This window comes from Rhizobium sp. P38BS-XIX, from assembly GCF_012641435.1.
GTDB lineage: Bacteria > Pseudomonadota > Alphaproteobacteria > Rhizobiales > Rhizobiaceae > Rhizobium.
Window position 1 is genome coordinate 222,211 of the sequence record NZ_JABAIJ010000001.1, and the last position, 455,194, is coordinate 677,404.

The 455,194-nt window shown below is 59.0% G+C and carries 429 protein-coding genes and 11 tRNA genes (1 of these 440 cut by a window edge); 239 read left to right on the forward strand and 201 right to left on the reverse strand.

Annotated elements, in window-relative coordinates:
• Window positions 1-165 carry the final stretch of a MucR family transcriptional regulator gene (locus HGP17_RS01100; RefSeq protein WP_168805161.1) on the forward strand. The gene continues 267 nt to the left of window position 1, outside the view, so only the last 165 of its 432 coding nucleotides appear in the window; its start codon lies off the left edge, out of view; it ends in the stop codon at window positions 163-165.
• Between the two features lie 187 nt (window positions 166-352).
• On the opposite strand, the gene HGP17_RS01105 is transcribed toward HGP17_RS01100, so the two are convergent.
• Both HGP17_RS01105 and HGP17_RS01110 read right to left on the reverse strand, forming a co-directional pair.
• Complete coding sequence (locus HGP17_RS01105) at window positions 353-775, reverse strand: SufE family protein (RefSeq protein ID WP_168805163.1); 423 nt, start codon at window positions 773-775, stop codon at window positions 353-355.
• A gap of 129 nt (window positions 776-904) precedes the next feature.
• Window positions 905-1,369 (reverse strand): DUF5330 domain-containing protein, encoded by a 465-nt coding sequence (locus tag HGP17_RS01110; RefSeq protein WP_168805165.1) that lies wholly within the window; start codon window positions 1,367-1,369, stop codon window positions 905-907.
• A gap of 470 nt (window positions 1,370-1,839) precedes the next feature.
• Here HGP17_RS01110 and HGP17_RS01115 point away from each other — a divergent pair, with 470 nt between their 5' ends.
• From HGP17_RS01115 to HGP17_RS01125, 3 genes are read left to right on the forward strand one after another with little or no spacing between them, the layout of a single operon-like run.
• Window positions 1,840-3,375: an ATP-binding protein gene (locus HGP17_RS01115; protein WP_205925826.1), complete on the forward strand. Its 1,536-nt coding sequence runs from the start codon at window positions 1,840-1,842 to the stop codon at window positions 3,373-3,375.
• Window positions 3,347-4,375 carry a peptidoglycan-binding protein gene (locus HGP17_RS01120; protein ID WP_168805169.1) on the forward strand — a complete coding sequence of 343 codons (1,029 nt, stop codon included), beginning with the start codon at window positions 3,347-3,349 and terminating at the stop codon, window positions 4,373-4,375. Before HGP17_RS01115 ends, HGP17_RS01120 begins: the two co-directional genes overlap by 29 nt.
• A gap of 48 nt (window positions 4,376-4,423) precedes the next feature.
• Entirely contained in the window at window positions 4,424-4,783 is a 360-nt protein-coding gene (locus HGP17_RS01125) for a DUF1491 family protein (RefSeq protein ID WP_168805171.1), read from the forward strand.
• A 40-nt stretch (window positions 4,784-4,823) separates the two neighbouring features.
• On the opposite strand, the gene HGP17_RS01130 is transcribed toward HGP17_RS01125, so the two are convergent.
• From HGP17_RS01130 to HGP17_RS01150, 5 genes are all read right to left on the reverse strand, one after another.
• Window positions 4,824-5,831 (reverse strand): DUF2336 domain-containing protein, encoded by a 1,008-nt coding sequence (locus tag HGP17_RS01130; RefSeq protein ID WP_348648877.1) that lies wholly within the window; start codon window positions 5,829-5,831, stop codon window positions 4,824-4,826.
• Between the two features lie 448 nt (window positions 5,832-6,279).
• Window positions 6,280-6,486: a hypothetical protein gene (locus tag HGP17_RS01135; protein ID WP_168805175.1), complete on the reverse strand. Its 207-nt coding sequence runs from the start codon at window positions 6,484-6,486 to the stop codon at window positions 6,280-6,282.
• A 795-nt stretch (window positions 6,487-7,281) separates the two neighbouring features.
• The gene (locus tag HGP17_RS01140) at window positions 7,282-7,830 is read right to left on the reverse strand and encodes a DUF1254 domain-containing protein (RefSeq protein WP_168805177.1); all 549 of its coding nucleotides are present in this window, start codon (window positions 7,828-7,830) and stop codon (window positions 7,282-7,284) included.
• On the reverse strand, window positions 7,823-8,410 hold the full coding sequence (locus HGP17_RS01145; RefSeq protein ID WP_168805179.1) for a DUF1214 domain-containing protein: 588 nt from the start codon (window positions 8,408-8,410) through the stop codon (window positions 7,823-7,825). Before HGP17_RS01145 ends, HGP17_RS01140 begins: the two co-directional genes overlap by 8 nt.
• A gap of 251 nt (window positions 8,411-8,661) precedes the next feature.
• Window positions 8,662-10,857 (reverse strand): transglycosylase domain-containing protein, encoded by a 2,196-nt coding sequence (locus HGP17_RS01150; RefSeq protein ID WP_168805181.1) that lies wholly within the window; start codon window positions 10,855-10,857, stop codon window positions 8,662-8,664.
• A 170-nt stretch (window positions 10,858-11,027) separates the two neighbouring features.
• Here HGP17_RS01150 and HGP17_RS01155 point away from each other — a divergent pair, with 170 nt between their 5' ends.
• Window positions 11,028-11,513, forward strand: a complete 486-nt coding sequence (locus tag HGP17_RS01155) for a YcgN family cysteine cluster protein (RefSeq protein ID WP_168805183.1) — start codon at window positions 11,028-11,030, stop codon at window positions 11,511-11,513.
• Here the strand turns inward: HGP17_RS01155 and HGP17_RS01160 are convergent.
• Entirely contained in the window at window positions 11,494-11,847 is a 354-nt protein-coding gene (locus HGP17_RS01160; RefSeq protein WP_246703939.1) for an MmcQ/YjbR family DNA-binding protein, read from the reverse strand. The two genes, HGP17_RS01155 and HGP17_RS01160, sit on opposite strands and share 20 nt — an antisense overlap.
• Window positions 11,848-11,954: 107 nt before the next feature.
• Here HGP17_RS01160 and HGP17_RS01165 point away from each other — a divergent pair, with 107 nt between their 5' ends.
• The 13 genes from HGP17_RS01165 (at window position 11,955) to HGP17_RS01225 (ending at window position 26,970) form a co-directional block, all read left to right on the forward strand.
• Entirely contained in the window at window positions 11,955-12,263 is a 309-nt protein-coding gene (locus tag HGP17_RS01165; RefSeq protein WP_168805185.1) for a Dabb family protein, read from the forward strand.
• Between the two features lie 560 nt (window positions 12,264-12,823).
• Complete coding sequence (locus HGP17_RS01170; RefSeq protein WP_168805187.1) at window positions 12,824-13,072, forward strand: hypothetical protein; 249 nt, start codon at window positions 12,824-12,826, stop codon at window positions 13,070-13,072.
• Window positions 13,073-13,207: 135 nt separating this feature from the next.
• Complete coding sequence (locus HGP17_RS01175; protein WP_168805189.1) at window positions 13,208-13,879, forward strand: response regulator transcription factor; 672 nt, start codon at window positions 13,208-13,210, stop codon at window positions 13,877-13,879.
• Window positions 13,869-15,263 carry a HAMP domain-containing sensor histidine kinase gene (locus HGP17_RS01180; protein ID WP_168805191.1) on the forward strand — a complete coding sequence of 465 codons (1,395 nt, stop codon included), beginning with the start codon at window positions 13,869-13,871 and terminating at the stop codon, window positions 15,261-15,263. Before HGP17_RS01175 ends, HGP17_RS01180 begins: the two co-directional genes overlap by 11 nt.
• 91 nt (window positions 15,264-15,354) lie before the next feature.
• Window positions 15,355-15,780, forward strand: a complete 426-nt coding sequence (locus HGP17_RS01185) for a hypothetical protein (RefSeq protein ID WP_168805193.1) — start codon at window positions 15,355-15,357, stop codon at window positions 15,778-15,780.
• Window positions 15,781-15,875: 95 nt separating this feature from the next.
• Window positions 15,876-17,018 (forward strand): c-type cytochrome biogenesis protein CcmI, encoded by a 1,143-nt coding sequence (ccmI, locus tag HGP17_RS01190; RefSeq protein WP_168805195.1) that lies wholly within the window; start codon window positions 15,876-15,878, stop codon window positions 17,016-17,018.
• A complete protein-coding gene (gene ccmE, locus HGP17_RS01195; RefSeq protein ID WP_168805197.1) occupies window positions 17,015-17,464 on the forward strand; it encodes a cytochrome c maturation protein CcmE in 450 nt (149 codons plus the stop codon). Before ccmI ends, ccmE begins: the two co-directional genes overlap by 4 nt.
• Complete coding sequence (locus HGP17_RS01200) at window positions 17,461-19,449, forward strand: heme lyase CcmF/NrfE family subunit (RefSeq protein ID WP_168805199.1); 1,989 nt, start codon at window positions 17,461-17,463, stop codon at window positions 19,447-19,449. The genes ccmE and HGP17_RS01200 overlap by 4 nt, the downstream gene beginning before the upstream one ends.
• Window positions 19,446-19,958 carry a cytochrome c-type biogenesis protein gene (locus HGP17_RS01205; protein ID WP_168805201.1) on the forward strand — a complete coding sequence of 171 codons (513 nt, stop codon included), beginning with the start codon at window positions 19,446-19,448 and terminating at the stop codon, window positions 19,956-19,958. Before HGP17_RS01200 ends, HGP17_RS01205 begins: the two co-directional genes overlap by 4 nt.
• Window positions 19,959-20,127: 169 nt before the next feature.
• The gene (locus tag HGP17_RS01210) at window positions 20,128-21,687 is read left to right on the forward strand and encodes a Do family serine endopeptidase (RefSeq protein WP_168805203.1); all 1,560 of its coding nucleotides are present in this window, start codon (window positions 20,128-20,130) and stop codon (window positions 21,685-21,687) included.
• A 110-nt stretch (window positions 21,688-21,797) separates the two neighbouring features.
• Window positions 21,798-22,556, forward strand: coding sequence for a response regulator transcription factor (locus tag HGP17_RS01215; protein ID WP_168805205.1), 759 nt, complete (start codon window positions 21,798-21,800; stop codon window positions 22,554-22,556).
• On the forward strand, window positions 22,553-23,968 hold the full coding sequence (locus HGP17_RS01220) for a HAMP domain-containing sensor histidine kinase (RefSeq protein WP_168805207.1): 1,416 nt from the start codon (window positions 22,553-22,555) through the stop codon (window positions 23,966-23,968). Before HGP17_RS01215 ends, HGP17_RS01220 begins: the two co-directional genes overlap by 4 nt.
• A 41-nt stretch (window positions 23,969-24,009) precedes the next feature.
• A complete protein-coding gene (locus HGP17_RS01225) occupies window positions 24,010-26,970 on the forward strand; it encodes a bifunctional [glutamine synthetase] adenylyltransferase/[glutamine synthetase]-adenylyl-L-tyrosine phosphorylase (protein ID WP_168805209.1) in 2,961 nt (986 codons plus the stop codon).
• On the opposite strand, the gene HGP17_RS01230 is transcribed toward HGP17_RS01225, so the two are convergent.
• Complete coding sequence (locus HGP17_RS01230) at window positions 26,949-29,276, reverse strand: PAS domain-containing sensor histidine kinase (protein WP_168805211.1); 2,328 nt, start codon at window positions 29,274-29,276, stop codon at window positions 26,949-26,951. The two genes, HGP17_RS01225 and HGP17_RS01230, sit on opposite strands and share 22 nt — an antisense overlap.
• Window positions 29,277-29,503: 227 nt before the next feature.
• The gene (gene pepN, locus HGP17_RS01235; RefSeq protein WP_168805213.1) at window positions 29,504-32,152 is read right to left on the reverse strand and encodes an aminopeptidase N; all 2,649 of its coding nucleotides are present in this window, start codon (window positions 32,150-32,152) and stop codon (window positions 29,504-29,506) included.
• A gap of 492 nt (window positions 32,153-32,644) precedes the next feature.
• On the opposite strand from pepN, the gene HGP17_RS01240 reads away from it, so the two are divergent.
• Window positions 32,645-33,520 (forward strand): hypothetical protein, encoded by an 876-nt coding sequence (locus tag HGP17_RS01240; RefSeq protein WP_168805216.1) that lies wholly within the window; start codon window positions 32,645-32,647, stop codon window positions 33,518-33,520.
• 102 nt (window positions 33,521-33,622) lie between these two features.
• Here HGP17_RS01240 and HGP17_RS01245 read toward each other — a convergent pair whose 3' ends face one another.
• From HGP17_RS01245 to HGP17_RS01275, 7 genes are all read right to left on the reverse strand, one after another.
• Complete coding sequence (locus HGP17_RS01245; protein ID WP_168805217.1) at window positions 33,623-33,787, reverse strand: hypothetical protein; 165 nt, start codon at window positions 33,785-33,787, stop codon at window positions 33,623-33,625.
• A 62-nt stretch (window positions 33,788-33,849) separates the two neighbouring features.
• Window positions 33,850-34,041 carry a hypothetical protein gene (locus tag HGP17_RS01250; protein ID WP_168805218.1) on the reverse strand — a complete coding sequence of 64 codons (192 nt, stop codon included), beginning with the start codon at window positions 34,039-34,041 and terminating at the stop codon, window positions 33,850-33,852.
• Window positions 34,042-34,181: 140 nt separating this feature from the next.
• A complete protein-coding gene (locus HGP17_RS01255; RefSeq protein ID WP_168805219.1) occupies window positions 34,182-35,072 on the reverse strand; it encodes a uracil-DNA glycosylase in 891 nt (296 codons plus the stop codon).
• A gap of 55 nt (window positions 35,073-35,127) precedes the next feature.
• On the reverse strand, window positions 35,128-36,417 hold the full coding sequence (locus HGP17_RS01260) for an Hsp70 family protein (RefSeq protein WP_168805220.1): 1,290 nt from the start codon (window positions 36,415-36,417) through the stop codon (window positions 35,128-35,130).
• A 232-nt stretch (window positions 36,418-36,649) separates the two neighbouring features.
• A complete protein-coding gene (locus HGP17_RS01265) occupies window positions 36,650-39,769 on the reverse strand; it encodes an efflux RND transporter permease subunit (protein WP_168805221.1) in 3,120 nt (1,039 codons plus the stop codon).
• Window positions 39,766-40,998, reverse strand: a complete 1,233-nt coding sequence (locus HGP17_RS01270; protein WP_168805222.1) for an efflux RND transporter periplasmic adaptor subunit — start codon at window positions 40,996-40,998, stop codon at window positions 39,766-39,768. The genes HGP17_RS01265 and HGP17_RS01270 overlap by 4 nt, the downstream gene beginning before the upstream one ends.
• Before the next feature lie 427 nt (window positions 40,999-41,425).
• Window positions 41,426-42,214: an SDR family oxidoreductase gene (locus tag HGP17_RS01275; protein ID WP_168805223.1), complete on the reverse strand. Its 789-nt coding sequence runs from the start codon at window positions 42,212-42,214 to the stop codon at window positions 41,426-41,428.
• A gap of 293 nt (window positions 42,215-42,507) precedes the next feature.
• Between HGP17_RS01275 and HGP17_RS01280 the strand changes: the two genes are divergently transcribed.
• Both HGP17_RS01280 and HGP17_RS01285 read left to right on the forward strand, forming a co-directional pair.
• On the forward strand, window positions 42,508-44,172 hold the full coding sequence (locus HGP17_RS01280; RefSeq protein ID WP_168805224.1) for an electron transfer flavoprotein-ubiquinone oxidoreductase: 1,665 nt from the start codon (window positions 42,508-42,510) through the stop codon (window positions 44,170-44,172).
• Between the two features lie 6 nt (window positions 44,173-44,178).
• On the forward strand, window positions 44,179-44,706 hold the full coding sequence (locus HGP17_RS01285) for a GNAT family N-acetyltransferase (RefSeq protein WP_168805225.1): 528 nt from the start codon (window positions 44,179-44,181) through the stop codon (window positions 44,704-44,706).
• An 81-nt stretch (window positions 44,707-44,787) separates the two neighbouring features.
• Here HGP17_RS01285 and HGP17_RS01290 read toward each other — a convergent pair whose 3' ends face one another.
• Window positions 44,788-45,702, reverse strand: a complete 915-nt coding sequence (locus HGP17_RS01290; RefSeq protein WP_168805228.1) for a DMT family transporter — start codon at window positions 45,700-45,702, stop codon at window positions 44,788-44,790.
• Window positions 45,703-45,847: 145 nt separating this feature from the next.
• Between HGP17_RS01290 and HGP17_RS01295 the strand changes: the two genes are divergently transcribed.
• Window positions 45,848-46,321, forward strand: coding sequence for an Lrp/AsnC family transcriptional regulator (locus HGP17_RS01295; protein ID WP_168805230.1), 474 nt, complete (start codon window positions 45,848-45,850; stop codon window positions 46,319-46,321).
• Between the two features lie 51 nt (window positions 46,322-46,372).
• On the opposite strand, the gene mgtE is transcribed toward HGP17_RS01295, so the two are convergent.
• Window positions 46,373-47,746 (reverse strand): magnesium transporter, encoded by a 1,374-nt coding sequence (mgtE, locus tag HGP17_RS01300; protein ID WP_168805232.1) that lies wholly within the window; start codon window positions 47,744-47,746, stop codon window positions 46,373-46,375.
• Window positions 47,747-48,100: 354 nt separating this feature from the next.
• Entirely contained in the window at window positions 48,101-49,114 is a 1,014-nt protein-coding gene (locus tag HGP17_RS01305; RefSeq protein ID WP_168805234.1) for a zinc-binding alcohol dehydrogenase family protein, read from the reverse strand.
• 104 nt (window positions 49,115-49,218) lie between these two features.
• On the opposite strand from HGP17_RS01305, the gene HGP17_RS01310 reads away from it, so the two are divergent.
• Window positions 49,219-49,623, forward strand: coding sequence for a helix-turn-helix domain-containing protein (locus HGP17_RS01310; RefSeq protein ID WP_168805236.1), 405 nt, complete (start codon window positions 49,219-49,221; stop codon window positions 49,621-49,623).
• Here the strand turns inward: HGP17_RS01310 and HGP17_RS01315 are convergent.
• Window positions 49,588-50,796 (reverse strand): MFS transporter, encoded by a 1,209-nt coding sequence (locus tag HGP17_RS01315; protein ID WP_348648900.1) that lies wholly within the window; start codon window positions 50,794-50,796, stop codon window positions 49,588-49,590. The genes HGP17_RS01310 and HGP17_RS01315 overlap by 36 nt on opposite strands.
• Before the next feature lie 330 nt (window positions 50,797-51,126).
• Between HGP17_RS01315 and HGP17_RS01320 the strand changes: the two genes are divergently transcribed.
• Window positions 51,127-52,074 (forward strand): diacylglycerol kinase family protein, encoded by a 948-nt coding sequence (locus tag HGP17_RS01320; protein WP_168805240.1) that lies wholly within the window; start codon window positions 51,127-51,129, stop codon window positions 52,072-52,074.
• A 5-nt stretch (window positions 52,075-52,079) separates the two neighbouring features.
• Here the strand turns inward: HGP17_RS01320 and HGP17_RS01325 are convergent, their stop codons facing one another.
• A complete protein-coding gene (locus HGP17_RS01325; protein ID WP_168805242.1) occupies window positions 52,080-53,420 on the reverse strand; it encodes a glutamine synthetase family protein in 1,341 nt (446 codons plus the stop codon).
• 127 nt (window positions 53,421-53,547) lie between these two features.
• Here HGP17_RS01325 and HGP17_RS01330 point away from each other — a divergent pair, with 127 nt between their 5' ends.
• Complete coding sequence (locus HGP17_RS01330; protein WP_168805244.1) at window positions 53,548-54,915, forward strand: aspartate aminotransferase family protein; 1,368 nt, start codon at window positions 53,548-53,550, stop codon at window positions 54,913-54,915.
• 31 nt (window positions 54,916-54,946) lie between these two features.
• Here the strand turns inward: HGP17_RS01330 and HGP17_RS01335 are convergent, their stop codons facing one another.
• Both HGP17_RS01335 and HGP17_RS01340 read right to left on the reverse strand, forming a co-directional pair.
• Window positions 54,947-56,443, reverse strand: coding sequence for a glycosyltransferase family 39 protein (locus tag HGP17_RS01335; RefSeq protein WP_168805246.1), 1,497 nt, complete (start codon window positions 56,441-56,443; stop codon window positions 54,947-54,949).
• Window positions 56,436-57,455, reverse strand: coding sequence for a glycosyltransferase family 2 protein (locus tag HGP17_RS01340; protein ID WP_168808026.1), 1,020 nt, complete (start codon window positions 57,453-57,455; stop codon window positions 56,436-56,438). The genes HGP17_RS01335 and HGP17_RS01340 overlap by 8 nt, the downstream gene beginning before the upstream one ends.
• A gap of 95 nt (window positions 57,456-57,550) precedes the next feature.
• Here HGP17_RS01340 and HGP17_RS01345 point away from each other — a divergent pair, with 95 nt between their 5' ends.
• Window positions 57,551-58,519: a lysylphosphatidylglycerol synthase domain-containing protein gene (locus HGP17_RS01345; RefSeq protein ID WP_168805249.1), complete on the forward strand. Its 969-nt coding sequence runs from the start codon at window positions 57,551-57,553 to the stop codon at window positions 58,517-58,519.
• Here HGP17_RS01345 and HGP17_RS01350 read toward each other — a convergent pair.
• Genes HGP17_RS01350 through HGP17_RS01370 form a run of 5 tightly spaced genes read right to left on the reverse strand, consistent with a single transcriptional unit; the run spans window position 58,516 to window position 61,265 of the window.
• Window positions 58,516-59,757: an RNA polymerase sigma factor gene (locus HGP17_RS01350; RefSeq protein ID WP_168808028.1), complete on the reverse strand. Its 1,242-nt coding sequence runs from the start codon at window positions 59,755-59,757 to the stop codon at window positions 58,516-58,518. The two genes, HGP17_RS01345 and HGP17_RS01350, sit on opposite strands and share 4 nt — an antisense overlap.
• Window positions 59,758-59,767: 10 nt before the next feature.
• The gene (locus HGP17_RS01355; RefSeq protein WP_168805251.1) at window positions 59,768-60,145 is read right to left on the reverse strand and encodes a YciI family protein; all 378 of its coding nucleotides are present in this window, start codon (window positions 60,143-60,145) and stop codon (window positions 59,768-59,770) included.
• 15 nt (window positions 60,146-60,160) lie between these two features.
• Window positions 60,161-60,523, reverse strand: coding sequence for a YciI family protein (locus tag HGP17_RS01360; RefSeq protein ID WP_168805253.1), 363 nt, complete (start codon window positions 60,521-60,523; stop codon window positions 60,161-60,163).
• An 11-nt stretch (window positions 60,524-60,534) separates the two neighbouring features.
• Entirely contained in the window at window positions 60,535-60,894 is a 360-nt protein-coding gene (locus HGP17_RS01365) for a YciI family protein (RefSeq protein WP_168805255.1), read from the reverse strand.
• A gap of 11 nt (window positions 60,895-60,905) precedes the next feature.
• Window positions 60,906-61,265 carry a YciI family protein gene (locus HGP17_RS01370; RefSeq protein WP_168805257.1) on the reverse strand — a complete coding sequence of 120 codons (360 nt, stop codon included), beginning with the start codon at window positions 61,263-61,265 and terminating at the stop codon, window positions 60,906-60,908.
• Between the two features lie 49 nt (window positions 61,266-61,314).
• Between HGP17_RS01370 and HGP17_RS01375 the strand changes: the two genes are divergently transcribed.
• The gene (locus tag HGP17_RS01375; protein WP_246703940.1) at window positions 61,315-61,650 is read left to right on the forward strand and encodes a hypothetical protein; all 336 of its coding nucleotides are present in this window, start codon (window positions 61,315-61,317) and stop codon (window positions 61,648-61,650) included.
• A 31-nt stretch (window positions 61,651-61,681) separates the two neighbouring features.
• On the opposite strand, the gene HGP17_RS01380 is transcribed toward HGP17_RS01375, so the two are convergent.
• From HGP17_RS01380 to HGP17_RS01390, 3 genes are all read right to left on the reverse strand, one after another.
• Window positions 61,682-63,184 carry an AMP nucleosidase gene (locus HGP17_RS01380; RefSeq protein ID WP_168805259.1) on the reverse strand — a complete coding sequence of 501 codons (1,503 nt, stop codon included), beginning with the start codon at window positions 63,182-63,184 and terminating at the stop codon, window positions 61,682-61,684.
• Window positions 63,185-63,306: 122 nt separating this feature from the next.
• Complete coding sequence (locus HGP17_RS01385; protein ID WP_168805261.1) at window positions 63,307-63,483, reverse strand: hypothetical protein; 177 nt, start codon at window positions 63,481-63,483, stop codon at window positions 63,307-63,309.
• Window positions 63,484-63,816: 333 nt separating this feature from the next.
• Window positions 63,817-64,155 carry a DUF2147 domain-containing protein gene (locus HGP17_RS01390; RefSeq protein ID WP_168805263.1) on the reverse strand — a complete coding sequence of 113 codons (339 nt, stop codon included), beginning with the start codon at window positions 64,153-64,155 and terminating at the stop codon, window positions 63,817-63,819.
• Window positions 64,156-64,617: 462 nt separating this feature from the next.
• On the opposite strand from HGP17_RS01390, the gene HGP17_RS01395 reads away from it, so the two are divergent.
• Window positions 64,618-64,881, forward strand: coding sequence for a sel1 repeat family protein (locus tag HGP17_RS01395; RefSeq protein ID WP_168805265.1), 264 nt, complete (start codon window positions 64,618-64,620; stop codon window positions 64,879-64,881).
• 283 nt (window positions 64,882-65,164) lie between these two features.
• Window positions 65,165-65,470 (forward strand): hypothetical protein, encoded by a 306-nt coding sequence (locus HGP17_RS01400; RefSeq protein ID WP_168805267.1) that lies wholly within the window; start codon window positions 65,165-65,167, stop codon window positions 65,468-65,470.
• Between the two features lie 27 nt (window positions 65,471-65,497).
• Here the strand turns inward: HGP17_RS01400 and HGP17_RS01405 are convergent, their stop codons facing one another.
• Entirely contained in the window at window positions 65,498-66,610 is a 1,113-nt protein-coding gene (locus HGP17_RS01405; RefSeq protein WP_168805269.1) for a pyridoxal phosphate-dependent aminotransferase, read from the reverse strand.
• A gap of 113 nt (window positions 66,611-66,723) precedes the next feature.
• Window positions 66,724-67,653 (reverse strand): AraC family transcriptional regulator, encoded by a 930-nt coding sequence (locus HGP17_RS01410; RefSeq protein WP_168808031.1) that lies wholly within the window; start codon window positions 67,651-67,653, stop codon window positions 66,724-66,726.
• Window positions 67,654-67,735: 82 nt separating this feature from the next.
• On the opposite strand from HGP17_RS01410, the gene HGP17_RS01415 reads away from it, so the two are divergent.
• Entirely contained in the window at window positions 67,736-68,563 is an 828-nt protein-coding gene (locus tag HGP17_RS01415) for an oxidoreductase (protein ID WP_168805271.1), read from the forward strand.
• Window positions 68,564-68,626: 63 nt separating this feature from the next.
• Here the strand turns inward: HGP17_RS01415 and HGP17_RS01420 are convergent, their stop codons facing one another.
• Window positions 68,627-69,019, reverse strand: coding sequence for a PilZ domain-containing protein (locus tag HGP17_RS01420; protein ID WP_205925770.1), 393 nt, complete (start codon window positions 69,017-69,019; stop codon window positions 68,627-68,629).
• A 310-nt stretch (window positions 69,020-69,329) separates the two neighbouring features.
• On the opposite strand from HGP17_RS01420, the gene HGP17_RS01425 reads away from it, so the two are divergent.
• Both HGP17_RS01425 and HGP17_RS01430 read left to right on the forward strand, forming a co-directional pair.
• Window positions 69,330-69,764, forward strand: coding sequence for a glyoxalase superfamily protein (locus HGP17_RS01425; RefSeq protein ID WP_168805274.1), 435 nt, complete (start codon window positions 69,330-69,332; stop codon window positions 69,762-69,764).
• 65 nt (window positions 69,765-69,829) lie between these two features.
• Window positions 69,830-71,197, forward strand: coding sequence for an MATE family efflux transporter (locus HGP17_RS01430; RefSeq protein ID WP_168805275.1), 1,368 nt, complete (start codon window positions 69,830-69,832; stop codon window positions 71,195-71,197).
• Between the two features lie 62 nt (window positions 71,198-71,259).
• On the opposite strand, the gene iolB is transcribed toward HGP17_RS01430, so the two are convergent.
• The 5 genes from iolB to HGP17_RS01455 form a co-directional block, all read right to left on the reverse strand.
• The gene (iolB, locus tag HGP17_RS01435) at window positions 71,260-72,057 is read right to left on the reverse strand and encodes a 5-deoxy-glucuronate isomerase (protein WP_168805276.1); all 798 of its coding nucleotides are present in this window, start codon (window positions 72,055-72,057) and stop codon (window positions 71,260-71,262) included.
• A gap of 16 nt (window positions 72,058-72,073) precedes the next feature.
• Window positions 72,074-72,988 carry a myo-inosose-2 dehydratase gene (gene iolE / locus HGP17_RS01440; protein ID WP_168805277.1) on the reverse strand — a complete coding sequence of 305 codons (915 nt, stop codon included), beginning with the start codon at window positions 72,986-72,988 and terminating at the stop codon, window positions 72,074-72,076.
• 67 nt (window positions 72,989-73,055) lie between these two features.
• Window positions 73,056-74,906 carry a 3D-(3,5/4)-trihydroxycyclohexane-1,2-dione acylhydrolase (decyclizing) gene (gene iolD / locus HGP17_RS01445; protein WP_168805278.1) on the reverse strand — a complete coding sequence of 617 codons (1,851 nt, stop codon included), beginning with the start codon at window positions 74,904-74,906 and terminating at the stop codon, window positions 73,056-73,058.
• Window positions 74,907-74,928: 22 nt separating this feature from the next.
• The gene (gene iolC / locus HGP17_RS01450; RefSeq protein WP_168805279.1) at window positions 74,929-76,866 is read right to left on the reverse strand and encodes a 5-dehydro-2-deoxygluconokinase; all 1,938 of its coding nucleotides are present in this window, start codon (window positions 76,864-76,866) and stop codon (window positions 74,929-74,931) included.
• A gap of 178 nt (window positions 76,867-77,044) precedes the next feature.
• A complete protein-coding gene (locus HGP17_RS01455; RefSeq protein ID WP_168805280.1) occupies window positions 77,045-77,917 on the reverse strand; it encodes a MurR/RpiR family transcriptional regulator in 873 nt (290 codons plus the stop codon).
• Window positions 77,918-78,146: 229 nt separating this feature from the next.
• Here HGP17_RS01455 and HGP17_RS01460 point away from each other — a divergent pair, with 229 nt between their 5' ends.
• From HGP17_RS01460 to HGP17_RS01480, 5 genes are all read left to right on the forward strand, one after another.
• Complete coding sequence (locus tag HGP17_RS01460; RefSeq protein ID WP_168805281.1) at window positions 78,147-79,265, forward strand: Gfo/Idh/MocA family oxidoreductase; 1,119 nt, start codon at window positions 78,147-78,149, stop codon at window positions 79,263-79,265.
• A 141-nt stretch (window positions 79,266-79,406) separates the two neighbouring features.
• The gene (locus tag HGP17_RS01465) at window positions 79,407-80,624 is read left to right on the forward strand and encodes an FAD-dependent oxidoreductase (RefSeq protein ID WP_168805282.1); all 1,218 of its coding nucleotides are present in this window, start codon (window positions 79,407-79,409) and stop codon (window positions 80,622-80,624) included.
• Window positions 80,625-80,753: 129 nt separating this feature from the next.
• Window positions 80,754-80,843: transfer RNA gene (locus HGP17_RS01470), tRNA-Ser, on the forward strand.
• Window positions 80,844-81,469: 626 nt separating this feature from the next.
• Window positions 81,470-82,531 carry a porin gene (locus tag HGP17_RS01475; protein ID WP_168805284.1) on the forward strand — a complete coding sequence of 354 codons (1,062 nt, stop codon included), beginning with the start codon at window positions 81,470-81,472 and terminating at the stop codon, window positions 82,529-82,531.
• A 491-nt stretch (window positions 82,532-83,022) separates the two neighbouring features.
• The gene (locus HGP17_RS01480; RefSeq protein ID WP_168805286.1) at window positions 83,023-84,090 is read left to right on the forward strand and encodes a porin; all 1,068 of its coding nucleotides are present in this window, start codon (window positions 83,023-83,025) and stop codon (window positions 84,088-84,090) included.
• Between the two features lie 111 nt (window positions 84,091-84,201).
• Here HGP17_RS01480 and HGP17_RS01485 read toward each other — a convergent pair whose 3' ends face one another.
• Together HGP17_RS01485 and HGP17_RS01490 are read right to left on the reverse strand one after the other, a co-directional pair.
• Window positions 84,202-85,095, reverse strand: a complete 894-nt coding sequence (locus HGP17_RS01485) for an alpha/beta hydrolase (protein WP_168805288.1) — start codon at window positions 85,093-85,095, stop codon at window positions 84,202-84,204.
• Between the two features lie 226 nt (window positions 85,096-85,321).
• Window positions 85,322-87,373 (reverse strand): lytic transglycosylase domain-containing protein, encoded by a 2,052-nt coding sequence (locus HGP17_RS01490; protein WP_168805290.1) that lies wholly within the window; start codon window positions 87,371-87,373, stop codon window positions 85,322-85,324.
• Window positions 87,374-87,590: 217 nt separating this feature from the next.
• Between HGP17_RS01490 and dapA (HGP17_RS01495) the strand changes: the two genes are divergently transcribed.
• Together dapA (HGP17_RS01495) and smpB are read left to right on the forward strand one after the other, a co-directional pair.
• Window positions 87,591-88,475, forward strand: coding sequence for a 4-hydroxy-tetrahydrodipicolinate synthase (gene dapA, locus HGP17_RS01495; RefSeq protein WP_168805292.1), 885 nt, complete (start codon window positions 87,591-87,593; stop codon window positions 88,473-88,475).
• A gap of 134 nt (window positions 88,476-88,609) precedes the next feature.
• The gene (gene smpB, locus HGP17_RS01500; protein WP_168805294.1) at window positions 88,610-89,089 is read left to right on the forward strand and encodes an SsrA-binding protein SmpB; all 480 of its coding nucleotides are present in this window, start codon (window positions 88,610-88,612) and stop codon (window positions 89,087-89,089) included.
• A gap of 130 nt (window positions 89,090-89,219) precedes the next feature.
• Here smpB and HGP17_RS01505 read toward each other — a convergent pair whose 3' ends face one another.
• Window positions 89,220-89,813, reverse strand: a complete 594-nt coding sequence (locus HGP17_RS01505) for an NYN domain-containing protein (protein WP_168805296.1) — start codon at window positions 89,811-89,813, stop codon at window positions 89,220-89,222.
• Window positions 89,814-90,125: 312 nt separating this feature from the next.
• On the opposite strand from HGP17_RS01505, the gene rpoZ reads away from it, so the two are divergent.
• The 11 genes from rpoZ to recO all read left to right on the forward strand — a co-directional run bounded on the left by rpoZ (window position 90,126) and on the right by recO (window position 99,378).
• A complete protein-coding gene (gene rpoZ, locus HGP17_RS01510) occupies window positions 90,126-90,527 on the forward strand; it encodes a DNA-directed RNA polymerase subunit omega (RefSeq protein ID WP_168805297.1) in 402 nt (133 codons plus the stop codon).
• 100 nt (window positions 90,528-90,627) lie between these two features.
• Window positions 90,628-92,847, forward strand: a complete 2,220-nt coding sequence (locus tag HGP17_RS01515; protein WP_168805299.1) for a bifunctional (p)ppGpp synthetase/guanosine-3',5'-bis(diphosphate) 3'-pyrophosphohydrolase — start codon at window positions 90,628-90,630, stop codon at window positions 92,845-92,847.
• Window positions 92,848-93,035: 188 nt separating this feature from the next.
• Complete coding sequence (locus HGP17_RS01520; protein ID WP_106997386.1) at window positions 93,036-93,185, forward strand: DUF3563 family protein; 150 nt, start codon at window positions 93,036-93,038, stop codon at window positions 93,183-93,185.
• A 221-nt stretch (window positions 93,186-93,406) separates the two neighbouring features.
• Window positions 93,407-93,997 (forward strand): DUF2062 domain-containing protein, encoded by a 591-nt coding sequence (locus tag HGP17_RS01525; protein ID WP_168805301.1) that lies wholly within the window; start codon window positions 93,407-93,409, stop codon window positions 93,995-93,997.
• A gap of 36 nt (window positions 93,998-94,033) precedes the next feature.
• Window positions 94,034-94,438 carry a holo-ACP synthase gene (gene acpS / locus HGP17_RS01530; protein WP_168805303.1) on the forward strand — a complete coding sequence of 135 codons (405 nt, stop codon included), beginning with the start codon at window positions 94,034-94,036 and terminating at the stop codon, window positions 94,436-94,438.
• Between the two features lie 114 nt (window positions 94,439-94,552).
• Window positions 94,553-95,299 (forward strand): signal peptidase I, encoded by a 747-nt coding sequence (gene lepB / locus HGP17_RS01535; RefSeq protein ID WP_168805305.1) that lies wholly within the window; start codon window positions 94,553-94,555, stop codon window positions 95,297-95,299.
• Complete coding sequence (rnc, locus tag HGP17_RS01540; protein ID WP_168805307.1) at window positions 95,296-96,015, forward strand: ribonuclease III; 720 nt, start codon at window positions 95,296-95,298, stop codon at window positions 96,013-96,015. Before lepB ends, rnc begins: the two co-directional genes overlap by 4 nt.
• A 22-nt stretch (window positions 96,016-96,037) precedes the next feature.
• Window positions 96,038-96,982, forward strand: a complete 945-nt coding sequence (gene era, locus HGP17_RS01545; RefSeq protein ID WP_168805309.1) for a GTPase Era — start codon at window positions 96,038-96,040, stop codon at window positions 96,980-96,982.
• An 86-nt stretch (window positions 96,983-97,068) separates the two neighbouring features.
• Window positions 97,069-97,821, forward strand: a complete 753-nt coding sequence (locus HGP17_RS01550) for a Crp/Fnr family transcriptional regulator (protein WP_168805311.1) — start codon at window positions 97,069-97,071, stop codon at window positions 97,819-97,821.
• 219 nt (window positions 97,822-98,040) lie between these two features.
• Window positions 98,041-98,526, forward strand: coding sequence for a response regulator (locus tag HGP17_RS01555; RefSeq protein WP_246703973.1), 486 nt, complete (start codon window positions 98,041-98,043; stop codon window positions 98,524-98,526).
• Between the two features lie 60 nt (window positions 98,527-98,586).
• Window positions 98,587-99,378 carry a DNA repair protein RecO gene (gene recO / locus HGP17_RS01560; RefSeq protein WP_168805315.1) on the forward strand — a complete coding sequence of 264 codons (792 nt, stop codon included), beginning with the start codon at window positions 98,587-98,589 and terminating at the stop codon, window positions 99,376-99,378.
• Between the two features lie 155 nt (window positions 99,379-99,533).
• Here recO and HGP17_RS01565 read toward each other — a convergent pair whose 3' ends face one another.
• The 3 genes from HGP17_RS01565 to HGP17_RS01575 form a co-directional block, all read right to left on the reverse strand.
• Window positions 99,534-100,382: an MOSC domain-containing protein gene (locus HGP17_RS01565; RefSeq protein WP_168805317.1), complete on the reverse strand. Its 849-nt coding sequence runs from the start codon at window positions 100,380-100,382 to the stop codon at window positions 99,534-99,536.
• Between the two features lie 8 nt (window positions 100,383-100,390).
• A complete protein-coding gene (locus HGP17_RS01570; protein WP_205925771.1) occupies window positions 100,391-101,044 on the reverse strand; it encodes an HD domain-containing protein in 654 nt (217 codons plus the stop codon).
• Window positions 101,045-101,110: 66 nt separating this feature from the next.
• Window positions 101,111-103,876 (reverse strand): DUF2339 domain-containing protein, encoded by a 2,766-nt coding sequence (locus HGP17_RS01575; RefSeq protein ID WP_168808035.1) that lies wholly within the window; start codon window positions 103,874-103,876, stop codon window positions 101,111-101,113.
• A gap of 295 nt (window positions 103,877-104,171) precedes the next feature.
• Here HGP17_RS01575 and HGP17_RS01580 point away from each other — a divergent pair, with 295 nt between their 5' ends.
• The 3 genes from HGP17_RS01580 to HGP17_RS01590 all read left to right on the forward strand — a co-directional run bounded on the left by HGP17_RS01580 (window position 104,172) and on the right by HGP17_RS01590 (window position 106,074).
• On the forward strand, window positions 104,172-104,507 hold the full coding sequence (locus HGP17_RS01580) for a hypothetical protein (protein ID WP_168805319.1): 336 nt from the start codon (window positions 104,172-104,174) through the stop codon (window positions 104,505-104,507).
• Between the two features lie 150 nt (window positions 104,508-104,657).
• On the forward strand, window positions 104,658-105,170 hold the full coding sequence (locus tag HGP17_RS01585; RefSeq protein WP_168805321.1) for a superoxide dismutase family protein: 513 nt from the start codon (window positions 104,658-104,660) through the stop codon (window positions 105,168-105,170).
• 262 nt (window positions 105,171-105,432) lie between these two features.
• On the forward strand, window positions 105,433-106,074 hold the full coding sequence (locus tag HGP17_RS01590) for an EF-hand domain-containing protein (protein WP_246703941.1): 642 nt from the start codon (window positions 105,433-105,435) through the stop codon (window positions 106,072-106,074).
• Between the two features lie 61 nt (window positions 106,075-106,135).
• Here HGP17_RS01590 and HGP17_RS01595 read toward each other — a convergent pair whose 3' ends face one another.
• The 7 genes from HGP17_RS01595 to HGP17_RS01625 all read right to left on the reverse strand — a co-directional run bounded on the left by HGP17_RS01595 (window position 106,136) and on the right by HGP17_RS01625 (window position 110,280).
• Complete coding sequence (locus tag HGP17_RS01595) at window positions 106,136-106,669, reverse strand: tyrosine phosphatase family protein (protein WP_168805326.1); 534 nt, start codon at window positions 106,667-106,669, stop codon at window positions 106,136-106,138.
• The gene (locus HGP17_RS01600) at window positions 106,666-107,283 is read right to left on the reverse strand and encodes an HD family hydrolase (RefSeq protein ID WP_168805328.1); all 618 of its coding nucleotides are present in this window, start codon (window positions 107,281-107,283) and stop codon (window positions 106,666-106,668) included. Before HGP17_RS01600 ends, HGP17_RS01595 begins: the two co-directional genes overlap by 4 nt.
• Complete coding sequence (locus tag HGP17_RS01605; RefSeq protein WP_168805330.1) at window positions 107,280-108,119, reverse strand: folate-binding protein YgfZ; 840 nt, start codon at window positions 108,117-108,119, stop codon at window positions 107,280-107,282. The genes HGP17_RS01600 and HGP17_RS01605 overlap by 4 nt, the downstream gene beginning before the upstream one ends.
• A 73-nt stretch (window positions 108,120-108,192) precedes the next feature.
• Window positions 108,193-108,954: a hypothetical protein gene (locus HGP17_RS01610; protein ID WP_168805332.1), complete on the reverse strand. Its 762-nt coding sequence runs from the start codon at window positions 108,952-108,954 to the stop codon at window positions 108,193-108,195.
• Between the two features lie 16 nt (window positions 108,955-108,970).
• The gene (locus tag HGP17_RS01615) at window positions 108,971-109,228 is read right to left on the reverse strand and encodes a hypothetical protein (RefSeq protein WP_034507811.1); all 258 of its coding nucleotides are present in this window, start codon (window positions 109,226-109,228) and stop codon (window positions 108,971-108,973) included.
• 104 nt (window positions 109,229-109,332) lie between these two features.
• Window positions 109,333-109,767 (reverse strand): TIGR02301 family protein, encoded by a 435-nt coding sequence (locus HGP17_RS01620; protein ID WP_168805334.1) that lies wholly within the window; start codon window positions 109,765-109,767, stop codon window positions 109,333-109,335.
• 90 nt (window positions 109,768-109,857) lie between these two features.
• Window positions 109,858-110,280, reverse strand: coding sequence for an NUDIX domain-containing protein (locus HGP17_RS01625; protein ID WP_168805336.1), 423 nt, complete (start codon window positions 110,278-110,280; stop codon window positions 109,858-109,860).
• Window positions 110,281-110,439: 159 nt separating this feature from the next.
• On the opposite strand from HGP17_RS01625, the gene HGP17_RS01630 reads away from it, so the two are divergent.
• A complete protein-coding gene (locus tag HGP17_RS01630) occupies window positions 110,440-110,760 on the forward strand; it encodes a YnfA family protein (protein WP_168805338.1) in 321 nt (106 codons plus the stop codon).
• Between the two features lie 43 nt (window positions 110,761-110,803).
• A complete protein-coding gene (locus tag HGP17_RS01635) occupies window positions 110,804-111,568 on the forward strand; it encodes an SOS response-associated peptidase (protein ID WP_168805340.1) in 765 nt (254 codons plus the stop codon).
• Between the two features lie 76 nt (window positions 111,569-111,644).
• Here the strand turns inward: HGP17_RS01635 and HGP17_RS01640 are convergent, their stop codons facing one another.
• The 6 genes from HGP17_RS01640 to HGP17_RS01665 all read right to left on the reverse strand — a co-directional run bounded on the left by HGP17_RS01640 (window position 111,645) and on the right by HGP17_RS01665 (window position 119,008).
• Window positions 111,645-111,785, reverse strand: coding sequence for a hypothetical protein (locus HGP17_RS01640; RefSeq protein WP_168805342.1), 141 nt, complete (start codon window positions 111,783-111,785; stop codon window positions 111,645-111,647).
• Between the two features lie 342 nt (window positions 111,786-112,127).
• Window positions 112,128-112,988, reverse strand: coding sequence for a CDP-diacylglycerol--serine O-phosphatidyltransferase (gene pssA, locus HGP17_RS01645; protein ID WP_168805344.1), 861 nt, complete (start codon window positions 112,986-112,988; stop codon window positions 112,128-112,130).
• A 21-nt stretch (window positions 112,989-113,009) separates the two neighbouring features.
• On the reverse strand, window positions 113,010-113,708 hold the full coding sequence (locus HGP17_RS01650) for a phosphatidylserine decarboxylase (RefSeq protein WP_168805346.1): 699 nt from the start codon (window positions 113,706-113,708) through the stop codon (window positions 113,010-113,012).
• A 302-nt stretch (window positions 113,709-114,010) separates the two neighbouring features.
• Window positions 114,011-114,709 (reverse strand): phosphatase PAP2 family protein, encoded by a 699-nt coding sequence (locus HGP17_RS01655; RefSeq protein WP_168805348.1) that lies wholly within the window; start codon window positions 114,707-114,709, stop codon window positions 114,011-114,013.
• 130 nt (window positions 114,710-114,839) lie between these two features.
• Window positions 114,840-116,726 carry an ABC transporter ATP-binding protein/permease gene (locus HGP17_RS01660; protein WP_168805350.1) on the reverse strand — a complete coding sequence of 629 codons (1,887 nt, stop codon included), beginning with the start codon at window positions 116,724-116,726 and terminating at the stop codon, window positions 114,840-114,842.
• Window positions 116,727-116,938: 212 nt separating this feature from the next.
• Window positions 116,939-119,008: a LysM peptidoglycan-binding domain-containing protein gene (locus HGP17_RS01665; protein WP_168805352.1), complete on the reverse strand. Its 2,070-nt coding sequence runs from the start codon at window positions 119,006-119,008 to the stop codon at window positions 116,939-116,941.
• 155 nt (window positions 119,009-119,163) lie between these two features.
• Between HGP17_RS01665 and HGP17_RS01670 the strand changes: the two genes are divergently transcribed.
• Window positions 119,164-119,787, forward strand: a complete 624-nt coding sequence (locus HGP17_RS01670) for a TIGR00730 family Rossman fold protein (RefSeq protein ID WP_168805354.1) — start codon at window positions 119,164-119,166, stop codon at window positions 119,785-119,787.
• Window positions 119,788-119,815: 28 nt separating this feature from the next.
• Here the strand turns inward: HGP17_RS01670 and rarD are convergent, their stop codons facing one another.
• The 11 genes from rarD to radA form a co-directional block, all read right to left on the reverse strand.
• Complete coding sequence (gene rarD, locus HGP17_RS01675) at window positions 119,816-120,727, reverse strand: EamA family transporter RarD (RefSeq protein WP_168805356.1); 912 nt, start codon at window positions 120,725-120,727, stop codon at window positions 119,816-119,818.
• Window positions 120,728-120,836: 109 nt separating this feature from the next.
• On the reverse strand, window positions 120,837-122,453 hold the full coding sequence (gene cimA, locus HGP17_RS01680) for a citramalate synthase (RefSeq protein WP_168805358.1): 1,617 nt from the start codon (window positions 122,451-122,453) through the stop codon (window positions 120,837-120,839).
• Window positions 122,454-122,571: 118 nt separating this feature from the next.
• Entirely contained in the window at window positions 122,572-123,492 is a 921-nt protein-coding gene (gene pip / locus HGP17_RS01685) for a prolyl aminopeptidase (RefSeq protein WP_168805360.1), read from the reverse strand.
• Complete coding sequence (locus tag HGP17_RS01690) at window positions 123,489-123,965, reverse strand: GFA family protein (protein ID WP_168805362.1); 477 nt, start codon at window positions 123,963-123,965, stop codon at window positions 123,489-123,491. The genes pip and HGP17_RS01690 overlap by 4 nt, the downstream gene beginning before the upstream one ends.
• Window positions 123,958-124,443 carry a GFA family protein gene (locus tag HGP17_RS01695; protein ID WP_205925772.1) on the reverse strand — a complete coding sequence of 162 codons (486 nt, stop codon included), beginning with the start codon at window positions 124,441-124,443 and terminating at the stop codon, window positions 123,958-123,960. The genes HGP17_RS01690 and HGP17_RS01695 overlap by 8 nt, the downstream gene beginning before the upstream one ends.
• The gene (locus HGP17_RS01700; RefSeq protein WP_168808038.1) at window positions 124,440-124,808 is read right to left on the reverse strand and encodes a DUF559 domain-containing protein; all 369 of its coding nucleotides are present in this window, start codon (window positions 124,806-124,808) and stop codon (window positions 124,440-124,442) included. Before HGP17_RS01700 ends, HGP17_RS01695 begins: the two co-directional genes overlap by 4 nt.
• 212 nt (window positions 124,809-125,020) lie before the next feature.
• Entirely contained in the window at window positions 125,021-126,412 is a 1,392-nt protein-coding gene (gene cysS, locus HGP17_RS01705) for a cysteine--tRNA ligase (protein WP_168805364.1), read from the reverse strand.
• 225 nt (window positions 126,413-126,637) lie between these two features.
• A complete protein-coding gene (locus tag HGP17_RS01710) occupies window positions 126,638-127,378 on the reverse strand; it encodes an SDR family NAD(P)-dependent oxidoreductase (protein ID WP_168805366.1) in 741 nt (246 codons plus the stop codon).
• A 66-nt stretch (window positions 127,379-127,444) separates the two neighbouring features.
• Window positions 127,445-128,929, reverse strand: a complete 1,485-nt coding sequence (gene purF / locus HGP17_RS01715) for an amidophosphoribosyltransferase (RefSeq protein ID WP_168805368.1) — start codon at window positions 128,927-128,929, stop codon at window positions 127,445-127,447.
• A 164-nt stretch (window positions 128,930-129,093) separates the two neighbouring features.
• A complete protein-coding gene (locus tag HGP17_RS01720) occupies window positions 129,094-129,708 on the reverse strand; it encodes a CvpA family protein (protein WP_168805370.1) in 615 nt (204 codons plus the stop codon).
• An 88-nt stretch (window positions 129,709-129,796) separates the two neighbouring features.
• Window positions 129,797-131,200 (reverse strand): DNA repair protein RadA, encoded by a 1,404-nt coding sequence (radA, locus tag HGP17_RS01725; RefSeq protein WP_168805372.1) that lies wholly within the window; start codon window positions 131,198-131,200, stop codon window positions 129,797-129,799.
• A 153-nt stretch (window positions 131,201-131,353) separates the two neighbouring features.
• On the opposite strand from radA, the gene HGP17_RS01730 reads away from it, so the two are divergent.
• Window positions 131,354-131,989, forward strand: coding sequence for a LysE family translocator (locus HGP17_RS01730; RefSeq protein WP_168805374.1), 636 nt, complete (start codon window positions 131,354-131,356; stop codon window positions 131,987-131,989).
• A 12-nt stretch (window positions 131,990-132,001) separates the two neighbouring features.
• Here HGP17_RS01730 and alr read toward each other — a convergent pair whose 3' ends face one another.
• The 3 genes from alr to HGP17_RS01745 all read right to left on the reverse strand — a co-directional run bounded on the left by alr (window position 132,002) and on the right by HGP17_RS01745 (window position 135,032).
• Entirely contained in the window at window positions 132,002-133,165 is a 1,164-nt protein-coding gene (gene alr, locus HGP17_RS01735; protein WP_168805376.1) for an alanine racemase, read from the reverse strand.
• A 113-nt stretch (window positions 133,166-133,278) separates the two neighbouring features.
• On the reverse strand, window positions 133,279-134,775 hold the full coding sequence (locus tag HGP17_RS01740) for a replicative DNA helicase (RefSeq protein ID WP_168805378.1): 1,497 nt from the start codon (window positions 134,773-134,775) through the stop codon (window positions 133,279-133,281).
• Window positions 134,772-135,032 (reverse strand): hypothetical protein, encoded by a 261-nt coding sequence (locus HGP17_RS01745; RefSeq protein ID WP_168805380.1) that lies wholly within the window; start codon window positions 135,030-135,032, stop codon window positions 134,772-134,774. Before HGP17_RS01745 ends, HGP17_RS01740 begins: the two co-directional genes overlap by 4 nt.
• A gap of 91 nt (window positions 135,033-135,123) precedes the next feature.
• Here HGP17_RS01745 and HGP17_RS01750 point away from each other — a divergent pair, with 91 nt between their 5' ends.
• The 3 genes from HGP17_RS01750 (at window position 135,124) to HGP17_RS01760 (ending at window position 138,307) form a co-directional block, all read left to right on the forward strand.
• On the forward strand, window positions 135,124-135,567 hold the full coding sequence (locus HGP17_RS01750; protein WP_168805382.1) for a MarR family transcriptional regulator: 444 nt from the start codon (window positions 135,124-135,126) through the stop codon (window positions 135,565-135,567).
• A gap of 74 nt (window positions 135,568-135,641) precedes the next feature.
• Window positions 135,642-137,222 (forward strand): MFS transporter, encoded by a 1,581-nt coding sequence (locus HGP17_RS01755; protein WP_205925831.1) that lies wholly within the window; start codon window positions 135,642-135,644, stop codon window positions 137,220-137,222.
• A 17-nt stretch (window positions 137,223-137,239) separates the two neighbouring features.
• The gene (locus HGP17_RS01760; RefSeq protein WP_168805386.1) at window positions 137,240-138,307 is read left to right on the forward strand and encodes an HlyD family secretion protein; all 1,068 of its coding nucleotides are present in this window, start codon (window positions 137,240-137,242) and stop codon (window positions 138,305-138,307) included.
• Window positions 138,308-138,384: 77 nt separating this feature from the next.
• Here the strand turns inward: HGP17_RS01760 and rplI are convergent, their stop codons facing one another.
• The 4 genes from rplI to rpsF all read right to left on the reverse strand — a co-directional run bounded on the left by rplI (window position 138,385) and on the right by rpsF (window position 140,837).
• Entirely contained in the window at window positions 138,385-138,966 is a 582-nt protein-coding gene (gene rplI, locus HGP17_RS01765) for a 50S ribosomal protein L9 (protein WP_168805388.1), read from the reverse strand.
• A gap of 19 nt (window positions 138,967-138,985) precedes the next feature.
• Window positions 138,986-139,966, reverse strand: a complete 981-nt coding sequence (locus HGP17_RS01770; protein WP_168805391.1) for a DUF2232 domain-containing protein — start codon at window positions 139,964-139,966, stop codon at window positions 138,986-138,988.
• Between the two features lie 163 nt (window positions 139,967-140,129).
• Entirely contained in the window at window positions 140,130-140,378 is a 249-nt protein-coding gene (rpsR, locus tag HGP17_RS01775; protein ID WP_004122103.1) for a 30S ribosomal protein S18, read from the reverse strand.
• Window positions 140,379-140,390: 12 nt separating this feature from the next.
• Window positions 140,391-140,837 (reverse strand): 30S ribosomal protein S6, encoded by a 447-nt coding sequence (gene rpsF / locus HGP17_RS01780; RefSeq protein WP_168805393.1) that lies wholly within the window; start codon window positions 140,835-140,837, stop codon window positions 140,391-140,393.
• Window positions 140,838-141,224: 387 nt separating this feature from the next.
• Between rpsF and HGP17_RS01785 the strand changes: the two genes are divergently transcribed.
• Window positions 141,225-141,971, forward strand: coding sequence for a phosphoglycerate mutase family protein (locus tag HGP17_RS01785; protein WP_168805395.1), 747 nt, complete (start codon window positions 141,225-141,227; stop codon window positions 141,969-141,971).
• Between the two features lie 89 nt (window positions 141,972-142,060).
• Here the strand turns inward: HGP17_RS01785 and HGP17_RS01790 are convergent, their stop codons facing one another.
• Entirely contained in the window at window positions 142,061-142,741 is a 681-nt protein-coding gene (locus tag HGP17_RS01790) for a prolyl oligopeptidase family serine peptidase (RefSeq protein WP_246703942.1), read from the reverse strand.
• Between the two features lie 201 nt (window positions 142,742-142,942).
• Window positions 142,943-143,986 carry an aldo/keto reductase gene (locus tag HGP17_RS01795; RefSeq protein ID WP_168805399.1) on the reverse strand — a complete coding sequence of 348 codons (1,044 nt, stop codon included), beginning with the start codon at window positions 143,984-143,986 and terminating at the stop codon, window positions 142,943-142,945.
• 195 nt (window positions 143,987-144,181) lie between these two features.
• Between HGP17_RS01795 and fabD the strand changes: the two genes are divergently transcribed.
• From fabD to gmk, 7 genes are all read left to right on the forward strand, one after another.
• On the forward strand, window positions 144,182-145,126 hold the full coding sequence (gene fabD / locus HGP17_RS01800; protein ID WP_168805401.1) for an ACP S-malonyltransferase: 945 nt from the start codon (window positions 144,182-144,184) through the stop codon (window positions 145,124-145,126).
• 25 nt (window positions 145,127-145,151) lie between these two features.
• Window positions 145,152-145,889 carry a 3-oxoacyl-[acyl-carrier-protein] reductase gene (gene fabG, locus HGP17_RS01805; protein ID WP_168805403.1) on the forward strand — a complete coding sequence of 246 codons (738 nt, stop codon included), beginning with the start codon at window positions 145,152-145,154 and terminating at the stop codon, window positions 145,887-145,889.
• Window positions 145,890-146,176: 287 nt separating this feature from the next.
• Window positions 146,177-146,413, forward strand: a complete 237-nt coding sequence (locus tag HGP17_RS01810) for an acyl carrier protein (protein ID WP_004122114.1) — start codon at window positions 146,177-146,179, stop codon at window positions 146,411-146,413.
• Window positions 146,414-146,526: 113 nt separating this feature from the next.
• A complete protein-coding gene (gene fabF, locus HGP17_RS01815) occupies window positions 146,527-147,789 on the forward strand; it encodes a beta-ketoacyl-ACP synthase II (RefSeq protein ID WP_168805405.1) in 1,263 nt (420 codons plus the stop codon).
• A gap of 206 nt (window positions 147,790-147,995) precedes the next feature.
• Window positions 147,996-149,210, forward strand: coding sequence for an endolytic transglycosylase MltG (gene mltG / locus HGP17_RS01820; protein WP_168805407.1), 1,215 nt, complete (start codon window positions 147,996-147,998; stop codon window positions 149,208-149,210).
• A 109-nt stretch (window positions 149,211-149,319) separates the two neighbouring features.
• Complete coding sequence (locus tag HGP17_RS01825; protein WP_168805409.1) at window positions 149,320-150,207, forward strand: YicC/YloC family endoribonuclease; 888 nt, start codon at window positions 149,320-149,322, stop codon at window positions 150,205-150,207.
• A gap of 4 nt (window positions 150,208-150,211) precedes the next feature.
• Window positions 150,212-150,874 carry a guanylate kinase gene (gene gmk, locus HGP17_RS01830; RefSeq protein WP_168805411.1) on the forward strand — a complete coding sequence of 221 codons (663 nt, stop codon included), beginning with the start codon at window positions 150,212-150,214 and terminating at the stop codon, window positions 150,872-150,874.
• An 86-nt stretch (window positions 150,875-150,960) separates the two neighbouring features.
• Here gmk and rsmA read toward each other — a convergent pair whose 3' ends face one another.
• From rsmA to HGP17_RS01865, 7 genes are all read right to left on the reverse strand, one after another.
• Window positions 150,961-151,788: a 16S rRNA (adenine(1518)-N(6)/adenine(1519)-N(6))-dimethyltransferase RsmA gene (gene rsmA, locus HGP17_RS01835; RefSeq protein ID WP_168805413.1), complete on the reverse strand. Its 828-nt coding sequence runs from the start codon at window positions 151,786-151,788 to the stop codon at window positions 150,961-150,963.
• Complete coding sequence (gene pdxA / locus HGP17_RS01840) at window positions 151,788-152,813, reverse strand: 4-hydroxythreonine-4-phosphate dehydrogenase PdxA (protein WP_168805415.1); 1,026 nt, start codon at window positions 152,811-152,813, stop codon at window positions 151,788-151,790. Before pdxA ends, rsmA begins: the two co-directional genes overlap by 1 nt.
• 6 nt (window positions 152,814-152,819) lie before the next feature.
• Window positions 152,820-153,707, reverse strand: a complete 888-nt coding sequence (locus tag HGP17_RS01845) for a peptidylprolyl isomerase (RefSeq protein ID WP_246703975.1) — start codon at window positions 153,705-153,707, stop codon at window positions 152,820-152,822.
• A 265-nt stretch (window positions 153,708-153,972) separates the two neighbouring features.
• Window positions 153,973-156,348: an LPS-assembly protein LptD gene (locus HGP17_RS01850; RefSeq protein ID WP_168805417.1), complete on the reverse strand. Its 2,376-nt coding sequence runs from the start codon at window positions 156,346-156,348 to the stop codon at window positions 153,973-153,975.
• Window positions 156,349-157,434: an LPS export ABC transporter permease LptG gene (lptG, locus tag HGP17_RS01855; RefSeq protein ID WP_168805418.1), complete on the reverse strand. Its 1,086-nt coding sequence runs from the start codon at window positions 157,432-157,434 to the stop codon at window positions 156,349-156,351.
• On the reverse strand, window positions 157,431-158,609 hold the full coding sequence (locus HGP17_RS01860) for an LptF/LptG family permease (protein ID WP_168805419.1): 1,179 nt from the start codon (window positions 158,607-158,609) through the stop codon (window positions 157,431-157,433). The genes lptG and HGP17_RS01860 overlap by 4 nt, the downstream gene beginning before the upstream one ends.
• Window positions 158,610-158,713: 104 nt before the next feature.
• Window positions 158,714-159,496: a phosphatase PAP2 family protein gene (locus HGP17_RS01865; RefSeq protein WP_246703943.1), complete on the reverse strand. Its 783-nt coding sequence runs from the start codon at window positions 159,494-159,496 to the stop codon at window positions 158,714-158,716.
• 207 nt (window positions 159,497-159,703) lie between these two features.
• Here HGP17_RS01865 and HGP17_RS01870 point away from each other — a divergent pair, with 207 nt between their 5' ends.
• Together HGP17_RS01870 and HGP17_RS01875 are read left to right on the forward strand one after the other, a co-directional pair.
• Window positions 159,704-161,200, forward strand: coding sequence for a leucyl aminopeptidase (locus HGP17_RS01870; RefSeq protein ID WP_168805421.1), 1,497 nt, complete (start codon window positions 159,704-159,706; stop codon window positions 161,198-161,200).
• 32 nt (window positions 161,201-161,232) lie between these two features.
• Complete coding sequence (locus tag HGP17_RS01875) at window positions 161,233-161,682, forward strand: DNA polymerase III subunit chi (RefSeq protein WP_168805422.1); 450 nt, start codon at window positions 161,233-161,235, stop codon at window positions 161,680-161,682.
• A gap of 82 nt (window positions 161,683-161,764) precedes the next feature.
• Here the strand turns inward: HGP17_RS01875 and HGP17_RS01880 are convergent, their stop codons facing one another.
• The 7 genes from HGP17_RS01880 to HGP17_RS01910 all read right to left on the reverse strand — a co-directional run bounded on the left by HGP17_RS01880 (window position 161,765) and on the right by HGP17_RS01910 (window position 169,665).
• Complete coding sequence (locus HGP17_RS01880; protein ID WP_168805423.1) at window positions 161,765-162,310, reverse strand: GrpB family protein; 546 nt, start codon at window positions 162,308-162,310, stop codon at window positions 161,765-161,767.
• A gap of 75 nt (window positions 162,311-162,385) precedes the next feature.
• Entirely contained in the window at window positions 162,386-163,309 is a 924-nt protein-coding gene (locus tag HGP17_RS01885; protein ID WP_168805424.1) for a Gfo/Idh/MocA family oxidoreductase, read from the reverse strand.
• Between the two features lie 81 nt (window positions 163,310-163,390).
• Entirely contained in the window at window positions 163,391-165,445 is a 2,055-nt protein-coding gene (locus HGP17_RS01890) for a prolyl oligopeptidase family serine peptidase (protein WP_168805426.1), read from the reverse strand.
• Between the two features lie 115 nt (window positions 165,446-165,560).
• Window positions 165,561-166,451: a polysaccharide deacetylase family protein gene (locus HGP17_RS01895; protein ID WP_168805428.1), complete on the reverse strand. Its 891-nt coding sequence runs from the start codon at window positions 166,449-166,451 to the stop codon at window positions 165,561-165,563.
• A 105-nt stretch (window positions 166,452-166,556) separates the two neighbouring features.
• Complete coding sequence (locus HGP17_RS01900) at window positions 166,557-168,446, reverse strand: ABC-F family ATP-binding cassette domain-containing protein (protein ID WP_168805430.1); 1,890 nt, start codon at window positions 168,444-168,446, stop codon at window positions 166,557-166,559.
• A gap of 49 nt (window positions 168,447-168,495) precedes the next feature.
• Window positions 168,496-168,999 (reverse strand): hypothetical protein, encoded by a 504-nt coding sequence (locus HGP17_RS01905; protein ID WP_168805432.1) that lies wholly within the window; start codon window positions 168,997-168,999, stop codon window positions 168,496-168,498.
• Window positions 169,000-169,155: 156 nt separating this feature from the next.
• The gene (locus HGP17_RS01910) at window positions 169,156-169,665 is read right to left on the reverse strand and encodes a DinB family protein (RefSeq protein ID WP_168805434.1); all 510 of its coding nucleotides are present in this window, start codon (window positions 169,663-169,665) and stop codon (window positions 169,156-169,158) included.
• 190 nt (window positions 169,666-169,855) lie between these two features.
• Here HGP17_RS01910 and ndk point away from each other — a divergent pair, with 190 nt between their 5' ends.
• A complete protein-coding gene (gene ndk / locus HGP17_RS01915; RefSeq protein WP_168805436.1) occupies window positions 169,856-170,278 on the forward strand; it encodes a nucleoside-diphosphate kinase in 423 nt (140 codons plus the stop codon).
• A 73-nt stretch (window positions 170,279-170,351) separates the two neighbouring features.
• Here ndk and HGP17_RS01920 read toward each other — a convergent pair whose 3' ends face one another.
• Together HGP17_RS01920 and HGP17_RS01925 are read right to left on the reverse strand one after the other, a co-directional pair.
• Window positions 170,352-170,873 carry a hypothetical protein gene (locus tag HGP17_RS01920; RefSeq protein ID WP_168805438.1) on the reverse strand — a complete coding sequence of 174 codons (522 nt, stop codon included), beginning with the start codon at window positions 170,871-170,873 and terminating at the stop codon, window positions 170,352-170,354.
• Window positions 170,870-171,418, reverse strand: coding sequence for a CGNR zinc finger domain-containing protein (locus HGP17_RS01925; protein ID WP_168805440.1), 549 nt, complete (start codon window positions 171,416-171,418; stop codon window positions 170,870-170,872). The genes HGP17_RS01920 and HGP17_RS01925 overlap by 4 nt, the downstream gene beginning before the upstream one ends.
• Before the next feature lie 65 nt (window positions 171,419-171,483).
• Here HGP17_RS01925 and HGP17_RS01930 point away from each other — a divergent pair, with 65 nt between their 5' ends.
• Complete coding sequence (locus tag HGP17_RS01930) at window positions 171,484-172,380, forward strand: branched-chain amino acid ABC transporter permease (protein WP_168805442.1); 897 nt, start codon at window positions 171,484-171,486, stop codon at window positions 172,378-172,380.
• 3 nt (window positions 172,381-172,383) lie between these two features.
• Here the strand turns inward: HGP17_RS01930 and HGP17_RS01935 are convergent, their stop codons facing one another.
• The 5 genes from HGP17_RS01935 to HGP17_RS01955 all read right to left on the reverse strand — a co-directional run bounded on the left by HGP17_RS01935 (window position 172,384) and on the right by HGP17_RS01955 (window position 176,774).
• Window positions 172,384-172,851 (reverse strand): molybdenum cofactor biosynthesis protein MoaE, encoded by a 468-nt coding sequence (locus HGP17_RS01935; protein ID WP_168805444.1) that lies wholly within the window; start codon window positions 172,849-172,851, stop codon window positions 172,384-172,386.
• 63 nt (window positions 172,852-172,914) lie between these two features.
• Window positions 172,915-173,169: a molybdopterin converting factor subunit 1 gene (moaD, locus tag HGP17_RS01940; RefSeq protein WP_168805446.1), complete on the reverse strand. Its 255-nt coding sequence runs from the start codon at window positions 173,167-173,169 to the stop codon at window positions 172,915-172,917.
• The gene (pgsA, locus tag HGP17_RS01945) at window positions 173,169-173,756 is read right to left on the reverse strand and encodes a CDP-diacylglycerol--glycerol-3-phosphate 3-phosphatidyltransferase (RefSeq protein WP_168805448.1); all 588 of its coding nucleotides are present in this window, start codon (window positions 173,754-173,756) and stop codon (window positions 173,169-173,171) included. The genes moaD and pgsA overlap by 1 nt, the downstream gene beginning before the upstream one ends.
• A 211-nt stretch (window positions 173,757-173,967) precedes the next feature.
• Entirely contained in the window at window positions 173,968-176,010 is a 2,043-nt protein-coding gene (gene uvrC / locus HGP17_RS01950) for an excinuclease ABC subunit UvrC (protein WP_168805450.1), read from the reverse strand.
• Entirely contained in the window at window positions 176,007-176,774 is a 768-nt protein-coding gene (locus HGP17_RS01955) for an SDR family oxidoreductase (RefSeq protein ID WP_168805452.1), read from the reverse strand. The genes uvrC and HGP17_RS01955 overlap by 4 nt, the downstream gene beginning before the upstream one ends.
• A gap of 363 nt (window positions 176,775-177,137) precedes the next feature.
• Between HGP17_RS01955 and HGP17_RS01960 the strand changes: the two genes are divergently transcribed.
• Window positions 177,138-177,770: an outer membrane protein gene (locus HGP17_RS01960; RefSeq protein ID WP_168805454.1), complete on the forward strand. Its 633-nt coding sequence runs from the start codon at window positions 177,138-177,140 to the stop codon at window positions 177,768-177,770.
• 164 nt (window positions 177,771-177,934) lie between these two features.
• Window positions 177,935-178,966 carry an RDD family protein gene (locus tag HGP17_RS01965; protein WP_168805456.1) on the forward strand — a complete coding sequence of 344 codons (1,032 nt, stop codon included), beginning with the start codon at window positions 177,935-177,937 and terminating at the stop codon, window positions 178,964-178,966.
• 43 nt (window positions 178,967-179,009) lie between these two features.
• Here HGP17_RS01965 and HGP17_RS01970 read toward each other — a convergent pair whose 3' ends face one another.
• Window positions 179,010-179,603 carry a glutathione S-transferase gene (locus tag HGP17_RS01970; RefSeq protein WP_168805458.1) on the reverse strand — a complete coding sequence of 198 codons (594 nt, stop codon included), beginning with the start codon at window positions 179,601-179,603 and terminating at the stop codon, window positions 179,010-179,012.
• Between the two features lie 30 nt (window positions 179,604-179,633).
• Window positions 179,634-180,485: a 23S rRNA (adenine(2030)-N(6))-methyltransferase RlmJ gene (locus HGP17_RS01975; protein ID WP_168805460.1), complete on the reverse strand. Its 852-nt coding sequence runs from the start codon at window positions 180,483-180,485 to the stop codon at window positions 179,634-179,636.
• Between the two features lie 81 nt (window positions 180,486-180,566).
• Between HGP17_RS01975 and HGP17_RS01980 the strand changes: the two genes are divergently transcribed.
• The 3 genes from HGP17_RS01980 (at window position 180,567) to HGP17_RS01990 (ending at window position 184,590) form a co-directional block, all read left to right on the forward strand.
• Window positions 180,567-182,690, forward strand: coding sequence for a molybdopterin oxidoreductase family protein (locus HGP17_RS01980; RefSeq protein ID WP_205925775.1), 2,124 nt, complete (start codon window positions 180,567-180,569; stop codon window positions 182,688-182,690).
• Window positions 182,687-183,280 carry an NUDIX domain-containing protein gene (locus tag HGP17_RS01985; protein WP_168805465.1) on the forward strand — a complete coding sequence of 198 codons (594 nt, stop codon included), beginning with the start codon at window positions 182,687-182,689 and terminating at the stop codon, window positions 183,278-183,280. The genes HGP17_RS01980 and HGP17_RS01985 overlap by 4 nt, the downstream gene beginning before the upstream one ends.
• Before the next feature lie 140 nt (window positions 183,281-183,420).
• Complete coding sequence (locus HGP17_RS01990; protein ID WP_168805467.1) at window positions 183,421-184,590, forward strand: alpha-D-ribose 1-methylphosphonate 5-triphosphate diphosphatase; 1,170 nt, start codon at window positions 183,421-183,423, stop codon at window positions 184,588-184,590.
• Window positions 184,591-184,593: 3 nt separating this feature from the next.
• Here HGP17_RS01990 and purN read toward each other — a convergent pair whose 3' ends face one another.
• Both purN and purM read right to left on the reverse strand, forming a co-directional pair.
• Window positions 184,594-185,265 carry a phosphoribosylglycinamide formyltransferase gene (purN, locus tag HGP17_RS01995; protein ID WP_168805469.1) on the reverse strand — a complete coding sequence of 224 codons (672 nt, stop codon included), beginning with the start codon at window positions 185,263-185,265 and terminating at the stop codon, window positions 184,594-184,596.
• Entirely contained in the window at window positions 185,262-186,335 is a 1,074-nt protein-coding gene (gene purM, locus HGP17_RS02000; protein WP_168805471.1) for a phosphoribosylformylglycinamidine cyclo-ligase, read from the reverse strand. Before purM ends, purN begins: the two co-directional genes overlap by 4 nt.
• 222 nt (window positions 186,336-186,557) lie before the next feature.
• Between purM and HGP17_RS02005 the strand changes: the two genes are divergently transcribed.
• The 4 genes from HGP17_RS02005 to ppx all read left to right on the forward strand — a co-directional run bounded on the left by HGP17_RS02005 (window position 186,558) and on the right by ppx (window position 192,210).
• Window positions 186,558-187,691, forward strand: a complete 1,134-nt coding sequence (locus HGP17_RS02005) for an AI-2E family transporter (RefSeq protein ID WP_168805473.1) — start codon at window positions 186,558-186,560, stop codon at window positions 187,689-187,691.
• Complete coding sequence (hdaA, locus tag HGP17_RS02010; RefSeq protein ID WP_168805475.1) at window positions 187,688-188,401, forward strand: DnaA regulatory inactivator HdaA; 714 nt, start codon at window positions 187,688-187,690, stop codon at window positions 188,399-188,401. The genes HGP17_RS02005 and hdaA overlap by 4 nt, the downstream gene beginning before the upstream one ends.
• A gap of 75 nt (window positions 188,402-188,476) precedes the next feature.
• A complete protein-coding gene (locus HGP17_RS02015; RefSeq protein WP_168805477.1) occupies window positions 188,477-190,678 on the forward strand; it encodes an RNA degradosome polyphosphate kinase in 2,202 nt (733 codons plus the stop codon).
• A gap of 11 nt (window positions 190,679-190,689) precedes the next feature.
• A complete protein-coding gene (gene ppx, locus HGP17_RS02020; protein WP_168805479.1) occupies window positions 190,690-192,210 on the forward strand; it encodes an exopolyphosphatase in 1,521 nt (506 codons plus the stop codon).
• 64 nt (window positions 192,211-192,274) lie between these two features.
• Here the strand turns inward: ppx and HGP17_RS02025 are convergent, their stop codons facing one another.
• The 4 genes from HGP17_RS02025 to HGP17_RS02040 form a co-directional block, all read right to left on the reverse strand.
• The gene (locus HGP17_RS02025; RefSeq protein ID WP_168805481.1) at window positions 192,275-193,633 is read right to left on the reverse strand and encodes an esterase-like activity of phytase family protein; all 1,359 of its coding nucleotides are present in this window, start codon (window positions 193,631-193,633) and stop codon (window positions 192,275-192,277) included.
• A gap of 163 nt (window positions 193,634-193,796) precedes the next feature.
• Window positions 193,797-194,849 carry an adenylate/guanylate cyclase domain-containing protein gene (locus HGP17_RS02030; protein ID WP_168805483.1) on the reverse strand — a complete coding sequence of 351 codons (1,053 nt, stop codon included), beginning with the start codon at window positions 194,847-194,849 and terminating at the stop codon, window positions 193,797-193,799.
• A gap of 186 nt (window positions 194,850-195,035) precedes the next feature.
• Window positions 195,036-196,187, reverse strand: coding sequence for a ribonuclease D (rnd, locus tag HGP17_RS02035; RefSeq protein WP_168805485.1), 1,152 nt, complete (start codon window positions 196,185-196,187; stop codon window positions 195,036-195,038).
• Between the two features lie 165 nt (window positions 196,188-196,352).
• Window positions 196,353-197,744: a multicopper oxidase family protein gene (locus tag HGP17_RS02040; protein ID WP_168805487.1), complete on the reverse strand. Its 1,392-nt coding sequence runs from the start codon at window positions 197,742-197,744 to the stop codon at window positions 196,353-196,355.
• A 266-nt stretch (window positions 197,745-198,010) separates the two neighbouring features.
• Between HGP17_RS02040 and aspS the strand changes: the two genes are divergently transcribed.
• Complete coding sequence (aspS, locus tag HGP17_RS02045; protein WP_168805489.1) at window positions 198,011-199,801, forward strand: aspartate--tRNA ligase; 1,791 nt, start codon at window positions 198,011-198,013, stop codon at window positions 199,799-199,801.
• A 72-nt stretch (window positions 199,802-199,873) separates the two neighbouring features.
• Here aspS and HGP17_RS02050 read toward each other — a convergent pair whose 3' ends face one another.
• Window positions 199,874-201,043 (reverse strand): serine hydrolase domain-containing protein, encoded by a 1,170-nt coding sequence (locus HGP17_RS02050; RefSeq protein ID WP_168805491.1) that lies wholly within the window; start codon window positions 201,041-201,043, stop codon window positions 199,874-199,876.
• 66 nt (window positions 201,044-201,109) lie between these two features.
• Here HGP17_RS02050 and HGP17_RS02055 point away from each other — a divergent pair, with 66 nt between their 5' ends.
• Entirely contained in the window at window positions 201,110-201,772 is a 663-nt protein-coding gene (locus HGP17_RS02055; protein WP_348648878.1) for a TetR/AcrR family transcriptional regulator, read from the forward strand.
• Between the two features lie 63 nt (window positions 201,773-201,835).
• On the opposite strand, the gene HGP17_RS02060 is transcribed toward HGP17_RS02055, so the two are convergent.
• Window positions 201,836-203,026, reverse strand: coding sequence for a YdgA family protein (locus HGP17_RS02060; protein WP_168805493.1), 1,191 nt, complete (start codon window positions 203,024-203,026; stop codon window positions 201,836-201,838).
• 231 nt (window positions 203,027-203,257) lie between these two features.
• Between HGP17_RS02060 and parC the strand changes: the two genes are divergently transcribed.
• Entirely contained in the window at window positions 203,258-205,516 is a 2,259-nt protein-coding gene (parC, locus tag HGP17_RS02065) for a DNA topoisomerase IV subunit A (protein WP_168805495.1), read from the forward strand.
• Window positions 205,517-205,593: 77 nt separating this feature from the next.
• Here the strand turns inward: parC and HGP17_RS02070 are convergent, their stop codons facing one another.
• The 4 genes from HGP17_RS02070 to hemB form a co-directional block, all read right to left on the reverse strand.
• Window positions 205,594-206,472 (reverse strand): DMT family transporter, encoded by an 879-nt coding sequence (locus HGP17_RS02070; RefSeq protein WP_168805498.1) that lies wholly within the window; start codon window positions 206,470-206,472, stop codon window positions 205,594-205,596.
• A complete protein-coding gene (locus HGP17_RS02075) occupies window positions 206,473-207,252 on the reverse strand; it encodes an arginyltransferase (protein ID WP_168805500.1) in 780 nt (259 codons plus the stop codon).
• 180 nt (window positions 207,253-207,432) lie between these two features.
• The gene (locus HGP17_RS02080) at window positions 207,433-207,891 is read right to left on the reverse strand and encodes an RDD family protein (protein WP_168805502.1); all 459 of its coding nucleotides are present in this window, start codon (window positions 207,889-207,891) and stop codon (window positions 207,433-207,435) included.
• A 171-nt stretch (window positions 207,892-208,062) separates the two neighbouring features.
• Complete coding sequence (gene hemB / locus HGP17_RS02085; protein ID WP_168805504.1) at window positions 208,063-209,076, reverse strand: porphobilinogen synthase; 1,014 nt, start codon at window positions 209,074-209,076, stop codon at window positions 208,063-208,065.
• Between the two features lie 144 nt (window positions 209,077-209,220).
• Here hemB and HGP17_RS02090 point away from each other — a divergent pair, with 144 nt between their 5' ends.
• The 7 genes from HGP17_RS02090 (at window position 209,221) to HGP17_RS02120 (ending at window position 216,094) form a co-directional block, all read left to right on the forward strand.
• Window positions 209,221-209,661, forward strand: a complete 441-nt coding sequence (locus HGP17_RS02090; protein ID WP_168808042.1) for a DUF6163 family protein — start codon at window positions 209,221-209,223, stop codon at window positions 209,659-209,661.
• Window positions 209,662-209,794: 133 nt separating this feature from the next.
• Complete coding sequence (locus HGP17_RS02095) at window positions 209,795-210,310, forward strand: MarR family winged helix-turn-helix transcriptional regulator (protein ID WP_168808044.1); 516 nt, start codon at window positions 209,795-209,797, stop codon at window positions 210,308-210,310.
• 589 nt (window positions 210,311-210,899) lie between these two features.
• Entirely contained in the window at window positions 210,900-212,213 is a 1,314-nt protein-coding gene (locus HGP17_RS02100) for a L,D-transpeptidase family protein (RefSeq protein ID WP_168805506.1), read from the forward strand.
• A gap of 175 nt (window positions 212,214-212,388) precedes the next feature.
• Window positions 212,389-213,687 (forward strand): serine hydroxymethyltransferase, encoded by a 1,299-nt coding sequence (gene glyA / locus HGP17_RS02105; RefSeq protein WP_168805508.1) that lies wholly within the window; start codon window positions 212,389-212,391, stop codon window positions 213,685-213,687.
• Between the two features lie 9 nt (window positions 213,688-213,696).
• A complete protein-coding gene (gene nrdR, locus HGP17_RS02110) occupies window positions 213,697-214,173 on the forward strand; it encodes a transcriptional regulator NrdR (protein WP_068385764.1) in 477 nt (158 codons plus the stop codon).
• 164 nt (window positions 214,174-214,337) lie between these two features.
• Window positions 214,338-215,453, forward strand: coding sequence for a bifunctional diaminohydroxyphosphoribosylaminopyrimidine deaminase/5-amino-6-(5-phosphoribosylamino)uracil reductase RibD (ribD, locus tag HGP17_RS02115; protein WP_168805510.1), 1,116 nt, complete (start codon window positions 214,338-214,340; stop codon window positions 215,451-215,453).
• Window positions 215,453-216,094 carry a riboflavin synthase gene (locus tag HGP17_RS02120; protein ID WP_168805512.1) on the forward strand — a complete coding sequence of 214 codons (642 nt, stop codon included), beginning with the start codon at window positions 215,453-215,455 and terminating at the stop codon, window positions 216,092-216,094. The genes ribD and HGP17_RS02120 overlap by 1 nt, the downstream gene beginning before the upstream one ends.
• On the opposite strand, the gene HGP17_RS02125 is transcribed toward HGP17_RS02120, so the two are convergent.
• Genes HGP17_RS02125 through HGP17_RS02135 form a run of 3 tightly spaced genes read right to left on the reverse strand, consistent with a single transcriptional unit; the run spans window position 216,091 to window position 217,672 of the window.
• The gene (locus tag HGP17_RS02125; RefSeq protein WP_168805514.1) at window positions 216,091-216,573 is read right to left on the reverse strand and encodes a GNAT family N-acetyltransferase; all 483 of its coding nucleotides are present in this window, start codon (window positions 216,571-216,573) and stop codon (window positions 216,091-216,093) included. The two genes, HGP17_RS02120 and HGP17_RS02125, sit on opposite strands and share 4 nt — an antisense overlap.
• Window positions 216,574-216,607: 34 nt before the next feature.
• The gene (locus tag HGP17_RS02130; protein ID WP_168805516.1) at window positions 216,608-217,126 is read right to left on the reverse strand and encodes a GNAT family N-acetyltransferase; all 519 of its coding nucleotides are present in this window, start codon (window positions 217,124-217,126) and stop codon (window positions 216,608-216,610) included.
• Between the two features lie 36 nt (window positions 217,127-217,162).
• Window positions 217,163-217,672, reverse strand: a complete 510-nt coding sequence (locus HGP17_RS02135; protein WP_168805518.1) for a cupin domain-containing protein — start codon at window positions 217,670-217,672, stop codon at window positions 217,163-217,165.
• Window positions 217,673-217,870: 198 nt separating this feature from the next.
• Between HGP17_RS02135 and HGP17_RS02140 the strand changes: the two genes are divergently transcribed.
• The 3 genes from HGP17_RS02140 (at window position 217,871) to HGP17_RS02150 (ending at window position 221,199) form a co-directional block, all read left to right on the forward strand.
• On the forward strand, window positions 217,871-218,326 hold the full coding sequence (locus HGP17_RS02140; protein ID WP_168805520.1) for a 6,7-dimethyl-8-ribityllumazine synthase: 456 nt from the start codon (window positions 217,871-217,873) through the stop codon (window positions 218,324-218,326).
• A gap of 3 nt (window positions 218,327-218,329) precedes the next feature.
• Window positions 218,330-218,812, forward strand: a complete 483-nt coding sequence (gene nusB, locus HGP17_RS02145; RefSeq protein WP_168805522.1) for a transcription antitermination factor NusB — start codon at window positions 218,330-218,332, stop codon at window positions 218,810-218,812.
• 248 nt (window positions 218,813-219,060) lie between these two features.
• On the forward strand, window positions 219,061-221,199 hold the full coding sequence (locus HGP17_RS02150) for a sodium-translocating pyrophosphatase (RefSeq protein ID WP_168805524.1): 2,139 nt from the start codon (window positions 219,061-219,063) through the stop codon (window positions 221,197-221,199).
• 75 nt (window positions 221,200-221,274) lie between these two features.
• Here HGP17_RS02150 and HGP17_RS02155 read toward each other — a convergent pair whose 3' ends face one another.
• The gene (locus HGP17_RS02155) at window positions 221,275-221,784 is read right to left on the reverse strand and encodes an outer membrane protein assembly factor BamE (RefSeq protein ID WP_168805526.1); all 510 of its coding nucleotides are present in this window, start codon (window positions 221,782-221,784) and stop codon (window positions 221,275-221,277) included.
• A 280-nt stretch (window positions 221,785-222,064) separates the two neighbouring features.
• Between HGP17_RS02155 and HGP17_RS02160 the strand changes: the two genes are divergently transcribed.
• From HGP17_RS02160 to HGP17_RS02195, 8 genes are all read left to right on the forward strand, one after another.
• Window positions 222,065-222,622, forward strand: a complete 558-nt coding sequence (locus HGP17_RS02160) for a ubiquinol-cytochrome C chaperone family protein (RefSeq protein ID WP_168805529.1) — start codon at window positions 222,065-222,067, stop codon at window positions 222,620-222,622.
• 9 nt (window positions 222,623-222,631) lie between these two features.
• Complete coding sequence (locus HGP17_RS02165; protein ID WP_168805531.1) at window positions 222,632-223,189, forward strand: DUF177 domain-containing protein; 558 nt, start codon at window positions 222,632-222,634, stop codon at window positions 223,187-223,189.
• A 102-nt stretch (window positions 223,190-223,291) separates the two neighbouring features.
• The gene (gene plsX, locus HGP17_RS02170; RefSeq protein WP_168805533.1) at window positions 223,292-224,338 is read left to right on the forward strand and encodes a phosphate acyltransferase PlsX; all 1,047 of its coding nucleotides are present in this window, start codon (window positions 223,292-223,294) and stop codon (window positions 224,336-224,338) included.
• 19 nt (window positions 224,339-224,357) lie between these two features.
• Window positions 224,358-225,329, forward strand: a complete 972-nt coding sequence (locus HGP17_RS02175; protein ID WP_168805535.1) for a beta-ketoacyl-ACP synthase III — start codon at window positions 224,358-224,360, stop codon at window positions 225,327-225,329.
• Between the two features lie 108 nt (window positions 225,330-225,437).
• Window positions 225,438-225,776: an integration host factor subunit alpha gene (locus HGP17_RS02180; RefSeq protein ID WP_007692773.1), complete on the forward strand. Its 339-nt coding sequence runs from the start codon at window positions 225,438-225,440 to the stop codon at window positions 225,774-225,776.
• Between the two features lie 227 nt (window positions 225,777-226,003).
• Window positions 226,004-226,552: a MerR family transcriptional regulator gene (locus tag HGP17_RS02185; RefSeq protein ID WP_168805537.1), complete on the forward strand. Its 549-nt coding sequence runs from the start codon at window positions 226,004-226,006 to the stop codon at window positions 226,550-226,552.
• A 362-nt stretch (window positions 226,553-226,914) separates the two neighbouring features.
• Window positions 226,915-228,018 carry a porin gene (locus HGP17_RS02190; protein ID WP_168805539.1) on the forward strand — a complete coding sequence of 368 codons (1,104 nt, stop codon included), beginning with the start codon at window positions 226,915-226,917 and terminating at the stop codon, window positions 228,016-228,018.
• A 251-nt stretch (window positions 228,019-228,269) separates the two neighbouring features.
• The gene (locus HGP17_RS02195; protein WP_168805541.1) at window positions 228,270-228,593 is read left to right on the forward strand and encodes a hypothetical protein; all 324 of its coding nucleotides are present in this window, start codon (window positions 228,270-228,272) and stop codon (window positions 228,591-228,593) included.
• Between the two features lie 77 nt (window positions 228,594-228,670).
• On the opposite strand, the gene HGP17_RS02200 is transcribed toward HGP17_RS02195, so the two are convergent.
• Window positions 228,671-228,925: a hypothetical protein gene (locus HGP17_RS02200; RefSeq protein WP_168805543.1), complete on the reverse strand. Its 255-nt coding sequence runs from the start codon at window positions 228,923-228,925 to the stop codon at window positions 228,671-228,673.
• 177 nt (window positions 228,926-229,102) lie between these two features.
• Here HGP17_RS02200 and HGP17_RS02205 point away from each other — a divergent pair, with 177 nt between their 5' ends.
• On the forward strand, window positions 229,103-229,501 hold the full coding sequence (locus tag HGP17_RS02205; protein ID WP_168805545.1) for a BA14K family protein: 399 nt from the start codon (window positions 229,103-229,105) through the stop codon (window positions 229,499-229,501).
• Window positions 229,502-229,587: 86 nt separating this feature from the next.
• A tRNA-Pro gene (locus HGP17_RS02210) sits at window positions 229,588-229,664 on the forward strand.
• Between the two features lie 29 nt (window positions 229,665-229,693).
• Here the strand turns inward: HGP17_RS02210 and HGP17_RS02215 are convergent.
• Both HGP17_RS02215 and HGP17_RS02220 read right to left on the reverse strand, forming a co-directional pair.
• Window positions 229,694-230,398, reverse strand: coding sequence for a thermonuclease family protein (locus tag HGP17_RS02215; protein ID WP_168805547.1), 705 nt, complete (start codon window positions 230,396-230,398; stop codon window positions 229,694-229,696).
• A 91-nt stretch (window positions 230,399-230,489) separates the two neighbouring features.
• Window positions 230,490-230,882 (reverse strand): hypothetical protein, encoded by a 393-nt coding sequence (locus tag HGP17_RS02220; protein ID WP_168805549.1) that lies wholly within the window; start codon window positions 230,880-230,882, stop codon window positions 230,490-230,492.
• A gap of 254 nt (window positions 230,883-231,136) precedes the next feature.
• On the opposite strand from HGP17_RS02220, the gene HGP17_RS02225 reads away from it, so the two are divergent.
• Together HGP17_RS02225 and HGP17_RS02230 are read left to right on the forward strand one after the other, a co-directional pair.
• A complete protein-coding gene (locus HGP17_RS02225; protein WP_168805551.1) occupies window positions 231,137-231,349 on the forward strand; it encodes a hypothetical protein in 213 nt (70 codons plus the stop codon).
• A gap of 226 nt (window positions 231,350-231,575) precedes the next feature.
• Window positions 231,576-232,595, forward strand: coding sequence for a PHB depolymerase family esterase (locus tag HGP17_RS02230; RefSeq protein ID WP_168805553.1), 1,020 nt, complete (start codon window positions 231,576-231,578; stop codon window positions 232,593-232,595).
• 63 nt (window positions 232,596-232,658) lie between these two features.
• On the opposite strand, the gene HGP17_RS02235 is transcribed toward HGP17_RS02230, so the two are convergent.
• From HGP17_RS02235 to HGP17_RS02260, 6 genes are all read right to left on the reverse strand, one after another.
• On the reverse strand, window positions 232,659-232,949 hold the full coding sequence (locus tag HGP17_RS02235; protein ID WP_168805555.1) for a helix-turn-helix domain-containing protein: 291 nt from the start codon (window positions 232,947-232,949) through the stop codon (window positions 232,659-232,661).
• 52 nt (window positions 232,950-233,001) lie between these two features.
• Window positions 233,002-234,249, reverse strand: a complete 1,248-nt coding sequence (locus HGP17_RS02240) for a glycosyltransferase (protein WP_168805557.1) — start codon at window positions 234,247-234,249, stop codon at window positions 233,002-233,004.
• Complete coding sequence (locus HGP17_RS02245) at window positions 234,246-235,508, reverse strand: O-antigen ligase family protein (RefSeq protein WP_168805559.1); 1,263 nt, start codon at window positions 235,506-235,508, stop codon at window positions 234,246-234,248. The genes HGP17_RS02240 and HGP17_RS02245 overlap by 4 nt, the downstream gene beginning before the upstream one ends.
• Entirely contained in the window at window positions 235,505-237,064 is a 1,560-nt protein-coding gene (locus HGP17_RS02250; protein WP_168805561.1) for an undecaprenyl-phosphate glucose phosphotransferase, read from the reverse strand. Before HGP17_RS02250 ends, HGP17_RS02245 begins: the two co-directional genes overlap by 4 nt.
• A gap of 76 nt (window positions 237,065-237,140) precedes the next feature.
• Entirely contained in the window at window positions 237,141-238,286 is a 1,146-nt protein-coding gene (locus tag HGP17_RS02255; RefSeq protein ID WP_168805563.1) for a glycosyltransferase family 4 protein, read from the reverse strand.
• 12 nt (window positions 238,287-238,298) lie between these two features.
• Window positions 238,299-238,874, reverse strand: a complete 576-nt coding sequence (locus HGP17_RS02260) for a polysaccharide biosynthesis/export family protein (protein WP_168805565.1) — start codon at window positions 238,872-238,874, stop codon at window positions 238,299-238,301.
• A 191-nt stretch (window positions 238,875-239,065) separates the two neighbouring features.
• On the opposite strand from HGP17_RS02260, the gene HGP17_RS02265 reads away from it, so the two are divergent.
• A complete protein-coding gene (locus HGP17_RS02265) occupies window positions 239,066-241,267 on the forward strand; it encodes a Wzz/FepE/Etk N-terminal domain-containing protein (protein WP_168805567.1) in 2,202 nt (733 codons plus the stop codon).
• Here the strand turns inward: HGP17_RS02265 and HGP17_RS02270 are convergent, their stop codons facing one another.
• Both HGP17_RS02270 and HGP17_RS02275 read right to left on the reverse strand, forming a co-directional pair.
• Window positions 241,268-242,524: a GNAT family N-acetyltransferase gene (locus HGP17_RS02270; RefSeq protein ID WP_168805569.1), complete on the reverse strand. Its 1,257-nt coding sequence runs from the start codon at window positions 242,522-242,524 to the stop codon at window positions 241,268-241,270.
• 134 nt (window positions 242,525-242,658) lie between these two features.
• Window positions 242,659-242,868, reverse strand: a complete 210-nt coding sequence (locus tag HGP17_RS02275; RefSeq protein WP_168805571.1) for a DUF2842 domain-containing protein — start codon at window positions 242,866-242,868, stop codon at window positions 242,659-242,661.
• 113 nt (window positions 242,869-242,981) lie between these two features.
• Here HGP17_RS02275 and HGP17_RS02280 point away from each other — a divergent pair, with 113 nt between their 5' ends.
• Window positions 242,982-244,085: a COX15/CtaA family protein gene (locus HGP17_RS02280; RefSeq protein WP_168805573.1), complete on the forward strand. Its 1,104-nt coding sequence runs from the start codon at window positions 242,982-242,984 to the stop codon at window positions 244,083-244,085.
• Window positions 244,086-244,120: 35 nt separating this feature from the next.
• Here the strand turns inward: HGP17_RS02280 and HGP17_RS02285 are convergent, their stop codons facing one another.
• From HGP17_RS02285 to HGP17_RS02325, 9 genes are all read right to left on the reverse strand, one after another.
• Complete coding sequence (locus HGP17_RS02285) at window positions 244,121-245,449, reverse strand: DUF2778 domain-containing protein (RefSeq protein WP_168805575.1); 1,329 nt, start codon at window positions 245,447-245,449, stop codon at window positions 244,121-244,123.
• A gap of 410 nt (window positions 245,450-245,859) precedes the next feature.
• A complete protein-coding gene (gene argC, locus HGP17_RS02290; protein ID WP_168805577.1) occupies window positions 245,860-246,792 on the reverse strand; it encodes an N-acetyl-gamma-glutamyl-phosphate reductase in 933 nt (310 codons plus the stop codon).
• A gap of 134 nt (window positions 246,793-246,926) precedes the next feature.
• Window positions 246,927-247,880: an agmatinase gene (gene speB, locus HGP17_RS02295; protein ID WP_168805579.1), complete on the reverse strand. Its 954-nt coding sequence runs from the start codon at window positions 247,878-247,880 to the stop codon at window positions 246,927-246,929.
• Window positions 247,861-248,238 (reverse strand): antibiotic biosynthesis monooxygenase, encoded by a 378-nt coding sequence (locus tag HGP17_RS02300; protein WP_168805581.1) that lies wholly within the window; start codon window positions 248,236-248,238, stop codon window positions 247,861-247,863. Before HGP17_RS02300 ends, speB begins: the two co-directional genes overlap by 20 nt.
• A 68-nt stretch (window positions 248,239-248,306) precedes the next feature.
• A complete protein-coding gene (locus HGP17_RS02305) occupies window positions 248,307-248,570 on the reverse strand; it encodes a hypothetical protein (RefSeq protein WP_168805583.1) in 264 nt (87 codons plus the stop codon).
• A gap of 138 nt (window positions 248,571-248,708) precedes the next feature.
• Window positions 248,709-249,176 (reverse strand): 30S ribosomal protein S9, encoded by a 468-nt coding sequence (rpsI, locus tag HGP17_RS02310; protein ID WP_168805585.1) that lies wholly within the window; start codon window positions 249,174-249,176, stop codon window positions 248,709-248,711.
• A gap of 2 nt (window positions 249,177-249,178) precedes the next feature.
• Window positions 249,179-249,643: a 50S ribosomal protein L13 gene (rplM, locus tag HGP17_RS02315; RefSeq protein ID WP_004122374.1), complete on the reverse strand. Its 465-nt coding sequence runs from the start codon at window positions 249,641-249,643 to the stop codon at window positions 249,179-249,181.
• Between the two features lie 237 nt (window positions 249,644-249,880).
• Complete coding sequence (locus HGP17_RS02320) at window positions 249,881-250,717, reverse strand: DMT family transporter (protein WP_168805588.1); 837 nt, start codon at window positions 250,715-250,717, stop codon at window positions 249,881-249,883.
• Between the two features lie 843 nt (window positions 250,718-251,560).
• On the reverse strand, window positions 251,561-251,887 hold the full coding sequence (locus HGP17_RS02325; protein ID WP_168805590.1) for a hypothetical protein: 327 nt from the start codon (window positions 251,885-251,887) through the stop codon (window positions 251,561-251,563).
• 111 nt (window positions 251,888-251,998) lie between these two features.
• Here HGP17_RS02325 and HGP17_RS02330 point away from each other — a divergent pair, with 111 nt between their 5' ends.
• The 7 genes from HGP17_RS02330 (at window position 251,999) to pstB (ending at window position 258,418) form a co-directional block, all read left to right on the forward strand.
• Window positions 251,999-252,427: a CoA-binding protein gene (locus tag HGP17_RS02330; RefSeq protein WP_168805592.1), complete on the forward strand. Its 429-nt coding sequence runs from the start codon at window positions 251,999-252,001 to the stop codon at window positions 252,425-252,427.
• A gap of 168 nt (window positions 252,428-252,595) precedes the next feature.
• Complete coding sequence (locus tag HGP17_RS02335; RefSeq protein WP_168805594.1) at window positions 252,596-253,879, forward strand: O-acetylhomoserine aminocarboxypropyltransferase; 1,284 nt, start codon at window positions 252,596-252,598, stop codon at window positions 253,877-253,879.
• 137 nt (window positions 253,880-254,016) lie between these two features.
• Complete coding sequence (locus HGP17_RS02340) at window positions 254,017-254,361, forward strand: cupin domain-containing protein (RefSeq protein WP_168805596.1); 345 nt, start codon at window positions 254,017-254,019, stop codon at window positions 254,359-254,361.
• Between the two features lie 259 nt (window positions 254,362-254,620).
• Window positions 254,621-255,646 (forward strand): phosphate ABC transporter substrate-binding protein PstS, encoded by a 1,026-nt coding sequence (gene pstS / locus HGP17_RS02345; RefSeq protein WP_168805598.1) that lies wholly within the window; start codon window positions 254,621-254,623, stop codon window positions 255,644-255,646.
• Between the two features lie 75 nt (window positions 255,647-255,721).
• Window positions 255,722-256,693 carry a phosphate ABC transporter permease subunit PstC gene (pstC, locus tag HGP17_RS02350; RefSeq protein ID WP_168805600.1) on the forward strand — a complete coding sequence of 324 codons (972 nt, stop codon included), beginning with the start codon at window positions 255,722-255,724 and terminating at the stop codon, window positions 256,691-256,693.
• A 10-nt stretch (window positions 256,694-256,703) separates the two neighbouring features.
• Window positions 256,704-257,555, forward strand: coding sequence for a phosphate ABC transporter permease PstA (gene pstA, locus HGP17_RS02355; protein WP_168805602.1), 852 nt, complete (start codon window positions 256,704-256,706; stop codon window positions 257,553-257,555).
• A 29-nt stretch (window positions 257,556-257,584) separates the two neighbouring features.
• Window positions 257,585-258,418, forward strand: coding sequence for a phosphate ABC transporter ATP-binding protein PstB (gene pstB / locus HGP17_RS02360; protein WP_168805604.1), 834 nt, complete (start codon window positions 257,585-257,587; stop codon window positions 258,416-258,418).
• A gap of 220 nt (window positions 258,419-258,638) precedes the next feature.
• On the opposite strand, the gene HGP17_RS02365 is transcribed toward pstB, so the two are convergent.
• A complete protein-coding gene (locus HGP17_RS02365) occupies window positions 258,639-259,883 on the reverse strand; it encodes a GGDEF domain-containing protein (protein WP_246703976.1) in 1,245 nt (414 codons plus the stop codon).
• A gap of 411 nt (window positions 259,884-260,294) precedes the next feature.
• Here HGP17_RS02365 and clpP point away from each other — a divergent pair, with 411 nt between their 5' ends.
• The 4 genes from clpP to hupB all read left to right on the forward strand — a co-directional run bounded on the left by clpP (window position 260,295) and on the right by hupB (window position 265,820).
• Window positions 260,295-260,927 carry an ATP-dependent Clp endopeptidase proteolytic subunit ClpP gene (clpP, locus tag HGP17_RS02370; RefSeq protein WP_004122396.1) on the forward strand — a complete coding sequence of 211 codons (633 nt, stop codon included), beginning with the start codon at window positions 260,295-260,297 and terminating at the stop codon, window positions 260,925-260,927.
• A gap of 293 nt (window positions 260,928-261,220) precedes the next feature.
• Window positions 261,221-262,498 (forward strand): ATP-dependent Clp protease ATP-binding subunit ClpX, encoded by a 1,278-nt coding sequence (gene clpX, locus HGP17_RS02375; protein ID WP_168805608.1) that lies wholly within the window; start codon window positions 261,221-261,223, stop codon window positions 262,496-262,498.
• Window positions 262,499-262,921: 423 nt separating this feature from the next.
• Window positions 262,922-265,342 (forward strand): endopeptidase La, encoded by a 2,421-nt coding sequence (lon, locus tag HGP17_RS02380; protein WP_168808046.1) that lies wholly within the window; start codon window positions 262,922-262,924, stop codon window positions 265,340-265,342.
• A gap of 202 nt (window positions 265,343-265,544) precedes the next feature.
• Window positions 265,545-265,820: a DNA-binding protein HupB gene (gene hupB, locus HGP17_RS02385; RefSeq protein ID WP_037153530.1), complete on the forward strand. Its 276-nt coding sequence runs from the start codon at window positions 265,545-265,547 to the stop codon at window positions 265,818-265,820.
• Window positions 265,821-265,972: 152 nt separating this feature from the next.
• Here the strand turns inward: hupB and HGP17_RS02390 are convergent, their stop codons facing one another.
• The 3 genes from HGP17_RS02390 to HGP17_RS02400 form a co-directional block, all read right to left on the reverse strand.
• The gene (locus HGP17_RS02390; protein ID WP_168805610.1) at window positions 265,973-266,398 is read right to left on the reverse strand and encodes a DUF2267 domain-containing protein; all 426 of its coding nucleotides are present in this window, start codon (window positions 266,396-266,398) and stop codon (window positions 265,973-265,975) included.
• A gap of 85 nt (window positions 266,399-266,483) precedes the next feature.
• Window positions 266,484-267,221 (reverse strand): SDR family oxidoreductase, encoded by a 738-nt coding sequence (locus HGP17_RS02395; RefSeq protein ID WP_168805612.1) that lies wholly within the window; start codon window positions 267,219-267,221, stop codon window positions 266,484-266,486.
• A 125-nt stretch (window positions 267,222-267,346) separates the two neighbouring features.
• Window positions 267,347-268,333: an aldo/keto reductase gene (locus HGP17_RS02400; protein ID WP_168805614.1), complete on the reverse strand. Its 987-nt coding sequence runs from the start codon at window positions 268,331-268,333 to the stop codon at window positions 267,347-267,349.
• A 324-nt stretch (window positions 268,334-268,657) separates the two neighbouring features.
• On the opposite strand from HGP17_RS02400, the gene HGP17_RS02405 reads away from it, so the two are divergent.
• Both HGP17_RS02405 and HGP17_RS02410 read left to right on the forward strand, forming a co-directional pair.
• Window positions 268,658-269,893, forward strand: a complete 1,236-nt coding sequence (locus HGP17_RS02405; protein ID WP_168805616.1) for a DNA repair exonuclease — start codon at window positions 268,658-268,660, stop codon at window positions 269,891-269,893.
• A 1-nt stretch (window position 269,894) separates the two neighbouring features.
• Window positions 269,895-273,353, forward strand: a complete 3,459-nt coding sequence (locus HGP17_RS02410; RefSeq protein WP_168805617.1) for a YhaN family protein — start codon at window positions 269,895-269,897, stop codon at window positions 273,351-273,353.
• 27 nt (window positions 273,354-273,380) lie between these two features.
• Here the strand turns inward: HGP17_RS02410 and HGP17_RS02415 are convergent, their stop codons facing one another.
• From HGP17_RS02415 to HGP17_RS02450, 8 genes are all read right to left on the reverse strand, one after another.
• Window positions 273,381-275,567, reverse strand: coding sequence for a glycosyltransferase family 2 protein (locus HGP17_RS02415; RefSeq protein ID WP_168805619.1), 2,187 nt, complete (start codon window positions 275,565-275,567; stop codon window positions 273,381-273,383).
• A 51-nt stretch (window positions 275,568-275,618) separates the two neighbouring features.
• Window positions 275,619-276,545: a hypothetical protein gene (locus HGP17_RS02420; RefSeq protein ID WP_246703977.1), complete on the reverse strand. Its 927-nt coding sequence runs from the start codon at window positions 276,543-276,545 to the stop codon at window positions 275,619-275,621.
• 200 nt (window positions 276,546-276,745) lie between these two features.
• The gene (locus HGP17_RS02425) at window positions 276,746-277,945 is read right to left on the reverse strand and encodes a capsule biosynthesis protein (protein ID WP_348648879.1); all 1,200 of its coding nucleotides are present in this window, start codon (window positions 277,943-277,945) and stop codon (window positions 276,746-276,748) included.
• 95 nt (window positions 277,946-278,040) lie between these two features.
• Window positions 278,041-278,694, reverse strand: coding sequence for an ABC transporter ATP-binding protein (locus tag HGP17_RS02430; RefSeq protein ID WP_168805624.1), 654 nt, complete (start codon window positions 278,692-278,694; stop codon window positions 278,041-278,043).
• Between the two features lie 13 nt (window positions 278,695-278,707).
• Window positions 278,708-279,997 carry a capsule biosynthesis protein gene (locus HGP17_RS02435; RefSeq protein WP_168805626.1) on the reverse strand — a complete coding sequence of 430 codons (1,290 nt, stop codon included), beginning with the start codon at window positions 279,995-279,997 and terminating at the stop codon, window positions 278,708-278,710.
• Entirely contained in the window at window positions 279,975-281,063 is a 1,089-nt protein-coding gene (locus tag HGP17_RS02440) for a hypothetical protein (protein ID WP_168805628.1), read from the reverse strand. Before HGP17_RS02440 ends, HGP17_RS02435 begins: the two co-directional genes overlap by 23 nt.
• Window positions 281,053-281,190, reverse strand: a complete 138-nt coding sequence (locus HGP17_RS33485) for a hypothetical protein (protein ID WP_168805630.1) — start codon at window positions 281,188-281,190, stop codon at window positions 281,053-281,055. Before HGP17_RS33485 ends, HGP17_RS02440 begins: the two co-directional genes overlap by 11 nt.
• Window positions 281,191-281,202: 12 nt before the next feature.
• A complete protein-coding gene (locus HGP17_RS02450; protein WP_246703946.1) occupies window positions 281,203-282,054 on the reverse strand; it encodes a class I SAM-dependent methyltransferase in 852 nt (283 codons plus the stop codon).
• Window positions 282,055-282,659: 605 nt separating this feature from the next.
• Here HGP17_RS02450 and HGP17_RS02455 point away from each other — a divergent pair.
• The 6 genes from HGP17_RS02455 (at window position 282,660) to HGP17_RS02480 (ending at window position 296,947) form a co-directional block, all read left to right on the forward strand.
• Window positions 282,660-283,838, forward strand: a complete 1,179-nt coding sequence (locus HGP17_RS02455) for a polysaccharide biosynthesis/export family protein (RefSeq protein ID WP_168805632.1) — start codon at window positions 282,660-282,662, stop codon at window positions 283,836-283,838.
• Between the two features lie 349 nt (window positions 283,839-284,187).
• Window positions 284,188-291,624, forward strand: a complete 7,437-nt coding sequence (locus tag HGP17_RS02460; protein ID WP_168805634.1) for a type I polyketide synthase — start codon at window positions 284,188-284,190, stop codon at window positions 291,622-291,624.
• Window positions 291,625-291,708: 84 nt separating this feature from the next.
• Window positions 291,709-293,070 carry an aminotransferase class I/II-fold pyridoxal phosphate-dependent enzyme gene (locus tag HGP17_RS02465; protein WP_246703979.1) on the forward strand — a complete coding sequence of 454 codons (1,362 nt, stop codon included), beginning with the start codon at window positions 291,709-291,711 and terminating at the stop codon, window positions 293,068-293,070.
• Window positions 293,071-293,086: 16 nt separating this feature from the next.
• On the forward strand, window positions 293,087-293,941 hold the full coding sequence (locus tag HGP17_RS02470) for an SDR family oxidoreductase (RefSeq protein WP_168805638.1): 855 nt from the start codon (window positions 293,087-293,089) through the stop codon (window positions 293,939-293,941).
• Window positions 293,942-294,071: 130 nt separating this feature from the next.
• Window positions 294,072-295,649 carry a sulfatase-like hydrolase/transferase gene (locus tag HGP17_RS02475; RefSeq protein WP_246703947.1) on the forward strand — a complete coding sequence of 526 codons (1,578 nt, stop codon included), beginning with the start codon at window positions 294,072-294,074 and terminating at the stop codon, window positions 295,647-295,649.
• A complete protein-coding gene (locus HGP17_RS02480) occupies window positions 295,646-296,947 on the forward strand; it encodes a capsular biosynthesis protein (protein WP_168805642.1) in 1,302 nt (433 codons plus the stop codon). The genes HGP17_RS02475 and HGP17_RS02480 overlap by 4 nt, the downstream gene beginning before the upstream one ends.
• 355 nt (window positions 296,948-297,302) lie before the next feature.
• On the opposite strand, the gene HGP17_RS02485 is transcribed toward HGP17_RS02480, so the two are convergent.
• A tRNA-Val gene (locus HGP17_RS02485) sits at window positions 297,303-297,378 on the reverse strand.
• A 391-nt stretch (window positions 297,379-297,769) separates the two neighbouring features.
• Here HGP17_RS02485 and HGP17_RS02490 point away from each other — a divergent pair.
• From HGP17_RS02490 to HGP17_RS02610, 25 genes are all read left to right on the forward strand, one after another.
• Window positions 297,770-297,846, forward strand: a tRNA-Asp gene (locus HGP17_RS02490).
• A gap of 49 nt (window positions 297,847-297,895) precedes the next feature.
• Window positions 297,896-297,972, forward strand: a tRNA-Asp gene (locus HGP17_RS02495).
• Window positions 297,973-298,229: 257 nt separating this feature from the next.
• On the forward strand, window positions 298,230-298,595 hold the full coding sequence (locus tag HGP17_RS02500) for an NADH-quinone oxidoreductase subunit A (RefSeq protein WP_028754004.1): 366 nt from the start codon (window positions 298,230-298,232) through the stop codon (window positions 298,593-298,595).
• Window positions 298,586-299,167, forward strand: coding sequence for an NADH-quinone oxidoreductase subunit B (locus tag HGP17_RS02505; RefSeq protein WP_168805644.1), 582 nt, complete (start codon window positions 298,586-298,588; stop codon window positions 299,165-299,167). Before HGP17_RS02500 ends, HGP17_RS02505 begins: the two co-directional genes overlap by 10 nt.
• Before the next feature lie 18 nt (window positions 299,168-299,185).
• Entirely contained in the window at window positions 299,186-299,788 is a 603-nt protein-coding gene (locus HGP17_RS02510) for an NADH-quinone oxidoreductase subunit C (RefSeq protein WP_168805646.1), read from the forward strand.
• A gap of 66 nt (window positions 299,789-299,854) precedes the next feature.
• Window positions 299,855-301,045, forward strand: a complete 1,191-nt coding sequence (locus HGP17_RS02515; protein WP_168805648.1) for an NADH-quinone oxidoreductase subunit D — start codon at window positions 299,855-299,857, stop codon at window positions 301,043-301,045.
• Window positions 301,045-301,362 (forward strand): hypothetical protein, encoded by a 318-nt coding sequence (locus tag HGP17_RS02520; RefSeq protein ID WP_168805650.1) that lies wholly within the window; start codon window positions 301,045-301,047, stop codon window positions 301,360-301,362. Before HGP17_RS02515 ends, HGP17_RS02520 begins: the two co-directional genes overlap by 1 nt.
• Window positions 301,363-301,377: 15 nt before the next feature.
• The gene (locus HGP17_RS02525; protein WP_168805652.1) at window positions 301,378-302,478 is read left to right on the forward strand and encodes an NADH-quinone oxidoreductase subunit E; all 1,101 of its coding nucleotides are present in this window, start codon (window positions 301,378-301,380) and stop codon (window positions 302,476-302,478) included.
• A gap of 10 nt (window positions 302,479-302,488) precedes the next feature.
• A complete protein-coding gene (nuoF, locus tag HGP17_RS02530) occupies window positions 302,489-303,793 on the forward strand; it encodes an NADH-quinone oxidoreductase subunit NuoF (protein ID WP_168805654.1) in 1,305 nt (434 codons plus the stop codon).
• A 29-nt stretch (window positions 303,794-303,822) separates the two neighbouring features.
• Window positions 303,823-304,539, forward strand: a complete 717-nt coding sequence (locus tag HGP17_RS02535) for a 5' DNA nuclease (protein WP_246703948.1) — start codon at window positions 303,823-303,825, stop codon at window positions 304,537-304,539.
• 241 nt (window positions 304,540-304,780) lie between these two features.
• Entirely contained in the window at window positions 304,781-306,862 is a 2,082-nt protein-coding gene (nuoG, locus tag HGP17_RS02540; RefSeq protein WP_168805656.1) for an NADH-quinone oxidoreductase subunit NuoG, read from the forward strand.
• A gap of 12 nt (window positions 306,863-306,874) precedes the next feature.
• Window positions 306,875-307,918, forward strand: coding sequence for an NADH-quinone oxidoreductase subunit NuoH (nuoH, locus tag HGP17_RS02545; protein WP_015339512.1), 1,044 nt, complete (start codon window positions 306,875-306,877; stop codon window positions 307,916-307,918).
• 40 nt (window positions 307,919-307,958) lie between these two features.
• Window positions 307,959-308,450 carry an NADH-quinone oxidoreductase subunit NuoI gene (gene nuoI, locus HGP17_RS02550; protein ID WP_168805658.1) on the forward strand — a complete coding sequence of 164 codons (492 nt, stop codon included), beginning with the start codon at window positions 307,959-307,961 and terminating at the stop codon, window positions 308,448-308,450.
• A 149-nt stretch (window positions 308,451-308,599) separates the two neighbouring features.
• The gene (locus HGP17_RS02555) at window positions 308,600-309,214 is read left to right on the forward strand and encodes an NADH-quinone oxidoreductase subunit J (protein WP_168805660.1); all 615 of its coding nucleotides are present in this window, start codon (window positions 308,600-308,602) and stop codon (window positions 309,212-309,214) included.
• A 31-nt stretch (window positions 309,215-309,245) separates the two neighbouring features.
• Window positions 309,246-309,554, forward strand: coding sequence for an NADH-quinone oxidoreductase subunit NuoK (gene nuoK / locus HGP17_RS02560; protein WP_007689961.1), 309 nt, complete (start codon window positions 309,246-309,248; stop codon window positions 309,552-309,554).
• 7 nt (window positions 309,555-309,561) lie between these two features.
• Window positions 309,562-311,556: an NADH-quinone oxidoreductase subunit L gene (gene nuoL, locus HGP17_RS02565; RefSeq protein ID WP_168805662.1), complete on the forward strand. Its 1,995-nt coding sequence runs from the start codon at window positions 309,562-309,564 to the stop codon at window positions 311,554-311,556.
• Entirely contained in the window at window positions 311,556-313,067 is a 1,512-nt protein-coding gene (locus HGP17_RS02570) for an NADH-quinone oxidoreductase subunit M (protein WP_168805664.1), read from the forward strand. Before nuoL ends, HGP17_RS02570 begins: the two co-directional genes overlap by 1 nt.
• 18 nt (window positions 313,068-313,085) lie before the next feature.
• Complete coding sequence (gene nuoN / locus HGP17_RS02575) at window positions 313,086-314,528, forward strand: NADH-quinone oxidoreductase subunit NuoN (RefSeq protein ID WP_168805666.1); 1,443 nt, start codon at window positions 313,086-313,088, stop codon at window positions 314,526-314,528.
• On the forward strand, window positions 314,528-315,292 hold the full coding sequence (locus HGP17_RS02580; RefSeq protein WP_168805668.1) for a biotin--[acetyl-CoA-carboxylase] ligase: 765 nt from the start codon (window positions 314,528-314,530) through the stop codon (window positions 315,290-315,292). Before nuoN ends, HGP17_RS02580 begins: the two co-directional genes overlap by 1 nt.
• 14 nt (window positions 315,293-315,306) lie before the next feature.
• Window positions 315,307-316,980, forward strand: a complete 1,674-nt coding sequence (locus tag HGP17_RS02585) for a ribonuclease J (protein ID WP_168805670.1) — start codon at window positions 315,307-315,309, stop codon at window positions 316,978-316,980.
• A gap of 31 nt (window positions 316,981-317,011) precedes the next feature.
• Window positions 317,012-317,416, forward strand: coding sequence for a methylmalonyl-CoA epimerase (gene mce / locus HGP17_RS02590; RefSeq protein WP_168805672.1), 405 nt, complete (start codon window positions 317,012-317,014; stop codon window positions 317,414-317,416).
• 197 nt (window positions 317,417-317,613) lie between these two features.
• Window positions 317,614-317,892, forward strand: coding sequence for a DUF1467 family protein (locus HGP17_RS02595; RefSeq protein WP_168805674.1), 279 nt, complete (start codon window positions 317,614-317,616; stop codon window positions 317,890-317,892).
• Between the two features lie 615 nt (window positions 317,893-318,507).
• Complete coding sequence (proS, locus tag HGP17_RS02600) at window positions 318,508-319,830, forward strand: proline--tRNA ligase (protein WP_168805676.1); 1,323 nt, start codon at window positions 318,508-318,510, stop codon at window positions 319,828-319,830.
• A gap of 21 nt (window positions 319,831-319,851) precedes the next feature.
• Complete coding sequence (locus tag HGP17_RS02605; RefSeq protein ID WP_168805678.1) at window positions 319,852-321,162, forward strand: lipoprotein-releasing ABC transporter permease subunit; 1,311 nt, start codon at window positions 319,852-319,854, stop codon at window positions 321,160-321,162.
• A gap of 14 nt (window positions 321,163-321,176) precedes the next feature.
• The gene (locus tag HGP17_RS02610; protein WP_168808054.1) at window positions 321,177-321,860 is read left to right on the forward strand and encodes an ABC transporter ATP-binding protein; all 684 of its coding nucleotides are present in this window, start codon (window positions 321,177-321,179) and stop codon (window positions 321,858-321,860) included.
• Between the two features lie 5 nt (window positions 321,861-321,865).
• On the opposite strand, the gene HGP17_RS02615 is transcribed toward HGP17_RS02610, so the two are convergent.
• Together HGP17_RS02615 and HGP17_RS02620 are read right to left on the reverse strand one after the other, a co-directional pair.
• Complete coding sequence (locus HGP17_RS02615) at window positions 321,866-322,333, reverse strand: DUF5680 domain-containing protein (RefSeq protein WP_168805680.1); 468 nt, start codon at window positions 322,331-322,333, stop codon at window positions 321,866-321,868.
• A 75-nt stretch (window positions 322,334-322,408) separates the two neighbouring features.
• Window positions 322,409-323,005 (reverse strand): hypothetical protein, encoded by a 597-nt coding sequence (locus HGP17_RS02620; protein ID WP_168805682.1) that lies wholly within the window; start codon window positions 323,003-323,005, stop codon window positions 322,409-322,411.
• A gap of 353 nt (window positions 323,006-323,358) precedes the next feature.
• On the opposite strand from HGP17_RS02620, the gene dnaE reads away from it, so the two are divergent.
• Window positions 323,359-326,853, forward strand: a complete 3,495-nt coding sequence (dnaE, locus tag HGP17_RS02625; protein WP_168805684.1) for a DNA polymerase III subunit alpha — start codon at window positions 323,359-323,361, stop codon at window positions 326,851-326,853.
• An 84-nt stretch (window positions 326,854-326,937) separates the two neighbouring features.
• On the opposite strand, the gene HGP17_RS02630 is transcribed toward dnaE, so the two are convergent.
• From HGP17_RS02630 to HGP17_RS02640, 3 genes are all read right to left on the reverse strand, one after another.
• On the reverse strand, window positions 326,938-328,209 hold the full coding sequence (locus HGP17_RS02630; RefSeq protein WP_168805686.1) for a L,D-transpeptidase family protein: 1,272 nt from the start codon (window positions 328,207-328,209) through the stop codon (window positions 326,938-326,940).
• 193 nt (window positions 328,210-328,402) lie between these two features.
• On the reverse strand, window positions 328,403-329,443 hold the full coding sequence (locus tag HGP17_RS02635; protein ID WP_168805688.1) for a GH25 family lysozyme: 1,041 nt from the start codon (window positions 329,441-329,443) through the stop codon (window positions 328,403-328,405).
• 188 nt (window positions 329,444-329,631) lie between these two features.
• Window positions 329,632-330,921, reverse strand: coding sequence for a DNA polymerase IV (locus tag HGP17_RS02640; RefSeq protein WP_168805690.1), 1,290 nt, complete (start codon window positions 330,919-330,921; stop codon window positions 329,632-329,634).
• Window positions 330,922-331,002: 81 nt separating this feature from the next.
• On the opposite strand from HGP17_RS02640, the gene HGP17_RS02645 reads away from it, so the two are divergent.
• On the forward strand, window positions 331,003-331,581 hold the full coding sequence (locus HGP17_RS02645) for a GNAT family N-acetyltransferase (RefSeq protein ID WP_168805692.1): 579 nt from the start codon (window positions 331,003-331,005) through the stop codon (window positions 331,579-331,581).
• A 15-nt stretch (window positions 331,582-331,596) separates the two neighbouring features.
• On the opposite strand, the gene HGP17_RS02650 is transcribed toward HGP17_RS02645, so the two are convergent.
• Entirely contained in the window at window positions 331,597-332,244 is a 648-nt protein-coding gene (locus HGP17_RS02650; RefSeq protein ID WP_168805694.1) for a hypothetical protein, read from the reverse strand.
• A 2-nt stretch (window positions 332,245-332,246) separates the two neighbouring features.
• Window positions 332,247-332,555, reverse strand: a complete 309-nt coding sequence (locus HGP17_RS02655; RefSeq protein WP_168805696.1) for a DUF3572 domain-containing protein — start codon at window positions 332,553-332,555, stop codon at window positions 332,247-332,249.
• A 131-nt stretch (window positions 332,556-332,686) separates the two neighbouring features.
• Here HGP17_RS02655 and HGP17_RS02660 point away from each other — a divergent pair, with 131 nt between their 5' ends.
• Together HGP17_RS02660 and HGP17_RS02665 are read left to right on the forward strand one after the other, a co-directional pair.
• Complete coding sequence (locus tag HGP17_RS02660) at window positions 332,687-333,058, forward strand: response regulator (protein ID WP_007531841.1); 372 nt, start codon at window positions 332,687-332,689, stop codon at window positions 333,056-333,058.
• 14 nt (window positions 333,059-333,072) lie between these two features.
• Window positions 333,073-334,446, forward strand: coding sequence for a PleD family two-component system response regulator (locus HGP17_RS02665; RefSeq protein WP_168805698.1), 1,374 nt, complete (start codon window positions 333,073-333,075; stop codon window positions 334,444-334,446).
• Window positions 334,447-335,247: 801 nt separating this feature from the next.
• On the opposite strand, the gene rpmG is transcribed toward HGP17_RS02665, so the two are convergent.
• From rpmG to HGP17_RS02710, 9 genes are all read right to left on the reverse strand, one after another.
• On the reverse strand, window positions 335,248-335,415 hold the full coding sequence (gene rpmG / locus HGP17_RS02670; RefSeq protein ID WP_003587245.1) for a 50S ribosomal protein L33: 168 nt from the start codon (window positions 335,413-335,415) through the stop codon (window positions 335,248-335,250).
• 96 nt (window positions 335,416-335,511) lie between these two features.
• Window positions 335,512-336,696: an MFS transporter gene (locus HGP17_RS02675; RefSeq protein WP_168805700.1), complete on the reverse strand. Its 1,185-nt coding sequence runs from the start codon at window positions 336,694-336,696 to the stop codon at window positions 335,512-335,514.
• Between the two features lie 306 nt (window positions 336,697-337,002).
• Window positions 337,003-337,458: a DUF983 domain-containing protein gene (locus tag HGP17_RS02680; RefSeq protein ID WP_168805702.1), complete on the reverse strand. Its 456-nt coding sequence runs from the start codon at window positions 337,456-337,458 to the stop codon at window positions 337,003-337,005.
• Window positions 337,459-337,490: 32 nt separating this feature from the next.
• Window positions 337,491-339,878, reverse strand: coding sequence for a ribonuclease R (rnr, locus tag HGP17_RS02685; RefSeq protein ID WP_168805704.1), 2,388 nt, complete (start codon window positions 339,876-339,878; stop codon window positions 337,491-337,493).
• Complete coding sequence (gene topA / locus HGP17_RS02690) at window positions 339,875-342,544, reverse strand: type I DNA topoisomerase (RefSeq protein WP_168808056.1); 2,670 nt, start codon at window positions 342,542-342,544, stop codon at window positions 339,875-339,877. Before topA ends, rnr begins: the two co-directional genes overlap by 4 nt.
• Before the next feature lie 175 nt (window positions 342,545-342,719).
• The gene (dprA, locus tag HGP17_RS02695; RefSeq protein WP_168805706.1) at window positions 342,720-343,868 is read right to left on the reverse strand and encodes a DNA-processing protein DprA; all 1,149 of its coding nucleotides are present in this window, start codon (window positions 343,866-343,868) and stop codon (window positions 342,720-342,722) included.
• Window positions 343,868-344,488: a glycerol-3-phosphate 1-O-acyltransferase PlsY gene (plsY, locus tag HGP17_RS02700; protein ID WP_168805708.1), complete on the reverse strand. Its 621-nt coding sequence runs from the start codon at window positions 344,486-344,488 to the stop codon at window positions 343,868-343,870. The genes dprA and plsY overlap by 1 nt, the downstream gene beginning before the upstream one ends.
• Before the next feature lie 30 nt (window positions 344,489-344,518).
• A complete protein-coding gene (locus HGP17_RS02705; RefSeq protein WP_168805710.1) occupies window positions 344,519-345,808 on the reverse strand; it encodes a dihydroorotase in 1,290 nt (429 codons plus the stop codon).
• Window positions 345,805-346,761 (reverse strand): aspartate carbamoyltransferase catalytic subunit, encoded by a 957-nt coding sequence (locus HGP17_RS02710; RefSeq protein WP_168805712.1) that lies wholly within the window; start codon window positions 346,759-346,761, stop codon window positions 345,805-345,807. Before HGP17_RS02710 ends, HGP17_RS02705 begins: the two co-directional genes overlap by 4 nt.
• Before the next feature lie 185 nt (window positions 346,762-346,946).
• Between HGP17_RS02710 and HGP17_RS02715 the strand changes: the two genes are divergently transcribed.
• From HGP17_RS02715 to HGP17_RS02730, 4 genes are all read left to right on the forward strand, one after another.
• The gene (locus HGP17_RS02715) at window positions 346,947-348,605 is read left to right on the forward strand and encodes an acyl-CoA dehydrogenase family protein (protein ID WP_168805714.1); all 1,659 of its coding nucleotides are present in this window, start codon (window positions 346,947-346,949) and stop codon (window positions 348,603-348,605) included.
• Between the two features lie 2 nt (window positions 348,606-348,607).
• The gene (locus HGP17_RS02720) at window positions 348,608-349,225 is read left to right on the forward strand and encodes a GNAT family N-acetyltransferase (RefSeq protein ID WP_168805716.1); all 618 of its coding nucleotides are present in this window, start codon (window positions 348,608-348,610) and stop codon (window positions 349,223-349,225) included.
• A 104-nt stretch (window positions 349,226-349,329) separates the two neighbouring features.
• Entirely contained in the window at window positions 349,330-349,989 is a 660-nt protein-coding gene (locus HGP17_RS02725) for a TetR/AcrR family transcriptional regulator (protein WP_168805718.1), read from the forward strand.
• A 299-nt stretch (window positions 349,990-350,288) separates the two neighbouring features.
• Window positions 350,289-350,621: a DUF6105 family protein gene (locus HGP17_RS02730; RefSeq protein WP_168805720.1), complete on the forward strand. Its 333-nt coding sequence runs from the start codon at window positions 350,289-350,291 to the stop codon at window positions 350,619-350,621.
• On the opposite strand, the gene ruvX is transcribed toward HGP17_RS02730, so the two are convergent.
• Window positions 350,558-351,052: a Holliday junction resolvase RuvX gene (gene ruvX, locus HGP17_RS02735; protein ID WP_168805723.1), complete on the reverse strand. Its 495-nt coding sequence runs from the start codon at window positions 351,050-351,052 to the stop codon at window positions 350,558-350,560. The genes HGP17_RS02730 and ruvX overlap by 64 nt on opposite strands.
• A 117-nt stretch (window positions 351,053-351,169) precedes the next feature.
• On the opposite strand from ruvX, the gene HGP17_RS02740 reads away from it, so the two are divergent.
• From HGP17_RS02740 to HGP17_RS02760, 5 genes are all read left to right on the forward strand, one after another.
• On the forward strand, window positions 351,170-351,880 hold the full coding sequence (locus HGP17_RS02740; RefSeq protein WP_168805725.1) for a metal-dependent hydrolase: 711 nt from the start codon (window positions 351,170-351,172) through the stop codon (window positions 351,878-351,880).
• A gap of 87 nt (window positions 351,881-351,967) precedes the next feature.
• Entirely contained in the window at window positions 351,968-352,255 is a 288-nt protein-coding gene (gene gatC, locus HGP17_RS02745) for an Asp-tRNA(Asn)/Glu-tRNA(Gln) amidotransferase subunit GatC (RefSeq protein ID WP_168805727.1), read from the forward strand.
• Window positions 352,256-352,313: 58 nt separating this feature from the next.
• Window positions 352,314-353,795, forward strand: coding sequence for an Asp-tRNA(Asn)/Glu-tRNA(Gln) amidotransferase subunit GatA (gatA, locus tag HGP17_RS02750; protein WP_168805728.1), 1,482 nt, complete (start codon window positions 352,314-352,316; stop codon window positions 353,793-353,795).
• Between the two features lie 344 nt (window positions 353,796-354,139).
• Window positions 354,140-354,209, forward strand: a tRNA-Val gene (locus HGP17_RS02755).
• A gap of 323 nt (window positions 354,210-354,532) precedes the next feature.
• On the forward strand, window positions 354,533-355,678 hold the full coding sequence (locus HGP17_RS02760) for a slipin family protein (protein WP_348648880.1): 1,146 nt from the start codon (window positions 354,533-354,535) through the stop codon (window positions 355,676-355,678).
• A gap of 54 nt (window positions 355,679-355,732) precedes the next feature.
• On the opposite strand, the gene HGP17_RS02765 is transcribed toward HGP17_RS02760, so the two are convergent.
• On the reverse strand, window positions 355,733-355,990 hold the full coding sequence (locus HGP17_RS02765) for a YjhX family toxin (RefSeq protein ID WP_168805730.1): 258 nt from the start codon (window positions 355,988-355,990) through the stop codon (window positions 355,733-355,735).
• Window positions 355,991-356,285: 295 nt separating this feature from the next.
• Here HGP17_RS02765 and HGP17_RS02770 point away from each other — a divergent pair, with 295 nt between their 5' ends.
• The 6 genes from HGP17_RS02770 to HGP17_RS02795 all read left to right on the forward strand — a co-directional run bounded on the left by HGP17_RS02770 (window position 356,286) and on the right by HGP17_RS02795 (window position 360,714).
• Entirely contained in the window at window positions 356,286-356,795 is a 510-nt protein-coding gene (locus tag HGP17_RS02770) for a GNAT family N-acetyltransferase (RefSeq protein ID WP_168805732.1), read from the forward strand.
• An 87-nt stretch (window positions 356,796-356,882) separates the two neighbouring features.
• A complete protein-coding gene (gene gatB / locus HGP17_RS02775; RefSeq protein WP_168805734.1) occupies window positions 356,883-358,388 on the forward strand; it encodes an Asp-tRNA(Asn)/Glu-tRNA(Gln) amidotransferase subunit GatB in 1,506 nt (501 codons plus the stop codon).
• A 3-nt stretch (window positions 358,389-358,391) separates the two neighbouring features.
• A complete protein-coding gene (locus HGP17_RS02780; protein WP_168805736.1) occupies window positions 358,392-358,895 on the forward strand; it encodes a GNAT family N-acetyltransferase in 504 nt (167 codons plus the stop codon).
• 297 nt (window positions 358,896-359,192) lie between these two features.
• A complete protein-coding gene (locus HGP17_RS02785) occupies window positions 359,193-359,660 on the forward strand; it encodes a GNAT family N-acetyltransferase (RefSeq protein ID WP_168805738.1) in 468 nt (155 codons plus the stop codon).
• Window positions 359,661-359,766: 106 nt separating this feature from the next.
• Window positions 359,767-360,165, forward strand: coding sequence for an NADH:ubiquinone oxidoreductase subunit NDUFA12 (locus HGP17_RS02790; RefSeq protein ID WP_168805740.1), 399 nt, complete (start codon window positions 359,767-359,769; stop codon window positions 360,163-360,165).
• A 102-nt stretch (window positions 360,166-360,267) separates the two neighbouring features.
• The gene (locus tag HGP17_RS02795; RefSeq protein WP_168805742.1) at window positions 360,268-360,714 is read left to right on the forward strand and encodes a DUF2155 domain-containing protein; all 447 of its coding nucleotides are present in this window, start codon (window positions 360,268-360,270) and stop codon (window positions 360,712-360,714) included.
• Window positions 360,715-360,778: 64 nt separating this feature from the next.
• On the opposite strand, the gene HGP17_RS02800 is transcribed toward HGP17_RS02795, so the two are convergent.
• The 7 genes from HGP17_RS02800 to HGP17_RS02830 form a co-directional block, all read right to left on the reverse strand.
• Window positions 360,779-361,441: a DUF1062 domain-containing protein gene (locus tag HGP17_RS02800; RefSeq protein ID WP_348648881.1), complete on the reverse strand. Its 663-nt coding sequence runs from the start codon at window positions 361,439-361,441 to the stop codon at window positions 360,779-360,781.
• A 304-nt stretch (window positions 361,442-361,745) separates the two neighbouring features.
• Window positions 361,746-362,627 carry a DUF2167 domain-containing protein gene (locus tag HGP17_RS02805; RefSeq protein WP_168808060.1) on the reverse strand — a complete coding sequence of 294 codons (882 nt, stop codon included), beginning with the start codon at window positions 362,625-362,627 and terminating at the stop codon, window positions 361,746-361,748.
• 149 nt (window positions 362,628-362,776) lie between these two features.
• Window positions 362,777-363,400, reverse strand: coding sequence for a leucyl/phenylalanyl-tRNA--protein transferase (gene aat / locus HGP17_RS02810; RefSeq protein ID WP_168805746.1), 624 nt, complete (start codon window positions 363,398-363,400; stop codon window positions 362,777-362,779).
• A 3-nt stretch (window positions 363,401-363,403) separates the two neighbouring features.
• Window positions 363,404-364,756, reverse strand: coding sequence for an acetyl-CoA carboxylase biotin carboxylase subunit (gene accC / locus HGP17_RS02815; protein WP_205925780.1), 1,353 nt, complete (start codon window positions 364,754-364,756; stop codon window positions 363,404-363,406).
• A 4-nt stretch (window positions 364,757-364,760) separates the two neighbouring features.
• Window positions 364,761-365,234, reverse strand: a complete 474-nt coding sequence (gene accB, locus HGP17_RS02820; RefSeq protein WP_168805748.1) for an acetyl-CoA carboxylase biotin carboxyl carrier protein — start codon at window positions 365,232-365,234, stop codon at window positions 364,761-364,763.
• A gap of 24 nt (window positions 365,235-365,258) precedes the next feature.
• The gene (aroQ, locus tag HGP17_RS02825; protein WP_168805750.1) at window positions 365,259-365,696 is read right to left on the reverse strand and encodes a type II 3-dehydroquinate dehydratase; all 438 of its coding nucleotides are present in this window, start codon (window positions 365,694-365,696) and stop codon (window positions 365,259-365,261) included.
• A gap of 184 nt (window positions 365,697-365,880) precedes the next feature.
• Window positions 365,881-366,648, reverse strand: a complete 768-nt coding sequence (locus tag HGP17_RS02830; protein ID WP_168805752.1) for a DsbA family protein — start codon at window positions 366,646-366,648, stop codon at window positions 365,881-365,883.
• Between the two features lie 212 nt (window positions 366,649-366,860).
• Between HGP17_RS02830 and HGP17_RS02835 the strand changes: the two genes are divergently transcribed.
• Entirely contained in the window at window positions 366,861-368,018 is a 1,158-nt protein-coding gene (locus tag HGP17_RS02835; protein ID WP_168805754.1) for an aminotransferase class I/II-fold pyridoxal phosphate-dependent enzyme, read from the forward strand.
• Window positions 368,019-368,380: 362 nt separating this feature from the next.
• Here HGP17_RS02835 and HGP17_RS02840 read toward each other — a convergent pair whose 3' ends face one another.
• On the reverse strand, window positions 368,381-371,278 hold the full coding sequence (locus tag HGP17_RS02840; RefSeq protein WP_168805756.1) for a ribonuclease E/G: 2,898 nt from the start codon (window positions 371,276-371,278) through the stop codon (window positions 368,381-368,383).
• A gap of 729 nt (window positions 371,279-372,007) precedes the next feature.
• Between HGP17_RS02840 and HGP17_RS02845 the strand changes: the two genes are divergently transcribed.
• The 3 genes from HGP17_RS02845 to prfB all read left to right on the forward strand — a co-directional run bounded on the left by HGP17_RS02845 (window position 372,008) and on the right by prfB (window position 377,152).
• On the forward strand, window positions 372,008-373,174 hold the full coding sequence (locus HGP17_RS02845; protein WP_205925843.1) for an N-acetylmuramoyl-L-alanine amidase: 1,167 nt from the start codon (window positions 372,008-372,010) through the stop codon (window positions 373,172-373,174).
• Window positions 373,175-373,434: 260 nt separating this feature from the next.
• A complete protein-coding gene (locus HGP17_RS02850) occupies window positions 373,435-375,894 on the forward strand; it encodes a penicillin-binding protein 1A (RefSeq protein WP_168805758.1) in 2,460 nt (819 codons plus the stop codon).
• Window positions 375,895-376,020: 126 nt separating this feature from the next.
• Window positions 376,021-377,152, forward strand: a protein-coding gene (gene prfB / locus HGP17_RS02855) for a peptide chain release factor 2 (RefSeq protein WP_168805760.1) whose coding sequence is annotated in 2 segments (ribosomal slippage) — window positions 376,021-376,089 and window positions 376,091-377,152 — 1,131 coding nt in all. Because the reading frame shifts where the segments join, the coding sequence is not laid out codon by codon here.
• Window positions 377,153-377,220: 68 nt separating this feature from the next.
• Here prfB and HGP17_RS02860 read toward each other — a convergent pair.
• Complete coding sequence (locus tag HGP17_RS02860; protein WP_168805762.1) at window positions 377,221-377,994, reverse strand: NAD kinase; 774 nt, start codon at window positions 377,992-377,994, stop codon at window positions 377,221-377,223.
• Between the two features lie 167 nt (window positions 377,995-378,161).
• Window positions 378,162-378,237, reverse strand: a tRNA-Thr gene (locus HGP17_RS02865).
• Window positions 378,238-378,485: 248 nt separating this feature from the next.
• Here HGP17_RS02865 and HGP17_RS02870 point away from each other — a divergent pair.
• A complete protein-coding gene (locus HGP17_RS02870; RefSeq protein ID WP_168805764.1) occupies window positions 378,486-378,755 on the forward strand; it encodes a hypothetical protein in 270 nt (89 codons plus the stop codon).
• A 185-nt stretch (window positions 378,756-378,940) separates the two neighbouring features.
• Here the strand turns inward: HGP17_RS02870 and HGP17_RS02875 are convergent, their stop codons facing one another.
• Both HGP17_RS02875 and rlmB read right to left on the reverse strand, forming a co-directional pair.
• Window positions 378,941-379,630, reverse strand: a complete 690-nt coding sequence (locus HGP17_RS02875) for an AprI/Inh family metalloprotease inhibitor (RefSeq protein ID WP_168805766.1) — start codon at window positions 379,628-379,630, stop codon at window positions 378,941-378,943.
• A 37-nt stretch (window positions 379,631-379,667) separates the two neighbouring features.
• Entirely contained in the window at window positions 379,668-380,576 is a 909-nt protein-coding gene (gene rlmB, locus HGP17_RS02880) for a 23S rRNA (guanosine(2251)-2'-O)-methyltransferase RlmB (protein WP_168805768.1), read from the reverse strand.
• 198 nt (window positions 380,577-380,774) lie between these two features.
• On the opposite strand from rlmB, the gene HGP17_RS02885 reads away from it, so the two are divergent.
• The 4 genes from HGP17_RS02885 to tuf (HGP17_RS02900) all read left to right on the forward strand — a co-directional run bounded on the left by HGP17_RS02885 (window position 380,775) and on the right by tuf (HGP17_RS02900) (window position 383,159).
• Window positions 380,775-380,859, forward strand: a tRNA-Tyr gene (locus HGP17_RS02885).
• 26 nt (window positions 380,860-380,885) lie between these two features.
• A tRNA-Gly gene (locus tag HGP17_RS02890) sits at window positions 380,886-380,959 on the forward strand.
• Between the two features lie 180 nt (window positions 380,960-381,139).
• On the forward strand, window positions 381,140-381,571 hold the full coding sequence (locus HGP17_RS02895) for a DUF3597 domain-containing protein (protein ID WP_168805770.1): 432 nt from the start codon (window positions 381,140-381,142) through the stop codon (window positions 381,569-381,571).
• Window positions 381,572-381,983: 412 nt separating this feature from the next.
• The gene (gene tuf, locus HGP17_RS02900) at window positions 381,984-383,159 is read left to right on the forward strand and encodes an elongation factor Tu (protein WP_168805773.1); all 1,176 of its coding nucleotides are present in this window, start codon (window positions 381,984-381,986) and stop codon (window positions 383,157-383,159) included.
• 66 nt (window positions 383,160-383,225) lie between these two features.
• On the opposite strand, the gene HGP17_RS02905 is transcribed toward tuf (HGP17_RS02900), so the two are convergent.
• Window positions 383,226-383,735 (reverse strand): GrpB family protein, encoded by a 510-nt coding sequence (locus tag HGP17_RS02905; protein WP_168805775.1) that lies wholly within the window; start codon window positions 383,733-383,735, stop codon window positions 383,226-383,228.
• A 145-nt stretch (window positions 383,736-383,880) separates the two neighbouring features.
• On the opposite strand from HGP17_RS02905, the gene HGP17_RS02910 reads away from it, so the two are divergent.
• From HGP17_RS02910 to rpoC, 12 genes are all read left to right on the forward strand, one after another.
• Window positions 383,881-384,774 carry an NAD(P)-dependent oxidoreductase gene (locus tag HGP17_RS02910; protein ID WP_168805777.1) on the forward strand — a complete coding sequence of 298 codons (894 nt, stop codon included), beginning with the start codon at window positions 383,881-383,883 and terminating at the stop codon, window positions 384,772-384,774.
• A 326-nt stretch (window positions 384,775-385,100) separates the two neighbouring features.
• A complete protein-coding gene (locus tag HGP17_RS02915) occupies window positions 385,101-385,787 on the forward strand; it encodes a glycosyltransferase (RefSeq protein ID WP_168805779.1) in 687 nt (228 codons plus the stop codon).
• 95 nt (window positions 385,788-385,882) lie between these two features.
• Window positions 385,883-386,671 (forward strand): 3-deoxy-manno-octulosonate cytidylyltransferase, encoded by a 789-nt coding sequence (locus tag HGP17_RS02920; RefSeq protein ID WP_348648901.1) that lies wholly within the window; start codon window positions 385,883-385,885, stop codon window positions 386,669-386,671.
• A gap of 207 nt (window positions 386,672-386,878) precedes the next feature.
• Window positions 386,879-386,954 (forward strand) — tRNA-Trp (locus HGP17_RS02925).
• A gap of 195 nt (window positions 386,955-387,149) precedes the next feature.
• Window positions 387,150-387,350 carry a preprotein translocase subunit SecE gene (gene secE, locus HGP17_RS02930; RefSeq protein ID WP_168805783.1) on the forward strand — a complete coding sequence of 67 codons (201 nt, stop codon included), beginning with the start codon at window positions 387,150-387,152 and terminating at the stop codon, window positions 387,348-387,350.
• 18 nt (window positions 387,351-387,368) lie between these two features.
• Window positions 387,369-387,899 (forward strand): transcription termination/antitermination protein NusG, encoded by a 531-nt coding sequence (gene nusG / locus HGP17_RS02935; RefSeq protein WP_168805785.1) that lies wholly within the window; start codon window positions 387,369-387,371, stop codon window positions 387,897-387,899.
• Window positions 387,900-388,113: 214 nt separating this feature from the next.
• Window positions 388,114-388,545, forward strand: coding sequence for a 50S ribosomal protein L11 (gene rplK / locus HGP17_RS02940; protein WP_168805787.1), 432 nt, complete (start codon window positions 388,114-388,116; stop codon window positions 388,543-388,545).
• A gap of 4 nt (window positions 388,546-388,549) precedes the next feature.
• The gene (rplA, locus tag HGP17_RS02945) at window positions 388,550-389,248 is read left to right on the forward strand and encodes a 50S ribosomal protein L1 (RefSeq protein WP_168805789.1); all 699 of its coding nucleotides are present in this window, start codon (window positions 388,550-388,552) and stop codon (window positions 389,246-389,248) included.
• 333 nt (window positions 389,249-389,581) lie between these two features.
• Window positions 389,582-390,100: a 50S ribosomal protein L10 gene (gene rplJ, locus HGP17_RS02950; protein WP_168805791.1), complete on the forward strand. Its 519-nt coding sequence runs from the start codon at window positions 389,582-389,584 to the stop codon at window positions 390,098-390,100.
• A gap of 58 nt (window positions 390,101-390,158) precedes the next feature.
• Window positions 390,159-390,539 (forward strand): 50S ribosomal protein L7/L12, encoded by a 381-nt coding sequence (gene rplL / locus HGP17_RS02955; RefSeq protein ID WP_004123442.1) that lies wholly within the window; start codon window positions 390,159-390,161, stop codon window positions 390,537-390,539.
• A gap of 262 nt (window positions 390,540-390,801) precedes the next feature.
• Entirely contained in the window at window positions 390,802-394,944 is a 4,143-nt protein-coding gene (gene rpoB, locus HGP17_RS02960; protein WP_168805794.1) for a DNA-directed RNA polymerase subunit beta, read from the forward strand.
• Between the two features lie 189 nt (window positions 394,945-395,133).
• A complete protein-coding gene (gene rpoC, locus HGP17_RS02965; RefSeq protein WP_168805796.1) occupies window positions 395,134-399,345 on the forward strand; it encodes a DNA-directed RNA polymerase subunit beta' in 4,212 nt (1,403 codons plus the stop codon).
• Window positions 399,346-399,460: 115 nt separating this feature from the next.
• On the opposite strand, the gene HGP17_RS02970 is transcribed toward rpoC, so the two are convergent.
• Window positions 399,461-399,754, reverse strand: a complete 294-nt coding sequence (locus tag HGP17_RS02970; RefSeq protein WP_168805798.1) for a transcriptional regulator — start codon at window positions 399,752-399,754, stop codon at window positions 399,461-399,463.
• 510 nt (window positions 399,755-400,264) lie between these two features.
• Here HGP17_RS02970 and rpsL point away from each other — a divergent pair.
• From rpsL to rplQ, 31 genes are all read left to right on the forward strand, one after another.
• Window positions 400,265-400,636: a 30S ribosomal protein S12 gene (gene rpsL, locus HGP17_RS02975; protein WP_003507760.1), complete on the forward strand. Its 372-nt coding sequence runs from the start codon at window positions 400,265-400,267 to the stop codon at window positions 400,634-400,636.
• Between the two features lie 78 nt (window positions 400,637-400,714).
• Window positions 400,715-401,185, forward strand: a complete 471-nt coding sequence (gene rpsG, locus HGP17_RS02980) for a 30S ribosomal protein S7 (protein WP_168805800.1) — start codon at window positions 400,715-400,717, stop codon at window positions 401,183-401,185.
• A 30-nt stretch (window positions 401,186-401,215) separates the two neighbouring features.
• The gene (gene fusA / locus HGP17_RS02985) at window positions 401,216-403,315 is read left to right on the forward strand and encodes an elongation factor G (RefSeq protein ID WP_168805802.1); all 2,100 of its coding nucleotides are present in this window, start codon (window positions 401,216-401,218) and stop codon (window positions 403,313-403,315) included.
• Window positions 403,316-403,381: 66 nt separating this feature from the next.
• A complete protein-coding gene (tuf, locus tag HGP17_RS02990) occupies window positions 403,382-404,557 on the forward strand; it encodes an elongation factor Tu (protein ID WP_168805773.1) in 1,176 nt (391 codons plus the stop codon).
• 312 nt (window positions 404,558-404,869) lie between these two features.
• Window positions 404,870-405,178 carry a 30S ribosomal protein S10 gene (rpsJ, locus tag HGP17_RS02995; protein ID WP_003547547.1) on the forward strand — a complete coding sequence of 103 codons (309 nt, stop codon included), beginning with the start codon at window positions 404,870-404,872 and terminating at the stop codon, window positions 405,176-405,178.
• Window positions 405,179-405,215: 37 nt separating this feature from the next.
• Window positions 405,216-405,857: a 50S ribosomal protein L3 gene (gene rplC / locus HGP17_RS03000; RefSeq protein ID WP_028753974.1), complete on the forward strand. Its 642-nt coding sequence runs from the start codon at window positions 405,216-405,218 to the stop codon at window positions 405,855-405,857.
• 13 nt (window positions 405,858-405,870) lie between these two features.
• Window positions 405,871-406,491, forward strand: coding sequence for a 50S ribosomal protein L4 (gene rplD / locus HGP17_RS03005; protein WP_168805804.1), 621 nt, complete (start codon window positions 405,871-405,873; stop codon window positions 406,489-406,491).
• Entirely contained in the window at window positions 406,488-406,781 is a 294-nt protein-coding gene (locus HGP17_RS03010) for a 50S ribosomal protein L23 (RefSeq protein WP_168805806.1), read from the forward strand. The genes rplD and HGP17_RS03010 overlap by 4 nt, the downstream gene beginning before the upstream one ends.
• 11 nt (window positions 406,782-406,792) lie before the next feature.
• Window positions 406,793-407,629: a 50S ribosomal protein L2 gene (rplB, locus tag HGP17_RS03015; RefSeq protein WP_168805808.1), complete on the forward strand. Its 837-nt coding sequence runs from the start codon at window positions 406,793-406,795 to the stop codon at window positions 407,627-407,629.
• A 15-nt stretch (window positions 407,630-407,644) separates the two neighbouring features.
• Entirely contained in the window at window positions 407,645-407,923 is a 279-nt protein-coding gene (rpsS, locus tag HGP17_RS03020; protein ID WP_004118389.1) for a 30S ribosomal protein S19, read from the forward strand.
• Between the two features lie 2 nt (window positions 407,924-407,925).
• Window positions 407,926-408,315, forward strand: a complete 390-nt coding sequence (gene rplV, locus HGP17_RS03025) for a 50S ribosomal protein L22 (RefSeq protein ID WP_004118391.1) — start codon at window positions 407,926-407,928, stop codon at window positions 408,313-408,315.
• On the forward strand, window positions 408,315-409,040 hold the full coding sequence (gene rpsC / locus HGP17_RS03030) for a 30S ribosomal protein S3 (RefSeq protein WP_034480416.1): 726 nt from the start codon (window positions 408,315-408,317) through the stop codon (window positions 409,038-409,040). The genes rplV and rpsC overlap by 1 nt, the downstream gene beginning before the upstream one ends.
• A 36-nt stretch (window positions 409,041-409,076) precedes the next feature.
• Complete coding sequence (gene rplP, locus HGP17_RS03035) at window positions 409,077-409,490, forward strand: 50S ribosomal protein L16 (RefSeq protein ID WP_004118395.1); 414 nt, start codon at window positions 409,077-409,079, stop codon at window positions 409,488-409,490.
• A gap of 11 nt (window positions 409,491-409,501) precedes the next feature.
• Window positions 409,502-409,702, forward strand: coding sequence for a 50S ribosomal protein L29 (gene rpmC / locus HGP17_RS03040; protein ID WP_007690763.1), 201 nt, complete (start codon window positions 409,502-409,504; stop codon window positions 409,700-409,702).
• A gap of 12 nt (window positions 409,703-409,714) precedes the next feature.
• The gene (gene rpsQ, locus HGP17_RS03045) at window positions 409,715-409,954 is read left to right on the forward strand and encodes a 30S ribosomal protein S17 (protein WP_034507387.1); all 240 of its coding nucleotides are present in this window, start codon (window positions 409,715-409,717) and stop codon (window positions 409,952-409,954) included.
• A 226-nt stretch (window positions 409,955-410,180) separates the two neighbouring features.
• Window positions 410,181-410,549, forward strand: coding sequence for a 50S ribosomal protein L14 (rplN, locus tag HGP17_RS03050; RefSeq protein ID WP_003573790.1), 369 nt, complete (start codon window positions 410,181-410,183; stop codon window positions 410,547-410,549).
• An 11-nt stretch (window positions 410,550-410,560) separates the two neighbouring features.
• Window positions 410,561-410,869 (forward strand): 50S ribosomal protein L24, encoded by a 309-nt coding sequence (gene rplX, locus HGP17_RS03055; RefSeq protein ID WP_004118401.1) that lies wholly within the window; start codon window positions 410,561-410,563, stop codon window positions 410,867-410,869.
• Entirely contained in the window at window positions 410,862-411,419 is a 558-nt protein-coding gene (gene rplE / locus HGP17_RS03060) for a 50S ribosomal protein L5 (protein ID WP_168805811.1), read from the forward strand. The genes rplX and rplE overlap by 8 nt, the downstream gene beginning before the upstream one ends.
• 33 nt (window positions 411,420-411,452) lie before the next feature.
• Window positions 411,453-411,758 (forward strand): 30S ribosomal protein S14, encoded by a 306-nt coding sequence (rpsN, locus tag HGP17_RS03065; RefSeq protein ID WP_163986055.1) that lies wholly within the window; start codon window positions 411,453-411,455, stop codon window positions 411,756-411,758.
• Between the two features lie 12 nt (window positions 411,759-411,770).
• Window positions 411,771-412,169, forward strand: coding sequence for a 30S ribosomal protein S8 (rpsH, locus tag HGP17_RS03070; RefSeq protein WP_168805813.1), 399 nt, complete (start codon window positions 411,771-411,773; stop codon window positions 412,167-412,169).
• A 41-nt stretch (window positions 412,170-412,210) separates the two neighbouring features.
• Window positions 412,211-412,744 (forward strand): 50S ribosomal protein L6, encoded by a 534-nt coding sequence (gene rplF / locus HGP17_RS03075; RefSeq protein WP_168805815.1) that lies wholly within the window; start codon window positions 412,211-412,213, stop codon window positions 412,742-412,744.
• A gap of 12 nt (window positions 412,745-412,756) precedes the next feature.
• Complete coding sequence (gene rplR / locus HGP17_RS03080) at window positions 412,757-413,119, forward strand: 50S ribosomal protein L18 (protein WP_168805817.1); 363 nt, start codon at window positions 412,757-412,759, stop codon at window positions 413,117-413,119.
• Between the two features lie 128 nt (window positions 413,120-413,247).
• Window positions 413,248-413,817, forward strand: a complete 570-nt coding sequence (gene rpsE / locus HGP17_RS03085) for a 30S ribosomal protein S5 (RefSeq protein WP_004118414.1) — start codon at window positions 413,248-413,250, stop codon at window positions 413,815-413,817.
• Window positions 413,818-413,830: 13 nt separating this feature from the next.
• The gene (gene rpmD / locus HGP17_RS03090) at window positions 413,831-414,043 is read left to right on the forward strand and encodes a 50S ribosomal protein L30 (RefSeq protein WP_168805818.1); all 213 of its coding nucleotides are present in this window, start codon (window positions 413,831-413,833) and stop codon (window positions 414,041-414,043) included.
• Between the two features lie 17 nt (window positions 414,044-414,060).
• Window positions 414,061-414,546: a 50S ribosomal protein L15 gene (rplO, locus tag HGP17_RS03095; protein WP_168805820.1), complete on the forward strand. Its 486-nt coding sequence runs from the start codon at window positions 414,061-414,063 to the stop codon at window positions 414,544-414,546.
• A gap of 224 nt (window positions 414,547-414,770) precedes the next feature.
• Window positions 414,771-416,111, forward strand: coding sequence for a preprotein translocase subunit SecY (gene secY / locus HGP17_RS03100; RefSeq protein WP_168805822.1), 1,341 nt, complete (start codon window positions 414,771-414,773; stop codon window positions 416,109-416,111).
• Window positions 416,108-416,758, forward strand: a complete 651-nt coding sequence (locus tag HGP17_RS03105) for an adenylate kinase (protein ID WP_168805824.1) — start codon at window positions 416,108-416,110, stop codon at window positions 416,756-416,758. The genes secY and HGP17_RS03105 overlap by 4 nt, the downstream gene beginning before the upstream one ends.
• Window positions 416,759-416,974: 216 nt before the next feature.
• Window positions 416,975-417,343: a 30S ribosomal protein S13 gene (rpsM, locus tag HGP17_RS03110; RefSeq protein WP_004118424.1), complete on the forward strand. Its 369-nt coding sequence runs from the start codon at window positions 416,975-416,977 to the stop codon at window positions 417,341-417,343.
• A 131-nt stretch (window positions 417,344-417,474) separates the two neighbouring features.
• Window positions 417,475-417,864: a 30S ribosomal protein S11 gene (gene rpsK, locus HGP17_RS03115; RefSeq protein WP_004118426.1), complete on the forward strand. Its 390-nt coding sequence runs from the start codon at window positions 417,475-417,477 to the stop codon at window positions 417,862-417,864.
• Window positions 417,865-417,967: 103 nt separating this feature from the next.
• Window positions 417,968-418,978: a DNA-directed RNA polymerase subunit alpha gene (locus HGP17_RS03120; protein WP_034507362.1), complete on the forward strand. Its 1,011-nt coding sequence runs from the start codon at window positions 417,968-417,970 to the stop codon at window positions 418,976-418,978.
• A gap of 48 nt (window positions 418,979-419,026) precedes the next feature.
• Entirely contained in the window at window positions 419,027-419,449 is a 423-nt protein-coding gene (gene rplQ, locus HGP17_RS03125; RefSeq protein ID WP_015339614.1) for a 50S ribosomal protein L17, read from the forward strand.
• A gap of 94 nt (window positions 419,450-419,543) precedes the next feature.
• Here the strand turns inward: rplQ and HGP17_RS03130 are convergent, their stop codons facing one another.
• Window positions 419,544-420,413, reverse strand: a complete 870-nt coding sequence (locus HGP17_RS03130) for a DUF817 domain-containing protein (RefSeq protein ID WP_168805826.1) — start codon at window positions 420,411-420,413, stop codon at window positions 419,544-419,546.
• Window positions 420,414-420,593: 180 nt separating this feature from the next.
• Between HGP17_RS03130 and HGP17_RS03135 the strand changes: the two genes are divergently transcribed.
• On the forward strand, window positions 420,594-421,010 hold the full coding sequence (locus HGP17_RS03135) for a DUF2809 domain-containing protein (protein WP_168805828.1): 417 nt from the start codon (window positions 420,594-420,596) through the stop codon (window positions 421,008-421,010).
• A gap of 10 nt (window positions 421,011-421,020) precedes the next feature.
• On the opposite strand, the gene HGP17_RS03140 is transcribed toward HGP17_RS03135, so the two are convergent.
• Window positions 421,021-421,539: a DinB family protein gene (locus HGP17_RS03140; RefSeq protein WP_168805830.1), complete on the reverse strand. Its 519-nt coding sequence runs from the start codon at window positions 421,537-421,539 to the stop codon at window positions 421,021-421,023.
• Window positions 421,540-421,608: 69 nt separating this feature from the next.
• Between HGP17_RS03140 and HGP17_RS03145 the strand changes: the two genes are divergently transcribed.
• From HGP17_RS03145 to HGP17_RS03165, 5 genes are all read left to right on the forward strand, one after another.
• A complete protein-coding gene (locus tag HGP17_RS03145) occupies window positions 421,609-422,238 on the forward strand; it encodes a TetR/AcrR family transcriptional regulator (protein ID WP_168805832.1) in 630 nt (209 codons plus the stop codon).
• Window positions 422,239-422,342: 104 nt separating this feature from the next.
• The gene (locus HGP17_RS03150) at window positions 422,343-422,810 is read left to right on the forward strand and encodes a MarR family transcriptional regulator (protein WP_168805834.1); all 468 of its coding nucleotides are present in this window, start codon (window positions 422,343-422,345) and stop codon (window positions 422,808-422,810) included.
• Window positions 422,807-424,879 (forward strand): FUSC family protein, encoded by a 2,073-nt coding sequence (locus HGP17_RS03155; protein ID WP_168805836.1) that lies wholly within the window; start codon window positions 422,807-422,809, stop codon window positions 424,877-424,879. The genes HGP17_RS03150 and HGP17_RS03155 overlap by 4 nt, the downstream gene beginning before the upstream one ends.
• Before the next feature lie 4 nt (window positions 424,880-424,883).
• Complete coding sequence (locus HGP17_RS03160; protein WP_168805838.1) at window positions 424,884-425,093, forward strand: DUF1656 domain-containing protein; 210 nt, start codon at window positions 424,884-424,886, stop codon at window positions 425,091-425,093.
• Window positions 425,090-425,980 (forward strand): HlyD family secretion protein, encoded by an 891-nt coding sequence (locus tag HGP17_RS03165; RefSeq protein WP_168805840.1) that lies wholly within the window; start codon window positions 425,090-425,092, stop codon window positions 425,978-425,980. The genes HGP17_RS03160 and HGP17_RS03165 overlap by 4 nt, the downstream gene beginning before the upstream one ends.
• A 30-nt stretch (window positions 425,981-426,010) precedes the next feature.
• Here the strand turns inward: HGP17_RS03165 and msrQ are convergent, their stop codons facing one another.
• The gene (msrQ, locus tag HGP17_RS03170) at window positions 426,011-426,667 is read right to left on the reverse strand and encodes a protein-methionine-sulfoxide reductase heme-binding subunit MsrQ (protein ID WP_168808066.1); all 657 of its coding nucleotides are present in this window, start codon (window positions 426,665-426,667) and stop codon (window positions 426,011-426,013) included.
• Window positions 426,664-427,614, reverse strand: a complete 951-nt coding sequence (msrP, locus tag HGP17_RS03175; RefSeq protein WP_168805842.1) for a protein-methionine-sulfoxide reductase catalytic subunit MsrP — start codon at window positions 427,612-427,614, stop codon at window positions 426,664-426,666. Before msrP ends, msrQ begins: the two co-directional genes overlap by 4 nt.
• 338 nt (window positions 427,615-427,952) lie before the next feature.
• On the opposite strand from msrP, the gene ilvD reads away from it, so the two are divergent.
• Window positions 427,953-429,791 (forward strand): dihydroxy-acid dehydratase, encoded by a 1,839-nt coding sequence (gene ilvD / locus HGP17_RS03180; RefSeq protein WP_168805844.1) that lies wholly within the window; start codon window positions 427,953-427,955, stop codon window positions 429,789-429,791.
• Between the two features lie 212 nt (window positions 429,792-430,003).
• Here the strand turns inward: ilvD and HGP17_RS03185 are convergent, their stop codons facing one another.
• Entirely contained in the window at window positions 430,004-430,351 is a 348-nt protein-coding gene (locus HGP17_RS03185) for a hypothetical protein (RefSeq protein WP_168805846.1), read from the reverse strand.
• Between the two features lie 174 nt (window positions 430,352-430,525).
• Between HGP17_RS03185 and HGP17_RS03190 the strand changes: the two genes are divergently transcribed.
• Window positions 430,526-431,929: a DegQ family serine endoprotease gene (locus tag HGP17_RS03190; RefSeq protein WP_168805848.1), complete on the forward strand. Its 1,404-nt coding sequence runs from the start codon at window positions 430,526-430,528 to the stop codon at window positions 431,927-431,929.
• Window positions 431,926-433,242 (forward strand): replication-associated recombination protein A, encoded by a 1,317-nt coding sequence (locus HGP17_RS03195; RefSeq protein WP_168805850.1) that lies wholly within the window; start codon window positions 431,926-431,928, stop codon window positions 433,240-433,242. Before HGP17_RS03190 ends, HGP17_RS03195 begins: the two co-directional genes overlap by 4 nt.
• Before the next feature lie 9 nt (window positions 433,243-433,251).
• On the opposite strand, the gene HGP17_RS03200 is transcribed toward HGP17_RS03195, so the two are convergent.
• The 6 genes from HGP17_RS03200 to HGP17_RS03225 form a co-directional block, all read right to left on the reverse strand.
• Complete coding sequence (locus tag HGP17_RS03200) at window positions 433,252-433,584, reverse strand: DUF1883 domain-containing protein (protein WP_168805852.1); 333 nt, start codon at window positions 433,582-433,584, stop codon at window positions 433,252-433,254.
• 96 nt (window positions 433,585-433,680) lie between these two features.
• On the reverse strand, window positions 433,681-433,950 hold the full coding sequence (locus HGP17_RS03205; RefSeq protein WP_168805854.1) for a hypothetical protein: 270 nt from the start codon (window positions 433,948-433,950) through the stop codon (window positions 433,681-433,683).
• Window positions 433,951-433,984: 34 nt separating this feature from the next.
• Entirely contained in the window at window positions 433,985-434,179 is a 195-nt protein-coding gene (locus HGP17_RS03210) for a hypothetical protein (RefSeq protein WP_168805856.1), read from the reverse strand.
• 145 nt (window positions 434,180-434,324) lie between these two features.
• On the reverse strand, window positions 434,325-435,266 hold the full coding sequence (dapA, locus tag HGP17_RS03215; protein ID WP_168805858.1) for a 4-hydroxy-tetrahydrodipicolinate synthase: 942 nt from the start codon (window positions 435,264-435,266) through the stop codon (window positions 434,325-434,327).
• Between the two features lie 12 nt (window positions 435,267-435,278).
• Entirely contained in the window at window positions 435,279-435,506 is a 228-nt protein-coding gene (locus HGP17_RS03220; protein WP_168804749.1) for a hypothetical protein, read from the reverse strand.
• A 189-nt stretch (window positions 435,507-435,695) separates the two neighbouring features.
• Window positions 435,696-436,712, reverse strand: coding sequence for a 2-dehydropantoate 2-reductase (locus HGP17_RS03225; RefSeq protein WP_168805860.1), 1,017 nt, complete (start codon window positions 436,710-436,712; stop codon window positions 435,696-435,698).
• 236 nt (window positions 436,713-436,948) lie between these two features.
• On the opposite strand from HGP17_RS03225, the gene HGP17_RS03230 reads away from it, so the two are divergent.
• From HGP17_RS03230 to HGP17_RS03250, 5 genes are all read left to right on the forward strand, one after another.
• Window positions 436,949-438,850, forward strand: a complete 1,902-nt coding sequence (locus HGP17_RS03230) for a hypothetical protein (protein WP_168805862.1) — start codon at window positions 436,949-436,951, stop codon at window positions 438,848-438,850.
• Between the two features lie 192 nt (window positions 438,851-439,042).
• Window positions 439,043-440,491 (forward strand): hypothetical protein, encoded by a 1,449-nt coding sequence (locus tag HGP17_RS03235; RefSeq protein WP_168805864.1) that lies wholly within the window; start codon window positions 439,043-439,045, stop codon window positions 440,489-440,491.
• Window positions 440,469-441,287 carry a hypothetical protein gene (locus tag HGP17_RS03240; RefSeq protein ID WP_168805866.1) on the forward strand — a complete coding sequence of 273 codons (819 nt, stop codon included), beginning with the start codon at window positions 440,469-440,471 and terminating at the stop codon, window positions 441,285-441,287. The genes HGP17_RS03235 and HGP17_RS03240 overlap by 23 nt, the downstream gene beginning before the upstream one ends.
• The gene (locus tag HGP17_RS03245) at window positions 441,287-442,228 is read left to right on the forward strand and encodes a hypothetical protein (RefSeq protein WP_168805868.1); all 942 of its coding nucleotides are present in this window, start codon (window positions 441,287-441,289) and stop codon (window positions 442,226-442,228) included. The genes HGP17_RS03240 and HGP17_RS03245 overlap by 1 nt, the downstream gene beginning before the upstream one ends.
• On the forward strand, window positions 442,222-443,238 hold the full coding sequence (locus HGP17_RS03250) for an OmpA family protein (protein ID WP_168808068.1): 1,017 nt from the start codon (window positions 442,222-442,224) through the stop codon (window positions 443,236-443,238). Before HGP17_RS03245 ends, HGP17_RS03250 begins: the two co-directional genes overlap by 7 nt.
• Window positions 443,239-443,332: 94 nt before the next feature.
• Here HGP17_RS03250 and HGP17_RS03255 read toward each other — a convergent pair whose 3' ends face one another.
• Window positions 443,333-444,955, reverse strand: coding sequence for an ABC-F family ATP-binding cassette domain-containing protein (locus HGP17_RS03255; protein WP_168805870.1), 1,623 nt, complete (start codon window positions 444,953-444,955; stop codon window positions 443,333-443,335).
• Between the two features lie 353 nt (window positions 444,956-445,308).
• Here HGP17_RS03255 and HGP17_RS03260 point away from each other — a divergent pair, with 353 nt between their 5' ends.
• Window positions 445,309-446,073 carry a class I SAM-dependent methyltransferase gene (locus HGP17_RS03260; RefSeq protein WP_168805872.1) on the forward strand — a complete coding sequence of 255 codons (765 nt, stop codon included), beginning with the start codon at window positions 445,309-445,311 and terminating at the stop codon, window positions 446,071-446,073.
• Between the two features lie 459 nt (window positions 446,074-446,532).
• Here the strand turns inward: HGP17_RS03260 and HGP17_RS03265 are convergent, their stop codons facing one another.
• The 4 genes from HGP17_RS03265 to HGP17_RS03280 form a co-directional block, all read right to left on the reverse strand.
• Window positions 446,533-450,339 carry a vitamin B12-dependent ribonucleotide reductase gene (locus HGP17_RS03265; protein WP_168805874.1) on the reverse strand — a complete coding sequence of 1,269 codons (3,807 nt, stop codon included), beginning with the start codon at window positions 450,337-450,339 and terminating at the stop codon, window positions 446,533-446,535.
• Window positions 450,340-451,106: 767 nt separating this feature from the next.
• A complete protein-coding gene (gene gpt, locus HGP17_RS03270; protein WP_168805876.1) occupies window positions 451,107-451,604 on the reverse strand; it encodes a xanthine phosphoribosyltransferase in 498 nt (165 codons plus the stop codon).
• 315 nt (window positions 451,605-451,919) lie between these two features.
• Window positions 451,920-452,765, reverse strand: a complete 846-nt coding sequence (locus tag HGP17_RS03275; protein WP_168805878.1) for a universal stress protein — start codon at window positions 452,763-452,765, stop codon at window positions 451,920-451,922.
• A gap of 115 nt (window positions 452,766-452,880) precedes the next feature.
• A complete protein-coding gene (locus tag HGP17_RS03280; RefSeq protein ID WP_168805880.1) occupies window positions 452,881-453,654 on the reverse strand; it encodes a competence/damage-inducible protein A in 774 nt (257 codons plus the stop codon).
• Window positions 453,655-453,890: 236 nt separating this feature from the next.
• Between HGP17_RS03280 and wrbA the strand changes: the two genes are divergently transcribed.
• Window positions 453,891-454,490, forward strand: coding sequence for an NAD(P)H:quinone oxidoreductase type IV (wrbA, locus tag HGP17_RS03285; protein WP_168805882.1), 600 nt, complete (start codon window positions 453,891-453,893; stop codon window positions 454,488-454,490).
• Window positions 454,491-454,566: 76 nt separating this feature from the next.
• On the opposite strand, the gene HGP17_RS03290 is transcribed toward wrbA, so the two are convergent.
• Window positions 454,567-454,652: transfer RNA gene (locus HGP17_RS03290), tRNA-Leu, on the reverse strand.
• A 112-nt stretch (window positions 454,653-454,764) separates the two neighbouring features.
• Window positions 454,765-455,106: a hypothetical protein gene (locus HGP17_RS03295; protein WP_168805884.1), complete on the reverse strand. Its 342-nt coding sequence runs from the start codon at window positions 455,104-455,106 to the stop codon at window positions 454,765-454,767.
• Window positions 455,107-455,194 lie beyond the last annotated feature (88 nt).

Genomic DNA, 455,194 nt, shown 5'->3' on the forward strand with positions numbered 1-455,194 from the left:
AAGCGCCATCTGATGACCCACCATGGTCTCTCGCCCGAAGAATATCGCGAGAAGTGGGATCTGGCTGCCGATTATCCGATGGTTGCGCCGGCTTATGCAGAAGCGCGCTCCAGGCTCGCGAAGGAAATGGGCCTCGGCCAGCGCCGCAAGCGTGGCGGCCGCTGAGAGCTTCAAGAAATTCTCAAATAAAAAACCCGGCTCTCGAGCCGGGTTTTGTTTTTTAATCTATAGAAATATTTCGAGAATTCTGCGCAGTTAGCCAATTGAAGCTATCATAGGGGAAGAAGGGGAGAATTTATACATCTCTCCACATGCACCTGACGCGGTTGGCAGCAAGGCTTCTTCGACTTCCTCAAGCGGCAGCTCGTATGCTGGCTTCCTCACGGATGCGTTTGACCATCGAGCGCAATCCATTGGCGCGCTGCGATGAAAGATGCTCGACCAGTCCGATCTTGCCGAAGATGTCGATTGCGTCGAGCGTGGCGATTTCGAAGGCTGGCTTGCCGGAATAGGTGGCAAGCACGATCGCCACCAGCCCGCGCACGATATGAGCGTCTGAATCACCTTCGAATGTCAGTATCGGATTGTCCGGGTCACCGGAGACATGCGTGACGAGCCAGACCTGGCTTGCGCAGCCCTGCACCTTGTTTTCCAAAGTCCGCTTGTCCTCGGGCAGATCGGGGAGCGCCTTGCCAAGTTCGATCACATAACGATAGCGATCCTCCCATTCGTCCAGAAAGGAAAAGTCGTCGATGATCTTTTCAAGCGCAGTCATTGTATCCGTCCAGATTATCCATTGTCTCTGGATATAGGCGAAAGCCTGACGGATTTGAACCCGCAACAAAAAAGAACGCCGCAGAGCAGGTTTGCTCGCGGCGTAAGTGGAGGGCAAGTTCGATCAGTGTCAGGTCCGCGGGCGCGGCATCGGCAGAGGTATGAAAGACGGCAGCTTCACGGTTCCGGTGACGACCGCGTCGGCCGTTTCCGTATTCATGATGCGTTTCGCCGGCATCGGCTGTGTTGTCGCTGCGATCTGCTCGCCGGAGGCGTGCAGGGTCGCGGTGGCGACGGAGGCGTTGGAAGCCTGATCCTTGAAGTGATGGCCGAGCATGTCATAGGCAACCCGTGCACCATCGCTGACCTGATATCCAAGGGCGGTCAGTGTTTCCCCGCCTTTCGTGCAGACTTCCGGCTTCTCGCTGCACATGGCGCCGACATATTGAACGACGCCTGAGGCTGCGGAGATGGCGTCGGACACTTGAACCGCGGGTTCGCCTGCCGGACGGGGATTGCCGTCGGGCTTTGCAAATATCGGCAGGAACATGAGAACCAGTGAGAACCAGAACCCCGCTCTAATAAGAAACCACATTTCCTTGCCCATCCTCTCTGACGTTCGGCTCGTTTGCCGATTCGGACTGACCCGTCCGATGTGGCTTGAAACCTATCCGGCAGAGGACAACATCGCTTTTCAAAACTTCGCGGCATTTTCGGCAAATTTGATTCAAATTTTATCTTTCCGAATTCGCCGCGGATTTAGCTCAAATTGTAGCGATTGCTGTTAAGCATGTCTCGTCCGATCCTGTTGATATGCAGGGCTTTGCGAGGTTTCATCTTTCTACAAAAGTTAACGCGCGGCGGAAATCTAAATAAAATCCGTTGCTTACCCGCTGTTAACCACAAAAAACAAAGGTGCCGCTTTCTGCGCCAAAACGGGATTTTGCCGCCTTTTCGGCCGAGCGGCGGGTTCTCTCTTTATTCTTTCCTTAAGTCGCGAAGGCCTATTGTGCAGTCCAATAAGTGACCGTTTTGACGGGTTGTAGTGTGCGCGTATTGAGTGACATGGCTGTCGGGGCTGGAGCCTTCGTAGACCGGGTGGGCGGAAGCTGGCTCTCCCGGACGAGCGGGAATGGCGAAGTCCGCACGCAAGAATTGGCGATCCTGCGCCGGCTGGCGCTTGCCTCTTCCGTGGCGCTTTTTGCAGTTCCTGCGGCTCTTTCTTTGATTACCAGTCCGGCAGTGGCTTTGCCCGCCGGTGTCGCCACCGTCTGCGCCGGCTTCCTGTTTTCCGCCGTGGGCAGCATTGCGCTATCGCGCCAGAAACCCGTTCCCCAATCCGCCGGAGCTGTGATCGTCGAACATCGCGATCTGATGCTCGAGGCTGCGTTCGGTCTTGTCCTGCTGCTGGACCCGCAGGGAAGTGTGACGACGGTCGGCGGTCGTGATCGGGCCGAGTTTCTGAGCTGGATGCGCAATCCGCTCGGCCGCGGCTTTATCGAGCAGATCCACGTCTCGGACCGCATCGTATTCCTGCAGGCGATCGACGTGCTGCGCCAGGGTAGGGATGCATTCAGCGTCGATCTGCGTCTCGAGCGTTCGGCCGTGATCGGCGGCGATGAGCAATTCGTCCATGTACGCATGGAATTGACCGCCCGCCGCGACGGCGAAGAGCGTCTGACATCGATCATCAGCCAACTGCGGGACATATCGCGAGATCAGCAGCTCCGCGAGGATGCGGCGCGCAAGACCGCGGAAGCGGAATCGGCGAATGATGCCAAGTCGCGTTTCCTTGCGGCCGTCAGCCACGAGTTGCGGACGCCGCTCAACGCGATCCTGGGCTTCTCCGATATTCTCAGCGGCGAGTATTTTGGCAAACTCGAAAACAATCGTCAGCGCGAATATGTCGGCCTGATCCGTCAGTCCGGTGCTCATCTCTTGTCGGTTGTGAACACCATGCTCGATATGAGCAAGATTGAGTCGGGCCGTTATGAGCTGCTGCTCGAATCCTTCTCGATCGAAGAGTCCATCGCTACATGCGAAGCCATGCTGGCGCTGCAGGCCAGGGAAAAGGGGCTCACCCTTTCGAGCAGGGTTCAGCGCGGTCTGGCCGATATCGTGGCCGACCAGCGCGCCATCCAGCAGATCCTGATCAATCTCGTCGGCAATGCCATCAAGTTCACCGATGCGGGCGGCGCGGTAACCGTCGATGCGACTTTGGCGGATGGCATGCTGAAGCTCTCGGTCGGTGATACCGGCATCGGCATTGCAAGTGATAGGCTGGCCTCGCTGGGGCAGCCTTTCGTGCAGATCCAGAACGACTATACCCGCCGCTACGCTGGTACAGGCCTCGGCCTGTCATTGGTCAAGGGACTTGTGGCCTTGCATGGCGGCAACTTCTCCATAGCCAGCGCCCCGGGCGAGGGCACGGTGATTACAATTCTTATTCCGTTCGACGGTGCGGGCGTCGCGGCTGTGCAACAGCCTGTGGATGCCAATCGCCCGGTCGATTTTCCGCCACGCCTGAAACATACCGTCGAGATGAATGAAGGGCGAAACGAGGAAGGGATGAATGGCCCCGCAAAAGCGAAAATCGCCTAAGGGAAGAGGCAGAGGCAAGCGCAAGCAAGCCGGGCTCGCTTCCCGCGGAGTGGTTGCCCTGGGCAGTCTCAGCCTGCGCGGGGGCACTGCGCTCGGCGGTTTTGGTCTTCGCGGAGCTGGCGCTTTTGCGGGCTTGCTCGGCGGCGCGGTCGGCCGTCACCCGGCGATTGCCGGCGGCATTGCTCTGTTCCTGGGGGTTTTCGGCTTCGTGACCGCCAATGCGCTTTGGTATCAGCCGGGCGCGCATCCGTCGCCGCTTCTGCGCACCCGCGATCCTGGAGCTCCCTACCAGATTCCCGGACGCCGGTCGTTTCTGCATGCACAGCAGGCGGATGCCGGGAACGTCACCACGTTCCGCATCGAGCGGCAGGATTCGATCACCAGTTCCGCGCCGACCTCCAGCGGGCAGGCGGCAGCGCCATCGGCGGCCCAGCCTGCTGCAACGCCATCGAAGCTGGTTGCCGATGTCCAGGCAGAGCTCATTCGCCATGGCTTGTACGATGGCGCAGCGGATGGTGTGCCAGGTTCGCGCACGTCGGCTGCCATTCTTTTCTTCCAGGAAGCCTCCGGTCTGCCGCAGACCGGCGCGCCGACGCCGGAACTGCTGGCCGCTCTCAAGGCTAGCAATGCCGCGAGTGCCGCGCCTGCTGCCAAAACAACCGCTTCTGTGGTTCCATCGCAGCGCCCCATCAACGTCTCGGCCACGGCCGATGCCATCGACCCCGTGGCTGCAGCCATTCAGAACGCCGAAAAGACCATGAAAACGGGTGCCGTGGCGCCCAGGCCCGTGGCAGGCGATGCTGTGAACAAGGTCAATCTGGTCATGCAGATCCAGAAGGGTCTCAGCAATATCGCCTACAGCAATGTCAGCATTGACGGTGTCGCCGGGGAACAGACGAAAGCTGCCATCCGCCGGTTCCAGAAGCATTATCGCCTGCCTGAAACGGGCGAACCGAATATGGTCGTCCTGAAAAAGCTGCAGGATATCGGCGCGCTTTAATCCCTTGCTTTAATTGCCTCACGCACGCGTCGCCGCTATAGCTCGGCGATGAGATTGCGCAGCGACATCTTCGTATCCGCCATAACCCGCCGCCTGTTCGCGCGGGGTGACTTTGCGGCTGTCGAGCGCAAAGGCCAAGAGCAGGCGGGCGCTATCTTCATCCGGCAGCGGTTCCGCGATGGGTTTGAAACGCTCTATGCGCCGGCGCCGCAAAGTTTCTTCGATGAGGAGCAAGGCGGCAATCGTCTGTTCGAAGTGCGCATCGATCGCAAGGAACCGTCCGAAGTCCGTGAAGCGCTCGACCGGGAGATCAAGTTCGACCCCGATTTGTGGATTATCGAACTTGAGACGGATGATATCGGCGATATCGTCCCTTTGGCTGAGGTACGGCCAAACCCCTTGGGTTAAAGCGCGTCGCGCCCTCTGGCGCGAGATGCGCTTGCTGCCGTCATCGCCGGCTTGCCACCCTCAATTCGCGGATCGAGCCGGACTTTGTGCCGAACATCGGTGTTGCGGGACGCGGCGCAATATTGTCCTGAGGAAGATAGGTGTAGCTGTCGGCGCGGCGCCATGCTTCGACGCGGGCCTGGCTTTCTTCCGCATCGATGTCATCGAGCACCAGCCATGCCCGGCTGACACTGCCGTGCTTTTCTGTCAGATGCGGATAGAACCGCTCCAGCGAATAGACGGCATCGGCAATACCCATGCCGAGGCTGACGAGGGTCACGGCGAGCTGCTGGCCGGACGTGTCGAGCATGATGCGCTCGGTCAGCCAATGGCTTGAGGAAAGCGCATCGGCAAGCGCGGTCGCAAACTGCCGTGCATCCCGCTCCCGTGCGAAACGAACGAGGAGGGCTTCCTGCATCTCGCTAAGGCTTCGCAAACCCAGACGGTCGCTATCGTCACGGCTCAGATGGCGCGCGGCCTGCTTGATCTGCAGGCGCAACGCCTCTTCACGCGCCAGCCGCTCGACTTCCACTCCATCGGTTGTCGTGATGGCAGCGCCCGCAACCGCTTCCGGTGTCGCTGTGCTACGCTCCGGCTCAGCGCGGTGCAAGTCGACAAGCGCATCGATGACCCTGGGTGAAAGGGCCGATCTGCTGACGATCGCTTTTGCATGGGCTGCCCCTTGCGTGCGAGCGATGGTGATGAGCGTATCGTCGTCGATTGCCTGCGAGCTTGTCAGAAACGGAGCGGCGATGGCGATCGGCTGGCAGCCGATGAACAGCGCCACCGCCTGCGGAACAGTCTCGCATTGCGACAGTGCTGCCACGGCTTGACGTTTTGCCTCGTCCGAGGACGCCTGGAAAACCGGTGTGAAAAGTTCGGCAAACTGGCGAAGTTCCGATTTGGACGGGTGGCCCATGCCTTCGAAACTTGTGATCGTCGCCATTAGAACCACGTCCTTCTTGCGGACTGTTGCAGGCTCTTCGAGGTCTCGATACCGGTCACGCACGCCAACACCCATACTGATACGCAGAACAAAAACAGAGGGAGCCAAATCGTTGACAGTTGGCTGTGTCGCATCTTCCCCCGGTCGCGCCGGATGGCCCTCATCCCTATGAGAGCATCTTCAGCAGCGATCGTCGAAACAGGTATGGACACGGCCGTCCTTGTCTGGCTTTGAGACAAGACTAAGGCTGGCACGGTTAATGGTTCGTGAAAACTTTATTAAAATCCAAATAAAAATTGCGCGTTAAGCTTGCGCGTGTGCCGAGCGCGAATTTTTACCCGATCCACTGTGGTTCAAGGGGGAGGGCCGCATGTGGGGTACTTTCGCGCTAGGCGCGTCCCCAGTGAATTGCAACCAATAGCAGCATTCGGTCGCGTGCAGATTTTAAACACTTCGAACCGGCCTGAATGGCGCATCCGCAGGCGATATTAACGAAGAAGAACGGTGGCTGTTACTGGTCTCTGCCATCGCGCAAAGCGGCGAGCAGCTTTTCGGAAGTGTTGTGACCGGATTTGAAAAGACCGAGCGCTGCCGTTGCCGCAAATTGCGCCTCGGTGCTTCCGATATCGATTCGCTTCTCCAAGCACCATTCATCCAGCGCATCACGCAGGACCATGACGTCCTCGGGAGAGAAGACGGCATTACCCGTCGCAAACATGGGTGACCCTCAATTTTCTGCTTTGAACATACGTTAATTTTTTGTGAGCGCAAATAATATCTGCGTGACGTTTTTCTGCAACGCGCCTTTATTCCGCCCATTTGCCCGCGTCGCGAAGCATTCACCTAAGAATATGAAATTGCTGGCTTTCGAAGCGAGGACTTCTCCGGCGATTTTTCCCGGAGCAGGTGAAACTAAAGCCGCGCTCGCAGCGTTACTATTGCATAACCGCTCATGCCGAGGATGAGGTGCGACAAAATTAGTATTCTGTTAACTGCGATATGTCTGAATTCCGGTGAAAGCAGTGATTGGCAGAGTCTAGTGAATGCGAATTGAAGTGCGTGGTTGCCGGTGTCGGCTCCTCGCCACGGTGTCCCGGAAATACCGTGAGAAGGCGTGAATGCTTCCCGTCGAAAGCCAAGGGAAACGGCTCGAAGGGAGGAAACGCTAGCCCGTTATAGCAGCGGGCAGGGTGAAATTAGTCGCAAGTTCATCCGTCTCGAGACAAAAATGGAGACGAGAATGGCAAAGATAATATCTCTTTCGGATTGGCGATCACGCCATCCGCCGCGCGCCCAAAAAGAGCCGACGGAAGCACAGATACTTTTGTACACGGGAGTGCGTTACGAGCATCTCGATACGACCAGCCACCGCCCTGGTACCGGATCCAAGCGGGCCAAAGGCAAGTAAATTTTCCTTGAGAGTGCGGCCATGGAGCATGCCCGGTCTTTGATGCGCGCCATGGTGCTGATATCAAACCGCGGCTTTCAAGCGGCGCAAGCTCGCCGATTGAACTTAATCCTCACCAAATTCATCGCAGCCTGCTTGCGACAGGAAATCGCGCGCCGCATCGTCGAAGCTCGATTGCGGGGCCATCGTATGCAGCACTGCATATCCTTGCGCATGAGCAGCCTCCACCAGAATTGATTGAGCAAGCGCCGGCGGCAAGGCCTTGCGTATTCCGGTGAGCTGAACCGGGGAGGCAAGCAACAGATCGAGAGCGCCACCCACCGATGTGCGATCGCTCATACTGAAAACCTCGTTCGACGCGGCATCATAGACGGCAAGCGACCAGAACGGCACCTTTCCCTTCGCCGTCAGGTGTACCGGCTTGTCCTCTATGTCGAATGCGCAGACGGCCGTGCGGATATAGGGATCCGTATTGGAAAGCCCTGCCTCGTCGTCCTTGTCGTCGAGCATATAGAAATGGTTTTCATCGCCCTCGTCCAGCACGCGCGTATAGGCATCGCGGTCGGAAAAGTGCGGCAGGGAGAGAATGATGATGATATGCAGCAGCGCCGCGCCGAACAGGCCTGTCAGAAGGGTAAAGACGAACCTAAACATTGCCGCACCCGATCTTCTCGAGTTTCGGCATGGTGAGATCGATCAGGCCGGAACTGCTGGCTGCCGGCGAGTCCAGCAGCGTCCATACCAGCCGGAAATTGCCGGTCGCAGGCAGCGCAAGCCAATTGTCGGCCCGCGCGCTCGATGAAACCGTGATGCTGAAGGTCGAATCCGGATTGCGCAGAACGATCCAGGAGTTGATCGTCGACGGACGTCCGGGAGGTGCGGCAAGCGGCTCACCATCATTGCCTGCAATGAAAAGCGTCCAGAGACGCGCGGGCGGTGTCTGGCCGCTGATGCGATAGCTGCAACCTGCCGTCAGCCTGGCGCCGGAATCGTCGTTGGACGCGGTAAACACCAGGCCCTCAGCAGTCCCGTAAAGCAAGCGGCCGGCGCGGGCGCGATGCGACTTGGCATAAGGGTCGGCATCCGCAGTCTGCATTTCCGGAAAAGCTTGCCAGGCGCCAAGCTTGATCGCGCCGAAACCCGACGTCGCATTCAATGCGAAAAGCGTGAACATGATCCCGCCGCCAAAGGCGATCAGCAGCGAAAGCGCAACAAGAAGGGGGACTCGGAACAACCTGACGTCCTCGTGACAAATCAATCTCGATTTATTTCTGATTCTGCCGATAGGCGAAAGGGCACGGCGCATTTCGGCACAACAGCGCGGATCATTGGCACCGAAAAAGTGCAATGGGCAATACCGGAAGCGACGGCGTCAGACAGATGATAGGACGTCTGGCCGTTTCGAAATCCGGCAACTCATGCGGCAGATTGCCAGGGAAGCTAACGACGGTGATCGAGCCATACGGTTCGCATAGCCACGCCGCTCTATTCCGCCGTCGCGACCTTCTGCGTTTCGAGCGGTATTGCCGCCTTCAGCCTCTCGCCAATGTCGCGAAGAACCTTCGTCGACTCCACCGAGAGCGAGCGTGGCCGCACGAGCGGAGGCAGGCCGCCATTAGCGGCATCGGCGGGTTTCTTGGCAGCCACCGTCTGCGGCTTCTGCACTGGGAACGGATTGCTGATGCCGGGGATGGGCTTCAGCACGATCCCCTGATGGGCATAATCCATGATTTTCTTGAAGGTCATCGCCGGCAGTGTCCCGCCCGTCATATTGTTCGTCGACGTGTAATCATCATTGCCGAACCAGACGGCACAGGTGTAGTTGCCGGTAAAGCCGATGAACCAGGCGTCGCGATAGGCCTGCGTGGTGCCGGTCTTGCCACCGACCACGATGCCGTTGTCGAGCGCGGCCTTGCGGCCGGTGCCGATGACCGGAACCTGGGTCAGCATCTGGTTCATATAAGAGGTTGCCTTTTCGCTCAGCACACGCTTAGCAGGGGCCTCGTCGCGGTTGAAGTCATATAGAACCTTGCCGTCATAACCGCTGATCTGGTCGATGCCGTGGCGTCGCGATTGCATGCCGTCGGCCGGGAAAACGGAATAGGCCGTCGCCTGGTCGAGAACGGTCACTTCCGAAGTTCCGATCGGAATGGTTTTGTCGTTGCGGATCGGTGTCTCGACACCCATCGCCTTGGCCATGTCGCGGATAGGCTGAATGCCGAACTTTTCCTTGGCGAGACGCACGGGGATGGTATTGATCGACTGCGCGATCGCCTGCGTCAGCGTGACCTTGCCTTCATAGCGGTTTTCGTAATTGTGCGGGCTCCAGTTGCCCCAGGAGATCGGCGCATCGACGATGGTGGAGGTCGGCGTCATGCCGTTCTCCATCGCCACCGAATAGGTGTAGATCTTGAAGGACGAACCGGGCTGGCGAAGCGCCTTGGTAGCGCGGTTGAACTGGCTTTCGCCATAATCGCTGCCGCCGACCATGGCGCGCACGGCGCCGCCGTTCTCGATCATGACGCTCGCGCCCTGCTTGGCATGATAGCGCTCACCGAATTCCATCAGGCTGGATTGGACCGAATCTTCAGCGGCTTTCTGCAGCCCCATATCGATGGTGGTGCGCACGATCAGCGAGCGCTCCGGAAAGCGGATGGCAAGCCGCTGCACTTCATCGAAGGCCCAATCAAGGAAGTAGTCGGGAGATTCGATCTGGGCACGGTCGACGACCGAAGCCGGGTTGCGCCTTGCGGCAATGACCTGCCCCTCAGTCATCAGTCCGCTCTGGACGAGATTGGAGAGCACATCGTTGGCGCGGGCGCGTGCTGCGGGCAGGTTGACGTGCGGCGCATATTTCGCCGGCGCCTTGAAGAGACCGGCAAGCATCGCCGCTTCCGCCAGATTGACGTCGGTGATGCTCTTGCCGAAATAGAACTGCGCTGCCGCCGCTGCCCCGAAGGTGCCGCCGCCCATATAGGTGCGGTCGAGATAGAGGCTCAATATCTCTTTCTTGGAGAGATTGGCCTCGAGCCAGATCGCCAGAAAGGCTTCCTTGATCTTTCGGTCGATGGAGCGCTCGTTGCTGAGGAAAACGTTCTTGGCGAGCTGCTGGGTCAGCGTCGAACCACCCTGAACGACGCCCCCGGCCTGCGCATTGACTGTGACCGCCCGGAAAAGGCCGATGACATCGATACCGAAATGGTCGAAGAAGCGACGGTCCTCCGTCGCAAGCACAGCCTTGATGAAATAATCCGGCAACTGGTCCACCGGCACGGAATTCTCGTGAATGATGCCGCGGTGGCCGATGACATTGCCGTAGCGATCCAGAAACGTCACGGCGAAGTTGCCGCGATTGCGCCAATCACCCTGTGTTGCCTCGAAAGCCGGCATGGCAAGCATCAGCATCACGACGGAGCCGGCGGTGCCCAGCGTCAAACCTTCTCCCAGCAGTTCGAAAACGATACGCTTCCAGCCGCGCACGCGAAAGCGACGGAAGAAGATGGTGATTTCTTCCCATGCCTCCGCCAGACGAAAACCGGCATTCCATATCGTGGAATCGATCCATGAATCGATGCGCAGGAAGAAATGGCGCTTCCGGCGCCTTGGCTTGCCGGCCCCATGATCCTGTTGCTTATCAGGCCCTGTATTCGGCCCGTTTTCTGGATTGGATGGGTCTTCCACGCTCTACTTCCCGACCACATTAACTGTCGCGCGTCTCCTTGTGACACACGCAAAGCCCATTATCTCATAGAACGACCGATTGAATAATTGGTTGATTTAGAGAAAAGAACAAGAGACATGCATGCCGCAGCCCGCATTCCATGGCGCGGGCAGCTGGGATAATCACCGTGATGACAGACGAAACACCCTTCTGGAAAATCAAGACACTGACGGAGATGAGTCCGTCGGAATGGGAAAGCCTGTGCGATGGCTGCGGCCTCTGTTGTCTCAACAAGCTGGAAGAGTGGGATAGCGGCGACGTCTATTTCACGTCGATCCGCTGCAAGCTGATGGACGGCGAAAGCTGTCGATGCACCAGCTATCCGAACCGCTGGGATTTCGTGCCCGATTGCGTCCAGCTGACGCCTGAAAAGGTGCCGGAGCTGGAATGGTTGCCGCCGACCTGCGCCTATCGCCTCGTCAAGGATGGCCGCGATCTCTATTGGTGGCATCCGCTGATCTCAGGCGATCCTGATACCGTGCATATTGCCGGTGTGTCGGCGCGGGGCCGCACCGTCAGTGAAGAGAATGTCGATCTTGACGACTTCGAGGATTATGTCGTCGACTGGCCTCTGACCGTCGAGGACGATATGGAGCCTAATCCTCCGTCAAAGTGATGGATTTCGGCGCTACATTTCGCCAGGCACGTCGTACCAGTGTTTGGACAGCGTCTGCATGGGCATCGTGATGGAAGAGCCTGGTTGAGCCTTTAAGCCCCCAGCCGCCCGGTACGGGCTCGATGTGCTGTGGAAGGGTCGCCATGGCGAGCTGCTGTTGATCCGGCGTCAATTTCACGACGCAGAAATCGGGTCCCGGGAGCGTCATGAAGATCTTGCCGCGCACCCGAAAATCGCGGGTTCCGAAATGCGCGCCTTCCGTCGCTTCCGGCAGACTGAGGGCGAGGGTCACGAGGTCGTCGTCGGTCATGGCGATGAAGATATCACGCAACATCCAATCGTCAAAAATGACCGTTCAAAGGGCCTGCTCGCCTTTCATTGAAACGAGAGGACGCGCATGATATCGCGCGGTCCATTCGCCTATATCCAAGGAGCCGTTGCGTGATCCGCCACATCGTTTTCTTCACCGTTCCCGATCGCGCCAAGCTCGAGGAGGTCCGCTCCGGTCTGTCGATCCTCACCGCCATCCCGCACGCCCGTCTGCTGGAGATCGGTACGAATGTGAAAACCGATCAGCTCGGTACGGAGATCGATCTTGTCGTCTACGGCGAATTCGATGACGAAGCCGCCCTGGCCGCCTACAAGGCGCATCCGAATTATCAGCATTCGATCGAGCGTGTGCGCCCGTTGCGCGAAATGCGGATCGCCGCCGACTATGAAACGACGATCGCAATCCGGGAGCCGTTCTGAGACCTGAGGCCGAGGACTTGCCGCTGAAGCCATTTCAAATGATTGGGCTTTGATCTGGAATCGGATTGTCGGAGATCGGATTCTTTGCGGGAAGTTGTTGAAGCAAGATCTCAGCCAGTCGAATCTGTTTGAGAAGACATTCGGCCAAGCGATTCAAAAGACTCAAAGAAGACTGGGCGTTCTACCTGAGTAAAACACCTGATCGCCGCTTGCATCAGGCAATGACACGCTGTCATTCATCCTGTGCTCATGGGGTCGACCATACTTGAGAATGATTAAAATTAGCTGAGTCTGGACTTTGAGAGGCCATAAAGTCTCGTCCGGAAGCTGCGGGAACAGCCTTGCAAACAGAGTGGGGCCGGTGCAGTGCAAGAAGAAGTCCCACTGCCGCGATTTCCTGCGAGAGGGTTGCGATCTATACAATAAATTCAAATAGTTAAATCAGGCATTAAGCTTGTCAAACGCCCCGCAAGCCGAAAATTACAGCCCATTCATTTGCCATTCAGACGTGTTTGGGTACATATTTGCTCAAGTTAATGTCCCGATGGGAAGTCCTCAGCATGGCCACATTCTCAAGCATAGCAGCAGCGGCCCTTGTCATGGCCGGCTCGGCTGTTCTGCCGGCGCCAGCGCCGACCTTGGTGGCCCGAGCCAACAGCGACTGCAGCGAGGCTGCGGATCAGGTTGTCGAGAAGACCGGTGGGCAGCTTCTTTCCGCACAGCCGTCCGGCGATAGCTGCATCATCACGGTCCTCGTTCAAGGTAATGGGCAGCGTCCGCGCAAGGTGACGATGAAAGTGCCGATGTAATCATGGCGGCTTGAATCATAATGCGTGGCGGGTGGTCTAAAGCTTTGAATCCAACATAAATTCTTATTGTTTCCGTGATTCCACTGTAGCTCGATTTACAGTAGTGTTTCTCGAACGGGGAAATTGGGTCCAAACATGCGCATTCTCATTGTCGAAGACGATATCAACCTCAACCGCCAGCTTGCCGAGGCCTTGAAAGAGGCGGGTTATGTGGTTGATACGGCTTTTGATGGTGAGGAGGGGCATTTTCTCGGAGACACCGAACCCTACGACGCCATTATCCTCGATATCGGCCTCCCGGAGATGGATGGTATCACCGTACTGGAAAAATGGCGCGGTGCCGGCCGTGCAATGCCCGTGCTGATCCTGACGGCGCGTGACCGCTGGAGCGACAAGGTCGCCGGCATCGATGCGGGTGCGGACGATTATGTCGCCAAGCCTTTCCATGTCGAGGAAGTCCTTGCGCGTATCCGTGCACTCATTCGCCGCGCCGCAGGTCATGCATCCTCGGAAATCATCTGCGGTCCGGTACGGCTGGATACCAAAAGCTCAAAGGCGACCGTCGACGGCAAGCCGCTGAAGCTGACCTCCCACGAATACCGCCTGCTTGCCTATCTCATGCATCACAAGGGAGAGGTCGTGTCGCGCACCGAGCTGGTCGAACATATGTACGATCAGGATTTTGACCGGGATTCCAATACGATCGAAGTCTTTGTCGGCCGCCTGCGCAAAAAGATGGGTGTTGATCTGATCGAAACGGTTCGTGGCCTTGGTTACAGAATCCAAGCTCCGACCAATGCGAATTAAGTCGCTCACCGCGCGTGTCCTGCTGCTGACCACGCTCTGGTCGGCAGTGGCGCTGGTGGCGATCGGCCTTCTCATTTCCAATATTTATCGCAAGAATGCCGAACGCGGCTTTCAGGATCTGTTGCAAGCACAGCTTTCGAGTGTGGTAAATGCGGTCACAGTCAATGAACAAGGCGCGTTAACGGGCAATCCACAACTTGGCGACTTGCGCTTCGCTCAGCCAAAGACAGGCTGGTATTGGATAGTCGAGCCGCTCGGCACCTATACGTCGCCACCGCTGGTCTCGCCGTCTTTGGGCGCATCGAATCTACCGGTACTATCGGTGCTGGAGGCGCCGTTCGACAAGCTGTACAAGCGCTACTATGTCGTCGCAGATGCCTTTGGAAACCGTGTTCAGGTGGCTGAAACGGAAATTCAGTTTGACACGGATCACGCCGCGCGTTTTCGCGTCACCGGCAATGTCGCCGTCGTCGAAGATGACGTCCGCAATTTTTCCCATAGCCTCTATTTCGCACTCGTCGGCTTCGGTGTCGGCAGTCTCATCGTCAATGCGCTCGCCATTCTCTACGGCTTGAAGCCGCTCGATAAGGCCCGCGCCGCCCTGGAACGCATCCGTGCCGGCGAAAGCGAGCGCTTGCAAGGCGAGTTCCCGCGTGAAATCCTCCCGCTTGCCAACGAGGTCAACGCATTGATCGAAAGCAATCGGCGTATCGTTGAGCGCGCACGCATGCAGGTGGGCAATCTCGCACATTCGCTCAAGACGCCGATTGCTGTTTTGCTCAACGAATCCCGCGTGTTGGAGCGCTCGCATGGCGACCTCGTGAAGAACCAGGCCGAAGCCATGCAGGGGCAGGTGCAATCCTACCTCAATCGTGCCCGCATCGCCGCGCAGCGCGAATCCGTCTTGGCGCGCACCGAGGCGGAGCCCGCGCTGGAGCGGCTTGTCCGCGTCATGCGCCGCCTGAATGCCGACAAGGAATTCGAGTTGTCCGTCGCGCCTCATCTGGTGCTTGCCATGGAGCAACAGGATCTGGAGGAGACCGTCGGCAACCTCCTTGAAAATGCCGCCCGCTTCGCCACGAACAAGGTGCGAGTGGTTGCGGTCGAAGCGCAACCGGACGTGAAGGGGCTCGATACGGCACGGCGCTATTGGGCGGAACTGGTGGTTGAGGACGATGGTCCCGGGTTGGAGCCGGACCAGATCCGCGAAGCCATGAAGCGCGGTCGCAGGCTGGACGAAAGCAAGCCCGGCACGGGACTTGGCCTCTCGATCGTTACCGAGATCACCAACGAGTATCAGGGTCGTTTCGATCTGTCCCGAGGCGAGTGGGGCGGGTTGCGGGCAAGCCTAATTTTGCCGGGTTTGACGAAGGATGTTGCGTGAGGAGCGGCATGATGCCAAAAAGGCGTTGTGGGTCATGATGATGCCGCATCGCAGTACCTATGGTTTTGCTTTTTGATACTGGTTCGGTTGTATGAAGCTTCGTACCTTTTTTCTGGTTGTTCCATCTCTTTTCGCTGCGATTGCGCTTTCTGGTTGCTCGACGACGTCGGGCGGCGGCAAGAGCCTTTTCTCGGATGCCAAGCCGCCAGCATCCGCCACATTCATCAATGCGCTTGATGGCGGCATCGTCGAGAGAACAGGCATCAAGCTGACCGACAGCGACAAGCAACGCGCGCTTGAGGCCGAATATCGGGCGCTTGAAAGCTCGCCACTTGGCCAGCCCGTTGCCTGGAAGGGCAGGAATGCAAGCGGTGAAGTCGTGCCTGCAGCGCCTTACCAGGTCGGTTCGCAGAACTGCCGCCAATATACTCATACGATCACGGTGGATGGTAAGCCGACGACGGCAAGGGGTGCGGCCTGCCGTAACGACGACGGCACCTGGACGCCGCTCGACTAGCCTTCATCGCAAAAGGGCGCGGCCAAACGCCTCAAATCTTCGTCAATAAAGCTTTCGGAGTTGGAATAGACGCCCCGTTAAAGTATTGGGCGTGTATGCTGTTCTGGATTCTCGTGGCCGTAATCACGGCGGTTGTCGGTATTGTGCTGCTCTATCCTCTTCTGCGTGGTGCAAAAGAGGTGGAGGACTGTCGTTCCGGCGAGGCTGAGGTCTATCGCGACCAGTTGCGCGAATTGGACCGGGATCTGGATGGCGGGCTGATCTCCAAGGAGGAGGCCGGGTATGCCCGCGCGGAAATCGGTCGCCGTCTCATTGCCGTTTCCAAGCCCGATGCTGCCGGTGCGAAGTCGCCGGTGCGTGGCAGTTATCGCCTCTCTCAGGCTTTCATCATTGTTCTTCTGCCTGCGATAGGGCTCTGTCTCTATCTCATCAACGGCGATCCGGGGTTACCGGCTCAGCCGCTGGAAGCGCGGCTGGAAAAGCCCGGCGACGATCTTGCCATTTCCATCGTCAAGATCGAGCAGCATCTCGCCAGGAATCCGGATGACGCCAAGGGCTGGGAAGTTCTGGCGCCGATCTATGTCAAGACCAACCGCATCGGCGATGCCGAGTTGGCCTACCGAAACCTCCTCCGTTTGCAGGGACCGAATGCCGCCCGGCTGGGCGCTCTTGCCGAAGTCCTGGTGGTCAAGGCCAATGGCGTTGTGACGGCGGAAGCGCGGGATCTGCTGCAGCAATCGCTTGCGCTCGATGCCGCCAATCCGCGCACCCTTTTCTATCTCGCGCTGGCGCTGGAGCAGGAAGGCAAGACCGCAGACGCAAAGACCGCCTTCGAAGTTCTGGCGCGACAATCGCCACCCAATGCGCCGTGGCTTGCCGCAGTCGACGAGCATATCGTCAAGAACGGCGGGAAGCCGGTCGTCTCGGAAAATTCCAATACGCCCGGCAATCCGACCGCAGAAGAGGTTGCCGCGGCGAATAGCATGACCGGCGGCGATCGCCAGCAAATGATCCGTGGTATGGTCGATAGCCTTGACGCCAAGCTCAGGCAGGATCCGAATAATTTCGAGGGCTGGATGCGGTTGATCCGTTCCTATGTCGTGCTGAACGACAAGGATCGGGCCATGGACGCGTTGAAGCGCGGCCTGACCGCATTTCCGGCCAACGGAGGGGAGGGCCAGCAGCTTTTGGCGCTGGCAAAGGAATTGGGACTGCCGACGGAGGTGACGCAGCAATGACCCGCAAGCAGAAACGTCTGGCAGTCATCGCCGGCGGCATGGGTTTCATCGCCGTCGCCGTGCTGCTCGTTTTGTTCGCCTTCAGCCAGTCCGTCGCCTATTTCTACATGCCGGCGGATCTCGCCAAGACGCCCGTCAATGCCGGAACGCTGATCCGGCTTGGCGGTCTCGTGGGAGAGGGGTCGATCATCCGTGGCCAGGGCACGCAGGTGCAGTTTGCCGTGACAGACGGCACCGACACGATCAAGGTCAAGTTCGACGGCATCCTGCCCGATCTTTTCCGTGAGGGGCAGGGCGTCGTGACGGAAGGCAAATTCGAGCCCGGAAGCGACGTGTTCGTTGCGGACAGCGTGCTCGCCAAGCATGATGAACGCTACATGCCGAAGCAGGTTGCCGACAAGCTGAAAGCGGACGGTGTGTGGAAGGGCGAGGAGGCCACCCAATGATCATCGAGCTCGGACATTATGCGCTGGTCCTCGCGCTGGCGACCGCGATCATCGTCTCCATCCTCCCGATGATCGGCGCACGCCGTGGCGATGTGTCGATGATGGATATCGCGCCGATCGGTTCGGTGGTGTCGTTCATCCTCGTCGCGTTTTCATTCGGCGTCCTCACCTATGCCTATGTGGCCTCCGATTTCTCCGTGCTGAACGTCTGGGCCAATTCCCATTCGCTCATGCCGCTGATTTTCAAGATCTCCGGCGTCTGGGGCAATCACGAGGGATCGATGATGCTCTGGCTGTTGATCCTGGTCTTGTTCAGCGCGCTCGTCGCGCTCTTCGGCCGTAATCTGCCTGATGTGCTGCGTGCCAACGTGCTCGCTGTGCAGTCATGGATTTCCTCGGCCTTTCTGATCTTCATCCTTTTGACCTCCAATCCCTTCATTCGGCTCGATCCGGCGCCGGCGGAAGGCAAGGACCTCAATCCCGTCCTGCAGGATATCGGTCTCGCGATCCATCCGCCGCTACTCTATCTCGGCTACGTCGGCTTCTCGGTCTGTTTCTCCTTCGCAGTCGCCGCACTTTTGGAGGGCCGCATCGATGCCGCCTGGGCGCGCTGGGTTCGGCCGTGGACGCTTGCGGCCTGGAGCTTCCTGACGCTCGGTATCGCCATGGGTTCCTATTGGGCCTATTACGAGCTCGGCTGGGGCGGCTGGTGGTTTTGGGATCCGGTGGAAAATGCCTCCTTCATGCCATGGCTTGCCGGCACGGCCCTGTTGCATTCGGCGCTTGTCATGGAAAAGCGCGACGCACTGAAAATCTGGACCGTACTGCTCGCGATTCTGACATTTTCCCTGTCGCTCCTGGGGACCTTCCTCGTCCGATCCGGCGTGCTGACCTCCGTGCACTCCTTCGCCAGCGATCCGACGCGCGGCATCTTCATTCTCTGTATCCTGCTGCTCTTCATCGGTGGTGCGTTGGCGCTTTTTGCCTTCAGGGCGCCGAAGCTCGCAGCCGGCGGGTTGTTCGCGCCGATTTCTCGCGAGGGCGCTCTGGTTCTCAACAACCTCATTCTGACGGTTGCGTGCGGCACAGTCCTGACTGGTACGCTCTATCCACTGGCGCTGGAAACGCTGACGGGCGACAAGATCTCCGTCGGGCCGCCCTTCTTCAACATGACCTTCGGGCTGCTGATGACGCCGATCCTCATTGCGGTGCCGTTCGGCCCGCTGCTTGCGTGGAAGCGCGGCGATCTGCTCGGCGCCATGCAGCGGCTCTACGTCGTCGCCGGTCTGGCCTTCGTGGCGGGGCTTGTCCTGTTCTACATACAGCATGGCGGCCCGGTGCTGGCCGCGCTCGGGCTTGCCGCCGGTTTCTTCCTGATCTTCGGCGCGCTGGCCGATCTCTGGTATCGCGCCGGCGTTCGCAAGGTTGCGGCAAATGTCGCCTGGCGCAGACTGCGCGGCCTGCCACGCTCGGCCTTCGGCACGGCGCTGGCTCATGCCGGCCTTGGCCTCACCGTTCTTGGCATCGTTGCGGTCACGACCTTCGAGACCGAGAATATCACCAGCATGAAGCCGGGGGAGACAGCCGAACTCGGTGGCTATAGCCTGCGCTTCGACGGCATGCAGCCGCAGGTCGGGCCGAATTACACCGAGGATCGTGCCCACTTCACGGTTAGCCGTGGTGGTGTTGCCTTCGCCGAAATGTCCTCATCAAAGCGTGTCTTTACGGCAAGCCGCACGGGGACGACGGAATCCGGCATTCTGACGCTTGGACCAAACCAGCTCTATGTCTCGGTCGGCGATGCCAGCAAGGATGGCGGCATGGTCGTGCGGATCTGGTGGAAGCCGTTCATTCTCTGCATCTGGATGGGGGCGATCGTCATGGCCATCGGCGGCTTCGTTTCGCTGAGCGATCGTCGCCTGCGCGTGGGAGCGCCAAGCCGCAAGGCCAAGGCCGTTCAGCCCACACTGGAGCCGGCCGAATGACTGGAAGCGCACGGCAATGGCTCTTTCCCCTTGCGAGCGCGACGCGCCTGCTCGGCTATGTCCGCGTCTGTCTGTGCCTGGCCGCTATCCTGACGCCGTTTTCTGCTTTCGCGGTCAATCCGGATGAAATTCTGTCGGATCCGGCTCTGGAGGCGCGCGCCCGCACGATCTCAGCCGAACTACGCTGCATGGTCTGCCAGAACCAGTCAATCGATGATTCCAACGCCGATCTCGCCCGCGACCTGCGCTTGCTGGTTCGCAAACGCCTTGTCGACGGCGACAGCAATCAGCAAGTGCTCGATTACATCGTCTCGCGCTACGGCGAATTCGTGCTGTTGAAACCTCGCCTCACCGAGAAAACCTACATTCTCTGGGGTGCACCCGTCGTGCTCTTTATCCTCGGTGGAATTTCGCTTGTCGTCTACGCGCGCCGTCGCGTCGGCAAGCCCACGGGCAAATCGCTCAGCGCCGAGGAAGAAGCGCAGTTGAACGAGATTCTGGGAAAGTAACGCAACCGTTATTCCCCGCTGCCTCACTGCAAACATTTCCTTACATTACGAATTTTTCATGGGGCGGACAGTTCGCCGTAAGGTCGTGCGTCCTATATCTTTACCAACGCAAATCCCTGCCGGTTTCCGCCGGTGGAAATCTGACGAGAGAAAAGAAGGTAACTCGCATATGTTCAGGAATATCAAGGACTCCTTGACCGTCAGCACCGCTATGAAGGCTTCCGTTGTTGCGGGCCTCGCTGCAGTTGCTTTGGCCACGGGTGTTCCCGCGGAGGTCAGCCGTTCCTATGCCGATGCCGTCAACGTTCAGGCGCCGCAGGTGCCGAGCTTCGCCAACGTGGTCGATGCCGTATCGCCGGCCGTGGTGTCAGTCCGCGTCGAATCCCGCGTCAACACCGCTGCTGAAGAAGACGATTCCTTCGGCCTCGGTCGCGGTTTCGACGACCTTCCCGATGATCACCCGCTGAAGAAGTTCTTCCGCCAGTTCGAGCAGCAGCAGGGTCGCGGCCAGCAGAAGGGCCAGAACCAGCAGAAAAACTCTGAAGACAACAAGGGCCGTCTGCGTCCTGTTGCTCAAGGCTCAGGCTTCTTCGTGTCGGAAGACGGCTACATCGTCACCAACAACCACGTCGTCTCCGACGGCGCCGCCTTTGTCGTCGTTCTCAACGATGGCACCGAGCTTGACGCCAAGCTCGTCGGCAAGGATTCCCGCACCGACCTCGCAGTGCTGAAGGTCGATGGCAAGGGCAAGAAGTTCACCTATGTCGGCTGGGCCGATGACTCCAAGGTCCGCGTCGGTGATTGGGTCGTTGCCGTCGGCAACCCCTTCGGCCTCGGCGGCACGGTCACTGCCGGTATCGTTTCGGCCCGTGGTCGCGATATCCACTCCGGCCCCTATGACGATTACATCCAGATCGACGCGCCTGTGAACAAGGGTAACTCCGGTGGCCCGACCTTCAACCTCAACGGTCAGGTCGTCGGCATCAACACGGCCATCTTCTCGCAGTCGGGCGGCAGCGTCGGCATCGCCTTCGCGATCCCGGCAACCACGGCAAAGGATGTCGTGACCGATCTGATCAAGAGCGGCAGCGTTTCGCGCGGCGCTCTTGGCATCCAGATCCAGCCCGTCAGCAAGGACATTGCCGAATCCCTCGGTCTTTCCGAAGCGAGCGGCGCTCTTGTCGTCGCCCCGCAGGAAGGTTCGGCTGGACAGAAGGCCGGCATCAAGAATGGCGATGTGATTACGGCTGTTAATGGTGAGCCGGTCAAGGATCCGCGCGATCTGGCCCGTCGTATCGGCGCCATGCAGCCGGGTACGAAGGTTGACGTTTCCCTCTGGCGCAATGGCAAGTCTCAGTCGCTAAGCGTCGAGCTGGGCAGTCTGCCGGCGGATCAGAGCCAGGCATCCAACGATGACGATCAGCAGCCCGCCCAGCCGCCGCAGCCGTCCTCCGAGAAGGCGCTGGCCGATCTCGGTCTGACTGTCGGCAAGTCTGACGATGGCAAGGGTGTTGCGATCACCGCCGTCGATCCCGACTCCGATGCCGCCGACAAGGGCGTGAAGGAAGGCGAGAAGATCACCTCGGTCAACAACCAGCAGGTTTCGAGCGCCGCAGATATCGCCAAGGTCATCGAACAGGCAAAGAAGGATGGTCGCACGCGCGCGCTGTTCCAGATCGAGTCTGGTGACGGCAGCCGCTTCGTTGCTCTGCCGATCAACGCAGGCTGATCTGCTCGGCCTGGGCGACTGTAAATGCAATGGGAAGCCGCGCAGGCCACGGCTTGTGCGGCTTCCCTTTTTTAGACGTCAACGATGACTTGCTTCAAGACAGGTGAAAGATGACAACCGCTGGCCAACACGCCGTGAATTCAGCCGATTCTGGTTGTGCCGAGACACCCTCGGCAGGTAATGTCGCGCACATGAAGATTCTGATTATCGAAGACGATCTCGAGGCGGCGGCATATCTCACCAAGGCGTTTCGCGAGGCCGGCATTGTGGCCGATCACGCAAGCGACGGCGAGAGCGGCCTCTTCATGGGGACCGAGAACGCTTACGATGTCGCCATCATCGATCGCATGCTGCCGCGCCGCGATGGACTTTCCGTCATCAGCGAACTGCGCCGCAAGGGTGTCCATACGCCGGTTCTGATCCTGTCCGCCCTCGGTCAGGTCGATGATCGCGTCACGGGCCTTCGCGCCGGCGGCGATGATTATCTGCCGAAGCCCTATGCTTTCAGCGAGCTTCTGGCTCGTGTCGAAGTTCTCGGCCGCCGCAAGGGCACGCCGGAGCAGGATGTTCTGTATCGTGTCGGCGATCTCGAACTCGACCGTCTCTCCCATGAGGTGCGTCGCGGCGGCAAGGAAATCCTGCTGCAGCCGCGCGAGTTCCGCCTGCTCGAATATCTCATGAAGAATGCCGGCCAGGTCGTCACCCGCACCATGCTTCTGGAAAACGTGTGGGATTATCATTTCGACCCGCAGACCAACGTCATCGACGTTCACGTCTCGCGTCTGCGCTCCAAGATCGAGAAGGATTTCAGCCAGCCGCTGTTGAAGACTATCCGCGGTGCCGGCTACATGATCAAGGATGAGGGATGAGTCGCTTTCGCGTCCTCTTCAAGTCCACCGCAGTCCGCCTATCCGCTCTCTACATCCTTCTTTTTGCGCTTTGTGCCGCTACGCTGGTTTTCTACGTCACGGCCATGTCCGAACGGCTGTTGACGGGACAGATCCGCGACGCCGTTCAGCAGGAAGTCAGTCAGGTGAAACGCGCCTATGATATTGGCGGCTTGAACCTGCTTCTGCGAACCATGGAGCGTCGTGCGCGCCAACCCGGCGCCAATCTCTATGTCATTGCCGGGCCCTCCGGCGATATTCTGGCCGGCAACGTCGCCTCTGTGCAACCGGGTGTGCTCGGCCAGGCCGGCTGGACCGAGCTGCCTTTCACATATGAGCGATATACAGACGCCTCCAATGATCCGGAGCTGAGGCATCTGGCGATCGCCAACATCTTCCTTCTCGACAATGGCCTTCGCATTCTGATCGGTCGCGATCTCGGCGAGCCGGAGCGCTTCCGTCTGCTGGTGCGGCAGGCGCTGATGCTGGCTCTGGCAATCATGGGCCTCGGTGCGCTGGTCATCTGGTTCGGCATCGGTCGCAATGCGTTGAAGCGCATCGACCGTATGACCGGTGCCAGCCGCAAGATCATGGCAGGGGACCTATCGCAACGGCTTCCCGTCGGCGGCTCTGGCGACGAGTTCGACCGCATGTCTGCCTCTTTGAACGACATGCTGGAGCGCATCGAGAAATTGAACGAAGGTCTGCGGCAGGTCTCCGACAATATCGCCCATGACCTGAAGACGCCGCTGACACGGCTGCGCAACAAGGCTGCCGATGCGCTCGACAATGCCGACAGCGAGGGCCGTCGTGTCGCGCTGGAGGGTATCATCGGCGAGTCGGACCAGCTGATCCGCACGTTCAATGCGCTTCTGATGATCTCGCGTGTCGAGGCGGGTTCGGTTGCCGCCGAGATGACCGGCGTCGATCTGTCTTCCATCGTCGCCGATACCGCCGAGCTTTACGAGCCCGTTGCCGAGGAGGCCGGGCTGGAGTTGACTGCCGATATCGAACCGGAGGTCGAGGTTCAGGGCAATCGCGAGCTGATCGGTCAGGCGCTCTTCAATCTCATCGACAATGCGCTGAAATATGCCGCGGGAAGCCAGGGAAAGCCCGCGGTGACCTTCAAGCTGTCGCGCACGCAGGATGCCGTCATGCTCGCCGTCGCCGATCACGGCCCCGGCATTCCCGCGCACCAGCGGGCCGACGTGGTCAAGCGGTTTTTCCGTCTGGACGAGAGCCGCTCCAAGCCTGGAACCGGCCTTGGTCTGGCGCTGGTGGAAGCCGTCATGGAGCTGCATGGCGGCCGCTTGGAGCTTTCGGATAGCGATCCCGATAGTCCCACGGCAAAGGGATTAACGGTCACGATGATCTTCCCCATGCAGAAACAATAGGTTACTCCTGCACTATCCGATTGCTCCCTGGGGAGAGCTGCATGACGACGACGCAAGGTGATATGCTGCGAGATGTCCCGCCTGGACGGCTGAAGCCGCTCAATCAGGCGGAGACGAAATCCGCGCTCGCCGACCTCAAGCAGATTGCCGGATCGGAGCCAGCGATCGCTGCTCTGCTTGCCGAGGAAGGCACGCTGCGGGATTTTATCGTCGCCGCTTTGACCTTGTCTCCACATCTGCGTGAAATTGCCAACCTTGAACCGTCGCTTCTCGTCGCCGCCATCGACAAGCCGTTGTCGCCGCAGATCGAGGCGCTGGTGGAAAATGCCCGGCAAGCCTGGCTGCCGGCAGAGCAGGGGGCTTCATCGCCTTCCGAGTCCGAGGTGATGAGCCGTCTGCGCGTTGCCAAGCGTCGCGCCTCCTTTCTGATCGCGCTTGCCGATCTCGCCCGCATTTTCGACGGCCGGCTGACCACGAAATGGCTGAGTCGTCTTGCCGAGGCCTCAATTTCAGCGGCGATCGATCATCTGCTGCTGTCGTCGCATGAGGCGGGCAAAATCTCGGTTCCAGATCCTGCCGCCCCGAGCCGCAAGTCGGGTCTGATCGTGCTGGGCATGGGCAAGCTCGGCGCCGAGGAGCTGAACTACTCCTCGGATATCGATCTGGTCGTTTTTTTCGACGAGACGGCGGGTATCGTTCCCGATCCCGACGACGCGATCGACATCTTTCCACGGTTGATGCGCCGGCTAGTGCGGATCCTGCAGGAGCGTACCGCCGACGGCTATGTTTTCCGCACGGACTTGCGCCTGCGCCCCGATCCCGGTTCGACGCCGCTGGCAATCCCTGTCGATGCAGCCATGATCTACTATGAGGGCAGGGGCCAGAACTGGGAGCGCGCGGCTTTCATCAAGGCGCGGCCCGTCGGCGGCGATATCGCTGCCGGGCAGGCCTTCATCCGTGAACTCGTGCCCTTCGTCTTCCGCAAATATCTGGATTATGCGGCGATATCGGACATTCACTCCATCAAGCGACAGATCCATGCACACAAGGGGCATGGCGCAATCGCGGTCAAAGGCCACAACGTCAAGCTCGGCCGTGGTGGCATCCGCGAAATCGAATTCTTCGTGCAGACGCAGCAGCTGATTGCCGGCGGCCGTATGCCGGCGTTGCGTTGCCGTTCGACCGAGGAAACTCTCGGCCAACTCACCGACGCCAAGTGGATCGATGCGGAAACGCGCGATGAGCTGGCGGTTGCCTATTGGTTCTTGCGGGATGTGGAACACCGCATCCAGATGGTGCGCGACGAGCAAACGCATCTGCTCCCGGAAACGGATGTCGAACTGCGGCGCATCGCCTATATGATGGGCTTTGCCGATGTGCCGGCCTTCTCCGAGACACTTGTGGCCACACTGAAGACGGTGGAGCGCCGCTACGCGCGCCTGTTCGAGCAGGAAACGAAACTGTCGAGCGAGACCGGCAACCTCGTCTTTACCGGCCAGGGCGACGATCCCGACACGCTGGAAACGTTGCGTCGTCTCGGCTTCGACCGGCCCTCCGATATCGCCAACGTCATCCGCACGTGGCACTACGGCCGATATCGCGCCACGCAATCCGTCGAAGCGCGCGAGCGGCTGACAGAGCTGACGCCGGAACTGCTGCGTGTGTTCGGCGAAAGCAAGCGGGCTGACAAGGCGTTGATGCGCTTCGATAGTTTCATTTCCGGCTTGCCGGCGGGCATTCAGCTCTTCTCGCTGCTCGGCACCAATCCGGCATTGCTCTCGCTGATCGTCAACATCATGTCGTCGGCGCCACGGCTTGCCGAGATCATCGCAGCCAAGCCGCATGTCTTCGACGGCATGCTGGATCCGAGCCTGATGGCCGAACTGCCGACGCGCGATTATCTCGCCGAGCGCCTCAGAAACTTCCTCGCTCCCGCAAGGCACTATGAGGAAACACTCGATCTGCTGCGCATCTTCGCTTCCGAGCAGCGCTTTTTGATCGGTATCCGCCTTCTGACAGGCGCGATCGGCGGCACCATGGCTGCCCGCGCCTTTACCTATCTTGCCGATCTGATCGTCGAGGCGGCACTGGATGCGGTCATGAAGGAAATCCGGGCAGCGCACGGCGAATATCCTGGTGGCCGCATCGCCGTCGTCGGCATGGGCAAGCTCGGCAGTTTCGAACTTTCGGCAGGCTCCGACATCGATATCATTTTGCTCTATGACTACGACGACACGGCAGGCGAATCCTCAGGGCCGAAGCCGCTCGATGCAACACGTTATTTTACGCGCATCACCCAGCGCCTCATCGCCGCCCTCTCGGCGCCGACGGCCGAGGGCGTGCTGTATGAAGTTGACATGCGCTTGCGACCCTCAGGCAACAAGGGCCCGGTCGCCACGCGCATCAATTCCTTCGAAAAATACCAGCGCGAAGAGGCGTGGACCTGGGAGCATATGGCCCTGTCTCGCGCTCGCCTGATCCGCGGTGACGATCAGTTGACGCTGGATGCGGAGCGCATCATCGGCGAAATCCTTTCCTCGAAGCGGGATGTCGGCAAGATCGCTAAGGATGTGCATGAAATGCGCATGCTGATCGAACAGGAGAAGCCGCCCGAAAGCATCTGGGATTTGAAGCTGATCCCCGGCGGCCTGATCGATATCGAATTCATCGCGCAATATTTGCGGCTGATCGCGCCGGCTCGTGGCGTCGGGATCGATGCAAATGGCCTCAGCACGGCTGAAGCGCTGAAATTGCTTGGCGGCAGCCTGATGGATCGCAATGATCTGGATCTCTGCCTGGAGGCTCTGCAGCTCTACACGGAAGTGTCGCAGCTGATCCGCCTTTGCATCGACGGCATTTTCGATCCGAAGAATACGCCCGCCGGCCTGATCGAACTCGTCTGCCGTGCTGGTGATTGCCCTGATATCAGGACGCTGGAAGCGGAGCTGAAGCGGCTGTCTAAGGCGGTCCGGAAGATATTTCAGGCGACAGTCGGGCGCTGATCGGGAATGCGGATGGAAATGACCGTGCCGGTGCCCTCGCGGGAGCGGATGCGCATCCGCCCTTGATGCAGCGCGGTCAGCGAGCGGGAGATCGCAAGGCCAAGGCCGGAGCCTCCCTTGCTTTTCGCATATTGGCTTTGCACCTGCTCGAACGGCTGGCCAATCTTGCTGAGGGCCGATTTGGGAATGCCGATGCCGGTATCGGCGATGACGAGCATGACGGAATCGTCGACCCGGCGGGTGCGAACCGCGATGCGACCGCCGTCATTGGTAAATTTCACCGCGTTGGAAAGCAGGTTGAGCACGATCTGCTTCATGGCGCGCCGATCGGCATCGAGCTTGATATCGGCAGAGATGGACTGCTCGACGAGAATGTTCTTCTGCGCGGCGGGAACGCGGGTTAGCCGCAGGCATTCCTCGATCAATGGTGCCAGGTCGACCTGCTCGCAGTGCAGCTTGATGTGGCCCGCCTCGATCTTCGACATGTCGAGAATGTCGTTGATGACGTTCAGCAGGTGCTTGCCGCTGTCATGGATATCCCGGGCATATTCATTGTATCGCGCCGAACCGAGCGGGCCGAACATCTGGTCTTGCAGAATTTCCGAGAAGCCGAGAATGGCGTTGAGCGGCGTTCGCAGCTCGTGCGACATGTTGGCGAGGAACTCCGATTTCGCCCGGTTGGCGGCCTCGGCGCGTTCTTTTTCGGCGAGGTAGTTGGTGTTCGCGGTGGAAAGCTCCGCCTTCTGTCGTTCCAGAATTTGCCGCGATGCGGAGAGATCGTTGATCGTCGCCATCAGGCGTCGCTCGGATTCGCGCAGGCGCTCCTGGTTGCGCTTCAGCTGCGTGATGTCGGTGCCGACCGAGACGAGGCCGCCATCGCGCGTGCGGCGTTCGTTGATCTGCAACCAGCGCTCGTCGGCGAGCTGGACTTCGGTCGTCTGCGAATGGTTGGAGCGGCCAGGATCGACGATGCGACGCTCGATGACGGGGCGCGCTGCAGCGGCATTGACGACGGCACGTTCGGTGCCTGGCACCAGCACCTTGTCGGGCAGGCCGTAAGCCTGCTGGAAGTGGGCATTGCACATCACAAGCCGATCATTCTTGTCCCAGAGCACGAAGGCTTCCGAGGTGCATTCGATGGCGTCTGCGAGACGCTGATCGGCTTCCGCATAACGCTGGGCCAGCCGATGCTGCTCGGTGACGTCCATGGCAATGCCGATCATGTGCACCCGGCCGGAATTGGTGCGGATGATCTGAGCGCGGGCACGCATCCAGACGTAATGACCCTTGGCATGACGGATGCGCAGGATCTGATCCACCTGACCTGCACTGCCGCGCGAGACCGAGCGGGCCAATATGTTCAGGCTGCTATCGTCCGGGTGCATCAGCCGCGCGGCATCCGTGAAGGCAAGCGGCTTGTCGGCCGCCGGTAAGCCGAGCATGTCGTACATCGACCGCGACCAGAAGAATTTGCGGCTGGCGAAATCGAAATCCCATAGGCCGCAGCGCCCGCGCGACAGCGCCGTCTCGACGCGCATGTTGGATTCAAGGAAGATCTCGTCGGCGTCGCGTGCGCGCTTTACCTGAGTGTAGTAGGCGTAAAGAATGACCAGCAGGATGGAGGAAATGCCGGCAAAGAGCGTGACGTTGAGCGTCAGCTCGTCGCGCCAGAGCTTGTCGATCTGCTCCATCGAGGCTGCGGAGAGGACGAAATCGCCCTTGTCGCCGACGAGCGAGATCGCCGCGTAGTAGGGCGCTCCATCGATCATCGTTTCGATCACGTCGGCATGGTCGCCGAAACTCCGGATAGCCGATACTTCGGGAAAGAAATCGGAGATCAGCATGCCGATATAGGCTGAGCCGGCGGCCGACGAGCCGAAGACGCGACCGCTCGACTGGACGAGCAGAACGAACGCGCCGTTGTCGAGCCGGTCCTGTGGCAGATAGGTCGCGAGCTTACGCTCGGCAGCGCCCCGGTTGCCGGCTTGAAAAAGACTGGCGTCGTTTGAAAACGCGGCTGCCGCTGCCGCGATGGAAAGCGAGGTCGCGCGTCTTGCGGACGCTGCCATGCGGCCGTGCTCCGTCACCATCCCGAAGAAGTGCGAGGCGGCAACGACCATCAGGAAAGAGACGATCAGAACGGGAATGATGCGCTTGAGGATATGTTCGGTTTGTGGGAACCGGCGCGAGATCGTCTCGACCCGTACTCCGGTTCGATCAGTTACGCCGCTGTGCCAGGATTTCAGACCGTCGAAATTAACACGCAGCCGTCCATCGGCCGCGGTTGCCCGCCGCACGTCCACCATCGCTTTAGCCTGTCCCTCGTGTGATTCGCTGCGCCGCTCGCCCGAATCTACCCTAATGAATCATTCGCGATTCGCCTTGTCCAGAGGGCTCGGTAAAACTTTCTTAACCATATGGTATTTAAGCATATTCAATACACGCAACAGTAAGTTGCATACTGTCGGGACTCGCGGAGGCTGAAAAGGCGGTGCAAATCAGCCGCTGTGACCTGAGCCGGCTGGAGCCCAAATCACTCCTTCAGAATTCGCTCCACGATATCGCGAACATCGGTGGAAAGATTGCCGCTGCGCTCGATGCGAACGAGGGCGGAGCGTGCATGATCGGCGCGGACGTGTTCCAGCAGCCGCCAGGAGCGCATTGACGTCAGAATGCGGGCGGCAAGCTGCGGATTGCGCTGGTCGATATCGAGGATTTCATCCGCAAGGAAGTCGTAGCCGGCGCCGTCGGCGCGGCCGAAGCCGGTCGGATTGCCGAAGACGAAGGTGCCGAGCACGGCCCGCACGCGGTTCGGGTTGCTGCGCTTGAACAGCGGCGTTTCCATGAGCTGTCGGATGCGGTCGAGCGCGCCTGGTCCTGGGATTCCGGCCTGTATGGCGAACCATTTGTCGACGACAAGCGCGTTGTCGGCAAAGCGATCGCGGAAATGCTGCAACGCGGTTGCTGTCTCGGTCGTGTCGGGAAAGCGGTGAGCGAGAATGGTCAGCGCCGCGCTAAGGTCGGTCATATTGTTGGCCGCGTCGTAAGCCGCCTTGGCTCTCGTCGGCGTCTCATCGAGCTGCGAGAGATAGCTTAGGGCGGCGTTTCGAAGAGCCCTTCGGCCCGCGCTAGCCGCGTCCGGGCTAAAGAGACCTTCCGTCCGCATGCCGTCATAGAGCGCCACGAAGATATCCTTGCCGGCTTCGGCAATCTGCTTGAGGATCGCCTGACGAGCCGCATGGATGGCATCGGGATCGTTGTCGCCGCCAAGCTCACGGCCGATATCGGCCTCGCTTGGCAAGGCGAGGGCCTGTGCACGGAAAGCCGGCTCAAGCCTGTCGTCGCTGGCCGCCGCCAGCAAGGCGTCGATGAATGCGGGGTCGCAGGTGATTGCCGAACCCTGACGCGCATCGCGCGCTGCCTGCAGCAGATTGGGAAGGCCAAGGTCGATCAAAGCTTGCCAGCGAGCGAAGTGATCGGCCTCATAGCGTGCGATCAGTGCCAGGTCGCGGGCACTTTGATTGAACTGCAGATTGATCGGCGTCGAGAAGCTGCGGTTGAGCGAGAGAACCGGTCGTGATGGGATGCCGTGGAAGACGACCGTCTGCGCCTTCTGCGTGAGATGAAGCACGTCGTCGTTCAGTTCAGCGCCGCTGACGGAGGCCGGTGCGATCATGCTGCCGTCTTCCGCGAGCAGCGCCATGCGCAGCGGAATATGCATCGCTGCCTTGTTGGCCTGTCCCGGCGTTGCCGGCACCATCTGCTCGAGCGACAGCGTAAAGGTCTTGGCGTCGGCGTCATAATTGCCGGAGGCCGTCACCAGAGGCGTGCCGGCCTGGTGATACCACAGCGAAAACTGCGCGAGATCGCGACTGCTCACATCTTCGAAGCATTTGACGAAATCCTCGATCGTCACAGCCTGCCCGTCGTGCCGGTCGAAGTAGAGATCCATCCCCTTCTTGAACAGCTCGCGGCCGAGCAGCGTCGCGATCATGCGCGTGACTTCGCTGCCCTTCTCATAGACTGTCGTCGTATAGAAGTTGTTGATTTCGCGATACTTTGTCGGACGTACCGGATGGGCCAGCGGACCGCTATCCTCCGGGAACTGCTCGGATTTCAGATGGCGCACTTCGGCGATGCGCTTGACCGGGCGCGACCGCTGGTCGGCCGAAAACTCGTGATCGCGGTATACAGTCAGGCCTTCCTTGAGGCAGAGCTGGAACCAGTCGCGGCAGGTGATGCGATTGCCGGTCCAGTTGTGAAAATATTCATGCGCGATGATGGCTTCGATATTGGCATAATCGGCATCGGTCGCCGTTTCCGGGTCGGCGAGAACATACTTGTCGTTGAAGACGTTGAGACCCTTGTTCTCCATCGCCCCCATGTTGAAGTCCGACACGGCGACGATCATGAAGATATCGAGATCGTATTCGCGGCCGAACCGCTCTTCGTCCCACTTCATCGAACGCTTCAGGGCGTCCATTGCGTATGTTGCACGCGGTTCCTTGCCGTGTTCGACATAGATCTTCAGCGCAACTTCTCGGCCGGACATCGTGGTGAACGTATCTTCGACAACACCAAGATCGCCCGCAACGAGCGCGAAGAGATAGCTCGGCTTCGGATGCGGATCGAACCAGGCGGCGAAGTGCTTACCTTCGCCATAGCCGGCGCCGCCGAGGAAGTTACCGTTCGACAGGAGAAGCGGATTGCTATCCTTGTCGGCGATGATGTTGACGGTATAGGGCGCCAGAACATCCGGGCGGTCGGGGAAATAGGTAATGCGCCGGAAGCCTTCGGCCTCGCATTGCGTGCAATAGATGCCGCCGGTGCGATAAAGGCCCATCAACTGCGTGTTGGCCTCGGGGTTGATGATCGTCGTGATGGTCAGCTCGAAGGGCACGCTTTCCGGCAGGTCGCGGACGGTCAAGCCGTCGGGCGTGGCGTCGTATTGCGCGGCCGGGATTTCATTCTGGTCGAGCAGCAATCCCGAAAGAACCAGTTCATCGCCATCGAGCACGAGCGCTGCTTTCGGGTCGGTGCCTTCACGACGATGAAAGATCAGCCGCGCCTCGACCTTGGTCTCGGTGGGATGCAAATCAAAGGTAAGATCGACGCGTTCCAGAACGAAGTCGGTGGGACGATAGTCTGCCAGAGAAATGATCTGGCCGGTGTCTGTGCGCATGGTCTATCCTGATGAGGCTTATGCTGTTCGGGTGAAGTCCGAAACATGGGCTCCGGCTGAAAGTGGCGGCATCATTACATCGAAATCTGAACCAAAGTTAAAGTCATATCATTCTATAGAAATGTTTTGTTATGGCACGGCAAGTATTCGCTCGACGCTCGATCGCCTAGTTTGTGAAAGCATTCGTCACGGGTGCGTATTCGGTCAATTTCCAGTCAATTAACGTGTGAATTTAACGGCTATCCTGCTCGTCGTTTCCACGCGTGCAGCCGGATGATCATCGATCTGCTACGTCTAAAGATATGCTCTTCGATGAAAGAAACAGTTACTTAAAGTAAATTATTTGTTTAACCTCTTGCGTTAAAAGGGCAGGTGCAATCTCATAGCATGCTATGAGATGTCGGAATTATGATCGATTCCGGTGACGTTGTTCACAAAAATAAAACATCCTCCTTTTTTGATGATTGATAAGGGCACCCCAAGGAGGCCCGATTGAGCTTTTCTATCGAGCAACTTGCTCGCCATCCCAAATTCGTGACGTCTCTGCGCTTTCTGGCCGAGGCGCTGCGGAACCGTTACGATAACGGGCCGAGAATTGCGCGCATGCTTGCCTCGCATCAGCGTTGGCTTTTGACGCAGACGGCCTATGCACTTCATCTCGAGTACGATCCGGCCGTACCCGGCTCGGGGCTGACCGTCGTCGGTCTGCGCGATATGATCACGCATTACCGCATCGCCAGCCGCAATACGGTGCTGAGCTTTATCGATGAGCTGCTCACCTATCGTTTTCTGATGATAGCTAATGGCCCGACGCGGCGTCCGCGCCGCTATGTACCGGCCGAAATCAGTCACACGGCGATGTTCGGCTGGTATCTGCACAATCTGGCCGCACTCGATCTGCTCGATAATGGCGGCCGTGCGGCAGCCTTGGCCGCCGCGCCGACGCTGATGGATATCGCGCAGCCACGCATGGCCCGTCATTGCCTCGATACGGAAGTGTGGCGTGAGCCACCGGAATGTGTGGGTCTGTTTCTCTGGACGGAAGCCGGCGGCCTGGTGGTCGACTATATCATGTCGCAGTTGCAGCTGGACGACGATTCGAGCGCCCGCATCGAGGTCGGCCGGGTGGATGCCCGCGCTCTCGCCGCGCACTTCATGATATCGCGCACGCATCTGCAGCGGTTGCTGCGCAAATCCGCCGAGCGCGGCGATATCGGTTGGCATGACGAGACCAAGAAGACGCGCATGTGGATATCGCGTGATTTCCTGGAGCAGTATTGTGTCTGGCAGGCGGTGAAGCTGGCGGCGGTCGACGAAGCATTCGAGTGGGCGCAGGCGACGACTGGCCACCTCGGTCTCAAGGCATAATTCGATTTGAAAATGCCGGGTCTCAGGCCCGGCTATCGGCGTTCATCGACGCGAAAACGCAGCTAGATCAGGAAGCGCGTTTCACCCAGGGTCTCTGTTCGTTTAGAGCGGAATGCCAACAGCTGCTGCACGTGCAGGGGTCGCATCGCGGCAGTCATCGGCGCGCAGATTGCGGGCGCGCTCGAACTCCTCGGCCGCCCGTACGGCAGACCCGATATGGCCGACAGAATCGATAAGAGAGATAAGCGAACGCAAACCGGAAGACATCGTATAATTCCTGGAAGATAGTCAGTATGACTTGCATCGGCGCGTTCTCCGCGCCGGATGGGTCAATAGGCGCGGAAATCCGCAAAGAGTGCGGCCGGGCGGCCAATGCGGGCCGAAATGCCGGTGCCGCGGGCAGTCATCTGCTCATTGGCAGCGATGCCGAGATTGCGATGTCCACTGATGGCGCGCACAGGCGTGATGGCGCGGCGCAGTGTATCAAACCCGCAATGGATAGGACGAAATTGTGCGGTCATTGCCTTGGTTCCTTTCAAGATTCCTCCCAAGACACGAGTATATATTGCAGCGCAACATGAAATTCGCAATGCACAACGCCGGAACACTGCCATGCCGCAATTGCATGGCTATTGTCATGTTTCGTTAATCCTGGCGAAAATCAGCCTAATATTTCGGCGTCGATACGATTCTTGAACGCCATCAGATCGTTCCAGGCCAAGCGCTTATTGATTGGCGCTGTCAGCAATTCCTGCGGGTGAAGGCTGGCGATTGCGGGAATTACCCGCCCAAGAATGCTGATTTCACGCCATTGTCCGCGCAGGCCATGGATGGTCTCGGCACTTCCGAAGAAGTGCCGGGCAGTGAAATTACCGAGCAGCAGCAAGGCCTTAGGCTCGGCAAGCGCGATCTGGCGTTCTATGAACGGACGGCATATCTCGATTTCGGGCGCCGAGGGTGCGCGATTGCCCGGCGGACGCCAGGGGATCACGTTGGTGAGCAGGATATCGTCTCGCCGAAAACCAATAGCGGTCAGCATCTTGTTAAGCAGCTGCCCGGCGCGGCCCGCAAACGGCATTCCGTCGCGATCGTCGTCGGCGCTCGGCATCGGACCGATCACCATGATGCGCGCATCCGGCGTGCCGCTGGCAAAGATTGTCGAACGGGCGCTGTTCTTGAGATTGCAGGCATTGAAGGCCTCAAGAGCCGTCTTCAGCTCTCCAAGCGAGCGTGCGCTTTCCGCCGCGAATCGCGCTTGTTCCACTGCTTGCTCATCGGGAATGGCCGGTGCGTTGCGTGGTGGAGGAGGGGGCGGTGCGGCGGCCGCAGGCTTTGCGGCCTGGCGCCGCTCGGGTTGCGCGCGAGCCGCCGCCGTGGGTGTCTCGGATCGAGGCTGTGACGCCCGCGCGCCTTGCCTTGCCGCGCGCATCGCCTCGAATTCGGCGAAGCGATCCACCGGCTCGTCTTCCAGCAGCCAATCGACGCCGGAATCCGCATGGAAATGCAGAAGGGCGGCAAGTTCGGCCGGTGTAAGGTCGCTGGCGGAAATCATGGAGCAACTCTAGCCAAAGCGGCGCGAGAACGAAAGGGCAGGGTGGGCGGCTATCTCAGGCCGTCCACTGGGTGATGTCCTCACGCTCGCCGATCAAGGCGAGACCATGGGCGATCGAGAGCAATTCGCCACCGGTCTCGATACGCTCCTGGCCGAACCGCTCCGTAAAGATGCGCCTGACCGCGGGGACGAAAGAGGTGCCGCCAGTGAGGAAGACCTTGTCAATGGCATCGGGCGACGTGTTCGTGGTCGTCAGCACATCATCCAGCGCGGCCTCGATTCTGGTCAGATCTTCCGCAATCCAGGTTTCGAAGTCGGCGCGGCGCACATGCTTGCGGCCGGCCTTGCCGAGCGGCGGGAAGTTGAATTCGGCCTCTTCTTCGCTCGAAAGCGCCATCTTGGTCGCAGATACGGCCTGGTAGAGCGGATAACCCTCGTCATGCTCTACCAGCTCGATGAAGGTTTCCAGTTTTTCCGGCTCCAGGCTGCTGCGCACCAGCGTCTTCAGGTCCGCATATTCGCGGGAGGTCTTGAAGATCGAGAGCTGGTTCCAGCGGCCGAAATTCGCGTAATAGGAGGTTGGTACCTCCAGAAGCTTGTCGAAGCTCTTGAAATAGCTGCCCTTGCCGATCGCCGGCGATACGATGTTGTCGATCATCCGGAAGTCGAAATGATCGCCGGCGATGCCGACACCGGAATGGCCAATCGGCGTTGCCGTCAGCTTGCCGGCGTGGGTCTCGAACCGGATGAGCGAATAGTCGGTCGTACCGCCGCCGAAATCCGCCACCAGCACGGTCGCATCCTTCTTGAGATGCTGGGCGAAATAGAAGGCCGCCGCGACCGGCTCATAGACATAATGGATTTCCGGAAAGCCAAATCTGGCGAGAGCGGCATTGTAGCGCTCTGTCGCCAGCGCCGGGTTCGGGTTGGCCCCGGCGAAATGAACTGGCCGCCCGGTGACGATACGGGATACGTTTTCCGGCCAGCCTTCGCCGGCATAGGCCCGCAGGCGGCGAACGAAGACCTCCATCAGATCCTCGAAGCTGTGGCGCTTGGCATAGATCAGCGTGCCCTGAAAGAGGGCGCTGGCCGCAAAGGTCTTGATCGATTGCAGAAAGCGACAATCACCGGGATTGTCGATGAATTGCCGGATAGCGGCGTGTCCTGCCTCGACCTTGAGCGCGCTCGCGCCCAGACCCGCATCCTTCATGAAGGAGAGCGCCGTGCGCATGCTGTCCGCCGTACCGGCTGCACTATGAAAGGCGACCGATTGTGTCGCGGCCCCATCGGCCATCGCCAGCACCGTGTTTGTCGTGCCGAAGTCGAAACCAAGCGCCCGAGCCATGCCCGCACTCCTTTCAGTCGAAATTGTCTGGATTGGGGAGCCAAGCCCCGTGTAGGGCGCAAGCCGCGCCCCGTCGCAAAGAGGGCGCGTCATGACATGGCTGGACGTCAAGTTCAAGACGCGAGGACGCTTTATTTTTGCCCTTGGGAACGCGCGTCACGCGATGTTTTGGTGGGTAATTCCTTCCGGGCTTCCGGCAAAAGAAACGGGCGCCTTTCGGCGCCCGCAGCGTTTATTCGGCGGCAATCGCCGTTGGTGTTTCCTTGGGGTGTTGATCCCCTTCCTTGCGCCTGCCGAAGCGGCCCAGGAAGTCGTTCAGGCGGTTCATTTCCAGGAAGATCACTGGCGTGATGAACAGCGTCAGGATCTGCGAGACCACGAGGCCGCCGACGACTGCGATACCAAGCGGCTGACGCAGCTCGGAGCTCGCACCGCCGCCGACGGCGATCGGCAGGGCGCCGAGCAGTGCGCAGAAGGTCGTCATCATGATCGGGCGGAAACGACGCACGCAGGCTTCATGGATCGCTTCACCCGGAGACATGCCGCTACTCGATCGCAACGTTTCCAACGCCACGTCGATCATCATGATCGCGTTCTTCTTGACGATACCGATGAGCATCAGCAAGCCGATGAGCGCGATGATCGAAAGGTCGAAGCCGAAGACCTTCAGCGCAAGCAGAGCGCCGAGAGCCGCGGCCGGAAGACCGGACAGGATGGTCAGCGGATGGATGAAGCTTTCGTAGAGCACGCCGAGGACCACATAGATCGTCAGCACTGCCGCGAGGATCAGGTAAGGCGTGCTGCCCTGCGACTGCTGGAAGATCTGCGCCGTACCGCCGTAGGACGTGAAGACGTCCGCCGGCATGTTGATGTCCTTCTTGATCTGCTCGATCTGCGCTGTGGCATCGCCAAGCGATTCGCCGGCCGGCAGGTTGAAGGACACCGTGGTCGAGACGAGCTGGCCGGTCTGGTTGATGGTCACCGGACCGGTGTTGCGCTCGATGTGTGCGAAGGCAGATAGCGGAACCTGCTGGCCCTTCGAAGAGGTCACATGAATGCGCGACAGCTTCTGGTCGTCCCAGGGCTGGTTCGCATCATATTCGATGATCACGTCATAGCTGTCGCCGGTCGACTGGATCTGTGCGGCGGCGTAGTCGCTGAACGCCTCTTCAAGCGTGGTGCGCAGCAGGTTGTTGTTAATGCCGTAGGCAGCAGCCTTTTCCGTGTCGACCACGATATTGGCCTGCAATGCGTTGTATTGCGCATCGGTCGTCACATCGGTGAAGCGTGGATCCTTGCGCATTTCCTGCAGCATCTTGTTCGCCCACTGGTTCGTCAGATCGGCGTTGAGGGCCTGGACGATGAGCTGATACTGGCTGGCGGTTTGGCGTCCACCAAAGCGAAGGCTTTGCTGAGGATTGATGAAGACCTGAATGCCCGGGATCTTGGCGACGGCAGCACGCATTTCGCGCAAAGTCTGGTCAAGAGGCGGACGATCCTTCTTGTCCTTCAGCTGAGCGTAGATCGTGCCGTTGTTCAGTGTCTGGCGAGCGCTGGCGCCGACAACGGACATCACGTGCTGGACGGCCGGGTTTGCCTTGATTGCGGCAGCGGCCTGGTTCTGCAGGTCACGCATGGCCGGATAGGAAATATCCTGGCGCGCGCGCGTGGAAATCTGCAGTCGGCCGATATCTTCCTGCGGGAAGAAGCTGGCCGGCAACGTCAGGAAGAGGTACGCGGAGAGGGCCACCGAGCCAAGGAAGCTTCCAAGCACGATGTAACGATGGCGGATGCACCATTCCACGCCCTTGCCGTAATTGACCTCGGTCCAGTTGAAGCCCTTGTTGAAGAGGCGCACCGGCAGTGGAGGATGGCTGTGGGCACTGGAGAGACGCGAGCCGAGCATCGGCGTGACGGTCAGCGAGACGACGGCGGACGACACGATGGCGATCGCCACGACCATGCCGAACTCGTTGAAGATACGGCCGACGACGCCGCCCATCAGCAGAATCGGGATGAACACGGCGATCAGCGAGATCGACATGGAGATAATCGTATAGCTGACTTCGCCCGCGCCCTTGATGGCGGCCTGGAGCGCCGGCATGCCTTCTTCCATGTGCCGTAGAATGTTCTCCAGCATCACGATCGCGTCGTCCACCACGAGACCCACCGCGATCGTCAATCCAAGCAGTGATATGTTGTCGACGCTGTAGCCGAGTACATACATCATGCCGAAGGTGGATATCAGCGAAAGAGGCACCGCGAGACCGGGGATGATCGTCGCGGTTACGTGGCCCGTGAACAGGTAGATGACGAGAACGACGAGGCCGATCGTCAGCATCAAGGTAAACTTGACGTCAGAGATAGCCTCGCGGATCGGCTGGGCCGAGTCGTTCATGACCGTCATTTTGACGGAAGCCGGCATTTCGGCATGCAGCTTCGGCAGTGTCTGGTTGACGGCATCGACGACATCGACGGTATTGGCATCGGGCTGGCGTTGAATAGCCAGGATGATCGCCCGCTGACCATCGTACCAACTGCCGATATTCTGGTTTTCGACGCTGTCCTGAACGTCGGCGACATCGCCGAGGTGGATGGGATTGCCATTGGGATTGGCGATCACAAGCGTGCGAAACTCGTCGGCGTTGACGCGCTGCGTGTTCGCATTGATCGTCATGCTCTGGGCGGAGTCCTGCAGCGTGCCGACCGGAACCTGGTTGTTGGCATTCACAACGGCTGTATTGACCGTGTCGATGCCGATGCCGCGATCCAGAAGCTTGTTGGGATCGACATCGATGCGCACCGCGTAGGTTTGCGCTCCGTTTACGGTCACTTCGGCGACGCCGGGCAAGGTCGAGATCGACGGAGCGATGATGTTTTCGGCGATATCGTCGAGCTTGCTGCGCTGCAGGGTGTCGCTCTGTACGGCGATCAGCATGACGGGCGCGTCGGCTGGGTTGGTCTTCCTGTAGCTCGGCGGCGTGGTCAGGTTGTTGGGCAGCTTTCGTTGCGCGGTCGAGATCGCCGCCTGCACGTCACCTGCCGCGGCGTCGATGCTGCGGTCGAGATTGAACTGCAGCACGATGCTGGTATTGCCGAGCGAGTTTGTCGAAGAGATTTCGCTAATGCCGGGAATCGTCTCGAACTGTTTGATCAGCGGCGTGGCGACCGATGTCGCCATCGTCTGCGGCGAGGCGCCCGTCAGCTGGGCTGAGACGTTGATCGTCGGGAAGTCCACCTGCGGCACTGCCGCGACGGGGATGAGCCGGTAGCCGGCGAGACCGGCAAGCACCACGCCGATGGCGAGAAGCGTGGTCGCGACCGGTCGCTGAATACAGAAGGTCGGGATCATTGCTGCGCTCCAACTGCGATGGTTTCGGTCTTTCCATCATCGGCCGAAGCGACCTTCTCGTTCGGATTGTCGCTGAACTGTTCCTTGACTTCGGTGCCGTTGTTGAGCTGCGACTGGCCCTCGATAACGACGTGATCGCCGACCGAAAGGCCGGTGGCGACGGCCGTACGACCGCCATTGGCACGAGCAATCGTCACCGGCGTCAGCTTGACCTTGTTATCCTTCACCACGAAAGCGATGTAGCCATCCGGTCCGGGGCTGACGGCAACCGTCGGGACGATTATCAGCTGCTCGTTATCGGCGAAGTGAACCATGACATTCGTGGAGCGCCCCGGCCAGAGGGCGCCGTTGGCATTCTCGAAGGTGGCCTTCACAGCGATCGTTCCGGAAGCCTGATCGACTGTGTTGTCGTAGAAGGTGATCGTTCCCGTACGAGGCTTGCCCTGAGCGGAACGAGGAACGGTGGTGACCTTGACAGGTCCGGCGGCGGTCTGCTCCTGCAATTCTCGCAGGTTGTTTTCCTGCATGGTGAACTTGATGTACGCCGGATTATACTGGCTGATCGTGACGATGGGCGTGCCGGCGCTGACATAGGCGCCCAGGCTCAACTGAACATCGCCGAGCCGGCCGTCATAGGGTGCCCGTATGTCGGTGTTTCCGAGTAGCACCTGATCCGATGCAAGCTGCGCCTGGTCCGCGGTGATCGTGGCGACGGCGGCGTCGCGAGTCGCGCGTGCCTCATCGGCAGTCGCCTGCGTGCCTGCGCTGCTTGTGAGCAGGCTATTGGCGCGCGTCAGCGCAGTCTCTGCTTGAGCGAGATTTGCCTGGTCTTTGGTGAGGTTGGCCTGGTCTTTGCTGACGGCAGCCTGCGCCGTGCGCGGATCGAGCTTGGCGATCAGATCGCCGGCCTTGACCGTTGCGCCGTCCTTGACGGCAATCTGCGTGATCAGCCCGGCTTCCTGTGCAGCGATCGTCGTTGAATCGATCGGTACGACCCAGCCAGTTGCCGGGACGTCCATGGGAAGCGTGGTCTTGACGGCGGCCACCGTTTTTACGGCGATCGGACCTGCCTGACGCTTGCTGCTAGGCTGCGCCGCCTTGCTGCCGTCTTTGGTTTCTGCCGAAGCCTGGTCGATAAATGTCGAGAGAAAAGGAATACGGTCGCGATAGCCCCAGACAACGAGGGCTGCGACGACGAGAAGGCCGAGGGGAAGCCAGAATTTTTTCATATTAAAGTACACCGGTCGAAGGCGAGTTGCAGGAAACGCGATCACATCGAGGTGTAGTTATTGCGCCGCACAACACAGACGGGATTCGCCGCAATCCATCACATCGCCGTTACCGCTAACGTTCGGTAATTCTGTCCCTATAACGTGAATTCATGAACGTTGATCCAGAGCAATTTACCACAGTTCGGTGGGACGAAAAATTAAAGCTTGGAAAGCTTTGGGTTTGCTCAGGCTTTTGCAGTGCAGCGACCGGTGAAATGGCTAGTTTTTGATTGCCGTTATGTAATAATCGGGCGGCGTGGCCGGGTTATGCGACATTTATAGTCAATAGATACGCGACAAGCTCATAACGCTCGTCAGCGTTGCTCACGTAATTGTGTTGCCGGGCTCCGTTTACAAGAGCCCGGCCATTGTAAGGGTGAGGATTTTAGAGGGAGCGCGCAGCCCCGCCGTCACAGCGCACGAGCGTTCCCGTCACGTAGCTTGCGGGCTCGCTGCATAAGAAGGCGGCGGTTGCCGCAAATTCCTCGACGCGGCCGTAGCGCCCGGCGGGGATTCGCTCCTGGCGCTCGGCGCTGACGTTCTCAAGGCTTTTGCCGCTACGCTTGGCCGTGGCCGAATCAAGTTCTGCCAGACGGTCTGTCGCGATGCTGCCGGGTAGAAGCATGTTGACAGTGATGCCGTGCCCCGCCACTTCGCTCGCCAGCGTTTTGCTCCAGCCGACAAGCGCCGGGCGCAGCGTGTTCGAAAGCGCGAGATTGGGAATGGGCTCGACGACGCCGGAGGAGGCCACGGTCAGAATACGCCCCCAACCCTGTGCCTTCATGCCCGGCAGCAGCGCATTGGAGAGGGTGATGATCCGCGACACCATGGAGATGAAATAGGTCTCCAGCCGATCGGCGGTCATATCCTCGGTCGTTCCCGGTGTCGGCCCCCCGCTATTGTTGACGAGAATGTCGATGCCGCCGAGTTTTTCGACCGCTGCTTTGGTCACGACATCAACGAAGTTCTCGTCGTTGAGATCGGCCCAGATCCAGTCGGCGCGGCCTTTGCCCTCGGCATTGATCGCCTTGCAATTGGCTTCCAGCCGGTCGCCGCTGCGTCCGCAGAGGAGGACATTCACGCCCTCGCGGGCGAGCGCCACCGCGATGCCGTGTCCCAGCCCTTTCGATGAGGCAAGCACCAAGGCGCGTTTTCCGCCGATACGAAGATCCATCTCGATTACCCTTCATGCTGTTTGGAGAGTCTGATCGATATTTATATAAAGTGCCATTGCGCGACTATGGAAGCGGGCTTGGCAAATGGACTTAAATCACCGCAGAATATTGACGTTGACGTAAGAGTAATTTAACTTGTTTTACGCGTTGGGCGAATTGGAGGATTGCCTGTCGCTTCCCGGCTCGACAATCCCTTCCCATTTTGACAAGAGATAAACGAAACGGGGAAGACGCCCAAGGGGATAAGGCCGCGATCCGATCTCAGCGGATGCCGGTCAAGCGGAGAAGATGAATGACTGACGCGAACGAGCTGCCGGAACGCGAGAGCATGGAATTCGACGTTGTGATTGTCGGCGCAGGCCCTGCAGGCCTGTCGGCGGCGATCCGGCTGAAACAGATCAATCCGGATCTGACCGTCGTCGTGCTCGAAAAGGGAGCTGAAGTCGGCGCACATATTCTCTCGGGCGCCGTCGTCGACCCGATCGGCATCGATCGCCTCCTGCCGGACTGGCGCGAAGACGAGGGACATCCCTTCAAGACCAAGGTCACGGCCGATCACTTCCTGTTCCTGGGTCCCGCTGGCTCCATCCGCCTGCCGAATTTCATCATGCCGCCGCTGATGAACAATCACGGCAATTATATCGTATCGCTCGGCAACGTCTGTCGCTGGCTGGCCGAGAAGGCGGAAGCGCTCGGCGTCGAGATCTATCCCGGTTTTGCCGCAACCGAAGTTCTTTACAATGACGAAGGTGCCGTTATCGGTGTCGCCACCGGCGACATGGGCATCGAAAAGAACGGTGAGCCCGGCCCGAACTACACGCGCGGCATGGCGCTCCTAGGCAAATATGTGCTGATCGGCGAAGGCGTACGCGGCTCGCTTGCCAAGCAGCTGATCGCCAAGTTCGATCTGTCGCGCGACAGCGACGTGCCGAAGTTCGGCATCGGCATCAAGGAGCTCTGGGAAGTCAAGCGCGAGAACCACAAGAAGGGCCTCGTGCAGCACTCCTTCGGCTGGCCGCTGGGCATGAAGGCGGGCGGCGGCTCGTTCCTCTATCACTTGGAAGACAATCTGGTCGCCGTCGGCTTCGTCGTCCACCTGAACTACAAGAACCCTTATCTCTATCCTTTCGAGGAGTTCCAGCGCTTCAAGACGCATCCGGCGATCCGTGGCACTTTCGAGGGCGGTAAGCGCATCTCCTATGGCGCCCGCGCCATCACAGAGGGCGGTTATCAATCGGTGCCGAAGTTGACCTTCCCGGGCGGCGCACTGATCGGATGCTCGGCTGGTCTGGTCAACGTTCCCCGCATCAAGGGCAGCCACAATGCTGTGCTATCGGGTATGCTCGCTGCAGATAGGATTGCCGAGGCGATCTCTGCCGGTCGCGCCAATGACGAAGTCATCGAGATCGAGAACGAATGGCGTCAGACGGATATCGGCAAGGATCTGAAGCGCGTCCGCAACGTCAAGCCGCTGTGGTCGAAGTTTGGCACGCTCGTTGGGATCGGGCTCGGCGGTCTCGACATGTGGACGAACCAGCTATTCGGCTTCTCTTTCTTCGGCACGCTGAAGCATGGCAAGACGGATGCAGCGTCGCTGGAGCCTGCGGCTCAACATCAGAAGATCGATTATCCGAAGCCGGATGGTGTCTTGACCTTTGACCGCCTTTCCTCGGTGTTTCTGTCGAACACCAACCACGAGGAAGATCAGCCGGTTCATCTGCAGGTGAAGGATATGGCGCTGCAGAAGAACTCCGAGCATGACGTCTATGCCGGTCCGTCGACGCGCTACTGTCCGGCCGGCGTCTACGAATGGGTGGAGAAGGATGGCAAGGAAACCTACGTCATCAACGCCCAGAACTGCGTCCACTGCAAGACCTGCGATATCAAGGACCCTAACCAGAACATCAATTGGGTGCCGCCGCAGGGCGGCGAAGGGCCTGTCTATCCGAATATGTGAGATGCAATGACCGAGATTGGGCAGGAGGCCTGGACGATCCGCTCGGCCAGGCTTGATGAGCTGCATTTGCTTGCCGCCATCGAGATCGATGCTTTCTGGGCTTTGCATGACGCGGGCGCCGTCGCGTGCGAGCCGACATCTCTGCCTCTCGATATCGTCGAGCAGTCGCTAGCCGAAAACTTGCTCTTCATCGCCGCCGACAATACGGATCAACCCTTCGGGTTCGTGGCCGGCATCCGCAAGGACGGCTCCGTTCACATCGCCGAGATCGATGTCGTCAGGCGCTGGCAGAAGCAGGGCGTCGGACGCCGCCTGATCGAAAAAGCCATTGCCGCGGCGAGGGCACAAGAAGCCTCTGGTGTCACTCTGACGACCGATCGCGAAGTGGCGTTCAACGCGCCCTTCTACGCCTCCGCAGGATTTCGCATTTTGAAAGACAACGAAAGATCGGCCGTCCTCACGGAGATCCTGGAGAATGAAGTTGCCCATGGCGCCGATCCGGCGAGGCGCGTGGCCATGTTGCTTCGGTTTTAGATCTCATTTTAACGGCTGCGCCCAATGAAAAGAGCGGCTCAGCGCATAGCTGAACCGCCCTCTAGCTCGGCACGAGGTGAATCAGTGCTGGGCGGGCTTTCGGGCGAGGAGCCCGGTGGAGAGGGCGACGCCGGCGCCGGTGACGATTGCGGCGGCGATGCCGGCAATGCCGATTTCTTCGCCGAGCAGGAGGCCGCCGCCGATCGTCGCGAGAACCGGGGTGATCGCGGTGAATGCCGCGGCTTGCGTGCCGCCGAGAGCCTGCACGGCAAGGCCATAGGCCAGAGTGGCGGCGAGACCGGACAGCAGGCCCTGGCTGACGATCTGCAGGCCGATTTCCGGCAGCGGCACCGAGGTCAGCGAGCTGCCGACGGTGGCGGCCAGTGCGATATGGATGAGGAACGACCAGACAGCAATGACGGCACTCGACTGCACAGCGCTCAACCCTGAGCGACGGAAGGCATGAGTGTAGCTTGCCCAAAGCACAGCCGATAGCGGCAGCAGCGTGAAGCCTTCCCATGAGATCTGCACGCCACAGAGGCTGCGTGCCAGGAGAATCACAACGCCTGCGACGATGCCGCCAAGGCCAAGCCAGCGGGTGATATCAAGCCGCTCACGAAACAACAGTACGCCGATCAGGGCGGTTGCGAGCGGCATGGAGCCGCCGAGCAGGATGCCGGCCGCCGAAGCAGGCGTGAACTGAATGGCAAGCGTGGTCAACTGGAAGAAGAGGGCGCCGGAGCCGCAAACCATCAGCGCCAGCAGCTTCAGCGGCACACCCTTCGGCAGAAGGCCAGTCTTCCACCAGACGGGAGCGAGCACCAGCGCCGGCACGCCGTAACGGATCAGGCCGAGGTCGATCGTGCTCATGTCCGCTTCGGCCGTATGACGCGTGGCCAGGATCCAGTTTGCCCAGATCAAGACAGTGACGACGGCACCGGCATAACCGATCATGGTGGGGGTTGCCTTGCGGGTGGAGAGAGGCAAAGCGGTCATCGACATATCCTTTCCAGCGATCCTGAATGCCGTTCGAATGAGGAAAAGATAGCGCCGGAGGCCGCGGCATGTCCTTGCTAGTTGTGGCTCAGAATTCATGATATCAGCAATAATCTGCCAATCTGAAAATCAGATTTTCTCGAATATGCTAAAACTCGATAAATTCGATATCGCCATCCTCAATTGTCTGCAGGAGGATGCGCGCGCCACCAACGTCGAGATCGCCGAGCGCGTAAACCTTTCGCCGTCGCCGTGTCTCAGGCGCATTCGCAATCTGGAAAAATCCGGGCTTCTGCGCGGCTATCGCGCCGATATCGATCGCAAGGAAGCCGGCCTCGGCCTGACGGTCTTTGTGGAGCTCAAGGTCGGTCATCACTCCAAGGAGAACTCCGAAATGCAGCAGGCAGCATTGCTCGCCATTCCGGAGGTCGTCGCCTGCCATCTGATTTCGGGAACGGCCGATTTCCTGGCAGAAGTCGTGGTGGCGGATCTTGCCGCCTATGAAAAGGTGATGTCCGAGAAGCTTCTGGTGCTTCCAGGCGTGGTCGATCTGCGCTCGAATTTTGCGATCCGGACACTTAAGACCAATGGCGTTCTGAAATTGCCGTCACCTGAGTGAAAATGAAAAAGGGGCCGCATGGGCCCCTTTCGATAGAAAGATCGATGGTCTTCAGAGCATCGTGCCGCTGAGTATCAGCAGCGCAACGGAGAAGTAGATCACCAGGCCGGTGACATCGACCAGCGTGGCGACGAAGGGCGCCGATGCGCTGGCGGGGTCGAGCCGCAGCTTTTGCAGAACGAATGGCAGCATCGAGCCGGCAAGCGAGCCAAATGTAACGATGCCGATCAGCGCCGCAAACACGGTGAAAGCGACCAGCTGCCAGTGCGGACCATAGTCGAACAGGCCGATAGACTGCCACAGGATGATGCGGGCAAAGCCGACGAGACCGAGAATTGCGCCGAGCACGATGCCCGTGGGCAGTTCGCGCAGCGCCACGCGCCACCAGTCCGAAAGCTTGAGTTCGCCAAGCGCCAGCGCCCGGATGATCAGCGAGGTCGCCTGCGAACCGGAGTTGCCGCCGGAGCTCATGATCAGCGGGATGAAGAGCGTCAGCACGACGGCCTTCTCCAGCTCGCCTTCGAAGTGCTGCATGGCGCTTGCCGTCAGCATTTCGCCGAGGAAGAGGGCGGCGAGCCAGCCTGCGCGCTTACGGATCATGCCGGCGAAGCTGATCTTCATATAGGGCTGGCCGAGGGCTTCCATACCGCCGAACTTTTGGGCGTCTTCCGTGGTGTCGGCGATCATCGTGTCGATGACGTCGTCCACGGTGACGATACCGAGCATGTGGCCCTTGTCGTCGACGACCGGAAGCGCCAGCAGGTCGTGGCGGCGGATCAGTCGTGCGACGTCCTCCTGCTTCATCAGCGGCGGCGCCGTGACCGGCGTGCCCTTCTGGGCAACCGTCAGAATACAGGCATCGGGCTCACCGGTGATGAGGCGGCGCAGCGTTACGACATGCAGCAGCACGTGCGTTTCGTCGTCGAGCACGTAGATGGCATAGACGGTTTCGCGGGAACGCTCGACTTGGCGAACGTGATCGAGCGTCTGGGCAACCGTCCAGCTGGCCAGCACGCTGACGAATTCGGTCGTCATGATGCCGCCGGCCGTGCGCGGCGGATAGCCCATCAGGCCCTGGATCGCGTGCCGAGCAGCCTCGTCGAACGTTGCAAAAAGTCGGGCGCGAGCCTCGACATCCATTTCCAGGAGTACGTCGGCCACGCGGTCGTTGGACATGCCATGCAGCAGCCGGGCGGCATCCGCATTGGTCATGACTTCGAGGATTGCAGGAGCGTTGCGCAGCTCCGGCCGGTCAAGAATACGCACGGCGCGTTCTTCCGGCATTTTGGCGAGTATGCGTGCTGCTTCCGACGCCCCGAGCGCATTCAGCGACTCGACACGTTCGGCGATGGTTACGCCACGATTGTTATTGATGAATGCACGAGCGGCATTGCCGGCCCGCGCTGGAAAGCTGTTTATGTTCATTATAGCTCGCCTTTCCGGTCGATCCGCCGTCGTAGCGGATCGTGGCGAGCCGACAGGAGTCGGTTACTGCACGAATGCTACTGACGGCAAAGGCAATCGACTACTACTGTCGCTAGGCATCGAAAGATGGCTCCGGTTAATCGGCATGGAAAACGCTGTTCTCCACGTGCGGAGAAGTCGCGCCGAAGGCTCTAAAAGTCAAGAGGCGGAAGCGCCTAAACGCACGTTCCTGCGATAAAAATTTGTTTAGGCGGCTGCAAGATTTCGCGATGCAACAAAACATGGTGTGGCCGCGTTAAAATGCAATGGCCGGATGTCCTTCATCCGGCCATATTTGCCGTGGATTTCCGAGGCTCAAAAGCCTGATAACACGACCTTGCCCTTCATCTTGCCCGTCTCGACAAGCGCATGTGCCTTCTTCAGATTTGCCGCATTGATCGTGCCGGCAGTCTCCGTCAGCGTCGAGCGGATCTTGCCTGCATCCACCAGCTCGGCGACTTTCGTCAGCAGCTTGTGCTGCTCGATCATGTCTGCCGTGTTGAAGAGGGGACGGGTAAACATCAGTTCCCAGTGGGTCGATACGGCCTTGCGCTTGAAGGGAACGATATCGAGCGTCTTCGGATCGTCGATCAGAGCGAACCGGCCCTGTGGCGCGATGGTCTCGACGATCGAGCCGATATGATCCGTCGTGTTGGTCGTCGAAAAGACGAAGGCGGGCGCACCGATCCCGAGCGCTTCGATCTGCGGCGCGAGCGGCTTCGAATGGTCGACGACGTGATGGGCGCCTAGCTCCTTTGCCCAGGCTTGCGTTTCCGGCCGTGATGCGGTGGCGATGATGGTGAGATCAGTCAGCGCACGGGCGATCTGGATGGCGATCGATCCAACCCCGCCGGCGCCACCGATGATGAGGATGGCATTGGTAGCGCCGGGAACACGGTCCTGCACCTTCAGCCGGTCGAACAGCGTCTCGTAGGCAGTGATCGAGGTCAGCGGCAAGGCGGCGGCGGCCGCAAAGTCGAGGCTTTTCGGTTTGGCGCCGACGATGCGCTCGTCGACGAGCTGGAACTCGGCGTTCGATCCATCGCGGCTGATGGAGCCTGCGTAAAAGACCTCGTCTCCCGGCTTGAACATGGTGACGTCAGGCCCAACCGCCTTGACGACACCGGCCGCATCCCAGCCGAGGATCTTGTATGCGCCCTCGGGCGGGGCAACGTTCGCGCGGACCTTGACGTCGACCGGATTGACGGAAACAGCCTTCACCTCGACGAGCAGGTCATGGCCTTTCGCCTCGGGCGTCGGCAGCTCGATGTCGACCAGTGACGTCTCGGCGGAAATGGGTTGCGGTTGCTTGTAGGCGACTGCGCGCATGGGAAAGGCTCCTGGTTTTGTTGCACAGAGGCTAGATGCGCATTATCCTTGAATGGCGCAAGAATGCACAATTTCTGTACGTAGGTACAAAAAGGATACTGTCGATGTCGGTTCCCCGCTCCAAGCTGGTTCAGAATTTTCCGGGATGTCCGGTCGAGGCGACGTTGAGCCTGCTCGACGGCAAGTGGAAGGGCGTGATCCTGTTTCATCTGATGGAGGGAACGCTGCGCTTCAACGAAATCCGCCGCAAGCTGCCCTCGGTGACGCAGCGCATGCTGACAAAGCAGCTGCGTGAGCTTGAGGAATCCGGGCTACTGTCACGCACCGTCTTTCCGGTCGTGCCGCCGCACGTCGAATATGCGCTCACGCCGCTTGGAACGAGCCTGCGGCCGATCATCCAGGCGATGGCCGTATGGGGCGAGGAGAATGTATTTTGCCACAACGGCAAGCAGGAGCTGGTTGCGCCCGCAGCGTCATGCGTGGCCGGTGCGGCGCTCCAGGCCAACTGAAATTGCAAAGACGATAAGGCCGCCAACGGAAAGAACCGCGCCGACATAGCCCGTGGCGGCCGCGGTGAAGCCCCAGGAAATCACCAGACCGCCAAGCCAGGCGCCGAGAGCGTTGGCAATGTTGAAGGCGGAGTGATTGGAGGCCGCGGCCAAAGTCTGCGCATCCGCAGCCACGTCCATCAGCCGGGTCTGCACGGCGGGACAAGCGGCGAAACCGCAGCCGATCAGAAACACGCAGACGCACAGCATGACCGGGTTTGCCGCCGTCAGCGAAAACAGCGTCATGATGATGATGTTGAAGATCATCATGCCACCGATCGTACCCTTGATCGAAAGGTCGCCGAGGCGGGAGCCGACGATGTTGCCGACATTCATGCCGATGCCGAAGAGCGCAAGCACGACTGGCACCATCGCGGTGCCGAGGCCCGCGACGTCGGTGGTCGTCGTGGCGACATAGCTGAAGATTGAGAACATGCCGCCGAACCCGACGGCCGCGATGCCGAGGGTCAGCCAGATCTGGATCCGCTTTAGCGCGCCCAGTTCGCGCGTGATGCTTGCGCCTTCTTCGACCCTGTCTCGCGGCAGGAAGAGGGCGATCAGCAGCATGGCCGCAAGCCCGATGCCGCCAACCATCATAAAGGCGGCGCGCCAATTCAGGACCTGCCCGAGGAAGGTGGCGATCGGCGTGCCGATGAGAGTGGCGATCGTCAGGCCGAGCATGACCTGACCGACTGCGCGCACACGGCGGTGCGCCGGCACCATGGAGGCGGCTACGAGTGCCGCAACGCCGAAATAGGCGCCATGCGGCAGGCCGGTGATGAAGCGCAGAGCGGTAAAGCTTTCGAACGTCGGCGCAAACGCGCTGGAAATATTGCCGGCGGCAAAAATTGCCATCATCAGGAGAAGCAGTGTGCGGCGCGCCATCTTGGCGGCGAGAACGGCAATGATCGGTGCGCCGACAACGACGCCGAGCGCATAGGCGCTGATCACATGTCCCGCTTCCGGCGTCGTAACGCCGAAGGTCTCGGCCACGTTGGGCAGGAGACCCATGATAACGAATTCGCCGGTGCCGATGCCGAAACTACCGACGGCCAACGCCACCGTCACAAGCGCAATGGCAGTACGCGAAGGCGCTTCGAGAACGCTTTGGGTATCAAGGACATCGACGGCAATATCGCTCACGAAAACTCCTGGGCGGCCATCATGTCGAAGCACCGCGAATCACACGACGAGCCCCTGACGCGGTACTCGGCGCTGCATTTTGAAATATTGGACTGGGATGGCATGGACATGCCTCAAATAAGAGTATCGATGACCCGGATACTTCTGTCGCGTGCATTTTTTGCAGCGCAGCATGTCGAATGATGCATACGTGCTACGAGCTTCTGTGCCGTGTTTGCGCCCGTCATGCTTGAAATCGCTTGCGGTGGGACCATCTGAGATAAAGCGCCGGGGGTTATGGCTCCCATCGAAATACAATTTGCGGAAAAACCGAGAGCCCCAATGAAATTGATCGGCTTTTTCAATCGCGATGGCGGTACCTTCCGTACGACGGATATGGTCGCCTATGAGCAGGCGGCAGAGCGGATTTTTCGCGATGCCGGCCATGATTTCGAGGCGCTGGTTGTCGCAGGCAAGGATGTCGTATCGGCGATGGAGCGCGCCGCGCGCCGGGATGACATCGATGGCATTGTCGCTGGCGGTGGCGACGGGACGATCTCAGCGGCGTCCGCCATCGCCTGGAAGAGCGGTGTCGCCCTGGGCGTTATTCCCGCAGGCACGATGAACCTTTTTGCCCGTTCCCTGAGATTGCCGCTCGATATCTGGGAGTCGCTGAGCGTGCTTGCGACCGGCGAAGTGGATCAGGTCGATATCGGCAGCGCCAATGGCCGCGCCTTCGTGCATCAGTTCTCGGCAGGCCTGCATGCGCGCATGGTGCGCTATCGAAATAGCTACACCTACCGCTCGCGCATCGGAAAAATGTCTGCCAGCACCCGGGCTGCCTTCGGTGTCATTGCCAATCCGCCGGAGTTCGATGTCGATTTCGAGGCTGGCGACATTCGCGAACGCCGTCATGTTTCGGCGATCTCCGTCTCCAACAATCCATTCGGCGCGAACGCGCTACTTTATGCCGATAGTCTGCGAACCGGCGAACTGGGATTTTACACCGCAAAGCCCTTGAAGCCGCTCGGTGTGGCCCGTCTCGCCGTCGATATGCTGCGCGGCCGTTTCCGCGAGAATACCGACGTCATGGTCATGCATGCCGCGCAGGTTCATCTGTATTTCCCGAAGCTGTACCGTCACGCCAATTGCGTCATGGATGGCGAATTATTGCCGCTCGAGCGTGATGTGACGCTGAGAGTACATCCCGGCGAACTCAAGGTCATGGTTCGTCAGGGAACCGCTGCCGTCGTCGAGCGCGAGGGGGCCATCGATAGCGTTGCCATTTGACCCGCTCAAAGTCGGGGCAGATACGTCCGATAGTCGAAATCTGAAACGCTGCGCAGATAGCGGATTGCTTCCTTGTGCTTGGTCTCGCCGTAAAGCTTTTGATAGCGTTCCCCGAAGATGTCGGCGATGAAAGCGGAGGCTCGGAAGCGCTCGACTGCGGTGAGGAAGTCATGTGTCAGTCGAGGGGCATCCGCCGGCACATGCGCGGGCGTCGTTTCCTCGCCCGGATCCAGATCGTTCTCCAGGCCGAGCAGCATGCCGCCAAGGATCGCCGCCAGCATCAAATAAGGGTTCGCATCGGCGCCCGCGACCCGATGTTCGATGCGCGCGCCCGGCCCATCCTTTTCCGGAATGCGCACGGCAGTGCCGCGATGGCCAAAGCCCCAGGTCAGGTCGACGGGGGCAAAAGAGCCCGGCTGGAAGCGGCGATAGGAGTTGGCATAGGGCGCAAAGATCAGCTGTGCGTCCTGCAAGGTCTGAAGCAGCCCTGCGCAGATAGACTTCAGCTTCTTCGGCTCGCTGCCGAACGCATCGAGAACGTTGCGGCCCTGGGTGTCGATGATGCTCGCATGGACATGCAAGCCCGAGCCGGCATGATCGGTATAGGGCTTTGCCATGCAGGTGGATTTCAGGCCGTGCTTGCGCGCTGCCTGCTCGGCTACGCGCTTCAGCATGATGCAGTCGTCGGCAGCCACCAATGCATCCGGGCGGTGCAGCAGATTGACCTCGAACTGGCCGGGACCGAACTCCGCCGTCGTCGCATCTGCCGGCAGGCCCTGTGCCCTTGCATAGGCACGCAGCGTCTCGAGGTAATCATCAAGAAGATCGACCGCGTCCATGTCGTAGAGCTGAAAGCCGTTCAGCTCGCCTTGATAGGTCAGGGCTGGCGGCGGCGAGGGGGTGCCCCGGTCACGCCAGTCTCCAGCCAGCAGGTAGAACTCCAGCTCGGTCGCAATGACTGGCGTCAGGCCGAGCGCCTTGTAGCGATCGACAACGGCGGCAAGAATGGCGCGGGGATCCTGAAAGCTCGGGCTGCCATCGAGCTCGTGCATGGTGGCGAGCACCTGCTTGGATCCCGCCGGCGCCCAGGGCATGTCGGCGAGCGTGCGCTCATCGGCAACGCAGGTTCCATCCGGATCACCGATCGTCAGCGACAGGCCGGTAATGTCGTCATTGTCGTCACCCCAGATGTCGAGCGATTGCGTCGATGTCGGCAGCCGCACGCCGCCGGACCAGACCTTCTTTTCGGCAGCAATCGGGATCTGCTTGCCCCTGAGCCGGCCGTTCATGTCCGAGATCAGCACCTCGATGCGCGCGTTACCTTCGGTTGCGTTGTCGGCCGCCATGCTCTTGTAAATCCCCCATGCTCACGGCATGGTCGTAAACCAAGATAGCTTGCAGTCAAGTCCAGCTGCGTCGCGGCGTTGACGGACTTGCCTGACAAGACCAATTCAAAGAGGGTTCGAATAAATCATGTCCGATACGCCAAGCCGCTCGAATCTCGCCGCCCTCGATGCCGCTCATCACCTTCATCCCTTTGCCGACATGAATAAGCTGAACGCGGATGGTGCGCGTGTCATCCAGCGCGGCGAGGGGGTTTATATTTTCGATGCGGAAGGACGGAAGTATCTGGATGGGTTTGCCGGCCTCTGGTGCGTGAACATCGGCTATGGTCGCACCGAAATTGCCGACGCTGTTTTCAGACAGATGAACGAACTGCCCTATTACAACACCTTTTTCGGCACCACGACCACACCCGCCACGCTTCTCGCCGAGAAGGTCTGCACCCATGCCGGACCGCAGTTCAACCATGTCTTCTTCACAAATTCCGGCTCCGAGGCCAACGATACCTGGTTTCGCATGGCAAGGGTTTATTGGGGTGCTGTCGGCAAGCCGACGAAGAAGGCCATCATTGCCCGCAAGAACGGCTATCACGGTTCGACGGTTGCCGGCGCCAGCATGGGCGGCATGAAATACATGCACGAGCAGGGCGATTTGCCGATCCCGGGCGTCGTCCATATCGGCCAGCCTTATTGGTACGTCGAGGGTGGCGATCTCACGCCGGGGGAGTTCGGCCTAAAGATCGCGCGCGAGCTCGAAGCCAAGATCGACGAGCTGGGCGAGGATAATGTCGCGGCCTTCGTGGCCGAGCCGGTGCAGGGCGCCGGCGGCGTCATCATCCCACCGTCCACCTATTGGCCCGAGATCGCGCGCATCTGCAAGGCAAGGAACATCCTGCTCGTCTGTGACGAGGTGATCTGCGGCTTCGGTCGTCTCGGCGCATGGTTCGGCCATCAGCATTTCGGCGTCGAGCCCGATCTGGTGCCCATCGCCAAGGGACTGTCGTCGGGCTATCTGCCGATCGGCGGCGTGCTTGTCAGCGATCGCATCGCCGATGTGCTGATCAACGACGTCGGTGAGTTCAATCACGGTTTCACCTATTCCGGCCACCCGGTCTGCGCGGCCGCTGCTCTGGAAAATCTGCGCATCATCGAGGAGGAAAAGCTGGTCGAGCGCGTGCGCGACGATATCGGCCCGTACTTCGCGAAGGCGTGGGGCAGCCTTGCCGATCACGACATGGTCGGCGAATCGGTCAGCATCGGCCTGATGGGCGGCTTGCAGCTCGCTGCCGATAAATCCACCCGCCGCCGCTTCGAAAAGCCCGATGCCATCGGCTCAGCCGTGCGCAATCATGCCTTGGCAAACGGCCTGGTGCTGCGCGCCACCGGCGATCGCATGCTGGCCTCGCCACCGCTCGTCATCAGCCATGAGGAGGTGGACACCATGGTCCGCATCGCGCGAAACGCGCTCGATGCCGTTTGGGCGGAGGTGAGATCGTAATCGCCAACGGCTTTTGCCGCTGGCGGTCAGCTTACTTCGGATAAATCCAGGTATAGGCGAAAGACGTCATGTCGCCCGGACGACCATGGATATATTGCACGTCCGCAAGCTTGATGTCCGGTGTCGCATATTGCGGGCCGAGCGTGTCGCGCAGCCAATCCGCCAGCGCGACCGGCATGGTGCCGTTGTCCTTGCCGTTGCGCCACACGATCAGGATCGGCCGATTGGCGCTCCACTCATAAGCGGTCTTCAGATTGGGGAAGAAGCGCGACATGGTCGGCACGTCGGGAAGCTGAAGATGCATGTTTCCCGCCGGCAGCCAGCCATCGGTCATCACCATGCCCGGTCGCTTGCCTTCCGCCGCCACGATCTGCCGCACGAAAGCCGGATAGGGCGTATTGTAATGCTCGAAAGCGCCGGCCTGGATGGGGAAGAAGGCGCGAAACAGCAGCAGCGCCGGAATGACGACCATCATCACGAGCGGTACGTAGAAGAAGCGCTTTCCGAAATCCGCCGCGCGAATGCCCGCCACTTCCATCTTCAGGCACAGATAGATCGGCAGAAGAAAAAGAAACGGCAGCAGCCAGCGGTCACGCAGATCGGTCATATCGATGGCCAGGATCAGCCCGAGCACGATGATGCCGATGACAGCCAGAAGAACTTCGAAGAAGCGCGTCCACTCATTCGATTGCTTGAGGTTTTTAAGCAGGCTCTTGCCGAATACCAATGCGTAGACGATGAGCGTCGGCGCGCTGATGACGAGGATCAGCTTGATGTATTTCAGCGGCCCCTTGACGAGTTTCGCAAAGGCACCGGTCGGTGCGTTCTCGGACATGATCCCGAGCGTGCGGCCGGAGGCAAGCTTGAGATTGTCCATCAGCCAAAGGCCGTGCGGCAGGAAGATCACCAGCGAAATGGCGATCGTCAGCAGGAAGCGCTTGTCGAAGACGCGGGCGCGGCCCTGCGGATGTGTGAGCACTGCGACAAAGGCGCCGGCCACCAGCAGCGCGAAATTGTATTTCGACAGCATGCCGAGGCCGAGAGCGACGCCCATGAACGCATAGGAGCCTAAGCTCGGCGCCTTCAGTGTCCGAATGATGCCGTAGAGAAACAGGTTGATGGTGAGGAGTTGCGCGACCGTATGCGTGAGATCGCGTTGTGCTTCCCAGAAAAATTGCGGGATGGTGAGCAAGGAAAGCGTTGCGATCGCTGCAAAGACCTTGTCGGTCAACACTTCCCGCGCAAGCCTGTAATAGCTGAGGTAAACGAGGAAGAGGAAGAGGTTCTTGACGCTAGAGATGGTCGCCAATGACAGGCTGAAAGCCGAGATGACGAGCGACTGCACCCAATTATACAGCGGCGGCTGGGAATCGTAGCCGAAGGTCAGCCATTGGGAGAACAGCGCCTGCTGCGACTCGTCATAGCGCAGCCCGTGCGGCAGGATGAGGCGCACAACGAACTCGAGAATGAAGTAGCCGGCAAGCAGAGGGATTATGGCATCTGGTCGGCGGACCAGATATTTATGCATCCTGATGATCTCTGTCGAATATCTTGCGGACGATATAGTTCGGCGAGAGGTCGTCGCGGTAATAGATGCGGGCGATCATTTCGGCGAGAATGCCCGTGGTGATCATCTGAACCGACGACAGCAACAACACGATACCCACCAGAAGCAATGGTCGGCTGCCGATATCGTCACCGAATATGAACTTGTCGATGAAGAGCCAGAGCAGGATCAGCGCCGCAAGCGCGCCGAGACCAAGGCCCAAAGATCCGAAGAAATGTCCCGGCCGCGCCTTGTAGCGCATGAAGAACATCACCGACAGCAGATCGAGGATGACGCGGAAGGTGCGCGAAATCCCATATTTCGATGTGCCGTGCTGGCGGGCATGATGGGTGACTGGAACTTCGCCGATGCGCGAGCTCGGCACAACGCCGGCAACCCAGGCCGGGATGAAGCGATGCATCTCGCCCATCAGCTTGACCTGCTTGATGATGGAAGAGCGATAGATCTTCAGGCTGCAGCCATAATCGTGCAGCTTCACGCCTGTGATGCGGCCGATCAGGTAATTGGCGCACCAGGAGGGGATCTTGCGCAGGAGGAGGCCGTCCTGGCGGTTCTTGCGCCAGCCGACGAGCAGATCGAGCTGCCGGCGTTCCAGCTCATCGACCATTGAAGGAATGTCCTTCGGGTCGTTCTGCAGGTCGCCGTCCATGGTTGCGATGAGGCGGCCGCTGGCGGCATCGATGCCGGCTTGCATGGCGGCCGTCTGACCGAAATTGCGCTGCAGTTCGACGATGCGCAACGTCAGCCCATCACGGCCGAGCGATCTGCGGGCGTTGGCGAGCGTGGCATCCGTGCTGCCGTCATCGACCAGGATCAGCTCCCAGGATTTCGTAAAGCTGGTCATGGCTGAACAGATACGCTCGATGAGCGGTCCGACGCTTTCTTCCTCGTTGAAGACGGGTACGACCAGCGAAAGCTCCAGAGGGCTTGCCGGATCGGCCTGGGGGAGGGTCGACTCTGCCGTTGTCTGCAACACTTGTTTCTCCTAAAAGACCGGCAGTATCTGCCGGACGAAACGAGCGAGAAGTCCGGTCTGAAGCCTCCGCTCGCATTTGGGGCCCTAACTACATGAAGACTCCGATGGTTGCCAGCCGACAGAATTGGTTTATTCGCAACCGAATGATGCTGCTGACGCTCTCCGTCGTCGTGGCGTATGCCGCCTTCATCGAATGGTTCTGGGGCTGGAGCTCGATCCTGGCGCAATGGAGCAAAGTCGGAGCCTTGCCGATCCTCCTTGCGCTCGTTCTCCTGACCGGCACGTATTTCCTGCGCACCTGGCGCATCTACGATTACTTCCCGAAGGAAACGGCGGGCCATTTCGCCGCGCTCTTCCGTGTGACGCAGGTGCATAATCTGCTGAACATCATGATGCCGTTCCGCACCGGCGAGACCAGCTTCCCGGTGCTGATGCGCTCGGAATTCGGCATTCCGCTGGCGCGTGCGACATCGGCACTGCTCGTCATGCGCCTCCTCGATCTGCACGCGCTGCTGGCTGCGGCCGGCATCGGTCTTGCGCTTGCTTCGCCCTATCGGATCCTGGCCTGGATCGTGTGGGCTGTCTTCCTGTTGCTCCCTGTCGTCGGTTTTGCATCCCGTCGACCGCTCATCCGCCTTGCAGCCCGCATCCTGCCAAAGAAGGCGCAAGGGCTGGTCCATGAACTGGAGCGCGGACTGCCGGTCGATGCGAGCGCCTTTGCGCGTGCCTGGCTGACCACCGTTATCAATTGGCTGGTGAAGGTGGCGGTTCTGGCCTGGGCGCTCGGCCTCATGAATGTCGCCCCGCTTTCGGCGAGCTTCGGGGGCGCGCTCGGCGGCGAGCTGTCGTCTGTCCTTCCCGTGCATGCACCGGGCGGTGTCGGAACCTATCCGGCCGGCATCACAGCCGGCGCCATGGCCTTCGGTTCTTCGAGCGAAAAGGCCGCGATCGAGAATCTCGCACAGGCCAGTATCAATGCGCATCTGCTGATCGTCGTTTCGGCATTGACGGGAACAGCCATCGGCTTGCTCGTGTCGCGCAGACGCGTCGCAGGTTCTTAAGTCAGGTTCTGGTTGTCGAGTTCGGCCAGTCGCTTGCGCAGGAAAGCCTGTTCCGGCGCCTGCTGGCAGAGCGAAAGCGCCGTTTGATAGGATTGTCGCGCCTCGTCCGATCGCGCGAGCTGCCGAAGGAAATCGGCTTTCGCCGCATGCGTGAGGTGATATCGCGCCATTCGCTCCTCTTGCAGCAGCCCATCGACGATGGAAAGCGCCGCTGCCGGGCCATCGCGCATCGAGATCGCCACGGCCCGGTTGAGCTCGATCACCGGAGAAGGGCTTGCCGTCAGAAGCAGATCGTAGAGCATGACCAGTTGCCGCCAGTTCGTATCGTCAGCTGTTACGGCGCGGGCATGTTCGGCGGCAATCGCAGCCTGCAGGGCATAGCTGCCGACGCTTTCAGCCGACATAGCGCGTGCCGATAGCGCCAGGCCTTCGCGGATCTGATTGCGATCCCACAATGCGCGATCCTGATCGGCAAGCAGCACCAGATCGCCGTCGGCACCGGTGCGCGCATGCCGGCGCGAATCCTGCAGCAGCATGATCGCCAGCAAACCTTCCACTTCCGAATCCGGCAGCAGTTGCAGCAGGAGCCTGCCGAGCCTTATGGCCTCGGCCGCAAGATCGGCTCGCACAATGGCAGAGCCTGACGAGGCCGAATATCCCTCGTTGAAAACCAGATAGATCACGTGCAGCACCTGGGCCAATCGCTCCGGCAGTTCGGTCTTGCCCGGGACTTCATAGGGAATATTGGCAGCGCGGATGCGGTTCTTGGCCCGCACGATACGCTGTGCAACGGTCGGTGCCGGGATCAGGAAAGCATGGGCGATTTCTTCCGTCGTCAGGCCACAAACTTCACGCAGCGCCATCGCCATGCGTGCCTCGGAGGCGATGAGCGGATGGCAGCAGGTGAAGATCAGTCGCAGCATGTCGTCTTCGATGTCCTCGTTCTCGGCGACTTCCATCGCCTCTCCCTCCGGGTAAAGGCTATCGGCGATATCCGAATGGGCCGCATCGAACCGCGTTCGGCGTCTGATGTGGTCGATGGCGCGAAAGCGTCCGGCGGAGACGAGCCAGGCATAGGGATTGGCCGGCATCGTCTCCTCCGTCCATTGCTGGGCCGCAGCCGCAAAGGCATCGTGGAGCGCTTCCTCGGCCCGGTCGAAATCGCCGAGCAGACGGATCAACGTAGCCAGCACGCGGCGCGAATGGCTGCGATAGATACCTTCGATGGTCTGGTTCAGCGACACGGCCTCAACTGTTCTCCGCCAGATCTCCGCTGAGTGTCAGGGTGCGGACCGGGCGGATTTCGACGGCGCCGTAGCGTGCCGAGGGGATGCGTTTGGCAATGTCGGCCGCACTCTCCAGGTCGGGCGCCTCGATCAGGTAGAAGCCAGCCATATGCTCCTTCGTTTCCACGAAAGGCCCATCGGTGACCGAGAACGTATCGCCGTCCGGGCGGATGACGATCGACTTGTCCCGAAGCGCCAGGGCATCCGAAGCGATCAGGGTGCCATGCTGTCGCAGGCCGTTATCAAAGACGAAATGCTCGCCGATCAGGTGGTTCATTTCGCTCTTGTTCAATCGACCGTCGACATCGACGTTCGTGTAGATCAGGCATAGAAACCGCATGTTTTTCCTCCGGAGCTATTCATTCGGAAAGCGGATATCGAAAGTGGCCCGCACCTCGATCATCCCGTAGCGTGCGACGGGGAAAGTCGCGGCGATTTCAGCCGCTTCCTTCATGTCTTGCGCCTCGATCAGCACGAAGCCGCCAAGATGTTCCTTGATTTCGGCGAAGGGGCCGTCGGTGACGGTGGGTTCGCCCTGACGCACTCGAACGGTCTTGGCCGTATGCGGTTCGCGCAGGGCATTGGCGACGATGAGGTGGCCACTTTCGCGCAGCCGGTTGTCGTTATCGATCGAATCCTGGGTCAGCTTTCGGCCTTCCTCTTCGGAAAGCTTGGCGATTTCTGCGGTCTCGAACCAGACCTGGCAAAGGAACTTCATGTCTCTTCTCCTCAGGCGTCTGGGCCGAAATTGTGGATCGGCCGCACCTCGATAGCGCCGAGCTTGGCGAGCGGAATGCCGGCGGCAACGCGGATCGCCTCGTCCATGCCCTTGGCTTCGATCAGGATGAAGCCGCCGAGATGTTCCTTGGTTTCGATAAAGGGGCCGTCCGTCACCTCCGTCCCCCCATTGCGCATCCGCACCGTCACCGCCGATTTTGGCGATTGCAGCGCCTCGGCATGGATCATATGGCCGCTCGCCATCAGATCTCGATCGTAGCCGAGCGAATCCACGCCGAGTTTGTGTTTTTCCTCATTGGTTCTCGCGGCAAGCATCGCGCCGTCGAACCAGACCTGGCAAAGGAACTTCATGTCTGTTCTCCTCAGGCGTCTGGGCCGAAATTGTGGATCGGCCGCACCTCGATAGCACCGAGCTTGGCGAGCGGGATGCCAGCGGCGACGCGGATGGCGTCGTTGAGGTCCTTAGCTTCGATCAGAATGAAGCCGCCGAGATACTCCTTGGTTTCGATAAAGGGACCGTCCGTCACCGCCGTCTCCCCATTGCGAACCCGCACCGTCACCGCCGATTTTGGCGATTGCAGCGCTTCGGCAAGGATCATATGGCCGCTTGCCATCAGATCTTGGTCATAGCCGAGAGAGTCCGAATCCAGCTTGTTCTTTTCCTCTTTTGTCATGACGTTGAGCGTCGTGCCGTCGAACCAGACTTGGCAGAGATATTTCATCGCAGCGTCTCCTCTTCAATTTGCTGACAGGCATGGACGAATGGCCTTCATGCAAATCGACATCCCCAACCGCAGCATGACAAAAATTTTCGGTGCTGTCGAAAAAGCCCGAGCCCGGTCGACAAGTTCCGTGACCTCGAAAGGAGAAACGGACATGTACAACCTCGAAGCAGCCCTCATTTATCACTGGCACAAGAAGACCCTGTCGGACGAAGAGATCCTGCAGATGTCAAATCCTGGCGAAATCATTCGTCGCATGGCGATCGGATTTGCCATATTCGCCGCGATGATCGTTGGCTTAAATTTGTGGGCGGCGCCAAACGACGAACGGCCGCAAGTCGCGGCCGCTTATCAGGTGCAATCGATGCCGGCAGATAAGCAATAGGGCGATGCCCCATTGCCTTATGACCTGTGGCTTACTGAAACGCTGTTTCGAAGAAGCTGCGCAGCTTGCGTGAATGCAGCGTTTCCGGTGGCATGGCCGCCAGCTTCTGGATGGCGCGGATGCCGATCTGCAGATGCTGGTTCACCTGCGTGCGATAGAACGCCGTCGCCATGCCTGGCAGCTTCAACTCGCCATGCAGCGGCTTGTCTGAGACGCAGAGCAGCGTGCCGTAGGGGACGCGGAAGCGAAAGCCGTTGGCGGCAATCGTTGCCGATTCCATGTCGAGCGCGACGGCGCGGGCTTGGGACAGTCGCTTCACCGGGCCTGCCTGATCGCGCAGTTCCCAGTTGCGGTTGTCGATGGTGCCGACGGTGCCGGTGCGCATGATGCGCTTCAGCTCGAAGCCCTCATAGCCGGTGATTTCGGCGACGGCGGCTTCCAGCGCCACCTGCACTTCGGCCAATGCCGGGATCGGCACCCAGACCGGCAGGTCGTCGTCGAGAACGTGATCTTCGCGCATATAGGCGTGGGCAAGTACATAGTCGCCGAGGCGCTGGCTGTTGCGCAGGCCGGCGCAGTGGCCAAGCATCAGCCAGGCATGCGGGCGCAGCACGGCGACGTGGTCCGTGATCGTCTTCGCGTTGGACGGGCCGACGCCGATGTTGATCATCGTGATGCCGGCATGGCCCTTCTTTTTCAGATGGTAGGCCGGCATCTGCGGCAGCCGCGGCGCTACCACATCGCCTTCGGGCTGGCTGAAGCCGGCCTTGGTGATGATGTTTCCGGGCTCGACGAATTCGGTGTAGCCATCGCCGCCCTTGGCCATCAGGTCGCGCGCCCAATTGCAGAATTCGTCGATGTAGAACTGGTAGTTCGTAAACAGCACGAAATTCTGGAAATGCGCAGCACTGGTCGCCGTATAGTGCACGAGGCGGGCAAGCGAATAGTCGATGCGCTGCGCGGTAAAGGGCGCAAGCGGCGAGGGCTCGCCCGGCGGCGGAATATATTCGCCGTTGGCGATCTCGTCATCGGTCGTGTTGAGATCGGGCGTATCGAACAAATCACGCAGCGGGATATCTTCGAACACGGCAGCCGATGCCTCGACATGTGCACCTTCGCCGAATGCGAAATGCAGCGGGATCGGCGTGTTCGATTCCGACACGACGACGGGCACGTTGTGACTGCGCATCAGAAGTGTCAGCTGCTCTTTCAGATAATGCTTGAAGAGCTTGGGCCGCGTGATCGTCGTCGTATAAACGCCCGGCGCCGTGACATGGCCATAGGAGAGACGCGAATCGACATGGCCGAAGCTCGTCGTCTCGATGCTCACTTGCGGATAAAAGGCGCGATAGCGTGCCTTGATCGGCGCGCCTTTGGCGAGCCTGCTGAAATTCTCGATCAAAAACGCCGTATTGCGTTCGTAAAGTTCCGCCAGCGCATCCACCGCCTTGCCGGGATCATCGAATGTCTGCGGCTTGAACGGGGTGGGGGAGGAGATGTCGAGGGGTAAAACGGAAGATGTTCTGTTGCTCATGAGCCATCATAGAATGTCGTTGGTTACAAGCAAACGACGTTGCAACTTACGGCCCGGTTTCTCGCAGCTATTTTTCCGCGCGACCTGCATTTCAGGCGCCCGCACAGGCGCCTGGATGAAGCTTATTGAACGGTCGTGCAATAGGGCGTGCCGGCCTGCAGGCAGGTGAAGCTTGCGCCGAAATGCGATTGCGCGCCGCTGCGGCCGGCATGTTCGACCGCAACCGAGAAGCTGAATGCAAAGACTGCGGCAAACAGCATGATAATAACGAAACGCCGTGCCATGATGATCGAGTCCATTTTCCTTGGCCCTACCCGTGCCCTATACTGGACACTGTTTTGCCATGGTCAGGCTGAACAGGTGCTGAGATACCGGTTCATCCGGCGTTCATGAATCTTACCCGGCTAGAGCAATTCCAGGAAAAGTGCGCAGCGGTTTTCCGTCCGGAATTGCGCAAAAACAAAGAGCTAGAGCGGTTCGGGGATTCCATGAAACCCTGAACCGCTCTAGCTCATCCCGTTGCTTCGAGAATTAGAACGACAAAAGCCCGCTCGCGGTGTGGCAAGCGGGCTTATACAAATCGTAACGTCGCCAATCTTGAGGCTATGGCGAACGAATTTTTCGGGCTTGTTTTAAAGCCTCGTCCAGGTCTGCGATTTGCAGAAGATTTTCAGCACGCAGCCCTTCATCCGCACCTTGTTGCCGCTGACGGTTCCGGAGCCGCTGTAGGTCTTGTCCTCGGATGGATCCGTGAGTTCGCCCGTATAGCTGCCGTCCTTGCCTTGCATCTTGCCGATCTGACGGCCCGCATACTTGCCTGTCTTCAGCGTGACGCAGTAGCTGTCGGCGCAAGGCGTGATGGCAGCCGTATCGCCATCGACGGTTTTCCAGTTGCCGACAATCGGCTCTTCCGCAAAGGCGGTCCCCGCGCTGACGAGCAGCGTTGTCGCAAGAATGATTGTACGGATCATAATGTTGCTCCTCCCCAGGCAGCGTCCGGCCCAGAGGCCGATAATGAGGTGAGATTATCTGACGCGAACGTAAAGGTAAATATATGTCGCAAACGCAAATTCCCTGTTTTGCGGCCTTTGGAAACGAAGCGAAAATCCTGCTTCCGTCGACCGCAGCTTTTTTCGTGGTGAAGAAAGGGTTTAAATCCAGAACTTAACAGAACGTAAAATTCGCTCAAAAGTCCTTAATTTGCAAGGCGAGCGATGTTTAACAAAATCCCAAGTTTACCAAGCATTTGCACTTTGTTTGCATCGAATTAATCATGCATTTTAGGCGTTTTTTGAAAGCCGTCTGCGATAGTGAACCCATCAAACGAGCGGGGCAAACCCGCCGACCGGAAGGACCGGAAAGCCGCGGATGACGGCAAGGTCCCAACGGAAAACAGGGCAGATACAACGTAAGTGAAACAGGGATCATAACCGATGGCACGCTTCGAAACTCCGATGTCTGGAAATGCCATGATGGGTGGCAACGGCGCCGACGCTCTTTGTGAACTGGGCGTCAACTATGCGACCGGCAGAGGCTGCAACGCAGACCTCGTCGCGGCCCATAAGTGGCTGAACATCGCCGCCATCCGTGGCAGCGCACGGGCCGCCGAGCTTCGTGCCGACGTCGCCGCGACATTGACGAAGATGCAGCTCGCAGCCGCGCTGCGCGCCGCCCGCGAATGGATGACGACGCACTGAGGCGTGCCGCAAACAAGGCGACTTACTGACTGATCTCGAAGGAGGGGATGTCGGCGGTCGACGGGAGGCGAGCGCCGATACGATGAAAACCGCGACCAGCCGGAACAAGGCTGGCGCGGTTTCGTCGCTTTGGATTATTCGGGTCTCATTCCATTCATGCCGGTGGCGTACGACGTCAATATGTTCGGCAATATCGCAACGGAGACTGGCGATCATGGCTCAACGTCGCTAAGGTATCGGCGGTTTAAGCTAAATTATCAGCGCGGTACGACGCGCAAATTCAATGATCTTGAATGTCATCGACCGACGACAGCGCCGCTATCGTTGGAAACGTGTGAACGCAATCATCGAAGCCGTAGAGCATGACAATAGCTGCGCAGACGCAGACCTGGCGGATGAGTCGCCACCGGGCTTGACCATCGACTACGCGAGCCGGGACGATGTGTCCGTTCACGAAGCAATCCAATGGGCGAACCAGCAGCACTTTCCGGTAACGCTGTATATCTACGACGCGGATGACGGAACAATCTCTGCGCATTTTCATGGGTGCGGAGAGCGGTTCTGGCAAGACGATATGGGTGACTCATAATTTCGTAATTCGGCGAGGCCCAGAAGGTCAGTCGATCGCCTTCAGCACCTTCGGCAACGCCTCGGCAAGCAGGTCCAGATCCTGTTTTGGTCCGACGCTGACGCGGATGCAGCGATTGAGCGGCGCAACCCCCGGCATGCGGATGAAGACGCCGTGCTGGATCAGCCCGTCGACGATGGCACGGGCATACACACCGTCCCGGCCGCAATCTATGGCGACGAAGTTGGTGGCGGAAGCAAGCGGCAAAAGCCCATTGTCGCGAGCTATCGTCCCTATAACGTCGCGTGCGGTGGAGATCTTGCCGACCACCTCGGCGAGATAGGCCTGATCCTTCAGCGCGGCGAGGGCGGCCACGGTCGCAAGCCGGTTCATGCCGAAATGGTTGCGGATCTTGTCGAAGGTCAGGATGGTTTCCGGTACGCCGATGGCATAGCCGACGCGGGCGCCGGCAAGGCCGTAAGCCTTGGAGAAGGTGCGGGTACGCAGCACGTTCGGCAGATCGATCAGAGCCGAGATCGTGGGAAGGGAGCTCGCCGGTCCGGTTTCACTATAGGCTTCGTCGAGGATCAGCAGGCAGTTTTCCGGCAATGCGCGGGCAAAGGCGACAATCTTGTCGGCATCCCACCAGCTGCCCATCGGATTGTCGGGATTGGCGAAGTAGACCAGCGGCGCGTTTTCTCGCTTCACTGCCTCCAGCAGCCCATCGAGATTCTCGCGATCATCGACATAAGGCACGGTCACGAGGCGACCGCCGAAGCCGGCGACATGGAAATTGAAGGTGGGGTAGCCGCCGAGCGACGTGACGACCGACGTGCCCGGCTCGATGACCATCCGCGCGATCAGTCCAAGCAAGCTGTCGATGCCTTCGCCGACGGCGATATTGGCCGGCTGAACACCAAGATGGGCGGCCAGTGCCTGCTTGAGCTCGAAATTCTCCGGATCATTATACATCCAGATATCACCCGCCTGTTCGCGCATGGCCGCGATGACGGAGGGCGCCGGACCGAAGCCGTTCTCATTGGCGCCGATGCGAGCCTTGACGTTCAGCCCGCGTTGACGCTCCAGCGCTTCGGGGCCGACAAAGGGCACTGTGGAGGGAAGGGCGCTGATCAGCGGCGTGAAGCGCGAGAAGGCGGACATGCTGGCTCGATTTCCCAAATTCGGTTGCAGGGTGCGGCAGAATAGGCGCTTGGCGAGGCGTTGCAAGTGCGGAAAACGCCGCTTTCGGATTGCACGGTCAAGCCACGATCTCGCTACGCGCGCAGGGCGAGGTCGCCGAGATGCTGGCGCATCCATTTGACCTCTTCAGAGGCCGTTCGGCGAAAATGCCGTTTGAAGTCGCGGCTGAACTGTGCGGGACTGGCATAGCCGACCAAAAGCGCGATATCCGCGATCGTCCTGTCCTGGCGTGCCATCATCAGCCTTGCCTCGTGAAGCCGTATCGCCTTGACATATTGCATCGGGCTGCTGCCCGTCAGCGCCTTGAAATGCGTATGGTATGAGGGAACGCTCATGCCCGCTTCGCCGGCAAGGGCTGTGACCGAGATATCGGTACTGTAGGTTTCGCGCAGCCGGGCGAGGCTCTGGATGATCCGTCCCGATGTGCCCTTCTGTTGCAGGGCTGAAATCATCTGAGCACCCTGAGGACCGACGAGCACGCGGTAGTGGAGCTCGCGCAGAATGCTTGCGCCGAGAACGGCAGTTTCAAGGGGATCACCAAGCGCACGCAACAGGCGCAAGACCACGTCCTCGATAGCCGGTTCCATTCTGCTCGAGATCAAGCTTTTTGCCTGGGAGACTGTCTGGCCGGACCGCTGCATATCCACTTCCGAAGCGATTTCTGCGGCAAGCGGCATATCGAATTCGATATAGACGGCGAGCAACGGCCTTTCCTCGCTGGCCACGGATTCCATCCGAAACGGAACCGGCACCGACACGGCAAGATAATGCTCTTCGTCGTAGAGATACACGTCTCCCTCAAGCACGCCCTGCTTGCGCCCCTGCAGCACGAACACCGCTCCCGGCTTGTAGAGGACGGGAACGTCGTGAAGGACAGCCTCTGTCCTGAGAATGCGGACACTCAAAAGTCCGGTCGGATTGTATCCCTGATGGGGTGCAAGCCCTTCCGCCAACCGGACGAGCTCATGACGCGTCACACTCTGATTTATAGGATTTGGCAAAATTCTCATAGCTTCTGCAATCGATGGAGCCGCTTCTCAAGATTATCTGTCAAAGGCATCGATCAATCAAGAAGCGAGATCTCACATGTCGAAGAAGACCTTTTTCATCACCGGCGCCAATTCGGGCTTTGGCCTCGCCATTGCGACGGCGGCGAGCAACCAGGGCCACACGGTCATAGGTGCCGTGCGTTCGGAAGCATCGTGCGCAAGCCTCGCCGAACGCCTCCCGGAGGTTCATTCCGTTCTTTGCGATGTCACCGAATTCGACCGGATACCTGCGGTCGTCGAGCAGGTTGAACGAGACTATGGACCGGTCGACGTTCTGATCAACAATGCCGGCTATGGTCACGAAGGCATACTCGAGGAATCGCCGATCGAGGAGATGCGGCGCCAGTTCGAGGTGAATGTCTTCGGCGCAGTCGCCGTGGCAAAGGCCTTTTTGCCGAGGTTCCGTGAACGGCGGCGCGGCTTCATCGTCAACGTCACGTCGATGGGAGGCATGATCACCATGCCCGGCATTGGCTATTACTGCGGCAGCAAATTCGCTCTGCAGGGCATTTCGGAAGTGATGCGCGCGGAAATGGCGCCGTTCGGCGTTCGCGTCACGACGCTGTGCCCCGGCTCTTTCCGCACGGACTGGGCTGGCCGCTCGATGATCCGCACGGAAAGAACGATTGCGGATTACGATGCATTGTTCGACCCGATCCGCGAGGCGAGACAGGCGAAAAGCGGCAAGCAACTCGGCGATCCGGATAAGCTCGCCGCTGCGGTTCTGAGCCTTATCGCATCAGACAATCCACCGCCGCAGCTCCTGCTCGGCAGCGATGCCCTTAAATTCGTATCGGAAAGGATTGAGCGCCTGCAGCAGGAGATGGACGCCTGGAAAGCGGTCACCGTTTCGACCGACGGCTAACCAAAACAAGCGGCGGCAAAGGCGATAGAGCCTCTTGCCGCCAGTTTGCGTGCCGAACGGGAGTTAGTGGCGCCTGCCGCGCGCAGCGAGCGCCTCGGCATTGCCGATCATGAAGTCGGCGCGTACCACACGGCGCAGGGTTTCCGGTTCGATCAGGTTGATGAAGCGGACGTGCACGCGGTTGCCGTTGCGGCTGACTTCGGCGCAGGCGATGCGATAGGCAAGGCCGAGAATGTTCAGGTAGTAATGTGTCGGCAGCCCGACGGTCGTGCCGACCGTGAAGCTGGCGCCGCCGCGCGAGATATCCGTAATTTCGGCGCTGCGCACCGAAATGCCCGTCAGGCAGGGACGGACCGCGATAAGACGAGCCGGTCGTTGAACGTAGAAACGCTCCCAGCTTCTTTCGTAAACTTCGGATTTGACTTTCGCCAGATGTGTTGCGCGAAGCATCGTCATTCCCTGTTGAAGAACAGACCGAATTCATTTCGGTTACACCACGAACCTTGCACGGAGATTTTGCCGAAGCGTCAATTCCATTGATAGAATTTTAACGGGTTGATCATTTGTGCCGATTTGGACGCATCTTGACAGCAAAGCTCAGTTGGATCATACGAGCGATCGGTTCGAGGCGCCTGCCGCTCGCGGATGAAAATCCACGGTGAAGTCCTCGCTGTTTTAGGTCACGGCCATTAAGGGCATGCTGACTGACGGTAATGCGAGCTCCGTTTCACGGTCGTAATTGCGTGCCTTAACAAAGGCTGATCCTATGACGACGTATCCGTCCATAGATGAATTGAAGGCTCAGGCCCGACGTCTGCGTCAGGCGATGACCGAGCGCGGCGACGACATGAGCCACTCGACAGCGCTGGAACTCATCGCCAAGCAACATGGGCTGCGTGATTGGAACACGCTGTCGGCGCTCGCCGCAAAACCGAACGACGGGCCGGATGCGCCCTTCGATGTCGGCTCCGCCGTGCGCGGACGCTATCTGAACAAGCCCTTCACGGGCAAAGTCATAGCGATGTCGGCGAAGTCGGGCGGGCTCTACAGGATATCAATTCATTTCGACGAGCCCGTCGATGTGGTGGAGTTCGAGAGTTTTTCGGCGTTCCGCCAGCGCATCAACGCCCAAGTCGACGCCGACGGCATTTCGCCACGCAGGACATCGAACGGCCTGCCGCATCTGGTTCTCGACATTTAATCTTCATCCCTTCTCGTTGCGCGGCTATCTTCGCCGAAAGCGAGCGATTCCGTCCGGATACCACCATGACACGTCATACTGAAAGCAACATGTTCCTCACCGGTTGGCTGCCGGGCGTCTTCGCCAAGACCGCAGCACCAATCGTTATCATCACGACCGTCAGCGGCCTCTTCGCCGTCGTCGACGCCTATTTCCTCGGCGTCTATGTCGGGGCCGACGCGCTGTCCGCCGTCAGTCTCATCTTTCCCGCGCTCATGCTGCTGATCGCGCTGCAGACGCTGGTTTCAAACGGGATGGCGAGCATTCTCGCGCGTCGTCTCGGCGCCGGCGATCGCGATGGGGCGAAGTCGGTATTCACCGGCGCCCACACGTTGGCACTTGCCGTCGTGGTTTTGGTGAACGTCGTCTACTGGCTCGCCGGCCGCCAGTTCATTGCTGTGGCTGCGGCTGGAAATGCCGATGTTGCCCGCAGCGCCGAGGCGTTCATGGGCGTCATGGTCGCCTTCGCACCAATCAGCTTCTTCCTATCGCTGCATCTCGACGGGCTGCGCTGCGAAGGAAAGCTTGGCTTCATGACGCTGGTGACGCTTGCCTCGACATTGCTCAACATTCTGGCGAATTGGCTGTTGATCGCCGTCTTTCACTGGGGTGTGGTCGGCTCCGCAGGCGGCTCGATCCTCGCGCAGTTCATCTGCCTGGCGATCGTCGTCGTCTTTCGCCTGCGCCGGCCAAACGGGCTTTGGGTCGATTGGGCGGCGCACATTCGCGAGTGGCGTGGCATCTTCGCGTTTGGCGCACCGATGAGCCTCGGTTTCATCGGCATTTCGCTGAGTTCGGCGGCGATTCTCTTCAATGTGTCGATCTGGCATCAGGGCGATTATGTCGCGACTGTCGGCGCTTACGGGATCGTTACCCGCGTCATGACCTTCGCCTATCTGCCGCTCCTCGGCTTGAGCATCGCGTTGCAGACGATATCCGGCCATAACCACGGGGCAGCCCTTCCGGCGCGTGTGGGCCACAGCGTCCTGATCGCCATGATCTCGGCTTTGGTCTACTGCGCCGCCGTCGAACTGATCGTTGAGCTTCTGGCCGCGCATCTGGGGTCGATCTTCGTCGCGGATCCGCTCATTATCGAAGAGGTCGGCCGTATCCTGCCCTGGACGATCGGCGCCTATTTTCTCTTCGGTCAGGCGATCATCCTGTCGTCCTATTTCCAGTCGATCGGCGATGCGAAACGTGGTGCGATCTTCGGCCTGTCACGGTCCTATCTGTTCACATTGCCGCTGACATTCCTCCTGCCGCTCGTCTTCGGCGAACGGGGGATCTGGATGACACCGATCTTTGCCGAGCTGGGGATGATCGTGCTGACCTGGCTGGTGCTGTCGCGCAATGCCAGGGATCGGAAATGGCGCTACGGCCTGCTGCCGGCATGATATAAGAAAAGGCCGCGCTTTCGGGCGCGGCCTTTTCAATATGAACCTATACCAGGCGTCGTTCAGGATTTGAGCAGCCACTCATGCTCGACGGCATTGTGGAACTTCCAGATGCGCTTCGGGCCGGCCATGACGTTGAGATAGTAGAGATCGTAGCCGTGGCAGGCGGCGCAGGGGTGATATCCCTTCGGCACCAGCGTCACGTCGCCGTCTTCCAGCACCATCACTTCGTCCAGCGACCGGTCGTCCGTGTACACGCGCTGGAAGCCAAAACCCTGCGGCGGATTGAGGCGATGGTAATAGGTCTCCTCAAGGAAGCTCTCGTTCGGGAGATTGTCCTGATCGTGCTTGTGCGGAGGGTAGGACGAGGTGTGCCCGCCCGGCGTGATCACTTCCACCACCAGCAGCGAATGGGCGGCACCGTCGTCTTCCGGCATAATGTTGTTGACGTGGCGGACATTCGTACCCTTGCCGCGCGTTAAGGCCGGATGGGTGCCCGGTGGGATGGCGCGGGCTTCATGAGAACCGCCGCCCGGTGCCGAGCAGACGGCCAGTTCCAGATCCGTCTCGGCCGTTACCGACCAGTTTGAGCCGGCCGGAATATAGAGCGCGTGCGGCGCCCCCTCGAAAGGACTCATGCGTTCGCCAAGCGAGCCGAAATCTTTGGCTCCTGCCTTGGCGCTTCCCTTGCCGCTGACCCAGACGAGGCAGACTTCGCGGTCGCCGGTTTCGGCCGAAGCGGTTTCGCCCGGCTTCAGGTGGTGAAGATCGAAGCCGACATAGGTCCAGCCGGCGTTTTCAGGCGTGACGTGGGTGACGCGGCCATGGGCGCCGTCAGGTTTGACCTTGAGATTGGGCATGGACGTTGTTCCTTGCTTACTTGGGAAAGCCTTCCGTTTCCACCGTATAGCCTGCGGCTGTCATGACACGCATCAGCTCGGCATGGCCGATCTCGGCCATCTTCTGCGGTGGTGCGTTGCGCGGATCCTGCTCGGCCTCGACCACGAACCAGCCCTCGTAGCCGTATTCGGCAAAGCGCTTGACGATGGCGCCGAAATCCAGCGAACCGTCGCCCGGCACCGTGAATGCGCCGAGCGCGACGGCATCGAGAAAGGATTGGCGGCTGCGATCCAGCCCATCAACGACGGACTTGCGGATATCCTTGACGTGGACGTGGTTGATGCGGGCATGGTGGTTGTCGATGGCGCGTAGCACGTCGCCGCCGGCAAAGGCGAGATGGCCGGCATCGAGCAACAGCGGAATGCCTGCGCCGGAATTGCGCATGAAAGCATCGAGTTCCGGCTCGGTTTCGACGACAGCGGCCATGTGATGGTGGTAGGAGAGCGGCATCCCCTGCGCAGCGCACCATTCGCCAAACTCGGTGACGCGGCGGGCATAGGCCTTCATCTCGTCATCGGAAAGGCGCGGCTTGGTGGCGAGTGGCTTGGAGCGATCGCCCTGGATGGAACGGCCAACTTCGCCATAGACGATGCAAGGCGCATTGACGGCCTTGAACAGCTCGATCATCGGCGCGATGCGGTCCTTGTTGGCGGCAAGCTCTTCATTGACGAGCGTGCCGGAGAACCAGCCGCCGCAGAGCGTGACGTCGGCGGCGCGCAGGATCGGCAGCATTTCATCCGGGTTGCTCGGAAAGCGCCGGCCCTGTTCCATGCCCGTGAAGCCCGCACCGCGCGACTGGCGCAGGCATTCTTCCAGGGATACGTCGTCGCTGAGCTCAGGAAGGTCGTCGTTCCACCAGGCGATGGGCGACATGCCGAGTTTGGCCTTCATCAATAGTCTCCTTGAAAACACGATTGGAGGAGCCGAAAAGCTCCTCCGGAAAAATGACGGAAATGGATCAACCGATGCGCTGGGCGGCGCGGGCCTGTTCGTAGGCGGCGCGGGCCTTGTTGACTTCAGCACGCGGGCTGACCTCGGGAACGGCGACGTCCCACCAGTGGCCGCCTTCATTCGTCGTGATCAACGGGTCGGTGTCGATGACGATGACCGAGCTGCGGTCGTTCTTCCTGGATGCCTCGATCGCCTGTTCCAGTTCGGTGATGGAGGAGACCTTCACGGCAATCGCGCCCATGCTTTCCGCATGCGCCCGGAAGTCGATCTCAGGCATCACTTCGAAGCGCGAGTCCTTCAGGAGGTTGTTGAAGTTCGCGCCGCCTGTCGCCATCTGCAGGCGGTTGATACAGCCATAGCCGCGGTTGTCGAGCAACACGACGGTGATCTTCAACCCGAGCATGACGGAGGTCGCCAGTTCGGAATTCAGCATCATGTAGGAACCGTCGCCAACCATGACGACGACATCCTTCTCCGGACGCGCCATCTTGACGCCAAGGCCGCCGGCAATCTCGTAGCCCATGCAGGAGAAGCCATATTCCATGTGGTAGCTGCCGGGCACAGTCGCGGGCCAGAGCTTGTGCAGCTCGCCGGGCAGGCCGCCAGCGGCACACACCAGAATACTGTTTTCGCCACCAAGCGTGCGGGTGACGGCGCCGATGACCTGGGCATCGGAGGGCAGGGCGGCATTCGTCGTCGCCATCGCCTTGGCGGCTGCCTCCGCCCAGATCTTTTTCTCCCGCGCTGCCTTCTCGGCAAGCGAAGCCGGCGCATGCCAGCCGGTCAGTCCGGCGGAGAGCGCCTTCAGGCCTTCGCGTGCGTCCGTCACCAGTGGGTGACTATTGTGCTTGAGCGCGTCATAGGCTGCGATATTGAGGCCGATCATGGCCAGCTTTTCGTTCTTGAACAGCGCCCAGGAGCCGGTGGTGAAGTCCTGGCAGCGTGTGCCGACGGCGATCACCAGATCGGTATCCTCGGCAATGGCGTTGGCGGCAGACGTGCCCGTCACGCCGACCGAGCCAAGTGCTAAGGGATGGGTCTCGTCGATAGCGGATTTGCCGGCCTGCGTGACGACCACGGGAATGTCATGCGCTTCGGCGAAGGCGGTCAATTCTTTCGTCGCTTGCGAATAGAGCACGCCGCCGCCGGCCAAAATGACCGGCTTTTCGGAGCGGCGGATCAACGCGATTGCATTGGCGAGTTCGTCTGCGTCCGGCTGCGGGCGGCGCTGCGCCCAGACATGCTCTTGGAAGAAGCTTTCGGGGTAATCGAAGGCTTCGGCCTGCACGTCCTGGCACAGCGACAGCGTTACGGGGCCGCAATCGAGGGGATCGGTCAGCACCTGCATCGCGCGCTTCAGTGCCGTCATGATCTGCTCGGGGCGGGTGATGCGGTCGAAATAGCGGGAGACCGAGCGGAAAGCATCATTGGCGGAAACGGTGCCATCGCCGAAGTCCTCGATCTGCTGCAGAACCGGATCGGGCGCGCGATTGGCAAAGACGTCGCCGGGCAGCAGCAGCACCGGAATGCGGTTGACATGCGCGACACCGGCGGCCGTGATCATATTCAACGCACCGGGACCGATGGAGGTCGTGCAGGCCATGAAACGCTGACGGAAGCTTGCCTTGGCGAAGGCGACGGCTGCATGGGCCATGCCTTGCTCGTTATGCGCACGGAAGGTCGGCAGTTCCTCGCGCACCTGATAAAGCGCTTCGCCGATGCCGGCGACATTGCCGTGACCGAAGATGGCCCAGACGCCGCCGAAGATCGGCTGCTTCTGTCCGTCGATGATGGTCATCTGCTTCTTGAGGAAATGCGCGACGGCCTGTGCCATCGTCAATCGGATCGTCTTGCCCATCGGATGCCTCCCAAATGCGAAACTATTGCAGACCGCGGGTTTTGAGCCACGCCGCCGTCAGTTGTCGGAAACGGCCGGCCATATCGGCAATCGCTTCCTCGTCGTTGATGCCACCCGAGAGCCATGCGCGGGCTGTATCGGAGAAGATGGTCCGCCCGACGGCGAAACCCTTGACCGAGGGGGCCGCCAGCGTCGCCTCGAAGCTGCGGATCAGTTCCTCCGCCGGCGCCTCCAGACCGAGCAGTACGATACCACGGCACCATGGATCATTTTTGGCAATCACGGCATCGATTTTTTTCCAGGCAGCGGTCGAGCCCTGCGGCTCCAGTTTCCACCAGTCCGGCTTGATGCCGAGTGCATAAAGCTCTTCCAGCGCCGTCGCTATGGTGTCGTCGGTCAGCGGGCCGTTCTTGCTGGCGATGATTTCCACCAGAAGCTCGCGGCCAACCTTGCGTGCGGCTTCGAAAAGCGTCCGCAACTTCTGTTGTTGCTCCGTCTTCAAGTCCTTCGGGTCGTCCGGATGGTAGAAGCACAGGCACTTGATGCAGTGATGGAGCGGCCATTCGACAAGCTGAGATCCTATGTCCTGGCTGAACTCGAATCGCAGAGGTTTCGAACCCGGCAGCTCGACGGGGCGGCCGATCCAGGAAAAATTCTTCGTGGCAGCATCGAAGAAAGCGTCACGCCCGAAGCGCTCGTCGATCAGCATGCCGTAGCCGGGACGGCCATCGGACACCCTTGCTGCCGCTGCGACGGCGAGCCGTTTGAAGGCAACGATCTTCTCATGGCCAAGGCCAAGCTCGTCGCAGACGCTGACGAGCTGCGAACGGTGGTCGATCGCCAGCGCCATCAGCAACGGGATTTCGTCGCCACGCCGGGTCGTTGCCCAATGAATATGGTTGATCGCCTCATCCTTGCGCAGCGCCCTGTGTTCGCTGCCGGTCTTCAGGAAGAAGTCGAGCTCCGTCCAGGTCGGGTATTCCGGCGAGCAGAGCAGGCGGGAGACGGCAAAGGCGCCGCAGGCATTCGCCCAGGTGGCGCAGGTCTTCAGCGGCTCGTCGCGCAAATAGCCGCGCAGGAAGCCGGACATGAAGGCGTCGCCCGCGCCGAGAACGTTGAACACTTCGATCGGGAACCCCTGGCCGACGATTCCCGCTTCAAGATCGTCCGAGATTGAACCGTCATAAACGATGCAGCCCATGGCGCCGCGCTTGAGAACTATGACGGCCGAGGAGAGGCGGCGGATCTCCCTCAAGGCTCCGAGAACGTCGTCGGCACCCGAGGCGATCATGATCTCTTCTTCCGTGCCGACGATCAAATCGCAATCCGGCAGCGTTTCCTTCATCTTGGAGGAGACGCGATCCGACTTCACATAACGCTCGAAGCCTTCGGCGTGGCCGGCGAGGCCCCACAGGTTCGGCCGATAATCAATGTCGAAGATTACCTTGCGGCCGTTTGCCTTGGCGATGCGGATCGCCTTGCGTTGGGCCGCTTCGGTATTCGGCTTGGAGAAATGCGTACCGGAGACCAGAACGGCGCTCGAGGACTTGATGAAGTTCTCGTCGATATCGTCTTCGTTCAGCGCCATGTCGGCGCAGTCGGACCGATAGAAGATCATTGGCGAGACGCCCTCGGCCTCGACCGCAAGCAGCACCAGTGCCGTCAGGCGCTCCTTGTCCGTCGCGATCCCGTCGACCGCCACCCCTTGGCGTGCAGCCTGTTCACGGATGAAGCGTCCCATCTGCTCGTCGCCGACGCGGGTAATAAGGCCGGATTTGAGACCGAGGCGCGCCGTACCGATGGCGATATTGGCCGGGCAGCCGCCGACCGACTTTGCGAAGGATGCGATATCCTCGAGCTTCGATCCGATCTGCTGACCATAAAGGTCGACGGAGGAGCGACCGATGGTGATCACATCGAGTTTCGCCTCCGGCTGAGCGCCAGGATTGTCGTGTGCCATGATGTCCTCCCGTCGGGGCATGACCTCTTTGCTCTATAACTTGGGCCGAGATCATGCAGTATTGAATAGTGCCGGTGTTCGTTTCGTTCCGGTTGCGATCGATCGAACGGCCATCTCCCGCAGCCTTGATCTGATCGTAGTGAAACATCGGTTCCGAGATTTTGTCAATTCGGAATGTTTATTCCATTTTTGTTTTATCGGTTTTTGCCATCTCTTTTCGCCGGCGTTCAGCAATGGCGACGGGGAAGGCCATGACCAGCGCCATGGATGCGGCCATCGAGCGAAACCCGGCGAAGTCGGCCTCCGCCACTTCGAACCAATGGTCTGCGCAGGCGGTCAGCGGCGAAAAGGCCGAATCGGTAATGGCGATTACAGGCACATTGCGAGAGGCAAGATCCTGCGCCTGAGCGAGGCTCTCGGCTGCATAGGGCGAAAAGCTGGCTGCGATCGCAGCATCCTTTTCCGTGGCGAAGCGCGCGATCTCGCCATCGATGCCGTTTGGCGACGCAACGATCTGATGGCGGATGTTGAGCTTGGAAAAAGCATAGGCCATATGCGCGGTCAGCGGATAGGAGCGGCGCTTGGCGATGAGATAGATGGTCTCGGCCGCGGCAAGGACGTCGACCGCCTTGACGAAGGTTTCCGTCTCGATCGTCGCGGCCAGCTTGTTGACGGACTGGCTCGCCGCAGAGAGAAAGCCGGAGAGAATGCTGGCTTCTTCATTCTCCACGCCAGAACGCTCCAAGGTCACCAAGCGCTCCTCATAGCTCAGCGTCCGGTCGCGGAGCCGCTCGCGAAAGATGCTCTGCAGGTCGGAGAAGCCCTCGTAGCCGAGGTGATGGGCAAGGCGTACCAATGTCGACGGCTGCACCTCCGCGGCGGCGGCGATGCTGGCGGTCGTGCCGAAGGCGATCTCATCGGGATTGCCGAGCGCAAAGGCGGCAACCTGCGCGAGGCGCTTCGGCATGGCGTTCTTGCGCTCGATGATGATGCTGCGAAGGCTTTCGAAGTCGCGCGGCACCCTGGTCTGCGTATCCATACCGTTATCCATGCCTGCCCTTCCGCCACTCTGCGCCATAATGAAATAAATATTCCATATTTGCAACGATAGCGGATTTTGAATCGATCAGCACGAATATTTTTAAGTTAATGATTTAAAACATGTAATTTAGATTTCTAGTCAGTTTTAGTGAGAATGCGGGCAAAGCCCCGCTTGTCAAAACGGTCTAAATATTCCAAAAATCCCGCAACTTCGTGAGAAGGTTGAGGAGAACGGGCAAATGAAATCGCTTGGCGTTGGATTGATCGGGACCGGCTATATGGGCAAATGCCACGCTCTCGCATGGAATGCGGTAAAAACCGTATTCGGTGATGTCGCCCGTCCCCGGCTGGTGCATCTGGCCGAAGCCAACGCCGATCTGGCAAAGGCGCGAGGCGACGAGTTCGGCTTCGAAAAGGCGACAGCCGACTGGCGGGACCTAATCGCGGATCCGGACGTCGATGTCGTTTCGGTGACGACGCCCAACCAGTTTCACCCGGAAATGGCGATTGCAGCACTCGAAGCCGGCAAGCATGTCTGGTGCGAAAAGCCGATGGCGCCCGCCTATGGCGATGCCGCGCGGATGCTCGCCGCAGCCAAAGCTTCCGGCAAGACCGCCATCCTCGGCTATAACTACATTCAGAATCCGGTGATGCGCCACATCAAGGCGCTGATAGCCGAAGGTGCGATCGGCACCGTCAACCATGTTCGCGTCGAGATGGACGAGGACTTCATGGCTGATCCGAACGGCTTGTTCTATTGGAAGAGCGAGCTTGCCTCCGGTTATGGCGCTCTCGATGATTTCGCCGTGCATCCGCTCTCGTTGCTGTGGTTTTTGTTCGGTCATGTCGAAGCTGTTATCACTGACATGGTCAAGCCCTATGCCGAGCGGCCGTTGAAGGATGGCGGCAGCCGCACTGTCGAAAACCACGATCTTGCCAACGTGCTGATGCGCCTAGGCGGCGGCATTTCCGCGGTGCTGATGGCCAATCGCTCGGCCTGGGGCCGCAAGGGGCGAATCGCCCTGCAGATCTTCGGCTCAAAGGGCTCGATTTCCTATGACCAGGAGCGCATGAACGAATTCGAGCTCTATCAGGCCGAGGGCAGGGAGAGCGAACAGGGCTTCCGCAAGGTGCTGGCGGCCCCCGCCCACAAGCCCTATGACCGCTTCATTCCGGCGCCCGGCCACGGCCTCGGCTTCAACGACCTGAAGATCATCGAATGCCGTGAACTGATTCGCGCTATTTCGGGTGAGGCTGCGTCAGTCGTGGCTTTCAAAGATGGCCTGCGCATCGAAAAATCCGTGCATGCCATGGCGCAATCCTTCCATGAACGGCGATGGGTCGAAATCGAGGATTGACCATTCGGCCCAATTTTTTCCCGATCCAGGGCGCAGGGTTAGCGACGATTGACGCTTGCGGATGCAGGCGCTACCCCTGAAGCCATAGGCAGCCTTCCGCGCAGCGCGCAAGGATCGCCATAATACAATGGAGTACGGATCGTGACGGGCAGATTGGTCATTATCGGGGCCGGGCAGGCGGGTTTTGCACTCGCAGCCAAATTGCGTGGGTTAGGTGATTCGCGGCCAATCACCATCGTCGGTGCAGAGGAAAACCTTCCCTACCAGCGCCCGCCGCTCAGCAAGAAGTACCTGCTCGGCGAAATGACATTCGATCGTCTGCTGTTTCGTCCCGAACATTGGTATGCCGATAACAATGTCGAAATCCACGTCTCGACGTGGGTCGAGCAGATCGATCGTGCTGCAAAGCAGATCGTCATGCAGGATGGTTTCAGGCTGGATTACGAGACATTGGCGATCGCAACAGGCTCGACACCGCGCCGCCTGCCGCCATCGGTCGGCGGTGCGCTCGAGGGTGTCTATGTCGCGCGTGACAAGCGCGATGCCGATTTGCTTGCTGGTGAAATGCGCCCCGGGCGTCGCGTCCTGATCATCGGTGGCGGTTATATCGGGCTCGAGGCTGCGGCCGTCGCACGCCATCGCGGTCTCGAAGTCACTCTTATAGAGATGAGCGACCGGATACTGCAGCGCGTTGCCGCCAAGGAAACCGCCGATATTTTCAGGGGCATCCATCAGAAGCATGACGTCGTCATCCGTGAGAAGACCGGACTCAAGCAGCTGATCGGCCGCAACGGCCACGTCGCGGCAGCCGAATTGTCCGACGGGACGACCATCGAGGTCGATTTCGTCGTCGTCGGCATCGGCGTCGCGCCGAATGACCGGCTCGCCAAGGAAGCGGGGCTTGAGGTCGGTAACGGCATCGTCGTCGATTCGCATGTCCGTACCTCCGATCCCTCCATCTTTGCCATGGGTGATTGCGTGGAGTTGCCATGGGAGGGTGGCCGGATCCGCCTCGAATCGGTCCAGAACGCCGTCGACCAGGCAGAAGCCGCAGCCGCGATCATTGCCGGCGGCGACAGGGCCTACGATCCGAAGCCTTGGTTCTGGTCCGATCAGTATGACGTGAAGCTGCAGATTGCCGGTTTCAATCTCGGTTATGACGAGACGCTTTTGCGTCCCGGGGCTCGCGAGGGTGCCGCTTCCATCTGGTATTTCAAGCAGGGACGATTCATTGCCGTCGACGCGATCAACGACGCAAAGGCTTATGTGACCGGCAAGAAACTGCTGGAGACCGGCACCAATCCGTCCAGGGAGATTCTGGTCGATCCGGCGGCGGATTTGAAGCAACTCCTGTCCTGATATAAATTTCGAGGCCGGCCGAAGCATGCTTCGGCCGGCAATCGCCCATCGCTGAATCATGGAAAGAACGTACACAAAGGCGAAAAAGCGCTTGCGTCGATAAATGAATGGCCCTATCAGGGCCGCACCGGAGAGGTGGCCGAGTGGTCGAAGGCGCTCCCCTGCTAAGGGAGTATACCAGAAATGGTATCGTGGGTTCGAATCCCATCTTCTCCGCCATTTCAAACAAATCACACCCACAATAACGAGCATCCAGCAAGCCAGCGGCAATAAGCCGGCTACTTGCTTCGATATGGTGTCGCTCCTCGCCAAATTGATTCCCGAAACGCTTGATGGCACCTCTGGCCAATCGCGCGGATGCTTCGACGTCGAATCGCTCAAGATGGAATCATTCGGCGTCTGCCCCGATTTGGGACGATGAGAATGCCGATGGCATGTCGCCCACCACCGGAAATTGTCGCGGTAAATGTCGTAAACGATCATTGAGGCGTCGCTAAACCCCGCGATAGAGCGGGAAACAGCGATTTGACCGCCCAGTTGCATTTCCGCGGCTTTATATAAGCACCCTATGTAAGTGCCGACAGATCAAGGACTTTCTTAATAAAGTTTAAACCCTTAATCCGGCCCCGATGTCGTTTTGTGTCCTTTCAGCAACAGCCGCTACGGAAGGCTTACGCAAATCCACGTTTCCGAGAAGATGTCGATTGCGTGACAGAGCGCGTCTTGTATTTTCACTCTCGGAAGCGAGGGCGATTGATCGTCCACTTCTTGAAACGCCGAGGATGGGACAGGGAATACCTTCGGGTAGTTCTCATTTTCGATTAAAACTTTGACTGGAGGTCAATATGAACATCAAGAGCCTTCTTCTGGGCTCCGCTGCTGCGCTTGCAGCAGTTTCCGGTGCTCACGCTGCTGACGCTATCGTCGCTGCTGAGCCGGAGCCGTTGGAATACGTTCGCATCTGCGACGCATACGGTGCAGGCTACTTCTTCATTCCGGGCACGGAAACCTGCCTCAAGATCGGCGGCAAGGTTCGTACCGAAGGTCAGTGGTACGATGCCTACAACCCGAACAGCCGTAACGGCACGCTCTGGCACACCCGCGCTGAGTTGAACGTCAACACCGCGACCGACACCGAATACGGTCCGCTGAAGACCGAAACCATCATTCGTTGGGACTGGAACGACGGCAACGCAACCAAGACCAACCTGCTCTGGGCTTACATCAGCCTCGGCGGCTTCACGGTTGGTAAGACGGACTCGCAGTTCAACGTCTTCACCGGCTACGCCGGCGACGTCATCAACGACGACGTGGTCTATGACGGCCCGTACGAACTCAACCAGATCACCTACAACTACGATGCAGGCAACGGCTTCACCGCTGTTATCTCGCTCGAAGACAGCAACTCGGGCGCTGGTGCAACCGGCTCGAACGGCGAAGACAGCTCTGACCACTACGCTCCTGACGTTGTTGCAGGTGTTGGCTACAAGGCCGGCGCATGGGGCTTCAAGGTCGTTGGCGGTTACGACTCGATCGTCGAAGAAGGCGCTATCAAGGCTCGCGTTGACGCTGACTTCGGCGCATTCTCGGCCTTCTTGATGGGCGGCTGGAACACCGACGGCGACAAGCTCAACAAGTACGCCGGTTCGAACGGCGCTGGCGATGCATCTGGCATCGGCTGGGGTGACTGGGCTGTTTGGGGCGGCGTTGGCGTTCCGATCAACGAAAAGCTGAAGTGGAACCTGCAGCTCGCCTACACCGACAGCAAGATCTTTGCTGCAACGACGAACCTGAAGTTCAACCCGGTTAAGAACCTGCTCATCGAGCCGGAAGTATCTTACACCAACTGGGACTCGATCAATCAGGATCAGTGGGCTGGTATTCTCCGCTTCGAGCGTTCTTTCTAATCTGATTTGACCTCAGTCATATCTGGTTTCTCAATTTGAGAGGAAAAGGCCCGGCTATATGCCGGGCCTTTTCTGTTTGGGAAGTTTAGTTTTCATGTTGAATACTAGGATGCTTGTATTCTCGAATGACATGAAGTTTAAGTAGGCTTATTTAGGGATATTAGATCTATATCATCAGTATTGTCTCTTTAATTTAAGTATTTTCAGAAGTGATAATTCATTCGATCCGGATTTTGGTCATGTCAAATATATGACAGTTTTGCGACGTGATTTTTGTGCAACGCACCTTTTGAAACAACCGTCACAAATGCTCTTAAATTATCTCTGATATTGCTCTGAAAAAAACGATCTGTAGGTTCCAAATCGGAAGCAAGGCTTACTGTCTTGGTTCTCCCAGATCAGGGGTCAACTTTAAAACTAGGTGGGGTAGGGCTCGTCGATTTTCTCGGCGTGATTTCTCATACCTAATGGATATTGAAACTGGAGTTATTATGAACATCAAGAGCCTCCTCCTCGGCTCCGCTGCTGCGCTGGCAGCAGTTTCCGGTGCTCATGCAGCCGACGCTATCGTTGCTGCCGAGCCCGAGCCGCTTGAATACGTTCGCATCTGTGACGCTTACGGCGCTGGCTACTTCTTCATTCCGGGCACCGAAACCTGCCTTAAGATCGGCGGCCTCGTCCGTACCGAAGGCGGCTGGTACAACGCCTACAAGGCTGGCCAGGACGAAAGCGCCCGCGGCACCTACTGGCATACCCGCGCCGAGCTGAGAATCTCGACGGCTACGGACACTGAATACGGTCCGTTGAAGACCGCAACGGTCTATCGTTTCGACTGGAACGACGGCAACGCCACCACCAACAAGCTTCTCTGGGCTAACATCAGCCTCGGCGGCTTCCTCGTTGGTAAGAACGACTCGGTTTACTCGACCTTCCTCGGCTATGCCGGCGACGTCATCAACGACGACGTGATCGAGTACGGTATCAACAACACCGACGAACTGAACCAGATCACCTACAACTACGATGCAGGCAACGGCTTCACGGCTGTTATCTCGCTCGAAGACAGCAACTCTGGCACCGGTGCCAAGGGTGCAAACGGCGAAGACAGCTCGGACCACTACGCTCCTGACGTTGTTGCCGGTGCAGGCTTCAAGTCTGGCGCATGGCAGTTCCGCGTCGTCGGTGGTTATGACTCCATCGTCGAAGAAGGCGCTGTCAAGGCTCGCGTAGACGCTGACTTCGGCGTATTCTCGGCCTTCTTGATGGGCGGCTGGAACACGGACGGCGACAAGCTGAACAAGTACGCCGGTGCTGGCGGTGCTGGTCTCGGCTGGGGTGACTGGGCTCTGTGGGGCGGCGTTGGCGTTCCGGTTAACGACAAGCTCAAGTGGAACCTCCAGGTTGCTTATGACGACCTGAAGACCCTGTCCGCTACGACGAACCTCAAGTTCAACCCGGTCAAGGACCTGCTCATCGAGCCGGAAGTGACCTACACGAACTACGACGCCGTCAACAAGGACACCTGGGCTGGTATCCTCCGCTTCCAGCGCACGTTCTAATTTGCCGAATCAAGTTCGACAGATCTCTTGATCAGACCTCCGATCAGGAGAGGAAAGGCCCGGTATCCCAACCGGGCCTTTTCGTTATTGAGCGCAATCGCAGCCCACGCGTCAGAGAGCGGCCATGAAATTCCGGATGGCGTCGGGAATGTCGCCGAAATGAAGGACAGGCGCATGCCCTTGCCCGGCGGCAACCTTGACGACGAGCCCTGGATGACGCGCCGCCATCTCGGCTGTCGTTTCTGCCGTCAATAGCTTTGAGTTTTCACCGCGAATCACCATCAGCGGAACAGTCTGGAATCCCTGGAACTGCTGCCATAGATCGGGAATTGGGGCATCGAGATCAATCGACTGCATCTGAGTCGCGATGGCCGGATCGTAGTCGCTGACGGGCCTGTCATTGTGCGAGGCATAGATCGCCCGAGCCATGTCCTGCCAGTCAGCCTCGCCGAGCGCGGTAAAGGCGGTGCCATGATTCTCCCGCAGAATCTCGGCGGCTTCATCCCAAGTGCCGGGCTTTCTGTCACGGTTGAGATAGTCGCGTATATCCGTCAGTCCGGTCTTTTCCAACACCGGGCCGATGTCATTGAGGATAACGCCCCTGAGAACATCGGCGCGACTTGCCGCAAGCATGTGCAGAACGAGCCCGCCCCGGGAGGTGCCGATGAAGATCGCCTGCGCGACATCAAGTGCTGAGCAGACGGTCAGAACATCCTGTGTCTCGATGATGAGATTGTAGTGGGATTTGTCCGCGTCCCGTTCCGACAGGCCGCGCCCGCGAGCATCAAGCGTGATTACCCTGCGCGGAGCTGCTGTGTCCTGCGATAAAGCAAGCGCCAACTGATGAAAGTCCCGCGAATTACGGGTGAGGCCGGGCAGGCAGATGACAGGTGCTCTGTCTCGAATCGCCACCGCGTCGGCGGCATAGTCCCGAACATAAAGTTTCAGCCCGTCCCCAGCCGATATCGTTCTCGTAAGGAAACCACTTTCGTCGTCACTACGCATATGTCGTCCCTCATGGCTGAGATCGCGTGAGGGATGTAACGGCATTTACGCGGTGAGCACAACTGCAGTTGGCATCCGGGCGAACTCTCGGCGTGAGACCCGCAACCGCTTCAAACCTTCGCGAGGTTTGAAACGAGTTGAGGAAGAGCGCAGCGGTTGTCCGTCCGAATTGCCTGAAAGCAAGAATGTCGAGCGTTGTCGCGATTCGCGGAAAGGCTGAAAGCCTCTAGCCGCGACCGTTGACGAGATCGTGCACGATATCGGCTTTCTGGCCGAGCCGCGCCTTGTAGACCTGGTAGTTCTCCATGACCCGCTGCACGTAATTGCGGGTCTCGGGGAAGGGGATGCGCTCGATCCAGTCGATCACGTCGTCCAGCGATTTCCCGCGTGGATCTCCATAGCGGTTGATCCACTCCGGCACCTTGTTCGGTCCGGCATTGTAAGCGATGAAGGTCAGAATGTAAGAGCCGCCGAAAGTATCGATCTGCTCGCCGAGATAATGCGCGCCGAGCGTGGCGTTATAGCCAGCGTCCTGCGTCAGCTTCTCGGCTGAGAAGACGATGCCGTGACGACCGGCGACAGCCTTTGCCGTCTTCGGCAGGAGTTGCAACAGCCCCCGTGCATTTGCCGAGGAGACTGCGGCCGGATTGAAGGCGCTCTCCTGGCGGGCGATGGCGTAGGCCAGCGCCTTGCCGGAACCGGAAATGTTGGCGTTATCAGGTATGACGCCGATCGGGAAAGCCAGTGCCGCAACATCGATACCACGCCCGTAGGCGATCTTGCCGATCTGCAGCGAAAGCTGATGGTTGCCGGAGCGTTCGGCGCGGGCAGCCAGCATCGCGATTTCGCCGGGGCTATCCAGCTGTTTTGCCAGTGCGCGGTAGAGCGCATCGGCACGCCAGCCGTGGCCGGCTGCCTCGAGCCGAGAGATCGCCTGTATCGCTTCGCGTCCCTGGAAGCGCTGGCGGTCCGTCGGCGAGGGCGAGGGGTAGGTGACGTTCAGCGTGCGGCGGCCAAGCTTCTCCGCTGCAAGCTGACCATAGAAGGTGCTTGGATAGGATGCCGCCTTCGCATAGAAATCGGCCGCCTTGCCAGGTCCGCCTGCCTCGGCAGCCCGGCCAAGCCAATACCAGCCGCGCGATTGAGAGATCGGTCCGTTGGAGACTTGCAGGATCTTGCGGAAATGAACGGCGGCACTCGTGCCGTCCTGCAGGCCGCGTAGAGCATACCAGCCGGCATGGAACTCGGCCTCGCCGACATCCTGCGGGCTCTCGGCGACGCTGGCGTCGACAATCCTGTAGGCTGCCTTGAACTCTCCCTGATCCACCAGGCCGCGACTGACGATGCGCTGCTCGCTCCACCAGGCGCCGGGGCTGACAAGCACGCCACGGTCTCGTGGCATTTGCGCGAGAAGACTGGCGGCATCGTCGTATTTGTTCTGGCGGCGCAGGTTTTCGATGCGCATGAAAAGATAGGCCGGATCCTTGCGCCATTGGGCCTCGACGGCCGCAATCATCGCGTCTGCCTTTGGTGAGCGCTCGTTAACGGCGGCCCAGGCCTTGTAGAGCGATTGCGCTCTTCCGAGATCGCCGAAGCGCTTGGCCTGCGCAGTCCGGTCGCGGTAGAGCAGATAGTCCATGCGCGCCTTGTGATCGGCAGGCGAAAGCAGCATCGGGAATTCGGCGAGGATCTTGTCCTCGAGCGCCTTGTCCAATGGCTCTTCGCGCCAGATCTTTCGGATCAGCTTCGACGCCTGGGGCGATGCGCCACGCGCCATGTAAGCGCGCGCCAGGATGATGGAGCCCTCCACCGTTTCCGGTTGCGAATTGCCGAAGGCGGCCAGAATCTGATCCGTGGCGGGGTTTTCCTGATAGAGGGCCCGTTCCGAGTTGGCACGCAGGCTGCCAAGTCCAGGCCACCCCTGAAGCTCGCGCGAGGCGGCGGCAATTTCGCCGGACGGGATGCCCGGTTGGCCCGATGTCGCGATCGCCCATGTCAGAATATGCCGGTCGAGCGTGCCTTCGTTCATGCCATTGCGAATGGCAAGCGCCTGCATCGGATTCTTGTTGGAAAGTGCGTCGAGGCCGGCTTTCAGATCGCTGCTGATTGGCGCGATCGTGCCGTTGCGCGGTATGGCGGCCGTGCTGATGGGATCGGTCGCCATGGCAACGTCGGTGCCGGCGGGCGCGGACGATGGCCGGCCGGATAGCTGCGAGGCCACGGCACCCCAGGCGACCGCCAAGCCCACAGCGGTCCAGATCATGACAGGTCTCTTCATCCGGCTACTCACAAAACAGACGGTCCCATTCCATTTGCCAAACGCTATATTAACGAAACCTTACCGGTGGTCCGAAATTCAATCAATTATGATATCGGAAACTGCCCTCCACCAATCAAAGCACGCTTGTCGCCGTCAAGTCGTGGCTCTATGGTGCCCGGATTCATAACCATGGATTGCGGCTGAAGCATGAATGCCGCACCGCTAGGAGACTTGCATGTTCCAGGGATCCATTCCCGCTCTCGTGACGCCCTTTACTGACGCCGGCAAGGTGGATGAGGCATCGTTTGCCTCGCATGTCGACTGGCAGATAAAAGAGGGCAGCAAGGGTCTTGTGCCGGTGGGCACGACTGGGGAATCGCCGACCTTGTCGCATGACGAGCACAAACGCGTGGTCGAGCTCTGTATTGAGACCGCCGCCAAGCGCGTTCCGGTGATGGCGGGTGCTGGCTCCAACAATACGCGCGAGGCAATCGAGCTTGCACAGCACGCCGAGAAAGTCGGCGCGAACGCGGTTCTGGTGGTCACCCCCTATTACAACAAGCCGACGCAGAAGGGCCTTTACGCGCACTTCGCGGCGATCGCCGAAGCCGTGAAGCTGCCGATCTACATCTATAACATCCCGGGCCGTTCGGTTGTCGACATGACCCCGGAGACGATGGGTGCGCTTGCCAAGGCTTATGGCAACATCGTTGGCGTCAAGGATGCAACGGGCAAGATCGAGCGCGTCTCCGAGCAGCGTATCAGCTGTGGTCGCGAGTTTCAGCAACTGTCCGGCGAAGACGCGACGGCGCTCGGCTTCAATGCCCATGGCGGTGTCGGCTGTATTTCCGTGACGGCCAATATCGCGCCGCGCCTCTGTGCCGAGTTTCAGGCGGCAACGCTTGCCGGAGACTATGCCAAGGCGCTCGAATATCAGGATCGTCTCATGCCGCTGCACAAGGCGATCTTCCTGGAGCCGGGCCTCTGTGGCGCCAAGTACGGCCTCTCCCGTCTTGGGCGGATGAACCGCAACGTCCGCTCACCGCTTCTGTCGACGCTGGAGCCTGGGACGGAAGCTGCAATCGACGCAGCAATGCGTCATGCCGGACTGCTGAACTGACGGCATTGCGGGTGCATCTGATTGTCTGTTGGACCGCTCTCTTCACAAGGAGGGCGGTCTCGCTTATTTAGGGAAGAACAACCTGGCGCGCCGACGGCAGCCGCCTGAATGACAATAAGAAAAGAAGAACAATCATGGCACCCAAAGGCAGCCAGCGCGTAGTCAACAAGATCGTGGCGGAAAACCGCAAGGCGCGCTTCAACTACGAGATTATCGATACCTATGAGGCGGGGCTCGTACTGATGGGCACCGAGGTAAAGTCGTTGCGCGAAGGCAAGGCGAATATCGCCGAATCCTACGCGTCGGACGAGGGCGACGAGATCTGGCTCATCAACTCGTATCTGCCGGAATATCTGCAGGCAAACCGGTTCAATCACGAGCCGCGACGTCGTCGCAAGCTGCTGCTTTCCAGCCGCGAGATCGGCCGCCTGCGCTCCGCCATCAATCGCGAGGGCATGACGCTCGTGCCGTTGAAGATCTATTTCAACGACAGAGGTCGCGCCAAGCTTGAACTGGCGCTCGCCAAGGGCAAAAAGCTTCACGACAAGCGTGAGAGCGAAAAAGAACGCGATTGGAACAGGCAGAAGAGCCGTCTGTTGAAAGACAACGGCTGAGTACTGCTTATCCGGATTGCCGGCCTCGCTGTAATCGGATTCCGCTCGTTTTTCGCAAGGCACGCCGCACTCAAGATCAGTGCGGCGCAGACCGAGCCGCCTGCGACAGATAAATCGGCTTGGCTATGCCTTATTGCTCTTCGGAGTCCGCATCTGCGGCGTGCGTCGTCGGCTCGGCCGAGCGATGAGGCCGTTCCGAGGGCTCGCGTCCGATTTCAGCCTTCAGCGATACGAGATCGATGAAATGATCGGCTTGGCGGCGCAAGTCGTCGGCAATCATCGGCGGCTGCGTCGACATGGTCGAGATGACCGATACCTTGCGGCCGCGGCGCTGCAGCGCTTCGACAAGCGTCGTGAAGTCGCCGTCGCCGGAGAAGATCACGAGATGATCGACGGTTTCGGATTGCTCCATGGCGTCGATCGCCAGCTCGATATCCATGTTGCCCTTGATCTTGCGGCGACCCATGGAGTCGGTAAATTCCTTCGCCGGCTTTGTGACGACTTTATAGCCGTTGTAATCGAGCCAATCGATGAGCGGGCGGATGGACGAATATTCCTGATCCTCGATCAGGGCGGTGTAATAATAGGCGCGCAGGAGATATCCACGCTTTTGAAACGCTTTCAGAAGCTTGCGATAGTCGATATCGAAGCCCAGGCTTTTGGATGCAGCGTAAAGATTGGCGCCGTCTATAAAAAGTGCAATTTTTTCGCGTGGGTCAAACATCGTTTACATATCCACTGTTACAAAAACATAATCATTTTATTCAAAGATCAGCTAAAACAATGCCTTGCCGAGCATTGCAGAATAATTCGTGTTACTTTATGAATTATTCATATAAACGAGACTTAGGGCACGCAAAGCGATATTCCAAGCAATCATAGGTTGAATCCATGGAATGTCTAAGGTGATTTTAGCACTTTCTGTGACGCTGCGAAGGCGCTCAAACAGGAAAAACTTGAATTTGCCTTCGTTTGCTTGTATCGGGCGTGCTACTCCGAGACATGATGACGACATCACGACCGCAAAGGACAGGCAATGGCCCGTGTCACAGTAGAAGATTGCATTGATAAAGTAGAGAACCGGTTCGAGCTCGTTCTGCTCGCCAGCCATCGCGCTCGCCTGATTTCGCAGGGCTCCTCGATCACCATCGACCGCGACAACGACAAGAACCCGGTCGTGGCGCTGCGCGAAATCGCTGACGAGACCCTCTCGCCGGACGATCTGAAGGAAGACCTGATCCATTCGCTGCAGAAGCACGTCGAAGTGGATGAGCCCGAGCCCGATCCGGCAAGCCTGCTGGCCGCCGGCGGCGCTGCCGCTTCCAGCGACGAAGAAGAAGATGCACCGGAAGCCGTTACCTTCGACCAGATGTCGGAAGAAGAGCTTCTGGCCGGTATCGAAGGCCTGGTGCCTCCGGAAAAAAGCGACGATTACTGATCGTCGGCCTTGATGCTCCAATCAGGAGCGATATGATGTGAAGATGTGTGCGCCGGTCAGATGACTGGCGCGCTTTTGTTTTTGCTGGAGTAGCTTTGGAATGATGCGGCAATACGAGCTTGTTGAGCGCGTGCAGAAATACAAGCCCGATGCCAATGAAGCTCTCCTCAACAAGGCCTATGTCTACGCCATGCAGAAGCATGGCCAGCAAAAGCGTGCCAGCGGCGATCCCTATATTTCCCACCCTCTCGAAGTTGCCGCCATCCTGACCGATATGCGTCTGGACGAATCGACGATCGCGGTTGCGCTTCTCCACGACACGATCGAGGACACGACGGCGACGCGTGCCGAGATCGACGAGCTCTTCGGTGAGGATATCGGCCGTCTCGTCGAGGGACTGACGAAGATCAAGAAGCTCGATCTCGTCACCAAGAAGGCGAAGCAGGCGGAAAACCTGCGCAAGCTGCTGCTGGCCATTTCTGACGACGTGCGCGTGCTTCTCGTCAAGCTTGCCGATCGCCTGCACAATATGCGCACGCTCGACCATATGTCGCCGGAAAAGCGTGCCCGCATTTCCGAGGAAACGATGGAAATCTATGCGCCGCTTGCCGGCCGCATGGGCATGCATGACATGCGCGAGGAGCTGGAAGAGCTCTCCTTCCGTCACATCAATCCTGAAGCGCACGAGACCGTCACCAAGCGACTGGAAGAGCTGTCGCGGCGCAACGAGGGCCTGGTCAAGAAGATCGAGACTGAACTGCGCGATCTGCTTGTGGCCAATGGTCTTGCCAATGCGATGGTCAAGGGGCGGCTGAAAAGTCCCTATTCGGTGTTCCGCAAGATGCAGTCGAAGTCGCTGTCGTTCGAGCAGCTTTCGGACGTCTACGGTTTCCGGCTTCTCGTCGACGATATCCCGTCCTGCTATCGGGCCCTCGGCATCGTCCATACGCGCTGGCGCGTCGTCCCCGGCCGTTTCAAGGACTATATCTCGACGCCGAAGCAGAATGATTACCGCTCTCTGCACACGACCATCGTCGGCCCATCCAGCCAGCGCATCGAGCTGCAGATCCGCACCAAGCGCATGCATGAGATCGCAGAGTTCGGTATTGCGGCCCATACGCTCTACAAGGACGGTACCAATGGCAATGGCGGGGACGGCGAGCTGCTGTCACGCGAAAGCAATGCCTATTCTTGGCTGCGCCACACCATCGAAGCGCTGGCCGAGGGCGACAGCCCGGAAGAATTCCTCGAACACACGAAGCTGGAGCTGTTCCAGGATCAGGTCTTCTGTTTTACGCCGAAGGGCAAACTGATCGCCCTGCCGCGCGGCGCGACGCCGATCGACTTCGCCTATGCCGTCCACACCAATATCGGCGACACCACCGTCGGCGCGAAGATCAACGGCCGCATCATGCCGCTGGTGACGCGGCTGACCAATGGCGACGAGGTCGAGATCATCCGTTCCGGCGTGCAGGTGCCCCCGGCGGCCTGGGAAGAGATCGTGGTGACGGGCAAGGCGCGTGCCGCCATTCGCCGCGCAACACGGCTTGCCATCCGAAAGCAATATGCCGGCCTCGGCCATCGTATTCTGGAGCGCACCTTCGAGCGCGCCAGCAAGGTCTTCTCGCGCGACGCTTTGAAGCCGGCCTTGCATCGCCTCGGCCAGAAGGATGTCGAGGATGCGATTGCTGCAGTCGGGCGAGGGGAGATGTCGTCGCTGGATGTGCTGCGCGCTGTCTATCCCGACCATCAGGACGAGCGCGTAACGGTGAAGCCTGCTGGCGACGAGGGCTGGTTCAACGTCCACAGCGCCTCCGGCATGATGTTCAAGATCCCCGGCAAGAACAAGGCGGATCTCGCCGATGGCGCAGAGGCGCCGCCGATCCGTGGCCTCGCGGGCAATGTCGAAGTGCATTTCGCCCCGACCGGCGCCGTTCCTGGCGATCGCATCGTCGGTATCATGGAAAAGGGCAAGGGCATCACCATCTACCCGATCCAGTCGCCGGTGCTGCAGCGCTTCGACGACGAGCCGGAACGCTGGATCGATGTGCGCTGGGATCTTGATGAAGCCAACAAGTCGCGCTTTGCCGCCCGCGTCCTGATCAACGCTTTGAACGAACCCGGCACGCTGGCCAAGGTGGCGCAGACCGTTGCGGATGTGGACGTCAATATCCGTATCCTCAATACCGTCCGTGTCGCTGCCGACTTCACCGAGATGGCTCTCGATGTCGAGGTGTGGGATCTGCGTCAGCTGAACCAGCTTTTGGTGCAGCTCAAGGAGCTCGACTGTATCGCCACCGTGAAGCGGCTTTACGAATAAGGCCGCTCATCGGCCTTGATCGGGGCGTTTTGCATATTTTGTGATCATTTAATGACCAAAATCGAGCAGCTTTCCGGATTGATATGCGTTTAGCGCATGGCTGTCTGTATTTTAGAGCGGTGGTAATTAACCCTTGTCGAGCCTATCTTCTGGTCATCGCAGAAACGAAACAGAGATGAGAGAAGACAATGTTTACCCCGATCAAGAAAATCGCCCGTGCCTTGCGCGTTCCGAGCGTTGAAGAACGCGAAATGGCTTACCTGAATGGCTCGCATGACCGTTTTGACCTTGAATATCGTCAGCGTCAGGTCGACCGCGGTCTGTTCCGTCAGCGCTAATAGCTGTTAATACTTGAAGTAACCAGGAGGGCGCGGTGTTTATACGCCCTTGGAGCATCCCGATATTGCGGTGATGCTTCGCTAGGAATGAAGAAGCGTTTCAACTCGGCATCCTGAACCGGTGACGCTCCAAAAAAGGGCCGCAGTTTCGGCTCTTAATCAGTGCTTGATATGTAAGGCCGGTCTTGTCATGACGGCCCTCAGTGCACTAGATAAGCCGCATGCTATTTCGTCGCCGAAAACCACTGACGCTGAAGGAAAAACTGCGGGATCACATCTGGCCCCGTAAAGGCTTCGTTCGCTCGTTCCAATATTTTGGCAAGCGTCTCGTTCGCCTTGCAGCATCGCCGCATTCCGTTGCTGCCGGCTTTGCTGCCGGCATCGTCGTGTCCTGGACGCCGTTCATCGGCGTGCACTTCGTGATGGCGATCATCATTGCCTATCTGATCGGCGGCAACGTCATCGCGTCAGCGCTTGGCTGTCTGGCGGCGGGAAACCCGATCACCTATCCTTTCATATGGGCTCTGACCTGGGAAATCGGTCATCTGATCCTTTCGCGTGACAGCGGAAGCGGGCAGGGTGCGGGCATCGATCTGCCGGCCCTCTGGCACAAGGGCGATCTCCTGCAGATCTGGGACCCGGTTCTGAAGCCGATGCTCATCGGCGGCATCCCTCCGGCAATCGTTACCGGCGTAATCGTCTACGCGCTCACCTATTGTGGTGTGAAAACCTTCAAGACGCGCCGCAAGGAGCGCCTGATGGAACGTGCGCGCGAGCGCATGGCGCTGGCCGAAAACACGTCCAGCGTCTGACGCATTGTGACGCCTGGGCCGTCAGGAGGGCTTTTCATGATCATCGGTATTGGCAGCGATCTCATCGACATCCGGCGGGTGGAGAAGACGATCGAACGTTTCGGCACACGATTTACCGATCGATGTTTTACCGACATAGAACGTGCAAAGTCGGAAGGCCGCAAGAACAAGGCCGCCTCCTACGCCAAGCGTTTTGCCGCCAAGGAGGCCTGTTCGAAGGCGCTCGGCACTGGCCTTGCGCAAGGTGTCTTCTGGCGCGACATGGGCGTCGTCAATCTGCCGAGCGGCAAGCCGACCATGCGGTTGACGGGCGGAGCCGCCGAGAGACTCGCTGGCATGCTGCCGGAAAATCATCGCGCCGCCATTCATTTGACGATAACCGATGATTTTCCTCTTGCTCAGGCTTTTGTGATCATCGAAGCGCTGCCGATCAGTGCCTGAATCACAGCCATGTGTCGCTTTTGGCATCCGCGCCATTGCCGCGATGATATGAAGCGAGTAGACAATGCCTGAATGCAAGTGCGCCGGTGGGGTGCAAAAAAGGAATAAGACTGCGTGTCCGAGAAAGCCGTAAAACAGCAGAACGCCCTGTGGGAGAATATCAAGGTCATCGTACAGGCACTCGTCCTGGCCATGGTCATCCGCACGGTTCTCTTTCAGCCATTCACCATTCCGTCCGGCTCGATGATGCCGACACTTCTGGTTGGCGACTATATCTTCGTCAACAAGTTCGCTTACGGCTATTCGAAATATTCACTGCCGTTCTCGCCGGACCTGTTCAGCGGCCGTATTTTCGGCAGCGAGCCGAAGCGTGGTGACGTCGTCGTGTTCCGCTTCCCGCCGAATCCCGATGTCGACTACATCAAGCGCGTGATCGGTCTCCCCGGCGACCGCATCCAGGTGAAGAACGATATCCTCTATATCAACGGTCAGGCCGTTCCGCGCGATCCGCATGGGACGTTCTCGTCCGACTACAGCCAGGAGCCGGGCGACAACATCCCGGTTTACAGCGAGCGTCTGCCGGATAGCGGCAAGGTCTATGACACGCTGGACCTGTCGCCGAATTCGCGCGGCGACAATACGCAGGAATATGTCGTGCCGGCCGGCCATTATTTCATGATGGGCGACAACCGCGACAATTCCGACGACAGCCGTTTCGATGTCGGCTACGTGCCGGCTGAAAACCTGATCGGGCGCGCCAGCGTCATCTTCTTCTCGCTCGGCCATGACACGTCGTTCCGGGAAATATGGAAATGGCCGACCAACATGCGTTGGGATCGCATCTTCAAGGTTGTCGAATGACGAAAGCGCAGGCCCTCTCGCAGGCGGAACGTACCAAGCTTGAAACTGCGATAGGTTACGAGTTCGTCGAGAAGGATCGTCTTGATTGGGCGCTGACACATGCCAGCGCCCGCACGCACAAGGCGGGCAACTACGAACGGCTTGAATTTCTGGGTGATCGGGTTCTCGGCCTGTGCATCGCCGAGTTGCTGTTCAAGACGTTTGGTGCCGCGACCGAAGGTGAGCTTTCGGTGCGGCTCAACCAACTCGTCAGCGCCGATACCTGCGCCGAGGTTGCCGATGAGATGCAGCTGCATCTCTATATCCGCACCGGCGCTGACGTGAAGAAGCTGACCGGCAAGCGCATGCTCAACGTGCGCGCCGATGTCGTCGAAAGCCTGATTGCCGCCCTTTATCTGGACGGCGGCCTCGAAGTGGCCCGCAAGTTCATTCTGAGCTATTGGGAGCGTCGTGCCGTTCGGCCCGACGGGGCAAGGCGCGACGCCAAAACGGAATTGCAGGAATGGGCGCATGCGAAATTCGGCGTCACCCCGGTGTACAGGGTTGATGATCGCAGCGGACCGGATCATGATCCCCGCTTCACGGTGACGGTGGAAGTGGCGGGAACCGCGCCCGAAACAGGAATAGACCGCTCAAAGCGCGCAGCCGAACAGGTGGCGGCGACTCGGATTTTGGAGCGTGAAGGTGTATGGCAGTCTCAATCGATTGAGAAATGACTGCCTGGAAACGACGGAAAAGATGACCAATCAGCAAGACACGCCCGCCGAAGACGGCGCGGTTGAACATATCGGCCCGACCCATTCCGGCTTCGTGGCGCTCATAGGCCCGACCAATGCCGGCAAGTCGACATTGGTCAATCGCCTGGTCGGCGCCAAGGTGTCGATCGTCAGCCACAAGGTGCAGACGACGCGCGCGATCGTGCGCGGCATCGCCATCCATAACAACGCGCAGATCGTCTTCATGGACACGCCCGGCATCTTCAAGCCGCGTCGTCGTCTCGATCGTGCGATGGTGACTTCGGCCTGGGGCGGTGCCAAGGATGCGGATCTCATTGTGCTCCTGATCGACAGCGAGCGTGGCCTGCGGGGTGATGCCGAAGCCATTCTGGAAGGCTTGAAGGAAGTTCCGCAGCGGAAGGTCATGCTGCTCAACAAGATCGACCGCGTTCGCCGCGAGGATCTGTTGGCCTTGGCCGCCGCCGCCAACGAGAAGATCGCCTTCGATAAGACGTTCATGATCTCGGCCGAGAATGGCTCCGGCTGCGACGACGTGATGGATTATCTCGCAAAGACCCTGCCGGAAGGTCCTTGGTATTATCCGGAAGACCAGATTTCCGATCTGCCGATGCGCCAGCTCGCCGCCGAAATCACGCGCGAAAAGCTGTTCCTGCGACTGCATCAGGAGCTTCCCTATTCTTCGCATGTCGAAACGGAGAAGTGGGAAGAGCGTAAGGACGGCTCTGTTCGGATCGAACAGGTGATCTATGTCGAGCGCGAAAGCCAGAAAAAGATCGCGCTGGGCAAGGGTGGCGAGGCCATCAAATCGATCTCGACGGCATCCCGTAAAGAACTCTCCGAGATCCTGGAGCAACCCGTCCATCTCTTTCTCTTTGTAAAGGTTCGCGAGAACTGGGGAGACGATCCGGAGCGCTTCCGGGAAATGGGTCTCGACTTCCCGCGTTGATGGAACTTTAGTTCAATTAGTGCTTTATATTGCGGCAGTTTATCGGGCGGCGTTGCTTGATCTGGCGCGATTCAGGGGAGTACTATATGGGGAAGGCCGCAGCGATGCATGGGCAAAGAACGCCCTGCCAGCAATGTCCGTTGAGGTCTTTACCACATTTTCGAGAGTTTGGACGGGAAGAGCTGAGTTTCATCAGCAGCTTCAAGAAGGGTGAGATGCTGGTTGATGCCGGCGCAACGGTCTTTCTTGAGGGGTCCCACAGCGCGCATCTGTTCACCATCCTCTCGGGCTGGGGCTTTCGTTACAAGACACTCGAGGACGGCCGTCGGCAGATCCTCAACTATGTGATGCCCGGCGATCTCATCGGATTGCAAGGCTCCATCATGGGCGAGATGCAGCATTCCACCGAAGCGCTCTCGCCGGTTTCGCTCTGTGTTTTCGAGCGTACCGACTTAATGACCCTCTATAATTCCCATCCTTCGCTGGCCTTCGATCTGACCTGGATTGCGGCGCGCGAAGAGCGGATATTGGACGAACACCTGTTAAGCATCGGGCGCCGGTCTGCGCTCGAGCGCGCCGCCTATCTCATCGCTTACCTGCATCAGCGTGCCAGCGCGCTTCATCTGTTCAACGGCAGCAAGGTTATCCCCATCACGCAGCAGCATGTGGCGGACACGCTTGGCCTTTCCGTTGTTCATACCAACAAGACGTTGAAAAAGCTGGCGGAACGCGGATTGATCGTTTGGCAGGAGCGTGGTTGCGCCGTTCGCGATGCCAAGGCGCTTGCAGATGTGGCCGGATGGGACGGCCTTGATTCGGGCAAGCGACCCTTTATTTAAAGATAGTCATTGTTGTCGACGGCATGTCTTTTTTAAATGTCGGCATGACCTGTATCAGCTTAGATTATCGCGTCCGTCACTTTTCGACCAGTTTCACCTTTTACTAACCGCGGCGGCAAATGCGATTGGAGCACATTGACGAGCCCATAGTACCGCAGTGCAAAAAGTGCGAAGCGGAATGGAGGTTAGGTCGTGTCACAAAGGACTGAGCCAGGACGGATGGGGCATACCATCCATTCAATACGGGCCGATGATTGGCGCCGGAGGGATAGATGTGGGATTTTTTACGAGCGGCGTGGCTTGGGGCTGGCGTGCGGGGATGGCGTTGAGATGACGTTTCGACGCGTTCTTATTCTGGAAGACAATCTGATCATTGCGATGGAGGCGGAAGAAATACTGCGCCTTGTCGGGATTAACGAAGTCGAGATTGCTTCCAATCTGGAACAGGCTGTGAATGCCGTTCATTCCGATCATTATGATTTCGCGATGCTGGACGTAAATCTCGGGGAATCCACGAGTTTCGGTTTTGCGCGCCTGCTGATGGAGCGTGGCATCTCTTTCGGTTTTGTCAGTGGCTATTCCGATACGCTGGATTTCCCGCCGGACTTGCAGAATGTGCCGCTTTTGAACAAGCCTTTCGATGAGCAGTCCATGCGCCTGTTTGTCGAGACAATGATAAAAGCCGGCAAGCCTTCCACGATGTGACAGCCGCCGCCGTTTGTCCTAAACTCGAATCGAGACATTCCTTTTGGGGCATACCAGCCTATGCAGTGGCAGGATCAAGCGATCATCCTGGGCGTGAAGCGTCTTGGCGAGACCAGCGTCGTCGCCGAGGTGATGACGCGGGCGCGCGGCCGGCATATGGGCCTGGTGCGCGGAGGCCGATCCCGATCCATGCAGCCGGTGCTGCAGGCCGGCAATCTGGTCGAAGTCACCTGGCGGGCGAGGCTGCACGAGCATCTCGGCGAGTTCAGGATGGAGCCGGTTGCGCTGAGGGCGGCGCGCCTGATGGAAACCGCGACTTCGGTCTACGGCGTGCAGGCCATGGGTGCACTTCTGCGACTTCTGCCCGAGCGCGACCCGCATCCGCATCTCTATGATGCGCTTGATGTCATCCTCGAAAATCTCGGCAATCCCGCCGATGCCGGCGAGCTCTTCGTGCGTTTCGAACTCGCGGTATTGAACGATCTCGGCTTCGGTCTCGATCTCACGGAGTGCGCGGCGACTGGCATACGCGAAGATCTGGCATTCGTCTCGCCAAAGACAGGCCGGGCCGTCTGCCGGTCGGCGGGCTTGCCATGGGCGGACAAGATGCTGGCATTGCCGCCTTTTCTGACCTCTGGAGCCATGATCGCCGCCGATAGCGAAAGCCTGGCTGCGGCTTTCCGCCTGACTGGCTTCTTCCTGCATCGCCATGTCTACGAACCGCGTGGTATCGAAATCGCCGCGGCACGCGAGGGGTTTATTCAGGCGGCAATGAAGGTGATGCGCGCCGCGCCGGCAGAGCAACCGGCAAGCCCTGCTGCGATGGCAATGGAACGGGCAATCGAACGCTGAGGTTCAGCCCTGGCAGTTCCCTTGAACCAATGAATTATCTCTAGAGCGGTTCAGCTTTTCACGGAATCCCCGAACCGTTCTATCTCTATGTTTTCGCGTAATTCCGGACGGAAAACCGCTGCGCACTTTTCCTGGAATTACTCTAAAGACGCCGCTCATCGGCGCTTGAAAGCCCAGCCTTCCGGTCGTTCCTCGAGCACGGTCACCGCATCGCCGATCTTCACCGAGCCTTCGCCGCGCGGCACGACATTCCAGCCGAACAGCGGCCCCGGCACACGGCGGTCTGCCGACATGCGCACCCGGCCCATGGCGGGCATCGGGTTCGGCACGTCGCGGGAGCCGGTTTTCTGGTCTTGGGTCGTCATGATACAGCGGGCGCATGGCTTGACGAGATCGAGGCGAATACCACCGATCTCAATGGCCGCCCAGCGATCCTCGGGCCATTCCTCGTCGATATCGATGACGATATTGGGTCGAAAGCGTTCCATGCCGATGGCGCCTTCACCGTGGCTGGCAAGATTGGCGTTGAGTGCCTTAAGCGATCCGGTCGTGGTGACCAGGATCGGATAGCCGTCGGCAAACGTGACAGGCGTGTTATCTCCCGCCCATTCCGGGCTTGCGATGCGCTTGGCGAGCCTGTCGAAGAAAACCATCCTGACATCGCGATCGAGCCAGGCGGACAGAGCCTTGTTCGTCGCCTCATCGGCGACGGAAGCGCTGACGGGAGACTTCCAGATGACCACATCCATGCGATTGTCGGGATGTGGCGGTGGAACGATGATATCTGGCTTTCCTTCCATCTTCAGGCGCAAATAGGACGGAGCCGGTTGGATGTCGATGCGCGCAAGCGCCTGCAGATCGCGCTGCGTGATGAAGTTGCCTGAGGGATCGACCACCATGGCCCGACGATCGCCGGCAAGGCCGAAGGCGTCGATGCTGGCAGACGGGATGGCAATGCCGCGCGCGCTCTTGAGCGGATAGATGAAAAGATCGCTGACGCGCATGGATGACCTCAGATTTCGTCGATGAACATGTCCAGCACGGTCTTCAGCCGCTCATGACGGGCCTCGGCAAACTTTCGCCCCGTCTCCGTCTGGAATCCGTCCGCAAGTTTGAACAGCTTCGTCTCGAAATGATCGATCGCGAAGCGCTTGTCGTCAAGCGGCCGCTCGGCCGCAAGCGGATCGAACGGATCGTAGAGGCCGGAGCCAAGTCTTCCGGCGATATAGAAACAGCGTGCCGCGCCAACCATGCCGATGGCATCGAGTCGATCCGCGTCCTGCAGCATTTTCGCCTCCAAGGTTTCGGGCGGCAGATTGGCGGAAAAGCTATGCGTGGTGATTGCGTGCGCCGTGGCTGCGATATCGGCATCGCTCCAGCCGAGCGCTCGCAAAATTCCGGAAGCCTTTTCTGCGGCGAGACGCGACGCCTGAGCCCGATGCGGCGAATTCTTTTCCACGGCAACGCAGTCGTGCAGAAGAACGGCGGCAGCAAGAATCCTGGCATTCCCGCCTTCTTCCCCCTGGATGGCCATGGCATTTTTGAACACGCGCAGGATATGGGCGATATCATGCGAGCCGTCGTCGCCGTCCGCGGCATGCGGAATCAGATCCGCAGCTAGTGCTTCGAACGGGGCAAACGCCCGGGCCATCCTGTTTGTATCCATTATCGCACTCGCTCCGGAACGGTCTGTCGGCAGCCCCGTCCTAAAGGGCGAAGGGATTCGCTGCAATCACTCCGTCACCTTCTTGCGGGTCAGGATCTTCTGGTAGAACAGGCCGATACCGATGAGAACCGCGCCGAGCCCGATGAAGGACAGCGCACGCAGGAAGCCTTCGAGATTGGCCATGTCGATCAGGAAGGCCTTGAGCACGGCAATGGAGACCAGTGCCGCCGAGGCGACGCGCAGGCTTCGTGCCTCGAAGCGTGTGCCGAGCCCGAGAAGAGCGATGCCGATCAGCAGCCAGACGACCGAATAGGAATAGAGCTCGCCCTGGATGAAGTCGTTCCAGAAGGGAATATACTCCCCCTGCCAGAATCGCCGCACCGAAAGCGTCGCCCAGGAAAAGGCCATGACCGCCCCGGCAACCGCCAGCATGCCGACATAAGGCTGTGGCCGTCGGCTTCGCGCAAGGAGCGCCAGGCCGCCATAGGCGATCGCAGGCAGCAGATAGCCAAGCAGCAGCAGATTGAAGACCGGGATCCGGCCGGTGCTTTCGCCCGTGATGAACGGATTGAGGCCAAGCAGATGCAGCGTCAGGATCATGATGACGGAGATGATGCCAAGCGCCATGCTGCCGTATCGGAAGACGGGGCTTGCGGCACTCAGATCGAGGGCCATGAGCGTTGCCGACGCGCCGATCGCGAGCAGCGTGTAGATCGATTGCTCACCAAGTGTCGGCACGGCGTCATTCAACACCCCGCCATTCATGGCATGGCGCACGAGAATGGCGATCGTCAGCAAGACGAGGAACGACGCCAATGCCTGCAACGCGCTGCGCAGCCGGATATCCGGAGAGCGCCGCACGCCAAAGGCGGCCCATGTCGCGAGCAGCGCAGGGATGCCGTAGCCCGCCAGCAGCATGTTGAAGACCGGCGTCGTGCCGAGCTCTGCCGGATCGACGATCGTCGGCTGCCAGGCAATGCGCATCATGGTGATGATCAGTGCCGCCACCATGGTCCAGGGAAGCACCGGCCACGCCCGCAGGCGTCCTGCCGAGAGATAGGCCATGCCGAGTACAGGCAGAAGCATCGTCGGCACGGCATGGTGCGTCAGCATGTGCAAGGCAAAGACCGACGCTGCGAAGGAGCCGGCGGCGAGAATATTGGCAGGCAGGTCCAGCCTGTCTCTCGAACGGCGATATTGCCATTCTGCCAGCGCCATCAACACGATCGCCAACCCGATGCCGTAGAGGCCGTGCAGCCAATCGAGCATCCAGTTGCCGAAATTGACGAAGCTGATCGTCGCTATCGCCAGCGGCGTGGCAACCATGATCAGGCTCCAAAGCGCCGCGAAAGGCTTTTCATCCCTTGCGAAGCGCTTGAGGAAAAAACCGCCGACGAGCACGAAGATGGCGCCCAGGCCGAGCGCCTCATGGATTACCGTGCTGTCGAGCGGCACCACCGCGTTGGGGTTAGCGGGGTCGAAGTCACTGATCCAGCTTGCCAGCACGCCGAACGCGCCGACGATGGCGATGACCGCGGATAGGGCTGCGGCCAGGGCCGCATGGAGCCGGCCGGCGCCAAAGGCCGCCACCGCGGCGACGATGGCGGCAAACGCAAACATAGCTTCCACGATCGGATATCCATGCTGGAGGCTATAGGTCAGCAGGCAGATGGAGACCGTAAGAGCGCCGACCGCGGCCGTCAGCGTCATGCCAAGCGGCGGCCGCGCGATGAAGGCGCTCCAGTCGCCGGCGCCTTTACGCTGTGGAGGCGCGACCTCCGTGTTGTTTGTCGCCCCATCCGTCTCTTTCACAACGCCAACATAGCGTCCCGGCCAGATGAAGATGGTGCCGGCGATCATGGCCAGCATGCAAAGCGTTACCGGCACGAGATCGACGGCCGCGCTATAGGAAAGATAGAGGAGCGGCCAGAAGCTCAGCAACGCATTGGCAAGCGAGGGCGCGATCAGCCAGCGCCGCAGCCGCGATGCCAGCAGGGTCGCGAGCCATGTAAGCGTGAGATAGCCGAAAAGAATCCAGGGTCGCGGTGCCGTGGAGGCGATGAGGGCAGGGGTCACCATCGAGGCTAACAGGCCAAGGCCTGCCAGCGCCTGTCCATGCAACAGCGAGAGCGCAAGCGTGGCGAGCGAAATCAGGGCAAGCAGAATGAACGCTGTTGCCGGGCCGATGAAACCATAGATCCCATGGGCGGCATAGGTCGAACCGAACAAGGCGACGACACCGGCGGCGGTCAGTACGCCGGGGATCATCGCGTTCTGAAAGGCATTGTCGAGCACAGGCTCCGAGCGGCGGCGGATGATTTCACCGGCCGCAAGCAGAAGCAGGCCGAAGACTGCGGCAAGTACCAGCCGGACGCCCGGGCTCAAGAGGCCGCTTTCGATGGAATACTTGACCATGAAGATGCCGCCGAACGCCAGCGCAATGCCGCCGACCCAGACTGCCCATCGCGCACCGATTGTGCTTTCCAGGCTTTCCTTCGGACGCACCGTTTCCTGAGCTGCGGGATACTGACGGCCAGGCGTCGGTGCCTCGGCCGCCTCGCGGGCGGCGATCGCGGTTTCCGGCGGTTCCGCGTCGGGCGCCGCCGTCACGACTTCGGTGGAGGCTGCTTCTTCGGGGAGTGTTACGTCTTGCGGGGTGTCTGCGATTGGTTCTGCGAGAAGATCTGATTCGCCTGCCGGTGCTGCAGCCACCTGTCCCGCGAGGGCATTTTGCAGCTCCTGAACGCGCGATTCCAGCTGCTTTATCCGTAGGTTGTGGCCCCGCAATATGAAAATGCCGACAACCACGATAACAAGCGGCAACAGTTCCATCATGTCTTCTCCGTGGGCAATCCGCTGCACATTATACCAAACGGGTCCAAGGGTAAGAACCGATGGCCGAATTCACCCATGATTTCAGTGGATTATCCTTCGCACGCCGGCATTTGTCATAATGCGGAAATATTAGATCGTTCCGATTTACGACTTGGGAACTATGGTTAATAGCCATTAACAATTTGTCTTTACGCAAGCGGCGAAGCAGCTTATGAAGACCGCATAGTTTAACTCCAAGTGTATTGCGTACAAACGACGTCGCATGAGGCGGCTCCTACCAAAGGAGGTTTGTATGTCCCATGTATCTTCCATATCCAACAGCTCGTATCCCTATCGCGGCACGCTTTCGCGCCTCGATTCGAACGGCGATGGTGTGCTGAGCCGCGAAGAGCGCGAGGCGGCCGATCGTCCTGGTATTCTTGAGCAAGACAACACGAGCGGCGGTGACGGCTCCAGCCCTGCAATGAGCAGCCTGATGGCGAAGCTTATGCAGTTGCCGATTGCCGACAGCGCCTCGAAGACGAGGGCGCCGGATGCGAATATCGCATACGACGTCGATCTTCTTTCGCCGATGGATGCTTATAACAGCACCTACGGCCAGTATGACGTTAACGACATAGCGGCCTGATATCAGGCGCATTGCGTGATTGTGCGAGCGGTCTGCCTGATAAAGGCTGGCCGCTCTATCATTTTGATATAGGTTCAATTTCGCCGATTTTCGGAACAGTCGCGCCCGCCATGCGTTGGACCATTGCCACGCAAACAGGGAGGGCGCTCCATGAAACGGATGATGATGGCGACAATTCTGGCTTTTTCCGCAGCCATGCCTGTTGCCGCGCAGACCCAAAGTCAGAATACGGCAACGGCCAATTTTGTCGGACTTGATGGCAAGGAGGCAGGACGAGCCACTTTGACCGAAGGCAAGAAAGGCGTGCTGATCGAGATGGAAGTCTCCGGCATGCCCGCAAATCGGTGGGTTGCCTTTCACATTCACGAAAACAGCAGCTGCGACCACAAGCACGGCTTTGAATCGGCCGGCGGCCACTTCAATCCGACCAAGGCAGAGCATGGTTTCCTTGCGGCAAAAGGCCCGCATGCCGGTGATATGCCGAATCAATATGTCGATCAGGACGGCAAGCTGCGCGCTCAGGTCTTCAACGGCATGGTGTCGTTGAATGGCAAGAACGGGATTCGCGGCCGCACCCTGATGATCCATGAAGAGTCGGATGACTATCGCAGCCAGCCCGTTGGAGGCGCCGGCAAGCGCCTGGCTTGCGCCGTTATCGAGTAGATCAGCCATAAGGCATGATTCGATCCCTTGCGCGAGGCTGTGCAAAGCCTCGGTTGTTCTCTTAGGGCGAGTGCCCACCGGCAATATGATTCGATGCCTGTCAATTATGGTTAATGGTGACTTAACACCAATCTATATCTGACCGACCAAATCGACCTATTCTGTCGGCAGGTGATGAAGCGTGCCGGGGGGCAATCGAACACGCCGATGGCGTTTGCTTTAGGAGATTTGGATGAGTGGCGTTTCTTCAATTGGAAGCAGCATGACGGCTGCCTCGTACAGTCCCCTTGATAAGAACCAGGACGGTGTTGTGGATGCTCAGGAGTTGCAGGAGGCCGCCCAGTCCGGCCTTCTGTCCGCGAGCCTTCTCAACGATGAGGACAGCGACAACAGCAGCGATCCAAGCGCCACGGACGTATTCTCCGGCAATCTGGCCTCGATGCTTCTGCAGATGCAGCAGGCAAATTCCGGTCAGTCTGGCTCATCCTCCTCAAGCGACGGATCTTCGGACCAGTCGCCGATGGATCAGCTGTTCGCCAGCCTGGACACCGACAAGGACGGAAAGATTTCCGAGAAGGAATTCGTCGCAGGGCGTCCGCAGGATATGAGCGAGAGCGACGCCGAAAATCTGTTCCAGAGCATCGATGCGCAGGGATCCGGTGCCCTCAACAAGGATCAATTCGCCGAAGGTCTAGACGCGCTGAAATCTTCCGACGTTTCCGCTGCGGATATGTTGTCTCTTGAGCCTGCTTCGACAACAGGTAACAGCGGTAAGGGATCGGCAACAGCGGCTCAGGACCAGGCATTCGATGTGTTTCTGAGCGAAATGCAGAACCCCTCAGGCCTCTATCAGAGCACCTACGGGCAGTACGACCCCGATCTGACGAATGGTATCGGCGGCTGATCCAAGAGGGTGAGCATGCCTTGACGTGAACGGAGGCAGCGATAGCGCAGCCTCCTTTTTCCTATATGGAAACGCCGATCGCGGCGGGCGAGAGTATGAACGGCGCATTGCCGTCCGCATCCGCGCCGCGTCCAATATCCTTGACCGCTGCTACCAGCCGACCCTTGCGCTGAAGCATCTCGTCGGCAATCGCAATCAGGCGCGTGTTCGGCGTCGCGAAAGGAGAGGCCGAACGCAGATGACGAACAAGCGTCTGATCGTCCAGCTCGGGATGAACGGCAAGAGCTGCAATCAACGCCGCCGCCGGAGAGCGCGAAACACCCATCCAGCAGTGAATCAGGAGAGGGGTACTGCGATCCCAGCCCATCGCAAAATCGATGATGGCGCCGACATGGGCTTCCTGCGGAGCGATGAGATCGCCTGTACCGGCGAAACTGATATCGTTCATGGTCAGCAGGAGATGCCGGTCGGCCTTGATGACGGCGGGTCGATGGAACGTATGTTCCTTCGACATGAGGCTGATCATCTCGCTTGCCCCATGGCGAACGGCCATTTCGGCAATCCGCGCCAGGGGCGACACCACGATTGTCGTCACGCCTCGATCCTCACGGCTGCGCGCTCGGCTTCGATCTCCTCGAAACGCTGCAGGAAGAGCCGCTGCGCCTCGATTGCCGGGAGAGGGGAAATCGGCAGCATTTCGCGCGTGATGTCGCGCGGCTGGCCGAAGAATTTGCGCGCCTCTTCCGGCGTGAAGCCGGCGAGCAGCGTTGCCTCGAAATAGGCTGAGACCGTATCGGCCTTCTTGATCTTATCCTTCAGCTGCGGTGCGCAGTGCGGCGGCAAGGCAAAACGGCGGTAGATCGCGGCTTCGAGGCGCTTTTCCACTTCCTTGTAATCGCCACCAACCACGGATTTGAAGGGGGAAATCATGTCGCCGATGACATATTCCGGCGCGTCGTGCAGGAGGGCCGCCAGCAGTTCATCCGGTGTGGCGCTATTCAGGTGTCGAAAAATGGCTTCGACGACGAGGCTGTGTTGGGCGACCGAGAAGGCATGATCGCCTGACGTCTGGCCGTTCCAGCGAGCGACTCGGGCAAGGCCATGCGCGATATCGCCAATCTCGACGTCGAGCGGCGATGGATCCAGCAGATCGAGCCGCCGCCCGGAGAGCATGCGCTGCCAGGCGCGCGCTGTCTTGCCCGACGTCATGCCGAAGCCTCATCACTCGAGGTCGGGAAAGACAGGCCGGACCAGACCGGTAGTGACAGGGAGACCTGTACACCGCACGTCTCAATCGCAGTGCCCTGTGCGAGCGCTTCGCCAGCTCTGTCGATGCGCACGATGGCCAGGCCCTTGTTGCCTGCCGCCGAGCCGAGCGTGCCGATCGGCTTGCCGCCTGCCGTCAATTCTGTGCCGGAAGCGGGCAGTTCGGCGTGACCGGATACGAGGACTACGCGCCGGCGGGCTGTGCCGCGATGGTGCATGCGCGAGACCACTTCCTGACCGACATAGCAGCCCTTGCGAAAACCCAAGCCACCATTGAGGTCCATCAGTACGTCATGCGGGAATGCATCCTGCAATGCGAAGTCGCGACCGGAAACGGCGATGCCATTGGCAATGCGGAGATCTTCGTAGAGAGCTTCGGCGTCGCTTCCATGGTCACCCGGCAGGCGCGTCAGGACGATTCCTGCCTTGGCGAAACGGCTATCCTTGGCGCCATCGCCGGCCTCCGCACCCCATGCAACGGTGACGCCCTCAATATCGTCGACGCTGAAATCGACCTTCGCGCGCAGCCGATACATGGTGAGGCGTTTCAGCAGGCTGTCTCGCTGGGCAGCATCCGTTTCGATGACAAAGCCGGCACCATCTCGCCAGATCATGAAGTCAAACAGGATCTTGCCCTGCGGCGTCAATAACGCGCCGGGGCGTGCCTCGTCCGCGCCGAGAGAGGCGAGATCGGTGGTGATGAGATTGTGCAGGAACGTTTCTGCTTCCGCGCCGGCGACACGGATAAAGGAACGCTCTCTCAGGAATACGGCTGGCATGATGAATCCGCTGATTTGGCCTATCTCGCAGAGGTAGGGCCTTCCGGCGGTAACCGCAAGTTCGCAGATCGGATCATTCGCCCGAGGTGAAGAATTTCCAGCGGCCATCCGGGGTGATGCCGACGCGATAGAAATTGTAACCGCCGAATTCCAGCATGTCGGCATAGTCACCGGCCGTGACGATGCGCATCAAATCGACCTTCTCCGGTGTGGAAAGCGTCTTGATGTCTTTTTCGGCGAAATATGGCCAGACATACATTTCGTCCGGCGTACCCTGGCCGACATGGGCAAAGCCGGTCGACATGATATCAAGCAGGATTGACAGGATCTCGATGCCATCAGGATCGCCCGACAGGTCGTGCAGGGTCTTTATCGGATCTTCACCGGGATCATCGGCGGTGACTTGCGTCTGCTTGAGCCCGCCTCCGACGTTCATCAACGGGCGCAGACGCTCGAGATCACCGGAGGCTGCCGCCTCGACGATGGCTTCGCGCAGCTTGCGCACAGGCTCGGGCGCCTTGTTGATATCGAAAAGAAACTCGATGGATTTGTTCGAGCTCGAGGCGTCACCGCTGCTCTGGCCGGCCTGCTTGTTGATCAGCGGGTCGGGCGCCGGGATCGTATTTTCCGTGCTTGGTGCTTCCAGAGCTTGCTCGATCGGCTTGTCGTTTTTCTGCTGGTTCTGCGTGCCCTGTGCGCTCGGCAGCGATGCCGGCGGATTGAGCTGAGAAAACGCGAAGGCCGGCATCGGCACCGCCACGCCGCCAACGATCAGGGTCACAGCGGCAAGCGAGGCAATGGAACAGCGGAACTCATTGCCTGGGAAGATACGCATAAGCAATCTCTGGTTGTTATTGCAGGGTACGGTTCGGTGAGAACTCGCCGGCGAGCATGCGTTCGCGAAGCGATTCGAGCAAGGCCTCTGCGCCCTGTTCACCCTGAATACGGATGGTCTCGCGAATCGCATGAGCGATCGCAGCATCGGCAATGATCTCAGGCTCAATACCATCAGCCATGCCATCGGCCCAAGCTTCGTTCTGGTATTCCAGCGCTGCCTGCATCTTTTCATGGACGATCATGTCGTCGATTTCGTTCAGGCTGGTTTCCATTGTTTCTTTCCTCGAGACGTTCATGTCCTTACCACTTGCTTAATAACTTTATCAGCCTTTTCTCAAAACGACACGGCTCGGTACGAAAAGGGGTTAATAAAACGTTAATTTCCAAAGCGGGCTGTAATTTCTGTGGCCAGTGTTGCACCTTCGTTACGGTACCTCTCCTCGGCAATACGGGCCTGTTGCGTGCAATCGGCGTAGACTGATGCGAAAGACCTATACCCACGGTTGAAGGCGGCCGTCAGCCGCTCCTTGCGTTTCGGTTCGCCCTTGGTTTCGGTGTCGAGCAATTGCTGCATGTCGCCGCGCCACCCGTCCTCCCGCGAAGCGCTGCAGAGATTGCGCAGATAGTCGATGGAACCGAGGATTTCAGCGAGACGGGAAAGCTGCTGATCGTAGGGCGTCGGACGTTCCGCATCCGCATTGTCGGCCGGCTGTGTCTGCGGCGCATTCGCAGTCGGCTGCGCGACGACGGCGGATGCCGCGGTCAGCGCAATGCAGATCAGAAGTGGTCGGCCGAGGCGAATATGAATCATGTGTTAACATGATCGGACAAGCATGACGTGAACAAGGCGTCAGGCCGTCTTTTCACCCCGTTATTGCTTGGTATCGTTAATATCGGCGTTTTACGGACGGTCGGCTGCGGCAATTCTTTCGACGCATTCAAGCACGCTTGCCGGCACCGGCAGCCGGCGAATCTCTTCCAGAGTGTACCAGCCGATGGCGGCGGCATCGTCAGCAGCCTCCGCGATCGCATCCCTGTCGGCATCGACAAGGAAGACTGAGAGCAGGAAATGGCTGGTAAGGGTTCCGTCAGCCGCGTGCGAGCGCAGATCATAGGTTTCGAACAGGCGCGGATTGCGCGCAGTTATACCCGTTTCCTCCTTGAATTCGCGCAGTGCCGCGGCATCCGGCGTTTCGCCATCTTCCGCCCTGCCGCCCGGAAAAGCATACATGTCGGCAGAGGGAGGGTTGCGACGAAGTACCAGCAGAAACCGGCCGTCGCGTTCGAGGATTGCGGAGGCGGCGGGGCGGGGAATAGACATCATCGTTCGTTTCGCATTTCGGATAATCGGACTGAAAGGCGATGGCCGAAGCCCTCGTTGATCGATCTCTACAGGAGTCGACCCTTGCTGTCCTTAGGCAAAGCCTCTTTAGTCCTGTGCTATCGGGAGCAATTCGAATACGGCGAGTGTAGGAGCGATTGAATGATGTACGGACTCTATGCTCTTGCGGCGCTTGCCGAGATTGCCGGTTGCTTTGTCTTCTGGGCATGGCTGCGATTGGCAAAGCCGATCTGGTGGCTTGCGCCCGGTCTCGTGTCACTAGCGCTTTTCGCCTGGCTGCTGGCTTTGGTGCCGAGCGAGGCTGCCGGGCGTACGTTCGCGGCTTATGGCGGCGTCTATATCGTCGCCTCGGTCCTTTGGCTCTGGCTGGCGGAAGGGCGGTTACCGGATCGTTGGGATATCTCCGGTGCGGCCATATGCCTTGCCGGGGCGGGCCTCATTCTCTTCGGCCCGCGCGGCTGAGCTTGCGCTTGACCCCAGGCGTTGCGGGTGCAAAACAAGCTATATGTGCGGACGCTTTGCTTTGACATCGACGGCGGAATATGTGGGCGAGGCGCTGGGCGTCTTGCTGCGGGAAGGTTTTCCCGCGCGATACAACATCGCGCCAACGCAACCAATTCTGGTTGTTGTCTCGGGCGAGCGGCAACAGCCGGGTAGCAATCTGCCGGATCGTCAGGCGCTATTGGTTCGCTGGGGCTTCACGCCGTCCTGGGTCAAGGATCCCAAGGAGTTTCCGCTCCTGATCAACGCGCGTGCCGAAACGGCGATCGGCAAGGCATCCTTTCGCGCTGCAATGCGCCATCGACGCATCCTTATCCCGGCCTCGGGTTTCTACGAGTGGCGTCGGCCCTCAAAGGAAAGCGGAGAGAAATCGCAGGCCTACTGGATCCGGCCGCGCCGGGGAGGCGTCATCGCATTTGCCGGCCTGATGGAGACCTGGTCGTCGGCGGACGGCTCGGAGGTGGATACCGGCGCGATCCTGACGACGGCCGCCAACAGCGCCATGCGGCCGATCCACGATCGCATGCCCGTTGTCATTCAACCGGAGGATTTTGCGCGCTGGCTCGATTGCAAGACGCAGGAACCGCGCGATGTGCTTGATCTGATGGCGCCGGTTCAGGAAGATTTTTTTGAGGCGATTCCGGTTTCGGATCGCGTCAACAAGGTCGCAAATATGGGAGCGGATCTGCAAACGCCAGTGGCGATCGAGCCTGCCAGGAAGCCTGTTAAAAAGGCAGATCCCGACGACGGCCAATTGAGCCTTCTTTGAACGACCGCCATGTGGCGGCCGACATCGGGATAGTCGTTACACCCAGCGACGATCCTGCCGAAGGGTGACTTCCGATTTAGGCGACTTTCTTCTTTGCCGGCTTGGCTTTCAGCATCAGATGAGCTGCAAGAACTGCCTTCAGACCCAGCGGGCGGTAAAGCTTGCTGGGGTCGATCTTTGCCTGCGGTTGTGCCGGTACGTCTTTCTTCTGCGTCATGATTTTCTCCTCACCATGCTCCCCCGGAGCATTTCGCGATTCACTGCCGTGCACCGCTATCTCATGTTAAATCATGACAAATCGAAGGCGTTTTCCAATCAGCTTTTGTAAACAATGACCATATTTCGAGAGATTAGCGCGGAATCCTCGTGTGACAGGCTTTGCATCAGAGGGGGCGAATTCGCTTGAAAACGCGCGGTGCATAGGGCGTTGCCGGTCGTTCGGCGTCTATCCGCACAGCACAAAAACTGAAAGAAATTGACACACTTGCGGTTGCGGTCATTGGTCGCATCGGCGATCGCCGCCTGAGGCGCGGCCTATGAGCAACTGAGCCGTTGCGCGTCAGATATGTCGGCCAATATCATCGTTGGAATCGTCGACATCCGGATCGTTCGGGCCGTTGATGGTGTAGGTTCCGTATTTCTTGGCCCAGGAGCGTGCGCCGAGCGGCAGCGACAGCAGGTAGGCAACGACGGTCACCACCATGACATGCCAGGTATAGCTCATCAGCAGCGCCACGTAGACGACGAGAGCCAGCATGACTGGCAAGACGAGATCGCGGCGGATGCGGCTGCTTTCGGACTTGCCGGACCAGACGGGCAGGCGGCTGACCAAAAGGAAGCCGATCAACACGGTGTAGCCGGCGCCCCAATAGGCGAAAGTCCGATCCGGCGTCAGGCCGAGAAAACCGAGATAGACCGGTAGCAGCACCAGCATGGCGCCTGCGGGCGCAGGCACCCCGACGAAATATTCCGATTGCCAGGAGGCCTTGTGTTCGCGCTCGGCCATGACGTTGAAGCGCGCAAGGCGCAGGGCCGCGGCGATGGCATAGATCAGGGCGGCGATCCAGCCCAGCGATCGAGCCTGATCGAGCAGGAAGATATAGACGACGAGAGCCGGGGCCACACCGAAATTGACGATATCGGCGAGCGAATCCATCTGCGCGCCGAATTTCGACGTCGCCTTCATCAGTCGCGCGACACGGCCGTCGATGCCGTCGAGAAAGGCTGCGACCAGAACCGCAACAACGGCGAGCTCATACCGGTTTTCGAACGCCAGACGAATGCCTGTCAGCCCCGCGCAGATCGCCAGCACGGTGATCATGTTCGGCACGATCAGCCGCATAGGGATTTCCCGCAAGCGCGGCCCGCGCGCTTCATCATTGGGGCCGTGCGGTTCGAAAGGCGGAAAAGGCGTCTTCATGTCGCTCCGAATGCTCCAGACTCAGCTGCGGCGGCTAATCGTCGGTCCCTTCACGGAGCCGAATTCCGCAATAACCGTTTCTCCGGCAATCGCCCGCTGGCCAATCGCCACGCGCGGCGCTGCACCATCCGGCAGGAATATGTCGAGGCGGGAGCCGAAGCGGATGAGGCCGATGCGCTCGCCAGCATCCAGCGGCTCGTTCGGATTGACGAAGCAGAGGATGCGGCGGGCGACGAGGCCGGCAATCTGCACGACGCCGATTTCGCCATGCTTGGTCTCGATGACGAGGCCGTTGCGCTCGTTCTGCTCGCTCGCCTTGTCCAGCTCCGCATTGAGGAAGCTGCCCTGACGGTAGGCGATGTTGGTGATGCGTCCGCGCATCGGCGAACGGTTCACATGGCAGTCAAAGACGTTCATGAAGATCGAGATGCGCAACATCGGCAGGGTGCCAAGGTTCAACTCCGCCGGCGGCGTAACCATCTGCACACCGGAAACCCTGCCGTCGGCGGGCGATATGGCAAGGTCGTCATCCTGGGGTGTCATGCGCTCGGGATCGCGAAAGAAATAGGCGCACCAGAGCGTGAAGATCAATCCAACCCAGAAGAGAGGCTTGAAGATCCAGCCGAGCACCAGCGACGCGACGAAGAAACCTGCAACGAAGGGATAGCCTTCCTTGTGCACTGGAACGATGACGTTGCGCACGCTGTTCAACAAGCTCATCTACAGCCTACTCCGTTATGGCGCACCCGTGATCACCGAACCCCGGTGCCCTCGAGCCCTTGCCAGTCAAAAGACGAGAACAAGATAAGCGGTCTTGCTCTGATTACCAGTCGACGGTGACTACAGGCAAACGCTGTCATGGGCAATGGTTTCGCGTGCTCGCCCCCAGCGCAATCAGCGTGGCGGCAAGGTGCTAACGTCGGAGGATTGCAAGACGCTATCCGTAGAAAAACCTTGGGTGGTGGCGAGAAGGCCGCCGATGCGAGGCGGCGACCTTTCAGATTTGCGGTGATCGGAGAGGATCAGAGGCCGAGAGCGCCGCGCAGCTCAGCCTTGGCGGCTTCATACTCGGTCTTGTAGTCGTGGTGCGTCATGATGGTCTGAGCGATGACGATGCCCGAGATGCGGCCAGCTTCGATATCGGTTGGGTAGTGAATGCCGCCGACGACGCGGTTATGGCCATATTCCCAGGCCCGAGCCATGATCACACCGCGCTTTTCCGGCAGCATGTTCGAAAGCACCACGCCCATGAGCGTGCCGAGCGTCGTGTGACCCGACGGATAGGAGCCGGACTTGGAAAGCGGAACAATCGGCTTGACCAGATCGCTGTAGAGATGCGGGCGAGGGCGCTTCCAGACATCCTTGGCCGGATCGACGACGGCGCCTTCGGTCTCGACGATGCGATCGAAGAAGGCCGTGAACTTCGGCAGGTTTTCCTTGGTGAACTTCGGATTGTCGATGACGTCGGAGAAGCGCCAGACATTTTCTTCGGCATCGGCGACGGCGCGCGCGGCCATTTCCGGCGTGCGGGTCACCTGGATCGTCAGCAGTTCGCCGAGCTCGGCCTTCATCTGTGCCGAATCGTTGGCGGGCGGCGGCGGCAGCAGGTTGAGGAGGTTGACTTCCTTGGCGTCGGTAAAGGGCTTGGCATCGCCGGCAAGAACCGGCGAGGACATGCCGACCACGAGCACGAGCGCTAAAGCTTTGGCAAATGTACGCATTTTGGGGCTCCCTAGATGTGAGAGCCGTACCTAGCAAGCTGTTATCTCAACTGCGTGACAAGCCAGGTCCGCAGCATTTGTCGACGCTTGTTACCCACAGCGAGAAGCGCTGCGCTGGCAGTGCAATTCCTCAGCTTGCCGGCGCCAGCCGGTTTACGACGCCCAGATCGTCGTTTTCGCGCACCTGCTTCAGATGCTCCTCGGCCTGCGTTGCCTCGCGTTGGCGGCTCCACATGGAGGCGTAAAGCCCGTTCTGTGCCAGCAGGTCGGCATGCGTGCCGCGCTCGGCAATCACGCCGCTCTTCAGCACGATGATCTCGTCGGCGCCGATCACGGTCGAGAGACGGTGGGCGATGACCAGCGTGGTGCGGTTCTTGGATACGACGTCAAGGGCAGCCTGTATTTCCCGCTCGGTTGTCGTGTCGAGCGCCGAGGTTGCTTCATCGAGGATGAGAACCGGCGGTGCCTTCAGAACGGTGCGAGCGATCGCGACACGCTGTTTCTCCCCGCCGGAGAGCTTGAGGCCGCGTTCGCCGACCTTCGTCTCGAAGCCCTCGGGCAAATTGCGGATGAAATCGCCGATCTGCGCGATTTCCGTCGCGGCCGCCACTTCAGCATCATCGGCGCCGGGACGGCCATAACGGATGTTGTAGGCGATGGTGTCGTTGAAAAGCACGGTATCCTGCGGCACCATGCCGATGACGTTGCGCAGGCTCTTCTGCGTCACCGTGCGAAGATCCTGTCCGTCGACGGTAATCGTGCCGCTCTGAACGTCATAGAAGCGATACAGCAGGCGAGACAGGGTCGATTTTCCGGCACCGGATGGGCCGACCACGGCGACGGTCTTGCCAGCCGGCACTTCGAATGAAATGCCCTTAAGGATCGGCCGCGCCGGATCATAAGCGAAGTGCACGTCCTTGAACGAAATCGCGCCGCTGCCGATGACGAGTTCCTTTGCATCGGCGGCATCGACGACTTCGGGCTGAACCTCGAGCAGATCGAACATTTCTTCGATGTCGGTCAGGCCCTGGCGGATTTCGCGGTAGACGAAGCCGATGAAGTTCAGCGGCACCGACAGCTGCAACAGCATGGCATTGATGAAGACGAAATCGCCGACCGTTTGATGGCCGTTAAGCACCGACAGACCGGAGATGACCATCATGACAGTCGTGCCAAGCCCGAAGATCACACCCTGGCCGAAGTTCAGCCAGCCGAGCGACGTCCACACGCCGGTCGCCGCCTTTTCATATTTCGCCATCGATTGATCGAAGCGCTTCGCCTCCATCTCTTCGTTGCCGAAATATTTGACGGTTTCGAAGTTCAGCAGTGAATCGATCGCCTTGGTGTTGGCGTCGGTGTCGCTGTCGTTCATCGTGCGGCGAATGGAGATGCGCCAGTCGCTCGCCTTTACGGTAAACCAGATATAAACAACGACGGTAACGGCTGTGACGGCCAGGTATGAGAAGCCATAGCCGCGCCAGAAGATGATGGCGGTCAGCAGAAATTCGATGAAGGTGGGGAAGGTGTTGAGGATCGTGAAACGAACGATCGTCTCGATACCTTTGGTGCCGCGCTCGATGATGCGCGAAAGGCCGCCCGTCTTGCGCTCGAGGTGAAAGCGCAGCGACAGCTCATGCATATGGACGAAGGTGCGGTAGGCGAGTTGACGGACGGCATATTGGCCGACACTGGCAAACAGCGCATCGCGCAGCTGGTTCAGTCCGAGCTGGATCAGGCGGGTCACATTTGTCGCGATAACGAGAGCGATGGCGCCGACCATGAAGGCCGGCAGAATGCCCTGCATGTCCAGCTTGCCGTTCAGCGCATCGACGGACCATTTGAAGAAATAGGGGACCAGCAGCAGGAAGAACTTTGAGACCAGCAGGAAGACGGTCGCCCACACCACGCGCATCTTCAGGTCCATGCGGCCCGCCGGCCACATGTAGGGCCAGAGATTGACGATCGTGTTCAAAGGATTGCTGGAATCCGCCGATATGGTCTTCTTGCGGTCTGCCATGTCCGTCTCCGGCGAATATCTGAAGCAGCTGGACAGGCAACCGTATTGGGTCGGCCCGGCTGGGGGAGGCCTTGGCACGCAAAGGCACGGCCGTTGCATGAAGGCGATGGGGTCGCGCGACGCTTATACTATTTTTATGACGCGTAAAAGCATTGGCCAGGCGTTGATCGCGCCTGGCCAATGAATGTCGTTATCGGCTAACGCCTGGGAGACTAGAGATGCTCGCCCGAAAGACGCTTGCGGTGAAGCTCTTCGGCATTCGGCAGCGCGTCTTTCGGCAGGCCGAACACTTGTCCCGGCAGGATACGGTCGGGATTGTTGATCTTGTCCTCGTTGGCCAGGTAGATCGTCGTATAGCGCACGCCGGCGCCATAGATGCGGCGCGAGATCTGCCAAAGCGTGTCGCCACGCCGGATGATGACGGCATTGGCATCCTGCGAAAGCGGAGCCTGCTCGATCGTTTTCGGTCCACTCTCGGTCGAGGAAACCTGGGCATTCGGCTGGGCCGGTGCCGTTTGGGCCGGAGTGGTGATGGAGGCGATCAGCTCTTCCAGGCCGGGCAGTGCGGCGCCGACGGACTTCGCGTCCTTCGGCAGTGCCAGCAGGCTTGCAAGCGCCTTGCCGGCCGCGCTCGACGCATCGGCCGCTGCTTTCTTCAGCTCGGTGCTGGCGCCGATCGAGGGACGGAATTCGGAGAGCGATTTCAGCGCAATCTCTGTGCCGGAGCGGGCAGCCGCGAGCTGCTCCACATTCGGCTGCTTGCCATCGGCAAAGAGGCCTTTCAGCAGTGCGAAAGCCTTGCCGGCACCTTCCTTCAGCTTGGCAAGCTCACCTTCGTCGAGCGGCACCATCGTCGCAGCCGGTGTCGATTGCGCTTGCGGATTGGCAGCTGGCGGCGTTTGTGCGGCAACCGTCACCTGATTGCCTTCGGGGCGGGTGAAATTGACGCTGGTGCGCACGACGACCTTGCCGGCGTCGTCAAGCACGTCGACACGGATCTTGTGATCGCCAACGGCGAGCGGCATCACGCCATCGACGACGAAATGGCCATCCGCTCCGGCGGCGATCTCGCCGATCAGCTTGTCATCCGCATAGGCGCGGACCTTGGCGTTGGGCTTCGTCGTCCCGGCAACGAAGATGCGATCGTTTTCGATCTCGACTGCATTGACCATGACATCCGGCGCGGCGTCGGTCTTTGCCGGCGGCGGAGTGGTGGTTCCGGCAGCGGGGTTGGCCGACGCTACGTCGGTGCTTTGTTGCTGCGGCTTGGCGTCTGAAGCCGCTGCTCCGTTAGCCTGTGCATTCGTGCCTGGGGCATTCGCTGCGCCAGCATTTTGATCGGCCGTGTTTACGCGACCCTGCTTGGACGAAGGTGCGGTGATGATACGGCTTGCCGTGCCCGGCTTGGAAACCATGGCGAGCAGCTGGGTCGAGTCGTCCTTCGGCACCGAAACCGTCGCAACCTCTTCGGAATTGACAGCCTTGCCGTCCTTGCCGGTGGCGCGCAACACAAGCTCATGGTCGCCGGGTGGCAATGGATTGTCGAGCACGGCGGCGAAATCGCCGCTGGGGCCGACATTGGTGGTGGTAACGACCTTGTTGCCGTCAACGATTTCAAGCTTCGCATTCGGCTCGGCCGAGCCGGCAATCACGGTCGAGCCATCCGGCTCCACGCGCAGCACGTCGAATGATGGCGTGGACGACTTGGCGGCGTCCGTCTGCGCTGCGGGCTGACCGGTCAGGGCTGCAAATGCCTTGTCGATAGCAGCGCTTGCCTCGGCTGCGTTGTCAGGCAGCGATTGTACGATCGCAAGCGCCTTGCCGGCACCATCCTGCGCCTTCTTGATCACGGCCGTCGTGGTCGCATCGATGCCCTGAGGCAGTGCAAAGCCGACGATCGACTGTAACGACGTGATCGCCTTCGTCTTCGCGGCCGCAAAAATATCCTGGCCCGGCGTATTGCCGTCGTTGAACAGCGCCTTCAGCTCGCCGAGAGATGTCGTGGCGGCGCTCGTGAGATCGGTCAGCTTCTTGGCGAGATCGGCCGTGTTGACGGCATTCGCCGTTGCGTTCTGTGTTGCCTGCGTCGCGTTTTGCGCGGCTTCATTCGCCTTCTGCGCATTTTCGTCGATGGTGTTCTTCACCGTGCTGCTGGCTTGATTGACGGCGTCGCCGATCGGATTTTTCGTGCCGTTGATACGTGGCATCACGAAAAAGACCATCAGCAAGGTCGCAATTATCAGCACCAACAGAGCCAGCCAACCGGCACGGTTCTTCATCATCATTCATCTCCACGCGGCGCAGTCGTCGCAACTCCTGAAATTGCTAGCGATTTCGCCTGTTTTTACAAGCTTTCTCAGCCATATTCGCATGCCGGGACACAAGTTTTCCGTCGAAAATTCTTGACTGAGCATTTGCAGCATAGTTGTTTGCAGTCATGACCGACGATTCTGTGCCAATTCGATCCATCTGCGTCTATTGCGGCTCACGGCCGGGGCGCGATTCTTCCTACATGGATGCCGGCCGCGAGTTGGGCAAAAGCATTGCCGAGAACGGCTTGCGCCTGATCTATGGCGGCGGCACGAAGGGCATCATGGGCGCTGTCGCAGCCGGCGTGCTTTCGCATGGCGGGCAGGTCACCGGCATCATTCCGGAATTCCTTGTCGACATGGAAGCGACGCGCCATTCGCTCGGCCAACTCGACGAGTTGATCATAACGTCCGACATGCATGAGCGCAAACATGGCATGTTCGAGCGCGCCGACGCATTCGTGGCGTTGCCGGGCGGCATCGGCACGCTGGAGGAGATCGTCGAGATCATGACCTGGGGTCAGCTCGGCCGTCATGAGAAGCCGATGGTCTTCGCCAATATCAACGGCTTTTGGGATCCGATGATGGAGCTGATCCGTCACATGACGGAAGAAGGCTTCGTCCACACGGCCCACCGTGTCCAGCCGCTCGTCATCGACAAGGTTGCCGACATCATTCCGGCCATCCGCAAGCATGTCGCCGAAACACGCGGTGAGCGCGGCGGCGAAGAGGCCGTGATCTCCAAGCTGTAGTTAGCAATCTGCTAACCATATCGAGTTGTTAGCGCACTCTGCTCTGACGCAGCATTGACCAGCTGTAGAGAACGAGCCCTGCCCAGATCAGCGTGAATGCGATCATCTGCGTTGTGCCGAAGGGTTCCTTGAACAGGAAGACGGCGATGAGGAAGACCATCGTCGGCACGATGTATTGCATGATGCCGATGGTCGACATCTTCAGAAGCTTCGCACCATTGGCAAAAATCATCAGCGGCAGCGCTGTTACAAGACCGCAGCCGAGCAGGAGCGCCGTGTCGGCGAGGCCCGTCTGATAGAAATGGCCTTCGCCGCGTGCTTCCAGATAAAGGATGTAAAGCGTCGCGGGCAGGCAGAGCAGCAGCACCTCAATGAAGAAGCCCTGATTGGCGCCCACAGGCAATGTCTTGCGGAAAAAGGCATAAAAGCCCCAGGAGAAGGTCAGCGACAGCGCGACCCATGGCAGGGTGCCTGCTTCGATCGTCAAAATCACGACAGCAATGGCCGCCAGACCGATCGCGACGATCTGGGTCGGGGCCAGCTTTTCCTTAAGCAGGATGGCGCCGAGCGCGATGCTGAACAGCGGATTGATGAAATAGCCGAGAGCGGCGTCGAGCGAATGGCCGGCGCCAATGGCCCAGACATAGGTTCCCCAGTTGATCGTCACCAGCGTCGCCGTCAGGGATGCCATGGCGATCGTGCGCGGATTGCTGAGCGCCGCCTTCACGTCGCCCATACGACCCAGTGCCAGCAACACGATGCCGGCGACGGGGACGGACCAGAAGATGCGATGGGCGATGACTTCGAAGGCCGGGATGTGCGCGAGGGCCTTCATATAGAGCGGCAAAATACCCCAGAAGAGATAGGCCGTCATCGCGAAGCCGAAACCTCGCATCGCATCGTTTTTCTGGATGTCCGGTTTGACCGTATCAAGGGCCATGAATGTTTCCCGCCGCAATCTGTTCTTGCAGACGGGATTACTCCAATGACCATCGCGTGGCCAATTCATTTACTTGACGGCATCGTCAAGCTTTTTGATAGGCCGCAGATCACTCCGCCGCGATCTTGCCTGCCATGTGCCGGTTTTTCATCAGCTTGTAGATGACGGAATCCATCAGCGCCTGGAAGGACGCGTCTATGATGTTTTCCGAAACGCCGACGGTCCACCAGCGCACGCCGCTGCTATCGGTGGATTCGATCAGGACGCGGGTGATGGCTTCCGTGCCGCCGTTGAGGATACGCACCTTGAAGTCGGCCAGCACAAGATCGTCGATCTCGTGCTGGTATTTGCCGAAATCCTTTCGCAGCGCCAGGTCGAGTGCGTTGACCGGACCTTCTGCCTCGGCGACGGACATCAGCGTCTGGCCATCGATCGTGATTTTCACCACGGCCTCGGAGACGACTTTCACCCGGCCATGGGAATCGAACCGGCGCTCGACCATGACGCGGAAGCCGTCTATTGCGAAAAATTCCGGAATGGCGCCGAGCGTGCGGCGCGCCAAGAGCTCGAAGCTCGCGTCCGCACCTTCGTAAGCATAGCCTGTCGCTTCGCGTTCCTTGACGATGTGGATCAGCCGATCGAGCTTCGGATCGTCCTTGCCGACATCGATGCCGCGGCGTTTCAGTGCGTTGATGAAGTTCGACTTGCCGCCCTGGTCCGACACCATGACCTTGCGGAAGTTGCCGACGCTTTCCGGCGTCACATGCTCGTAGGTTCGGGGATCCTTGAGCAGCGCCGAGGCATGGATGCCTGCCTTAGTCGCAAAGGCGGACGCGCCGACATAGGGCGCCTGATGATCGGGCGAGCGGTTCAACAGCTCGTCGAAGGCGTGGGAGAGCCTGGTAAGGCCTGACAGTCGCTCCTCGTCGATCGTCATGTCGAAGCGGGCGCTATAGGTTGGCTTCAGCGCCAGCGTTGCGATCAGCGTGATGAGGTTGGCATTGCCGCAGCGCTCTCCGATGCCGTTCAGCGTGCCCTGGATCTGCCGCACGCCGGCCTCGACGGCCGCAAGCGAATTGGCGACGGCCTGCCCAGTGTCGTTGTGGGCATGGATGCCGAGACAGTGCCCGGGAATGCCGCAGGCAATCACGGCTTCAACGATGGCCCGGATTTCCGGTGGCTGAGTGCCGCCGTTGGTGTCGCACAGCACGACCCAGCGTGCGCCCGCATCATAAGCCGTCTTGGCGCAGGCAAGCGCATAGGTCGGATTGGCCTTGTAGCCGTCGAAGAAGTGCTCGCAATCGACGAGAGCTTCCTTGCCGGCGTTGACGGCTGCCTTGACGCTCTCGTCAATGCTCTCGAGGTTTTCCTCATTGGTGCAGCCGAGCGCGACCTTGACGTGATAGTCCCAGCTCTTGGCCACGAAACAGATCGCATCGGACTTTGCCTGCAAGAGGCTTGCAAGGCCCGGATCGTTGGAGGCGGAGACGCCGGCGCGCTTCGTCATGCCGAAGGCGACGAAAGACGCCGATTGCGTGCGCTTCTTGTCGAAGAAGGCCGTATCCGTAGGGTTTGCACCCGGATATCCGCCCTCGATATAATCGAGGCCGAATTCATCCAGCATGGCCGCAATCGAAACCTTGTCCTCGACGGAGAAATCGATACCGGGCGTCTGCTGTCCGTCCCGGAGCGTCGTATCGAAGAGATAGATTTTTTCGCGTGTCATGATGTTTCCTCCGGCGAACCGGTGCTTGTTTTCGATCTCTCCGCCTCGAGGCGATCGGCGGCGAGAAAATTCGCGACGTCTATTGCTTGCCGGCAAACTTATCCGTTGCGCGGATCAACTAATCCAGAATGCCGGGCTCGGATGCGGCATGGCCCGCACCTTCGACCAGATGAAACTCGGCCTTTGGCCACGCCTTGTGCAGCGCCCAGGCATACCGTGCCGGGCAGGGCATGTCGTAGCGGCCGTGAACGATGACGCCGGGGATGTCCTTCAGCCTATGCGCATCGCGCAGGAGCTGGCCTTCCTCGAGCCAGCCGGCATTGACGAAGAAATGGTTCTCGATACGGGCGAAAGCATGGGCGTATTCGGCATCTTCGAACTGCGTGCTGACGGAGCGGTCCGGCAGCAGCGTGATCGTCTCGCCTTCCCAGATCGACCAGGCCTTTGCGGCCTCCAGTCGAGCGGCCTTGTCGGGATGCGTCAGTACACGATGGTAGGCGGCCATCATCTCATGGCGCTCTTCGGGTGGAATGGGAGCGACGAAGCGCTCCCACTTGTCCGGAAACATCTCCGACACGCCAAACTGATAATACCAGTCGAGTTCAGCTTTCGTCAGTGTATAGATCCCACGGACGACAAGCTCAGACACATGCTCGGGATGGGTCTCGGCATAGGCGAGCGCCAGCGTCGAGCCCCATGAGCCGCCGAAAACGAGCCATTTCTCCACACCGGCCATTTGCCGCAGCCGCTCGATATCGGCAACGAGATGCCAGGTCGTGTTGGCTTCGAGGCCGGCATGCGGCGTGGATCGCCCGCACCCACGCTGATCGAAGAGCGTCACGTTATAAAGCGCGGGATCGAACTGACGGCGATGGTTCGCCGAGCTGCCGCCACCCGGGCCGCCATGCAGGAAGACGGCGGGCTTGGCGCCCGGCGTACCCACGCGCTCCCAATAGATCACATGGCCATCACCGACATCGAGATGACCGGATGCGTAGGGCTCGATTTCCGGATAGAGCGTTCGCAGGATCTCGGTCATATCTTCAATCCCTCTGCCGGCCAGACATTCGTATCGTGATCGGGGTGCTGGAACGAAATGATCTGCTCCTGTCTCGAGTAGAAGTCGGGGTCCTGATGGACCGGCTTGTCGAAGATGGTATCAACCCACGGCAGGCGATAGGCATGGTTGACCTGGATCTGCGGCACGAGATCGTCGCGGTCGTCGAACGCACCGATCGCAATTTCCAGCCCGCCCGGATGCCGATACGTGAGCGGCGTGCCGCAGTTTTTGCAAAAGCCACGCTCGATGTTGACCGAGGATTGAAAATAGGTCGGCTCGCCGCGGGTCCATTCGAGACCGTCTTCCGGTGCGGTCACCAAAGCGGAGAAGAAGCTGCCGAACTGCTTTTGGCACATGCGGCAATGGCAGATCGACGGACGGCCCAGCTCGCCATGAGTGCGAAACCGCACCGCGCCACATTGGCATCCGCCGCTTCTTGTCGCTTCACTCATGGCGCTTCTCCTGTGGCCAGCTTGGGGTATCGTAATCGGGGTGTTGAAAGGATTTAATTTCGAGCACGAAGGGGGCCTGTTCAGCATCCTCTTCCGTGCGATGACCCGGCAGAAGGTGCAGTCGGTCGACAAAGGCAATCTTGGCTTCGGTGCCGTATTGCACGACGGGCGGCAGCATTGCGGGATCGTCGAAGGCTCCGGCGGCGATGGCAATGCCGTCGGGCGCCTCGTAGGTCAGCGGCGTGCCGCAGTCCGCGCAGAATCCCCGCTCGACATAGTTGGAGGAGCGGAATTTCTTCCGTTCTCCACGCGTCCAATCAAGCTCGGCACCGCGCGTCGAGACCAGCGGCGCATAATAGGCGCCGAAGGCCTTCTGACACATGCGACAATGACAGATCGAAGCATCCTGCAGCTCGCCCCGCACCCGGAAACGAACCGCACCGCACTGACAGCCGCCGGTGTAGATGGAGATCGTCATGCCTTATCCTTTCCGGCGATGATGAGGATATGCATACAGACGTTGTCGATATCCTTTAGGACATCGTCGTTCCAGAAACGCAAAACAGTCCAGCCGTCTGCTTCGAGCCGGCGTGTACGAACCTGATCATAGGTTTGATCGTGGTTGTTTGCATGTTGAGAGCCGTCTACTTCAACGATGAGTTTCTCGGCAGGACATGCGAAATCGACAATGTAGCCGGCGATAGGCAGTTGGCGGCGGAAGCCCAGGCCCATAAGGCGATGGGCACGCAATTCGTTCCAGAGCCGAAGCTCCGCATCCGTCATAGCCTTACGCATGCGGCGGGCATTACTTCTGATCTTCGGCGGCACTAAAGTATGCGGCAAAGTACCCCCCTCTGTCACTTCGTGACATCTCCCCCACAAGGGGGGAGATCGTTTGCGGCGAAACCTCTGTATTCCGCCTTTACTTGAGAGTATGCGGCTATTCTGTGCTGTCGACAAAGGTTCAGTATTCAAGTCAATGCGTTCGGCATACACCCTCGATCTCCCCCCTTGTGGGGGAGATGTCACGAAGTGACAGAGGGGGGTAGCAAAGCTCACCGCTTGATTTCCCAGCTCGTGGTCCGTTCACCTGTCGCCGCATCCTTGCCGTCCTTGAGCTGGACGCCCATGGCGGTCAGCTCCTCGCGCAGCTTGTCGGCCTCGGCGAAGTTCTTGGCCTTCAGCAGCTCCAGGCGCTGACGCACTTTGGCGTCGATTTCCGCAACAACGGCGTTGTCGACCTCCGCCTTCTTCGGCAGCAGGCCGAGAAGGTCGGCGCTGGCGGCGAAGACGGGCAGGAGGCTAGCGTCGGCATTGGCGGCTTGCGCCAGGGCATGCAGCGCCTGAATGGCGGCAACGGTGTTGAGATCGTCGCCGAGGGCGCCAAGTACCGTCGGATCCGGCGAGGCGTCGCCGACATCGGCCGCCGGCCATTTGGCGATCAGCCGCTCTGCTTCCTCGAGACGCTTTACCGAGAAGTCGATCGGCTCGCGATAATGCGTCATCAGCATGGCAAGCCGCAGCACGTCGCCCGGCCATGTCCGGTCGCCGAGCTTGTCCGTCTCCAGCAGTTCGTAGATTGTGACGAAATTGCCTTCCGATTTCGACATCTTGCGGCCTTCGACCTGCACGAAGCCATTGTGCATCCAGAGGTTCGCCATCGCATGCGTGCCATGCGCGCAACGTGACTGCGCGATCTCGTTTTCATGGTGTGGGAAGATCAGGTCGAGGCCACCACCGTGAACGTCGAAGACGTCGCCGAGATAGCGGCCGCTCATGGCCGAGCACTCGATATGCCAGCCCGGACGGCCGCGGCCCCAGGGGCTTTCCCAGCCGGGCTCGTTCTCGTCGGAGAGCTTCCACAACACGAAATCGCCCGGGCTTTTCTTGTGCTCGTCGACGGCAACGCGGGCGCCCGCCTGCTGTTCATCGAGGTTCCGCTTCGAGAGCTGGCCGTAATCGGCCATCGACCTGGTGTCGAACAGCACTTCGCCGGCAGCGCGATAGGCGTGGCCCTTGGCGATCAGCGTTTCGATGATGGCGATCATCTGCGCGATATTGTCCGTTGCCCGTGGTTGGACCGTAGGCTCCAGGCAGCCGAGTGCGGTCGTATCCTCGCGATACTGCCGTTCGGTCTTTTCGGTGACCAGCCGGATCGCTTCGTTGAGCGGGAGACCGGGGTGGTCACGCAAGGCACGCGCATTGATCTTGTCGTCGACGTCGGTGATGTTGCGGACATAGGTCACGTGGCTTTCGCCATAGACGTGGCGCAGCAGCCGGAAGAGCACGTCGAAAACGATGGCCGGTCGCGCATTGCCTATATGGGCGAAGTCATAGACCGTGGGACCGCAGACATACATGCGGACGTTATTGCGGTCGATCGGCTGGAAACCGACCTTTTCGCGCGTCAGCGTGTTGTAGAACTTCAGTTGCGGCTCGGCGCCCATGTCACTCTCCCAAAGGCATAAATCCGAAAAAATACCGTCACCGGCAGGCCGGACGTTTGTCATCTTGGATTTTGGGAGACGAAAACGGCCAGGCCAGCGAAACGCTAGCGAATAATTTTCCGGCAGATAATGCAGATAACCGTTTTCATGGGCGGCTTTATCGCGCGCCGGAAGAATTTGGTCAAGTAGGGGGAGCGCCTCTCGCGTATGGGGAGAGGCTGTTTTTTATTCCGGCATCCGATAGTCGACGAGCTTGTTTTCGCGCACGACGAAAAGCTTGCCGGTTTCGGTGACGTTAGGGCCGACGAGCGGGATAATCGCTTTGGCGACATCGCGGGGATGCGGCAGCGTATCGGGATCTTCGCCGGGCATGGCCTGGGCGCGCATGGCCGTGCGGGTTGCGCCCGGATCGACGCTGGTAATGCGCAGCGGCGTGCTCTGCGTCTCTCCTGCCCATGTGCGGGCCAGCGCCTCGACGGCAGCCTTCGATGCGGAGTAGGGACCCCAGAAGGGCCGGCAGCGATGTGCGGCGGCCGATGACAGGATGACGGCACGGCCGGCTTCGGAGCGCATCAGCAGCGGCTCGACCGAGCGGATCAGCCGCCAGGTGGCTGTCACGTTGACGGTCATCACCTTTTCAAAGACTTTCGCCTCGACATGGCCGATCGGCGAGATCACGCCGAGCACGCCGGCATTGGCGACGAGAATGTCGAGTTTGCCCCAGCGTTCGAAGATCGAAGCGCCGAGCGCGTCGATGGCATTCATGTCTGCAAGATCGAACGGCACCAGCGTTGCCGAACCACCGGCGGCCTTGATGGCATCATCGAGCTCTTCCAGTCCGCCGACAGTGCGGGCACAGGCGATGACATGCGCGCCTGCCTTGGCCAGTTCCAATGCGGTGAAGTAACCGATGCCGCGCGACGCGCCCGTGACGACGGCGATCTTGTCCTTGAGATTGACGCTCATGCTGCCTTGATCCGAATGCTGGGAAGAGAAAAAAGGGCGCGAACGCCCCTTCAATCATGGCTTGGGTCAGCCGTTGCTTGCGAGAACGGAAAGCTTGCGCACATTGCTGGTGCTTTCCTCGTCGAGCAGGCGGGTCGGATAGTCGCCGGTGAAATAGTGATCGGTGAACTGCGGTGCGGCGGCATCGCGCGGAGCGCCGCCGACAGCGCGATAAAGACCGTCGATCGACAGGAACTCCAGCGAGTCCGCGCCGATGAAATCGCACATTGCCTGCATGCTGGAATATTGATTGGCGAGCAGCTTGGCGGCGTCGGGAGTGTTGATACCGTAGAAATCCGGATAATAGATCATCGGGCTCGCAACGCGGATATGCACCTCACGGGCGCCAGCCTCGCGAATCATCTGCACGATCTTGACCGAAGTCGTGCCGCGCACGATGGAATCGTCCACCAGGATCACACGCTTGCCTTCGATGATGGCACGGTTGGCGGAGTGCTTAAGCTTGACGCCAAAGGCGCGAATCTGCTGCGTCGGCTCGATGAACGTGCGGCCGACATAATGGTTGCGGATGATACCGAGTTCGAAGGGGATGCCGCTTTCCTGCGCGTAGCCGATCGCAGCAGGCGTGCCGCCATCCGGGACGGGTACGACGACATCGGCTTCGACAAAGGCTTCCTTGGCGAGATTGATGCCCATGTTCTTGCGCGCGACATAGACGTTGCGACCGCCGACAACGGAATCGGGGCGGGCGAAATAGACATATTCGAACAGGCATAGCCGCTCGGGCTTGGTCACGTCAGGCTTGCGGGCATCGATGGTGATGGAGCCGTCCGGTTGGATCTCGCAAATGACAACTTCGCCATTTTCGACATCACGTACGTATTTCGCGCCGATAATGTCGAGGGCGCAGGTTTCCGAACAGAAGATCGGCTTGCCGTCGAGTTCACCCATGACAAGCGGGCGGATGCCGGTCGAATCGCGCGCGGCAATCAACTTGGTGCGAGTCATCGCGAGCATCGAATAGCCGCCTTCCATCTGCCGGATGGCATCGATGAAACGATCGGAGGAAGACGAAAACTTGGAGCGTGCGATCAGATGAAGAACGACTTCGGTGTCCGACGTCGACTGACAGATGGCGCCATCGGCAATCACCTGCCGGCGCATCGTCAGGCCGTTGGTGAAGTTGCCGTTGTGAGCGATCGCGATACCGCCGACCTCAAGTTCGGCAAACAATGGCTGAACGTTTCGCAGCGCGACTTCGCCGGTCGTCGAATAACGCACATGACCGATAGAGCGGTCGCCAGGCAGGCGGGCGAGGGTGGCCGGGTCGGTATAATGGTCGCCGACAAGGCCCATCCGCCGCTCCGAATGGAAGCGCTGTCCGTCAAAGGAAACGATGCCGGCTGCCTCCTGACCGCGATGCTGCAGGGCATGCAGGCCGAGTGCCGTCAACGTCGCCGCGTCCGAATGTCCCAGAATGCCGAAGACACCGCATTCTTCATGCAGCGTATCGCCGTCGATATCGTCCTCGAAGGAAACGGAATGGTTCATGGCTGCGGGCCTTTGCTCTCAACGTGGGCGGATCGGGGCGGCGTCACGAGTGACCATTAAAATAGCTTAAAATCCGGCCGGAAAAAATATCGGGCCGGATCTTTCAATGTCACGCCGCTCAAATGGCGATTCCCGGGCTGCAGGTCAAGCCTGTAAACGCACTGTCAATTGTTTGTCTGCGGCGCGGGCGCGTCGTCGGAGGGCGCCGTGTCGTTCGTCGTGCCGTTTTCGCCGCCCTGCGTCTGTCGCTGCTGGTTCGGCGCGATCTTGTTGATGATTTCAGCCGGCAACTTGGCCTGGATATCCTGTGGAAGCGCCGCGGTCAGCTTTTCGACCATCGAATCGAGGAAAGGCTTCGACTTGGCGTTGTTGACCCAATCGGGACGCGCCGCAGGTGCCACCAGCCAGTTCCAGAAGGCGACGACCACGACCATCAGGAGCAGGCCGCGGGCAGCGCCGAACAGGAAGCCGAGCGTCCGGTCGAGTGCGCCGATGCGGCTGTCGATGATGAAATCCGCGATCCGGATGGTGATGAAGGAAATGATGATCAGCGCCAGCAGGAAGATGACACCGGCGGAGGCGATTGTCGCGATCTTGGTATCGGCCTTGTACTGCAGTGCATAGGGAAGCAGCAGAGGGTAGAGATAGTAAGCCGCGACGGCCGAGCCGCCCCAGCTGACGATCGACAGAATTTCGCGGGAAAACCCGCGAACCATGGCCAGCACGGCAGAGAACAGAAGAACGCCGATAACAATACCGTCGAAAATCGTAATTGGCATGTACAATCCTTCAAGACTTGCCACGCCAGGTGGCGGGCATCGGCCTCAATATGAGCCTCTTCTCCGTCAAGGACGGCTGAAATATGGCTCAGTCTTCATCTTCCGCACGCTTGAGCGCGCCTTTCGATCCGGCTATTCGCGCCACCAAATCCGGCAGGCTGTCGATCTCGCTCCAGCGTCCGCTGCCGACCTTCTGCAGGTCGACGGAAGCGGCAGGGAGAACAGCTGCTGAAAATCCCAGCTTCTCGGCTTCCTTGAGACGCTGGGCAGTATGCGCAACCGGCCGGACGGCGCCCGACAGGCTGACTTCGCCGAAATAGACGCAATCGGCGGGAAGGGCAATACCGGCCAGGGAGGAAACCAGTGCAGAGGCGACGGCGAGATCCGCGGCCGGCTCGGAAATACGGTAGCCGCCGGCAATATTGAGGTAGACGTCGTGCTGGCCGAGGCGCACGCCGCAATGGGCCTCAAGAACAGCGAGAATCATCGAAAGTCGGGCCGAATCCCAGCCGACGATGGCGCGCCGGGGCGTGCCGAGCGATGTCGGCGCCACCAGCGCCTGCACCTCCACAAGCACCGGGCGCGTCCCTTCGATGCCTGCAAAAACGGCTGCACCCGGCGATTTTTCGTTGCGTTCTCCCAGGAAAAGTTCCGAGGGATTCGGCACGTCGCGAAGCCCGGCGTCGGACATTTCGAAGACGCCGATTTCGTCGGTGGGGCCGAAGCGGTTCTTGACCGTGCGCAGGATGCGATAGTGATGGCCGCGATCGCCCTCGAAATAGAGGACGGCGTCGACCATGTGTTCGACCACACGTGGCCCGGCGATCTGGCCATCCTTGGTGACGTGACCGACGAGCACCATTGCGGTTCCGGTCTGCTTCGCGAAGCGGATCATCGCCTGAACGCCCGTGCGCACCTGGGTCACGGTGCCAGGTGCGGATTCGGCAAGCTCGCTCCACAGCGTCTGAATGGAATCGATGATGACGAGATCCGGCCGCTTGCCTTCCGCGATCGTCGCCAGAATGTCCTCGACATTGGTTTCGGCGGCGAGCATGACTTCGGTGTCTGCCGCTTTCAGGCGCTGAGCGCGCAAGCGCACCTGCGCCACGGCTTCTTCGCCCGACACGTAAACGATCTTGTGCCCCTGACTCGCCAGCGCTGCCGCAGCCTGCATCAGCAATGTCGATTTGCCGATTCCGGGATCGCCGCCGACGAGGACGGCCGACCCACGCACGAAGCCGCCGCCGGTCGCACGATCGAGTTCGGAAATTCCCGTATGGATGCGCGGCGCTTCCTCGATCTCTCCCGAAAGCGACGTCAGCGTAACAGGCTTTCCCTTCCGTGGGGTCTTCGCAGGGCCGCCGCCGATCCCGCCCATCGGATCTTCTTCGACGATGGTGTTCCAGGCGCCGCAATTGTCACACTTGCCGGCCCAGCGATTATGGACCGTGCCGCAGTTCTGGCAGATGAATTGTGTACGGGCTTTCGCCATCGGATGCTGTTCTCAAAGTTCGGATGCTTCGCTTGTGCGACGAATCGCTTCGGCTGTCAGATAATGTCTTTCGCGGGCCATCAAAACTAATGATTTCCGTATCAACGGCGATCATGCCAGGCTTTATGCCAGTGTTTTTACGGATGACTGCCGATGTTCGACTATTCGCTGGCCCATTGGGTCGCTTTTTTGACTGCAGCGACGCTGCTTAACCTGTCACCGGGGCCGGATATTGCTTTCATCCTCGGTCATACAATCCGGAGCGGCATGCGCTCGGGCTTTGCAGCTCTGTTCGGCATCTGGAGCGGGGCGTGTCTGCATGTGTTGATGGCCGCCGCCGGACTGTCGGCGATCCTCGCCGCCTCGGCACTTGCTTTCTCGACGATCAAGTGGATCGGTGCCGCCTATCTCATCTGGCTTGGGATACAGGCGCTGCGATCGAAGGGCGAGGCGGCGTGGATCAAGGAAGCGGGCAAGGCGCTATCCTTTGCTCGCATCTATCGGCAGGGCATTCTGGTCTCGCTGCTCAATCCGAAGGTGGCGATCTTCTTTCTGGCGTTCCTGCCGCAATTCGTCGTCGAAGGCGCCGGTCCCGTATGGGCGCAGCTTTTGCTGCACGGCAGCCTCATCATCGTCGTCGCAGCCTTCATCGAGCCGCCGCTTATCCTGCTTGGCGGTCGTCTGAGCGAGGCGCTGCGGCGCAACCGCAGTCTCGGTCTTTGGCTGGATCGCGGGCTTGGAACCCTGTTCGTGGCTCTCGGCGTGCGCCTCGCGATCAGCGCACGCTAACGAATTATCGGGCTATTCCTCAGTCTCTTCCGAGATATACCGCCGCTCGTGACGCAGGCCCATGCTGGTCAGCATCTCGTAGCCGATCGTGCCGGCTGATCTGGCCGCATCATCCACCAGGATGTTGCTGCCGAAGAGCTCGATATAATCGCCGGCGCGGACCGTGTTTTCCGGCAGGTCGGTGACGTCGAAGATCGTCAGATCCATCGTGATACGACCGGCAACAGGCACCTTGTGACCGGCGATGAAGCCGTGGCCGGCGGGAACACCGGTCTGGCGCAACGGCACGCCGGCGCTCGATTGGCTGCGCATGTAGCCATCGGCATAGCCGGCTGAAACGATTGCCAGGCGACTGTCGCGCGTCAGCTGCAGCGCGCGGCCGTAACTGACTGTTTCTCCCGCCTTGACCGAGCGGGTCTGGATGATCCGGGCCTGCGCCGTTGCCACCGGACGCATCGGATTGGCCATGCCGGGAACGGCTTCCCCGCCATAGGTGGCGATACCCGGACGGGTAAGGTCGAAGTGATAGTCCGACCCAAGGAAGATACCGGCGGAATTGGCAAGGCTTGCCTCGATGCCCTCGAAAGCCTGGCTGACCGTTTGAAAGGCTTCCAGCTGCTGCTTGTTCATCGCATTGGAAGGGTCGTCGCCGCAGGCAAGATGGCTCATGACGAGCACGGGCGCAAAGCTTGCGGGGCGCGATACGTCGTCGGCAAGCGCGATGGCATCGGCCATCGGCAGGCCCAACCGATTGAAGCCGGTATCGACCTGCAATGCGCAAGGGTAATCGCCATAGTCGGCCAGCACCGCCATCCAGAAGCTCAACTGTTCCTCGGACGCGATGACGGGAACGAGATCATTTTCGAAGAAGGTTCGCTCCATCCCCGGCCATATGCCGCTGAGGACGAAGATGCGTGCCTCGGGCGCATAAAGCCGCAGGCTCGCGCCTTCATCCGCTGTGGCGACGAAAAAGTCGCGGGCTCCAACCGAATAAAGGGTTTCGCCGACATCCTCGATGCCGAGCCCATAGGCATCGGCTTTGACGACGGCTGCGGTGCGGGCCTTGCCCGAGCGCCGCGCCATCTCGCGCCAGTTCTCGACGAGGGCACCGAGATCGACCGTCAACCGCAGACCAGCCGAAGCGAAAGCATCATAGTCATCGAAAGTGTCTGTCATAGAGCCGCCTTGACGAAGAAATGGCCGGAGGGGTGTCGCTCCGGCCAAGGATAATGGTCATAGATGAAAAGAAAAAGTGTGGCGGCGCAGATATGCGTCGCCCATCGCTTTTATCAGTGCTCTTCGTATTGAAGGAACGAGGAGTCGGCGAGATCCGCGAAGCGGGTGAATTCCGACTGGAAGGCGAGTTTCACGGTACCGGTCGGCCCGTGACGCTGTTTGGCGATGATGACGTCGGCCGTACCCTTCACGCGGTCGAACAGGGCTTCCCATTCGCCGTACTTCGGATCGTTCGGGTCACGCGGCTCCTGGTTCTTGACGTAGTATTCCTCGCGGAACACGAAGAGTACCACGTCGGCGTCCTGCTCGATCGAGCCGGATTCACGAAGGTCCGATAGCTGCGGGCGCTTGTCGTCGCGGCTTTCGACGGCACGCGAGAGCTGGGAGAGCGCGATGATGGGAACGTTGAGTTCCTTGCCGAGCGCCTTCAGGCCCGTGGTGATCTGGGTGATTTCCTGCACACGGTTCTCGTTCGATTTGCCCGAGCCGGTCATCAGCTGAACGTAGTCGACCACCAGAACGTCGAGGCCGCGCTGGCGCTTCAGGCGTCGGGCACGCGCGGACAGCTGGGCGATCGAGATACCACCCGTCTGGTCGATAAAGAGCGGCACCTTCTGCATCATCATCGAGCATGCCACCAGCTTTTCGAAATCGGCGTCGTTGATATCGCCGCGACGGATCTTCGACGAGGAGACTTCCGTCTGCTCGGAGATGATACGCGTTGCGAGCTGTTCGGACGACATTTCGAGCGAGTAGAAGCCGACGACGCCGCCGTTCTTCGCTTTGGTGGAGCCATCCGCCTGCACCTCGCCTTCGAAGGCTGCTGCGATATTATAGGCAATGTTGGTGGCAAGCGAGGTCTTGCCCATGCCGGGACGGCCGGCAAGGATGATCAAGTCCGAGCGCTGCAGGCCGCCCATCTTGCTGTCGAGCGAGTGGATGCCGGTGGAAATGCCCGACAGGCCACCATCGCGCTCCTTGGCAACGGCGGCGAGATCGATGGCGAGCGCCACGGCATCGTTGAAAGCCTGGAAGCCGCCGTCGTAGCGACCGTTTTCGGCCAGTTCGAAGAGCCTGCGTTCGGTGTCCTCGATCTGCGTCTGCGGCGGCATGTCGAGCGGCGCGTCATAGGCGATATTGACCATGTCCTCGCCGATGGTGATCAGCGCGCGGCGTAGCGCCAGATCGTAGATGGCGCGGCCATAGTCTTCGGCATTGATGATCGAAACGGCTTCTACGGCCAGGCGTGCGAGGTATTGCGCCACCGTCATGTCGCCGACCTTGTCGTCGGCCGGCACGAAGCTCTTGATGGTGACGGGGTCCGCCTTCTTACCCATGCGAATGATATCGCCCGCGACTTCGAAAATCTTCCTGTGCAGCGGTTCATAAAGGTGGATCGGTTTCAGGAAGTCGGAGACGCGATAATAGGCATCGTTGTTGACGAGGATGGCGCCGAGAAGAGCCTGCTCCGCCTCAATATTATTCGGGGCTTCGCGATAGTGCTGTTCGGCGGGCGTAATAGCGGCAAGCTTGCGCGCAGCTTCGTTCATTTTCCATCTCTTCGTACTTTTGGAGTATCGAATGGTTTGCGACGATCCGATGTCATGGTCAACCACGCAATGCTCTGCTTTTCGCAAACGAGGGCAATTACGGCGACGCTATCAACGTTGTTCCACTCGTCCACAGGGCCAAGTTTCTGCCGCTTAAAAAATCCCTTGTCGCCACTTTGCAACGCTACGACCGACACACGAATCACGTAGGCAAGTTGTTCGTGGGGCATTTTAGCCGGGTATTTTGCTGTGCGCATCCGCCTGCTTGGCCATGATGCTTGAAAAGACGGGAAAATCCCGATAATGCCTATGAATAGGGTAGGATACTAATAGTATAAAGTTGCAATAATGTCCGGTGCGCCATCAAGACGTGAGCTTTTCGACGACCTTTCTTCGTTCAACCGCAAGCTGAGGGCGGCATTCGACGCCCTTGTTCGCGAGCACGGTATGACGCTTGCGCGCGCAAGGGTTTTTCACAAGCTCTCGCGCCGCGACGGGATCAATCAGCGGGAGCTCGCCGACGAGCTGGAACTTGAGACGCCGACCCTCGTGCGCATCCTCGATGCCATGGAGGCGCAAAGCTTCATTGAGCGTCGCGCGGTGCCATCGGATCGGCGCGCCAAGCAGATATTCATGACGGAATCGGGAAAAGTCGTCGCTGCGGAGGTCGAGGCTCTTGCCACAGGTGTGCGCGCAGATATCTTGGAAGGAATTTCGGATGAGGATGTTGGCATGGCGCTCAAGGTTATCCGCGCCATGACCGCCAATCTTCAAAATGTGGGCAAATCATGAGGTAGTGCATGAGCGGTCAGCCGGGTCCGGTGCCCACAGGGGAAACCAATGCAACCCCTGCTGCTCCGCCACCGATGCCTGGCTGGAAAGTGCCTCTCTATATCGCCGCCTCGGTCATGTTTTTTCTGACCCAGGGACTGGGTCTCAATCTCGCCTTCGCCAACCTGACCCAGATCCAGGGAACCATAGCGGCAACGACAACCGAGTCCGCCTGGCTCTCCGCCGCCTATATGGCGCCCAACGTCAGCCTTGCCATCGCTCTGGTAAAGATCCGCCTGCAATACGGGGTGCGCAATTTCGCCGAGGTCAGCATTCTCGGCTTCGTCGTGGCCTCGCTGCTCAATCTCTTCGTGTCCGATCTGCATTCGGCGATCGTGGTGCGCTTCCTGAGCGGCATTGCCGGTGCGCCGCTTTCGACGCTCGGTTTCCTCTATATGCTGGAAGCGTTCGAGCCGGCGAAGAAATTGACCGTCGGCGTCAGCCTTGCAATGACGAATACGCTGCTTGCCGCACCGATCACCCGTCTCGTGTCGCCCTCGCTGCTTGACTACGGCGAATGGCGCGGCCTCTACACGCTGGAGATGGCGCTGGCGCTGTTGGTCATGCCGATCATCTATCTGCTCCCGCTCACCCCGCCGCCGCGCGTCAAGGTCATCGTTCTGGGTGATATCTTCAGCTACCTGCTGGTGGCGATCGGTTTCGGCTGTCTGGCCGTAGTGCTGTCGGTCGGCCGACTCTATTGGTGGCTCGAAGTGCCCTGGCTCGGCGTCGTGCTGGCGATTGCGATTGCGTCCCTCACCGTGGCGATCGTCGTCGAGGTGAGGCGATCGACGCCGCTGATCGACGTTCGATGGCTGCTTCGGCCCGAGATCCTGCATCTGACGGCGATCCTGCTGATCTTTCGCCTGATCGCGGCCGAGCAAACCTCGGTTATCATGACGTTTTACCAGAACGCCGTCGGCCTGCTCTACGATCAGCTCTCGCTGCTCTATTGGATCATACTGGCCTTCTCGATCATCGGCGGGCTCATCTGCACGCTCTTCATGAGCTATGGCTTCAGCTGGCAGATCCAGTTCGTCGCTCTGATCCTCATGGGAACGGGCGCGCTGATGGATTCGCAGCTGACGAATCTGACGCGGCCGGAGCAGATGTATCTGAGCCAGGCATTGATGGCGGCCGGCGCCGCGCTTTTCCTGCCGCCATCCATGTCTGAAGGGTTCAAGGCGGCCATAACCAAGGGGCCGCCGTATCTGGTGACCTTCTTCGTCGTGTTTACCTTTACTCAGAGTGTCGGCGGCCTGATCGGTTCGGCGTTCTATGGCACGCTGATCACCATTCGCGAAAAATTTCATTCCGCCGTTCTGACCGAACGCGTGCTGTTGACGGATCCGCATGTGGCCGAGCGCGTCAGCCAGCTTTCATCGTCTTACGGCAAGGTGATCGGCGACAGCGCGATCTTGAAGGGCGAGGGGGTCGCACTGCTCGGCGCGCAGGTGAGCCGCGAAGCCAACATGCTTGCTTACGGCGACGCATTCCTCGTCGCTGCGCTCATCGCCTTTGCTTCGCTTGCCGCATTGTCACTGCATGTCTTTTACCGCTTCATCAAAGCTCGGCTCGCTGAAGATCGGCCGCAGCCCGTGGCGTCCAACCCGTGAGGATATGAAATAGCTCCATGTCGAGGCTCGTTCGCTCCCCCATCGAAGTTATCGCAGTTCTTGCCGGCATCGGCGGCGTCATGCTGGTGCTTTATGCCTGGCACCTGCCGCCGTTCAAAACTTCCGTCGAGACCACCGACGACGCCTACGTCAAAGGCTATGTCACGACGATCAGCCCGCAGGTGAGCGGCTATATCACCGGCGTCCCGATCAAGGACTACAAGCTCGTCAAGCAGGGCGACGTGCTGGCCCAGATCGATGACCGCATCTATCGGCAGAAGGTCGCGCAGGCGCATGCCACACTGGATGGGCAGAAGGCGGCGCTCGCCAATTCACAGCAACAGGAGCAGGCGGCCAAGGCCGGCATCGTCTCCAGCCAGGCGCAGATCGACAGCGCCAACGCCGCACTCAAGCGCGCTCAGCTTGCCGCAGATCGCGTGACGACGCTGGTCTCCAAGGGTGTCTCGACGACGAGCGATTCCGAGCAGGCGCAGGCAACGCTGCAACAGGCGCAGGCCGCCCTCAATCAGGCAAAGGCCGGCCTGGATGTATCCGAGCAGAACCTGACGACCATCATCGTCAATCGCGCTTCGCTCGAGGCCGGCGTCAGCGGCGCGCAGGCTGCCGTTCAGCTTGCCGATATCGATCTCAAGAACACGACGATTATCGCGCCGCAGGACGGGCGGGTGGGCGAAGTCGGTGTCCGGCTCGGCCAATATGTCACGGCCGGCACACAGCTAATGGGACTGGTGCCGAAGGATATCTGGGTGATCGCCAATTTCAAGGAAACGCAGCTCGATGGCATGAAGCTTGACCAGCCGGTCACCATCTCCGTCGATGCGCTCGGGCATCGCAAGATCAAGGGGCGCATTCAGCGCTTTTCGCCGGCGGCCGGTTCTGAATTCGCCGTCATTAAACCAGACAATGCGACCGGCAACTTTACGAAGGTAGCGCAACGCATCGGGGTTCGGGTGAAGATCGAGCCGAACCAGCCTCTGGTGGACCAGTTGGCTCCCGGCATGTCCGTGGTCGTTTCGATCGACAAGGACTCTGCGCCCATGCCGGAACCCGACGCTAACGATTGATCCAGTGTGCAATTGTGCCAAAAGAAAAGCCCGGATCGTCTGATCCGGGCTTTCGCGTTCCAGCAATCGGCTGAAAATTATGCGTCGTCGTCTTCGGCGTTGCCGTCAGCTTCCGGATCGAAGAAGTCTTCCGGACGCAGGGCGTCTTCGTCGACGCCATAGATGGCGTCAGCGGAGGTGAGGGTTTCGCCCTTGGACTGACGTTCTGCTTCTTCAGCCGAACGGGCAACGTTGAGCTCGACGCTGATTTCGACTTCAGCGTGAAGGCCGATGGCAACCTGATGCAGGCCGATAGCCTTGATCGGGGTGTTCATGTGAACCTGGCTGCGGCCGATGTTAAAGCCTTCTGCAGCGAGGATTTCAACGACGTCACGAGCTGCGACCGAACCGTAGAGCTGGCCGGTTTCGCCAGCCGAGCGAACGACGATGAACGACTTGCCGCCGAGAACGTCTGCAACCTTCTGGGCTTCGCTTTTGCGCTCGAGGTTACGAGCTTCGAGCGTTGCGCGCTCGGCTTCGAAACGAGCCTTGTTGGCGGCATTGGCGCGCAGCGCCTTGCCGAGCGGCAGCAGGTAGTTGCGAGCAAAGCCGTCGCGAACCTTTACGGTTTCGCCCATCTGGCCGAGCTTGGAGATGCGTTCAAGAAGAATGACTTCCATGTTTCTATTCCTTTCGATGTCAGATTTTCGTGTCTGTTGGTTTGGATGTATCGGCATTCTTGTTCGGGGTCAGCGATATCGCCTTGCGGGTATCGTAGAGGCCGAGAACAAGGATGATGAAGAGTGGTAGCGTCAGGAAGAACGAGACCAGATAGCAGACGACCAGGATAAGGATGCGCCAGTCGTTGCCCCGCGTTCTGTAGTGCAGGGATGCGAAGCCGGAAGCAATGAAGCCTGCGCCGAATGCGCCGAGGACGGCGGCAGCGATCAGGCCAATCACTCCACCAAGGAAGATGGCGACGATTGCCACGAGAAAGACGAAGATCGCGTTGCGGTTCATGCGCAGCGATGAGGGGATATCTTCACGCGGGCGCAGATTGTGCTTTGAGGCGGCAACGACGCGGATCGCGACATAATAGGCTGCGAGCAACATCAAAACCCAGATCATGCCCCAGGCGATCGGGATCGTGTACAGCATCAGCGACTTCATCTTCGTGATCGCAACCGGATCGAGCTGAATATCGGGTGACTGCTGATTTACGGCGCTGATGTAGGCATCGACAACCTGGCCGACCAGATCCGCATTATAGCCCATCACCGCACCGGCAATGACGACCATCACGGCGGTCAGGCCACAGAGATGCAGCATGATGTCGGAGAGCGGATACCATGCCATCAGGTGATCCGGGCCACCCAGCTCGGAGGCCGGACGCGCAAGATTGGCAAGATGGCTAAGCCATGCCGGGATCAGAGTGAGGACGACTGTAAAGATGCCGAAATAGAACGATTGCCAGACCGTGCCGATGATGCCGGCCACCACGACTGCCGTAATGACAGCCATGTTGCCCCAGCCAAGGCCAACAATCAGGATCGGAAGAAGGGAAAGAGCGCCGAACAGGATGAACATGAACGGCTGCACCGTCGCGCCATACACGAGTAAGGCGGCGGTCAGTCCGGCGAGCGCGCCGATGCCAAGCTCTTTTGCGTTCAACTGTTTCACGTCGCTGTCCTGCTTCGTATCGAGCAGTTAGAGGATGCTTTCGGCACTTTGGCCTCAAAGTCGTCCCCAACATGGGTTTTCTGGTTCCGATCCGCGCCCATCGCGAAAGGGAGAAGGGAAGGCATTGCTGCCTTCCCTCAGATTCATTCTGCGTCTGTCGCTATTAAGCGACGACGTAAGGCAGCAGGCCGAGGAAACGGGCGCGCTTGATCGCCTGAGCGAGTTCGCGCTGCTTCTTCTGGGAAACGGCCGTGATGCGGGAAGGAACGATCTTGCCGCGCTCGGAAATGTAGCGCTGCAGGAGACGAACGTCCTTGTAGTCGATGCGCGGCGCATTCGCACCCGAGAACGGGCAGGTCTTGCGGCGGCGATGGAACGGACGGCGGACCGGTGCGGAGGAAACTTCAGACATTCTCAAATCTCCTTATGCACGGTCTTCGCGCGGACGGCGCGGACGGTCTTCGCGGTCACCACGATCCGGACGCGGACCACGATCGCCGAAGCTGCGCTCCGGACGGTCGCCATCGCGGCGCGGACGGTCGTCACGGTCGCGCTTCTGCATCATGGCAGACGGGCCATCTTCGTGCTTTTCAACAGCGATCGTCATGTAACGCAGGACGTCTTCGCTGATGCGCATCTGACGTTCCATTTCCTGGATCGCAGCGGCCGGTGCTTCGATGTCCATCAGGGCGTAATGAGCCTTGCGGTTCTTCTTGATGCGGTAGGTGAGGGACTTGAGGCCCCAGTTCTCGATACGCCCGACTTTACCGCCGTTAGCTTCGATAACACCCTTGTACTGTTCTACGAGGGCGTCGACCTGCTGCGCGGAAATATCCTGTCGGGCAAGGAATACATGTTCGTAAAGAGCCATGGATAGCTTTGCCTTTCTTGCGTTGGTCTGAACCCGATATTCGGCGGCTAAGCCTCAACGACTGCTCCTGAGAGGGTAAACCCAAGCAAGAAAAGCGTTTCCGAGACGGTCGAGAGCGGAGACACGGGAGGCTGGAACGCTTCCGTTCCGAACGATTCCCTTGCGGGAACCGGCCCTCCGTTCAGCCACCAGCCAGAAGACCGGGTTGCGAACAGGGCGGCTTATACGGATTTTTCTCAGAAAGGCAAGGGGAGCCCGAGCAATTGCCTTAGTTCTATGACTGGGGACGATGGCCTGCAGCAAATCGCGAGCGCCGATGCTTATGAGATTGCGTGGCTCGCGCTCTCCCATATGATACGTGACCAGTGGCAGCAATATGGATTGTTCATGCGCATTTTCCTCGTCCGGCACGGCGAATCCCTCGGCAATATCGACGATCGGGCCTACCAACAGTTCGGCGATCACAACGTACCGCTGACCGAATGGGGACATCGCCAGGTGCTGCAGGCCGGGCAGGCGATCGCAACCTATCTGAAGGCGTTGCCGAGCGCCGACCTGCGCAAGCTCAATGTCTGGTATTCGCCATTCCTGAGAACGCGGCAGAGCAAGGATATTTTGCTGGAGGTTCTGCCGGCGGAGTTCATCGACGATGTGCGGGAAGACTATCTGCTGCGCGAACAGGATTTCGGCCTCTTCACCGAAATCTATGATCACGCCGAACAGCGGCGGAAGTTCCCTGACGAGTTCGAGAAGTGGGCGAGGCTGCGCAACAACAACGGCAAGTTCTATGCGCGTCCGCCGGATGGAGAAAGCCGCGCCGACGTTGCCCAGCGCGTCCGCCTATTTCTGCAAACGGTCATGCGCGAATCCGAGGATGGAAAGAACAATACGATCATCGTTGGCCATGGCGTGACCAATCGGGCCTTCGAGATGAATTTCCTGCATCACCCTGTCGAGTGGTTCGAGCGATCGGACAATCCCGGCAATGCCGATGTTACGTTGATCGAGGGGCGCAGCTCGGAAGATTACAGATCGACCTTGCTGCACAAGTCCGTGGACCGCTTACAGGGGCAGGAGGAGTTGAAGGAGGCTTACGGCACCGAGCTGACGGTCTTGCCGAAGACGACCAATTAGCCGGAGTTTACGGCGGGAAATTTCATCGGACGCCCTCTGTCATCCGAAGTTGGCCGCAAAAGCGGATCGCCGTTTTGCCAGTCTGAACCTCAAACATCCGGTCGACCGCTGTTTTCGACAAGATTGCCCAGATAGAGATCGAGATGGTCCTTCCACAGGGCCGGCTTGAACAGCAAAGCGTGGCCAGCGTTGGCCGCAACGAATTTCCCTTGCCCTCCGGCTGATAGGAATGTCTCAAAATTTCTGCGGCAATGCTCCATTCGATAATATTGGTCCCGGGTGCCATGCAGCCAAAGCGTCGGGATTGCAGCCGATGCGCCCCGCGCAAAGATCGTCGGGTTTACGCTCTCATAATTGACACAGCCGCGACCTAGCCATCCGCCGTTGAAGTTGACGGCGCCGCGGAAGACCCCCGGGCGCATGCCCGCATATGCTATCGACAGGATGCCGCCGCGCGAAACGCCACCGATGGCAAGTTGTGTCGGATCCACATCTGGGTGGTCGCGCAGGTGGCCGACGACCGCATCCAGATCTTCAATGGCCCGCTCGAAGCCCGCAAGCGCGACCTCAACGTCGCAGGAATAGCCGGAGCCGTCCGGAGCAAGTCCTTCTCCGTAATGACCGCCCGATTTCCCTCTGCCCCGTCGCTGCGGAAACAGGATCATCCAGCCCCTTTCAACGAAATAGTCTCCGACGACAGTCGGAGACCATGTTCTTGAATAGAGCGATTTGTTCTGTCCACGGCCCGTAGAGCCGTGGTTGAAGATCATGGTTGGATACGGTCCCGGATGCAGGGGCTTTGCGACAACAATTTCCAACCGTGCATCGGCCTCTGGTGAGGGTATGAAAAACCTCTCATACTTCACAGGATTTGCCTCGACTAGCCTTGCGCCCCGCGTATCGAGGATTGCTTTAAGGCGGATTTTGCAACCTTCCGCAAAAATCGCAAGCTGACTTCGAGGCTTCCGGCCTTACATCGGCATTGGATATTTCCGGTGAACCTGCTCGATCTCGGCCAAAACTTCGTCCGGCAGCGTCACGTATACCGCGGCGATATCGGTTTCGAGCTGAGCTGCCGTCGTGGCGCCGATGATGACGGAGGCCATGAAGGGCTTGGTAAGGCAGTAGGCAAGCGCCAGTTTCGACGGATCGATGCCGTGCTTGGCAGCAATTTCGAGATAGGCCTTGACCGGCGGCTCCTGCAGCGGCTGAAGGCGGCCGCCGATGTCCAGGTTGATCGAGCCGCGCGAGCCGGCCGGCCGCGCGCCGCCGACATACTTACCCGTGAGGATGCCGCCGGCGAGCGGCGAATAGGCGAGTAGCCCGACATCCTCGTGATGCGACAGTTCTGCCAGATCGAGATCGAAATGCCGGTAGAGCAAGTTATACTCGTTCTGCGTGGTGGCGACGCGCGGCAAACCCTTTTGCTCGGAGATCGTCAGATACTTCTGGATGCCCCAGGTCGTCTCGTTCGAGAGGCCGATGGCGCGAATTTTGCCGGCCTTCACCAGCTCTCCCATCGTCTCCAGGATTTCCGTGATATCGGCGACGGCCTTCTCGCGATCCTGCGTGAACGGGTTGTAATGCCAGTTCTGGCGGAAATGGAAATGGCCGCGGTTCGGCCAGTGAACCTGATAGAGATCGATGTAATCGGTCTTCAGCCGCTTGAGGCTGGCGTCGACGGCCGCATTGATATTGGCGGCATCAGGGCCCTGGCCACCACGAAGATAGTCGCGGCCAGGGCCAGCGACCTTGGTCGCGAGCACGACGTCGTTACGCTTGCCGGTCTTTTCGAACCATGTTCCGATGTACTCTTCGGTGCGGCCTTGCGTCTCGGGACCGACGGGCGTCGTTGGATACATTTCGGCGGTGTCGAAGAAATTGACGCCCTTGTGGAGGGCATAATCCATCTGCTCATGGGCTTCGGCTTCGCTGTTTTGTGTGCCCCAGGTCATCGTGCCGAGGCAAATCTCGGAAACGGAAATGTCGGTGCGGCCTAAACTCTTATATTTCATGGGAAAACCTTGGGGGCTGGGAGAAAGTAAAAATTGCAAAGGTCGCGCAAATTTAGGCGGGAACTGAGCAAGCGCAAGAGGAAAATCAATTTGTTTCGCAGGCGCAAAAGCCTGTGGCTCCAGGGGCTGCGCTATTGACTCCGCCGCAAACAATGTCATTGGGGAGCGAAACGACCCCCAAAAGGACGCTTTAAAATGACCATTGCTTTCACATTTCCCGGCCAGGGTAGCCAGGCCGTTGGCATGGGCAAGGATCTTGCCGACAATTTCGCCGAGGCGCGTGCCGTCTTCGAAGAAGTCGATGAAGCGCTCGGTGAAAAGCTCTCCGACGTCATCTTCAACGGCCCGGAAGAGACGCTGACCCTGACGGCCAATGCGCAGCCCGCGCTGATGGCTGTATCAATGGCAGTCATCCGTGTGCTGCAGGCCCGCGGCCTCGATCTGAAGAGCAAGGTCGCCTATGTCGCCGGCCATTCGCTCGGCGAATATTCCGCTCTCTGTGCTGCTGGCACCTTCTCGCTCGCCGATACGGCACGCCTGCTGCGCATTCGCGGCAACGCGATGCAGGCCGCGGTTCCCGTCGGTGTCGGCGCCATGGCGGCGATCATCGGTCTGGAGCATGCCGACGTCATCGCCGTCTGCGCCGAGGCTTCCGCGCTCGGAGCCTGCCAGATCGCCAACGACAATGGCGGCGGTCAGATCGTCATTTCCGGTGAGAAGGCGCCTGTCGAGAAGGCTGCGGAGCTTGCGACCGGCAAGGGTGCCAAGCGCGCCATTTTGCTGCCGGTCTCCGCTCCCTTCCATTCCTCCTTGATGGCTCCGGCCGCCGACGCGATGCGTGAGGCGCTTGCCGGGGTTGCCAAGTCCAATCCGGTCGTGCCTGTCATCGCCAATGTCCGTGCTGCTCCTGTTACGGATGCCGAAGAGATCGCCAAGCTTCTCGTGGAGCAGGTGACCGGCCAGGTGCGCTGGCGCGAAACGGTCGAATGGTTTGCCGCCAACAATGTGACAACATTGTATGAAATTGGCGCGGGCAAGGTGCTGACGGGTCTCGCCCGCCGCATCGACAAGTCGGTGAATGGCATTGCCGTCAACAACGCTGCCGACATCGACACCGCGCTCGCCGCATTGCTCGGCTGATAAGTTTAAGGAACGAGGGACAAACATGCTTGATTTGACCGGCCGCAAGGCCCTGGTAACCGGTGCATCCGGTGGCATCGGCGAAGAAATTGCCCGGCTCCTGCACAAGCAGGGTGCCGTCGTCGGCCTGCACGGCACGCGCGTTGAAAAGCTCGAGGCGCTGGCCTCCGAACTCGGCGATCGCGTCAAGATCTTTGCGGCCAACCTGTCGGACCGCGACGAGGTGAAGGCGCTCGGTGCCAAGGCCGAAGAAGAACTCGGCGGCGTCGACATTCTCGTGAACAATGCCGGCATCACCAAGGACGGCCTGTTCGTGCGCATGAGCGACGAAGACTGGGATGCTGTGCTCGAAGTCAACCTGACGGCCGTCTTCCGTCTGACGCGCGAACTCACCCATCCGATGATGCGCCGCCGCTACGGCCGCATCATCAACATCACCTCGGTCGTTGGCGTCACCGGAAATCCGGGTCAGGCAAACTACTGCGCTTCCAAGGCCGGCATGATTGGCTTTACCAAGTCGCTGGCGCAGGAAATCGCCACCCGCAACGTCACGGTCAACTGCGTTGCCCCCGGCTTCATCGAAAGCGCGATGACGGGCAAGCTGAACGACAAGCAGAAGGAAGCCATCATGGGCGCCATCCCCATGAAGCGCATGGGCAACGGCGCGGAAGTTGCTTCCGCAGTGGCCTACTTGGCGTCTTCGGAAGCCAGCTACGTGACGGGGCAGACCATCCACGTCAACGGCGGCATGGCGATGATCTAATGGAATTGCTGTTGGAGGGAACTTTCGCTCCAATAGCATGTTGAGCAACCCGGAGCCGGCTATTTTCTGGCTTTGCGACGGACTTAAACCGTGTTAAGCGGGCCATGACTGTGAACAGTCGTCCGGAAAATGCAGACGGACTGGGCCGCATTCATGGCGCCGGACCGGATCTCAATGCCGGGTTGCACGGGTTTGCCAGTGGCTTCAGGATTGATGCTGCAGGTTTTGAATTAGGGTAGGGATGTCACAAGGCATTCTGATCAGGACATAAGGTCGAGGAAACCGACATGAGCGATATCGCAGAACGCGTAAAGAAAATTGTTGTTGATCATCTTGGCGTTGACGCCGACAAGGTTGTTGAAAGCGCAAGCTTCATCGACGATCTGGGTGCGGACTCGCTCGACACCGTCGAACTGGTCATGGCCTTCGAAGAAGAATTCGGCGTTGAAATCCCGGACGACGCTGCTGACTCGATCCTGACGGTCGGCGACGCTGTAAAGTTCATTGAAAAGGCTCAGGCCTAATCCTTTGCGCTTTTTGAGGGGGCGGGCTGAAGAGTCCGCCCTATTTCGTCCGGCAAGGTCGGGCGACCTATTGTTATACGCATATCATCATAAAAAGACGGGGTCTGCGGGCGATGAGACGTGTCGTTATCACGGGTACCGGCATGGTATCACCTTTGGGCTGTGGCACTGAGGTGTCCTGGTCGCGCTTGATCGCCGGCCACAATGGCGCACGCCTCGTGACGGAGTTCGAGGTCGAAGACCTCCCGGCAAAGATCGCTTGCCGCATTCCGGTCGGCGACGGCACCGACGGCACTTTCAATGCCGACGACTGGATGGAGCCGAAGGAACAGCGCAAGGTCGATCCGTTCATCATCTATGGCATGGCCGCCGCCGATATGGCACTGGCGGACGCCGGATGGCACCCCGCAACGGACGAGGATCAGATCGCGACCGGCGTCATGATCGGCTCCGGCATCGGCGGCCTCGAAGGGATCGTTGAAGCCGGCTATACGTTGCGCGACAAGGGTCCTCGCCGTATTTCTCCCTTCTTCATTCCAGGCCGCCTCATCAATCTCGTCTCCGGCCAGGTATCCATCCGCCACAAGCTGCGCGGCCCGAACCATGCCGTTGTCACCGCATGCTCGACCGGCGCGCACGCCATCGGCGACGCTGCCCGCCTGATCATGCTTGGTGATGCCGACGTCATGGTAGCGGGCGGCGCCGAAGCTCCAGTCTGCCGCATCTCGCTGGCCGGCTTTGCCGCCTGCAAGGCGCTGTCGACAGACTACAACGACAATCCGCAGAAGGCTTCGCGCCCCTATGACCGCGATCGCGACGGCTTTGTCATGGGCGAGGGCGCCGGCATCGTCGTTCTCGAAGAGCTGGACCATGCCAGGGCACGCGGCGCCAAGATCTACGCCGAAGTCGTTGGCTACGGCCTTTCCGGCGACGCTCATCATATTACTGCGCCGGCCGAAGATGGTGATGGCGCATTCCGTTGCATGACTTCGGCCTTGAAGCGTGCCGGACTGACGCCTGATGATGTCGACTACATCAACGCGCACGGCACCTCGACCATGGCCGATACGATCGAACTCGGCGCCGTCGAGCGATTGGTCGGCAACGCAGCAGCGAAGATCTCGATGTCCTCCACGAAGTCGGCCACCGGCCATCTTCTTGGCGCTGCGGGCGCGATCGAGGCGATCTTCGCCACGCTCGCCATTCGCGACAATATCGCGCCGCCGACGCTCAATTTGGACAATCCGGAGCGCGAAACCGCCATCGATCTGGTTCCGCACACGGCTCGCAAGCGCGAAATCAACGTCGCACTGTCGAACTCCTTCGGATTTGGCGGCACGAACGCATCGCTTGTCCTGCGTCGTTTTGAGGCTTAATAACAGCGCGTAATCGTCGAGGCGGGGGTGCCTTTGGCAGTCCCGCTCAAAGTCCTTGATAGCTGCTGCGCCTGCCTCTCGGGAACATGGTGCGGAATGCCTGATCGGTCGAAGGCGGAGCCTGGGTTCCGCCTTATCTTCTGAACCTGTTTTTTGCCGCATTGCTTGGCCAAAGAGCAGGCAATGACAAAAGGGAAGGATTGCCGGTGAGCGATACGAACCAGAGCAACGGAACTCCGAACGGGCAGAAAGGACCGATTATCCCGAAATCGGCCAATGAAGCCTTGCGTCCGGAGCGTGTTCCGGATCCGCCCAAGCGTTCGCGCAAAGCTCGCAGTCAGATGGTCATCTTCCTGAACTTCCTGATGACGCTTGTCGTTTTCGTCGTCATTGCGGCCGTTGCAGGGACCTATTACGCCTTTTCGATCTATCAAAGCCCAGGCCCGCTGACGACCAACACGAATTTCATCGTGCGCAGTGGCGCCGGACTGAACGAAATCGCCAATCGCCTGGAATCCAACAATATCATCACCGACCAGCGGATCTTCCGCTGGATTACCGCAACGCAGCTGCGTAACAACGAAACGCTGCGGACCGGTGAGTATGAGATCAAGGCTGGCGCCTCCATGAAGGACATCATGGAGCTGCTGAAATCGGGCAAATCCATCCTTTACTCCGTAACCTTGCCTGAAGGGCTGACGGTTCGACAGATCTTCAACAAGCTGCAGGCCGACACGGTGCTGGAAGGCGATCTGCCCTCCGCGTTGCCGCCGGAAGGCAGCCTGCGGCCGGATACCTACAAGTTCACGCGTGGCACCAAGCGCACGGAAATCGTGGAACAAATGGCGGCGGCGCAGACGAAGGTGGTCGATCAGATCTGGGAGAAGCGCGATCAGAGCGTCCAGCTGGCCAACAAGCAGGACTTCATCACGCTGGCGTCGATCGTCGAAAAGGAAACCGGCCAGGCGGACGAGCGCGCTCACGTCGCTTCCGTCTTCCTCAATCGCCTTGGCAAGGGGATGCGCCTGCAATCCGATCCGACCATCATCTATGGTCTTTTCGGTGGCGAAGGGAAGCCGTCGGATCGTCCGATCTATCAGTCGGACCTGAAGAAGGAAACGCCCTACAATACCTACATCATCAAGGGTTTGCCCCCGACGCCGATCGCCAATCCCGGCAAGGATGCGCTTGAGGCGGTCGCCAATCCCTGGAAGACACAGGACCTCTACTTCGTCGCCGACGGTACGGGCGGCCATGTGTTTGCCGCGACGCTGGAAGAGCACAATGCCAACGTCAAGCGCTGGCGCAAACTGGTTGCCGAAAAGGGTGAAGATCCAAGCGCTATTGCCGTGGATGGCCAGCCCGACGATGGGACGACGGCACCTGGCTCCGGCACGCAGCAAAAGAAGAAAACCAACTGATCCTTGTTGCGCCATGGCTTCCACGAACCCTTGGCGCGGTTTCACTTTACATTGATCCTCATTCCGATGATTTTCGATGGATTGGGGATGGGAATAATCGGAGGCTTGCATGGTATTGCAGTCCATGACCGGCTTTGCCCGGCGTGAGGGAACGAGCGGGCGCGGTCGCTGGGCGTGGGAATTGCGGTCAGTCAACGGCAAGGGGCTGGATGTCCGTCTGCGCCTGCCACAAGGGCTTGAACGCACTGAAACAGATGTGCGCAAGCTGATCTCAGATCGGTTTTCTCGTGGGAATCTCCAGGTTAGCCTGTCGCTTGCCGTTGAAGACAGTCGCGTCGAGGTCGTCGTGAACCAGGATGCGCTGGCGGCCGTGCTGGCATTGCGTGATCAGTTGACAGGTATCGTCGATCCCGCGCCGCTGAGGCTTGATAGCCTCATGGCGGTTCGCGGCCTTGTCGAATTCAAGGAAGCCGAGGAAAGTGAAGAGGCGCTTGCCAAGCGTGATATCGACATAATGGCGGGCCTGACGGCTGCTCTTGCCGATCTTCGTGAGATGAGAGGCAGGGAGGGCGACGCGCTCGGCCAGATCCTGCTAGGCCATGTCGCCACGATAGAGGGTCTGACGGCAACCATTGAGCGCGATCCCTCACGTTCGCCGCAGGAGATTGCGACACGCCTGGCGGCACAGGTAGCCATGCTGATCGACGGATCGTCCGGTCTCGATCGTGACAGGCTGCATGCTGAGGCGGCTCTACTGGCCACCAAGGCCGATCTCCGCGAGGAAATCGATCGGCTGAAGGCGCATGTCGCGGCAGCGAGAGAGCTGATTTCCAAGGGTGGCCCAGTCGGCCGCAAGCTCGATTTTCTTGCACAGGAATTTAACCGGGAATCGAATACCATCTGTTCGAAATCGAATGCCGCAGCGGTCACAGCCGCCGGTATCGAGCTGAAAGTCGTTATCGACCAGTTCCGCGAACAGGTCCAGAATTTGGAGTAGGGCCATGAAGCCGGCGACATCAACATCCGTTCCGATTGCCCGCCGGGGGCTGATGCTAGCGATCTCCTCGCCATCGGGCGCAGGCAAATCGACAATAGCGCGCACCCTGTTGGACAAGGACAAGCAGGTCAGCCTTTCGGTAAGTGTCACCACCCGGCAGCGCCGGCCGAGCGAAATCGAAGGCGTGCATTATCATTTCGTCTCGCATCGCGAATTCGAGCGTCTTCGCGATTCCGACTCGCTGCTCGAATGGGCTGAGGTCCACGGCAATTTCTACGGCACGCCGCGCGAGCCGGTGGAAACCGCGATGGCCGAAGGCCGCGACATGCTTTTCGATATTGATTGGCAGGGTGCCCAGCAGCTTCAGGAAAAGATGCCCGCCGATGTCGTTTCCATTTTCGTACTGCCGCCAACCATGACCGAATTGCAGTCGCGCCTGCATCGCCGTGCCGAAGATTCCGAAGAGGTCATCGCCATGCGGCTTGCCAATTCCCGCGCCGAGATCGGCCACTGGCGCGAGTATGATTACGTCATCGTCAATGACGATCTGAACGTCGCTTTCGATGCGGTGCAGTCGATCGTGAAGGCCGAGCGCCTGCGCCGCGACCGCAGACACGGGATGTTCGATTTCGTTCGGGATTTGCTCGAAGAGACACCGAAGCTCTAAAGCGCGTCGCGCAAAGCTTCTAGCGGTCTTGCGATGCGCCTTGCAGAAGATCAGGGATGTCATCGTCTGGATCGCCTCACGGCGGTTTACAGGCAATTGGCAAGCCGGCAGAACTCTTCGACGGAAAGCGTCTCGGCACGCCGTTGTGGATCGATTTCAGCCTTGAGCAGTAATGCTTCGCCGCCGATCGGCTTCAAGCTCTGGCGAAGCATTTTCCGGCGCTGGCCGAAAGCGGCTTGCGTCACTTTCTCCAACTTCTCGATAGCGCAGGGAATTGGGTTTTCCTTCGGCGTCAGATGCACCACCGTTGACGTGACCTTCGGTGGGGGCGTGAAGGCCTGCGGAGATATGTCGAAGGCCATCTGTGCCTGCGTGCGCCAGCCGCAAAGAACGCCCAGTCTACCATAATGATCGTCGTCTTCGGCTGCGACGATCCGCTGGCCGACTTCCTTCTGGAACATCAAGGTGAGGGATTGCCAGAAGGGAGGCCACTCCGGCGGCAGCAGCCAATTGACGAGCAGCTGGGTGCCGACATTGTAGGGCAGATTGGCAATGATCTTTACCGGCCCTTGCGGTACGAGCGCCGCAAAATCGGTCTTCAATGCGTCGCCCTCGATCACCTCGAGGCGGCCCGGGTAATGATCGGCAATTTCCGCCAGGGCAGGCAGACATCGCGCATCGCGCTCGACAGCAATAACCTTCGCGGCACCGAGCGCCAGGATGGCGCGGCTAAGGCCACCAGGCCCTGGCCCGACCTCAAAAACGGTAACGCCTTCGAGAGAACCAGCCGTGCGGGCGACTTTCTGTGTCAGGTTGAGATCAAGAAGAAAATTCTGGCCGAGCGCCTTGCGCGCGTCGAGGCCATGGCGCTGGATGACATCGCGAAGAGGCGGCAAGCCGTCGAGAGCAGCCATTATGGGTTGCTTCCTATCTTGCCGCTCATCTCGCTTGCCAGCTTGAGAGCCGCCACGAGACTGTCCTCCTTGGCGATGCCTTTGCCGGCAATGCCGAAGGCCGTGCCATGATCCGGAGAGGTACGGATAAAGGGCAATCCAAGCGTCACATTGACGGAATCGTCGAAACCGAGTGCCTTGGCCGGGATCAATGCCTGATCGTGATACATGCAGATGGCGACATCGTAGCGACGCCGCGCTTCATCGTGGAACATTGTATCGGCGGGGAGAGGACCAAAAGCGTCGATATCTTCATTGCGAAGCGTCTCGATTGCCGGGCGCACGATTGCGTCGTCTTCCTTGCCTAGCGCTCCATTTTCGCCTGCATGCGGATTGAGCCCGGCGACCGCCAGCCGCGGCCTGGAAATGCCAAAGCGCGTCCGCAGATCGTGATCGGTGATCCTGCAGGTTTCGGCAATGAGATCCGAGGTCAGGGTTTGCGGCACATCCTTGAGCGGAATGTGAATTGTGACGGGAATGGCACGGAGCTTGGGGCCTGCCAGAAGCATGACGGGCATGACCGGCCTGCCGGTTGCGCGTGTCGCAAGATCCGCAAGAAATTCCGTGTGGCCCGGAAAACCGAAGCCTGCATCGTAAAGGACGGACTTGGCAATCGGGTTTGTCACGACAGCCGCTGTCTTGCCGCTCATGCTGAGCGCCACAGCCGTCTCTATGGCGGTGATCGTTCCTTTTGCCGTATCAACATGCGGCTCGCCAGCAACGACATTCATACCGCCATTGATCGGCAGAATTGGAAGAGCATCGGGAAAAATAGAGAGAGCGCTATCCGGGCCAGCCTCTTTTAAAGGCACATTTATACCAAGCTGCTGCGCGCGCGCCGCAAGGATATTCGCATCGCCAATGAACAGGAAAGGAGGAAGATCCAGTTCGCCACGACGCAACCAGGCAGCGAGCGTGATGTCAGGACCTATGCCCGCTGGATCCCCCTGCGTCAACGCAAGGGGAGTGGAATAACGGAGTGACATCGCCAATCAACGATAGACGATCTGCGCCTTGGAGCGCAATTCATCCATATATTTCTTGTCGTTGGCACTGACGCCCTGAGCATTGTTTTTGCCAAGATCTTCGGCGCGGAAAACGGCGGCGGCGGCGACGTCATCGTTGACCTGACGCTGCGAGCAGATGGCGATATATTCGACACCGCGATCCGTCACGACAGCGCTCGTCGTATTGCCGGAGGCCTTTTCAAGCAGTGGCTTCCAGATTTCCGGCACTTCCGGGGCAAGCACGCGGCCAAGGTCCTGGACGGAAACGTCCCGCATCGTGGCGGCAAATACTTTCGCCTGGTCGCAGCCCGGGAACTTCGAGCGCGATGCCTCGGCTTCAGCCTTGCGCTGGTTCAGGATCGCATTCCGCTTCGCCGTGGGGACAACGAAGACGATCTGCTTGAGGAAATATTCCGTCGTGACGGGCTTCGTCTTGTTTTCCGTCATGCGGGTGACGAGATCGTCGTTCGAGATTTTGCTGGATGCACCAAAACGAGCATTCACCACGCGCGGCCAGCTCATGGAAACGGCGATATAGGATTTGAAGTGGTCGACGGTCACGCCCATCTTGTCGAGAATCTGGCCGAGCTGCTGGGGCGACATCTTGTTGCTGGATGCGAAACGTCCGAAGGCGGCATCAACGTCGGATGTCGAAACGGACATGCGCAAGCGGGAAATCTCTGCGCGCTTCAATGTCTCATCGACGAGCTGATCTTTGGCGAGCTTGTTCAGGTCGCCCTTCTGTCGTTGCAACTTGAGGAAGTTGACACGCTTGGCAATGTCGCCCGAAGTAATGACCTGATTGTTGACCAGGACCTTTACTTCGCTTGCGGCAAAAGCAACATCGCTGCTCGGTACGGCGAAGCTTGCCATGACAAGGGCTGCAGCTCCAAAAAACAGAGCGCGCATCGGTGTCTTTCCAGAAAACATCAACTACCCCTTCCCAAGGTCTTTCGATCACTATGAGCCGTATCGGCACACCGTAGACGCAATAAGGCAACTTCGCGCCACATGTCTACAACAAGCGCGATTGATTGCAAAATCCTTGCGGCGAAACAATGACGCAAAGAGAGTGGTAATCCACCCATAAAACAATAAAGCCGGCTGTGAAGCCGGCTTCTTGCTGTTTCTTGAAATATCAGAACGTTGCGTCCTGAACACTGCCGAGATTGACGTCGCCAAGCGTACGGAAGGTCAGGCGGGCACCAATAGACCAATCGCTTGCAGCCTGGTTGGTCGAGTCTTTCTTGTTCAGGAACGAAATGCTCAAGATCGTGCATTCGTCTTCATACGACAAGCCAACACCCTGACGGGTGAATTGGTCGTTGTTGATATCGTAGCTGACCGTTCCGAAGACAGACCAATATTCCTTGAATTTGATCTGCGCGCGGGACTGAATTTCGTCCTGGTCGCTTGTAAAGCCATACTGCGGCTGAGCCGCAATGTGCGTGTAGATCAAGGATGTCTGGAATATGTCATTCGAGAATCCAACCGACGTATCGCCGCGACGGAAGGCAAAGTCCTTCTCATCGAAGCGATAGGAGGTTGCCAACGAGATACCCTGTGGGGTCGTGAGACCGAACATCGTCACGTAGTCGGATCGGGTGGTCTCAAGTCCGGAATCTGCGCCTACACCCGCCAGATCGGCCGTGGCGAACGAGTTTCGCCCAGCAAGCTGATAGGACTGACCAAAGATATGCTGGAACTTGTAGCCGCTGTCGAAGCTGGCCGTGTAACGCCAGCCAAGGTTGGCGCGCGTGCCGCCTTCAACGCGGTCAAAGCCGGAGAACTTGTCGCGATCAAACAGGTTTGTCGCGTCGAAGACGAAGCTTTGTGCGTCCTCGTTCGGCAAGCGACCGCCAAGCTGTTCGTCGGGACGCACATAAATCTGCGCGATCGGCTCGAACACATGCGTGCTGTTGCTCGTCGTGATCAGGAACGGGTACTTGGCTTCGAGACCCCCCGTAACCATGCCGCGAGTGGCAAGGTCGCTGTTATCGTAGTTTCCTGAATAGTCGCCAACCGGCGAATCCATATTCAGGCCGTATATATCACCACGGGCAGCTGCCAGCGGTGTCAATACCAAGCCCTGATCGGTTGTGAAGCTGCGTTGCCACTGCAGCTCGGTGCTCAACCGCGTGTAGCTGCCGGAAAGTCCCAGAAAGCGATCGTTTAAGCTTGAATCGCCAAGATTGTAGAAATTATCCAGCGTCGACGCCTTGTCACGCGATAGATGCGTGAAGTTCATCGTTGCGGATAGCTCACCACCGTAAACCGACTTCGGATCGACATAGTGATAGTCGATACTCGGATAGACGACCGCCTGCTGCTTTTCTGCAAGGCTGTTATCATCGGCGTTCTGTTCGTTGAAGTAGTAAGCGCGCATATCGAAATAATTGCGCTTTCCGATCCCAGTCAAATAAGCCTGATTGGTGCGGGTGCTTTGGTCGACACCATCCAAACCATAGGTGCGCGAGAAATTATTATCGCTCTGCGCCATCACATCCCAGCCGAACGTCCAGCGGGGATTGATCTTGAAATCGGCCTTCGACGAAATCATGCCGCGCGTCTTATGCTCGGCATCGCTGGTTCCTGCGGTAAAGGCCTCAGGATCCATCTGGCTGATACCGGCAACACGCAGAGTATGCGTGCCGTTTTCGAAGCGCTGGCGGAATTCGCCTTCGAGCAAGAGGCCCTGGCCGGTGTAGCCGGTCGCCGTGACCGTCGCGTCCATGCTGGGCGAGATCACGTAATAATAGGGAACCTTGACGCCGACGCCGAGGCGCTGCGAAACGGTGACCGATGGGAACAGAAAGCCCGACTTGCGCTTGACCGTATTATCGGGAACCGTGATCCACGGAACATAAGCGATCGGCTGCCCGAACAGTTCGAAGCGAGCATGTTCAAGGCGCACCGTATGCGTAACGCCGTTCTGAACGACGCGCTGCGCCTTCACCTGCCACAGCGGCGCGCGGCCGGCTTCGGAACAGGACATACAGGCCGTGTAGACGCCCTTAGTCAGAATCATCTGCGTGCCGCCCACGCGCTCGCCCTTTTCGGCGGCGAGACGGGTGTTGTCTGGCATTTCGATACGCAGAGAATTGACGAAACCGTCTGAGAAACTGTCGGTGACATCCATTTTGTCACCGTACATGCGATTGCCGTCCGGGCTGATCAGCTCGACATTGCCGAGGGCAGTCATGCGTCCGGATTTCTGATTATATTCAACTCTTTGGGCGACCATTCTATAGCCGCCATAGTTGATCTGAACGGCACCGCTGGCGGTGACGATCTGCGTGTCCTTATTATAGATCAGTTCGTTTGATGAAAGGACGAGCTTGGAGCCGTCCGGCACGTTGACCTTGATGGGAGAGGTCACAGCACCAGCGCCGCCATTGTTGTCGGTGGCCTGGGCATAAACTGCGACCGGGCTCATCATATACGCGCATGCGGCCGTGCCCGTAACAAGGGCACCCACAAACTTCTTAATACTCTTGCGGTTGGCTGCCGCCACTTAGCCGTCCTCCTGATGAAGCAGGATCGTTGCCCCGAATGCTAATGCGACGATCACGGGTATCCATGTCGCCACGAAGGGAGGAACCACTCCGCTGCTCCCGAATGCCTTTACAAGCACGGTGACAACATAAAGCACGAAGCCGGAGAGGATTCCACCCAGAATCACGGAGCGCGATTGGTTGAATCTACTGAATTTTAAGGACACAGTTGCGGCGATCAGAGTCATTGCCACCAGAAGGAAGGGCTGCGACGCCAGCGAGTTGAGCTGTGTTTCGAGTGCGTTGGTCGAGATTCCGAAGGAATGCGCGACCTTAATTCGATTAGGAAGATCATAAAAAGCAATGGTTTCCGGCTGTGCGAGACGCTGTGAGACGAAATCCTGCTTCAGATTGGTACGGACCTGTATCGAAGCTTTATGATCGGGAATTTCACCCGGTCGACGTTCGACAACGTTGTTAAGAAGCCAGTAACCATCTTCCAATTTAGCCGACTGAGCGTCCTGTCGGAGAACGATATTCCCCTGTGAATCGAAGTGGATAAACACGACTCCCATCAGCGTGGTGCCGTTGTTCAAAATGGCTTTGGCACCGATGATGGTATCGTCTTTTCCGCTCGACTGACGCAGCCACGGAACAGAAAGTGTATTGTGATAGGACGGGTCGCCGCGCAGGTCGGCTTCCATCGTCTCGGCAAGCCTCTGCCCCCAGGCCGCGACCGGATTGAGCGCGAGCATCGTCAATAGACCGACGCAGAAGGCTCCCACCACGAAAGGTGTCATGAACTGCCAGACGGAAATGCCGGCAGCACGCGCAATCACCAGTTCGCGGCGTCGGTTGAGTGCGATCAGCACGGTCATGCCAACGAAGAGGGCGATGAACGGCACGGTCTGCTGCAGAATGAACGGCAGCCTGACGGCGGTCATCAAAAGCCCGACCGGGACAGTGTATCCGGGCAACCCGGAAAGCCGGCCTGCGGTCTCGCTGAAGTCGACGAGATAAACGATGGAGATAACGCCCAGGAAGAACCAGAACGTCGTCACGATATAACGCGTAAAGAAATAGCGCCCCAGCGTGCTGAAAATCATGCGCCACTCCCATCGGAGCTGCCAGGTGCGGCAGGCAAGCGCTCCTGGACCTTCTGACGCCAGCCGCTAAGCGCATTGCGGATCGAAACCGGCATGGACATCTTGCGATTTCGCATCAGCAGGGCGATCGCCACAAGCGTCGCCGCTATGTTGAGGCCGTAGAGCACATAAATGAAATGTGGTGAGTTTTCGATCTGGTTGGTCGCATAGAAATCTGCCCACCTCAGCGCAAAAGCCAGTGTCAGCGCAGATACCATGGGGTGCAGCCGCGCCTCGCGGTGCGAGCGCGCATCGCCCGCGATCACAAGGGATATCAGCGCGAAGATCGCAGGCAGTGCCCAGTCATTCAGGCGGCGATGCAATTCCGTCCGGTAGCCGCTGGGCTTTGCCTTGTAGTCGGCATCGTTCGGATCCGGATTGAGCAGGAAGCTGAGGCTTCGGTCGCTGGCGCGCAGGGTAGCCTGTCCGCGATTCTGCGTCATGTCGGAGAGGTCGAATGAATAGGAATCGAACTTGATGACAGAGACGTTGCCATCGGCGGTCTTGCGGTGAACTTCGCCGTCCTTCATCAGCAGGGAGGAGCCGCTCGGATCGACGGCGCCTTCCTTGGCATAATAGATGAGATCGAACGCCGGATCGCGCGAATCGACGACAAACAGACCCTTGAGAATACGCCCAGACAGCCGCTGGCTGATCTGGACATAAAGACCGTCATCGATACGACGGAAATTCTTCTCCTCAATCACCGTGGAGAGAAGGTCAGCGTAGGCTTCGGCCACCATCTGTCGCGCAGCAACGCGTGCCCGCGGTTCGACCACATTGTCAACGAAGAAGGAGAACACGCTGATCGCGATCGCGAGAATCATGATCGGGCGGATGATGATGCTACGCCGGGCGCCGGCCGCTTCCATGACCGTCAACTCGGAATCGCTGTTCATGGCCGTCAGCGTCTGCGTGATGCCGATCACAAGGGCGAATGGTAAAACGATCGGGATAATCGTTGGCAGGATAAGCGTTGCGAGCTTTGCGAAAGACCCGATGGACTGGCCGCTATCCGTCACGAGGTTGATGCGCTGCAGAACCTGGGTCGTCCAGATAATAGCAAGCACTGGCAGCAACGCCACCAGGAACATCATACCGACACGCCGTACGATATATGTTTCGAATAACTTCATGCCCGCCCTTAAAACGCAAACGCCCGCCGGGCAAGCCGACTGAGATTCATCCTCCTCTACGCTGTTTGCGTTTTTTTGGCGACAACCAACTCGCAAAAAAATCGTTAATTTTCTGAGATTCTTCTGTTGTGTGTCGTTTGGGATAATGCCAGCAGCGCGGCGAATATGACAAGCGAGGATAGCCAGCCAAGGACGGCGTCGGAGAGGTAATGTCCACCGAAAGCCACGCGAAGCGCCGGGATCAGCAGGGAAACCGCCGCAATCGGCAGGGCGACCGCTGAGCGCATCGGCTGCGGGATAATGAAGATCAGGCAGAACAGCCAGCCCGCGCCGGCAGCTTCACCGGAAATGAAAGAGCAGTTGCTGACACATTTGCCGACGAAGGATCCCGCATGCACGAAATCGAGCGTCCCGCCGAACAGATCGGTTTGCCTCGGGCGAGGGCGGCCTGAAAAGGCTTTGAGCCAGAGATTGACGATCAGAATCGGACCGATCAGCAGCGAGCCTAGCGCGATCTTGAGGTTTTTTGCCCGAAGAGTGTTGAACGTGGCGCCATGCTGTTGCCAGCACTGAAACAGCATCCAGCAAAGCGCGATGGCCGTTATATAAGGAAGCTGGTAAAACACCTCGCGCAGCATCTGCATCCGCGAATCGCCGCTATAGGGGAAAATGCCGCAGATCCGGTCGGGCTTCACGAGAGAAAGACACTGCTTCGGCAAGAAGAACATGTTGGCGACGGCAATGTCGATCTGTGGAAAGAGCGAAAACAGACCCAGCAACGCCCACCAGAGACAGAACAGGGCAATGAAGGCATCGCCGGCAGTTCGAGGGCGCAGGACTTCGGGAAAGCGATCCTCGCGGTTCAAACTGTTGAAGTCTATGATCAAGGCAGCGTCCGCTAAAATAATTGGCGCCATGCTGGGATGGCAAAATCGACGATGCCTCCAGTTTACCAGCGCTAAATGACAGGGATTTGAAGCCGCCGGCCTGCTTCTTCGGGGAATGGCTTTGCCAAAGGGTTGTATTCCCTAGGCAAACCTTGAATGATGGCTGTTGAATAAGTCTTCTACCATCGCATGTTCATCGGAGCCGAAATGTCTGTGAAATTCGAGATTTCCTTCGCCAAGTCAGCCCGCCTCAATGGTGGTCTGGCCATCCTTCTGAAAGGCACGGAAGGCGAGTTGCCCGCGGGCGCAGAGACTGCCGATCCGGCAAACATTTTCGCCAAGGCCGCGCCTGTCTCCGGTTTCAAGGGCAAGGCGCTGAGCAGTCTGGATATCATCGCCCCGGAAGCTGCCCCCGTCGATCGCATCATCGTCGTCGGCGCTGGCAAGGCTCGCGATTTGCAAGCGCATGACTGGTTGAAGCTTGGCGGCACCGCAGCCGCAAAAATCCGCAATGTCGAAAAGGTCGCCATCTTCCTCGACGCGCCCGGCATCGAAGTGGGGGCCAAAGAGGCTGCGGATTTCGCTCTGGGCATGCTGTTGCGCGCCTACAGTTTCGATACATACAAAACGAAGAAGGGCGATGACGACGAGAAGGCCGCCGCCCGCAAGGCCGTGAAAGTCACCATCGTCACGCAGGATGCCGCAGCCGCCAAAAAGCTGTTTGCAGCATCCGAGGCGATTGCCGGTGGTGTGATCCTGGCACGCGATCTCGTCAATGAACCGCCGAATGTGCTTGGCCCGGTCGAGTTCGCCGCCAAGGCCAAAGAGTTGGAAAAGCTTGGTGTCGAGATCGAAATCCTGACCGAGCGTGAGATGCGCCGTCATGGCATGGGCGCGTTGCTCGGTGTAGCCCAGGGTTCGGCTCGCCCGCCACGTCTTGTCATCATGCATTGGAAGGGCGGCAAGGCGAAGGAGAAGCCGGTCGCGTTCATCGGCAAGGGTGTCGTGTTCGACACGGGCGGCATTTCCATCAAGCCGGCGGCCGGTATGGAGGATATGAAGGGTGATATGGGCGGCGCAGCCGCCGTCACAGGTCTGATGCATACGCTTGCCGCGCGCGGCGCCAAGGTCAACGCCATCGGCGTCATCGGTCTGGTCGAGAATATGCCCGACGGCAATGCGCAGCGTCCCGGCGATATCGTCACGTCAATGTCGGGCCAGACGATCGAGATCATCAACACGGACGCCGAAGGTCGCCTCGTTCTCTGCGATGCGCTCTGGTACACCAACGACCGTTTCAAGCCACAGTTCATGATCAACCTCGCGACCTTGACCGGCGCAATCCTGGTTGCCCTCGGCAATCTCCAGGCGGGTCTGTTCTGCAACGATGACAAGTTGGCGAACGAACTGACTTCGGCAGGTCTCGTGACCGATGAGCGCCTGTGGCGCATGCCGCTCGGCAAGGAATACGACAAGATGATCGACAGCAAGTTCGCCGATATGAAGAACACCGGCGGCCGCTATGCCGGTTCGATCACCGCGGCGCAGTTTCTCAAGCGCTTCGTCGGAGAGACGCCGTGGGCGCACTTGGATATTGCCGGCACGGCCATGGGATCGGTTCAGGACGAGATCAATCAGTCGTGGGGATCCGGCTTCGGCGTGCGGCTGCTCGACGAGTTGGTTCGCGCCAACTACGAATCGTGACCGAGCAGATTTTGTAAGATAGAAAAGACGGCATGACCGAGGTTCTCTTCTATCACCTGACCGAATCGAAACTGGAAGATGCCCTGCCGCCGTTGCTCGACAAAAGCGTTGAGCGCGGCTGGCAGGTCGCTGTACAGATGCGCGAGCCGGTACGGCGGGATCTTCTCGACACCCATCTCTGGACGTATCGCGAAGACAGCTTCCTGCCGCACGGCACGGATGAAGGCGATATGGCGGAACGGCAGCCCGTCTTGCTCACCGTCACGGCCGACAACGTGAACAATGCGACCGTCCGCTTTTTTGTCGATGGGGCCGAGGTTGCGGATGTCGGTTCTTATCAGCGTGTCGTGCTGATGTTCGACGGCTACGACCAGGAACAGCTGGAAAGTGCGCGCGCCCAATGGAAGCGACTGAAAGGCGAGGGGCATAACCTCACCTACTGGCAGCAGACGCAGGACGGTCGCTGGGAGAAGAAGGCCTAGCGCGAAAAGACTGAGCGATTGAGGGTTTCTATAGGAAGCCGAATTGCCAAAGGCCGCTTGCGCGCAGCCCTTGAAGCCGGCGCTATTCGCTTTCCGCCAGGATCTTCTGGATGAAGTCCTTTTTCGCGGCTGTGTAGGCTGCGCGATCATTCGCATATTTGGTGGCAAGTTCGACCTTCAGCGCCTCATAGGCATGGGCGAGGTCAGGACGATTGCGCATGCGATCGCGGAAAAGAAGGAAATGGCGCCAGGTGGGGCCTCCATGCTCGACCACATGCACGAGATGCGTCCGGGTTTCCCCCGGAATGCCGCGGCCGAAAATGTGATCGTCCGGCACGATATTGCTGCCGGCATAGTCGTAGCCGATGGAAGCCATCGGCTCGACGCAGGCCAGCCCATCCTCGAAGCGCCGAACCCCGACGGCGATGTCGATGATGGGCTTGGCTTTGATCTCCGGGATGGATGTGCTGCCAAAGTGCTGGATATCGACGGCAAGATCGCCAAGAGCGCCGCGAATGGCGGCTTCTTCCAGCAGATAGGCTTCGTGCCATCGTTGATTTGGTTCGGAGAGCCGGACGGATTTATTGCCGACGCCGAGACCGAAGGGTTGTTCATTTTCCGCTGCCATCGGCAACTCCCCGATGAAGATAATGCGCCACGCTAGCACGTCGCGGGGCGCGTTGTCTGTATCGGGCAAGGCCAATCAATCGTAAAATGCTTCGACGAATTTGCGTTTGCCGAGCATGAAAGCATCCGCCACATGCCGCAGCGGCGAAACGTCGACGTCGGATGTCCCGGCTTTGACGATTTCGGCAAAGCGACGGTAAAGCGAAGGATATTCGGCCTCGGGCGCGGAGAACGTCAGCTCGCCATTGACGGAGAGCTTGGAGCCGCCTTCTGCGAGAACCATCTGGCCGGCATCCGTGTCGGCGACGATATCCCAGCTCTGCTTGCCCGTCTGGCGCCAGTCGAATTCGGCATGGACGGGAAGACCGGCACCGCTCTTGAAATGTAGGTCGGCTGCGATCGGCGAATCCCGGTTTTCCGGAAACTCCAGCGTGGCGCCCGTCAAGAAGAGCGCAGGCAGAATGTGGGTGACGATCGAAAGGGCGTTGATGCCGGGATCGAATACGCCAAGGCCGCCGGCCTGCCAGATCCATTCCTGATTTGGATGCCAATGGCGCACATCTTCCTTCCAGATGACGTGCGCGCTCCGGATCGTGGTCCCGGCGAGAAAGGTCTTTGCCGCTTCGACAGCCGGTGCATAGCGTGAATGCCAGCTTGCAAACAGCGAGACACCCTTGGATTTCGCGAGGTTCTCTAGGTCCGCGACTTCGCTGAGCGTCGCACCCGGCGGCTTCTCCAGGAAGACATGCTTGCCGGCGATAAGCGCCTTGTAGGCGGCCTCATAGCGATATTGTGGCGGCATGCAGAGCGAGACGGCGTCGATCGACGGCACTGCCTCCAGCATGGCTTCGATCGTCGTAAACGATGGAATGCCTTCGACCGTACCATGGCGGCTCGCGGTGGCGATGAGTTCGAAATCCGCGTTGTTCGCGATCGATGGGAGATGCTGATCACGGACGATCTTGCCGACGCCGACGATAGCGAGCTTGATGGGGGACATGGGTGTCTCTCGATTAGTATGATTATTGACGCGATCTTTAACAGAAAGCCGCTCGCGGGCAAGAGCGCTCCGAAGCGCCGATCAGCCAAGCTTCTGCTTGACGATCGTTTCCCGCAAAAAGCTGTAGCCGAGTGCCGTGCGTATAGCGAGTTGCAGCGACGCTCCATCGCCGCCATGGCCGCCTGAGGTGAATTCGTGGAAAAGCGGATGATGACCGAGAGTCTCAAGCTGCGCGGCGAAACGTCGTGCATGCGAGGGATGGACCCGGTCGTCATTGCTCGAGCTTTCGATATAGATCGGCGGATAGTCGATTTCGGACGCCGGCTTGACGTTGTGAAGCGGCGAATATGACTTGAGATAGTCGAGGTCGGCCGGATTGTCGGGGTCGCCGTATTCGTCGATCCAGGCTCTTCCTGCGGGGAAATTGTGGAAGCGCGTCATGTCCAAGACAGGCACCTGGCACCAGATCGCGCCGAAATCATGCGGGTAGCGGGTGGCCATGACACCGGTGAGCAACCCTCCGTTACTGCCGCCATTACCGGCGATACGGGATGGTTTGGTATAGCCGCGAATGACGAGATCCCGGGCCACAGCGGCAAAATCCGCGAAAGCCTTATGCCTTCCGTGCCCCTTGGCGGTGCGATGCCAATTCGGCCCGAACTCGCCGCCGCCGCGAATATAGGCCATCACATAGGCGTTGCCTTGCGAGAGCCAACGGCCGATGACACCGGAATAATAGGGCGCAAGCGAAACGTCGAAGCCGCCATAGCCGTAGACGAGAACCGGCAGCTCACCTTTGGTCCAGTCTTTCGGCAGGGCGATATGATAGGGCACCCTCGTACCGTCTTCGGAAGTCGCTTCCAGCAGGACGGAAGTCATGCCTTCATTGTCGAAATAGCTCGGCGAACTCGCGACAAGCTTGAGTTCGAGCGGCTCGTTCCGATTGCTCAGGTTCAGATGATAGTATGACGGTGTCTGCAGGAAGCCCGAGCCGAAGATCTGCAGCGTGTCGTCGCCTAGATGCAGGTCCGAATGAAGTGGCCGGAAAGATACGGTCTGGACGTCTGCGGGCAGGGAGATTTCCTGGATCTCGGCATCCTGCTTTGTCAGGTCCACAACGAAAAGGCGCGGTTGCATATTGTCCGAGACGATGAAGGCGCACCATTCGCGCATCACCTGGAACTGCGAGACGGATTGTCGTTCGCCGGGCGAAAACAGAATGCGCGCGGTTGCGACACCCTGGGGTTCATGCGGCAAAGGCTGCAGCGCCAGGCTGCCGGCGGGGATTCGTTCATCGGTCTTGGCAAGCCATGCAAGATGAGAATGATTGAAGCCGAAGTCGATATCCTTCGGTAGATCGATCCGCCGCAGCGAGCAGTCCGGCTCTTCGATAAAGAGGCTGCAATTGCCGATTTCGTGGCCGGCGACGAAGATGCGGACCGGCCTGACATCGGTTTCGATGGAAAGGCCGGCGAGTACGGGGTCGAAGATCGAGCAGGAACCGTAGATGTCGCTGTCGTCAGCGGCATAGAGAACCGGCGCATCGGCTGGAGCATCGCCGCGCCTCAGCCGCCGGCCGACGCGCGGCCAGCCGGAGCGCGTTGCGGATTCTCGGTCGATCGAGCCGAAATAGGCGATCTCGTCGCGGCTGAGCCACGTTGCGTGACAGCGCACCGGCGGGGTGTCGAACCCGCCTTCGACGATGTTTTTCGTCTCGCAATCAAACTCCAGAAGACGCATCGGATCGGAACCGCCGTCGGACAGGCACAAAAGAACGCGCGTCGGCTCCCACGGACAGGTAATGGCGCCACGCCAAAGCCACGACTTGTTGTCCGACGCACTGAAGGCATCGAGATCGAAGATCGGTTCCCACGGAGCGTCCGGCAGCGGCGCCAGATCGGCTGGCAACCGATACCAGCGGCCAAGCGGGTGATCGGCGCTACGGTGGAAATCGAACAACCAATTGCCGCGCCGGCTGGGCGCAATCAGCCGATCCTCACGCTCGATCATCGCCTTGATGGCATCGCGATCCGCCTCGAATTCCGGCGTCGTGAGCAATCGTTCGGATTCGGCATCCTTATCGGCGACGAATTTCAGAGTGATCGGATCGTCGTCACGTTCAAGATGGAGATGCATGGAAACCCAAACCGCTGATTGATGATATGATTTGCATGCACCAAATCAAAATAAAGCCCCGGAAGCAACCGTGCTTCCGGGGCGCGAGAGGCTTGCAGGTTCGAGATCGACGGTTTCAGCGGACCATCTTGGTGTCTGCCTGGGCCACCATATTGGTCGCCGGCGCGGGCGCATGCCTGTATTTCAGGGTGACGACCTTGTAGCCCTCTTTCTCCAGACGGCTCAGGAGAACCGGCAGCATTCGCACCGTGCGCTGGTGGATATCGTGCATCAGGACGATGCCGCGGCCACGCTGGTGCAGCTGCTTCATGGTGCGATCCACCACGGAAGCAGGCGTCGAGGTGAAATAATCCTTGCTGTCGATATCCACGTCCATGACGATCATGTCGCGTGCGGCGATCGCCGTGCGCAAACGCTTGGAATCGGCGAGATAGGGGAAGCGGAAGAACGGCACGTCGGTACCGATCGCCTTGGTGACGGCATCCTTGCCACGGGCAATCTCGGTCATTGCCGCATCGAAGGTCATCTTGTCGAGATCGGGATGGCGGAAGGTGTGGCTGCCGATCGCATCGCCATGCGCGAGAACCTCGCGTGCCGTTGCCGGGTGAGCCTGCGCCATTTCGCCGACCATCATGAAGGCGGCCTTGACGCCGAACCTGTCGAGCGTGGCGAGAATGCGCTCGGTCTTGCCGGGAGCCGGGCCATCGTCGAAGGTCAGGATGACCTCTCTGTCCGCGAGGCGGATATCCTTGAGCGAGGAGACTTCAAGAGTACGGCCGGCGAGATTGTGCGGCCCGCTTGTGTCTTCCAGCTCCTTGGAGTCCAGATCGGCGACGAGCCATTTCTTCGGCTCCATCTCGATGGGATCGTTGGCCTTCAGGGGCTTGTGACGCGGCTCTTCGGCTGCATAGCCGGTTTTGAGCGACGCATCGGCATTCGGCTTGGTCGCACAGCCTCCCAGAGCCAGGGTCATGGCAAGGCCAGCCAGTAAAGCGCGGTAGTTCATGAGAATCGCTCAACAATATGTCTATGAAAGTTGAGCGCATTTTCTGCAGTTATGGTTAATGAACGGTTAGGATCGGGTTCTCATTTGTTAAGCACCGGTAAGATCTTAGCCGGCCATGGCGCTTTCATATTCTGAAGAAAGCTCCAGCCATTGTTCTTCGGCCGCGGCAAGCTTTTCGGCCGCATCCGAGCGCTGTTTGGCCTTTTCCGCAGCCTTTGCCGGTGCCTTCTCATAGAGCGTCGGATCCGCAAGCTCCGCATCAAGTGCCTGAATCAGTTTCTCAAGCTTGCCGGTCAAGGATTCGATTTCGTTGATCTTCTTCTTGAGCGGGGCCAGCGAAGCGCGTCGATCGGCGTTGAGCTTGCGTTGATCCGCCTTGGAAACGGAATCGTCGCTTATGCCGGTCTTGGCCTTGTCGTCTTTCGACTTCGGGCTGGCGACGACGAGATTGCGATACTCCTCGAGATCGCCGTCGAACGCCGTCACCGTACCATCGCGGACCAGCCACAGCCGGTCGACGGTGGCTTCGATCAGATGGCGGTCGTGCGAGATCAGGATTACCGCGCCGGAATAGTCGTTCAACGCCTGGATCAGCGCGTTACGGCTGTCGATGTCGAGATGGTTCGTCGGTTCGTCGAGGATCAGAAGGTTCGGAGCGTCGAAGGCGGCAAGACCCATGAGCAAGCGAGCCTTCTCGCCGCCGGAAAGGTCCTTCACCTGTGTGTCCATTTTCTCCGTCGCCAATCCCATCTGCGCGACGCGGGCGCGCACCTTGGCCTCCGGCGTTTCGGGCATGCGTCGGCGCACATGTTCGACCGCCGTCTGGTTCGGGATCAGGTCGTCCAGCTGATGCTGCGCGAAGAAGCCGATCTTCAGGTTCGGCGCGAGCCTGACATCGCCGCTTTCGGCGTCAAGCCGGCTGGAAATGAATTTAGCGAAGGTTGATTTGCCGTTGCCGTTCGAGCCAAGCAACGCGATGCGATCGTCGGCATCGATGCGCAGATTGAGACGCTTCAGGATCGGCTTGCCGGGTTCGTAGCCGACGGCGCCGCCGCTGACGGCAATGATGGGGGAGGCGGGTTGCTTTTCCGGCTCCGGAAAGCTGAAGCCCATCACATGGTCTTCGATAACGGCAGCGACCGTGCCCATGCGCTCCAGTGCTTTGATGCGGGACTGCGCCTGTCGTGCCTTCGAAGCCTTGGCCTTGAAGCGGTCGATGAAGCTTTGCAGGTGCTTGCGCGCCGCGTCGTTCTTCGCTTTCGCCTTCATCTGCAGCTCGTCGGCTTCAGCCTTCTGCCGTTCGAACTGGTCATAGGAGCCGCGATAGAAGGTGAGCTTCTTTTGGTCGAGATGCACGATGGAATTGACCGCCGTGTTCAGGAGGTCACGATCGTGCGAGATGATGATGACCGTGTGCGGATAGCGGCGGATATAATCCTCCAGCCAGAGCGTGCCTTCAAGGTCGAGATAGTTGGTCGGCTCGTCGAGCAACAGCAGATCCGGCTCGGAAAACAGTACAGCCGCAAGAGCCACGCGCATGCGCCAGCCGCCGGAGAAAGACGAGGCGGGGCGCTTCTGCGCCTCGTGATCGAAGCCGAGGCCGGCGAGAATGCTTGCGGCACGCGCTTCGGCCGAATGCGCGCCGATATCGGCAAGGCGTGTCTGAATATCGGCGATGCGATGCGGATCGGTGGCGCTTTCCGCTTCCTTGAGCAGGGCGGAGCGCTCCTTGTCGGCGGAAAGCACGATGTCGATCAAAGGTTCTTCGGTTCCCGGCGCTTCCTGCGCAACCTGGCCGATGCGGGCATTGCGCGGGATGGAGACTGAACCGCTCTCGGCAGCAAAATCACCTGTGATGATCCTGAACAGTGTGGATTTGCCGGCGCCGTTCTTGCCGACGAGGCCTGCTTTCGTGCCCGCCGGAAGCGTCACGTTGGCATGGTCGATGAGGAGGCGGCCGGCAATGCGGGCGGAAAGATCGGAAATCGAAATCATGGCGCGGTTTTGGCCGAACTCGGCGCCGAAGGCAAGAGCGTGAGGGTGCTTAGGCGCCCGTGTTTTGCAAGGATTTGGGGAGGTTGGCGCAGTTGCGGAGGCGCTCGGTCAGCTCCGTTTCATAGAGCATCAGGTTGCTGAGCGAGGCGTTGAGGCTGTCGAGGGCGGGATTGGCATCCGCCGCCGTGTCCATTTCGCGGGCGACGCGCTGCTTTTTCATCAGTCCCTTGGCGAGCTGATCTGCGACCTCGCGTAGCATTTCGGCTGCATCACTTTCGGATTTACGCGCCACCAAGCCGCAATGGCTGACCAGACGGTGCTTCAGGCCGATTTCGTCGAGGCCGCTTTGAGAAGGCTGGCGTCCAAGTGCTTCGATCTCTTCGGCAATCCCGCGATCCTGGCCGTAAAGGGCCTCATAGAAAAGCTGGTAATTGCGCGGCAGGCTTTTCACCTTCAGCCGCGTCATGAAGCGGCCGATGATTTCGAGTTCGGTTTCCTCCGTCTCGTCCTCATCGACCGTATATGTCGAAACGCTTTTGTGCGAGTCCTTCATGCCTGCTCATGACCGTCTGCTGATATATTTCATCATAGTGCCGGCTCGCAGATTAAGGGAACATGAACAAAATACCCTATGTTTGCGGCAACGCAATAAAATGAGGCAGATGCTCAACGCTTGGGCGAGGCGGCGAGCAAAGCGCTCGCCCGATGCTTACATCCAACGCATCCCATCGCCGCGCAGGAAATGCAAAAGATCCAGAACAAGCGACGGCTTGCCCATGGATGTCAGGATCATATGACATTGGCCGCGATGATGGGTGTGGTGGTTGAACATGTGTGCGATCGCCAGATGGAGAGGGTGGGTGATCGCGCCCGGGCGCAGGACCGAACTGTAGGTGACATCGGCGTCGAGCGCTGCTTCACTGAGCGTGTCGATCCAATCCGTGATCTGCCGATCCTGCGTCTCGCGTGATGCCCGAAGCTCTGCGAGCTCCTCATGCAGGACGACGCCGAGCGCTGCGGGTGGCTCGCCGCTGCCGTCGAAGCGATGCATCCAGAGCCGGTCCGCCACCAGCAGGTGGTTCAGCGTCCCGTGCAGCGAGCCGAAGAAAGCGCCACGATCTTCCCGGAATTCGGCATCGCTCAGCTGCGCGGCCGCATCGTAAACCTGAATATTTGCCCAGCGATTGTAGTCGGCAAGCATCTTGAAATGTGTGAGCATATTGTCTCCTCTGCGGTCGTGATCATGCAGGAGCCAGCCGGGCCTCTCAACCGTCGCGTTGTTACTTGCCGGTCTACCAATCGGGCGCCCGCACTGTGACAGCGGCGTGAAATTGGGCGATCCCCCTTGTTTTCGGGCTTTGAGGCAGGTAAACACCGCCCACTTTTCTCTGATTACAAGGAACGGACCCATGGCGATTGAACGTACTTTCTCGATGATCAAGCCGGATGCGACGAAGCGCAACCTGACCGGCGCCATCACCAAGGTTTTTGAAGACAACGGCCTGCGCGTCATCGCCTCCAAGCGCGTCTGGATGAGCAAGCGCGAAGCCGAAGGCTTCTACGCTGTTCACAAGGAACGTCCGTTCTTTGGCGAACTCGTTGAAGGCATGACCTCCGGCCCGACCATCGTTCAGGTCCTGGAAGGCGAAAACGCCATCCTGAAGAACCGCGAAATCATGGGCGCGACCAACCCGGCAAACGCTGACGAAGGCACGATCCGCAAGTCCTTCGCTCTGTCGATCGGTGAAAACTCGGTTCACGGTTCGGACGCTCCGGAAACCGCTGCTATCGAAATCGCTTACTGGTTTGCAGAAACCGAAATCGTCGGCTGAATCGGCCTCTCAGCGGAAGCGCTGAACGATTTGAAATGACTCAGGAAGCCGGGATCTCGCATCCCGGCTTTTTTCATGTGGGGCAGGCGGTGTCATGCCCGTAATCGGCGCTGCCGTCGGTTTTGAAGACATCCGGATTGGCCGTGTAGGCGGGACCGACGACGAGGGGTTTCGTCGGTAGCACCGTTTGATCGAGGTCGGATTTCACCTGGGTCTTCAGCGTCTGGATCGTCTTGTTGCTGGCATCCACCAGCTTGATCGACACGGAATAGGGTCGGTCCTTGCGCACGCAACGCAGGTCCGGGCTTTCCAACGTGATCTTGTCCCAGAATGAATAGATCTTCTCGTTGACGATAAGGGGATCGCCGCCGGCCGGATTTTCAAATTCGGCAACGGCAGTCGTGCCATCCGGGATCGGCGCGATTTTCTTCAGCGTGATCATATAGCTTGCGCTTGCCACCCGATAATTGAAGACGAAAAGGCGACCGCTGAGCTGGGTTGGGCCTTCATCGTCTTTCCTTTGGCAACCGCTGAGCGCAAGCGCGGCGATGATTCCGGCACCCATCGTGATCAGCACCCTTCTTCGCAGCGTCATGACACGGCCCCCTCCTTCTTGCGCCGGTAGTGCCGGCTTGCCTTGGCGCGGTTGCCGCACACCGCCATGTCGCACCAGGCGCGGCTCTTGTTCTTGCTGCGGTCGATGAAGAGCCAGCCGCAGTTCCCGCATATTTTCATCCGCTCCGGATCGGGCATGGCGATGAGGCGCAAGGTGGAATGAACAGTCGCAGCATCGAGCCCATCGGCCGAAGCCTGCTTCAAGACCTTTGCCAGCGCGGCCAGAAGATCCGAAAGCAGCACGTTTGCATCCCCACCGAGAACGCGCGCTCGAAAATAGCGATCGATGGTTTCGCGCAGGGATATAAAGTCCGTCCTGTTGTCCCGCTGCACCGGCAGAATGTCGCCGAAGAGCGCTCGTTCAGCACAGAAATTGACGGCTGCTTGAGGGAAGCTGTCCATCTGTCCCGCTGCGTCGAACCTGTCGATGCGCCGCTCGTCGTCATGGCGCAGGATCACGCTATTGGCGACATCGAGCGCAAGCGCGCCACCGGAAAAGCGATGTGGAGTCCAGGAAAAGGTCATGTCGAAATTATAACTGGTAAAATTGATTTTGCCAGTTACTATTTGCGTATTCCTCGGAGGGGTGAATGGCCTATCTTCTGCAGCAACTGGCAAACGCAGTTCCTTTGGCCGCACTCTATGCCACGCTGGCCTTTGGCTATTCCATTGCGTTCGGGGTCATGAAACGAGCCGACATTACCTATGGCGCGCTGTTCGCCTTCGCCGGCCAGATGCTCGTGCTGTTTACCGATGTCGGCTATACGCGAATGTATCTGATCCTGCCGGCGGCCTTCACCTTCGGCGCAGTGATCGCCACGGGCTATACGCTTGGAACCAGCCTGCTTGTCGGCCGGGCGGTCATGTTGCCTTTGTCGCGTAAATCGCCGAACACCATCATTGTTGCAGCGCTCGGCATGATGATCATTCTGATGGAAACGGCGCGGCTGGCCTCCAATACCCGCGGCATCTGGCTGCCGCCTTTCCTGAATGAGGCCATCGTCTTCTGGGATAGCGGCGGTTTCCGCGTGACGCTGACCGACATACAATTGCTCAACACCGGCCTGATGATCCTTGTCATCCTTGCGGGTGCCTATGTCCTGAAACGGACTGCCTGGGGGCGCATCTGGCGGGCGGTAACGGAAGACGCATTGGCCGCGGAGCTTTGTGGAGCCAACGCCAATCGTGTTTTCATATTGGCCTACGTCGCCTCCACTCTCGTGGCCACCATCTGCGGACTGCTCGCAACCTCGTATTACGGAACGATGGATTTCGGGGCAGGGTTAATGTTCGGGCTGAAAGTGCTGATGATCGCGGCGGTCGGCGGCTACTCCGATCCGTTGAAGTCAGCCGGAGGCGCAGCATTGCTCGGGCTTTCGGAGACCATGTGGGGTGCCTACGGACCATTCCTTTGGCGTGAATTCGTCATCTTCTCGATGCTGGTGCTGCTTTTGGTGCTGAGCCGCCGCGAAAGGATTGTGCCTTAAGTCTCATGTATCGCCGGCCCATTTATCGCGGGCCGCATCGTCGGCGTCCTTGGCGGAAACCCAGCCACCTTCGCTGCCATCCGTGCCATGTTGCTTTTTCCAGAAGGGCGCCGAGGTTTTCAGGAAATCCATGACGAAGTTGGCGCCATCGAAGGCGGCCTGTCGGTGCGGTGCGGCAGCGATGACGAGGACGATATTCTCGCCAGGCTTGATTTTACCGTAGCGATGAAGGGCCGTCAGAGCGAGAAGTCCGAAGCGGTCGATGGCAAGCGTCGCGATCCGCGTGATCTCCGCCTCCGCCATGCCGGGATAATGTTCGAGCTCAAGCGCGCCGAGCGTTCCGCCTTCGTCGCGGCAGAGGCCGGAGAACGTCACCACGGCGCCGATGTCTTGCCGCCCGTTCGTCAGCCGGTCAATCTCCGTCTGGAGATCGAAATCTTCTGGCTGGACTTTGACGAATGGTGAGGTCATCGCAATTTCCTTGAAGAGCTGGCGCCACGCCATTCTTGCCTGGCCGCCGCCCGAGCGCCGCCGTTACCCGCCGGTCATGGGCGGAAAAAGCCCGATCTCCCGTGCGCCGGCAATCGGCTCGTCGTGATCGGCATGTTCCATGTTGATGGCCACGCGGATCGCCTCGGGAAACTGAAGTGCCGCCTCGTATTCCTCTCCCAAGCCTTTCAAATGACTCAGAAGGTCGCCAACAGTGATGACATCGGCGGGCAGGGGGATATCTTCTTCTGCCTTGCCGATCCGCTCACGCACCCAGGCGAAATAGACGAGCTTCGTCATCAATCCTCATCCACGATATGCTTCAGCCCAGCCCGGAAGTAGTCGTAGCCGGTGTATATGGTCAGCAGCGCGGAAATCCAGAGCAGGCCGATGCCGATCTCCGTCGTATAGGGTAGCACCTTGTCGCCCGCCGGCCCAGCCAGCAGGAAGGCGATAGCCACGAGCTGTGCGGTCGTCTTCCATTTGGCGATGCGCGTCACGGGAACGCTGACCTTCAGCGCCGCCAGATATTCGCGCAGGCCCGACACCAGGATTTCACGGCAAAGAATGATGATGGCGGCCCAGAGAGACCAGCCGGCAATCGTGCCGTCGGCCGCGACGAGCAGCAGGATCGCGGAGACCAGCAGCTTGTCGGCGATCGGATCGAGCATCCGGCCGATATTCGATGTCTGGTTCCAGATACGCGCGAGATAGCCGTCGAGAAAGTCTGTCAGCGAAGCGATGACGAAGATCCAGAGCGCAACCCAGCGCGCGAAATCGGACCCTTCCAGCTTGCCCTCGACGAAGAAGCACAGAACGATCAGGGGGACGCAGAGAATGCGCCCGTAGGTGAGCAGATTGGGAATGCTGTAAGCGCGCGAAGCCATGGAAATCGTTTCGTTTTGGTTGTTTCGGCGGAGTGTGATCCGGCTCGATTTCGGGCCTTATCGCATTCCGGGCATGTGAGTGTCTTGATCGTGTCCAAAAACCGCTGCGCACTTTTTGGGATCAAATCCTAGATGATGGTTTGACTAGCTTATCGTCAACATTGTTTCTGTTTTTTCACCGCTATTGCGTGGAATTTGCGACGAGCTTTTCTTATTTCGCGGCGTCTTCGTGGAAATGATTGTAGACCTGCCGCGCCACGGTCTCCGATATGCCTTCGACAGCCATCAGATCCGAAAGTGCGGCGCGGGATACGGCCTTGGCGGTGCCGAAATGCTGCAGCAGCGCCCGCTTGCGCGAGGGGCCGATGCCGCCGATCTCGTCCAGCGGGTTTTTCACCATCTCCTTCTTGCGCCGGGCGCGGTGTGAGCCGATGGCGAAACGGTGGGCTTCGTCACGCATGCGCTGGATGAAATAAAGCACCGGATCGCGCGGCGGCAGCGTGAAGCTTTCGCGCGAGGGGGCGAAAAAGCGCTCGCGTCCGGCATCGCGGTCGACACCTTTGGCGACGCCGATGGCGATAACGCTGTCGGTGATGTCAAGCTCATCGAGAATGGCGCGCACGGCCGTCATCTGCCCCTGGCCACCATCGATCAGGATGATGTCGGGCCACGCAGGGAAGGGCTGATCAGCGGCATCGGCACCGGATGCTTCCAGGGCTGCGCTCCGATCCGGCTTTCCCTCTTCCTTGAGCAGGCGGGAGAAACGCCGCGTCATTACCTCACGCATCATCCCGAAGTCGTCGCCGGGGGTGATGTCGGTCGATTTGATATTGAACTTGCGATACTGGCCTTTGACGAAGCCTTCCGGCCCGGCCACGACCATGCCGCCGACAGCATTGGTGCCCATGATGTGAGAGTTGTCGTAGATCTCGATGCGCTGAGGCACGTAAGGAAGCTGGAACGTTTCCTTGAAGCCCTCGAGCAAACGCGATTGCGAGGCCGTCTCGGCAAGCTTGCGGCCATGAGCCTCGCGGGCATTGGCGACGACGTGGTCGACCAGATCGCGCTTCTCGCCGCGCTGAGGGACCAGGATTGCGACCTTGTGGCCAGCCTTTTCGCCAAGGGCTGCCGCCAGAAGTTCGATTTCCTCGACCGTCTCGGACAGCAGAATCTGCCGAGGCACGGGCTTGTCGTCGTAAAATTGCGCGAGGAATGCATTCAGGACTTCGGCGCCGGAGAGCGATGGGTCCGCCTTCGGAAAATAGGCTCGATTGCCCCAGTTCTGGCCGGTGCGGAAGAAGAACACCTGGATGCAGGAGATGCCGCCTTCATGATGGATGGCGAAGATATCGGCCTCCTCGACCCCCGCCGGATTGATGCCCTGATGGCTCTGCACATGCGACAGAGCGGCGAGGCGGTCGCGAAATACCGCGGCGCGCTCGAAATCGAGATCCTCGGCGGCTGCGTTCATTTCCTCGGCCATGTGAGCCTTGACGTTCTGGCTCTTGCCGGAAAGAAAGTCTTTTGCCTCCTGCACCAGGTCTGCATAGCCTGCATCGCTGATCTCATGCGTGCAGGGCCCGGAACAGCGCTTGATCTGGTAGAGCAGACAGGGACGGGTGCGCGTCTCGAAGACACTGTCGGTACAGGTGCGGATGAGGAAGGCGCGCTGCAGCGAATTGATGGTGCGGCCGACGGCGCCGGCCGACGCGAAGGGGCCGAAATAGTCTCCCTTGCGGGCGCGGGCGCCACGATGCTTGAAGATTGCCGGTGCGCGCTGGTCGCCGGTGATCAATATATAAGGAAAGGATTTGTCGTCTCGCAGCAACACATTGAAGCGCGGCCGCAAGCGCTTGATCAGATTCGCTTCCAGCAGCAGCGCTTCCGTCTCGGTGCGGGTGGTCACGAACTCCATATTGGCGGTTTCGCGCACCATGCGGGCGATCCGGTTGGAGTGCACGCGGCCCATTGCATAGTTGGCGACACGCTTCTTCAAGCTCCGCGCCTTGCCGACATAAAGCACGTCGCCGGCCTCGTTGAACATGCGATAGACGCCGGGGCTGTTCGGCAGCCGCTTGACGAATTCGGCAATCAGTTCGGCGCCGCGAAGCCCGGTCTCGTTCTTGCCGCCTTCGTTCCAGTCGACGGTCGAAACGGGGGAGGCGGCGGCATCGCCCTCTACCTCGATGTCGTCTTCGATATCATCTGATTCGTCATAGAGAACGCCACCATCAGGCAGCTTTCGTCCGTTCATTCCGCACTCTCCGCCACGTCAGGCGTTTCCCAGGCAAGATGCTGGCCGCCATCGAGCGCTATCATTTGGCCCGTGATCGAGGGCGTGTCAAAAAGAAAGCGGATGGTCTGTCCGAATTCTTCGAGCCTCGGCCCTGCCTTTAATATGAGGCCGTCGATTTGCGCCTGAAAGTCCTCTTCGCTTTGCCGCACGCTGCGCACGCTCGGGCCGGGGCCGATCGCGTTGACGCGGATTCTCGGTGCAAAGCTCTGCGCCATCGTCTGCGTTGCCGCCCAAAGAGCCGCCTTCGATAGCGTATAGGAATAGAAGCGCGGATTGAGCGCCCAGACCCGCTGGTCGACCATATTCACGATAAGACCGGGATGAGGCTCTGGAAGCTGCCGCACGAAGTCGGCAGCCAGGATGGACGGTGCGCGCACATGCACTGCGAAATGCGCCTCGAAGGCGGCGGCATCGAAACGATCGGCGGAATCGCCGAGGAACGCCGAAGCGTTATTGACCAAAAGATCGAGGGGGCCGAGGGCTTCAACCGCCTTTTTGACAAGGGTTGACGTCTCCGCCAAATTTTGCAGATCGGCCTTGATCGCAATGGCCTTGCGGCCCGATTGCTGCAATTTCGCCACAATTTCCGATGCCTCGGCAAAGGAGCTGTTGGCATGGACGGCCACCGCAAAGCCGTTAGCCGACAAATCCTCGACAATTGCCCGGCCTATTCTTTTCGAGGCACCCGTAATCAATGCCGTGCGTAGTTTTTCCTGGCTCAAGAGATGGCCTTTTGCTCTTCGTTTTCAAATCGACCTTCATATAGGACGTCGATACACCATATGGAAAGGTGCGAGGCCAAATGGCGAACTTGGCGTTTCTTATGTAAAACTTGTGTTTTATTTAGATAAAAATAAGTATACACGCTTTAACCATTGGTTATGGTTAACAATTCGTCTGTTGCGATGAAGCAACATCGAAATTCAGCCACCTCTGTGCCACAATGATATCATATTTTGGCTCTTCCAATTCCTCATTTGCACTCCAATTTCATCATCGATCCGGGAGGGATTTGTTTTAATTGCTCGTGACGCTTCGAAGTCAAAGATAGTAGACGAAGCACACGGGACTGAAAGGAGAAAAGTATGCGTACTCTCGTAACGACCCTCATGGTCTCCGCTCTCGCTCTTGGCGGCTACACCGCAGCTCACGCTGCTGACGCTGTCGAGCAGATCCCGCAGCCGCCTGTCGCTCAGGATGCACCTCCGGCCGTCAATAACTGGTCCGGCTTCTACATCGGTGGCGCTGGCGACTGGAACGCCGGTCACTTCAACCGTAACGGCGACGCTTATGCATTCGGCGGCCAGGCTTTCACCGGCTACAACTGGCAGCAGGGCCAGATCGTATACGGCGTTGAAGCTGACCTCGGCTACTCCGGCGCTGACAGCACCCGCAACGGCCTGACTGCCAAGAACGGCGTCAACGGCTCGGTTCGCGGCCGCCTCGGCTACGACTTCAACCCGTTCATGCTGTACGGCACGGCCGGTCTGGCTCTCGGCCAGAACAAGCTCTCCGACGACACGTCGTCCGACAGCAAGACCGCAGTTGGCTACACGGTTGGTGCAGGTGCTGAAACCATGCTCACCAACAACATCACGGCTCGTCTCGAGTACCGTTACACCGACTACGGCAAGAAGAACTTCAACCTTGACTCGGGCAACTTCTCGCGTGGCTACGACGAGCAGAGCGTCAAGGTCGGTATCGGCGTCAAGTTCTAATCACTTGATCGCTTGGAATGAAGAAAAGGCCGGGGTGAAAACCCCGGCTTTTTCTGTTTTGACGCGTTTCACCCGTCCGGTATCGTTAAGCCGTTTCAACTTCACCGTTTGATTTTTTTTGCCGAACGCCGCATAGATTGTTGCGATAGCGGCGGGGCGCGCAGATGGCTAAGTGGAACTACTCAGTCGGAGATGGTTATCAGGGGCCGGTCGAGAAAAATGAGATAAGCGCACGCCCTTGGCCACGTTTCTTGGCGAGATATATCGACACTTCCATTATGCTCTGGCTGCTTTTAAGCATGCTGTCGCTTGTAAGCTCGCTTTACGCACCCGCTTTGTACATAAAAATTATGAACACGGGCAATTCCGTCTGGACGTTCTGTCTTCTGCCAATCGTGGCTTTGGTCCTTGCATTGGTAATGGCATTGACGGGGAGGACCATAGGTAAAGCAATATTGGGGATACGTGTGCCGATCCAGAACGGCCAAGGCCGGCTGGGGTTTTTCCTCCTCCGAGAACTGAAGGTCTGGCTTGTGGGCCTCGGGCTTGGTATCCCGGTCTTTTCGCTGGTTACCCAAATCTACCAGTGTCGCCGGGTAGCGGCCGGAAAACCGGCAAGTTATGATCAGGGCGGAATTGTCGTCCTCGGGAGTTCATCTAAACTCCGTGTTTGGGGAGGCTTGCTTGTCGCTTTGAGTGTCACGGCTTTCCTAATGTACCTGCAAGCTCAGTATGTATTGGCTAATTACAATATCTACGCGACCCAACCTTGGATCAATCCGGTCAGCAATCGCACCGCTCGCATGGCCAGGATGTGGCAAGCAGAAGAATTACAGGCAAACAGTGGTCGCATGTTCTACTTTGCGGCGAACGCGCAACTCGCGGCGGCGCTCTTCGGTTATGAGCAGTTGGGCGTGGATGGGATCGACAATCTTACCTACGCCAAAGCTTTTGGGAACGCGATAACCTCGGATGTTACTATGACGTCTGATTGGACACGGGTCATCGTCTACGGATATCCCAGTCTTCGAGCCACGGGCAAGAGTCTCAGAGACGATGATGTCAGTGTGGAAATGACCGTTTTGGTCATCGGAAGACATGCTTGGAAAGCGCTCGTTTTTGCGCGGGGACGGCCAATCGCGGACCTACCAGGTAGGAGCGAATTTGTTGAAGCCGCATTCACGACGGTTAATTGAAGTAACTCATTGAAGCGAACTATTATCCCGCAATACCAATGGGTTAAGCCCGCGGCTTCATCGCTTGATAGTCCGGAAAATGCTTTTCGAATTTGCGTGCCCAGTCGGTGAGGCCGGTATAATCCGCTTCCCATTGCCCTTCGAAGCGCAGCTGTAGATAGCCGATGAGGGCCGCGAGCGCGAAATGTCCTGCGTGCAGCTTCTTGCCGATCTTCGGCGGCTCGGCATCGAGATGGACAAGGGCGCGGCTTGCTTTGGTCCATTGCCGATCGATCCACGGCTGATGCTGCTTTTCCGGTTCGCGAAGGCGCCGTTCGTAGACGATCGACAGCAGGCATTCGTTGGTGCCGTCGCACAAAGCCTCCAGCACTTCGACTTCGGCTCGTTTGCTCTTCTTCGATGGGTAGAGCCCGCCATCCCGGCGGTCGAAATAGTGCATGATGGCGCGGCTGTCGAAAATCGCCTCGCCGTCGCCGGTCAACAAGGTTGGGATCTTGCCGAGCGGATTGTTGTCGATGAGAAGTGACGGCCCCGCATTCGTATCCACATGGATTTCCTCCAGCTTGATGCCGAAATGGCGCGCCGCCATGCGCACCTTGCTGGAAAAGGGAGAGGCGGGCGAGCAGAGCAGTCTCATGAGATCACCTGTGGGTATGCGGAGAGGAATTCAATGTTCGCCGCGCAGCCAGAAGGCCCGCTGCGAAGCGAAGCGGTCTTGTGCCAGCATATCTTTCAGGGCAGGCAACAGCGCATGCAATTCGTCCTTCAGCGTGAAGGGCGGGTTGACGATGATGAGGCCGGTGCCGGTCAAGCCGGTGAAGCCGCGATCGCTTCTGATCGTCAGTTCGGCGCAGAGCATCTTCGGCACGTCCAAAGCCTGCAATGCCTCGTGGAACTGCTTGATCGGCGCATCCTTCTTGATCGGATACCAAATGCAATAGGTGCCGCCAGGGAACCGGCGCCAGGCCTTGGCCAGGCCGTCGACCAGGCGCTCGTATTCGCCTTCCTCCTCGAAAGGGGGGTCGACGAGTACAATGCCGCGCTTTTCTTTCGGCGGCAGATGCGCGCCAAGTGCCAGCCAGCCGTCCAGCTCGGTAATGCGGGCGTGGTGATCGCCTTCGAACAGCCGGTGCAGGCGCTGGAAATCGTCCGGGTGCAGCTCCATGGCCGAAAGCCGGTCTTGCGGGCGAAACAGCATCCGGGCGAGCTTCGGAGAGCCGGGATAGTGCCGCAAGCCCCCATCCGGATTGAGCTCGCGGATGGCCGTGAGATAGGGTTCCAGCAGATCGGCCACCTGCGGCACGAGGTCGGCCTCCAGCACCTTGCCGATGCCGTCCCGCCATTCGCCGGTCTTCTGTGCTTCTTCGGAAGACAGATCATAGAGCCCGATGCCGGCATGGGTGTCGAGAACGCGAAACGCCTTGTCCTTGTTCTGCATGTAGCGAACGAGGCGCGCGAAAACCGCGTGTTTCAAGACATCGGCAAAATTGCCCGCGTGGTAGATATGCCGATAGTTCATTGTCGGTGAAGTCCGCATGAATTGTTGAGATGGGCCGGATTGTCTCTAGTGGCCGATCCTTGCTTGAAATATACAAACCTCATGAACATTGCGACCCCCATCAAAGCCAAATCGCGCATCGGCCACACGGCGTGTCCACATGACTGTCCCTCCACCTGCGCGCTAGAGGTCGATCTGACGGATGATGGCCGGATCGGTCGGGTGCGCGGCGCAGGCGACAATTCCTATACGTCCGGTGTCATCTGCGCGAAGGTCGCCCGCTATGCCGAACGGCTCTATCACCCCGATCGGCTGATGAAGCCGCTGCGTCGCGCCGGCGCCAAGGGCGAGGGGCGCTGGCAGGAGCTTTCCTGGGATGCTGCGCTGGATGAGATCGCTGAAGCCTTCGTGAAGGCCGAAGCCAAGGACGGCAGCGAGGCCATCTGGCCCTATTTCTATGCCGGCACGATGGGCTGGGTGCAGCGCGATTCCATCGAGCGCCTGCGCCATGCCAAGCGTTATTCCGGTTTCTTCTCGTCGATCTGCACCAATCCGGCCTGGACGGGCTACACGATGGCGACGGGCGTGCTGCGCGGTCCGGATCCGCACGAGATGGGCCGCACGGATTGCGTCGTCATCTGGGGCACCAATGCCGTTGCCACCCAGGTCAACGTCATGACCCACGCCATCAAGTCCCGCAAGGAGCGCGGCGCCAAGATCGTCGTCGTGGATATCTACGACAATCCGACCATGAAGCAGGCCGACATGGCGCTGATCGTCAAGCCGGGCACGGATGCGGCTCTCGCCTGCGCCGTCATGCACATTGCCTTCCGTGACGGCTATGCCGACCGCGCCTACATGGCAAAATATGCCGACGATCCCTCGGGCCTCGAAGCGCATCTGAGGTCGAAGACGCCGGTATGGGCCGCTGACATTACCGGCCTTTCGGTCGACGAGATCGAAGCCTTCGCCAAGCTCGTGGGGACGACGAAGAAGACCTATTTCCGCCTCGGCTACGGTTTCACCCGCCAGCGCAACGGCGCGATCGCCATGCATGCGGCCGCGTCGATCGCGACTGTCCTCGGCTCCTGGCAATATGAAGGCGGCGGCGCCTTTCATTCGAACAGCGATATCTTCCGCATGGATGCGAGCGAACTCACCGGTCGCGCCATGAAGGATCTCGATGTCCGCATGATCGACCAGTCGCAGATCGGCCGGGCCTTGACCGGCGATGCCGTGGCGCTGCGCCATCGCGGCCCGGTGACTGCGATGTTGATCCAGAATACCAATCCGATGAACATCGCGCCGGAACAAAGGCTGGTGAAGCGCGGCTTTGCGCGATCCGATCTTTTCGTGGCGGTACACGAGCAGTTCATGACCGATACGGCCGAAATAGCGGATATCGTCATCCCCGCCACGATGTTCGTCGAGCATGACGACATCTATCGTGCCGGCGGCCATAACCACATCCTTCTCGGCCCGAAGCTGGTCGAGCCGCCGCCGACGGTGCGCAGCAATCTGTTCGTGATCGAGGAACTGGCCAAGCGCCTCGGCGTGGCGGATCGCCCCGGCTTCGGTTTTTCCGCCCGCGAAATGGTCGACCGGGTGCTGTCGAAGAGTGGCCTGCCGGACTACGATTATTTCCTCGAGCATAAATGGTTCGATCGCCAACCGGCCTTTGAGGATGCCCATTTTCTCAATGGCTTCGGCCATGCAGACGGCAGGTTTCGTTTCCGCCCTGATTGGGCCAACCAACCCGCGCCGAACAAGCCGCCCGCATCAGTCGGGCTGCTCGGGCCGCATGTCGAGCTGCCGGAGTTTCCCGATCAGGTCGACGTGATCGAGGTGACCGATCCGGAACATCCCTTCCGGCTTGCGACTTCGCCATCCCGCAACTTCCTGAATTCGAGCTTTGCTGAGACAAAGACGTCACGGCAGAAGGAGGGGCGTCCCGAAGTGATGATCAGTCCGGCCGATGCGGAAGCGCTCGAGATTGTTCATGGCGACCTGGTCTACCTCGGTAATACGAGAGGCGACATTCGCATTCATGCGCGCGTGACGACGGAAGTGAAACCCGGCGTGCTGATTGCGGAGGGACTCTGGCCGAACAAGGCCCATGTGGACGGCGAGGGCATCAATGTGCTCACCGGCGCCGATCCGGTCGCGCCCTATGGCGGCGCGGCTGTTCATGACAACAAGGTATGGCTTCGCAAGGATGTGGCATGATTGAATATGGAAAGGCGAAAGCCGAAATCGCCAACGAAAAGACGCTTTCGGATCAATGGACGCGTCTCACGAGTTTCGAGATCGACTACACGGATTCTCGGGGCGAAAAACATCGGTTGAAGCGCGAGATCTATCATCGCACTCCCGCCGCCTGCATCCTGCTTTATGATCCCAAGCGTGAAACCGTGGTGCTTGTCCGCCAGTTTCGCCTGCCAGCGCAACTCGTCGGCGAGCCGGCGTGGATGATCGAGGTGCCTGCCGGTCTGCTTGACGGCGAGGAGCCGGAAGCTGCGATCCGCCGCGAGGCTATGGAAGAGACAGGCTTCCGCATCCGAGACGTTCGTTTTCTCTTCAAGGCGATGACGTCCCCAGGGTCGGTGACCGAAATCATCCATTGTTTTGCCGCCTTGATCGATACCTCCGACCGTGTCGCCGACGGTGGCGGCCTTGCCGAGGAGCACGAGGATATCGAGGTCATGGAAGTTCGCCTGTCGGACGCCATGGCCATGATCGAACGTGGCGAGATCTATGACGCAAAGACGATCATGCTCATGCAATGGGCCGTTTTGAACGCTGCCTCCTGGAAATAGTCTGCTGGAAGAGGTGCGGGTGTGAAACTCCGCACCCGTTCATCACAATGTCACGAATCGAGCTTACCGGCGTGAGGCCCGGAAACATTCGAATGTTTCCGGGCCTCTGTAATCATGGACGCTGTTTCAGGAGAAAGCCGATGTGGCTCAGCAATTTTACGCTCGTTCTTCCCAATGAGGTCGTCGACACCGGCGCGGTGCGCATCGAGGATGGCGTTATTGCCGAAATCCGCGCGGAGCCGGTGGAGCAGCCGACCTTCGACGGTGGCGGCCGTTTGCTGATGCCCGGTTTCGTCGATCTTCATGGCGACATGATAGAGCGCGAAGTCTCGCCGCGACCGAACGCGATGATGCCGATCGATTTCGGCATTCACGAGCTCGACAAGAAGCTTGCGGCAGCCGGCGTCACCACCGCGTTTGCCGCACTCTCGTTTGCGACCGAAAGCGTCTACGGTCACGTCCGCTCGCTGGAAACCACCTCCGCCGTCATCCGCGGTATCGGCAGCTTGCGTGAAGGACTTTTGGTCGATCACCGCGTCCATGCGCGCTACGAAATCACCAATCTCGGTGCGGCAGCGACGTTGGAGCGGCTGCTGGAAGAGGGGGCGGTCGACATGGTTTCGCTCACCGACCATACGCCCGGGCAGGGGCAATACAACGATATCGAAAGCTACGTTCGCAGCATGTCAGAGCGCCGCTCCATCTCGCGCGAGGCAGCCGAAGAAGTCGTGGCAAAGCGTATTGCTCAGCGCCAGGATCAGGATATCGAGCGCAAGCTGCATGACGTGGTCAAACTCGCGCTCAAGCACAAGCTTTCGCTGGCGTCACATGACGATGATAGCGCCGAGAAGGTCGCCGCCATGCATGATCTCGGCGTGACGATCAGCGAGTTTCCGGTGACGGGACCGGCTGCGGAAGAAGCCTGCCGTCGCGGTCTTTGGACCCTGATGGGCGCGCCGAACGCGCTGCGCGGCCAGTCCATGTCCGGCAATCTCAGCGCGCTGGATGCGGCTCGCGCCGGCTTGCTCGGCATTATCGCAGCCGATTATCACCCGGCTGCCTTCGTGCCGGCGATCTTCAAGATTGCCGATGTCACGACCGGCGGCCTGCCGGCAGCAGTTGCCATGGCAAGCTCGAATGCCGCGCGCTCGGCCGGCCTCATGGATCGGGGTGAAATCGCTGTCGGCCAGCGTGCCGATCTGGTGGCGGTCGAGCCAGGTTCGGTGCATCGCATCCGCGCAACATTCCGCGGTGGCCGTATCGTCTATAGCGACGGCACATTGCACCCGTTGATGGCGATGGCTGCCTGACGTTTAGTTGGTGTCGCCGAGCAGTGATATGATCTGCCGCTCACGCGCGGCAGATGCTCCGGCGAGGCTCACGGCCTTTCCGTTTTCCATCCTGACCTTGTCTTCCGCCAGCAGCCGCAGCGATTGCGGATAGATCTGATGCTCGACCGTGAGGACACGGGCGGCAAGGCTGTCAGCGGTATCGTCAGTCAAGACAGGCACGGCGGCCTGGCCGACAACCGGGCCTTCATCCATGCCTTCGGTAACGAAATGCACGGTGCAGCCGGCGACGCGCATCCCGGCGTCGATGGCGCGCTGATGCGTGCGCAAGCCGGGGAAGAGCGGCAGCAGCGACGGATGGATATTGATGATCCGCCCTTCGTACGCCTGGATAAATCGGCCGGAAAGCAGCCGCATATAGCCGGCAAGGCAGATGATGTCGGGAGAGAGGGCTTCCAGCTGCGAAAGGATCGCCTCCTCATGCGCTTCCTTGCTGGCAAATTCCTTGCGCACGAAAGCGAAAGTTGCAATGCCCTCGGCGGCAGCCTTTGCCAGCCCGCCGGCGTCCGCCTTGTCGGAGATGACGCCGACGATCTCGGCCGGATAGTCCGCTGCCTTCGTGGCATTCACAAGAGCCAGCATGTTGGAGCCGCCGCCCGAGATGAAGACGACGACGCGTTTGCGCGGCATGATCATAGAGCGAGCGTGCCCTTGTAAACGGTGCCGTGAGCGCCGTCTTCGCGAGCGATCATGCGGCCGAGCGTAACGACGGCTTCGCCTTCGGCCTCGAGCGCAGCTTTCACCGCCTCGACGTTTTCTTGGGCGACGACGACGATCATGCCGATGCCGCAATTGAAGGTGCGCAGCATTTCCTTGGCCTCGACGCCGCCGACCTTGGCAAGCCAAGAGAAGACGGGCGGCACCTTGACGGCGGCCAGATCGATTTCGGCGGCAAGATGCTTCGGCAGCACGCGCGGAATGTTCTCCGGGAACCCGCCGCCGGTGATGTGGGCAAGTGCCTTCAGGGCGTGCGTTTCGCGAATGGCCTTGAGCAGCGGCTTCACATAGATGCGCGTCGGCGTCAGCAATGCTTCGCCGAGCGCCTTGCCTTCGGCGAAGGGAGCCGGCGCATCCCAGCCGAGGCCGGAAAGCTCGACGATCTTTCGCACCAGCGAGAAACCGTTGGAGTGAACGCCTGAGGAGGCAAGACCGAGAATGACATCGCCCTCGGCAATGTCGCCAGACGGCAGCAACTGGCCACGCTCGGCGGCGCCGACGGCAAAGCCTGCCAGATCGTAATCGCCGTGGGAGTACATGCCCGGCATCTCCGCCGTCTCGCCGCCGATCAGCGCACAGCCCGCATCACGGCAGCCGGCAGCGATGCCGCCGACGATCGCCGCACCCTGGTCGGGGTCGAGCTTGCCGGTAGCGAAGTAATCGAGGAAGAACAGCGGCTCCGCGCCCTGGACGACCAGATCGTTGACGCACATGGCGACGAGGTCGATACCGACGGTGTCATGATAGTTGGCATCGATCGCGATCTTGAGCTTCGTTCCAACGCCATCGTTGGCAGCAACGAGAACCGGATCGGTGAAGCCCGCGGCCTTGAGGTCGAAGAGGCCGCCGAAACCGCCGATTTCGCCATCCGCACCAGGACGGCGCGTCGAACGGACGGCAGGCTTGATCTTTTCGACCAGCAGGTTGCCGGCATCGATATCGACGCCTGCGTCGCTATAGGTCAGACCGTTTTTTCCAGACTGGCTCATGCTTCTGCCTCCGATGGCCGCCCGTCCGTCGCGACCGGGCTTTGATCGGGTCGCCATTGCATGATAGGGGCGTTTATGCAAGGCGCAAGCGCCGCCAACCCCGCGATTTTCCCCGTTTCACAACGCCCGACGCCGATTTCCGCTCTCAGGCTTGACCATAATTGCGGCATCATCCTATGTCCTAAGCACACGGTAAACGAGTTGAAAACAACGAGGAAGACGATGGAGCAAAAGGTCAGCGGGGCGAACCTCAAGCGACAAGTCATCTTCTGGGTGCTCCTGCTCGTGTTTTTCGTCGCCTTTGTTTATATCTTCAGCACGATCCTCCTGCCGTTCATCGCCGGCATGGCGGTGGCCTATTTCCTTGATCCGATCGCCGACCGGCTGGAACGGATCGGCCTCAGCCGCCTGATGGCGACGGTCGTGATCCTCGTGGCCTTCGTGCTGATCTTTGCACTTGCCCTGACGATCTTCATTCCGATCGTCATCAACCAGTTCAACGACTTCATCCAGCATATTCCGACCTACGTGCAGCAGATCCAGCAGCTGATCGCCAAGGCGCAGACGATGGTGCTGCCGGACTGGATCCGCAATCAGCTCGGCGCGATCAAGGATAATTTCTCCAGCATCATGTCGGAAGGCCTGAGCTTCGTCGGCGGACTGTTCGCGCAGCTCTGGAGCTCCGGCAAGGCGCTGGTCAACATTCTCTCGCTGATGGTCGTCACCCCGGTCGTCGCCTTCTACATGCTGCTCGACTGGGACCGGATGGTCGCCAAGGTGGACGACTGGATTCCGCGCGATCATGTCGCCACCGTGCGCCAGCTCGCTCGCGAGATAGACAAGGCGATCGCTGGCTTCATCCGTGGGCAGGGTTCGCTCTGCGTCATTCTCGGTGTCTATTATGGTGTCGGCCTCTCTCTCGTCGGCTTGAACTTCGGCCTGCTGATCGGCCTTTTTGCCGGCATGATCAGCTTCATACCCTATGTCGGTTCGATGGTCGGGCTGGTATTGGCCGTCGGCGTTGCGCTCGTTCAGTTCTGGCCCGATTATCTCTGGGTCGGGCTGACGCTCGCCGTCTTCTTCACCGGCCAGTTCCTCGAAGGCAATGTGCTGCAGCCGAAGCTCGTCGGTGAAAGTGTCGGCCTTCATCCGGTCTGGCTGATGTTTGCACTCTTCGCCTTCGGCGCGCTCTTCGGCTTCGTCGGGTTGCTGATCGCAGTTCCGGCGGCTGCTGCCTGCGGTGTTCTTGTCCGCTTTGCGCTTTCGCGGTACCTTCAAAGTGAACTCTATCATGGACGCTCGGAAGCAGGCAGGGCTCGCAGAGCCAAGACCGGCAAGCCCGAGAATAACACATGACCGAAGCAAAGAACGCTGATCTCAGGCGCAAGGCCGCCGAACAGCTGGCCTTGGCCTTTACGCACGATTCCGCCAACGGACGCGACGATCTGCTCGTAGCCGATCCCCTGAGCGCGGCCGTAAAGATCGTCGATTCCTGGCCGCACTGGCCGTCGCCGGTGGTGATCCTTGCCGGTCCCGTGGGGTCCGGCAAATCGCATCTCGCCAGCATCTGGAGTGAGCGCTGTGGTGCCGCTCCGATCCATCCGATCGCCGGCTCCAACGCCGCGGTTACGGCCGCGAGTGGCGCGGTGATCTTCGAAGACGTCGATCGTCTCGGCTTCGACGATACGGAACTTTTCCATGTGATCAACAGCGTACGGGAAAACGGCACCAGTCTTCTGATGACGAGCCGGCTCTGGCCGATGTCATGGCCGGTGACGCTGCCTGACCTGCGCTCGCGCCTGAAGGCCGCGACGGTGGTCGAGATCGGCGAGCCGGACGAGGAACTGCTGTCGCAGGTCATCGTCAAGCTCTTCGCTGACCGGCAGCTTTATATCGATGACAAACTCGTCCTCTATATTGTCAATCGCATGGAGCGCTCGCTGAACGCGGCGCAATTGATCGTCGACAGGCTTGATCGTCTGGCACTGGGACGCGGAACACGGATCACGCGCCAGTTGGCCGCTGAAGTCTTGAATGAACTGGGCAATTCCGGTCAGGCGGATTGACCTGACATCGACTGTCACAGTTCCGTCGTCAAACTGATATACGTGGCACAAGATCAGAAAGAGGGTAGGTTGAACATGGACTCGGCACTCACGGAACAGCAGGATCCCAACCAGCAGGCTCCGGAGGCCGCACAGCCCGTCAGCGAATTGCTGACCAGCCCAGAACGCTTCATCAATCGCGAATTTTCCTGGCTGCAGTTCAATCGCCGTGTTCTTGAAGAGACGTTGAACACCGCGCATCCGCTATTGGAGCGCGTTCGCTTCCTGTCCATTTCCGCCGCCAACCTCGATGAATTCTTCATGGTGCGCGTCGCCGGCCTCGAAGGTCAGGTCCGCCAGAAGATCCTGGTGCGCACGCCCGACGGCAAAACGCCTGCCGAGCAGCTCGACGACATCCTGCGCGAGATCGACAATCTGCAGATGGAGCAGCAGGCCTCGCTTGCCGTCCTGCAGCAGTATCTCGCCAAGGAAGATATTCTAATCGTCCGCCCCGCGGCTCTTTCCGACATGGATCGGCAATGGCTGCATACCGAGTTCGAACAGGCGATCTTCCCGGTTCTGACGCCGCTCTCCATCGACCCGGCGCATCCGTTCCCGTTCATTCCGAACCTTGGCTTCTCGATTGCGCTGCAGCTGAAGAGCATGAACGGCCGCGAGCCGATGACGGCGCTGTTGCGCCTGCCGCCGGCGCTGGACCGCTTCGTCCGTCTTCCGGATGCCAGCAACGTCATCCGTTACATCACGCTGGAAGATGTGGTGAACATCTTCATTCACCGGCTTTACCCCGGCTACGAGGTTCAGGGCTCCGGTACGTTCCGCATCATCCGCGACAGCGATATCGAAGTCGAGGAAGAGGCCGAAGATCTGGTGCGCTTCTTCGAAACCGCACTGAAGCGCCGCCGCCGCGGCTCGGTGATCCGCATCGAGACGGATTCCGAAATGCCGCTCGAGCTTCGCCAGTTCGTGGTGGAATCGCTGAACGTGCCGGAAAACCGCATCGCGGTTCTGCCCGGCCTGCTGGCGCTCAACACGCTCTCCGAAATCTGCAAGGCTCCGCGCGACGATCTTCGCTTCGAGCCCTACAATGCGCGATTTCCTGAGCGCGTCCGCGAACACGCCGGCGATTGTTTCGCCGCGATCCGCGAAAAGGACATGGTCGTCCACCACCCCTACGAATCCTTCGACGTCGTCGTTCAGTTCCTTCTCCAGGCTGCTAGGGATCCTGACGTTCTGGCGATAAAGCAGACGCTTTACCGCACCTCCAACGACAGCCCGATCGTTCGCGCGCTGATCGACGCCGCCGACATGGGCAAGTCCGTGACCGCGCTTGTGGAGCTCAAGGCTCGCTTCGACGAAGAGGCGAATATTCGCTGGGCGCGTGACCTTGAGCGCGCAGGCGTGCAGGTCGTCTTCGGCTTCATCGAACTCAAGACCCACGCGAAGATGTCCATGGTCGTGCGCCGCGAGGACGGCAAGCTGCGAACCTATTGCCATCTCGGCACCGGCAACTATCACCCGGTCACCGCAAAGATCTACACCGACCTGTCCTACTTCACCTGTGATCCGACGATCGCCCACGACATGGCGAATATCTTCAACTTCATCACGGGTTACGGCGAGCCGGAGCACGACATGAAGATCGCCGTTTCGCCATACACCCTTCGCCCGCGCATCCTCGAACATATCGAGGGTGAGATCGCGCATGCCAAGGAAGGCCGTCCGGCCGCGATCTGGATGAAGATGAATTCGCTTGTGGATCCCGACATCATCGATGCGCTCTACAGAGCCAGCAATGCCGGCGTCGAGATCGATCTCGTCGTGCGCGGCATCTGCTGCCTGCGTCCGCAGGTCGCCGGCCTCTCGGAAAACATCCGCGTCAAATCGATTATCGGTCGCTTCCTAGAACACAGCCGCATCTTCTGCTTCGGCAATGGCCAGGGCCTGCCGTCTGACAAGGCGCTGGTCTATATCGGCTCCGCCGACATGATGCCGCGCAACCTCGACCGCCGTGTCGAAACGCTCGTGCCGCTGACGAACAAGACCGTGCATGAACAGGTGCTTTCACAGATCATGCTGGGCAATATCATTGACAATCAGCAAAGCTACGAGATATTGCCGGACGGAACTTCCCGGCGCATGGAAGTGCGCAAAGGGGAAGAGCCATTCAATGCGCAGCAGTATTTCATGACGAATCCGAGCCTTTCCGGCCGTGGTGAAGCCTTGAAATCCAGTGCGCCGAAACTGATCGCTGGGCTGTTGTCGGGCCGCAACAAATAAACTGGACCTGCATGGTTGAATCAGAAGCCCAGGGGCGCCTTCCCGGTATTGCCCCTGTCTCCGTTGTCGATATCGGGTCGAATTCGGTCCGTCTTGTCGTCTATGAAGGCCATTCGCGGTCTCCGACCATTCTTTTCAACGAGAAAGTGCTTTGTGGCCTTGGAAAAGGCATAGCACTGACCGGAAAGATGGACGAGGAAAGCGTGGCCCGGGCGCTCGCAGCCCTGCATCGCTTCAAGGCCTTGTCCGATCAGGCGCGCGCCTCGACGATCTATGTCCTGGCGACCGCAGCAGCGCGCGAGGCCAGCAACGGCCCGCACTTCATCCATCAGGCCGAGACGATCCTGCAGCGCAAGGTGCGTGTGCTCTCTGGTGAGGAGGAAGCACGCTTCTCGGCGCTCGGCATCATCAGCGGCTTCTTCCATCCGGATGGTATTGCCGGTGATCTCGGTGGCGGCTCGCTGGAGCTGATCGACATCAAGGATCGCGAGTTCGGCAAGGGTATCACGCTGCCGCTCGGCGGCCTGCGCCTGTCCGAATATGCCGGCGGCTCGATCGAGAAAGCGCGCAGCTTTGCGCGCAAGCACGTCAAGACCGCCAAGCTGCTCGGCAAGGGCGAGGGGCGGACCTTTTATGCCGTTGGCGGCACATGGCGAAATATCGCCAAGCTTCACATGGAAACCCGCAAATATCCGCTGCACATGATGCAGGGCTATGAAGTGCCTCTCGACGAGATGGTGCGATTCCTGGACCAGATCGTGGAATCGAAGGATTCGAAGGACCCGGCGCTGCAGGCCGTGTCCAAGCATCGCCGCCTGCTGCTGCCCTTTGGCGCCGTTGCCATGCGCGAAGTGCTGACGGCCATGAAGCCATCGATCATTTCCTTTTCCGCACAGGGCGTGCGCGAAGGCTATCTCTATTCGCTACTCACCGAGGCCGAGCGCCATAGCGATCCGTTGCTTGTCGCGGCCGGCGAGCTTGCCATCCTGCGCGCCCGTTCGCCGGAGCATGCCCGTGAGCTTGCCGAATGGACCGGACGCATGATGCCGTTCTTCGGCATCACCGAGACGGAAGAAGAGAGCCGCTATCGTCAGGCCGCCTGCCTGCTTGCCGATATCAGCTGGCGTGCTCATCCGGATTATCGCGGCCTTCAGGCGCTGAACATCATCGCACATACGTCTTTCGTCGGCATCACCCATGCCGGTCGTGCCTTCATTGCCCTTGCCAACTACTTCCGTTTCGAGGGGTTGAGCGACGATGGAGCGACCGAGCCATTATCGACAATCGCCACCCCGCTATACCTGGACCGAGCCAAGCTGCTCGGTGGATTGCTGCGTGTCGTGTACCTGTTTTCTGCCTCGATGCCCGGCATCGTGCGCAACCTGTCGTTCCGCCGGTCGACAAACCCGGATCTGGATCTCGAATTCGTCGTTCCCGCCGAATATCACGATTTTGCCGGTGAGAGGCTGGAGGGCCGCTTGCAGCAGCTCGGCAAGCTGACGAACCGCCGGCTGGCCTTCTGTTTCGAATAGGCTTCGTTTCCAATATGCGTGAAGCCTCTCCCCATAATGCAGGGAGAGGCGGCTTTGCTCTGGCTTACTTCGCGTTCAGGAAATCGCCGACTTCGAGAAGGCTGAATTCGTTGTCGTCAGCCTTGTCGACGGCGCGACCTGCCGAGAAGGGCAGGTTATTGTCGTTGCCGATGATGATGTGCGTGGCATCGACGCGGTCGACGTTCTCGATCGTGACGAAAGGCATGTCGTAAAAGCCCTCGCCGCCGCCCTGACGGCGCTTGTGGTCGGGATCCTCGATCCGCAGCAGATCGATGTAGCCGATCTTGCGAACGGACTTGCCGACATTGGCGTCACTGAACTCGATCTTGTAGACACGCTTCAGCTCGGCCGGAGCCTCGAAGCAATCCGGCTTCGGCTGCTTGGGATCGGCGCAAGCCTTATCCTTCGTGCCGGCGCCATTGTCGCGTTCGATGACGAGAGCGGTCGTTTCGTCGAGCATGTTGAAATCGCCGATCGAGACGCCCTTGTCTGCGAAGGGATAAAGCCAGCTGCGGCCCGTCCAGGCCTTCGCGGCAACGTCGAATTCGATGACGCGGATCGCCGTCTTGCCGTCGACGCTCTCCATCTGGCCATCGTCCTTGTAGATCGGGCCTTCCAGCAAACCGTAGAGCTTGGAACCGTCCTTCGACATGGCGAGACCTTCGAAGCCGCCGGAGCGTTTCAGGTTGAAGGCCGGCATCTTCTGCGTGGGGTTGCCGGGGAGCTGGATCAGCGGATTGTCGGGAGACATGACCGGCTTGCCGTCGAGGGTTGTCGCGAAGACGTCGGTCAGCTGGCCGTTCGTGTCGAATTTCAGCAGGTAAGGTCCGAACTCTTCGCCAATCCAGAAGCCATCGGCAACCGGCTGGATCGATTCGATGTCGAAATCGGCGCCCGTCAGATAGCGCTTTTCAGCACCTTCGAGAACGATCGGGAAGGGGGCTTTCTTGTTCGGATCGGAGAGGAAGAGGTTCTTGACGACCTCAACCTTGCCGCTGTTCCAGTCGAACTTCAGCTGATGCAGGAAAAGCATGGCGTCCGACGAGTTCTGCTTGGAGCCGAAACCGTTGTCGGAGAGCGTCCAGAACGTGCCGTCGGACATGGTCTTGATGCCGGAAAAGCCCTGGATCGGCTGACCGGCAAACGGCAGCTTCAGGTCGGTGACGCGAGCGCCGTCCTTGCCCGGTACCGTGCCGAGCGCATCGGTGCGCTTGCGATCCGGCGTCGTGAACTTGCCGGAGGTCTTCAGAAATTCCGGCGCATCGGTAGGCGCGTCGGCAATGGTGTTGGCCGGCAGGATGGCCTGTCCGGCGAGCTTGGCCGTGAATTGCTGCTCGTCTGCCTGTGCGGATGCAGCAAGAAAAATAAGGAGTGCCGTGGAGGCGGAAAGAATTCGGATCATCGTGTCACCTTGTTGGTGGGATTGGCGAAAACAATCCCGCTTAACAGGCGTGCCATGTCGTCGAATTAACGCTTAGGTGAATATTTGGTGACTGTGGACAACCCATAGGGTGTGAAGCTCAGGCGTGCATTGATATGGATATGCAGCTATTGATATGCTTAACTTACGATCTGCCACGCACGCTTTTCAGCACTTCGCGGCTTTGCGTATGAAGCGCGATGACGCCGAGCGAGTGGTCTCGGCCACGCACGGCATGTTCGCCGAGCTCTTCCTTGACGATTGCTTCGGGAAGTTCGAGGCGCCTTGCAAGATCGCTCGAAATCAGCACCTGCCGTTCCAGCGTCTTGCACAGCGATTCCAGCCGTGCCGTCGTGTTCACCGTGTCGCCGAAATAAGCGATCTTGTGATGATCGACGCCGATTTCCGCCGTGACGATGCCACCGCCATGCAGAGCGGCCCGCAGGCGCGGCACCCGGCCATAAGATTTCAACCAGGTCTCGGCGTTTTTTTCGATGCCGTCGAGGATGTCGAAGACGCAGCGCACGCAATTGGCGTTCTTGACGCCGCGGTTTAGCGGCCAGGTGATGATGGCGGCGTCGCCGATATAGTCGTCGATTGCGCCCTTGTGCCGGCGCACCGGTTCCGCCATGGCGCCGAACACCGCGCCGAGAAACTCCTGTGTCTTCAGATCTCCATGCTCTTCGGCAAAGGCCGTGGAGCCGACAAGATCAATGAACAGGAAGACGCGCTCTTCCTGCACCGGGTTGCGATAGCGGCCCGTGAGCAGGCTCAGGAACACGTCGCGACCAAGCAGTTCTCGGACGCGACCAATGAAGATGATCGCGGCCGTGACCACGACGGCATAGAGATAGACGTCTATCTTCAGGAGCGTGACGTCCTTCCAGCTGCCTTCGATGATGCCGGACAGCTTGAGCAGGCTGCCGGCAATGGCATAGCCAATGCCGATCAGGGCGAAATCGATGACCAGCGCCGAGAGAATGAAGATCGGCGTCGGCAGGCGATGGATCCATCCGTTCAGGTTGGACAGGATCATCCGGCGCTCGAAGGCCAAAAGCGGCATGCCGCAGAAAAGCGCGAAGATCGCGCCGATATACATGGGTGCTTCGGGGAAATACATTTTGCCATAGGCAACGCCGGTCGAGGCGACGAGCAGCGACGACAGAAGCCAGGTGCGTATCGAATGGACAATACCCATTCACGGTTCCGCCGAGAAAGGACGCCCGTCATCGACGCGGGACTGCGCCGACAACGCTTATGCGTCATCAAAGATAACGACTATAACAGACGTTCATTCCACGAGATTTACGGCGCAATCGTGATGGCGGCCAGCGTCCCGACATGCGAATCATACGCAATCGCGAGGCGCTGGGGAAGATGAATGTCACTGCTGGAGCGTGACGGTCTCGATGCGCTTGCCGACGAACCGCAGTGCGACCTGGCCCTGAATGAGCTGCAGAGCCGTCTCGCCGAAGAGATCACGGCGCCAGCCGGTCATGGCAGCCACATCGGCCTTCTCACCCTCGGCTGCGATCTTGTCCAGATCGTCGCTATTGGCGATCACCTTCGGGGCGACGCCATGCTTTTCGGCGATGAGCTTCAGAAGCACTTTCAGCAGCTCCGAAGCCGCTGCAGTACCTTCCGGAGCCTGCTGATGACGCGGCGGATGCGGCATCTCGGACTTCGGCAAGGCGAGAGCTGTGTTGATCGCTTCGATCACTGCCGTGCCGGCGGCCGACCGCTCCCAGCCTTTTGGAATGGTGCGCAGACGGGCAAGCGCTTCGCTATCCTTCGGTTGCTGCTGGGCGATCTCATAGATTGCGTCATCCTTCAGCACGCGCGCGCGCGGCACGTTGCGGGCGCGCGCCTCGCGCTCCCGCCAGGCCGCGACATATTTCAGGACGGCCAATTCCTGCGGCTTGCGCAGCCGCATCTTCAGCCGCTGCCAGGCATCGTCTGGGTGCAGGTCGTAGGTTTCGCGCGCTTCGAGGATTGCCATTTCCTCTTGCAGCCATGAGGCGCGGCCTTCGCGCTTCAGCTGCTCGCTGAGGGAGAGATACACGTCGCGCAGATGGGTGACATCGGCCAGAGCATAATCCAGCTGCTTTTCGGAAAGCGGACGCCGGCTCCAGTCGGTAAATCGCGAGGACTTGTCGATATGGACGTTCTTGGTCCGGCTGACGAGCTGATCATACGAGACCGAATCGCCGAAGCCGCAGACCATTGCCGCAACCTGCGTATCGAAGATCGGATGCGGAATGAGATTGCCGCGATGAAAAATGATTTCGATGTCCTGGCGCGCGGCATGGAATACCTTCAGCACCGACGGGTTTGCCATCAGTTCGAAGAACGGCGCAAGATCCAGTCCCTTGGCGAGCGGATCCACCAGCACCTCGGTCGTGGGGCTTGCCATCTGTATCAAACACAGCTCCGGCCAGAAGGTCGTTTCTCGCAGGAATTCCGTATCGATGGTAATGAATTCCGACTTGGCCAGCTCTTGGCAGGCCGCCTCCAATTGGGCGGTAGTTTCGATCATATCAACACATTCAACGGTAAAATACTTCTTTAACTTCCTTCTCCTTTCAGCCCGATATGTCAATACTTTCGCGGGCAAAGCCTTTGTCGCATTTCGCTTTTAGCTGAAATTATCGGAAGGTGAGGCGGGTTCGGACACAGTTCCACGTCTTATCGCGATGACCACTCAGGTTACACGCACGTAGCTCGTCATGCCGGTCTTCTGGTGCTCGATGATATGGCAATGCAGCAGCCAGTCGCCCGGATTGTCGGCAACGAAGGCCAGCTGCACCTTCTCGTCCGGCTGGATCAGATAGGTATCGGACACGAAGGGCTGCACCTGCCGCGTCGAGGAGGACAGCACGGTGAAGCTCATCCCGTGCAGGTGGATGGGGTGGCTGTGTGGTGTGACGTTTTCCATGTCGATGACATAGCTCTTGCCCAGCTTGAGCTCGGCGAGCGGCGCTGTCGGATCGGGTGTGTCGCCCGGCCACGGCACCTTGTTGATGGCCCAGAAGCTGTAGCCGAGAGAGCCGCAGATACTGTTGTCGGCGGTGTTCTCGGCGGTCGAACTCAGGATGAGCGGAAGATGCGTTGCGGAACCGAGATCGGCTTTCTGCACGGGATTGTCCTCAAGCGGCGCCAAATCACGCACATCGCGCTTCAGCGAGGCTCCGACCGCCCGCAAGGTCGCCAGCACCTTTGGATTCGTGCCCTTGATATCCTCGAGCTTGATGACCGCGCCTTCGCTATCAGGCATGCGCACGGCAAGCTCCAGCCGTTGACCGGGCCCGAGTTGCAGAAGATCGAGCGGAAAGCGCTGCGGTACGGGATTGCCGTCGATCGCAATAACGGTCGCCTCGGCGCCGTCCATGCGGAAAGAATAGATGCGCGTGACGTCGGTGATGGCGACGCGCAGCCGCACGAGGCCGCCCGAAGGGGCATCATATTGCGGCTCCTGCTGCCAGTTGGCAGTCCGCACCGTGCCGTAGGTGCCGGATTTCGCTGCATCGCGTGGGCGGAACTGTTCGATAAACTGACCGTCGCCACCCAGACGCCAGTCGCGAAGATTGAGCACGACTTCCGAATCGAACGTCGGATCCTTGGGGTTTTCGACGACGATGACCCCGGTCATGCCGTGACCCATCTGCTCCAGCGTGTTGCAATGCGGGTGATACCAGAACGTACCGGCATCGAGCGGCGTGAAGGCATAGTCGAAATGATCGCCGGTATAGACATAAGGCTGGGTGAGGAATGGCACGCCGTCCATGTTGTTGGGTAGCCGGATGCCATGCCAATGAATGGTCGTCGGATCATCGATGCCGTTGATGAGCCGGGCTGCAAAAGCCTCTCCCTTTTTCATGCGTACGACCGGCGGCATGCCATCATCGCCATAGGTGAGCACGCTCTTGGTCTTGCCGCCATTGGTGAGGCTGGCCTCGATCTTTGCCGTCTTGAGCACGCGCGGCTCTGCTGCCGCCGCGCTGCCCGCGAATTTGCCTGCGATGCCGAGGCCTACGCCATAGGCGCCGGCTACGGCTGAAGCTTTGAGCAGATTGCGGCGGGTGAGGATCGGCATGGCCATGCTCCGGGGGCGAGGATCTATCGATGTCTGTTTAAAGTTGACCTCGATGTTCAGCAATAGCATTCCAGTAGCCAAACTGCCGCAGCGGCTACTTGCGGATGCTGTCATGAGTGGCAACGGAAGCAGCTTTAAGTCGACTTCCGGCGTTCGAGCCTTGACAAATCGGGCGTGCCATGCGCTTTTCCGCCCGATTTTCTCGTCGGCGGGCGAGGGGTTTGCATGTCGTTGCGCCACCGCCCGCCAAGCCCAGGATATATACTATGCATCGCTATCGCAGCCACACATGCGCCGCCCTGCGCAAGTCCGACGTCGGTTCGACCGTCCGCATCTCCGGCTGGGTTCATCGCGTCCGAGATCATGGCGGCCTGCTGTTCATCGACCTGCGCGATCACTACGGCATCACCCAGGTGGTCGCCGACCCTGATTCTCCGGCCTTTAAGCTCGCGGAAGCGGTTCGCGGCGAATGGGTGATCCGTATCGATGGTCTGGTCAAGGCCCGTACGGAAGACACCGTCAACAAGAACATGTCGACCGGCGAGATCGAGCTTTACGCGCAGGAGATCGAAGTGCTCTCCGCCGCCAAGGAGCTGCCGCTGCCCGTCTTCGGCGAGCCGGACTATCCGGAAGACGTTCGCCTGAAGTATCGCTTCCTTGATCTGCGCCGCGAAACGCTGCATCGGAACATCGTCAAGCGCACGCAGGTCATCTCCTCGATGCGCCGCCACATGGGCGATGTCGGTTTCACCGAATACACGACCCCGATCCTGACGGCCTCGTCGCCGGAAGGCGCGCGCGACTTCCTCGTGCCGAGCCGTATCCACCCCGGTACCTTCTACGCGCTGCCGCAGGCACCGCAGCAGTACAAGCAGCTGCTGATGGTCGCCGGTTTCGACCGCTACTTCCAGATCGCACCTTGCTTCCGCGATGAAGATCCGCGTGCCGACCGTCTGCCGGGCGAATTCTACCAGCTCGACCTCGAAATGAGCTTCGTGACGCAGGAAGACGTCTGGAACACGATGGGTCCGCTGATGACCCAGGTGTTCGAGGAGTTTGCCGAAGGCAAGCCGGTCACCAGGGAATGGCCGCGTATCCCCTATGACGTTGCCATCCGCAAGTATGGCTCCGACAAGCCGGACCTGCGTAACCCGATCGTCATGGAAGCGGTGACCGAGCATTTCGCCGGCTCCGGCTTCAAGGTATTTGCCAACATGATCGCCTCCAACCCGAAGGTCGAAGTCTGGGCAATCCCGGCCAAGACCGGCGGCTCGCGCGCCTTCTGCGATCGCATGAACGCGTGGGCGCAGAGCCAGGGTCAGCCGGGCCTCGGCTACATCTTCTGGCGCAAGGAAGGCGAGAAGCTCGAGGGCGCAGGCCCGCTTGCCAAGAACATCGGCGAAGAGCGCACGGATGCGATCCGCACCCAGCTCGGCCTCGATGACGGCGATGCCTGCTTCTTCGTCGCCGGCGATCCCTCAAAATTCTACAAGTTTGCCGGCGAAGCCCGCACCAGGGCCGGCGAAGAGCTGAACCTGGTCGATCGCGACCGTTTCGAGCTGTGCTGGATCGTTGACTTCCCGTTCTTCGAATGGAGCGAGGAAGAGAAGAAGGTCGATTTCGCTCACAACCCGTTCTCGATGCCGCAGGGCGGCATTGAGGCGCTGCAGAACCAGGATCCGCTCACGATCAAGGCGTTCCAGTACGACGCCGTCTGCAACGGCTTCGAAATCGCTTCGGGCTCGATCCGTAACCAGTCGCCGGAGACCATGGTCGCTGCCTTCGAAAAGGTCGGTCTCAGCCAGACCGACGTCGAAGAGCGTTTTGGCGGTCTCTACCGTGCCTTCCAGTATGGCGCACCGCCGCACGGCGGCGCTGCCTTCGGTATCGACCGCATTGTCATGCTGCTTGTCGGCGCCAAGAACCTGCGCGAGATCTCGCTGTTCCCGATGAACCAGCAGGCGCAGGATTTGCTGATGGGCGCTCCCTCGGTCGCAACGCCGACGCAGCTGCGCGAACTGGCGATCCGTCCGGTGCCACCGGTCAAGAAGGACTGAGGCTCTTACAAGCCTGCTGAAATGCAAAACCCGGCGACCGAAATCGCCGGGTTTTTTATGCTTCGAGGGAACCTAGATTGCCGCGTAGATCGCGTCGCGCAGGTCGATGGTGAACTGGCCCCACATGCCTTCGAGGGTCGTATTTGTCAGCGCCACGACCGTCAGCTTTTTCTCCGGATCGACGAACCAGCTGTGGCCGTAGACGCCGCCCCACTTGATTGTGCCCGCCGAGAAGGGAGCTTGCGCGGCGACGGGATCGGTCACGACCGACCAGCCGTAGCCAAAGCCGAAGCCGGCCTGCAGCGGTTGCATATGGCCGCCCGCCTGGTCGGTCATCATCGTCTTCACCGTATCGGCGGAGAGAAGTGGCGCGCCGCCCTTGCGCACCGTTTCCAGAATGGCGAGCACGTCGCTTGCCGTGCCGGCCATGCCTGCGCCGCCGGAGTGGTAGGAGGTGGGGTCGAATATCCTGTCGGGCGCGAAGCGGATCGTTCCGTCAAGGATTGGCACGAGGGCTTCGTCTTCCATTCGTTGCGGCTCCCCTGTGCCGTTCACATAGGCTGCGGCAAGCCGGTTGCGATCGCGAACGGAGAAGGCCGTGTCGGAAAGGCCGAGCGGTTTCATGATGAGATCGGCAACAGCGCTGCCGAGATCGCCGCCGGTCTCTTTTTCGATAATGGCGCCGATCACGTCCATTGCCAGCGAATAGTGCCAGCCTTCGCCCGGCGCAAAGACGAGGGGAGCGCTGGCGATACGCTTGAGGTTGTCGGCAATCGACCGGCCGGGCGTGTCGAGGCCATCGGATACGCCGGCGCGATGATAGGGGCCGTCGGGCGCTTCGGCGAAAGTGTAGACCAATCCCGCAGTGTGCGTGAGAAGATGATGAATGCGGATATCGGCTTCGCCTCCATCCGGCAGTCGCGGTCGGAAATCCGGAAGCCATTTGGTGATCGGATCGTCAAGCCCGATGCGATCCTGTTCGACAAGCCGCATAGCGGCGATGGTCACGATCGGCTTGGTGATGGAGGCAAGCCGGAAGATCGCATCTTCCTGCATTGCCACATCGTTCTCCCGATCGGCAAGGCCGGCGGCGCGCTGATAGACCAGCTTCCCATCCTTGGCGATCAGGACAACCGTGCCGACCAGTCTCTTATCCGTCAGAGCAGCTTCAATTGCAGCGTCGACGCCTTCAGCAAGGCTGCCGTCGCTTGGGCGCATGGCATTTTCCAGGGGAAGACTCATGGGACAAAACCTTCTATAATCACAATGATCATTCCTGAATAAACCAGATCAGGAAATAATTCTAGAGTGACCATTGTGAAAAATACGCAAGACACCGAAAATTCTTCCCCGCGCAAGCGTGGACGGCCGCCGGCCTTTGATCGTGAGACGGTTCTCGCCTCGGCGCGGGATACGTTCTGGAAGCACGGCTATGATGGCTCGTCCATCGCGGATCTTACGGCTGCGATGGGGATTACGCCGCAGAGTCTCTATGCAGCCTTCGGCTCCAAGGCGGATCTTTATCGGGAAACGCTGGACCAATATCGGCGCATGCCTCGCCCGGTGGCCGGCAATCCGTTGATGGACAAGGTGGATACGGTGACGGCATTCGAGGGCTTTCTGACGAATTCGGCGGGAATCTTCACCGCGCCGGAACATCCGAAAGGCTGCATGATTTCGACGGCTGTGCTGAACTGCGCCGAAGAGAACGAGCCGATTGCCCACTACGTCGCCTCTATGCGCCTGCAGACGCTCGCTGCCTTCGTCTCGCGCATAGAACGCGGCATTTCGGAAGGCGACATGCGGCCGGATACGAATGCAGCGTCTCTCGCCCGCTTTCTTGGGGCGATCGTACAGGGCATGTCCGTTCAGGCTCGCGACGGTGCGACGACGGACGAGCTGCTCGCCATGATCGATCACGCTCTGAGCGAACTCGGGAAATATCAACTTCCAAATGCCGCCCGGCTTTGACGGCAAAGAAAAACCCGGCGACCAAGATCGCCGGGTTTTTCAATTGTCTTGACGAATGACCGATCAGTCGTTCGAGGAAACCGTCAGACCGATGACCTGCGGGATCGTCTGCGGAGCGCCCATGGCAGCGCCGATGATCATCGGAACCGGAACCGGCTTGCCCGGAGCAGCCGTCACCGTCATGCTCTTCGGATTGTCGAGGTAGGTGTTGACGGCCGTGGAAACGGCGTTCTGCAGTTCCGGAATGTTGAGCTGCGCCATCATCATCGGCGTCATGGCCTTCAGCGTGTCAGCCAGCTGCTTGCCGGTCACACCCTGCTGCTTGCCGGCGAAATCCAGCGCGCGAGCCGTGATCGACGCGTCGTCGAAACGGATCTTGGCGCTGTTGAACGTCAGCTGCTGCATGAGGCCGAGCATGGCGAGGCCGGCCGACTGCTGGGCTTCCTGCTGGTTCGGGTTCGAACGAACCGTCTTCAGCGCATCCTGCAGCGACTTTGCGAAGGCAGGCGTGTAGCCCGAGATGCTGAAAGCGAGGTCAAGCTTGCCGATATCCTTGAAATCGAAGGAGTATTCGGTGATGTCGATCTTGCCGGGCCCGATTTCCCAGCTGCCCTTCATCGCAACGGTGCCGTCGATCTGCTGCAGCTTGAGCGCGTCGATCGCTTCCTTCGCCTTCGGATCGTCAACCTTGCTGAGGTCGCCCTTGATGCCGTTGACCTTCGCGTCGAAGTCGATGCCGGAATTGTCGCTGCGCTTGCTCATGGTCGCATCGGCGCCCTCGATCGAGAACACTTCGGCGTCATCCTTGCTGACGGAGATTGCACCCGCATGGGCGCTCTTGTAATAGAGCAACGAGCTGAGATCGCCCTTCGTCGCGTCGGCTGGAATTTCAACGCCATTGAGCTTCAGGTCGGTGGCGGAGATGGCTGCACCATCCTTGTTGAAATCGACATCGGCGAAATCGACCTCTTCGATCGTGTAGCCGCCGTCCTTTTCCTCGACGCCGTTCATGGTGATTTCGCCGAGCGGAATGTCGTTTTCCATACCGGCGGCCTTCAAGGTCGCGTTCTTGAGCGTTACCGTGTCGCCGTCGATATCGATGCCTTCGGCGGCGATCGAAGCGCCACCCTGCTGGCCATAGACGTCGTTGAGCTTCTTCAGGAGGTCATTGCCGTCAAGCGCGAAGGCCGAGCTGGCGAAAGACAGGATGGCAGCGCTGCAGAGCATCAGCCGCGTGGTCCGGTAGAAAGTCATAATGGCGTTTCCTCATTAAGCCGGTAGTATGGGCGGGGACGTACAGATTGAGCGTGTACTGCGCTGACTTATATTGATCTTTCTGCAAAAATCCAATGACATTGAGTGTAGCGAGCAAGTGCAGCAAAAATGTATCGGTTGCATCATCTCTATACACGCGAAACGCCTTCATCCACAGGTGCTTTCGACCGTTTTCTTGCTCGAAAACGTCATCTCCGATAGTCAGGAAGCATGGGACAAAATCTGACTCCGCCGCCCGGTGACGGCGACGACAACATCCTTCCGGTCGATCTGAAGGCGGCGCTTGAAGAGCGCTACCTGGCTTATGCCTTGTCGACGATCACGCAACGCGCGCTTCCCGACGTTCGCGACGGGCTGAAGCCTGTGCACCGGCGCATCGTCTATGCGATGAGCGAGATGGGCCTTCGGCCGAATGCAGCGTTCCGCAAATGCGCGAAGATCGTCGGCGAAGTGATGGGTAACTATCACCCGCACGGCGACCAGTCGATCTACGACGCGCTGGCGCGCCTCGCGCAGGATTTTTCGCAGCGCTATACGCTGGTCAATGGTCAGGGCAATTTCGGCAATATCGATGGCGATAGCCCCGCAGCGATGCGCTACACCGAATCCAAGATGACGCTGGTTTCGGAGCTGCTGCTCGAAGGTATCGATCAGGACGCGGTCGATTTCCGCGACACCTACGACGAATCCAATTCCGAGCCGATCGTTCTGCCGGGGGCTTTCCCCAATCTGCTTGCCAACGGCTCCTCAGGCATCGCCGTCGGCATGGCGACCTCCATTCCCTCGCACAACGCACATGAGCTTTGCGACGCAGCGCTGCATCTGATCAAGGATCGTGATGCCACCGTCGAGAAGCTTGTGGAGCTATACATTCCCGGTCCGGATTTCCCGACGGGTGGGATCATCATCGACGATCGCCGCAGCATCATCGAAAGCTACAAGACCGGCCGCGGCGGCTTCCGCGTCCGCTCCAAGTGGGAGATCGAGGATCTAGGCCGCGGCGGCTATCAGATCGTCGTCACGGAAATTCCGTTCCAGGTGCAGAAGTCCCGGCTGATCGAGAAGATCGCCGAACTCCTGATCGCACGCAAGCTGCCTTTGCTCGAAGACATCCGCGATGAATCCGCCGAGGATATCCGCGTCGTCCTCGTGCCGAAGAGCCGGACTGTCGATGCGACGATCCTGATGGAATCGATGTTCAAGCTGACGGAGCTGGAAAGCCGCTTCCCGCTCAACATGAACGTCCTGTCCATGGGCCGCATCCCGAAGGTCATGGCGCTGAACGAAGTGCTGAAGGAGTGGCTGGATCATCGCCGGGAAGTGCTTTTGCGCCGCTCGCGCTTCCGGCTTGCCGCCATCGAGAAACGTCTGGAAATCCTGGGCGGCTTCCTGATCGCTTACCTCAACATCGACGAGATCATCGCCATCATCCGAGAGGAGGACGAGCCGAAGCCCGTCATGATGGAGCGGTTCGGTCTCACGGACAATCAGGTCGAAGCGATCCTGAACATGCGGCTGCGCTCCTTGCGCAAGCTGGAAGAATTCGAAATCCGCAAGGAATTCGACGGGCTCAGCAAGGAAAAGGCGGACATAGAATCATTGCTTGCCTCGGAAGAGAAGCAGTGGCAGACGGTCGCCTGGGAAATCGGCGAAGTGAAGAAGAAGTTCGCCAAGGCGACGGAAGTCGGTCGCCGCCGGACACAATTCGCGGAAGCGCCGGAAGCCGATGACGCGGCGATCCTGCAGGCCATGATCGAGAAGGAGCCGATTACGGTCGTCGTCTCGGAGAAGGGCTGGATCCGCGCGCTGAAGGGACATATTTCGGATATCGCCTCGCTCACCTTCAAGGAAGGCGACGGGCTGAAGGTTGCGTTCCCGGCCCAGACGACGGACAAGATCCTCATCATCACCACGGGCGGCAAGGCCTATACCCTCGGCGGCGACAAGCTTCCCGGTGGACGCGGCCACGGTGAGCCGCTACGCATCATGGTCGACATGGAAAACGATCAGGACGTACTGACCGCCTTCGTCCACGATCCACAGCGCAAGCAGCTGATCGCGTCGACGGCCGGCAACGGCTTCATCGTCGCTGAGGCCGAATTGATCGCCAACACCCGTAAGGGCAAGCAGATCATGAACGTTTCCTATCCGGACGAGGCCAAGCTGCTGGTGCCGATATCAGGTGATCACGCCGCCGTGGTTGGCGAGAACCGCAAGATGGTAATCTTCCCGCTGGCGCAGGTCCCGGAAATGTCGCGCGGCAAGGGCGTGCGCCTGCAGAAGTACAAGGATGGCGGCGTCGCCGATATCAGATGCTTCGCGATTGCCAATGGCCTGACATGGGAAGACAGTGCCGGCCGCACCTTCACCAAAACCAAGGATGAGCTGGCGGAATGGCTGGGCGACCGCGCCGGTGCCGGCCGCGCCGTACCGAAAGGTTTCCCGAGAAGCGGCAAGTTTTCGGGCTAAAGAGAAATAAGCGAGAGCAGTCTCTCGCTTATTCGGCAGCATCATCGTGATAGATTTGAGGCTGCTCGGGATCGCGTCTAAATGATAATTGGTCTCGCCTTTGCCCGCGCCTGCCATAGCGAATGAGCGGCAAGGGCGAGGATCAATATTGCCCCGCCGGCAAGCGTCATGTTGGTCGGCGCTTCTGCAAAGATCAGCCAGACCCAGATCGGCGCCAGGATCGTTTCCAACAGATAGAACATTGCCACTTCCGGAGCGGAGATAAACCGCGTGCCCGTTGCAAGGCACCAGAAGGAGAGGGGCATCAGCACGGCGCCGTCGAAGAGGATCCAGCCGGGGTGGTCTATGGAAAAGCCGGAGGGAATGACGTGATAAAGCCCGGCGATTGCGGGAACGATGGCCCCAAGCAGTGATGCGAAACCCATGTCCTGGCGCGAGGCGCGGCTGATGGTGATGGCGCAGGCAATGGAAAAAGAGGCCACCACGGACAGCGCATCACCGAGAAGATGTCCGCCCTCCATGCCATCGCCGACGATCAGTCCGACACCGACGATCATGAAAGCCATGGTGACGAAGGTGGAAATGGCAGGGCGTTCTCTCAGGAAGATCCAGGATAGCAGCGCCGTGAACATCGGATTGAGCGCGATGATGAACACCACATTCGCCGCCGTCGTGTAATAGACGGCAAGGAGAAAGGTGATAGTCGTCAATCCATAGAAGAATCCGACCGGCAGCCCGAGCCGACCCGGCAAAATGCCCAGCAGTGAACCCTTGACGCGGCGGATCACAGCGAGAGCCGCGATTGCGACGATGATCGTCGCCACACTCCTGACGGAGAGAACTGACCATACCTCTCCATCGGAAAGCCGGATCAAGGGAATATCCATCGATAGCGCCAGGCCGCCAAGCGTTGTCAGCAGCAGCCCTTTGCGATGATCCGGGAGATGGGCGAACATTTAGCGGAAGGTATCTTTTTCGCCGTCTGCGGCCGGGTCGAAACGTTCCCAGCCGCGCGGGGTCAGATGCTCTTGCGGCTGGAAGCGTGTCTTGTAGTCCATCTTTCGGGACCCTTTGACCCAATAGCCCAGATAAACGTGCGGCAAGCCCAGCGCCTTGGTGCGCCGGATATGGTCGAGGATCATGAATGTCCCGAGCGACTGCTGCTCGAAATCAGGGTTGAAGTAGGAATAGACCATCGACAGGCCATCGCTCATGACATCGGTCAGGGCCGCAGCCAACAGTTCGCCTTTCGGACGTTGCTCGAGCCCCGATCCTTCCTCTCGACGGCGATATTCGATGATGCGCGTGTTCACATGCGTGTCCTCGACCATGATCGCATAATCGAGCACGGTCATGTCGGACATGCCGCCTTGTTGGTGGCGATAATCGAGATAACGGCGGAAAAGCGAGTATTGCTCGCTGGAAGGTTGAGCCGGAAACTCGGTGGCGATGATGTCGCTATTGTTTGCCAGCACGCGCTTCATCGAGCGGGTAGGTTCGAATTCCTGCGCCAGAATGCGCACCGACACGCAGGCGCGGCAGGATTCGCAGGCAGGCCGGTAAGCAATGTTTTGCGAACGCCGGAAACCGCCTTGCGTGAGGATATCGTTCATCTCCGCCGCGCGCGGGCCGACAAGATGCGTGAAGACCTTGCGCTCCATCTCGTGCGGCAAGTACGGGCAGGTGGCCGGTGCCGTCAGATAAAACTGCGGAGATGGCGTCGACTGCGTGTTCATCTGCCGTTGATTGACCTTTCTTTCGGCATCTGTGTTTTACAAGCATGGCTTAACTTTAGAAAACGTCAACCACGTCCTTTGCTAAAGATCACAGTTTCCTAATTGACCGCACATGATTAAGCCGCCTAGAGCCTGTTCGGTTCCACGGCAAGCCAGATGATTGTTGAGCTGTTTTGGCTATCAGGCCGTGCGGGCGATGACCGTTCCAAGCAAGAGATCGTGCACCAGACGGCTGCGATCGGTGAAAATGCCGACGAGCAGAATGAGCGGCGTCAGCACCGAATTCAGGATCCAGAACAGCGCCAGATGTACGATCGCCGTCAAAAAGTCCATGCGCCGGCCGTCTACTCGTACCATCGTCAGGCCCATGGCGCGCATACCGGGCGAATCCTGATAGGGACCTCCAAGCGTCCAGCCGAAGTAAAGGCCGGCAACGATGATAAAGAGCGCGGGATAAAGCACGAAGCCAAGCCCCAGCGTCAGGATCGATACGAAAAACAGAACCACGGCCGCGGGAATGCAGAGCAGGGCAACGATGATATAGTCGACGATGAAGGCGAAGATGCGCCGGCTCAGCACACCGCTATAGGCGCGCCAGTCATCCGGTGCTGCGTAAAGCGGGCTGGGGTTCAAGCTCATTATTTTGCTCCTTGGCGCAGTTCACGTCGGTTATTTCGACACAGTGAGATGCGCAATCCTTCGATACTCACGGCCATTTCAGCGCGATGGCAGGTAAAATAGCCGTGAGCTACATATCCAAAGAGCATATGGTATTCGCTCCGGCAAATACAATAAGCCGGAGCGCAGACGTCATTTCCGTGCGAGGTGCCTGGCCACGTCCATCGCGAAATAGGTGAGGATGCCGTCGCAGCCGGCGCGCTTGAAGGCGAGCAGGGTTTCGAGCATGACCCTTTCGCCGTCGATCCAGCCATTGGCGGCCGCCGCCTTGATCATGGCGTACTCGCCGGAGACCTGATAGGCGAAGGTCGGCAGGCCGAAGGCCTCCTTCAAGCGCCAACAGATATCGAGATAGGGCAGGCCGGGCTTGACCATCAGCATGTCGGCGCCTTCCTCGACGTCAAGTGTGGCGTCGCGCACGGCTTCGGTGCCGTTTGCCGGATCGATATAGTAGGTCTTCTTGTCGCCCTTCAGCAGGCCACCGGTCGAGATCGCCTCGCGATAGGGGCCGTAAAAGGCCGAGCTGAATTTCGTCGCATAGCTCATGATACCGACGCTCTGGTGTCCGGCAGCGTCGAGCGCCTGACGGATCGCGCCGATGCGCCCGTCCATCATTTCCGAAGGTGCGATGATGTCGGCTCCGGCGTCTGCCTGGTAAACGGCGGCCAGTGCCACCTGCTCGACCGTTTCGTCGTTGACGATCTCATTGCCGCGCAGGATGCCGTCATGGCCATGGCTGGTGAAGGGATCGAGCGCGACGTCGGTGATGACGCCGATGTTAGGCACGGCCTTCTTGATCGCGGCGCTGGCGAGATTGATGAGGTTGTTCTTTTCGAGGCTGTTGGAGCCGGTCTCGTCACGCAGCTCCATTTCGATGTTGGGAAAAGTGGCAAGGGCCGGAATGCCGAGATCGGCTGCTTCCTTTGCGGCCTCGACGGCCTTGTCCACAGTCATGCGGTTGACGCCGGGCATGGCCGGGATCGGTTCCAGGATGCCGGTGCCGGGGATAAGGAAGATCGGCCAGATCAGGTCGTCGACCGTCAGCCGGTTTTCCTGCACCATGCGGCGCGTCCAATCGGCCTTGCGGTTGCGTCGCATGCGGCGATGCCCGGTGATCTCGTCAACGAGATGCGTCTTGTTCTCCATGATGCCGCCATCCTTTGTCGTCTATCTGTGGCCTTATTATATGGGCAGCGTACCTATCACGCTGTCCCCAGGATTCAAAACAAGGCGAAAGGCCGCAGCCATTATATTCTGGCGGGGCCGATGGCTCATACGTATTGTTCGCGCATGGAACCTGATTCTTCGACCGTACCCAAGAATACGCTGACGGACATCCTGTTCGTGCTGTTCCTGCGGCTGATCGCGATCGCCTGCTTCTGGCTCGGTCTTCAGTACTGGGCAATGCTGGTCGGCTATTCGCTCGAAGGCCATGCCCGCTTCGATCTCCTTAATCTTCCATGGAAGGTCGCGGGCGCCGGATTGGCCGTCGTTTTCCCCGTCGCGGCTCTCGGATTATGGCTGACCGTATCCTGGGGGCCAGTCATCTGGGTGCTGGCCGCAGGCGGTCAGGGATTGATGTATGGCGTATGGCCGGAGGTCTTCGGATCCAATCCGTTGATCATGATCTTGCATGTCTGCGTGGCCGTGCTGTATTGCCTGTTTCGCGTCCTGCTTTGGCAGGAAAAGCGCCGGCGTCGCCAGCAGCAGGTAATGGTTGATTTACCCTGAGACACCAAGAGTTCCTGGTAAGGTGCTGTTAAGCCTGCAGTTTAAGTAGAATTTTATGTGTATTCGATAGGGTCTCACTCAAGGCGGGAAGAAAACGACACCGCCAAACAAAACAGAGTGAGGCCAAGTCATGATGAATACCAAAATCAAGCCGCAGGCAGTTGCGAACGCTCGGGATCAGCAGGTTGACGACATCCGGGCTCTCTACATGGAATCTCTCCATCTGGTCGAGCGTTTGCACCGCCGCCTGCTTGACGTCATCAAGGACGAGTTCGACCGTCAGGGTCGCGACGACGTCAACGCCGTCCAGGCACTTCTCCTTTTCAACATCGGCAATTCCGAGCTGACGGCCGGCGAGCTCCGCTCCCGCGGTTTCTACCTCGGCTCCAACGTTTCCTATAACGTCAAGAAGCTGGTCGACCTCGGCTTCATCAATCACCAGCGCTCGCGCATCGACCGTCGCTCGGTTCGCATCAGCCTGACCGAAACCGGCCAGGAGATCGCCGAAACCGTTGCCAAGCTTTACGAGCGCCACATCGGCTCGATCGACAAGGTCGGCGGCATCGGCACCGACGAATTCGCCCAGATGAACAAGCTCCTGCAGCGCCTCGACCGCTTCTGGAACGATAGCATCGCTTATCGCATGTGATCTACCAAGCCGGCGTTCCCTCCGGCTTCTTAGAACCTCCAGGCGCATGAACTGGTGTAACGAGGCGAGAGAAGACGCCACGTTGCGCCCGTTTGTGCTTTCGGTATCCTCAAAGGACCGAAGCATAAGCGGCTCGTGATTGCATTTTGCATCCGCCTGACGTCCGCAATTGTGCGCTTTTTGCCACGGCTGTTCCTCAGCTGTCTTTGTATAGGGCGCAGAGCGCCATCAGGCCATTGACCGCAATTTAGGACGCGGTATGAACCACGCGCAGCTGTGATATTTTAGCATATTCAACATGGCTTTTGTGTCCGTGCCGCGCAGGAAAGCAAGTTTCATGCCGGGCGACACGAATTGGCCATATTGATATGACAGCGGAAACTCACGGCAAGCGGCGTTCTCGAAATTCGATCTTCCGACCGTCAAGGTCCTGGCTTCGCGATATTGTGATAGTTCGTGGCGAAGTTTTTGATGGTGCTTTAAGGGAACGGATCGATACTGAGCTGCGTTACTTGGCGCAAAGCCGCGCTATTTACTGCTTCCTCTCTAGGCTGCGTATAATTGTATCGCAGCGCTGAACGGTTTGGATATGTCGAAGAAAAACGGAATTGAACCCTTTTCGCGCCGCTCTTTCCTGCGGTCGGCTGTAACTTTCGGTGCTGCCGCATTGGCCGCCCCGGCGCTCGCGCAGAACGCGACGCCTCTGGAGGCGCTGATCAACGATCGCTCTCGCGGCAATTGGGACGACCAGTTCGATGCGAAGGCCGCGGCGCGCACGGCAGCGGCTGTCCAGTCGAACACGCCGATCCTCGGGCCGGATTCCGTTCCGAACATCCAGCAGGCGATTTCTCAGTATCAGAGCATCGTCTCCAATGGCGGTTGGCCGCAGGTCAATCCGACGAGCCAGCAGCCGCTGCAGATCGGCGTGACCGATCCCGCCGTACAATCGCTGCGCCAGCATCTGATGGTCACCGGCGATCTGCCGCGCGAAGCCGGCGTTTCCTCGTCCTTCGATTCCTATGTGGACGGTGCCGTGAAGCGCTTCCAGGCCCGCCATGGTCTGCCGCCGGATGGCGTCATCGGCGAATTTACGCTGAAGGCCATGAATGTTCCCGCCAACATTCGCCTACAGCAGCTCAACACGAACCTCGTTCGCTTGCAGACGTTCCCGTCCGATCTCGGCCGTCGCCATGTCATGGTCAATATTCCGGCGACCCGCGTCGAGGCCGTTGAAGATGGTCAGGTGGCGCTGCGTCACGAGGCGATCGTTGGCCGCGAAACCAGACCGACGCACATCATCAATTCCAAGATCTACGAGGTTATCCTCAACCCGTACTGGACGGCACCGCGCTCGATCATCATCAAGGATATCATGCCCTTGATGCGCAAGGATCCGACCTACCTGACGAGAAGCAACATTCGTCTTCTCGATGGCAAAGGCCAGGAAGTCTCTCCTGAGACCATCGACTGGAATTCGGACAAGGCACCTGATCTGATGTTCCGTCAGGACCCGGGCAAGACGAACGCCATGGCGTCGACGAAGATCAACTTCCACAACCCGAACAACGAATACATGCACGATACGCCGGAGCAGGGCCTGTTCAACAAGCTCATGCGTTTCGACAGCTCGGGCTGCGTTCGTGTTCAGAACGTGCGTGACCTCGCAACCTGGCTGCTAGGCGAAACGCCTGGCTGGCCGCGTCAGCGCATCGAGCAGGTGATCTCCACCCGCGTCAACACGCCGATCACGCTGGCGTCCGAAGTGCCGGTCTATTTCGTCTATATCTCCGCCTGGAGCGCCCGCGACGGTATCGTCCAGTTCCGCGACGATATCTATAATCTCGACGGCAACTCCCAGCTGGCGCTCGACACGACGCAGGGCATGGAGCAGCCGGTTCAGTAATCGGCATTCAAGTTGCTATTCTTGTCGAAGCCGCGTCCTCGGATGCGGCTTTTTCATTTGCCGGCATCGCGCTGCGTAGAATGCTCAGCAAATGTCGCTGGTCGTATTGCTCTCCGGCGACCCGGACGCTAATACCGTCTTCATTGCCGTTCCGGCCCGTTCAGGAGCTTCTACGATGACCAATGCGTCCACCGAACCCTTCTTCAATCGCTCGCTTGCCGATACCGATCCGGAAATCTTTGGTGCGATCGGCAAGGAACTCGGTCGCCAGCGGCACGAAATCGAACTGATCGCCTCGGAAAACATCGTCTCGCGCGCCGTTCTGGAAGCGCAGGGCTCGATCATGACCAACAAGTATGCCGAGGGCTATCCGGGCAAGCGCTATTATGGCGGCTGCCAGTATGTCGATATCGCCGAAGAGCTCGCCATCGAGCGCGCCAAGAAGCTGTTTGGCGTCAACTTCGCCAACGTTCAGCCGAATTCCGGTTCGCAGATGAACCAGGCCGTCTTCCTCGCGCTCCTGCAGCCGGGCGACACCTTCATGGGCCTCGACCTGAATTCGGGCGGCCACCTGACCCATGGTTCGCCGGTCAACATGTCCGGCAAGTGGTTCAACGTCGTGTCGTACGGCGTGCGCGAAGGCGACAACCTGCTCGACATGGATGACGTGCAGCGCAAGGCCGAGGAAACCAAGCCGAAACTCATCATCGCTGGCGGCACGGCCTATTCCCGCATCTGGGACTGGAAGCGCTTCCGCGAGATCGCCGACAGTGTCGGCGCCTATCTGATGGTCGACATGGCTCACATCGCCGGTCTCGTTGCCGGTGGCCAGCATCCGTCGCCGTTCCCGCATTGCCATGTTGCCACGACGACCACGCACAAGTCTCTTCGCGGCCCGCGCGGCGGCATGATCCTGACCAATGACGAGGATCTGGCGAAGAAGTTCAATTCGGCCGTCTTCCCCGGTCTCCAGGGTGGCCCGCTGATGCACGTCATCGCCGCTAAGGCCGTTGCCCTCGGCGAAGCGCTGCAGCCCGACTTCAAAGACTACGCGGCCCAGATCGTCAAGAACGCCAAGGCTCTCGCCGAAACGCTGATCTCCGGCGGTGTCGACGTCGTTTCCGGCGGCACGGACAACCACCTGATGCTTGTGGACTTGCGCAAGAAGAATGCGACCGGCAAGCGTGCGGAAGCCGCACTCGGCCGCGCTTACGTCACCTGCAACAAGAACGGCATCCCGTTCGATCCCGAAAAGCCATTCGTCACCTCCGGTGTCCGTCTCGGCACCCCGGCCGGCACGACGCGCGGCTTCAAGGAAGCCGAGTTCCGTGAAATCGGCAACCTGATCATCGAGGTTCTCGATGGTTTGAAGGTCGCCAATTCCGACGAAGGCAACGCCGCCGTCGAGGCTGCCGTTCGCGAGAAAGTGGTCAAGCTCACGGACCGCTTCCCGATGTACGGCTACATGGGCTAAGGAGAGCGCATGCGCTGCCCCTATTGCGGTACCGAAGATACCCAGGTGAAGGATTCGCGCCCGGCGGAGGATAATACCTCCATCCGCCGGCGTCGGATCTGTCCCGATTGCGGCGGTCGTTTCACGACCTTCGAGCGCGTGCAGTTGCGCGAGCTCATGGTCATCAAGAAGACCGGCCGCAAGGTGCTTTTCGATCGCGACAAGCTGGTGCGGTCCTTCGAGATAGCGCTCCGCAAGCGCCCGGTCGATCGTGATCGGATCGAGCGTGCCGTGTCCGGTATCGTGCGCCGCCTCGAAAGCTCCGGCGAGACGGAAATCAGCTCGGAACAGATCGGTCTGCAGGTGTTGGAGGCCTTGAAGAGCCTCGATGACGTGGCGTTCGTGCGCTACGCCTCCGTCTATCGCGACTTCTCGCATGCAGAGGATTTCGAGCACGTCATCAACGAAATCAACGCCAAGATCGCTCGGGATCCGTTGGATCCCTAAGCACGCTCTTGCCGAATTCAGAGGGCTCGGGACGTTCCGGAGCCCTTTGGCAACGTGGTGCAAAAGAGAAGTGTCACGTCATTTTGTTGTCTGACGTGGCTTGCGTCATCGATCCGGAAACTGGCATCACTCTCCCGGTTCAAACGGATTTCCAGTGAGAGATGATGACTGTAGCTTCTCCTCAGCTCGATCAGACATTCATGGCTGAGGCCATCCGCCTGTCCCTGACGCATCTCGGGCTTACCTCCACCAATCCTTCCGTCGGCTGCGTCATCGTCAAGGATGGCGTCGTCGTTGGTCGGGGCGTTACGGCAGAAGGCGGTCGCCCGCACGCCGAGACCCAGGCGCTTGCCGAGGCCGGCGAAGCTGCTCGGGGTGCAACTGCCTATGTCACGCTCGAGCCTTGCTCGCATTACGGCAAGACGCCGCCCTGTGCGGAGGCTTTGATTGCCTATGGCGTGGCGCGCGTGGTCGTCAGCGTCACGGACCCCGATCAGCGCGTTTCAGGGCGCGGCATCAAGATGCTGCGGGAAGCCGGTATCGAGGTCGAGACCGGTGTCTTGGAGATCGAGGGCAGGCGAGCCTTGGCTGGCTACCTCATGCGGCAGACGAGAAACCGCCCCTATGTGACTCTCAAGCTTGCCGTTTCCGCCGATGGCATGATTGGTCGGGTCGGGGAGGGGCAGGTGCGCATCACGGGCGATCTCGCCCGCAAGCAGGTGCAGATGCTGCGCGCCGAGAGTGATGCCATTCTCGTCGGTATCGGCACGGCAATCGCGGATGATCCGGAATTGACCTGCAGGCTACCCGGTCTCGAAGACCGTACTCCCTTGCGCATCGTGATCGACGAAGACCTTCAGCTGCCGCTCGCCAGCAAGCTGGTCAAGACAGCGAGACAATATCCGGTCATCGCTGTTGCCGGACATCAGCCACCCTTCGATGAAAACACCGATAGCGCCTTCCTCGGCCGCCGTGCTGCTCTCGATGCGGCCGGCGTCGAAGTATTGCAGTCGAACGTGGATGAGCCTGGAGAGTTGCTGGAAGCATTGGGCACGCGCGGCATCTCGTCCCTGCTGGTCGAAGGCGGCGCCAAGACGGCGCGCCGTTTTCTCGCGGCCGATCTCGTGGATCGAATCCTGTTGTTCCAGGGACCGGTGACAATCGGCGCGGGTGGCATTGAATCGCCCGTCGCGAAATCCAATATCCCACCCAGTTTCATGCATATCGGCGAAAGCCAGTTTGGCGACGATCGCTGCGACGAATACGAAAGAGGTCTTTGATGTTTACCGGAATTGTTACCGATGTTGGCACTGTCGAAGCCGTGTCCGAGCTCAAGGAAGGCATCAAGCTGCGCGTTGCCACCAATTACGATCCGGCAACGATCGATATGGGCGCTTCCATTTCGCATGCCGGCGTGTGCCTGACGGTGACGGGATTGCCTCAAGAGGGTAGCAACGGACGCTGGTTCGAGGTCGAAGCCTGGGAGGAGGCCCTGCGGCTGACCACCATCGGCAGTTGGGCCACAGGATCCAAGATCAATCTCGAACGTTCGCTGAAGATCGGCGACGAGCTTGGTGGTCATATCGTGTCTGGCCATGTCGACGGCAAGGCGGAAATTCTGTCGGTCACGGCAGAGGGCGATGCCACGCGCTACCGCCTGCGTGCGCCAGAGCATCTGGCCAAATTCGTTGCTCCAAAAGGATCGATCGCGCTTGACGGCACGTCCCTCACGGTCAACGCCGTCGATGGCACGGACTTCGACGTGCTTCTCATTCGCCACACTTTGGAAGTGACGACCTGGGGCGAGCGCAAGGCTGGCGATTTCGTCAATTTCGAGGTCGACACCATGGCGCGCTATGCCGCCCGCCTGGCTGAGTTCCCCGCCGTTCGCGAGGGACGAGCCCTGGTGCTCGAGGCCTAAGCCAGAGCCTTTTCCATCAGAAAATTTGACAGCGTCTGGCCGCGCTTTTCCACTTTTTGTGCGGCCAGAACGGTAAAGCCCTTTCGCTCGAAAAAGGGGCGGGCGGTGAGGCTCGCTTCGGTGAAAATTCGTTGCAGACCTTTTTTGCGGGCTGCTTTTTCGACCATTGCCAGTAAGAGACTGGCGACGCCTTTGCCTTGATGATCGGGACTGACGAACATCATATCCAGGCAGCCATCGGCCTTAAGGTCCGTAAAGCCGACAGGCGTCGAACCGATCATTGCAAGCCATGTCGGCCGGCTTGCCCGATACTGGCCCCAGATTTCGGCATCCTCGACCTTTGCCCAGGCGGCAATTTGCGCTGGATCGTAATCGCGTGATGCGACCTCACGAATGGCGCGCAGAAAGATGTCGATCGTCGCCTGCGCGTCATCAGGTTCGTAGTCCCTGAGCCAGATTTCATCCTGCGAAGATGTCATGTGCGGTCACCTGCTGCGCCGTCGCCGATAGCGCCTATCGCTCGAACATGGCGTTTGGTTTGTCCTTGAAAACGATCTCGCCGATCCGCCGAAACCCGATTTTCTCGGCCACGCGCAGCGACGGCTTGTTTTCCAGCTCGACGATGCAGGTCATGCGCCGGCCTGCGAACTGCTCTTCCGCCCAGGCGATGGCCGCACGCATTGCTTCCGTCGCATAGCCCTTGCCCTGCATCGGCGGCGTGATGCCCCAACCGGCTTCGAGCGTCCCTTCCGTCGATGGCGTCATGTCACGGTGCAGATCGAGGAAGCCGACTTCGCCGATGAGCTTGCCGCTCTGGCGCTCCTCCACCGCGAAGAACCCGAAGCCGAGATAATGCCAAAGGCCGGCATACCGCAGCAGTCGCGCCCAGATCTGCTCGCGCGTCGGCATCTCGCCGCCGATGAAACGGACGAGATCCTTATGCTTCCAAAGCTCTACAAATTCATCGAAATCATCAAGCCGGTGGCCACGCAACAAAAGGCGGTCAGTCGTCAATGTCGGAATGATCGTCATCGGATATGATCTTTGCTGAAATATTTTTGGTGATGGTCAGTCGTCGAAGGCGCCGGGCTCGCCGTCCCAGTAATCGAAATTGGTGGTCGCGGCGCGACCGATTGCGCGGAACGTTGCCTTGCCGTCCCGATTGGTCTTGGCCAGAAATTTGCCCGAGTCCGGATATTCCACGATCTCCGTCCGCGCCTTGGTGGAAATGGCGAGATAGATGAGCACGGCAGGACCGGTATTGATCAACTGATGCGCTGTCTCCGGGCCGCCCACCGGAGCGCCGAGCACATCGCCCTTGCCAACGGCCACACGCTCGTCGCCGAAGCGATATTCGCCTTCGCCGTCGATAATGATGAAAAGCTCTTCCTCGACGTGATGGTTATGAAACGGACAGCCCGATTTGCCGGGGGGTACTTCGTTATAACTGATCCCCAGGTCCTTCAGCCCCAGCAATGCGCCGAAGGAAGTGTCGCTACCGGCAAAAAAGCTCCCCTGCCGCCAATGCTCCAGTTTGAGTTTGCCGACATTGACGGCCGGTATGGATTTCTTCGTCATGAACCTCCCCCTCCCAGCCACAAATTATTAGCGAAGCGCCTGCGCGCAAGGAAGCCGGAATTTCCATGCTGCCGCGATCATTTCCAAATAGGGCCGGAATTGGCGTCGACCATTGAAAAACACTTGCCAAGTGCGGCCCGCCGTGATTTGACCCCGCCTAATATGGTGTCGCGCCCCCTCTTGATCCGCAGGTGATGTATGTCCAGCTCTTCGAATGCCCACATTCTCATTGTTGAAGCCCGCTTCTACGATGACATGGCCGACGCTCTGCTCGATGGGGCCAAGGCTGCGCTCGACGAAGCCGGCGCGACCTACGATGTCGTAACCGTGCCCGGCGCGCTGGAAATCCCGGCTGCGATTGCCATGGCGCTCGATGGCGGCGACAACGGCAATGTTGTATATGATGGCTACGTCGCTCTCGGCATGGTCATTCGCGGCGAAACCTATCATTTCGATATCGTTGCCAATGAATCCTCGCGTGCGCTGATGGACCTCGCCGTCAGTGAATCGCTTGCGATCGGCAACGGTATTCTCACCGTCGAGAATGACGAGCAGGCTTGGGCGCGTGCGCGTCGTTCGGACAAGGATAAGGGCGGTTTTGCCGCCCGCGCAGCGCTGACCATGATCGCGCTGAAAGAGAAATTGGGTGCATAATACATGAGCAATCAGGATAACGAGCGACCGGCAAAACTCGCCAACCAGCGGGGCGCAGCACGCCTTGCGGCGGTGCAGGCGCTCTATCAGATGGATATCGGCGGGACTGGCGTTCTCGAAGTTGTGGCTGAATACGAAGCGCACCGTCTCGGACAGGAGCTGGACGGAGAGACCTATCTGAAGGCAGATGCCTCCTGGTTTCGCTCCATCGTATCCGGCGTCGTGCGCGAACAGACCAAGCTCGATCCGCTGATCGGCTCGGCGCTTCAGGACGACTGGGCGCTTTCGCGTCTGGACAGCACCGTGCGCGCCATTCTGCGTGCTGGTACATTCGAGCTCATCGATCGCAAGGACGTGCCGGTTCCGGTGATCGTCACTGAGTATGTCGAGATCGCCCATGCCTTCTTCGAGGAGGATGAGCCGAAACTCGTGAACGCCGTGCTTGACCGAATCGCCAAGCAGGTTCGCGGCGAAGCAAAGAAGTAAGCTTCGCCCGAGAGACGGAAGCCCGTGTTTGGCGCTTTCGTTTCCTTCGTTCGCGTCTGATTTCATCTTCGAATATTCTTTTGAACCTCCTGCGGGTGTTTTACCTGCGGGCGGTCTTGACGCGACGTTTTCCCAACAGCAATCTCGCAGTGCACATCCGTAGATCGCCTTGGAGGAGGGGAGCACCGGTTGTCGCAGGCGGCCGGGGGAGGAGTGAACCGCCGGCTTTTTTGGAGGGAAAAAGCGAAATGTCGATTCTTTTAGGTGTAATCGCGTGCGGTTTGCTCTCGGTGGTTTATGCCATCTGGACGACCCGGTCGGTGCTTTCAGCCGATCAGGGTAACGCACGCATGCAGGAAATCGCGGGTTATATCCGCGAAGGCGCGCAAGCCTATCTGGCGCGCCAGTATAGAACCATTGCAATTGTCGGTGTCATCGTCTTCATCGCAGCCTGGCTTCTCCTGTCCGCCGAAGCCGCTTTTGGCTTCCTGATCGGCGCGATTCTCTCAGGCGGTGCCGGCTTCATCGGCATGCACGTCTCCGTGCGCGCCAATGTCCGCACGGCGCAGGCCTCGTCGCATAGCCTTTCGGCCGGCCTCGATATCGCCTTCAAGTCGGGCGCCATCACCGGCATGCTGGTTGCCGGTCTCGCATTGCTCGGCGTTTCCATTTATTTTTATGTTTTGACCGGCATTCTCGGCCATGAGGCTGGTTCGCGCGATGTCATCGATGCGCTGGTTGCGCTTGGGTTCGGTGCCTCGCTGATTTCGATCTTCGCCCGTCTCGGCGGCGGTATCTTCACCAAGGGCGCCGATGTCGGCGGTGACCTGGTCGGCAAGGTGGAGGCCGGCATCCCGGAAGATGATCCGCGCAACCCCGCAACCATTGCCGATAACGTCGGCGATAACGTCGGCGATTGCGCCGGCATGGCAGCGGACCTGTTCGAGACCTATGCGGTCTCGGTCGTCGCCACCATGGTTCTGGCGGCCATTTTCTTTGCAGGCACGCCTCTGCTCAATTCCGCCATGATTTATCCGCTGGCTATTTGCGGCACCTGCATCATCACCTCGATCATCGGTACGTTCTTCGTCAAGCTCGGTACCAACGGTTCGATCATGGGCGCGCTCTACAAGGGGCTCATCGCCACAGGCATCCTCTCCATCGTCGGATTGGCTATCGCGACCTCACTGACCATCGGTTGGGGTTCTGTCGGCACGGTCGGCGGCTTCGACGTCACCGGAACGAAGCTCTTCAGCTGCGGCATCGTCGGCTTGATCGTGACGGCACTGATCGTCGTTATCACCGAATATTACACCGGCACGAACAAGCGCCCGGTCAACTCGATCGCCCAGGCGTCGGTCACCGGACACGGAACCAACGTCATTCAGGGCCTTGCCGTCTCACTCGAATCGACGGCGCTTCCCGCGATCGTCATCGTCGGCGGCATCATCGCCACCTATCAACTCGGCGGCCTGTTCGGCACCGGGATCGCCGTCACGGCCATGCTCGGGCTTGCCGGCATGATCGTTGCGCTCGATGCCTTCGGTCCGGTCACGGACAATGCCGGTGGTATCGCCGAAATGTCGCATCTTCCGCCGGAAGTGCGCAAATCGACCGACGCTCTGGATGCGGTCGGCAACACCACCAAGGCCGTCACCAAGGGCTACGCCATCGGCTCGGCTGGTCTCGGCGCTCTCGTGCTGTTCGCCGCCTATTCGAACGACCTGCAATATTTCGCGGCCCATGGCGACAAGTTCCCGTATTTCGCCAATGTGGGCACGATCTCATTCGATCTCTCCAACCCCTACGTCGTCGCCGGCCTCCTGTTCGGCGGCCTTATTCCCTACCTCTTCGGCGGCATCGCGATGACGGCCGTTGGTCGCGCCGCAGGCTCGATCGTCGAGGAAGTGCGCCGGCAGTTCCGGGAAAAGCCCGGCATCATGCAGGGCACGGAGCGTCCCGACTACGGTCGTGCCGTCGACCTGCTGACCAAGGCGGCCATTCGCGAAATGATTATTCCGTCGCTGCTGCCGGTCCTGGCTCCGGTGGTGGTCTATTTCGGGGTGCTGCTGATCTCTGGCTCCAAGGCTTCGGCCTTCGCTGCCCTCGGCGCCTCGCTGCTTGGCGTGATCATCAACGGCCTCTTCGTCGCCATTTCGATGACGTCGGGCGGCGGTGCATGGGACAATGCCAAGAAAAGCTTTGAAGACGGCTTCGTCGACAAGGACGGTACGCGCCATCTGAAGGGTTCCGAAGCGCACAAGGCGTCGGTGACGGGCGATACCGTCGGCGATCCCTACAAGGATACGGCAGGCCCTGCGGTCAACCCGGCGATCAAGATCACGAATATCGTCGCGCTGCTGCTGCTTGCGATTCTCGCCGGATAAGGAAAGCAAAGCGAACGGATAAAGAAAAACCCGCGGGGCGAACCTCGCGGGTTTTTGCTGGAATATCGTCCTGGCTTACTGGCCCGGGTTGAGGTTGTTGAGGAAGTTCCTCGCGCCGTTGACGCCGTTGCCGCTGCCTTGCAGGATCTGCTGCAGGAAGGTGATGTCGCGGCCGCCCGTCGGCGTCGTCCGGCTGATCATGTCGAAGACCTTGCCGTCCTTCAGCGTATAGTTGGCTTCCTGCTTCACCACGCCATCCTTGTCGAAATAGATCGCCAGAATGTTCTGGTCGACCAGCTTCGGCTTCATGAAGGCGACAGCGCGCGTGCGCTTCTGGGAGATGTAATAGAAGACTTCGCCATCGAACGTCGCAGTGGTCGAGGGCGTGCCGAGCGAGAGCAGAACCTGCTCGCGGCTGGAGCCCACCGGCGCAAGCGCCAGCGACTGCTGATCGAAGATATAGCCGTTGTTCATGACCTCGCCGGTCTGGCAACCCGTGAGTCCCACGGTCGCAATCACCAGGGCGATGGCGGCACTGCTGCTGAAAGTTATGTCAGACTTGAAATACCGTCTGGTCAACGACATCTCATCTCCCCTAATGAATCAATCCGATGGCCGGACGGCCGGTAGACCTTGCTGTGCACATCATTGTGGCCTTTCCGCGATTGGAAAAGATACAATCATGTTGTTCGACACTCTTCACCAGCAATCATCCACAACATCACGACGGTGAGGGCTTGGAGCTTGGAAGCGGGCACAAACGGCATTGCAATTCGCGCCTGCTTCGGTAAACCAGCTTTTGCGTGGATGCAACAAGGCCAAGCAAAAACGGCGCGCTCTGAATGAGCCAATTCCGGGAATTCTCATGATTTTTGGGCTCTTTCGCAAAAGAAATCACAATCAGATCATCGTCGTCAGGCAGTATGAGCTTCTGACGTCAGCGGCACGGCAGCCGGTTTTCTATACCGACTACGATGTGCCGGATACGGTGATGGGGCGCTTCGAATTGCTTTCGGTCATGATGATCCTCTTCTTTCGCCGCACGCGATCGTCCGTGACCAGCGGTCAGGAGCTCGCGCAGGAGATCGTCGATGCCTTTTTCGAGGACATCGATTATTCGATCCGCGAACTTGGAATCGGCGACAACAGCGTGCCGAAGCGCATGAAGAAACTGGCCGGGATGTTTTACGGACGGCTTGAGAGCTATGCGGCGGCGATGGACGGCAATGATCGAGCTGCTCTTGCCGTGGCTCTTCAGCGCAACATCTATCCAAAAATGGAGAGCAGCGCACCATCGATGGCGGCGCTCGCCGATTGGATGATGGCGGCCGAGGCGCATCTGGCAGCGATAAGCGAGGCCGATCTTGCGACGGGATCAGCGACGGTGCCGATCCCGCCGAGATTGGGCCAGCAGGCAGTTTAGGAGACAACAATGAAAACACATAACTCCGACGAAACACCTTTTTCCTACCTCGTGAAGGTTGGGCACATTTCCGCAAACCCGGTCGATGTTCACGTCGAGGCGGATAAACGCGAGCTTGCCGGCCTTGCCGCGCTCTGGAACGTCCTTTCGGTGGAGAAGCTCGAGGCCGATCTGAAGATCGCGCGCTGGAAGCGTGATGGCGTCCGGATCAAGGGCAATGTCCGGGCAAAGATCGTCCAGGCTTGCGTCGTGACGCTCGAGCCGGTCGAATCCGATATCGACGAGAATTTCGAACATATTTTCGTGCCGGAGGATTCGAAACTGGCGCGCGCGCCTTCGACGGATGCCGGTGAAATGGTGCTCGATCCTGATGGTCCGGATCTGCCGGAGACCTTCACCGGCGACACGATTGATGCCGGCGAAGTTGTTGCGGAATTCACGGCGCTTGCCATCGATCCGTACCCGCGCAAGCCCGGCGTCGAGTTCGAAGGGCACATCGAAGACACCGGCGAAAATGACAAGAAACCCTCGCCGTTCGCGGTTCTGAAAGACTGGAAAAAGGATTAGACCTTCCTGGCAATTGAACACAATTCAGTTGTAACCCAGGGAGAAAACGGTATTTTGACGCCAAATTCGCCGCGCTCGGCGGACAAAAAGGACTAGGGACGCGTGATCAGAATTTCTCTTGACCTGATGGGTGGCGACTTCGGCCCAGAGGTTGTTGTTCCCGGCGCGGCCAAGGCGCTGGATAGGCATCCCGATATCACTTTTATCTTGTACGGACAGAAGGATCGCTGCGAAGCGGTCCTCGCAAAATTTCCCAAGCTGCGTGAAAAATCGGTCTTTCACGACTGCGATGTGGCCATCAGCATGGACGAAAAGCCAAGCCAGGCTCTTCGTCGCGGTCGCTACGTGTCCAGCATGTGGCGCTCGATCGAGGCGGTAAAGACCGGCGATGCCGACGTCGTCGTTTCCGCCGGCAATACCGGTGCGCTCATGGCGATGGCGAAGTTTTGCCTGCGCACCATGGCCAATATCGAACGTCCGGCGATCGCCGCCATCTGGCCGACGCTGCGTGGCGAAAGCATCGTGCTCGATGTCGGCGCCACGATCGGCGCCGACGCGCAGCAACTGCTCGACTTCGCCCTGATGGGTGGCGCCATGGCGCGCGCGCTTTTCGAGATCGAGCGCCCGACCGTCGGTCTGCTTAATGTCGGCGTCGAAGAGATCAAGGGGCAGGAAGACGTCAAGGATGCCGGCCGGCTGATCCGCGAAGCCAATCTCGAGTCGCTCGACTATTCCGGTTTCGTCGAAGGCGATGATATCGGGAAGGGTACGGTCGATGTCGTCGTCACCGAAGGCTTCTCGGGCAATATCGCGCTGAAGGCTGCGGAAGGGACTGCAAAGCAGATCGGCGCCTATCTGCGTGCCGCGATGTCGCGCACGCTGCTTGCCCGCATCGGCTATGTCTTTGCCAAGGGCGCCTTCGACCTGCTGCGCGAAAAGCTCGATCCCAGCAAGGTCAACGGCGGCGTCTTTCTCGGCCTGAACGGCATCGTTATCAAAAGCCATGGCGGGGCCAATGCAGAAGCCTTCGCTGCGGCCATCGATGTCGGCTACGACATGGCCAAGAACGGTCTGACGCAGAAAATCGAAAACGATTTGAAGAAATATCATGCCAAACGGCTGCCCCCCATCGGGCCGGAAGCAGCATGATCGACGGGGTAATAGCAGAATGATCCGTTCAATTGTCCGCGGTTTTGGGGCGGCGCTCCCAAAACGCGTCTTGACCAATGCCGAGATGGAGAAGGTCGTCGATACAAGCGACGACTGGATCGTACAGCGCACGGGTATTCGTCAGCGCTATATTGCCGGCGATGACGAAACCACGGCATCGCTTGGCGAGCAGGCCGCGCGTGCAGCCCTTGCCAATGCCGGCCTCACGCCCGACGATATCGATCTGATCATTGTTGCCACATCGACGCCGGATAATACCTTCCCGGCAACCGCGGTGAACATCCAGAACCGGCTCGGCATGCATCATGGCTTTGCCTTCGACGTTCAGGCCGTCTGCACCGGTTTCGTCTATGCAGTCACCACGGCCGATGCCTATATTCGCGGTGGCCTTGCCAAGCGCGTGCTCGTCATCGGCGCTGAGACATTCTCACGTATTCTCGATTGGACCGACCGCACGACCTGCGTGCTCTTCGGCGATGGCGCTGGCGCGCTGGTGCTGGAGGCAGGCGAGGGGAGCGGCGCCAACACCGATCGCGGCGTACTGACCGCAAGCCTACGCTCGGATGGCTCGCACAAGGATAAGCTTTATGTCGATGGCGGACCGTCCTCGACAGGCACGGTCGGTGTTCTTCATATGGCTGGGCGCGAAGTCTTCAAGCACGCCGTCGGCATGATCACGGACGTGATAGAAGCTGCGTTCACCGCATCTGGTACCACGGTGGAAGATCTCGACTGGCTGGTGCCGCATCAGGCCAACCGGCGCATCATCGACGGATCGGCCAAGAAGCTCGGAATTGCTCCCGAAAAGGTTGTGATTACCGTGGATCTCCATGGCAACACCTCGGCTGCATCGATCCCGCTGGCGATCGCGGCTGCGGCCGGCGACGGCAGAATAAAGAAGGGCGACCTGGTGATGCTGGAGGCCATGGGTGGCGGTTTCACCTGGGGCGCGGTTCTGCTTCGCTGGTAACACTATGTCTCTAAAGGCCGATTCCCAACAAGAGCTTGACCGTTCGGCGCAAGGGCAATACTCTCGTAAGGCTAGAATAAGATTACCTATCAATATGGGCGGGGAGCTATGACGGGCAAGACAGTCACGCGCGCAGACTTGGCGGAGTCGGTATTCCGGAAAGTCGGTCTTTCCCGGACAGAGTCGGCCGAGCTCGTGGAGACGGTGATCGACGAAATCTGCAATGCTATCGTGCGCGGCGAAACCGTAAAGCTTTCCTCCTTCGCGACATTTCAGGTGCGTGATAAAAATGAACGCATTGGTCGAAATCCGAAGACCGGCGAGGAAGTTCCGATTTCCCCGCGGCGTGTCATGACGTTCAAGGCATCGAACGTTTTGAAGACCCGCATTCTGAAGGCGCATGCGAGCCGCAAGGCAAAGGCCAGACCGGCCAATCCCGCGTCCTGAATTCCCGCAAAAGATGATTTTTTCGCTGGCCGCATGCTCCGCGCTGCGGCCTTTGATATTTGCGTTCTTGCCGGTTTCGCAGCTTGGCTGTGCAGCAGCCGAACAAGCCACTTGAATTTCCGCCGCCAAACCGTTGAAATATGGTGAGTCGTATCCGGGCGGGTACGATGTTGATATCCGGTTTGTGTAATTCGGGCCTGATGGCACCGCATTCGCACTGTGGGAGTATGATGATGGACAAGAGCCCGGATGCATTTCGCACCATCAGCGAAGTGGCGGAAGACCTCGATCTCCCCCAACATGTCCTGCGGTTTTGGGAGACGCGCTTTCCGCAAATCAAACCGATGAAACGTGGCGGTGGCCGGCGCTACTATCGTCCCGAAGACGTCGATCTGCTCAATGGTATCCGCCATCTCCTTTATGACCATGGCTATACGATCAAGGGCGTTCAGAAGCTGCTGAAGACCAATGGCAACAAGTTTGTCATTGCGGTAGGTCATGGCGATCTTGCCAGTGTCGAAGCCCTGGCCGCCGCGACGCAGGAGCCGGCGCCCGTCGAACCGCGCGTCAATTCCGCCAACCCGGACGAAGACCAGCTCGTCGGCCGCGCCAAGGCGCCGATCAGCCGTCGCTTCTTCAACTTCGTCAGTGGCGACGATGGCGCTCCCGATGTTTCGATCGGCAAATCGAGCGTCGGCAAGGAAGACCGCGCTTTGTTACAGGAGACGCTGTACGATCTCCTGGAATGCAAACGTCTGCTCGATCAGGTTCGTTAAGGCTCTCGAATCGCTGTGAAGCTGCGGTGTTCCGATTGGCGTTCTCTGCTGATTGCCGGTGGCCACCCATACAATTATGGATAGTTTCGAGGCGTCGTTACGTTGGCGAGGCTGGGCGGATGCTTGCAGCCACTCAACCGGCCCTAGTTCGGTGATATTTTTGTCACATTAGCGCCCTTCTGTGTTTCATGACTTAGTTTGGTGTCCTTATTAACTTGCCGGATCTTCAGTCTGGGTTCAGTTTGATGAGGAAGCTACATTGCTTCACCCTTAAAAAGGGAACAGCCAGTCAGGCTTTGGAGGGGCAAGAAATTGTCTGCCGGGAGACTCCACCCCTGATGGAATAGTCGAATGGAGACACCATGAACATCAAGAGCCTGCTTCTTGGCTCCGCCGCTGCCCTCGCTGCAGCGAGCGCTGCCCATTCCGCCGATGCAATCGTTTCAGCCGAGCCCGAGCCTCTGGAATATGTGCGCATCTGCGACGCTTACGGCACCGGCTATTTCTATATCCCCGGCACCGAAACCTGCCTGAAGGTCGGCGGCAAAGTCCGTACCGAAGGCGAATGGTACGATGCATACAATCCGCGCAGCAGGGTAGGTACCCTCTGGCATGAGCGCGTTGAGCTCAATGTCGATACCGCAACCGATACCGAATACGGCCCGCTGAAGACCAATACGATCTTCCGTTGGGAATGGAACGATGGAGGCGCGACCTCCTCTAAGCTGCTGTTTGCCAACATCAGCCTCGGCGGCTTCACCGTGGGTAAGCTCGACTCGCAGTACAACCTGTATGTCGGTTACGCTGGCGACGTCGTCAACGACGACGCGATCTACGACGGTCCATACGAACTCAACCAGTTGACCTACAACTACGACGCAGGCAACGGCTTCACGGCGGTCATCTCCCTCGAAGACAGCAACTCGACCTCTGACGGCGAAGCATCCTACGGTGCCGGCTGGTGGACGGACGACAAGTCGGATCATTACGCGCCTGACGTGGTCGCCGGTTTTGGCTACAAGACGGGTGACTGGGGCTTCAAGGTTGTTGGCGGCTATGACTCCATCGTTGAGGAAGGCGCCATCAAGGCACGCATCGACGCGAAATTCGGCGGTGTTGAAGCATTCCTCATGGGAGGCTGGAACACCGATGGGGACAAGCTGAACAAATATGCCGGCACCAACCAGGATATCTCCGCTTGCACGACCTCGAGCGGCACCAATGCTGGCAAGTGCGGCTGGGGTGACTGGGCTGTTTGGGGCGGCGTTGGCGTTCCGATCAACGAAAAGCTGAAGTGGAACCTCCAGCTGGCCTATACCGACTCGAAGATGTTTGAGGCAACGACCAACCTCAAAATGTATCCGGTCAAGGATTTCCTCGTCGAGCCGGAACTCACCTACATGCACTACGACTATATCAAGGATGATACGGTCGCCGGCATCCTGCGTTTCGAACGCAATTTCTGATCTCGGATCTAGTGACGTCTGCAGTCTTTGATTATGGCCGCAGAGGGATGGAACGACATGGAAGCCCCGCAATCTGCGGGGCTTTTTTGTTTCTGACCGTATCCGCTGTTAATCATGATGCCATCTTTCGAACACACTCTGGCGCATTTTTGCCAAAATTCGCGCCAAACTTGATAAGCTCGACTTGCTAAACATTACTTTTGGCTGTAGTTCGCTTTCTCACGGTTGTGTAACTATTTGCCGGAGGGAATATGCGTATACGTGCCACCATGGCCGCGAGCCTGCTTGCCGTGACTACCATTCTATCAAGCTGCCAGACGCCGCAGGAATCTGCGATGAGTGCCGAAATGACCTGCCAACAGCAGGGTCTGCGTCCAGGTACGCAGCGTTATAACCGTTGCGTCGGTGCGACCTACCAGTCGAACCGCGTTCAGGCGCAGCAGGCTGAAAACCAGGCCGCTGGCCTTGCCGCAGCCGGCATCATCGGCGGCGTTCTGGTCGGCGCTGCCGTCAGCGACCATCATCGCGGCTACTACGGTCGGCCGTACTATCGCCGCTGCTACCGTTGCTGGTAATCAGTCCGATCCATCGGTTCTGAAAATAGAAAACTCCGTCGGCATCCCGGCGGAGTTTTTGTTTATGCAGCCGACAGTCAGAATGGGGTCACGATCTCGCGGTTGACGAGCTTGAGGCTCCGGTCAGGCTGGAGAATGTAGGTCTCGTAAACATCCTCTCCCCATTGATTGGTGAAGCGATGTTGAATTCGTGCGCCGGGCGGCGATTGCGTCAGCTTCATATGCGGTTGCCCGCCATAGGTAATGCTGCCGGGAATCGGCTGCAGGGGCTCTGTTGTGTTGCATGCCGCAAGCAATGGTGCGCACAGCATAAGGACCAAAAGGGGCTTCATCGCCTTAACTTTCCGCTCGCGTCTCACTCCCTGAAATTCGCCGATCAATAAAGGCGGAGGGAGATCTATGAGTGTGGATCGAAGTCACTATATAGAGGTAATATCGGTGCTTACGGCGACAAGGTTTTTCACGCAGATGTGCTTGGGCAGCGCCGCCGGATTTTGAAGGAGTCGCTTATGTTTACGATTGCCAGATTGATCTCCGTCGTGGGTATTGGCTTGCCGTTGGTCGCTGCTGCCGCTGCGCCGACCGGTGCGATGATGATGCCGGCACTGTCGGTGCCCGAGCAATCCGACGTCATTCAGGTGCGCGATCACCATGGTCACGGCCATTGGCATCATCACGGTCACTGGGGCAGCGGTCATCGGCTGCACGGTAACGATAGCTATTACGACGATGATTCAGATAGCGGCGTGCTTTTCAAATCCTTCGTGACGGGAACCCTGTTCAAGGGTCAGCGCGCTCAAGGCTATTACGATGACCACACGCGCGCTTGCGCCAGCCGCTACCGATCCTATCGCGCTTCGGATAACAGCTATCAGCCAAGCCACGGCCCGAGACAGTTGTGCCGCTAGACGGCAATTTTTTCTGAGTTGGTCGCTACTTTTCGCTTGCGTCGCGAAACGCTAAACTCTAAACGAAACAAGCCGTTTCGGCAGGTCGGGGCGTAGCGCAGCCCGGTAGCGCACTTGACTGGGGGTCAAGGGGTCGCTGGTTCGAGTCCAGTCGCCCCGACCATTTATCTCCTTGAACTCCCAATCAGATTTTCAGCCACACCATGAGGATGCCTGGCCAGTCCAGCGGTGGGCCAATCCTTCCGATACCATTTGATCCCCGATTGAGCGACCGGCGCGCATAGCAATGCGCATCTTGCCGCCGCCATCGTCGTCGCGACGGTTGCTGCCGGAAAGGACGAAGGTGCCGTCGTTGAGGATGGCCTGCAGGCGCAGTTTCGCCGCCACGGCCTTTTGCCGCTCGCTCGGGCAGCGCCCTGCGGAGGCGTCGGGGACGTCGATATCGGCCAGCTGGATCATGATGCCGTCTTGCCAGAAGGTGTTGCCGTCAACGACGCAGTTGGTGCCGGAACCGGCGGCGCAGAGCACGAACCGACCACCTGTCTGCGCCCGTAAGCCGGGAACCGGCCGCTCGCTCGGCATTCTGGCGATTGGCATTGCCACGGGGATCGCGGCGGGTGGAACCGGGAGTGTGGATGCCGCATGCGGCTCGGGTGTAACCGCTGCGGTTTTGATTTTCGGTTTGCTTGTCGGGGTCGGCGCATCCTGAGCCACCTGGGCCATATGCGGCATTCCTGCGACTGCGCTCGCATGCGCGAGCATCGACGGCATATCCTTGCGATGCTGGTAGGCATATATGCCGCCAATAGTGGCCAGGCCGACGACGCCCCACAGCCACATCGAATTGCCCGCCTTTGGTTGCGCCTTGCGCCGCACGCGTCGTTTCGCTTTTGCCATGGTCTTGTCCCTCGATTGCGAGGGGGATTATCGCCGCCATTTCTTACCGATCCGTTGGCTTGCGCGGTATCGGCTGTGGAGGAGGGGATTCTTACCTTACCGGCGCCGTTGACGGCTTCAGCTTCACCGACATCGTGATCTGGCCGCTGATCGTGAGTCTCTGGCCGCGACCGTCGAGATTGTTGAGCGATGTATTGTTCGACATGGCGGTGATTTCGCAGGCGTCCGCGATGCTCTCGAGCAGAGTGGTGCAACTGCTCGCCGCGACCTTATAGAAGGATTTCAATGCCTTCTCCTGCTGTCCTTCGTCATCGCCATCCTGCACGGAGTAAGAGAGCGATATTCCCGACTGGACGGAAATATATCCTTCTGGAACTTGCCGCGGATTGCGCAGCGGAAGATTTTGAAGGTTCTGCGCTGTGACGGGCAGCGCCACGCCGACACAAAGCAGGCCTGAAATGATCGAAATAATAGTTTTGCTCATCGCACTGTCTCCATTTTCCTTGCTTGTCGCAGAAAGAGATAAAGTCTTGGTGACGGCATAACCTAAAATTGTATTCTCGGTGCAACATACCCTATAATTTGCGAATCACAGATGCGTCGGCTTGGGTGATTTACCCAAAAGCTTCCTTGCCAAGGTTGAAGCCAAAGCGCATAGTTCAGTTCTGTCGTCGGGTATTGCACGGGCACCGACGAGGTTTTGCGTGCCTCGGCCCGAAGGACATTGAGACGGCGCAAATGTTGGAAACGCCTATCCATCCGCGGGATCTGCCTCTGTTTTCGGACGATCTGGATCGCCTTGAAAAAATATTGGAAATCGTGTGCCGTGACCGCGGCATGAACGCGCGCAGCTCGGAAGCCGAGCGCCTGGGAGCGTTGATCATTCAGCTTTATCGTCAAGGCGTGAAGGATGACGCCAAGCTTCTCGCGCTTGCGAGAGCTTATTTCTGACGCAACCGCGCTTTTTTATGGCGTTGAATCTAATCGATTAAGCTGATTTCACATAGCTGCAATGAAGCTTTGTGTATGTTCGAAGCGACAGTGCCACCCTATATCCGCTGCATTGCACAAAGAGAATGAATTTCTCGATGTTACTGATCCCGTGCGGGAGCAGTTTGCGTTTGGCGCTACGGATGAAACCGAATGCGGCTGACGCGGATAATTTGAAGGGTCTATAATGAATTTCAAGGTTCCGAGCCGGCTTCGCCGCTTGCTCGTCGATTCCGTCGAGCTTCCGCAGCTCAAGTTTCCGATGACACGGCCGCTGTCGCAGCCGGCGCGTCGTCGCATCTCCGCGCGGTCAGTTCCGCAGCGCCTGACGGATGTCTTGTGGTTCGGCCGTAACCCAGGCGATCTTCGTATGCTTGAATATGTGCCGCCCGGTATCAAGGGGCCGATGCCGCTTGTGGTCGTGCTGCATGGCTGTCATCAGAATGCCGAGGATTTCGATCGCGCCAGCGGCTGGACGATGCTCGCGCGCAAGCATGGTTTTGCCGTGCTTTATGCCGAGCAAAAGGCCGCCAACAATCCCAATCTTTGTTTCAACTGGTTCCGGCCGAGCATGGTCACGCGCGATCGCGGCGAGCTCGGCTCCATCCGGGAAATGATCGATTTCAGCCGGCGAATCCATGACATCGACGACAATAGAATTTTCGTCATGGGCTTGTCTGCCGGCGGTGCGATGGCCGCAGCGCTGCTGGCCACCTATCCGGAGCTGTTTGCCGCAGGCGCCATCATTGGCGGCCTTCCGTTCGGCGCGGCGCGCGATGCCATGTCGGCTCTGGATGTGATGAACAGGGGGTCCACGCGCGATGCCGAGAAGTGGGGCGAACTCATTCGCGAGGTTTCGCCTGATGCCGAGCGCTATCCGGTCGTTTCCATCTGGCATGGCGATGAAGACGAGGTCGTCTCGTTCGCGAATGCCGAAGCTTCAGTGGCACAATGGCTTGCCGCCCGCGAACGCCCCCGCATCAAGGGGCGCTTGCGCCTGTTCGAAGGCGGCGAGCGTCGCGAATGGCGGGACGATTACGGCAATATGATCCTGGAACTGGTGACGCTGAACGGCTTTGGTCACGGACTGCCCGTCGTTCCGGGCATCGAGGGATGGGAGCCGGCGAACGATACCGAACGCTATATCTTGCCTGCGGCGGTTTCCGCGCCGGAGCAATTGGTCCAAAGCTGGGGATTGACTGCCTGACGCACTGCCTTAGGAGGCGGGTGCGGTCAGGCATTTCCTGGATGTGTTCGACCGCTTTCGCGATCAATCATCATTGGTGGCGTTGAGATTTTCCGGGCGAATGCCCTCGTTATCGGACCAGTGCTTGAAGCGAACGCCGGCCCCGCCGGTGCCATCGCTGCCGCCGGCAAGGAAAAGCAGGCCGCGTGCTTCAAGGGCGGAACGCAGCGCCGAAAGCGCTTTCATATCCGCGGAAGCTACGTCTGTTTCGAGCGCTTGGATGGTGGATGCGGAAAGTTTGCTCTCGCCGGCAAGCGTTTCCACTGTCAGTCCGAGCATGGCGCGTGCGCCGCGTAATTGTGCTGATGTAATCATCGTTTAAATGTAACGCATAAGATCGCAGATCGAAACCGACTGCCGTTAAAAATCATGCGCGGACGGGAAATGCGGTCGCGTTGCCGGTTCGATCTTCGGCCGCATTCCGCAGCCTGACGTTGTCGGGCTTTTCCAGTGGAGCAGGGGCAGGATAGCCGAGCAAATCGAAATAGATTTGCTCCGTCGCATCGGCCATTCCCGTGAGCGTGTAGTCGTCCTTGCGGCGACGTGCTTCCGCGCTGAAGCTTGCCAGCAACCTGGGATCGGCAAATCGCCTCATCGCGGCGGCCAGTTCGCGCGGATCGTCCGTATTCGGCACGAGATAGCCATTCTTGCCCGGCTCCAGAACGGTGCGGGCGCCACCGACATCGGCCAGCAGCAAAGGCTTGCCCGCCGCCGCTGCCTCCAGCATCACATAGGACATCGCCTCATATCGGCTCGGCATGACGACGACATCAAATGCATCGATCGCCGTGACCCCTGGGACGCTGCTGTCGAGGCGCACCCGATTTTCAAGACCCGCTTTCCGGATCATGTCGGCAATCGCCGGTGCCAGTTCGCCAATGCCGATCATCAGCAGATGAGCCTGCGGCAATTCCTTTGCGACCTGAACGAAGGCTTCGATTAGTCTCTCCGGTGCCTTCTGCCGGGTCATACGGCCGACGAAGCCGAAGAGCAGGGCATCCTGCGGTATTTCGTAGCGCATGCGAACCGCGCCGCGTTGGCTGATGGGCGGGGCGTTGACGCCATTGACAACGATGCTCAGGCGATCTTCGGGAATGCCGATCGACACCGCGTGATTATACTCGTCCCGGGAAACGCAGATAAGGCGATCCGTCAGCCACTTGCCGAGCAATTGTTCGATGCCGCCATAGACGAAACGGCCCTTTGAGCCGAGCGTCGGGTCCATGGTGCGGAAGGCATGCGGCGTATAAAGAACCGGAACGTGCTTGCCCGGCAGCCGCAGGCGCGTGAGCGCACCGGCTTTCGAGCTGTGGCCGTGGATCAGATCAAAAGGGCCGCGATTGGTCGCGATCTTGCGCAGGTTCCACCATGCCGTGATATCCCAGGGACCTGGAGCACGGCGCATCGCGAGTGGAATGACATTGTCCAGACCGATGCTTTCCAGCTCGGAAACGAATGTCGCCTCTGCGCGCACCGGTGAATAAACAGCCGTCACCGAGTGACCACGATGCTGCATGGCGCGGCACAGATCGAGGAAATGCCGTCCCGAGCCACCGCCGCTCGGTTCGAGAACCTGCAACAGAGACAGGCGCCTGATGCTGCTGTGGATATTCAAGGTGCTGCCCCCCTGCCACTCAAGCTACGCTGATACCTTTGCTCAAGGGCACCGCAGCCCCAGACGATGCCGATCAGCATGTAAAGATGACGCCAGTGGTCGGTATCGATGACGTTGCCGATGCCCACATGGCCGAGAATGACGATCCAGGCTATCATCACGTAAGGCTGCCAGGGGCGCTCCTTCAGGAAGTTGCGGAAGCCGATGTAGATGGTCCAGCAGATCATGCTGATCCAGCAGGCAAAGCCGATCCAGCCATAGGTGGTCAGTGTCTTGAGCCAGGTATTGTGCTCGTCCTCGCGAAACATTTGGCCGAAGACCAGTGGTCCGAGGCCAAGCGGTCGTTCCATCGACATCATGAAGCCGATACCGTGTCGTTCGAAACGTCCGAGATGGCCGCCGTCATAGCTCTGGACGAGTTGCAGTCGCGTGGTGAACAGGTCGCTGACCTGGGGAAATTGCAGGGCGACGACAAGCAGCACCACCATGAAGATGATCGCTGTCATCGACATCACCAAGATGCGGAGCCGGAAAGTATTGCTGCGGTGCTTGAGCAGCATACAGAAAATCAGCATCACCGATGCGAAGGCAAAAAGAGCCCAGGCCGCGCGAGAAAAGGACAGGAAGACACCAAAGGCCAGAACAAGCAGGCAGACCGCCTTGACCGGCGCTTTTTTCAGATCGCCGACGAGAAGCCCGTGCATCAGATAAAGGCTCGGTGTCACCAGGTAGGGACCGAAGACGTTCGGATCCTGGAAGGCACCCATGGCGCGGTCGTAGCGGGTGAAGATATCGAAGCCCGGTACGGCATGGAAATAGCCGAGAATGCCGAGGCTTGCGGTAATCAGCGCAGCCACGACCCATGTGTTGAAGATCAGCCTCAGCCGCTTTTGGTTGTCCTCGACGATCGCCGCGTAAAAGACGGAACTGAGGGCCAGGAAAGTCGATACCGCGATATAGATCGGACCGTCGAGGTGATTGCCGGCAGCCAGATCGCGCATCTGCGTGATCGACAGCATGCCGCCGATATTGAAGGTGATGAATAGAGCCAGAAGCGGCCCGACACTGCGCGATATTCTTAGTCCAAGAATGAACCATGTGCCGATGAGAAAGGCGAGCCACAACTCATAAGGCGCAGGCTCGGCAATGACGAAACCCGACAGGAATACCCCGACGGCAACGCTGGCCGTGCCGATGAGCCGCATTGCTGCGACCTGCGGCTGCGCCACGCGGGAAGGGGAGAGCTCTATCGAGGTCAATACGCGTTTTCCGTGTTGAACAGACGGAACGGCGTCAGGAAGAGGATCTTTAGATCGAAGAGCAACGACCAGTTCTCGATGTAATAGAGATCATAGGCCGTACGGAATCTGATCTTGTCGTCGCTGTCGATCTCGCCGCGCCAGCCGTTGATCTGGGCCCAGCCGGTGACGCCGGGTTTGACGCGATGGCGGGCGAAATAACCCTCGACGACATCGGCATATGTGCGGTTATGGCTGGCAGCGAGGACGGCATGCGGGCGCGGTCCCACCAGCGACAGGCCGCCGAGCAGCACGTTGAAGATCTGCGGCAATTCGTCGATGGATGTCTTGCGGATGAAGCGTCCGACCGGGGTAACGCGCGGATCGTTCTTGGTGACGGCATTGCGTGCGGTCGGATCGCTCATATGCGTATACATCGAGCGGAACTTGAAAACGTTGATGATCTCGTTGTTGAAGCCGTGGCGCTTCTGCATGAAGAAGACCGGCCCCTTCGAGGTCGCCTTGACCGCAATTGCGGCGCCCAGCATGATCGGCCACACCAGCGCCAGTGCCAGCAGGCTGAAGAAGATGTCGAAAATGCGCTTGGCAACGCCGTCCCAATCGCGGATCGGCTTGTTGAAGATATCAAGCATCGGTACGGCGCCGACGTGGGAATAGGCGCGGGGTCGGAAGCGCAGCTTGTTGGCATGTGCCGCCAGACGAATATCGACGGGCAGCACCCAGAGCATCTTGAGGAGCTGCAGGATGCGGTCCTCGGCGCTGATGGGAAGCGCAATGATCAGCATGTCCACACGGGTGAGGCGAGCGAACTCGACGAGTTCGGCGACAGTGCCGAGTTTCGGATAGCCGGCGACCATGACAGGTGACCGCTTCTCACCGCGATCGTCGAAGATGCCGCAGATGCGGATATCATTATCGGGCTGGTGCTCGAGCGCGCGTATCAACTCCTTGGCGGGCTCGCCGCCACCGATGATGACTGCACGTCGTTCCATGACGCCGTTGCGAGCCCAGTGGCGAATGCCGTAGGCGAACAGAAGTCTGGCAACGAGGAGGAAGGCTGCGCCCGTAGCAAGCCATGTGGCGAGAAGCGTGATCGAATAGACTTTATGGATAGCGAAGGGAAAGAGCGCGATGGTTATTCCCGCGAAGGCGACAGCCCATGGTCCGAGAATCCGATGAAGAAAGCGATGCGGGGAGCGCAGAACCGGAATCTGATAGGCGTCAGCCACCTGCATGAAGATGGTCGCAAGACCGCTCACTGCAATGGCCAAGGCTGCTTTCAGCAGGAGCGGATGATCGCTGACCGAGGCACCCAACACCAGAAGCGTCAGGCCGAGCGCAAGCAATGACAGGAATTCGAACAGTCTGTATTGGCCGATGATGATCGACGGCGTCTGGTTGCTTTCGCGGAATTGCTCGGCAATCTGTCGCGCATAGGGATTGAGCTCGCCGCTAGCGCGCTCGGAAGACTCCTCCGTACTGCGGGTGCGGATTTCCGAAACCTGCTTGCGAATGTTGTCCAAGTTGAACTGCTCGGACTTTTCAGGAGTGTTCATGGCAGCTTATCCGGTCGTTGCCGTAAAACGCCTATCAGATATCAGCTAAGAAACACTTACGGCAGACACTTGTATTCTAACGGTTGTCGCGCCGCCCAAGTATATTCTGATACAACCTTAAAGTATCCCGGGCCATTGTGGAAGCGGAAAAGCTCGCTCTGATTGTTTCAATATCGGGCATGTTGCGTTTGCCCCAGTCCGGCTCCGTAATCGCCTCTGCCATGGCTCGTGCAAGATCATCGGAATTGTCGGATTTGGCTAGTGCCGCGCTGTCTTCGCCCAAGGCCTCAGGGATGCCGCCGACCCGCGAGGCGATCACCGTCTTTCCGGCTGCGAGCGCCTCCAGGACGATATAGGGCATGGCCTCCGCGCGGGAGGGGACGACGACGTTTTGCGAGACGGTGAACGCTTCCTGCACGCGCATGGCCGGCAGCATGCCTATCCGATGCCCGAGGCCGCGTTCGGTCATCATTCGCTGATATTTGTCCCTGTCCGGACCATCGCCGATCATCAGCGCCGAGAGTGGCCTGCCGATCCGCCGCTCAGTCTTGGCGAATGCATCCACAAATAGATCGGGACCTTTGAGGTCCCGTAGCATGCCGATATAGACGAAGTGCACGGAATCCGAACGTGTGGGAACGCAACGGAAGTCCCGCTCACTGATGCCGTTGTAGATGAGAACCGAACGGGTCCGCGGTTTGCCGATCTTGCGCATGTAGGTGCGCCGCTCGAAATCGCAGATGAAGATCAGGCCGTCTGTCACGAGTTCAAGCACGCGCTCCAGACTATGCACCAGCATGCCCTGCAGCGAGGCGCGGGGGAAGTGCAGGCTACCCCCATGCGCAGTATAGAGGCGGGCTACGCGATACCTGTTCACCCGCAGGATCGAGCCGAGAACGCGCGCAAGCAGGCCGCCTTTGGCGCCATGCCCGTGCAGCACATCCGGCCGCAAACTTTTGATTTCCTTGTAACCGCTCCAAAGTGTCGCGATGTCCGAAAGGCTGATCTGCCGCCGGATGGGCAGCCGGACCACGCCGAGCGCCAGAAACGGCGCGATATCCTCGAACAGACGATCCTCGTGCTCGCCACCGGTCAGGCTGTCGCAGAGGATGCCGACCTCGTGTCCCGCCTTGCTCTGCTCTTCCACCAGATCCCTTACATGGCGGAAGATCCCGCCGACAGGCGATCTGAAGCAATGGAGGATGCGGAGCGTTTTTGTCATGAGTGAGCGCGGTCAGAACAACCGCTCTCTGACATAGATGGTGTCGCCCGCCAGCACCGGATCGGAAATGCCGACGCGGCCGGTCATCACATGGCCGTTGATCTTGCGCGTGACATCGGCGTTGGCCTGATTGGCGCGGCTGCTGAAGCCACCGGCAACCGCGATGGCGTTCTGGACCGTCATCCCAGGCACATAGGAATACTGTCCCGGCTGGCCGACTTCGCCCATGATGTAGACCGAGCGATAGCGATCGACATCGATGGAGACGTCGGGGTCGCGAATATAACCCTGGCGCAGCTTCTGCGCGATCTGGCCGGAGAGCTGCTGCAGGGTTCTGCCGCGGGCCGTGATCTGGCCGACCAGCGGGAAGGAGATGTAGCCGGCCTGGTCGACCGTGTAGGTATTGCTGAGGCCGGGCTGGTCAAATACCGTGACGCGCAGCCGGTCGCCGCTATCCAGCGTATAGGGCTGGATCGTCGCCTCGCTGAAGGCTCTCGGCGCAGGTTGATAGGTATTGCAGGCAGCGAGCGCCACGCTCATGGCTGCCATGCTGAGTGCAAGTGCAATCTTTGGCTTTGCGAAGGGCATTTCGCGCTCACACGAAAGGAAACTAACTATCGCCGTTATCAATCCGTTAGGGTTAACGGGAGGTAAAGAGCTCAAGCATTCGCGGAAAAATTCAGTGCCGCCGAAAATAACGTCCACGAAATACTATTAACCGTTGGGTTACCGTGGGCGTTTACGATTAATTTTGGCTTTCTCTCATGGAGTTCTTGCATATGTCCGGTGTCAACAACACCCAGCAGGATGTGGACATCGATCTCGCGCAGCTTTTTCGCGCCGTATGGCGGCGGCGGCTGCGGGTTATCGCCATCACGCTGGCGGGCGCTTGCCTGGCGTTTGCCATCGCCAAACTGGTTTCTCCGGAGTACCGCAGCGAAACACGTATCCTGATCGAACAGCGCGCGCCCGCTTTTGCAGCCACGACCACGAACAATGATGCCAGCGCCGCACCTCTATTGGACGAACTTAATATTGCCAGCCAGGTGCAGATCTTGCAGTCGGCGGATCTGATCAAGCAGGTCATCACCAATCTCAAGCTCTACGATCGTCCGGAATTTGCGGCCGCCAACAACAATTCGGCATTCTCAACTATTCTCGTCAAGCTGCACTTGAAGAGCGCCGCGGCCGACAAGGCGCCGGAAGAGCGGATGCTGGATGCTTTTACACAGCGGCTGCAGGTCTATCAGATCAACAGCTCGCGCGTGATCGGCATCAGCTTCACATCTCGCGATCCCGCTCTTGCCGCCAGCGTGCCAAACGCGATGGCGCAGGTTTATCTCTCCATGCAGAGCGGCGCCAAGCTCGATTCCAACAGCGAGGCGACACGCTGGCTGGAGCCTGAAATCGCCAATCTGCGCGAGAAGGTAAGCGAAGCCGAAAAGAAGGTTGCCGATTACCGTTCGGCCAACGGTCTCCTTCAGACCAGCCAGAACACCAATTTCGCCACCCAACAACTTGCCGATATCTCCAATCAGCTCGCGCAGGTGCGCGGCGACAAGGCCAATGCCGAGGCGCGGGCGCAGGCGGTGCGCAACGCTCTATCCAGCGGCCGCTCGACGGATACGCTGTCCGACGTTGCCGGGTCGGTCGCCATTCAGCGGCTGAAGGCAACGGAATCCGGCCTTGAATCGCAGATTTCGGATCTATCCACCAGTTTGATGGAAGGGCATCCGCGCCTGAAGAGCCTGCGGGCACAGCTTGCCGACATCCGTCAGCAGATCAATCGCGAGACGCAGAGGATCATTGCCAGCATCGACAACGAAGCCAAGGTCGCGCAGCTGCGCGAGCAGCAGTTGCTGGCGCAATCTAACACGCTGAAGACAGCCAGCGCCCGGGCAGGGGAGGACGAAGTCGGCCTCAATGCTCTGGAGCGGGAAGCCGCCGCGCAGCGTCAATTGCTGGAGACCTATCTCGCCCGTTATCGTGAGGCTGCATCCCGCGCCGACAAGAATTCCAGCCCGGCCGATGCCCGCATCGTGTCCACGGCGGTCGAACCCGTCGACCCTGCCTTCCCGAAGATCGGGCCGATCGTTGTCGTCGCGGCCGTGGCGAGCTTCCTTCTCTCCTCGATCGTCATCATGCTGGCGGAGCTGTTCAGCGGCCGCGCATTGCGACCGGTCGGTCCTGCTCGGGAGGAGGAAGTCTCCGAGGAGGCCGCAACCACCGTCCAATCGAAGGCAAGGGTTGAAACCATTACCGTCAAGCGCGCCGAAGCACCGGCAAGCTTGCTTTCCGTTCCCGTGGCGGAACCACCGGAGCCGGTGGCGGAGACAGCGCCACCTGTGACGCATGAGACGGTGGATGCGCCCGTTCAAACGGAAGAGGAAGATTTCTCCATTCAATCCGTCGCGGATTATCTCATCGACAACGGTTCACGCCTTGCGATCGCTATATCGCCGACCGGAGACGAAGGCTCGACCGCGACGGTGATGCTTGCTCGCACAATCGCCGATGCGGGAAGCCGTGTCGTGCTGGTCGATATGACGGGGACAGGCTGCCCATCCAGACTGATGGCCGAGCATGACGAGCTTCCGGGCGTGACCGATCTCCTGTGCAGCGAGACCGCTTTCGCCGACACGATCCATCCGGACCGGTTGTCCGATGCCCATCTCGTGCCGCAGGGGATGAGCGAAATCGGCCGTGCGATGCGCGGCGCCGATCGCCTGTCGTTAATCCTCGATGCACTCGGCTCGGCTTACGATATCGTTCTGGTGGAGTGTGGTGCCGCCGAAGTTTCCGGCGTGGCGCGGCTGACGCGCAGCAAGAACACGGAAATCATTCTTTCCATGCCGAAGCCTGAGGAAAAGCAATTCCTGGGCGCGATGGCGGAATTTCAGAAGGCCGGCTACGAACACATCATCCTGATGTCCGGATGGCGGGAAGAGCACGATCCGAGCACCCGTCGCGACGCCGCCTGATCAGTCCACCTCGGTGGTCTCGGTCGCGGCCGGGGCATTGCCGCCTTGCTGGGATCGTAAACGCTGGATGAAGGCATAAAGCCGCTTGTTGTCCTTGATCGCAGACTTGGCGCGTGTGATGCCTCTCTGCGCCAGCGCTGCCAGATGCCCGGCGGTCGAGATCGGCAGAAGCAGATCATGCTGTGTCGTCTCGGCCGGGCACCAGGAACGCTTGTAGGTCTGGTCGCCGATGCCGAAGTCGAAGAGCGCCACGCCTTCGCGATGCAGCTTTTCGATCATCAGCCAGAATAGCAGTTCGCCGGGGCTTGCTTCGGCAACAAGCGACTCGTCTATCGAAGCAAATTGACAGATGACATGATCGCCCTTGCGGGAGAGGGCGGCGATTGCCGGAATATGCCCCTCATGCTCGCCCTTGAGCCGCAGCGCATGCATCTGCAGCGTTGCGTTATAGCCGTCGCTATTCTGGCGTAGCAGCCGGTGCAATGCGGCCTGCGTCGGCGCATCGTCGAAAACATCGGGCAGACCGGCTTCCTTGAAGCGCACCGCTTTTTGCCGGAAGAACAGGTCCAATAGAGCATCCTGCTGCTCAGGGCCGGCGATAACGTGCTCATAGCCGCCCTTGGCGTCGAGAATGCGGCTCTGGTGCTTGTATTTCTTGCGCCGCCGCTTGGCATTCACCTGCTTAAGGCTGGCCTCGAAACTATCGAGGAACGGCATGTGAAAGGCATGATTCTGATTCTCGACCGAGGCGAGTGCCGTCAGAGGGGATCTTCGACCGCGCCAGTTAAGCGGCACGTTGCGAAGAATGGCAACATCAGCCCTGCCGCGCAGCGCTTGCGCTATAATCGATAAGTGCGTCGATGCCATCCCGCCGCCCGCAAGAAAGTCGAGGGAGAACAGACCGGTGTTGATGTTGCTGTGGCGCGCGCCGATGAACTCGGCCCGCTTTATGCCGTGCTTTCGGATGATCTCGAGCGGCAGGATAAAGACCGTATGGTCGCCGATCGAGCCGCGAAGAATGGAGAGGGGATATCCAAATGTCTCCACCCAGGCCGCGCACCAATCGTAACTCTGGTGCAGCGAGGCGAGATCATCCTGCTCGAGCGCGCGCCATTCCTTTTCAAGCGGCGCCATGCTGTCGAAGACATCGACGCGCAGCTCGCCGGCGGCTAGCGCCTGGATACGAGCGGACGCGTCCGACCCTTCCGTTGCGGAGGCAACGGTCGTCGTGACGATATCTCGCTCCTGCGTCTGCATCCAATCCTCTCCGATCTGGCGGCATTTGAGGGCAGTCTTGCGAAGAGCAACTTATTTTTGACTTAAGATGGCACAGATTATCCGCATATCGCATGGATCACGGTTATCCTCAGGTAAATAGACCTGCACCTTCATTACTCGGGACGCGGCCCGGCCATCCATTTGATGATGCCCATGGCAGGCAATACCCAGATCGTTCCGCTGATCAGGAAATACAGGAAGTGAACCCAGCCGGGTTGATCTCCGAGCGTCCGCACGGCAACGATCATGGCGACGATCGCATAGATTGCAACCAGAAGCACGAGCAGGATCATGCCGATGAATTTGCGCAGGCGAAGGGGCACAGGCTGGTTTCTCCTCTTACGACGACATGCCGCGACGGCATGCCGCAAACTCCCGGGGCTTGTTTTGCACGCCCCCATCGGGCAAATCAACAGCCTGATCGAAGGGAGACGCCATGGCTGCCACTAATTTCACGTCGGAACAGGCTATTATGAAGGAAGTGGTCCGTCAGGATCGCAATCGCCGAGCCATCCGTCTCTGGTTAGCCTGCGTGCTGCTGGTTCTCTTTGGCCTTGTGCTGGTGGGCGGCGCGACGCGCCTGACCAATTCCGGCCTCTCGATTACGCAATGGCAACCGATCCATGGCGTCATTCCGCCGCTCAACGCAAAGGAGTGGCAGGAAGAATTCGACCTCTATAAGCGTATTCCGCAATTCCAGATCCTGAACAAGGACATGACGGTCGACGAGTTCAAGGGCATTTTCTGGTGGGAATGGGCACATCGTCTGCTCGCGCGGACCATCGGCGTCATCTTCGGGGTGCCGTTGCTGTTTTTCGTGTTGACCGGGCGCGTCGAGCGCAAGCTCTGGCTGCCGCTTGCGGGCATCTTCGTGCTGGGTGGGCTACAGGGCGCGATCGGCTGGTGGATGGTATCCTCCGGGCTCGAGGCGCGCACCGATGTCAGTCAGTATCGGCTTGCAACCCATCTGGTAACCGCCTGTCTTATCTTTGCAGCCTGCATGTGGTTCATGCGGGCTTTGTCGCCGCATTCGAACGAAGAGCCACCAACCACCTACTCAGCCAAGCTTGCCGGCCTCATCGCAATCATGGCGCTGTTCCAGATCTATCTCGGTGCCTTGGTTGCCGGTCTCGACGCCGGTCTCAGCTATAATACCTGGCCGCTGATGGACGGCGCCATCGTGCCGGGCGGTTTGTTCGTGCAATCGCCGGGCTGGATCAATCTCTTTGAGAATCCGAAGACCGTTCAGTTCGTGCATCGGCTTGGCGCGTATGCGCTCTTTACCGTCGTCATCATCAACATGATCATCTCGCTGCGGGGTGCAGCCCAGACCACGCATGCGCGCCGTTCGGTCGTGTTGTTCGTGCTCGTGTTGATCCAGGCGATCCTCGGGATCTCGACGCTGCTGATGCAGGTCCCGCTGGATCTGGCATTGGCGCATCAGGCCGGTGCCCTCATCGTCTTCGGCTTCGCTATTGCCAATTGGCGCGGCTTTTATGGTGAGTTGCCGCGCCAGACATCGATCGTCGTGGGAGATTGAGGCACTGTCTGCGCCTCGCTTATTACGGGATGGCTCTAGCGAGAAGCGACGCTCGCTGCCGAGGAGATGCTGGTCACGACCTTCAGGCGGCGGATTTCACCGCGTCTGAAGGCAGCCAGGAAGCGATTATAGTCCTTGAAGACTACGCAGCCATTCGATTCGCCGCGACCGCCTCTTAGCATGTAGGTGTGCGCCAGCAGGCCATCGCGGCCATAGATGCGCGCGCCGTTTGCCGGCGTTAGGCGCAGCGCTTGCACGCCATGAAACAGGCTTTCTCGGTACGTCAGGTTATACGTTTCAGGCGGCGTCGGGCCGGTATTTTTGCGATCGACATAGTGAGGATTGTCACGCATGTGGCCGAGGCCCGAGTGAGCTTCCAGGCGCTCGCCGCTCGGAAGGTAAACCGTCTGAGCCGTGATATCGTAGATCGCTGTTCCTGCGCCCGGGCTGATGGCGGCAAAAGGATTGAGGAAGGGCTTGGCCTTGCGCACGGAGCTGTCATCCGGATCCGCGTAGGCCATCAGACGCGCCGGCGGCTGTACCGGCGTGTCCTTGACCGTTGCCCGCGCGATGGCGGCTGCGGCCGGGGTGCTGGAGCGGTCGACATCCGGTTCGCGGGCCGGGCGGGCGATCGGCACAACGCTCAGCACCGCTTCGGTCATTGCAATATCGGCATCCCGTGCCGGGAGCGGCGTTGCTTCGGCAATGGCAGGCAATCCGACAGGGGCCGCTGAAGCGACGGCGACAGGCTGCAGGGCTGCCTTTGTCGGGCTTGCCGCGGGGATGGAGGCGGCCGCGTATTTCACCTTTGCCATGGATTGCAGCGCAGTCGCAAAGTTGATGGCGATCACCTTGCGCAGATGGTCGACGGTCTCGGGCGAAGCGGCGGCCACTTCAAGGCGTCCGCTCTTGATGCTCGCGGCGGCGCTTTGCGCCTGCTTGATATCGGAGGTCTGCTGCGCGAGAGCGTTTGCCAATTGCAAGCGAACCGCGTCCGCGCCGAGCGCTTTCGGGCGAACATCGCTGTTTTTGGCTGCGGCATAATTTGCGCCACCGACCGGTGCGTTCGCGGGAACGAAGCGGCTGCGATCTTTCTGCGAAGCGACCTGAGAGAACCGGTGACCTTGCGGCACGATGAAGGCCGATGCGCGCGGTGTCAGAAAATCATTCGTCGAAGTGGCTGCGCCGGGAAGCGATAGCACCATCGACTGAGTGGTGATCAGCGTAGCGGCGACCCATGCAAAGGCCACCACTGCGACGCCGGTGGCCAAAGTGCCGGGGCGTATGCTGAATGATTTTTTTGATCGCGAGGCGTAGCCGGAGCGCGAATTGAAGTTACCGAAAGTCTCGGTGACGAACGCCATGATACACGTTATCCAAACTACACAGACACTACGCCGGCTCACAAATGCACACGTGCCTTGACGCAGGACCTGCGTCTGACCACCACCTTGCCGACTGTCTGGAAGCATGCCGAATTATGGTAACCAATTCCTTTACGATGGCTCATTCTTGGATATTCGCTGAAAAAAGGGATACATGAATGTCGGCTCGCGTGAGCCCGTGAAGCCGATAAACAATGATTTCGGCCGAGAGTTGGTCGCGCTGTATCACGAGCGATCAACTTTTTGTGCAGTGGCTGCTAATTTAGCGATAAGGCAAAATTGTGACCGCGCCCGAGCGTTTCGAATTGCTCCGCGTCTCCGAACGTAAAAAGCCCGGCGATCTCGTCGATCGGCCGGGCTCTTGATGTCTTTGATAGCTGATCGGAGCGTTACGCGCTCAGCATCAGATCCATGTTCTGAACGGCAGCACCTGAGGCACCTTTGCCGAGATTGTCGAGCAGGGCAACGAGATTGACCTGCGCGGCGCCCGGTGTGCCGAAGACGAACAGCTTCATCGTGTCCTTGCCAGCCAGCTCGACGGCATCGACGCGGGGCAGGGAGCGGCTTTCTTCAAGCGGAATGACCTGCACGATATCCTGGCCGGAATAATGGGCGGTGAGGGCGGCATGGAGGCTTTCCAGCGTCGCGCCTTCCGCAAGGTCGCCAAGATAAAGCGGCACCTGCACGATCATGCCCTGGGCGAAGCGTCCGACCGACGGCGAAAAGATCGGTGCACGATCAAGTAGACCATGCGTCGTCATCTCGGGCACATGCTTGTGGGTGAGCGGTAGGCCATAGAGGAAATGCGGCGCGCTGATCGCATCCTGGTGATCCGGATTTTCCATCTGGGCAATCATCTGCTTGCCGCCGCCGGTGTAGCCCGAGACGGCATTCACGGTCACAGGATAGTCTGCCGGAAGGATACCCGCGGCGCGCAGCGGGCGGATAAGGCCGATTGCGCCCGTGGGATAGCAGCCCGGGTTGGCGACAAAGCGTGCGGACTTGATCTTGTCGGCCTGATGGCTGTCCATCTCGGCAAAGCCATAGGCCCAGTCCGGATGGATCCGGAAAGCCGTCGATGTGTCGATGACGCGGACATTGTTGTTGGCCGCCACCATTTTCACCGCTTCCTTCGACGCATCGTCGGGCAGGCAGAGAATGGCGATATCGGCATTGTTCAGCATGTCCTCGCGCATGGCGGGATTGCGGCGCTCTGCTTCCGGGATGGACAGAAGTTCGACGTCGCGGCGGTCGGCCATGCGCGTGCGGATCTGCAAGCCCGTGGTTCCGTGTTCGCCATCGATGAAGATTTTCGGTGCCATGTTATTCCTGCTCTTTCAATAGGTTCAGAGTGTTTCCGGACTCAGTTTGCCATGGAGTTGATTCAGTTTCATAACGGCTGCTTCAGAGCTGCATGATGGGCCTGAACCTGCTGGGCATTTTCAGGCTTCCAGCCTCAGCGGCCGTTCGCACGTCGTTCTGCGTGGAGACCGAGCATATACATTGCCACGGTCGCGCCCGCAATGGCGGTGATATCGGCATGGTCGTATGCCGGCGATACTTCGACCACATCGGCGCCTCTGATATCCAGCTGGTGCAGCTTCTGCAGGACCGACAGGATTTTGGCGCTGGAGGGGCCGCCGGCGACCGGCGTCCCAGTGCCCGGCGCATAGGCTGGATCAAGGCAATCGATATCGAAGGTCAGGTAGGTGGGAGCACCCTTAGTGTGGGAAATGATCGTTGAGGCGATATCGCCGGCGCTCATCTCTTCGACCTGGTGGCCATAGAGGATCTGGATGCCGCAATCCTCCGGCGCATGGGTGCGGATGCCGATTTGGATCGAGCGATCAGGATCTATCAGCCCGTCGCGTGCGGCACGTGCGACGAAGGAGCCATGATCGATCCGTCTGCCATCATCATACCACGTGTCCTGATGGGCATCGAACTGTACGAGGGCGAGGGGGCCATGCTTGGCGGCATGTGCCTTCAGAAGCGGCCATGTAATGAAGTGGTCGCCACCCAGCGTCAGCATGAAGGCGCCGCTATCGAGAATCGTCGCGGCCTGCCGTTCGATCGCGCCGGGCGTTTCCTGGTGATTGCCGTAATCGAGAAGGCAATCGCCGTAGTCGATGACGGACATCTCCGCAAAGAGATCGCGATTGAAAGGATATTGCGGATCGTTGTCGAAGATAGCCGAGGCGCGGCGGATAGCCTGCGGCCCGAAGCGTGTTCCCGGGCGATTGGAGGTCGCGGCATCGAACGGAATACCCCAGACTACAGCGTCGACACCGTCGAGCGACTTCGTGAACCGACGGCGCATGAAGGATAGCGCGCCTGCAAACGTCGGGTCGCTTGCGGACGAGGTCAGGCTGCTTGCCGTGAAGGCGTGATCAATCGACGTGCTCGGCAAGGGTGTCTCCTTCGCTCGCATGGAAACCATAGTCCCGTTCTACCCGGGCAATGCGAACCTTATACTGCTCGTACCAGCGTTCGCGACCAAGTTTCTGCGCCGCAAGGTGCGAGACGACATTTTTCCAGGCGCGAATGCTTTCCTCGTCACGCCAGAATGAATTGGTGATGCCGAAACCATCGGCTCCTCTTGCGCTTTCGAGCCCGAAACAGCCCTCCTGCGCCAGCGCCATTTCCTCCATGCGTTCGCCCATGGCGCCATAGCCATTTTCTCCCTCAGTACGAACGGAGGAGAACGACACGATGTAGTAGGGCGGCTGCGGTGTCTTTGCGAAATGCGACTTGTCTTGTGCGCTCATATCAGGGCTCCTAGGGGCAGATCGCAGTTATGAGACATCGGCGGCGTTTGCAAGTTATGGCAGGTATACTATTGGGTTGATCGCACCGTACATTGATATGCCTTTTTGATGCACGCGATCTGCGGCGTCGAGCATCGGGCTGCGCCATCGACAACAGTGCAATAGGAGCAACTGTCGGTAAATTCGCGGCAATCCGGGCTGGCCCTGAGAAAGTCGCTCATGCTCTGCATGTCAGCCGCCTTGTCGGCTCCAGCCGGCGGCACGGTATCGTCGCATAGCGCCGGCAAGGCGCTGCCGATGAGAAGCAAAAGCGGCAAGATGAGTCTGAGCATGTTCACCCCCTTAAGCGTAGGGGCTGATTCTGCCACAAAAAACCGAATTTGCCTGCGCTGATCCAACTGCGCATGGCGCTAAAAAGAAAAAGGCCGGGTTTGCACCCGGCCTTTCCAAATCCGATCTCGGATAAGCGATTAACGCTTCGAGAACTGGAACGAACGACGTGCCTTTGCACGGCCGTACTTCTTGCGTTCGACGACGCGGCTGTCGCGGGTCAGGAAGCCACCCTTCTTCAGGACCGAGCGCAGGCCCGGTTCGAAGTAGGTGAGGGCCTTGGACAGGCCGTGGCGAACTGCACCAGCCTGGCCGGAAAGACCACCGCCGGCAACGGTTGCGACGATGTCGAACTGGCCATCACGGGCAGCAGCGAAGATCGGCTGACGCAGGATCATCTGCAGGACCGGACGGGCGAAATAGTCCGTGTAGTCCTTTTCATTGACGATGATCTTGCCGGTGCCGGCCTTGACCCATACGCGGGCGACAGCGTTCTTGCGCTTGCCGGTTGCGTAGGAACGACCAAGCGAGTCGACCTTGCGGACGTGAACCGGAGCAGCAGCTTCCGATGCCGTGCCGAGATCCTTCAGGGAAGAGAGATCAGCCATTATCAGGCGCTCCTTACGTTCTTCTTGTTCAGCTTGGCAACGTCGAGAACGACGGGCTGCTGGGCTTCGTGGGGATGGTTCGAGCCGGCGTAAACGCGCAGGTTCTTCATCTGGCGACGGCCGAGCGGGCCGCGCGGAACCATGCGTTCGACAGCCTTTTCAACGACGCGCTCCGGGAAGCGGCCTTCGATGATCTGACGAGCGGTACGCTCCTTGATGCCGCCGGCATAACCGGTGTGCCAGTAGTAAACCTTGTCTTCGTACTTCTTGCCGGTGAAGACGACCTTGTCGGCATTGATAACGATGACGTTGTCGCCGTCGTCGACGTGCGGTGTGAAGGTAGCTTTATGCTTGCCACGCAGACGCATTGCGATGATAGAAGCGAGACGACCAACGACGAGCCCTTCGGCGTCGATGAGAACCCACTTCTTCTCCACCTCTGCAGGCTTCTGGGAGAAGGTTGCCATGTTGCATACTCTCTTTTAGGACCCTTGGCCCGAAGGCGCTTGGGCGTTTCTTGTTGCTTGGTTTGGTCCGCTTGAAGCGAGCCAAAAAGAAAGCAGCCCGGAAAGGCTGCGATCTGCGGCGGCTTATAAAGAGAACCGACATTCAGGTCAATATCGTCGATTTTGACGACTTGAAAAAATATCAATTGAAATCAAATAGTTATGAATACGGTATTTTTATACCACATATTTTCCGCTTCATCCGAGCCTTAGAACCAGCACGCCGGCCGCGATGATGGCGCCGGCGATGTAGCGCCAGATACTGGAACGCTCCTTTAGAACGAGGACCGATATCACCAGCGCAAAAAGGATCGATGTCTCGCGAAGGGCTGCGACCATGGCGACCGGAGCTCTTGTCATCGCCCAGAGCGCAAGCCCGTAAGAAGCGATGGAGCCGCCGCCTCCGATCAGGCCGCGCCACCAGTTATAGCGGACATGTACAGCAACCGCGGTCACGCCGCGCTGCGAGATTGCCCATATAAAGAGCAGCACTGGCGGCAGCAAAGACATCCACAAGGTATAGGAAATGGAGTTGCCGGAAATTCGCGCACCGATACCGTCGACATAGGTATAGGTTGCGATGACGACGGCGTTGGAGAGAGCCAGCATGATCGCGCGGCGACTGCCTTTTCTGGCCTCGAAGGCAAGCGTTAATATTCCCACGCAGATGGTCATCGTGCCGATCAATGCACCGCCGGAGAGCGTCTCCTTCAGGACAAAGCTGCTCGTCGAGACGATGATGAGAGGTGCCACGCCGCGCATCAGCGGATAGACGAGCCCGATATCGCCGGCGCGGTAGGCCGCGGCGACAAGCTGAAAATAGGCAAACTGCAGAATTGCCGAGGCGCCGATGAATGGCCATGCGCCGGATGCGGGCATGGGCAGAAACGGCAGAAGGGGTAGGGCGCACACCGCGCCGCCGGCCGAAACCATGGCCGCATCGAGCGATTTATCGGTGCCGGCCTTGATGATCGCATTCCATGTCGCATGCAATAGCGCGCCAAACAGGACAAGGGCGATGACGTCAAGTGACACGAAAACCTCGAAAATCGGCTGGGGGCTGCGAGAGATTGGTATTTTGTGGGAGTTTGGCCCTCATATGATCCGCAATGCGTCAAAAAGCAACGCAATATGCGGTTTTGCACGATTGCAGAAGTGTCCCACGCTGAGCCGTTGTCCCGGCATGAAAACGTTCATTTTATGTTCCGGTCGTTACGTCACGATATTATAAATGACTAAATTATTGGAGTATGAAGCGCGAACAAATGTTGCATGTCATGTGAACGCTTGGGTAGAATTAGGCCTCACTCATCAAGGGCGATATCAGGCGCATTTGCGACGCGCGCTGCCAATCTACCACTCGCGCTGAAAGCGTTGATAAAGTGGTAACCTCCTCTCGCGGTCATCGCAGGGGTATGGTATGGGTGGAAAAAATTTCAAATAATGTAAACTATTGCATGTCGCCGGGTCGTTTTCCGAGTGCCCGGACATCGCAAATGCACTTCGATTTTGAGTATAGAATCGGGAAATTGATGATCCGTTTGGTATAGATTTCAGTCCATACCAAAAATTATTCTGTGGAAAACTTATGGGAATGCATATAGTCTGTGTTCGCAATCGGTTCCTATCCAATCATTCTTTTTATTAGTTATAGCTAATTGATGTGAGAATGAATGGCGAACAAATATCGCATTTCACGAGAACCCATTCCAGTTGTATACTGAATTCTGCGGAAATGCCCCGATGGTTGAGTTGGGAAGCAGGTCGCAACACACCGCACCGTGGCCGTTATCGTCATAACGAATCACGTTCGAGACAATCAGTAGTCGTATCGGGCTGCGTAAGCCTTCGGTGACAATCAGGTCTATCTCACCTGACTCAGCGCCGGAAAATCAAATCATCGTCATCGAGATCGGTCGTCGGCCGGCAGACATATACGGGGCAGGAGGGCCGATCCTTGGTCGGCAGATAGTCCTGTTCGGCATAATAGCCGTTGTCGCAGGCGTCGCTGTCGGAGACGTAGCGATCGTAGAGCGTCATATTCGGCGTTCTCTTGGCGGGATAGCGCATGATGACCGCCCGTTCCCGATTGATGGTGGCCTTTGCCTCCGCGCACGTCATGGACATGGAATTATAACGCGAAATCGCCAGCGCCGGCGTGGCGGCGGATACCATCAGCATGCCGAGGAGAATGATCTTTTTCATGGGGTTAATCCTCGCTGATATTGTTATGATACATATATACGTAGAGGCCGCCTGTGCGGTTTCTACAATTGCGGCATAAACGTAAGTGTGATCGACGAGGGAGGCTTCGTGATGAACCACGACAGTTATGACGATTCCTATATTGCCGATATCCTTTTGTCCGTCAGAACCATTGCGCTGGTCGGCGCGTCGCCCAATCCCGCGCGGCCGAGCAATGGCGTGATGGCCTATTTGCTGAACAGGGGTTATCGCGTCATTCCCGTCAACCCGGGGCAGGCGGGCAAGGAAATCCTCGGTCAATGGGTCTATGCGCGACTTGCGGATATTCCGGAGCCGGTGGACATGGTCGACGTCTTCCGGGCGCCCGTCTATCTGCGCTCCGTGGTCGAGGAGGTCATCATGCTCGATCCAAGGCCATCAGTGATTTGGGCGCAGCTTGGCGTGCGCGACGATGCCGCCGCGACAAGAGCCGAAGCCGCAGGCGTCAGGGTTGTCATGGATCGCTGTCCGGCCATCGAGTATCCGCGATTGGTCGCTTGAGCCAACGGCGCACTCGCGCTGTCGCACAGGCTTTTATCGCGCGATCCCAACGAAAGATGGCAAGTTTTTTCCGCAGCTTGAAAAGCACGGCAAACTTCGCGGTTAACTTTCATCCGCCGACCTTTATGATCTGACCACCATGAACAGAATATGGCGGGAGGAAAGATCATGCCGACGAACAATCCTGGCTTCGACACACTGGCAATTCATGCGGGAGCTCAACCCGACCCTGCGACGGGCGCCCGTGCGACGCCGATCTATCAGACGACATCCTTCGTTTTTCAGGACGCGGATCATGCTGCGGCACTTTTCGGATTGCAGCAGTTCGGCAATATCTACACGCGCATCATGAACCCGACGCAGGCGGTGCTCGAGGAGCGTGTCGCCGCCCTCGAAGGCGGCACGGCGGCGCTTGCCGTTGCATCCGGCCACGCGGCACAATTGCTCGTCTTTCATACGATCATGCAGCCGGGTGACAATTTCATTGCCGCCAAGCGGCTCTACGGCGGCTCGATCAATCAGTTCGGCCATTCTTTCAAGAATTTCGACTGGCGCGTTCGTTGGGCCGATCCCGCCGACCCCTCGACATTCGAAGCACAGATCGATGGGCGCACACGTGGCATTTTCATCGAAAGTCTTGCCAATCCCGGTGGTACCTTCGTCGATATCGCCGCGATTGCGGCCATTGCTCACAAGCATGGCCTGCCGTTGATCGTCGACAATACGCTTGCAAGTCCATATCTGATCCGCCCCCTCGAGCACGGCGCCGATATCGTCGTGCATTCGTTGACGAAATTCCTCGGCGGCCACGGCAATTCCATGGGCGGCATCATCGTCGATGGCGGCACCTTCGACTGGTCGGCCTCGGGCAACTATCCGATGCTGTCGACGCCGCGGCCGGAATATAATGGCATCGTGCTGCATTCGACCTTCGGCAATTTCGCCTTTGCCATTGCTTGCCGCGTCCTCGGCCTGCGCGATCTCGGCCCTGCCATATCGCCGTTCAACGCCTTCCTGATCCTGACCGGCATCGAGACGCTGCCTCTGCGCATGCAGCGTCACTCCGACAACGCAATCGCCGTGGCGCGATGGCTGAAGGGGCATGAGAAGGTGGCATGGGTCAGCTATGCCGGTCTTGAGGATGATCCGAACCACGCGGTGCAGCAGCGCATTTCGCCGAAGGGAGCCGGGTCGGTATTTACTTTCGGGCTGAAGGGCGGCTACGAGGCGGGCAAGGGACTGGTGGAGGGGCTGCAGCTCTTCTCGCATCTGGCCAATGTCGGCGACACGCGCTCGCTGGTCATTCATCCCGCCTCGACCACACACAAGCAATTGAGCGACGAACAGAAAGTCGCAGCAGGTGCCGGACCGGACGTGGTGCGTCTGTCCATAGGTATCGAAGACGTCAAGGACATCATCGCCGATCTCGAGCAATCATTGGCGAAAGTCTGAGGACTGATCGAAAGCGCGGCTGAAAAAGCGCGCTGACCTCTTTGACCAAAGCGCGTTTCGTGCTTGTCTCGGTCCGCGATCGCCTGGTGTGATCGCGGATCTTTTTATTGGCGAAACTCTATCGACGGGAGAGCGAAGTGGCAACCTATCTGCAATTGGATGTCGATAGCGTTGAGCCTGAATTGGGCGCGCCCGCAGCCGAACGGCTTGTTTCCGGAAACCCGACCTTCCGTACATGGAACCTCGATGAGGCCGATGGCGGGCTCTACGCTGGTATCTGGGAGGCGACGCCCGGGACGTGGAAGATCGTCTATGACGAGTGGGAATACTTCCATATCCTTTCGGGCTACTCCATCGTCACGGCGGAAGGCGGCGAGAGCGTCCATCTGCGTGCCGGCGATCGGATGATCTTGAAGCCGGGCTTCAAGGGAACTTGGGAAGTCGTTGAAACGACTCGCAAGGACTATGTCATCCGCCTTTGAAAACCCTCTTGAATCAAAACATTAAGTTGGGTGCCCTCAGCCGGGTGTACGGACCTTTTCTGGGTCTCGCGGCAGAGCCGTCACAATTGCTGCAGGTTGTGTCACCGGCGCTTCATTAAACTGTCATCAAACTGAAACAAAGCATCTTTAGAGCCATCCTTGTCGCCAGGAGATTCAGGTGGGGATGTCTTTACTATGGAGACCTCGTGCCGATCTTCTGCTCGCCATCCTTTCATTCACTTGAGGAAGTGAGTCTACTATGCTTAACCTGAAACTTCGTTCCCTTTGCCTGACCGCTGGCCTGGTTGTTACCATGACTGCTTCGGCCATGGCCGCTGACATCACGGGCGCCGGCTCCAGCTTCATCGCGCCTGTTCTGTCCAAGTGGGCTGAAGGCTACAAGGCTGCGACGAACAACGTCGTCAACTACCAGTCGGTCGGTTCGGGCGCCGGCATCAAGCAGCTCCTCGACAAGACCATCGTATTCGGCGCTTCCGACAAGCCGATGAGCGACGCTGACCTCGAGAAGAACGGCATTGCCCAGTTCCCGATGATTTCGGGCGGTATCGTTGTTTCCTACAACGTTGAAGGCGTAAAGCCGGGCGAACTCGTTCTCGATGGCAAGACGCTCGCCGACATCTTCCTCGGCAAGATCACCAAGTGGGACGACGCTGCCATCAAGGCTCTGAACGCCGACGTCAAGCTGCCGTCCACGCCGATCTCCGTTGTTTACCGCGCTGACAGCTCGGGCACGACCTTCAACTTCACCGACTACCTGGCCAAGGTTTCGCCGGAGTGGAAGGAAAAGGTTGGTTCGAACACGGCAGTTGAATGGCCGGTCGGCTTCGGCGCCAAGGGTTCGGAAGGCGTTTCCACCACCGTCAACCAGACGGCTGGCTCGATCTCCTACGTTGAATACTCCTACGTCGTCGCCAACCACATCGGTTTCGCGAAGATGAAGAACGCTGCCGGCAAGGTCATCGAGCCGAGCCTCGAGACGTTCAAGGCTGCTGCTTCCAACGCTGATTGGGCTCATGCCAAGAACTTCAACCTGATCATCACCAATCAGCCGGGCGAAAAGAGCTGGCCGATTGCTGCTTCGACCTGGGTTCTGCTCTACAAGAAGCCGGCAGATGCTGCTAAGAACGAAGAAGCCCTGAAGTTCTTCAAGTGGTCCTACGAAAAGGGTCAGAAGGACGCGACCGAGCTGTCCTACCTGCCGATCCCGGACAGCGTTGCCAAGGTTGTCGAAGAGTCCTGGAAGAAGGACTTCGGCGCGAAGTAATTTGTGCTGACTGAAAAGTTAGGGCGGACAGGGTATGGCCCTGTCCGCCTTTCGTGACAGGACAAGGGGAAATCGATGGCTGACGCGACTCAGACGGCTGGCTTCCAGGCAATGGATACCACCGCGGCTACCAGAAAATTCCGGATACAAGACCGGATTTTCTATCTCATGACGCTTGGCTCGGCTGCGCTTGTCGTGCTTCTGCTGCTGGCAATTCTGGTCGTTCTCGTCATCGATGCATTGCCAACCTTCCAGGCTTTCGGGTTCTCGTTCCTTTGGGGAACGAAGTGGAGCGCTCCGGCTGATATCTATGGCGCGATTCCCGCCGTTGTCGGCACGCTGGTCAGCGCGTTCATCGCCATGCTGATCGCCGTTCCGCTGGGCATCGGCATCGCCATCTTCCTGACGGAACTTTGCCCCGGAAAGCTGCGCCGCCCGATCAGTACGGCTATCGAGCTTCTGGCTGGCGTTCCCTCGATCATTTACGGCATTGTCGGTCTGTTCATTCTTGTGCCGCTGATGCAGACCTATATTCTGCCATTCCTCATCATGACGATCGGCCAGGTGCCGCTCATCGGCCTGCTGTTCCAGCCGCCGGCTCCCGGTGTCGGCCTGTTGACGGCGAGCCTCGTGCTGGCTGTCATGATCCTGCCGTTCATCACCGCGATCTCGCGCGACGTGTTCAGCACGGTTCCGCCGATGCTGCGTGAATCGGCCTACGGCATGGGCATGACCACCTGGGAAGTGGCGCGCAACATCCTGATCCCGTATACACGCCGCGGCCTGGTCGGCGGCATCATGCTCGGCCTCGGCCGCGCGCTCGGCGAAACCATGGCCGTCACCTTCGTTGTCGGTTCGGTCAGCCGCCTGCAGTCGTCGATCATCTCGCCGTCCACCACCATTTCCGCACAGATCGCGAACAACTTCGGCGATGCCGACGGTCTGCAACTGTCGAGCTTGATTGCGCTCGGTCTGCTCCTGTTCGTCCTTTCCTTCTGCGTACTTGCAGCAGCGAGATGGATGATCGGCCGCGCCGACTCGCTCTGAGGGAAGAACCATGGAAAATGCAATTCGTCAGAACCTCGTCTCGAGGCGTTACGGTAAGAACAGGGTGATGATGGCCTTGTGCTTCATCGCAGCCGCTCTCGGCATCTTCTTTCTGAGCGTGATTCTCGTCACCCTCGTTTTCCGCGGTATCTCGGCGCTGAACTTCGACGTGTTCACCATGTCCATCCCGGCCCAGGGCTCGCGCGGTGGTCTGATCAACGCAATCTACGGCACCGTGCTCGTCACGGGCTGCGCCATCCTGATCGCTGCGCCGATCGGCATTCTTGCCGGCACCTATCTGGTTGAATACGCCAACGGTACCAAGCTTGCCGAGGCTGCGAAGTTCATCAACGACATCCTGCTGTCGGCTCCTTCGATCATCGTCGGCGTCTTCGTCTACGGCGCCGTGGTCGTTCCGATGCACGGAAACTCGGCAATCGCCGGTATTCTGGCGCTGGCGCTGATCGCCCTTCCGGTCGTCAACCGTACGACGCAGGATATGCTGTTGCTGGTGCCGAACGCGCTTCGCGAGGCGACGGCCGCGCTGGGCGCACCGCGCTGGAAGTCGATGATGATGGTCATCTACCGCTCCGCATGGACGGGCATCCTCACCGGCATCCTGCTCGCGGTCGCCCGTATCAGCGGTGAAACCGCGCCGCTTCTCTTTACGGCAGGCTATAGTAAATTCATGAATGCGGGCCTGACCGGTCCGATCGCCACGCTTCCGGTTGCGATCAATACGCTTGCCGCCGATCCTGGCGAGGACCTGAAACAACTGGCCTGGGCCGGCGCGCTGATCATCACCGTTGCCATCCTTGCGCTCAACATCCTTGCCCGTGTCTTGAGTGGGCGCCGCCAATGACGCAGACGCCGAACGATAGGAATGAGACCATGAACATGAGCGACAGCAATTTCCAGAGCGTCAACGCACAGTCCGGGAAGGATGCTTCCCTGTCGGATCTCGGCGCGCTTGCGAAGCTCGAGGTCAAGAACCTCGATTTCACCTATCAGAACGGTCATCGCGTTCTGAAGAGCGTGAACATGAACATCCGCAAGAACGCGGTGACCGCTTTCATCGGCCCATCGGGTTGCGGCAAGTCGACGCTGCTGCGTACCTTCAACCGCATGTACGACCTTTATCCGGGTCAGACTGTCGGTGGCGAGATCCTGCTCGATGGCCGCAACATTCTTGCCAAGGACGTCGATCTGAACGATCTGCGCGCCAAGGTCGGCATGGTGTTCCAGAAGCCCACCCCGTTCCCGATGTCGATCTATGAAAACGTCGCCTTCGGCATCCGTCTTTACGAGAAGATCTCCAAGGCGGAGATGGACGTCCGCGTCGAAGCTGCGCTGACGGAAACGGCTCTGTGGAGCGAAGTGAAGGAAAAGCTGCATCAGAGCGGACTTGGCCTTTCCGGTGGTCAGCAGCAGCGCCTCTGCATCGCCCGCGCCATCGCGGTCAAGCCCTCCGTCCTGCTTCTCGACGAGCCGACCTCCGCTCTCGACCCAATCTCGACCGCAAAGATCGAGGAGTTGGTGTCGCAGCTGAAGGGCGAATTCACGGTCGTCATCGTGACGCACAACATGCAGCAGGCGAGCCGTATCTCCGACAACACTGCCTTCATGTATCTCGGCGATCTGATCGAATACGGCGCGACCGAGCAGATCTTCCAGGCTCCGAAGGTCAAGCGCACGGAAGACTATATCACCGGTCGTTACGGCTGATATCATCTGATCTTGATCGACAATTCCGCTATGGCGCGCCGCTCAGGTGCGTCATTTGCATTTCATGCGGTGATATCGATTTTGCCGGCCATGCGCCTCGTACGGTTTTGAGCCGCTCGATAACCGAAGTAGCCCCGACGCGGTGGGGCGGCTCAGCCGTGCCGCGCGCAGGCGACCTTGATCCAGGCCGGGGCTGAAGGATGTGGGGCAGGAGAGACCGTTACATGCCAGCAAGCTTGCGCATGCGCCTGAGAGCATGGATCTGATCGTCGAGGGTTGGCACCAGCTCGCCGCTTTCGGCATCGACGGGTGCATCTTCCGGCTTTGCCGTCTCTTTCTCGCTGAAGACGATGGTGCAATTTCGCCCGGCGCGCTTGGCGGCATAGAGCGCGCGATCGGCGGCCGATACGAGACGATCCCAGCTCGCGGTATCATGCGGCATGATCGCCACCCCGATGCTGACCGTTGCCGGCACGAGCGAGCGTCCCGCAAGCAGGGGTGTCCGGCAGAAGTCCGCGCGAATGGTTTCCGCCAGGGCCTCGGCCTGGGCCTGATCGTCTATCGGAACGAATGCGACGAATTCCTCCCCGCCCATTCGGCCGAATGCGCCGCTGCGCGGCACGAACTGGTGAGCGATGCGGGCGAATTCGACGAGGACGATATCGCCCGTCTGATGGCCGTAGCGGTCGTTGATCGATTTGAAGTGATCGAGATCGAACAGCAGCGCTGCGAGCTTTCGCGCCCGGTGTTGTCCTTCGCCAGCCAGAATGTCGTAGCTGTCCTGGAGGCCGCGCCGGTTCAGCACGCCGGTCAGCGTGTCGGTGATGGAGATGGCTCGCCACCGGCGCTCCGCGCGCTCCATCAGCAGTTTCCCGTTCAGGACGATCGCAACGGTGATCAGCAATGCGTAGCCGAGCGCCACATAGCCTCGGCAGATGAGGGCATCGTCCAGCGAAGGTCGCAGGAGCGCCATCCAGATTCCGGAAATGAAGCAGAGGCATGCCAAGGTCATGAAGACGATGCTGATCTGCGCCCGGGCAGGCTCGCGCCGGCCTTCGCCCGGCTGAACCGCGATTGCAAGAAGGGTCGAGCCGACGGCGCCTGCCAGATCGTAAAGGATGACACGATTGACGAAGTCGTCGTTGATCCAGGGCAGGTTGACGCCGATCACCCAGATAAGCGGCGGCAGCAGGGCGGACCATTGAAGCTTGCGCTTGTCCATCCAGCGGAAGCCTGCAATCCAAGCGCTCTCGCCGAGCAAAGCTATGGTGTTGCCGATGGTGACGGACCAAATGTCGGGAATAACGCCGCGAGCCGCCACCAGCGCAAAGCCGATTGCGCTGACGCTGAAACCCAGGGCCCACATCAGATAGGCGGGAGTTTGACGGTTGTGACGCCAGGCGAGGAGAAGCACGGTCGCAAGAGTAATGGCCTCCGAGCACCAGATCGTCAGGCCTGTGGTCATGTTCAACACGATCGACGAATTCCCCTCTGGCAGGACTGGATCGCCCGGGTGGGCGTCGTAGTTCCTGCGTCGATGCATCCTTGCGCAATAAGGTGGCCAGTTCCTTAAATGACGTGGTAAATTTTAGCTACGCCCAACCTCTGCGTCGTGCCGGGATGGGTCTTCACGCTTCCTTCACCTTGTGACCGGGAAAAGCGGTGAGTTGCGCGGAGCAAACCTGCGTGACTGTTGGCTTCACGAAAGCGACGCTTAGAAATGCTTTGTCAACGCTTCGTGAGGCAATACTGCTTTTTGAGGTTATGCTTTCGTGCGTCTTGAAGTGCAGGGCAGGGACACTCTATGTAGGGGTAAAGAATTTTTATTCGATTCCCGGCGTTTTCGTCGCCGGGGCAAGCTTGGTAAAGGACGCACATGAGAAATCCAGTTGATACAGCTATGGCTCTGGTGCCGATGGTTGTTGAGCAGACCAACCGTGGTGAACGGTCTTACGACATCTATTCCCGCCTGCTGAAAGAACGTATCATCTTCCTCACCGGGCCCGTCGAAGACCACATGGCAACGTTGGTGTGCGCCCAGCTTCTCTTCCTCGAAGCAGAAAACCCGAAGAAGGAAATTGCGCTTTACATCAATTCGCCGGGTGGCGTGGTCACCGCCGGCATGGCGATCTACGATACGATGCAGTTCATCAAGCCTGCCGTTTCGACGCTGTGCATCGGTCAGGCCGCATCGATGGGATCGCTGCTGCTCGCCGCCGGCGACAAGGACATGCGTTTCGCAACGCCGAATTCCCGTATCATGGTTCACCAGCCTTCGGGCGGCTTCCAGGGCCAGGCTTCGGATATCGAGCGTCACGCACGCGACATCATCAAGATGAAGCGTCGCCTCAACGAAGTCTATGTCAAGCATTGCGGCCGGACTTACGAAGAAGTCGAGCAGACGCTTGATCGTGACCATTTCATGTCCTCGGACGAGGCCAAGGAATGGGGTCTGATCGACAAGGTGTTGACGTCGCGTACTGAAATAGAGGGCGAAAGCGCCTCGTGATTATCCACGAGGCGGTGCTTTCCGCGCCACAGTTCTATCCCATTTGTGATTGAATAGGGGTTTAATGTGGAATGGAACGCGGTAATAGTAAGCATTCATGCTATGTAGCGTTTTTATGACATGGCATTCGGCATTCGAAGGGGGATCGTTGCCACGCAGTTCCAGTTATCTGGCCTGCGTTCAGTACCCTGAAGGGCGCCGCGATCTGCAAAAACGAGGGGCAGATCCGGCGAGCGCATTGAGTGGACCGCGATTTCATTTGGGAATTTGCGGCGTGCTGGAAGGAAAGTGATATGCCCAGAGACAACGGCAGCAACGGCGGCGACTCGAAGAACACGCTTTATTGTTCGTTCTGCGGTAAGAGCCAGCATGAAGTCCGGAAGTTGATTGCCGGACCGACCGTATTCATCTGCGACGAGTGCGTCGAACTCTGCATGGACATCATCCGCGAGGAAAACAAATCCTCGATGGTGAAGTCGCGTGATGGTGTTCCGACTCCGCAGGACATCATCAAGGTTCTTGACGAATACGTCATCGGCCAGCGGCAGGCGAAGAAGATCCTCTCCGTCGCCGTTCACAACCATTACAAGCGTCTTGCACACGCATCGAAGAACGGCGACGTCGAATTGGCGAAGTCGAACATCATGCTCGTCGGCCCGACCGGTTGCGGCAAGACCTATCTCGCTCAGACGCTCGCCCGCATCATCGACGTGCCGTTCACGATGGCCGATGCGACGACGCTGACCGAAGCGGGTTATGTCGGCGAAGACGTCGAAAACATCATTCTAAAGCTGCTCCAGGCTGCCGACTACAACGTCGAGCGCGCCCAGCGCGGTATCGTCTACATCGACGAAGTCGACAAGATTTCCCGCAAGTCAGACAATCCGTCGATCACCCGTGATGTGTCGGGCGAGGGCGTGCAGCAGGCGTTGCTGAAGATCATGGAAGGCACCGTGGCTTCGGTTCCCCCGCAAGGCGGCCGCAAGCATCCGCAGCAGGAATTCCTGCAGGTGGATACGACCAACATTCTCTTCATCTGCGGCGGTGCATTCGCCGGCCTCGACAAGATCATCTCGGCGCGTGGCGAGAAGACCTCGATCGGCTTCGGCGCCACCGTCAAGGCTCCAGACGATCGCCGCGTTGGCGAAGTGCTGCGCGAACTGGAGCCGGAAGATCTGGTGAAGTTCGGTCTCATCCCGGAATTCATCGGCCGTCTGCCGGTTCTGGCAACGCTGGAAGACCTGGATGCCGATGCGCTGATCCAGATCCTGTCCGAGCCGAAGAACGCGCTTGTGAAGCAGTACCAGCGCCTGTTCGAAATGGAAGACGTCGAGCTGACCTTCCACGAGGATGCGCTACGTGAAATCGCTCGCCGGGCCATCGTCCGCAAGACGGGTGCTCGTGGTCTGCGCTCGATCATGGAAAAGATCCTGCTCGACACGATGTTCGAGCTGCCGGCGCTGGAAGGCGTTCGCGAAGTGGTCATCTCCGAAGAGGTCGTCCGTGGATCGGCTCGCCCGCTCTACATCTATGCCGACCGGCAAGAGGAAAAGGCCAACGCAACGGCTTAACCCTCCGTTTTGTCGTTAGGAATCAGGGGCTCGTCGATGACGGGCCCCTTTCTGTTTGAAAAATCGTGCGGTTTGCTGATAAAGTCTTGGATAAGCCCATGGGAACGCCGCCAAAACCGGTTGTGAAGCGATCCTGCTGCAGCCATGATGGCATGATTCTGGAGCATTCGGCGGCTAGGGCTCAAGCCCGGCGTTTTATCTTCGGATTTCGCTTCGCCGACCGTGTTTGAGTAGTCTGGCTTCGGTGTTTTGTTGTTGCGTTCCTCCTCGTGAATAGGCGGGGCATCTGTCTGACGACAGCGCGTCCTGCATGACTTGAAATAGGCAATGTGAAGCTCCACTTGTTAACCAAGTGAGAGAGCCGGCTAATCCTCCCCCAGGCCGGTGAAGAGCCCGGGAACGGGACGACGGAAAGGAAATATGATGACTAAAAAAACGTCTGCGGCACATGAGAGCATTGCCTATCCGGTACTGCCGTTGCGCGACATCGTGGTTTTCCCCCACATGATCGTGCCGCTGTTCGTCGGACGGGAGAAATCCATTCGTGCGTTGGAAGAGGTCATGGGGTCGGACAAGCAGATCATGCTGGTCACCCAGATCAATGCCAGCGACGATGATCCCACGCCGGACGCCATTCATAAGGTTGGCACTGTCGCCAATGTCCTGCAGCTGCTGAAGCTGCCCGACGGCACCGTGAAGGTGCTTGTCGAAGGCCGTGCGCGCGCTGAGATCGACGAATACACCGGTCGCGAGGATTTCTACGAAGCACTCGGTCACCTCCTGCATGAGCCTGAGGAAGATCAGGTCGAGCTGGAAGCCTTGAGCCGTTCGGTCGTGTCGGAATTCGAGAGCTACGTAAAGCTCAACAAGAAGATTTCGCCGGAAGTGGTTGGCGCTGCCAGCCAGATCGATGATTATTCGAAGCTGGCCGACACCGTCGCCTCGCACCTGTCGATCAAGATCACCGAGAAGCAGGAGATGCTGGAAACCACCAGCGTCAAGACCCGCCTCGAAAAGGCGCTCGGCTTCATGGAAGGCGAGATTTCAGTTCTGCAGGTCGAAAAGCGTATCCGCTCGCGCGTCAAGCGCCAGATGGAGAAGACGCAGCGCGAATACTATCTGAATGAGCAGATGAAGGCGATCCAGAAGGAGCTTGGCGACGGCGAGGAAGGCCGCGACGAGATGGCCGAACTGGAAGAGCGCATCTCCAAGACCAAGCTGTCGAAGGAAGCCAAGGAAAAGGCCGATGCCGAGCTGAAGAAGCTCCGGCAGATGAGCCCGATGTCGGCCGAAGCGACCGTTGTGCGTAACTATCTCGACTGGCTGCTGGGCATCCCCTGGCACAAGAAGTCGAAGGTCAAGGCTGACCTGAACAATGCCGAGAAGATCCTCGAAGCGGATCATTTTGGTCTGGAGAAGGTCAAGGAGCGCATCGTCGAGTATCTGGCCGTCCAGGCACGCGCCACGAAGATCAAAGGCCCGATCCTGTGCCTCGTCGGTCCTCCGGGCGTCGGCAAGACCTCGCTGGCCCAGTCGATCGCCAAGGCGACCGGACGTGAGTATGTCCGCATGGCTCTCGGCGGCGTTCGTGACGAAGCTGAAATCCGTGGTCACCGCCGCACCTATATCGGCTCGATGCCCGGCAAGGTCATCCAGTCTATGAAGAAGGCGAAGAAGTCCAACCCGCTGTTCTTGCTCGACGAAATCGACAAGCTCGGCCAGGACTATCGCGGCGATCCGTCTTCGGCCCTGCTTGAAGTGCTGGATCCGGCGCAGAACTCGACCTTCATGGACCACTACCTGGAAGTCGAATACGACCTGTCGGACGTGATGTTCATCACGACGGCGAATACGCTGAACATCCCTGCGCCCCTGATGGACCGCATGGAAGTCATCCGTATCGCCGGCTATACCGAAGACGAAAAGCGCGAGATCGCCAAGCGGCACCTGCTGCCGAAGGCCATCAAGGAACATGCGTTGCAGCCGCAGGAATTCTCGGTCAGCGACGACGCCCTGATGGCGATCAGCCAGCAGTACACCCGCGAAGCCGGTGTTCGTAACTTCGAACGCGAATTGATGAAGCTCGCCCGCAAGGCGGTCACCGAGATCATCAAGGGCAAGACGAAGTCGGTTGCCGTTACGGCGGAGAACATCTCCGACTATCTCGGCGTGCCGCGCTTCCGTCATGGTGAAGCTGAGCGCGAAGATCAGGTCGGTGTTGTCACCGGTCTGGCCTGGACCGAGGTTGGCGGCGAGCTGCTGACGATCGAAGGCGTGATGATGCCGGGCAAGGGCCGCATGACGGTCACCGGCAACCTGAAGGAAGTCATGAAGGAATCGATCTCGGCGGCGGCCTCTTATGTCCGCTCGCGCGCTGTCGATTTCGGCATCGAGCCGCCGCGCTTCGACAAGAGCGACATCCACGTGCACGTGCCGGAAGGTGCGACGCCCAAGGATGGTCCGTCGGCTGGTGTCGCCATGGCAACCGCTATCGTCTCGATCATGACCGGCATCCCGGTTTCCAAGGATGTCGCCATGACCGGCGAAATCACGCTGCGCGGCCGTGTGCTGCCGATCGGCGGCCTGAAAGAAAAGCTGCTTGCGGCATTGCGCGGCGGCATCAAGAAGGTGCTGATACCGGAAGAGAACGCCAAGGATCTGGCGGAGATTCCGGACAACGTGAAGAACAGCATGGAGATCATCCCTGTGTCCCGCATGGGCGAGGTGATCAAGCATGCGCTCGTTCGCCGGCCTGAGCCGATCGAATGGGACGGCACCGTCGAAACGCCCGTCATTGCGACGGTCGAAGGCGTCGACGATGTCGGCGCGACCATCGCTCATTGAGGCCCTCCGCCTCAATTCTGTCGAATTGATCCAAAAGGCGAAAAGACCGGCAAAATTGCCGGTCTTTTTTTGTGAAAAGCGTATGGCAACGCTTGCTTTTCCTTGGTTTGCAGGGTTTTTGGGGTTGCGGCGGGTAAGAGCATTCCTACTTTGCACCCCGCTTACTGATAAGTCGTTTCATACCAGAGAAAGGGGTGGAAACATGAACAAGAATGAGCTCGTGTCCGCTGTGGCCGAGAAGGCCGGTATCACGAAGGCTGACGCTGCTTCCGCTGTCGACGCTGTTTTCGAAACCGTCCAGGCTGAACTGAAGAAGGGCGGCGACATCCGCCTCGCAGGTTTCGGCAGCTTCACCGTTTCTCACCGTGCAGCCACCAAGGGCCGTAACCCGTCCACCGGTGCTGAAGTTGATATTGCTGCTCGCAACGTACCGAAGTTCACGCCCGGCAAGGGCCTGAAGGACGCGGTCAACAGCTAATGAGTTTTCACCCGCGACGAGGCTTTAGCCCAGCGCGTGGATGACATCGGGGCCCGCGAAAGCGGGCCCTTTTCGTTTCATATCGCGACGTTCGTTACGACCGATCCGGCTATTCGACGACGATGCCGCGGCCATCGAGATGTGTAGCGTTTTCAGTCCGGCGCGCCCCAGAACGCCATCGAATCCGGGCCCAATCGTTGCAGACATTGATCGAACGCAATGGGATCGACATGACCTCGCATTGCTGCAGCGACATCTGAAATCACCGATCTCGGTGCGAGATTGTGATCCTGGCGCACGGCCAACACCTCGCTGGTCATCGCTTCACGGCTTTCGAATGGTCGCGGCGGCTCTCGAGTGTCCCAATCGGAAACCAGGATTGCGCCGAGAACAGCCGGCAGCACGGCCGCAAAGTCAATGACTTGCTGGACCATCAAGCGCCGACGAAAGACAATCAGCGTTCCGTAAACACCCTGATACGTCTGATGCCGGGTGGCTGTATCCATGTGGATTTGCGCATCTCGCAAGAAGGCATCGAATTCTTCGGTGGCGCGGCTGTAGCGCATTGGAACGGTCATGATCTTGCCTCCCGGAAGTGGACGATGAGATCCCGATGCCGGATGACCTGATCGAGCTGTCAATCCTTGCTGCGATGAGGCCGCCTTAAAGCAGTGTCCGGCCGCCATTCACCGCAAGCTTCTGGCCCGTGATGAAATCCGCTTTGCTCGAGGCGAGAAAGACGACGGCATTGGCGATGTCTTCCGGCTTGCCGAAATGAGCCATCGGCGTATGCGCGAGGTAGCCGTCTTTTGCCTGCTGGGACGCTTCGGCATGCCGCTCGACCGGGATCCAGCCGGGCGCAACGAGATTGACCGTGATTCCTTCCGGTGCGAGTTCTCGTGCCCAGGATCGCGTCATCGAGAGCATCGCACCCTTGGCGGATGCATAGTTGCCGAAATTGGGGTTGCCCAGTTCCGCGACCTCCGAGCCGATGTTGACAACGCGTCCCGATTTTCGGGCGCGCCAGTCGGGGAGTACGGCTTGAAGCAGTTCCAAGGGCGCCTTGACGAAGAATTCCAGCTGATCGAGATAGCTTCGCCAGGATTGCTCCATGAGCGGCATTTCAGGCTGTGGTCCTGTGGCGTTGTTGACGATCAGATCGATCGGCCCGAGCGCCGCCTTGATCTTCTCCAGACCGCGAACCAGTTCCGCCTGATCGATGACGCTGAATTGAGCGGCATAGGCTTGCCCGCCGCGCTGCCGAATGGTCTCGGCAATCTTTTCGGCACCCTGGGTGTCGCTCGCATAGTTTATAGCGACAGCCCAGCCCGCATTGGCAAGCTCCATTGCGATCACCGCGCCAAGACCGCGTGACGCGCCCGTGACCAGAGCTACTTTCATGAATATCCTCCTCCAGATCTGCTCCCAATCGGGCTCTTTCGCAAGCCAGGTTCGGTCGCATGCGTCGATGAAAAACCATGCGCGTGGCCGGAAATTCGTGCCCGGCCACGCGCATGACAACGCCGTTACCAGCGATGATGAACGTGCGGAGCGATCAGGCGCTCATAGATATCGCGCGTCGCTGCCATGACATCAGCCGAAAGAGGCGCAAGATCGGCGGCTGCCGCATTGGCTTTCGCCTGTTCGGCATTGCGGGCACCGGGGATGACCACGGTGACGGCATCGCTCATCAGGATCCAGCGCAGCGCAAAAGCCGCCATGCTGGCGCCTGCCGGTACAAGCTTGCGCACTTCTTCCACCGCCTCGAGGCCGACTTCGAAAGGAACGCCGGCAAAGGTCTCGCCGACATCGAAGGCTTCGCCATGGCGATTGAAGCTGCGGTGGTCATCGCTGGCAAATTGCGTATCGCGGGTAATCTTGCCCGAAAGCAGGCCCGAGGCGAGGGGCACGCGGGCGATGACGGCGACGTTCTTGCGCCGGGCTTCCTTGAAGAACAGATGATCCGGCCGCTGACGGAAGATATTGTAGATGATCTGGATGCTCAGCACGCCCGGATATTCGATCGACTTCAGCGCCTCTTCGACCGTCGCCACGCTGACGCCGTATCCCTTGATCTTTCCAGCCTTCTGCAATTCGTCGAGACCGGCGAATACCTCGGGTCGGTAGAGTACCTCCGTCGGAGGGCAGTGAAGCTGCACAAGGTCGAGGCTTTCGACGGCGAGGTTCTTGAGGCTGCGATCGATGAAGGCTTCAAGATTGGTCTTGTTGTAGCCATCGGCAACATGCGGGTCCAAGCGTCGACCGGCTTTGGTTGCTACCATCGGGCGGTCGCCGCCACGCGCTTTCAGCACATCGGCGATGATCTTCTCCGAGCGGCCGTCGCCATAGACGTCGGCCGTATCGATGAAGGTCATGCCGGCATCGAGGGCGGCATTGAGTGCTGCGCGGCCATCGGCCTCGCTGACATCGCCCCACGCGCCGCCGATCTGCCAGGCACCAAAACCGACGTCCGTAACGATGAAGGGCGTTCGCCCAAAAGCGTGATGTCTCATGAGAGGTCTCCTCGTCCTTGGTGATGAAATGCTAGGGCAATTCCTGCAAGAGCGCGAAGCGGCTTTGCGTGCGGAATTGCTTGAAAACAGAGAGATAGAGCATTTCCGTGACTTTGTTTGAAACGAAAATGCCTCCTGGGAAGTAGCAGCCGGCTGCACTTGCGGCAAGCATGCAAGGTCAGGTGGCGGATCGCAATCGCGTGAGCCGGGAACGAGGCCGCTCAAATGCTCATGAAACCATTGGATGAAGCAACAGGCACAGTGTTCATGGCGCCTTCGCTTCCTTAAAAGGGAGGGCAGGATATCTGGCGATGATCGGAGCCCATGCCCTCTTTCAGTTTCATCCATGCCGCCGACCTGCATCTGGGCAGTCCCTTTCAGGGGCTGGCCCTGAAGGATGCTGCCATCGCCGCCATATTCGTGGAAGCAAGCCGCAAGGCTTTTTCGACGCTGGTCGGCTTGGCCATCGAGAAGCGCGTCGATTTTTTCCTGATTGCCGGCGATGTTTATGACGGTGATTGGAAGGACAACAAGATCGGCCTGTTCTTCAATCGCGAAATGGCGCGGCTCGAGCGTGAAGGCATTCCGGTCTTCCTGCTGCGCGGCAATCACGATGCGGCAAGTGTCATCACGAAGACGATTACGCTGCCAGACAATGTGCATGAATTTCCGACCGGCAAGCCGGGCAGCGTCAAGCTCGACGGGCTCAAAGTGGCGTTGCATGGGCAGGGATTTGCCGAACGGTCGGCCAACGACAATCTGGCGCTGACCTATCCCGCGCCGGTCGCCGGCTGGTTCAACATCGGCATTCTGCATACGTCGTTGACGGGCCGCGAGCCGCATGCGCCTTATGCGCCTTGCTCCATCGAAGATCTGCGTTCGCGTGGCTATGATTATTGGGCGCTCGGCCATGTGCACGATTATGAAGTGGTTGCCAGCGATCCGCTGGTGATATTCCCCGGCAATCTGCAGGGGCGCAACATCCGCGAGCGGGGTGCCAAGGGCGCGGTGCTGGTCACTGTCGAGGACGGACGCATTGCGCACGAGCGTCTGATCGTCGACGAAGCGCGATTTGCGCAAGTGGATCTGAACATCGGCCCGGAGCAGGATCAGACGGCAATCTTGCGACACGTCGAGCATGCCGTGCAGGCATTGGTGGAGGATATGGAAGGACGGATGACGGCGTTGCGTGTTCGGCTCTCCGGGGTCACGCCGCTGCACGGAGCTATTCTTGCCAATCGCCAGCAGTGGCGCGATGAGGTCGAAGCGGCCTGTCATCGTGTGCATGAAGACATCTGGCTCGAAAAGCTGGAGCTGCGTCTGGAGCCGCCTGCCGCGTCTCCTGCCGTTGCCGAGGGCGCGCTCGATCTGCGACAGTTACTGGCCGAGCACGCAAGCGATGCCGACATCGCCGCCGAAGCCAATCGTCTCGTCGAGGAAATTGCCGTACGCCTGCCGGGAGGCCTCGGTGCAAACGAGCAGCCACTGGGCGACGGCATAGACACACTCATCGAGGAGGCACGGCAGCTGTTGATGACGCGCGGGCAGGGGGCAGACTGACATGCGCTTCGACCGCCTCGACATTCTTCGCTATGGCGCGCTTACCGACCGTTCGCTCGATTTTCGTGCCGGAGCCAGACTGCATGTGATTTACGGCCCGAACGAAGCCGGCAAGTCTTCTGCTTTGAGTGCAATCTCGGATCTTCTGTTTGGTTTTCCGGCCGCCGCCGAGCAAAGCTTTCTGCATGAGCCCGGCAGTCTGCGGATCGGTGCGGCGATCAGCGCTCGCGACGGTGCAGCACTTGCCTTTCGCCGCCGGCGCGGCCGCAAAAGCACGCTGCTTGCACCGGATGACAAGGAAGCGCCGCTTGCCGAGGACGCGCTCGCGCCATTCGTCGGCAATTTGAGCCGCGATGTTTTCGAACGTGCATTCGGTCTGGATTCGCAAAGATTGCGCCAGGGCGCTGCCGCCATGCTGCGAAGCGGTGGCGAGATCGGCAGCCTGTTATTTTCCGCAGCCTCGGGACTGACAGGCCTCTCGCGATTGCGCCAATCGCTGGAAACGGAAGCCGATGGCATTTATGCGGCCCGCCGCTCGAAGGACCGCGGTTTTTATCAGGCGTTGGATCGCTACGACGACGCCCGCAAGGCCGAGCGCGATCACGAGCTCAAGTCAGGCGATTGGAAGAAGCTGATTGCGGAGGCCAGCGAACTTGAGGTGGAGCTGGAGCACTTGCAGACCGAGCGTCGTAACACGCGCCAAACTCTGGATCGGCTGAGCAAGCTGAAGACCCTCCAGCCCTTGCTCGCCGAAATCGATGCGGAGAGCATGGCCCTCGAGGGCTTGTCGGATCTTTCCGCGATACCTGACAGTTTCGCCGACAGGCTCGAGCAACGGCTGCGCGACAAGCAGGCCGCCGAGGACGAACTGCGGCGGATACGCCAGACCGTTGTCCGTGCGGAGGAAGATCTCTCGCGCATGAACATCGATGAGGCGTTGTTGCAGCTTTCGGGCGACATCACACAGCTCTTTGCCGATACCGGTAATTATCGCAGCCAGCAGCGCGATCTCCCGCGCATCGATCAGGAGCTGGCAGGTTATGACGCCGCTTTGACCCAGCTCGCACGCCGTCTTGGCATCGCCGATATGGCCGAACTCGAACGGCATCAGCCGAGCGATGTCGACCATGCGCGCCTGTCCGAGTTGGTAGAGCAGGGACGGCAGCTCTTGCAGCGGCTGCACGCGCTTGCCGATCAGGCGGAAGGCGAGCGCACGCAGCTGGCGGCGTTGGAGAGAGACAGTCTTGCCGGGCGTCTCATCGACCCCAGGCCCTTTATTGATGAACTGGATTCACTGGCTGGTGACTTGGCTGCTCTGGCGCGGCTTGACGGGCTGGAAATGCAGATACGCCGCGCCGAGACGGATCTGAACGAAGCGGCGATGCGATTGCGACCGCCGGTCGATGACATATCAGCCATTTTCGCGGCTTCCCTGCCTGAGTTGGCGGAGATTGCCGAGCATCAGAAAGAGCTGGATACGGCTCGCGCAGCAACACGGGAGACTGCCGAGAGGTTGCGCGGCCATGACGATCAATTGGCCGAGATAGAACAGGCTCTGGCCGATGCCGAGCGCTCAGGTCCGGTCGTCAGCCGCGAGCAAATTGCTGCTGCACGCGAGGACCGTGATAACAGATGGTCATCCATTCAGGACATGATTGCCGGAGGCGGCGTTGCCAATGCCAAGGCAGTTGCCGCGTTGACAGTCACAATCCGTGAAGCGGATCGTTTGGCTGATACGGCCTTGAACGATGCCGATCGCGTCGCACGCCATGCCGATTATCGCTTGCGGCAGGCGCGTTTGCACAAGGAGCGTGAAGAAACCGCCGATCGACTGCGTGGGAAAGAAGCAGCTCTGGCCGATGTCCAGACATCCTTTGCCGCGTTGTTCGATCCCTGCGGCATCGCCGTCCTCGAGCCCGCCACCATGCTGGAATGGCGACGCGGCGTCGAGGCGCTGGCGCGTCAGCGAAAGGCATTGCGCGATCTCCGTGATGAGCGGGACGAGAATGCCCTTGCCGAAGCGCGAGTCCTGCCTACCCTGCAGGATATTGCCGAAGCGACCGGTTATAAGAGCAGTCGCCTACCGCCTGTGGCGATGGCCGATGGTTTGCGCAAGCATCTGCGGCTGGCTGCCGAATGGTGGAGCGAAAGCCGCACGCGGGAAGGTGAGATCAGCTCCGCACGGGATCGGCTGGCCCGTTTTGACGAGCAGCGGCAAGCACTCGACCGCCAGCAGGCCGGTTGGCGAGACGCTTTCGATAAAGCCGTGGTTCCTCTCGGACTGCCGGCGGATACGACGCTGGAAATGGCGTCGGTAGCTCTCAAGGCTTGGGAAGAGCTTCCCGATGCCTTGGCGGAGCGAGACAATCGCTCGCGTCGTGTCGCCGGCATGCGCCGTGATATGGCCGATTTCGAACGCCGGCTTGCAACGCTGACTGCCAGCGCCGGATACGAACTCGACCATCTGCCTGCCGACGCGGCAGCCGAGGCTCTTCATAGTCGCGCCAACGCCATGCGCAGCGAACTGAAGAAGCGCGATGGCCTTGAGGAGGATCGCCAACGCGCCGAGGGCTTGCTCGCACGCCATGAGAAGGCGCTGACTGTAATCCAGAGCGATCTCGATCACCTGGTTGCGGATCTGCCTCAACCCTCCGATCTGCCGGTGCTGTTGTCGCGCTTGCGTGAGCGTACGCGCCTGAATAAACGTCTTATCGAAAGCCGTGACAGGTTCCGTCAGCAGGCCGATGGCAAGGCGGAAGCCGAGCTTCGGACGGAGCTTCACGATTTCGAACGAGTGGCTGCCGATCTCGAAATCGAGCGTTTGACGGGAGAGGATCAGCGGCAGTTCACCATGCACGGTGAATTGTCGGCGCGTCTGGCGGAGAATCGGCGCCAGCAACAAGCGCTTGAGACCGGGGCCAGTGCCGAATATGCGGTGTTCGAAAAGCTTTCGGCTGAACAGGAAGCCAAGGAACTCGCAAGGCAGTGGGTGGTGCTGAAACTTGCCGCCCGGATGCTGGCAGGCTCGATGGAATCCTATCGCGAGAAGCAGGCGGATCCCGTCATCAGACGCGCCGGCGAATTGTTTTCTCAGCTGACCGGAAGCCGCTTCATGCGTCTCGTCGAGGCCCATGACGAAAATGATGCGCTCCAGCTGCTGGCCGAGCGGATGGGAGGCGAGCGGGTGCCGCTTGACGGGCTGAGCGAAGGTACGGCCGACCAGCTCTATCTTGCTCTGCGACTGGCATTCCTGGAGGATTATTCCGTTCGCAACGAGCCGGCGCCGCTGATTGTCGACGATATTTTCCAGACCTTCGACGACGAGCGCGTCAGCGCCGGCCTGAAGGTGCTGGCATCGACGGCGGAGCGCTTCCAGACCATTCTCTTCACGCACGAGACGAGCGTGGTCGACATCGCCAAGCGCGAGATCGGCCGGGATCTGGACCTGATACAGCTTTAGCCGGAGAGTTCAGGCAGGCACGATTTTCTACGACATCGATGGAATGAAGAGCTTCGTCGGCACCAGAATTCTCGGGTCTGATTTGTCGCGGCTATAGGCGGGGTTGAGAGCCCTATCCGCAAAGCCCTGGGTCGCATGCGCGCGGCGCAGGTTTTCCTTTTCCTGATTGAAGCGCTTCTTTCGCTCACCCGATTTGTCGGAGCCGCGCGAGAGCGATTCATGATGGTAGAGGCAGGCAAAGGGCGTCCATATGATGCGAAAACCGGCTTTGTGGGCACGCAGGCAATAATCGACATCATTATAGGCGACGGCGAAATTCTCCTCGTCGAAGACGCCTATTCTGCGTAGGCAGTCACCCGAGATCAGCATCACGGCGCCGGTGACACAGGTCATGGTGTTGCGCACATGCAGCCGGTTCATGGGACCGCCGAATTCCCTGGGCTTGTTCAGGTACCAGTGACCCGCCAGTCCTCCGAAGCCGATGATCACGCCCGCATGCTGTATCTTGTTGTTGGCAAAGAGCAATTTGGCGCCGACGATGCCTGTTCTGTCATAGGCTAGACAGGACACCATTTCCTTCAACCAGCCCGGTTCGATGACCTCGACGTCATTGTTGAGAATGAGAAAGTGATCTCCGGTGGCGGCACTCAGCCCGCGATTGACCGAGCGCGAGAAGTTGAAGGCTTCGGGGGCGACGGCGGCGGAAAAATTGGGATGCGTCTGGCGATAACGCTCGTAGAGATCAAGAACCTCCTGCTTCGTCGAGCCGTTGTCGATGACCAGCACTTCGAAATTCGGATAGTCAGTTTTTTCGAACACGTCATGAAGGATGCGGGAGATCAGATCGAAACCGTCCTTGCTGGGAATGACGATCGATATCTTCGGCCAATCGCGTGGCGGTTCGAATGTGACGCGATGCAGCGTTTTTGTCAGCGCACCCTGAACGTCGATTGTTTGCTGCTGCCGGGCGAACCGCTCCGTGAGCGCCTTTCTGGCATTTGCCGTCGCCGCCTCCATGAACTTGCGCGAATAGGTCTGGCCGTTGCGCCGCCACCAATAGGCGGGGTAGGGCAGGTGAAGGATACGTTCCTCCGGAATGCCTTCCAGATAGCGCAGCAGCAGGTCGTAATCCTGCGAGCCATCATATCCGGTCCGCAGGTAGCCGATTTCACGCAGTCGGTTGTGGCGATAGACGGAGAAGTGGTTGATGTAGTTGACGCCTGTCAGCAATACGGAGTCATACGCCGGCTTGAGCATGATGCCCGTCGGCTTCAATGTGTCATCGACGACAAGCTCATCGGTGTAGAGAAAGCCTGCATCCGGATTTTGTTCGAGTGTGTGCCTCATGAGCTTGAAGGCATGAGGAGCAATGACGTCGTCATGGTCGAGGAAGGCAACCCATTGACCTTGCGCGTGCGCCAGCCCGGCATTGGTGGCAGCCGCGATGCCGCCATTGCGGTCGTTGAGCACAATGCGCACATTGGTGCCTTCCGTCCGCTTCGCATACCATTGTCGCGTTTCAGACGAGGTCGAGCCATCGTCGCTCAAAATGAGCTCCGTGCCTTGCTCTCCCTGCATCTCGAAGGATCTGACCAGGTCGTCCAGATAGCGGGCAGGGGCGTTATAGACCGGAACGACGACGCTCAGCCAATGGCCTGCTGTCGCGGACACCGGCGCAGCGACAAGTTCGGCAGCCAATCGATAGTTTGCGTCGGCGTATTGGATCGTCAGGCTCGGCGCCCGCTTCCCGAAACGCAATTTTGGTAGTTTCGTCCAATGTTGCGGGAGCTTGCCCAGGTCGATGCGCTCTGCCTTATCGCCGGTGCTCAGGAGTTGCGAAATATGTTTTTCTGCCGACTTGGCCGAAGAAAATGCTTTGATCTCAAAATGAAATCTCGTCAGGAAGCTGGCGGGGTCGGCACGCAATGCGCAGATAGTTCCGACCGATCCTACATCGGCCGTGATGACGAAGCGCCGAGCCTCCGATAGCGAAACGGCATCCGCCTCCCGAAAACCGCGGCCCCGATTGATATATAATTTGGGATCGATCGGCTCCTCTGCGGCTGTCAAGTGAATGACGAGCAGTCTCTTTCTGAGGGGCGAAAACCGGATCTCGAATGCGGGATCGTCACCCAGGGATTTCCAAAGATCGGATGCCCCATGCGCGGCGGTATCGCGTTCAAGGTCGGAGTTGGGTAAGATCTTCAGAGCCATCGACTATTTAAATCCAGACGCCTGCGGCGCTTATCATTTATCAAATTTGGTCTAGGCCGCATCATCGAGCGGCTCAAAATAGATGCCGGGAAAAGCCGGCGTCGCATGCTCGCGCATTTTCTCGATGGAGATCCGGGTCGCATCGCGAGCAGCGAGACGGCATTCGCGGTCGCCTACCAATCGATCGATCGTCTGCAGCCAGTCTTCGGCCGTGTTGCCGATGTGAAACTCTCCGGGAACGGCGCATCGTGTGAACGTCGGGCATCGGGAGAAAATAGCCGCAGCTCCCATGCGGCTGATGTCGATCCGCTTCGTGTCGGCGCGGCTTGCATTGGTCTTTCCCGAAAGCAGCGGCGCCAAGGCAATGTCCGCACCTTGCTGCGATGTTATCGCAAGATAGGCCGGCCAAGTGAGGGGTGGGACAACCGCTATGCGAGCGGAATCGATTCCCTGGCCGCTCCAACGGCGCGCAAGCGTGCCATTGGCAAAAACTTCAAAATGCAGATGGGCATGCTTTTCCATCGCGGCCTGAACGATCGGCATCAGAAATTCATGTTCTCGCCGGTGAACACCCGTCGCATGATAGACCATCTTCAATGGCATGACCTGGTCGGCTTTCGCCTCTGATAGATCATTAATCACGTCAGCCGGCATGGGGGCAAGAACGTCGACCTGATGACCCGGCGCTGCCAACGTACCCGCAAGCGTTTCCGTCGAAGTCCATATATGCGTCAGCAGCTGGTTAACCCGTGGCAAGGGGCGCACCGCCAGTTTCATGAGCCTGAATTTATAAGGCAAGCTCGCCTCATTGCCGCTGACGACGGCGCGGATATCGTCATCCACGAAGTATGCGACGCCGGCAAGCTTGTCGCGCCGCTCTTCGAGCCAGCGCAATTGCGGCTGTTTGATGTAGCGGCAGATGATGACGAACAGACCATCGCTCTCGATGGCATCGAGGGAATCGTCAAGACCCTTCATGATCACAGGTATGTCGCCGAGCGCTTTGGCCCGCTCGTCGAGATAGTAGCTGAAACTCGGATTGGGATATCGCGACAGGATAAGCAGCCGCTTCGCCGCACGTTGACGATCGCTCGCCTGGGCGCCGAACGGCCGCGGCTTCGGAAGCAGTCGATAGACGATGTCGCGCAGGATCTGAATGGGGCTATCCGTTGAAATTTTTAAGCGAAACGATTTTTGATATTGATCAATATGCCGAACGCCGCTCCCCAGATCAGGAGGCTTGCGCCGAAAACAAGTGCGATCCAAAGCATGCGTTGCGGATACTCTGCCTCGTCCGGTAAATCCGGTGCAAGGAAAGTGTCCAGATATAGAAGTTGCTGTTTGCTGACGAACTGAACCTGCTCCAACGTTTTCATGCTGATGGCGAACTGCTGTTCCGCGAGGTTCTGCTCAAGCTCTCGCTGAGACATGTCGACCGAGACATCGGCAAGATTTTTCTCGGAATTGTTTTGCCCGGCGATCTGGCTGTTCAGCTGATCGAGCTGGGTTTGCTTGCTGTCGATCTCGCGTTTTAAGACACGCATTTGCGGTGCGTCGCGCGAGACGGTTCCGAGCAAGGCATCATACTTCTGCTGCAGATCGATCCGCTCTTTCTGAACCGAGGAAATCAGGTTCGTAAGGACGGTTGACGACCCCTCCACACTGAGCACGCCGGTCTGGTTGCGGGCGGCGAGAAGCCGGTCCCGCGCCTTCTGCAGCTGGTCCTTGGCATTGTCCATATTGGCCTGAGCGGTCGCAATGACATCGCGCCAAACGCGGTTGTTGACGTCGTTGACGACGGATTCCGATGCGGCCACGACCTGTTGCAGGACTTTTTGCGCGTCGGCTGCGGAAAACGCCCGGACTCGGACCGTCACGATGCCGCTGTTCGCATCGATTTTGACCGAGACCATGCTTTCCCAATAATCCAGCAGCTTTTCCGAACTCGTATCGCGCTTCAGCCGCGCGAGCCGATCGATCGAGTCGTTGCCGTAGATTTTCTGTAAATCGAGCTTGTCCTTAAGCGCGGCCACCATGTCCTTGCTTTTGATGAAGTTGGTGACGATCAGCGTATCCTGAACGATTTGTGCAGCCGGAAGGCCCGTCACCTTGGTCAGCTGATTACCTCCAAGCGCGGGCGTGGACGAGCGAACGGTAAAGCGCGTCTCCGATTGATACTGGTCGGAGGCCAGCACAGTGAAATAGAATATCGAAATGACATTGGGGACGACGAGCAATAGAAACGTCGACACTAGGATTGCCCTGCCGATGATCTGTTGCATCGGACGTGGTCGAAGCCCGACGGCCCGAAACAATTGGCTCCGCCTCGACGTCGAGAAACGCAGCTTGCGCGCCGTGACGGACAGATTCGTGGCCACGTTGCGGCTATGCTCCGTCGCACTGAGCTGAATCGTCTGGGGCGCGTTGTCTGTTTCGTGAGCCATATCGGGCCTTGTCGGCAATCCCTCGTGTCCTATCGATTCAGTCTATAGTACGCTTCGATGGCCTGCTCCACCTTATCGAAGACGATTAGTCTGCCATCGACCAGCACCATGCCCTTGTCGCAATGCATGTTGATCATGCTCATGCTGTGGGACACCATGATGATGTCGGAGGACTTGCGGCGATTTTCGAACGCGATGCGGCAGCGCTCCTGAAAACGGGCATCCCCCACGGCCAGAACTTCGTCCACCAGATAACATTCGAATTCTATCGCCATCGACAGGCCGAAGGCGAGGCGGGCACCCATGCCGGAGGAATAGGTACGCACGGGCGCGTCGAGATAGTCGCCGAGCTCGGCGAATTCTTCGACGAAACGCGAAACGCGCCTGACATCCTCACCATAGGCACGAGCAACGAAATGAACGTTGGCGCGGCCCGTCATCAGCGGATTGAAGCCGCTGGCGAGACCCAACGGCCAAGACACCCTTACGTTTTTCGATATTTTCCCGGAGTTGGGCAACATCGTTCCGGCAATCATGCGTATAGTGGTCGATTTGCCGGCACCGTTCACGCCCAGCAGGCCGTAGGAATATCCCGCCTCGAATTCGCAGCTGACGCGATCGAGGATGACCTTTTTCCCGGCCGCGGTCTTGAAGAACTTCGAGACATTGTTGAAGCGGATCATACGCCGTCCCCGCTCATATCCGGTGGTCCTCCACGGAGGCCCATATGAGGGACAGTGTCGCCCATGCGACGATCAACCCCAGCAATATGATCAGCGGCGTGCTGACGCGGCGTGGGAAAATCGATTCTTCCGGAAGCATAGGTCTTACGAACACGGCCAGATAAAGTGTTTTTCGCAGCGCTTCCGCAAGCACGGCTTCATAATTCTTCTGCGAGCTCTCGTAGAGCTTTTCCGCGATCATGCGATCGGTATCGAGCCTGGAGTAATCAAGCAGGGCCTTGGCGAGGCTTGCGTTTTCCGGGCCTGTCAGTTCCGATTTCATCTTGTCGATCTGGGCATCGAGGCTGTTCTTCGCAAGCATCAGCTGCTGAAATGCCGGAGAGTTCTCGGCGTTCGACTGCCGCATGACAAAAAGGCGCGTTTCGAATTCCATCTTCTGAGCAAGCAGACCCGTGAGAAGCGTGCCGCTGTTTTTCACCTGTGTCTGGGGGCTCAGCAATCCCGACGCATTTTGAAATTGATTGAGAGCAACGAGCGCATCGCCGTAAGCCTTGCCGCTTTTCTCCACATCCGCTTTCATGCTTTGAACGATGTCGTTGCGAGCGCGTTCGGAAAGTTCGTTGATCAGCTTTTCACTCTCATCGATGATCGCATCGGCGAGCTTGACGGAATCGTCCGGAGCAAATGTCCTGACCTTCAAGGTGATGATGCCGGAGGTCACGTCGATGTAAGCGGTGACGTGGTCGTTCCAATATTTCAGAAACTCTTCATCGGAGTCCGAAGCGCGAAAGCGCGTCAGAAAATCCGCATCCTGTTTTGTAAACATCGACCGGTAGTCGATTTTTGCGCCGATGCGCTTCAGGATTTCCGTCGAGTGGATGAAGCTGGTCACCACATAGGCATCCTGCGAGGCAGAGCGCATGTTGAGGGCATTCGTCGCCCCTCCGCCTCCCGAAGCACCACTCTCGCCGCTGCTGTCGCCGGCGCCGGATACCGCCCGCACGGCAAAGCGAGCTTCGGCGACATATTGGTTCGAGGCTATGAACGCATAGTAGATGGAACTTGCGACGAAAGGCAGGATCACGAGCAGCACGAAGCCGAGCAGCCTTAGCGGGGGCTTGCCCCCGGACCGCGTTTCCGGCTCGCGCCCGTCGTGAACCGGAATATATTCGATTTCCTCGATATCGTTCCGCTCGCGCGTGCTCGGCATCTTGCGCCGAAACAGGGATGGCAGGAAATGCCGCTCGGGTTTTGCCCGAGGATACTCCTGAACTATTGCCTCATCGATGACTGGTTTTGGCATGTCGGCTTGCAATCGTTTCCGGCAGTTCAGCTGAGTCTGGCTTCATTGCTTCGCGCACATAGTGATCGAAGATCAAGTCCTCTTCGAGCATCAGTTCGGCAATATGCAATGAACGCAGGCGCGTCGCAATCTCTTCGAGAGCACTGTGTCTCGGGGGTAGCGGAAAATCTTCAACCGAAATCCCAAGCAATTCGCTGACCGCGTGTTGGAAATAAAGGCTGTCGCTGTCTCGCCCGACAATTGTGAAGCGCGACAGGAGATCGATCGCGGTCGCGACATCCGAGCGCGTCACCGTCTGCTCCGGTATGGTCGTTGCCAGCTGGCGGGTGACGGGTGACACGAGAACGGTGCGGACATTCTGTGGCGCCTTCTTGAGGGCGTTCTTGAGCGAGACCTCGTTGTCGAGATCGACCTCGGCAAAGTGCTCCGCCGCAGGAGCAAGGATGATCTTGTCGCGGTCGCCGAAGAAGGAGATCTGGGTTTTTGCCATTCGTTTCAGAAGGAAAATCCGCAAGGCCAATTCATAATAAGGATCCGTCAGCAGGGTAATTGCCTTGAAACCCTTATCCAGGAATTCCTCGTAATTGCGCATCAGCAGTCGCCCGCTAATGTAGATCGATTGAATGGCATTCAGATGAAATGCTTGAAGCGCGGTTTCGTGGCCGAAGCGCTCTACGGAGGAAATCTCGTACTGGAAGTGGCGGCCGCAGTGATAGTCGAACTTGACCATCGGCAATAGCTGCGTTTCCAACCGGACGACTTTCAGGGGTATGATGGGCGACGTCTGAGGGCGTCGATAAATCAGCAAGCCAGACTTCGCGTCATGAATCATCAACGACGTGCGCTCGGCCAGATCCGGAATGATCGACGTATCCAGCAAGAATCCGACTCGACCGTCTTCATGGCGGCCCGAATCGATGACCGCCTGCTTGACCTGATCGCACGGCAGAACCATCAATTCGCCGTTGGCGTCGGAGATCTTGATGTGCGGCTTGTCCGAGAACCCGTCGGGTATCAGATAGCCTTCGATCAATGTTCCGTGATCATGTTCGAGGTTAAAAAGCACGGCGGTTTTCCAAAGCCGGCAGCCAGCAGGGACAAATCGTGGAGAGAGCACTGATGCCAATCACGCTGCCCGCCGCATCGAGATGCGCGGTGTGCTGATTGGGTTCGCCGTTTTCGAATTCCCGCATTCAGACCTCTCGTCAGCCTTCGACGGGCGTTTTGCGCGCCAGCAGCGAAAAGCTCGGACCGCCGGGATGATCTAGGTTCTCATCGCGAATGATTACATCGTCAAAGCCAAATTGGCGCAGCAGCGTCAATATATCGTCCCTATGCATCCAGAAGTGCCGATCCTTCATGCCACCACAGAAGGAGGCATTGGCATTGGCGTGATGATAGCTGCGTTCATAATAGCGAACCGGTGTGCCGTCGACCATTTTGGTCTCGATCTTGCCGCTGAAAGGCAGGCGACGAACGTCCCCCTCCGGCATCGCTTCTTCCAGGAAGAAATGCGTCCAGATGAAGACCGCATTCGATCGTTTTGCCAGGAGCCGAAGAAATTCCCCAGGATCGGCCATATGATAGAGAACGCCTGATGCGATCGCCAGGTCGTAGATCTGCTCGCGCTCGCTGAGCCAGGCGTGGATGTCACCCAGCATGAAGGCGGCATTGGCGATATTCAGAATCTGCTTGGTGACGAGACACCGCAGAAAGCAAAGGCGGTTTGCTTCGATCGCGTCGATTCTCGAGGCGCCATGACAATTCAGCATGTAGGTGTGCATGCCTTCCAGAGGGCCGACTTCCAGAACCGTCTTGCCTTCGATGGAGCCGAAGGTGCGCAACGCCCAGTCGATACGATCATCGGCATAGAGTGGCAGCGTGCCCGCGTTGACATTCAAATCCGGCGGAAAAGCGCAGTTCCAACCCGGAAGAGCGTCTATGGCATTCTGGTGAGCCGGTACGCCCTGCTCGTACTGATCGAATATCTCCAGGGGGTTTTTAGATTGCTTGTTTCGGGAGCGTTTTGAGAAACCGAGCATTGACCTAACTTTCATTGCCATCAGCATTCGGCCGATCGCATGTGGCTATTACCAAATTTCGAGTTGAGAAGAATATTTTATTGCGACAGCAGTTTCCCAACCCTCGGCGCCAGGAAAGGCGGTTTCTGCTGCCATTGTCATTGAAATATCTATCCTGCTGAAAACCGCGATGTAACAACTTCTAATTACTATAATCCGTCGTCGTCGCTCAAATTAAGGTGTATGCCTCGTATCTCCTGCAGGCAATAGCAATCGCCTGAAAAGCAGAGCAAGTGGTATTTATACGGAACATAATGTCGCTATTTCGTCGATTTTCGGGAAAGCGGATGCTTAATGATCCTTTACCATCTTTCGAAAAATTTAATTTAAAATTGACAAAGAATAGCCGCTCAAATTGCGTTGTTCATATTTGCCGCCTATACCTCGGCGCGATCAGGTTATCATCAATGACAAGTGTGTCCGGATGATCGCATCTGATTTTTTTGATTGTATTCGCAGTGTAATGGGCTTGTTGATGAAAGCTCATTATGCTTTTCAAAGCATCGTTAGATTTGATGCATACGATGTCGGCGCCAGCCATCGGGTAGTGGCGACAGCTAATAAAATTTGAGGTTGTTCAATTGATTCGTATTGGCGCCGTACTTTGTTGCGTAGTTCTAGCAGGCTGCAATTCCGTATCGAGCGAAGGCCCTCTTGCCGGCGCCATCAACAATGATGCCGGTCAATCCGGCGCGGAGCTTGGCCGCCAGAATGCCGCCGTCTTCGATATCGTCGACATCGACAGCCGTAGCGCCCGCCTGGTTTCCGACTATGTTTCCACGACATTCAATCGCCGCTTCGGAATAGGCGGCGGCGTCGGCCCCGCGGTCATCGGCGTCGGCGATGCTTTGAAGGTGACGATTTTCGAAGCCGGCACCGACGGTCTCTTCTCCACGGCGCAATCGAAACAGGTGTCGCTTGACATCGTCGTGCAGCCGGACGGGCGGGCATCCATTCCCTATGCGGGCTCCGTGAGCTTTGCCGGCAAGTCGCTTGAAGGGGCCCGGAAGGCGATTCTGGCAGCCTTGGCGACAAAGGCAGTCGAACCCGATGTTATTGTCACGAGCATGGGGACGCCATCGCGCACGGTGACAGTGTCCGGCTCTGTCGGGCGCCCATCGATGGTTTCGCTTGATCTGACCAAGGAAAAGATCACCGAAGTTATCGCAAAGGCCGGTGGCCCGACGACTCAGCCCTACGAGACCTACGTGACGCTTGTTCGCGGCAACAGGACGGGAACCGTTCTGCTGAAGTCGATCATCGAGCATCCCTCTGAGAACATCCTGGTTCAGCCGGGCGATCAGATTTTCCTCGTGCGTGATCCGAGAACCTTCACCCTGCTCGGTTCCGTACGTGGAGACGGACGCCTGGAATTTGGCTCGAACGATCTCAATCTGCTTGAAGCCGTCGCCTTGGGGCACGGCGCCATCGACGATTCCAGCAACGCCAAGGGTTTCTTCCTGTTCAGGTACGAAGAGCCTGAAATCGTCAAGAGCCTTCTTGGGCCGGCGCGCTTCCAGGAATTGCTGCGCAAGGGCATGGCCCCGGACTCGAAGGGGCGCTATCCGATCGTCTATCGCTTCGATATGACTCATCCCGACAGCTTGATTGTCGGTCAGACTTTCCCGGTCAAAAGCCGCGACGTGATCTACGTATCACGCCATCCTTCCGTCGATATTCGCAAGTTCCTGACAATAGTTGGCGCTCCGCTGGGGATCGCGGCACAAGGCGCGGCGACGGCGACCCTTTTGAATAACTAGTCGTGGAAGGCGACGGTCTGGTGATATCCCAGGTTTGCTCCTGCCGCGTCGCCTGCGATAGATGCCGACATTTGTATGATCGGGACGGATCGAGCCTTGTTGACGGTCGGAAATTGGCCGTGAATCGATGCACATAACGGCTGGCGTCAAATCGTCCGCGGGGCTGCTTTTGGCCGGTGGAGCGAGGGCGCGGGAATGAATGCATTGCTTCGATTATCGGACTGTCACATGTTGGCTATACACGCAGTTTTGCCGTCTCTGACAACCAGAGATTATGAGAATGCGTGCAGTCGACAGTGATATTGCCGATTCGATACGACGCACGTTGTAAAAATATTGCCGAGAGATCATGACAGTTGAAATTATCGGACGCGCAAGCGTTGCCCCTGGGGCGGGTTCGATCGAAGAGCTACAGCTCGTTCTCAAGGAAGGACGCTGCACAGTAAGCCGCATCCCTGAAGAGCGCTGGGACTTGGCGCGCTTTTGGCATCCGGCTGTCGGCGTTCCGGGAAAGACCTACAGCTATGCTGCCGGAGTTCTCGAAAACATCTATGCGTTCGATCCTGCGGTTTTCGGCCTTTCACAGCGCGAAGCGATGCAGATGGATCCGCAGCAGCGCATCCTGCTGAATGTCATATGGCGGGCCTTGGAAGACGCAAACCTGCCGATCGACGGCTTCGCCGGCCAAACGGTCGGTGTTTATATCGGGGCCTCCTCGCTTGAACATGGCAATCTGACGCTCGAGGATCCGGCGTCCGGCAGCCCGTATTTCATGACGGGCAATACGCTATCCATCGTTTCCAATCGTATCTCGCACATATTCGGGCTGCGTGGCCCGAGCATGACAATCGATACGGCGTGCTCTTCGTCGCTTGTCGCGCTGGATCAGGCCATGCGTGCTCTCGAAACAGGTGAGATCGACACCGCGATCGTTGGCGGCATCAACCTATTGCTCAATCCCATGTCCTTTGTCGGCTTTTCGCAGGCCCGCATGTTGTCGCCGGAAGGGCTGTGCCGCGCTTATGACGACAATGGTCGTGGTTATGTCCGCGCCGAGGGTGGCGCGGCGATCGTGTTGCGTCGCACCGACGTCGCGTTGCGCGAAAGGGATCGAAGCTATGCCAGACTTCACGCCGTCGGCGTCAATTCTTCCGGCCGCACGAATGGCATATCGCTGCCGTCACGTGAGGCGCAGGCCGCCCTGCTTCGATCGATCTATGAAAAGCACAACATAGATTTCAACCGGATTGCCTTCATCGAGGGACATGGGACGGGCACGAAAGTCGGTGATCCCGCCGAGATCTGGGCGATCGGCGAGGTCATCGGGCGCAATCGCCGTGCTCCGGTGCCGGTCGGATCGATCAAGACGAATATCGGGCATACCGAGCCGGCATCAGGCCTTTTTGGTCTGCTGAAGGCAATGATCGCGCTTGAAAACAATTTCCTTCCGGCGTCGCTGCATTTCGACCAGCCGAATGAAAACATCGATTTCGAAGGATTGAACGTCAGGATCAACACCTCTGCTATCGAACTTCTCCCTGCAAAGCAGGCTCGCTTTGTGGGCATCAATTCCTTCGGCTTCGGCGGAACGAATGCGCATGTCGTCATCAGCGATCCCGATCCGGTCGCGCCGCCGGAGCCGCAGCTTCGCGGCGAGGGGGTAGTGTTTGCTGCAAGCGCCCACACGGCCTCGGCGCTCACGCGGCTGCTTGAGGATTACAAAGTTCGCCTTGCGCAGGCCGAGCCCAAAGAAGCGCGCCAGATCATCGCGTCCGCCGCCGCCAATCGCGAACCTATGCGCCATCGCTTTGCGGCGCGGGCCAAGGACAGCGCGTCCGTGCTCGAAGCGATCGAGTCCCATCTTGCCGGCAAGAATTCGGTTGGTGAAGCCGGCGAAGCGCCGATGCAGGCAACCAAGATCGCGTTCGTCTTTTCCGGCAACGGCTCTCAATGGGCCGGCATGGGCGTCGGCGCCTATCAGGAAAACCGGCATTTCCGCCAATGTTTCCAGTCTTTCAGCGCACTTTTTGAATATTATCTCGGAGAGAAGCTGACGGATATTCTGGTCGCGCCGGATCTGTCCTCGCGACTTTCCGACACAAAGATTGCCCAGCCGCTGTTGTTTGCTGTCCAGGCGTCGCTTTCCGATTGTCTGTGGGCGACGGGTGTCAGACCCGATGCCGTCTTCGGCCATTCCGTGGGCGAGATCGCTGCAGCCTATGCCGCTAAGGCATTGACCGCGGCCGAAGCTGTCGCGATCGTCGCCAAGCGCTCCCTGCATCAGGATCTCTTGGCCGGTGAAGGCAAGATGGCGGCCGTGGTGCTCAATGAGGACGCGGCGCTCGCTTTCGCGAAAACCCACGGTCTGAACAGCATCTGTATCGCGGCGATCAATGCCCCCAACTCGGTGACGATTTCCGGTCCAGTTGCCGAGATCGAGGCATTCAAGGATGCCGCGCGGAAATCTCAGATCGTGGCGCATGTCCTCGACATCAACTATCCATTCCATCACCCGATCATCGATCGCGCCAAGGATGCATTCCTCGCCGATCTGCCGGATGTGGCGCCGGATGGCGGAGCAGGGACATTCATTTCGACCGTCACCGGCGCACTTCGTGATGGCCGGCTGCTGGATGCGCAATACTGGTGGCGCAATGTGCGCGATCCCGTATTGTTCAAGGCCGGTTGCCTGGCTGCCATGGATATGGGGTGCAATCTCTTTATCGAGATTTCGCCGCGCCCGATTCTTTCGAACTACATAGCCGATATCGCAAAGCAGGCATCGATCCAGGTCATCGCCATACCGACGCTTTTGCGCGAGGCGCCTGCTGCCGGCCATGATCCTGTTTCGCAATCTTTCGCGCGTGCCGTTGCCAACGGTGCGCCGGCGCTTCGCGCGCGGGGAAGCGCCACGCGCAACGCATTCGTCAAGCTGCCGCCGCTGCCGTTCGAGCTGGTGGAATTGCACACCCAGCCGACAAGCGACGAGATCGATATTTTCGGGCGCGATCGCAAGAGTTCATACGGCCTGCTCGGATGGCGAACCGATCCCAATGGATCGAGCTGGAAGAACCATATCGATGCGCAACTCTTTCCAGATCTTGCCGAACATGTCGTAGACGGCAAGGCGATCCTGCCGGGTAGCGGTTTTATCGAAATCGCTGTTACTGCCGCGCAAGCCTATTATGGCGCGGATGACGTCGAAATCGGCAATCTGGAGATCGTGCGTCCGCTGGAGTTACGCCAGGACCGTATGGCGGAGCTGTCGACGATCCTTTCGCCTGAGACCGGTGACATCGAGATTAGATCGCGCGAGCGCCTCAGTCATGACGATTGGACTGTTCATGCGGTTGCGCGATGCCGGAAGCCTTTGGAAGCGGACGGCTTTGCCAGCGATGCTGGACGCTGGGGCGGCGAGCGGAAATCCAGCCTGACGTCTGCCACGACCTATGAAACGGCAGAACGGTTCGGCCTGAACTATGGTCCGCATTTCCAGCTTCTTTCGAAAGCCGTGGCATATGGCAACAGCGCGATTGAAGTCGACCTCAAGCCCGCTTCACCCTCGTCAAATCCCTTTGCGACATACAACCTCAATCCCATGTCGGTCGATGCGGCCTTCCATGGCCTTGTCGCCTTGTTCGATCAGCTTTCCGGCGATGAAACGGGCGCACCCTATATCCCGGTTCACTTCGGCACGATCAGGGTTTTGACAGCAGGCAGATCGATTGCCAGGGCCGTGATCGAGATCGATCGGTTCAGCACCAATTCTATCAAGGCCCGCTTCAGCCTGTTTGACGCGGCGGGCCTGCGGATTGCGGTTCTCGACGATTGCCGTTTCCGTCGCACCCAGTTGCGCCGCCGCGCAACGCTCGATGCGGTAGCCTTCCATTACGAGAGCATTCCTTCGAACGTCGTTGTTCACACGTCCGCTACGGATAGGCCCGTATCCGCCGCTCCAACGGTTTTTAGGGCACCTGCAGATTATTCCCCCAACAACGCAAGCCTTTTGCTGGATGCTGCGATCTATCGCGCCTGCCATGACATTGCACTGGTCATTGCCGATAGCAAAGGCATGGTGTCGCTCGCTGAAGCCCCTGGTGGTACGGGATTGAAGCCGTTCCTCGCCAATTGTCTCTATATCCTTGAGGATGCGGGCATTGCGCAGGCGACAGGAAGCGAATGGCGGGTGCCGCAAGAACCGACATTGCCGCCGGTTGCCGAGCTGCTTCAGGAGATCTATCGCGAGGATTCCGGCCGCGTGGCAGAAGCCGTCCTCGTCAACAATGCCTACCGCGATACGTTGGAGCGCCTGGCAACGGTGCGACCGCTTCTGACGGAAGAGGAACCGGACGCCGCCGTAAGCCTTTCGATGGCCGGCGGTGCGACGCTTGAGCACGTCCTCGTTCAATCGCCGCTGAGTGAAAAGCGGCTTGCGATCCTAGCCGAGGCACTGGAAGCCTCGCTCGAGGGAAATATCGTTGCGCACATCGTCGAAATCGGTGCGGCATCGCCTGCGTTCAGCCGCAAGCTCGCTGTGATCGCTGCTTCGGTCGGCGCGAGCCTCGTCATCGCCGAGCCGCGCGAGCAGATGCGGCGTTTGCTTGAGATTGCCTTTGAACGCGATGCGCATGTCATCGTCACCGAGCCGGCAAAGCTTGCCGATCGATCCATTGCGAACATCCTCATTGCGTCCGGCGATCAGAGTCAGCATCTCCTTCGCCACGATGACAGCGTCAAAGCGATAGTCCGGGCCGTAGCGATACACGGGGGCCAGTTGCTACTCGCAGATCGTGCGCCGAGCGCTTTCAACGATTTCGTTTTTGGCCTGTCGCAGGGATGGTTCGAGGATAGCCAGTCGCCGGAATTTCCGGTCGGGCGTCTCGGCACGGTCCAGCAGATCGAGGACCTGCTGATCGGTCTGGGCTTTGCAGCACCTCATATCCAGGAGCTGACTTTCCCCGAGGGAACATTGATTGCCGCGGCAGCTGCCGCTGAACCTCAGCCGGAAGCGATCGCGCAAGTCGACGTTCACACTCCGCTACTGGTTTTAAGCGAGGGTAAGAAAAGCCTGAGCGGCATCGACAAGCGCGTGACTGTCTTTAACGTCGGCTCTTCGCCAGCGGATTTTTCCGAAGTGCTGCAAGCCGTCGAGCGAAGCCCGCACGCGATCGTTTACGTCGCGAATGCGAAGCGTGATCTCGATGCCACCGAACTCTCGCTCTTCCGTCTCTCGCTTTTCACGGAGCTTGCGACCATTTTGTCTCGAGGTGGTGACAATGGGCGACAGCGGTTGATCATCGTAGCGCCGGGCGGTTCGCCTCTGGCCGATGGAGTGATCGATAGCGCCAATGCCGGCCTTTGGGCTTTTGGCCGCGTACTGCAAAACGAATACGATACCTTGGACCTGCATCTGCTCGACGCCGATCCGGATGACGAGCGAGCCATTGCTGCGATCGACAGCGTCGCGAAGGCCGAGACCTTGAACAGAGAGTGGCTGCTGGATCGCGCAAGCGGAGACATCCGCGAGATTCGCGCTGCGGCTGGTCCCTTTGCTGCCGGTGAAACGAGCCGTCGGGACTTTGCGGCGGCAACGATCCGCCAGCATGCGAGCGGTCGGCTGGACAGCATGGTTTGGGAAGAAGCGAAACGTCCTGAACCGGAGGCGGGCGAGGTCATCATTGCCGTTGAGGCCACCGGTCTCAATTTTCGCGATGTCATGTGGGCCATGGGTCTTCTGCCGGAAGAGGCGCTGGAAGATGGTTTCGCGGGAGCGACGATCGGCATGGAATTTGCCGGGCGGGTGTTCGCGGTCGACGACGCCGTCGACGATCTCCAGCCAGGCGACAAGGTGATGGGCATCGGGCCTGCCGCTTTCTCGACACATGTTCGCGTTCACCGCGATGGCGTGACCAAGCTGCCGGAGACGATGGAAACGGTTGCCGCCGCAACTGTGCCCGTTGCCTTCCTGACGGCCTACTATGCCATGGTCGAGCTTGGCCGCATCCAACGCGGCGAAACGATCCTCATACACGGGGCTGCCGGTGGCGTCGGTCTGGCAGCACTCCAGATCGCCAAGCTCAAGGGTGCGAAGGTGATCGCGACGGCGGGTACGATCGAGAAACGCCGCTTCCTCGAAGTGCTCGGGGCAGATCATGTGCTCGATTCCCGCTCGCTGGATTTCGTTGCCGGCGTTCGCCGGATAACGGGCGGTGAGGGTGTCGATCTCGTTTTGAACTCGCTCTTTTCGGAAGCGATGGAGCGCAGCATCGAGCTCGTCAAGCCATTCGGGCGCTTTCTGGAGCTCGGCAAGCGCGACTATTATTCCGACCGCAAGATCGGCCTGCGGCCGTTCCGCCGCAATGTCAGCTATTTCGGCATCGATGCCGATCAGCTGCTGGTGAACGTGCCCGAGCTGACACGCCGGATCTTTGCCGAGATCGGCCAGCTGTTCGCGGATGAAAAGCTGACGCCGCTTCCGTATCGCGCTTTCGCCTATGACGAGATCGGCAATGCGTTCCGCCTGATGCAGAATGCCGGGCATATCGGCAAGATCGTCGTGCGGCCGCCTGTTATCGGCATCGATAGCGTTCTGCCCGCGCCGGCCAAGTCCCTGCGATTCGACTCCAAGGGTGTTTTCCTCGTTGTGGGCGGTATTGGCGGCTTTGGGCTTTCCGCTGCGGATTGGCTCGTCGCCAGAGGCGTGCGGCGGATCGCGCTCTCCTCGCGCCGTGGCGAGGCTGACGCCGAAACGAAGAAGGCGATGGATGATTGGGCCAAGCGTGGCGTCATCGCTTCGCTGCATGCCTGCGACATCACGGATGAAGCAGCGACAGAGGCTCTGCTTGCGTCGCTTCGGACCAAGGGTGCTTTGAAGGGCATCGTTCATGCCGCCATGGTTCTCGACGATGCGCTGCTTGCCAATCTGACCCCGGAGCGGAATCGTCCAGTGCTTCAGGTCAAGATGCGTGGCGCAGACATCCTTGATCGCTTGACGCAAAAAGATCAGCTCGATCTCTTCCTGCTGTTCTCATCGGCCACGACGATGCTCGGCAATCCCGGCCAGGCGAACTACGTGGCGGCAAACGGGTATCTCGAGGGCTTGGCGCGAACGCGCCGCGCGGCGGGCAAGCCTGCTCTGGCCGTCGGCTTCGGCGCCATTGCGGACAAGGGATTTCTTGCCCGCAACATCGAGGTCAACGAATTGCTGTCAAAGCGTATCGGCAAGGCGGCGCTGAAGGCGCGTGATGCGCTGGAGCAGGTCGAGCGTTATATGCTCGCCGACAGGGGGGCGGTCGATGCCGCTGCCGTCATGATTGGCGAGATCGACTGGAACGCCGTCCGCTTGTTGCCGATTGCCAACCGCTCGCTGTTCGAACCGCTGATGCGCCATGTGGGCAGCCATCAGGCTCTGAACGAAGTCGATACCATCGATCTGGCGGAGCTGATCAAGGGCAAGTCGGAAGAGGAGGCGCAGGCCGCTCTTCACAAACTGGTTGCCGCGGAAATCGCCGCGATCCTGCGTGTGACCGAGGATACGGTGACCCCCGACAAAGTGTTGAAGGATATCGGTCTCGACAGTTTGATGGCCATGGAACTCGGCATGAGCTTCCAACAGAAGACAGGCTTCGATATACCCTTGAGCGGTGTCGGCGAAGGCACCACAGTCGGTGATGTGGTCAGTCGCCTGCGGGACCGCGTCATGAACCGCGGTAGCGATGCGGCGGAAAGCGCATCGGCGAGCGATGATCAGATGGTCGAACGTCTGACCCGCAGCCATACTGCGTAACAGGAAAAGGGTCGCCCAGTGACGACGCAAGACGCCAATGGCGGTAAGCCTGCGGAGCAGAACAAAAGCAGCCTCCTGGAGCAGATGCGTCGTGTTGGCGAATCCTCGGGGCGTAATCGCGCCGAACGCCTGAACAGGCAGTCCCAGCCGCAGCAGCGTCCGGCGATCCGTTTCGAGGATCTGCCGGAATACAAGCGCGTTGCGACGCAGCGTATAGCCGGCGAGATGCTGGGCGTTGCCAATCCCTTCTATCGTTCGCACGATGTGGCGGCTGGTGCGACGACCCGCATCGGCGGTCGCGAATTCGTAAACTTCGCTTCCTATGATTATCTGGGCACCAATACTGATCCGCTCGTTGCATCGAGCGCCAAAGAGGCGATCGATCGTTTCGGGATTTCCGCCTCCGCAAGCCGTCTTGTTGCCGGTGAGCGCCCGGGCCATGTGGAGCTGGAGCGCAAGCTTGCTCAGGTCTATGGCGTCGATGCTGCCGTTTGTTTCGTCAGCGGCTACCTGACGAATGTCGCCGCCATCGGATGCCTGATGGGACCGCAGGATCTGGTGATCCATGACGAGTTCATCCACAACAGTGCGTTGGCCGGCATCAAGCTGTCGGGCGCCGTTCGCAGGCTCTTCAAGCACAATGATGTCGACAATCTCGAGAGCATCCTCAAAACTCTCTCGTCGGATTTCAGGCGCATTCTGGTTATCGTCGAAGGCATCTACTCCATGGACGGCGATGTCGCCGATCTGCCTGGCCTTCTGGAGCTCAGGGCGCGCTATGGCTTCTGGCTGATGGTCGACGAAGCGCATGCGCTCGGCATTCTCGGCAAGACCGGCCGCGGCACGTTCGAGCATTTCGGGCTCGATCCGCGCGAGGTCGATATATGGATGGGGACACTCTCGAAGACGACGTCGAGCTGCGGGGGTTACATCGCCGGCAGCAACGCGCTTGCCGATATTCTGAAGGCCGAAGCCGGCGGCTTTGTCTATAGCGTCGGTCTCTCGCCCGTTCTGGCCGCTGCCGCAATCGCAGGCCTCGATATCCTGCAGTCCGAGCCGCAACGAACCGAGCGTCTCAGGCGCAACGGTCATCTGTTTCTCGAATGCGCGAAGGCTGCAAACCTCGATACGGGGCTGAGCACCGGGTATTCGGTCGTGCCCGTGATTGTTGGCGATTCTCTTCGTGCGGCGCAGCTTTCGAACGATCTGCTGGCCGAGGGAATCAACGTCCTGCCGATCATCCATCCGGCCGTCCCGGAGGGCATGGCCCGCCTTCGGTTCTTCATCACCAGCAATCACACCGAAGAACAAATCCGCCGTGCTGTCACCTTGACCGCGGAAAAGCTGAAAAGCCTGCAGGACCGCAATTTCGGTCTCGCATCGCTCGATATGGAAAAGATGATGCAGCTGCTGCCGATGACGCAGACCTCGACTGATCGGCTGTAACATCGGGGTGGGTTTCATGCACGTTATCGTCACCGGTGGTTCAAGCGGAATTGGCCTGTCGGTAGCAAAACTTTATGCTGGCAGAGGCGACCGCGTAACGCTGCTTGCGCGCGACCTGACCCGCTTGGAGGAGGCGAAGGCCGAGATTGGCTCTGTTCCCGGCGTCGATATCTCCCACATTCAGATCGCCTCGGTCGATGTCGCGTTGGCGGCGCAGCTTTCTTCCTTGGTCGAAAGTTGCGAGATGTCGTTCGGGCCGTGCGACGTCCTGATCGCATCGGCCGGCGTGGTTGAGCCCATGGCCTTCGATGCGATGCCGGCATCCGTCTTTGATGAGCAGGTCACGATCAATCTGCTTGGAACGGCAAATGCGGTGCGTGCCGTCTACAAGGGCATGAAAAGCCGTCGTCGCGGCAAGATCATGATGATTTCTTCGGGCGCGGCACTCATCGGCATTTTTGGTTATACCGCTTATTGCGCCTCGAAATCGGCTTTGAGCGGCTTTGCGGAAGCTCTGAGCACAGAGGCGTCAGCTTGCGGTGTTCAGGTTTCCATCTGCTTTCCGCCTGATACGCTGACGCCGCAATATCGGCGCGAAGTCGCGCTGCGGCCCGTCGAGGCCGATGTTCTGATGGGGTCGGTCAAGCCGTGGAGCGCGGAGAAGGTGGCCGCAAGGATCGTGCATGGGCTGGATCGGGGCAGGGGGCGAATCCACTTCGGATTTTCTCTGACGGCGCTCGCTTATCTCGGATCATTTATCAAGCCGCCAATATTCTGGTGGTTTTCGCTAAAAACGCGAAAGATAATTGAGAAAGAATCAACCAAAAGTCTTGTCCATCCCTCAGACAGAGGCTTTGATCATGGTAAGTGATACGAAACAATTGCCTGTGCTATGTGATCAGCATAGATGGATTGAGAAGGTGAGCCGGAAATCTGGCGCTTGCGCCATCAAGAATTGAAGAAACGCTGCTGCAGGCAGTGGGCATTTGGATGGCATTGTCTTGAAGCTTCATGATTTTCCAGTGTTTCTCACCATTGCCGGCTTCGCGTTTTCCTGCGTTGTGGTGTTCCTCACAGACGTCTTTGCGATGCCTGCTGCCATCAATGCGCAGAATCGGATGCCGAGAAGCTGGCAGCGCAGGCTGTGCGACTGGGCGGTCCGAATTCCCGTCATTGCATTGATCTATGCCGCCTTCTTCGCGATTTCCTGGCGACCCATCTACAGCACGCAGGCAGTCATCAGCTTCTTCGTCATCTTCACCGGCATTTCGCGGGCGAAATTCGAGTTCATCCGCGAGCCGCTGGTCTTTTCCGACATCGCGCTCGTCGTGGACGTCTTCAAATACAAGGAGATATTTTACGCGACGTCGTTGAATATCTTCTTCTGGATCATCGCCTTCGCCTACGTGTTCGGCCTGAGCGGCCTCTATATGTATCTGGAGCCCTCGGTCCTGCCGGATCAGAATGCGTTGCTTTGGATCTTGCTGATGCTGGGCGTCGCGTTTGCGCCCTGGCTCGCGCTTTTGAACAGGCTGGTCAGCGAGCCCGTTTGCCATTTCACGCAGAAATATCTGGGTAGGGTCGACGTCAAGGTTGATACGGTCCGATTCGGCACCTTCGCTTCCGTGGTCTTTCATTTCGTTATCTGGGTGGGTGTGCGGCGCGAAACTATCGTCGCCGAGCTATCGGGACGCTTCCTCTCGGCCTTGCAGGAGCTTTGGGAACACGGTGACGACGAGCCGCTGATCATCATCTGGCAATCGGAATCCTTCATCGATCTCCGCCATTTCGGCGTGGAGAACGTCAAGCTTCCGAATCTCGATCGGCTACGGGAGCAGGCGGCTCAATGGGGTCGCATGACCAGCGTCTTCGAGGGCGGCTATACGTTGCGGACGGAATTTGCCGTCCTGAGCGGGCTGCTTCCCGAAAACGTGCATATCGACGCCAGCTATCCTTATCTCCGCGCCAGCCACTACAAGGATGTCGTCTGGCCAGCGCGCTTGAAAAAGGCTGGCTGGAAGACGCAGTTCATCCATCCATACGACAAGACCTTCTTCTTGCGCCACAAGGCTTTGCCACAGCTTGGCTTCGATCGGATGATGATGCTGGATGAGTTTGATCATAATCCGGAGCGGGATGGTCCCTACGTCAGCGATCTGTCCCTGACCAAGAGCGTGATTCGCGCGATAGACGAGGATGGCACGAGCAAGAATTTCGTCTTTGTCGCCTCGATGGCGAATCACGGGCCCTGGGAGCCGGGCCGTTGTGGCGATCTGGTTCATCCGGTGGAAATCTACAGCGAGCTTTTGATGCGCGCTGATCATGCGCTCGGCAATCTTGCACATCACCTGGACCGGCTCGATCGTCCCGTCTGGCTGCTGTTTTATGGCGATCACGCGCCGCTCCTGAAGGCTTTTGCAGACCCGTTTCCGGATCCACGCACCGATTACGTCATCGTTCCGCTCGGCCGGGCGCGTCAGCATTCGCAAAAGCCGAAGCAGGCGCAGGAAGAAGCCCCCTGGAACCTCATCGGAACCATGCTGCGCTATGCCGGGCTGAGCACCGAGGTTCCGGAATGATTGCAGAGCCGAAGGGGAATGAAGGCGATTCTCCGTCTGCGTTCCTTTTTCTGCAAGGGCCATCCTCGCCGCTATACGTGGAGATTGCCAGAATTTTGCGGGCGGCCGGCTGCAAGTGCATCCGCATCAATCTGAATGCCGGAGACTGGATTTCCTGGCGAACGGATGGCGCGCTCAATTATCGGGGGGATTTCTCGCGCTGGCGGGAGTTTGTTCGGCAGCGAATCGCGGACGAAAACATCACGGACGTGATTCTTCATGGCGAGGAACGTCCCTATCACCGCATCGCTGTCGAAGAGGCGCAGCGATTGGGCGTTCGCGTCAATGTGGTGGAGATGGGCTATCTCAGACCGGATTGGGTAACTTTGGAGAGAGACGGGCTATCTTCCAACTCGCACTTCCCCGTCGATCCCGCCCATATCCTGAACGCGGCCGCCAATCTGCCGGAGCCGGATCGCACTCGCCGTTACAGCCAGACTTTCCTTGCCGAAGCGCTCTACGATCTCGCTTACTATCTTCCGACCGTCTTTCTCTGGTTTCTCTATCCCGGCTATCGACGGCACGGGCTCTACCATCCGCTGATGGAGTATGCGGGCTGGCTGCGCCGGCTGCCTGCGAGTGGAAAGAGGGGGCGAGACGCGAAGAAGGCGATCGACTCGCTGATCGCCGATCGCACGGATTTCTTTGTTTATCCCCTGCAGCTTCAGACAGACTATCAGCTGCGCTCGCATTCCCCATTTCATCAACAGCAGGATGCCATAAGGCTGATTCTGAGTTCCCTGGCGCAGAATGCGGTCGCCAGTACGCATATCGTCGTCAAGCTGCATCCGCTTGATAACGGGCTTGTGGATTGGCGCATGTATCTAGCAGAGGTCAGTGCCTCCTGCGGCCTGTCTGCTCGTGTGCATTTCCTTGATGGCGGCAACCTCGATCATTTGGTTGCCGCGAGCCGAGGCATGGTGACGGTTAACTCCACGGCCGCGCTTTCGGCATTGCAGGCAGGCAAGCCCGTAAAGGCTCTCGGAACGTCCATCTACGATATCGAGGGCTTGAGCGATCAGCAGCCGCTCGATCGATTCTGGACCGATCCCGCAGCGCCATCGCCGGAGATTCGCAGCGCGTTTTTCAGACTGCTTGCCGCATCCGTCCAGGTGCGCGGCAATTTCTGCTCCAGAGAAGGGGCGGAAGCTGCGGCGGCGCACATTGCAGAGAGACTCTTGTCAAAGACCGTCAACTTGCCGGGTGGCTATGTCGATCCGGCGCCACGTCAAAAGCCGATAAAGATTCGTGTCGCTTGATCAATCGGCGAGTCGGCCAAATATCGGCGGCGCAAAACCTACTGATATTGGTGAAATTGACATCCAGGCCACTTACATGTGGAGTCGGAGCAACCTAATGCAGCGATTCGACGTTAGGACTGAAAGCGCTCAGCTGTTTGCCGGGGAGCAAACGTCATGGATGGCAGTAAGATGGAAAGATTTATGCTCAAAGAGCTGCTGATGATCATCGCGGCTCTGGTGCTCGTTTCCGTAGTGCTTCTGGGAATTGTCATCACCGGCAATTATTGAGCGATTGTGTCTTCACGATAAGTGAAAGCACATGCCGCTCGTTGCTTGGCAACGCTAAATTACATTCGAAATATTTTGGAGAAAATGGTGGGCGATGAGAGACTCGAACTCCCGACATCCTCGGTGTAAACGAGGCGCTCTACCAACTGAGCTAATCGCCCGTCCCGCCAGCAGGTCATTGGCCCGCCGCGTTCGGTGGCCGTGATCTATGCGGAACGAGGACAAACCGCAAGAGTGTTTGTGAAGAATTTTTGATTTTTTTGATTTTTGCACATCCACTTGCATGTGCCGCCTGGATCCACGTTGAGGCGAGGGGATGCGAAGGGCTGTGCAAATCCCGTCTGAATGCAATGCGCCATGCGGGAAGCTGCCATGTCAAATCGCTAGGGCAGAAAACTGCGGCCTGACTTCTCCAAAACAATTCACACTCTGTCATCGATTTGTATTCAAACCTGCTTGACACCCAAACACGAACCCCGTAGTTAGCCGCTCATCGAACGGCGAGGGCCGCTTTGATGGGTGCGAAAGCAACCGGAATACTTGAAATGAAGTGCGGGTGTAGCTCAGTCGGTTAGAGTGCCGGCCTGTCACGCCGGAGGTCGCGGGTTCGAGCCCCGTCACTCGCGCCATTTTCAGGGAATTTCCGGTTCTGCGCCAGGCTGGATGGCCAAACAATGCGCGGGTGTAGCTCAGTCGGTTAGAGTGCCGGCCTGTCACGCCGGAGGTCGCGGGTTCGAGCCCCGTCACTCGCGCCATTCTTTCCAAGCCATTACAATCAAACATCAATTTATTGCGATTGCGAAATGGACATTTCGCGTTTGCGCCGATTTGTCGCGATGCCGTCGCAACATATTGATATCTACCGCTCGATAGTACCCCAAAGGACAGATTCAAAAGGCTTGCGCGAGCGCTCCGGCTGCGCTAACCACGGCTTTGTTGCAACGCTCTTTCGCTTGCTGGGCATTTGCTCAGATGCGCCGCCCGGCGCTGATCGCAAGCAGGGATGGACATGATGACTGGACTGCTCAGTTCCTATATTCCGATAGCGATTTTCATTGGTATTGCCGTGGTGATCGGCCTGGCGTTGTTGATCACGCCGTTTGCCGTCGCCTTCAAGGCGCCTGACTCGGAAAAGCTGTCGGCCTATGAATGCGGTTTCAACGCATTCGATGACGCCCGCATGAAGTTCGATATCCGCTTCTACCTGGTATCGATTCTCTTCATCATCTTCGACCTGGAAGTCGCCTTCCTTTTCCCTTGGGCCGTATCCTTTGGTGCGATCGGCTGGTTCGGGTTCTGGTCGATGATGGTGTTCCTCGCGGTGCTGACCATCGGCTTTATTTATGAATGGAAGAAGGGAGCCCTGGAATGGGAGTAGCCCCAAGCAACACGCCGCTCGTGGCGCCGCAGCCGAAGGGGATCATCGATCCCGCGACCGGCCGGCCGGTCGGCAGCAACGATCCGTTCTTCGGTGAGATCAATAACGAGCTCGCCGACAAGGGTTTTCTGGTCACCTCGACCGATGAGCTGATCAACTGGGCCCGTACCGGCTCCCTGATGTGGATGACCTTCGGCCTCGCTTGCTGCGCCGTCGAGATGATGCAGGTTTCCATGCCGCGTTATGACGTCGAGCGTTTTGGCTTCGCGCCGCGTGCCTCGCCGCGCCAGTCGGACGTCATGATCGTCGCCGGCACGCTGACCAACAAGATGGCCCCCGCTCTGCGCAAGGTCTATGACCAGATGCCTGAGCCGCGTTACGTCATCTCGATGGGCTCCTGCGCCAACGGCGGCGGCTATTACCACTATTCCTATTCCGTCGTGCGCGGATGCGACCGCGTCGTGCCGATCGACATTTATATACCGGGCTGTCCTCCCACGGCAGAGGCGCTGCTTTACGGCGTGCTTCTGCTGCAGAAGAAGATCCGGCGCACCGGCACGATCGAACGGTAAGGCAGGGGACAAGGTATCATGAGTGAAGCCCTGAACGAACTCGCCTCTTACCTCACGGAAGTTCGTAGCGCCCTGATCTCCTCGACGGAGATCAAGCACGGCGAGTTGAACGTGACGACGACGGCCGAAAACGTTATCGCCCTGCTGACCTTCCTGCGCGACGACGCCAAGTGTGGTTTCGTCAACATGACGGATATTTGCGGTGTCGACTGGCCACAGCGTCCGCAGCGTTTCGACGTCGTCTATCATCTGCTTTCGCCGAAAAAGAACGTGCGCATCCGCGTCAAGGTGCCGACGGGCGAAGACGAGCCGGTTCCGTCGGCCTGTGCCGTCTATCCGGGTGCCGATTGGTTCGAGCGCGAAGCCTGGGACATGTACGGTATTCTCTTCACCGGCCATCCGGATCTGCGTCGTCTGCTGACGGACTATGGTTTCGAAGGCCATCCGCTGCGCAAGGATTTTCCGACGACCGGTTTCGTCGAAGTCCGCTACGACGATGCCGCCAAGCGCGTCATCTACGAGCCGGTGGAATTGAAGCAGGAATTCCGTAACTTCGACTTCTTGTCGCCGTGGGAAGGCACCGATTACGTGCTGCCGGGTGACGAGAAGGCGAAAGCCTGATCGATGACGTGTGGCGGGCTTCTGCCTGCCATTCTCTGACATTCTGAAAACGCGAGCATCGCCGCCATGACAGAACATAACGTTCGCAACTTCAACATCAATTTCGGCCCGCAGCATCCGGCTGCGCACGGCGTTTTGCGTCTTGTCCTCGAATTGGACGGCGAAATTGTGGAACGCGTCGATCCGCATATCGGCCTGCTGCATCGCGGCACTGAAAAGCTGATCGAAACGAAGACATATCTTCAGGCCGTTCCTTATTTCGATCGCCTAGACTACGTGGCGCCGATGAACCAGGAGCATGCTTATGCCCTGTCCGTCGAAAAGCTGCTCGGCATCGATATCCCGATCCGCGGCCAGCTGATCCGCGTTCTCTATTCGGAAATTGGCCGCATCCTGTCGCATCTGCTGAACGTCACGACGCAGGCCATGGACGTCGGCGCGCTGACACCGCCGCTCTGGGGCTTCGAAGAGCGCGAAAAGCTGATGGTGTTCTACGAGCGCGCCTCCGGCTCGCGCATGCACGCCGCTTACGTTCGTCCAGGCGGCGTTCACCAGGATCTTCCCGAAAAGCTGGTTCAGGATATCGGTGACTGGTGCGATCCTTTCCTGAAGGCGCTTGACGATATCGACGATCTTCTCACCGGCAACCGCATCTTCAAGCAGCGTAACGTCGATATCGGCGTGGTGTCGCTGGAAGACTGTTGGGCCTGGGGTTTCTCGGGCGTCATGGTCCGTGGCTCCGGCGCTGCATGGGATCTGCGCAAGTCGCAGCCTTATGAATGCTACTCCGATCTCGAATTCGATATTCCGATCGGCAAGAACGGCGATTGCTACGACCGTTACCTCATTCGCATGATCGAAATGCGCGAGTCCGTCCGGATCATGAAGCAGTGTGTCAACCGTCTGCTCGGCGATGCCAAGACGGGGCCTGTTTCGTCACTGGACGGTAAGGTCGTTCCGCCGAAGCGCGGCGAGATGAAGCGCTCGATGGAAGCGCTGATCCACCACTTCAAGCTTTATACCGAAGGCTATCACGTGCCGGCCGGCGAAGTTTACGCAGCTGTTGAAGCGCCGAAAGGCGAGTTTGGCGTGTATCTCGTCTCGGACGGTTCCAACAAGCCGTATCGCTGCAAGATCCGTGCGCCGGGCTATGCGCATCTGCAGGCCATGGACTTCATGTGCCGCGGCCATCAGTTGGCCGACGTCGCTGCCGTGCTGGGTTCGCTCGATATCGTGTTTGGTGAGGTGGACCGTTGATGCGAGCCTGGCAGGTTGTCATTCCTGTGTTGCTTCTCGCTGGCAGCGCTTCGGCGCAGCAGGCCGTGAAGACACAAAACCTGCCGAGCATCAATATGCAGGATTCGAAGGGCATCGGCTCCAATCCTGCGAAAGGCGGAAACGAGGCTGCGGCGGCGGGAGATTCGACCATCGCCGAGCTCCTGTCCCGTGGCTACCAGATCAAGACCGCGGTGCCCAACGGCGCTAAGTTTGTAGTATTTATGCAGAAAGACCAGTCGGCCTATGCCTGCGAATTCTCGTCCCTGACGAATACGCGGTGTGGGTCCTTAAACTGAGATAAGGCGTGAAAGATGTCCGTTCGTCGACTAGCCGAAGATCAATTCCAGCCTGCCGCATTCGCTTTCAGCGATGAAAATGCGGTCTGGGCGGAAAAGACGATCAAGAAATACCCGGAAGGGCGCCAACAGTCCGCGATCATTCCGCTACTGATGCGTGCGCAGGAGCAGGATGGCTGGGTCACCAGGCCGGCGATCGAGACGATCGCTGACATGCTTGATATGGCCTATATTCGCGCCCTTGAAGTCGCGACCTTCTACACGCAGTTCCAACTTCATCCGGTTGGCACGCGCGCTCACGTTCAGGTCTGCGGCACGACGCCCTGCATGCTGCGCGGCGCCGAAGGGCTGATCAAGGTCTGCAAGAGCAAGATCAATGCGCATGCTTTCGACCGCAATGAAGACGGCACCCTGTCCTGGGAAGAAGTCGAATGTCAGGGCGCCTGCGTCAACGCACCGATGGTGGTGATCGGCAAGGATACCTATGAGGATCTGACCCCGACACGTCTCGAAGAGATCATCGATGCGTTCGCCGCAGGCAAGGGACACGAAATCGCGACCGGTCCGCAGATCGATCGAGTCTTTTCGGCTCCGGAAGGTGGCTTGACGTCTCTCCTGTCGGATGAGGCGAAGGCAAAGAGCGTTGCTGACAAGACGGCCAAGGCTGCGGCGGAAGCCGTATCGATCCCGCCGTCGGAAGCCGCTCGCGTCAAGAGCACGGATGCCGAGACCAACCAGAGCCTGAAGACGCCGGCAACGGCACCGAAGGAATCGGCCAAGAACGCCAAGATTGTCGAAACCGCCGCGGAGCCCGCAGCCGGTAAGCCGTCGCTTGACGACAAGGATCGTCCCGCCGGTATCGAAAGACCCGCGCAGCCGGATAATCTTCAGCTCATTTCAGGCGTCGGTCCGAAGATCGAAGGCACGTTGCATGAGCTTGGTATCTTTACCTTCGCGCAGATCGCGAGCTGGCACGAGGCCGAGCGCCATTGGGTCGACGGTTATCTGAATTTCAAGGGCCGGATCGAGCGCGACGAATGGGTCAAGCAGGCTGAGGCACTCGCTAAGGGTGGCGAAGCGGAATATATCAAGGTCTTCGGCAAGAAGCCGCGGTAAGAGGTGAAGCATGTTACAGGATCAGGATCGCATCTTTACCAATATCTACGGCCTCAAGGATAAGTCCCTCAAGGGCGCGATGTCGCGCGGCCATTGGGATGGCACGAAGCAAATCCTCGAAAAGGGCCGTGATTGGATCATCAATGAAATGAAGGCTTCCGGCCTTCGCGGCCGTGGCGGCGCAGGCTTTCCGACCGGCCTGAAGTGGTCCTTCATGCCGAAGGAAAGCGACGGTCGTCCGCACTACCTCGTCGTTAACGCCGACGAGTCCGAGCCGGGCACCTGCAAGGACCGCGACATCATGCGCCACGATCCGCATACGCTGATCGAAGGCTGCGTCATCGCCGGTTTTGCCATGGGCGCAAACGCCGCCTACATCTACGTCCGCGGCGAATACATGCGTGAACGAGAAGCGCTGCAGGCCGCGATCGATGAATGCTACGATGCTGGTTTGTTGGGTAAAAACAACAAGCTCGGCTGGGATTTTGAGGTTTTCGTTCATCACGGCGCCGGCGCTTACATCTGCGGCGAAGAAACCGCACTGCTCGAAAGCCTTGAAGGCAAGAAGGGCCAGCCGCGTCTGAAGCCTCCGTTCCCGGCCAACATGGGGCTTTACGGCTGCCCGACGACTGTAAACAACGTCGAGTCGATCGCCGTTGCTCCGACCATCCTGCGTCGCGGCGCCGGCTGGTTCTCGTCTTTCGGCCGTCCGAACAATGTCGGCACGAAGCTGTTCATGCTCTCCGGTCACGTCAACCGTCCTTGCACGGTCGAAGAGACGATGGGCATTACCTTCCGCGAGCTGGTCGAAAAGCACGGCGGTGGTATTCGCGGCGGTTGGGACAACCTGCTTGCCGTCATTCCAGGCGGTGCGTCGTGCCCGGTCGTTCCGGCTGCTGACATCATCGACTGCCCGATGGATTTCGACGGTCTGCGTGAAGTCAAGTCGTCCTTCGGCACGGCCGCTGCGATTGTCATGGACAAGTCCACCGACATCATCAAGGCGATCGCCCGTATCTCGGCCTTCTTCAAGCACGAGAGCTGTGGCCAGTGCACGCCTTGCCGCGAAGGCACGGGCTGGATGTGGCGCGTTCTTGAGCGTATGGCTCGTGGTAACGCCCAGAAGCGCGAGATCGACATGCTGTTCCAGGTGACGAAGCAGATCGAAGGCCATACCATCTGTGCGCTCGGTGACGCAGCCGCATGGCCGGTGCAGGGCCTGATCCGCAATTTCCGTCCGGAAATCGAGAAGCGTATCGACCAGTACACCGCCAATGCGACGAGCCACGGCGCAGTTCTGGAAGCGGCCGAGTAAGGATCATGATGGCGAAGCCGAGGAATATCATGCAGGACAGCGGAGCAGCCGATAGTGCATCGGCCGAGCTCGGCCGCGTCGCTGCCGATATGCTTCGGCATGGGCCCGTCATGCCGATCCATCCGCTGATGGCCCATCCGGCTGCGGCGTTTGCCGCAGCGGCGGCCATCGGTTTTGGTATTACGTCGCAGATTGCCGGTGTGTTCTTCGGTGCGGTTCAGGGCGCTGTCGAGGCGGCAAACAAATATGCCGCCGAGCACGATGGACGCAACGATATCGCTGTCGTCGAAAAGGCGGCTGCTGCGACGAATGGGGCAGGGGATACGAAGCCTGTGAGGGTATCGCCCGTTGCCAAGCCGGTCGCACCAAAGCCTGCGATCGTGAAGTCGAAGGCCTTGCCAGTCGTTGGCAAGAAGGCAGCTGCGAAGCCGGTTGCCGAGGTTGTGGCGGCGCCTGCGAAGAGCAAGGCCAAGGTGGAAGCCGTTACGGCAGTCGCTGTGAAACCAGCTCAGGCGCGGAGCCGCAAGGCCGTTGCAAAGTCCGATGACCTGAAGCGAATTTCGGGTGTCGGGCCGAAGCTGGAGCAGGTGTTGAACGAGCGCGGCTTTCAGCGTTTCGCCGATATCGCCGCCTGGAGCGATGCGGATATCGATCGGATCGATGCCGAGCTTGGTTTCGACGGTCGTATTCGGCGCGATGACTGGGTCGGCCAGGCGAAGGCGCTTCTGCCGAAAGGCCGGAGTTGAAGGTTTTCCCCGGCCGTATCTGACGGTAGGGGAGTGTGAATCAAAGCGGTTGAAATGAAGCGGGTGTGCCCCGTCGGATTTCGATCGGTCTGCGGGTCTTGTGGGGACAAGGCTTGGCAAAGTTTATTGTGAGCAACCGGTGCCACGCGGCCTCAAGTCGCCCGATGGCAATCCGGTCTGCGATCATGAAATTGTCTGCGGCCACGTTCGGCTGGAGACGTGACATAGGACTGAGTGGACGATGGCTAAACTGAAGATTGACGGTAAAGAGATCGAAGTTCCGGATCACTACACGCTTATTCAGGCGTGCGAGGAAGCCGGCGCCGAAGTCCCGCGCTTCTGCTTCCATGAACGACTGTCGGTGGCCGGCAATTGCCGCATGTGCCTTGTTGAGGTAAAGGGCGGCCCGCCGAAGCCTCAGGCTTCCTGCGCCATGGGCGTTCGCGATATCCGCGGCGGTCCGAACGGCGAGCTCCCGGAAGTTTTCACCAACACGCCGATGGTCAAGAAGGCCCGCGAAGGCGTGATGGAATTCCTGCTGATCAACCACCCGCTGGATTGCCCGATCTGCGACCAGGGCGGCGAATGCGACCTGCAGGACCAGGCCATGGCCTTCGGCATCGACAGTTCGCGCTATCAGGAAGACAAGCGCGCCGTCGAAGACAAGTATATCGGCCCGCTCGTCAAGACCGTGATGAACCGCTGCATTCACTGCACGCGCTGCGTCCGCTTCACGACGGAAGTTGCCGGTATCTCCGAACTCGGCCTGATCGGTCGCGGCGAAGACGCCGAAATCACCACCTATCTCGAGCAGGCGATGACCTCCGAGCTGCAGGGCAACGTCGTTGACCTTTGCCCGGTCGGCGCTCTGACCTCGAAGCCGTTCGCTTTCACGGCTCGCCCTTGGGAACTGAACAAGACGGAATCGATCGACGTCATGGACGCGCTCGGTTCGGCTATCCGCGTCGATACCCGTGGCCGCGAAGTGATGCGCGTGCTGCCCCGTGTCAACGAGCAGATCAATGAAGAGTGGATCTCCGACAAGACCCGCTTCATCTGGGATGGTCTGAAGACCCAGCGTCTCGACAAGCCCTATGTCCGCAAGGATGGCCGTCTGCAGCCGTCAACCTGGGGCGATGCTTTCGCCGCCATCAAGTCGGCTGTCGCTGCCTCGAGCGGCGCCAAGATCGGCGCCATTGCCGGCGATCTCGCTTCCGTCGAAGAAATGTATGCTCTCTCCGAGCTGCTGAAATCGCTGGGATCGGAAAACCTCGACTGTCGCCAGGACGGGACGGCTCTTGATCCGTCGCTCGGCCGCGCAAGCTATATCTTCAACCCGAGCATCGAAGGCATCGAAGCCGCCGATGCCCTGTTGATTGTCGGCGCCAATCCCCGCTTCGAAGCTGCCGTGATGAACTCGCGCATCCGCAAGCGCTGGCGCCGCGGCAAGTTCCCGATCGGTGTCATCGGTGAACATTCTGATCTCCGCTATTCCTACGATTATCTCGGTGCTGGCCCGGATACGCTCGCCGATCTCGTCAGCGGTTCGCACAAGTTCGCCGACATTCTGAAGAACGCAGAAAAGCCGATGATCATCATCGGGCAGGGCGCTCTGATCCGTGAAGACGGTGCTCAGGTGCTCGCAAATGCAGCAAAACTTGCTGCTGCTGTTGGCGTCGTCAAGGACGGCTGGAATGGCTTTGCGGTGCTGCACACGGCAGCGTCGCGCGTCGGCGGCCTCGATCTCGGCTTCGTGCCGGGCGCTAAGGGCGTCAATGCGGCTGACATGCTGTCGGCGATGGACGTGCTGTTCCTGCTCGGTGCCGACGAACTCGATTTCAGCCGCAAGGGTGCGAAGTTCACGGTCTATATCGGCTCGCATGGCGACAACGGCGCTCAGAGCGCCGACGTCATCCTGCCGGCGGCTGCTTACACCGAAAAGTCGGGCACCTGGGTCAATACTGAAGGCCGCGTGCAGATGAGCAACCGTGCCGGTTTCGCACCGGGCGACGCTCGCGAGGACTGGGCGGTCATCCGCGCTCTTTCCGACGTGCTCGGAAAGAAGCTTCCCTTTGATTCGCTGAGAGAATTGCGCGCGAAGCTCTATGCAGCCTTCCCGCATTTCGCCGGCATCGACGAGATCGCCGAAGCCGATAGCGCCCAAATTGCCGCACTTGCGAAAAAAGCCGGTGCGATGGGCAAATCGGCATTTGCTTCGCCGATCAAAGACTTCTATTTGACGAACCCGATAGCGCGCGCCTCGGCTGTCATGGCTGAGTGCTCGGCATTGGCCCGCAACAATTTCCAGGCTGCGGCAGAGTAAGGGCAGAGGACTATGGATTCATTCGTTTCGACCTATCTCTGGCCGGCGCTGATCATGATCGGCCAGTCTTTGCTGCTCCTGGTCTGCCTGCTGGTGTTCATCGCCTATATTCTTCTTGCCGACCGCAAGATCTGGGCGGCGGTTCAGCTGCGTCGCGGCCCGAACGTCGTTGGCCCCTTCGGCCTGTTCCAGTCTTTCGCCGACCTCTTGAAGTTCATGTTCAAGGAGCCGATCATCCCGGCCGGCGCCAACAAGACCGTGTTCCTGCTCGCACCGCTGGTTTCCGTGGTGCTGGCTCTCTCCACCTGGGCCGTCGTGCCGGTGGCGCAGAACTGGGTCGTTGCCGACATCAACGTCGGTATCCTTTACATCCTGGCGATCTCGTCGCTTGAAGTTTACGGCATCATCATGGGTGGCTGGGCTTCGAACTCGAAGTATCCGTTCCTCGGCGCGCTCCGCTCCGCCGCGCAGATGGTGTCTTACGAAGTCTCGATCGGCCTCGTCATCGTCACCGTTCTGCTCTGCGTCGGTTCGCTGAACCTGACGGATATCGTGCTCTCGCAGCAGACGGGCCTCGGCACCAAGCTTGGCCTGCCGGCGTCGTTCCTCGACTGGCACTGGCTGTCGCTGTTCCCGATGTTCATCGTGTTCTTCATCTCGGCGCTGGCTGAGACGAACCGTCCGCCCTTCGATCTTCCGGAAGCGGAATCGGAGCTGGTTGCCGGCTTCATGGTCGAATACGGTTCTTCGCCATACATGATGTTCATGCTTGGCGAATACGCTGCCGTCGTTCTGATGTGCTCGCTGACGACGATCCTTTTCCTCGGCGGCTGGCTGCCTCCGGTCGATATCTGGATCCTGAACTGGGTTCCGGGCATCATCTGGTTCCTGCTGAAGTCGTGCTTTGTTTTCTTCATGTTCGCGATGGTGAAGGCTTTCGTGCCGCGCTACCGCTATGACCAGCTCATGCGCCTTGGCTGGAAGGTTTTCCTGCCGCTGTCGCTCGCCATGGTCGTTATTGTTGCATTCGTGCTGAAGCTGACGGGATGGGCATGATGATGTCGATCCTCGCTTCAAGCAGATTTGGAGGTTGAAGATGGCCGGATTGTCCAACGCCGTCAGCTCGCTGTTCCTCAAGGAATTTGTCGGCGCATTCTTTTTGTCGATGCGTTACTTCTTCAAGCAGAAGGCAACGATCAATTATCCCTTCGAAAAGGGGCCGGTCAGCCCGCGCTTCCGTGGTGAACACGCACTGCGCCGTTATCCCAACGGCGAAGAGCGCTGCATCGCCTGCAAGCTTTGCGAAGCCATCTGTCCTGCCCAGGCCATCACCATCGAAGCCGGCCCGCGCCGCAACGACGGCACTCGCCGCACGGTGCGTTACGATATCGACATGGTGAAGTGCATCTATTGCGGCTTCTGCCAGGAAGCCTGCCCGGTCGACGCGATCGTCGAAGGGCCGAACTTCGAATTCGCCACCGAAACCCGCGAAGAGCTCTACTTCGACAAGGCGCGGCTTTTGGACAATGGCGACCGCTGGGAACGTGAAATCGCGCAGAACATTGCGATGGATTCGCCGTACCGCTGAGCGGAGTTTTGAGTATGCCGTGACTGGCGGTCGATGATCGCCGTCGCGGTTGAATCTAGACCGGGGCTTTGCCGGATGACAATCCGGCCGAGCTCCATCGGGCAGGGGACACTCCCGGCTGCCCGGGGGAAGACGAAAAAGGCACCAACATGGGTCTGCAGGCTCTTTTTTTCTACATCTTCGCCTTTGTCGCTGTGGCGTCGGCGTTCATGGTCATCTCGGCGCGGAATCCGGTCCATTCGGTCCTGTTCCTCATCCTGGTTTTCTTTAACGCGGCCGGCCTCTTCCTGTTGATGGGGGCTGAATTCCTGGCGATGATCCTGCTGGTCGTTTATGTCGGCGCCGTGGCGGTCCTCTTCCTCTTCGTCGTCATGATGCTCGACGTCGACTTTTCCGAGCTCAGGGCCGGCATTCTGGAATACGCTCCGATCGGCGCACTGATCGGTGTCATTCTGGCGGCCGAGCTGATCGTCGTTATCGGCGGCAGCGTGATTTCGCCCGAGATTGCAAAGACGGTCGCCATGCCGATCCCGGCCTCGACGCAGCGCACCAACACTGCCGCGCTCGGCGACGTGCTCTACACCAACTACGTATACTTCTTCGAGATCGCCGGCCTCGTTCTGCTGGTCGCGATGATCGGCGCGATCGTGCTGACGCTCAAGCATCGCACGCATATCAAGCGCCAGAATATTTCCCAACAGGTCGCCCGCACGCCCGCGACCGCCGTCGAGGTGGTCAAGGTCAAGCCGGGGCAGGGCGTCTGAGGCGAGGCACGAGGATCAAAGGAACAAGAACATGGTCATCGGACTTTCCCACTACCTCACGGTTAGCGCCATCCTCTTCGTGCTCGGCGTCTTCGGTATCTTTCTGAACCGTAAGAACGTCATCATCATCCTGATGTCCGTCGAACTCATATTGCTCGCGGTCAACATCAACATGGTCGCCTTCTCGTCGTTCCTCAACGACATCGTCGGCCAGGTTTTCGCTCTATTCATTTTGACCGTCGCCGCCGCCGAGGCTGCTATCGGTCTTGCAATTCTCGTCGTCTTCTACCGTAACCGCGGCTCCATCGCGGTTGAAGACGTCAACGTGATGAAGGGCTGATACAGCTATGTTTTTATATAAGGCTATCGTCTTTCTTCCTTTGATCGGCGCGATCATAGCCGGCCTTTTCGGCCGCGCGATCGGCGCCAAGGCTTCGGAATACGTCACCAGCGGCCTGATGATCATCGCAGCCGTGCTGTCATGGATCGTCTTCTTCACTGTGGCGCTCGGCCATACGGACGGCCCGATCAAGGTTGAAGTCCTGCGCTGGATCCAGTCCGGCGGCATCGACGTATCCTGGTCGCTGCGCGTCGACACGCTGACATCGATCATGCTGATCGTGGTGAACTCGGTCTCGACCCTGGTTCACGTCTACTCGGTCGGATACATGCATCATGATCCGCATCGTCCGCGCTTCTTCGCCTATCTTTCGCTCTTCACCTTCGCCATGCTGATGCTGGTGACTTCCGACAACCTCGCCCAGATGTTCTTCGGCTGGGAAGGCGTCGGTCTGGCCTCCTACCTGCTCATCGGCTTCTGGTTCAAGAAGCCGTCCGCTTCGGCCGCTGCGATGAAGGCCTTCATCGTCAACCGCGTCGGCGACTTCGGCTTCGTGCTCGGCATCGCAGGCGTCTTCGTTCTGTTTGGCTCGATCAACTTCGACGTCATCTTCGGCAATGCGCAGAGCTTTGCCGCAGGGCAGGGCGGTCAGCCGACCGATGTCGTGTTGAACTTCCTCGGCATGCACCTCGATCGTGGCCACGCTCTTACGGCCGTCTGCCTACTGCTGTTCATGGGCGCTATGGGTAAGTCGGCGCAGTTCCTGCTGCACACCTGGCTTCCGGACGCGATGGAAGGCCCGACCCCGGTTTCGGCGCTCATTCATGCCGCGACCATGGTCACCGCCGGCGTCTTCCTCGTCGCCCGCATGTCGCCGATCTTCGAACTCTCGCCGGATGCGCTGACTTTCGTCACTATCATCGGCGCGATCACTGCCTTCTTCGCTGCAACCGTCGGCCTCGTACAGAACGACATCAAGCGCGTCATCGCTTACTCGACCTGTTCGCAGCTGGGCTACATGTTCGTCGCCCTAGGCGTCGGCGCTTACGGTGCTGCCATCTTCCACCTGTTCACGCACGCCTTCTTCAAGGCGCTCCTGTTCCTCTGCGCCGGCTCGGTCATTCACGCCGTCGACGGCGAGCAGGACATGCGGCATATGGGTGGTCTTCGTACGCACATCAAGAAGACCTACTGGATGATGATGATCGGCACGCTTGCGATCACCGGCGTCGGCATTCCGTTCACACCGTTCGGCTTCGCTGGCTTCTTCTCCAAGGATGCGATCATCTCGGCTGCTTATACGTCGCACAATCCGGCTGCTGGCTTTGCCTTCACGCTGCTGGTCATTGCCGCGCTGTTCACGAGCTTCTATTCGTGGCGCCTGATTTTCATGACCTTCTTCGGAAAACCGCGCGCCTCGCATGAGGTCATGCACCATGTGCACGAATCGCCGAATGTCATGCTGATCCCGCTCTATCTGCTGGCGATCGGCGCAGTCTTCGCCGGTTGGTATTTCCATGACTACTTCGTCGGTCACGACTACGAAGAATTCTGGAAGCACGCGCTGTTCACGCTGCCTGACAACAAGATCCTCGAAGAGATGGAGCATGCCCCGCATTGGGTCGAGCTTAGCCCGTTCATCGCGATGATCGTCGGCTTTGTGGTTGCATGGTACATGTACATCAAGTCGCCGGAAACGCCGCGCAGGCTCGCTCAGCAGCAGCGCCCGCTCTACGAGTTCCTTTTGAACAAATGGTACTTCGACGAACTGTATGACTTCCTCTTCGTTCGCTCCGCCAAGGCTCTTGGCCGCTTCCTCTGGAAGAAGGGCGATGTCGGAGTCATCGATACCATCGGCCCGAACGGCATTGCCGCACGCGTGGTCGATGTTACCAACCGCGTCGTGCGCCTGCAGACCGGCTACCTTTATCACTATGCCTTCGCGATGCTGCTCGGCATTGCGGCCCTCGTTACCTGGATGATGCTCGGGAGTTCCCTCTGATGACCGATTGGCCTATTCTTTCAACGGTCACGTTCCTGCCGCTGGTGGGCGTCCTTCTCCTGCTGTTCACCCGGGACGATGGCCCCAACGGTCGCCGCAACATCCTGAACATTTCGCTGGCGACGACGATTTTCACCTTCCTTGTCTCGCTGTTGATCTGGATCTGGTTCGACAATGCCAATCCGGGTTTCCAGCTGATCGAGAAGCATGAGTGGCTGACGACCGGTATCAGCTATCATATGGGCGTCGACGGCATCTCCATGCTGTTCGTCATCCTGTCGACCTTCCTGATGCCGTTCTGCGTCGCTGCAAGCTGGCTCTCGGTCGAAAAGCGTCTGAAGGACTACATGATCGCCTTCCTCGTCCTTGAGACGATGATGATCGGCGTGTTCGTCTCGCTGGACATCGTGCTGTTCTACGTCTTCTTCGAAGCCGGCCTGATCCCGATGTTCCTGATCATCGGCGTATGGGGCGGCAAGGATCGCGTTTACGCCAGCTACAAGTTCTTTCTTTACACGCTGCTCGGCTCGGTGCTGATGCTGCTCGCCATCATGGCGATGTACTGGCAGGCCGGCACGACGGACATTCAGGCGCTGCTGCAATACAAGTTCCCGCCGCAGATGCAGACTTGGCTATGGTTGGCGTTCTTCGCCTCCTTCGCGGTGAAAATGCCGATGTGGCCGGTTCATACCTGGCTTCCCGACGCGCACGTTCAGGCGCCGACGGCCGGCTCGGTCATCCTGGCGGGCGTTCTCCTGAAGCTCGGCGGCTATGGTCTCATCCGCTTCTCGCTCGGCATGTTCCCGAACGCTTCAGAGTATTTTGCGCCGCTCGTCTTCGCGATGTCCGTCATCGCCATCATCTACACCTCGCTGGTGGCGCTGATGCAGGAAGACATCAAGAAGCTGATCGCTTATTCCTCGGTCGCCCACATGGGTTACGTAACGATGGGTATTTTCGCGGCGAACCAGCAGGGTGTTCAGGGCGCAATCTTCCAGATGCTCTCGCACGGTATCGTCTCCGGCGCGCTCTTCCTCTGTGTCGGCGTGATCTACGACCGCACCCATACCCGCGAAATCGCGGCCTATGGTGGCCTGGTCAACAACATGCCGAAATACGCCGTTGCCATGATGGTCTTCACCATGGCCAATGTCGGTCTGCCCGGCACATCCGGCTTCATCGGTGAATTCCTGACCCTGATCGGCGTGTTCCGCGCGAACACCTGGGTTGCGCTCTTTGCCGCCACCGGCGTTATCCTGTCGGCCGCTTATGCGCTCTGGCTCTACCGCCGCGTCATTTTCGGCGTGCTGGACAAGGAAAACCTGAAGAAGCTTCTGGATCTGTCCCCGCGTGAACAGCTGATCCTTTATCCGCTGATCGCGCTCACGATCCTCTTCGGCGTCTATCCGGCTCCGATCTTCGATGCCACTGCCGCTTCGGTGGATCTGCTGGTAAACAATTATACCGCTGCCCTGCACGCTGCGCAGAATGTTGCGCTGTCGATGAATTGATGACGGGACCTATTCGACATGACTGCTGACACAATTCTCGCAAGCCTGCATCTTTCCATACCGGAGCTCATCCTCGCGGTCGGTGCACTTGCTTTGCTCATGATCGGTGTGTTCTCGGGCGAACGGTCGGGACCGACCGTCACCGGCCTTGCCATCGCGCTTCTTGCGGTGGCCGGTCTCTGGATCATCTTCGTTCCGGGCGAGGGCCTTGCCTATGGCGGCGCCTATCTCGCAGACGGCTTCTCTCGCTTCATGAAGGTTGTCGCGCTGGTCGGCTCGATCGTCGCCATGTTCCTCAGCATGGGGCAGGCGCGTGAGCAGCAGCTCGATCGCTTCGAGTTTCCGGTCCTGCTTGTGCTCGCGACCCTCGGCATCCTGCTGATGATCTCGGCGCATGATCTGATCTCGCTCTACCTGTCGCTGGAACTGCAGTCGCTGGCGCTCTACGTCGTCGCCGCAATCAACCGCGACAGCCTGAAGTCGACCGAAGCCGGCCTGAAGTATTTCGTTCTCGGCGCGCTGTCGTCGGGCATGCTGCTTTACGGCATGTCGCTGGTTTACGGTTTCACCGGTCACACCAGCTTCGACGCGATCGCAACGGCGCTCAGCTCGGGCACCCGCTCGCTCGGCCTCGTCTTCGGTCTGGTCTTCGTGCTTGCCGGTCTGGCCTTCAAGATCTCGGCCGTGCCGTTCCACATGTGGACGCCGGACGTTTACGAAGGCGCGCCGACACCGGTCACCGCCTTCTTCGCCGCTGCGCCGAAGGTTGCCGCCATGGCGATCCTGACCCGCATCGTGGTGACGGCATTTCACCCGGTGCTCGCTGACTGGCAGCAGATCATCGTGTTCATCTCGATCGCTTCGATGCTGCTCGGTTCCTTTGCGGCGATCGGCCAGCGCAACTTCAAGCGACTGATGGCCTATTCCTCGATCGGTCACATGGGCTACGCGCTGGTCGGCCTTGCCGCCGGCACGAAGGCAGGTGTCTCCGGCGTCATGCTGTACATGGTCATCTACATGGTCATGACGCTCGGCTCGTTTGCCATCATCATGGCAATGCGCCGCAAGGATGGACGTCAGGTCGAAAACATCGACGATCTTGCGGGCCTTTCCACGACGAACCCGTTCATGGCGGTTGTTCTGACGGCGCTGATGTTCTCGCTGGCCGGCATTCCGCCGCTCGCGGGCTTCTTCGGGAAGTACTTCGTCTTCCTCGCAGCCATCCAGGCGCATCTCTATGCGCTCGCCATCATCGGCGTGCTGTCTTCCGTCGTCGGTGCTTTCTACTATCTGCGCGTCATCAAGGTGATGTGGTTTGATGAAGCCACGGACGAGTTTGCCCGCACGGCCGGTTCGCTGCGACTGGTCTTCGGTCTGTCCGGTCTCTTCGTCATCGCATACGTAGTCTTCGGCAGTGCAATCGGCGGTGCTGCCGATCTGGCAGCCGCGACGCTGTTTTGATGGTGTTTGATTTGAATAGCCGGAAGTCGCTCGCCGACTTCCGGCATGATGCTCTTCTAGAGACTTCTTCTACAAATAGCGTCTGCCTCGAAAGGGCGCGCGCTGGCGATGCGGGAAACCTCTGGGTCACCGCCGAGCGCCAGACTGGGGGACGCGGTCGCCGCGGTCGTCCTTGGCTCTCGGAGCCTGGCAATCTCTACGCATCATTGCTTCTGATCGATCCTGCGCCCATGGAGCGCCTCGGCTCCCTGCCTTTGGCCGTGGCTGTCGCCGTACATCAGGCAGTGCGCAGCGTACTGCCTTTGGCAGCCGAGCCGGCGGAGATCAAATGGCCGAACGATATTCTGATCGGGCGCAAGAAGACCTGCGGTATTCTCATCGAAGGTGAAGCGCTGGCGAACGGCCGCTACGCCTTGGTCATCGGCATCGGTATCAATGTCTCGACCAAGCCGGATACGGCAATGTATCCCGTGACGTGCCTGCGCGAGCAAGGATCGATGGTTTCGGCCGAAGAGCTCTTTGCGCATCTCTACGCGGCAATGGTGGAATCCCTTGCTGTCTGGGATCGAGGCAAGGGTGTGCGTGAGGTTACGGCCCGCTGGCGCGATGTTGCCTGCGGCATCGGCGAAAAGATCACCGTGAATTTGCCTGACAAGTCGATTTTCGGCCATTTCGTCGGAATCGATGATAATGGCTTGTTGATGCTCGAAACCGATGGCGGCGGGATCATGCCGATCGCGGCGGGCGATGTTTTTCTAGGATAATGGTTGGGGACGAAATGGCGAAGCAAGACGAACTGGTGTTTCTGCCACTCGGCGGCGTCGGCGAGATCGGAATGAATCTTGCGCTGTACGGCTATGGCGCGCCGGAGCATCGCCAGTGGATCATGGTCGATTGCGGCGTCACGTTTCCGGGGCCGGACCTGCCGGGCGTCGATCTCGTTTTGCCGGATATTCGTTTTCTGGCCAAGGAGCGGAAGAGCCTCAAGGGTATCATCATCACCCACGCCCATGAGGATCACTATGGTGCCTTGAATGATCTCTGGCCGGGGCTCAACGTTCCCGTCTATGCCTCGGGCTTTACCGCTGGTCTCCTAGAGGCCAAGCGCGATTACGAAAAGACCATGGGTGAAATCCCGATTACGCCGTTCAAAGCCGGCGATCGCATCAATGTCGGCCCATTCGAGATCGAAGGCGTGGCCGTCAACCACTCCATTCCAGAACCCATGTCGCTGATGATCCGCACGCCCGTCGGCAATGTGATTCACACCGGCGATTGGAAGATCGATCATGAGCCGTCGCTCGGGCCGCTGACGGACGAGACCCGCTTCCGGCAGCTCGGCGACGAAGGCGTTCTGGCGCTGATGTGCGATTCCACCAATGCGCTGCGCGACGGCGTCTCGCCGTCCGAAAAGGACGTCTCCGCCAGCCTGCGCAAGATCATCGAGGATGCGGAGGGTCGGGTCGCCATCACGACATTCTCCTCGAATGTTGGCCGTATCCGCACGATCGCCGAGGCTGCCGAAGCGGCCGGTCGCGAAGTGCTGTTGCTTGGCAGTTCTCTGAAGCGTGTGGTCGATGTCGCCCGCGATGTCGGCCTCATGGAAGGCGTCAAGCCGTTCATTGCCGAGGATGAGTATGGCTATATTCCGCGCGATAAGGTCGTGGTGATCCTGACGGGTAGCCAGGGCGAGCCGCGTGCGGCCCTTGCCAAACTCGCACGGGATGAGATGCGCCATGTCGCGCTGGCACCGGGCGATATCGTCGTATTCTCGTCGCGCGCCATTCCCGGCAACGAGAAGGCGATCCAGGATATCAAGAACGGCTTGATCGAACAGGGTATCCATATCGTCACGGACGCCGAAGCGCTCGTGCATGTGTCCGGACACCCCCGCCGAAACGAACTGCAGAAAATGTATGAGTGGACGAGGCCGAAGGTCGTCGTGCCAGTTCATGGGGAAGCAACCCACCTCACCGCGCATAAGGAACTGGCCGAGCAAAGCGGCATCGCGACCGTTCCGCGCGTGCGCAACGGCGACATACTGCGGCTTGCACCGGGCTCCGTCGAGGTCATTGGCGAAGCGCCGCATGGACGTATCTTCAAGGACGGCATACTGATCGGCGATTTCGACGAAATGGGCATCGGCGAGCGCCGGAAGCTTTCCTATGTCGGCCATGTCGCCGTCAACGTCGTTCTGGATGCTCGCTACGATATCGTCGGCGATCCCGATGTCGTGCCGATCGGCCTGCCGGCCTACGATGACGAAGGCGACGAGATGGAAGATACGCTGTTCGACGCCGTCGTCAGCGCGATCGAAAGTGTGCCGCGCGCCCGTCGCAAGGATCTCGACATGCTGCAGGAAGCCGCCCGCCGTGCCGTGCGTGCAGCCGCGAATCAGGGCTGGGGCAAAAAGCCTATGGTCACGGTGTTCATCACCCGCACCGGCGGCTGACGTCGCTGGTCTGCTTGGGGAGGAGGGATCCATGCTTGGACGCATCAATCATGTCGCGCTCGCCGTTCCGGATATAGCAAAGGCCTCGAGCATCTATCGCGAGATGTTGGGCGCTGAATTGTCGGAGCCTCAGGCGCTTCCTGAGCATGGCGTAACCGTGGTTTTCGTCGAACTGCCGAACGGCAAGGTCGAGCTCCTCGAGCCGCTGGGTGAGACGTCACCGATCGCAGCTTTCCTCGCCAAAAATCCGGACGGCGGGATGCATCATATTTGCTATGAGGTTGCGGATATCATCGCGGCTCGCGATCATCTCGCTGCTGCGGGCGCTCGCGTCCTTGGAAACGGCGAACCGAAGATTGGCGCGCACGGCAAGCCGGTGCTCTTTCTGCACCCGAAGGACTTTTTCGGCACGCTGATCGAGCTGGAACAAGTGTGACACTAAAGCGCTGCATGGCGCTTTGAAAGTGTGCAGCTTTGCACCTATAAGCGATTTGGAAGAGGAAAGGGCAGACTTGCTCGTCTCTCGGCGCAACTGCGCCGATCATGCGAGACGGAGTTGTGCCCGCAATTGCAAGAATGCAGAGCTAAGGCGTTTCCAGTCTACTCGAAGACGGAACGTTCTAGGGGAGTGAAATGGCTCAACAGATCGTCGCGAGCTTCGCGGTTTATTTCGTCATCTGGTGGATTACGCTGTTTGCGGTCCTTCCTTTCGGCTTGCGCACACAGGCCGAGGACGATCATGTGCTGCTGGGCACTGTCGAAAGCGCGCCGACGAAATTCCGAGCCTGGCGAGTCATATTCTTCACGACGTTGGTATCGGCGATCTTATACGGCGCCTGGTATATCGCCTCGCATTACTTCGGGCTCAGTATCGACTCCATCCCGAAGATCGTTCCGGACTTCGACAAGTAAAGGCTGGCACCAAGATTGGGGAGGGGTGCTAAGTATTGGCTGCCTCTGAATGGCCTTCCAGCCGTCACACGCCTGTCATTGAAATGAAGCAAAGAACTAGCGAGTATCGCTCGTTTCACAATGGTGTCGCGCTGCCGCAAATGGCTGTCCGTTGAAGATGATCCAGAGTGAAAAGCAAAAAAAAACAAGGCTATAAGCCTTGTTTTAAAGTATCGCGTGATCCTTATCCGTTACCGGGGCAGCGAGCGAGCGCGCCTAAGATCTGATCCTCCCAAGACTTGACCGCGAAACGACAAGAATTTAACCTTCCTGCCTCTTTTGTGAGCTAAAATTAGCTCAAAGATTGGGCTTTGTCATCCTTTTTTTTGCTTTTTTGTTACAGTCGCGCAGAATTTTTCTGTTGACAGTTTTTCGCCGTAAATCCTTATAAATGCCCATTTTTTTGAAATCATTAAAATAAGCGCTATCGCCTGCATTCACAGGCGTTCGTCAAGTCTGCCTCTTGGAGAATGCGGGTTTCCTTCCTTCGCCGAAGCAGTTATGAACTGCCTCCAGTACATAATTTGCTAACGATTCCGCCAAGGGCGGATTGTCAAACCATCTGGAACAAGCGTCATGCGTCTGTCTCGTTACTTCATGCCCATTCTGAAGGAAAATCCTAAAGAGGCTGAAATTGTTTCCCATCGGCTCATGCTGCGTACAGGCATGATCCGCCAGCAGTCGCAGGGCATTTATTCTTGGCTGCCACTTGGCAAGCGCGTGCTTGACAAGGTCAACAAGATCATTCGCGAAGAACAGAACCGCTCCGGTGCCATTGAACTCTCGATGCCAACATTGCAGTCGGCCGAGCTCTGGCAGGAAAGCGGCCGTTACGACGCCTATGGCAAGGAAATGCTGCGCATCAAGGACCGGCAAGACCGGCCCATGCTGTACGGCCCGACCAACGAAGAAATGGTCACTGACATCTTCAGGTCCTACATCAAGTCCTACAAGGACTTGCCGTTGAACCTCTATCATATCCAGCTGAAGTTCCGTGACGAGATTCGTCCGCGCTTCGGCACCATGCGCTCGCGCGAATTCATGATGAAGGACGCCTATTCCTTCGATCTGACGCAGGAGGGCGCAGTCCACTCCTATAACAAGATGTTCGCGGCCTATCTGCGCACCTTCAATCGTCTCGGTCTGCGGGCAATTCCCATGCGCGCCGATACCGGCCCGATCGGTGGCAATCTCAGCCATGAATTCATCATTCTTGCCGACACCGGCGAGTCGGAAGTGTTTTGCCACAAGGATTTCGTCAATTTCGACATCCCCGGCGAAGACACGAATTTCGACGATGTCGCCGGTCTGAAGGGCATTTTCGATAAATGGACCTCGGTCTACGCCGCGACGTCGGAAATGCACGACGAAGCTGCTTTCGACGCTATTCCCGAAAGCGATCGCTTGTCCGCACGTGGCATCGAGGTCGGTCATATCTTCTACTTCGGTACGAAATACTCCGAGCCGATGGGTGCCAAAGTTCAGGGTCCCGACGGCAAGGAACACGCTGTCCACATGGGATCGTACGGTATTGGGCCTACACGCCTTGTTCCCGCCATCATCGAAGCATCGCATGATGAGAACGGAATCATCTGGCCGGCTTCGGTTGCGCCGTTTGATGCCGTCGTGATCAACATGAAGGCCGGCGATCAAGCCTGTGACGATGCATGCGAAACGGTCTATGCCGCGCTTATGAAGGCTGGCAAGGACGTGCTGTATGACGATCGTGACGAGCGCGCCGGAACGAAGTTCGCAACAGCCGATCTGATCGGTGTGCCGGTTCAGATCATCGTCGGACCGCGTTCGATCGCGAACGGCGAAGTGGAAGTGAAAGACCGCAAGACAGGCGATCGTGAAACGATGACGGTCGAAGCTGCAATCAAGCGGCTGGCAGGCTGATACAAATAGGATGGAAGGCGAATGGCGGTGAGCGCGGCAGTGGAACAGCAGGGAAAATCGTTCAAGGCCAACCCATCGTCTCGCCCGTTTTCCGGATTCGAACGGTTGGTCGCCTGGCGCTATCTTCGCTCCAGGCGTAAGGAGGCCTCGATCTCCGTGATCGCAGGCTTCTCGCTGGTCGGCATCATGCTCGGCGTTGCCGCGTTGATTATCGTCATGGCGGTCATGAACGGCTTTCGTGCCGAGCTTTTCAAGCAGATCCTCGGTTTCAACGGCCACGTCGTCGTGCAGCCGATCGACTCGCCACTCAATGACTATGCCGAATTGGCCAAGAAATTCGCGGCGGTTCCTGGCGTAACCATGGCCCTGCCGCTGGTCGAAGGCGAAACGCTGGCGTCCGGACGCGGTGGCTCCGGCACCGGCGCATTGGTTCGCGGCGTCCGTCCTGAAGATATGACCAAGCTCAAGACCGTGTCGGATCATATCGTCTCCGGCGATATGGTCGGCTTTGCCTCGGGGCAGGGTGTGCTGGTGGGAACACGTCTCGCGCGGCAGCTGGGCTTGACCGTTGGCGATCAGATCACATTGACGGCGCCTGATGGTGACGTCACGCCGTTCGGCGTCAACCCGCGCGTCAAGGCGTATACGATTGCCGGCCTCTTCGAGGTTGGCATGTCGGAATATGATTCCTCCGTCGTCTTCATGCCGCTGGAAGAATCGCAGGTCTTCTTCAATGCCGAAGGCATCGTCGAGAAGATCGAGCTTTTCGTCAGCAATCCAGACGATGTCGATGAATTGAGGCCGAAGATCGAGGCCGCGGCCGGCCGCCAGGTGTTCCTCACCGATTGGCGGCAAGTGAATGAGACCTTCTTCTCCGCTCTGCAGGTCGAGCGCAACACCATGTTCATGATCCTGACGTTGATCGTGCTCGTCGCCGCGCTGAACATCATCTCCGGCCTGATCATGCTGGTGAAGGACAAGGGAAGCGATATCGCGATCCTGCGCACCATGGGTGCGACCTCCGGCGCGATCATGCGCATCTTCTTCATGACGGGCGCAGCCATCGGCGTCGTCGGCACGCTCGCTGGCGTTTTGCTCGGCGTCGTGGTGTGCCTGAATATCGAATCCATCCGCCAGTTCTTCTCCTGGATTTCAGGCACCGTGATATTCAATCCGGAAGTCTATTTCCTGAGCAAGCTGCCGGCCGAAATGAACATGAGTGAGACCATTTCCGTCATCGTCATGGCGCTCACGCTCTCCTTCCTTGCCACGATTTTCCCGGCCTGGCGTGCCTCGCGGCTCGATCCAGTGCAGGCGCTGCGCTACGAATAAGGAATCCACATTTGATAAAACGCAACGTCGTCCTCCAGCTCTCTGGCGTGGAGCGTCATTACGGGCAGGGTGAGACGCAGTTGTCGATCCTGAAGCAGGCCGATTTTTCGCTGCGCAGCGGCGAAATCGTCGCACTTGTCGCGCCTTCGGGCACGGGCAAGTCGACGCTGTTGCATGTGGCTGGCCTGCTGGAGCATCCGGACGGCGGCGAAGTGCTGATCAATGGCCAGGCGTGCGAAGGCCTCTCCGACGACAAGCGCACGGCTGTGCGCCGCAGCGAAATCGGCTTCGTCTATCAGTTTCATCATCTGCTGCCCGAATTCTCGGCGCTTGAAAATATCATGATGCCGCAGCTGATTTCCGGCCTCTCTCGCAAAGATGCGAGCGAACGCGCCGCTCAGCTTCTCGACTATATGCGCATCGGTCACCGTGGCGATCATCGCCCTGCTGAACTCTCCGGTGGCGAGCAGCAGCGTGTCGCTATTGCCCGCGCAGTTGCCAATGCACCGCTGGTGCTGTTGGCCGACGAGCCCACAGGCAACCTCGACCCGGCAACGGCGCATTATGTTTTTGACGCGCTGGAAGCGCTGGTGCGCCAATCCGGTCTTGCGGCGCTGATCGCTACGCACAATCACGAGTTGGCAGCCCGAATGGATCGCCGCGTGACACTGAGCGAAGGCAAAGTTGTCGAGGTCTGATCTCTTTAGGGGATGATCAGGCCGCCACGATAATCCAGCTCGTAAGCCCTGCGTTCGCTGACGACGATAGCTTCGTAGCCGCTGAAATCATGGCAGTCGCCGATGTTTTCATCGACGTAAAGCCCGTAGGCATGCTCGAACTCGAAACCGCCGAGAAATCGTTTTTCGTCAAGATAGAGCCGCAGCAGGGCCGACTTGATCACCATGCCGGCGCGTGTCCCGTCGATGAGATCGGGCTCGATGATATGGCCGAAATAATTCATCGCCCAGACCGGCTCGTCATCATGCCAAACAAGTTCCTGCCCGGCAAAATTCCTGCCGCCGAAATAGCTGTCGAGATAGCGCCAGCGGCCGCTGACATAGCCGATATCATGCGATCCGCTTCGGCAGGATGCCAGTCTCTCGCCATCGCCGACATAGGTCTCGGCTTTGGCGACGACAATAAAATCGTTCAGCGCGGCAAGATCCGGCATGTCCCTCTCCAAATCTGGTGAGCGGGAACATTGCCATTGGCGGCAGATTTTGTAAAGAACAAAAAGAGAACAGGCTTATTCCTGGCTGTTCCCGCAAGCTTTCTGGCCGAGGTCGTCGTTCCAGTCTTGAATGCTGACGGTTCGCGCATCCGCCTTCAGCGTCTTGCCGTCTTTTGTCACCTTGCCGGTCAGCACATTGTAATCGCAGCTATGGCTGTCGTCCGGTGCGAGCGTATCGACAGACTCATAGGTATAGCCGGCGACGACGAAGGTGTTGTTGCGATATGCCAGCGTCAGCGTCTGGTGCCAGCGATCCCGGCCGATGGCCTCATTCTGAGAGGTGATCGCGATCGAGCCGTTTGGCAACGCCGAGATCGATGGCTCTTGTCCATAGATGCCATCCGGCGACGCTCTGCCCCAGATCTTGTCCGGAGCGCTTGCGGCCAGCTTCAGCAAGGAATGTTGGTTATCGCGTAGATAGATATAGACGCCAATGGAGGTATCGGCGTCGGCGCCCTGCGCGGGGGCTACCAAAAGCGCGAGGTCCTGATCACCATCCTTGTTCCAGTCGCCGATCGCGGCATCGACGATGCGGCTTGGCGCAATGGCGTCCTCGGCATGGACGGCGGTTGCGAGCGAAAGAAGAATGAGAACGCAGCCAAGTGATTTCATCGAGATCTCCCCTTTGCTTCTGCATAGCGTCGTGTCGCGGCCGCGTCCATTCAGGCTGAAAAGTAGGGTGATGAAATTTATTGATGCATCTATTGACTCTCGAACAAAAATAGAACAAAAAATAAACATAACGAGTAAGGAGCGCGTAAATGACCGATATCATTCGAGACGTTGCAGCATTGACCTCCATCGTCATGTTTGTTGCCAGCTTTTCCCTGATCATGATGGCGATGTAAGTTTTATCCCCCGTTTGCACATGCTGTTCCCATTTTTGATGGGGGCAACTTATGGACTTTATGATCCGCAATGCTGAGAATGACGCCGATTCATATGAGCATGCGGAAGGGTTTAAAATGGCGGACAAGGGTGGCAGCGGCGCAGTAGCGCCGCTCGGCGAAATGCCGGAATTCGTGCACCTACGGGTTCATTCCGCCTACTCTCTGCTGGAGGGTGCATTGCCCCTTAAGAAGGTCTTGGCCAAGGCTGCCGGTGACAGCCAGCCGGCCATTGCGATTACCGATACCAACAATCTGTTCGTCGCCCTGGAATTTTCCCAGAAGGCGATGGATGAGGGATTGCAGCCGATCATCGGCTGCCAGGTATCTATCGACATGGAAGATGGCGGCGAGGGTGAGAAGCGGGGACCGCAGCAGGCATTGGCGAAGCTGCCATCTATAGTTCTGCTTGCCGCTACCGATCAGGGATACGAACGCCTGGTCGATCTCGTCAGCCGCGCCTATCTCGGCGGCGAGGGCAATAGCGCCGTTCACGTCACCAGCTCCTGGCTGGACGAAATCGGCACGGACGGCATGATTGCGCTGACCGGCTCCTTAAGCGGACCTGTCGACATGGCTTTGAAGGAGGGGCATGCCGCCCAGGCGCTCTCCCGGTTGCTGACGCTGAAGCGCCAGTTCGGCGACAGGCTCTATGTCGAATTGCAGCGCCACGGCACCTATGATCGCCGTCATGAGCAGAAGATGATCGCAATGGCCTACGAGCATGACATTCCGCTCGTCGCGACCAATGAGGCGTTCTTCCCGACGCGCGATGATTATGATGCGCACGACGCGTTGATGGCCGTCGCTCATAACGCCATTGTTTCTGACGATACACGCTTTCGTTTGACGCCGGATCACTATCTGAAGAGCCGCGCCGATATGGCGAAGCTCTTTGCCAATCTGCCCGAGGCGCTGCAGAACACCGTCGAGATCGCGAGGCGTTGCTCGTTCGTTTTGCAAACGCGCAAGCCGATCCTTCCACGCTTCACCGGTGCCACCGATGATGCGGAAGAGGCGGAGCGTGCCGAGTCGGCGGAGTTGCGCGCCCAGGCGGTCGAAGGCCTCGACCAGCGTCTCGCCTCGCTCGGCATGGCGCCGGGCTACGAAGAGAAGGAATATCGCGACCGGCTGGAATTCGAGCTCAGCGTCATCGAGCGCATGAAGTTCCCCGGCTACTTCCTGATCGTTGCCGACTTCATCAAATGGGCCAAGCGGCATGATATTCCCGTCGGCCCGGGCCGCGGTTCCGGCGCGGGTTCGCTGGTCGCCTACGCGCTGACTATCACCGACGTCGATCCGCTGCGCTTCTCATTGCTGTTCGAACGCTTCCTCAATCCGGAACGTGTTTCGATGCCGGACTTTGATATCGACTTCTGCCAGGATCGGCGCGAAGAGGTGATCCGCTACGTGCAGGCTAAATATGGCCGCGAGCAGGTGGCGCAGATCATCACCTTCGGTTCGCTTCAGGCACGCGCCGCTCTTCGCGACGTCGGCCGTGTGCTGGAAATGCCCTATGGCCAGGTCGACAAGATCTGCAAGCTGGTGCCGAACAATCCCGCCAATCCGACGCCGCTCAGCAAGGCGATCGAGGAGGAGCCGCGTCTTCAGGAAGAAGCGGACAAGGAGCCGGTCGTGGCGCGCCTGCTGGATATCGCCCAGAAGATCGAGGGCCTATACCGCCACGCTTCGACGCATGCCGCCGGTATCGTCATTGGTGACCGACCGCTGTCGAAGCTGGTGCCGATGTATCGCGATCCGCGCTCTGACATGCCGGTCACCCAGTTCAACATGAAATGGGTGGAGCAGGCGGGTCTCGTCAAGTTCGACTTCCTTGGCCTGAAGACACTGACGGTTTTGAAGACGGCCGTCGATTTCGTCGCCAAGCGCGGCCTCACCATCGACCTCGCCGGCATACCGCTCGACGACAAGCCAAGCTACGACATGCTTTCCCGCGGCGAAACGGTCGGCGTGTTCCAGGTGGAAAGTGCCGGCATGCGCAAGGCGCTGATCGGCATGCGGCCGGACTGCATCGAGGACATCATCGCGCTCGTGGCGCTTTATCGCCCTGGCCCGATGGAGAATATCCCGGTCTACAATGCCCGCAAGCACGGCGAAGAAGAGATCGAATCGATCCACCCTAAGATCGATTACCTCCTCAAGGAAACGCAGGGCGTTATCGTCTATCAGGAGCAGGTGATGCAGGTCGCCCAGGTGCTCTCGGGTTACTCGCTTGGCGAGGCCGATCTTCTGCGCCGCGCCATGGGTAAGAAGATCAAGGCCGAGATGGACCAGCAGCGCGAGCGCTTCGTCGATGGTGCCATCAAGAACGAGGTTTCGAAGGGGCAGGCGGACGTTATCTTCGACCTTCTCGCCAAGTTTGCAAACTACGGCTTCAACAAGTCGCATGCAGCCGCCTATGCCATCGTCTCCTATCAGACCGCCTATATGAAGGCGCACTATCCGGTGGAGTTCCTGGCGGCGTCGATGACGCTCGATATGTCCAACACCGAAAAGGTCAACGACTTCCGCCAGGATGCCAAGCGTCTGGGTATCGAGGTCATCGCACCTTCGGTGCAGACCTCGTTCCGTCATTTCGAGACCGGCGACAACCGCATCTATTATGCGCTGGCGGCCATTAAGGGCGTCGGCGAATCCGCCGTCGACCACATCGTCGAGGTGCGCGGCGATCAGCCTTTCGCGGGTATCGAGGATTTCTGCCTGCGTATCGATCCCAAGCAGATCAATCGGCGCGTACTGGAAAGCCTGATCTGCGCCGGTGCTTTCGATTGCTTCCAGATCGATCGCGCTCAGCTGATCGCCGGCCTCGACCGCGTCATGGGCTATGCGCAGGTGGCACAGGAAAACAAGCGCAGCGGTCAGCACGATATGTTCGGAAGCGCAGCCTCCGGGCCGGAAAAGATCGTATTCCCGCCGTTCACGCCCTGGCTCGCTTCGGAGCGGCTGCTGCGGGAATTCCAGGTGCTTGGCTTCTATCTGACGGCGCATCCGCTCGATACGTACAAGGGCGTGCTCGACAAGATGCGCGTGCAGCCTTTCGCCGATTTCTCCGCCGCCGTGAAGCAGGGCGCGAGCAACGGCCGCCTGGCGGGCACTGTCATTTCCAAGCAGGAGCGCAAGACGCGCACTGGCAACAAGATGGGCATCTTCGTCTTCTCCGATGCCTCGGGCCAGTTCGAAGCCGTGCTGTTTTCGGAAACGCTCAACCAGTACCGCGATGTTCTCGAGGTCGGCAAATCCTTCGTCATTACGGCTCAGGCGGATGAGCGGCCGGAAGGCATCAGCCTGCGTCTGCAGACGGCACAGTCGCTCGAGGAAAAATCGCTGCAGATGCAGAAGGCGCTGCGCGTCTACGTCCGCGATTCAGGGCCGCTGAAGGCTGTGGCCGCCCATCTGAACACCAAGGGCGATGGGCTCGTTTCCTTTATCGTGATCAAGGAAGAGGGGTCGCGCGAAGTCGAGGTCGCATTGCCGGACAAATATCGTATCACGCCGGAAATCGCCGCCGCATTGCGAACGGCGCCCGGCGTCATCGACGTGGAGCTTGTCTAGAGCAAGCAACGCAAAGGCGCAGAGCTACTGTCTTTGGGAATAAGGATAGAGCATTTCTGCCGCCACCGTTGGTGCGGCGATGCTCTAGCCCTTTTTGCCCAGTGCGCCATTGTTGGTGATGGTGATGAAGTCGGTCCCGCTGCCGGTTTCCGGCCCGATACCCGTGTCGGAAATCGTCAGCGATGAGCCCGCAGTCAGCAGGTCCTCGATGCGGTGGCGGACATCGTCGGGAATGGTGATGCGGCCAAGCGCCTGTCCTGCCGCGTCCAGCGATTGAGACTGCTCCTCGCTGGAAATCCCGAGCCGCTTTTTGGTATCCTTGCTGAGTTCTTCTTCCAGCGTCATTCCAAACCAATCGGCCTTGCCGCTGATGCGATCGATGGAGTTGGCGGTGAAGAAATGCACGCCAAGCGCCTCCTGTGGTTCGCCGATAATGGCGGGACCTTCGAAGAGCGGCTTGAAGTTCTGTCGCACCATGATCGCGCCATTCGGCGGTTCGCCCTTGCCGGCCGCCGTATAGACCGCCTTCATCAATGCCGGGCTGACAAGGCTGCCGGTCGCCTTGATGTCGTGAGCCTTCTTGAAATCCTCGATCGCCTGCACTGTGGAGGGGCCGAGCATGCCGTCCGGTGTGCCGGCCATGAACCCCATGCCATTCAAAATGCCCTGAAGGTCACGCACATTTTCGCGCAGACCACGTCGTGTGATGAGGATGCTAAGCGGCGCGGGATCGGCCGGAGGGGCAAGCGTTGTTTGTGCCGACGGGATCTGGATCGAGGTGACGTCGTTCGTTGCGACCTGCACCGTCTGACCCTCGGGCATGAAGCTTGCCGTCGTGGGGCGCAATTCGATACCGGAGAACAAGGCCGGTGGCGGTGCCGCCAGCGGCTGGAACAGCATCGCGTTCTGGAACGGTTGCGGCACGAGTGGCTGATTGGCGATTACCACATGCACGCCGCGCTCTGTCATCTGATAGAGCATCTTGGCAAAGGCTTTCGGCATGCGCACGCAACCATGCGACGCCGGATAGTTTGGCACCGAGTTGGATTCATGCAGCGCAATACCTGACCATGTCAGGCGCTGCATGAAGGGCATGGGCGAGGCCGAATAGAGATTGGACTCGTGATAAACCTGTTTTTCCAGGATCGAAAAGATTCCGCTCGGCGTCGTATGACCGCGTTTGCCGGTCGAGACCTTCGATGTCGCGACGACCTGATCGCCATCGTAGACGGCAAGCGATTGCCTGTCTTTCGATACGACGATCTGCAGGGTGCGGGCATCGGGCGCCGCAAAGGAAGGCTGCGAGAGGGCGGTAGCAGAAAGCAGCCCAAGCCCAAGCAAGAAAAATGGCTTCATAGACACAACCAGAACGCAATACTCGTGATGATGAAGGTTAGACTTGGAAGTTTAAGGAAGACTTTCTGAAACGGCGCCTGTTTCTCCTACGCATGGAAAACAGGATCAATTCGCGTGATCGTGATCGTTGAGGTAAACAAAAAGGCAGAGCGTATGCCCTGCCTTTCCAATTTTCGCGTCCTGGTGGGAGGCGTCAGCGAACGCTGGAGGCAACCCAGTTGTGCCAGTCCTGCTCGCTGCCATGAAATGCGTTCAGGTCGATCCTGCCATCCACGCCGTGAGAGACGCCGGAGCCGGAATACTGCCAGAACAGCCATCTGCGGCCGGGATAGACCTTGGAAGGATGTGCAGCCACGGAGCGCAGCCAGAACGGATAGTTCAGCAGCTCCCCGCTCAGATTATCCTTGTAGAAATCAGGTGCGGTATAGACGATGGGGCGCTGACCGTAGTGCCGCTCCAGCTTGTCCATGAAGACCTGCATCTTGGCGAGAACCTGCTCGCGCGACGGGCGACGCTTGCAGCTCGATTCGCCATTCCACTCGACGTCGATGACAGGCGGCAAGGCGCCGGCTTCTTTCGGGACGTTCCGGATGAACCAATCAGCCTGTTCGCCGGCCGTGCGGCACCAGTAGAAGAAGTGATAGGCGCCGTGCTTCAGGCCCGCCTGCTGGGCGGCGCGCCAGTTCTTCTTGAACATGGGGTCGAGATGATCGCCGCCATCCGTTGCTTTGATATAAACGAAGTTCGCACCCTGGGTGCGCAGCGTGTCCCAGTCGATATCGCCCTGCCAGCGCGAGACGTCGACGCCGTGTACGGCCAGCTTCCGGGGCGAAGTGGTCGTCCCGAAATTGATCGGCTTGGCATCGCGGAACTGATGGGAATAGATCCGCATCGGCTGCTGGCGCAGAGCGCGGGGAATCGGATTGTCGGGAGAGAGCATTGCGAGAGGCCGTTGCAGCGGCACCGGCACGCCATCCTCGCTCTGGTCGGACTGCAGATAGGTCGCCGATCCGAGACCGGCAGGCAATGAGGTGGCAAGAGCCTGCTGCCGCTCGACGCGCGATACCGTCTCGCCAATTTCGACCGACGGTGTCGGCGATTGGCTCTTGGTGATCGAAGCGGTCATTTCTTTCGAAGGCGCGCTGGACTGCGCGGCTTCGCGCTCGCCTCTGGCGGCGCAGCCCGATATCGTCAGGCAGGCAATAAGGATGGTCGATACAGCCGATAGACGCATAGGAACCCGTACGCAAAACACACCGGATGGCGCGTTGGGCCATCCTGAACTCACAGAGATCAAGTCCTAATGGAAATTTACCAAAAAAGATTGAATCCGAACTTTCTGTGCCAATAAATCGCGTCTTCAACGCAGAAATTCGTTGAGGCCAAAATATCATCTTTCGGTGTCCGGGCAGCAAGTATTTGTTATTTATTGCGTTTTCCGCCGAAGGTGTAGCCTGTCTCGACGGTCTTGTTGCCGAATTTTTCCCGCAGCTTGTCCATCGCCGCCTCCGCTGCGGCGCGCCGCGTTGCCTGTTCGTCGATCAAATCGGGCGGATCGGCGCGCGCGTCATCGCAAAGATCCGTCACGCCGATGCCGATGAGACGAAATTTCGTGCCATCCGTTTCGGGTTCAAGCAGCCGTAGGCCGGTGCGGAAAATGCGGTCCGCAAGTTGTGTCGGATCCTCCAGGCGGCGATTGCGCGTTCGGCTCTTGAAGTCCGAAGTCTTCAGTTTCAGCACGACGGTCTGGCCGGCAATCTCGCTGCGCTTCAGCCGCCGTGAAACTTTCTCCGACAGATCCCGCAGAATAGGCACCAGGTCGTCATAACGAGAAATATCCTCGAAGAAGGTGGTCTCCGACGATACACTCTTTGCCGCTTCGTTGGGATGCACGGTGCGATCGTCGATCCCGCGTGACAGCCGGGAAAGTCGCTGGCCGATCACGCCGTAACGGCGCATGAGATCGCTTTCTTCCATCGCCTGCAGCTGACCTATCGTGCGGATGCCATCGCTCTCGAGCGTTGCGGCAAAGGCTTTGCCGACGCCCCATATCGTCGTTACCGGCCGGGGTTCCAGAAAGGAGAGAGCCTCCTCGCGGCCGATGACGGAAAAGCCACGTGGCTTTTGCAAGTCGGAGGCGACCTTGGCGAGGAACTTGCAATAGGAAAGGCCGACCGAGATGGTAATGCCGATTTCCCGCTCGACGCGGCGCGCGAACTTCGCGAGGATCCGCGCCGGCGGATCATGATGCAGCCGCTGGGTGCCATCCAGTTCGAGAAAGGCCTCGTCGATCGAAAGTGGCTGCACCAGCGGCGTCAGCTCTTGCATCAGCGCACGAACCTCGCGGCCGACGCGGACATATTTTTCCATGTTCGGGCGAATGACCGTGGCATGAGGACATAATTCCAGCGCCTTGAACATCGGCATCGCCGAGCGCACCCCATGGATGCGCGCGATATAGCAAGCCGTAGAGACGACACCCCGCTTGCCGCCGCCGATGATGACTGCCTTGTCGGCAAGGTCGGGATTGTCCCGTTTCTCGATCGAGGCATAGAAGGCGTCGCAATCGATATGCGCCAGCGTGAGAGCATAGAGCTCGCGATGATAGACCAGGCGAGGGCTTCCACAGGCCCGACAACGCGTCCGCCCCGCCGATTGCTCGCTCAAGCAATCGCGACAGAAACCGGAAGTCTGATCGGGTCCAGAGATCATCGAATGAGAACAAAAATTGAACATCGCCACTTTATGGTCTAACTTCGCGAGTCTCAAGCGGCAAAGCGCAGGGAGGCGGGCATGGACGTTTTGAGTGCACAACCTTTGACGCCGGATCGTTGGGACGATTTCGAAAGGCTTTTGGGTCCGAGCGGCGCCTGTTACGGCTGTTGGTGCACGCATTTCCGTATTCCAACGTCGCAACGCAAGACGATGGATGCCGAAGACAAGAAGAGATTCATGCGAGAGCGGATCGCTGCCGGGCCGCCACCGGGCTTGCTAGGCTATATCGACGACCGCCCGGTGGCCTGGGTGCAGGTCGGTCCACGTCTGGAACTGCCGCAATGGAATTCGGTGAAGACGGTCTCTCGTCCGCTTGATCCTTCGGATGGGGAAGATCGCTCGGTCTGGGCGGTCAGCTGCTTTTTCATGAATTCCGGCGACCGAGGCAGAGGCTATAGCCATCATATGCTGTCAGAGGCGGTCAACTTTGCCAGGACCTCCGGTGCGCGCCTGCTGGAGGGCTGTCCGATCGAGCGGACAAAGCAGTCGAAATCAGTCGGGCTCTACGTTGGCTCGCAACGTATATTCGAAGCGGCCGGATTTTCCGAGATCGCCAAGCGGAAGGACGGGCGCCCGCTGATGCGCCTCGTCCTGTGAGATCGGTGATTGGTTTCAGCCGGCAATATGAGCGCGAAGCAGGGGAGCCGCCTCACTCCATTCGTTCGCTTGCGCAATGCCGGCCGGGGTCGCCGGTGCCATGCGATGGACCACCGAGTCCGGCTTCAAATTGATCAGGAGGCAATCGGGAACATGCTCGCCGACCGAATGCAGATTATGGGCCATGTCGTCCACGAAAACGACCGGCAAGGTGCGCCTCGCGTGCAGCGATCGAACGATCGGTCCCTTCGGCTGCAGCGATGCGAGCAGGGGATAGGCAAGGCCAAGCCGATCGAGAAGGCGACGTCTCTGCTCCCAGAATTGCGGCGGCATGGCGGTCAGGAAAACGATATCCGCGTCCTTGGAAAAATCTTCGAGTGTATCGACGACGCGCTCGAAGGGAGTTTGCCACTTTTCCTGCGCCTCGAAAAAAGCGTCGATCAGCCGGTGGACATCCTTTTCCTCGATCGCCGTCCCATTGAGCTTGGAAATGATGTTGCCCGTCAGCCGGAAGGATCGTGGCAGGAATTCATGCCCTTCGCTATCGAGGAACGTCAGGAAAGGCGCAAAGAAATGCAAGACGACATCGTCGACATCGCAGACGATCAAAGGCCGGTCCTGAAGGCGGATGTGCGATGTATCGAATTCGAGCGGAGCATCCATGATCAATATTCTCCGGAGGCGAGGCCAGGCGGCGAGAAATGTGCCGATGCTGCAGCGACGGCTTCGGGCGAGATACCGCTGGCTTCGCAAAAGGCCAGCAATGTCGGCTCATGGTTCATCAAAAAATCCAGCATGCCCGAGAGAAAGGCAGGCTCGTTGATGGCGTTGCGCACTTGCGCCGGCTCGACGCCGGTCAGGGCCAGAAAACGTCCGAACATATCGGGGTCGTTGGCCAGCCAGCCGAGTACGGCGATGGCCGTCTCTTGCGGGTCTGTTGCGCTCTTCTTGGGGTTCTTGAAGTTACTTTGCATTTTGAAGGGTCAGTTACCTATTTTTCAACCAAATCCCGGTAGCGTGCGATTCAAGTATTTGTGGAATCGGTTCCTCGCGACCCTATATTTCGAGAGAATGGATGCAATACCGGATGCAGGGACAGCTCTCCATGCCTAAGCAGGTAATGATTGTAGAAGACAATGAGCTGAATATGAAGCTCTTTCGCGATCTGATCGAGGCTTCCGGCTATACGACGATCCAGACCCGAAACGGGATGGAAGCGCTTGATCTTGCACGCAAATATCGTCCGGATCTGATCCTGATGGATATCCAGCTTCCGGAAGTTTCGGGACTTGAGGTCACCAAATGGCTCAAGGAAGACGATGATCTGCATGTGATCCCAGTGATCGCGGTGACCGCCTTTGCCATGAAGGGTGATGAAGAACGTATTCGCCAGGGCGGATGTGAAGCCTATGTCTCGAAACCGATTTCCGTGCCGAAATTCATCGAGACGATCAAAACCTATCTTGGCGACGCCTGAGTAGGGGAAGAGTTATGACAGCGCGCATTCTGGTCGTTGACGATATTCCAGCCAATGTGAAGCTTCTAGAGGCGCGTCTGCTTGCCGAATATTTCGAAGTGCTGACGGCCGAAGACGGTTTCAAGGCGCTTGCCGTTTGCGCCCAGGCGCAAGTCGATCTCATTCTGCTCGATATCATGATGCCGGGCATGGACGGGTTCGAAGTGTGCGAGCGCCTGAAATCCGATCCACGCACCGCACATATTCCCGTGGTCATGGTAACGGCGCTCGATCAGCCGGCCGACCGCGTACGCGGCCTGAAGGCTGGCGCTGACGATTTCCTGACCAAGCCGGTGAACGATCTTCAGCTTATCTCTCGCGTCAAGAGCCTGCTGAGGCTGAAGACGCTGAGCGACGAGCTCTCCATGCGCAACGAGACGGCGCGCAATTTCGGCATCGACGATCTCCTGCGCACCGGCGACGGCCGTGCGGAGGAAGCGGGTCATGTGCTGCTGGTCGATGGCCGCGGCAACTCGCAGGAGCGAATCATCCGGACATTGAAGCCGATCGCCGAGGTCGTTGCCATGTCGGATCCTCAGGCGGCATTGTTCGAGGCTGCCGAGCGGTCGTTCGAACTCGTCATCGTCAACGCGAATTTTGAAGACTACGATCCGCTGCGGCTCTGCTCACAGCTTCGCTCTCTCGAGCGCACCCGCTTTTTGCCGGTCCTGCTCGTCACAGAGCAAGGGGATGACGATATGATCGTTCGCGCGCTGGATCTCGGCGTCAACGATTACATCATACGTCCGATCGACCCGAACGAGTTGGTGGCGCGCTGCCTGACGCAGATCCGCCGCAAACGCTATAACGACCGCCTGCGCGCCAGTGTGCAGCAGACGATCGAGCTTGCCGTCACCGATCCGCTCACCGGCCTCAACAACAGGCGCTATCTGGATAACCACCTCAGGATCCTGTTTGATCGCTCCGTCGCGCGGCGGCGTCCGCTTTCCGTTGTGATTGCAGACATCGATCGCTTCAAGCTGGTAAACGACACGCACGGTCACGACGCTGGCGACGAGGTTCTTCGGGAGTTTGCGAGCCGTGTTCGCTCCGCAGTGCGCGGTGCCGATCTGGCCTGCCGTTATGGCGGCGAGGAATTTGTCGTTGTCATGCCGGACACATCAGCCGAAATCGCGGCTGCGGTCGCGGAGCGCCTGCGCGCGGCAGTAGAAAATACACCGGTGCGACTTCGCGACGGCAATGTCTCGCTTAACATCACCGCGTCCTTCGGAATCGCCTCCTCTTTTGGAGCGGTTGAGTCGCCTGAACAGCTGATGAAACAGGCGGATCTGGCTCTTTACGAGGCAAAAAGGGCGGGGCGAAACAGGGTTGTCGCTTCAGCCGCCTGATCAAAAAATCATTTAACGCCTAACGAATTCCAATGAATATCGAGGGTAATCGCCAAGATTTGTGCCAAGAATAAACATCTTTAATCTTGAATGCGTTACCGAAAAATCCATCCCCAAGAAATTCATGCTTCTTGAAAATTTACTTGGGAATCGTAAGAGAATAAAGCCGATCTGACTATCTATCGTATGTATTGGTTATTTTATGCTCTGAAAATGCATAGTTTTTCCATGATTTTTGAAGAAAGTCGAACGTAGACTGTGTATGAATTGAGAGAGATTTGCGTTTGTCCGGTCTCTTAAGTATCTGTATTTGGATTTTGCCAATAAGGAAGCCGTTGTTCGTTTTCTATTGAGTTGTATTCAATTTTTAATTATCAATTCTACATGGGACTTCTACGGCCCAAAACGTGAATTTTAACCATTCGAGTAGACCGGTAGTTTTTATCATTAAGAATTTGTTGATTTTCTTTCGATTTTGCGCAAGTTTAGTCCCGTACACAGACAACCCGTATGGGTTTCGGGATACCCCATGATGCTCAGGTCCGCCGCATCTCCTGGGTCGTGGGGTCGGCCGGCTGGCAAGCAAAAGAGAACGGTTCCTCGTGCCGTTTTGCAGGCTAGCCGGCCCCCAATTCTAAACGCCGCTCTTCGTTTTTCGAAGGCGGCGTTTTTCTTTTTCAGCCGTATTGGGAGCGCGTTCCTCAGCGATGTGCAATCGGGTTTTGCGGATAGCTTACAGGCCAAAACAAAAAAGGCGCTAGCTGATTAGCTGCGCCTTTTGTAACTAGAAGTTTAGGAAACTTACTTAATCTTCGTTTCCTTGAACTCGACGTGCTTCTTAGCAATCGGGTCGTACTTCGTCTTCGTCATCTTGTCCGTCATCGTACGGCTGTTCTTCGTCGTGACATAGAAGAAACCGGTGTCGGCCGTCGACAGCAGCTTGATCTTGATGGTGGTAGCCTTGGCCATAGTCGTCCTGCCTTTAATAAAAATGAACGCCGTGGACGGCCAGTGCGGAGGTCCACGGCGAATTCTGGCGCGAAAATACAAATCGCGCTCGAAAAGTCAACCTCTGTTGCCCATGAAAAGCACGCGTATCCCCGAAAGCAGGACATAAAGGCCGAAGAAAAAGGCCACAGCCCAGGCAAAGCCGCTGGGGTTGGCGAGATCCATTGCCGTGCCGATCATCGGCGGCCCAAGAACCATGCCGATAGCGTAGCAGAAAACGAAGGCCGCATTAGCCGCAACGAGATCGACGCCTGTTACCCGCGTGCCCATATGGCTGAGGCCGACGGTGTACATGCCGGACACGCAGCCGCCCCAGAAGAGCAGGATGACCGCGAGGATGATCCAGTTCGACGAAAGCAAGGGCAGCAGCAGCGCACCGATAAGGCCGATAATGGCCATGATCGAGAGCAGGGGGCGTTTGTCGCGCAGGCGGTCGGCCAGCAGCCCGAGCGGGATCTGGAAGACGAAATTGCCGACGCCCATGACCGTCAACAACAAGGCTGCCTGTGATTCGTTGAAGCCCAGCCGCGTCGCATAGCTGGTGAACAACGATCCGCCGCCGACGGTGACGGCGCCGAACACGAACACCGCTGCTGTCGCTGTCGGCACGAGGAAGATGTAGCGAACGAAATGCAACTCGGGCTTCTCGTCGACGATCGGGCTCTCGTTGCGGGCGATGAAGATAGGAATGGCCGCTGCCAGAATGATGCAGGCGCCAATGATGAAGGGCATGATGCCTTCGCTGCCGACCACAGAAAAGAGTAGAGGGCCGGCGGCAAAGCCCAACGAAAAGACCGTGGAGTAAAGGCCGAGCACGAAGCCGCGCTTGGAAGGCGGCGAGGCCGCATTGATCCAGAATTCCGACAGGATGAATAGGGTTGTCGTCGCACCGTGGAAGATGATGCGCAGCGGAAACCAGAGGAGCAGGTTTTCCGCATAGTAGAAGCCGAGCGAGCTGAGCGCAGAGAGCACCACTGCCCAGATCATCGTCTGCACCACGCCGAAGCGATGCGCGAGCTTGGTGGTGATGGTCGCAGCCAGCATCGCCGCAATGCCCATCATGGCCGTATTCAGCCCGATCAGGCTCGAGGAGACGCCGCGCTTCTCGAGGATGATGCTGAGAAGCGGCAGGCCCAGTCCGATGGCGATGCCGACGGCGGATACGGATGCAATGGCTGCGACGAGCGAGGGCCAGTGGATCTCTTCCACCTGGCCGAGCTTGCCGTTCGTCGGTTCAGGCATAAAAGCATCCTTGGAGCATGTGGCGACCGAATCGATCGGGACTGGATATATAGAAAGGCACGGCGCGGCCAAATTCAGGTGACGGGTCGGCTCTCATGAGATCGGTCATATCCCCCAGAATGATCCTTTCGACGCCCGGCATGTTCAGACAAGAAACTTTGTCCGTGTCAAGCCGTCGGGAGGTGAGAGGCTCCATGGAACTACGAATATATCGTGAATTCACGCCGATCCTCGTCAAAGGTGGTATCAGTTCAGGGAAGGTCCTGCCCACCTTGCGGTCTGGCCGAGTTGAGTGGCGTGTGGATATCACGACCGACCGTTTCCCTGATCCCACTCGTCCGGTGTGTCGTCATGACCGCCGAAACCATGCATTCGCAAGGCCCATTGCAGACCAATCACTCCACCCTTGATCGGCTGTATCATCGCAAGGGCGGCGATGATTGTGACGGCCCCCCAGATAACCAGATGCGCCCAGAGCGGCAGTTTCACCGTCATGTCGGTCATCATGTAGCCGCCGACAACGATGTGACCTAGAACGAAGATCACGAGGTAAGGCGGTAGATCGTCAGCCCGCTGATGGAAAATCTCCTCACCGCAGACTGCACAGCGATCCACCGGCTTCAGGAAGGTGCGGAACAGTTTGCCCGTTCCGCAACGCGGGCAGCGATTGAGCATTCCACGAGAAATCGAGCGTCCGACCGGGCGCTGGTTTTCGTCGGCGCCGCCATAGCGAATGGGAGAATCGGATGGGTTGCCCGTCATGAACGCTCTTCCTTCTTGCCGGCGGCCGTCCTCTATCGGCGGCCGCGCGGCGGTCTCGTTCCAGGTGCCTTGCGCCCCTGATTCTTGTTCCGCCGGGTCGCTTTGTGAAACGAGCGTACCCCCGTTGGCATCTGCCGCCCCTCGCTCAGCATCTCGAAGCGCAGCGCGCCTGCAAGCGGCACAGCTTCCGCCAACCGCACCGTCACATCATCGCCGAGCCGGAAACCAAGGCCCGTCTTTTCTCCGGTCAATGCCTGATGCGCTTCATCGTAGATGAAGTAATCGGTGCCGAGCGTAGATATAGGGATGAAACCGTCCGCACCATAGTCGGGCAGGGTGACAAAAAGTCCCGACTTTGTGACGCCACCGACGCGCGCCTCGAACTCCGCGCCGACGCGTCCGGCCAAATGATGGGCGATCAAGCGGTCGACCGTCTCGCGCTCCGCCGCCATGGCGCGACGCTCGAATGTCGAGATCTCCGCCGCGATATCGTCGAGCGAAGCCTCTTCGTCCGGGGTAATCCCACCTTCGCCAAAGCCAAGTGAGCCGACCAGCGCACGATGGACGATCAAATCCGCATAGCGGCGGATGGGGGATGTAAAGTGCGCGTATTTCATCAGGTTCAGGCCGAAGTGCCCGATATTGTCCGGGCTGTAGATTGCCTGGCTCTGCGAGCGCAGCACCATCTCGTTGACCATCGTCTGATGCGGCGTGCCCTCGGCTTTCGCCAGGATGCCGTTGAAGCTGTTGGCTCGCACATTGCCGCCCTTGGCGAGCGTGATGTCGAGCGTCGCCAGGAATTCGCGCAGGATCTCCTGCTTGGCGAGCGTCGGGCCGTCATGAATGCGGTATATGAGAACCTGCTTCCGCTTCTCCAGCGTTTCGGCAGCAGCGACGTTCGCCTGGATCATCATCTCCTCGATGAGCTTGTGCGCATCGAGGCGAGGCGGCACAAAGACGCGATCGACTGTGCCATCCGGCTTCAGCTGGATCTTGCGCTCGGGCATATCAAGCTCGAGCGGTTGGCGTCGGTCTCGGCCCTTCTTCATGATGTGGTAGGCGTGCCAGAGCGGCTTCAGGATCGGCTCCAGCATCGGGCCGGTCTTGTCGTCGGGCTGGCCGTCGATTGCCGCCTGCGCCTGCTGGTAGGAAAGCTTGGCCGCACTCTTCATCATGATACGATGGAAGGTGTGACCGGCCTTGCGGCCTTCCTTGGAAAAGATCATCCGCACGGCGAGGGCAGGGCGATCGACGCCTTCTTTCAGCGAGCAGAGATCGTTGGAAATGCGCTCCGGCAGCATCGGGACGACGCGATCGGGGAAATAGACCGAATTGCCGCGCTTGAGAGCTTCGCGATCCAACGGAGAATGGGGCCGCACATACCAGGAGACATCGGCGATGGCGACGGTGACGATCACACCGTCCGGATTGTCCGGCGATGGGTCCATTTCAGCATAGACGGCGTCGTCATGATCCTTGGCGTCGGCCGGGTCGATGGTGATCAGCGGCAGGCTGCGCCAATCCTCGCGGTGCGACATGGTCGCAGGCTTGGCGGCATCGGCCTCTGCAATGACGGGAGCCGGAAACACATGCGGGATGCCGTGCGCATGGATGGCAATCATCGAGATCGCCTTTTCGGACGCAACGGAACCGACAACGGACAGGACCTTGGCGCGCGCCAGACCGAAGCGGCCGAGGCGTGCGACTTCGACCTCGACCAGATCGCCGTCCTTCGCTCCGCCGGTGTAGTCCGGATCGATCACCATTTCCTCGCCACGCCGCTCGATAGGCATCAGCCGACCGCCGCCACCTGGCGTTTCGCGGAAGACGCCCATGGAGGCGCCTTGGCGCTTGTCGATCACCTTGATGATACGCGCCGTATAGGATGGACCGCCGCGATCCACGGCCGGGAAGATTTTCGCAAGGATGCGATCGCCCATGCCGGCAACCGGAGCCTTGCCCTTGCCGTTGCGGCCAGCGGGAGAAGACGATTGCTTGACCATCACAGCCGGCGCGACACCGTTTTCGTCGGCCCATTCGGCGGGGCGACCGATCAGCATGCCGTCCTTGTCGCGCGTGGTGATATCGAGAACGGCGATTGGCGGCAAAGCGCCGGGGCGGATGAGCGACTTGCGGCTCTTCTGCACCATGCCTTCTTCTTCAAGCTCGCGCAGCAGGTTCTTCAGCGCGACGCGGCTTTCACCCTTCAGGCCGAAGGCTCTCGCCAGCTCACGTTTGGACGCCTGTTCCGGATGATCGGCGATAAAGCGCAGGATCACCTCGCGCGGCGGCAGCTCGCCATGGATGATCGCCATCATCGGCTCGCTATCGCCGCCTGCGTTGCTTGCCTTACCGGCGCGGCCGGCTTTGCCGGAGCGCCGCTCCGACGATGGAATCCTGCCGCGTGGTTCTCTGCTCACTCTGCACTCTTCTTTTTCGCTGCCGTCTTGGCCGCCGGCTTCTTTGCAGCAGCCTTCGGCTTGGCGGTTGTTTTCGTCGCCTTCGCACCTGCCGCCGCGGCCTTTGCCTTGGCGGGTGCCTTCTTCGTCGTGCCGCCGCTCTTGCCGGCCTTGGCCACGATCAGGGCGAGAGCTTCCTCGACGGTGATGGCTTGCGGATCCGTACCCTTCGGCAGCGTGGCATTGACCTTGCCCCAGTTGACATAGGGGCCGTATTTGCCGTCGCGGACGGTAATCAAGCCGCCGCCGTCTGGATGCTCGCCGAGATCCTTCAAGGCCGTGGGCGTGCCGCCGCGTGCCCTGCCGCCCGCCTTGTTCTGCTTTTCGGCAAGAACGGTAACAGCGCGGTTCAGACCCACGGTAAAGACATCCTCGACACTCTCGAGATTGGCGTAGCTGCCATCATGCAAGAGGAACGGCCCATAACGGCCGATACCGGAAGAGATCATCTTGCCGCTTTCCGGATGCTTGCCGATATCGCGCGGGAGCGAGATCAAGGCCATCGCCTTTTCGTAGTCGATCTCCTCGGGCTTCCATCCCTTCGGCAGCGAGGCACGCTTTGCCTCTTTGCCGTCGCCACGCTGAATATAGGGGCCGAAACGGCCAGAACGCAGCGTCAGCTCTTCGCCGGTGACGGGATCCGCACCGAGCGCCTTCGGCTCGTTCAACCCACTGGATTCGGCCTCTGCGCCGCCTTCGGAGGAAAGCTGGCGGGTGTAATTGCATTCCGGATAGTTCGAGCAACCGACGAAGGCGCCGTATTTGCCGAGCTTCAGGGACAAATTGCCCGTGCCGCAAACCTGGCAGATGCGCGGATCGCTGCCGTCCTCACGCTTCGGGAAGACGAGCGGCGCCAGAGCCTCGTTCAGTGCGTCGAGGACATTGGTGACGCGCAGTTCCTTGGTATCTTCGATCTGGGCAAAGAAATCGCTCCAGAAGTCGCGGAGCACGTCTTTCCAATTCAGTTCACCTGCGGAGATGCGGTCGAGCTTTTCCTCGAGATCGGCGGTGAAATCGTATTCGACATACTTGGTGAAGAAGCTTTCGAGGAAGGCTGTGACCAGCCGACCCTTTGCCTGCGGCAGAAGCTTGCGCTTGTCGATGGTCACATAGTCGCGGTCACGTAGGGTCGCAAGCGTCGCCGCATAGGTGGAGGGACGGCCGATGCCGAGCTCTTCCATCTTCTTGATCAGCGATGCTTCCGAATAGCGCGGTGGCGGCTCGGTAAAATGCTGGGTCGAGTTGATCTTCTGCTTGGCGAGGTTTTCGCGCGCATTGATCTCCGGCAGGCGGCCGCCTTCCTCGCTGTCGTCGCTCTGCTCGCCATCTTCTTTCTGGTCGGTATAGGCGGCGATGAAGCCATCGAAACGAATGACGGAACCGACGGCGCGCAGACCGGCCATCTTGCCGCCATTGTCGGCGAGAATTTCGACGGTCGTGCGCTCGATTTCAGCCGATGCCATCTGGCTGGCGATGCCGCGCTTCCAGATCAGATCGTAAAGCCTGAGCTGGTCGTCATCAAGGAACTTGCGGATGCGATCAGGCACACGATCAAAATCGGTCGGACGGATCGCCTCGTGCGCTTCCTGGGCATTCTTTGCCTTGGTGGAATAGAAGCGGGGCTTTTCCGGCAGGTAACGGTCGCCGAACTGATTGGCTATGGCGCGGCGCGACGCATCGATCGCTTCCGGCGCCATCTGCACGCCGTCGGTACGCATATAAGTGATGAGACCGACCGTTTCACCGCCGATGTCGACGCCTTCGTAGAGCTTCTGCGCGACCTGCATGGTGCGAGACGCGGAGAAGCCGAGCTTCGAAGACGCGGCCTGCTGCAGGGTCGAAGTGGTGAAGGGCGGGCTCGGATTACGCTTGACCGGCTTGGCTTCGACGGTGTCGACGAGATAGGACGCGCCTTCCAGCAGAGCCTTCAGCCGGCCGGCATCTTCGCCATTGCTGACGGCGCGCGGCGGCAGGCGCTTGCCATCAGCCGAGACCAGGCGTGCCTCGAATTCGTCACCGCGTGGTGTCTTCAGGATGGCCGAGAGATTCCAGTATTCCTCGGAGATGAAGCGCTCGATCTCGGATTCACGATCGCAGACGAGACGCAACGCCACGGACTGCACGCGGCCGGCCGAACGAGCGCCCGGCAGCTTGCGCCACAGAACTGGTGATAGGTTGAAGCCGACAAGATAGTCGAGAGCGCGGCGGGCGAGATAGGCGTCGACCAGCGGCACATCGATATCGCGCGGGTCGGCCATCGCATCGAGCACGGCCTTCTTGGTAATGGCGTTGAAGACGACGCGCTTGACAGGCTTGCCGTTGAGCACGCGCTTCTTGTTAAGAAGGTCGAGCACATGCCAGGAAATTGCTTCGCCTTCGCGATCCGGGTCGGTCGCGAGGAACAGGCTGTCGGAGGATTTCACCGCATCGGCGATGTCCTTCATGCGCTTTTGCGAAGCGCCATCGACTTCCCACAGCATTTCGAAATCCTGATCCGGCAGCACCGAACCGTCTTTGGCGGGCAGGTCGCGTACATGGCCGAAGGAAGCAAGAACCTTATATCCGGGTCCCAGATATTTGTTGATTGTCTTGGCCTTGGCAGGCGATTCCACCACTACTACATTCATCATCAAGTCTCTGAATACGAGGTCATGCCGATAAAAGGCACTTGAGAAACCGGGCTTTTCCGTGTTCCCGGCTTTCCGACATGGACAGGGAATTCGTCGCGGTCAAGAGGCGAAGTCGATTTTTGCCGTCGACGCGGCGGTGCGATGCTTAGAACTGGTATGCCTGTCACAATTTTCAATCCACCATCGAAATCGATACCAGTCCACCGGGGTGGCGATGCAATCGCCCGGCTATGTCCAATTCCAGAAGTATCGAATGAACAGCAGATATCGGCAGTCCGGTATGGCGAACGATATCGTCAATCTCGACCGGCGTCGGTCCCAGCGCATCGACGATGTGATCGCGCTCGGCATCGTCAGGCGGCACGGACATCGGCTTGCGTGTCTCGACAGGAGCCGCGATCGGGCGCGGATGAAAAAGGTCGGGTTCGGCGAGCGGGCGAAGCGCCTCGACCACATCCTCAGGCTTGGTCACGATCATCGCGCCGTCCTTGAGAAGGCCGTTGGTGCCTTCGCAACGAGGGTCGAGCGGTGAGCCGGGAACGGCAAAGACAAGTCTGCCGAACTCTCCGCCAAGCCGCGCGGTAATCAGTGAGCCGGACCGGGTGGCGGCTTCGACGACCACCACACCCAAGGAAATTCCGGCGATCAAGCGATTACGGCGAGGAAAGTCGCGCGCCCGCGGCTCCCATCCGAACGGCATTTCGCTGACGGCCAGTCCGTTGCCATCCCATATATTATGGAGCAGACCGATATTCTCGGGAGGGTAGGGCTTGTCGAGTCCGCCTGCCATGGCGGCGATAGTTCCCGTTTCCAGGCTGGCGCGATGGGCTGCCGTATCGATGCCGCGCGCCAGGCCGGAGACCACGGTATAGCCAGCCTCGCCGCAGGTGCGGGCAATCATGGCCGTGAATTTGGCGCCGCTGATCGAAGCATTTCGCGATCCGACCATGCCGATCGCGGGTCGGGTCGCGGTTGGCATGTTGCCCTTGACCGCCAGCAGCGGCGGCGCGCCGTCGATCTCTCTGAGCGCAGGCGGGTAGTCCGGCTCGCCGATGCCGATAAAGCGCGCACCAAAACGATGAGCAGCTTCCAGCTCCCGCACGGCATCGCGTTCGTCGGCGATACGAATGGCTCGTGTGGAGCCGCCGCGTTGTGACAGTTCCGGCAGCGCGGCGAGTGCTGCTTCTGCGGAACCGTAATGTTGGATGAGATCGCGAAAGGTCGTGGGACCGACATTGTCGGAGCGGATGAGCCTGAGCCAGGCAATCCTTTGTTTTTCGGTCAGCGCAACTCCGGTTCGTCTTGCGCTGCCTCCGTCCATTAACCCTTCGCTCCGATCTTGCTTTCCGTGCCCGTCGTCAGCCGGGCAATATTGGCTCTGTGCTTGTACCAGGAGATGACCGTCATCAGCGCCATGGCTGCGGCAATTTTGTCGACACCCAATATCCACAATACAACTGGTATGACAAGAGTTGCAACCAGAGCGGAGAGCGAGGAATAGCGGGTGGTGAAGGCGATCACCAGCCAAACGATGGCGAAAATCAATGCCATGAGCCATGCAAGGCCAAGCAGGATGCCGAGATAGGTCGCAACACCCTTGCCGCCCTTGAAGCCGATCCAGACCGGAAAGATATGGCCGATGAAGGCGGCAAAGCCAGCCAGCACGGCAGCGTCCTCACCGAAGAAATGCGAGACGATCAGAACCGCCGCGGTGCCCTTCAGCGCGTCGAGCAAGAGCGTCGCCGCCGCAAGCCCCTTGTTGCCCGTGCGCAGCACATTCGTCGCGCCGATATTGCCCGATCCGATATTGCGGACGTCGCCGAGGCCGGCCATTCGCGTCAGCAGCAGACCAAAGGGAATGGAGCCGAGCAGGTAGCCGATGACGAGGGCGGCAAGCGCCGTCTGCGGGGTCAGCTGCCAAGTCCAGAAATCCGCCATCACGTCTTATTCTCCGTAAACCCGGGGCGTGCCTTAAAGGCTGTGAACCAGCTTGCCGGCGACATAGGTTGCAACCGCCCGGCCGCTCATTCTCGCATCCTCGAAGGGTGTATTTTTCGACCGCGACAAAAGCATGTCTTTGGCGACAAGCCAAGGCTCGTCGAGATCGACCAGCGCGATATCCGCCTTGGCGCCCGGCTTCAACGTTCCGGCGTCCAATCCGAAAATTTGCGCCGGCCGCGTGGAAAGCGCATCGACCAGCCGCATCAGCCCGACCTGGCCGCTATGATAGAGCCGGAGTGCGGCCGGCAGCAGGGTCTCGAGTCCGACGGCACCGTCTTCGGCCTCACCGAACGGCAGGCGCTTCGTATCGACGTCCTGCGGATCGTGCGAGGAGACGATGATATCGATGGTGCCGTCCGCCAGCGCGTCGATCATGCCGGTGCGATCGTCCTCGGAGCGAAGCGGCGGGTAGAGCTTGAAGAAGGTCCGGTATTCGCCGATATCGTTTTCGTTGAGCGCGAGATTGTTGATGGAAATGCCGCAAGTGACCTTTGCGCCGCGCGAGCGGGCAAGGCGAATGGCTTCGGCTGATTCCGGCACCGAGATCATGGCAGCATGATAATGGCTGCGCGTCAGCGCGGCGACGCGCAGATCCCGCTCAAGCGGAATGAGCTCTGCTTCCTTCGGGATGCCCGATAGCCCGAGCCAGCTCGCGAGCAAGCCTTCGTGCATGACGCCATTCGCGCCAAGATACTTGTCACGGGTCTCGCAGGAGATCACCGCACCGAACTCACGTGCGTAAGTCATCACACGCCGCAGAACCTGGGTATCATAGATCGCGGAATGCGCGTCCGTGAAGACAACGGCTCCGGCTTCCCGCAGCAGACCGATCTCCGTCATTTCTTCGCCGGCAAGCCCCTTGGTGAGCGCGGCGGCCGGATAGACATTGACGACGGCGGTGTCACGAGCCGTCTTCTTGACGAACTCGACCAGCGCGATGTCGTCGATAACAGGATCGGTATCCGGCATCATGATGAAGGAGGTTACGCCGCCGGCCGCTGCCGCGCGGCTTGCCGACGCAATCGTTTCGCGATGCTCGCCGCCGGGTTCGCCGACATGAACGCGCGCATCGACCAGGCCGGGAATGGCGACGAGGCCGTTGCAGTCGCGAACGGTCGCGCCTTTTGGGACAGCGTGGCTTTTCGCATCCTTGCCCGAGGCAACGATCACGCCGTCTTCGACAACAATCGCACCAACCTCATCGAGATCGCGGGAAGGGTCGATGATGCGGACGTTCTGCAGGACGATCGAGTTGCTCATGCGCCCGCTCCGTCGGTACGAGGACCCTGATTTTGTGACACGAGCAGCGTTTCCATCACGGCCATCCGGACGGCGACACCCATTTCCACCTGTTCGGCGATGACGCTTTGCGGACCGTCGGCAACCTCGGAGGCGATTTCCACTCCGCGGTTCATCGGACCCGGGTGCATCACGAGCGCATCTTCCTTGGCGGCCTTTAGCGTTTCGGCGTCCAGCCCGTAGAAATGATAGTATTCGCGCACTGAAGGTACGAAGGCGCCGGACATGCGCTCGCGCTGCAGCCGCAGCATCATCACGACATCGGCGTCCTTCAAACCTTCCTTCATCGAATGAAAGACTTCGACACCCATGTCGGCGATGCCGGCGGGCAAGAGCGTGGCGGGTGCGACGACCCGGACGCGCGCGCCCATGGCGTTAAGAAGGAGGATATTCGAGCGAGCAACGCGCGAATGCAGCACGTCGCCGCAGATCGCGACGATGATGCGCGAAAGCTTGCCCTTGGCACGGCGGATCGTCAGCGCGTCGAGCAGCGCCTGCGTCGGATGCTCGTGCTGGCCGTCACCGGCGTTGACGACCGAGCAGGAGACTTTTTGCGCCAGGAGTGCAGCAGCGCCCGCGCTCGAATGGCGGATGACAAGCACGTCCGGCCGCATGGCGTTCAGCGTCATTGCCGTGTCGATCAGCGTCTCGCCTTTTTTGACCGAAGAGTTGCCGACCGACATGTTCATCACATCGGCGCCAAGCCGTTTTCCGGCAAGCTCGAAGGAAGATTGCGTGCGCGTCGATGCCTCGAAGAAGAGGTTGATCTGCGTCAGCCCGCGAAGCGTCGATGTCTTTTTCTCGCGCTGGCGGCTGATCTTGACCGCCTCGTCAGCCTTGTCGAGAAGATAGGTGATATCCTGCTCGGTGAGGCCCTTGATGCCAATGAGGTGGCGGTGGGGAAAGAAGACCATGAACCTGCCCTCTGGATTTCGTCAGGGGGTCTATAAAGAGGGAGCGCCCAAGGGGCAAGCGGCGGTATGCGCCGAGCCTGTGTGTTTCCCATGCAATTTCGCCCGAATCCCACGACGGCACCTATGCTGTTGGGAGACATAACTTCCAGTTTCCCTTTGCAACCTTCTTGCTCTACAAGCGATTCATGACCCAAACGACCCGGACTGACGACCCTTTTGCCGACCTGAACCAGCCGAGCCTTTGGACCGGTGTCAATGCCTATCGGTCCGATCCGCTGATCGTCGATTTGACCTCCGGCCTGCCGCGTTCGATACGGGAAGATCTCGAGCAGCTCGGTCGTTTCGTCACCTCGCACGAGGCGCAGGAACTGGCGCGCATGGCAAATCAGGGTACGCCGCAGCTGCGCACCCATGGTCCGCGTGGCGAGCGTCTGGATGTCGTCGAATTCCATCCGGCTTGGCATGCATTGATGCGTCGCTCCATGGCGTCCGGTCTCCATTCTTCCATATGGGACGGACAGGCGGAGCCCGAGGCGAAAGGCCAATCGCACAAGGTGCGCGCCGCCCGGTTTTACCTGACGGCGCAGCTCGAATGCGGTCATCTATGCCCCCTGACCATGACCAGCGCTTCCGTGGCTGCCATGATGGCCTCGCCTGCAGTCCAGAAGGATTGGGCGCCGAAGATCCTGTCGCGCAAATATGATTCGTCCAACAAGCCCGCCATGCAAAAGAGCGCCGTCACCATCGGCATGGGCATGACGGAAAAGCAGGGCGGCACGGATGTGCGCGCCAACAGGACGAGCGCCGAAAAGGTGAGCGACGGCATCTACCGGCTGTCGGGCCACAAGTGGTTCATGTCTGCGCCGATGAGCGATGCCTTCATCATGCTCGCCCAGACCAAGGACGGCATGGGTTGCTTCCTCGTGCCGCGGCTGCTGGAGGATGGCTCCGCCAACGGCCTGCATTTCCAAAGGCTCAAGGACAAGCTGGGCAACCGCTCCAACGCGTCCTCGGAAGTCGAGTTCACCGATACGTTCGGTTTTCTGCTCGGCGCGCCCGATGCCGGTATCCGGACGATCCTCGATATGGTGACGTTGACACGGCTTGATTGCGCGCTGGCTTCCGCCGGTATCATGCGCGCGTCCCTCGCCGAAGCCGTGCATCACTCGCGTGGCCGCAACGTATTCGGCAAGACGCTGGTCAACCAGCCGATCATGACGCGCGTGCTCGCGGATATGGCGCTCGATGTCGCCGCCGCCACGGCGCTGGCCTTCCGCCTGGCGGAAGCCTTCGACAAGGCGAGCGGCAGCACGGAGGATGCCGCCTATGCCCGCGTCATGACACCGGTCGCCAAATACTGGTGCTGCAAGATTGCCCCTGCGCTGATCTATGAAGCCATGGAATGCATCGGCGGCAGCGGTTACATCGAAGAACGTCCGATCGCCCGCCATTACCGCGAGGCTCCGGTCAATGCGATCTGGGAAGGCTCCGGCAATGTCATGGCGCTTGATGTGCTGCGCGTGCTGAACCGGGGCAGGGACCTGTTCGAGACCGTCTTTGCCGGTCTTGCCCGCGATCTCGGCCCGGCCGGCAAGAAGACGATCGAAGTGTTGCGCGCAGCTATGGCCGTTTGCGAGCAGGACGAAGGTGCTGCCCGTCTTCTGATTGAGCAGATGGCACTTGCCGCCGGTGCTGCCGAACTTTATCGCCTGGGAGCCGGCAAGATCGCCGACGCCTTTATCGAGACGCGCCTCGCCGGCGGTTGGCGTTCGACCTACGGCATGCTCGATGCGCGCTTCGACGCCAGCTATATCGTCGATCTCCTGTATCCACCGGCGACCTGAGCATGGTGTCGATTAGAACCGTTCGACCGGAAGATCTCGACCAGCTCTACGCGATCTCGCTTGCAACCGGTGATGCCGGCAAGGATGCGGCTCCGCTTCATAATGACGGTCGACTGATCGGGCATATCTATGCCGCTCCCTATGCGACACTTCTTCCCGAGCTGGTTTTCGTCGCGGAGGATGAGGAGGGGGTATTCGGCTATATCGCCGGTGTGTTCGATTCGATTGCCTTCGAGGCCCGGTTGGAGCGGGAATGGTGGCCGCATCTGCGTGAGCACTATGCCGATCCCACCGGCGATCCGGCATCATGGAACGCGGATCAGAAGCGGATATCGCTGATCCATCATCCGGAGCCTGCACCCGCTATTTTGATGGAACGCTTTCCCGCACATATTCATATGAATCTTCTTCCTCGAGCCCAGGGGAAGGGTATAGGTACGGCGCTGCTGGATCGTTGGGTCGAAAATGCACGGACGAACGGCGTCAAGGGCATTCATCTGGGTGCCAACACCGGCAATCGAGGTGCCGTCCGCTTCTGGTCTTCACGCGGTTTCGTCCCTGTCGAGCTACCCAAGGGGGTGGCGTCTGAAACCACGGTGTGGTTTGGTCAGTTTCTCTAATCTGTGGATTCGTTGGTTTCGAACTGTTCGGATGGCGGCGTCGTTGTTGTTCGAGGCGTGAGTGCTTGCTAATCACCACTCGGTGACAGATTGGAGTCGAGTCGATGGCCCCTGCAAGCGCAGCCGTTAAAATCCCCGTGGAGATGCCCGTTGTTGTGGAGAAGCGCGTGCGCAATCGCGCGGCGACGGAGAAGGCGATCCTCGATGCCGCCAAGCGGCTTCTTGCGGAAGAGGGCTTTCAGAATTTCGGTATCAACGCGGTCGCCCGCGGTGCCGGCTGCGACAAGCAGTTGATCTACCGTTATTACGGCGGCCTCAACGGTCTCGTCGAGGCTATCGGCACCGATCTTGGCAGCTGGGTAACGGATCGTATTCCCGACGATACCGGCGGCATGTTCCTCCTGACCTATGGCGATCTGATGGAGCGGCTTTCCATGCTGTTTCTCGATGCGCTGCGCGCCGATCCTTTGATGCGCCGTATCGTCGCCTGGGAGGTTTCCGAAAGCAGCGAGCAGGTGCGTCGCCTGTCGGAAGCGCGCTCCAAGGCGCTGGCCGGCTGGATCGAGCGCATGCGCGGTTCGCTCGTGCCACCGAAGGGCGTCGACGCTCAGGCCGTCAACGCCATGATCTTCGCAGCCATTCAGCATATCGTGCTTGCCTCGGCCGTCAGCGATCAATGCGCCGGTCTTCCCTTGAAAAATGGCAAGGACTGGGAGAAGGCGGCGATTGCGCTGAAGCGGATCGTGCGCGGCGTTTACGGCTGAGATCGCGGTCGGCCAGGTGATATCCACAGGCCCGCGGCACCGTTAACCTTAACAAATGGTTTACGTTGCGCCGACCCGGTTAACCCGTCACTGTCAGGAGACGATTAGTTAACCATCAAGCGTGCAGCCATGGGTCTTAAACCCGCTAAATTAGTGCTTCTTGTTACGGCGATGATGTTTTTTGCCGTGCTCGCACTAGATATAACGCTGCCGGCAATGGTGTTGAGCGCCATGGCGCTGTCGAATTGGCTCGTCCTTTCGACCGGCACGACGCATTACGAGCGTCGGAGAGGTACCGCATGAAGTGGTTGTTGATTTGCTGGGCTGCGCCGGTCTCGTTTCTCGGGGCCTGGTATTATTTATCGTATTACGACATCAACTTCGGCATCTTCATGCTGACGCGCCAGACGCATGATCTGGTGTTCGCTATCTATGGCAAAGTTCTCGGCATTCCGCCGGAAACCATCCCGCCGCTGGTGGCGCGCGCGATCGCCTTCGACAGCGTTCTGGTCTTCGCCATATTCGGCTTTCGCCGTCGTGCCGCCATTATGGAATGGTGGCACCGCCGTCAGGCGTCGAGATCGGGCAAGGTCGCTCTGCCAAGTGCCGACAGCCTGTCCAACGCGCCCTGAAGAATGAAGCTGGCCGCTGCCGAGTCGATGCGCTCGGCACGCTTGGCGCGCGAGACGTCCATTTCCAGAAGCGCCCGCTCGGCGGCAACGGTCGACAGACGCTCGTCCCAGAAGATGAAGGGCAGGGCGGTCTTTTCCGACATGCTGCGCACGAAGGCGCGGGTTGCCTGAACGCGCGGCCCAGAGGAGCCGTCCATATTCATCGGGAGCCCGATAACGAAGGCCACGACCTTTTCCTTCTCGGCGAAGGCCAACAAAGTTTCGGCATCCTGGGTGAATTTGATCCGCTTGATCACCGGGCGCGGCGTAGCGAAGCGCCTGCCGAGGTCCGACATCGCAAGCCCGATCGTCTTGGTGCCCAGATCGAGGCCGGCAATCGCCTGGCCGGGGAGGAGCGTCGCGGCGAGCTCTTCGATGGTCAGCGTCGTCATCCGGGTCTTGCTCCTGTCAAAACAAATTGAAGTCCTAACCGCTTTTCTTTGTTGCGGTTTGAGATATCTCCTAGACACCACCCTACCATTTCAAATCAAGTCATAAGGAGAAATCCAATGAAGATCACCTGGCTCGGCCATGCCGCTTTTCGCATCGAAACGGCGAAGGCAAAAATACTGATTGATCCTTTCTTCAGCTACAATCCGTCCTTTGCCGCTGCCGGCCTCAACATCAAGGACGCTGCCGAAGGCGTGACGCATATCCTGTTGACCCACGGTCATGCCGACCATGTCGGCGATACGGTTCAGATCGCCAAGGATACCGGCGCCGTCGTTCTCGCCAATGCGGATCTTGCCTCCTGGCTCGGCACGAAGGGTGTTGAAAAGCTCGAAATGGGCAATACCGGCGGCACCGTCGGTCTCGGCAGCTTCTCGGCCACGTTCACTAATGCGTTGCACTCCTCGGCCCAGATCACCGAAGATGGCGTTTCCCACGCACTCGGCAACCCGAACGGCCTGATGCTGCACTTCGACGACGAAGCATCGCTCTTCCACATGGGCGATACCGACATCTTCTCGGATATGGCCCTCATCAACGAGCTGCATCAGCCCGATATCGGCATCCTGCCGGTTGGCGACCGCTTTACCATGGGTGGCGCCGTTGCTGCACTCGCCTGCCAGCGCTTCTTCAACTTCAAGACGGCGATCCCCTGCCACTATGGCAGCTTCCCGTTCATCGACCAGACCGCGGAAAAGTTCGTCGCCGGCATGGAAGGCTCCAAGACCGCGGTTGCCGCACCGAAGGTGGGCGAGAGCGTGTCTGCCTAACGATACCCGTTGCGTAAGGCGGGCATGGCCTTTATAGCGTGATGAAAATCACCTGCTTGTTGGATAATCAACTATCCGGAGAATGCCATGTCCGTCGATCTCGCCACTGTCAAACGCGTCGCCCATCTCGCCCGCATCGCCGTCAATGAAGACGAAGCGCAGCGGATGATGGGCGAGCTGAACGGCATTCTGGGCTTCGTCGAGCAGCTTTCCGAAGTGAATGTCGATGGCGTCGAAGCCATGACCTCCGTCACGCCGATGGCGATGAAGAAGCGCACCGACGATGTGACCGACGGCAACAAGGCCGCAGACGTCGTCGCCAACGCGCCGAATACCGATCAGAATTTCTTCCTGGTGCCCAAAGTCGTCGAATAACGGTTCTCTCGAACCTTTTCCGACCCGTTGCCCAATTCCAGATCTGAAGCGAACCAAAATGAGCGAACTGACCAGCCTGACCATTGCCGAAGCCCGCGACAAGCTGCGTGCGAAGCAGATTACCGCCACCGAACTGACCGAGGCCTATATCTCGGCGATCGATGCGGCCAACGGTCAGATCAATGCCTATATCGCCGTCACGCCCGACAAGGCGCGTGAAATGGCCAAGGCTTCCGATGCACGTCTTGCTGCCGGCAACGCCGGTGCGCTCGAAGGCATTCCGCTCGGGATCAAGGACCTGTTCGGCACCGAAGGCATTCATACCCAGGCCTGCAGCCACATTCTCGACGGCTTCAAGCCGCGCTATGAATCGACCGTGACGCAGAACCTCTGGAACGACGGCGCCGTCATGCTTGGCAAGCTCAACATGGACGAGTTCGCCATGGGCTCGTCTAACGAGAGCTCCTATTACGGGCCGGTGATCAACCCCTGGCGCGCCGAGGGTTCCAACCAGCAGCTCGTTCCAGGCGGCTCGTCCGGCGGTTCGGCCGCAGCCGTTGCCGCGCATCTCTGCGCAGGCGCGACCGCCACCGATACCGGCGGCTCCATCCGTCAGCCGGCCGCCTTCACCGGTACCGTTGGCATCAAGCCGACCTACGGCCGCTGCTCGCGCTGGGGCATCGTCGCCTTCGCCTCGTCGCTCGACCAGGCCGGCCCGATCGCCCGCGATGTGCGCGATGCCGCCATCCTGCTGAAGTCGATGGCAAGCGTCGATGCCAAGGATACCACCTCGGTCGACCTGCCGGTGCCGGATTACGAAGCCTCGCTCGGCCAGTCGCTGAAGGGCATGAAGATCGGCATTCCCAACGAATACCGCGTCGACGGCATGCCGGAAGAGATCGAGACGCTCTGGCAGCAGGGCATCGCCTGGCTGAAGGACGCCGGCGCTGAGATCGTCAACATCTCGCTGCCGCACACGAAATACGCGCTGCCGGCCTACTACATCGTCGCCCCCGCCGAGGCATCCTCGAACCTTGCCCGGTACGATGGCGTTCGCTACGGCCTGCGCGTCGACGGTAACAATATCGTCGACATGTACGAGAAAACCCGCGCTGCCGGCTTCGGCCAGGAAGTCAAGCGCCGCATCATGATCGGCACCTATGTTCTGTCGGCCGGCTACTACGACGCCTACTACCTGCGCGCCCAGAAGGTTCGCACCCTGATCAAGCGCGACTTCGAACTCGCCTTCAACGCCGGTGTGGATGCGATCCTCACGCCAGCCACGCCGTCCTCGGCCTTCGGCATCGCCGACGAGGACCTCGCGTCCGATCCGGTGAAGATGTACCTGAACGACATCTTCACGGTGACGGTCAACATGGCCGGCCTGCCGGGCATCGCCGTCCCCGCCGGCCTCGACCCGAAGGGCCTGCCGCTCGGCCTGCAGCTTATCGGCAAGCCGTTCGAGGAAGAAACCCTCTTCAAGACCGCCCATGTCATCGAACAGGCGGCTGGCAAGTTCACGCCGGCAAAGTGGTGGTAGGCACCGCCATTTCCTGACCGCGCCAATCAATCTGCGCGGTCATCTCTCCTTGGTTGCACATCAATAAGTCGTGTTATAATTGCAACAACACGTCCGCATACGTGCGTCGGTACATTTCTCCACCTTGAAGCGATTCCTAACTGGAGCTATACGCGCCCTCCCGGTCGTCGTGCCGATATGAGCGTTGATGGCGGAAGTTCAAAAGCTTCCCCCGTGCAGGCGGTTTGCCGTTCTGTATACGAATGCTGTGTCGGGAGACGGGAAGGCTTATGGAGTATAGCTCAATGGTAGAGCACCGGGAGTTCACCCCGGAGGTTGTGGGTTCGAATCCCGCTACGCCTGCCAAATGGATAGCTCAATTGGTTAGAGCATCAGGCTTACACCCTGAAGGTAGAAGGTTCGAATCCTTTTCCACACCCTGGCCGAGAGGCCAGTCCCTATGACGGTCCGGGGACCGGAATGCGCAAGGCCAAATATACGGGTAACCCTCGGGTGTCCCGCGTGGATGGTTGAAGCGTCGGGGCAATGAGCCAGATCGGCAATGAAGATTTCGACGTATGTCGGCCAGCCAGGAGGGTTACCCTCCAATGCCCGCCGAGATACCGCGAGATCCGCTCCTTGCAGATTCGCCCGTTGTCACTGTCACCAGTCCCCGGATCTTTATGATCGGTACATGAAAACGAAACACGAAAGGAACATCGGTTTATGACGTAGCGCATACCGAAGGAGTAAGAACAATGATGACATTTCTCGATAAGATCTTGGGGCGCAAGCGCGTCCTCGTAAAGGAAAACGAACGTCTGCTCGCCCTGCACAAGGGTGTGATTCTCGATATTTTCGGACCGGGTCAGCACGTGTTGCCGAACCGCGATAAGAATCTCGACGTTTTCCGCTATGACCTTGCCAATCCGGTTTTCGCATCGGTTTACGAGAAGGCGTTGTTCGAAAAGCTCCCGGCGGTTGCCGAGCGTCACCTGGCCGTGTTCCGCACAGGCGCCGGCGAGGTTGCCGTGATCGAGCGCGATGGCGCGATCTACACGGTCCTCGGTCCGAGCCAGAAGCTTGTCGTCTGGACGGAGACGGGACCGTGGGCGGAAACCCGCATCGATACCGTGCAGGACATCGCCGTCGAGCGGGCTCTGGCACGCCGTCTGAGCCTTGCGCGGAAGGTTGAATACCTGGTCAACCATGTTGTCCTTGAAGGTCAGGTGGGCTTGCTCTTCGTCGACGGTTCCTTTGCGCACACGCTCGAGCCGGGCGTGCACGCGTTCTGGAACATCGGCAAGGCGCTGCAGGTCAAGATCGTTGATCTGAAGCGTCAGTCGCTCGACGTTGCAGGGCAGGAACTCCTGACCAAGGATCGCGTGACGATCCGTGTCAACATCTCGGCGGACTACCGCGTGGTCGATCCGGTCAAGGCTGTTGGCTCCGTCAAGGATTTCACGGATGCGCTTTATCGTGCATTGCAGCTGGCGTTTCGCCGGACGCTTGGCACGATGACGCTGGACCAGATCCTAGAGCGCCGCGTCTCCATCAATGCCGAAGCCGCCGAAAAGGTGCGCGAGGACATGATGGCGATCGGTCTGGAGATCTCGGATATCGAACTGAAGGACGTTATCCTGCCGGGCGATATGCGTGAGATCCTGAACCAGGTCGTTGCAGCCGAAAAGCAGGCTGAAGCCAATGTCATCCGTCGCCGCGAGGAAACGAACGCAACACGTTCGCTGCTCAACACGGCCAAGGTCATGGCGGAGCATCCGGTCATGCTACGCCTGAAGGAACTTGAGGCGCTCGAGTCGATTGCGGCCAAGGTGGATAACCTGACGATCCACAACGGCACGAGCGGCCTGATGAACGATCTCGTCAAGCTTCGCGATATCTGATCGTGAAAATGGGAGCCGCCCGGAAGTCCGGGCGGCTCCTTTTTGCTGTCGTACTTATCTGTTGTCCAGCTGTGCTCTCACCAGCCGAAGACCCTTTTCGGTGATCCGGTAGGGATCCCCGTTGGAAGAGCGGATGGCTTTCAGCCGTTTGAGCTTGCGAAAGAGCTCGATGTCAAAGCCGGGATAGAGCCAGCCGTCCCGCGTGTAGCAATTGACGGTGTCGATCTTCTTGTTGTCGGTGCGTTCGAGTTCGATGCGGCCGCCCTGTGCGAGCAGGTGCAGAATGCGCTGTTCGGCGCGTGAAATATCCATTGTTGTCAGAATCCGTAAAGCGCCATAGGGCGCAACAAAACGATCCGAAACTTCCCTTAGGAAGTCGGGGCTTCGTTTTCTGGCCCGGCACGCAAGTGACTTGCGGGCGGGCCTTTAACGGGGCTGACGAAAGGTGGACATCAAAACTCCATTGATAGGCCTGTGTAAAACAGGTTGTGTCCGGCCGTCAAGCTTCAACCCTGTTGATGGTAGGTGAAGCGCGAGACGGTGCTGCACGTGACCGCTGGAAAAAGCGGGTTTTCAATGCTTTACTGCTGGAAACGGCGAGGGCCTGATGATCCATATTCGCAATGCGCATGAGGGTGAAACCGAGGTATTGGCGAGTATAGGCTTGCGTTCCTGGCAGCAGGCCATGGGTGCGATTGGCGGCTCGGGAGAGCTCCTGGAGAGCGCCAGCGACGCCTTCCGAAATTTCACTCGCAATATGTGGCTGACGATCACCATCATCGAGCTGAATGCCGAAATCGTCGGTTGGGCGGCGCGCGAAGCGCTCGATGAAACCATCTCCGATTTCTGGATCGATCCCGCCTTCATCCGCCAGGGATTGGGCTCGGCGCTGCTGGCGCGGATCGAGCAGGATGCGCGCGAACAGGGTCTCGAAAAAATATCGCTGCACACGCATGCTGGAAATGTCGACGCGATCGGGTTCTTCAAGGCCAACGGCTATGAGATTCACTGGCTGTCGATCGTCTATTCCCCAAAGCTCGACAGCGATGTGCCGACGGTCGGGCTCTCGAAAGCGTTGGTCGAAGACAGCGACGGCGCCTATGGCCCGGGCATATAGCATGCTGCCGGTGCCGAAAGCCTTGCGCCATCACGCCAATTGCTCTACCTCACAAAGTTCAGAAGAACAGCATTTCAAGAGCTTCCAATGACCCTTGTCGACGTCCGTACGCCAGATCCGAAACGCTTCATTCCCGGTGCCACCGGTGATTGGGAAATCGTTATCGGCATGGAAGTCCATGCCCAGGTGTTGAGCAATTCCAAGCTCTTCTCCGGTGCCTCGACCGAGTTCGGCAAGCCGCAGAATTCCAACGTCTCGCTTGTCGATGCCGCCATGCCCGGCATGCTGCCCGTCATCAACGAGGAATGCGTCAAGCAGGCCGTGCGCACCGGTCTCGGCCTCAAGGCGCAGATCAACAACCGCTCGATCTTCGACCGCAAGAACTATTTCTATCCCGACCTGCCGCAGGGCTATCAGATCTCGCAGTTCAAGGATCCGATCGTCGGCGAGGGCAAGATCGTCATATCCCTCGGCCCCGATCGTCAGGGTCAGTTCGAGGATATCGAGATCGGCATCGAGCGCCTGCATCTGGAACAGGACGCTGGCAAGTCGCTGCACGACCAGCATGCCACGATGTCCTATGTCGACCTCAACCGCTCCGGCGTTGCGCTGATGGAAATCGTCTCCAAGCCGGATATCCGCTCGTCGGACGAAGCGAAGGCCTACATGACAAAGCTGCGCTCGATCGTACGCTACCTCGGCACCTGCGACGGCAACATGGACGAAGGCTCGATGCGCGCCGACGTCAACGTTTCCGTCCGTCGCCCGGGCGGCGAATTCGGCACGCGCTGCGAAATCAAGAACGTCAACTCCATCCGCTTCATCGGCCAGGCGATCGAATACGAAGCGCGCCGTCAGATCGGTATTCTGGAAGACGGCGGCAAGATCGACCAGGAAACCCGCTTGTTCGATCCGAACAAGGGCGAAACGCGTTCGCTGCGTACCAAGGAAGATGCGCATGACTACCGCTATTTCCCCGATCCGGATCTGCTGCCGCTCGAGTTCGACGATGCCTTCGTCAAGGAGCTTGCCGCGCATCTGCCGGAACTGCCTGATGACAAGAAGGAGCGTTTCGTTCGCGAACTTGGCCTCTCGATCTACGATGCTTCCGTGCTCGTCTCGGAAAAGGCGATTGCCGATTACTTCGAGGCCGTTGCCGCTGGTCGTGATGGCAAGATGGCTGCAAACTGGGTCATCAACGACTTGCTGGGCGCTCTGAACAAATCGGGCAAAGATATTGAAGAGACTCCGGTTTCGCCCGCTCAGCTCGGCGCGATCATCGATCTCATCAAGGCCGAAACCATCTCCGGCAAGATCGCCAAGGATGTCTTCGAAATCGTGCTTAACGAGGGCGGCGACCCTGCTGAAATCGTTGAAACCCGCGGCATGAAGCAGGTGACCGATACCGGCGCGATCGAAAAGGCTGTCGACGAAATCATCGCCGCCAATCCGGATCAGGTCGCCAAGGTCAAGGCCAAGCCGACGCTTGCCGGCTGGTTCGTTGGCCAGGTGATGAAGTCGACGGGCGGCAAGGCCAACCCGCAGGCCGTTCAGGCGCTGGTCAAGGCCAAGCTCGGCATCGAAGAGGAATAGTCGGTGTTCTTCGTCCGCACCGCCAGCGAGCAGGACCTGGAAAAGGTCCGTGCTCTGCTCGGCGAAACCTGGCATGCAACCTACGACCGGATCTACGGTGTGGAGAAAGTCAACGAGCTGCACGCCTCCTGGCATTCGCCGGCAGCGCTCAAGGCGCGGCTGGCGAACAAGAACTCCGAATTCCTCGTGGCCGATGACGGCAGGACGATCGGCGGCATGGGTTATGCCGCCATGTCCACCGAGATGACGAAAACCGTCATGCTTCATATGCTCTATGTCAGCCCCAGCCATCAGCGAGAGGGTATCGGTCGCGATATCTTCGCCGAACTTGAGACCTGCTTCCCGGACGCTGAAATCATGCGTCTCGACGTCGACCCGCAGAACGAACCGGCGATTGCCTTCTATGCGGCTCATGGTTTCGTCGAGGTTGGCCGCTCTGACAATAGCGGCCAGGGGCAGTCGGGTTTGCCGACGCTGATATTCGAGAAGCCGCTGGCTACGCAGTAGCCGCTTTGAACTGCGTCGCTATGCGGCGTTGACCGGTCACAGACTCTCTCTTCAGTCTAATTTATCGTCTTATGACGCACACCGGATTTGACTGTCAGTTTTAAGAGCGCTTGCATTCTAAACGTTAGATCCGAACTGTGATGTACACATGCTGTAAAACAAATAGCGTCGTTAAAAATATATGGGCTGGTACCGCGGGTGCCAACGCAGAATTGGCGTAATCGATCTTATACGTTTTGCTCGTTTTCATGATTGCCTGTAAGTCCCTCTGCGGGACAAAGACCTAGGTACGAGATATTGCCCTCACAAGAATTGCTTATCCGCGAAGCGAAGGAATCCGATCTTCCTTCCCTGATCGACCTTTTCGCTGCCGACGCCATGGGCGGTCACGGCGATACGAATGATCCTTCCGCCTATCATGATTATCTGCGCGCCTTTCGCGTCATTGAGGCATCGTCCGACCAGACGCTCTATGCGGCTGAACTTGGCGGCGAGGTCGTGGGGACATTTCAAACGATGGCGACGACGTCGCTCACCGGCAAAGGATCGTCCGCGATGATCATCGAGGCCGTTCAGACGCGAGCCGAGATGCGCGGGCAGGGGATCGGGGCTGCGATGATCAATTTTTGCATCGAAGAGGCGAAAAGTCGCGGCATGCGGATGGTGCAGTTGACGTCCAACGCCGTTCGCAAGGATGCGCACCGCTTCTATGAGAGATTAGGGTTCAAGCCCTCGCATCTGGGCTTCAAGATGATATTGAAATGAGCCGGTTTGCCTGCTGGAATCACTGGACAAGCCGGTTCAGTGGCGGCATAAGCAAACTATCGAATTCTGGTATCGCTCGCCCCTCAGCGGGTATCGAGGAAAAGACATGTGGAATCTCATCGTACAGACCTTCACCTGGTGGAACAGCCAAACCATGGGCACGCGCTTTGCGACCTGGCGGTTTGGCAAGCGCGTCGGCGAGGATGAGTTCGGCAACGTCTATTACGAAGGCGGGATGTCTTCCTACGGTCTTCCGAAGCGCTGGGTGATTTACAAGGGTTATGCAGAAGCCTCTGCCATTCCCCCGGGCTGGCACGGCTGGATGCATCACCGCACCGATGTTCCGCCGAGCAAGGATAATTACGTCGACAAGGAATGGCAGAAGCAGCACCGCGCCAACCTGACGGGTTCGCCGCAGGCCTATCGTCCGCCGGGCTCCCTGGCCGTTGCCGGCGAGCGTCCGCGCGTCACGGGCGACTACGACGCCTGGACCCCGGGCAGCTGAGCAAAAGGGCCGGCTCGTCCTTTGGCCACAATTGGCCTTTAGGCGCGACATATGCCGGCTTTAGCTCGGCGCCTTGACCGAGACCAAGCGGAGATGGCGGATATGACGTTTTTCACGCGGAGCGCTTCTTTGCGTGCGATGACGGGAGTGAGCATTGCTCTCTTTGTCGGCATCACGGCAGCCTCCGAAGCGAATGCTGCGCGTATTGCCAATCCCGTTGCCGTTTTCTCCGGTCTCGACAAGATAACCGGCCGCATTACGACCTTTGACGTCTATATCAACGAAACCGTGCAGTTTGGCGCTTTGCAGGTGACGCCGCGCGCCTGTTATTCGCGCGATGACACCGAACAGCAAAAAGTGGATGGTTTCGTCGAGGTCGACGAGATCACGCTCGACCGCCGCATTCGTCGCATCTTTACCGGCTGGATGTTCGCCGACAGCCCGGGCCTCAACGCCGTAGAGCACCCGATCTATGACGTCTGGCTGAAAGAGTGCAAACAGAAGTCCGACGTTCCGCCGCCGGACGCCACTGGCGCCGGCGCGAAGTAATCGATTTCAATCCATAATCAACAGCATATACAGCCCGCAGAAGTCTTGCTCCTGCGGGCATCTTTTATCGTTGTGCCGGGGCAGCGGCGGCGCCGATGGCCTGCCGATCCGCTGCCGCCGCCAGGTCGAGGAGGACGCTCATGCCGTTCCTTGGCCTATGTCGCAGCGTGTCGCTTTGACCCGCACAGATGCTCAATCTGCCTGCGTCATGGAGTTTATCGAGCCGCGAGCGCGAGATCCCCAGTTCCGACGCGAGCAGCCGATCGAGGCGCAGGTTGACCGGGAGCTTCATTGCGATTTCGACATGCAGCACGGTCCAGTCTTCTGGCACGCACAACGCCTCCTTTTCGATGGTGGCATCCGGCGGCTCATCTATGCGTTTGGCCTCTCGTTTCAGGCCGTCGAGGTCGAATTCCCGTTTGCGCACCCAATCTGGATCGCTGTGCTGCAACGCCTCCAGAGTTTGTGGATCGAAATCGTGGATCGTCCGCCGCTCAAATAGCGTCCTGTTCCAGGTTTTATCGCAATCGATGCATTTGTAGACGAGCCAGGCATCGAGCTTTTTGCCATTGGCGTTGAGTCTGATTTTACCGCTCGATCTGAAGGGCTTGAAACGGCTGCAGCCGCTGCAGGCGATCCATGGCTGAGGCGGGATTTTGGGCGTAACGGTCCATCGGACCTGGAGAATATTGCACATACCGTCTTGGTCTTCCGTCTGGAAGTCCACCAAGCAGGCGATGAGACAAGCCCGTCTGGGCGCGGTATGGCGATATTGCGGGACGGCTGAAGAGCTGAGACAGCAGTGGCTGCGCGGGCGCGTTTTGACAATGCCAAACCGGTCTCAGGCCATCACCCGATGGACATGATTGTGTACCGAGCGATTTCTACCGCGCTGATGCACAGGGTGATTTGGATGAGACCGGTATTTACGACGGCAAAGTGGAACCTCTATGCACCAACACTCTTCACATTGAGCGATAGCAGGGTGCAATCAGGATTTGAAGCCGTAAAATTCTGCAGGTCTGGATTGCTCAGGCGTCGTTGTTCTCCTTGCGGCGAAACAGGCCCAATACTTTGCGGCCAGCTGCAACAATGGCGACACCGATGAGGATGAGCCCCTTTTTCAGCGCGAGCAACGCGACGCCGAAACTCTTGAAGAAGCCGAGGACGACTGCCAGAAGTCCGAGCTTTGCGGCTACTTTCACGCCCGCACCGGCTGCAATCATCCCCGCCATGCTGTAGGCGGCAATCTTGTCGCCGTCGGCAAAGTCGGTGTAACGCTTGCCGCTATCATATTGAACGGTATTGATGACGTTGGGGATGGCTGCGTTGATATCCTGCAGCTGGTTCAGGCCCGCGATGAAGTCCAGCTCCGTCACGCCCTCTCGCCCCAGCACGCGGACAGAGTAGTTCAGCGTATGCTCGCCGTTCTGGTCCTTGCCGAAGATCAGGTCGCGCGCCCAGTGAAGGGCATGCGTCGCCTTGTCGTAGTGCGGCGGCTCGGCCCAGCCGACGAGCGTGATCGGCTCGTAACCCTGTTGCTCACGCTCAGGGTTGGCTTCCTTGATCGCATCCTGGATCTGCTTGAGCAGTTCATCGTAATTTGTGGACGCGGCGTCGTCGTCAGAGACGTGGCCGCTGGCATCGTAATCAATCACCGCGCCCCACGATTGCGCGTCCGTCGGCGGATATTTCGATGGGAAGATCATGCCAAGCGTCGTGCCCGCTGCGCTCTCCGGATTGCCCCAAAGCTGCACCAGCACTTTTTGCGTGTCGGCCGGGCTGAGATAATAGAACTGGTCGGAAATATTCAGCGTTGCGTTCGCTGCGGGAAGCTTGATCGACCCTTGCTGAAAATTCAGCTGATTCAATATCGTGCCGGCCGGTCCGGTGGGCGGCTCGGTTCCGAACATATCGTGAAAGGATTTGGCATCGGCCTGCGTTGCGGCTGCCCATACGGCGAGAACAAAGATTGCAAGATATTTTTTCAAGATACTACCCTCGGCTGTTGTGGCGAACCTAGGGCATTCACGACTGTAATCAATGCGCTCGGGCGAAAATTTCAACCGCCGGAGAAGCTCAGATTGGGTGATTCCATCGCCTTTTCGAGCATCTTCACATAGTCATCCTTGGGCACGTCGATCGCGCCGAATGTCTTCAGGTGTTCGGTGGTGAATTGGGTGTCGAGCAGGGTGAAGTTGCGGTGCCGCAATCGCTCGACCAGATGGACAAGGCAGATCTTGGACGCATCCGTTTGGCGGGAGAACATGCTTTCGCCAAAGAACGCCGACCCCAGGGACACGCCGTAAAGGCCGCCGACCAGCTTGTCGCCATCCCAGGCTTCAACCGAATGCGCGTGGCCGATGTGATGCAGTGTCTGGTAGAGCGAGCGGATCGTCTGATTGATCCAGGTGCTGGGCCGCCCATTGGTGTACTCTGCACAAGCGGCAATCACGCCAGCGAAATCGCTGTTGAAACGGATATCGAACGGCTTTTGACGAACCGTTTTCGCCAGGCTCTTGGAGATATGAAAGGCATCCAGCGGCAGCACGCCGCGAATTTCGGGCTCGACCCAGAATATCTCGGGGTCGTCAGCCGATTCCGCCATCGGGAATAGGCCGATGGAATAGGCGCGCAACAAAATCTCCGGGGTAATGCCGGGGTTTCTGCCGCGCGCTCCGGGCATAGGCTAGGCCGATGTGTTCGCCAGGTAGTTTTCCAGCCAGTGGATATCGTAATCGCCATTGGCGATATCCTGATTGGAAACCAGATCCTGGAACAGCGGCAGGGTGGTCTTGATGCCGTCCACCACGAACTCGTCGAGCGCGCGACGCAGACGCATCATGCATTCGACGCGGGTGCGGCCGTGCACGATGAGTTTGCCGATGAGGCTGTCGTAGTAGGGCGGGATGCGGTAGCCCTGATAGGCACCCGAATCGATGCGGACACCGAGACCGCCAGGCGCATGGAAATGCGTAATCGTTCCGGGCGAGGGGACGAAGGTTCGCGCATCCTCGGCGTTGATACGGCATTCGATGGCATGACCATGGAAATGCACTTCGTCCTGCGTCACGGAAAGACCGCCGCCGGAAGCGACGCGGATCTGTTCGTGAACGAGATCGATGCCGGTGATGGCTTCCGTAACCGGGTGCTCCACCTGCAGGCGGGTGTTCATTTCGATGAAATAGAACTCGCCGTTTTCGTAAAGAAACTCGATCGTGCCGGCACCGCGATACTTCAGCTTCTTCATGGCGTCGGCGCAGACCTGGCCGATTTTCATGCGCTGTTCGACGTTGAGGGCCGGAGAATTGGCTTCTTCCCAGACCTTCTGGTGGCGGCGCTGCAGCGAGCAGTCGCGCTCGCCCAGATGCACGGCATTGCCTTCGCCATCGCCGAACACCTGAATTTCGATGTGGCGCGGCTTGCCGAGGTATTTTTCCATGTAGACGGATTCGTTGCCGAAGGCGGCTGCGGCTTCGGTGCGCGCGGTCGTCCATGCCTCGATCAGGTCTGCTTCGGTGCGCGCGACCTTCATGCCGCGCCCGCCGCCGCCGGCCGTTGCCTTGATCAGCACCGGATAGCCGATCTCGCGTGCCGTCTTCAGCGCCTCGGCCTCGGTCTTCACTTCGCCATCGGAACCGGGAACGACCGGGATGCCGAGCTGCTGAGCCGTGGTCTTGGCGGTGATCTTGTCACCCATGATGCGGATGTGATCAGCCGTCGGCCCGATAAAGGTGATGCCATGCGCCTCGAGAATATCGGCGAACTTGGCATTTTCCGAAAGGAAGCCATAGCCGGGATGCACGGCGTCGGCGCCGGTGATCTCACAGGCGGCAACGATCTGGTGGATGTTGAGATAGCTGTCACGCGACGGCGGCGGACCGATGCAGACGCTTTCATCCGCCAGGCGCACATGCATCGCGTCGCCGTCGGCGGTCGAATGCACCGCCACAGTCGCAATGCCGAGCTCCTTGCAGGCGCGCAGCACACGAAGGGCGATCTCTCCGCGATTGGCTATGAGAATCTTCGAAATGATGGGCATGGGCTTACTCGATGACGACCAGGGGTTCGCCGTATTCGACCGGACGGCCGTCCTGAACGACGATTTCGGTGACCGTGCCGGATTTCGGCGCAGGGATCTGGTTCATCGTCTTCATGGCTTCGATGATCAGCAGCGTCTGACCTTCCTTGACGGTTGCGCCGACCTGAATGAAGGCAGCCGAACCCGGAGCCGGTGCCAGATAGGCGGTACCAACCATCGGGGCGCTGACGACGTTATCCGGATTGCGCGTCTTGCCTGCGGGGGCGGCCGCAGCGACCGGCGCGGCAGCCACAGGTGCAGCGGCAAAGGCTGCCGGAGCCGCGATCGGCGCCTGGACATATTGCATGTTGCCAGCGCGCGATACGCGAATACGCAGATCTTCCTGCTCGACTTCGATCTCCGTCAGATCCGTGTCGTTGAGAATGTTGGCGAGGTCGCGAATGAGCGCCTGGTCGATACCCGATTTCTTTTCAGCCATTGGATTTCTTGCCCTGTATTTTTGTTATTGGGTTATGGATTTAAGCGCATGAAGCGCCAGGATGTAGCTATAAGGTCCGAAACCGCAGATCATGCCCTTTGCTGCGGGCGCAATCATCGATTTATGCCGGAATTCTTCGCGTGCGTGGATATTGGAGATGTGAACCTCCACCACGGGAACCGAAATGGAGCGGATTGCATCGTGCAGCGCGATCGACGTGTGGCCATATGCACCGGGATTGATCGCAATGCCTGCGGCCGTGTCGCCAGCTTCATGCATCCAATCCACCAGCACGCCTTCATGGTTGCTCTGCCGGAAATCGACGACGAAGCCCAGGCTTTCGCCGACGGACTTGCAGTCTGCTTCGATATCCTTGAGCGTCTTGCCGCCATAGATGCCCGGCTCGCGCTTGCCGAGAGCATTCAAATTGGGTCCGTTGAGGACAAAAATAGTTTGCGCCATCAGTGGTTCCGTCAAAGTGCAGCGCAACCTATAGACTCCCGAGGCCTCATAGGAAAGCCCCGGAGCGTAGGTTGCGTGTCTCTAGATGTGGAAACGGCTCGATTTTGGCAATTTTGAGCCCCGTCTAAATCGGCGAGGCTCGTGTCATGTGTCAAACTAGGTGTGAGACACCAGCGTATGGATGTCAGCAGCTCGTCTTTCCGCAACTGCGGACGTTGGCAATCTTCTCTTGAATGGCGTCCAGTCCGATTGCACCGGAAATTGTTTCGTTGCCAATGACATAGGCAGGGGTGCCCGTCACGTTGAGGTCGGACGCAAGCTGGTAGGTTGCCTTGATCATGTCGGTGTTCGGGGCCTTTGCCATTTCAGCGCGGATGGCCGCTTCCGAAACACCAAGCGACGTGGCGACATCCATTGCGGTATCTTCCGAGGCTCTGCCATCGCTACCCAGCAGCTTGTGATGGAACTCGGCGTATTTTTCGGGCGCCAGCAAGCGGAAGGCGCTGGAAACACGCGAGGCGGCAACCGAGTCCGCACCGAGGATCGGGAATTCCTTCAGCACGAACCGAACATCCTTGTCCTGCTTCAGCAAGGTGTCCATGTCGCCGAGCGCATGGCGGCAATAGGTGCAGTTATAGTCGAAGAACTCGACGACGGTGATCTTGCCCTGTGGGTTGCCGATCGCGACGTCATCCTTGGAATTGAAGATGGCGTCCTTGTTCTGCGCGATCACCTGGGCAGACTGGGTGAGGCGGGCCTCATCCTGCTTCTTTTCAAGGGCGGCCTGCGCATCCAGCAACACTTCCGGATGTTCGACGAGGTATTCCTTGATGAATTCTCCTATTTCCTTCTTCTGCTGATCGTCCAGCGCGGCGGCGGGCTGGATAAGGGCGAAGGACGCTGTGAGGGCGATCGCCGAAACCGTCAGCAGGCTTTTGAAAGAAAAGGTCATTGGATCCTCGTTTGGAGTTATGCGGAGACTGCAGTCTTTGGATGCGGCATAGCACCCTCGGGTTAACATCCGCAAATATGTTCGGCAATTTACGGTGCTTCCCTATTTCCAGAAACAGGAATTTTCACGACAAAGCGGCAATCGCAGGATTGTGAACGGCCTGATATTGCGGCAAATGTCGCACCACGATCCGATCTGAGAGAGAATTGATCTTGTTTTCCCTATCCAAGCGCAGCGATGTCGAGCCCTTCCACGCCATGGATGTCCTGGCGGAGGCGACACGGCGCCGCCAGGCCGGGCATCCCGTCATTTCGATGGCGGTGGGGCAGCCCTCCCATCCTGCTCCACAGGCGGCTCTTGAGGCCTCGCGTGCAGCACTTGGCCATGGACGGATCGGATATACGGATTCGCTCGGAACGCTCGCATTGCGCCAGGCGTTGTCCCGTCACTACGAGGCACGTCACGGGTTGTCGATCGATCCAAAACGAATCGCTATCACGACAGGCTCGTCGGCTGGCTTCAATCTGGCTTTCCTGACCCTGTTCGATGCCGGTGACGCCGTTGCCATCGCCCGGCCGGGATATCCCGCCTACCGCAATATCCTGGCAGCGCTCGGGCTTGATGTCGTCGAAGTACCGGTGACCGAGGAAACGCAGTTCACGCTGACGCCGGAAAGTCTCGAGGCGGCGCAGATTGCCAGCGGAAAGCGGCTGAAAGGCGTGCTGCTTGCGAGCCCCGCCAATCCGACTGGAACCGTGACGGGCAGGGCGGCGCTGAAAGCGCTCGCGGATTACTGTGCCGAACGTTCCATCGCCTTCATTTCGGACGAGATCTATCACGGCCTCACCTTTGTCGGTGAGGAAACAAGTGCCCTCGAATTGACCGACGAAGCGATCGTCATCAACTCGTTCTCGAAATACTACTGCATGACGGGTTGGCGCATCGGCTGGATGGTGCTGCCAGAACGGCTGGTACGCCCGATTGAGCGTGTCGCGCAGAGCCTCTATATCTCTGCGCCGGAGCTGTCGCAGATCGCCGCCGAAGCGGCCCTCGGCGCCAGCGCCGAACTCGATGTCTATCGCGAGAGCTATGGTCGCAACCGCGACTTTCTCATGCGACGCCTGCCCGAGATCGGCTTGCGTATAGCCTCGCCAATGGACGGTGCTTTCTACGCCTATGTCGATGTCAGCCGTTTCACCAATGACAGCATGGACTTCGCGCGCAAGATGCTGGCGGAAATCAATGTGGCCGCCACACCCGGCCTCGATTTCGACCCCGTAGAAGGGCACCGTGCCATGCGCTTCTCCTATGCCGGCTCGAATGCCGAGATCGAAGAGGCGATCGAACGCGTGGCTGCCTGGCTGAAATAGAATCCCCAATCAACGGGTTACGCTCCCTTGCGGAAGTGATTTCGCAGGCGCAGCGCCCGATCTTTGCATTCCTGAACTGCGACGCGTACCCGCATGTTTGCGAAGGGGTCAACGCGCAACGCCTAAAACATGTCGCGTAAAACTGTGCAGCGATTTCACTATGACGACATCCGCAAGATCAAGAATCTCAAGTGCGAGACGCGGATATTAAGATCGCTGCGTGCTCTGGCATCCGCAGCGGACTAAAACCTTTGCCCGGATCAGGTGCTACTTCCTCAGAGTTGGCCTCAATATCAGCAAACGAAAAATCCGGCCGCGTCGCCACAGCCGGATTTTGATTTATCTATCTGTATTTACAGCTCTCAGAAGAAGCCGCGGCGCTGCCACCAGCCAGCCTTCTTTGGCTTGGCCGGGTCACCGTCACCATCGCCGCCTTCGTTGGCACGGTTCGACGTGACCACCGGCGCAGAGGAAGCGACATTCGATTCGCGATTGGCACGCGCCGGCTTGGCTGCTTCATCTGCAACATCGGTTGGAGCCGGTGCGCTCGTCTCGTCGAGAGCTTGCGCGATTTCCGCGACAGTCTCTACTTCGGGATCAGCAACCGTTACGGCAACAGCCTCTTCAACAACCGGCGTTTCCACCGGCGACGGTTCGGCAGCCTTTGCCTTGCGGCGACCGCGACCCTTTGCGGGCTTTACATCTTCCGTGACCGAAGCTGCAGTCTCGACTGCTGCCATGGCAGGCTGATCCTCGACCACAGCTTCGCTTTCGGAAACGACGGTTTCGGCTACAGCAACGGTCGCGTCGACTTCGCCGCCAGCATCGGCCGCAACAGCCTCTTCGGAGCCGGCATCGTCTTCGCCGTTTACATCCTGCTCGCTGCCTTCATTCTCGCGATTGCGGCGACCGCCGCGCTTGCCGCGACGACGACGCTTGCGCTTCTGCTGGGCATCATCGCTGTCGGCAGAAGAGGCGGCATCGGTGCCGGCGTCGTCTTCATCCTCATCGCCTTCTTCACCGTCTTCGGCTGCATCGGCCAAGGAGGCATCATCGGACGCAGCGCCCGGCTGCGCATCGTTGCCGCGGCCACGACGACGACGACGACGCTTGCGCTTGCGATTGCCGTCACTGTTTTCGGAGCGAGCGGCCGGCTGCTGCTCGGTGCTTGCAGCCTTTTCTTCCAGCTCTTCGTCTTCTTCCTCATCGGCCTCGATGACGATGTCGTCGTCTTCGTCTTCTGGGATGGCGGCGAAATTGAACAGGCTTTCGATCTTCACCGGGTTTGCGACCGGCTCACCGCGATCGATCGCGAAGTGCTGGGTGCCTACCGAATTGTCAGCACCGATGATGATGGCAACGCCGAAGCGTGCTTCGTAATCGACGATTGTCTGGCGCTTATGATTGAGCAGATAAAGCGCGATATCCGGGGTCGTGCGCACGGTAATGTCGTGCGTGGTGTTCTTGAGCAGGTATTCCTCGATGCCGCGCAGGACATGCAGGGCAACGGAGGACTGCGAGCGAACGTGACCGGTGCCGCCGCAATGCGAGCAAATCTGCGTCGTGCTTTCGAGAACCGAAGCGCGGATACGCTGGCGCGACATTTCCAGAAGACCGAAATGCGAGATACGGCCGACCTGGATGCGGGCACGGTCGTTCTTCAGGCATTCCTTCAGCTTCTTCTCGACGGCGCGGTTGTTGCGCTTCTCTTCCATGTCGATGAAGTCGATGACGATCAGGCCGGCAAGGTCGCGCAGACGGAGCTGACGCGCGACTTCATCCGCAGCCTCAAGGTTCGTCTGAAGCGCCGTATCCTCGATGGAATGTTCGCGGGTCGACCGGCCGGAGTTGACGTCGATCGAAACCAGCGCTTCCGTCTGGTTCATGATCAGGTAACCGCCCGACTTCAGCGTCACCTGCGGCTGCAGCATGCGGTCAAGCTGCGCCTCGATGCCGGAGCGCGAGAAGATCGGGTGAATGTCGCGATAGGGCTGAACCACCTTGGCGTGGCTCGGCATCAGCATCTTCATGAAGTCTTTCGCTTCACGATAGCCTTCCTCGCCGGAAACGATGACTTCGCCGATATCCTTGTTGTAGAGGTCGCGGATCGAGCGCTTGATCAGGCTGCCTTCTTCGTAGACGAGGCACGGCGCGGTCGAAGCCAGCGTCAGCGTGCGGACGTTTTCCCAAAGGCGCATCAGATATTCGAAATCGCGCTTGACCTCGACCTTGGTGCGGTTGGCACCGGCGGTACGCAGGATGACGCCCATGCCCTGCGGCACTTCGAGCATCTTGGCGATTTCCTTCAGGCGCTTGCGGTCCTGCGGATTGGTGATCTTGCGGGAAATGCCGCCGCCGCGTGCCGTGTTCGGCATCAGAACCGAGTAGCGGCCTGCGAGCGAGAGATAGGTGGTGAGCGCCGCGCCCTTGTTGCCGCGTTCTTCCTTGGCCACCTGCACCAGCAGGATCTGCCGACGCTTGATGACTTCCTGAATGCGGTACTGCTTGCGCGGCTTGCGCTGGGCGCGATCGGGAACTTCTTCCATCGCGTCTTCGGCGCCGACGGATTCGATCACTTCCTCTTCATGGTCGTGATCGTCATCATCGTCGTCATCGTGGCGGCGCTTGGAAAGATCGACATCTTCCGAAATCGAATCGGTTTCGACCATTGCGGCCATTTCGCCAGACGAACCGTCTTCGTCGTCGCTCGGAGCGTCAACGGCCGCCTCTGCAGCAGGGGCTTCTTCGGCTGCTGCGGCAGGCTTCTTGCGGCTACGGCGCGGCTTGGCCTTCTTTGCCGGAGCTGCTTCCTCGGTGGGAGCAACAGCTTCGGGCGCCGGCGCTTCTTCAACGGCCTCGGCGGGCGCGGCAGCTTCGGTGCTTTCCTTCGCAATGATGCCGATGTCGGGCTGTTCCTGCTGAGAAAGATCGAGTGCGGTTTCCACATGCTCGACGTCGTCATCGCGGCGATGTTCTTCGGCTTCCGCCTTCAGAAGCGCCTGACGATCGGCCAGCGGGATCTGGTAATAATCGGGATGGATTTCGGCAAAAGCCAGGAAGCCGTGTCGGTTGCCGCCGTAATCAACGAAAGCAGCCTGAAGCGAGGGCTCGACCCGCGTTACTTTTGCCAGGTAGATGTTGCCGCGTATCTGCTTCTTGTGCTGGGACTCGAAGTCAAATTCTTCTATGCGGTTCCCGCGAACGACAACGACGCGCGTCTCTTCCTCGTGAGACGCATCGATAAGCATTTTGTCTGCCATGAAAGCTGTGCTCCTCGGCGCCGGCAAGCGGAAGGGGGCCTGCCTGTCACTCGGACAAGCTGGATGTGCTCCGCCGTTGCTGCACCGGATAATGAAAGTCGCGATGGGTTATTCGGAGATGACAGCATCCAGACTGCGGCCGGGGCATTGCTTCCCTGGGGTCTGTTGACTTTGTAAAAAAGCTGCTGCGGTAACATCCGTAACCAAGCGAGATCGACTATGCCTAAGACCCAAACGGGCCCGATGAATGTGCTCTCTAAAGAGCGATTGGTGGCTCTCCACCGATGAACTTCCCGTTGAAAACCGGAAGTTCAGATATCCACTGTTTGGAGCAGAAGCACTGCAGACGTCGGATGAATGCCGCTTATTGGCGCCTGGTACTCGAAGGCGGCTGCCTTTGCGACGACTCTATCCCGTCAACACTTCTACCCTAATATGCGTTGTATGTTTTATCTGTCACAATAGCAAGGGAAAAGCCAAGTATGCCATAATATTGATGGATTCGTCGGATGATGAGAACGAAGGAGGGGAGGGTTCGATTCGCCTCCCGGCGCATCATCGGATGCAGTCATCACGTCAGACCTGGCGCCCTTTTATCGGGGCTTCAAAAACAACGCGAGAACCAATATGGGGCGCGTTGGACAGTTGATAAAGGGATTGCGGCATGTGGCGGACATTGGTGTGAAGGCTTTGCGATTTGCGACAGCGGCCTTCGCTCTGGCAGTGCTCATGGTATTGGGCCCATTCGGAGCCGCGATGGCGGTGGCGGACCCCTTGCTTGCCTATGGTGCGCGCATAGCAGGTGACGATGCTCGCACCCGCATTGTCGTGGACATGGATCGCGAGCCGACATTCACCGTGCACTATCTCAATAATCCAGTTCGCGTGGTGGTCGATCTGCCCGCAACGGCATTCGGCTTTCCGGCGTCGGATCTGAAGCCGACCGGTCTCTTCAAGGATATCCGCTTCGGCACGATGGATGCCGACAGCGCGCGTATCGTGCTGACGGCCAAAAAGCCGGTGAAGCTGGTCATGGCCAAGACGCAGGCCGATGAAAACGGCAAGGGCTATCGTCTTGTGCTCGATGCGGAGATGCTGCCCGCAGAACAGTTCGCTGACCTTGTAAAACAGCAGAACTGGACAAGCGACGACACGGCAAAGGATGTCGGCGCGGTCGAACCGACGCAGAAGGCCGATCCAAACACGTTTCTCGTGGCTGTGGATGCCGGTCATGGCGGCATCGATGCCGGCGCTACCGGCACGGATGGCGTGACCCAGGAAAAGGATATCACGCTCGCCTTCGCCAGGATGTTTGCCGACAAGCTGAACGCCCAGCCCGGGATCAAGGCGTTTCTGACGCGTGATAAGGATCAATATCTGTCTTTGTCCGAACGCGTGACGATCGCTCGGCAGAATCGCGCTTCACTCTTCATCTCGATCCATGCCGACACGCTGAAGCAGAAGGATATTCGTGGCGCCACGGTCTATACGATCTCGGACAAGGCGTCGGACCGGCTCGCCAGCGAAGTGGCTGATCGCGAAAACAACTCCGATCAGATCGCCGGTACTGAAACCAAGGCACAGCCGGCCGCTGTCACCGATATTCTGATGGATCTGACCCGTCGCGAGACGCAGGCATTTTCCATCTCGCTGGCGCAGGACGTGCTAACGTCGTTCAACGGTCAGATCTCGATGATCAACAATCCGCATCGCCATGCCGGTTTTCAGGTGTTGACTGCGCCGGATGTGCCTTCAATCCTGCTGGAGCTTGGTTTTCTGTCCAATAAGGATGACGAAAAGCTTCTGCTTGATGAAACTTGGCGGCAAAAGGTTGCCGACCGGCTGACGGAAGCCGTCAAGCAATATCGCGTTTCGATCATAGCAAACGGCGGCTGAGGCGGCCTTTCGCAAGGCGTGAGCCGTGGCTTCCATGTAACAGCGGCAGATTTTAGAATTGGATGAAGCTGGGAATAGATGAGGCAAGCCCTATTTTGCTCACATTCCCGCCTTTACAGCAGAGTACCATTCGCTCGCGGACGGCACACGGCTTTGTCTCGTTGCCGTCTTGCATTAACACCGTGAGCGTGCAAAACGCCCGTGACTATGCGATCATCTCGCACACGCGCCGCATGAAGAACAAGCACCGGTAGTATCATATGATCAGACTGATTGGATATTTCTTTGGGCTAGGCTGCCTCCTGTTCCTGGGCGCGGCTGCTGCTGCGGCAATCTACCTGAGCATCGTTTCCAAAGAACTTCCCGATTACGAAGTGCTTGCGAAATACGCGCCTCCGGTGACGACGCGCATTCACGCCGGCAACGGCGCGCTGATGAAGGAATACTCGCGGGAAAACCGCCTCTTCGTGCCGATCCAGGCTATTCCCGACCGCGTCAAGGCGGCGTTCCTGTCCGCCGAAGACAAGAATTTCTATAATCACCCCGGCGTCGACGTCGGTGGCCTGATCCGCGCTGTCGCGGTCAACCTGCAGAACATTGGCTCGGGCCGCCGCTTCGTCGGTGCGTCGACCATCACGCAGCAGGTCGCCAAGAACTTCCTGCTGTCGGCCGACCAGACATTCGACCGCAAGATCAAGGAAGCGATTCTGTCCTTCCGCATCGAGCAGGCCTACAGCAAGGACAAGATTCTCGAGCTTTATCTCAACGAGATCTATTTCGGCCTAAACTCCTACGGTATCGCCGGCGCGTCGCTCACCTATTTCGGCAAGTCGGTCAACGAGTTGAGCATTGCCGAATCGGCCTATCTAGCATCGCTTCCGAAAGGCCCAGCCAACTACAATCCGTTCCGCCGTCCCGAAGCAGCCCTGACCCGCCGCAACTGGGTCATCGATCGCATGGTCGAGAACGGCTATGTCAGCCAGAGCGATGGCGAGGAAGCCAAGAAGCAGCCATTGGGCGTCGTGCCGCCGAGAAGCGGTCCGTCGCTCTTCGCATCCGATTACTTCGCCGAGGAAGTTCGTCGCCAGCTTATCGATCAGTACGGCGAAAAGACCCTTTACGAAGGCGGCTTGTCAGTTCGCACGTCCCTTGATCCGCAGATGCAGCTGGAGGCGCGCAAGGCCCTGCAGGATGGCCTCGTCGATTATGACGAGCGCCGTGGCTATCGCGGTCCGATCAAGCAGATTGCCACCTCGCAGGATTGGGGCGCCGAACTCTCCAAGGTTCCGAGCCTGAGCGACGTTCCCGAGTGGCAGGTCGCCGTCGTGCTGTCCGTATCGGATCAGGCTGTGGATATCGGTTTGCAGCCGAGCGTTGACGCTGGCGGCAAGGTCTCTACCGAACGCAAGCGCGGCACCATTGCCGCCGCCGACATGCGCTGGGCATTCCGCTCGGCTGCCGGCAAGTCGGTGAAATCGCCAAGCGGCGTTCTGAACCCCGGCGACGTGATTTACGCACAGAAGACCGGCTCTGCCGATTCGAGCAGCTATCGCTTGCGCCAGCCACCGAAGGTCCAGGGTGGTCTGGTCGTGATGGATCCGCATACCGGCCGCGTGCTCGCCATGGTCGGCGGCTTCTCCTATGCGCAGTCGGAATTCAATCGCGCGACGCAGGCAAAGCGTCAGCCCGGCTCGTCGTTCAAGCCTTTCGTTTACGCGGCGGCCATGGACAACGGCTACACGCCAGCCTCTGTCATTCTTGATGATCCGCTGCAGATCACGCTCAGCAATGGCGATGTCTGGAAGCCGACGAACTACGAAGGCGAGGGCGGTGGCGTTCACACGTTGCGCTTCGCCATCGAACATTCGCGAAACCTGATGACGGTTCGCCTCGCAGCCGACATGGGCATGCCGCTCGTTGCCGAATATGCGGAGCGTTTCGGCATTTACGATCACATGAACCCGGTTCTTGCCATGTCGCTTGGCGCCGGCGAAACGACCGTGCTGCGCATGGTCTCGGCCTATTCGGTCATTGCCAATGGCGGCAAGCAGATCAAGCCGACGCTGATCGACCGCATTCAGGATCGCTACGGCAAGACCATTTTCAAGCATGAAGAGCGCGTTTGCGACAGCTGCAATGTCAGCGCATGGCAGAACCAGGATGAGCCTGTTATCGCCGATAATCGTGAGCAAGTTCTCGATCCGATGACGGCCTATCAGGTGACGTCGATGATGCAGGGTGTCGTGATCCGCGGTACGGCTGCCGGCAAGATCAAGCTCAACACCGATGTGGCCGGCAAGACCGGGACCACCAATGATGAAAAGGATTCCTGGTTCGTCGGATTTACGCCGAGCCTCGTTGCCGGCCTTTATATCGGGTACGACACGCCTGCTACTCTCGGCAGAGGCGGTACGGGCGGTGCTCTCGCCGCGCCGATCTTCAACGAGTTCATGCAGGCCGCCACCAAGGATGAGCCACCGGAAAAATTCCAGGTCCCGGCTGGTATGACGATGGTATCGGTCAATCGCGCGACCGGCATGGCGGCGCAACCGGGCGATCCGGGCGCGATCATGGAAGCCTTCAAGCCCGGCACCGGCCCGGCGACGAGCCTGCAGGTCATCGGTGGCGGCGAAGCGGCGCAAGTTGCACCAGAGGAAATCCTCAGAACATCGCCCCAGGCGAACCAGGCCGTTACCTCCGGATCCGGCGGTCTTTTCTGATCCGACCCTATTTGGCCGATCGACATGCCGCGGGGCTTTACACCAGCGGCATGTATATCTATGTCACCAGCACTCTTTGAATTGGATGACCGCCCGTCTTGAGCGGTGAATTGAAGAAGTAGGATTATGCGAGCCGAAATCGAGAAAATAGTCGATGAAACCAAGCAGGCTATCACCCTGCTGAGGAGGCATCTTTGACTGGGATCAGGCGGTAAGACGACTGGACTGGTTGAATAACAAGTCAGAGGATCCGACCCTCTGGAATGATGCTTCCGAAGCGCAGAAGCTGATGCGCGAACGCCAGCAGCTTGATGATGGCATCAACGGCGTGCGTGCGCTGGAGCAGCAGCTTGCCGACAATGTCGAGCTGATCGAGCTTGGCGAGGAAGAGGGCGACGCCGATGTCGTTCGTGAAGCCGAAGAGTCCCTCAAGGGTCTGAAGGCGGAAGCGGCACGCAGGCAGGTGGAAGCCATGCTTTCGGGCGAGGCCGATTCGAACGATACTTACGTGGAAGTCCATTCGGGCGCCGGCGGCACGGAAAGCCAGGACTGGGCGAACATGCTGCTGCGCATGTACACCCGCTGGGCCGAACGCCAGCGCTTCAAGGTAGAGTTGCTCGAAGTTCACGACGGTGAAGAAGCCGGCATCAAATCGGCAACGCTTCTCGTCAAGGGACACAATGCATACGGCTGGATGAAGACCGAATCGGGTGTCCATCGCCTGGTGCGTATCTCGCCTTATGACAGCAACGCGCGCCGGCACACGTCCTTCTCGTCGATCTGGGTCTATCCGGTCGTCGACGATTCGATCCAGATCGATATCAACGAAAGCGATTGCCGCATCGATACCTATCGTTCGTCCGGCGCCGGTGGTCAGCATGTCAACACCACCGACTCGGCCGTGCGTATCACGCATATTCCGACCGGTATCGTGGTGCAGTGCCAGCAGGAACGATCGCAGCACAAGAACCGCGCCAAGGCCTGGGATATGTTGCGCGCCCGCATGTACGAGGCGGAACTGAAGAAGCGTGAAGAGGCTGCGAACGCCGAAGCTGCTTCCAAGACGGATATCGGCTGGGGTCACCAGATTCGCTCCTACGTTCTGCAGCCTTACCAGCTGGTCAAGGATCTGCGCACGGGCGTCGCCAGCACTGCTCCAAGCGACGTACTCGATGGCGATCTCAACGAGTTCATGGAAGCCGCACTTGCGCACCGCATCAGCGGCGCGGCCGATGCCGTGGTCGACGACGTTGATTGATCGCGATTATATCGGAACAAAAAAAGCCCCGGAAACGGGGCTTTTTTCATTTCATGGCAAGGCTGTCATCAATCGGAAAACTGTTCGGCGAGAATCCGCTCCGACCATGAGCGATCGGGATCGGACAGGATACGCGCGGTCGTATCCTCAGTCTGGGCAATCCGCACGCTAAGAACCGACTTTACCTCGGCATTGTCGGCAACGGCGTTCACAGGCCGCTTACCTGGCTCCAGCACGGTGATATCGATCGATACCTTGTTGGGCAGAAGCGCGCCGCGCCAGCGGCGGGGCCGGAAGGCGCTGACCGGGGTCATCGCAAGCAACGGCGCTTCAAGCGGCAGAATCGGGCCATGCGCGGAGAGATTATAGGCGGTAGAGCCGGCCGGCGTCGTCACCATCAGGCCGTCGCAGATCAATTCGGGCAGCCGCACATGGCCATCGATTTCGACCTTAAGCTTTGCCGCCTGGTAGGATTGGCGAAACAGCGAGACCTCGTTGATAGCCAGCGCCACGGAGGAGCTGCCGTCCTCATTCCGCGTGCTCATCTGCAGGGGATGAAAGGCATTCTCGACCGCCGCCTCGATGCGTTCCGCCAGGCAATCCGTGCGGTAGTCGTTCATCAGAAAGCCGATCGAGCCACGGTTCATACCGTAGACGCGCTTACCGGAATTCATCGTCTTATGCAGCGTCTGCAACATGAAGCCGTCACCGCCAAGCGCAACGACGACATCGGCCTCCTGCTGCGGCGTCTGGCCGTAGAGGCGAATCAGTTCTTCCTGGGCTGCCTCGGCCTCCGGAGCAGGCGAGGCGAGAAAACAAACGGACTGAAAACTACGCGACATGCAATGTCCTTTTAATGCTCGTACTAGGTAATGATATTCCCCCTATGCGACAAGACGTTTTGCAAAGACTTGTAAATCAGCGCATGGCAAGCAACGTGTCGCAACACTGTGGTCAAAATCTCAAATTTTAAAACTTTGGGAAAAACGAAGGGACACGAGTGTCATGATGGTGCCCCCGGCAGGGTTCGAACCCGCGACCCCCTGATTACAAATCAGGTGCTCTACCAACTGAGCTACAAGGGCACATCGGCATGCCAAGTACCAGATTTTGATTTCCTGTAAAGAGAAAATCGCAGGCTTTCCTCACTATCATTCGCACTTACGATAGAAGCGCTGTCATGGAGCAAGTTTGAAAGTTATGGATTTTTTCGGGAAGTCGCGGTCTTGGTTGCAGGAGCTATGGAAAACCGATTGCGACAGACTAATATATGATCGCCAGTCCATTTGGACGTATGAGGCGAACGTCAACATCACACGGTGACCTTAGAAATATGACGACCAAGCCCAAAAAGCCGAAACTCGAACACTCCGAGCTCTCTGGCGAATTCACCGATGACGACGTCACCGTACTGGTCGATATCTTCCGCCCGGCCGGAAGCAATGCCGATTGGCGGATGGAGGTCATCACGCCCGAGGAGGATCTGATCGAATGGGAAGAGCCCTTCGCGACAGATCGTGAGGCTTTCGACGAGTTCCTGGCAACCGTTGCCCGTGACGGCATCCGTTCGTTCTTTGACGAGGCGGATCCTGCTGTTCATTAAACAGCCGATCTGAAGGCCGCAGATGGTGTGCCGGCAATGTAGACCGGCACACTGCGTTATCCGCACGTGGGTATGAGGGCGACCTGGCCGCTTGGACTCGATTCGTTCAAGCGCGCCGGCATGTTTGCAAAATAATTCTCTTTCGGCACCGCAAGGCCCGGCGGTTCGTCAGCTTGGGAGCGACCCTATTTGCGCACGAGCAAAAGCGGTTCGCCTTCCTCTTCGTCTGATTTCTGGAAGGTGCCATCCGGCTTCATGTCGAAGGACAGCGAAGAGCCGTCATTGCCCAGCATCACCAGTCCGAAACCTTCCGTCGCCCATAGCGTCAGCTTGAGATCGCCGACTTCGCTCGCGCAGTCTCCGGTCGGTGACATCTTTGCCGTGCCGTCCGGATCCTTGTCCGTTGTCAGCGTGACATCGCAGACCGGCTTTCCGTCCGGTCGCTGAATATGCCAGGTGCCGGCGAGGCTTGCGACGGTCGGGACATGATCGACATCACCAAGGGCAGGCAGCAACCAGGTCGGATCCCCGGCGTCGCTTTCCCAGGGGGAGCCTTCCTCCTGCTGGAAGCGAATGAGCGGCTTGCCGGATCCGTCCATGATGGCAAGAGAGCCGTCATCGGCAAAATTCCAGGCGCTGGCTTTGGCAAGGCCGGGCAGGGCTGTCGCGCAGGCGTCCGCGCCCGTAATTTTGTAGCCGCCGGTAACGGCATTCGTTTCGAACGTCAGGCGGCAGCCTTTGCCGCCGTTCTCGGGCGCGACCAGCCATGTGCCGGCCTGAGCCTTGAGAAGTTCGTCGTCGGCGGCGCGTGCCGGCTGACCCATCGCGAGAGCTAGAACGGTCAAGACGACCGCTGGACCAAGAACACGGATCAAAGCAAGTTCCTCTAAATTGTCGCGGCGATTAGCGCCGCTAGATTTTCAGATAAGACCGCGCCGCATAAAGCGCGATCGCTGCTGCGTTCGAAACATTGAGCGATTTGATGGCGCCGGGCATATCAAGGCGCGCGAGTGCATTGACGGTTTCCCGCGTCTTCTGGCGCAGCCCCTTGCCTTCGGAGCCGAGCACGAGAGCAACCCTATCGCCGCTGAAAGTGCCTTCCAGCGGGGCTGGCCCTTCCGAATCGAGCCCGATAGTCGTGAAGCCGAGCCGATGCAGCTCGCCGAGTGCATCGGCAAGATTGGTGATCTGTATATAAGGTATGAGTTCGAGCGCGCCCGAGGCGGATTTTGCGAGCACGCCCGATTCGGTCGGGCTGTGGCGCTGCGTCGTGATGACGGCACCTGCGTCAAAGGCGACAGCCGAACGCATGATCGCGCCGACATTGTGCGGATCGGTCACCTGATCGAGAACGAGCAGCAACGGGCTGCCCTTGAGTGCTTCCAGACGGCGGACGGGCAGGGGCCGTGTTTCCAGCATCACGCCCTGATGAATGGCCTCAGGGCCGAGAATCCTGTCGATATCCTGCGGTGATACGATCTCGACCGGAATGCCGAGCGAATCGACCGGACCGATCTCCAGTCGTACGAGCGCGTTCTGCGTCGTCGACAGCTTGATATTCTTGCGCTCGGGATTGTTGAGCGCGGCGCGAACCGTGTGCAGGCCATAAAGCAAGACCTGATCGGGAGCCAGCGTCGGCGGCTTCCAGTCGTCCGCAGCAGACCGCTTGCGCTTTTGTGGCGCCGGCGTCGGAATTTCGCCACGCTCGCGCTTGGCGTCGCGATGGGCGCGGCGCAGGGTGGCGTAGTGCGTGTCCTTGGCGGACTTGTCGCCGGCGGTGTTGTCAGGGCCGGATGGGCCGGATGTCTTATCTTTGCTCATGCGGCTTTATAACCAGCGGCTTCATGGGCGCATAGCCCTCTTTCCGCAGCGGACTTTTCCCACAGGCTGAAATTTTTTCGTCATTTTTGCGAATTCCTTGTGTTGACAGAGTGAGATCGTCCCGTCATATACGCGGCGCAGACCACGGCGGCGACGCCACGGTCGAGCAACTTGGTCGCAAGATCCAGTCGGAATACTGGAGGGATGCCCGAGTGGTTAAAGGGGACGGACTGTAAATCCGTTGGCTCAGCCTACGTTGGTTCAAATCCAACTCCCTCCACCATTCCGGACCGGATCTTGACCACCCGCGCGGGTATAGCTCAATGGTAGAGCAGCAGCCTTCCAAGCTGAATACGCGGGTTCGATTCCCGCTACCCGCTCCAAGATCCCAAACCATCCGTTTCGCTAAATGACCTCGCGCCGATTACGTGATGCTGACTCACGTCGTCCAAGCATGGCGAAACACGTAGAGCTTTCCCACCTTTGCATATTTGACACGAAGGGTTGCTTATATCGTCGCGAGCGATAGTTACTGTTCAGGCAACCGAAACGGGAGAGCGCAAATGGGTATCTTCGACAAGATCAAGGGTGCAATTTGGGGCGAAGCAAAGGCGGCGGAGGCTGCACCTGCGCCGACGCAAGCGACGACCGCAACTGCCAATCCGGAACCCGTGCCGACACCGGCCGCTTCCTCGACCACCGCGCCGACATCGCCGGCGACGAGCGCGCCGGCAGCTCCGGTCGATATCGCGGCGATCCTGGACGCAGCAGTAAAGAAGAGCGGCCAGAAACTCGACTGGAAGCACTCCATCGTCGATCTGATGAAGGCGCTTGGCATGGATGCCAGCCTTTCCGAACGCAAGGAACTGGCGCAGGAACTGGGCTACACCGGTGACATCGGCGATTCCGCCAAGATGAATACGTTCCTTCATAAGGCACTTCTGAAGAAGCTTTCGGATAACGGCGGCAAAGTGCCTGCCGATCTTCTCGACTGATACGTCGAAACTCGTTTCGCCGATATCTGACGTCTGCGAGGGATCGCGTGTCAGGCGAGGCGGGATTGACTGATATCCGATTTTCCACGCCCTTTCCTTCGGGAGAGGGCGTTTCGCGTTTCGGCCGTCTGACTGAAACCGCATCCAAATTGCATGGTTGAGCACTGGAATTCCTGATGGCGTTTGCCTATGTAAGCGCCTGAACCGGCAAATGCTTTTCTGTCTTTCCGGATCGGCCGGCGAACCTTACGCGGCGAATGAAAGTCTGAGGCCGCGAATCCCGCGCCATCGCTTGAACTTCGCTCGAAATAGCCCCTGCAATTAAGTCTTGCGCAAACGCGACGAAAGCCTTAAACGGCGGCACTAAACCGGTTCGCCGGGGTCACTCATTACGTTCATAGGAAGCATTCAAATGGCAAAGAGTAAGTTTGAGCGCAATAAGCCGCACGTTAACATTGGTACGATTGGGCACGTTGACCACGGCAAGACGTCCTTGACGGCAGCGATCACGAAGTACTTCGGCGAGTTCAAGGCGTACGACCAGATCGACGCAGCTCCGGAAGAGAAGGCTCGTGGTATCACGATCTCGACGGCGCACGTTGAGTATGAGACGCCGAACCGTCACTACGCTCACGTCGACTGCCCCGGCCACGCTGACTATGTCAAGAACATGATCACGGGCGCTGCACAGATGGACGGCGCGATCCTGGTTTGCTCGGCAGCTGACGGCCCGATGCCTCAGACCCGCGAGCACATCCTGCTTGCTCGTCAGGTTGGCGTTCCGGCAATCGTTGTGTTCCTGAACAAGGTCGACCAGGTTGACGACGCTGAGCTTCTGGAACTCGTCGAGCTTGAAGTTCGCGAACTTCTGTCGTCCTACGACTTCCCGGGCGACGACATTCCGGTTGTCAAGGGTTCGGCGCTTGCTGCTCTTGAAGATTCGGACAAGAAGATCGGCGAAGACGCGATCCGCGAGCTGATGGCTCAGGTTGACGCCTACATCCCGACGCCAGAGCGTCCGATCGACCAGCCGTTCCTGATGCCGATCGAAGACGTGTTCTCGATCTCCGGCCGTGGTACGGTTGTAACGGGCCGCGTCGAGCGTGGTATCGTCAAGGTTGGTGAAGAAGTCGAAATCGTCGGCATTCGTGCCACGTCGAAGACGACGGTTACCGGCGTTGAAATGTTCCGCAAGCTGCTCGATCAGGGCCAGGCTGGCGACAACATCGGCGCACTGGTTCGCGGTGTTAACCGTGACGGCGTTGAGCGTGGTCAGATCCTGTGCAAGCCGGGCTCTGTCAAGCCGCACAAGAAGTTCATGGCTGAAGCCTACATCCTGACGAAGGAAGAAGGCGGCCGTCATACGCCGTTCTTCACGAACTACCGTCCGCAGTTCTACTTCCGCACGACGGACGTGACGGGTATCGTCACGCTTCCGGAAGGCACGGAAATGGTTATGCCAGGCGACAACGTCACCGTTGCTGTTGAGCTGATCGTTCCGATCGCGATGGAAGAAAAGCTTCGCTTCGCTATCCGCGAAGGCGGCCGTACCGTCGGCGCTGGCATCGTTGCATCCATCGTCGAGTAATCTCAGGATTATTCCTTGATTGAAGAGGCCTCGCTGGAAACAGCGGGGCCTTTTTTATTGGCGAACTCATGTTCTTGCTTCCGCAAGAGCTTTGCCGATGATGTCGGCAACGAAGTCGCTCTTGCCGCCGGTATAATGATCCCAGTCGCCAAATGCTTCCGCGGCCAAGCGTTGTTTTAGCGCCGCGTAGTTCCGTGCAGCCTCTGCATGGGAGCGAAGGTAGTCGCGAAAGAGAATTCGCTCGTGATGGGCCGGATTGTCTGGAACGCAAAGATAAAGCCGAGTGCCATAAGGCACCTCATCCCTGGTGAAGGCCCATCTGTCGGCTTCGTGCAGGTCGCCATGAAAGACATATCCGTCATTCCTGAGGCGCTCGGTGGCTTCGATCCTGGCTTCATTCGATTGGAGGATTGTGTCGATATCTAGTTTTGGCTTGGCGCAAAGGCCCGGCACGGATGTGCTGCCGATATGATGGATCTCGACCGGACAGGCGATCAACGCCGCAATCTCGCGACGCCGGCGGCGGAAGAGGGCGGGCCAGGCGGGATCATAGTCGACAAGCCTTATTGCACGCATTCGTTACTTCACTCATCCACGATTCGCTCAGTGATATCGGATAATTCGCCTATTCTGCGGTTGAGACAATCCGGCCGCGCGGCACACCTTGCGAAACGCCGCAAAGCGTCTATCTAACGCTCGATTTTCCCAGGAGGAGATTTTCATGAAGAAGCGCATTCTGTTTACTGGCGGCAGTGGCAAGGCCGGGCGTCACGCCGTTCCGTGGCTCGTCGAAGCCGGCTATGAAGTTCACAATGTCGATCTGGTGCCTCTGAACAGCCCCGGCGTTAGCAATCTTCAAGTCGATATCACCGATGCGGGACAAGTGTATAACGTGTTGAGCATGCATCGGGATTTCCCCGATCTGGAGCACGGCAAGGGCGTGCAGCCCTTCGACGCGGTCGTGCATTTCGCCGCCGTGCCGCGTATCCTCATAAAGCCGGATAACGAAACCTTCCGCATCAACACGATGGGGACCTATAACGTCATCGAGGCGGCTGCCAAGCTCGGGGTCAGGAAGATCATCGTTGCCTCGAGCGAGACGACCTATGGGGTCTGCTTTGCCGAAGGCCATCGCGATTTTCATCAGTTTCCGCTCGAGGAAGATTATGACGTCAATCCGATGGATTCCTATGGCTTGTCCAAAGTCCTGAACGAAAAGACGGCGCGCGCCTTTGCCGAGCGTTTCGGCATCGACATCTATGCGCTGCGCATCGGCAATGTCATCGAGCCGCATGAATATGAGCGTTTTCCCGAATATTTTGCCGATAGCGAGATCCGCAAGCGCATCGCCTGGAGCTATATCGACGCGCGCGACCTCGGTCAGATCGTGCATCTGTGCATCGAAAAGAGCGGTCTCGGCTTCCAGGTGTTTAACGCAACCAACGATACGGTGTCGGCCAATACGCCGTCGCGCGAACTTGCTGCCAAGCATTATCCGAACGTGCCCTTCACTCGCGAGATCGGCGAGTATGAAAGCCTGCTGTCCAATCGAAAGATTCGCGAGGTTCTCGGCTTCAAGGAAGAGCACAACTGGCGCAAACATGTGAAGGTCTAAGCGGGGAGGCGCTTCGTTTGATGCCGGGCGCGTCTGCAACGCCCGGCATTGGGGATCGCGGTGGAAGAGAGCGTCTCTCCATTTGTTACGCAAGAAAACCAAAAATGCTTCCGCAAACACTCGACAAATAACATGGGTTATTTAAGTAGGGTTGTGTTCGCGGCGCATCTCCTCGAGATTGCAGCGCGTGGTGCGTTGGTTTCACGCCCCTGTTTCGAACAAATCCCGCGGCGTGAAGCGCTAAGGATGAAGTGGGCGCGATCCGCGTCGCGACGAAAGATGGTTTGCCGGCTGGCCGATATGCATCCAGCGGCTTCGGAGGTATCATGAAGGATAGCGTTGCACGTATTTTTGTCGGGTTCGATTCCAAGGAAGTGGTGGCCTATCACGTCCTGGCGCAGAGCATCATTGAGCGCTCGTCGATCCCGGTGGTCTTTTCGCCGATCGTGCTCAACAACCTCGAGGGCGTCTTCACGCGCGAGCGCAATCCGCTGCAGTCGACGGAGTTCTCCTTCTCGCGCTTCCTGGTTCCTTACCTGAGCGACTATGAAGGCTGGAGCATCTTCATGGATTGCGACATGCTCGCTCGCGCCGACATCGCCGAGCTTTGGGCGCTGCGCGACGATCGTTATGCCGCCATGTGCGTCAAGCACGACTATCAGCCGAAGGTCGAAACCAAGTTCCTCGGCCAGACGCAGACCAAATACGAGAAGAAGAACTGGTCGAGCATGATCCTGTTCAACAATGCCAAGTGCAAGGCATTGACGAAGGACTTCGTCAACACGGCGACCGGTCTGCAGCTGCATCAGTTCAAGTGGCTGGATAGCGACGACCAGATCGGCGAGGTGCCGGTCACTTGGAATTACCTGGTCAACGAATATGAGCGCCGCGAAGACGCCAAGCTCGTGCACTTCACCGATGGCGGCCCGTATTTCGACGAATACCGCAACGACGACTACGCCGAAGAGTGGTTCGCCATGCGCGACCGGATGCTGCACGTTCAGCAGAAGTGAGCGTGTTGAGCGACGGCGAAAAAGATCCTGCCGGCGCAGGCTTTCCGGTTGCGGGTGCCGCAGCCGGGCTTGATGGCGCGGAACAATGGCGCGTCGTGCTGGCGGGCTTCTCGCACATCGTGCTGGTCGCCAATAGCGATACGGTGGATATAGCGGGGCTGCGGACGCAGTTCCCGCAAACCGCGCTCTTCGTGTTTTTCAACAAGGTCTACAAGGTTCTGGATCGTCCGTTCCACGGGCATTCCCTGTTGATCTCGCGTGGTCAACCGCGCGGTGCCAATATCGTCTATCGCGGCGAAGTCGGCGAAGTCGTCAAATTCTTCCCGAAGGATGAGTTCGTCGGCATCCTGAATATCCGGCTTGGCCCGGAAGAGAAGCTCAATCCTGCAACTGATTTTCAGGGCGCGCCGACGGGGCATCTCGATCTGGTCGGTTTCTGCTCGGATTTCTATACAGAGGGCAAGACACCGACGAGCGGCTTTGCCCTAGCGCTCTGGCTCAGCGATCTCAAGCTGCCCGGCAAAATCGTGCTGGCCGGCTTCTCGGCCCGCCGCAGCCAGAAATGGCGCGTGGTCTCGGCTCACGACTGGAGTTTCGAGCAGACCTTCCTGCGCCTCTTTGCTCGTCTGGGCAAAATCACCATTCACGGCGGCGTCTCTCTCAATCCGTATATCAAGCTGGCGGAGCGCTTTTCGGAAATCCCGTCGGCGGAAATCTCGCTGGCGGCGGCCGAGGTGCTGTCGGAGCGACTCGGCAATACCGATGCTGAAGTCGACAAGCTGATCTCCCTGACGAACGTGATTCGCTCCACGGACCTGTTTCTGCGTCGCCTGAGGCCGAAATTCCTCAAGCGCAAGCCCAAGGGTTCGCCGGGGGAGCAATAGCTCAAAGCCTGCGATTTCGTGCCGTTTACCTTGGCTTTCCCATGGAACGCCATGCCGCTGGGAAATTTGAACGAGCCGAAGTCGTGGTCTTGATTGGGAAAAAGCAAAAAACGCTCTTGCCAATCGTTTCGTCCCGCCTTAAAGGGAGCGCCATGTCTTCGAACTGCTCTGGCGCTCAGCCGCTGGAAACGAATATTCGAAGAAAGAAGGGGTATAGCTCAGTTGGTAGAGCGGCGGTCTCCAAAACCGCAGGTCGTAGGTTCGAGCCCTGCTGCCCCTGCCATTTTCTTGATTTGACTGGCGCGCTGGTATCGCTGCTTCTCAAGTTGAGGATTAAGCCGGCCAGGCGGCGAATTTTCGAAAACACCGGATTGCCTCTTGTTAAATCGGGAATCGGTGTTTATGTAGGGTTTAACAGACACGCGGTGCGTGGGGCTGATATGTTCAGCTTTACGCGCCGTAATTGCGTGGGCAGTCAATGGCATCCAAAACGAATCCACTAGCGTTTCTACGGCAGGTACGTTCCGAGACTTCGAAAGTTACCTGGCCGTCGCGCCGCGAGACGATGATCTCAACGATCATGGTGCTTGTCATGGTTGTTTTCGCCTCGCTGTTTTTCTTTGCTGCCGACCAGCTTATTGGCTGGGTTCTCAGCTATGTGCTGAATACCGGCAACTGATATCGGGTGGAGATGAAGATGGCGGCACGTTGGTACATCGTCCACGCTTATTCGAATTTTGAAAAGAAGGTGGCTGAATCCATTGAGGAGAAGGCCAAGCAGAAGGGTCTCGAGCACCTGTTCGAAAAGATCCTGGTGCCGACCGAGAAGGTTGTGGAAGTGCGTCGCGGCCGCAAGGTCGACAGCGAGCGCAAGTTCTTCCCGGGTTATGTGCTGGTTCGCGCCAACCTGACGGATGAAGCTTACCACCTGATCAAGAATACGCCGAAGGTCACTGGCTTCCTCGGCTCTGACAATAAGCCTGTTCCGATTCCGGATTATGAAGCTGATCGTATTCTTGGTCAGGTTCAGGAAGGTGTCGAGCGGCCGAAGGCTTCTGTGTCCTTCGAGATCGGCGAGCAGGTTCGTGTTTCCGACGGTCCGTTCGCTTCGTTCAACGGCACGGTTCAGGATGTGGACGAAGAGCGTTCGCGCCTGAAGGTCGAAGTTTCTATTTTCGGTCGCGCTACGCCGGTCGAGCTTGAATACAGCCAGGTCGAGAAGGTCTGATTGTCTTTGATTTGAAAGATTGGCCTGGCGGCCGGTCTTTCACTTGAGTTTGGATATGGGTTGTTTCGTACCTATATCCCGCGGCTCAGCCGCAATTCGCGTGGAAGGGTAGGGTCTTAGCCGGACCTGGTGATCCGCACCACGCAACCGCAGCCGCCGGAGCGATCCGGCATTAGTCGACCGGGAAACCGGTCATGTAGAAAGGCAGAGAGAAATGGCTAAGAAAGTTGCAGGCCAGCTCAAGCTGCAGGTCAAGGCCGGCTCGGCAAATCCGTCGCCGCCGATTGGTCCTGCGCTTGGTCAGCGTGGCATTAACATCATGGAATTCTGCAAGGCGTTCAATGCGTCTACGCAGGAAATGGAAAAGGGTATGCCGATCCCGGTCGTCATCACCTACTATCAGGACAAGTCCTTCACCTTCATCATGAAGCAGCCGCCGGTCAGCTACTTCCTGAAGAAGGAAGCCAAGATCCAGTCCGGTTCGAAGACCCCGGGCAAGGGTTCCAAGGCTGGTTCGCTCACCAAGGCTCAGATCAAGTCGATCGCCGAAGCCAAGATGAAGGATCTGAATGCCGCCGATATCGAAGGCGCAATGGCCATGATCGAGGGCTCCGCCCGCGCCATGGGCCTGGAAGTGGTAGGTTAAGGCCATGGTAGCTAAGCGTATTCAGAAAATCCGTGAAGGCGTCGATCCGACCAAGCTTTATGCTCTGGATCTGGCCATCAACATGGTCAAGGAACGTGCCGTCGCAAAGTTCGACGAAACCGTTGAAATCGCGATGAACCTCGGTGTTGACCCGCGTCACGCCGACCAGATGGTTCGCGGCGTTGTCAACCTGCCGAACGGCACGGGCCGTACGGTTCGCGTTGCCGTCTTCGCTCGCGGCGCAAAGGCTGACGAAGCCAAGGCTGCCGGTGCTGACATTGTTGGCGCTGAAGAGCTCGTCGAAATCGTTCAGGGCGGCAAGATCGACTTCGATCGTTGCATCGCGACCCCGGACATGATGCCGCTCGTCGGCCGTCTCGGTAAGGTTCTCGGCCCGCGCGGCATGATGCCGAACCCGAAGGTCGGTACCGTTACGATGGACGTCAAGGGTGCTGTTGAAGCCTCCAAGGGTGGTGCTGTCGAGTTCCGCGTCGAGAAGGCTGGTATCATCCATGCCGGTATCGGCAAGGCTTCGTTCGGCGCCAAGGCTCTGGAAGAAAACATTCGCGCCTTTGCTGACGCCGTCATCAAGGCAAAGCCGGCTGGCGCCAAGGGTAACTACCTGAAGCGCGTTGCGATCTCCTCGACCATGGGTCCGGGCGTCAAGATCGAGCCGTCGACGGTTACGGCGCCGAGCGCCTAATTGGTTCTGCCGGGCTTTTTAGCCTGGCATTTTAAGAATTCTCGGCCCTTCGGGGCCGGGATTTCCGGAGAAATCCGGAATTCCTGTCCGAGATTGCAGGTGGTTATCCCTTAATCACTCAAGCCTGCATGAGACGGGTAAGACCCGAATTTTGAAGAAGCATTGCTTCGATGAACTCGGTTCGAGCCTTGGATGCCTTGTACCTTGAAGCCTTCGGGCTCGAGCGCGAGGGGACAGGATCCTCAAGCGTCGCTTGGGATCTCTTTTGATCCCAGGAGGCAAAAGGCAACCCGGCAGGCCCGTTAACCCGGTCCTGTCAACTGGAGAAAAGCAGTGGAAAGAGCGGAAAAACGCGAATTCGTCACGGAACTGAACGAAGTCTTCAAGGCTTCGGGCTCGGTTGTCGTGGCCCACTATGCTGGTGCTACAGTCGCTCAGATGAACGATTTCCGTTCCAAGATGCGCGCTGCTGGCGGCACCGTCAAAGTCGCGAAGAACCGCCTGGCCAAAATTGCTCTTCAGGGCACGGATGCGGAAGGGATTTCCAATCTCTTCACCGGTCAGACGCTGATTGCATACAGCACTGATCCGATCACCGCTCCGAAGGTCGTCGTGGATTTCGCCAAGACCAACGATAAGATCGTTGTTCTGGGCGGCGCCATGGGAACAACAACGCTCAACCCCGAAGCTGTTAAGTCGCTCGCGACCCTGCCTTCGTTGGACGAGCTGCGTGCGAAGCTGCTGGGCATGATCCAGACTCCGGCTACCCGCATCGCAGGTGTTGTTGCAGCGCCGGCAAGTCAGCTTGCTCGCGTGTTCTCGGCCTACGCCAAGAAGGACGAAGCCGCGTAAGGCGGTTTTTCGCTGTTCATAATCAACCAGTTCGAACCGAACAAAAGGAACTACAAAAATGGCTGATCTCGCAAAGATCGTAGACGACCTCTCCTCGCTGACCGTTCTCGAAGCTGCAGAACTGTCCAAGCTTCTCGAAGAAAAGTGGGGCGTTTCCGCTGCTGCTCCGGTAGCTGTTGCTGCCGTTGCCGGTGGTGCTGGCGCTGCTGCTGCCGTTGAAGAAGAAAAGACCGAGTTCGACGTCATCCTCGCTGATGCCGGCGCGAACAAGATCAACGTCATCAAGGAAGTCCGTGCCATCACCGGTCTCGGCCTCAAGGAAGCTAAGGACCTCGTTGAAGCCGCTCCGAAGGCTGTCAAGGAAGCCGTTTCCAAGGCTGAAGCCGCTGACATCAAGAAGAAGCTTGAAGACGCCGGCGCTAAGGTCGACGTTAAGTAAGCTTGAAACTGCTTTGGGAGGTGGCTTTTTGCCGCCTCCCATTCGCCGTTTTTCTGAACGAATTACCCAAAAGCCGCGGGAAAAACGGCTTTTGGGTAATGGGTTCTTCAAGAGGATGGTCTCAAACCGAACCGCGACGCAATCCGTGCCGAGCGGTTTTCGGTTAGTTAGACGAGATTGAACTACTCATTGATTGATGGGGCCGCCTGGCCAGCGTTTCCCATCCGTTGCAGGCCCGGGTGCAGGTTTTAAAGGAGCGACGATGGCTCAGACCCTTTCGTTCAATGGTCGCAGGCGCGTACGCAAGTTTTTTGGTAAGATTCCCGAAGTCGCAGAGATGCCGAACCTGATCGAGGTTCAGAAGGCATCCTACGATCAGTTTCTCATGGTCGAAGAACCTAAGGGCGGCCGCCCGGACGAAGGTCTTCAGGCCGTCTTCAAGTCGGTTTTCCCGATCACCGACTTCTCCGGCGCGTCCATGCTGGAGTTCGTTTCCTATGAATTCGAGCCGCCGAAGTTCGACGTCGACGAATGCCGCCAGCGCGACCTGACCTACGCCGCGCCGCTGAAGGTGACCCTCCGTCTGATCGTGTTCGATATCGATGAAGATACCGGCGCGAAGTCCATCAAGGACATCAAGGAACAGAGCGTTTACATGGGCGACATGCCGCTCATGACGAACAACGGTACGTTCATCGTGAACGGCACCGAGCGCGTGATCGTGTCCCAGATGCACCGTTCGCCGGGCGTCTTCTTCGATCACGACAAGGGCAAGAGCCACTCTTCCGGCAAGCTGCTCTTTGCTGCCCGCGTCATCCCGTATCGCGGTTCCTGGCTCGACATCGAATTCGACGCCAAGGACATCGTGTATGCCCGTATCGACCGTCGCCGCAAGATTCCGGTAACGTCGCTGCTGATGGCACTCGGCATGGACGGCGAAGAAATCCTGTCGACCTTCTACACGAAGTCGCTCTATGAGCGCTCCGGCAATGGCTGGCGCATTCCCTTCAAGGCGGAAACGCTGAAGGGCGCCAAGACCGTTACCGACATGATCGACGCCGATACCGGCGAAGTCGTTGTCGAAGGCGGCAAGAAGCTTACGCCGCGCTTGCTGCGCCAGCTGCAGGAAAAGGGCCTCAAGGCTCTGAAGGCGACCGACGAAGATCTGTACGGTCTCTTCCTGGCCGAAGACATCGTCAACTTCCAGACCGGTGAGATCTATCTCGAAGCCGGTGATGAAATCGACGAAAAGACTCTGCCGGTCATCCTGAAGGCAGGCTTCGAGGAAATCCCGGTTCTCGGCATCGACCACATCAATGTCGGCGCCTACATCCGCAACACGCTGTCTGCCGATAAGAACGAGAATCGTCAGGACGCTCTGTTCGATATCTACCGCGTCATGCGCCCGGGTGAACCGCCGACCATGGAATCGGCCGAAGCCATGTTCAACTCGCTGTTCTTCGATGCGGAGCGTTACGATCTCTCCGCCGTTGGCCGCGTGAAGATGAACATGCGTCTCGACCTCGACGTCGAAGATACCGTTCGCATCCTGCGCAAGGACGACATTCTGGCCGTGGTCAAGATGCTTGTCGAACTGCGTGACGGCAAGGGCGAAATCGACGACATCGACAACCTCGGTAACCGCCGCGTCCGTTCGGTCGGCGAACTGATGGAAAATCAGTATCGTCTCGGCCTGCTGCGCATGGAGCGTGCGATCAAGGAACGTATGTCCTCGATCGAAATCGACACGGTCATGCCGCAGGATCTGATCAACGCAAAGCCGGCTGCTGCTGCTGTTCGTGAATTCTTCGGCTCGTCGCAGCTGTCGCAGTTCATGGACCAGGTGAACCCGCTTTCGGAAATCACCCACAAGCGCCGTCTTTCGGCTCTTGGCCCGGGTGGTTTGACCCGCGAGCGCGCCGGTTTCGAAGTCCGCGACGTTCATCCGACGCACTACGGTCGTATTTGCCCGATCGAAACGCCGGAAGGTCCGAACATCGGCCTCATCAACTCGCTGGCGACTTTTGCCCGTGTCAACAAGTACGGCTTCATCGAAAGCCCTTATCGCCGCATCATCGACGGTAAGGTGACCAACGACGTGCTTTACCTCTCCGCAATGGAAGAGGCGAAGTACTACGTTGCCCAGGCCAACGCCGAGCTCGACACCGACGGTTCCTTCATTGAAGAATTCGTCGTCTGCCGTCATGCCGGCGAAGTCATGCTGGCTCCGCGCGACAACATCAACCTGATGGACGTCTCGCCGAAGCAGCTGGTTTCGGTCGCTGCCGCTCTGATCCCGTTCCTGGAAAACGACGACGCCAACCGCGCTCTCATGGGCTCGAACATGCAGCGTCAGGCCGTGCCGCTGCTGCGTGCCGAAGCTCCGTTCGTCGGCACCGGCATGGAGCCGGTCGTTGCGCGTGACTCCGGTGCTGCTATCGGCGCTCGTCGTGGCGGCGTGGTCGACCAGGTCGACGCAACTCGTATCGTTATCCGCGCCACCGAAGACCTCGATCCGTCGAAGTCCGGCGTCGATATCTACCGCCTGATGAAGTTCCAGCGTTCGAACCAGAACACCTGCGTCAATCAGCGCCCGCTGGTTACCGTCGGTGACGTGGTCAACCGGGGCGACATCCTGGCTGACGGTCCGTCGACGGACCTCGGCGATCTCGCTCTCGGCCGGAACGTACTCGTCGCGTTCATGCCGTGGAACGGCTACAACTACGAAGACTCGATCCTGCTCTCCGAGCGTATCGTTGCCGACGACGTGTTCACCTCCATCCACATCGAAGAATTCGAAGTGATGGCGCGTGACACCAAGCTCGGTCCGGAAGAAATCACCCGCGACATTCCGAACGTTTCGGAAGAAGCGCTGAAGAACCTGGACGAAGCCGGCATCGTTTACATCGGTGCTGAAGTTCAGCCGGGTGACATCCTGGTCGGTAAGATCACGCCGAAGGGCGAAAGCCCGATGACGCCGGAAGAAAAGCTCCTGCGCGCCATCTTCGGTGAAAAGGCTTCCGACGTTCGCGATACCTCCATGCGCATGCCGCCCGGTACTTATGGTACGGTCGTCGAAGTTCGCGTCTTCAACCGCCACGGCGTTGAGAAGGACGAACGCGCCATGGCGATCGAGCGCGAAGAGATCGAACGTCTCGCAAAGGACCGTGACGACGAGCAGGCGATCCTCGATCGTAACGTCTACGGCCGCCTGGTCGAGATGCTGCGTGGTCAGGTTGCTCTCGCTGGTCCGAAGGGCTTCAAGAAGGGCACCGAGCTTTCGAACGCCGTCGTGTCGGAGTATCCACGTTCGCAGTGGTGGATGTTCGCCGTCGAAGACGAGAAGATCCAGAGCGAACTCGAAGCTCTGCGTGGTCAGTACGACGAATCCAAGTCGCGCCTTGAACAGCGCTTCATGGACAAGGTCGAGAAGGTCCAGCGCGGCGACGAAATGCCTCCGGGCGTCATGAAGATGGTCAAGGTCTTCGTTGCTGTGAAGCGCAAGATCCAGCCGGGCGACAAGATGGCAGGCCGTCACGGGAACAAGGGCGTGGTCTCGCGCATTGTTCCGGTTGAAGATATGCCGTTCCTGGAAGACGGTACGCATGTCGATATCGTGCTGAACCCGCTCGGCGTTCCCTCGCGCATGAACGTCGGTCAGATCCTTGAAACGCACCTGGGCTGGGCTTGTGCCGGCATGGGTCGTCAGATTGGTGAACTGATCGAAGCCTACAAGGCAAGTGGCAACATCGAGCCTCTGCGCAAGACGATCGATCTGGTCGTTGGCGATGGCCCGAAGAGCGACGACGTTCACGAGTATGACGATGCGTCGGTTCTGCGTCTTGCAGACCAGTGGAAGCGTGGCGTATCCATCGCGACCCCGGTCTTCGACGGCGCTGGTGAAGCGGATGTCAACCACATGCTGGCAATGGCCGGTCTCAAGGAAACCGGTCAGTCGACGCTGTATGACGGCCGTACCGGCGAGCAGTTCGACCGCCAGGTTACGGTTGGCTACATCTACATGCTGAAGCTGAATCACCTTGTCGACGACAAGATCCACGCCCGTTCGATCGGCCCGTATTCGCTCGTCACCCAGCAGCCGCTGGGCGGTAAGGCGCAGTTCGGCGGTCAGCGTTTCGGCGAAATGGAAGTCTGGGCGCTGGAAGCTTACGGTGCAGCCTACACGCTGCAGGAAATGCTCACGGTCAAGTCGGACGACGTGGCCGGTCGTACCAAGGTTTACGAAGCCATTGTTCGTGGCGACGACACCTTCGAAGCGGGCATTCCGGAAAGCTTCAACGTTCTCGTCAAGGAAATGCGCTCGCTGGGCCTCAGCGTCGAACTGGAAAACTCCAAGGTCGACGATCTGCAGACCGCAAGCCAGCTTCCGGACGCAGCCGAGTAACAATCGATAGGGTGCGCGCTGTTCACCAGCGCGCACCGTCTCAGCCGGCGCGCTGCATTTGGTCGCGCCAGGAGGGGACGGTTTTGCCGCATTTTGCGGTTATCGTCGTATTAGCGCATCAGTCCGGTTCCCGGGAATTTGCCGGCGCTGATTGCAGTTCGAGGGCTTTTGCCCCAAAAGGAGATAGGCATGAACCAAGAGGTCATGAATCTTTTCAACCCGCAGGTGCCTGCACAGAATTTCGATTCCATCCGGATATCGATTGCATCGCCGGAGAAGATTCTTTCCTGGTCTTATGGCGAGATCAAGAAGCCGGAAACGATCAACTATCGTACGTTCAAGCCGGAACGCGATGGTCTTTTCTGCGCACGAATCTTCGGGCCGATCAAGGACTACGAATGCTTGTGCGGCAAGTACAAGCGCATGAAGTACAAGGGCATCATCTGCGAAAAGTGCGGCGTCGAAGTCACGCTGTCGCGCGTTCGCCGTGAGCGCATGGGCCACATCGAGCTCGCCGCTCCCGTTGCCCACATCTGGTTCCTGAAGTCGCTGCCGAGCCGCATCTCCACGCTGCTCGACATGACGCTGAAGGATGTAGAGCGCGTTCTCTACTTCGAAAACTATATCGTCACCGAGCCTGGCCTGACCGCCCTGAAGGAGCATCAGCTTCTTTCGGAAGAAGAGTACATGCTCGCCATCGACGAATATGGCGAAGACCAGTTCACCGCCATGATCGGTGCTGAAGCGATCTACGAGATGCTGGCCAGCATGAACCTCGAAAAGATCGCCGGCGACCTGCGCTCCGAGCTTGCCGACACCACGTCGGATCTCAAGCAGAAGAAGCTGATGAAGCGCCTGAAGATCGTCGAGAACTTCATGGAGTCGGGCAACCGTCCGGAATGGATGATCATGAAGGTCGTCCCGGTCATCCCGCCGGACCTGCGCCCGCTCGTTCCGCTCGATGGTGGCCGTTTCGCGACGTCGGATCTGAACGATCTGTACCGCCGCGTCATCAACCGTAACAACCGTCTGAAGCGTCTTATCGAACTGCGCGCTCCGGGCATCATCATCCGTAACGAAAAGCGCATGCTGCAGGAATCTGTCGATGCGCTGTTCGACAACGGCCGTCGTGGCCGCGTCATCACCGGCGCCAACAAGCGTCCGCTGAAGTCGCTGTCCGACATGCTCAAGGGCAAGCAGGGCCGCTTCCGTCAGAACCTGCTCGGCAAGCGCGTCGACTATTCCGGCCGTTCGGTCATCGTGACCGGTCCGGAATTGAAGCTGCACCAGTGCGGCCTGCCGAAGAAGATGGCGCTCGAATTGTTCAAGCCGTTCATCTACGCCCGCCTCGACGCGAAGGGCTATTCCTCCACCGTCAAGCAGGCCAAGAAGCTGGTTGAAAAGGAAAAGCCGGAAGTCTGGGATATCCTCGACGAGGTCATCCGCGAGCATCCGGTTCTGTTGAACCGCGCACCGACGCTGCACCGCCTGGGCATCCAGGCCTTCGAACCCATGCTGGTCGAAGGCAAGGCCATCCAGTTGCACCCGCTCGTCTGCACGGCCTTCAACGCCGACTTCGACGGCGACCAGATGGCTGTTCACGTACCGCTGTCGCTTGAAGCTCAGCTTGAAGCCCGCGTGCTGATGATGTCGACCAACAACATCCTGCACCCGGCAAACGGCGCGCCGATCATCGTTCCCTCGCAGGACATGGTTCTCGGCCTGTACTATCTGTCGATCCTGAACCAGAAGGAACCCGGCGAAGGCATGGCCTTCTCGGACCTCGGCGAGCTGCATCACGCGCTTGAAAACAAGGTCGTAACGCTGCATTCGAAGATCCGCGGCCGCTTCAAGTCGGTCGACGAAGAAGGCAAGCCCTATTCGAAGATCTACGAAACGACGCCGGGCCGTCTGTTGATCGGTGAACTCCTGCCCAAGAACGGCAAAGTGACCTTCGACATCTGCAACCAGGAAATGACCAAGAAGAACATCTCCAAGATGATCGACGCGGTCTATCGCCATTGCGGCCAGAAGGACACGGTCATTTTCTGCGACCGCATCATGCAGCTCGGCTTTGCCCATGCCTGCCGCGCCGGCATTTCGTTCGGCAAGGACGACATGGTCATTCCGGAAACCAAGGCGAAGATCGTCGGCGACACCGAGTCGCTGGTGAAGGAATACGAACAGCAGTACAACGACGGTCTGATCACTCAGGGCGAAAAGTACAACAAGGTAGTCGACGCCTGGGGCAAGGCAACCGAAAAGGTCGCCGAAGACATGATGGCCCGCATCAAGGCCGTCGAATTCGATCAGGCCACCGGTCGTCAGAAGCCGATGAACGCGATTTACATGATGTCCCACTCCGGCGCCCGTGGTTCGCCGAACCAGATGCGTCAGTTGGGCGGCATGCGCGGCCTCATGGCCAAGCCGTCGGGCGAAATCATCGAGACGCCGATTATCTCGAACTTCAAGGAAGGCCTGACCGTTAACGAGTACTTCAACTCGACGCACGGTGCCCGTAAGGGTCTCGCAGACACCGCCTTGAAGACAGCGAACTCGGGCTACCTGACCCGCCGTCTCGTCGACGTCGCTCAGGATTGCATCGTCACGCACGTCGATTGCGGTACCGACAAGGGCCTCACCATGACCGCCATCGTTGATGCCGGTCAGGTCGTTGCTTCCATCGGCGCCCGCATCCTCGGCCGTACGGCCCTGGACGACATCGATCATCCGGTCACGGGTGAGCGCATCGTCGACGCCGGCAAGATGATCCTTGAGCCGGATGTCATCGAGATCGAAAAGGCTGGTATTCAGTCGATCCGCATCCGTTCGGCACTGACCTGCGAAATCCAGACCGGCGTCTGCGGCGTCTGCTACGGCCGCGACCTCGCTCGCGGTACGCCTGTCAACCTCGGCGAAGCTGTCGGCGTCATCGCCGCACAGTCGATCGGCGAGCCGGGCACGCAGCTGACCATGCGTACCTTCCACTTGGGCGGTACGGCGACCGTGGTCGACCAGTCGTTCCTGGAAGCGTCTTACGAAGGCACGGTTCAGATCAAGAACCGCAACATGCTGCGTAACTCCGAAGGCAACCTGGTTGCCATGGGCCGCAACATGACGGTCCAGATCCTGGACGAGCGCGGCGTGGAGCGTTCCTCGCAGCGCGTCGCCTATGGTTCGAAGCTACATGTCGACGAAGGCGACAAGGTCAAGCGTGGCCAGCGTCTGGCAGAATGGGATCCGTATACCCGGCCGATGATGACGGAAGTGGCCGGTACGGTTCACTTCGAAGACGTTGTCGACGGTCTCTCGGTTCTCGAAGCGACCGACGAATCCACCGGCATCACCAAGCGTCAGGTTATCGACTGGCGGTCGACGCCGCGCGGTTCCGACCTGAAGCCGGCAATCGTCATCAAGGACGCTAGCGGCAATGTCGCCAAGCTGTCGCGTGGCGGTGACGCTCGCTTCCTGCTCTCGGTCGACGCGATCCTGTCGGTCGAACCGGGCACCAAGGTGTCGCAGGGTGACGTTCTCGCCCGTTCGCCGCTGGAAAGCGCCAAGACCAAGGACATCACCGGTGGTCTGCCGCGTGTTGCCGAACTGTTCGAAGCTCGTCGTCCGAAGGACCACGCCATCATCGCAGAGATCGATGGTACGATCCGCCTCGGCCGCGACTACAAGAACAAGCGTCGCGTCATCATCGAGCCGGCGGAAGACGGTGTCGAGCCTGTCGAATACCTGATCCCGAAGGGCAAGCCCTTCCATCTTCAGGATGGCGACTACATCGAAAAGGGTGATTACATCCTCGACGGTAACCCGGCTCCGCACGACATCCTGGCGATCAAGGGCGTGGAGGCTCTGGCTTCCTACCTGGTCAACGAAATCCAGGAAGTCTACCGCTTGCAGGGCGTTGTCATCAACGACAAGCACATCGAAGTGATCGTTCGTCAGATGCTGCAGAAGGTCGAGATCACCGACGCTGGCGACAGCCAGTATATCGTCGGCGACAACGTCGACCGTATCGAGCTGGACGACGCCAACGACGCGCTGATCGAAGAAGGCAAGAAGCCGGCTTACGGCGATCCGGTTCTCCTCGGTATCACCAAGGCATCGCTGCAGACGCCGTCCTTCATCTCGGCCGCTTCCTTCCAGGAAACGACCAAGGTGCTGACGGAAGCTGCAATCGCCGGCAAGATGGACGGTCTGCAGGGCCTGAAGGAAAACGTCATCGTCGGCCGCCTCATCCCGGCCGGTACCGGTGGTACCATGACGCAGATCCGCCGTATCGCTACGGCCCGCGACGAGCTCATCCTCGAAGAGCGTCGCAAGGGCACGGGTGCAGCAGTCGCAACGCCGATGCTGCAGGATATGGCCGAAGAAAATGCTCCGGTCGCTGAATAAGCGGCAAGGCATACGGAAATGAAAAACCGCCCGGAGCGATCCGGGCGGTTTTTTTATGCGCGATGCAAGCGGTGGAGGGTGAGGGCAGGGCCGTCGCTCCGCCCGAAGGATGTTGTCAGCGGAAGCGGATAATCGCGACTTCGCCTTCGAGTGCACCCTGATAGGCGGAAGCATGCGGCTCTTCTTCGGGAACGTCCGTCAGCAAGCCGATCTGGTCGAGATCCGCTTCGATGAAGCCTTCCTCAGCCAGCGCGTTCAGAGCCTCGCGCACGGCGGTATCGTCATCCGGTGCTCTCAGCATGACATGCAGATCGATGCCTTCGCCGCCATCGGTCTCATAGCCCTTTCCGATGATGATGAAGACCATGGGGCCGTCGGAATTGTTGTCGTTGTCTGGCTCTGTAATCATGAGTCTTCCTTAGGAGTTTCGAATCGTCTGCGCGATTCCCTTTAAGGGGGGCGATGAGCGCGGGATGGAATTGCGTTTCCATGATTCCTTATAGGGAATCTGGCGAAATACCAAAGTCCATCTTGCCGGAGAGCCGGCATTTCCGTATCCAGGGGCTCCAAGTGGCCGGTTTGCCGGGCCTTTCGGGCCTATGTGACAAAGATAATTCTTAACCGGCCTTGACGAAACGGCGGGAAACCAGTAGTACCCCGGCCATCGGAACCCATGTGAGGCATGGCTGTTCGGGGCGACACGCCCTGAAGTTCACCTCAAACAAGGTTCTAAACGCACGTTGAAGACACGAATGCTGCACGCACGACGCTATTAAAAGCGTCCTCTGCTTTTCTGTGGTCCATCTGCGAGAGCGGATCGGGCCATGTTTTGCGCATTGAGACGAACGTGTGTCGTTGCCGGTGACGGCGAGAGTCATGCCCGCAAGGGTGTCGAGATAGATTTACAAGGGATGGTTGAATGCCTACCGTAAACCAGCTGATCCGCAAGCCTCGCCAGGCGCAGGTAAAGCGTAATAAGGTTCCCGCTCTCCAGGAGAACCCGCAGAAGCGCGGCGTTTGCACCCGCGTCTACACGACCACGCCGAAGAAGCCGAACTCGGCTCTGCGTAAGGTCGCAAAGATCCGCCTGACCAACGGCTTCGAAGTCATTGGTTACATCCCCGGCGAAGGTCACAACCTTCAGGAACACTCTGTCGTCATGATCCGTGGCGGCCGCGTTAAGGACCTTCCGGGTGTCCGTTATCACATCATCCGCGGCGTTCTCGATACCCAGGGTGTCAAGAACCGCAAGCAGCGCCGCTCCAAGTACGGTGCGAAGCGTCCGAAGTAATTCGGGTTTAATAATCCGGCGCTGCGCGAGGTTCTCCGCGTGGTGAGGCGCCGCTAACAGTTGAGAGACGAGAAGTACATGTCCAGACGTCACAGAGCAGAAAAGCGTGAGATCAACCCGGACCCGAAGTTCGGCGATCTGATCGTCACGAAGTTCATGAATGCCATCATGCTCGACGGCAAGAAGTCGGTAGCTGAAAGCATCGTATATGGCGCGTTTGACGCCGTGCAGGGCAAGGCAAAGCAGGAGCCGCTCGGCGTGTTCCATCAGGCTTTGGATAACATCGCTCCGCACGTTGAAGTCCGTTCGCGTCGCGTTGGTGGTGCTACCTACCAGGTTCCGGTCGATGTTCGTCCGGAGCGTCGCCAGGCTCTTGCCATCCGTTGGCTGATCACTGCTGCTCGCAAGCGTAACGAGACGACGATGATCGACCGTCTCAGCGGCGAACTTCTCGATGCCTCCAACAACCGCGGCGCTGCCGTTAAGAAGCGCGAAGACACGCACAAGATGGCTGATGCCAACCGTGCGTTCTCGCATTATCGCTGGTAATCCCGAACGGTTTCGGAAAGGCAGTCCATTATGGCTCGCGAATATAAAATCGAAGACTACCGCAATTTCGGTATCATGGCGCACATCGACGCCGGCAAGACCACGACCACCGAGCGTATTCTTTACTACACCGGCAAGTCGCACAAGATCGGCGAAGTGCACGACGGCGCAGCCACGATGGACTGGATGGAGCAGGAGCAGGAGCGTGGCATCACGATCACCTCTGCTGCTACCACGACCTTCTGGAAGGGCCGTGACGGCAAGACCCGCCGCTTCAACATCATCGACACCCCCGGCCACGTCGACTTCACCATCGAAGTCGAGCGTTCGCTGCGCGTTCTCGACGGTGCCATCGCTCTCCTCGACGCCAACGCCGGCGTTGAGCCGCAGACGGAAACCGTCTGGCGTCAGGCTGAGAAGTATCATGTTCCGCGCATGATCTTCTGCAACAAGATGGACAAGACCGGCGCCGACTTCTACCGCTCGGTTGAGATGATCAAGACCCGCCTCGGCGCGACGGCTGTTGTCATGCAGCTGCCGATCGGCGCTGAAAGCGACTTCAAGGGCGTTATCGACCTGATCGAGATGAACGCTCTCATCTGGCGCGACGAATCGCTCGGCGCTCAGTGGGACGTCGTCGAAATCCCGGAAGACATGAAGGCAAAGGCTGCCGAATATCGCGAAAAGCTGATCGAGACGGTTGTCGAGATCGACGAAGCCGCGACCGAAGCCTACCTCGAAGGCAACCTGCCTGACAACGACCAGATCCGCGCGCTCGTCCGTCGCGGCACGATCGACGTCAAGTTCCATCCGATGTTCTGCGGCACCGCATTCAAGAACAAGGGTGTTCAGCCGCTTCTCGACGCCGTTGTCGACTATCTGCCGTCGCCGCTCGACATTCCGGCGATCAAGGGTATCGATTTCAAGACGGAAGCTGAAATCGAGCGTCATGCTGACGACAGCGAGCCGTTGTCGATGCTGGCATTCAAGATCATGAACGACCCCTTCGTCGGTTCGCTCACCTTCGCCCGCATCTATTCCGGCAAGCTCGAAAAGGGCGCGTCGGTCATGAACACGGTCAAGGACAAGCGCGAGCGCGTCGGCCGCATGCTGCAGATGCACTCGAACTCGCGTGAAGACATCGAAGAAGCCTTTGCAGGTGACATCGTTGCTCTCGCCGGCCTCAAGGAAACCACCACGGGCGACACGCTCTGCGATCCGCTGAAGCCGGTTGTTCTTGAGCGCATGGAATTCCCCGAGCCGGTCATCCAGATCGCGATCGAACCGAAGACCAAGGGCGACCAGGAAAAGATGGGCCTCGCGCTCAACCGCCTAGCTGCAGAAGATCCGTCCTTCCGCGTGAAGACGGACCAGGAATCGGGTCAGACGATCATCGCCGGCATGGGCGAACTGCATCTCGACATCATCGTCGACCGCATGCGTCGTGAATTCAAGGTTGAAGCTACCGTCGGCGCGCCGCAGGTTGCTTACCGCGAAACCATCACGCGTCAGACGGAAAAGGACTACACCCACAAGAAGCAGTCGGGTGGTACCGGTCAGTTCGCTCGCGTCAAGATCGTGTTCGAACCGAACCCGGAAGGCGACGACTTCAAGTTCGAGTCCAAGATCGTCGGCGGTTCTGTTCCGAAGGAATACGTTCCGGGCGTTCAGAAGGGTATCGAAAGCGTTCTGTCTTCGGGCCCGCTGGCTGGCTTCCCGATGCTCGGTGTCAAGGCGACGCTCATCGACGGTGCCTTCCACGACGTTGACTCGTCGGTTCTGGCCTTCGAAATCGCTTCCCGCGCTTGCTTCCGTGAAGCAGCCCGTGAAGCTGGTGCTCAGCTCCTCGAGCCGATGATGAAGGTCGAAGTCGTAACGCCGGAAGACTACGTCGGTGACGTTATCGGCGACCTGAACTCGCGTCGTGGTCAGATCCAGGGCCAGGAAAGCCGCGGTATCGCTGTTGTGATCAACGCGAACGTCCCGCTGGCGAACATGTTCAAGTACGTTGATAACCTGCGCTCGATGTCTCAGGGCCGTGCACAGTACACGATGACCTTCGATCATTACGCGCCGGTTCCGTCGAACGTCGCACAGGAAATCCAGGCAAAGTATTCCGGTCAGAAGTGACCGGAATACCAATTGACCGATAACAAGAATTGATCCCCTCGGGGACAGGAAAACGGAGAGCCGAAAATGGCAAAGAGTAAGTTTGAGCGCAATAAGCCGCACGTTAACATTGGTACGATTGGGCACGTTGACCACGGCAAGACGTCCTTGACGGCAGCGATCACGAAGTACTTCGGCGAGTTCAAGGCGTACGACCAGATCGACGCAGCTCCGGAAGAGAAGGCTCGTGGTATCACGATCTCGACGGCGCACGTTGAGTATGAGACGCCGAACCGTCACTACGCTCACGTCGACTGCCCCGGCCACGCTGACTATGTGAAGAACATGATCACGGGTGCGGCACAGATGGACGGCGCGATCCTGGTTTGCTCGGCAGCTGACGGCCCGATGCCGCAGACCCGCGAGCACATCCTGCTTGCTCGTCAGGTTGGCGTTCCGGCAATCGTCGTGTTCCTGAACAAGGTCGACCAGGTTGACGACGCAGAACTTCTGGAGCTCGTCGAGCTTGAAGTTCGCGAACTTCTGTCGTCCTACGACTTCCCGGGCGACGACATTCCGGTTGTCAAGGGTTCGGCGCTTGCTGCTCTTGAAGATTCGGACAAGAAGATCGGCGAAGACGCGATCCGCGAGCTGATGGCTCAGGTTGACGCCTACATCCCGACGCCAGAGCGTCCGATCGACCAGCCGTTCCTGATGCCGATCGAAGACGTGTTCTCGATCTCCGGCCGTGGTACGGTTGTAACGGGCCGCGTCGAGCGTGGTATCGTCAAGGTTGGCGAAGAAGTCGAAATCGTCGGCATTCGTGCGACGTCGAAGACGACGGTTACCGGCGTTGAAATGTTCCGCAAGCTGCTCGATCAGGGCCAGGCTGGCGACAACATCGGCGCGCTGGTTCGCGGTGTTAACCGTGACGGCGTTGAGCGTGGTCAGATCCTGTGCAAGCCGGGCTCTGTCAAGCCGCACAAGAAGTTCATGGCTGAAGCCTACATCCTGACGAAGGAAGAAGGCGGCCGTCATACGCCGTTCTTCACGAACTACCGTCCGCAGTTCTACTTCCGCACGACGGACGTGACGGGTATCGTCACGCTTCCGGAAGGCACGGAAATGGTTATGCCTGGCGACAACGTCACCGTTGCTGTTGAGCTGATCGTCCCGATCGCTATGGAAGAAAAGCTTCGCTTCGCTATCCGCGAAGGCGGCCGTACCGTCGGCGCTGGCATCGTTGCATCCATCGTCGAGTAATTCGAAGGCGGCCGCTCCATCGGAGTGGCCGATTCGATGACAATATTATGATGCAAGCGGCTTTAGCCGCTTGCTTATGACATGGAAATGTTGCAAATGGCGCGCGAGCGCGATTTGCGTGCTGCTTCGTCTAACGAAGCAGCTGATGAAATTAACAATAAGGTGGGCCAAATGGCCTAAAGAGTGGATGGGGATGCCGCACTCGGCGTCCCTCTCGATCTTTGAAACCGGTGGTCCGCCTTAGGAAAAAGAACAATCCGTGCCCTTTTTTTGAAAGGCACGCGAGATAACAAAACACAAGGATAACGTCGAATGAACGGCCAAAATATCCGCATTCGCCTGAAGGCGTTCGATCACCGGATTCTCGATGCTTCCACGCGCGAGATCGTGTCGACGGCGAAGCGCACCGGTGCTAGCGTCCGGGGCCCCGTTCCGCTTCCGACCCGTATCGAGAAGTTCACGGTTAACCGGTCCCCGCACATCGACAAGAAGAGCCGCGAGCAGTTCGAGATGCGCACGCATAAGCGCCTCCTCGACATCGTTGACCCGACCCCGCAGACGGTAGACGCGCTGATGAAGCTCGATCTCGCCGCCGGTGTCGATGTTGAGATCAAGCTCTGAGACCTGGTTCTCGAGCTGAGTGAGAAGGATTGAACCGATGCGTTCAGGTGTGATTGCACAAAAGGTGGGAATGACCCGCGTCTATAACGACGCCGGCGAGCATGTCCCGGTAACAGTATTGCGTTTGGATGGCTGCCAGGTCGTAGCCCAGCGCACAGTTGAAAAGAATGGCTACACCGCAGTTCAGCTGGGTGCCGGCCAGGCTAAAGTTAAGAACACGACGAAGGCCCTGCGCGGTCATTTCGCCGTTGCAAGCGTTGAGCCGAAGGCCAAGCTCGTTGAATTCCGCGTGACGGACGACAATCTGCTCGAAGTTGGCACCGAACTCAAGGCGGCTCACTTTACGGCGGGTCAGCTCGTCGACGTGACCGGCACGACGATCGGTAAGGGTTTTGCCGGCGCTATCAAGCGTCACGGCTTCGGCGGTCTGCGCGCCACGCACGGTGTGTCGGTTTCGCACCGCTCGCACGGTTCGACCGGTTCGCGCCAGGACCCGGGCAAGGTGTTCAAGAACAAGAAGATGGCTGGTCACATGGGCCAGACGCGCGTGACGACGCAGAACCTTGAAGTGGTTTCGACCGACGAAGATCGCGGTCTGATCCTCGTCAAGGGTGCGGTTCCCGGCTCCAAGGGTGCCTGGATCATCGTGCGCGACGCCGTCAAGTCGGCAGCGAAGTAAGGGAGCCAAACCAATGGAATTGAACGTCAAGACCCTTGAGGGCAAAGACGCTGGGAAGGTTTCCCTTTCTGACGCGATTTTCGGCCTTGAGCCGCGTGAAGACATTCTTGCCCGCGTTATTCGCTGGCAGCTTGCCAAGAAGCAGCAGGGCACGCACCAGGCAAAGGGCCGCGCGGATGTTTCGCGCACCGGCGCCAAGATGTACAAGCAGAAGGGCACGGGCCGCGCTCGTCACCATTCGGCTCGCGCTCCGCAGTTCCGCGGCGGTGGCAAGGCTCACGGCCCGGTCGCCCGCAGCCACGAGCATGATCTGCCGAAGAAGGTTCGCGCCCTCGGCCTGCGTCACGCTCTCTCTGCCAAGCTCAAGGCTGAAGATGTGATTGTCATCGACAATCTCGTCGCTACCGAAGCCAAGACCAAGGCACTCGCTGGTGCTTTCGAAACGCTCGGCCTGACGAACGCTCTGTTCATCGGCGGTGCTGAACTCGACAGCAACTTCAAGCTCGCAGCCCAGAACATCCCGAACATCGATGTTCTGCCGGTTCAGGGCATCAACGTTTATGACATCCTGCGCCGCGGCAAGCTCGTGCTGTCCAAGGCTGCAGTTGAAGCTCTAGAGGAGCGTTTCAAGTGACGGATCTTCGCCATTATGATGTGATCGTTTCTCCTGCGATCACCGAAAAGTCCACGCTGCTTTCGGACAATAACCAGGTTGTTTTCAACGTTGCCAAGGACGCGACGAAGCCGGAAATCAAGGCTGCCGTCGAAGCGCTCTTCGGCGTCAAGGTGACGGCCGTTAACACTCTGCTGCGCCTCGGCAAGACCAAGCGGTTCAAGGGTCTCGTCGGCAAGCAGAAGGACGTGAAGAAGGCTGTTGTGACGCTCGCCGAAGGCCAGTCGATCGACGTCTCCACCGGTCTCTGAGGAATAAGAAAATGGCATTGAAAACATTCAATCCGACGACCCCGAGCCAGCGTCAGCTGGTCATCGTCGATCGCTCCTCGCTCTACAAGGGCAAGCCGGTCAAGACGCTGACGGAAGGCCTGACCTCCAAGGGTGGCCGTAACAACACCGGCCGCATCACCGTACGTTTCCAGGGCGGCGGTCACAAGCGTACCTACCGTCTGGTAGACTTCAAGCGTCGCAAGTTCGACGTTGAAGCAACCGTCGAGCGTATCGAATACGATCCGAACCGTACCGCTTACATCGCTCTGGTGAAGTACACGGACGGCGAACTGGCCTACATCCTGGCTCCGCAGCGTCTCGCTTCGGGCGATAAGGTCATCGCTTCGGAAAAGGCAGTGGACGTGAAGCCCGGCAACACCATGCCGCTTCAGTTCATCCCGGTCGGCTCCATCATCCACAACGTGGAAATGAAGCCGGGCAAGGGCGGTCAGATCGCTCGTTCTGCTGGCTCCTATGCTCAGCTCGTCGGTCGTGACCAGGGCATGGCGATCCTTCGCCTGAACTCGGGTGAACAGCGCCTCGTGCACGGCAATTGCCTTGCCACGATCGGTGCGGTTTCCAACCCGGATCACGGCAACATCAACGATGGCAAGGCCGGTCGTTCGCGTTGGCGTGGCAAGAAGCCGCATAACCGCGGTGTTGTCATGAACCCGGTCGACCATCCGCACGGCGGTGGTGAAGGCCGCACCTCTGGTGGTCGCCATCCGGTGACTCCGTGGGGCAAGCCGACCAAGGGCAAGCGTACGCGGTCGAACAAGTCGACCGACAAGATGATTATGCGCTCGCGCCATCAGCGCAAGAAGTAAGAGAGGAAGTCTCAAGTGGCTCGTTCAGTATGGAAAGGTCCGTTTGTTGACGGCTATCTTCTCAAGAAAGCTGAGAAGGTGCGTGAAGGCGGACGCAGCGAAGTAATCAAGATGTGGAGCCGTCGCTCCACCATCATGCCGCAGTTCGTTGGCCTCACCTTTGGTGTTTACAACGGCAGCAAGCATATTCCGGTCAGCGTCAATGAAGACATGGTCGGGCACAAGTTCGGCGAGTTCGCCCCGACCCGTACCTATTATGGTCACGGTGCGGACAAGAAGGCGAAGAGGAAGTAACAATGGGCAAGGCAAAAACCGAACGCCGGCTGAAGGACAACGAGGCGCAGGCAGTTGCGCGTACGCTCCGTGTCAGCCCGCAGAAGCTCAACCTGGTCGCGGCTTCGATCCGCGGCAAGAAGGTTGATCGCGCACTCGCAGAGCTGGAATTCTCTCGCAAGCGTATCGCAGGCGCCGTCAAGAAGACGCTTGAATCTGCTATCGCAAACGCTGAGAACAACCACGATCTCGATGTTGACTCGCTGGTCGTAGCAGAAGCCTACGTCGGCAAGTCGATCGTCATGAAGCGTTTCCACGCTCGTGGCCGTGGTCGTGCATCTCGCATCGAGCGTCCGTTCGCCCACCTGACGATCGTTGTTCGTGAAGTGGAAGCCCAAGGGGAGGCCGCATAATGGGTCAGAAAATCAATCCGATCGGTTTCCGTCTTGGCATCAACCGTACCTGGGATAGCCGCTGGTTTGCGGACAATGCCGAGTACGGTCAGCTCCTTCACGAAGACCTGAAGATGCGTAAGTTCGTCATGAACGAACTGAAGCAGGCTGGTATCTCGAAGGTTGTCATCGAGCGTCCGCACAAGAAGTGCCGCGTCACGATCCACTCGGCTCGCCCGGGTCTGATCATCGGCAAGAAGGGTGCTGACATCGACAAGCTCCGCAAGAAGCTGTCGGACATGACCAACTCCGAAACGCACCTCAACATCGTTGAAGTTCGTAAGCCGGAAGTTGATGCGACGCTGGTTGCCCAGTCGATCGCTCAGCAGCTCGAGCGCCGTGTTGCTTTCCGTCGCGCCATGAAGCGCGCCGTTCAGTCCGCGATGCGTCTTGGCGCCGAAGGCATCAAGATCACCTGCGCCGGCCGTCTCGGCGGTGCAGAAATCGCTCGTACGGAATGGTACCGCGAAGGTCGCGTGCCGCTGCATACGCTGCGCGCCGATATCGACTACGGTACAGCTGAAGCAGAAACCGCTTTCGGCATCTGCGGCATCAAGGTTTGGATCTTCAAGGGCGAAATCCTTGAGCATGATCCGATGGCCTCCGAACGCCGTGCGCTCGAGGGCGACGCCCAGGGTCCGGCTAGCCGGGATCGCGATAGAGACCGTCGCCGCGACAACGCTTGATAGCGTACGTGGCAGATAAGTTCGGAGAATAAGAAAATGTTGCAGCCAAAGCGTACGAAGTACCGCAAGCAATTCAAGGGCCGCATCAAGGGCGTTGCCAAGGGTGGTTCTGATCTGGCGTTCGGCGAATTCGGCCTGAAGTCGCAGGAGCCTAACCGTGTCAACGCTCGTGAGATCGAAGCGGCTCGCCGCGCGATCACGCGTTATATGAAGCGTGCCGGCCGTGTATGGATCCGCGTGTTCCCGGATGTTCCGGTAACCGCAAAGCCGACCGAAGTCCGTATGGGTAAGGGTAAAGGCTCTGTCGAATACTGGGCATGCAAGGTCAAGCCCGGTCGTATGATGTTCGAGATCGACGGTGTGAGCGAAGAAATCGCTCGTGAGGCTCTGCGCCTCGGCGCTGCCAAGCTCTCGGTGAAGACGCGCTTCGTACAGCGCATTGCAGAGTAAGGAAGAAGCTCATGAAAGCCGCAGATGTTCGCGCCCTGAGCGCCGACCAACTCAAGGACGAGCTTGCCAAGCTGAAGAAGGAGCAGTTCAACCTGCGCTTTCAGAAGGCTACCGGCCAGCTTGAAAAGTCCTCGCGCATCAACGAAGTCCGCAAGGACATCGCTCGCGTAAAAACCATTGCCCGCCAGAAGGCGGCAGAAGCAAAGGCCTAAAGGAAAAATAACATGCCGAAGCGCATTCTGCAGGGCGTCGTGGTCAGCGACAAGAACGAGAAGACGGTAGTAGTCCGCGTCGAGCGTCGTTTCGCTCACCCGCTGCTCCAGAAGACTGTTCGTCGTTCCAAGAAGTACAAGGCTCACGACGAGAACAATCAGTACAAAATCGGCGACACCGTTTCCATCGAGGAATGCGCGCCGATCTCCAAGGATAAGACCTGGACGGTCGTTTCCGCCCAGGCCAAGTAACAGAATTTCGCTCAGGCCCTTGCGTCTGGGCGAAATATCTGTATGAAGCACGAGCTTGGAAGCAGGACGCTCGAAAACGAGCGTTCTTTTGCTTTATTGATGGCCGGCGGAGGCGACCACATGTGGTCCCGAAGGCAGGCATAATCAGACAAGACACTAGTCCATAAGCCGGGGTAGGGGGTCGTTTGGCCCAACCATTCCGGTAACAACAAGAAGGCGACCTGACATGATTCAGATGCAAACAAACCTCGACGTGGCGGATAATTCCGGCGCACGTCGTGTCATGTGCATCAAGGTGCTGGGCGGCTCTAAGCGCAAGTATGCCTCGATCGGCGACGTTATCGTCGTTTCGATCAAGGAAGCTATTCCGCGCGGCCGTGTGAAGAAGGGTGACGTGATGAAGGCGGTTGTTGTTCGTACCGCCAAGGACATCCGCCGTCCGGATGGCAGCGTCATCCGCTTCGATACCAACGCAGCAGTCCTCATCGACAACAAGAAAGAGCCGATCGGCACCCGTATCTTCGGACCGGTTCCGCGCGAACTTCGCGCCAAGAACCACATGAAGATCATCTCGCTGGCTCCAGAAGTACTGTAAGGAGCGGAGCGATGCAGAAGATCCGTAAAGGCGACAAGGTCGTCGTATTGACCGGTAAGGACAAGGGCCGCACCGGCGAAGTAGTTCAAGTTTTGCCGAAGGAAGACCGTGCGGTCGTTCGTGGCGTCAATGTTGTCAAGCGCCACCAGCGCCAGACGCAGAGCCAGGAAGCCGGCATCATCAGCAAGGAAGCCCCGCTTCACCTGTCCAACATTGCGATCGTCGACAAGGACGGCAAGCCGACCCGCGTCGGTTTCAAGGTTGTGGATGGCAAGAAGGTCCGCGTGGCCAAGACCTCGGGAGAAGTGATCGATGGCTGAGGCAAAGTACGAGCCGCGGCTCAAGAAGGAATACGTTGCTCGCATCCGCGCGGCTATGCAGGAGAAGTTCTCCTACGCCAACGAGATGCAGATCCCGAAGCTGGACAAGATCGTGATCAACATGGGCGTGGGCGAAGCAACGGCTGATTCGAAGAAGCCGTCTGTTGCTGCAGCAGACCTCGCTTCGATCGCTGGCCAGAAGCCGGTCATCACACGCGCACGCAACTCCATCGCCGGCTTCAAGGTCCGCGAAGATATGCCGATCGGCGCAAAGGTTACCCTGCGCGGCGCTCGTATGTATGAGTTCCTGGATCGTCTGGTCAACATCGCGCTTCCGCGCGTTCGCGACTTCCGCGGCCTGAACCCGAAAAGCTTTGACGGTCGTGGCAACTTCGCCATGGGCATCAAGGAGCACATTGTGTTCCCTGAGATCAACTACGATAAGGTTGATCAGATGTGGGGCATGGACATCATCGTTTGCACGACGGCGCCGACCGACGACGAAGCACGAGCTCTTTTGACAGAGTTCAACTTCCCGTTCCGTCAATAACCGTAACGACGAGCGTAGAAAAGGAACCCTGATATGGCGAAGACAAGCGCAGTTGAAAAGAACAAGCGCCGCCGCAATACGGTTGCCAACCAGTCTGCGAAGCGGGCTGCTCTCAAGGCAATCATCATGAACCAGTCTCTCTCGATCGAAGACCGGTTCAAGGCCACTTTGAAGTTGGCATCGCTCCCGCGCGATGGATCGAAGACCCGTATTCGCAACCGTTGCGAAGTTTCCGGCCGTCCGCGCGCCTACTACCGCAAACTGCGCATGTCGCGTATCGCGCTGCGTGAACTCGGCAATCTCGGCAAGGTGCCGGGCATCGTCAAGTCGAGCTGGTAAGGAGCAGATTAGATGACCATGACTGATCCTTTGGGCGATATGCTCACCCGCATCCGCAATGGCGCTTCGCGCCGCAAGTCGTCGGTTTCGACGCCTGCGTCCAAGCTCCGTGCGCGTGTTCTCGATGTGCTCCAGGCTGAAGGCTACATCCGTGGCTATTCCGTCGTCGATTTCGGCAACGGCAAGTCTGAGCTCAGCATCGAGCTGAAGTACTACGAAGGCGCGTCGGTGATCCGTGAGATCGGCCGCGTGTCCAAGCCGGGCCGCCGAGTTTATGTCTCGGTCAAGTCCATTCCGCAGGTCGCGAACGGTCTCGGCATCACCATCCTTTCGACTCCGAAGGGTGTGATGGCTGATCACCAGGCTCGTGAACAGAATGTTGGTGGCGAGGTTCTCTGCTCGGTCTTCTAAGATCGAACAGAGATCTCCTTCGAAACAGACAGGTTTGAAAAATGTCTCGTATCGGTAAAAAGCCCGTTCAGGTACCTGCAGGGATCACGGCCACGGTTGATGGCCAAAAAGTGATTGCCAAGGGCCCCAAGGGCGAGCTGTTTTTCGTCGCTAACGACGAAATCGGTCTCAAGCTGGAAAACAATGCAATCGTCGTAACGCCGCTTAACGACTCCAAGGCTGCTCGCGCAAAGTGGGGCATGTCCCGCACGATGATCGAGAACATCCTCAAGGGTGTTAAGGATGGTTACGAGCGCAAGCTCGAAATCAACGGCGTCGGCTATCGTGCGTCCATGCAGGGCAAGAACCTGCAGCTGGCGCTCGGCTTCAGCCACGACGTGGTTTATGAGCCGCCGCAGGGCATCACGATCGCTGTGCCGAAGCCGACGGAAATCGTCGTCACCGGCATCAACAAGCAGCAGGTCGGCCAGGTTGCAGCGGAAATCCGCGAATACCGCGGTCCCGAGCCCTACAAGGGCAAGGGTGTTAAGTATGCCGAAGAGCGGATCATCCGCAAAGAAGGCAAGAAGAAGTAAGGATCACGCGAAATGGCTAGCAGGAAAGAAGCACTTGCGCGTCGCGCCAACCGCGTGCGCCGTCAAATCAAGTCGGTGGCCAATGGCCGTCCGCGCCTGTCGGTTCATCGCTCTTCGAAGAACATCTACGCCCAGGTCATCGATGACGTGGCTGGCAAGACCCTCGCGGCTGCCTCCACCCTCGACAAGGATCTGCGCGGTTCTCTGAAGACCGGTGCCGATACCGCAGCAGCAGCCCTCGTTGGCAAGCTGGTTGCAGAGCGCGCCTCTAAGGCCGGCGTCAAGGAAGTCGTGTTCGATCGCGGCGCCTTCATCTACCACGGCCGTATCAAGGCCCTGGCTGATGCAGCCCGCGAAGGCGGCCTGACCTTCTGATCAAGCTTCCGGCCGGTAGCCGATAGGCGCCGGCCGGATCTCACCGGACCGCAAACCTCCAGATGGAGGTTGATGCGGTCCTCGTTTTGTTTGCCGATTGCACCCGGAAAAGAAAAAGGAAGAGGACAATGGCACAGGAAAAGAGGGCTCCGCGGGAAGACCGTCAGAGCCGTGAAGAGCGCGACAGCGAATTCGTCGACAAGCTTGTCGCGATCAACCGCGTCGCCAAGGTTGTTAAGGGTGGCCGTCGCTTCGGTTTCGCCGCTCTCGTCGTCGTCGGCGACCAGAAGGGCCGCGTAGGCTTTGGTCACGGCAAGGCACGAGAAGTGCCGGAAGCGATCCGCAAGGCTACCGAAAGCGCCAAGCGCGACATGATCTTCGTACCGCTGCGTGACGGCCGTACGCTGCATCACGACGTTCATGGCCGTCACGGCGCCGGCAAGGTTCTGCTGCGTTCGGCCAAAGTCGGTACCGGTATCATCGCTGGTGGCCCGATGCGCGCCGTTTTCGAAACGCTCGGCGTTCATGACGTCGTTGCAAAGTCGACCGGCTCGTCGAACCCGTACAACATGGTTCGCGCCACGTTCGACGCCCTGAAGCACCAGGTTCACCCGAAGGACATCGCAGCTCAGCGCGGCATCAAGTATGCCACCCTGCAGGCTCGTCGTGCCGCTTCGGGCAATGCCTCCGAAGAATAAGGGAGTTTGAGCTATGGCCAAGACGACCAAGAAAGCTGAAGCCAAGAAGACCGTTACGGTCGAGCAGGTAGGCAGCCCGATCCGCCGTCCGGACGTTCAGCAGAAGACGCTGATCGGTCTCGGACTGAACAAGATGCACCGTCGCCGCACGCTGGAAGATACTCCGGCCGTTCGTGGCATGATCCGTGCTGTCCAGCATCTCGTTCGCGTTGTCGACGAGAAGTGAGCCGGGGGTAATTCGCTATGAAACTGAATGAGATCAAGGATAACGAAGGCTCGACCCACAGCCGCAAGCGCCTCGGCCGCGGCATTGGCTCCGGCTCCGGTAAGACCGGTGGCCGTGGTGTGAAGGGTCAGAAGTCCCGTTCGGGTGTTGCCATCAACGGCTTCGAAGGTGGTCAGATGCCCATCTATCGTCGCCTGCCGAAGCGCGGCTTCAACAACATCTTTGCTGCCGATTACGTTGTCGTATCGCTGGCTCGCATCCAGGCTGCCGTCGATGCCGGCAAGCTCGATGCCAAGCAGACGGTCGATGCTGCCGCTCTCAAGGCTGCAGGCGTGATTCGTCGCGTCAAGGACGGCGTTCGCGTTCTGTCCGACGGCGAACTGAAGGCGAAGATTACGCTTGAAGTTGCAGGCGCTTCCAAGCCGGCTGTCGAAAAGATCGAAAAGGCCGGCGGCTCCATCAAGCTGCTTGCTTCTGCTGCAGAAGCTCCTGCTGCAGAATAATATTATTAAAGATCGCCCGAGGTGCTTCACTTCGGGCGATTTTTCTCCCATATGTGAGCCTCACGAACCTGAACGAAGCGAACGCGTCTTTCCGGTTGATAACGGGAACCAAGGGTGAGGCGCCCGATTGCATTGCAATCCGCCCAATGCCCGAATTTTGAACAATTTACTTACTGATTCCGGACCCGGCCGATCATGCCGGAATTGGTAGTGCGGAGATTTGTATGGCTTCTGCAGCGGAACAATTGGCGTCCAATCTCAATTTCTCGACCTTTGCCAAGGCTGAGGATCTCAAGAAGCGCCTGTGGTTTACGCTCGGCGCTCTCCTCGTTTACCGTCTCGGTACCCATATTCCGCTTCCTGGTCTCAATCCTGCTGCATACGCGCAGGCGTTCCAGAATCAGTCGGGCGGTATTCTCGGCCTCTTCAACATGTTTTCGGGCGGCGCCGTGCAGCGCATGGCGATCTTCGCGCTCGGCATCATGCCCTATATTTCGGCCTCGATCATCGTTCAGCTGATGACGTCGGTCGTTCCCTCGCTCGAAAACCTGAAGAAGGAAGGCGAGCAGGGTCGTAAGATCATCAACCAGTACACCCGCTACGGCACGGTGCTGCTCGGCGCTTTGCAGGCCTATGGCATTGCGATTGGCCTTGAGCATGGCAACGGCGTCGTCATTGATCCGGGCTGGTTCTTCCGTATCTCGACGGTCATCACGCTGCTCGGCGGCACGATGTTCCTGATGTGGCTCGGCGAGCAGGTGACGTCGCGTGGTATCGGCAACGGTATTTCGCTGATCATCTTCGCCGGTATCGCGGCCGGTCTGCCGACGGCTCTTGCCGGCACCCTTGAACTCGGCCGTACGGGCGCGTTGTCCACAGGCCTCATTCTTGCGGTTCTCGTCGTCGCCGTTCTGGTGATTGCGCTGATCGTTTTTGTCGAGCGCGCCCAGCGTCGCCTTCTGATCCAGTATCCGAAGCGCCAGGTTGGCACGCGTATGTTCCAGGGCGATACGTCGCATCTGCCGCTGAAGCTGAACACGTCGGGCGTTATCCCGGCGATCTTTGCATCGTCGCTGCTGCTGCTGCCGGCGACGGTTGCCGGTCTTGGTAACAACACGGCTCTTCCGACCTGGGTTACCTCGATCGTTGCCGCGCTTGGCCATGGCCAGCCCGTCTACATGGTGCTTTACGGCGCTCTGATTGCCTTCTTCGCCTTCTTCTACACGGCTCTCGTCTTCAATCCGAAGGACACTGCCGACAATCTGAAGAAGCACGGCGGCTTCATTCCCGGCATCCGTCCGGGTGAGCGCACCGCCGAGTATATCGATTATGTGCTGACCCGAATCACGGTGATCGGCGCGATCTATCTCGTCTTCGTCTGCATCCTGCCCGAAATTCTCGTGTCCCAGACCGGTATTCCCTTGTCTCTGGGTGGCACTTCGCTTCTGATCGTGGTTAGCGTTACGCTGGATACGGTGGCGCAGATTCAGGGTCACCTGATTGCACAGCAGTATGAAGGCCTGATCAAGAAATCGAAGTTGCGTGGAGGAAAGAGGGGGCGATGAGACTCATACTTTTAGGGCCGCCGGGAGCAGGTAAGGGGACCCAGGCCCAGCGTATCGTGGAGAAGCACGGCGTTCCGCAGCTGTCCACAGGCGATATGCTACGTGCGGCCGTGCAGGCCGAGACGGAAGTCGGCAAGCGAGCTGATGCCTTGATGAAGGCAGGAAAGCTGGTTCCGGATGAGGTCGTCAATGCTATCGTTTCGGAGCGCATCGATCAGCCGGATTGCGCCAAGGGCTTCATTCTCGATGGTTTCCCGCGCACGCTGGTGCAGGCCGATGCCACCGAGAAGATGCTGAGTGCCAAGGGCCTTGAGCTTTCCGTCGTCATCGAGCTGAAGGTTGATGATGCCGAGCTGATTCGCCGCGTCTCAGGCCGTTACTCCTGCTCGAACTGCGGCAGTGTCTACCACGACACGGACAAGGTTCCGGCAACAGCCGGCGTTTGCGACAAATGCGGTTCGACGCATTTCAAGCGCCGCCCTGACGACAATGCCGAAACGATGGCGACTCGCCTTCAGGTCTACTACAAGGAGACCTCGCCGCTCATCGGTTACTACTATGCAAAGGGCAAGTTGCAGAGCATCGACGGCATGGCCGATATCGAGCATGTGACCGACAGCGTAGAGGCTATCCTGGCTAAGCTTTAGATAGCCTAAAATAAACTAGCTGGAGCGGTTGCTTTTTCGCACTGATTCCGCTAAACACCGCGCCAACTCGCGACATACTGTGCGATCGGCGCGGATTTCCAACGGGAAGTCCGGGTACGGTCGTTTTGACATGTTGCGGACTCACATTGAACAAGCAGCTCCCGGGCTGCATAACAAGACCTTTGCCTCGGCAAAAGGAATGCAAGGAGAACAGGCGTGGCTCGTATCGCTGGCGTCAACATCCCGACTGCAAAGCGCGTAGTTATCGCGCTTCGTTACATTCACGGGATCGGACCTAAGTTTGCACAGGAAATCTGCGAGAAGGTCGGTATTCCGGCCGAGCGTCGCGTCAACCAGTTGACGGATGCTGAAGTTCTGCAGATCCGCGAAACCATCGACCGTGATTATCAGGTCGAAGGTGACCTGCGTCGCGAAACCGCGATGAACATCAAGCGTCTGATGGACCTGGGTTCTTACCGTGGTCTTCGCCATCGTCGCGGCCTGCCGGTTCGCGGCCAGCGCACCCACACCAATGCCCGCACCCGTAAGGGTCCGGCAAAGGCGATTGCTGGTAAGAAGAAGTAATTTCCGGGCAACCGGATGTGGGAGGCTGGCGGTCCGCCGGCCTCTTTTGAGTTTGAAGCGGTACTCTGTGGGTGCCGCTTCGGTGGAGCCGCTGGGATTACGGCGGTGCAGAGATCCAAGAAAGGACTAACATGGCCAAGGAAGCCGTACGCGTTCGTCGTCGCGAACGTAAAAACATCACGTCGGGCGTCGCACACGTCAACTCGACCTTCAACAACACGATGATCACCATCACCGACGCACAGGGCAACGCGATTGCCTGGTCGTCCGCTGGTGCCAAGGGCTTCAAGGGTTCGCGCAAGTCGACCCCGTTCGCTGCTCAGATCGCTGCCGAAGACTGCGCCAAGAAGGCTCAGGAACACGGCATGAAGTCGCTGGAAGTTGAAGTTTGCGGTCCGGGCTCCGGTCGTGAATCCGCTCTGCGCGCCCTCCAGGCTGCTGGTTTCATGATCACGTCCATCCGCGACGTGACGCCGATCCCGCACAATGGTTGCCGCCCGCGCAAGAAGCGTCGCGTCTGATCATCGCCACTCACGACACCTGCCGGGGTAGATGCGCCCGGCTTGGTGTTACTCAAGCTCGGTTGCCACGATTGGATGGTGGCAACGAACGGAAGGCAAAAATATGATTCAGAAAAACTGGCAGGAACTGATCAAGCCCAACAAGGTCGAGTTCACCTCGAGCGGCCGTACCAAGGCAACGCTCGTGGCCGAACCGCTGGAGCGTGGCTTCGGTCTTACCCTCGGCAACGCGCTGCGCCGCGTTCTGCTGTCTTCTCTGCGCGGTGCCGCTGTAACGGCCGTGCAGATCGACGGCGTGCTGCATGAGTTCTCCTCTATCCCGGGCGTCCGGGAAGACGTGACGGACATCGTGCTGAACATCAAGGAGATCGCCATCAAGATGGATGGCGACGACGCAAAGCGTATGGTCGTGCGCAAGCAGGGCCCAGGCGTTGTAACGGCTGGCGACATTCAGACGGTCGGCGATATCGAAATCCTCAACCCCGAGCATGTCATCTGCACGCTCGATGAGGGCGCCGAAATCCGCATGGAATTCACCGTCAACAACGGCAAGGGCTATGTCCCGGCCGAGCGCAATCGTGCGGAAGATGCTCCGATCGGTCTCATTCCGGTCGACAGCCTCTATTCGCCGGTCAAGAAGGTGTCCTACAAGGTTGAAAATACCCGTGAAGGACAGGTTCTCGACTACGACAAGCTGAGCATGTCGCTGGAAACCGATGGTTCGATCAGCGGTGAAGATGCTGTCGCTTTCGCGGCTCGCATTCTTCAGGATCAGCTTGGCGTGTTCGTCAACTTCGACGAGCCGCAGAAGGAAACCGAAGAGGAAGCAGTTACCGAACTCGCTTTCAACCCGGCCCTCCTCAAGAAGGTGGACGAACTCGAACTGTCCGTTCGTTCGGCAAACTGCCTGAAGAACGACAACATCGTCTACATCGGCGACCTCATTCAGAAGACCGAAGCAGAAATGCTCCGCACGCCGAATTTTGGTCGCAAGTCGCTGAACGAAATCAAGGAAGTTCTCGCTTCCATGGGCCTGCACCTCGGCATGGAAGTGCCGGCATGGCCGCCCGAGAACATCGAAGATCTCGCCAAGCGATACGAAGACCAGTACTAACGTTTCAAACGGCAGGCGCGTGATGCCTGCAAGTGAAGGAGAATAGCAATGCGCCACGGTAAAGCCGGCCGCAAGCTGAATAGAACCGCTAGCCACCGTAAGGCGATGTTCGCCAACATGGCAGCTTCGCTCATTACCCATGAGCAGATCGTCACCACGCTCCCGAAGGCGAAGGAAATTCGTCCGATCGTCGAGAAGCTGGTAACCCTTGGCAAGCGCGGCGACCTGCACGCTCGTCGTCAGGCCATCTCGCAGATCCGCGACGCTGCCGTCGTTTCGAAGCTGTTCGATGCGATTGCAACCCGCTACGCCACCCGCAACGGCGGCTACCTGCGTATCATGAAGGCCGGCTTCCGCCAGGGCGACAATGCCGCTCTCGCAGTTGTCGAGTTCGTTGATCGCGACGTCAATGCCAAGGGCGCAGCCGACAAGGCTCGCGTTGCTGCTGAGGAAGAAGCTGCAGCCGCTTAAGGCGAGCTTCGGACGAGAGATTGAAAGGCCGGATGAGAAATCATCCGGCCTTTTTGCATTGTCATGATGTCATGGTCGCTTTGGATCGGGAGCGTTAATCCGGAATATGAATATGCTTCTTGATGTGCTTCAGATTGGCGACGATGGTGAAGGTCATGATGACCAGCAGGCACCAGGAACTCCATTTGCCGATATGAACCATCGACCACGCGCCGAGCTGGTTGGGATACTTCCAGACTCCTAGAAACGTGCTGATATTCTCGGCCAGCCAGATGAAGAAGCCGATCAGCACGAATGACAAAAGCAGTGGCATGCGACGATCGCGATCATAGGGGCGAAAGATTACCGTCGAGCGCGCATAGAGTCCGATAAGGCAGGCGGCGATATACCAGCGGTAGTCGCCGATGTAATGATGCGCAAAGAAGTTCGCGTAGATTACGAATGCGAGCATTCCTGCCATCCAATAGGGTGGATGATGCTTGATGCGGAGATCGAAAAGCCGCCACGCCTGAATGATGTAACTACCGACCGCGGCGTACATGAAGCCGGAAAACAAGGGGACGCCGAATAACTTCGTATAGGCCGGATCAGGATAGGTCCATGACTGGATACTACCGGAGGTCTTGAAGACTTCGAGGGCAAATCCGACGAGATGAAACAGGCACACCGCCTTCAACTCGTCGAGAGTCTCGAGCTTTGCCCATATCATCCAAAGCTGGATAGTCAGAGCGATGATCAGCAACACGTCGTAGCGCTGGATATGGAACAAGCCCGCTCGCGGTACGACAAAGACCGCAAGAAAGAACAATCCTGCGAAGAGGCAGGCACGAGCCTCCTTCAGGCCGAAGAACAGAAATTCGATTGCAAAGCGGGAGACGCCGGTGAGATCGGAGTGGCGTGGATCGGGATGGAGATAGCTATCGAGGAAAGACAGCGGTTCGTCCGAGGACACGATTTTGGCCATTTGAAACGCTCCCCCCCCACGCAGCGACAATCTCCTTCTTTCCGAAGATATGAGGAGCATGGCAAAATTGCAGCCTGGCCTTGTAATATCCCAAGACATTTTCGATAGATCGGAGTGAATGAAGGCGCTGCCTTTGTAATGACCGGAAAATCTATCCGGCGATGATCAAGGGAAGGGCGCATGGATAAATCGATACGAGTCCGTCGTCGGAGAGGCGCGCTGATCCTGGCGTTTGTGCTGACGATCACCTGTGGCCTTGCGCTGCGACACTTCGGTTATGCGGCTGGCCTGTCTTTCGCCGTCGTCAAATATGGCGGTTCGATTTTGTGGGGGACGATGGTCTATTGGCTTCTGGCGGCGATTTTTGTCGACGTGAGAAGGGATGGAATTGCCTTGGCCGCGCTGATCCTGGCTGTCGGCGTCGAGCTTTTCAGGCTGTGGCATACACCGGCGCTGGATGCATTTCGATTGACCAATGCGGGAGCCTTGCTGCTGGGGCGCGTATTTTCCCCATGGAACATTCTGGCCTATGCCGCCGGTATCGCGGCGGCATTGCTGCTGGATTGGGCATTACCCGTACGGCAACGCCGGGCTTGACGCTCGCGTATCATTCTGCAGCTGCCGCCATGCGACGTGATGGATCTGTGCGATGCAGATGAACCGCAAGCGTATCCCAGGGCGGCGTGATGGAGAGTTGTGCGAGAAGCCGGCCGATTTCACCTCTGTGATAGCCTCCATGCGTGACCACATGCAGGAGCATTTCCCGCCTAGTCATGCAGCCTCTGTCTCCATCGGTGAAGACAAATGGCAGAGCTTCCGACAGGAGATCGGAGCTTATGGTTTCAAGATACTCCAGGTACCACTGATCCGAGACGGCGAGTGCGGCATGAAGCTCCGACAGGGAGGGCGTCTCGGCTGTGTTGTCTTCTGTGTAGCCATGTTCCCGGCCCGCCAGATGTGCGGCAAAAATCCGGGCGACGACCAGCGAATGGTTCATCAGCCGGATCGCGATATGGCGTTCCTGACCATGGTGAGCGCCATGAAGCCGGCCGATGCTGGCAAGCAAGTCTTCATTCGCCCACGCCTGATATTCGAACAGCGTTCGCAGCAATGATAATTCGCTCATGATGATAGCCCTTTCGTCGATCGTGAAAATGCGAGTAACCTGTTTATATTTTCAGAGAGGGCGGGGCGCATGTCTACTCGCATTCAAAAGCCGCGTTCCACGATGCGCAAAATGCCGAGCCAGGCGCGTTCGCGGGCGACCGTGGATGCGATTATCGAAGCCGGTGCTCGCGTTTTGGGTGATCGCGGATGGGCCGGTTTCACGACGAATATGGTGGCTGCGGTCGCGGGCATCAGCATCGGATCGCTCTACCAGTATTTTCCGGACAAGCTGTCTCTGGTCGAAGCCATAAGACGTCGTCATTTCGAGGAAGTGCTTGCGGTCCTGCGTGCTGCGACCGCCACCGAGGGGACATTGCAGCACGGCGTCGAAGCCCTTGTTCAAGGCATGATAGATGCCCACCGCCTGGATCCGGAACTCCATAGGGTCCTGCTGGACGAGGTTCCCGGTGTGGAAGGCACGCGATCGGCTCACGAGGCATTTCTCTCGGATTATCAGCAGCACTACGGAAATTTCGTCACGACCTATCGCAAGACCGCAAACGGCGCTTCCGTAGAGGTCCTGGCACAGCTTCTTGCCGGTGTTGTCGAAGGCGTCATCCATAACGCGGCTCGGAAAGGAACGTTGGGCTTGCCTGAGATGAGACGAGAGCTCGTCAGAATGATCTGTTCCTACCTTGATGAGCCGGATCGTCATTGAGCCGCACTGCCCATCGATATTCGCATGGCTGCTTCTCGAATTTCGAATGGCGCTTTGGATTATAATAATTTGAATCCTAATTAGTTTAGTGCTACTTTCATGCAATGAAATCGCTAAACACCCTGCAACGTATCTTCACCGCCAATCTGCTGACCACGGGGCGCCAATGGCGCCGCGTGGTGGATGTCGCGCTGAGTTCCTATGGCATATCGGAGGCCGCGGCCGCGCCGCTGCTGTGGATCGGCCGCTTGGGCGGAGGCGTGCGGCAGGTGGCGATTGCGACCTATGTCGGCATCGAAGGCCCATCGCTGGTGCGGCTGATCGATCAGCTCGAAAGCATGGATCTCGTCGTCCGCAAGGACGACCCGACCGATCGTCGCGCAAAAGGCCTCTGGCTGACGCCGGAGGGCGAAAAGCTGGCGTCTCGAATGGAGGATGCGCTCGACGAGCTGCGCGGGAATATCCTCTCAAATGTCGATCGGGCCGATATCGAGGCTGCCATTCGCGTGCTGAAGGCCTTCGAGGAGTTCGATGCCGCGGCCGCTGAGCCGGAGCGGGAGAAGGCGCTATGAGCATGCCGTCCTGGCGCGATTGGCTGTTTTCGGTCAAAGCTTTCATAGCCGCGATCATGGCGCTGTTTATCGCGCTGTCGCTGGACCTGCCGCGACCCTACTGGGCGATGGCCGCCGTCTACGTGGTCGCCAATCCGCTGGCCGGAGCAACCAGCTCCAAAGGCCTGTTCCGTGCTCTTGGTACGCTGATTGGCGCCACCGCGTCGGTGATCCTCGTGCCGCTCTTCGTCAATGCGCCGGAGCTGCTTTCCATCGTCGTTGCGCTCTGGACCGGCACTCTATTGTTTATTTCGATGCTGGACCGCACGTCGCGCAGCTATGTCTTCATGCTGGCCGGCTACTCTCTGCCGCTGATTGCGCTGCCGACCGTAGGGGCGCCGGAAACGGTGTTCGACGTGGCGCTGGCCCGCTCCGAAGAAATCATCATCGGTATAGTCTGTGCAAGCGTCGTGAGTGCCATCGTCTTTCCGACGAGTGTCGGTTCGGTGCTTGGTCAGCGTGTCAGCTCCTGGCTGGATGATGCCGGCACATGGGCGGATGAGATCCTGCGCGGCGAGGGCGCCTCGCCGGCAACGCCGCTGAAGCGGCAGAAGCTTGCGGCCGATGTCTCCGGCCTCGATCTCGTCATCAGCCAGCTGAAATATGATGCCGGCAGCCGGGATATCGTCCGGCATTCGCGCGAATTGCGCGGCCGCCTGTTGATGTTGCTGCCGCTCTTCTCCTCTCTTGCGGATCGCCTGCATGCATTGAAGGCCGGCGGCAAACCGCTGCCGCAACAGCTGGTCTGCGTCCTGAACGATGTGGCCGACTGGATCGGGCAGGGTGGGCGCAGCAGGGCGGATGAGACTGCCGATACCCTCTCGAAGAAAATCGAGGAGCTGCAGGAAAACGATCTCGATCTCGGCTGGGACGATCTCGTTCGTTCAAGCGCTTTGGCCAGGCTGAAGGAGATTGTCGATCTCTGGCAGGATTGCCTGACCCTGCGGGATCAGATCATATCCGGTCAGCAGGTCGGCACGTGGCGCCCCGCCTTTCGCCACCGCAACGTCGTTGCCCATATCAGGCATTACGATTATGCGCTGCTGGCCTTCTCGGCCAGTGCGGTCGTCGTCGGTATCATGATCGGCTGTTTCTTCTGGATCTATTCCGGTTGGGAAGATGGCGCGGGCTTCATTACGATGGCCGCCGTCGCCTGCTCGTTTTTTGCCGCGCTCGATCGACCTGCGCCATTCATCACCTCCATGTTTATCTGGAGTGCGATGAGCCTCGTCATCGCCGGCATCTATATTTTCGGCGTATTGCCAGCCATTTCCGGCTTCGAAATGCTGGTGCTGGTCTTTGCGCCGCCGTTCCTCGTCATGGGGTTGCTGATTCCGCGCCCGCAGACGAACCTGCTGGCCATGCTTCTGGCCGTAAACGGTGCATCGTTCATCGCGTTGCAGGATCGTTACACTGCCGATTTCGCAAGCTTTGCGAACAGCTCGATCGCGGCTCTGGCCGGTATCGGCTTTGCCCTGGTCTGGACATTGCTGACCCGTCCGTTTGGTTCGGAGCTTGCCGCATGGCGGCTGGTTCGGGCCGGCTGGAGAGATCTGGCGGAAACAGCGGCCGGTATTCGTCGGGCCGATTACGAACGCCTGTCCGGCCGCATCCTCGATCGCCTGGGCCAGCTCGTGCCGCGCCTTGCAGGCATCGAAGATCGCGAGTTGAAGAAGGTCGACGGCTACGCCGATGTCCGCCTCGGCTTCAACGTGCTGATGCTGCAGAAGGAACGTGGCCGGCTGAGTTCTGCTTCGGCCGCATCCGTCAACGAGGTTCTGATCGGCGTATCCGATTTCTATCGTTCGCGCCTGAAGGCTGGGCGCGCGGTTGATCCGGTAGACACTCTGCGCGTGTCGATCGACCACGGCCTCGAAGTCGTCGCGCAGGAAAAGCGCCAATCCGGGCGCGCAAGCCTGGATGCGCTCGTTGGCCTTCGTCGAGCGCTTTTCCCGCATGCCGAGCCGCCAGCGAGCTGGCAACCGCCCGTGACCGAAACCACCCACCATCTTCACATTGCCGCCGAGTAATATCATGCCCGCAGAATTCGATCTTTATGGCGTCTATATGCCCCGCCTTCTGGTTCTCATGCTGGTGACGCTGTTTGTCGTCATCATCCTTCGGCGTCTGCTGGCGTGGATCGGAGCCTACACCCTGGTCTGGCACCGCGGTCTCTTCGATCTTGCGCTCTACGTTCTTTTGCTCGGCGCAGTCTCCTCTGTCTCTCGTTGGTACTTCACATGAACGCGTTAAAACTCATCGGCCGCGTGGCCGTCACACTCATTTTCGTTATCGCTGCCGTCTATGTCGGTCGCCAGCTCTGGGGCCACTACATGGACGAGCCCTGGACGCGCGATGCGCGACTGAGAGCGGATGTCGTCGGCATTGCGCCAGACGTTTCAGGTCTCGTGAGCGACGTGCTCGTCAAGGACAATCAGAGCGTCAAGAAGGGCGACGTTCTCTTCCGCGTCGATCGCGATCGTTTTGCCATCGCTCTCGAACAGGCGGATGCAGCCCTTGCCAGCAGCAAGGCGGCTCTCGATCAGGCGCGCCGGGAAAACCAGCGTCAGTCCCGCCTTGGCGATGCGGCTTCGCTTCAGCAAAAGGAGCAGGCGCAGACAACTGAAGAGCAGGCTGAAGCCTCCTTGCGTCAGGCAACTGCCAATCGCGAGCTGGCCCAATTGAACCTCGATCGCTCCGAGATCCGCGCCACCGTCAACGGCACGATTTCAAACCTCAGCTTGCGTCCGGGCGATTATGTCTCCGCCGGCACTGCCAAGGTGGCGCTGATCGACACCGATTCCCTGCGTGTCGAAGGCTATTTCGAAGAAACCAAGTTGCCGCGCATCCATGTTGGCGACGAAGTCCATATTCATCTGATGGGTCAGTCCGAGAAGCTGACGGGGCACGTCGACAGCATCGCTTATGGGATCGAAGACCGCGAGCGTACCTCCGGCAGCCTGCTGGCCAACATCACGCCGACCTTCAGCTGGGTGCGTCTGGCGCAGCGTGTGCCGGTGCGTATCTCGCTTGATAAGGTGCCTGACGGCACGAAGCTGATCGCTGGCCTGACGGCAACGGTCGAAGTGCAGGAACAAGGTCAGGCGAAGATCGCCAGCGCTGCGGAATAATGATCATTTGACAAGGCAGGGCGGCCGCGTTCAGGCCGCTCTGGAACCGGATGCCGCCGCTGGTCGGCGCGCGGCGCGACGCCTCTCCATCATGATCGGCCTATAGGATCTGTAGAAGATCATGGCGATCAGCAGGCCGATATAGATATATTGCTCCAGAGACAGGATCTTGGTCGACAGAGCGAAATGCAGCGCGCCGCAGGCGGCAACGATATAGACCAGCCGATGCAGCCAGATCCATTTCTTACCGAGCTGTTTGATCGAGAAGTTGTTCGAGGTCACGGCCAGCACGAGCAGCATGACGAGACCAGCCATGCCGAACATGATGAAAGGCCGCTTGAGCACGTCGTCGATGACGGCCTGCACGTCCAGCGCCTGATCGAGGATCATGTAGACGGCGAGATGCATCAGCGCATAGTAGAAACAGAGCAGACCAAGCGCACGGCGATAACGCAGATAATTCCAGCTGAAGAGATCGCGAAGCGGTGTGATCGCCAGCGTCAACAATAGGAAGCGGATCGCCCAGAGTCCCAGGAAAAGCTCGAAGGTCTTGACGGCATCGGCGCCCAGCTGATCCGTCGCGCCAAGATAGAACTCCCAGGCGGCCGGCAGCAGTCCGACGACGTAAAGCACCCAGACGGAAGCCGACTGCCAGCGTTTCGGCAGGGCGAGAGAACCAGCCATCAGAAATTCACCCTGAGATCCATGCCGCTATAGAGGCTCGCGACCTGATCGGCGTAGCCGTTGAAGGGCAGGGTGGGATGACGGTTGGAGCCGAAGAAGCCGCCTTCGCCGATGCGACGCTCGGTGGCCTGGCTCCAGCGCGGATGGTCGACGGCGGGGTTGACGTTGGCATAGAAGCCGTATTCCTGGCTGTTGGTTTCCTGCCAGGTGTTCATCGGCTGCTTGTCGGTCAGCGTGATGCGCACGATCGACTTGATGCCTTTGAAGCCATACTTCCAGGGCACGACGAGCCGGATCGGCGCGCCGTTCTGGTTCGGCAGGGTTTCACCGTAAAGACCGACGGCGAGCAGCGTCAGCGGATTGCGGGCTTCGTCCAGCCGCAGACCTTCGACATAGGGCCAGTTCAGCGATTGGAAGACGCCTGACTGCCCCGGCATCTCCTCCGGGCGAACGATCGTCTCGAAAGCCACGAACTTGGCGCTGCCTTGAGGCTCTACCTTGTCGAGCAGTGCTGAAAGCGGGAAGCCGTCCCAGGGAATGACCATCGACCATGCCTCGACGCAGCGCATGCGATAGACGCGTTCTTCCGGCGGGAATTCCTTGATCAGCGCATCGACATCGAATGTGCCGGGCTTGTTGACCATGCCGTCGACCTTGATCGTCCAGGGCCGTGGCTTGAACTTGCCGGAGAGGCTGGCCGGATCGGCCTTGTCGAGACCGAATTCGTAGAAGTTGTTATAGGTGGTGACGTCCTTGATCGGCGTCAGCTTTTCATCGACCGTGTAGTTGCTCTTGGTCGCCGTCAGCGCATCGGCCATCGCTGCCTTGCCGCCGATCGCTGCCATGCCGACACCGGCTGCCGCAGCCGTCAGAAAGTCACGCCGCTTCAGGTAGACCGAGCGCGGTGTGATCTCGGATGAGGCGATTTTCGGCGGACGATAGGCGGCCATGGAAGAATTCCTTTATGCGAAAGCAGCTTCGATATGAGCGATACGCAACAGACACGGATTTTGTTACACTCTTAGGCAGGCATTTCTTTGGAAGTGAAAGCAACTTTTTGTGTGCGCTTGTGAACGGCCTACACCGTCCCCAATTGTGGGCGTAACGCTTGTCTGTCCGGATGCAGCACTTGTCCGCAGCGTACCGGATTCGCTTGAGTTGATAGTGACAGTATTGCACGATTGGATTAGGACAATTCCAAAAAGCGGAGTTGCCGGCGTCCCCTTCGGCCCGAAACCTTTGGCCCCTGCCGACGCCGCGCAAATTCCAGGATGACGAGGAAGACACCATGCCAGCTTATCGTTCCAGAACCACCACCCACGGCCGCAACATGGCCGGTGCGCGCGGCCTTTGGCGTGCGACGGGTATGAAGGACAGCGATTTCGGCAAGCCTATCATTGCAGTGGTCAACTCCTTCACCCAGTTCGTGCCGGGCCACGTGCACCTCAAGGATCTCGGCCAGCTCGTCGCGCGCGAAATCGAAGCGGCCGGCGGCGTTGCCAAGGAATTCAACACCATCGCCGTCGACGATGGTATCGCCATGGGCCATGACGGCATGCTTTACTCGCTGCCGTCGCGCGAGCTGATCGCCGACAGCGTAGAGTATATGGTCAACGCCCATTGCGCCGACGCCATGGTCTGCATTTCGAACTGCGACAAGATCACCCCCGGCATGCTGATGGCCTCTCTGCGCCTGAACATCCCGGTAGTCTTCGTGTCCGGCGGCCCGATGGAAGCCGGCAAGGTCGTTCTACATGGCAAGAAGGTCGCCCTCGATCTGGTCGACGCCATGGTTGCCGCTGCCGACGACAAGATCAGCGACGAAGACGTTCAGGTCATCGAGCGTTCGGCTTGCCCGACCTGCGGCTCCTGCTCGGGCATGTTCACGGCCAACTCGATGAACTGTCTGACCGAGGCCCTCGGTCTGTCTCTGCCGGGTAACGGTTCGACGCTTGCCACTCATTCGGATCGCAAGGAACTCTTCCTCGAAGCCGGTCGCCGTGTCGTTGCCTTGGCGAAGCGTTACTACGAGCAGGACGACGTGACGGCGCTGCCTCGGACGATCGCCAGCAAGGGCGCGTTCGAAAATGCCATGGCGCTCGATATCGCGATGGGTGGCTCGACCAACACCGTTCTGCATATTCTGGCAGCTGCCCACGAGGGCGAGATCGACTTCACGATGGATGATATCGATCGTCTGTCACGCCGTGTTCCCTGCCTTTCCAAGGTGGCTCCGGCCAAGTCCGACGTTCACATGGAAGACGTGCACCGCGCCGGCGGCATCATGGCGATCCTCGGCGAGTTGAACCGTGCCGGACTGATAAACGCCGACCTGCCGACCGTTCACGCTGCGACGCTGGGCGAGGCTTTGGCACAGTGGGATATCGCCGTTACCGACAACAAGGCTGCCCTGGAGCTCTTCAGTGCCGCTCCAGGCGGTATACCGACGCAGGTTGCCTTCAGCCAGAGCGCGCGCTGGGAAGAGCTTGATCTCGATCGTGAAAATGGCGTCATCCGCGATGCCCAGCATCCGTTCTCCAAGGATGGCGGTCTTGCCGTCCTCAAGGGCAACCTGGCTGTCGATGGCTGTATCGTGAAGACGGCAGGCGTCGACGAATCGATCCTCAAGTTCTCCGGTCCGGCCAAAGTCTTCGAAAGCCAGGACGCGGCGGTCAAGGGCATCCTCAGCAACGAAGTTGTGGCTGGCGACGTCGTCGTGATCCGCTACGAAGGCCCGAAGGGCGGCCCCGGCATGCAGGAAATGCTCTATCCGACGAGCTACCTGAAGTCGAAGGGCCTCGGCAAGGCTTGCGCGCTCATCACCGACGGCCGCTTCTCCGGCGGCACCTCGGGTCTCTCCATCGGTCATGCTTCGCCGGAAGCAGCCAATGGCGGCACGATTGGTCTGGTGCGCGAAGGCGACATGATCGATATCGACATCCCGAACCGCACCATCAGCCTGCGTGTCGACGATGCTGAACTTGCCGCGCGCCGCGAAGCCCAGAACGCTAAGGGTTGGCATCCGGCCGAACCGCGCAAGCGCAACGTCACAACGGCGCTGAAGGCCTATGCCGCTTTTGCGACAAGCGCGGACCGCGGTGCAGTTCGCGATTTGGGTGGGAAATAATCAAGCCCCTTCTCCCCGCGCGGCGGGGAGAAGGGGACTCTCATAACCGAGCGTCAGCTTGGTTATGAGAGGACGGATGAGGGGCCTCCAGCTTTATCGCAACGGCAGAGCTTGTCTGCTTCTGCGCTTGCCCGTCACTCTGGCCCTCTCCCCGCAGGCGGGGAGAGTGGACGCATCCGGTGAAGCCCTCAACGTCTTTGTAAAGCAAACTATCAAAGCGGCCGATTGATCTGCTTGTACGTATCGTTGAGGACTTTCAGACGCTCCTCATAGGACGAGGTAAGGCACGCAGTATCCGCGCCGCAGGCCTGCCGCTTTTTCAGCCATTCCGTCTGCTGATCCTGCATTGTGCCGCGGGCGCCCATCGCCAGAAGGCCTGAAAGCAGGTCGAAGGTCGTGACCATCTTTACATCGGCATCATTAAGGGCGCGGACGTCGCAGATCGTCTTCTCGTCCGGCTTCAGGTTTTGCGCCGCGCAATCGAAGCTGGCGGCATGCGAGACGCCGGTCGTGGCCAGCGAGACGAGGAAAGTGGCGGCGGCAAGATGGATGGATCGCATGTGTGGCTCCCTTTGACGATTCCCAACGCGAAATGCATGACAGCATGTTTTTGTTCGGCGAGCCTGTTTTTTATCGTGGTCTGCGTCCATTTATGCTTCATGCTTCCGCCCTCTTTTCTTTCTAGCGTCGGGCGCTACAACGTTGTTTAAAGAGAATTTAAAAGGGAAATTTCCATGCATGTCCTTCTGAAGCGCACTGCCGTCTCGATGATTGCTCTCGTCATGGCGATGCCGCTTTCCGCTCAGGCTCAGACGGCAAAGACTCTGCCGGAAAGCCAGACGCAGATGCAGCTTTCCTTCGCGCCGCTGGTCAAGCAGACCTCCGGCGCCGTGGTGAATGTCTATGCCGAGCGTGTCGTGCAGCGTCAGTCTCCCTTCGCCGGCGATCCCTTCTTCGAGCAGTTTTTCGGCCAGCGCATGCCGAATCGTACCGAGAAGCAATCCTCGCTGGGCTCGGGTGTGATCGTTGAGGCAAATGGCACCGTCATCACCAATAACCACGTCGTCGATGGCGCTGATGACATCAAGATCGCGCTTTCGGATGGCCGCGAGTTTCCCTGCAAGGTCATCTTGAAGGATGATCGCGTCGATCTCGCCGTCTTGAAGATCCAGTCGAAGAACGAGACTTTCCCGGTTCTGCCGCTCGGCAATTCCGATGGCATCGAAGTCGGTGATCTCGTACTCGCGATCGGCAACCCTTTCGGCGTGGGACAGACGGTCACAAGCGGCATCGTCTCTGCGCTCGCCCGCAACCAGGTGAAGAACGAAGTCGGCTTCTTCATTCAGACCGATGCGTCGATCAATCCCGGCAATTCCGGTGGTGCGCTCGTCAACATGACGGGGCAGTTAATCGGGCTGAACACCGCGATCTTCTCCCAGGGCGGCGGCTCCAACGGCATTGGCTTTGCGATCCCCGCCAATCTGGTCAAGGTCTTCCTCGCTGCCGCCGATCGTGGCGACAAGTCCTTCGAGCGCCCCTATATCGGCGCCTCCTTCGAGCCGGTGACATCCGATGTTGCCGAGGCACTTGGTCTGGACAAGGTGCGCGGCGCCCTGGTGACCAAGGTGGTCGATGGCGGTCCTGCGGCCAAGGCCGGCCTCAAGCCGGGTGAAGTGATCACGGCGTTGAACAATATTCCCATCGAGCATCCCGATGCACTGGGCTATCGTCTCACGACCGCCGGCCTTGGCGCTACCGTCTCATTGACGGTGCTCGACAACGGCAAGGAGCATGAGGCGACGATGGCGCTCACCGCCGCGCCTGAATCGACGCCACGCGACGAGCGGACCATCGAGGGCAACAATCCGTTCTCGGGCACAACGGTTGCCAATCTCTCGCCGCGCGTTGCGGACGATCTGCACCTGCCGCCGGATTCAACGGGCGTCGTCATCGAGAGCCTGAAGCAGAACTCTCCGGCCGAGCGGCTCGGATTTGCTGCCCGCGACATCGTCATTTCCATCAATGGCGTGGCAATCAACACCACCGAAATCCTTCAAAAAACCGTCACATCCAACCCGAGCTTCTGGCGTGTCGAGATCGAGCGCGACGGACAGCGTATCCGGCAGTTCTTTAGATGAGCGATGACCTGTTTGCACCGCGGATACCGGAGGAGGTCGCCAACAAGCGGCCTCTCGCCGATCGTCTGCGGCCGCAAACGCTTACCGAAGTCACCGGCCAGGAACATCTGACCGGCGAAGACGGCGTGTTGCGCCGGATGATCGAGGCAGGCTCACTCGGATCGATGATCTTTTGGGGGCCGCCCGGCACCGGCAAGACGACGGTTGCGAGGCTTCTGTCGGGCGAGGCGGGTCTTGCCTTCGAGCAGATTTCCGCGATCTTTTCCGGCGTTGCCGATCTGAAGAAGGTTTTCGAGGCGGCACGGCTGCGCCGCATGGATGGCCGTCAGACCTTGCTGTTCGTCGATGAGATCCATCGCTTCAATCGTGCCCAGCAGGATAGCTTTCTGCCTGTAATGGAAGATGGCACCGTCATTCTTGTTGGAGCGACGACGGAGAATCCATCTTTCGAACTCAACGCTGCGCTTCTTTCCCGTGCTCGCGTGCTGACATTCCGCTCGCATGACGAGGAGAGCCTGAGCGAACTCCTGCGCCGGGCCGAAATGGTGGAAGGCAAGCCGCTGCCGCTGACGGAGGACGCGCGGGGCAGTCTGGTCCGCATGGCCGATGGAGATGGCCGCTCCGTCCTGACGCTGGCCGAAGAGGTCTGGCGTGCGGCGCGCAAGGACGAGCTCTTCGATCCTGACATGCTGGTCAAGATCGTCCAGCGCCGCGCCCCGGTCTATGACAAGGCGCAGGATGGTCACTACAATCTGATCTCGGCGCTGCATAAATCGGTTCGTGGCTCAGATCCGGATGCCGCTCTCTATTATCTCGCTCGCATGTTCGATGCCGGAGAGGATCCGCTTTATCTGGGGCGCCGGCTGGTGCGCATGGCGGTGGAGGATATCGGGCTTGCCGATCCGCAGGCCCTGGTCATCTGCAATGCCGCCAAGGATGCCTATGATTATCTCGGTTCGCCCGAAGGGGAACTGGCACTGGCGCAGGCCTGCGTCTATCTCGCGACCGCGCCGAAATCCAACGCCGTCTATACCGCCTTCAAGGCGGCGACCCAGGCTGCCAAACAGAATGGTTCGCTGCTTCCACCCAAGCATATTTTGAATGCGCCAACGAAGTTGATGCGCACGGAAGGCTATGGCGACGGCTATCGCTATGACCACGACGAGCCGGACGCCTTTTCTGGTCAGAATTATTTCCCGGAAAAGATGGGTCGCCAGACCTTCTACGATCCGCCCGAGCGCGGTTTCGAGCGGGAAATCCGCAAGAGGCTGGATTGGTGGTCGAAGCTGCGCAAGGAACGCGGCGAGCGCTGAAGCCCGAATTTACCGGCAGGCGGTAGTTTCCTGTGGTGCCTTCTGCATGCGGGGAGCCGGTGCCGCATCGACGATCTTCACATTCGACTCGGCCTGTCCATGATGGCCTTCCATATCGATGACGAGATGCCAGTGGCCGCTTTCGGGGATGGTCAGCCGGATCGGCGATTTCTTGGCGACGCCGCCCAGGAACTGATGCTTGAGCGTTTCCGTGAAGCGCTCGAAATTCGAGCCGTTCATCAGCCTGACATTGGCAATGGCCGTCAGTGCGATCTCGATCACCGTTCCGGCGCGTTGTTCCTTAAGATCGTAGTGGCTGTAGCGAAATGCAGGCTTCGACATCGGACTTCTATGTTTCTGGGACACCCGGCGCGAAAGCCTACAGAAGGCGGGTTAAGGAAGCGTTCGGCCGGATGTCGCAGCAGTCCAAGTCAGCACTTAGTGCAGATTGGACGAGGCGGGGATAAGGCCGTCAAAGTCGAGGATGGCGCCTTCGGGCGCCAGGCAGACGTCGGCCGGATTGTGGTTGCATTCCTCGGCGGCGAAATGCAGGGCGGCTGCCTCGTTGCGAAAAAGGCCGCCGACGAGACCCTGACGATCTTGGACGATCCAACTGCCGCGGCGGTCACGGCCGATGATGAAGCGTGCCGGAGCCGGCGAAAGCGAATTGTGTGCCGAGTGGCGTTGAAAGTGCTGGGCGTTTGCCATGTCTATAGTTCCTCTTCGATCTCTTCGATTTCACTCAGTGCCCGGTCAGATGCATCATCACCTGCAAGGATGCGGCAATGAGAAGGACAAGCCCGAGACGTGGAGCGACGGAGCGAATTCCGTCCAGCAAGGTTTGCGAAGAGATGTGCCGTTCGTTGCGCGCAAGGGCTGCGGCACGAGGGCGTTGGAGGGGGTCGGCGGAGAGGCCGACATGCGTGTAGCGTGACATCATAGTTCCTTTCAGTGTCACCAGCACCGCGTGTCCGACAAGACCATTTCCGGTGCTACGCTGTTGAATCTATGGGTGAGTTGCTAGGTTTTCCATTTGCCTGAAACGGCAAAAATATAAAAATCTCATAGGGATGGAGCGGTCTTCATAATCCCAGACGGTAGGTGTTTCGCGAGGCGAAGCGGCCGCTGCCGTCGAGTTGAAACGGGCCGATTGCTGTTTGGATGGCCGTGGCCGTTTCCGCGCCCACGCCGACCAGCGGCAGGCGAACATCCGCTTCGATGTCTCTTGTCAGTGACAAGGCGTATTTGATTGTTGCCGGCTCGCTTTCGCGGGCGAGCGCGCCGAACAGGGGCTTCAGACGCTCGTCGATGGATTGGGCCGCGCCGATATTGCCGCCCGCAGCCGCGTGCTGCATGGATTGAAAAAGGCGGGGGACGATATTCGCCGCATTTGAAAAGCAGCCAGGACCGCCCGCAGCCGTGAAGCCGAACGCGCTCGCATCGTTGGATGTAAACAGGCCGAACCGCTCGGGAAGAAAGGGACGCCAGAGGTCGACGCGCGAGACGTCGCCACCGCCGTCGGCGATCCCGATGATCCCACGGATTTCAGCAAGCCGCGCGACCGTTGCAGGAGCGAGGTCGACAGCCGTGTGCGAGGGCTGATTGTGGACGATGATCGGCAGCTCTGTTTGAGCCGCCAACTGCTCGAAGTGATGGATGATCCCTTTCTGCGTCGGCTTGGAGTAATAGGGAACCGTCACGAAGGCCGCATCGGCACCAAGGCGCTGTGCCTGTATCGTCTCCTCCAACGTCGTCTTCGTGTCGTTGGTTCCGGTTGCGACGATGACGGGCACCTTGTCTTCGGAAAGTTCGATGCAGATTTCGATGGCGCGGATGCGCTCCGCCTCGGTCAGCGTCGGGCCTTCGCCCGTCAGCGAACAGACGAGAAGTCCATCGATCCCGCTCAATAGCTGCCATTCGATATGTGCCATCATATCGACGCCATCGAAAATGCCGTCGCGGAAAGGCGTGATGAGGGCGGTGATCGCACCGCCGATCCGCCGTTGAAAAGTCGGTCTACTCATGTGGGTGAAATCTCAGAGGTAATGCAACACGATGAACAGCTCAAGCGCGCCGAGCAGCAGCCCGAAGGCGAACATGGCCTGAAAGGTGCGCTTTTCCCGCACTTGGCGCGAGCCAGGCTGTCTTTTGCGCGAGCGCTTCGTTGGGGCAGCCGCTGCCGGAATGCGATGATGCTTCTCGTCGCTGTTGTGAACGAGGATGCGTATGGATTCCGTAAGATTGGGTGCGTGCGTATCGAGCATGGGATCTATCTCCATATTCCACCGCAAGCGTACCGTCGGCGCTCATAGGAAATCCATTCGAGGCCGGAGACGAAGAAGTAAGTGAGATATAAAGAATTGGCTTGCGCGAAATTCCTCCGGCAATGGCTGACGGACCGCTGCCGGAAGATTGAGGATTTGCCTCACGAATCCCAGAGCGCGCGACGCGTTTCAGTCGGCGCTTTGCTGGTTTTTGCGGTCGAGTTGCGTCACCAGCGCCAGGATCGTCGCCGAGACCGGCGTCGGCACATTGGTAAGCCTTCCGAGCGCCACGAGGACGCCGACCAAAGGTGTGATTTCCAACGCCTTTCCGGCAAGCAGATCCTGCAGCATTGACGTGCGAACAGGCCCGATCTGGCGGGAGCGCTCGAGGCGTTCCTCGATGGACATCGCGATTTGCGATCCCAGGGCCTCCGCGACGGCCTTCACTTCACTCATCACCTGGCCAACCATGGCGGCAAGCGCAGGATCGTCCATGATGTCCGACATTAAGCCAAGGGTGAGGGCGCTAATCGGATTGAATGCGGCATTGCCCATCAGCTTGCTCCAGATATCGTCGCGGATGCGCGAGGAAATGGAGATATTGACGCCGGCTTGCTGCAGCAGGGCTGCGATCGCTTCGATATCCGCCGTCGTCTCGCCGGATGGTTCGCCCAGGATGAAGTGACCGTTATTGCTGAGCTTGACTTCGCCGGGCGCAATCACTTCCGCGCCTTGATAGGCCACGCAGCCGATAATCCGTTCCGGTCCGATCAGACGCCAGAGATCGCCGTTCGGATCCAGCTCCTTCATCTGATGCTCGGCATGGCCGCTCTGACGGTCCCGATGGAAATACCACCATGGCACGCCGTTGAGGATCATGACGACGCGGGTGCCCGAATGCAGCAGTTTCGCGATGCCGGGAACGGCTGCGGCGAGCTGATGGCCTTTGAGACCGGTGACGACCAGATCCTGCGGCGGCAGCTCGCCAGCGTCAGCCGTGGCCGCCATTGAGGCAATAATTGGTCTGTCTGCATCGGCCTCCCAGAGGCTGATTCCGCCGGCGCGAATAGCCTCCAGATGAGCGCCGCGCGCGACGACAGAAATTTGCGTCTGTGTGCCTTCAGCCTTGGCAAGCTTCGCGGCGATCGCGCCACCGAGTGCACCGGCACCGTAGACACAGATATTCTTGATGAGGGAGGACGTCATCTTGATACTCCAAATGAAATCGATGTGCTGAAAGCTATGTCATGCCGGTTATTTGGCGAATGCTTTCGCGATGTCAGGTAATCGGAATTGAAAATCGCAATGCCTTCCTGCACATTACAGGCATATGGGGATTTCGCCATGCTCGCTGGAAATGGGAGGAAACCAATCCGGCGCGCAAAAGTTTATTTCTTTTCGCCATGTTGGCGATGGTCGATGCGGATTTCGTGAACAAGATTATGTTTTCACTTTATATGTTTGGCGGCCTGAGGCTTCTGGATGACGATGGACGAGACGTGGCCTTTCCCGAGAAAGGCCTGCTAATCATCGCCTATCTGATGGCCGATCCGACTGCGCGCGCATCCCGCAATGGCATTGCTCAGCTCTTATGGGGCAGGGATGACAATGGCAGCGCCCAGGCCAATCTGCGAAAACTCGTATCGCGGGTCAGAAGCCGGCAGGCGGCGCTGGGCAAGCCATTCCTTCGCTTCACGGACACCACCATCGAACTCGATACGCCGCCCGCCGGCGCCGATATTTTGCCGGCGGAAATGGACGATGCCCAACCAATACTCGTAAGACTCGACCTCCTTGTAAACGCTTTGGAATCTGAATTTCTCCAGGACGTCGACTGCGAAAGCCCGGTTTTCGTCCATTGGCGGGAAACGCAAAAGCATCGGCATATGTGGATGCTGAAGGAAACCCTTAAAATCGCAGCGGAAGAGGCAAGCGCCGCGGCCGATGTTGCTCGTGTAAAGGAAGCGGCCATCCTTGCCTTGGGTGCCGATCCGGAAGATCGGGATATTCATCGGATTCTGCTGCGGATATTCGACGCGGCCGGAGAAGTCGAGCACTTCAGACAAATCTTCCAACAGCGCGGCAAGCTGCTGGCGTCGTGGTCCGACCGACAGGGCAGGGCTTCGATGCCGCATGCCAATGCGACGGACTTGCGGACCGGTGCCGGAAAACTGCGGGTGCCGTTGCTGCTGATGCCGCCCTTGGACCGGCCCGAAATGGGCTATGATATCGCGTCACTGGTTCAGGACATCACCGTCGGCTTCTACGCGCTGGATAGCCTGGATGTGAGAGATCGCTGCACGGCGGTTAAGATCAGCAGGCTGGGCGAGGGCGCTGTCGCAAGCTTCGACCAGCACAATCGTTCCTACGTGCTCGACATGCGGCTCAGCGGCCATCACGACGAGCCGGTGCTCTTCTCGCAGCTTGTCGAAACGGCCACCGACGAAGTCGTTTGGGCAGAGCGGCTTGTACTTGGACAATCGTCGCCGGAACAGCAAAAACTGAACATTGCACGGCATATCGTATTGTCCCTCGCTGGACAGATCGAACGCCGCGAAATGGTGCGCTCGCATTTTGCAACCAATCCCGCCGCCTATCAGCGCTACCTTGCCGGCCGGCGTTATCTCGATCGCCTCTCCGTGCCGAATCTGCAGAGGGCGCGCCTGGAGCTCGAGACCTCGCTGCAGAAAAGTGGTGACTTCGCTCCAGCCTTGAGTTCGCTGGCGCGCACCTACTCCAAGGAGTGGCTGCTCAAGGCCGGCGGCGATATGGCTCTGCTCAGAGAGGCGGAGAACTATGCCTTGCAGGCCATTGCCGCGCGACCGGGTATCGCCGACGGCTATCGCGAGCTTGGGGTCGCAAAGACCTTCCAAGGGATAACCGACGAAAACATCGAGGCGCTTGAACTCGCGGAAGCACTCAATCCAAATCACGCTGGCATCATCGCCGATCATGCGGAAGCTCTGGTCTACGCATCGCGCCTGGATCTGGGCCTGGAGAAGATAGAACGTGCGATCGCGCTCAATCCGGTCAGTCCCGATTCCTATTTCTGGATCGCATCGGCGGCGAGCTACATGGGCGGCGACTTCGAGAAAGCGCTCGGCTATATCGACCGGATGGCGGATGGCCGCCTGGCGGATCGGATCGCTGCCGCAAGCTGGGCCATGCTCGGTCAGCAGGAAAGAGCCGATTTCTTCGTCCGACGCGTCCACGAAAACAATCCCGGCTTCGACGTTGACCGGTGGCTTTCGGTCATACCCATCAAGGAGCAATGGCAGCGCGACATCTATTACGAGGGGTTGCGCAGGGCCGGTTTCTGGAAGAACCCTTCTGACGAGGCATGATCGGTTCCCCCATCGCGGAAGCGCGGGTGGATATCGGCCATGCCAACGATTTTCCGCAGCCGCGCGCGCGGGCTATTCTTTACCACAATCACATCCTAACCTCTGTTAGATCCCGCTGGACCGGAAACAACCGGTGCGGTATCGGTCTGTCGTTTGTGCTTTCTAAGTTGATGAATTCGCCGGGGAAGATCATTGCGTTTTGAAGCTTTAAATCGCCTGTGGGACAACGTCCGGGAGACAAGCCACGATTTCCGGGCTTCGACAGACGTTTTTCCCGTCGTCGATATCGATAAGCTCGGCTCGACGCTTGATCTGAACAACAAGGCGGCCGCCGCCGGGCGGGTCAATCGGCCGGCGCAGAGCGCGCAATCTCTTGACGAGACGGAGCAGCGGATCGTCGCCTGGGTCGAGGCCGAGAAGAAAGCCTCCTATCAGGTTCTGGAGGATCAGTTTCAGACTTTCGACAGCCGTCTGCGCAATCTCGACTTCGAGGGACAGTTCGGGCTGATCCGTCAGGCAAATGCCTCCAGCCTGTCGGATTTCAAAGCGGAGGTCGCGAGCGGCGTCGACGAACTACACGGCCTGCGCCGAAACCTGAAGACCGCCGAAGACGAAATGGTCGGCTTCAAGGCAACGCACAAGCTGCAGCGCGCCGCAAAGGTCTCCAGCAAGGCCGCATGGGGATTTAAGGTCTCGCTGATCGTCTTCCTTGTGCTCATCGAAATGGTCATGAATGGCAGCTTTCTCGCCAAGGGCAGCGAGCAGGGCATCGTCGGCGGCGTCACGGAAGCGGCCGCCTTTGCGTTCCTGAACATCGGCACGGCGCTGATGTTCTCTTTTTTCTGCGTCCGCTTTCTGGTGCACCGCTCCTATGCTCTGAAGCTGCTCGGCCTTCTCGGCCTCGTCGCCTATGTTGCAGTGGCATTGGGTATCAATATCGCGCTGGCGCATTATCGCGAAGTTTCAGCCACGATATTGAGCGGTGCCGGTGCCGAGGTCATCCAGCGATTGAAGACAGCGCCGCTTGGGCTGCAGGAGCTGAACTCCTGGATGCTGTTTGCCGTCGGCCTGATGTTCTCGCTGTTCGCCTTTATCGATGGTTGCTACCTGACGGATCCCTATCCGGGTTTTGCCGGCGTACAGAAGCGCCTTGATGCCGCCAGAGACAATTATATCGACCGCAAGCTGGATCTGATCGACGATCTGCGCGAGATCCGTGACGAGCACAACAACAAGATCGAGGAAATCATTCGCGATCTCTCGCTGCGCCGCCAGGAGACAGCCGCCATCATCGCACATCGTGGCCGCACGGCTGGGCTCTTCTCCGAACACCAAAACCATCTTGAGCGCGCGGCCAATGTCTTGTTGACCATGTATCGTGACGCCAACCGGCAGGCCCGTACCGAACCGGAGCCATCCTATTTTGGTGCGCGCTACAACATGGAGCGCCTGACGCCGGTGTTGCGCACCGACGAGGAGTTGGACGACAAGGTGCTCGGCGCTCGTGTCCAGAGCGCTCAAGCCGAGCTGACGGAGCAGATCAAGAAGATCGGCGACGAATTCGAGCGCGCCATCGAGAAATACCATCAGCTCGATAATCTTTTCCCGGAGAGCATCCTTGGCGCGACGCAAGCGGCGTAGCCGGAGCGGCGGATCCGCCGGTCTCATCATAGCAACGGTTTGTCTCGCCGTCCTGTCCCTCGGGATCGTCGGCGGCTATGGCTGGCTGCGTTACAAGGCAAGTGGCAATGTTGCCATCGACCAGGCATCGCTTTGCCCTGTCGACGGCCCGAAGGCCGAAACGGCAATCCTTCTCGATGTGACCGATCCGATCTCGGATACGACGGCGCTCGATCTGCGCAATCAGTTTCAAAAGATCGTGGCCGATGTGCCGATCGGCGGTGCGATCGACATTTATGCGCTGACCGAAAAGGAAGGCGAGCTGATCCAGACGTTCCATGGCTGCAATCCTGGAAGCGGCGCCAATGTCGATGAATGGACGAGCAACCCGCGTCTGGCACAGGCACGATGGGAAAAGGGCTTTCAGAAGCCGTTGGCGGATATCGCCGGCAAGCTGACGGCAGGCGACGCCGGCACACAATCGCCGATCATGGCCGCCATCCAGAAGATCAATCTCGAGGTCTTCGCCAACGCACCGAGCGGTCTTTCGAAGCGCCTGTTCATCGCTTCCGACATGATCGAACACACCGCCGCCTTTTCGAATTATCGGGACGGCGTCTCTTACCAGAAATATCAGCACAGTCCGGCGAATGATCGCTTTCGCACGTCGCTCGACGGTGTCTCGGTGAAGATCCTTGCTTTCCAGCGGCCAGGTATGAAGTTCAGTATAGAAGATCTCGCAAACTTCTGGGCGCAATGGATCAAGGGCAGCAACGGCCATTTCGACGGTTTCGTGCGGTTGGAGGGGATACGCTGATGGCCGGCACCGAAGCGAGATATGTCATTCGCGACTATGGACCGATGGTCCTCTTCGGCCTGGTGACCATTGGCGGCATGATCTTCATCTGGTCGTCCAAGCTGATGGGCTGGTCGCTGCCGCTGGTGACGGGCGTTCCGCTGGCGCTTATGGGGATCTACTTCGTCGTCTCGCTCGCCTTTGCCGGATTCCGGCTGCATAACGAGCAGACCGGCGACAATCTCTACTACATGGGCTTTCTCTTCACCCTGTCGAGCCTCGGCGTCTCGCTCTATCTCTTCGCCGGCGAAACATCGATCGAGACCATCGTCCGCAATTTCGGTATTGCCGTCACCTCCACCATCGCCGGCGTGACGCTGCGCATCCTGTTCAACCAGATGCGGCGAGACCCCATCGACATCGAGCGCAGCGTGCGCCACGAGCTTGCAGAGATGACGCGGCGCGTCCGCTCCGAACTCGACTCGTCCTCGCGGGAGTTTTCGCATTACCGGCGCGTCAGCAATCAAATGCTGTCGGAGGGATTCGAGGAGATCGCTCATCAGGCGGAGCGCAATGGCCAGGAGATCAACAAGATACTGGAAGTGCTGGCGAAACAGGCGGTGACCCCGATCAACGATGCCGCCGCGCAATTGACGACGACGACATCCCAGCTGTCCGAAATCATCGGCAAATTCGGCACTGCCGTCGAAAGCGTCGGCAAGAAGCTCGAGGAGATCCGGTCGCCGGAAGATGTCGTTCGTGCCGAGCTGGCGCCGGCGCTCATCGCCATCAAGGACATGTCCGAGGCGCAGCTGCAGCCATTGCGCAATATCGAGGTCGCCCTCGGCCGCATGGCCGAAGCCATGGGACAGACACCGCCGCCGAAATCAGAGACTGACGATGGCGATGTCGGGCCGACGAACGATGCCACGCTGCGAAAACGCTGGTGGCATCTATGGTAGCAGGCGAGCCGGACGTTCAGCCGAAATTGGAGCACAAGGGCTATAATCGCGGCCTGATCCTCGGGCTGACCATGGCTGAATCCATGCTGCTTCTGGTTTTCTGCCTGCTGCTCGTCGCTGCCGCCCTGATCTCGGCGGAAAGAAACCGCCGCTACGAGGTGGAGCGCAAGCTGGAGAAGGCGCAGGAGCAAGTCGCCCTCCTGGAAAAGAAGCAATCCGAGCAGACGGCCTTGATCGTGCAATTGCAGTCCAAGATCGTGTCCGGCGATCTGTCCGTGGCTGAGAAGGCGGTCGTGGAAAAGCAGTGGCGCGAGCTGGTCCTGGCAAAGGAAACGCTCGACAGGCTGGCCGCCAATGATATCGCTCAGGCCGATCTGCAATCCCTGTCAAAAGTGGCTACTATGCTGAAAGAACACGGCATTGCGCTGGACACGGCAGCCGATCAGGTCAACAAGCTGTTGGCTGGCAATGGCAGCGGGACGGGGATGCACGACTGGCCCCCCATCATCAATCTTGACGATGCGAAGAAGAACTATTTCCAGTCTGGAAGCGCCGAGCTCACCGGCACATTCGCCCAATTGCTCGATACGACCATCACGGATGAAATCGCCAGCAATCTCAATCTCTACGGTGCCAATATCGTCGAAGTGATCGGCCATACCGACGAGCAGCCAGTGGCACGCGGAAAATCCAATCTCGACGATACGATCATCAACGCCATCGACGGCAAGCTGCCGGTCTCGGCACTGTTGCCGGCCGATAATGCCGGGCTTGGTCTTGCCCGCGCCATCGCCGTTGCCAATGTGCTCAAGGCCAATCCGAAGCTGAAGGGTGCTACCATCCTTCCGATGTCCGCCGCGCAGCTCATCCTACCCGGCGATACCATAACCTCGGGTCAGCGCGGGGCCGTCGAGTCCCGCCGCCGCATTGAGATCCGCGTTCGCGGACGCACGGCGCCTGTTGCGGTTATCAATGCCGGCGCGACGGCCACCACAACATCGACGCAATAGCTCGCCGGGCGCCAGCTCTCTTCCATCCGGACTTGAGGGAAGACAAAGAGATGGAGCAGCTCAAAGTTTCCGCGAAAAACTTAGTCGCTGGACGTCAGCTTCTGATGCCAGGCGCTTCATAGCCGGTGCGTTCGACATATTCCGTATAGCCGCCTGTGTACTGATGAATGCCGTCCGGGGTCAGTTCCAATACGCGGTTGGAAAGTGCTGCGAGAAAATGCCGGTCGTGCGACACGAACAGCATCGTACCTTCATACTGCGACAGCGCCTGGATGAGCATTTCCTTGGTGTCTAGATCGAGATGGTTCGTCGGCTCGTCCAGGATCAACAGGTTCGGCGGTTCGAAAAGCATGATCGCCATGACGAGGCGCGCCTTTTCGCCGCCCGACAAGACCCGGCATTTCTTTTCGACATCATCGCCGGAAAAGCCGAAGCATCCGGCGAGCGCCCGCAACGAGCCTTGACCTGCCTGCGGGAAATCGTGTTCGAGCTGCTGGAACACAGTGCGTTCGCCATCCAGGAGATCCATGGCATGCTGGGCGAAATATCCCATTTTGACGCTTGCGCCCAAGGCGACGCTGCCCTGGTCCGGCTGCGTCGAGCCTGCAACCAGCTTGAGCAGCGTGGATTTGCCGGCGCCGTTGATGCCCATGATGCACCAACGCTCGCGGCGGCGAACCATGAAGTCGAGGCCTTCATAGATGGTGCGGCTACCGTATTTCTTATGGACGTTCTTCAACACGGCCACATCTTCACCGGAGCGTGGCGCCGGCTGGAATTCGAAGGCAACCGTCTGGCGGCGCTTCGGCGGCTCGACCCGGTCGATCTTTTCCAGCTTCTTCACGCGGCTCTGCACCTGCGACGCATGCGAAGCGCGCGCCTTGAACCGCTCGATGAACTTGATTTCCTTGGCAAGCATCGCCTGCTGGCGCTCGAACTGGGCCTGCTGCTGCTTTTCGTTCTGAGCGCGCTGCTGCTCGTAGAATTCGTAATCGCCCGAGTAGCTCGTCAGGTTGCCGGCATCGATCTCGATAATCTTGCTGACGATGCGGTTCATGAACTCGCGATCGTGCGATGTCATCAACAACGCACCTTCATAGCCCTTCAGAAAGGACTCGAGCCAGATCAGGCTTTCGATATCGAGATGGTTGCTCGGCTCGTCGAGCAGCATGACATCGGGACGCATCAAGAGGATGCGGGCCAGCGCCACGCGCATCTTCCAGCCGCCCGAGAGGGCGCCGACATCGCCGTCCATCATTTCCGGAGTGAAGCTGAGGCCTGCCAGTACCTCGCGGGCACGGCCCTCCAACGCATAGCCATCTAGCTCCTCGTAGCGGGCCTGCACTTCGCCGTACCGCTCGATGATTTCATCCATTTTGTCGGCTTGATCCGGATCGCTCATGGCAGCCTCGAGTTCTCGCAACTCGGCGGCAACGGCGCTGACGGGGCCTGCACCCTCCATCACCTCGGAGACGGCGCTGCGGCCTTCCATCTCGCCGACATCCTGGTTGAAATAACCGATGGTGATGCCCTTATCGACCGAGACTTGCCCTTCGTCCGGCAATTCCTGTCCCGTGATCATCCGGAAAAGCGTCGTCTTGCCGGCGCCGTTTGGGCCGACCAGACCGACGCTCTCGCCTCTATTGAGCGCAGCGGACGCCTCAATGAAAAGGATACGATGGCTATTCTGCTTGCTGATATTCTCGATACGAATCATGATGACGCCAGGCCCGAAGAAAAGTTTTCGCGGGCCTTATGCCACGGGTTTGCGACGCTGTCGCAGGTTTTCGGATGGCAGGTGCATGAGTTCAAGTTCGAAGCCTTGGATTCCTTAATAATGTTTTCAAGAAGCTTCCCCCCGCAGATCAAGTCAGGCGCAGATCAAGTCAGGATGCCCCAATACGTATAGTGCGGGCGGTTTTTGGCTGGCATGCGGACAATGCGGTGTTGATAGTATTCCTTCCAATCTGGTGGCGAGATGGCGCCATAAATGTTGACGACAAAAGCGATTGGCACCGTCGGAATAACGGTTCTGTCGTGCTGCAGGTCATGTTCAACAAGGGGTAATATATGCAATTGGTTGCGGGAGTGGGCGAAGTTGATGTTTTGGATGGGGCGCTGAGGCGATCGTGGAATGAGGTTCAAGGCTGGGTTGGCGATAGAATTCCGCACATTCTGAAATTTGTTCGCGAACTTCATGATGCGCAAAAAGTGGAGGGCGATATTCTCGAGATCGGCGTTCACCACGGCAAACTATTTTTCATGCTGTCCGCCATTTCTCGCGATCATGATCGCTGCGTCGCAGTCGATCTATTCGAGGATCAAGACAAGAACCTTGATCACAGTGGAAAAGGTTCGCTCGCGATATTTACGCGGCATCTGCATGAGCTTTTCCCGGATTACGCCTCTCGCGTTACGGCAATATCTGCTGACAGCATGTCGTTGACACCGGTGACAGTCAGAGGGCGACTTGGTGTCGATGGCGTGCGCCTGATTTCAGTGGATGGTGGCCATACCATCGCTCACGTTGTGAATGACATGGCACTTGCCCAGGAGCTTCTCGTTCCAGGTGGTATCATATTGCTCGATGATTTTCTGGGCGTGCATTGGCCGACGGTCACGGAAGGGTTCTATAAATATATGCAGATCGCCAATCGGCGCCTGGCACCATTTCTTATCTTCCAGAACAAATTATTTCTCACGACGTTTTCCGAACAACCAGAGACGCTTGCAAGGTTTCGCGAATTTCTGGATCGGACTCTGCCAAATGAAATACATTCCGGGCGGTGGCGCTACACAACTGTGGGTGACAACAGCGTACTTTCGTTCGCATAGCCATTAAATAAAGGTCGAATTCATCATTGCGGTAACCGAAGAGGCGCGGGGCAGGCGATACGTCGCGCCGTTTTTTGAACGCACCGCTGGCGTTACTCGTACTATCGGGAGCGGCAGTCGATAAACACACTGGTTTGGGAGTTTCGAAAATGCGGATAGCAGGGCCCGTTCAGAAGGTTGTCTCTTTCCATTGTCTCTACCCAAGCCTCCGATAATTTATGATAATCGGCAGCCAAGCTTTTGACAATAATGGTGGCTTAACCTTTAAGGTTGATTAAATATTATTTATGCGCGCATAAGGCGCAGCCCTAGTTATTAATTTTTCGCAAGAAAAAATGTGGTTTAGGCACAAAAAACGCGCCCCTCGATGTGAATAATCAGGAGCGCGTTACAGTTGCAATCAACTTCCAAGCGTTACTGACGGCCAAAGGTTGGGCCGGTCCCGCTCATTTCTCCGTATCAGCTGCAGCCGCTCGTTGCGCCGCAAGTGTCGCACTTCTCGCAGGTGCCGTTGCGCACCATGGTGAAGTTCTGGCACTCGGTGCACATGTTGCCGGTGTAACCCTGCATGATGGAGCGAGCGCGGCGTTCGGATTCCAGCTTCTTGGCGTCCGTCTTCGCAGCAGCTGCATCGCTTGCGGCCTTGTCGGTGAAGAGGCCGGTCGCGGCTTCTGCGGTTTCGCTTACCAGCTCTTCCGCGATCTCTTCTGCCAGTTCCTTGGCGCGCTCTTCATAGTCACGCTTGAAGGCGACGACTTCGGAGGTGGAGACGGCGCCGGTCGGCTCCAGCTTGCGGACCGCGTTGCCGGCAAAGGCTGTTACGGTCGAAAGCGCTGCCGCGCGTGCCGGGGCAGCCGTTGCCGAGCCCTTGGCATCCGCCGAACGATCACCCGATGTCGGGACGAGGGTCGGCTTGTATCCGCGGGTCAGGCCCTTCGACACGACGTCGGCCTTGCCTTCGGAAACACCGCGGCCAAGCGCCGTGTTGTTGAAGTCGGACGTGTCGACATGGGCGAGGTCGTGACGGCCGAGGTAGGAGATCGCCAGTTCGCGGAACACGTAGTCGAGGATCGACGTGGCGTTCTTGATGGCGTCATTACCCGTGACGATGCCGGCCGGCTCGAACTTGGTGAAGGTGAAGGCGTCGACATATTCCTCGAGCGGCACGCCATACTGCAGGCCGAGCGAGACGGAGATCGCGAAGTTGTTGATGAAGGCGCGCAGGGCGGAGCCTTCCTTGTTCATATCAAGGAAGATTTCGCCGAGGCGGCCGTCGTCATATTCGCCGGTGCGCAGGAAGATCGTGTGTCCGCCGATCTTGGCCTTCTGGGTGTAGCCCTTGCGGCGACCCGGCAGCTTCTCCTGCGTGCGGATGACCTTCTCGATCACGCGCTCGACGATCTTTTCCGTGATGGTCACGGCCTGCGCGGCGGCAGGGGCCTGCAGGAATTCTTCCAGCGCATCCTCATCGCTATCGTCTTCGATCAACGAAGCGTTCAGCGGCTGGCTTAGCTTGGAGCCGTCGCGGTAGAGCGCATTGGCCTTCAGGCCGAGCTTCCAGGACAGCATGTAGGCGTTCTTGCAATCCTCGACGGTTGCTTCGTTTGCCATGTTGATCGTCTTGGAGATGGCGCCCGAGATGAAGGGCTGAGCAGCCGCCATCATGCGGATATGGCTCTCGACCGAGAGGTAACGCTTGCCGATCTTGCCGCAGGGGTTGGCGCAATCGAAGACCGCCAGATGTTCTTGTCTCAGGAACGGCGCGCCTTCCAGCGTCATCGCACCGCAGACGTGGATATTGGCGGCCTCGATGTCCTTCTTGGAGAAGCCGAGATGGTCGAGCAGATTGAAGCTCATATCGCCCATCTGCTCGTCGGACACCTTCAGCGTGCCCTTCAGGAAGTCGGCGCCGAGGGTCCACTGGTTGAAGACGAACTTGATGTCGAAGGCGCTCTTGAGCGCGGCGTTCACGGCATCGACCTTCTCGGCGGTGAAGCCCTTGGCCTTCAGCGTCGACGGGTTGATGGCCGGAGCCTGGTTCAGGTTGCCGTGGCCGACAGCGTAAGCCTCGATCTCGGCGATCTGGCTTTCGGAATAGCCAAGCGTGCGCAGCGCTTCCGGAACGGCGCGGTTGATGATCTTGAAGTAGCCGCCGCCGGCAAGCTTCTTGAACTTCACCAGGGCGAAGTCCGGCTCGATGCCGGTCGTGTCGCAATCCATGACGAGGCCGATCGTGCCGGTCGGCGCGATGACGGTTGCCTGCGCATTGCGGTAGCCGTGCTTTTCGCCGAGTTCCAGGGCCTTGTCCCAGGCAGCCTTCGCGTGAGCAACGAGATCCTGGTCCGGATTGTCGGAGTGGATCAGCGCGACCGGGTTGACAGAAAGACCTTCATAGCCCGAGGCCTCGCCGTAAGCAGCGCGGCGATGGTTACGGATGACGCGCAGCATGTTTTCGCGGTTCGGCTTGAACATCGGGAAGGTCCCGAGCTCGGAAGCCATCTCGGCCGACGTTGCATACGAGATCCCGGTCATGATCGCGGTCAGCGAGCCGGCGATAGCGCGGGCTTCGTCGCTGTCATAGGGAATGCCCGACGACATCAGCAGGCCGCCGATGTTGGCGTAGCCGAGGCCGAGCGTGCGGTATTCGTAGGAAAGCTCGGCGATGCGGCGCGAGGGGAACTGCGCCATCATCACGGAGACTTCGAGAACGACGGTCCAGAGACGGACGGCGTGTTCGTAGTCAGCAATATTGATGCGCTTCGTTGCCGCGTCCTTGAAGGTCATCAGGTTCAGCGAAGCGAGGTTGCAGGCCGTGTCGTCGAGGAACATGTATTCCGAGCACGGATTGGATGCGCGGATCGGGCCGGCAGCCGGGCTGGTGTGCCAGTCGTTCATCGTCGTGTTGAAGTGCAGGCCCGGATCGGCCGATGCCCAGGCGGCGTAGGAGATCGATTCCCACAGGTCGCGAGCCTTCAGCGTCTTGACGACCTTGCCGTCCTTGCGGGCGGTCAGGTTCCAGTCGCCATCATTCTCGACGGCGCGCAGGAAGTCGTCCTTGATCGAGACGGAGTTGTTGGAGTTCTGGCCGGATACCGTGAGGTAGGCTTCCGAATCCCAGTCGGTGTCGTAGGTCTTGAATTCGAGATCCGTGTAGCCCTGACGGGCGAACTGGATGACACGCTGGACGTAGTTTTCCGGAACCTGGTCCTTCTTGGCAGCGCGTATCTCGCGCTTCAGGGCAGGGTTCTTGGCCGGGTCGAAGCAATCGTCATTGTCGCCTTCGCAGTTGACGGTCGCCTTCATGATCGCCTTCAGGTGCTTGGCGACGATCTTGGAACCGGTGACGAGGGCAGCAACCTTCTGCTCTTCCTTGACCTTCCAGTTGATGTAATCCTCGATATCCGGATGGTCGATGTCGACAACGACCATCTTGGCGGCGCGGCGGGTCGTGCCGCCCGACTTGATGGCGCCGGCAGCGCGGTCGCCGATCTTGAGGAAGCTCATCAGGCCGGAAGAACGGCCGCCGCCGGAGAGCTTTTCGCCCTCACCACGCAGCATCGAGAAGTTGGAGCCGGTGCCGGAACCGTACTTGAAGAGACGGGCTTCGCGAACCCAGAGGTCCATGATGCCGCCTTCGTTGACGAGATCGTCTTCGACGGACTGAATGAAGCAGGCATGCGGCTGCGGATGCTCATAGGCCGACTTGGACTTGGTGAGCTTGCCGGTGAACGGGTCGACATAATAGTGGCCCTGACCGGGGCCGTCGATGCCGTAGGCCCAGTGCATGCCGGTGTTGAACCATTGCGGAGAGTTCGGCGCGACGCGCTGGGTAGCGAGCATGTAAGCCAGTTCGTCGAAGAAAGCAGACGCGTCTTCCTCGGACGAGAAGTAGCCACCCTTCCAGCCCCAGTAGGTCCAGGTGCCGGCAAGGCGATCGAACACCTGTCGCGCATCGGTTTCAGAGCCGGTGTGCTTTTCCTTGGGCAGATCCTTCATGGCAGCGTCATCGGGAACGGAGCGCCACAGGAAGGAAGGAACGTCGTTTTCCTCGACCTTCTTGAGCTTTGCGGGCACGCCGGCCTTGCGGAAGTACTTCTGCGCCAGAATATCCGCCGCAACCTGCGAGAACTGCGCGGGCACATCGATGTTTTCAAGACGGAAGACGATCGACCCATCGGGGTTCTTGATCTCGCTCGTCGCCTTGCGGAATTCGATCTCCGCATAGGGTGACTGGCCTGCCTTCGTGAAACGACGTTCGATGCGCATGGTCCCGATCCTCATTCGTTGGTACGCCCGCGTGAAAACAGGGCGCAAAAATTCTCATTCCGGCATGGCGAGTTCAACGCGCAGCCAGCTTTCAATCCGCTCTGTGACAGGAGGTGTCATCCGGAGATGTTGTTCCTGTATCTTGTGGTGATGGTGGCTGCAAACACTAAATATAGTATTAACAGCTTATTGCCGCCAGTCCCCGCACATATTTTTTGGCAGCATCAAGATCGGCACAAAAGCACTCGCGGCGACCACCGACAAAGATGAAACGCCTTGAATTCAAATCCGATTTCGAAATGAGAACCAGCCCTCGTAAATCCGCCTGGTCCAGTCGCCGCCGCAACGTCGTCCATTAACTTTGAAAGACCCGAGTCCGTCAAGGGGTGGTTTGCTAGGGATTGTTAACCACAATATCTTGTGGGCTTACCTGTGGAAACTGGGGAAACGCCAGTAGGCTAGAAGATTCAAGAGCTTGTGGGGAGGCGCTCGTCCTTCCGACCATCGCAGCGGCCTCGAATGCCATCACCGCCTGGGTCAAAAACGACAAAATTGTGACCGTGACCCTGAAACAATTGGCAGCACGTTCAAAGCGTGCATATCCGCCTTATGATTCGCTTGGAACGCCTTGAATTTCACGCGTTCTCGCCGTTTTGCGTCCACTAAATATAGTGGGCGCCGCAGCGCCCACATCTATTATGACAATCTAAATCACATTTCGAGGCCACGCGGAGAATCGCAAGTGATTCGCACGGACTGCCTCGATTTCAACCACGATGGCCTTTTGAAATCGGCTCCTGATAGGTGAAGCCCATGTCCCAAGGGAAGTAGATCCAGGTGTCCTGGCTGACTTCCGTGATGAAGGTGTCGATTGTGGGAACGCCGGTCGGCTTGGCATAAACGCAGGCGAAATGCGCCTTCGGCAACATGGCGCGCACTTCGAGCGCCGTCTTGCCGGTATCGGTGAGGTCGTCGACGACAAGAACGTCTTCGCCGCCATTGACCGACAACTCCGGCGCAACGCCTTTGAGCAGGTTCATTTCACCCTGGCTGGTGTAGTCGTGGTAGGAGGCGATGCAGACCGTCTCGATCAAGCGGATATTGAGTTCGCGCGAGATAATGGCGGCAGGCACCAGGCCGCCACGGGTGATGCAGACGATCGCCTTGAACTCGCGGTTGAGACCGGCAAGCCGCCAGGCAAGCGCGCGGGCGTCACGATGGAACTGATCCCACGATACGGGAAAGGCTTTATCGGGCAGGGACATGGCAGAAAGCTCCGGGGCATGGAATGATAACGCACCGGCGGCGCCGGCGACCCTGAGCAGACCCCCGCGGCAGGGCGCGGACCATAACCGGATCCGGAACGCGTTTCGCTTGCTATCTGCTTGAACAGGATCTCATCCGTAAAAGGCGATTGCCCCTCGGGATCATGTTCCATGGACCGCGCGAACGGTTCCCTGACGGGAATTCTGTCATCGGTCGCTGCTTTCTGCTGGATTTGCCGTCAAAAGGCAAGAGCAGCGAAACAGCGACCGACTATCCGTTTGGTCCGAGAGCCTCAGGCTGAGCGGTGGAACCGCTTAGCGGGCGAGCAGTGTCATTGCCGTCATGGACTGCAGCAGCGTGCGTGTCGTGCCGCCGAAAATCATCTGCCAGAGCCAGGAATGGGTGTAGGCACCCATAACGAGCAGGTCGATGCTATTATCGGCAAGGCGATTTTCGATCACCTGAGACGGCGTCGATTTGTCGGCGCAAGAGGCCGTTTCGAACGTTGCGCGTACGCCATGGCGCGTCAGCGCTGCGGCAACCTGGATGCCGCTCTCCTTGGAGGGATGGGCCTCTTTTTCCGATGTGCTGACTGACAGGATCTCCACCGAATCAGCCGCCTTGAGGAAGGGTAGCGCATCGAACGTGGCGCGCGCCACTTCCTTTGAACCGTTCCAGGCGATCAACACCCGGCGGATCGGCTTCGGTTCCTTCAGGATGTAGGGAATGAGCAGGACTGGTCGGCCGCTGTCGAACAGGAAGGTTTCGACATCGACCTGGGTATCCGAGTATTTCGACGGATCGGGCTGAACGGCAACCAGCAGGTCGGCGCTGCGCGAACTTTCGATCAAGGGCTCGGTGCCGTAGCCGACGGTGCTGGCAAAGCTGTGCCACTCGTAGCTGAGGCCGGTGCCTTCCATCTTGCTGCGGAAAAGCCGCTCGATCTCGACAGCCTGTGTGTGCGCGACATCCTGCAGTGCCTGGACGGCAACAGGATCGGGAATTTCCATCGGTGCCACCAGCGGTACGGTCGAAACGACTTCCGCATGCAAGCCGACGATGTGAGCGTCATGTTCCCGGGCAAAAGCGGCCGCGAAATCGGCGGCAATCTGCGTGTTGTCCGGATTATCGAGGACGGTCACTATGGTTTTATAAGACATGGCGTGATCTCCCATGCGGAAGGGTTGGATCGCTTCGCTGTATCAGCTTTCCGCAGCAGAATAACGCGCCGAGATCGTTCCGGTTCCAAAACAAAAGGCGCGCCGTTCTTGAACGTCACGCCTCAGCAGACTGATTTTCCTTGGCTTTCGACTGACGAATAGCCTCGATCATTGCACGCACTTCCTCCGCAACTTTGTCCATCAATTCCGCTGAGCGCGCTCTGACGACGATCTCCGTCGAGAAGAATTGGCCGACATAGCGTGGATAGGAGCCAATGCTGGTATCGGGATGAGCCTTCTGGATGAGGCCGAGCGGTGTGCCGATCTCGCCCTCGCCATAGGGGCATGAAATCGCCGTCGACAACATGCGCACACCAGTCTTCAGCGTGGGAATGACATTATCGAGCATCGCCTGGAAAACCTGCGGCACGCCGGCCATGACATAGACATTGCCGATGTTGAAACCAGGGGCGGTCGAAACCGGATTGGCGATATGCTTGGAGCCGACGGGCATGCGCGCCATGCGCTGACGGGCCTCGGTGAATTCCATCTCGCGGCGGGCATACATTTCGCCCATGATCCGCATCGCCTCGGCATCATGCTCGCAAGCCACGCCGAAGGCTTTGGCAATGGCATCGGCGGTGATGTCGTCATGGGTCGGACCGATGCCGCCCGACGTGAAAACATAATCATATTGTCCGCGCAGCGCATTCAAGGCCACGACGATGGCGTCTTCATCATCGGCAACGATGCGAACTTCCTTCAAGTCGATGCCTGCCAGCAGCAGCAGATCAGCCAGGTGACCGATGTTCTTGTCCTTGGTGCGGCCGGAGAGCAGTTCGTCGCCGATGGCCAGCATGGCGGCTGTGACAATGGTTTCGTTTGACATGAAGACATCCAGGAAAATGCGCATCGGCGCTCGCAAAAGGTTTGCAATAGGTAGCGCTGTTTGCGGCGAATGCAAACGCTCAACTTCGGATCGCCGCGATGATCGCGGGATGTTGAAAGCGAGTTTTCGTCTACGCAGGATGAACAGTGCGTTCTGAGCATAAGGGCTGTGTCCTTGTCGCATGACTGATACAAGATGACCCGACACTCAACGCGTCCAACAAACGGGAGACGTTCATGGCTAAGGTTTTGGTTCTCTACTATTCGTCCTACGGTCATATCGAGACGATGGCCTATGCCGTCGCTGAAGGCGCAAAGTCGGCCGGCGCAGACGTCACCGTCAAGCGCGTGCCGGAACTGGTTCCGGAAGAAGTCGCCAAGTCCTCTTACTTCAAGCTCGATCAGGCCGCTCCGATCGCAACGCCGGACGAACTTGCAGAATACGACGCCATCATCGTCGGCGCCGGCACCCGCTTCGGCACGGTCGCCTCTCAGATGCGCAATTTCTGGGATCAGACCGGCGGCCTCTGGTTCGGTGGCAAGCTCGTCGGCAAGGTCGGCTCGGTCTTCACCTCGTCGGCAACGCAGCACGGCGGCCAGGAATCCACCATTCTCGGCTTCATTCCGACGCTGCTGCACCACGGCATGGCCGTCGTCGGTCTTCCCTATGCGTTCCAGGGCCAGATGGGCACCGAAGAAGTCAAGGGCAGCTCGCCTTATGGCGCGTCCACCATCACCAACGGCGACGGCTCGCGTCAGCCCTCCGAAATCGAACTGGAAGCCGCAAAGTTCCAGGGCGCCCACGTCGCCAAGATCGCCGCAAAGCTGTCGGCTTAATTCAGATCTGCATATAAAGTGAGAGGCGCGGCGAAAGCTGCGCCTTTTTTATTTCGCACTGTAGGATTCTTGATTTTGGTGCGGACGACGGGGGTCGAACCCGTACAACCAAAGGTCGAGGGATTTTAAGTCCCTTGCGTCTACCAGTTTCGCCACGTCCGCGTGCTTTTTTCCCTTCAAGCACTTGAGCGATTCAGTCAAGGAAATGTTTTGTCGAGGACGGACCAATTTGGCCTGATGCGCCGCGGCCTGCAGGGCTGCCGGTCGCGTTCGGCTAACGTCCTTTGAGAACGTTGACGAGCGCAGGGGTGATCTTCTTCTTCTGGAACACGGCCTTGAAATCGGCGTAGCTGATTCTACCGGAGACGACGCCGGCCATCAGCCTCTCGCAGAACAGGCGCTTTGCCTCGCTCTTTTGCGCTCTGACGTAGAACGCCATCTCATCCAGTGTTTCGGGCGACATCGGCTGCGACGCGCATTTGGCAATGACCTTCGCGCGAGCCGTCGGGCTTTCCTTTATGATGGGCAGCATTTCTTCGTAGGTTTTTTCCTGCGACGTGCAGGAGGCAAGCGCGGCGAGAACGAGAACGGCAGAAAGCGTGCAGATGAAACGCATGATGAACTTCTCCTCCGGATCAATCCAGGGATAAGCATCTTTTGCATGATTCTCAATTGAGGATTGCAGGCGTCAAACGGTCGATTTT

Coding starts and splice junctions, on each gene's coding strand:
- HGP17_RS01105 (WP_168805163.1), bottom strand. CDS start 775: ATGACTGCGCTTGAAAAGATCATCGACGACTTTTCCTTTCTGGACGAA.
- HGP17_RS01110 (WP_168805165.1), bottom strand. CDS start 1,369: ATGTGGTTTCTTATTAGAGCGGGGTTCTGGTTCTCACTGGTTCTCATG.
- HGP17_RS01115 (WP_205925826.1), top strand. CDS start 1,840: ATGGCTGTCGGGGCTGGAGCCTTCGTAGACCGGGTGGGCGGAAGCTGG.
- HGP17_RS01120 (WP_168805169.1), top strand. CDS start 3,347: ATGGCCCCGCAAAAGCGAAAATCGCCTAAGGGAAGAGGCAGAGGCAAG.
- HGP17_RS01125 (WP_168805171.1), top strand. CDS start 4,424: ATGAGATTGCGCAGCGACATCTTCGTATCCGCCATAACCCGCCGCCTG.
- HGP17_RS01135 (WP_168805175.1), bottom strand. CDS start 6,486: ATGTTTGCGACGGGTAATGCCGTCTTCTCTCCCGAGGACGTCATGGTC.
- HGP17_RS01140 (WP_168805177.1), bottom strand. CDS start 7,830: ATGTTTAGGTTCGTCTTTACCCTTCTGACAGGCCTGTTCGGCGCGGCG.
- HGP17_RS01155 (WP_168805183.1), top strand. CDS start 11,028: ATGACAGACGAAACACCCTTCTGGAAAATCAAGACACTGACGGAGATG.
- HGP17_RS01160 (WP_246703939.1), bottom strand. CDS start 11,847: ATGTTGCGTGATATCTTCATCGCCATGACCGACGACGACCTCGTGACC.
- HGP17_RS01170 (WP_168805187.1), top strand. CDS start 12,824: ATGGCCACATTCTCAAGCATAGCAGCAGCGGCCCTTGTCATGGCCGGC.
- HGP17_RS01175 (WP_168805189.1), top strand. CDS start 13,208: ATGCGCATTCTCATTGTCGAAGACGATATCAACCTCAACCGCCAGCTT.
- HGP17_RS01180 (WP_168805191.1), top strand. CDS start 13,869: ATGCGAATTAAGTCGCTCACCGCGCGTGTCCTGCTGCTGACCACGCTC.
- HGP17_RS01185 (WP_168805193.1), top strand. CDS start 15,355: ATGAAGCTTCGTACCTTTTTTCTGGTTGTTCCATCTCTTTTCGCTGCG.
- ccmI (WP_168805195.1), top strand. CDS start 15,876: ATGCTGTTCTGGATTCTCGTGGCCGTAATCACGGCGGTTGTCGGTATT.
- ccmE (WP_168805197.1), top strand. CDS start 17,015: ATGACCCGCAAGCAGAAACGTCTGGCAGTCATCGCCGGCGGCATGGGT.
- HGP17_RS01200 (WP_168805199.1), top strand. CDS start 17,461: ATGATCATCGAGCTCGGACATTATGCGCTGGTCCTCGCGCTGGCGACC.
- HGP17_RS01205 (WP_168805201.1), top strand. CDS start 19,446: ATGACTGGAAGCGCACGGCAATGGCTCTTTCCCCTTGCGAGCGCGACG.
- HGP17_RS01210 (WP_168805203.1), top strand. CDS start 20,128: ATGTTCAGGAATATCAAGGACTCCTTGACCGTCAGCACCGCTATGAAG.
- HGP17_RS01215 (WP_168805205.1), top strand. CDS start 21,798: ATGACAACCGCTGGCCAACACGCCGTGAATTCAGCCGATTCTGGTTGT.
- HGP17_RS01220 (WP_168805207.1), top strand. CDS start 22,553: ATGAGTCGCTTTCGCGTCCTCTTCAAGTCCACCGCAGTCCGCCTATCC.
- HGP17_RS01225 (WP_168805209.1), top strand. CDS start 24,010: ATGACGACGACGCAAGGTGATATGCTGCGAGATGTCCCGCCTGGACGG.
- HGP17_RS01230 (WP_168805211.1), bottom strand. CDS start 29,276: ATGGTGGACGTGCGGCGGGCAACCGCGGCCGATGGACGGCTGCGTGTT.
- pepN (WP_168805213.1), bottom strand. CDS start 32,152: ATGCGCACAGACACCGGCCAGATCATTTCTCTGGCAGACTATCGTCCC.
- HGP17_RS01245 (WP_168805217.1), bottom strand. CDS start 33,787: ATGTCTTCCGGTTTGCGTTCGCTTATCTCTCTTATCGATTCTGTCGGC.
- HGP17_RS01250 (WP_168805218.1), bottom strand. CDS start 34,041: ATGACCGCACAATTTCGTCCTATCCATTGCGGGTTTGATACACTGCGC.
- HGP17_RS01255 (WP_168805219.1), bottom strand. CDS start 35,072: ATGATTTCCGCCAGCGACCTTACACCGGCCGAACTTGCCGCCCTTCTG.
- HGP17_RS01260 (WP_168805220.1), bottom strand. CDS start 36,417: ATGGCTCGGGCGCTTGGTTTCGACTTCGGCACGACAAACACGGTGCTG.
- HGP17_RS01265 (WP_168805221.1), bottom strand. CDS start 39,769: ATGATCCCGACCTTCTGTATTCAGCGACCGGTCGCGACCACGCTTCTC.
- HGP17_RS01270 (WP_168805222.1), bottom strand. CDS start 40,998: ATGAAAAAATTCTGGCTTCCCCTCGGCCTTCTCGTCGTCGCAGCCCTC.
- HGP17_RS01275 (WP_168805223.1), bottom strand. CDS start 42,214: ATGGATCTTCGTATCGGCGGAAAACGCGCCTTGGTGCTTGCCTCATCG.
- HGP17_RS01280 (WP_168805224.1), top strand. CDS start 42,508: ATGACTGACGCGAACGAGCTGCCGGAACGCGAGAGCATGGAATTCGAC.
- HGP17_RS01285 (WP_168805225.1), top strand. CDS start 44,179: ATGACCGAGATTGGGCAGGAGGCCTGGACGATCCGCTCGGCCAGGCTT.
- HGP17_RS01290 (WP_168805228.1), bottom strand. CDS start 45,702: ATGACCGCTTTGCCTCTCTCCACCCGCAAGGCAACCCCCACCATGATC.
- HGP17_RS01295 (WP_168805230.1), top strand. CDS start 45,848: ATGCTAAAACTCGATAAATTCGATATCGCCATCCTCAATTGTCTGCAG.
- mgtE (WP_168805232.1), bottom strand. CDS start 47,746: ATGAACATAAACAGCTTTCCAGCGCGGGCCGGCAATGCCGCTCGTGCA.
- HGP17_RS01305 (WP_168805234.1), bottom strand. CDS start 49,114: ATGCGCGCAGTCGCCTACAAGCAACCGCAACCCATTTCCGCCGAGACG.
- HGP17_RS01310 (WP_168805236.1), top strand. CDS start 49,219: ATGTCGGTTCCCCGCTCCAAGCTGGTTCAGAATTTTCCGGGATGTCCG.
- HGP17_RS01320 (WP_168805240.1), top strand. CDS start 51,127: ATGAAATTGATCGGCTTTTTCAATCGCGATGGCGGTACCTTCCGTACG.
- HGP17_RS01325 (WP_168805242.1), bottom strand. CDS start 53,420: ATGGCGGCCGACAACGCAACCGAAGGTAACGCGCGCATCGAGGTGCTG.
- HGP17_RS01330 (WP_168805244.1), top strand. CDS start 53,548: ATGTCCGATACGCCAAGCCGCTCGAATCTCGCCGCCCTCGATGCCGCT.
- HGP17_RS01335 (WP_168805246.1), bottom strand. CDS start 56,443: ATGCATAAATATCTGGTCCGCCGACCAGATGCCATAATCCCTCTGCTT.
- HGP17_RS01345 (WP_168805249.1), top strand. CDS start 57,551: ATGAAGACTCCGATGGTTGCCAGCCGACAGAATTGGTTTATTCGCAAC.
- HGP17_RS01355 (WP_168805251.1), bottom strand. CDS start 60,145: ATGCGGTTTCTATGCCTGATCTACACGAACGTCGATGTCGACGGTCGA.
- HGP17_RS01360 (WP_168805253.1), bottom strand. CDS start 60,523: ATGAAGTTCCTTTGCCAGGTCTGGTTCGAGACCGCAGAAATCGCCAAG.
- HGP17_RS01365 (WP_168805255.1), bottom strand. CDS start 60,894: ATGAAGTTCCTTTGCCAGGTCTGGTTCGACGGCGCGATGCTTGCCGCG.
- HGP17_RS01370 (WP_168805257.1), bottom strand. CDS start 61,265: ATGAAATATCTCTGCCAAGTCTGGTTCGACGGCACGACGCTCAACGTC.
- HGP17_RS01375 (WP_246703940.1), top strand. CDS start 61,315: ATGCAAATCGACATCCCCAACCGCAGCATGACAAAAATTTTCGGTGCT.
- HGP17_RS01380 (WP_168805259.1), bottom strand. CDS start 63,184: ATGAGCAACAGAACATCTTCCGTTTTACCCCTCGACATCTCCTCCCCC.
- HGP17_RS01385 (WP_168805261.1), bottom strand. CDS start 63,483: ATGGACTCGATCATCATGGCACGGCGTTTCGTTATTATCATGCTGTTT.
- HGP17_RS01390 (WP_168805263.1), bottom strand. CDS start 64,155: ATGATCCGTACAATCATTCTTGCGACAACGCTGCTCGTCAGCGCGGGG.
- HGP17_RS01395 (WP_168805265.1), top strand. CDS start 64,618: ATGGCACGCTTCGAAACTCCGATGTCTGGAAATGCCATGATGGGTGGC.
- HGP17_RS01400 (WP_168805267.1), top strand. CDS start 65,165: ATGATCTTGAATGTCATCGACCGACGACAGCGCCGCTATCGTTGGAAA.
- HGP17_RS01405 (WP_168805269.1), bottom strand. CDS start 66,610: ATGTCCGCCTTCTCGCGCTTCACGCCGCTGATCAGCGCCCTTCCCTCC.
- HGP17_RS01415 (WP_168805271.1), top strand. CDS start 67,736: ATGTCGAAGAAGACCTTTTTCATCACCGGCGCCAATTCGGGCTTTGGC.
- HGP17_RS01420 (WP_205925770.1), bottom strand. CDS start 69,019: ATGACGATGCTTCGCGCAACACATCTGGCGAAAGTCAAATCCGAAGTT.
- HGP17_RS01425 (WP_168805274.1), top strand. CDS start 69,330: ATGACGACGTATCCGTCCATAGATGAATTGAAGGCTCAGGCCCGACGT.
- HGP17_RS01430 (WP_168805275.1), top strand. CDS start 69,830: ATGACACGTCATACTGAAAGCAACATGTTCCTCACCGGTTGGCTGCCG.
- iolB (WP_168805276.1), bottom strand. CDS start 72,057: ATGCCCAATCTCAAGGTCAAACCTGACGGCGCCCATGGCCGCGTCACC.
- iolE (WP_168805277.1), bottom strand. CDS start 72,988: ATGAAGGCCAAACTCGGCATGTCGCCCATCGCCTGGTGGAACGACGAC.
- iolD (WP_168805278.1), bottom strand. CDS start 74,906: ATGGGCAAGACGATCCGATTGACGATGGCACAGGCCGTCGCGCATTTC.
- iolC (WP_168805279.1), bottom strand. CDS start 76,866: ATGGCACACGACAATCCTGGCGCTCAGCCGGAGGCGAAACTCGATGTG.
- HGP17_RS01455 (WP_168805280.1), bottom strand. CDS start 77,917: ATGGATAACGGTATGGATACGCAGACCAGGGTGCCGCGCGACTTCGAA.
- HGP17_RS01460 (WP_168805281.1), top strand. CDS start 78,147: ATGAAATCGCTTGGCGTTGGATTGATCGGGACCGGCTATATGGGCAAA.
- HGP17_RS01475 (WP_168805284.1), top strand. CDS start 81,470: ATGAACATCAAGAGCCTTCTTCTGGGCTCCGCTGCTGCGCTTGCAGCA.
- HGP17_RS01480 (WP_168805286.1), top strand. CDS start 83,023: ATGAACATCAAGAGCCTCCTCCTCGGCTCCGCTGCTGCGCTGGCAGCA.
- HGP17_RS01485 (WP_168805288.1), bottom strand. CDS start 85,095: ATGCGTAGTGACGACGAAAGTGGTTTCCTTACGAGAACGATATCGGCT.
- HGP17_RS01490 (WP_168805290.1), bottom strand. CDS start 87,373: ATGAAGAGACCTGTCATGATCTGGACCGCTGTGGGCTTGGCGGTCGCC.
- dapA (WP_168805292.1), top strand. CDS start 87,591: ATGTTCCAGGGATCCATTCCCGCTCTCGTGACGCCCTTTACTGACGCC.
- smpB (WP_168805294.1), top strand. CDS start 88,610: ATGGCACCCAAAGGCAGCCAGCGCGTAGTCAACAAGATCGTGGCGGAA.
- HGP17_RS01505 (WP_168805296.1), bottom strand. CDS start 89,813: ATGTTTGACCCACGCGAAAAAATTGCACTTTTTATAGACGGCGCCAAT.
- rpoZ (WP_168805297.1), top strand. CDS start 90,126: ATGGCCCGTGTCACAGTAGAAGATTGCATTGATAAAGTAGAGAACCGG.
- HGP17_RS01515 (WP_168805299.1), top strand. CDS start 90,628: ATGATGCGGCAATACGAGCTTGTTGAGCGCGTGCAGAAATACAAGCCC.
- HGP17_RS01520 (WP_106997386.1), top strand. CDS start 93,036: ATGTTTACCCCGATCAAGAAAATCGCCCGTGCCTTGCGCGTTCCGAGC.
- HGP17_RS01525 (WP_168805301.1), top strand. CDS start 93,407: ATGCTATTTCGTCGCCGAAAACCACTGACGCTGAAGGAAAAACTGCGG.
- acpS (WP_168805303.1), top strand. CDS start 94,034: ATGATCATCGGTATTGGCAGCGATCTCATCGACATCCGGCGGGTGGAG.
- rnc (WP_168805307.1), top strand. CDS start 95,296: ATGACGAAAGCGCAGGCCCTCTCGCAGGCGGAACGTACCAAGCTTGAA.
- era (WP_168805309.1), top strand. CDS start 96,038: ATGACCAATCAGCAAGACACGCCCGCCGAAGACGGCGCGGTTGAACAT.
- HGP17_RS01550 (WP_168805311.1), top strand. CDS start 97,069: ATGGGGAAGGCCGCAGCGATGCATGGGCAAAGAACGCCCTGCCAGCAA.
- HGP17_RS01555 (WP_246703973.1), top strand. CDS start 98,041: ATGGGGCATACCATCCATTCAATACGGGCCGATGATTGGCGCCGGAGG.
- recO (WP_168805315.1), top strand. CDS start 98,587: ATGCAGTGGCAGGATCAAGCGATCATCCTGGGCGTGAAGCGTCTTGGC.
- HGP17_RS01565 (WP_168805317.1), bottom strand. CDS start 100,382: ATGCGCGTCAGCGATCTTTTCATCTATCCGCTCAAGAGCGCGCGCGGC.
- HGP17_RS01570 (WP_205925771.1), bottom strand. CDS start 101,044: ATGGATACAAACAGGATGGCCCGGGCGTTTGCCCCGTTCGAAGCACTA.
- HGP17_RS01575 (WP_168808035.1), bottom strand. CDS start 103,876: ATGGAACTGTTGCCGCTTGTTATCGTGGTTGTCGGCATTTTCATATTG.
- HGP17_RS01580 (WP_168805319.1), top strand. CDS start 104,172: ATGTCCCATGTATCTTCCATATCCAACAGCTCGTATCCCTATCGCGGC.
- HGP17_RS01585 (WP_168805321.1), top strand. CDS start 104,658: ATGAAACGGATGATGATGGCGACAATTCTGGCTTTTTCCGCAGCCATG.
- HGP17_RS01590 (WP_246703941.1), top strand. CDS start 105,433: ATGACGGCTGCCTCGTACAGTCCCCTTGATAAGAACCAGGACGGTGTT.
- HGP17_RS01600 (WP_168805328.1), bottom strand. CDS start 107,283: ATGACGTCGGGCAAGACAGCGCGCGCCTGGCAGCGCATGCTCTCCGGG.
- HGP17_RS01605 (WP_168805330.1), bottom strand. CDS start 108,119: ATGCCAGCCGTATTCCTGAGAGAGCGTTCCTTTATCCGTGTCGCCGGC.
- HGP17_RS01610 (WP_168805332.1), bottom strand. CDS start 108,954: ATGCGTATCTTCCCAGGCAATGAGTTCCGCTGTTCCATTGCCTCGCTT.
- HGP17_RS01615 (WP_034507811.1), bottom strand. CDS start 109,228: ATGGAAACCAGCCTGAACGAAATCGACGACATGATCGTCCATGAAAAG.
- HGP17_RS01620 (WP_168805334.1), bottom strand. CDS start 109,767: ATGATTCATATTCGCCTCGGCCGACCACTTCTGATCTGCATTGCGCTG.
- HGP17_RS01625 (WP_168805336.1), bottom strand. CDS start 110,280: ATGATGTCTATTCCCCGCCCCGCCGCCTCCGCAATCCTCGAACGCGAC.
- HGP17_RS01630 (WP_168805338.1), top strand. CDS start 110,440: ATGATGTACGGACTCTATGCTCTTGCGGCGCTTGCCGAGATTGCCGGT.
- HGP17_RS01635 (WP_168805340.1), top strand. CDS start 110,804: ATGTGCGGACGCTTTGCTTTGACATCGACGGCGGAATATGTGGGCGAG.
- HGP17_RS01640 (WP_168805342.1), bottom strand. CDS start 111,785: ATGACGCAGAAGAAAGACGTACCGGCACAACCGCAGGCAAAGATCGAC.
- pssA (WP_168805344.1), bottom strand. CDS start 112,988: ATGAAGACGCCTTTTCCGCCTTTCGAACCGCACGGCCCCAATGATGAA.
- HGP17_RS01650 (WP_168805346.1), bottom strand. CDS start 113,708: ATGAGCTTGTTGAACAGCGTGCGCAACGTCATCGTTCCAGTGCACAAG.
- HGP17_RS01655 (WP_168805348.1), bottom strand. CDS start 114,709: ATGCGTACATTTGCCAAAGCTTTAGCGCTCGTGCTCGTGGTCGGCATG.
- HGP17_RS01660 (WP_168805350.1), bottom strand. CDS start 116,726: ATGGCAGACCGCAAGAAGACCATATCGGCGGATTCCAGCAATCCTTTG.
- HGP17_RS01665 (WP_168805352.1), bottom strand. CDS start 119,008: ATGATGAAGAACCGTGCCGGTTGGCTGGCTCTGTTGGTGCTGATAATT.
- HGP17_RS01670 (WP_168805354.1), top strand. CDS start 119,164: ATGACCGACGATTCTGTGCCAATTCGATCCATCTGCGTCTATTGCGGC.
- rarD (WP_168805356.1), bottom strand. CDS start 120,727: ATGGCCCTTGATACGGTCAAACCGGACATCCAGAAAAACGATGCGATG.
- cimA (WP_168805358.1), bottom strand. CDS start 122,453: ATGACACGCGAAAAAATCTATCTCTTCGATACGACGCTCCGGGACGGA.
- pip (WP_168805360.1), bottom strand. CDS start 123,492: ATGACCGAGATCCTGCGAACGCTCTATCCGGAAATCGAGCCCTACGCA.
- HGP17_RS01690 (WP_168805362.1), bottom strand. CDS start 123,965: ATGAGTGAAGCGACAAGAAGCGGCGGATGCCAATGTGGCGCGGTGCGG.
- HGP17_RS01695 (WP_205925772.1), bottom strand. CDS start 124,443: ATGACGATCTCCATCTACACCGGCGGCTGTCAGTGCGGTGCGGTTCGT.
- cysS (WP_168805364.1), bottom strand. CDS start 126,412: ATGGGCGCCGAGCCGCAACTGAAGTTCTACAACACGCTGACGCGCGAA.
- HGP17_RS01710 (WP_168805366.1), bottom strand. CDS start 127,378: ATGAGCGTCAATCTCAAGGACAAGATCGCCGTCGTCACGGGCGCGTCG.
- purF (WP_168805368.1), bottom strand. CDS start 128,929: ATGAACCATTCCGTTTCCTTCGAGGACGATATCGACGGCGATACGCTG.
- HGP17_RS01720 (WP_168805370.1), bottom strand. CDS start 129,708: ATGCCAATTACGATTTTCGACGGTATTGTTATCGGCGTTCTTCTGTTC.
- radA (WP_168805372.1), bottom strand. CDS start 131,200: ATGGCGAAAGCCCGTACACAATTCATCTGCCAGAACTGCGGCACGGTC.
- HGP17_RS01730 (WP_168805374.1), top strand. CDS start 131,354: ATGTTCGACTATTCGCTGGCCCATTGGGTCGCTTTTTTGACTGCAGCG.
- alr (WP_168805376.1), bottom strand. CDS start 133,165: ATGACAGACACTTTCGATGACTATGATGCTTTCGCTTCGGCTGGTCTG.
- HGP17_RS01740 (WP_168805378.1), bottom strand. CDS start 134,775: ATGAACGAAGCTGCGCGCAAGCTTGCCGCTATTACGCCCGCCGAACAG.
- HGP17_RS01745 (WP_168805380.1), bottom strand. CDS start 135,032: ATGCGCACAGCAAAATACCCGGCTAAAATGCCCCACGAACAACTTGCC.
- HGP17_RS01750 (WP_168805382.1), top strand. CDS start 135,124: ATGTCCGGTGCGCCATCAAGACGTGAGCTTTTCGACGACCTTTCTTCG.
- HGP17_RS01755 (WP_205925831.1), top strand. CDS start 135,642: ATGCCTGGCTGGAAAGTGCCTCTCTATATCGCCGCCTCGGTCATGTTT.
- HGP17_RS01760 (WP_168805386.1), top strand. CDS start 137,240: ATGTCGAGGCTCGTTCGCTCCCCCATCGAAGTTATCGCAGTTCTTGCC.
- rplI (WP_168805388.1), bottom strand. CDS start 138,966: ATGGAAGTCATTCTTCTTGAACGCATCTCCAAGCTCGGCCAGATGGGC.
- rpsR (WP_004122103.1), bottom strand. CDS start 140,378: ATGTCTGAAGTTTCCTCCGCACCGGTCCGCCGTCCGTTCCATCGCCGC.
- rpsF (WP_168805393.1), bottom strand. CDS start 140,837: ATGGCTCTTTACGAACATGTATTCCTTGCCCGACAGGATATTTCCGCG.
- HGP17_RS01785 (WP_168805395.1), top strand. CDS start 141,225: ATGCGCATTTTCCTCGTCCGGCACGGCGAATCCCTCGGCAATATCGAC.
- HGP17_RS01790 (WP_246703942.1), bottom strand. CDS start 142,741: ATGATCTTCAACCACGGCTCTACGGGCCGTGGACAGAACAAATCGCTC.
- HGP17_RS01795 (WP_168805399.1), bottom strand. CDS start 143,986: ATGAAATATAAGAGTTTAGGCCGCACCGACATTTCCGTTTCCGAGATT.
- fabD (WP_168805401.1), top strand. CDS start 144,182: ATGACCATTGCTTTCACATTTCCCGGCCAGGGTAGCCAGGCCGTTGGC.
- fabG (WP_168805403.1), top strand. CDS start 145,152: ATGCTTGATTTGACCGGCCGCAAGGCCCTGGTAACCGGTGCATCCGGT.
- HGP17_RS01810 (WP_004122114.1), top strand. CDS start 146,177: ATGAGCGATATCGCAGAACGCGTAAAGAAAATTGTTGTTGATCATCTT.
- fabF (WP_168805405.1), top strand. CDS start 146,527: ATGAGACGTGTCGTTATCACGGGTACCGGCATGGTATCACCTTTGGGC.
- HGP17_RS01825 (WP_168805409.1), top strand. CDS start 149,320: ATGGTATTGCAGTCCATGACCGGCTTTGCCCGGCGTGAGGGAACGAGC.
- gmk (WP_168805411.1), top strand. CDS start 150,212: ATGAAGCCGGCGACATCAACATCCGTTCCGATTGCCCGCCGGGGGCTG.
- rsmA (WP_168805413.1), bottom strand. CDS start 151,788: ATGGCTGCTCTCGACGGCTTGCCGCCTCTTCGCGATGTCATCCAGCGC.
- pdxA (WP_168805415.1), bottom strand. CDS start 152,813: ATGTCACTCCGTTATTCCACTCCCCTTGCGTTGACGCAGGGGGATCCA.
- HGP17_RS01845 (WP_246703975.1), bottom strand. CDS start 153,707: ATGGCAAGCTTCGCCGTACCGAGCAGCGATGTTGCTTTTGCCGCAAGC.
- lptG (WP_168805418.1), bottom strand. CDS start 157,434: ATGATTTTCAGCACGCTGGGGCGCTATTTCTTTACGCGTTATATCGTG.
- HGP17_RS01860 (WP_168805419.1), bottom strand. CDS start 158,609: ATGAAGTTATTCGAAACATATATCGTACGGCGTGTCGGTATGATGTTC.
- HGP17_RS01870 (WP_168805421.1), top strand. CDS start 159,704: ATGTCTGTGAAATTCGAGATTTCCTTCGCCAAGTCAGCCCGCCTCAAT.
- HGP17_RS01875 (WP_168805422.1), top strand. CDS start 161,233: ATGACCGAGGTTCTCTTCTATCACCTGACCGAATCGAAACTGGAAGAT.
- HGP17_RS01880 (WP_168805423.1), bottom strand. CDS start 162,310: ATGGCAGCGGAAAATGAACAACCCTTCGGTCTCGGCGTCGGCAATAAA.
- HGP17_RS01885 (WP_168805424.1), bottom strand. CDS start 163,309: ATGTCCCCCATCAAGCTCGCTATCGTCGGCGTCGGCAAGATCGTCCGT.
- HGP17_RS01890 (WP_168805426.1), bottom strand. CDS start 165,445: ATGCATCTCCATCTTGAACGTGACGACGATCCGATCACTCTGAAATTC.
- HGP17_RS01895 (WP_168805428.1), bottom strand. CDS start 166,451: ATGAACTACCGCGCTTTACTGGCTGGCCTTGCCATGACCCTGGCTCTG.
- HGP17_RS01900 (WP_168805430.1), bottom strand. CDS start 168,446: ATGATTTCGATTTCCGATCTTTCCGCCCGCATTGCCGGCCGCCTCCTC.
- HGP17_RS01905 (WP_168805432.1), bottom strand. CDS start 168,999: ATGAAGGACTCGCACAAAAGCGTTTCGACATATACGGTCGATGAGGAC.
- HGP17_RS01910 (WP_168805434.1), bottom strand. CDS start 169,665: ATGCTCACACATTTCAAGATGCTTGCCGACTACAATCGCTGGGCAAAT.
- ndk (WP_168805436.1), top strand. CDS start 169,856: ATGGCGATTGAACGTACTTTCTCGATGATCAAGCCGGATGCGACGAAG.
- HGP17_RS01920 (WP_168805438.1), bottom strand. CDS start 170,873: ATGACGCTGCGAAGAAGGGTGCTGATCACGATGGGTGCCGGAATCATC.
- HGP17_RS01925 (WP_168805440.1), bottom strand. CDS start 171,418: ATGACCTTTTCCTGGACTCCACATCGCTTTTCCGGTGGCGCGCTTGCG.
- HGP17_RS01930 (WP_168805442.1), top strand. CDS start 171,484: ATGGCCTATCTTCTGCAGCAACTGGCAAACGCAGTTCCTTTGGCCGCA.
- HGP17_RS01935 (WP_168805444.1), bottom strand. CDS start 172,851: ATGACCTCACCATTCGTCAAAGTCCAGCCAGAAGATTTCGATCTCCAG.
- moaD (WP_168805446.1), bottom strand. CDS start 173,169: ATGACGAAGCTCGTCTATTTCGCCTGGGTGCGTGAGCGGATCGGCAAG.
- pgsA (WP_168805448.1), bottom strand. CDS start 173,756: ATGGCTTCGCGCGCTTACAGCATTCCCAATCTGCTCACCTACGGGCGC.
- uvrC (WP_168805450.1), bottom strand. CDS start 176,010: ATGAACGGACGAAAGCTGCCTGATGGTGGCGTTCTCTATGACGAATCA.
- HGP17_RS01960 (WP_168805454.1), top strand. CDS start 177,138: ATGCGTACTCTCGTAACGACCCTCATGGTCTCCGCTCTCGCTCTTGGC.
- HGP17_RS01965 (WP_168805456.1), top strand. CDS start 177,935: ATGGCTAAGTGGAACTACTCAGTCGGAGATGGTTATCAGGGGCCGGTC.
- HGP17_RS01970 (WP_168805458.1), bottom strand. CDS start 179,603: ATGAGACTGCTCTGCTCGCCCGCCTCTCCCTTTTCCAGCAAGGTGCGC.
- HGP17_RS01975 (WP_168805460.1), bottom strand. CDS start 180,485: ATGAACTATCGGCATATCTACCACGCGGGCAATTTTGCCGATGTCTTG.
- HGP17_RS01980 (WP_205925775.1), top strand. CDS start 180,567: ATGAACATTGCGACCCCCATCAAAGCCAAATCGCGCATCGGCCACACG.
- HGP17_RS01985 (WP_168805465.1), top strand. CDS start 182,687: ATGATTGAATATGGAAAGGCGAAAGCCGAAATCGCCAACGAAAAGACG.
- HGP17_RS01990 (WP_168805467.1), top strand. CDS start 183,421: ATGTGGCTCAGCAATTTTACGCTCGTTCTTCCCAATGAGGTCGTCGAC.
- purN (WP_168805469.1), bottom strand. CDS start 185,265: ATGATCATGCCGCGCAAACGCGTCGTCGTCTTCATCTCGGGCGGCGGC.
- purM (WP_168805471.1), bottom strand. CDS start 186,335: ATGAGCCAGTCTGGAAAAAACGGTCTGACCTATAGCGACGCAGGCGTC.
- HGP17_RS02005 (WP_168805473.1), top strand. CDS start 186,558: ATGGAGCAAAAGGTCAGCGGGGCGAACCTCAAGCGACAAGTCATCTTC.
- hdaA (WP_168805475.1), top strand. CDS start 187,688: ATGACCGAAGCAAAGAACGCTGATCTCAGGCGCAAGGCCGCCGAACAG.
- HGP17_RS02015 (WP_168805477.1), top strand. CDS start 188,477: ATGGACTCGGCACTCACGGAACAGCAGGATCCCAACCAGCAGGCTCCG.
- ppx (WP_168805479.1), top strand. CDS start 190,690: ATGGTTGAATCAGAAGCCCAGGGGCGCCTTCCCGGTATTGCCCCTGTC.
- HGP17_RS02025 (WP_168805481.1), bottom strand. CDS start 193,633: ATGATCCGAATTCTTTCCGCCTCCACGGCACTCCTTATTTTTCTTGCT.
- HGP17_RS02030 (WP_168805483.1), bottom strand. CDS start 194,849: ATGGGTATTGTCCATTCGATACGCACCTGGCTTCTGTCGTCGCTGCTC.
- rnd (WP_168805485.1), bottom strand. CDS start 196,187: ATGATCGAAACTACCGCCCAATTGGAGGCGGCCTGCCAAGAGCTGGCC.
- HGP17_RS02040 (WP_168805487.1), bottom strand. CDS start 197,744: ATGCCGATCCTCACCCGCCGCAATCTGCTCAAAGCTTCAGCCGTAGCC.
- aspS (WP_168805489.1), top strand. CDS start 198,011: ATGCATCGCTATCGCAGCCACACATGCGCCGCCCTGCGCAAGTCCGAC.
- HGP17_RS02050 (WP_168805491.1), bottom strand. CDS start 201,043: ATGAGTCTTCCCCTGGAAAATGCCATGCGCCCAAGCGACGGCAGCCTT.
- HGP17_RS02060 (WP_168805493.1), bottom strand. CDS start 203,026: ATGACTTTCTACCGGACCACGCGGCTGATGCTCTGCAGCGCTGCCATC.
- parC (WP_168805495.1), top strand. CDS start 203,258: ATGGGACAAAATCTGACTCCGCCGCCCGGTGACGGCGACGACAACATC.
- HGP17_RS02070 (WP_168805498.1), bottom strand. CDS start 206,472: ATGTTCGCCCATCTCCCGGATCATCGCAAAGGGCTGCTGCTGACAACG.
- HGP17_RS02075 (WP_168805500.1), bottom strand. CDS start 207,252: ATGAACACGCAGTCGACGCCATCTCCGCAGTTTTATCTGACGGCACCG.
- HGP17_RS02080 (WP_168805502.1), bottom strand. CDS start 207,891: ATGAGCTTGAACCCCAGCCCGCTTTACGCAGCACCGGATGACTGGCGC.
- hemB (WP_168805504.1), bottom strand. CDS start 209,076: ATGGAGAACAAGACGCATCTCGTTGACGAGATCACCGGGCATCGCCGC.
- HGP17_RS02090 (WP_168808042.1), top strand. CDS start 209,221: ATGGAACCTGATTCTTCGACCGTACCCAAGAATACGCTGACGGACATC.
- HGP17_RS02095 (WP_168808044.1), top strand. CDS start 209,795: ATGAATACCAAAATCAAGCCGCAGGCAGTTGCGAACGCTCGGGATCAG.
- HGP17_RS02100 (WP_168805506.1), top strand. CDS start 210,900: ATGTCGAAGAAAAACGGAATTGAACCCTTTTCGCGCCGCTCTTTCCTG.
- glyA (WP_168805508.1), top strand. CDS start 212,389: ATGACCAATGCGTCCACCGAACCCTTCTTCAATCGCTCGCTTGCCGAT.
- nrdR (WP_068385764.1), top strand. CDS start 213,697: ATGCGCTGCCCCTATTGCGGTACCGAAGATACCCAGGTGAAGGATTCG.
- ribD (WP_168805510.1), top strand. CDS start 214,338: ATGACTGTAGCTTCTCCTCAGCTCGATCAGACATTCATGGCTGAGGCC.
- HGP17_RS02120 (WP_168805512.1), top strand. CDS start 215,453: ATGTTTACCGGAATTGTTACCGATGTTGGCACTGTCGAAGCCGTGTCC.
- HGP17_RS02125 (WP_168805514.1), bottom strand. CDS start 216,573: ATGACATCTTCGCAGGATGAAATCTGGCTCAGGGACTACGAACCTGAT.
- HGP17_RS02130 (WP_168805516.1), bottom strand. CDS start 217,126: ATGACGATCATTCCGACATTGACGACTGACCGCCTTTTGTTGCGTGGC.
- HGP17_RS02135 (WP_168805518.1), bottom strand. CDS start 217,672: ATGACGAAGAAATCCATACCGGCCGTCAATGTCGGCAAACTCAAACTG.
- HGP17_RS02140 (WP_168805520.1), top strand. CDS start 217,871: ATGTCCAGCTCTTCGAATGCCCACATTCTCATTGTTGAAGCCCGCTTC.
- nusB (WP_168805522.1), top strand. CDS start 218,330: ATGAGCAATCAGGATAACGAGCGACCGGCAAAACTCGCCAACCAGCGG.
- HGP17_RS02150 (WP_168805524.1), top strand. CDS start 219,061: ATGTCGATTCTTTTAGGTGTAATCGCGTGCGGTTTGCTCTCGGTGGTT.
- HGP17_RS02155 (WP_168805526.1), bottom strand. CDS start 221,784: ATGTCGTTGACCAGACGGTATTTCAAGTCTGACATAACTTTCAGCAGC.
- HGP17_RS02160 (WP_168805529.1), top strand. CDS start 222,065: ATGATTTTTGGGCTCTTTCGCAAAAGAAATCACAATCAGATCATCGTC.
- HGP17_RS02165 (WP_168805531.1), top strand. CDS start 222,632: ATGAAAACACATAACTCCGACGAAACACCTTTTTCCTACCTCGTGAAG.
- HGP17_RS02175 (WP_168805535.1), top strand. CDS start 224,358: ATGATCCGTTCAATTGTCCGCGGTTTTGGGGCGGCGCTCCCAAAACGC.
- HGP17_RS02180 (WP_007692773.1), top strand. CDS start 225,438: ATGACGGGCAAGACAGTCACGCGCGCAGACTTGGCGGAGTCGGTATTC.
- HGP17_RS02185 (WP_168805537.1), top strand. CDS start 226,004: ATGATGATGGACAAGAGCCCGGATGCATTTCGCACCATCAGCGAAGTG.
- HGP17_RS02190 (WP_168805539.1), top strand. CDS start 226,915: ATGAACATCAAGAGCCTGCTTCTTGGCTCCGCCGCTGCCCTCGCTGCA.
- HGP17_RS02195 (WP_168805541.1), top strand. CDS start 228,270: ATGCGTATACGTGCCACCATGGCCGCGAGCCTGCTTGCCGTGACTACC.
- HGP17_RS02200 (WP_168805543.1), bottom strand. CDS start 228,925: ATGAAGCCCCTTTTGGTCCTTATGCTGTGCGCACCATTGCTTGCGGCA.
- HGP17_RS02205 (WP_168805545.1), top strand. CDS start 229,103: ATGTTTACGATTGCCAGATTGATCTCCGTCGTGGGTATTGGCTTGCCG.
- HGP17_RS02215 (WP_168805547.1), bottom strand. CDS start 230,398: ATGGCAAAAGCGAAACGACGCGTGCGGCGCAAGGCGCAACCAAAGGCG.
- HGP17_RS02220 (WP_168805549.1), bottom strand. CDS start 230,882: ATGAGCAAAACTATTATTTCGATCATTTCAGGCCTGCTTTGTGTCGGC.
- HGP17_RS02225 (WP_168805551.1), top strand. CDS start 231,137: ATGTTGGAAACGCCTATCCATCCGCGGGATCTGCCTCTGTTTTCGGAC.
- HGP17_RS02230 (WP_168805553.1), top strand. CDS start 231,576: ATGAATTTCAAGGTTCCGAGCCGGCTTCGCCGCTTGCTCGTCGATTCC.
- HGP17_RS02235 (WP_168805555.1), bottom strand. CDS start 232,949: ATGATTACATCAGCACAATTACGCGGCGCACGCGCCATGCTCGGACTG.
- HGP17_RS02250 (WP_168805561.1), bottom strand. CDS start 237,064: ATGAACACTCCTGAAAAGTCCGAGCAGTTCAACTTGGACAACATTCGC.
- HGP17_RS02255 (WP_168805563.1), bottom strand. CDS start 238,286: ATGACAAAAACGCTCCGCATCCTCCATTGCTTCAGATCGCCTGTCGGC.
- HGP17_RS02260 (WP_168805565.1), bottom strand. CDS start 238,874: ATGCCCTTCGCAAAGCCAAAGATTGCACTTGCACTCAGCATGGCAGCC.
- HGP17_RS02265 (WP_168805567.1), top strand. CDS start 239,066: ATGTCCGGTGTCAACAACACCCAGCAGGATGTGGACATCGATCTCGCG.
- HGP17_RS02270 (WP_168805569.1), bottom strand. CDS start 242,524: ATGCAGACGCAGGAGCGAGATATCGTCACGACGACCGTTGCCTCCGCA.
- HGP17_RS02280 (WP_168805573.1), top strand. CDS start 242,982: ATGGCTGCCACTAATTTCACGTCGGAACAGGCTATTATGAAGGAAGTG.
- HGP17_RS02285 (WP_168805575.1), bottom strand. CDS start 245,449: ATGGCGTTCGTCACCGAGACTTTCGGTAACTTCAATTCGCGCTCCGGC.
- argC (WP_168805577.1), bottom strand. CDS start 246,792: ATGGCACCGAAAATCTTCATCGATGGCGAACACGGAACCACGGGCTTG.
- HGP17_RS02300 (WP_168805581.1), bottom strand. CDS start 248,238: ATGAGCGCACAAGACAAGTCGCATTTCGCAAAGACACCGCAGCCGCCC.
- HGP17_RS02305 (WP_168805583.1), bottom strand. CDS start 248,570: ATGCTCAGACTCATCTTGCCGCTTTTGCTTCTCATCGGCAGCGCCTTG.
- rpsI (WP_168805585.1), bottom strand. CDS start 249,176: ATGGCTGATCTCTCTTCCCTGAAGGATCTCGGCACGGCATCGGAAGCT.
- rplM (WP_004122374.1), bottom strand. CDS start 249,643: ATGGCAACCTTCTCCCAGAAGCCTGCAGAGGTGGAGAAGAAGTGGGTT.
- HGP17_RS02325 (WP_168805590.1), bottom strand. CDS start 251,887: ATGAAAAAGATCATTCTCCTCGGCATGCTGATGGTATCCGCCGCCACG.
- HGP17_RS02330 (WP_168805592.1), top strand. CDS start 251,999: ATGAACCACGACAGTTATGACGATTCCTATATTGCCGATATCCTTTTG.
- HGP17_RS02335 (WP_168805594.1), top strand. CDS start 252,596: ATGCCGACGAACAATCCTGGCTTCGACACACTGGCAATTCATGCGGGA.
- pstS (WP_168805598.1), top strand. CDS start 254,621: ATGCTTAACCTGAAACTTCGTTCCCTTTGCCTGACCGCTGGCCTGGTT.
- pstC (WP_168805600.1), top strand. CDS start 255,722: ATGGCTGACGCGACTCAGACGGCTGGCTTCCAGGCAATGGATACCACC.
- pstA (WP_168805602.1), top strand. CDS start 256,704: ATGGAAAATGCAATTCGTCAGAACCTCGTCTCGAGGCGTTACGGTAAG.
- pstB (WP_168805604.1), top strand. CDS start 257,585: ATGAACATGAGCGACAGCAATTTCCAGAGCGTCAACGCACAGTCCGGG.
- HGP17_RS02365 (WP_246703976.1), bottom strand. CDS start 259,883: ATGACCACAGGCCTGACGATCTGGTGCTCGGAGGCCATTACTCTTGCG.
- clpP (WP_004122396.1), top strand. CDS start 260,295: ATGAGAAATCCAGTTGATACAGCTATGGCTCTGGTGCCGATGGTTGTT.
- clpX (WP_168805608.1), top strand. CDS start 261,221: ATGCCCAGAGACAACGGCAGCAACGGCGGCGACTCGAAGAACACGCTT.
- lon (WP_168808046.1), top strand. CDS start 262,922: ATGACTAAAAAAACGTCTGCGGCACATGAGAGCATTGCCTATCCGGTA.
- hupB (WP_037153530.1), top strand. CDS start 265,545: ATGAACAAGAATGAGCTCGTGTCCGCTGTGGCCGAGAAGGCCGGTATC.
- HGP17_RS02390 (WP_168805610.1), bottom strand. CDS start 266,398: ATGACCGTTCCAATGCGCTACAGCCGCGCCACCGAAGAATTCGATGCC.
- HGP17_RS02395 (WP_168805612.1), bottom strand. CDS start 267,221: ATGAAAGTAGCTCTGGTCACGGGCGCGTCACGCGGTCTTGGCGCGGTG.
- HGP17_RS02400 (WP_168805614.1), bottom strand. CDS start 268,333: ATGAGACATCACGCTTTTGGGCGAACGCCCTTCATCGTTACGGACGTC.
- HGP17_RS02405 (WP_168805616.1), top strand. CDS start 268,658: ATGCCCTCTTTCAGTTTCATCCATGCCGCCGACCTGCATCTGGGCAGT.
- HGP17_RS02410 (WP_168805617.1), top strand. CDS start 269,895: ATGCGCTTCGACCGCCTCGACATTCTTCGCTATGGCGCGCTTACCGAC.
- HGP17_RS02415 (WP_168805619.1), bottom strand. CDS start 275,567: ATGGCTCTGAAGATCTTACCCAACTCCGACCTTGAACGCGATACCGCC.
- HGP17_RS02420 (WP_246703977.1), bottom strand. CDS start 276,545: ATGAAGGGTCTTGACGATTCCCTCGATGCCATCGAGAGCGATGGTCTG.
- HGP17_RS02430 (WP_168805624.1), bottom strand. CDS start 278,694: ATGATCCGCTTCAACAATGTCTCGAAGTTCTTCAAGACCGCGGCCGGG.
- HGP17_RS02435 (WP_168805626.1), bottom strand. CDS start 279,997: ATGCCAAAACCAGTCATCGATGAGGCAATAGTTCAGGAGTATCCTCGG.
- HGP17_RS33485 (WP_168805630.1), bottom strand. CDS start 281,190: ATGCGGGAATTCGAAAACGGCGAACCCAATCAGCACACCGCGCATCTC.
- HGP17_RS02450 (WP_246703946.1), bottom strand. CDS start 282,054: ATGAAAGTTAGGTCAATGCTCGGTTTCTCAAAACGCTCCCGAAACAAG.
- HGP17_RS02460 (WP_168805634.1), top strand. CDS start 284,188: ATGACAGTTGAAATTATCGGACGCGCAAGCGTTGCCCCTGGGGCGGGT.
- HGP17_RS02465 (WP_246703979.1), top strand. CDS start 291,709: ATGCGTCGTGTTGGCGAATCCTCGGGGCGTAATCGCGCCGAACGCCTG.
- HGP17_RS02470 (WP_168805638.1), top strand. CDS start 293,087: ATGCACGTTATCGTCACCGGTGGTTCAAGCGGAATTGGCCTGTCGGTA.
- HGP17_RS02480 (WP_168805642.1), top strand. CDS start 295,646: ATGATTGCAGAGCCGAAGGGGAATGAAGGCGATTCTCCGTCTGCGTTC.
- HGP17_RS02500 (WP_028754004.1), top strand. CDS start 298,230: ATGACTGGACTGCTCAGTTCCTATATTCCGATAGCGATTTTCATTGGT.
- HGP17_RS02505 (WP_168805644.1), top strand. CDS start 298,586: ATGGGAGTAGCCCCAAGCAACACGCCGCTCGTGGCGCCGCAGCCGAAG.
- HGP17_RS02510 (WP_168805646.1), top strand. CDS start 299,186: ATGAGTGAAGCCCTGAACGAACTCGCCTCTTACCTCACGGAAGTTCGT.
- HGP17_RS02515 (WP_168805648.1), top strand. CDS start 299,855: ATGACAGAACATAACGTTCGCAACTTCAACATCAATTTCGGCCCGCAG.
- HGP17_RS02520 (WP_168805650.1), top strand. CDS start 301,045: ATGCGAGCCTGGCAGGTTGTCATTCCTGTGTTGCTTCTCGCTGGCAGC.
- HGP17_RS02525 (WP_168805652.1), top strand. CDS start 301,378: ATGTCCGTTCGTCGACTAGCCGAAGATCAATTCCAGCCTGCCGCATTC.
- nuoF (WP_168805654.1), top strand. CDS start 302,489: ATGTTACAGGATCAGGATCGCATCTTTACCAATATCTACGGCCTCAAG.
- HGP17_RS02535 (WP_246703948.1), top strand. CDS start 303,823: ATGCAGGACAGCGGAGCAGCCGATAGTGCATCGGCCGAGCTCGGCCGC.
- nuoG (WP_168805656.1), top strand. CDS start 304,781: ATGGCTAAACTGAAGATTGACGGTAAAGAGATCGAAGTTCCGGATCAC.
- nuoH (WP_015339512.1), top strand. CDS start 306,875: ATGGATTCATTCGTTTCGACCTATCTCTGGCCGGCGCTGATCATGATC.
- nuoI (WP_168805658.1), top strand. CDS start 307,959: ATGGCCGGATTGTCCAACGCCGTCAGCTCGCTGTTCCTCAAGGAATTT.
- HGP17_RS02555 (WP_168805660.1), top strand. CDS start 308,600: ATGGGTCTGCAGGCTCTTTTTTTCTACATCTTCGCCTTTGTCGCTGTG.
- nuoK (WP_007689961.1), top strand. CDS start 309,246: ATGGTCATCGGACTTTCCCACTACCTCACGGTTAGCGCCATCCTCTTC.
- nuoL (WP_168805662.1), top strand. CDS start 309,562: ATGTTTTTATATAAGGCTATCGTCTTTCTTCCTTTGATCGGCGCGATC.
- HGP17_RS02570 (WP_168805664.1), top strand. CDS start 311,556: ATGACCGATTGGCCTATTCTTTCAACGGTCACGTTCCTGCCGCTGGTG.
- nuoN (WP_168805666.1), top strand. CDS start 313,086: ATGACTGCTGACACAATTCTCGCAAGCCTGCATCTTTCCATACCGGAG.
- HGP17_RS02580 (WP_168805668.1), top strand. CDS start 314,528: ATGGTGTTTGATTTGAATAGCCGGAAGTCGCTCGCCGACTTCCGGCAT.
- HGP17_RS02585 (WP_168805670.1), top strand. CDS start 315,307: ATGGCGAAGCAAGACGAACTGGTGTTTCTGCCACTCGGCGGCGTCGGC.
- mce (WP_168805672.1), top strand. CDS start 317,012: ATGCTTGGACGCATCAATCATGTCGCGCTCGCCGTTCCGGATATAGCA.
- HGP17_RS02595 (WP_168805674.1), top strand. CDS start 317,614: ATGGCTCAACAGATCGTCGCGAGCTTCGCGGTTTATTTCGTCATCTGG.
- proS (WP_168805676.1), top strand. CDS start 318,508: ATGCGTCTGTCTCGTTACTTCATGCCCATTCTGAAGGAAAATCCTAAA.
- HGP17_RS02605 (WP_168805678.1), top strand. CDS start 319,852: ATGGCGGTGAGCGCGGCAGTGGAACAGCAGGGAAAATCGTTCAAGGCC.
- HGP17_RS02615 (WP_168805680.1), bottom strand. CDS start 322,333: ATGCCGGATCTTGCCGCGCTGAACGATTTTATTGTCGTCGCCAAAGCC.
- HGP17_RS02620 (WP_168805682.1), bottom strand. CDS start 323,005: ATGAAATCACTTGGCTGCGTTCTCATTCTTCTTTCGCTCGCAACCGCC.
- dnaE (WP_168805684.1), top strand. CDS start 323,359: ATGGCGGACAAGGGTGGCAGCGGCGCAGTAGCGCCGCTCGGCGAAATG.
- HGP17_RS02630 (WP_168805686.1), bottom strand. CDS start 328,209: ATGAAGCCATTTTTCTTGCTTGGGCTTGGGCTGCTTTCTGCTACCGCC.
- HGP17_RS02635 (WP_168805688.1), bottom strand. CDS start 329,443: ATGCGTCTATCGGCTGTATCGACCATCCTTATTGCCTGCCTGACGATA.
- HGP17_RS02640 (WP_168805690.1), bottom strand. CDS start 330,921: ATGATCTCTGGACCCGATCAGACTTCCGGTTTCTGTCGCGATTGCTTG.
- HGP17_RS02645 (WP_168805692.1), top strand. CDS start 331,003: ATGGACGTTTTGAGTGCACAACCTTTGACGCCGGATCGTTGGGACGAT.
- HGP17_RS02650 (WP_168805694.1), bottom strand. CDS start 332,244: ATGGATGCTCCGCTCGAATTCGATACATCGCACATCCGCCTTCAGGAC.
- HGP17_RS02655 (WP_168805696.1), bottom strand. CDS start 332,555: ATGCAAAGTAACTTCAAGAACCCCAAGAAGAGCGCAACAGACCCGCAA.
- HGP17_RS02660 (WP_007531841.1), top strand. CDS start 332,687: ATGCCTAAGCAGGTAATGATTGTAGAAGACAATGAGCTGAATATGAAG.
- HGP17_RS02665 (WP_168805698.1), top strand. CDS start 333,073: ATGACAGCGCGCATTCTGGTCGTTGACGATATTCCAGCCAATGTGAAG.
- rpmG (WP_003587245.1), bottom strand. CDS start 335,415: ATGGCCAAGGCTACCACCATCAAGATCAAGCTGCTGTCGACGGCCGAC.
- HGP17_RS02675 (WP_168805700.1), bottom strand. CDS start 336,696: ATGCCTGAACCGACGAACGGCAAGCTCGGCCAGGTGGAAGAGATCCAC.
- HGP17_RS02680 (WP_168805702.1), bottom strand. CDS start 337,458: ATGACGGGCAACCCATCCGATTCTCCCATTCGCTATGGCGGCGCCGAC.
- topA (WP_168808056.1), bottom strand. CDS start 342,544: ATGAATGTAGTAGTGGTGGAATCGCCTGCCAAGGCCAAGACAATCAAC.
- dprA (WP_168805706.1), bottom strand. CDS start 343,868: ATGGACGGAGGCAGCGCAAGACGAACCGGAGTTGCGCTGACCGAAAAA.
- HGP17_RS02705 (WP_168805710.1), bottom strand. CDS start 345,808: ATGAGCAACTCGATCGTCCTGCAGAACGTCCGCATCATCGACCCTTCC.
- HGP17_RS02710 (WP_168805712.1), bottom strand. CDS start 346,761: ATGGTCTTCTTTCCCCACCGCCACCTCATTGGCATCAAGGGCCTCACC.
- HGP17_RS02715 (WP_168805714.1), top strand. CDS start 346,947: ATGACCCAAACGACCCGGACTGACGACCCTTTTGCCGACCTGAACCAG.
- HGP17_RS02720 (WP_168805716.1), top strand. CDS start 348,608: ATGGTGTCGATTAGAACCGTTCGACCGGAAGATCTCGACCAGCTCTAC.
- HGP17_RS02725 (WP_168805718.1), top strand. CDS start 349,330: ATGGCCCCTGCAAGCGCAGCCGTTAAAATCCCCGTGGAGATGCCCGTT.
- HGP17_RS02730 (WP_168805720.1), top strand. CDS start 350,289: ATGAAGTGGTTGTTGATTTGCTGGGCTGCGCCGGTCTCGTTTCTCGGG.
- ruvX (WP_168805723.1), bottom strand. CDS start 351,052: ATGACGACGCTGACCATCGAAGAGCTCGCCGCGACGCTCCTCCCCGGC.
- HGP17_RS02740 (WP_168805725.1), top strand. CDS start 351,170: ATGAAGATCACCTGGCTCGGCCATGCCGCTTTTCGCATCGAAACGGCG.
- gatC (WP_168805727.1), top strand. CDS start 351,968: ATGTCCGTCGATCTCGCCACTGTCAAACGCGTCGCCCATCTCGCCCGC.
- gatA (WP_168805728.1), top strand. CDS start 352,314: ATGAGCGAACTGACCAGCCTGACCATTGCCGAAGCCCGCGACAAGCTG.
- HGP17_RS02760 (WP_348648880.1), top strand. CDS start 354,533: ATGATGACATTTCTCGATAAGATCTTGGGGCGCAAGCGCGTCCTCGTA.
- HGP17_RS02765 (WP_168805730.1), bottom strand. CDS start 355,990: ATGGATATTTCACGCGCCGAACAGCGCATTCTGCACCTGCTCGCACAG.
- HGP17_RS02770 (WP_168805732.1), top strand. CDS start 356,286: ATGATCCATATTCGCAATGCGCATGAGGGTGAAACCGAGGTATTGGCG.
- gatB (WP_168805734.1), top strand. CDS start 356,883: ATGACCCTTGTCGACGTCCGTACGCCAGATCCGAAACGCTTCATTCCC.
- HGP17_RS02790 (WP_168805740.1), top strand. CDS start 359,767: ATGTGGAATCTCATCGTACAGACCTTCACCTGGTGGAACAGCCAAACC.
- HGP17_RS02795 (WP_168805742.1), top strand. CDS start 360,268: ATGACGTTTTTCACGCGGAGCGCTTCTTTGCGTGCGATGACGGGAGTG.
- HGP17_RS02805 (WP_168808060.1), bottom strand. CDS start 362,627: ATGTTCGGAACCGAGCCGCCCACCGGACCGGCCGGCACGATATTGAAT.
- aat (WP_168805746.1), bottom strand. CDS start 363,400: ATGCCCGGAGCGCGCGGCAGAAACCCCGGCATTACCCCGGAGATTTTG.
- accC (WP_205925780.1), bottom strand. CDS start 364,756: ATGCCCATCATTTCGAAGATTCTCATAGCCAATCGCGGAGAGATCGCC.
- accB (WP_168805748.1), bottom strand. CDS start 365,234: ATGGCTGAAAAGAAATCGGGTATCGACCAGGCGCTCATTCGCGACCTC.
- aroQ (WP_168805750.1), bottom strand. CDS start 365,696: ATGGCGCAAACTATTTTTGTCCTCAACGGACCCAATTTGAATGCTCTC.
- HGP17_RS02830 (WP_168805752.1), bottom strand. CDS start 366,648: ATGACCTTTTCTTTCAAAAGCCTGCTGACGGTTTCGGCGATCGCCCTC.
- HGP17_RS02840 (WP_168805756.1), bottom strand. CDS start 371,278: ATGGCAGACAAAATGCTTATCGATGCGTCTCACGAGGAAGAGACGCGC.
- HGP17_RS02845 (WP_205925843.1), top strand. CDS start 372,008: ATGGTATTGGGCCCATTCGGAGCCGCGATGGCGGTGGCGGACCCCTTG.
- HGP17_RS02850 (WP_168805758.1), top strand. CDS start 373,435: ATGATCAGACTGATTGGATATTTCTTTGGGCTAGGCTGCCTCCTGTTC.
- HGP17_RS02860 (WP_168805762.1), bottom strand. CDS start 377,994: ATGTCGCGTAGTTTTCAGTCCGTTTGTTTTCTCGCCTCGCCTGCTCCG.
- HGP17_RS02870 (WP_168805764.1), top strand. CDS start 378,486: ATGACGACCAAGCCCAAAAAGCCGAAACTCGAACACTCCGAGCTCTCT.
- rlmB (WP_168805768.1), bottom strand. CDS start 380,576: ATGAGCAAAGATAAGACATCCGGCCCATCCGGCCCTGACAACACCGCC.
- HGP17_RS02895 (WP_168805770.1), top strand. CDS start 381,140: ATGGGTATCTTCGACAAGATCAAGGGTGCAATTTGGGGCGAAGCAAAG.
- tuf (WP_168805773.1), top strand. CDS start 381,984: ATGGCAAAGAGTAAGTTTGAGCGCAATAAGCCGCACGTTAACATTGGT.
- HGP17_RS02905 (WP_168805775.1), bottom strand. CDS start 383,735: ATGCGTGCAATAAGGCTTGTCGACTATGATCCCGCCTGGCCCGCCCTC.
- HGP17_RS02910 (WP_168805777.1), top strand. CDS start 383,881: ATGAAGAAGCGCATTCTGTTTACTGGCGGCAGTGGCAAGGCCGGGCGT.
- HGP17_RS02915 (WP_168805779.1), top strand. CDS start 385,101: ATGAAGGATAGCGTTGCACGTATTTTTGTCGGGTTCGATTCCAAGGAA.
- secE (WP_168805783.1), top strand. CDS start 387,150: ATGGCATCCAAAACGAATCCACTAGCGTTTCTACGGCAGGTACGTTCC.
- nusG (WP_168805785.1), top strand. CDS start 387,369: ATGGCGGCACGTTGGTACATCGTCCACGCTTATTCGAATTTTGAAAAG.
- rplK (WP_168805787.1), top strand. CDS start 388,114: ATGGCTAAGAAAGTTGCAGGCCAGCTCAAGCTGCAGGTCAAGGCCGGC.
- rplA (WP_168805789.1), top strand. CDS start 388,550: ATGGTAGCTAAGCGTATTCAGAAAATCCGTGAAGGCGTCGATCCGACC.
- rplL (WP_004123442.1), top strand. CDS start 390,159: ATGGCTGATCTCGCAAAGATCGTAGACGACCTCTCCTCGCTGACCGTT.
- rpoB (WP_168805794.1), top strand. CDS start 390,802: ATGGCTCAGACCCTTTCGTTCAATGGTCGCAGGCGCGTACGCAAGTTT.
- rpoC (WP_168805796.1), top strand. CDS start 395,134: ATGAACCAAGAGGTCATGAATCTTTTCAACCCGCAGGTGCCTGCACAG.
- HGP17_RS02970 (WP_168805798.1), bottom strand. CDS start 399,754: ATGATTACAGAGCCAGACAACGACAACAATTCCGACGGCCCCATGGTC.
- rpsL (WP_003507760.1), top strand. CDS start 400,265: ATGCCTACCGTAAACCAGCTGATCCGCAAGCCTCGCCAGGCGCAGGTA.
- rpsG (WP_168805800.1), top strand. CDS start 400,715: ATGTCCAGACGTCACAGAGCAGAAAAGCGTGAGATCAACCCGGACCCG.
- fusA (WP_168805802.1), top strand. CDS start 401,216: ATGGCTCGCGAATATAAAATCGAAGACTACCGCAATTTCGGTATCATG.
- tuf (WP_168805773.1), top strand. CDS start 403,382: ATGGCAAAGAGTAAGTTTGAGCGCAATAAGCCGCACGTTAACATTGGT.
- rpsJ (WP_003547547.1), top strand. CDS start 404,870: ATGAACGGCCAAAATATCCGCATTCGCCTGAAGGCGTTCGATCACCGG.
- rplC (WP_028753974.1), top strand. CDS start 405,216: ATGCGTTCAGGTGTGATTGCACAAAAGGTGGGAATGACCCGCGTCTAT.
- rplD (WP_168805804.1), top strand. CDS start 405,871: ATGGAATTGAACGTCAAGACCCTTGAGGGCAAAGACGCTGGGAAGGTT.
- rplB (WP_168805808.1), top strand. CDS start 406,793: ATGGCATTGAAAACATTCAATCCGACGACCCCGAGCCAGCGTCAGCTG.
- rplV (WP_004118391.1), top strand. CDS start 407,926: ATGGGCAAGGCAAAAACCGAACGCCGGCTGAAGGACAACGAGGCGCAG.
- rpsC (WP_034480416.1), top strand. CDS start 408,315: ATGGGTCAGAAAATCAATCCGATCGGTTTCCGTCTTGGCATCAACCGT.
- rplP (WP_004118395.1), top strand. CDS start 409,077: ATGTTGCAGCCAAAGCGTACGAAGTACCGCAAGCAATTCAAGGGCCGC.
- rpmC (WP_007690763.1), top strand. CDS start 409,502: ATGAAAGCCGCAGATGTTCGCGCCCTGAGCGCCGACCAACTCAAGGAC.
- rpsQ (WP_034507387.1), top strand. CDS start 409,715: ATGCCGAAGCGCATTCTGCAGGGCGTCGTGGTCAGCGACAAGAACGAG.
- rplN (WP_003573790.1), top strand. CDS start 410,181: ATGATTCAGATGCAAACAAACCTCGACGTGGCGGATAATTCCGGCGCA.
- rplX (WP_004118401.1), top strand. CDS start 410,561: ATGCAGAAGATCCGTAAAGGCGACAAGGTCGTCGTATTGACCGGTAAG.
- rplE (WP_168805811.1), top strand. CDS start 410,862: ATGGCTGAGGCAAAGTACGAGCCGCGGCTCAAGAAGGAATACGTTGCT.
- rpsN (WP_163986055.1), top strand. CDS start 411,453: ATGGCGAAGACAAGCGCAGTTGAAAAGAACAAGCGCCGCCGCAATACG.
- rpsH (WP_168805813.1), top strand. CDS start 411,771: ATGACCATGACTGATCCTTTGGGCGATATGCTCACCCGCATCCGCAAT.
- rplF (WP_168805815.1), top strand. CDS start 412,211: ATGTCTCGTATCGGTAAAAAGCCCGTTCAGGTACCTGCAGGGATCACG.
- rplR (WP_168805817.1), top strand. CDS start 412,757: ATGGCTAGCAGGAAAGAAGCACTTGCGCGTCGCGCCAACCGCGTGCGC.
- rpsE (WP_004118414.1), top strand. CDS start 413,248: ATGGCACAGGAAAAGAGGGCTCCGCGGGAAGACCGTCAGAGCCGTGAA.
- rpmD (WP_168805818.1), top strand. CDS start 413,831: ATGGCCAAGACGACCAAGAAAGCTGAAGCCAAGAAGACCGTTACGGTC.
- rplO (WP_168805820.1), top strand. CDS start 414,061: ATGAAACTGAATGAGATCAAGGATAACGAAGGCTCGACCCACAGCCGC.
- secY (WP_168805822.1), top strand. CDS start 414,771: ATGGCTTCTGCAGCGGAACAATTGGCGTCCAATCTCAATTTCTCGACC.
- HGP17_RS03105 (WP_168805824.1), top strand. CDS start 416,108: ATGAGACTCATACTTTTAGGGCCGCCGGGAGCAGGTAAGGGGACCCAG.
- rpsK (WP_004118426.1), top strand. CDS start 417,475: ATGGCCAAGGAAGCCGTACGCGTTCGTCGTCGCGAACGTAAAAACATC.
- HGP17_RS03120 (WP_034507362.1), top strand. CDS start 417,968: ATGATTCAGAAAAACTGGCAGGAACTGATCAAGCCCAACAAGGTCGAG.
- rplQ (WP_015339614.1), top strand. CDS start 419,027: ATGCGCCACGGTAAAGCCGGCCGCAAGCTGAATAGAACCGCTAGCCAC.
- HGP17_RS03130 (WP_168805826.1), bottom strand. CDS start 420,413: ATGGCCAAAATCGTGTCCTCGGACGAACCGCTGTCTTTCCTCGATAGC.
- HGP17_RS03135 (WP_168805828.1), top strand. CDS start 420,594: ATGGATAAATCGATACGAGTCCGTCGTCGGAGAGGCGCGCTGATCCTG.
- HGP17_RS03140 (WP_168805830.1), bottom strand. CDS start 421,539: ATGAGCGAATTATCATTGCTGCGAACGCTGTTCGAATATCAGGCGTGG.
- HGP17_RS03145 (WP_168805832.1), top strand. CDS start 421,609: ATGTCTACTCGCATTCAAAAGCCGCGTTCCACGATGCGCAAAATGCCG.
- HGP17_RS03150 (WP_168805834.1), top strand. CDS start 422,343: ATGAAATCGCTAAACACCCTGCAACGTATCTTCACCGCCAATCTGCTG.
- HGP17_RS03155 (WP_168805836.1), top strand. CDS start 422,807: ATGAGCATGCCGTCCTGGCGCGATTGGCTGTTTTCGGTCAAAGCTTTC.
- HGP17_RS03160 (WP_168805838.1), top strand. CDS start 424,884: ATGCCCGCAGAATTCGATCTTTATGGCGTCTATATGCCCCGCCTTCTG.
- HGP17_RS03165 (WP_168805840.1), top strand. CDS start 425,090: ATGAACGCGTTAAAACTCATCGGCCGCGTGGCCGTCACACTCATTTTC.
- msrP (WP_168805842.1), bottom strand. CDS start 427,614: ATGGCCGCCTATCGTCCGCCGAAAATCGCCTCATCCGAGATCACACCG.
- ilvD (WP_168805844.1), top strand. CDS start 427,953: ATGCCAGCTTATCGTTCCAGAACCACCACCCACGGCCGCAACATGGCC.
- HGP17_RS03185 (WP_168805846.1), bottom strand. CDS start 430,351: ATGCGATCCATCCATCTTGCCGCCGCCACTTTCCTCGTCTCGCTGGCC.
- HGP17_RS03190 (WP_168805848.1), top strand. CDS start 430,526: ATGCATGTCCTTCTGAAGCGCACTGCCGTCTCGATGATTGCTCTCGTC.
- HGP17_RS03195 (WP_168805850.1), top strand. CDS start 431,926: ATGAGCGATGACCTGTTTGCACCGCGGATACCGGAGGAGGTCGCCAAC.
- HGP17_RS03200 (WP_168805852.1), bottom strand. CDS start 433,584: ATGTCGAAGCCTGCATTTCGCTACAGCCACTACGATCTTAAGGAACAA.
- HGP17_RS03205 (WP_168805854.1), bottom strand. CDS start 433,950: ATGGCAAACGCCCAGCACTTTCAACGCCACTCGGCACACAATTCGCTT.
- HGP17_RS03210 (WP_168805856.1), bottom strand. CDS start 434,179: ATGTCACGCTACACGCATGTCGGCCTCTCCGCCGACCCCCTCCAACGC.
- dapA (WP_168805858.1), bottom strand. CDS start 435,266: ATGAGTAGACCGACTTTTCAACGGCGGATCGGCGGTGCGATCACCGCC.
- HGP17_RS03220 (WP_168804749.1), bottom strand. CDS start 435,506: ATGCTCGATACGCACGCACCCAATCTTACGGAATCCATACGCATCCTC.
- HGP17_RS03225 (WP_168805860.1), bottom strand. CDS start 436,712: ATGACGTCCTCCCTCATCAAGAATATCTGTGTCTACGGTGCCGGTGCA.
- HGP17_RS03230 (WP_168805862.1), top strand. CDS start 436,949: ATGTTTTCACTTTATATGTTTGGCGGCCTGAGGCTTCTGGATGACGAT.
- HGP17_RS03245 (WP_168805868.1), top strand. CDS start 441,287: ATGGCCGGCACCGAAGCGAGATATGTCATTCGCGACTATGGACCGATG.
- HGP17_RS03250 (WP_168808068.1), top strand. CDS start 442,222: ATGGTAGCAGGCGAGCCGGACGTTCAGCCGAAATTGGAGCACAAGGGC.
- HGP17_RS03255 (WP_168805870.1), bottom strand. CDS start 444,955: ATGATTCGTATCGAGAATATCAGCAAGCAGAATAGCCATCGTATCCTT.
- HGP17_RS03260 (WP_168805872.1), top strand. CDS start 445,309: ATGCAATTGGTTGCGGGAGTGGGCGAAGTTGATGTTTTGGATGGGGCG.
- HGP17_RS03265 (WP_168805874.1), bottom strand. CDS start 450,339: ATGCGCATCGAACGTCGTTTCACGAAGGCAGGCCAGTCACCCTATGCG.
- gpt (WP_168805876.1), bottom strand. CDS start 451,604: ATGTCCCTGCCCGATAAAGCCTTTCCCGTATCGTGGGATCAGTTCCAT.
- HGP17_RS03275 (WP_168805878.1), bottom strand. CDS start 452,765: ATGTCTTATAAAACCATAGTGACCGTCCTCGATAATCCGGACAACACG.
- HGP17_RS03280 (WP_168805880.1), bottom strand. CDS start 453,654: ATGTCAAACGAAACCATTGTCACAGCCGCCATGCTGGCCATCGGCGAC.
- wrbA (WP_168805882.1), top strand. CDS start 453,891: ATGGCTAAGGTTTTGGTTCTCTACTATTCGTCCTACGGTCATATCGAG.
- HGP17_RS03295 (WP_168805884.1), bottom strand. CDS start 455,106: ATGCGTTTCATCTGCACGCTTTCTGCCGTTCTCGTTCTCGCCGCGCTT.